Below are 449697 nucleotides of genomic sequence, written 5' to 3'. Positions count from 1 at the left end.
GGATGTCCGCCGTTCGCAACCGGATGAGCGTTCAGTGGATGGGGGTCCGGTCGGCCCAGTCCACGATGCGTTCGATCGTGTCGTCGAAGTCCCGCGTGCCGGGTCGGTTGAGGAACGCGTGACGGCTGTCCGGCAGGACGTGTCGTTCGACCTCGGTGCCCGCGTCCGCGAGCTCGTCTGCGAAGCGCTCGCTCGAGGCGCGCATCACGTCCCGCTCGGCGTCGATCAGCAGGGTGCGGGGGAACCCGCCGAGGTCGTCGGACTCCGGGTAGACCGCAGTGGGGCGGCCGCCCGCGTAGGCCCGGTTGCTCAGGTCGAGCAGCAGCGGCGCGTGCGTGAGCAGCCGGTGCCCTCGGACGAGTCGCTGCAGTGCCCGGTCACGGGGGAGCCGGGCGTGGAAGAACCCGTAGGTCAGCACGAGGCCGACCAGCGGCGGGGCGGTCGCGACCGCGGAGGCCGCCAGGCACGCACCGGCGCTCGCCCCGCCGAGCAGCAGCCCGGACGGTTCCTCGTCGTGCAGGTGGTGGAGGACGGCGACGATCTCGTCCCGCGCGTGGGGTGCCCGTCGTCGCCCACGTGGTCCACCCCGGTCGAGCCACGGCAGCCCGGGCAGCGGTCCGAGGCGGTAGTCGACGGTCACGACCGGCAGCCCGCGCTCGGCGAGCGCCCGTGCGACGGCGTCGGACTCCGGCAGGTCGAGGTCGCCCCGGAAGAACCCGCCGCCGTGCACCCAGACCAGGGTCGGGGGTCCCACGCTGGCGCTCTGGTTCAACGGTCGGTACCGCCGGACGGGGACCGGTCCGTGTGGGCCGTCGATCCGTTCATCGGCGACCTCGATCGTGTCCTGCTGCTTCCCCCGCATGGGAGCAGTGTCGCAGGACGCGGGCGGGAGCCGGGCTCGCGGCGCTTGAACAGGCGTACTTTCGGAGCGTCGCGAGGGACACGGCCCGGTAACGATGCGGGCGACCGCCCGGCCGGGCAGGCAGCGTGGAGGCATGCGCCTGACGAGAGCCGCCCTGATCCTGACCACTGCGACCCTGGCCGCGCTGCTGGCGGGGTGTTCCGGCGCGGACGGAGCGGACGGCGGTGCGGCGACCCCGACGGTGACCGAGACCGTGACCGCCTCACCGTCCGACGCCGGGAGCGCGCCGGCCCCGACGCCGACGCCCACCCCCACGCCGACCTGCGGGCCGTCGAGCGGTGCCGCGGCTGCGGCCGATGGCATCGCGGCCCTGCCGCTGCCCGCCGGCCTCGAGGATGCGAAGTGGGACGCCGCGAACGCCGACTACTCCGGCTACGACGCCTGCGCGCCACTGTCCTGGTCCGTGGTCGCACCCGAGTTCGGAACAGCAGGATCCCCGTACGCGATCCTGCTGTTCCACGAAGGCCGCTACCTCGGCACGGCCACTGCCCAGCAGTACGCCTTCGAGCCGACCGTCGAACGACAGAGCAACTCGGCCGTCACGGTGACCTACCGGTTCGCCAAGGCCGGCGAGCCGAACGCAGCGCCCTCCGGCCGCACCACGGCCACCTTCACCTGGAACGACGAGACCGGCCGCGTCGTGATGACGGGGGACACCCCGCCCGCTCAGTGACGGTCGGCTGACGCCGAGGCCACGCCGAGCTCCCGCTGCAGGGTGCGGAGGACCCGCACGAGGGTGTCGAGCTTGTCCGGTCCGGCCTCGAACCCACGTCCGAGGGCGGACCGCGGCTGCACGACCACGTCGTCACCGTCGGTCGTGGTGATCCAGACGCCGAAGTCGGCACGCTGGCCGCGGGACTCCCTCGTCGCGACGGAGAACCGTCGGATGCGCGCCCACGGCAGGTCGAACACCGGCGCGTCCCGTGACGGTGCCCACGCGTGCAGGCCGAACTCGTCGACGGTCCAGACCTCGGGCCGGGGCTTCGGGAAGTCGTCGGAGGTGCGTAGGCCGGACGTCAGCACGGGCAGGTGGAACCGGGGTGCCCGGCCCGCTCCGATGCCCGTCGCGCAGCCGTTGCACCCACCGTTCCCCCGAGTACTCCACCGTGCCATCCTGCCCGTCGCGGCCACCGATCGTTCGCGAGCGCGACATGCTGTTCCCATGCAGTCCGTCCGTGCCGCCGCACCCGGTGTCGCCCTCGCCGTGGCGATCGGCATCGTCGCCACCCTCGTCGGCCGGGTCGTCCCGGTCGTCGGCGGCCCCGTCCCCGCCGTCCTGATCGGTGCCGTCGTGGGGTGGCTCGTCCGACGCCGCACCGGTGGCACACTCGCCGCGCTGGCGCCCGGCGTGAAGTTCTCGTCCAGCCGGGTCCTGCAGTTCGCCGTGGTCCTGCTCGGCGCGCAGCTGTCCATCGGTGAGGTCCTGCGCATCGGCGGTGAGACCCTGCCGGTGATGCTCGCGACGCTCGTCGTCTGCCTGGTGGCCGCGTGGGGGATCGGTCGACTGCTCCGGGTCTCGGGCGCACTCCGCACCCTGATCGGCGTCGGGACCGGCATCTGCGGTGCCTCGGCGATCGCCGCCGTGACACCCGTCATCGGTGCGGTCAGTGCAGACGTCGCCTACGCGATGTCCACGATCTTCCTCTGCAACATCGCCGCTGTCTTCGCCTTCCCGCTGCTCGGGCACGCTCTGGGCCTCAGCCAGCACGCCTTCGGCGTCTTCGCGGGCACCGCCGTGAACGACACGTCGTCCGTCGTCGCCACGGCGACGGTCTACGGCCGCCAGGCGACCGACACCGCGGTCGTCGTGAAGCTGGTGCGCACCCTGATGATCATCCCGATCGTCATCGGGCTGGCCGGACTGGAGGCCCGCCGCGCCTCCCGCGAGCAGCTCGCCCCCGCCTCGGGGCCGGGTCGCGGGTTCCGGGTGTTCCGGTTGGTGCCGTGGTTCCTGATCGGGTTCCTCGTGGTGGTGCTGCTCCGGACGGTCGGGGTCCTGCCCGCGTCCGTGGCGCCGGGGTTCGCGACGGTCGCCTCGTTCCTCATCACGGTGGCGCTCGCCGCGATCGGCTGCTCGACGGACTTCGCCGCGCTCCGCCGTGCCGGGTTCCGGCCGATGCTGCTCGGCATCGCGCTCTGGGTCCTGGTGGCGGGGACGAGCCTGGGCATGCAGGCGGCCTTCGGGCTGCTGTAGGGGTTGCCGGCACCGGACCTATCGTTTATCGTTGCATCGAAATTCGATGGTATCGATGATCGACAGGGGAAGCAGCCATGACCATGCCCGTCTACGAACCGCCCCGCGGGCGGAACTCCTACCTGGCCTACGTCGTCTCGTGTGCGATCGGCATCGCGATCGTGGTGTGGCGGTACGTCGACCTGCTCGTCCACTCGATCGCCTCGGGCACGGTGGCGGTGCCGATCCGGATCCGTGAGACCAGTGCCGTCCCGCAGCCTCCGGGCGGTGCGACCGTGACGTCCGACCAGCTCGTGCTCCGGGCACCGATCGCCGACGTGCCGGGTGGTGCGATCGGGTACATCCGCGTCGGCGACGCGCTGGAGGTTCTGCTCGTCAGCGCCCTCATCGCCCTGGTCGCGGCGGTGGCCTGGAAGATCTCACGCGGCGGGCTCTTCGACCGCTCGACCACCCGGATCCTCGACTGGCTCGCCGGCGCGGTGCTGGCCGCCGGGTTCCTGCCGTCGTTCGTCCGCCGGATGGGGTGGAACTGGGTGGTGTCAGGGCTCGGATGGGACGGGTACCTGCCCACGCCGGTGGTCGACCACCAGTTCCTGCCCGTGTACCTCGGCCTGCTCGTCGTCGTCTGCTTCCGGTTCGCGCTCACCGCCTCGCAGCGGATGGTGCGGGACCAGGCCGGGCTGATCTGATGCCCCCGGAACAGGAGGACGGCCACGCGGTCGTCTGCCACCTCGACGACCTGCTGGCCGAGCGCGGGATGACCCTGACCGAGCTCGCCGACCGCGTCGGTGTGACCGTCGTCAACCTCTCGGTGCTCAAGAACAACCGGGCCCGCGCGATCCGGTTCTCCACCCTCACCCGACTGTGCGAGGTGCTCGGCTGCCAGCCGGGCGACGTCTTCTCGGTGCGCACGGACTGACGACGGAAGGCCCGCCCGACGTGAGCTGATCTGCTCACGCTGGGCGGGCCTCCTGGCCGTACCTGCCGTACCTGCCGGCGTCAGCCGCGCAGCGCCTCCGACAGCTTCACGCGACTGCCGGTGCGGAGCAGGGCGTTCTCGTAGACGCGGGCACCGATGACCACGACCGCGACGACCGAAGCGGCGACGATGACGAGCGACAGGATCGGCTCCCACCACTCGGCCGTCCCCAGGAAGATCCGCATGGGCATGCCGATCGGGGCGCTGAACGGCACGTACGACATGATGCCGAGGATCGTCGGGTTGTCGTACGCGACGATGATCAGGAAGTACGGGATCATCACGAGCATCATCACCGGGGTGGTGACGCTGCCGACGTCCTCCTGGCGTGACACCAGCACGGCCGCCGCGGCGAACAGCGACGCGAGGAGCACGAACCCGATCGCGAAGAAGCCGATGAACCACAGGATGCTCGGGCCGAGCATCGCGAACATGTTGTCCTGGCCGGTCACCGCCAAGGTGACGATGGCGGCGACGGCCACCGCGACGATCTGGGCGAAGGCCATGATGCTGTTGCCGAGGACCTTGCCGGCGAGCAGCGCCCTTGCCGGGATCGCGGACATCAGGATCTCGACCACCCGTGTCGACTTCTCCTCGACGACGCTCTGCGCGATCGACTGGCCGAACGTCACCGCCGACGCGAAGTAGACGACGCCGAACGCGATGGCGATGAGGTACACCAGGCCACCGGGCAGTGCGTCCGGGTCGAGCAGCTCGATGCGCGGGGTGACGCTCAACGCCGACACGACCTCGGACGGGGCCTCGTCGAGTCCGACGATCTTGTAGCCGAGCGGGTCGTCCGACGGCACGATCGCGGCGTCGACGTCGCCCGTGGTCACGAGCCGTTCGGCGTCGTCGACCGATGCCGACTTCGTGACGTCGAGCCCACTGGTGGTCGGCAGCGAGACGCCGTCGACGACCGCGACCGGGGTGGTGTCGTCGGCGGTGGCCTTGCTCACGATCCCGCCGACCACGATCGACGCGACGACCATGCCGATCAGGATGAGCGCCGAGACCACGAAGGCCTTGCTGCGGATGCGTGCCTGGATCTCACGTGCGGAGACGAGGCGCACGGCCTGCACGAAGGAGTTGTTCATCGGACGACCTCCCGGAAGACCTCGCTGAGCCGCGGCACCCGCGGCGAGAACGACCCGACGGTGCCGTGCTGGACGGCACGCTGCAGGACGCGCTGGGCGGTGGCGGCGTCGGCCTCGAAGACCGCGTACCCGCCGTCGAACTCCCGGACGGCCACACCAGGCTCGTCGCGGAGCCAGGCGACGTCCCCGTCGACCAGCAGCTCCCAGGCGGCCGGACCGGCCTGCTTGCGGAGTTCCTCCTGCGGACCGGCGGCGCGGATCGTGCCACCGGCGATGACGACGACGTCGTCGCAGAGCCGCTCGACCACGTCGAGCTGGTGGCTCGAGAACAGCACCGGGACGCCCCGGGCCGCGGCCTCGCGCAGGACGCCGAGCACCGTGTCGACGGCCATCGGGTCGAGGCCCGAGAACGGCTCGTCGAGCACGAGCACCTCGGGGTCGTGTGCCAGCGCCGCCGCGATCTGCACGCGCTGCTGGTTGCCGAGCGAGAGCTTCTCGACGGGGTCGCCGGCGTGTGTGGTGAGTTCGAGGCGTTCCAGCAGCTCGCCGGTGCGGGTCGTCGCGGCACGCTTGTCGACACCGTGCAGCCGGGCCAGGTAGGTGATCTGCTCGGCCACCGGCATCTTCGGGTACAGGCCGCGTTCCTCGGGCATGTAGCCGAAGCGGCGGCGGTCGGCGGGGCGGACCGCGGTGCCGTCGATCGAGACCGAGCCGGCGTCGGCCTGGAGCACGCCGAGCATGATGCGCATGGTGGTGGTCTTGCCGGCACCGTTGCCGCCGACGAAGCCGGTGAGGCGGCCGCTGCCGACCGTGAACCCCACGTCGTCGAGCACCCGGCGATCGCCGAAGTGCTTGGTCACCCCTTCGATGGTGAGCATGTCGTTCCCCTTCGTCGCGACGCTGGTCGTCGCTGCGTCCGACGCTATTGGCCGGGAGGCACGCCCCGCCTCCGCCGCCAGGCGGGACTTGGGTGGGTGGTCGGCTCCACCGCGCGGGGGAGGAACGCCCGTCGGTACGGTGGGCCGGGGGCGCCGGGTCGGCACGGTGCGCGCTTGGTGCGGGTCGGCACGGTACGGGCTTGTTCGGCTCGTGCGGGTTTGGTTGCTCGGTGCGTCGTTCTGGCGGCGCACGGTGCCGTCAACGCTGCACGGGTTGAACGAAGGCGCACGGTGCGGGCGCACGGTGCGGGCGTGGGGTGCGGTGGTGGGCACGGTGCGGGCTTGTTCGGCTCGTGCGGGTTCGGTTGCTCGGTGCGTCGTTGTGGCGGCGCACGGTGCGGTCAACGCTGCACGGGTTGAACGAAGGCGCACGGTGCGGCCATGTCTGCGAACTCGGCACCGTGCGGGCTTGTTCGGTTCGTGCGGGTTCGGCCCGGCTCGGTCAGCCGGCGACGCCGTGCTCGAACGCCCAGACGACGGCCTGGATGCGGTCGCGCAGTGCGAGTTTCTGGAGCACGTTCGACACGTGGGTCTTCACGGTGGCGTCCCCGACGTAGAGCTCGCCGGCGATCTCCGCGTTGCTCAGGCCCCGGGCGAGGAGCCGCAGCACCTCGGTCTCCCGCTCGGTCAGCCCGGCGGCGGCGAGTGCGTCGTCGCCCGTCGCAGTCGTCGCGGTGCTGGTCGCCGAGGGCTGCACCGCAGCCGACGCCGTCGCCCGGCTGATCACCCGCCGCGTGACGTCCGGCGCGAGCAGAGCGTCCCCGGCGGCGACGGTCCGGACCGCGTCGATCAGCCGCTCGGGGGAGGCGTTCTTCAACAGGAACCCGCTCGCTCCCGCCTCGAGCGCCTGGAACAGTGCGTCGTCGCTGTCGAACGTCGTGAGGATGAGCACCGCCGGCGGGTCCGGCAGCGCCGCGATCCGTCGCGCGGCCTCGAGCCCGTCGACGCCCGGCATCTGCACGTCGAGGCAGACCACGTCCGGACGGAGCTGCTGCACGGCCTCGACCGCCCCGGCGCCGTCCGCGGCTTCGCCCACGACCCGGAACCCGGGCTCGGACTCCAGGATCACGCGGAACCCGGCGCGGACGAGTTCCTGGTCGTCGGCCAGCACGATGATCAGGTCGTCGGCAGCCATGCCCGCACCAGGTAGCCTCCCCGGGCTCGTGGCCCGATCTCGATCCGTCCGTCCACGGCGGCGACGCGTTCCCGCATCCCGACGTGTCCGAGTCCGCTGCCAGAGGTGCTCCGGGCAGCACGGGCACCGAGCCCGTCGTCGGTGACCTCGACCTCGACGCCGTCGTCCAGGTACCGCAGCCGGACGTCGGCGCAGGCGGTCGGGCCGGCGTGCTTGAGGATGTTCGTCACCGCTTCCTGCACGATCCGGTACGCCACCGCGGCCACCGTCGGCGGCACCGGTCGCTCGTCACCCACGACGACGTACTCGGCGGGGTGGCCGGCCACCCGGGCGGACTCGGCCAGCTCGGCGATCCGCGTGATGCCCTCGGTGCTCGGGCCGTCGCCACCGGCCGCCCCGAGGCCGGACGCGTCGTCGTCGGAGCGCAGGGTGCCGAGCATGCGCCGGAGTTCCTCCACCGCGGTGCGGGCGCTCTCCTCGACCACCCCGAGCGAGGCGGCGGCCTGCGCGGGGTCGCGGTCGATCACGCGCCGTGCAGCACCCGCCTGCACCCCCATCAGCGAGACGTGGTGGGCGACCACGTCGTGCAGCTCGCGGGCGATCCGCACCCGCTCGATCGTGACGGCCTGCGCCGCGGACCGCTCCCGTTCGGCGGCGAGTTCAGCGGTGCGTTCCGCGAGCTCGTGTCGTGCGACCGCGGAGGCCCAGGCCCGGTTGCCGGCGTACCAGGCGGCGCCGAAGTAGATCACGTTGATGACGATGTTGAGCAGCGAGATCGCCACGTAGGGCGCCACCGGGGAGTCCGTGTCGTTCGGCAGTGCGTTCGGCGACGCCCACCCGAACGAGATCGCGACGAACAGCCACGCGAACATGCCGCCGATGACGACCCAGCGCACTGCTTCGGCCCGCACCCGGTCGGAGCACCACGCACCCACCGTGTACAGCGCGATGAAGAGCGTGAAGTTGACGAGGAAGACCTCGGGCACCTGGAGCAGCTGCGTCGCGGCGAACGCCACCGCCGACACCAGTGCCACCGACATCGGGAACCGTCGGCGGAACGCGATCGGGGCCGCGTTCGCGACGATCATCAGCGCCGAGACCCACCAGGCGGCCTGGTCGTCGCCGTAGGTACCGGCCGACCCGTACAGGAACGTCGTGACCGCGAGCCCACCGGCCAGCACAACTGCGAGCACCGTGTCCTGCCGGTACTCGTGCCGCCCCACCGGCAGTCGCGACCACTCCGCCGTCGTCCCCATGCTGGAAACGCTACTGGGTGCGCTCGACCAGGAGTAGCCTCCCGCCAACGAGCAGGGGAGACGCCATGCAGTTCCTCGTCAACGTCATCGACGACGGCCAGGCTGCCGCCGTCGGCAACACGTACTCCGCGACCGACGCCGAAGCCGCCGCGGTCGACGCCTTCAACGAACGGATGGGCGACGCGATCGTGTTCGCCGCCGGGGTCTCCGCACCCGCTGACGCCACCGTGGTCGACGCCCGCGAGGGCGCGACCGACACGACGGCCGACACGACGACCGGGCCCGCCACGACCGGGCCCGCCACGACCGGACCCGCGACGAGCACCGACGAGTACGTCGCCGGGTTCTGGGTCATGGACCTCCCGGACGCCGAGACGGCTGCCCGGGTGGCGCACCAGGCGTCGCAGGCGTGCAACCGGAAGATCGAGCTCCGCCCGCTGCTCTGACGGCACGGACCCCACCCGGCCGGCGGACCACCGCAGGGACGGCGCTCGCCGCGGTCACACCCGCCCCGACCACGAACGTCGCGACGAACCCGATCGCACCGACGAGCGCTCCGGCAGCCGCCGCACCGACGGCCTGCCCGAGCACGAGTGCGACGAACAACATCGACGTGCCCGCCGACGACCGCTCGGCATCGATCTCGGTCGTCCACGCGATCAGTGCCCCGGTCGCCGCCGTGTAGCCCCAGCCGAACACGGCACACGCCAGCAGCGCCGCGACCGTCGACTGCGGCGCTGCCCCCAGCACCACGACGGCGACGGCGACCGACCCCGCCGTGATCGCCCAGAGCGTCCGGGCGCGCAGTCCGTTCGTCCAACGCGCGGTGACCACGACGGCCGCTCCGCCGATCCCGAGCGCGATCCAGGCCGACACCGAGACGACGACCGACGCACCGGCCTCCACCAGCGCCGAACGTCCGTAGGTCCAGACGACGGCGGACCCCGCCCCGAACAGCAGCGCCAGCACGAGCACCCCTCGGTGCGCCGCGAACCACGGGGTGCCGGGCAGCGGTGACCGGGACGCAGCAGTCCCGCCGCGGGACACCACGAGCAGCAGGGCACCGACGGCCAGGGCGAACACCCCGGACACTGCCCAGGCCGTCCGCCAGTCGGGCAGCAGCACGAGGGCGAGCGCCCCGGCGCCCACGAGCCCGGGGCCGGTGCCGGCGTTCACGATCGCCTGCGCTCGACCGAGCAGCGCCGACGGCACCTGCTCGGCGACGATCCGCACGAGGGCGGGCGACGCGAGTCCGGCACCTGCCGACGCGAGCACGGCGCTGACGCCGAACGCCAGCGAGCCGCCGGCCGTCGCCATGGCGATCGCACCGATCCCGGCCACCAGGGTCGCGACCGTGACGAGCACGCGGGGCATCCGGGCGGCGAGCAGGAAGCCGGCCACCGCACCGACGCAGTACAGCGCCGAGGCACCCGACGAGACCCAGCCGGCGGCGTCTGCCCGGAGCCCCAGGTCCCGCTGCACGTCGGGCAGGAACAGCCCGTACGCCAGGCGCACCAGCCCGTAGGTGGCGGCGATCAGGCCGAGTCCGCTCACCAGGAGCAGTCGATGTCGTAACGAAAACGATCGTTTCACTTTTCAGAGCCTAGGGTGCTCTCATGGTGATGCGCCCAGGGACCGAGCAACGGCTGCTCGACGCCGCCGAGGAGCTCTTCTTCTCACAGGGCATCGCCGCCACCCCGATCGACGCCGTCCTCGAACGGGCCGGGGTCTCGACGGCCACGCTCTACCGCGGCTACGCGAGCAAGGAGTCGCTTCTCGCCGCGGCCCTCACCCGTCGCCACGAGGACTGGATCGCCACCTGGGACCGTGCGGTCGCCGCCGAACGGGACGACCTGGGCCGACTCCTGGCGGTGTTCGACGCCCTCGACAACTACCGCTCGACGCCCACGGGCTCCCGTTGGTGCGCCTTCCTCGGCACCGCCGCCGAGTACGCCGACGCCCCCGCCGAGGTCCGACAGGTCCTGGACTTCGAGACCACCACCCTGCGCCGGCGGCTCGTGGCACAGGCGGTGCCGGTGGTCGGTCCCCGTGCCGAGGCGCTCGCCGACCAGCTGCTCCTCATCGTCTCCGGTTCCCTTGCGATGCGGTTGCGCGACCCCGCGCTCGACACGACGACGGCACGGTCCGTCGCCGCGTCCCTCATCCGGGAACACACCCCAGACGGAACGGCGCCCACCACATGACCCGATCGCGCGCTGCCACGATCACCCGCCGTTCCCTGCTGATCGGTGGCACGGGCGTCGTCGCCGCGGGAGCCGTGGCCGAGGGGATCAACCTCGGCCTGCTGCCCGGGCGCTCGACCCTGTACCGGGTCCTCGGTCTGGACGGCACCGACGGCACGGTCCCCGACGTCGAGCCCGTCCCCACCACCTCCGGCACCTTCGTGTCGGCAGCGCGGAAGGGCCGCACCGTCGGGTGGACGATCGCGGCCCCGGCGTCCGACACCCCCTTGCCGGTGGCGGTCGCCCTGCACGGCTACGGCGACGACCACACCTCGTTCTTCGGGCGGAGCCTGGGCTACGACCGGTTCCTCGCGGCGCACGTCGCCGACGGTGGAGCACCGTTCGCGATCGCCTCGATCGACGGCGGCAACCGCTACTGGCACCCACGAGCCGACGAGGACGACCCCGCCGCGATGGTCGTCGACGAGTTCCTGCCCCTGATCGCCCGCCGCGGATTCGACACGGACCGCCTCGCCCTGACCGGCTACTCGATGGGCGGCTTCGGAGCGCTCCGGCTCGGCGGGGTCCTCGGTGCCTCGCGCGTCCGGGCCGTCTCGGCCATCAGCCCCGCGCTCTGGAAGTCAGCCGCCGACACCGCTCGCGGCGCCTTCGACGACGCGGCCGACTTCCGCGCGAACACCGTCCTCGGGCGTCAGCGCGCCCTGGACGGTGTCGCCGTCCGCGTCGACTGCGGCAACGGTGACGGGTTCGCGCCGGCGGTGCACACCTACGTCGACGGCTTCGCCACGCCTCCGGCCGGAGGCTTCGCACCCGGCGCCCACACGCACGGGTACTGGCGCCGCCTGGCGCCCCGGCAACTCGCCTTCCTCGGCCGCCACCTGGGTCGCTGAGCCGACCAGCGCCCGGGACGCGCGTCCAGGCGGACGGGAGGCCCGTGGCGGCCCCGCACCGCGCCTCCAGGCCGTCGACCGGTCACCGCAACGGCCCGTGCTGCGTGACCAGGAGCGCTCAGGAGCGCTCAGGCGCGACCGCGGTTGCGGCGCCGGATCTCCTTCGGAGCGCGCCCGGCCATGAAGGACCGTGCAGGATCGACGAGGAAGCCCTGCCGGAGCGCCTCGCGACCGACGAGCATCCGGAACCCCATCTGGTCACGGTTGCTCAAGGTGACCTCGGACTCGACGACCTGCCCGGCCAACGCGATCCGCGTGCGGACGACGATGCGCTCCTGGGTGTGCCCGGTCGAGCTGCGGACGATGCGCCGGTCGTGCACGTCGCACTCGATGGTGGAGGCGTCGGCATCGGTGTCCTGCCAGGGGTGGAGCGAGAACCGGACCCGCTCGCCGGGCAGTTCCTCGAGGTCGAAGGCGTGCAACGCGGAGCTCCGGGCGCCGGTGTCGAGCTTCACCTTGATCCACGGCACGCCGAGGTCCGGCAGTCCGGCCCACTCACGCCACCCGGCGACGACGAGCCCGCGGTCGGAGGACTTCGGAGCTCGGGCCATGTGCCCATCCTGTCGCATGCTCCGTGGCCACGTCCGCATGCTTTGATGGGGCGTCGCCGTCGATCCGACCCAGCGGAGAACCCCTCGATGAAACTCGCCATCCTGTCGCGCGCGCCCCAGGCGTACTCGACCCAGCGCCTCCGCGCAGCGGCACTCGACCGCGGTCACGAGGTCAAGGTGCTCAACACCCTGCGCTTCGCGATCGACCTGTCCGGTGACGACCCGGACCTGCTCTACCGCGGCAAGCTGCTGAGCGACTACGACGCCGTGCTGCCGCGCATCGGCAACTCGATCACCTACTACGGCACCGCCGTGGTGCGCCAGTTCGAGCAGATGGACGTGTACACGCCGAACACGGCGAACGGCATCACGAACTCGCGCGACAAGCTCCGGGCGAACCAGATCCTGTCGCGGCACGACATCGGCATGCCGGCGACGACCTTCGTGGCCGGCCGCAACGACGTGCGCGGCGCGATCGAACGGGTCGGCGGCGCGCCCGTCGTCATCAAGCTCCTCGAGGGCACGCAGGGCATCGGCGTGATCCTGGCACCCGAGGCGAAGGTGGCCGAGTCGATCGTCGAGACCCTCCACTCCACGAAGCAGAACGTCCTGATCCAGCGGTTCATCGCCGAGAGCCGCGGTCGTGACATCCGGGCCCTCGTCGTCGGTGACCGGGTCGTGGCGGCGATGCGCCGGACCGCGTCGGGTGACGAGTTCCGTTCCAACGTGCACCGCGGCGGCACCGTCGAGAAGGTCACGCTCTCGCCCGAGTACGAGGCGGTGGCCGTGCGCTCGGCGCAGATCATGGGCCTCAAGGTCGCCGGCGTCGACATGCTCGAGGGCAACGACGGGCCGCTCGTGATGGAGGTCAACTCCTCGCCAGGGCTCGAGGGCGTCGAGCGTGCCACCGGCCTCGACATCGCCGGTGCGATCGTCGACTTCATCGCGAACCAGGTCGCGTTCCCCGAGATCGACGTCCGCCAGCGGCTGTCCGTCTCGACCGGCTACGGCGTCGCCGAGCTCCTCGTGCACACCAACGCCGACCTGGTCGGCAAGACGATCAAGGAGTCCGGGCTCTGGGACCGCGACATCACGGTCCTCACGCTGCACCGCGGCTCGAACGTCATCCCGAACCCGCGCAGTGGCGTCGCCCTCGAGCCGGGCGACCGACTGCTCTGCTTCGGCAAGCTCGAGGAGATGCGGTCGATGATCCCGGAGCGTCGGAAGCGGCGTGCGAAGGTGCGGAAGCTGCCGAAGGACGTCTGATCCGGAGCCGTCCAGCGCATCCGGATCGCGCACACAGGCCAGATGCGGAAGTATGTGTCGGTGACGATCATGACGGAACGGCCGGTCGACCAGGCATCGAGCAGTGAACCGGAGCAGCCCGGCAACGCCACGGCGAAGCACCGGAACGTCTCACTGCTCTCCGTGGCGACCACCACGGCGGAGCGTGTGACGACCTCGGCCGACATCGAGGCCAAGCTCCGTGGGGTCCTCCGTCGACTCCGTCTGCCGATGGGGCTGCTCGAGCGCGTCGCCGGGGTCATCGAGCGTCGCAACTGGGGCGAGGGCCAGACCTTCCAGGACGCCGCGATCGACGCGGGCCGCCGTGCCATGGCCGAAGCCGGGGTCCGACCGGACGAGATCGGGCTGCTCATCAACACCTCGGTGACGCGTCCGCACCTCGAGCCGTCGGTGGCCGTCCGCCTGCACCACGGCCTCGGGCTGCCGTCGTCCGCCATCAACTTCGACATCGCGAACGCCTGCCTGGGGTTCGTCAACGCCATGAGCGTCGCCGCGGGCATGATCGACTCCGGGCAGATCAAGTACGCGCTCGTCGTCGACGGCGAGGACGCCGACCAGGTGCAGCTCAACACCATCGACCGCCTGAACCAGGGCGGCCGGAACCGCAAGGACTTCATGAGCGAGTTCGCCAGCCTGACCCTCGGGTCCGGTGCCGCGGCGGCCGTGCTCGGCCCGGCGGACCTGCACCCCGAAGGACACCGGATCGTCGGCGGCGTCACCCGCGCGGCGACCCAGTGGTACGACCTGTGCGTCGGCAGCGTCGACGGCATGTTCACGGACGCGAAGATGCTGCTCAAGGGCGGCATGGAGCTCGTCGTCGCCGCCTGGACCGAGGCCCGAGCCCACTTCGACTGGGCCGACATGGACCGCTACGTGCTGCACCAGGTCTCCGACGTGCACACCAACGCCTTCGTCGAGGCGATCGGCATCCCGCGCGACAAGGTCCCCACCACCTACCAGCGCTTCGGCAACGTCGGCCCCGCGTCGATCCCGATCACCCTGGCCGACGAGGTCGCTTCCGGCGGCATCCGTCGCGGTGACCGCGTGTTCCTGGGTGGCGTCGGTTCCGGCATCAACACGGCGATGATGGAACTCCACTGGTGAGGTCCCGGCTGCCCCGCGTCGCCGCGAGCACGGCTCCGGCGACGCAGCCGCCCTCCCTGCCCGGCCTCGACCCGGCGTGGTCGCGTCTGGTCACGGTCCCCGCGTGGTCCGGAGACGGCACGGGAGGCACGGATCGCGCCGCGCGCACCTGGCACCTCCTCGACACGGCCGGGTCCCTGGCCGCGCTCGGCGTGGAACCGGTCGGCACCATCCTGTGCGTGCACGGCAACCCGACCTGGTCGTACCTGTGGCGGTCGGTGCTCCGCACCTCGCTCGAGGTCGCCCGGGCCGGCGGACCGGCCTGGCGCGTGGTCGCCGTCGACCAGCTCGACATGGGCTTCTCGGAGCGCACCGGCGTCGAGCGTGGACTGGCGCAGCGCGTCGCGGACCTGGGAGCCCTGACCGACGAACTCGGGCTGACCGGACCGGTCGTCACCCTCGGCCACGACTGGGGCGGTGTCGTGTCGCTCGGATGGGCGGTCGACCACCCGGACGTGCTGGCCGCCGCGATGACGTGCAACACCGCCGTGCACCAGCCCGACGACGCCCCGATCCCCGCACCGTTGCGGCTCGCCCTCGGCCCGGGGATGCTCGGCCGCGCGACGGTCGTGACCCCGGCGTTCCTCGAGACCACCCTGGCCATCGCGCACCCGAAGCTCGACCGGGCGACAGCCGACGGCTACCGGGCGCCCTACCGCGGTGCCGCCCGACGCGGTGGCATCGGCGGCTTCGTCGCGGACATCCCCGTCGACGCCCGGCACCGGAGCGCCCCCGAACTCGACCGCATCGCCGCCGGGGTCGCCGCGCTCGACGTGCCGGTGCTCCTGCTCTGGGGGCCGCGCGACCCGGTGTTCCTCGAGCGCTACCTGGACGACCTGACCGAACGCGTGCCGCACGCCGACGTCCACCGGTTCGAGGGCGCCGGGCACCTGCTGCCTGATGACGCCGACGTGGCGGGCGCGGTGTTCGACTGGCTCGGTGACCGCCTGCCGGACGGTGGCCGTCCTGCGCAGGCCCCCACGGGCCTCCAGTCCGACGCCACGGACCCGGGCCAGCCCGCACCGGCCACCCCGCCGCTCTGGGCACGGCTCGACGAACTGCGCGAGCGCGACGAACCCGCGCTGGTCGAGATGGCCGCCGCGGGTGGCCCCCGCACGATCACGTGGCGGCTGCTCGCCCGACGGGTCGACGAGATCGCCGCCGGACTCGACGACCTGGGCGTCCGCAGCGGCGACCGTGTCTCGCTCCTGGTGACCCCCGGTGCCGACCTGACCGCCGTCCTGTACGCCTGCGTGCGGATCGGGGCGGTCGTCGTCGTCGCGGACGCCGGACTCGGACTCGGCGGCCTGACCCGGGCCGTCCGCGGAGCCCGACCGGACTGGATCATCGGCGCGCTGCCCGGGCTCGGTGCCGCGCGTGCCCTCGGCTGGCCGGGGCGACGCATCGCGACGGTCTCGTTGCCCGCGCCGGCCCGGAAGGCGCTGCGCGTGGAGCACACGCTCGTCGACGTCGCCCGCCGGGGCGCCCGCCGTCTCGCGCACGGCACGGCGCTGCCGACGGCCCCGTCGCCGGACGCGCCCGCGGCCGTGCTCTTCACCTCGGGATCGACCGGGCCGGCGAAGGGCGTCGTGTACACGCACGGGCAGCTCAGCGCCGTCCGGGACGCCCTGGCCACCCAGTACGACGTCGGTGTCGGCACCGGCCTCGTCGCCGGGTTCGCACCGTTCGCGCTGCTCGGCCCGGCCCTCGGGGCACGGTCGGTCGCGCCCGACATGGACGTCACCGCGCCGCGCACCCTGACGGCGAAGGCGGTCGCGGCCTCGGTCGCCGCGGCTGACGCCACCGTGGTGTTCCTGTCGCCGGCGGCCCTGGCGAACGTCGTCGCGACCGCGTCGGAACTCACCGACGCCGACCGCCAGGCGCTGAAGGGCGTGCGGCTGTTCCTGTCGGCCGGGGCTCCCGTCTCGGCCGCGCTGCTCACCGCGGCGACCGAGCTGATGCCGAACGCCAGCGCGCACACCCCCTACGGCATGACCGAGGGGCTGCTCATGACGGACGTCGACCTGGACGGGGTCCGTGCCGCCGGCCGGTCCGATGACGAGGGGATCTGCGTGGGGGTGCCGGCAGCGAACGTCCGCGTCCGCATCGCACCGCTCGACGGTTCCGGGCGCTCGACCGGAGCCCTGACGGACGAGCCAGGGGTCACCGGCGAGATCGTCGTCGCGGCGCCCCACGTGCGCGACCACTACGACCGGCTCTGGCGCACCGACCGGGTCTCGCGCCTCGGCGTCGACGACCCGCGCGGCCACCGCACCGGGGACGTCGGGCACCTGGACGCCGCGGGACGGATCTGGGTCGAGGGCCGGCTGCAGCACGTGCTCACCACCCCGGACGGGGTCGTGACGCCGGTGGGGCCGGAGCAGCGGATCGAGGGCGTCGACGGTGTCGGACGTGCCGGGGTCGCGGGGATCGGACCGATCGGCACCCAGCAGGTGGTGGCCGTCGTCGAGACCGACCCCGCGGTGCGCCGGCCCGGGCTGGCGTCGCCGTCGCTCGCCGCAGCGGTCCGTGCCGCCGCCGGAGTGCCACTCGCCGCGGTGCTCGTCGTGCCCGTGCTGCCGACCGACATCCGGCACAACTCCAAGGTCGACCGCACCCGGTTGTCCCGCTGGGCCGGCTCGGTGCTGTCCGGCGGACGCATGGTGCGCCCGTGAAGGTCCTGGTCACCGGGGCCAGCGGGTTCCTCGGGCAGGCCACCGCCGCAGCCGTGCGGGACGCCGGGCACGAGGTCCGGACCTTCCAGCGCCGTCCCTCGGGGGTGTCGGGCGTGCAGGACGTCGCCGGAACGATGACGGACGACGCTGCGATCGCCCGCGCGGTCGACGGGGTCGAGGCGGTCGTGCACCTGGCCGCGAAGGTGTCGCTCGCCGGGGAGCCGGCCGACTTCGCCCGGGTCAACGTCGAGGGAACCCGCGCACTGCTGGCGGCCGCCCGTGCCGCCGGCGCCGGGCGCTTCGTCTTCGTGTCGTCGCCGTCGGTCGCACACACCGGGTCGTCGCTCGTCGGGGCCGACGCCGGTCCGGCCGAACCGTCCCGTGCGCGTGGGGACTACGCCCGCACCAAGGCCGCGGCGGAGCTGCTGGCACTCGGTGCCGACGCCCCGGACTTCGCCGTCGTGGCCGTCCGGCCGCACCTGGTGTGGGGTCCGGGGGACACCCAGCTCGTCGGACGGATCGTCGAGCGGGCCCGAGCCGGACGGCTCCCGCTGCTCGACTCGGGCGCTGCACTCATCGACACGCTCTACGTCGACAACGCCGCGACGGCCATGGTCGCGGCACTCGAACGCGTCACGGACGACGGCGTGCACGGCAACGCCTACGTGGTCACGAACGGTGAGCCCCGACCCGTCGCCGATCTGCTCGCCGGTATCTGCACGGCGTCCGGCGTCCGGCCCCCGCAGTGGCACGTGCCGGCTGCCGTCGCCCGGGCAGCGGGGTCCGTGGTCGAGGCCGTCTGGCGGGTCCGACCGGGCGAGGACGAGCCGCCGATGACCCGGTTCCTGGCCGAGCAGCTGTCGACGGCGCACTGGTTCGACCAGCGGCGGACCCGGCAGGAGCTCGGGTGGACCCCGTCGGTGTCGATCGACGAGGGGCTCGAGCGACTGGCCGCAGCGGCCGCGGTTCAGGCTTCGTCGGCTGCGACGTAGACCCAGGCCGTCCGACCCGAGGCGAGTGTGACCCGCACGCGCTGGTAGTCGGCGACCTCGTACCCGTCGACCGCGCGGAGCTGCCACTCGTACCCGAGAGCCAGGGCCACCCCTTCGACGACGTCGTCAGGAGTGCCGCGGCGCAGGATCGGGTGCTGGTCCGAGCCGCTCGTCCGGATGACGTCCGGGTCGGTGATCGTCACCCACTCGAGCCGCCAGCCGGGCAGGGAGTCCGGCGTGGTCGGGACGTGGTCGCCGAACAGCGACTCCTGCACGAGGGGCTGCTGGAGCGTGCCGTACGAGAAGACCCGGTGCGTCTCACCGGCGCGCGGGGTCGGACGCTTGACGGGACGCGGCGCGATCGACGGGGTCGAGGTCCAGACGAGCGCACCGGCCAGGCCGGTGACCCCGAGGTGCAGCAGGCCGATGATGGCGAGAGTGCTGCCCCAGAAGATCCCGGAGTCGTCGCCGGAGCACCGGGTCTGCGGCCAGAGGTCGGTGTCGGAGAGGCACCCGTACCGGTTCGTCAGACCGACGACCAGCCCGATGACGCCGACGACGAGACAGACGAGCGCGAACGCGCCGAGACCGATGACCCAGCGCTGGCCGGGGGAGAGACGCTTCACGTCGCGAGGCTAGCGGACGGGCAGTGGGCCCGAGGACCACCCGCGTGGGCCGAACGGATCGGGTGGGGTGGGCCTCCAGGCCGTGGCCGTCTGCCCGACGTCAGCCGGTGAAGCGGTTCCAGAGCTCGGTGACGATCGGCCAGACATCGCCGGCGCGGTCGGCGGAGCCGACGGCGACCAGGACGACGGGGACCAGGGTGACGGCCAGGCTCACCAGGACGGCGAGCACCACGGCGGTCGTCGCGGTGGCGGTGTGCCGGCGGGTCAGGGCGAGCAGGAGCAGGGCGAGCACCACGACCGCACCGAGCAGGGCGATCAGGGTGACGCGGACGAACGGGAACGGCACGAGGCCGGCGGTGGTGGCGGTGACCCCGCCGAGGAACCCGACCAGGGGCAGGAAACCGCCGACCGAGATGACGAGCACCAGGAAGACCCCGATGCCGCCGGCGATCCAGACACCGCGGGGTCGGGGACGCCGGTCGCGGGACCGGCGCCCTCCAGACCAGGCGGTGGTCACGGCTGGTCCCGGTGACGGGGAGCAACGGCGGCATCCGCTGCCGCATCGGCGGCGACGGCTGCGTCGTCGGCAGCGTCGGCCGCCGCATCGGCAGCGTCGGCGGCCCGGTCGCGGGTCGTCCCGGCCGCGTCGACGACGACGTCGCGGGCCTGTTCGGCGGCGTCCTTCGCGGACGATGCCGCATCGGCGGCCTGCTCCGATGCCCGGGCCAGGGACTCCGACGTGGAGTCACGCACGCGCTCGCCCGTCTCGGCGGCGGCGTCGACGGCACGCTTCGTCGTGTCGGCGGTGGCATCGGCTGCCTGCTTGGTGACGTCGGCCGTGGCATCGGCTGCTCGCTTGGCGGCGTCCGCGGTGGCGGACGCTGCCTGCTTCGCCGCGTCGGCCGTGGCGTCGGCGGCCTGCTTCGTCACGTCCGCCGTGGCCGTCGCGGCGCGCTTGGTGGCGTCCGCGGTGGTCTCGGCAGCCTGCTTGACGGCCTCGCCCGTCGACTCCGCCGCCTGCTTGACGGCATCGGTCGCCTGCTCGGCGGCGCGGCCGAGCGGGGACTGCTCGTCGTCGAACGGACCGTGCACGTCGAGGACGCGCACGTCGACCGAGGTGCGGAGGTCGGACAGCTGTCGGGTCGCGGCGGTCACCTGCTGGCGGACCTCGGCGCCGACGTCCAGCACCGGGTGCGGGTAGCTGACGACGACGGCGATCTGCACGGCGAGCACACCGTCCTCTTCGTCGACCTGCACCCCGGCGGTGCCCGCCGAGCGGCCGAGCTGCTTCCGCAGCTGGTCGGCCGCACGGGCGGTGATCCCGCCGAGGTGGTGCACGCCGGGCACGCCGAGCGCGGTCTCCGCCGCGGTGCGCGCGACGATCGTCGCGGTGCTCGCGTCGTCGGGCAGCGGCTCCGTCAGTGCTGCGGGCAGCGCCACCTCGGTGACCTGCGTGTTCGCATGGGGGTCGTGCTGCATGGTTCCTCCTCGTTCGGGATCTGCGCGGGACGCATCGGGGCACCCGTTCGACGGGTGCCCCGATGCGGTCGTGCGACCTACTTCTTGAAGACGTCCTTGACGTCCTCGCCGGTCTGCTTCGCGCTCGCGGCGGCCTGGTCCTTCTTGCCTTCGGCGACCTTCGAGTCGTCGTTGGTCAGGTTGCCGACGGCTTCCTTCGCCTTGCCGGCGAGGTCCTGAGCGGCGTTCTTGATCTTGTCGTCGAGTCCCATGACGGGTCCTTTCGTGGGTGGGCGGTGTGCCCGGTGGTGTGGTGGTGGGCCGGGAGGCCCGGGGTGCGTCCGGCTGACGGGTGTCAGTGGACGCGGGTCGACTTCGCGAGTGCGGAGCGGGTACCGCCGGTCAGGTGCACGAGCACCGGGACCGGACGGCCGAGGGTGCGGTCGAGGACCGCGACGGCTCGGTCGACGGCATCGAGCACGGTGACGGCGTCCCCGCCGCGGCGGACCGCGACACGGATCCGGGCGGCGCGCTGCCGGCGGACGAGGTAGGTGTCGACCCGGGAGCCGACGACGTCGCGGACACCCGCGAGTTCGTGTTCGAGGACGTCCCGGACGAGTGCGACGTTGACGGTGACCGCGTCGTCGCCCGAGTGCTCCCGGACGGCGACGGACGTGCCGCCACCACCGCGGGTGAACACCCACACGAGCGACAGGACGATCACGAGGGCCGCGGCCCCGGCGACGATCCACAGCGCGGACGCGGGGACGTCGAGGCTGCGGGGGAGGTCGACGTACGGCTTGACGGCGTCCTGGACGGCGGGCAGCACGCCCGCGCCCATCGCGATCCCGACGACCACGGCGACGAGGCCGAGGACGAACAGGATGATCCGGTTGAGGGTCCGGTTGCTCTTGGTCATGCGAGGGTTCCCTTCTCCTCGACCCGGACGCGGACGCGTCGGCCGAAGCGCTCGTCGAGACCGCTCAGACGCTCCACGACGGCGGCGCGGACGCTCGCCTCGTCGACCGGCACACCGGTGACGGGGACGATGCGGACCTCGGTGGAACGGCCACGGGCGGTGGCGGAGGCGTTCCCCTCGGGGACACCGGCCGCCATGCCTGCAGCGTTCGCCGCGGTGGAGGCGACGATGCGGGCGTCGATGACGACCGCACCGCGCTCGTGCTCGACGACCGATCGGTGCTGGCGGCCGGGCTTGAGCGCCAGGACGACCAGCACGACGCCGAGGACGACGAGCACACCCGCGATGACCTCGACGATGGTGACGAACGCGGCGTCCGGACGGAGCGCCGTGTCGACCACGGTCTGGGGGTCGGCGACCAGCGGCGGGCGTCCGATGGCGCTGAGCACCGCCTCGGTGCCGATCCAGGCGGCCACCAGGGCGAGCACGACGAGTGCCACCGCCACTGCTGTGGAGCGGGAGCGGTGCACGCTCCGACGACGGATGCGTCGTTCGACGGAACCGTTGCTCATGATGGCCTCCTAGCGGGCACGGGACTCGTGCTCGCGCACGATCCCGGTGAGTTCGATGTGGGCACTGCCGACGCGGCGCCCGGTCAGGTCGCTCACGCGACCCTTGACCTGGTCCGCGATCCGGATCGACCCGGAGACGATGTCGTCGCTCGCGGCGATCGGCCCGGTGATGTCGAGCGACAGTGCTCCCGACGCGTCGCCGAGTCCGACGCGCACCCGCTTGGCGGGGGCGCCGAGCCCTTCGGCTGCGACGGCCCGCGCCAGCGATGTGAGCGCGCGTGCGGTGATCTCGACGCGGCCCGGGACGTCCGGGCCGGCGTTCACCGGGAGCTCCGGCGTCCGGTCAGCACGTCGGTCAGGGCACCGCGGTCGATGCGCCCGGTGGCGAGTGCGGCCACGAGGGCCCCGATCGCACCGAAGACGATGACGAGCACGAAGCCCCAGAACCCGAACTGCAGTGCCACGACGGCGAGGACTGCGCCGATGAGGGCGCCGATCAGCGAGTTGCTCATGCGACTCGGGCTTCCTTCTTCTCGTCGTCGTTGTCGTCGTCGTCGCCCGGGATGTAGACGTCCTGGACGGTCACGTTGACCTCGGCGACCTCCATGCCGACGATCTGCTCGAGGGCACGGGCGACACCGGCACGGACGCCGTCGGCGACCTGCTGGAGCGACACCGGGTACTCGGCGACGATCACGATGTCCGCGGCGACCTGCTTCTCGCCGACCTCGACCTTGACGCCCTGACCGAAGTCGCGCTGGCCGATCGCGTCGCGGATGGCGCCGATGGCACGGGCTGCACCGTTGCCGAGGGAGTGCACGCCGTTGACCTCACGGGCGGCGATGCCGGCGACCTTCGACACGACGGTGTCGTCGATGACGGTCTTGCCGGTGACGCCGCTGGTGCCGGCGTGCGAGGTGGCACGGGTCGCCGTGGTGGCCGGGGTGGGGGTGATGGTGTCAGCCATGTTCGTTCCTTCCGTTGACCCGCCGGGCGTTCCCAGCGGTTGCTGTTCACGGATGAGACGGGCTGTGGAAGAGATTCGTCACACACGACTTCTCGGATTCGGGAGGAATCCAGGGAACCCCGGAAATCCGGGGATCTGTGTGTACCCCGGGGTGTTCCGTCCGGCCTTTCAGCCGTTTCCGGCCGCGCCGTTGCGCTCGGCAGCGGCCCGCATGGCACGGACACAGGCCATGGGGGAATCGCCGCGCTCCTCGCGGAAGAGCTGCTGCAGCCGTCGGGGGAGCACCCCTGCAGCGGCCGCGATGTCGTCGAGCGTGAGCGGGTCGTCGAGGTGCTGTTCGATGTACGACACCGCACGACGGACACGCCACGACGCCTTGCCGGCCTCCGGCTGCGCAGCCAGCGACGCGCGCTTCGTCACGGCCGGGTCCTCACCGAACCGGTCGCGGTAGGTCTCGGCGAACCGGCCCGGGTTGGTGAAGCCCCAGCGGCGGGCGATCGCGGCGATGCCGGAGGACACGAGCGGACAGTCCGCCGGGGCGACCGGGCCACCCCGGTCCGCGCGGAGCAGCTCCTCGCGCACACGGTCCAGGCGGTGGTCGCGCAGGAAGCGGTGCGGGGTGGTGTCGAGTGTCCGGGCGAAGACGTCCTGCAGCCCGCGCTGGCTCAGTCCGCAGGCGGCGGCGATGGTGCGGACGGAGGGGCGTTCTGCGGCGTGCAGCTCGATGAAGCGGATCGCGTCGCGGAGCCGGTTCGCCACGGGCACGTCGTCGCCGCGGTTCCGGATGGGGAACGTGTCGAGGATGACGACGGCCAGCCGGCGGTTCAGGGCGGTCCGCATCGGCCCGAGCACGCGGTCGTCGACCAGGGCCGGCCCGAGTTCACGGATCAGGTGCCGCAGGGGTTCGCGCCGGGCGACGACCTCGTCCTGCTGGTCGAACAACAGTGGGCCGTCGGGCAGGCGGTAGCCGAGGTCGCGGCCGACGCTCCGCAGGAACCGGTCGGACACGTGCACGCCGTTGTAGACGGTGCCGTCGGACTCGAACCGGTAGGCCTCGGACGCCGACGCGATGTACGGGCTGCCCGGCTCGACGACGCGGGTGCGGTCGGCGAAGTGCATCTCGAGCCGGCCCTTGGTGAGCCAGAACACCACGTGGTCGTCCCGCACGCCGATGACCCCACCGCGTCGGCCGCCCTCGGCCCGCATGGTGCGCAGCGACAGGTCGTCGTCGCCCACGACCGTGTACTCGTACCGGGTGTCGTCGGTGGCGAAGGTCTCGGAGGCGAAGTCCGAGCCGCCGTACTCGGCCGTGAAGATCTCGGAGTAGTCGGAACCCTCGCCGTCGGAGAACCGCAGCCGGCGGAATCCGTTCGTCGTCGAGGGGTCCATGCGCCGATCATGCCATCAGTTGCACCGGACAAGGAAAGGAATACCCTAGGGGGGTACCGTATTGAGAACGGTGGAGGCGGACATGCACGAACACGTCGGGTACATCGGCGACAAGGACGACCTGCTCAAGCGACTCCGTCGCGCCGAGGGGCAGGTGCGCGGGATCGCGCGGATGGTCGAGGACGAGACGTACTGCATCGACGTCCTCACCCAGATCTCGGCGGCGAACCGGGCGCTCGAACGCGTCGCGCTGTCGCTGCTCGAGGACCACCTGGCGCACTGCGTCGCCGAGGCCGTCGCCGAGGGCGGGGACGCCGCCGACGAGAAGGTGCGCGAGGCCAGCCAGGCGATCGCCCGGCTCGTCCGCTCCTGACCCTGACGACCCACCACCGAGAAGGAGACACCATGACCACCGAAACGCTGCTCGTCGAGGGCATGACCTGCGACCACTGCGTGATGAGCGTCACCGAGGAACTCACCGAGGTCGACGGGGTGTCGGGCGTCGACGTCCGACTCGTCCCCGGCGGATCGTCCGAGGTCACCGTCAGCTCGACGGCACCCGTCGACCCGGACGCCCTCCGCACCGCCGTCGCCGAAGCGGGGTACGAGGTCGTGCGCTCGTGACCGACCGCACCGTCGAACTCGACATCACCGGGATGACCTGCGCCTCGTGCGCGAACCGCATCGAGCGGAAACTCGGCAAGCTGCCCGGGGTCACCGCCACCGTCAACTACGCCACCGAGAAGGCGCAGGTGCAGGTCGCCGCGGACGGCAGCGCCGACCCTCAGGCGCTGATCGCCGCGGTGGAGTCGGCCGGCTACGGCGCCACGGTGCCGGCACCGCCCGCCGCCGCTGACGCCGAACCCGCGGCCGATGCCGACCCGACCGGCCCGCTGCGCCGACGCCTGGTCGTGTCCGCCGTGCTCGCGGTGCCCGTCGTGGTGCTCTCGATGGTGCCGGCCCTGCAGTTCCCGAACTGGCAGTGGCTCGCCCTGACGCTCGCCGCGCCCGTCGCGGTCTGGGGTGCGCTCCCGTTCCACCGTGCCGCGTGGGTCAACGCCCGGCACGGTGCCGCCACCATGGACACCCTGGTGAGCGTCGGCGTCCTCGCTGCCTTCGGGTGGTCGCTGTACGCCCTGTTCTTCGGCGACGCCGGCACGACCGGCATGCACATGACGTTCTCGTGGTTCGCCACGGACCCCGAGGCCACCGACCTGTACCTCGAGGTCGCGACCGCCGTGACGGTGTTCATCCTCGCCGGCCGGTACATGGAGGCCCGCGCGAAGACACAGTCCGGTGCCGCACTCCGGGCACTGCTCGAACTCGGTGCGAAGGACGCCACCGTCCTGCGCGACGGTGCCGAACACCGCGGGCCGGCCTCGTCCCTGGTCGTGGGCGACGTCGTCGTGGTGCGACCCGGCGAGCGGATCCCGAGTGACGGCCTGGTGCAGGACGGCTCCTCGGCCGTCGACCTCAGCATGCTCACCGGCGAGTCCGTGCCGGTCGAGGTCAGCCCGGGCGACCGGGTCACCGGTGCCACGATCAACGTCGGCGGGCGGCTCGTCGTCGCGATCACGCGCGTCGGTGCCGACACCGAGCTCGCCCGGATGGGTCGCCTGGTGGAGGACGCCCAGACCGGCAAGGCCGAGGTGCAGCGCCTGGCCGACCGCGTCTCCGGCGTCTTCGTGCCGATCGTCATCGCGCTCGCCGTGCTGGCCTTCATCGGCTGGCTCGTGCTCGGCGGCTCGGTCACCGCGGCCTTCACCGCGGCCGTCGCCACCCTGATCATCGCGTGCCCGTGCGCCCTCGGACTCGCCACGCCCACCGCGCTGCTGGTCGGCACCGGCCGAGGCTCGCAGCTCGGCATCCTGATCGGCGGTCCGCAGGTGCTCGAGCGCACCCGCGGTGTCGACACCGTCGTGCTCGACAAGACCGGCACCGTCACCACGGGGTCGATGACCCTGCGGTCGGTCACCGCCGTCGACGAGGCCGAGGACGTCGTCCTGCGCCTCGCCGCAGCGGTCGAGGACGGCTCCGAACACCCCGTCGCCCGCGCCGTGACCACCGCGGCCCGTGCTCGGGGCGTCGACCTGCCCGAGGCCGAGCGGTTCATCGCGACCGCCGGCGCGGGCGTGCAGGCCGTCGTGGACGGCGACGTCGTCCTGGTCGGCACGACCCGCTGGCTCGCCGACTCGTGGTCGATCACCCTGCCACCGGTGCTGTCCGACGCCGTCGACCGTGCCGAGGTCGACGGGGGCACGGCGGTCGTCGTCGCCCGGAACGGCACGGCCCTGGGCGTGGTCGTCGTCGGCGACACCGTGAAGCCCGAGGCCGTCGACGCGATCGCCCGCTTCCGGGCGCTCGGCCTGCACCCGGTGCTGCTCACCGGCGACAACGACGGTGCCGCACGTGCGGTCGCCGCGAGCGTCGGCATCGACGAGGTGCAGGCCCGCGCGACCCCCGCGTCGAAGCTCGAGACCGTCCGCCGGCTGCAGGCCGAGGGGCGGAGCGTCGCGATGGTCGGCGACGGCGTGAACGACGCCGCCGCACTGGCCGCGGCCGACCTCGGCATCGCCATGGGGGCCGGCACCGACGCGGCCATCGCGGCGAGCGACATCACGGTGGTGAGCGGCCGGCTCACCGTGGTGGCCGACGCCATCCGGCTGTCGCGCGCGACGCTCGGCGTCATCAAGGGCAACCTGTTCTGGGCGTTCGCGTACAACGTCGCGGCGATCCCGCTCGCGATGGCGGGGCTGCTGAACCCGGTGCTCGCGGGTGCGGCGATGGCGTTCTCGTCGGTCTTCGTCGTGACGAACAGCCTGCGGCTGCGTCGCTTCGCGGCGCAGCCGTGAACCCGACCACACCCGTGAACCCGGCAAGCCGACCGCAGCCCTGAACCCGGCAGGCCGACCGCAGCCGTGAACGTGTCCGGCCGGGAGGCGTGACGCGCGCAGTGAACGCGGGCCGCGCCTCCCGGCCGACTGTGCGCACCACCTGCCGGAGCGCACTACGCTCGAAGACGGTCCGCGACGCAGCGCTGCGTGACCCGCGGGCTGTACGTCCAGAAGGTGATCCAGGAGGACCCCGTGACCGAATCCGCTCCCGTCGACCCCACATCGACCGAAGGCTGGAAGAAGCTCGACAGCATCGCTGCCGGCTTCACCCCGGACCTGCGAGGGTGGTTCGACAGCGACCCCGGTCGTGCCGAGCAGTACACCTTCCAGGCGGCCGACCTGACCGTCGACCTCTCCAAGGGCCTGGTGACCGACGAGATCCTCGCCGCGCTGCTGCAGGTCGCGAAGGACACCGGCGTCGCCGAACGCTTCCAGGCCATGCTCGCCGGTGAGCACATCAACGTCACCGAGGACCGCGCCGTGCTGCACACCGCGCTCCGCCGCCCGAAGGCGACCGAGGGCCTCGTGCCGGCGGCGCCCCTGACCGTCGACGGCCAGGACGTCGACGCCGACGTGCACGCCACGCTCGACAAGGTCTACGGCTTCGCCGAGCAGGTCCGCAGCGGCGCCTGGACCGGCGTCACCGGCAAGCGCATCGAGACCGTCGTCAACATCGGCATCGGTGGCTCCGACCTCGGCCCGGTCATGGTGTACGAGGCACTCAAGCCCTACGTCCAGCCCGGCCTCGAGGCCCGCTTCGTGTCGAACATCGACCCGGCGGACATCTACGAGAAGACCGCGGACCTGGACCCCGAGACCACGCTCTTCATCGTCGCGTCGAAGACCTTCGGCACGCTCGAGACCCTGACGAACGCGCGCCTCGCCCGCCAGTGGCTGTGGGAGAAGCTCGGCCTGACCGACGCCGCCGACGACGAGAAGAAGAACGCCGTCGCCAAGCACTTCGTCGCCGTCTCCACCGCGCTCGACAAGGTCGAGGCCTTCGGCATCGACCCCGAGAACGCCTTCGGCTTCTGGGACTGGGTGGGCGGCCGCTACTCGGTCGACTCGGCCATCGGCACGAGCGTCGTCATTGCGATCGGCAAGGAGAACTGGGAGCAGTTCCTCGCCGGCTTCCACGCGATCGACGAGCACGTCCGCACCACGCCGCTCGAGCAGAACGTCCCCGTCCTGATGGGCCTGCTCAACGTCTGGTACACGAACTTCCTCGGTGCGCAGAGCCACGCTGTCCTGCCGTACACGCAGTACCTGCACCGCTTCGCCGCGTACCTGCAGCAGCTCACCATGGAGTCGAACGGCAAGCGCGTCCGCTGGGACGGCTCGCCCGTCACCACCGAGACCGGCGAGGTCTTCTGGGGTGAGCCCGGCACGAACGGCCAGCACGCGTTCTACCAGCTCATCCACCAGGGCACCCGCCTGATCCCGGCCGACTTCATCACGGTCGCCAACCCGGCCCGTCCGCTGAAGGACGAGACCGGCGACGGCAAGGGCGTCGCGCCCGGCACCGACGTGCACACGCTGTTCCTGGCGAACTTCTTCGCGCAGACCAAGGCGCTCGCGTTCGGCAAGAGCGCTGACGAGGTCCGCGCCGAGGGCACCACCGACGAAGGCATCGTCGCGGCGCGCACGTTCCCCGGTAACAAGCCGACCACGTCGATCATCGCGCCGGAGCTCACCCCGAGCGTCCTCGGCCAGCTCATCGCCCTGTACGAGCACATCGTGTTCACCGAGGGCACGATCTGGGGCATCGACTCGTTCGACCAGTGGGGTGTGGAGCTCGGCAAGCAGCTGGCGCTGCAGGTCACGCCGGCCGTGGAGGGCGACCAGGCCGCGCTCGACGCGCAAGACCCGTCGACCAAGGCGCTCATCGCGAAGTACCTGGAGCTGCGGAAGTAACGCACGTCCCCACCTGACGGACGGGAGGCCCGTGGCGGGTCCGCCACGGGCCTCCCGTCCGTCGTGTCGGGCACTGCCAAAGCGACAGTTGCGCCCGACGGGCCGCCGTCAGGCCTGCGAAAGCGACAGATGCGCGCCGATCTTCCGCGGAGAAGTGTCGCTTTCGCGAGGGCCCGCTGCGACGCCGCGGGGCTCGGCGCCGGGCCGCCCGCTCAGCGGGCGAGCGGGTCGAGGTTGAGGGACGTGCCCTCGTACAGGTGCTGGTCCTCGCCGAACACCTGGACACCCTCGTTGAGCCAGACCAGGTCGCGGACGGTGATGCCGAACCGCGCCGCGACGTCCCCGATCAGGTCGTCTGGGGCGACGCCGTAGGACCTCGGCGAGCCGGCGGCCGTGGTCGCGGTGACGGTCCCGGTCGCGTTCGCCCGCCGTCCGGCGTCCTTCGGGTGCACGTTCGTCTGCCGCGCGGGGACGGACCACCGCACGGTGGACACCGCGAGGACCTTGCCGGCGGAGATCTCGACGGGGACGTCCTGCCCGGGCGCCGCGGCGGAGTAGGTCACGAGGGTGCCGAGGTGTGACGGGTCGACCCCGGATCCGTCCAACGGGACGTCGACCGCGGCCGCCGTGCTGGTCGGACCGCCGAGGGTCCGGTCACCGACACCGGGGTAGGTCAGCCCGTCGCCCACCGCACGGGGCAGGTCGAACAACGCGACGCCGATCGGCACCGGCAGCGTCGAGGTGATCCCGGAGTACTGCGCGGTGAAGGTGTCGTCGCCATCCGCGACCACCCGGAAGTGGAAGTGCACGCTGCCCTTCGGCGAGGCCACGTCCCCCTGCGCCAGGACGGTCCCGGCGGGGATCGGTGTCAGCGTCGGTGCGGGTGCGGCGGCCTCCGTCGGCACCGGGGTCGGTGTGCGCGGGTTCGCCGAGGCCTCGATCAGGTCCGATGCCGACTCGCCGTCCGGGGTCGCGGTCGGGGTCTCGCTCGCGGTCGGGCTCGACGCGGGTGGGGAGGCGGGAGCGGGCAGGGCACCGTCCGGTCCCGCAGCAGCGAGCAGCTGGACAGCACCACGCCGGCCGCCAGCACGATGGCGATTCCGCCGGTCCGTTTCATGATGCCCCCTCAGCTCGAGGGTAACGCGATGCCGAACACACGGTCGTCGTCGCCGGCGGACTGTGTCCCGGGACGCAGTCCAGCCGCCGAGGGGGCGAGATGGTGTCGGTCGGAGCGGCTACGGTCGAGGGCATGGAGCGTTCGGAGATCCTCGCCGCGGCTGCCGCCGCGCACGCCGCCCGCATCGCAGCGGCCGGTGGTGACGACGTCGCAGCGCGTGAACGCGCCGACAGCGTCCGGCGCCGGGCCGACGGGCTCACCGACCGGTACGACACGGTCGAGGGCTCGGACACCGAGTCCGACGCCCGTGACGCCGCACGCCGTCGCGCGGGAGAGGCAGACCGCGCCGCCTCGCGCACCGAGGGCGTGCTGTCGGACTGGCACCGGATGGGCACCCGCCGTGGCGTCACCCCCGACGCTCAGGTCCGCACGGCGTGGACGGTCACCGGGGTGCCCGAGCGCGGTGACGCCCGAGCACTGGCGAACGTGCTGCTCTCGACGGCGGGGCACGCGGGCCGGGTGGCCGACGCCGCGCGACGCAACCCGGCGCTGTCCGGTGCCGCGAGCGCAGCGGCTCGACGGACCGTCCGGCGCTACACCGACCACGGCGCGGACATGGCCTCGTTGGGGGACGTCCTGGGCGACGGCCCCGTCGACGACGAGCGCTGAGCCCGATCCGCGGATTGGACCGCTCCCGTCCTCATCAGGCCTTCTGTGGACCGATCCAAACGACCTGACGACAGAATGTCCAATTGACAGGACATGGATTCGGGTTACGATCGGTCCACGCACTGACGCGCGATCACCGACGAAGGAGTCACCGAATGGTCGACATCAAACCGACAGCCCCGACTGTCGCACTGCCCCCGTTGGGGACCGGGCCGCACCGCCGACGACTCGGTGTGCTGGCCCTCGTCGCCACGTTCGGCGGGTTGCTCTTCGGGTACGACACCGGTGTCATCAACGGTGCCCTGAACCCGATGAAGGCCGAGCTCGGCCTCACGAACTTCACCGAGGGTGTCGTCACCAGCTCGCTGCTCTTCGGTGCCGCGATAGGCGCCATGCTCGGTGGCCGCATCGCCGACGGCTGGGGTCGCCGCAAGACGATCATCCTGCTCGCCGTCACGTTCTTCGTCGGCACGCTGATCTGCGTGTTCGCGCCGACGTTCGAGGTCATCGTCATCGGTCGTGTGCTCCTCGGCCTCGCGGTGGGTGGCGCATCCACGGTGGTGCCGGTGTTCCTCGCCGAACTCGCGCCGTACGAGATCCGCGGGTCGCTGTCCGGCCGCAACGAGCTCATGATCGTGATCGGTCAGCTCGCCGCGTTCGTGGTCAACGCGATCATCGGCAACGTGTGGGGTGAGGGCAACGGCGTCTGGCGCGTCATGCTGGCCGTCTGTGCGCTCCCCGCGATCGCGCTGTTCGTCGGGATGCTCCGGGTGCCGGAGTCGCCGCGGTGGCTCGCGTCGAAGGACCGCTACGACGAGGCGCTCTCGGTCCTCGAGCAGGTCCGGACCACCGATCGGGCCCGTGCCGAGCTCGACGACATCAAGCGGAGCAACGACCTCGAAGCGAAGGTCGAGCGCGTCAGTGGCTGGCACACGCTGCGCGGGAACAAGTGGCTCATCCGCATCGTGCTCATCGGTGCCGGGCTCGGCGTCGCGCAGCAGCTCACCGGCATCAACTCGATCATGTACTACGGCCAGACCGTGCTCATCGAGTCTGGGTTCCAGGCGTCGGCCGCCCTCATCGCGAACATCGCCCCCGGCGTGATCGCCGTGATCGGTGGCGTCATCGCGCTGTACAACATGGAGAAGATCAACCGCCGCACGACGCTGATCCTCGGGTTCACGCTGACGACGATCTGCCACTTCCTCATCGGCATCGCGTCGGTGGCGCTGCCCGAGGGCAACCCGGCTCGCCCGTGGGTCATCCTGTTCCTGGTCGTCGCGTTCGTCGGCTCGATGCAGACCTTCCTCAACATCGCGGTGTGGGTCGTGCTGTCCGAGATCTTCCCGACGCAGATCCGTGCGCTCGGCATGGGCATCTCGGTGTTCTGCCTCTGGATCGCGAACGCGTTCCTCGGGCTGTACTTCCCGACGATCGTCGCCGCGACCGGCATCACCGGGACCTTCTTCGGGTTCGGGGTCGTCGGGCTGCTGGCGCTGCTCTTCATCTGGAAGTTCGTGCCGGAGAGCCGCGGTCGCACCCTCGAAGAGGTCGAGGAGGGCGTCACCACCGGCAACATCTTCACCGTCCCCGTGAAGGCGTCGCGCCGCTAGTCCGCACCACACCGCACCGAGTGCGCAGAAGACGTCGGGTCGCCCCAGGGCACCCGACGTCTTCTGCTCACTCGGTGTGTGTGACGAAGCACGCAGACGGACGGGAGGCCCGGTGCCAGCTGGCACCGGGCCTCCCGTCCGTTCTGTGGTCGCGCTACGGGCGCAGGAGCACCTTGCCGACGCGGCCGGCGGTGTCGCTGGCGCGCACGGCGTCGCGGACCTGCTCGAAGGCGAATGTTTCGGCGACGGGGAGCGTCAGCGAGCCGTCGAGCACGCGGGTGATGAGCTCACCGAAGAGCTGCCCCTTCGTCTCGGCCGGCATCGTCTTGCTGACGACGGAGCCCCAGAAGCCCTTCACGGTGAGCTGGCCGAAGATGACCTTGCCCGACGGGATCTCGAGCGTCGGCGACGCCATCGCGCCGAAGACGACGAGGGTGGCGTTCTCGCCCAGAACGGACGCGATGTCGCCGGCGGCCTTGCCACCGACCGACTCGACGCCGGCGATGATCGGGGCGCCACCGGTGATCGCGGCGACCTGGTCCTGCCAGTCGTCGGCGTCCGTGGCGACGATGCGCTCGATGCCCTGCTCGCGGAGCTCGTCGACACCGGCGGCGCGACGGACGAGTCCGATCACGTTGATGCCGCGGGCCGCGCCGAGCTGGGCGACCATGCGTCCGACCGCACCGTTGGCGGCGTTCTGGATGATCCAGTCGCCCTCGTGCAGGTCGAGCGAGTGCAGCAGGCTGATGGCGCTGAACGGCATCGACACGAGCTGGGCGGCGGCCTCGTCGGACATCGCGTCCGGCACCGGCACGAGGCCGGCGGCGTTCGCGGTGTAGTACTCGGCCCATACGCCGAAGGCACCGCCGGCGACGCGCTGGCCGACCTGCAGGTTCGTGACGCCCTCGCCGAGTGCCTCGACGACACCGAGTGCCTCGGTGCCCGATGCGGCGGGGAGCTCCGGCTTGAAGCCGTAGGTGCCGCGGACGGTCCACAGGTCGTGGTTGTGGATGGGGGAGAGGACCGTGCGGACGAGGACCTCGCCGGCGCCGGGCGTCGGGACGGGGCGCTCCTGCACCTCGAGGACGTCGGCGGGCTCGGCGAACGTCTCGTGGACGACGGCGCGCATGGTCGTGGGGGTGGTGGTGCTCATGGGTCAGTCCTCCGAGACGACGATGGTGACGTCGATGTTGCCGCGGGTCGCGTTCGAGTACGGGCAGACCTGGTGGGCCGCGTCGGCGAGGGCCTGGGCCTGGTCGTGCTCCAGGCCGGGGATGACGACCTCGAGCATGACGGCGAGCTGGTAGCCACCGTTGCCGTTCGGGCCGATCGACACGCGGCCGCCGACGGACGAGTCGGTGATCTTCACCTTCTGGCTGCGGGCGACGCCCTGCAGCGCGGAGTGGAAGCACGCGGCGTAGCCGGCGGCGAAGAGCTGCTCGGGGTTGGCACCGTTGCCGGAGCCACCCATCTCCTTCGGGATGGCGAGGTCGAACTCGACCGTGCCGTCGCTCGTGGCGACGTGGCCGTTGCGGCCTTCGCCGGTGGCCAGGGCCTCGGCGGTGTAGAGGGTTTCCATGGGGTTCCTTCCTTGTGGGGCGGATCGTGAAGTTGGTGCGCACTGCGTTGGTGGGCGGTGCGTTGGGGTGCTCGCGTGCGGCGTGCTCTCGCGCTCAGCGACAGTCCACGGGCGCACGTGGGCGTGAGGCGTCGCTCAGCGCGAAACGGCGCCAGCGCCGGTGGCGTCGCGCTCGGGGTCGGCCGCCGCGTGCATCGTCTCGGTCAGCCGGTGCAGCGTCGCGATGAGCTCGGCGGCGGCACGTTCGTCGGCCAGGCCCATCCCGGCGGCGATGCGCGCGGGGATGCCGCTGAGCTCGGAGCGCAGTTCGCGGCCGCGCTCGCCGACGGTCACCGTCACGACGCGCTCGTCGGTGCTGCGGCGCTCTCGGCGGACCAGGTCGCTCTGCTCCATGCGGCGGAGCAGCGGCGAGAGGGTGCCGGAATCGAGCTGCAGGTGTTCCCCGAGGCTCGAGACGGTCTGGTCGCCCTCGACCCACAGGGTGACGAGCACCAGGTACTGCGGGTACGTCAGACCCCAGGGTTCGAGCATCGTGCGGTACGCCTGCGTGGTGGCGCGGGACGCCGCGTAGAGGGAGAAGCACACCATCTCGTCGGTCACGGGCATGCGTCCACACTGTCACGCAACCAAGTTGTGTGCAACCTACATCGACGGTTCGCAGGCGAGCTCACAGCGGGCGCCGGGCAGGTGCCCCGCCTCGGCGAGTGCGGCCTGGGCATCCCGGAACGACGAGTAGGGCACGTGCACCCCGCGGACGTCCCGGTAGTCGGTCAGGCCCGGGCCGGCCCAGTACACGACCCCGTCGTCACCGACCTCGGCGATCGCCCGGCGGATCGCCCGCGCCGGGTCCGGCTCCTCGACGACCAGCGCCTCGTGCCCGCTCGCCCGCGCACCGTCGAGGATCGCCGCCCGGATCGGGGCCGGGTCCTCGAACCGCGGGTGGTGGTCGGCCACGATGACGACATCGGCCGCCTCGGCCGCCCCCGCGCCCATCGCCGACCGCTTGCTCGGGTCCCGGTCGCCGTCCGCGCCGAGGACGATCCCGACCCGGCCCGGTGCGAACGCCCGCACCGCCTGCAGGCTCTTCGCGAACGCGTCCGGGGTGTGCGCGAAGTCCACGAAGACGCGAGGGCCGGTCGCCGCCGATGCGTCCGCCATCCGCCCGGGGACGACGACGTCGAGACGGCCCTCGGTCGCGTCGAGCAGTGCTGCGACGGGCACCCCGGCGGTCGCGAGCATCGCCACCGCCAGCCCCGCGTTCGCCGCCATGTGCACGCCGAGCAGCGGGAGGTCCAGGTCGAACGTCGTGCCGTCCGGTGCGGTCAGGGTCGACCGGGTTCCGTCGGGCCGCTGCTCCCGCACCAGGACGGTCCAGTCGGCCCCGGCCGCGGGTTCGGTCGAGATCGTCGTGACCGGGACCGTCGCCCGCTCGACAATCCGGCGACCGGCAGGGGAATCGAGCGACACCGCGCCGGCGCGCGACCGAGCCGGCGTGAACAGCAGGGCCTTGGCCGCCAGGTACTCGTCCATGTCCGCGTAGTCGTCGAGGTGGTCGTGCGACAGGTTGGTGAACCCCGCCACGTCGAACACGACGCCGTCGGTGCGGTGGCGGGAGAGGCCCTGCGCACTCACCTCGAGCGCGGCACCGTCGACCCCGCGTTCGGCGGCGCGTGCCAGGAACGCGTGCAGTTCCGGGGCCTCCGGTGTCGTCAGCGCACTCGGCAGCGACTCGTCGTCGACACGGCGCTCCACCGTGCTGCTGATCGCCGACCGCCACCCGAGCCGACGCATCAGGGCGTCGAGCAGGTGCACCGTCGAGGTCTTGCCGTTCGTGCCGGTCACCCCGAACAGCGGGAACGGCAGCGACTCCGTGCCGGCGAGGAGCCGTGCGACGGCGCCCAGGCGTGCACGGACCTCCGGCACCACGACGACCGGCAGCCCGCTCCGTCGCGCCGCGGCCTGCCCGTCGGGGTCCGTCAGCACCGCGGCGGCACCGGCGTCGCGCGCCACCTCGGCGTACTGCGCGCCGTGTGCGACGCGGCCGGGGAGCGCGGCGAACAGCATCCCCGGCCGGAGCTCGTCGGTGGCGAGCGCCAGGCCGGCCACCGGGACCGCGCCGGCACCGGGACCGTCGACACCGAGCGCTCGGGCAAGCACGTCGAGTCGGACCGGGCGCGGCCGGTCCGGTCGGAAGGCGTGCGGCATCGCGGCTCCTCGTCGTGGGCGGACCCCGATGGTGCGCCGCGCTAGCGGAACGGCGTCCCAGGTCCGCCCGCAGCGCACGACGAACACGCCGACGACCCGGACGGTTAGGCTGACGTGACCCAAGATGAGCAGCAGCGACCTCGACAACACCACGACCCCCGGCAACGGATCGGCGTCGTCCCACGGCAAGACGATCCTGATCGGTGAGCACGCCGTGGTCTACGGCGCACCCGCTCTCGTCCTGCCGGTGCTCGACGCACGGGTCGTGGCGACGGTCACCCCGGTCGCCGCCGACGCCGAGCAGCCCGGTCACAGCCTGCAGTCGACCGTGCACACCGGCCCCCTCGACCTCGCACCCGCGGCCGTGATGCCGACCGTCACCGCCGTCACCGCGACCCTGCGCCACTTCGGGGTCACCGACCGCCACTTCCACGTCCGGGTCGACAGCGAGGTCCCGACCGCCCGCGGCATGGGCTCGAGCGCCGCGGTCGCCGCCGCCGTGACCGCAGCCGTCGCCGACGCCCTGGGCGAGACCCTCGACGTCGAGACCCACCACGAGCTCATCCAGGAGTGCGAACGCGTCGCCCACGGCCGACCGTCCGGCCTCGACGCCCGGGGCGTCGTCGCGTCCGCGCCGGTCTGGTTCGAGGGCGGGCAGATCGAACCCGTCACGCTCGGCGCCCGGTTCACCTTCGTCGTCGCGGACACCGGCGTTCCCGGGCACACCCGCGAGGCCGTCTCGGCCGTCCGCGCCCGCCACGACCAGGACCCGGTCGGTGTCGGCGCCGTGATCGACCGGATCGGTGCGCTCGCCCGTCGGGCACGGGGGACACTCGAGGACGGCGATGCCCAGGCTCTGGGTGCCACCATGGACGCCGCGCACGACCTGCTCAGCACACTCGACGTGTCGAGTGACGACCTGGACCGGCTCGTCGACGCCGCACGTGCTGCGGACGCCCTCGGCGCGAAGCTCACCGGCGGCGGGCGGGGCGGGTGCGTCCTCGCGCTCGCCGCGGACGACGACCACGCGGACCGCATCGCGGCCGCACTCCGCGGCGCAGGGGCCGCAGCCACCTGGACCACCACGATCGGAGCCCGCGCTTGCTGACAGCCACCGCCGTCGCGCACCCCAACATCGCCCTCGTCAAGTACTGGGGGAAGGCGGACGCGCAGCTCGCGCTGCCCGCCACGGGCAGCGTCTCGATGGGGCTCGACGTGTTCCCGACGACGACCACCGTCACGGTGGACGGCGGACGGGAGGCCCGTGATGCGTTCACGCTGAACGGTCACGTCGTCGACGACGGTGCGCTGGTGCGCGTGCAGCAGTTCCTCGACCTGGTGCGCGAGCTCGCGGGGTCGTCCGAGCGGGCGTCGGTGGTGTCCGAGAACACCGTACCGACCGGTGCCGGGCTGGCCTCGAGCGCGTCCGGCTTCGCCGCCCTGGCGACCGCCGCCGCCGCGGCCTACGGCCTCGACCTGTCGCCGCGCGACCTGTCCCGTCTGGCCCGTCGCGGTTCCGGCTCGGCCACGCGCTCGATCCCCGGCGGTGTCGCCGTCTGGCACGCCGGCGACGACCAGGGCTCCTTCGCCGAGCCGATCCCGGCCCCGCCGATGGCGATGGTCGTGGTCACGATCGACGCCGGCCCGAAGCCGATCGGGTCGCGCGAGGCCATGCGCCGCACCATCGCGACGTCGCCCTTCTACCCGGCCTGGGTGACCTCGACGACCGAGACCGTCGGCGACATGCTCACGGCCTGCGCGGCCGGCGACTTCACCCGCATCGGCGAGATCACCGAGAGCAACGCGCTCCGGATGCACGCGACGATCGAGGGCGCGTTCCCGCCGATCCGCTACCTCAACGCCCGCAGCGTCGCCGTGTTCGACGCCGTCGCCGAGCTGCGTGCCGGCGGCACCGAGGCCTACGCCACGGCCGACGCGGGCCCGAACGTCGTCGTGCTCACGAAGCCGCAGGACCGGGCGGCCGTCGCCGGGGCGCTCGCGTCGCTGGGGGACGTCATCGAGTCCGGCACCGGACCTGCCGCGCGGGTGCTCCGCTCCGAAGAGATCGGGAGCAATCCCGACCAGAAGGAGTCCGCGCAGTGATCGAGTTCCGTGCACACGGCAAGCTGTTCGTCGCCGGCGAGTACGCCGTCGTCGAGCCGGGCCAGCCGTCCGTCCTGATCGCCCTCGACCGCGCCATCACGGCGAAGGTGCGCGAGGGCCACGGCGCGGGCAGCGTGCACTCCGAGGAGTACGGGCACCTGCCGCTCACGTGGACCCGTGCCGAGGACGGCCTGGCGCTCGACCGCGAGCACCACCCCTACGACTACGTGATGGCCACGATCGACCTGGTCGAGAAGCTCCGCGCCGAGCACGGCATCGCCCCGCGGTTCCACGACCTGCGCATCGAGAGCCAGCTCGACGACGCCAGCGGCCGGAAGTTCGGACTCGGGTCCTCGGCCGCGGTCACCGTCGCCACCGTCGGCGCCCTCGACCGCTTCTACGGCATCGGCCTGACGCAGCGCCAGCGCTTCCAGGTCGCCCTGCTCGCCACCATCCGGGTGAACCCGCGGGCCTCCGGCGGCGACCTCGCCGCGAGCACGTTCGGCGGCTGGCTGCGCTACAGCGCCCCGGACCGCGAGCGCCTCGCCGCGATGCTCGGCGACCACGCCGTGTCCGCGATCCTGACGGACACCGACGCGTGGGACGGCTTCGACGTCCAGCGGCTGCCCGCCCCCGAGAACCTGCAGCTGCTCGTCGGCTGGACCGGCTCGCCCGCGTCCACCACGAAGCTCGTCGACGTGGTGCGTCGGCACCGCAACGGCGGGTACCAGGCGTTCCTCGACGAGAGCCGCAGCGCCGTCGACGACTTGACCACGGGCCTCCAGACCGGCGACGCCGAGCGCACGCTCGGTGCCCTCCGACGCGCCCGTGGGCTGCTGCAGCGTCTCGGCGACTCGGTCGGGTCGAAGATCGAGACCGAGCGGCTCGCGACCCTGTGCGACGTCGTCGAGGCGGCGGGCGGGGCGGCGAAGCCGTCCGGGGCCGGCGGCGGCGACTGCGGCATCGCGCTCGTCCCGGCGGACACCGACCCCGCCGGCATCCACCGCGCCTGGGAGGCGCACGACATCAGACACCTCAGCGTCGCGGTGCGAGCACCAGAAGGAGCCCTCGATGAGTGACCTGCTCACACCGATCCCCACCAAGTGGGTCGGCCCGATCCGCGTCAGCGGCAACGCCGTGCAGGGGGAGCACGAGGTCCCCCTCGCCACCTACGAGTCGCCGCTCTGGCCGTCCGTCGGCCGCGGCGCCCGCATCTCGCGGATGGTCGAGGACGGCATCGTCGCGACCGTCGTCGACGAGCGCATGACCCGCTCCGTCGTGGTCCGTGCCGACAGCGCCGCAGCAGCCCACGTCGCCGCGGGGCAGATCCTCGCGCGCCAGGACGAGCTCGCCGCGATCGTGTCCGGGCAGAGCCGGTTCGCCAAGCTCATCGAGGTGCACCCGGAGATCGTCGGGGACCTGCTGTTCCTGCGCTTCGCGTTCACCACCGGCGACGCCTCCGGCCACAACATGGTCACGCAGGCGGCGGACAAGCTGCTGCCGGCGATCCTGGACTGGCAGCCGGGCCTGCGGTACGTCTCGGTCTCGGGCAACTTCTGCACCGACAAGAAGGCCACCGCGGTGAACGGCATCCGTGGCCGCGGCCGCAACACCATCGCCGAGATCGTGATCCCCGGCGAGGTCGTCGAGAAGCGCCTGCGGTCGAGCACCGCGCGCATCGTCGAGCTGAACATCGCGAAGAACCTGATCGGGTCGACGATCGCCGGGGCCATCCGCTCGGCGAACGCGCACTACGCGAACATGCTGCTCGGCTTCTACCTGGCCACCGGGCAGGACGCCGCCAACATCGTCGAGGGCTCGCAGGGCATCACGAGCGCCGAGGACCGCGACGGCGACCTGTACTTCGCGACCTCGCTGCCGCACCTGATCGTCGGCACGGTCGGCAACGGCAAGGGCGGGGACCTGCCCGTCGTCGAGGACGCCCTGATGCGCCTCGGTTGCCGACAGGAGCGTGAGCCGGGCGGGAACGCCCGCCGCCTCGCCGCCCTGTGCGCCGCGACCGTCCTGTGCGGGGAGCTCTCGCTCCTCGCCGCACAGACCAACCCGGGTGAGCTGATGGCTGCCCACGTCGCCATGGAACGCCGCGGCACGAAGCCCGCAGGGGGTGCCGCATGACCGGCGTCGGCATCCACGACATCGCGATCGCGACCGGGCACCACGTGCTCGAGCTCGACGACCTGGCCGAGCGGCTCGGCGTCGACCCGGCGAAGTACCACGTCGGCATCGGGCAGGACGCCTTCAGCGTGCCCGCTCCCGACGAGGACATCGTCACGATGGGCGCCGCCGCCGCGAAGGAGCTCATCGACCGGCACAGCGTCGAGGGCATCCGCACGGTGCTGTTCGCCACCGAGTCCGGCGTCGACCAGTCGAAGGCCGCCGGCGTGTACGTGCACGGCCTGCTCGGGCTGCCGAAGGCCGTCCGCGTGGTCGAGCTGAAGCAGGCCTGCTACGGCGGGATGGCCGCGGTGCAGCTCGCACTCGGCATCGTCGCGCGCGCCCCGCACGAGCGGGTGCTCGTCATCGCCGCCGACGTCGCCCGGTACGACGTCGACACCCCTGCCGAGCCGACCCAGGGTGCCGGTGCCGCCGCGATCCTGGTGTCCGCCGACCCCGACCTGATCGAGATCGAGCCGGCGGCGGGCGTCTACACGGCGGACGTCGACGACTTCTGGCGCCCGAACGACCGCTCCACCGCGCTGGTCGACGGTCGGCTCTCGGTGAGCGCGTACGTCAACGCGTTCGTCGGTGCCTGGGACGACCTGGCGGAACAGGGCGGCCCCGCGTACGACGACATCGCCCGGTTCGTGCACCACCAGCCCTTCACCAAGATGGCGATCAAGGCGCACCGCAAGCTCACGCAGCACGTCGGCGCACCGTTCGACGAGGCCGACCTGGCGATCGGGTTCACCTACAACCGGCAGACCGGCAACACCTACACGGCGTCGCTCTGGATCGGGCTCGCAGCACTGCTCGACCTGGACGACGACCTGGCGGGGGAGCGACTCGGCCTGTTCAGCTACGGCTCCGGCAGCGTCGGTGAGCTCATCACCGGCACCGTCCGGCCCGACTACCGCGAGCACCGCCGTGCGGGTCGCGTGCGGTCGCTGCTCGAGGCGCGGGTCCCGCTGACGGTCGACGCGTACCGCGCGCTGCACGCCGCGGGTGCCGCCACCAGCGAGGACGTCGAGCGTCCGCGCGTCACGACCGCGCCGTTCCGCTTCGCGGGCGTGCGCGGCGGCGCTCGGCACTACGAAGCGTCGGCGCAGCCGGAGTAGCCGGCCTGCGCCCACCAGCCCCTCGCGAAAGCGACAGATCCCCGCGGAACATCCGCGGGGATCTGTCGCTCTCGGGGACCGGAGCCGGATCGTGCGCCGGGATCTGTCGCTTGCTCGGGACGGACGGGAGGCCCGTGGCGGCGCCGCCACGGGCCTCCCGTCCGTCTGCTGGTCACGCTGCGGACAGGACCTCGCGTTCCAGCCGCTGGTAGCTGGCCTCCATGCCCTCCGTCATGCCGGTCGCGAGGATCATGTCCCGCTGTTCCCGGTCCGGGTAGGTGACGAGCAGCGTCATGAGCGTGACGCCGTCGTCCTCGTCGAACTGCAGGTCGTTCGTGTTCGGTGGGAAGGGCGCCCCGGTCATGCGCTCGGTCGACACCATCCGGCGTTCCGGTTCGACGACGAGGTTCTCGCCCTCGAACCCGAAGGGCTCGCCCTCGGTGTCACCCGTCGGCGCCCAGGCCTGCCGGAACACGCCGCCCGGGGTCAGGTCGTTCTCGTACACCGTCATCTCCCACCCGTCGGGGCCGAGCAGCCACCGGCGCACCAGGTCGGGCTCGGTGTGCGCCCGCCAGAGCAGGTGCCGCGGTGCCGCGAACGCCCGGGTGATCCGGACGTGGGTGTCGTCGAGGACCTCGGTCTCGGTGCCCGCACCGAGGGCCCACTCGCGCAGGTCGGCGAGCACCCGGTCGAGCTGGCCGAACGCCTGCTGGTAGCCCTCGAGCATGCCCATCTCGAGCATCGCGTCGAGGTCGGCGGTCGAGGCGAACGAGGACACCACGGTGACCCGAGAGCCGTCGTCCGCCGGCCCGAACGACAACACGGTCTCGCTGGTGGGGAGCGACTCGTCGACCGTGCCCTGCGGGTCGGTGAACAGGTCGCGGAAGACGATGCGACGGTGCTCGTCGACCTCCGTGACCTGCCAGACGGCGTGGAACCGCTCGCCCTGCGGAGACGTCATCCGGTAGTCGGCGCGGCCGCCGGGGCGCAGGTTGAACGTCGTGAAGGTCGCGGGGAACCCGGGCGGTCCCCAGAACCGCTCGAGCTGGCGCGGGTCGGCGAAGGCGGCCCAGAGGCGTTCGACGGGGACGGGGAACTCGGCGACGAGGGTCATCGAGAGGGTGTCGGGATCGGTGTGGACGGACGTGGTGGGCATCATCGCTCCTGGTGTCGTCGGGTGTCGTCTGGTGCTGGGTGTCCGGACGCGTCGCCGTCGAGCACGTCGCCGAGGCGGTCCATCCGGGTGTGCCAGAGGCGGCCGTAGGCGTCGAGGAGATCACGGATCCGGTCGAGCTGCTCCGGCTCGGCGCGCACGATGCGGGTGCGGCCGCGGGCCTCCTTGCTCACGAGTCCGGCTCCCTCGAGGACGGCGACGTGCTTCTGGACGGCGGCGAACGACATCGAGTAGGCGTCCGCGAGCTCGCTCACGGACGACGACCCGACGAGCGTGCGCCGGACGATGTCACGACGGGTCGCGTCGGCCAGTGCGTGGAACACCCGGTCGACCTCGGCGTCGGACAGTTCGATTCGTACAACCATTTGGTTGTAGGTTACGTCCGGCCGGTCTCGTCCACAAGGGGGACCTGCCGGTAGTCTTGCCGCGGAGATCGGAGGGGCGATGGCGGAGCAGCTGGGTGCGTCCGGTGCCGTCCGTGCCCTCGTCGCCACCCTGCCCCGTGCGCCACAGCTGTCCGACGTGGTGACCGGCGTCGGTCGGATGGTCGGCAAGCCCACACGCGTCGTCGACGTCGACGGGCCGAGCTGGGGTCCGCTCACCGCGCTCGTGTCGCAGTTCGAGCACGAGAACCTGGTGCTCGTACCGGCCGACGCACCGCCGCTCTACCGCATGCACTGCGTGCTGCACGAGCTCGGGCACCTGGTGCACGGCGACGTCGGCACACCGACCGCGTCGTCCGTCGCCGAGTTCGCCGCCGGGGGCCACGTCTGCCGTCGCGCGCTCGACGCCGACTCCGGGCTCGTGAGCATCTCCGACGACGACGAGCACTTCGCCGAACGGTTCGCCTACGAGCTCGCGACCGTCCTGCTCGCCGGGGCCACGGGCGCGGACGAGCGGGCCTACGGCTGATGGCCGTCCTGCACGCCGCGGCCTTCTGGTTCGCGGCGCTGATCTTCCTCGCCCGCACGCCGTACGTGCTGCGGAACCCCCGTGGTCGGGCGGCCTGGGGTGCCACCGGCGTCGGGGCGCTGGGGCTCCTGACCCTCGGCAGCGTCGTGCCGCAGCCGGTGCTCGACGGTGCCCTGGGCGGCTCGAACCTCATCAACCTGGTGCAGAACGTCTGCGCGACCGTCGCGTTCTGGCTGATGCTGCGCGCGAGCACCGACGACCTGCCGGAGCGCCCGGTGCTCGCCAGGCCGGTGGCGCTGCTCGTCGTGGTCGTGGCCTTCACGGTGCCGTTCCTGCTGGTCGAGGAGCGCGGCGGGACCGACTTCCACTTCATCGTGCGCGAGATCGAGCAGACCCCGATGTGGCTCTACGGGACGGTGTACATGGTGGGCGTGGGGATGATCGCCGCGACGACCCTGCGCCGTGGCGTGCTGCAGAACCCGGTGGCACTCGTGGTGTTCCGCGTCGGGCTCGCCCTGGTCGTCGCGGCGAGCGTCGACGAGGTCGCCTCGCTCACCGCCGACCACTTCGGACTCTTCCCGGCCGGGGTGCGGGACGGCCTGCGGCTGGCCTTCGACCCGCCGTTCTACCTCGGCATCGTGCTCATCGTCGTGGCGATGGCCTCGCTGACGTTCCGGCGGTGGGGCCGTGACCTGCGCCACCGCGGGCACCACCGACGCCTGCGCCGCATCGCCCGTCGGCACGCCGTGCGGGCGGTCGAGCGGCCGGGGGACCCGCAGGCCCGGACCTACGACCTGGTGATCGCGATCCGCGACGCCGAGGTGCAGGGCCGGACCCTCGACGACGCCGAACTCGCGCAGGTGCGGTCGGCCGAACGGACCCTGACCCGGAGCCTCGGAGGATGACGGCGTGACGATCGTGTGGTGGGTGCTCGGAGCGCTCGTGGTGCTGGCGGCGGTGGGTCTGATCGGGCTGGTCGTCCTGGTCGTCCTGCGGAAGGTCGTCGGCAGGATCGTGCTGCCCGGTGGCGACCGGTGGACGCCTGTGCTCGAGTCCGACGCGGACTCCGTCCGGCTGCCGATCACCGACGACACCGTGCGGCCGGGGGAGTACGGGCTGTGGCACGACGGCCCGGGGCACACCACCGTCGGGCCGGTGCTCGAGGTCGACGAAGCCGCCGGGTTCGTGCGCCGGGCCGTGGTGCGGACGACCGGCGCCGTGTCGTCGCGGGTGCGGTGGAGCGGGCACGTGCACCCGGACCCGGCGGCGATGGAGGTCGACTGGTCCGAGGTGTCGCTGCCGACGCCGGTGGGGCCGGCGCCCGCGTGGGTGGTGCGGCCGGGGCCCGGCGGCGCTGGGCGCCCCGACCCCGTGGCCGCCCGCACCTGGGCCGTCCACGTGCACGGGATCCGGACGACCCGGGTCACCGCGCTCCGGACCGTCCCCGCGGCGCTCGAACTCGGCTGGACCTCGATCGTCCCGTCGTTCCGCGGCGACGGCGAGGCACCGTGGGAGGGCCGGGCCTCACACCTCGGAGCTCGCGAGTGGGCGGACGTCGAAGTGGCGCTCGACCACGCCGTCGCGAACGGCGCCGAACGGCTCGTCATCGTGGGGTGGTCGATGGGCGCGACGATCACACACGAACTCCTCGCCCGTTCGGCGCACCGTGGCTGCCTGGCCGGGATCGTGCTCGTCGCCCCGGCACTGGACTGGGCCGTCACCGTCCGGTCCCAGGCCCGTCGCGCGGGGCTGCCCGGCCCTGTGGTGGGCGCTGCCCTCGGGGCGATGGCGACGCCGGTCCTCTGCCGGACGGTGGGGCTGCGGTCGCCGGTCGACGTGCGCGCGCTGTCCTGGTTGCGCGCACCCCGACAGCTGCCACCGACCCTGCTCATCCACTCCACCGGCGACACCACGGTGCCGTTCTCGGCCAGTCAGGAGTTCGCCGACGCCCACCCCGGCACGGTGACCCTGGCGGTCAGCAAGCCGGCCGAGCACGCCTGGGAGCGCAACGTCGACGCCGTCTGGTTCGACCGCACCATCACCACCTGGGCGTCTGGTCTCGCGCACACCGGAGCGCAGGAGTAGAAGGAGCCATGGGGCAGCTCATCTACGACGGCCGACCGCTCGACCTGCGGATCGACGACCGCGCGCTCACGCACCTGCAGATCGTCATCGTCAACATGCTCCGGCGTGACCACCGCTTCGCGTTCTCGTGGAAGGACGACGTCGTCCACGGCAACGGTCGCAGCACGATCTGGCTGCACCCCGACGTGAGCCTGCACTTCAAGTTCACCGGCAGCCGGGTGCCGTCGATCAACCGCAGCTGGCTCGAGGACCTCTACGCCTCGGCCACCTCCGGGTCGGGGCTCGTGCTGACGCCGGAGCCGGCGGACACCAGCACGGCGGCCGACTCTGCGTGGTCGCGGGCGGTGGCACCCGGCGACGCGGACGACGCCTCGGGGACACCGAGCGGGAGCACCGCGCGCTGATCACGGGAGCAGTAGCACAGCGGGCTGATCCGGGTCAACGGGTTCCGCCCGAACTCCACACCTCGTACGGTTTCCGTACCGCGGTTCGCTGTCGTCCCCCCGCACCGGCCTGCTAGGGCGCCGGTGCTGGCAGTGTCCGCGGCAGGAGGGGAACCCGAACAGCCCGTGACGCACAGCGAGTCCGGTGCCGATCAACCACCGGTGACCGAGACGAGCGAGGGACGTGAGTCCCGGATCAGGGGACTCCCTGCTCGGGGTCACCGACGCCACGCGTCGGTGATGCGTGCGTCACGCTGCAGGGCTCGCCGGTCCGCCCCCATCGACCGGCGCTCCTCCGGGACCGCCCCGGCCATCGGATTCGGGTTCCGTGGCCGGGGCGGACTCATCACGTCTGGATCCGGATCCGCCGTCACGTCCGTGTGCGGCTCAGTAGACGTCGCGCACGTACCGCTTCGCGCGACGCATGTCGGCCAGGTACGCCTGCGCGTCGTCCTCGCCGCGCGCGCGTCCGGTCCGGATGACCTGGAGCAGCGCGGCCTCGACGTCCTTCGCCATGCGTGAGGCGTCCCCGCACACGTACACGTGGCCGCCGTCCTCGAGCCAGTCGAAGAGCTCCGCCGAGCGCTCGAGCATCCGTGTCTGCACGTAGACCTTCTCGGCCTGGTCGCGCGAGAACGCCAGGTCGAGGCGGTCGAGCACGCCCTGTTCCTGCAGCTCGGTGAGCTCGTCCTGGTACACGAAGTCGGTGTCCCGGTGCTGGTCACCGAAGAACAGCCAGTTGCGCCCCGTCGCCCCGGACACCGCGCGCTCGTGCAGGAACCCGCGGAACGGCGCGACACCGGTGCCCGGTCCGATCATGATCATCGGGGCCGACTCGTCCGCCGGCACCCCGAACGACGCGTTCGGCTGCAGGTAGACGTCGACCGTGCCGTCCGGGTCGACCCGGTCGGCCAGGAACGTCGACGCGACTCCCGCGTACATCCGGTGCGGGTCGCCGTAGCGCACCGACGCGATGGTCAGGTGGATGCGGTCCGGGTGCGCCAGCGGGCTCGACGAGATCGAGTACTGTCGCGCCTGCAGCGGCCGCAGGTTCGGCAGCAGCTCGTCGAGTCCCGGGGCGGCCGGGCCGGCGTCGCGGAGCAGGTCGAGGACGTCGCGTCCCCAGAGCCAGCGGTCGAGCTCGTGCTTGTCGCCGTGCGCCACGACGGCCGCGAGCTCGCTCGACGGCGCGCGCTGCACCAGGTCGGCGATGAGGTCCTTCGAGGGCGTCCGGATCTCACGGTCGGCCCGCAGGACCTCGGTGATCGGCCGGCCGTCGAACGCTTCGCCGCCGTTCGCGCCGACCTGCTCGAGCAGGTCCGCCACGAAGACCTCGTCGTTGACCGGCACGACCGCCAGGGCGTCGCCGGCCGCGTACTCGATGCCCGAGTCGCCGAGGTCGAACTCGTAGTGCCGGATCTCCTTCGCGCTGCGCGGCGAGGAGAGCAGCCGGTTCTCGACCAGGCGCGACGGGTACGGGTTGCGCTTGTTCCACTGCGACCCCGGCCGGGAGGCACGACTCGCGCCCGTCCCGCCGGTCGCGCCGGCACCGTCGCCGGCACCACCGCCCGTGGTCGCGCCGGGAGTGGCCGTCGCGCCGGCCTCGGCGGCGAGGCGGTCGAGGACCGCCGCGGTCCACAGCGCGGCCGGGTCCTCGAAGTCGACGTCGCAGTCGACGCGGTCGTGGATCCTGGTCGCGCCGAGCTGCTCGAACCGGGTGTCGAGGAGCTTGCCGGCCTGGCAGAACTCGTCGTAGCTCGTGTCGCCGAGGCCCAGTACGGCGTACTGCAGCCCCTCGAGCCGCGGCACGGTGCTCGCCTGGACCGCGTCCCAGAACAGCCCGGCGTTGTCGGGCATCTCGCCCTCGCCGTAGGTCGAGGTGACGACGAGCACGTGCGACATCTCGGCGAGCTGCTCGGGGGTGACGGCGTCGAGCGCACTGGCGCGACCGCCGAGTCCGCGGGCCTTCGCGCCGGCGACGAGCTCGTCGGCCAGGAACTCGGCGTTGCCGGTCTGGGTGCCGAAGAGCACGTCGATCGTCGTCGTGGGCGCGCTGGCCGCGACCTTCTTGCCGGCGGCGGCGATGCCCGCGATGAACCCGGCGAGCCAGGACTCCTGGGCGGCCGAGAACGGTGCGTCGACGGGGATCAGCGACCCGGTCGGGGGGAGCAGGCTCACGCGGTCACCGCCTCGGTCGGCGCCTGCGGTGCACGGCGGGCGATGTCCTCGAGCGCCGCGGTGGCGAGTAGCTCGTCGAAGCGGGCCTCGCGGACGCGGCCGTCGTTCTTGGCGTTCTGGTGCATGATCCACCCCGTGGTGCCCGGCGCGTCCATGCTGCGGTTGTTCCGCTGCGTGAGCGCGCGCTTGTAGTCGTCGAGCCGCTTGATCGCGATGAGCGTGGCGAGCTGGTCGTCGGCGAACCGGTCGAGCGTGCCGCGCAGGTACTTCACGACGCGCTGCTTGACGGAGAAGTCCTCGGTGAGCACGAGGTTCTTGACGGCCTCGGCGACCCGCGGGTCGGCGGCGCCGAGCGCACCCGGGACGCGCTCGAGGGCGACGTCCTGGGCGACTCCGAGCACCGTGTACGACGACAGCAGCGAGAACATGTCCTCGCCCTGGTCGCCGAGCGCCGGGGCACGGCCGTCGAGCACCGTGCGCTGGTCGCGGTAGTCGAGCTTGAACGCGCGGAGCTTGTCGGTGGCGATCGAGGTCGCGAGCTCGTCGAGGAGCTCTGGACGGGTCGCCGCCGCGAGGATCTCGCCGGCGTCCTGTGTGAGCAGCAGGGCGCGGGGCATGCCGACGTACACGTGTGCGCGGGCGGTGCCCCACTCGGCGAGCAGCCGCTCGGCCAGGGCCGAACCGGTCGCCTCGAGGTGCCACTCGAGCAGCAGACGGGCGGCGGCCTCGTGGAACGCACCGCGCTCGGTGTCGGTGACCGGGAACACCAGGAGCGAGTCCGTGCTGGCACGCTCGGCGACCTGGCCGGAAGGGTCGTACTGGTACAGGAACCCGCCGGACATGCCGTTGCCGAGGCCCTTGCCGAACGCACCGAGGTTGAACACGGCGCCGCCGGTCATGTACTCGCAGCCGAAGTCGCCGAGGCCCTCGACGACGGCGGTCGCACCGGAGTTGCGGACGGCGAACCGGTCGCCGGCCTCGCCCTCGACGAAGGTGCGCCCACCGGTCGCCCCGAACAGCGCGAAGTTGCCGACCAGCACGTTGCCGCCCTGTTCTGCACTCCCGCCACCGGGGGCGCGGACGATGATCCGTCCGCCGCTCTGGCTCTTGCCGACGCCGTCGTTCGCGGTGCCGGTGTGCTCGAGCACGACGCCGTCGTTGTTGAAGACGCCGTAGGACTGCCCGGCCGAGCCCTGCGTGCGGATCGTGACCGCGCCGTCCACCAGCCGGCGGCGTCCGCGGTCGTCCGTCGTCACGGCGGGCAGGCCCTGTACGTCCTCGGCGCCGAGCTCGTGGTTGAGCAGGCGCTCGAGGTCGATGCCGAGCTGGCCACCGACCGACTTGTCGGCGTTGCCGAGCAGCACGCCGTGCACGAGCACGTGCTCCTGGGCGTGGTCGACGAGGGCGGTGCGGACGCGCTCGAGCAGGGCGTCGTCGGTGTGGAAGTCCTTCTCCAGGTACTCCGGGTCCGCGACGACCTTCTCGGGCACCTGGGCGAGCAGGGCACGGGCGTCGAGCCGGCCGACGCTCGCCGGGTGGTCCAGGAGCTGCAGCAGGTCGGTCCGGCCGCGGGCCTCGCGCAGGGAGCGCAGGCCGAGCCGGGCCAGGATCTGCCGCACGTCGTGGGCGATGTTGAGCAGGTACTGCGCGAGCGCCCGGGGGTCGCCCTCGAACGCCTCGGCGTTCGTGGTCAGGCCCGCCGGGCACTTCACGTTGCAGTTCTTCGCCATCACGCAGCCGAGCATCATGAGCGCGGTCGTGCCGAACTCGAAGCTGTCGCCGCCGAGCAGGGCGCTCGTGACGACGTCGCTGCCGGTCTGGTGCGCACCCGAGCAGCGGAGCGTGACCTTCTGGCGCAGGCCGTTCGCGACCAGGGCCTGGTGCACCTCGGCGACGCCGATCTCCGCGGAGCGGCCGGCGTACTTCAGGCTGGTGACGGCCGCGGCGCCGGTGCCGCCGGTGTTGCCCGCGACGTTGATCACGTCGGCGCCGGCCTTCGCGACGCCGACCGCGATGGTGCCGATGCCCTCGGACGAGACGAGCTTCACGATCACCCGGACGCGGGCGGCCTTGCAGTCGTGGATGAGCTGCGCGAGGTCCTCGATCGAGTAGGTGTCGTGGTGCGGCGGCGGCGAGATCAGCTCGACGCCGGGCGTGCCACCACGGGCCGCGGCGATGTCCACCGTGACCTTGGGTGCGGGCAGCTGACCACCCTCGCCGGGCTTCGCGCCCTGGCCGATCTTGATCTCGAGCTCCTCGAGCATGGGGTCGGCGAGGTACCCGGCCCAGATGCCGAACCGGCCCGAGGCGAACTGCTTGATGCGCGAGCCGCGGATGGTGCCGTAGCGGGAGTGGTGCTCGCCGCCCTCACCGCTGTTCGACATGCCGCCGACCATGTTCGTGCCGTGTGCGACGGCCTCGTGGGCGGTGGCGACGAGCGCGCCGTGGCTCATCGCGCCGGACGCCAGGGTCCGGGTGATCTCGTGGGCCGGCTGCACCTCGTCGAGCTCGACGCTCGCCGGGGCGCTCTGCAGCAGTGCGAGCAGGGCGACGGCCGCACCGGTGGCGCGGAGCGTCACCCCGCTGTCGTCGACGGCGTCGACGTCGATCTGCCCCGGGTGGAGCAGCGCGAGGCCGTCCGCCAGGGCCGCGTGGCGCAGTGCACCCGTGGTCCCCGTCGACGTGAGCTCCAGGCGGAACCGCTCGGTGCCTCCCGGCAGGTCCTGGTCGTCCGACGGACGCGAGCCGGAGAGCCCGCGAACGGTGACGCTGGCGTTGCCGCTCGTCGAGAAGCGGCCGAGCTCGCGCGCGAAGTCCTCGGCAGTGTCGATGCCGGTGACGTCCGCGGGCAGCGCGAGCACGTCGCGGAGCGCGGCGGGACGGCGGGACCGCTCGTCGTGGGTCGTCTGCAGGAACGTGACGTAGCCCGGCGTGATGCGGTGCGCGTCGATCTCGGCGTCGCTCAGCCGGTCGTACCCGGTGTTCCGGTACGCGGCGTCGGTGATGCCGAACGAGTCGTCGAGCTGGCCGAGCGTGAGCAGGCGCAGCGCGTCCGAGTCGCCGGAGCGTTCGAAGGCCGGACGCTCCTCGGTCATGCCGCCGAACCCGCGGACGCTCGCGACGCCGAACGAGTGGCCGGCGCCGTCGGAGCGTTCCTTGAACAGGCCGAGCAGCGGGACCTGGCCCTCGGACGCCACCGAGCGGGCACGCTCGTGCCAGTCCGTCGCCGCCTGGGCGATGCGCGCGAAGCCGACGCCGCCGACCGGGGCCTGCATGTGCGGGAAGATCCGCGCCAGCACGTCGTCGCCGGTGTCGAGGTAGTTCGGCTCGAAGAACTCGCCGCCGATGTAGCTCTCGGCCGTGCACAGGCCGACGCGGCCCATGGTCTTCGCCAGGGCCTTCTCGGCGGCCTTGCGGAACTGCTTGAGTGCCAGGTCGGTCGCGGTCAGCTCGCCGGCGGGTGCGGGTGCGGCGGGGTACTTCTCCTCCGCACGCAGCCGAGCGCTCAAGCTGTACACAGCGGCGGCGCCGAAGCCCAGCGCGGTCGCGACGTGGTGTGACGATGGCAGCTGACCGCTCTCCGCGACGACGGACACCCGCAGGCGCAGACCGGTCTCGATGAGTCGCTGGTTGACGGCGGCCACGGCCAGGATCACGGGGAGGGGCGCATGGGTCGACGACACCTCGCGGTCGGTGACGACCGCGATCCCGCCACCGCGCGCCGCGAACGCCTCGATCGCGTCGCACAGCGCATCCAACGCGCCGCGCATCGCGTCGGCGTTGGCCTGCTCGTCGGCGGGCACCGGCACGTAGAGCATGTCGAAACGCTCGAGCGGCACGATGTCCTGCTCGCGCAGGCGCACCATGTCGAGGTGCCCGAGGATCGGCGACTGCACGACGAGCTGACGCCCCGTGGTGCCCGTGCCGTCCGGCTTCGCGCCGAGTGCCACGCGCATCGACATCCCGTCGGCCTCGCGGATCGAGTCGAGCGGCGGGTTCGTCACCTGGGCGAAGCGCTGCGAGAAGTACTTCGCCATGCCGCCCTCGGTGTCGCTCAGGGCGTTGATCGCGTTGCCGTAGCCCATCGCCGAGATGCGCTCCGACCCGTTCTGCAGCATCGGGTCGAGCATGAACCGGAAGCTCTCCTGGTTCAGCGAGTACGCCACGTACCGACCCGCGAGCGACAGGTCGCCGTCGTAGCCCAGGGTGGACGTCGTGCGCTCGTAGTCCGGGGCGGGCACGTCGTCCAGGTTCACGCGGGCGGCGTCGAGCAGGGTGCCGTAGTCACGGCGGGCCGCGAGCATGTGCAGCACCTCACCCGTGCGCATCCGGGTGCCGGTGCGGTGGTCGACGACGAGCATGCCGCCGGCCTCGATGCGGCCGCGGTGCACGACCTCGTCGGCGTCGAACTCGACCTGGCCGGCCTCGGACGACACCATCAGGTACTCGGCCGTCTCGACGGTGCGCAGCGGGCGCAGGCCCAGGCGGTCCAGGCGGGCGCCGACGACGTCGCCGTCGCTGAAGATCACGGCGGCGGGACCGTCGTTCTTCTCCTCGTACAGCGAGAAGTACTCGAGCATGTCCCGGACGTCCGGAGTCAGGGTACGGTCGTTCTCCCACGCCGGCGGCATGAGCGAGACCACGGCCTCGACGATCTCGAGCCCGTCGTCGAACACGCGGCTCTGCAGGGTCTGGTCGAGTCGGCTCGAGTCCGACTGCCCGGGCGGACGCACGATGCTCCGGGTGCGGGCCCGCGCGAGCGCCTCGTCCGACAGCCGGTTCTTGCGGTCGGTGTTCAGCTCGCCGTTGTGCGCCATCAGGCGGAACGGCTGCGCCATCGTCGGGTGCGGCTCGGTGTTCGTGGAGAACCGGGTGTGGAAGTACAGCGTCCGCACCGAGTGCCGGGGGTCGCGCAGGTCGGTGAAGTACCCGATCACCTCGCCGGAGTTCAGCCGGCCCTTCAGGATCTGGGTCCGGGCGCTGAGCGACAGCGGGTACAGGGCGGCGTGCTCGGCGCGCTCGGCGGCTGCCTGGGCGTAGGAGACCGCCTCGATGGCGAGCAGGGCGCGGTTCGCGGCGGCGTCGACCTCGGTGCGGTCCCAGTCGGACGGAGCACGGAAGACCCACTGCACGATCGGCAGCTGGTACTGCTCGGCCTCGGGGCGCGCGACGGAGTGGTCCACCGGGACGTCACGCACCAGCAGCAGCTCGAACCCCTCGGCCGTGATGGCGTCCGTGACGGTCTGCTCGGCACGGGCGCGCTCGTCGGTGCCGTCCGCTCCGTCGCCGCTCGGCACGAAGCAGTTCGCGACGCCGAAGTGCCCGGCGCGCAGCTGCTCGCCGGTGATGGCGCTGAAGAACTCCACCGACAGGTCGATGCTGACGCCCGCGCCGTCACCGACACCCTCGGCGGACTTGCCGCCGCGGTGCGGGATGGAGCACAGCGCTTCGTCGCCCTTGCGGATGACGTCGTGGCTCGGCGTCCCGTCGAGACGGGTGATGAAACCGACGCCGCAATCGCTCGATTCGCGGGCAGGGTCGTAGAGACCGAAAGAGGTGGGGTTCACGTGCGGGTCCAGTGGGGCGTTGCCGGCAGCGGACGGCGCGGGCTGCATCGATGGAGCGCTCGCCGCGGGCAGACCGATGGTGGCAGTCGGGCCCTGTGGGGTGGTGGTGCGGTAGGGCGATGCTACGGCTTGGTATACCGACCGTGCAACACGGGTGGCGTGGGGTGTGACGGTGTCGCACCGTGCGGGTCTGTTCGGCTGGTGCGAGGTTGCACGCTCGGTGCGAGTTCGTAGCGCTGCACGGAGCGTGCAACCTGGCACGGGATGGCCGACGCCGCACGGTGCGGCGTGCCGCGGGCGCCGTGCAACCCTGCACCGGGTGGGTAACCCGGCACGGTGTCAGGAAGCGCGGTCGCCGGTGCGCTCGGGGGCCGCGATCGATTCGGTGACCGCCGTGCTGGCGTCGGCCGCCGGGGTGGTGCCGGGGCGGATGAGCTCCGGGCGTCGGCGACCACGGAACACCCACGCCTTGAACAACACGAACCGCACGCCGGTCGCAACCAGGTTGGCTGCCGTCAGCACCGCGATCTCCGCACCGTGCGAGGCTCCCGGCACCGACGCGTGCAACACCACGAGCGACCCCGACGTGATGGCCCAGGCGATGCCGAACACGACCAGACCCTGCACGTGGTGCCGACCGGCTCCCGCGCGGCCCCGCACCCCGAACGTGAACCGCCGGTTCAGTGCGGTGTTGCCGATCGCCGTGACCAGCAGCGCGAGGAAGTCCGCGGTCTGGGCGCCGATCGCCGGCCGGAACAGGGCGTACAGGACAGCGAACGCCAGGGTCGAGAGCACCCCGATCGCCCCGAACCGCAGGACCTGCCCCAGGAACCCCACGCTCGGTGGGGTGAACGGCTGCCGACCGATCGCCGCGTAGACCGTGCTGATCGGCACACGCCCGGTGGCGATGTTCCTCGACACCCGCCACATGCCCTTCAAGTCCTCGGTCGCGGTCGACGCGATGTGCACCGAGGAGTTGACGTCGTCGACCCAGTCCACGGGGACCTCGTGGATGCGGAGTCCCGCGTGCTCGGCCAGCACGAGCAGCTCGGTGTCGAAGAACCACGCATCGTCCTCGCACAACGGCAGCAGGTGGTCGGCGGCGGCCTTCGTGACCGCCTTGAACCCGCACTGCGCGTCCGAGAACGACACCCCCATCGTCGTCCGGAGCAGCAGGTTGTACGAGCGCGAGATGAACTCTCGCTTGCTGCCGCGCACCACGCGCGACGAACCGGCCAGCCGGGTGCCGATCGCCAGGTCCGAGTGCCCCGACAGCAGGGGTGCCACGAGGGGTTCGAGCGCGGCGAGGTCGGTGGACAGGTCCTCGTCCACGTAGACGAGCACGGCCGCCGGCGATGCCGCCCAGACCTCCTTGAGCGCGCGGCCCCGGCCCTTCTCGGGCAGGTGCACCGCATGCACGCCGGGGAGCATCGCAGCGAGGTCGTCGGCGATCCGGGCGGTGTCGTCGCTCGAGGCGTTGTCCGCGATCGTGATGCGCCACGAGTGGTGCAACGTCCGGCAGAAGGCGTGGAGCCGTCGCACGTGGGCGGCGAGCGTGTCCTGCTCGTTGTAGCAGGGGACGACGATGTCGATGTCGAGGGGCTGGTTCGTCTCCGTCATGGCGCTCATGCTCGGCAGCGGGGCTACGGGGGCCGAGGCAGGGCGCTGTGGCCCGGGTAAGAACGAACACCACGTGAACGCAGCGGACACGACACCTGTTGTCCGGATACGTTCGACGCACGATGACGACCGAGCGCGACGACGCACGACGGACGGCAGTGCTGCTCCCCGGGGAGCGGCTGGGGCTGGCGCTCGACGAGCGGTGCCCGGAGTTCACGGAGCTGCTGCTCGCGCCACCGTTGCACGGCATCCGACCCGACGGGCACGACTGGCTCCGGCGTCGGTACGAGCAGATCGTCCCGCTCGTGCTCCCTGCGGCACTGCGCGCGGTCGAGCGTGGGGAGCCGCTCGACCCGGAGTGCCTGGTCCGGCTCCGCGAGGTCGCAGCCGCCAGCGCCGACGACCCGCAGGTCGACGTCTCGGTCGTGCTCCGCGGCGCCCTGCCCGCGATCCGTGTCTTCGCCCTCGTCATGCACACGGCCACCCGCGAGCACGCGACGACGATCGACCACGCCGGCCGGACGATGCTCGCGATGAGCCGGGCATCACTCGTGGCGCACGAACTCGGCTCGTGCTGGGCGGAGGCCTGGGCGCAGCACCGCGGAGAGGCATCGGCGGACGCGACGACAGCACTCGGCACCGACGACATCGACCTGGTGGCGTCGGCGCCCGGATTGGACGAGACCGAGGAACGGATGCTGGCGCTCGCCGCCCGTGGGCTGTCGAACGACGCCATCGCCAAGGAGACCGCCTACAGCCGACAGGCCGTTGCCTGGCACCTCGGCCGGCTGATGAAGTCCTGGAACGCGCCGAACCGGACGGCGCTGGTGTCGGTCGCCTTCGTCCGGGGCTGGATCCGGTCTCGGAGGGACTTCAGGCTGGCTGCACGCAACCGGCCCTCGGCGATCGAAGCGGCGCGGACGCAGGGCGACGCCCCCTGAGACCGAGGTCCCAGGGGGCGTCGCCGACGAACGGAGGAGTCAGCCGCCGTTGACGTGGATGACGTTGTCGATGCGCTCGATGTTGCCGAACACACCCCAGTTCAGCCAGCCGCCGTCACCGTTGTTGGTGACCTTGCCGGGGCCCTTGAACCAGTAGATGACGTAGTTGCCACCCTTGATGTCGATCGACTGGGCGTCCGCGACGTCGCCCTCGACGGTGATGTCCTGGTTCTTGTTGACCACGGCGACGGTGAGGCGGTCGGGGTTGCCTGCGTTCCAGTAGCCGACGTCGAGCGCCGCCTGCACGGCACCGCCACGATCGCTCTGGTCGTTGACGGCGTCCTTGATCGCGTCGACGATCGCGACCGGGTCGAGGTTGACGTTGACGTTGCCGCCGACGGACGACGAGGTGCTGGGCGGCGCGGGCTCGGCGGCCTGCGCGGGGGCTGCGACGAACGCCCCGGCGATGACGGCGCCACCGAGGGCGGTGCCGGCGAGGAGCTTCACGGACTTGCGCTTGAACGAGTTCATGATCGTGTTTCCCATCTCTGCAGTGGTGACCCGTTCGGGTCGTCTTGCTCGGACAGGACCCAGCCTGCGTGCGCTCCGACGCGGATGCACGCGATGGGACTCGACGTTGGTCGATCGTCTGACGATCCGGACGACGGCCGATCGCCGTGCCATCGTCTGCCGGTCCTGGCGTGTGACATGGCACGGTGGTAGCGTGATCGTGCTCGTTGCGTTGAGCTTCGAGAAGTGGACCCGAGACCCATCCGGACGGTTGGGCGCTCGGGTTCTGCGCGTTTCAGGCGTCGATCACGGTGATCTCCGGTGGACAACGACGTCTCCAGTCGCCGCCCTTCGCCCACGCCCACCCGACTGCATCCGGCAGTGCCAGGAGCGGCTCGTGTGCAGCCGTCTCGTGGCGGTGGACCAGACGGGCGCCACCCGAGTCCCGCGTCGCCTCGACGATCCACTGTCGGTCCTTGCGGATGAGTGTCTCGTCCCGTTCGAAGCACACGCTGACGCGCGGGGTCGCTGTCGTCACCACCGCGTCCCCACGGCGTACCACTCTACATATCAGTGACGCTCTCGGTCAGCGGGGCAGCAGGATCTGCACGATCGCGACGACCACGAGCGCCGCGATCGGGACGCCCGCGATCCAGGCGCCCGCCCGCATCTGTGTCCGGCGGATCGTGGGCGGTGCGTGCGAGGAGCGCGCGAACTCGGTCGCGGCCACGAGCTCCGGCGCCGCGGCGGGCGGTGCGGGTTCGGGCTGGGGGCGGTCGTCCTCGAAGGCCGGGACCTCGACCACCAGGTCGGCGGGGTCGGGTCGGCCCGGGAGCTTGTCGTACGCGTTCGTCACGGGGCCTCCTCGTCCGGCGTTCTCCGACCAGTATGCGACCCGGACGGCACTCGGTGAGCAGGAGATGTCGAGTGCGGTCGCGGCACCCGACGTCTTCTGCTCACGAAGCGCCCGAGGCCGGCAGGTCCACGGTGAACGCGGTCCGCCCGGGCTCGGACGCGACCCGCACGCTGCCGCCGTGCGCCACGACCACGGCCCGCACGATCGCGAGCCCGAGGCCGCTCGTGCCGTGCTCCCGTGAGCGCGAGGCCTCACCCCGGGTGAACCGGTCGAACAGGGTCGGCAGGGACTCGGCGGGGATCGGCGGCCCGTCGTTCGCCACGACGAAGCGGACGACGGCACCGTCAGACGCAGACGCAGACGCAGACGCAGGCGCAAGCGCCGACCCCGACCCCGACCCGGGCACCGATTGCAACGACACCACGACCGCAGTCCCGGGCGGCGTGTGCGTCCGGGCGTTGGTCAACAGGTTCGTGACCACCCGTCGGAGCTGCACCTCGTCACCGGCCACGAGCACCGGCTGGTCGTCCACGATCTGCAGCGTCCATCGGTGGTCCGGCGCCGTCGCGCGGGCGTCCATCGTGGCGTCGACGACGAGCGACGTCAGGTCGACCGGTTCGCGGACGACCTGCGACGCCGGCGCCCCCGACGCCAGGGCCGAGGCGTCGAGCCGTGCGAGCAGCAGCAGCTCGTCGACGAGGTCGCCCATCCGGACGGCCTCACGTCCGATCCGTTCGACGTTGCGGTGCACGGCGTCCAGGTCCGAGGTCCGCTCCGACAGCTCGGCGTACGCCCGGACGGTGGCGATCGGGGTCCGCAGCTCGTGGGAGGCGTCGGCGACGAACGTCCGCATGCCGGCCTCGGCGTCACGACGCACGGTGAGCGCCCGGGCGACGTGACCGAGCAGCCGGTTCAGCGCGTTGCCGACCTGCGCGACCTCGCGGTTCGCGCGCAGGTCGGAGTCGGAGACTCGGACGGGGATGTCCGGGTCCCCGCGCTCCAGGTCGAGTGCGGTCACGCCGGACGCCACCGCGGCGACGCGTTCGAGCGGACGGAGCGATCGACGGACGAGCACCGTGAGCGCCCACGCGGCGACGGCGAGCCCGAGCACAGTGACGACCCCGATGACGAGCAGCAACCGGGCGATCGCGGCGTCGAGGTCACCGAGGGGGAGCGCGGTGGCGAATACGTCGCCGTCGTCGCTGACCGCCTGCGCCCGGTAGTCCCCGAGCGCGCCGAGTTCGACCGTCACGGGGTCGCCGCCGGTCTGCACCGCGGCGAGCGTCCGCTGCTGCGCCGCGGTCAGGCGGCGCTGGTCACCGTCCCCGTCGGTGTAGCCACCGAGCACCACATCGTCATCACGGACGATGGCGATGACCGTGCCCGCCGACTGCCCCGGCGCACCGATGAAGGCGTTGTCGGGATCCGGCAGATCATCCGAGTCCGACGACGACGACGACGACGACGAGGACGAGGACGAGGACGACGACCCCGGCGGCGGCCCGGAGGCCCCGGGCGGCGGTTCGGCCCCGTCCCGTCCGCCGACGGTCCGCATCGCCGCCGTCGACAGCTCCGCGTCGAGCCGGTCGACCAGGTACCCCCGGAACGCGACGACGGTCACCGCCCCCACGACGACGTTCGTCGCCACGAGCAGCAGGGCCACGGCCGCCACGATCCGCCAGCGCAACGACGGCACACGCCCGGTGCGCCCGGGCCGGCTCACGTCGCCGGCCGGAGCACGTACCCCGCCCCACGGACGGTCTGCAGCATCGGCTCACGTCCGGCGTCGAGCTTCTTCCGCAGGTACGACACGTACATGTCCACCAGGTTCGACGACGTGCCGAAGTCCATGCCCCAGACGCTCGCCAGCAGCTGCTCGCGGGACAGCACCCGGTTGGCGTTCCGGGCCAGGTGCCGCAGCAGCTCGTACTCGGTCGGCGTGAGCTCGATCGGGTCACCGGCACGGCTGACCGAGCGGGCGTCCTCGTCGAGCCGGAGGTCCCCGACCACGACCTCGGCGCTCGCCCCGGCCGCAGCGACCCGGGCCGAGGTGCGCGCCAGGATCCGCGCACGGACGAGCAGCTCCTCGATGCCGAAGGGCTTGGTCAGGTAGTCGTCGCCGCCGCCGGTCAGCCCGGCGAGCCGGTCCTCGGGGGCGTCGCGTGCGGTGAGGAACAGCACCCGCACGCCGTCGCGGGCGTCGCGGAGCCGTTCGAGCACCTCGAACCCGTCGATGTCCGGCAGCATCACGTCGAGCACGATCACGTCGGGCTGGAACTCCCGGGCCGCGAACAGCACGTCGCGCCCGCGGTGCACCGACCGCACGGCCCAGCCGTCGCCCGCGAACGCCAGGGCGACGGCCTCGGCCAGGGCGTGCTCGTCGTCGACGACGAGGGCGCGGACGGGGGAGCCGTCGGTGCGCTGCAGCGGGGTGCCGGGCATGTCCCGGAGCCTATCCACCGCGCCCTCGTCGCCGGTCACTCCGTGCTGCTCAGGTCGTAGACGGTCTGGCCGCCGACGGTCGTCGACTCGTAGTTCGCTGCGACCCACTCCTGGATCGCCGACGCGGTCGACGAGCCGCCGCCCATGCCGCCGCCGGAGCCGGACGACACGTAGTACCCGATGTCGCCGTCGGCGACGTAGGCCTTGAACTGCGCGAGCGTCGGTGCCGGGTCGCTCGACCAGCCGCCGATCGCCATCACGGCGGTGTCGGTGTCGAGTTCGAGCTGCGCGGCCGACTGCGATCCGTTGACCGCGGCCGCCCACTTCGCGTCGGATGCCTCGAGCAGCTCCTGCAGGGCGGACGAGGTCGACGCACCCTCGCCACCACCCCCGGCCTGGAGGCTCGTCCCCGACCCACCCTCGGAGGTCGCGTCGTCCGTGCCGTCCTGCCCACTGCCCGGTGCCGTACCGGACGTGCCGTCCGGCATCTCCGGCGCCTCGCCGGAGGCGCCCTCCGGCGGGGTCCCGCCGGGACCCTGCTGGGAGTCGGACGTGCTGTCGGAGCCGCCGTCGTCGGAGCCGGAGGTCGACCCACCCGGTCCGCCCGTGCCTCCCGGGAAGCCACCGGTGCCGCCGCCCATCCCACCGGAGCTGCTGCCCGCCGGACCGACGCTCGGGATCGAACCGGAGTGCGCGACGGTCGTCGTGGCGAGGGCGTAGGCGGTGGTGCCGGACAGGCCGAACAGGGTGCCGGCGAGGACGCCGACCGTGACGAGTCGGCGCAGCGACGGCACGCTGCCGATGACGATCAGTGCCGCGGACAGCAGCCCGCCGGCGAGCATCACCCAGCGCAGCCACGGCAGCCAGGTCGGGTTCTCGTTGAGCAGGCACCAGCCCCAGAACGCGGTGACACCGATCATCGCAGCGAGGCCGAGGCGGCCGACGAAGCGGGCTCGTGCGTGCCAGAGCAGGGCGCCGCCGGTACCGACGAGTCCGGCGATGGCCGGGGCGAGGGCGACCGTGTAGTACGGGTGGATCGTGCCCGACATGTACGAGAACACGAGTCCGGTGACCAGGAGCCAGCCACCCCAGAGGACCAGTCCGGCGCGTGCGGGATCGGCCAGGTGCCGACGACCGACGACGACCAGCCCGACGACCAGGGCGATGAGCGCCGCGGGCAGGAGCCACGAGATCTCGAGCCCCATCTCGGACGAGAACAGGCGGTTCAGGCCGGTCGAGCCGCCGAACGAGCCTCCGGCGGTGCCGCCGGTCGTGCCGCCGCCTCCGCCGCCGTTGCCCGAACCGCCGAAGATCCGGCCGAGGCCGTTGTAGCCGAACACCAGGTCGAGCACGGTGTTGTTCGTCGAACCGCCGATGTACGGACGGGACTCGGCGGGCCAGAGCCACACGGCGACGACCCACCAGCCCGCGGCCACCACGAGGGAACCGGCGGCGACGAGCAGACCGATCACCCGTCGGCCCCAGCCGGTGTGGGCGGCGAACAGGTAGACGAGGCCGAAGGCGGGCAGGACGAGCAGGCCCTGCAGCATCTTCGTCAGGAACGCGAACCCGAGGGCGACCCCGGCGAGCGCGATCCACTTCCAGCTGCCCTTCGGCAGCGCCCGCACCGTGCAGTACGCCCCGGCGGTCATCAGTAGGACGAGCAGGGCGTCCGGGTTGTCGAAGCGGAACATCAGCGCCGCCGCCGGGGTCGCTGCCACGACGAAGCCCGCGAGCAGCGCGCCGACGTTCGCGGTGGTGGCACCGAGTCGGGCCAGGGTGCGGCGGACCGTGCCCCAGACCAGGGCGACGGAACCGACGGCCATCAGCGCCTGGGGGAGCAGCAGGCTGAAGCTCGAGAAGCCGAACAGCCGGGCCGACAGCACCATCACCCACAGCGACGCGGGTGGTTTGTCGACCGTGATGAAGTTCGACGAGTCGAGGGAGCCGAAGAAGAACGCCTCCCACGACTTCGTGCCGGCCTGCACGGCGGCGGCGTAGAAGCTGTTGGCGTACCCGGAGACGCTGAGGTCCCACAGGTAGACCACGGCGGTCACGGCCAGGAGCGCCCAGAACGCCGGCCGGAGCCAGCGGGCGTCCTCGCGCTCGCCGAGGAACAGCCGGGCGAGGGGCGGGCGGCGCCGATCCCGCGCGGCACTGCGCGCGGGGTCGCGTCGGTCGGTCACGGGTATCGGGTACGTGGTCATGTCGATGAGCATCCGGGGCGTTCCCCGACTGCTGCACTGCGCCGGCTATGTGCGGGCTAAGGACGCACGGTGCGCGGTTGGCCGGCGGGCGGCGGCGCGGCGCACGGTGCGCTGTTGTTCGGTCCGTGCGGCGTCGCCTGCTCGGTGCGCGGTTGTAGCGCTGCACGGTGCGGGCAACCCCGCACGGGTTGAGCGAGGCCGCACGGTGCGGCGATGACACCGGGGCGGGCAACCCCGCACGGGGTGAGCGAGGCAGCACGGTGCGGCGCCGGCACCGGGGCGGGCAACCCCGCACGGGTTGAGCGAGGCCGCACGGTGCGGCGCCGGCACCGGGGCGGGCAACTTTGCACGGGGTGAGCGAGGTCGCACGGTGCGAGGGGTCAGGCGTACCGCTGCGCTGCTCGGAGTGCGGCCCCGGTGTACGAGCCGCCGAACAGGAACACGTGCAGCAGCAGCGGCGCGAGCTGGTGGAGTTCGACGCGCTCCTGCCAGCCGTCGGCCAGCCGTGACTCCCGGTCGTAGGCGGCGAGCACCGTCTCGAGCCGGGGCAGCCCGAACAGCCCGAGCAGTGCCAGGTCGGTCTCCGCGTGCCCGCCGTGCGCGATCGGGTCGATGAGCACGGCGCCGGTTGGTTCGGACGAGTCCGTCGGCCAGAGGACGTTGCCAGCCCACAGGTCGCCGTGCAGGCGAGCGGGTCGGTCTCCGACGAGCGCGGGCTGGGGCGACCCGAGCGTGCCGTCCTGCACGCGTGCGGCGACCCGCTCGAACACGGCGGCCTCGGCGTGGTCGAACCCACCGGCGTCGACGATGCGGCGGACGAAGTCGCGGATGCGGTACTCGGCGAAGAACTCGCCCCAGGTCGCCGGTGCCTGCTCGGCCGTGACGAACGGCGTGCGCGAGCGGCCCATCCGCAGCGCCGCACCGCGGGTCCAGCCGGCTGGCGGCGCACCCCAGTGGTCGGCACCGGCGGCGTGGGTGTGTGCGAGGGACCGGCCGAACCGCTCGGCCTGGGCGGCGGTGGGGGAGCCGTCGGAGATCAGCTCGAGGTCGAGCACGGTCGGGGTCGGGCGCCCGAGCACGCGGGCGATGCGGGTGCCTCCGGTGTCCTCGGCCTCGGCGAGCCAGGCGAGTCCGGCGGCTTCGGCTGCCGCTTCGTCCGCGGTGGTGAACGTCTTCACGTGCGTCTCGGCCATCGGTCCATCCTGCCGAGGGGGCACCGTCGACCGTTCAGCCGACGATCACCCGGTCACCCGGCGGACCGGTTACCCGGCGGACCGGATACCCGGCGCCCCGGTCACCCGGTCACGCGGTCGGCTCTCCCCGCCGGGCCGCGTGCACGACGAGTGCGAGCTGCACCCGGTTCTCGACGCCGAACTTCTCGTACACGTGCCCGACGTGCGTCTTCACGGTGGCCAGGCCCACGTACAGGTCGGCGGCGATCTGCGCGTTGGATGCCCCGTTCGCCACGGCGAGTGCGACCTCCCGCTCCCGCTCGGTCAGCAGGGCGAGCAGCCGGCGTGCCTCGGTGTCGTCCGCAGCGGCATCGACCGGTGGCCCTGCCGGTGCGCCGCCCGGACCACCGGCCGCCTGGCGCGAGCGGGATCCGGCCGCGAACGCGATGACCCGGTCGAGCACGGACGGGGACAGGATCGAGCGCCCGGCCGCGACGGTCCGCACGGCCTGCACGAGTTCGTGCGGCGGGGTGTCCTTCAGCAGGAACCCGCGGGCGCCGGCCTGCAGCGCTCCGAGCACGAGGTCGTCCCCCTCGAAGGTCGTCAGCACCAGGACGGCCAGGTCGGGTCGTCGGCGCAGTTCGCGTTCGGTGGCGACGAGTCCGTCGCACCGGGGCATCCGGATGTCCATGAGCACGACGTCGGGAGAGGTCGACGCGATGACGCCCTCGGCTTCGAGCCCGTCGCCCGCCTCGCCCACGACCACCAGGCCGTCGTCGCCGCTGAGGAGCATGCGGAGCCCGACGCGCACGAGCTGGTCGTCGTCGACCAGGACGACGCGGACGGGAGCGGTCACGGGGTCCACGGCAGCACCGCCTCGACCACGTGCACACGTCCGTCGCTGCCGGCGCGGAAGCTCCCGCCGACGAGCCGGGCGCGTTCGGCGAGCCCGCGCAGGCCGTGCCCGGCCGTGTGCCCGGAGGCGTCCGCGGGCGCAGGTCCGTCGGTCAGCGTGTTCGACACCGCCACCCGGATCGCCGGGCCGGGGACGGTCTCGACGACGACGTCGACGGGCGCTCCGGGGGCGTGCCTGCGGGCGTTCGTCAGTGACTCCTGCACGATCCGGTAGGCGTGTCGCCCGACGGCGGTCGGGACCGCCGTGCCGTCGGTGTCGACGCGCGCCCGGACGGCCGCACCGCCGGAACGCGCCTGGTCGAGCAGGCCGGGCAGGTCGACGAGCGTCGGCTGCGGAGGCGCGGTGCCGGTCACCTCGTCGCCGCCGGTCGCCGCGGGGTCGCGCAACACCCCGAGGACGTCGCGCAGGTCGGTGAGCGCGGAGTGCGCCTCGGCCCGCACGACCCCGGCCGCCGCGGCGGTCTCGTCAGGGGTGAGTCCCGGGCCGCGGTACTCGAGCGCACCGGCGTGCAGCGCGACCAGGGACAGCCGGTGGCCCAGGACGTCGTGCATCTCGCGGGCGATGTGGGCGCGCTCCTGCTCGCGGGCACGGTCCTCGCGCAGCTGCTGGTCGCGTTCGAGCAGGGCCGCGCGCTCGCGCAGCGACAGCAGCAGTGCCCGGCGCTGCCCGATCCCGATGCCGATCGCGACGAGCAGGGCGATGCCGACCAGGCCGACGAGCATGATCTGCCAGAGCGGCATGTCATCCGCGGGGGGCGCGAGGACGACGTCGTAGAGCAGTGTGGCGCCGAGCATCACCGCGCCGGCGACGGCGAGCTCGACCGCCCGGCGCCGGGTCGCGAGTGAGACGAGGGAGAGCCCGGCAGCCCCGACGGCCAGGGTCGACACCGAGCTGAGGGCAGCGATGACGACCGTGATCAACAGCGGTGCCCGGTGCCGGAACGGCAGGAGGACGAGCGCGGCCAGACCGGCTCCCAGATCGCCGAGGATCAGCGCGCCGAGGTGCAGGTCGCTCCAACCGTGGGTGTCCATCGTGGGCCACACCAGGGCAGCGGTGAGCAGTCCGGTCAGGGCCGCGACGGCGACACGCCAGGTCTGGGACCACACACGCTGCCCGAGCGGCACGGCGGGGAGCGCGGTCGAGGTCATGCCCCGAGCCTAGGGAGGCGTCGGGACGAGCGGATCCGCCGAAGGTCGGAGGTCGGAGGTCGGAGGTCGGGGCTCGGAGGTGCCCCGAGTCTCAGACCGCGTCCACCAGCGCCCGCGCCAGCGGGTGCCACGCACGGGACGACGGCCCGCTCAGCACCAGGGTCCGTTCGAGCCGCCGGGCCATCGGGATCATCACGAGGTCGGGCGGCAGCATCCCGCGGCCCAGGGTCGGCACGATCGAGACGCCCTCGCCCCGCTGGATCATCCCGAACATCGTGCTCATCTCCCGCACACGGTGGGCGTAGCGGAACGGGCGGCCGTCGAGCTCGTGCAGCTTCTGGACCTGGTACTCGCAGCCACCGCCGCCCGCCACCAGGCCGTCCTCGTGCAGGTCGTCGAGGGTGAGTGCGGGCAGTTCGGCGAGGGGGTGGTCGCGGCGGATCACGGCGGCCATCTCGTCCCGCGCCACGACCACGCCACCGTCGGGCACGGGCGACGGGTCGACGAGCACGGCGGCGTCGACGGTGCCGGCCTCGAGCCACTCCGGCATCTCGTCGTCGTCGCCCTCGTAGACCTGCACGTCGACGTCCGGCAGGGTCACCGCCCACAGCTCGCGGAGCCGCGGCAGCAGGCCCTGGCAGACGGTGGGGACGGCGGCGAGGCGCACGGTGCCGCGCGCCGTGGCGGGCCGGACCACCGCCTCCAGGGCTTCGACCGAGGCGAGCACGCTGCGGGCGTGGGCCAGCAGGCGGTCGCCCAGCGGCGTGGCGGCGGCGACCGCGCCACGGCGCACCACCGGGCCGCCGACCTCGCGTTCGAGCCCGGCGACGGCGTGGGACACCGCGGACTGCCCGACGCCCAGTGCGGTGGCCGCCGCGGTGAAGGACCCGGCGTCGAGCGTGGCGACGAACGCGCGCAGTTGCTGGACCGAGACGGTCATGCGTCCTCCTCATGTCTGCATGAGCGCCATGCGTTTGCCGCATGTCACCCGGTGGTCCGACACTAGGCCACGTGAACGCCCTCCTCTACGCCCTCGTCGCACTGACCTGGGGCTCGAGCTTCCTCTTCGCGAAGATCGGGCTCGACGGTCTCGCCCCGCAGCAGGTCGCCACCGTGCGGACCGTCCTCGGTGGGGTGACGCTCGTCGTGGTGCTCCTGGCGACCCGCCGGCGCTGGCCCCGGGAACCGCGGACCTGGGCGCACCTGGCGGTCGTCGCGGTGTTCCTCAACGCGGTGCCGTCGTCCCTGATGGCATGGGCTGAGCAGACGGTGCCGTCCGGGCTCGCGAGCATCTACAACGCGACGACGCCGATCATGACGCTGGCCGCGCTCGCGGTGCTCGTGCCGTCCGAACGGCTCCGCGGACGGCAGGTGCTCGGCATCGTGCTCGGCATCGTCGGGGTGCTCGTGCTGGTCGGCCCGTGGGACGTCCTGACCGACCCGGAGGTCCTGGCGAGCGTGCCGGGGCAGGTCGCGCTGCTCGGCATGACCGCGTCCTACGGCATCGGGCTCGCCTACCTGCGTCGCGTCGCCGTGGCGAGCGCGTACGACCCGGTCACGCTGGCGACGGTCCAGCTGACGCTGGCCTCCGGGATGCTCCTGCTGGTCGCGCCCGTCATCGCGACCGGTCCGGTGCAGCTGGACGGGAGGATCGTGGCCGCGATGATCGCGCTCGGTTGCGTCGGCACGGGGCTGGCCTACGCCTGGAACACGCGGCTCGTGCAGGCGTGGGGCGCCGGTCGCGCCTCCACCGTCACGTACCTGACGCCGGTGGTCGGGGTGGCGCTCGGTGTGCTCGTGCTGGGGGAGCGGGTGCGGTGGAACGAGCCCGTCGGCGGGCTCGTCGTCCTGCTCGGGATCGCCCTGGCGTCCGGGGTGCTCGTGCGCCGGCGGGAACCTGCGGCGTCCGCAGCCTGACCGGTCCGCCGGGCCGAGCCTGCCTGACCGGTCCGCCGGGCCGAGCTTGTCTGACCGGTCCACCGGGTCGGGCCGTAGGATCGGCGGTGACGACGACGAGGTCGTCGACGAAGACGGAGACCGGCATGCACGACACCCACACCACCCGCGCGACCGCGTCCGTCGCAGCCATCCTCGCCGAATCGGCGGCACGCTACCCGGACGACGTCGCCGTCATCGTGGGCGACGTCCGCACCACCTACGCCGAGCTGTGGGCGCAGACCCTGGCCTACGCCGGGGCACTCCGCGCGCGGGGCGTGACCGAGGGGGCGAAGGTGGCGATGCTCGTGCCGAACGTCGCGGACTTCCCCCGCGTCTACTACGCCACGCTCGCCCTCGGCGCGGTGGCAGTGCCCGTGCACGCGCTGCTGAAGCGCCGCGAGATCGAGTACGTCCTGCGCGACAGCGGCGCGACGCTGCTCGTCTGTGCTGCCCCGCTGCTCGGCGAGGGCGCCGCCGGTGCCGAGCTCGCCGGGGTCGACGTCGTGACCGTGCTCGCGCCCGCGACGACCGACGACGGGTCCGCGGCCGGCCCCGACCGGCTCGAGGCCCTGGCCGCGCAGAGCGAACCGCTCGACACCTACGTGCCGCGGCACCCGTTCGACACCGCCACGATCCTGTACACGAGCGGCACCACCGGCCAGCCCAAGGGTGCCGAGGGCTCGCACTTCGCGCTGCTCGAACAGGTCAACACCAACCTGATGACGACGTTCGACATGCACCGCGGGGACGTCCTGCTCGGCGCCCTGCCGCTGTTCCACACGTTCGGGCAGACCTGCACGATGAACACCGGGTTCCGGACCGGCGCGACGCTCGTCATGCTGCCGAAGTTCGACGGTGACACGGCGCTCGCCGCGATGGTCGAGCACGGCTGCGGCATCTTCATGGGCGTCCCGACGATGTACATGGCGCTGCTCGACGCCGCGACCCGGTCCGAGGCCCGTCCGACGCTCCGGTACGCGATCTCCGGCGGGGCCTCGCTCCCGCTGGCGGTGCTCGAGCGGTTCGAGCAGGTCTTCGACGCCCCGATCCACGAGGGGTACGGACTGACCGAGACCTCGCCGGTCGCCACCTTCAACCACGTCGGGCAACCGCCGCGGCCCGGCACCATCGGCACGGCGGTGTGGGGCATCGACGTCGAGATCGCCGACCCCGAGGTCCGCGACGCGATCGTCATGCTGCCGCACGGCGAGATCGGCGAGCTCGTGATCCGCGGCCACAACCTGATGAACGGGTACCTCGACCGGCCCGAGGACACCGCCGAGGCCATCGTCGACGGCTGGTTCCGCACCGGTGACCTCGGCACGAAGGACGACGACGGGTACCTGACGATCGTCGACCGCACCAAGGACATGATCATCCGCAACGGTTACAACGTGTACCCGCGGCAGGTCGAGGAAGTGCTCGCCACCCACCCCGACGTCGCGATGGCCGCGGTGTTCGGGGTGCCGCACGCGGTGCACGGGCAGGAGGTCGAGGCCGCGGTGGTCCTGCACGCCGGCGCGTCCGTCGAGCCGCAGGTCCTGGTCGACTTCGTCGCCGCCGAGATCGCCGCGTACAAGTACCCGCGGGTGGTGCACGTCCTCGACGCGCTGCCGCTCGGCCCCAGCGGCAAGGTGCTCAAGCGTGAACTCGTCGACCGGTTCAGCGTCGAGGTGACGGCGGTTCCGTGATCCGCCCCACGACCGCGCAGGGGCGATCCGTACGCTGACCGGGTGACCGCCAGCCGCACCCCGTCGACCGCGCGTCTGCTGTTCGCGTCGTCCCACCCCGGACCCACGGTCACCGTGACCGTCCTCGCAGCGGTGATCGCCGCCGCCGTCGGGCACCCCGTGTGGCTCGTGGTGCTGGTGGCGCTGACGGTCGTCGCCGGGCAGCTGTCCATCGGGCTGGCGAACGACTGGATCGACGCGGACCGCGACCGGGCCGTCGGGCGGAGCGACAAGCCCGTCGCCCGCGGCCTCATCGCCGTCGGCACCGTCCGTACCGCCGCGTACGCCACCGCCGGGATCGCCGTGGTGCTCTCGCTGTTCCTGGGGCCGGTCGCCGCGGTCGCGCACCTCGTGCTGGTCGCCGCCGGGTGGGCCTACGACGCCGGGCTGAAGCGTTCGGTGTGGTCGGTGGCGCCGTTCGTGGTCGCCTTCGGGCTGCTGCCCGTCGTGTCCGTCGCGGCCGGGCCCGAGGGACAGTGGCCGGAGTGGTGGGCGATCGCCACGGGGGCCGTCTTCGGGATCGCCATCCACTGCACCAACGTGCTGCCCGACCTGGTCGACGACGCCGCCACCGGCGTGCGGGGCTTCCCGCATCGCCTCGGGCTCCGCGGCGCGGGGATCGTCGCGTTCGCCTCGCTCGTCGTCGCTGCAGCGCTGGTGCTCGGCGGACAGGTCCTCGGCGACGACCCGGTGCGGGGCCTCGGCGTCGTGCTCGCGGTCCTCGGTGCCGTCGTGGTGGCCGTGCTCGCCGTCGTCGGCGTCCGGTTGGTGCTCGCAGGACGGGCTTCACGCGCCCTGTTCCGGCTGGTCATCGCGTCGTCCCTCGTGCTCGTCGTCGAGCTCGGCTTCGCGGGCGCGCGACTCGTCGCCTGACGACGGACGTGAGCCGTCAGGCCCAGCGCATCGCGTAGAGCCGGGCCAGGGCGTGCGCGGTGGGGAGTGACAGGGCGGTCCGGAGCAGCGCCTCTCGTCCGGCCGCTGCGACGGGGCCGAGCGGACGGCCGAGGGCCATGTTCACCTCGGCCTGCCGTGCCGCGCGACGAGCGACGGCCTGGCGGCGGGCGGCGTAGCCCGGCCACGGACCGGCGACGCCGGTGCGGACCGCACCCGCGAGGAGCGGCGCCAGCTCGGCGGCGTCGAGCCAACCGAGGTTCATGCCCTGCCCGCCGATCGGGCTGATCTCGTGGGCGGCGTCACCGATGAGCACGACCCGGCCGACGCCCACGCGGTCCGCTGTGCGTCGGCGGACCCCGAAGGTACTCGTCATCGTGCAGGTCGACGGGTCCGGTTCGATCCCGGTGCGTGCGGTGACGATCTCCGCCACGCGAGCCGCGGTGACAGGGTCGGGACTGCCGTCCTGTCCGACACCGACGCCGGCACCGACACCGACGCCGGCACCGACGCCGGCACCGGTGCCGGCACCGGTGCCGGTGCTCGGACTCGGTCCGGCCACGAGCGCCACGTACCGCCGGCGCCCGTCGGGCAGCGGGAAGGACTCGACGACGCCGTCCGGGCCGACGTCGACCAGGGCGGCGGACCGGGCCGACGGGTCCTCCGGGTCGGCGAAGTCCCCCATCACGTAGCGGTCCGGGTAGTCACGTCCGGTCGTGCCGATGCCGAGCAGGTCGCGCACGACGCTCCGGGCACCGTCGGCCCCGACGACGAAGTCCGCGCGGACCGTCACCCTGTTGCCGTCCGGTTCGGTCCCGGTGGCGTCGACGTGGTCGGCGTGCCGGGACAGCGCGGTCAGGGTGGTCCCGGTGCGCAGGGCGGTCGGCGCGCCGGTGTCGAGCCGGTCGCGCAGCAGGGTCTCGGTGCGGTGCTGGTCCAGGGTCGCGACGTACGGGTGGGTCGACGACGCGCGGTCGAACGCCAGGGTGCCGAGGGTGCGGCCGCGGCTCCGGGCGACGCCCGCACGGACCAGGACGGCCGCCGCCAGGACCGGCATGTCGAGGCCGATCACGGCGAAGGCGTCGAGGGCGGGCGCGTGGATCCCGATCGCGCGGGACCCGGTCGGGGGCGCCGATCGGCGTTCCCACACCCGGACCTCGACGCCCCGCCCGGCCAGGAGGGCGGCGAGGAACAGGCCGACGGGACCACCGCCGACGACCAGGACGTCCGTCCGTTCCGAGTGCACGGAGCGAGCCTACGGAGCGAACCGCCGATCCGCCGGGATGTACCGAGAGCGCAGGGGTGCTGCCCCGCCTGTCCGGCTTCCCACGTGCACCGGAGTTGCCTTCCGCCGAGGGGACGATCGGCACCTTGGAGGTTGACCATGAGCACACACGACGACCGCACCCGACCCGACGTCGATGCCGCAGGACGGGACGCGGGGACCGGACCGGCGCAGGACGACGGCCGCGCGACCCGCGCCGTCCCGGCGGAACGCGGTGCGACCCAGCGCGAGACCGTGCTCGAGCGCGAGAAGGAGGAGTTCTCCGGCTTCAAGTGGGGATCGGCCTTCTTCGGCTGGCTCACCGCGACGGGCACCGCCCTGATCCTGACGGCGATCCTCAGCGCGGTGGGGGCCGGGGTCGGGCTCGGCCAGAACGGCGGTGACGTCGACGATGCGGCGAAGGACGTGACCCGCAACGGCGACGTGGTCGGGATCGTCGGGGCGATCGCCCTCGCCGTGATCCTCTTCGTCGCCTACCTGTGCGGCGGGTACGTCGCCGGACGGATGGCCCGGTTCGCCGGTGCGAAGCAGGGCATCGCCGTCTGGATCTGGGCGGTCGTCATCGCGGTCGTCGTGGCCGTCGTCACCGCGGTCGCCGGGTCGCAGTTCAACGTCCTCGGCAACCTCAACAGCTTCCCGCGGATCCCGATCGACGAGGGCGCACTCACCGTGACGGGCATCGTCACGGCGGTCGTCGTCGCGATCATCAGCCTGGTCGGGGCGGTCCTCGGCGGGGTCCTCGGCATGCGCTACCACCGACGGGTCGACCGCGTCGGTCTCGGCCGCTGAGGCTGCCCCACCCATCGGTACGGAAGGAACACACCATGATCGACTCCACGAACCTGAACAGCGTCTTCGGCGCCCAGGTCACCGATCCCGACGGCGCCAAGGTCGGCACCGTCAAGCAGGTCTACGTCGACCAGCACGACGGCCACCCGCTCTTCGCGAGCGTCAGCACCGGCCTCTTCGGACGCTCCGAGTCCTTCGTGCCGCTCGAGGGGGCCGACCTCAGTGGCGACGAGCTCCACGTGGCCTACGGCAAGGACCAGATCAAGGACGCTCCGCGGGTCGAGGGCGACGGCGAGCTCAGCGACGAGGAGCAGGACCGCGTCTTCGACCACTACGGGATCGGCGGCGGGCAGCAGGCCGGGCAGGGGGCCGGCCAGCAGACGGGCGGTTCCTCCGACGCGACCGGTGCGACGCCGGGTACCGACCCCGAACTGACGGCGGGCGCTGCCGGGCGGGACACGTCCGCGTCGGCCGGCCAGGGACCGTCCGCCTCGGCCGGGCAGGGTGCGTCCGCCTCGGCCGGGCAGGACCTGACCCGCTCCGCCGGGCACGACACCTCGGGTCCGGACACCGACGATGCGATGACCCGCTCCGAGGAACGTCTCGAGGTCGGCACCGAGCAGGTCCCCGCCGGACGCGTCCGACTGCGCAAGCACGTCGTCACCGAACAGCGGAACGTGACGGTCCCGGTGCAGCACGAGGAGCTCCGCGTCGAGACGGAGCCGATCACGGACGCGAACGCCGGTGCAGCGATCGACGGCCCGGCGTTGTCGGACGAGGAGCACGAGGTCACCCTGAACGAGGAACGCGTCGTCGTCGACAAGGAGACCGTGCCGGTCGAGCGGGTCCGCGTCGGCAAGGAGACCGTCACCGAGCAGCAGCAGGTGTCGGAGGACGTCGCGCACGAGGAGATCGACCTCGACCAGGACGGGACGACGCGTCGCTGACGCGTTCGGGGACCGACCGCGCGGCGACGGACGGACGGGAGGCGCGGTGCCAGCCGGCACCGCGCCTCCCGTCCGTCCGTGGGCCGGGTCCACCGCCCGCCGCAGCCGGTCGTCAGCCGGTCGCGCCGCCGCGTGGTGTGCCGCACGCAGCCCGCACGCGATCCGCTCGGACCCGTGCGCGGAACCGCTCGACGGGCACCTCGACGGCGTACGCGGCCCCGATCGACACGATCACCACCGCGCCCACCAGGCCGAGAGTGCCCCAGGGGCCGATCGCGAACGTGCCGAGCAGGGCGATGACGAGCGGGTGCCAGAGGTACGCCGAGTACGACACACGACGACCGAACCACGACACCGGCGGCACCGCCAACGCGGCCGACACCGGGGACCGGACCGAGACGAGCCCGCCGATCGCCAGCGCCGCGATCAGCCCGGTCGCCGGCAGCACGATCCCGAACGTCGACGCGTCCTGGGTCCAGTCGTCGTCGATCCAGAGCAGCACCCCGACCAGCAGCGCGAGGCCGAGCCAGGTCGCCACGTGGCCGATCACCCCGGCGGCGCGCACACGGACCCGCTCGTCGTCGAGCAGCAGCGCCAGCGCGCAGCCGGTCGCGAGCGGCACGATCCCGAGCACCGGCGAGAAGTAGACGCCGGGGGTGGCACCGCCGCTCGGGGTGCGGTAGCTCGCCCACGACGCGGCCGACGCGCCGACGACCAGGGCGCCGAGGCCGGTCAGGAGCCAGCGCCGGCGAGCCCGGAGTGCGGCCAGCAGCACCAGGACGGGCGGCCAGACCAGGTAGAACTGCTCCTCCATCGACAGGCTCCACGTGTGCGCGAAGACCCCCTGCGTGGTGTCCCAGAACGCACGGAACAGGTTGCCCGTGTAGGTCAGCGCGATGAACGCCGCCTCACCGGCCGAGAACGAGGCGCCCTTGTAGTCGCCCACCCAGTTCCAGAGCACGAGTCCCACGGCCACGAACGCCAGCAGCGCGGGGTAGAGCCGCAGCATCCGTTTCGCCCAGAACGAGCCGAGGCGGACGCGGCCGGTGCGTCGACGTTCGCCGAGCAGCAGGGTGGTGATGAGGAAGCCCGACAGCACGAAGAAGACCGTCACCCCGATGAACCCGCCCTCGAAGTGCGGGACGTGCAGGTGGTACAGGACGACGACCAGGATGGCGAGGGTCCGGAGCCCGTCGAGTGCGGGGGCACGGCGCGTGAGCGGTGGTGGCGGGGCCGGCGAGGAGCGGTCGTCGGTGCGCACCGGAGCGGTCGTCCGGTGCTGCGGAGCCCACGCCTGCTGCTGCGTCTGCGTCTGCGTCTGTGTCTGCGCGTGTGGCAGCGTGGTCGTCGCCATGGTCCCTCCCCGCGGAGCTCGGTTCCCGGTGTGGCATCCAGGGTGCTCCTCGCGGGTAAGAGGAGTCTCAACGACCGGGCTGCACCAGGCTCGTCAGGGCGTCGAGCCGTTCGGCGGCGATCGTGGCGAAGGGGCGGTCCTCGTCGGGTGCGATCCACTGCGCGAAGGACAGGTGGAACACGGTCACGGTCGTCTCGGCGGCCATCGTCGCGACCGGCTCGGGCACTCCTCGGCCGCGCAGGACCTCGCCGAGGCGGGCCTTCAGCGTGGCGAGCTTGCCGAGCTCGCGCTCGCCGAGTGCCGCGTTCGCGTCGATGATCTCCTGACGCGTCCGGGACCACGCCCGACGGTCCTCGGGGAAGAAGTCGGCGCTGGCGTCCAGCGCGAGGCGGATGAGGTCGAACGGCGGGGTGTCCTCGGCGGCGGCGGTGATCGAGTCGACGAACAGGGCGAGGAACCCGTCCTGGCCCGCGAACAGCACCTCGGGCTTGTCGGCGAAGTGGCGGAAGAACGTGCGCTCGGTGACCTCGGCCGCGCCGGCGATCTCGGCGACGGTCGTCCGGTCGTAGCCCTGCTCGGCGAAGAGCTGCAGGGCGACCGCCTGCAGTCGTCCGCGGGTGCCGGGTTGCCAACGAGCCATGTCAGCAGTCTACTGATGACAGTGACTGACATGGAGTGCTACGTTGATGTCAGTTCATGACATCAACGTCCTGGACACCTGCGAAGGGAACGCACATGCACGTGTTCGTCACCGGGGCCTCCGGCTGGATCGGCTCCCACACCGTCGACGACCTGCTCGCCGCCGGACACTCCGTCACCGGGCTCGCCCGGTCCGACGTCACGGCCGCGGCACTCGCGGCGAAGGGCGTCGAGGTGCTCCGCGGCGACCTCGACGACCTGGACGTCATCCACCGGGGCGCCGCCGAGTCCGAGGGCGTTCTGCACCTCGCCAACAAGCACGACTTCGCGAACCCGGCGGTGTCCGATGCCGCCGAACGCGCATCGATCGAGACGATCGGCGCAGCGCTCGCCGGCAGCGATCGTCCGTTCGTGTTCGCCGCCGGGGTGGCCGGGCTCGCCTCGGGGCGTCCGGCCACCGAGGCCGACCCCAATCCCTTCGTCGGTCCGGACGCTCCGCGCGGTGGCGGCGAGAACCGCGGCCTCGACTTCGTCGAGCAGCGCGTCCGCGCCGTCGCAGCGCGCTTCAGCCCGACCACGCACGGACCGGGGGACCACGGGTTCGTCGCGTACATCGTCGCCGCCGCCCGGCGGCACGGGGTCTCCGCGTACATCGGCGAGGGCACGAACCGCTGGGCCGCCGTGCACGTCACCGATGCCGCCCGGCTCGTGCGGCTCGGCCTCGAGCAGGCACCGGCGGGCACGCGGATGCACGCCGTGGCGGAGACCGGCATCCCCACCCGGGCGATCGCCGAAGCCATCGGCGAGGGTCTCGGGCTCCCCGTCACGTCGATCGATCCCGCCGACGCTCCAGCGCACTTCGGGTTCATGGCGTCGTTCTTCGGCATGGAGCTGTCCGCCACGTCCGAGGCCACCCGGGAACTGCTCGGCTGGCGGCCGACCGACGCGGGGCTGCTCGAGGACATCGCCGCCGGCGCGTACTTCGGCGTCCGGGTGGCGTAGGCCGGGCCGACTCCGGACGACGGCGACGTGGTCGTTCCGCGGCGGCCGGTCCCGCGGTCCGGCCCATGCGTCGGCGCCAGCCCCGCGCACCACGCACCGGCCGGGAGGCCCGTGGCCGTCCCCGCCCCGCGCCTCCAGGCCGTCGCCGTCGCGCCACGCACACCGTGAGCAGGAACGGTCGGGTCCGACGTGCGGACCCGACCGTTCCTGCTCACGAAGCGAGCGTGCGAGCGACCGCGCGCGGCTACTCGGCCTTCTGCAGCTGCCAGGGGTCCGGCTCGCGGTCGCCGTTCGGGCGCACCGGGCGCACGTCGCCGACGATCGGGATCGAGCGCTTCCGCATGAACCACACGTAGCGGACGAAGAAGTGCGTCAGGGTCGACATCCGGTTGCCGGCACCGAGCAGGCTCGTGATGTGCACGAACACCCAGGCGAGCCAGGCGATCGGGCCGACCATCGTGATCCCGCCGCGCAGCTGGGCGACCGCGGCGTTCGTGCCGATCGTCGCCATGGTGCCCTTGTCGAAGTACTTGAAGCGCTCGGTGGCCTTGCCCTCGAGCAGGCGCACGATCTGCCGTGCCGAGTGCCGTCCGCCCTGCAGCGCGGGCTGGGCGAGCTGGGCGAGGGCGTCGTCCTGCGCGGCGATGTCACCGGCGGAGAAGATCCGCTCGGCGCCCTTCACGCTCAGGTCGTCGTTCACCTGGATGCGGCCACCGTGGGTCTGCGGAAGGCCCCATCCGGAGACCTCCTTGTGGGCGGCGACACCGGTCGCCCAGATCACCTGCGACGCGGGGATGAACTCACCGTCGGCGGTCATCACGCCGTCGCGCTTGACCTCGGAGACGCCGGTGTTCAGCCGCAGCACGACACCGCGCTTGCGGAGCACCTTGGCGGCGTAGCGGCGCAGGCGCGGGGCGAACGGCTTGAGGAGCTCGCCGCTGCGGTGCACGAGCGTGATCGAGATGTTGCCGCGTTCGATCTCCGGGTACGCGCCGACGAGTGCCTGGTCGCGGAGCTCGGCGAGCGCGCCGGCCATCTCGACACCGGTCGCACCGCCACCGACGATCACGATGCGGATCTCGTCGGGGCCCTGGTTGGCCGCCGCTTCTTCGAGCCGGGTGAACAGCTCGTCGCGGATGCGGAGTGCCTGCGAGCGGGAGTACATCGAGTACGCGTACTCGTACGCACCGGGGGTGCCGAAGTAGCTCGTGTTCACGCCGTTGGCGAGGATCAGGTAGTCGTAGTGCAGGTGCTCACCGTCGGACATCTCGGCGATGCGCTCGTCGGTGCGGATGCCGGTGAGCAGGCCGTGACGGAACTCGGCGTTCGACTGGCGGGCCCGGAGCGAGCGCAGGAAGTACGTCACGTCGCCGGCGTTCAGGCCGCCCGTCGCCACCTGGTACATCAGGGGCTGGAACATGTTGTAGACGTGACGGTCGACCAGGGTCACCCGGACCGGCGCGTCGGCGAGCTCGCGCATAGCGGCCACACCGGCGAATCCACCGCCGACGATGACGACGTGCGGGCGGGTGTCCTGGGTCATGCTTGCTCCGGTGTTCCTCGGGTGCGGATGGTCACCATCGAGGGTACGCGCGGTTTGCCGGGGCGCATGACGGGCAGAGGCCGGGAGGCCCGTGGTGCGTCCGTCAGGCGTCGAACCGCCCGTAGGTGTTCAGCACGTTCCCCTTGCTCGTCACGGCGCTGTCGACCAGACGCAGGCGCGTGGGCGGGTCGGTCGGTTCGAACAGTCGCCGGCCACGGCCGGCGATCGCGGGGTGGATCATGAGCTGCAGTTCGTCGAGGACCCCGGCGAACAACAGGCTGCGGACGAGCGTGACACTGCCGCACACGGCGATGTCCGCCCCCTCGCGCTGCTGCAGTCCGCGGACGAACGCGGGGACGTCGCCCGGGATCCGCGTGCTGTTCTGCCAGGTCAGGTCGTCGCCGAGCGTGGTGGAGGCCACGTGCTTCTCGATCGGGTTGATCCACTGCCCGAAGGGGTCCTCCGGGTGGGCTGGCCACCACTCGGACCACTCGAGGTAGCTGTTCCGGCCGAGCAGCACGGTGTCGGTGCGGGCCATGAAGGCACCCATGGCCGCGCCGAGCTCGTCGTCGAAGCTGTCGTACTGGAACTCGTAGGGGTCCTGCACGACGCCGTCGACCGACGTGAACAGACCGGCAGTGGTCTTCCGCATGGGACGGATCGTACCCGCCGGTCAGCTCCCGGTGCCGTCGGTGCTGCCGGGGGCCTGGTCGGTGCCGTTGCCCGGGAACCGGTTCGTGCCGGGCACCTGCGTGGTCGACTGCGTCCGGTCCGCACCGATCGCGTGGCCGATGGCGAACCCGACGCCTCCGCCGACGAGCAGTGCGGCGAGTCCGACGATCGCGGCGAGGAGCGGCCAGAACCACGGGGGCTTCGGGCCGGCGCTGCGGCGGTTGGTCGGGCTCGCGGCGCCGGCTGCGGCTCCGTACCAGGGGGTGGCGCCGTTCGGGGCGGTGGCGTCCCAGCCGCCCGGGGCGCCGGCGCCGGCGTCCGCACGGTACGGCTGCTGCTGCTGCTGCTGCTGTTGTGGTTGTTGCGGCGCGGGGGCGTCGAGCGTGGAGGTCGACGTCGGGGCGGCGCCCCAGCCGGTCGGCGTGGTCGCCCGGTTCGCCGGGTCGGAGCCGTCCGGTCCGTGGCCGTTGGTGGGAGTGGTGTCGCTCATGCCAGGAGTGCACACGGCCCGGCTATGTGCGGCCGATGACGAGGCTGACCCGGTGCTGCGAACCGCCGCGTAGCCTCGGCTCGTGCGCGCTGCTGTGGAGACCGTCCGGATCGACGGGTTGCCCGTGCGCCTGCACACCATGGCGGCGCGAGAGCCGGTCCGCGACGACACCGACCCCACCGTCGTGTTCGTCCACGGCATCGGGATGTCGCACCGGTCCTTCGCTCGGTCGCAGCGCGCCGTCGCCGCCGAGCACCGCACGATCAGCGTCGACCTGCCGGGGTTCGGCTGGCTGCCCGCGGCCGGTCGTCGGCTGCCCATCGAGGAGCTCGGCGACGTGGTCGTGCGGGCGGTCCGCCACCTGGTCGACGGCGACCTGGTGCTCGTCGGGCAGTCGATGGGTGCCCAGGTCGTGGTCGAGTCCGCCCGGCGCCACCCGGAGACCGTCGCGGCGATCGTGCTCGTCGGTCCGGTGATCGACTCCGAGCGGCGATCCCTCCCGCTGCAGGCACTCGACCTGGGCCGCGACGGGTTCGTCGAGGGGGTCCGGATGAACGGCGTCCTGGTCACCGACTACCTGCGGAGCATGCGGCAGTACACGCGTGAGCTCGGGCCGATGCTCCGCTACCCGACCGAGCGGACGATCACCGAGGTGACGCAGCCCGTCCTCGTCGTCCGCGGCACCCAGGACCCGATCGCGCGGCACGACTGGTCGGCTCGGGTCGCGGCCGCTGCGCCGAACGGCACCTTCGTGGAACTGGACGGCCCGCACCACGTGCAGGAACGGCAGCCGGACGCCTTCGCACGCCTCCTCGAGACGTTCCGCAGCGCCGAGCGCCTGGAGGGGCTGCGATGACCCGGCCGACCACGTCGGGGACGGAGGCGGCGCGGACGGCGCGATCCGGGCCTCCAGGCCGTGTCCCGCTGGTGCGACGCGCGTGGTGGGCCGCACTCGACTGGGGGTACGCCGCCAGGTGGCAGGTGCGCAGCTTCGGCCCGACCACCGCGGACGACTACCGGTCCGGCGCGGGGCAGCCCGTCGTCGTGGTCCCCGGTGTCTACGAGACCTGGCACTTCATGCGGCCGCTGATGGACGCGCTCCACGATCGGGGACACCCGGTGCACGTGCTGCCCGTCCTGCGGCACAACCTGCGCCCCGTGCCGGACTCGGCGCGCGAGGTGATCGCGACCCTGGAGGAACAGGACCTGCGGAACGTGCTCGTGCTCGCACACAGCAAGGGCGGGCTGATCGGCAAGTACGCGATGACGCAGCTCGACCAGCACGAGCGCATCGACCGGATGGTCGCGGTCTCGACGCCCTTCGCGGGCTCGGTCTACGCGCGGCTCGCGCCGGTGCCGCACCTGCGGGCGTTCCGGGCGGCCGACCCGGTGCTGGCGGGGCTGGCACGGGAACTCGACGCGAACGCGCGGATCACCTCGGTGTACGGGGTGTTCGACACGCTCATCCCCGAGGGCAGTGCACTCCAGGGGGCGACGAACGTGCGGCTGCCGGTGGGAGGGCACTTCCGGATCCTCGGCGATGCGCGGACTCGGTCGGCGGTGCTGGCGGCGGCGGACCCGGGCGGGGGCTCCGGCTCCGGGTCTGGCGGCGGCGCTGGCGGTCTTTCGCGCTGAGCGACACTTCGTGGGCGCGCGGCCGCGTGAGGTGTCGGTCAGCGCGAAACGGCGCGGCGGCCGCAGCGGCAGCGGCGCGGCAGCAGCGTCAGCGCGGGCGGTCGCCGACGCTCGCGCGCTCGACGATCCGGTGCGGCACGACGACGGTCTCCGGCGCCGCCGCGCGGTCCGCGATCCGTCGGGTCAGCAGGTCGAGCGCCGCCGTCGCGAAGGCCCGACGGTCGAACGACACCGTGCTGAGCGACGGGATCGCGTACGCGGCCGCGTCGACGTCGTCGAACCCGATGACGCTGACCTGCTCGGGAACCCGGACCCCGCGGGCGGCCAGGACGTGCAGCACCCCGAACGCGATCGAGTCGGTGAAGGCGAAGACGGCGTCGGGCAGGGGGTGCTCGTCGAGCCAGGCCGCGAAGGTCGTCGCCGCGGAACTCGTGGTCCACGACGGCAGCGGGACCCGGAGCGACGGGTCGGGCGTGATGCCGGCGGCGGTGAGCGCGGCGGTGTAGCCGCGTTCGCGGAGCTCACTCGTCGCTGTCGCGGCGCCCTCCGGTGACGCCCCGACGATCGCGATGCGCCGGTGCCCGTGGGCGATCAGGTGTTCGGTGACCTGCTCGGCCGCCGCGCGGCTGTCGACGTGCACCTGGTCGACGTGCTCGGGCTCGACCTCGCCGATGACGACGGTCGGCGGCAGCCCCTCGGTCGAGGCCAGGACGCTCGCGCTGAGCGACACCGGGTTGAGGATCAGTCCGTCCACCAGGTGTGCCCGGGCACGGGAGACCAGTTCGCGTTCGCGGGCCGGGTCGTTGCCCGTCTGCTCGAGCTGCACGACCCAGCCGCGTTCGCGGGCGAGTTCCACGAAGGACTGCGCGAGTTCGGCGGAGTAGGCGCTGCCCATCTCCGGCAGCGTCAACGCGATCGCTCCGGAGCGGCCGTTCCGGAGCCCACGGGCGGACAGGTTCGGCACGTAGTCGAGCTCGGCGACCGCGCGCTCGACGCGTTCACGGGTCTCCGGGCGCACGACCACGCCGCCGTTGACGACGTTGGAGACGGTCTTCGGGGACACCCCGGCGAGGGCGGCCACGTCCCGCACGGTTGCGCGCATCGGGACGAGCGTAGCGCGGGGCGGTGGCGGCGGTGCGGAGCAGGGCAGCGCTCAGTCCGCGACCTGCACCGGCACCGTCCTGCCCGTCCGCACCGACTCCTGCGCCGCCAGCACGATCGACAGCGTCCGGAGTCCGACCCCGACGTCCGGCTGCGGCTGCTCCCCGGACCCCACGGCCGCCAGGAACGTCCGGAGCATCGGCAGGTCGTGGTCGGGTCCGTACCGGAGTTCGATCGGCCGGCCCCCGACCGCGTCGAGTCCGCGAGCAGCCGCCCCGAAGAAGTCCACCGACACCGTGCCACCGGTCCCGGCGACGTCGAGCGTCAGCCCGCCCCACACCGGCGACGTGTCCGGTCGGCTTCACGAGCAGTCGATCGCCGCGATCGTGCCGTCGTCGTAGGTGATGGTCACCAGGCCCGCGGTCTCGGCGTTCGCGCGGTCTGCGTGCAGCACCCGGTTGGCGACGGCGGTGACCGACACCGGCGCCGCTCCGGTCAGCCCGTCGATCAGGTCGGCGACGTGCACGACGTGGTCGACGAGGGCGCCACCTCCGCTCATCCGGACGTCGGTGAACCAGTCCCGGGCGAGCGGGAGCATGCCGTTGTTCGCGCCCCGCACCGAGAACACCGTGCCGAGTGCGCCCGAGTCCCGCGTCGCGCGCAGCCGGTCGAACGCCGAGGCGAAGCGCACCGGGAACGCCATCATGAGCAGCACCCCGGCGCGGTCCACCGCCTCGCGGATGGCGAGGCCGTCCTGCCACGAGGTCGCGAGCGGCTTCTCGCAGAGCACGTGTGCCCCCGCTGCCGCCGCGAGCTCGACGAACTCGCGGTGCCGCGCGTTCTCGCTCGTGACGATCACCGCGTCCGGGCCCCAGGCGAGCAGCTCGTCCACGGAGTCCGCGTACCCGGCGCCGAGCGCGCGGGCCAGTTCGGCGCCGCGCAGGTCGCCGAGTTCCGTCCCCGTCGAGGTCCCGCCCGGGTCCGTGCCGCGCACCTCGACGTCGAGCATCGCTGCCAGGGCGCCGAGGTAGCTGATGGCGTGCGTGTGGGCGAAGGAGAGCACCCCGACCCGGAGCGTCACCGCGACACCTCCACCGGCTGGCCGGACTCGATCGAGGCGATCGCCGCGTTCGCGATCCGCACCGCGGCGACGCCGTCGTCCACGGCCACCCGGGGCGGTGCACCACCGTCGAACGCGGCGAGGAAGTCGGCGAGCTCCAGCGCGTACGGATCGTCCGCCGGGCCCACCGCCGGCAGGAAACCGTCCACGGAAGCCGGTGCCGCCAGGTCACTCCGGGTGTCCTCCTCGGCCCGGGACGAGTGCGACAGGCTGCCGAGCGTCCCCGTCACCGAGTACTCGGTCGTGAAGGCCAGGTGCTGCGGCCCCCACAGCCCGGCGACGTGGCTGATCGCACCCGACTCGTGCGTGAGCAGGACGTGCGCCGCCTCGACCGGCTCCGCCTCGGAACCCGCGCGGACGCTCACCGCCGACACCCGGGTCACCTCGCCCGCCACCCAGCGCGCGATGTCGAGGTCGTGGATCATCTGGTCCATCACGATCCCGCCCGACAGGGCGCGGTCGCCGAACCAGGGGACGTGGGTGGGGAAGGCACCGGACCGCGACAACCGCAACACCGCCAGGTCGCCCAGGAGGCCCGTGGTCGCGGCCTCGTGCAGGCGCGCGTACGCGGGGAACCAGCGCACCACCTGGGCCGGGTAGAGCTGCACGCCTGCGTCCGCAGCGCGCGCCGCCAGGTCCGCCGCGTCCGCGTCGGTCCGGGCGAGGGGCTTCTCCGAGACGACGTCCTTGCCGGCCGCGATCGCCGCACGCACGACCTCGGCGTGAGCGTGCGTCGGGACCACCACGTCGACGACGTCGACCACGGCGAGCAGCTCGTCGAGGCTGTCGGCGACGGTGATCGTGCTGCCTTCGACCCGGGCGGTGTCGGTGAACGCGGCGACGAGTTCGTGGGCGCCCTCGCGAGCGTGCACCACCACGTCGCCCAGGCGGAGCAGCCCGGGCAGGTGGGCGACGGAGATGCCGCCCGCGCCGACGAGCCCGATGCGTTTGCGGGCGGGGGAGTCCGACTGCGACGTCATGGGGTCAGCGTAGGAGATGCGGTGGGACGGCGGGGTGCGCCAGCGGGACCCGGTTGCCAGTGGTGTCCTACGCTCGGGGTGTGGGCAACCGGGGCATCTACGTCGAGACGATCATCGACGCGGACGTCGAGCGGGTCTGGGAAGCGACGCAGGACCCGCGCCAGCACGTGCGGTGGGACGTCCGGTTCTCCGAGATCGTCCCGGAACCGGCCGACGCCGACGGAGCAGCCCGCTTCACGTACGTCCGACGGTCCGCCGTGCACGACGTCCACGGCACGGGCGTGAGCCTCGGCGAGCGACTCCGGTCGGACGGCACACGGACGTCGGCTCTGCGCTTCTCCACCCGGGACCGCCTGTCGCCGATCCGACACGGTCGTGGGTACTGGAAGTACGTCCCGACCGAGGACGGCCGCACCCGTTTCATCACGGGGTACGACTACGACCCGGGATGGGGACCACTCGACGTGGTCGTCCGGCCGCTGCTCGGTTGGGCGACTGCATGGAGCTTCGACCGGCTCCGCGAATGGTTGGAAGGCGGCGGCGACCCCGAGACCTGGCAGTTGGCGAGTGTGCTGCAGGTGTGGTGCCGGGGCCGGCCACGGGCCTCCCGGTCGTCACGAGCACCGCGTGGGGGCAGCCGACGAGGCGACCACCTGCGCGACGCGCCCGCGACCCTCGCCGTCCTGCCGGATCCGGCGGAGCAGCGATGACCTCGGTGTTCCGAGCGGCGCTCGGCGCAGACTTCCACCGACTGCACCCGATGATGCAACGGCGCTTCGACGTCGGCTTGGATGCCGCCGAAGCGTGCATCGGGCGCGGGGTGATGACCTCCATCCGCCGGGGTCCGTGGTGGACCGTTCCGTTCCTGCAGATCGGGCGGCTCCGGAACATCCTGGTCCCCGACGTCGGCGACGACGTGCCCTTCACCATCGAGAACTACCCCTACCGGGACGCTCACGGACGCGAGACCGTCACCTTCGTCCGCACCTACACGACCCGCCCGGGGCGCACCGCGCGCTTCGACGCCACGATGGTCCTCGTCGGTGGGCGGGTGCTGGACTACCTCGGTTCGCACCAGCACCTGGCGGTGGACCTCGACCTCGTCGTCGACGACCGGGGTGGGCTGGTGCTCACCTCGGACGCCCAGCGCTTCTACGAGGGGCCGATCGCCTTCCGGTTCCCGATGCTCTTCAGCGGCCGGGCGACGTTGCACGAGTACTGGTCCGACGAGGACGAGTCGTTCCACGTCGACCTCGAGGTGCGCAACGCGCTGTTCGGGTTCTTGTTCGGCTACCGCGGGACCTTCACGTGCGAGTGGGTACCGGCAACGGACGCACCCGACCGCCTGAAGCCCCGCCGGACCGAACTCAGGACCTGAGCCACGAGGGATCGGCGAACAGCTCCTCGAGCTCGCGCAGCAGCCGGGTCGTGTGGAAGCCGTCGGCAGCCGCGTGGTTGACCTGCAGCGCCAGCGGTAGCCGCGTCCGGTCACCAGCGGTCCGGTACCCGCCGAGCGTGATGATCGGCAGCAGGTGGTCCCAGCCGTCGCGCACCTGCAACGAGAAGCCGGTGAACGACGCCCCCGGCAGGGTCGAGACGTCGAACACGTTGCTGGGCCGGTCGTCCTGCGGGAACATCCGGGTGTCGTCCCGGTACTCCGTCATCGTCGACACCGCAGCGTCGTGGAAGGTGCCGAAGTCGTCGTCGTACGGCACGACGAGGGCGGAGAACGTCTCGGTGTCCGCGTGGAACACGGTGAACATCGGGTGGACGCAGTCCCACACGGCGGGGGAACCGTCGTCCAGCAGCTGCATCCGGAACTCGTCGTGCCGGTTCACCACGGTCGCGATCGCCCAGAGCTGCGACGCGTAGGTCCGACGGCCGGTCGCTCGGACGCGCTCGACGAAGGCGGTGACGTCGAGCTCGACGGTCACCTCGTACGCACACGGCACCCGGTGCCGGTAGTGCTCGAAGTGCTCCCGGCGGGGCCACTGGTCGACGTCGATCGCCCGGAGTTCGGTCATGGCTCCACCCTCGTGCGGGATCGCTTCCCTACGGTGGAGCCATGCCGACGCTCGAACGTGTTCCCGCCCTGGTCGCCACCGGATTCCTCGCGATCCCCGTCGCCGAAGCCCTCGTCGCGTTGCCGACCGAGGTCGTCATGAAGATCGAGGGGGCCCCGATCGACGCGGACCTCGCCGACACCGCCGCGTTCTCGGAGGCGTACGGCTACCCGCTGGCCGGCGGCGCGAACTGCATCGTCGTCGCAGGGAAGCGCGGCGACGAGGTCCGCTACGCCGCCTGTGTCGTCCTCGCATCGACGAAGCTCGACGTGAACCGGGTCGTAAAGCAGCTGCTCGACGTCCGCAAGGCGAGCTTCGCCCCGATGGACGAAGCGGTCGAGCTGACCGGCATGGAGTACGGCGGCATCACCCCGATCGGGCTGCCGTCGTCGTGGCCGCTCTACATCGACGCGCGCGTCCTCGACGCCCCCGAGGTCGTCATCGGCGCCGGGCGCCGCGCCGCGAAGCTGTTCCTGCCCGGCGCAGCACTCACCGCACTGCCGAACGTCACCGTGGTCGAGGGCCTGGCGACCGAACCGGTCAGTCCGACGGCCGGATGAGGCAGAACGGGTGCCCCGCGGGGTCGAGGTAGACGCGGAACGTCTCCGTGCCCGACCCCGTGGCCGTCGCACCGATCGCGAGCACCGCGGCCTCGCCGTCGTCCAGGTCGTCGACCTTCACGTCGAGGTGGCTCTGCTGCGGGACCGTCTGCCCCGGCCAGTCCGGCGCCCGGTAGTCGTCGACCTGCTGGAACGCCAGGATCGGACGGTGGTCGGTGAACGGGAGGGCGAGCTCCGCCCAGTCCTCGTCGAAGCCGACGATCTCCCCGCCGAGCAGCTCGGCGTAGAAGCGAGCGAGGGCGCGGGTGTCCGGGCAGTCCAGGACGACGACGTCGAGTGTGCCGATCATGGCCGACACGGTAGACCCATCAGCGTGCGGCGGTCAGGGCCTTCGTGATCCGCTGCAACGAGACGGTCTCGGCGGTCCCGAGTTCCTGCGCGAACAGGCTGAGCCGGAACTCCTCGAGCATCCACCGCGCGTGCACGAGCTCCGGGTGCGCCCCGACCGCGGGCGGGAAGGCACCGCCGGCATCGGTGTAGCGGTCGGTCGCCACGGTGACCTCGCGCATCCAGGTGGCGTCTCGCCCGGGGTTCTGCAGCAGCTTCTGCACGCGGGCCTCGATGCCCTGCAGGTAGACGCGGATGCGGCGCAGCCGGTCGAGCCCCGCGACGGCGACGAACCCGGGGAACACCAGGCGCTCCATCTGCTGCCGCATGTCGCTGAGGGCGGCGAGCAGCGACATCGAGTTCGCCTGCTTGAGTGCGCGTTCGGCGGAGCGCTGCGCGGCCAGGACCGCCGCGACCTCGGACACGGCGGTGAACATCGTGTCGACGACGGTGGCCGACACCGCATCGCGGACCGACTCGAACTCGGCCTTCGTGAAGACGAGGCCGTCCGGGTGGGCCCGACGGATGACGGCGTCGACCACGGCGGCCAGGACGTCGTCGAACAGCGCGGCGGTCGACGGGTAGGGGCTGGCGGCGAGCGCGAGCTTCTCCTGCGCGGTCAGGTGCGACTGGATGTACGACACGGGCGACGGCACCGCGTGCATCACCAGACGGCGGACCCCGGCAGGCATCCGGACGACGCGGTCGGACGGGGTGGCGAGCAACTGCACCCCGACGGTCGCCTTCGGACCCCTGCCTTCCTCGACCAGGGACGGGTACGCGCGGATGACGCCGCCGGCCTGCTTGGTGTCGAGGGTCTGCGGGAGGTCCTGGTCGGGCCAGGCGGTGAGTCCGGACTGTTCCAACGGACGACCGGCACCGGCGGACGCGACGCGAGCCGCGCCTCCGGTCCGTCCCGCGCCCTTCGCCGTGGCGGAGGCGACGCTCTGCTGGGTCCGGTCCTTGAGCTTCGTCTGCAGGGCCGACAGGTCCTTGCCGGTCTCGACCCGGCGACCACGCTCGTCGACCACGGCCCACGTCGGCAGCAGGTGCGCGGGGACGCGGGACAGGTCGAAGTCGGACTCGGAGACCGGAACGTAGGTCATGCGCTGGATCGCCTTGGCGAGGGTGGCGCGGAACGACTCGGTCGGCTCGGTCGGGGCGTCGTCGGGCAGCTCGGCGACGATCTTCTCGGCCCAGTCGGCAGCGGGCACGACGTTCTTGCGGATCTGCTTCGGCAGCGACTTGATGAGCGCGGCGACGAGTTCCTTGCGGAGGCCGCGCACCTGCCAGTCGAAGCCCTCTTCACGCATCCGGGGTAGGAGCGCGAGGGGGACCTGCACGCTGACGCCGTCGTCCTGTGCGCCGGGCTCGAAGCGGTACTGGATGGCGAGACGCTGGTCGCCGCTCCGCCACTGGGTCGGGTACTCGACGTCGTCTTCGGCGGCCTCGGCCGCTGATTCGTCCAGCAGGTCCGACCGGCGCATCGTGAGCAGGTCCGGCTGCTCACGGCGGGTGTTCCGCCACCACCCCTCGAAGTCGCGGGTCGTGGCGACGTCGGCCGGGATGCGGGCGTCGTAGAACTCGTAGACGTTCTCGTCGTCGAGCAGGATGTCCCGGCGGCGGGTGCGTTCCTCGAGCTGCTCGAGTTCCTTGCGGAGCTTCCGGTTGGCGCGGTCGAAGGCCTGCTGCGATTCCCACTCACCCTCGACCAGGGCGTGCCGGATGAAGAGCTCGCGGGAGTGTTCCGGGTCGATCCGCGAGTACTGCACGCGGCGGCGCTGCACGATCGGGACGCCGAACAGGGTCACGCGCTCGTAGGCGACGACCGCCCCCTGCTTCTTCTCCCAGTGCGGTTCGCCGTAGGTGCGCTTGAGCAGGTCACCGGCGAGCGGCTCCACCCAGGCGGGGTCGATCCGGCCGACGGTCCGGGCGAACAACCGGCTCGTCTCGACGAGCTCGGCGGCCATCACGGCGTCCGGCTGCTTCTTCGCGAGCACGCTGCCCGGGAACACCACGAACCGGGTGTTCCGCGAGCCCAGGTAGTCGCGCTTCTCGCGGTCGCGCAGCCCGATCTGGCTGAGGAGTCCGGAGAGCAGCGCGCGGTGCACGGCGTCGCCGTCGTCGGAGCGGGCCTGCCCGACTCGGACGTCGACCTGCTTCGCGGCACGGGAGAGCTGCCGGTACAGGTCCTGCCACTCGCGGATGCGCAGGTAGTTCAGGAACTCGGCCTTGCACAGCCGGCGGAACGCGCTCGACGAGAGTTCCTCCTGCTGCTCCTCGATGTGGTTCCAGAGGTTCAGCAGGGTCAGGAAGTCGCTCGTCGGGTCGGCGAAGCGGGCGTGCAGCTGGTCGGCGTGCGCGCGCTTCTCGAGCGGGCGCTCGCGGGGGTCCTGGATGCTCAGGGCGCTGACGATGGCGATGACCTCGCGCCCGACGCCCTGCCGCCCGGCCTCGAGCACCATCCGACCGAGCCGGGGGTCGATCGGCAGCCGGGTCAGCTGTCGCCCGGACTTGGTGATGCGGCCGTCCTTGTCGACGGCGCGGAGCTCGCGGAGCAGGTCGAGGCCGTCCTTCACGCCCCGGCTGTCCGGCGGTTGCAGGAACGGGAACGACTCGATGTCCCCGAAGCCGAGCGAGATCATCTGCAGGATCACCGCGGCGAGGTTCGTGCGGAGGATCTCGGGGTCGGTGTACTCGGGGCGCCGGCCGAAGTCGTCTTCGGAGTAGAGCCGGATCGCGATGCCGGCACTCGTGCGGCCCGCTCGACCGGAGCGCTGACTGGCGCTGGCCTGGGAGATCGCCTCGATCGGCAGGCGCTGCACCTTGGCCCGCGGCGAGTACCGCGAGATGCGTGCCGTCCCCGTGTCGATCACGTACTTGATGCCGGGCACGGTCAGTGAGGTCTCGGCGACGTTCGTGGCGAGGACGACACGACGGCGGATGCCCGGGGTGTGCCGACGCTCGAAGACCCGGTGCTGGTCGGCGGCGGACAGGCGGCCGTACAACGGCAGGACCTCGGTGCCCGGGTAGCGCTTGCCCTCGATCGCGTCCTGCGCGTCGCGGATCTCGTTCTCGCCGGACAGGAACACGAGCACGTCGCCCGGGTCCTCCTGCGCCAGCTCGTCGAGGGCGTCAGTGATGCCCTGCAGGGTGTCGCGGTCGTCGGCTGCGTTGCCGCTGTCACCGGTGCGGGAGTCGGACTCGTCGTCGGCGTCGTCGTCCTGGTCTTCGGCGACGAGGGGGCGGTACCGGATCTCGACCGGGTAGGTCCGGCCGGACACCTCGATGATGGGGGCGTCGTCGAAGTGCTTCGAGAACGACTCCGGGTCGATCGTCGCACTCGTGATGATGAGCTTCAGGTCGGGGCGACGGGGGAGCAGCCGCTTCAGGTAGCCGAGCAGGAAGTCGATCGTCAGGGACCGCTCGTGCGCCTCGTCGATGATGATCGTGTCGTACCGCTTCAGGTCGCGGTCGAAGTGGATCTCGTTCAGCAGGATGCCATCGGTCATCAGCTTCACGCGGGTCTCGGAGCTCACCTTGTCGGTGAAGCGGACCTGGTAGCCGACGAGTCCGCCGAGCTCCCCGCCGCCGAGTTCTTCCGCCACACGCTCGGCGATGGTCCGCGCCGCGATCCGGCGGGGCTGGGTGTGCCCGATGTGCTCACGACCGAGCTCGAGGCAGATCTTCGGCAGCTGCGTCGTCTTGCCCGAGCCGGTGGCCCCGGCGACGATGACCACCTGGTTGTCACGGATGGCAGCCGCGATGTCGTCCCGCCGCTGCGAGACCGGCAGTTCGGGCGGGTACGTGATGACGGGCAGCGGAGAAGACATGAGCATTCCAGGATACAGGCGCGCCGGGCGGGAGGCGCGTCAGGCGATCTGCTGGGCCAGGGCGTCCGCCGACCGGGACGGCAGTTCGCACACCCGGTCGTGGCAGACGTACGCGGCAGGGTCGAGCACGTCGCGTCCCTCGAACAACGAGAACCCCGCCTCGGCCCAGTCGCGTGCCTGCTCCGGCGTCGTGGTGGCGACGACCGTACCGGGGCGCCGACCACGGTGTGCCACGGCCCGCATCGGGTCGTCGGTGCCGCTCGTGACGACGACGATCTCGCGCGACGGCCGTTGCAGGGCGAGGGCGACACCGAGGGCATCCGCGTGACCGAGGGGTCGCTCGGTCCCGGTGCGGGCGCGGTCGGCGATGAGTCGTGCCGCGGCGACCCGCAGTGCCTCGTCACCCGTCAGTGCCCCGAGCGTCGCGGCGGCCGACGCCAGCGCCAAGGTGCCGGACCGCATCGCCGTCTGCGGCTGTTCGCCCGTGGCCGTCCCCGCTGCGGCCAGCACCGGGTCGACGTCGAAGCGCTCGGCCAGGCCGTCGTCGACGAGCGAGCGTGCGACGGTCGCGTAGGAGACCTCGCCCGTCACCAGGGCCAGTTCGAGCAGCCCTTCGGCGAGCAGTCCGACGTCCTCGACGGTGGCCGGAGCAGAGGACGCCCCGCGCGGTGTGCTGGACCGCACCGTCACGTGGCCGTCCCGCACGTGGGCGGCGAGGACCGCGTCGGCCGCGCCCCGCGATAGCGCGACGAGTTCCGGGTCGCCGTGCCGTGCGCCGGCGATCGCGAGCCCCCGGATCGCCAGGCCGTTCCAGCCCGTGAGCACCTGGTCGTCCAGCGGTGGCGGGTCGAGCTGGGCGCGCTCGGCGACCGGCCGGCGGTACCACTCGCCCTCGACCCGACGGCCGTCGATGGTCGACTCGCTGTCCTGCGCGGCGACGAACGCCCCGTCGGCACGGCGCAGGGTGTCCCGGAGGAAGTCGGCGATGCCGCGGGCCTGCTCGGCACCCGCGACCGCGAGCAGCCCCGCGTTGTCGTAGAGCATCCGTTCGTAGTGCGGCACGCTCCAGTCGCGCTTGGTTGCGTACCGGAAGACGCCGCCGTCGGCATCCGTCAGCTCGGACGCGCGGATCGCGTGCAACGACCGGTCGAGCAGCCCGTCGGCCTCGGCGTCGCCGTCGGCCGCCGCGTCGGCGAGGAACTCGAGCAACGGTGTGCTCGGGAACTTCGGCGCGCCGCCGAAACCGCCGTAGGTGGTGTCCTCTGCCTGGGACAGCTGGTCCGTGACGGCCCGGATGGCATCGACGGACGGGAGGCCCGGGTCGGCTCCGGCACCGCCCTCGCTCGAGCGGGCGGTCGCGTCCGCCACGGCACCCTGCCGGATCGCCGTCGCGATGGCCGCGGCGTTCGCGTCGACCTCGTGCCGACGCTCGGTCCAGGCGTCGAGCACCGCGGCCAGGATCTGCCGGAACGCCGGGACCTGCCCGACGGGAGTGGGCGGGAAGTACGTCCCCGCGAAGAAGACGTGGCCGTCGGGCGTCAGGAACGTCGTCAGCGGCCAGCCGAGCTGCTGCGTGAACGCACTCGCCGAGGCCATCAGGCTCGCGTCGACGTCCGGCCGTTCTTCGCGGTCGACCTTCACCGACACGAAGTCCCGCCGGAGCAGCTCGCCGATCTCCGGGTCGGCGAAGCTCTCACGCGCCATGACGTGGCACCAGTGGCACGTGGCGTACCCGACGGACACCAACACCGGGACCCCGCGCTCGCGCGCTTCGGCGAACGCCTCGGGACCCCACTCGCGCCAGTCCACCGGGTTGTCGGCGTGCAGACGCAGGTACGGGCTGACCGAGGTGCCGAGGCGGTTGTCGTTCATGGCTCCAGCGTGCCCGCCCCCGACTGGGCGGACCACCGCCCGGGGACAACTGTGGACGGAACGCCCGCTCTGCACAGGCCGTGCAGGGAGATCAGCGCTCGAGCCACCCCGTGATCGACGCGAGCCGTGCGGCCACCTGGGCGGGGCTCTGGCCGTCCGTGTCCACCCGGGTGACCGTGTCCGCGGTGGCCGAGTCGAGCCTCCCGGCCGTCCGCGTGCTGTGCGCGAGCTGCGCCTGCGGGACCGCACCACCTGCTCGTCGTGCGAGCCGGTCGGCGGTCGTGTCGTCGGATGCGCGGAGCAGGACGACGTGCACCAGCGGATCGTCGCCCATCGCCGCTGCGAGGCGCTCGTGCTCGAGCACGGACACGGTGTTGGTGGAGACGAGCCGGTGGTGCCCGATCGCCCGGTAGCCGGCCCAGATCGTGGCCAGGTTCCGCTCGGCCAGGCGCGCCTCGGGGTGTTCGACGTGCGGTGCCGGGTGCGCGAGGTCGAGCAGGTCGCCCTCGATCACCGCGTGCCGGACGTCCGCCGCGACGAGCAGGTCGTGCAGCGCCTCGGCTGCCGTGGACTTGCCCACCCCGGAGCGTCCGCCGATGAAGAGGACCTCGGACCGGGGCACCGTGTCAGCCCAGGTTGAGGGAGAGGAGCGCGAGTGCGGCGTCCTCGGGGCCGTAGTCGAACATGTGCTCCCAGAACGGGTCGTCGGCCCACGGGACGTCGCCGTCGGCGGGCGTCGCGTGGGCGGTCTCGACCAGCCATGCCAGTTCCGGGGCGACGGCGGTCGCGAACTCCGGCGGTTCCCAACCCAGGGCGCGTGCCGCAGTGGTGTCGAGGACGAACGGCGGTCGTGACGACCACGGCGTGCCACCCACGAACGCGGGCACGTCCTCGTCGAGCAGGACCTCGTCGAACCGGTGGTCCAGGTGTCCGCCGATCGTGCGGACGATCTCGAGCGCGGTCGGGGCCGGGGCATCCGCGACGTTGAGGATCCGGCGGTCCGGCGCGTCCGCGACGAGTCGGACGAGCGAACCGATGCCGCTCGCCGCCGTCGTGTGGTCGACGCCGCGGCCGTGGTCGGCGAGCAGGATGCGCTCCCGGCCGTCGAGCACACGGCGGACGACGAACCACTCCCGCGGGCGGCCGATGCCGACGCCGTACACCTTGGACGGGCGGAGCACCGTGACCGGAGCACCGTGGTCGAGCAGGACCTGCTCGGCGGCCACCTTCGCGGCGCCGTAGCCGTCACGACTCGTCGGGTCCCCGTCGCCGGCGGTGACGGTCGGCTGGATCTCGGTGACCGCGCCGCCGAACACCGGCTTGTCGAGCGAGTTCGCGTGCCGTCCCTGCTCGTCGGCGTACACCGACCTGGACGAGACGAAGACCGTCGAGCCGACGTCGTCGAGGAACGGCAGGAGCTGCTGGGCGTCGTCGCGGGTCAGGCCGACGGTGTCGACGAGCAGGTCGGCTCCGGGGCGGAGCAGGTCGCGCAGGACGGACCGGTCGCGGCGGTCACCGGGCGTGAACGTGGCGCCGGAAGCGGTCAGCGCGTCCGCTGCGGGGCCGCCTCGGCGTGCGAGGACGTCCACCTGCCAGTCGTCGCCGCCGCGGCCCGAGGCGTCGAGGAGCTCCCGTGCGACGGCCGAGCCGATGCCGCCGGTGCCGCCGAGGATGACCGCGCGTCTGGTGCTCATGGTGCAACGGTAGTGCGGTGTGGCCGTCGGCTCGCGGCCGTCAGTCCTCGGCCGTCGGCCGGGCGCGGCCGACGGTCCTCGATCGGTTCCGTCAGGAGGCGAGCTGCTCGTGCCGCCACCAGTCGGCCAGCGAACCGTCGTAGACCTTCACCCGGTCGTGTCCGAGCACCGTCAGGGCGAGGGCGTCGACGCACGCGGCGCTGCCCACCCCGCAGTACGTGACGATCTCGTCGGCACCGATCACCGCGGCGAAGGCCCGCTCGAGCTCGGCGCCGCGCAGGTACGCGTTCGTCTCGGGGTCCACCAGGGTGTCCGCCGTGATCGGGGTGCTGCCCGGCACGATCGGCGGGTGGTCGTCACCGAGGGCCGCCCAGGGCGCGGCGAACACCAGGGATGCCGGCTCTTCGCCGGAGACCGCACGGGTGACCCGATCGTGGTCGGCCCAGAGCGCACGTTCTTCCCCGGCCAGGAACGCACCGGCATCGGGGTCGGACGGCGTCGCGCGAGTGTGGAGCGCGCCCACGCGGACCGGGCGGCCCTCGTCGCGCCACTTCGTGAAGCCACCGTCGAGCACCGCGACCGAGTCGAAGCCGAACGATCGGAAGATCCACCACAGGCGTGCCGACCACTCGCCGACGCTGTCGTCGTAGACCACCACGGTCGAGGTGTTCGTCACGCCGAGCTGCGCCGCCGCGACCTCGAAGCGCTCGGCGCCGGGGCGGGTGAACGGGACGTCGGCGTCGGCGGCGGAGAAGTCGTCGATCAGGTCGGCGAAGCGGGCGCCGGGCACGTGGCCGCGCTGCTCGTGGGCGTCCCGCCCGGGGAGCCAGCTGGTGTCGAACCCGGCCCCGACCGTGTGCACCGAGGCGTCGAGCACGACGAGCTCGTCAGCACCGAGGTGGTCTGCGAGCCACTGCGTCGACACGAGTGGTGAGGTCAGGACGGGGGCCATGTCGCACACCATAATCCGCACCCCTGACGTGGGCCAGGGACGTGGACACACGGCGCAACCGGGGGTGGGGGTAGGTGCATGCGTGGGCAGTGATCGACGATGCACCAGTCGTTCGACGAGTGGTCTGTCGGAACATGCGCAGGCACCGAGTGCGTGCGCATCGATCGACGATGCACGCGTCGTTCGACTGGTGGATCGTCGTGGAACGGGTGTCGCCCCCCCACGCACGACGGCCCGCCCCGGCAGAACCGGAACGGGCCGAAGACGCGCAGCGAACCGCCAGCGTCAGTGCGCTGCGGCGGGGATGCTCCCGGTCGTGGCGGACCCGGCACGTGCGAGCCGCTCGACGCGCACCGACTGCCGGTTGATGAGCAGTCCGCCGGCCAGGGCGACGAGCACGAGCACGCCGGCCGAGATGCCGAACGCCACGTGGTACCCGTCGAGCGTGGCCTGGGCCTGCTGCAGCTTGGTCGGGGCGGCGGTCAGCCCGGACAGGCTGTTCGACACCACGTCGGCGAAGATCGTCGACAGCAGCGCCGTGCCGATCGAGCCACCGATCTGCTGCATGGTGTTGACCGTAGCCGAGGCCACACCGGCGTCGGCCCGGGCGACCCCGGTCGTCGCGGTGTTCATCGCGGACGAGAAGATCGTGCCCATGCCGAGGCCGATGACGATCAGCGCCGGCAGGACGGTGCCCGCGTAGGAGCTGTCGAGGTCGGTGCGGAGCAGCAGCAGGAGCCCGGTCGCGGCGACCAGGCCACCGGCGAAGATGAGCACCTTCGGCCCGACGCGCGGCAGCAGGCGGCCACCGATCTGCGTCGCCGAGATCATGATCGACAGCGGCATCGGCAGGAACGCGAGACCCGTCTGCAGCGAGCTGAAGCCGAGGGTCTGCTCCAGGTAGTAGGTCAGGAACAGGAAGATGCCGAACATGCCGATCGCGACGAGGCCGATCGCGATGAACGAGCCGCCGCGGTCACGGTCGAGCACGACGCGCAGGGGCAGGAGCGGGTGAGCGACGCGGGTCTCGATGAACACGAACGCGGCGATCAGCACGACACCGCCGGCGAGCATGGCGATCGTGACGGGGGAGTCCCAGCCGTTCGTCTCGGCGTTCGAGAAGCCGTAGACGACGCCGACCAGCCCGAGCGTGATGGTGATGACGCCGAGCACGTCGATGCGCGGACGCTCGACCTTCGGCGGCTTCTCCATGAAGACGAGTGCGCCGATCACGCCGAGCACGGCGAAGACGACGTTGACGTACAGGCACCAGCGCCACGAGGCGTACTCGGTCAGCACGCCGCCGAGCAGCAGGCCGATGGCCGCACCCGAGCCGGCGATGGACCCGAAGATGCCGAACGCGCGACCGCGTTCCTTGGGGTCGCGGAACGTGGTGGTCAGCATGCCGAGCGCGGACGGGGCGAGCAGCGCGCCGAAGACACCCTGCAGTGCGCGGGCCGCGACGAGCAGGCCGAACGAGTCGGCCAGGCCACCGAGCACCGAGGCGACGGCGAAGCCGACGAGCCCGATGATGAAGGTGTTCTTGCGCCCGAACAGGTCGCCGAGGCGACCGCCGAGCAGCAGCAGCGAACCGAAGGCCAGCGAGTACGCGGTGACGATCCACTGTCGCTGGTCGGTGCCGAAGTCCAGGTCGGCCTGGGCCGAGGGCAGGGCGATGTTCACGATGGTCGCGTCGAGCACGACCATCAGCTGTGCGAGGGCGATGACCGCCAGGGCGATCCAGCGGTGGTTGCTCTTGGCGGGGGTGGTGCCCGGAGTCGTGGGTGCTGTCCCGGTGGGGGTCGGCACGGTGTGTTCTGCCGTCACGGCAGCCTCCTTCGAGAAGGTTGGAGGGTGGGGTGGAGGTGCGCGCCGTCGGGCACTCCCGAGATGTGGTGGTGACGAAACCGGATGCGATGCATCCGTTTGTGGTCAGTGTAGACCGAAACGGAAGGAGGGCATCCACTTGTTCCCAGAAAGTGCAACTACGGTCGGATCGTGAGCACCACCGACTCCGTGTCCGACCTCGAGCGACCGCTGCGCGCCGACGCTGCGCGCAACCGCGAGCTGATCCTGCAGACGGCGCGCAAGTGCTTCGCCGAGCGCGGGCTCTCCGTCACGTTGAACGACATCGCGCACGAGGCCGGCGTCGGGGTCGGCACCGTCTACCGACGGTTCGCCGACAAGGACTCCCTGATCGAGGCGCTGCTCGCCACCAAGTTCGAAGCCATGAACGACGCCGCAGCGCGCGCCGCGGACGTGTCCGACCCGCGTGAGGCGCTCCGGGTGTACCTGATGGGCGTCTTCGCGTTCCGTGCACGCGACCGCGCCCTCGCCGACGCCATCGTCCGTGCCGGCAAGGCCCGTCCGTCCATCGTGCAGGAGCGCGACCGGCTCGAACGCCAGGTCGCCGCGATCATCGGCCGTGCCGAGACCGCCGGCGTCGTCCGCCCCGGCTTCGACTACCGGGACCTGCCGATGCTCACCGCGATGGTCGGTGCGGTCGCCGACGCCACCCGTGAGCACGACCCGGACGCCTGGCGCCGCTACGCGGAACTCCTGATCCAGGGCGTCCTGCCGGGCACGGACGACACCGCGCCGATGCTCGGCGACCCGCTGGACCGCGAGTCGATCGAGCGCGCGCTGCACGCGCAGTCCTGACTACGGACGCAGGGGAGGCCCGTGGCGGCGCCGCCACGGGCCTCCAGTCCGGCGGTGGTCGCCACCAGAGCGCCCAGCGCGACGAGCGCGGCTAGCCCGGTCAGACCGGCCGGCCCTGCCGGACCGGCTACAGCCAGCTGGGGATCCAGTAGTGCGACCGGACGAAGTCCCACGGCACCTGCATCGCCGTCCACATCGGGTACCAGTAGACCGAGGCGAGCACGACGACGCCCAGGTACACGCCGACCCACAGGATCGCCCGTGACCGGCGTGACCGTTCGTCGCTCCGCCTGCCGAGCACCAACCCGATCGCGGCGGCCAGCGCCATCACCATGTAGGGCTCGAAGGCGATCGTGTAGAACTGGAACACCGTCCGGTCGACGTACATCAGCCAGGGCAGGTACCCCGCCGCGACGCCGAGCAGGACGAAGCCGTACTCCCACTTCCGGCGCAGGATCCAGAGCACGAGCAGCGCCACCGTCGCGATGACCGAGGCGTACCAGATGAACGGGTTCGCGATGCCGGTGATCGCCTCGCCGCAGCGGTTCGCCCAGCAGCCGTCCTGTCCGGCGTCCGTGCCGACGTAGAACATCGACGTGGGGCGCTGCATCACGAGCCAGAGCAGCGGGTTCGCCTGGTACGAGTGCGGGGTGTGCAGCCCGATGTTGAAGGCGTAGATCTCCGACTGGTAGTGCCACCAGTTCTGCAGGCTGTCCGGCACCCAGGCGAGCAGCCCGGTCCAGCGGTCGCCGCCCGAGGACAGCCAGTTGCGGTCCCAGCCGTCCTTCGACACGAACCAGCCGGTCCAGGACGCCACGTAGGTCACCGCGGCGATCGGCACGGTCAGCAGGAACGACACCGGTGCCTGCTGCAGCAGCGCACTCGACGACCAGAACTCGACCCCGGCGCGGCGGCGCATCATCATGTCGCTCAGCACGGAGTACACCGCGAAGAACGCCAGGAAGTACACCCCCGACCACTTCGTCGCCGCTGCCAACCCGAGGGCCAGGCCCATCGCGAACAACCACGGTCGCCACCAGAACACCGGCCCCCACAGGGTGGTCCGGCCGGCGGCGGCGCGGGCGGCGACCCACTCGTCGAGCCGTCGTTGGCTCCGCCGGCGGTCGAGCAGCAGCGCCCCGAACCCGAGGATGACGAAGAAGGTCAGGATGCCGTCGAGGAGCGTCACCCGCGACATCACGATCGCCTGCCCGTCGATCGCGAGCAGGAAGCCGGCGAGCGTGCCGATCATCGTCGAACGGAACAGCGACCGGGCGATCACGGCGGTGAGGAACACCGTCGCGATGCCGAGCACGGCCACCGTGAAGCGCCAGCCGAACGAGTTGTCCGCCCCGAACAGCAGCATCCCGAGGCCGATGAGGTACTTGCCGAGCGGCGGGTGCGCGATGAACTCCGCGGCGCTCGTGAAGATGTCCGTCTCACCGCGCACGAACCGGTCGTCGGTCGTCGGGGCGCCGTCCCCGCTCGGGTTCGCGGGCCAGGTGCCCTCGTACCCGAGGTGCACGATCGACCAGCCGTCCTTGACGTAGTACGTCTCGTCGAACACGAGCGAGTGCGGGTTGCCGAGGTTCACCAGGCGCAGCACGGCGGCGAGGAGCGTCACCGCGAGCGGACCCGTCCACCGCCACACGGCGACGCGCTGCGACGTGGAGAGCACCCGCCCCCACCAGTCGTCCAGGCGCGAGCCGACCGGCCCGTCGGGCACGGCCGTGCGGTCGTCGGTCAGCTCGCTGGTCATCGCTGAGCATCCTACGGATCGACCACATGTCCCCGCTGCGACGGGGCTGCTCGCGACGGCGCGGCCGCCCTGGGGCCGCGCCGGGGTCGCGGTGCGGGGACAATGGGTGCGTGATCGTCCTCGCAGCAACGCCCATCGGCAACCTCGGGGACGCCTCGCGCCGTCTCGTCGAGACCCTCTCCAACGCCACGGTCGTCGCGGCGGAGGACACCAGGACCGCCATCCACCTGATGCGTGCCCTGGGCATCGAGAACCGTCCGCGGCTCATCGCCCTCCACGAGCACAACGAGCGGGCGAAGGCGTCCGAGGTCGTCGAGCTCGCCCGCGACGAGGACGTCGTCGTCCTGACCGACGCCGGCATGCCCGCGATCAGCGACCCCGGCTTCCCCCTCGTCGAGGCCGCCGCGGCCGCCGGGGTCACCGTCACCGCCCTGCCCGGGCCGTCGGCCGTGCTCATGGCGCTCGCCGTGTCCGGGCTGCCCACCGACCGCTTCACGTTCGAGGGGTTCCCGACCCGCAAGGCCGGGGAGCGCCGTCGGGCGTTCCAGTCCCTGGCGGGGGAGCAGCGGACCATGGTGTTCTTCGAGTCGCCGCACCGGCTGGCCGAGACCCTGGCGGACATGGCCGTCGGGTTCGGGGGCGACCGACGCGCCGCGGTCTGCCGTGAGCTCACGAAGCTGTACGAAGAGGTCCGCCGTGGGCCGCTGGACGAACTCGTCGAGTGGGCGTCCGAGGGCGTCCGGGGTGAGATCTGCATCGTCGTCGCCGGCGCCGCGGAGGCCACCGAAGAAGCCACGCTCGACGACGGCGTGCGCCTGGTGCTCGAGCGGGTGGCCGCCGGCATGCGCATGAAGGAGGCCGCCGCGGCGGTCGCGGACGCGACCGGGCTGTCGAAGCGGGACCTGTACGAAGGGGCGCTCGCGGCGCGCTGAGCGGGGCTCGTCACGTTCGCGTCCGCCGGTCTGGAGGCGCGGGGCGGGCCCGTCACGGGCCTCCCGGACCCGGTTCTCCACAGTCCACCGCCGGACGCGTCATCAGGGTTCGGTGCGCCCGTAGGATGGTCCGCATGTCCGCCGGGTCCTCGTTCAGCATCACCACGCCGATCTTCTACGTGAACGACGTGCCCCACATCGGGCACGCCTACACCGAGGTCGCCGCGGACTTCCTCGCACGCTGGCACCGGCAGCGCGGTGACGACACCTGGCTGCTCACCGGCACCGACGAGCACGGGCAGAAGATCCTGCGCACCGCCTCGGCGAACGACGTCTCGCCCAAGGAATGGGCCGACCGGCTGGTCAACGACGCCTGGAAGCCACTGCTCGACACGGTCGACGTCGCGAACGACGACTTCATCCGCACCACCGACGAACGGCACGAGCGCGGCGTGACGGCGTTCCTGCAGAAGCTGTACGACGACGGCTTCATCTACGCCGGCGAGTTCGAGGGCTTCTACTGCGTGGGCTGCGAGGAGTACAAGCAGCCGAGCGACCTGGTCGCCGGCACCGGTGCGTACGAGGGGCAGCAGGTCTGCGCGATCCACTCGATCCCGGTCGAGGTGCTGGCCGAGCGCAACTACTTCTTCCGGATGTCCGACTTCGAGCAGCCCCTGCTCGACCTGTACGAGTCGAACCCGCTGTTCATCCAGCCCGAGAGCGTCCGCAACGAGATCATCTCGTTCGTCAAGCAGGGGCTCCGCGACCTGTCGATCTCGCGTTCCAGCTTCGACTGGGGCATCAAGATCCCCTGGGACAGCGACCACGTGCTGTACGTGTGGTTCGACGCCCTGCTCAACTACGTCACGGCGCTCGGCTACGGCACCGACGACGACGAGGCCTTCAAGCGCCTCTGGCCGAGCGTGCACATCGTCGGCAAGGACATCGCCCGCTTCCACGCCGTCATCTGGCCGGCGATGCTCATGGCCGCCGGACTGCCGGTGCCGGAGCGCGTCTTCGGCCACGGCTGGCTGCTCGTCGGCGGCGAGAAGATGTCCAAGTCGAAGCTGACCGGCATCGCGCCGTCGGAGATCACCGACACGTTCGGGTCCGACGCCTTCCGCTACTACTTCCTGCGTGCCATCACCTTCGGGCAGGACGGCAACTTCAGCTGGGAAGACATCTCGGCGCGCTACCAGGCCGAGCTCGCGAACGGCTACGGCAACCTGGCGTCCCGCCTGGTCGCCATGCTGCAGAAGTACTGCGACGGCGAGGTCCCGGCGCGTGGCGAACTGACCGAATCCGACCAGACGATCGACGCCCTGGCCGTGTCGGTCACCGAGCGTGCCGACGCCGCCATCGCCGCCTTCGCCCCGCACGAGGCGATCGCGAGCGTGTGGGAGCTCGTCGACGCCCTGAACGGCTACATCACCGAGCAGGCGCCCTGGGCCCTGGCGAAGGACGACGCCAACCGCGAGCGCCTCGGCACGGTCCTGACCACCGCGCTCCGCGGCCTCGGCACCGTCACCGTCCTGCTGTCCCCGGTCATGCCGAAGGCGACCGAGAAGCTCTGGGCCTCGATCGGCGCCGGCGGGTCCGTCGCCGAGCAGCGGGTCGACCGCGCGTTCGAGTGGCAGGGTGCGTCGCACGTGGTGCCGCTCGAGAGCGGGCTGTTCCCCCGGATCGAGCAGGTCTCCGCGTGACCGACGCCGAGTCGCACGTCCGGTCCCGTGGTGACGGGGCGTCCGGTGGCTCGAAGCGCGACCTGACGTACCCGCCGCTGCCGCAGGCGCTCGTCGTGCCGGTGTACGACAACCACACCCACATGGAGATCGCCGACGGTGTCGGCGACGGGGGTGACGGTCCGCTCGAGTACCGCGAGCACCTCGACCGTGCCTCGAGCGTCGGCGTGCGCGGTGTCGTGCAGGTCGGCACCGACCTCGCCACCTCGGAGTGGTCCGCGTCGATCGCCGCTCGGGAGCCCCGGGTCCTGGCGGCCGTCGCGCTGCACCCGAACGAAGCGCCCGTGCTGCAGGAACAGGGGCTGCTCGACGAGCACCTCGCCGGCATCGAACGGCTCGCCGCGCTGCCGCGGGTCCGGGCGATCGGTGAGACCGGCCTCGACTTCTTCCGCACCGGCGAGGACGGCCGCGACGCCCAGGTCCGTTCGTTCGAGGAGCACATCCGCATCGCGAAGGAGCACGACCTCGCGCTGACGATCCACGACCGCGACGCGCACGACGCCGTGGTCGAGGTCCTCGACCGCGTGGGTGCCCCGGAACGCACCGTCTTCCACTGCTTCTCCGGCGGCCCGGACCTCGCCCGGCTCTGCGCCGAGCGCGGCTGGTACATGTCGTTCGCCGGCACCGTGACGTTCAAGAACGCCGCACTGCTGCGTGAAGCCCTGGTCGTCGCCCCGCGGCACCTGATCATGATCGAGACCGACGCACCGTTCCTGACGCCCACCCCGTTCCGTGGCCGCCCGAACGCGCCGTACCTCATCCCGCTCACCCTGCGGTCGATGGCGGAGACGCTCGGCACGGACGCCTCGATGCTCGCGGCCCAGATCGCCTCGAACACCGAGCTCGTCTACGGCGCGTGGGACGCCGAGCCCGTGACGGTGGACGAGTAGTCGTGGGCGCACTGCTCGGCCCGGCGGAGATCCGGGAGCTCGCGGCCGAACTCGACGTCACCCCGACGAAGAAGCTCGGGCAGAACTTCGTGCACGACGCCAACACCGTGCGGCGCATCGTGTCCGTCGCCGGTGTGACCCCGTCGGCACGGGTGCTCGAGATCGGCCCGGGGCTCGGGTCGTTGACGCTCGGGCTCACCGAGACCGGCGCGCCCGTCACCGCGGTCGAGATCGACAAGCGCCTGGCCGCCAAGCTCCCGTCGACGGTGTCGTCGATGCAGCCGGACGCCAGGCTGACGGTCGTGCAGCAGGACGCCATGACCGTCGCCGCCGCGGACCTCGACGTCGAGCCGACGCACCTCGTCGCGAACCTGCCGTACAACATCTCCGTGCCCGTGCTGCTGCACCTGCTCGCGACCTTCCCGTCGATCGTGCGGTCGCTCGTCATGGTGCAGGCCGAGGTCGGGTACCGGCTCGCCGCCGGTCCGGGCAGCAAGGTCTACGGTTCGCCGAGCGTCAAGGCCGCCTGGTACGGGTCGTGGAGCACCGCCGGGTTGGTCAGCCGTCAGGTCTTCTGGCCGGTGCCGAACGTCGACAGTGTCCTGGTGGCGTTCGACCGGCACGAGCCCCCGGGTGACGAGCTCCTGCGGTCTCGGGTGTTCACACTGGTGGACGCGGCGTTCCAGCAGCGACGCAAGATGCTGCGGCAGAGCCTGTCGGGGGTGCTCGGCGGCAGTGCGCACGCGTCCGAGGTCCTGACGGCGGCGGGCATCGACCCGACCGCGCGGGGTGAGGCGATCGGTGTGGACGACTTCGTGCGGCTTGGGCGGACGGTCTTGGCGGCTGCGGAGTAGTCCTTCTCACGCCTGGCGTCAGCGAAATACGGAATGTTTCGTGATGTCCGTTCGGTGCTCCTACGGTTGATCTCATCGACCGAGGAGCGACCATGCAGCCGACCGAACCACGACGACCGATCCGCCGCGGCCCGACCGAGGAACAGCTCACAGCCGGACGTCGGCGCGCCCTGCTCAGCGCGGATCCTGGTCGGCCGCCGGGGCCGCGGATCTTCACCGACGCCGAGCGGCAAGCGCTGTTCGCTCGGACGCCGCGACCTGAAGGCACGTTCGAAGAACGCCGCGAGCGCCGACGGCGCGCGATCGAGTCGATCGATCCGGACTGCAGAGCCGAACCCATCGCGCGCATTCGCCAGGCGCGCTGAGTTCAACGAGTGTGTCGTCCGGGCTGCAGCTGACCGCGATGGTGCGAGGTTCCGTGGTCGGTGCGAGCCGAAGTGCCTCACACCGAACACGGAACCTCGCACCATTCGAGGCGCCCGGGTCAGTGCTCGCGGGACGCCATCATCTCGAGGATCTGCTGGTGGTTGCCGTTCCGCTCGGCGAAGCGCAGCGGGTGCACGTTCTGCACCAGGATCTCCGGGGCAGCGCCGGACTCGATGAGCGCCATGACCTCGTCGGCGAAGGCGTCGAGCGGCATGCCGCCGAAGTCCGCGCCGCCCATCAGGTCGGTCATGACGGCCGGCGGGGCGAGCTCGAGTACCTCGAGCGACGACCCCACGAGCTGCTGACGGAGGGCCTGCGTGTAGGCGTGCACACCGGCCTTCGTCGCGCTGTACGTCGGTGATGCGGTGAGCGGGACGAACGCGAGACCGGAGGTGACGGTCATCAGGGTGGCCGAGGGCTGGGCGAGCAGGTGCGGCAGGAACGCGTCGACGAGGCGGATCGTGCCGACCAGGTTCGTCTGGACGAGCTCGAGGGCGTCGTGGATGTGCTCGGGGTCGCGGAGGTCCTCGTCTCGCATGATCCCGGACATGGTGATCAGGGCATCGAGCGACGGGTACGCCTCGAGCACCGAGGTGGCGGCGGCTTCGATGGACGCCGCGTCGGCGACGTCGATCTGCACGGTGCCGAAGCCGTGCTCGGTGGCGAGGGAGTCGAGGAGCGCCTGGCGGCGGCCGCCGATGACGACGGTGCTGCCGGCGGCCTGCAGGCGCTGGGCGAGCGCGAGACCGATGCCCGAGGTCGCGCCGGGGATGAAGACGGTGGAGTTCGTGATGTCCATGACCACCACGATGCTCCGTGGACAGGGTCGCAACCAGAGCGCGGTCATCGGGGGATCGGCGATCCCTGGCACCCGGGCCGGAAGCGGACGACAATCGACCCATGGACCGTGCCGCGCTCGCCGACTTCCTCCGCCGTCGCCGCGAGCTGCTGCGCCCCGAGGACGTCGGTCTCGGGCAGGGTCCACGGCGCCGGACCCCGGGGCTGCGCCGTGAAGAGGTCGCTGCCCTCGCCGGCATGTCCGTCGACTACTACACGCGACTCGAGCAGCAGCGCGGACCGCAGCCGTCCGAGCAGATGATCGCCGCGATCGCCCGGGCCCTGCGGTGCAGCCTCGACGAGCGCGACCACCTGTTCCACCTGTCCGGGCAGAACGCCCCGACCCGGATGCACCGCGCCGACCACGTCGACCCGGCGATCCTGCGGGTGCTCGACCGGCTCGAGGACACCCCGGCGATCGTCGTCAGTCACCTGGGCGAGACCCTGGTCGAGAACCGGCTCGCGGCGGCGCTCCTCAGCAGTTCGGTCGGCCTGCCGGGCAAGCGCCGGTACCAGGCGTGGCGGTGGTTCGTGACGGGTGAGGAGCTCGCGAAGTACGCGCCCGAGCAGCACGAGCGGCTGGGTCGGGTGGTGGTCGCATCGCTCCGCGCGGCCGTCGGGCTCGCGGGTCCGGGCGATCGCCGGGCGACGGAACTCATCGCCGAGCTGCAGACGCGCAGTGCCGAGTTCCGCGACCTCTGGGCCAAGCACGAGGTGGCCACGCGCTGGTCGGACAACAAGACGATCGTGCAGCCGGAGCTCGGCCGCATCACCGTCGACTGCCAGGTGCTGCACACCGACGACCAGGCGCAGGCCCTGCTGCTCTTCACCGCGCCTCCAGGATCAGAGGACGCGCAGAAGCTCGAGCTCCTCGGCGTCGTCGGACAGCAGACCTTCGCCGGCTGACACGGCGCACGGTGCGAGTTCGCTCGGCTCGTGCGAGGTTGGTCGCCCCCGCACGGTGCGAGGTTGGTCAGCCCGTGCATCAATGACCGCTTGGTGCCGCCCTACAGTCCGCCGCCGAGCGACCAACCTCGCACCGACCGGACAAGCGTGCACCGTGCGACCCGCCCGCCCCCGCCCCCCGCCCCGCGCCCCGCGCCCCGCGCCCCGCCCCCGCCCCCGAGAAGCAACGCCACGTCACACACTTGGGCGCGTGCGGTATACCGTGCCTAGGGTGGGGGCGTGAGCACTCCGCGCGTGTACGTCATCCACGAGAACCCCGAGTGGTTCCCCCCGCTCGCCGCCGCCTTCGAGGCCGAGGGCGTCCCGGTCGAGGAGATCCTCCTGACCGAGGGGCAGATCGACCTCGCGGCCGAGCCGGCCCCCGGCGTCTACTGGAGCCGCATGTCCGCGAGCTCCCACACCCGCGGCCACGAGCACAGCAAGGAGTACACCCGGGCGATCCTCGGCTGGCTCGAGCGTGCCGGCCGCCAGGTCGTCGGCGGCAGCCACGTGCTCGAGCTCGAGGTGTCGAAGGTCGCCCAGCACGGGCTCCTGCAGCAGGCCGGGTTCGACGTGCCACGCACCACCGCCGTGTTCGGCACGACGACGCTCAAGGACGCCGCCCGCACCTTCACCGACGGGCAGGACGTCCCCTTCATCACGAAGCACAACCAGGGCGGCAAGGGCCTGGGCGTGCGGCGGTTCGACTCGCTCGCCGAGTTCGACGCCTACGTCGACAGCCCCGAGTTCGAGGCCCCGGTCGACGGCATCACCCTGCTGCAGGAGTACCTGACGGCCCGCGAGCCCTTCATCACCCGCGTCGAGTTCGTCGGCGGCGAGTTCGTGTACGCGGTCCGCGTCGACACCAGCGCCGGCAGCTTCGAGCTCTGCCCCGCCGACGCGTGCGAGGTGCCGCAGGTCATCGCGGGTGCCGTCTGCGACGTGCCCGGCACCGAGACCGTCGGCGCGCCCCCGGCGTTCGCCGTCCGGACCGAGATCACCGCCGAGCACCCGCTGGTCCAGCAGCTCCGCACGTTCCTCGCCGACCAGCGCATCACCATCGCGGGCGTCGAGTTCATGGAGACGACGGACGGCCGCACCGTCGTCTACGACATCAACACGAACACGAACTACAACCCCGCGGTCGAGGAGTCCGCGCCGGCCTCCGGCCCGCGCTCCATCGCGAAGTACCTCGGTGGCCTGCTGGCAGCGGAGTACGCGGCGCAGCTCACGGCCTGAGAACGCAAGAACCACCGGACTGGAGGCCCGTGGCGGGCCCGCCACGACTGCCTCCGCTGGCTCCGGCAGCGCGACCCGCACAACGCTTCGCGTCGTCAACCAGCGGCTCCCGCCAGTCCGCCTTTCCCACACCCCCAAGGAACCAACGTGCGATTCGGATACTGGACCCCGCTCTTCGGCGGCTGGCTGCGCAACGTCGACAACGAGAACATGCCGGTCACCTTCGACTACGTGAAGCGCCTGGCGCAGCGCGCCGAGCGGATCGGCTTCGACCTGACACTCGTGCCGGAGCTCAACCTCAACGACATCAAGGGCACGGCGGCGCCCTCGCTCGAGGCCTGGTCGCTCGCGGCGGCCATCGCGGCGACGACCGAGCGCCTGGAGATCATGGCGGCGATGCGTCCCGGGTACCACCTGCCCGCGGTGACGGCGAAGCAGGCGGCGACGATCGACGACATCTCGTGCGGCCGGTTCACCTTCAACGTCGTGAGCGCCTGGTGGGCGGAAGAGGCGAAGCAGTACGGCGGGATCTTCTCGGAGCACGACGACCGGTACAAGCGCACCGCGGAGTTCGTCGAGGTCATGAAGGGCCTGTGGCGGGAGACCCCGTACTCGTTCTCGGGCGAGTACTACGACATCGAGAACGCGCACCTCGAGCCGAAGCCCCGCGTGACGCCGCGCATCTACGCCGGTGGGGAGAGCGAGGCCGGCAAGGCGGCGATCACCGGGTACGCCGACGCGTACGTCACGCACGGCGGCACGGTCGAGGAGCTCCGCGCGAAGATCTCCGAGATGAAGCAGCGCCGCGTCGACGCCGGGCTGCCGCCGTTCGAGGCGTTCGGCATGGCCGCGTACGTCATCGTCCGCGAGACCGAGGACGAGGCGCAGGCCGAGCTCGCCCGGATCACCGACGTCCAGCACGGCCGCGCGTACGAGTCGTACCAGGACTTCATCTCGAAGTCGCAGCTCGAGCACGTGCCCTCGCTCGAGGACTACTCGGTGTCGAACCGCGGCCTGCGCCCCGGGTTCGTGGGCACGCCGTCGCAGGTTGCCGACCGCATCAAGGAGTTCGAGGACGCCGGTGTCGACACGCTCCTGCTGCAGTTCTCGCCGCAGCTCGAGGAGATGGACCGGTTCGGCGAGCAGGTCATCCCGCTCGTCCGGCAGTCGGTCGGGGCGCAGTCCTGATGGGGGCCGCGCCGACCAACGCGGAGGACGGCTGGGCGTTCGAGACCCGCCAGATCCGCGCCGGCTTCAAGGCCGACCCGGGCTGGGGCGCGAACGTGCCGCCGATCGCGCAGAGCGCCGCGTACGTCTACCCGTCAGGCGAGGACGCCGCCGCGCGCTTCATGCTCGACGCCCCCGGCCACACCTACACGCGGGTGAACAACCCGTCGGCGGCAGCACTCGAGCGCCGGATCGCCGACCTCGAGGGCGGGATCGGTGCGCTGGCGCTGGCGTCCGGGCAGGCGGCGACGTCGCTGGCGGTGCTCGGTGTCGCACGCGCCGGTGACCACGTGGTGTCGAGCGCCTCGCTGTACGGCGCGACCTACACGCTGTTCGCGTCGACCCTGCGGGACCTCGGCATCACCTTCACGTTCGTGCAGGACCCGACCGACCTGTCCGAGTGGGCGGCGGCGGTGCGCCCGGAGACGAAGGCGTTCTTCGGCGAGTCCATCCCGAACCCCCGCGGGGACGTCCTGGACTTCGCCGGGGTGGCCGGGGTCGCACACGAGGCCGGTGTGCCGCTCATCGTCGACAACACCATCGCGACGCCGTACCTGGTGCGCCCGATCGAGCACGGCGCCGACATCGTCGTGCACTCGGCGACGAAGTACCTGGCCGGACACGGCAGTGCCATCGCGGGGCTCATCGTCGACAGCGGGAACTTCGACTGGACCGCGCACGCCGACGCCTACCCGCAGCTGGCCTCGACCGAGCAGTCCGGGTTCGCGAACACGAACTTCGCCGAGAAGTTCGGGCGGCGGGCGTTCATCCAGCGCACCCGCTCGAAGCTGTCCGCCGACCTCGGGCCCGCGATCGCACCGTTCAACGCGTTCCTGGTGCTGCAGGGCATCCAGACGCTGTCGCTCCGCATGGACCGGCACGTGTCGAACGCCGCCACCGTGGCGAGCTGGCTCGACGCACACGAGCAGGTCGAGCACGTGCACTACGCCGGCCTGCCGGACTCGCCGTGGCACCACCTGCAGCAGCGCTACGTGCCGAAGGGACCGTCGGCCGTGCTGTCGTTCGACCTGGCCGGTGGGGTCGCCGCGGGCCGACGGTTCGTGGCGGCGCTCGAGCTGTTCGACCACGTCTCGAACCTCGGGGACGTCCGCTCGCTCGTCGTGCACCCGGCATCGACCACCCACGTGCAGATGACCTCCGCCGAGCGGGCGGCCGCCGGGGTGGGGGACGGACTCATCCGCCTGTCGATCGGCCTCGAGCACATCGACGACATCACCGCGGACCTGGCGCGGGGGTTCACGGCAGCCGCAGCGGGATAGGTTGGGGGCATGACCACGTTGGCCGCACCGACCCGCGTGCGGACGCGCGCCCCCGGCAAGATCAACGTGTTCCTGTCCGTCGGGGCGCTGCAGGACGACGGCTACCACGACGTCGCCACGGCGTACCAGGCGGTGTCCCTGTACGAGGACGTCACCGCCGAGGCCGCCGACGACTTCTCGGTCACCTTCACCGGCCCGATCGACACGAGCACCGTGCCGGTCGACGAGTCGAACCTCGCCATCCGTGCGGCCCGGCTCGTGGCCGACGCGGCCGGACACCGCGGCGGCGTGCGGCTGACCATCGACAAGCAGGTGCCCGTCGCCGGCGGCATGGGCGGTGGCTCCGCGGACGCCGCGGCGACCCTGCTCGCCGTCGACACGCTCTGGGGCACCGCGCTCGGTCGCGAAGAGCTGCTCCGGCTCGCCGCTCAGCTCGGCGCCGACGTGCCGTTCGCCTTCGCCGGGGGCACCGCCGTTGGTACCGGCCGCGGCGACGAGCTGAGCCCGGCGCTGGCCAAGGGCGAGTTCCACTGGGTCCTCGCCCTGAGCGACGACGGGCTGAGCACCCCTGCCGTCTACCGTGCGCTCGACGAGCACCGGGAGCGGTACCGCGCCGACATCTCCCCGGCGCCGTCGCACCCGGTGGTCGAGGCGAACGTGCTGCAGGCCCTGCGCGCCGGCGACCCCGACCTGCTCGCGGACTGCGTGCACAACGACCTGCAGGCACCGGCCATGCGGCTGCAGCCCCGGCTCGCGGCGACCCTGGAGCTCGGTGAGAAGTCCGGTGCCCTGGCCGGCCTGGTGTCCGGCAGCGGACCGACCGTGGCGTTCCTGGTCGGTGACCGTGACGCCGCGCTCGAGCTGCAGGTCGAGCTCAGCGCCGCCGGCCTCGTCGCACTCCGCGCCACCGGCCCGGTGCACGGCGCACGCGTGGTGCACTGACCCGACGCCCCGGCACAGCCGTCGGCGGTTGGACCGCCACCGTCAGCGGCTGTACTTCCAGAGGATGACCGTGCCGGTGTGCCAGTAGCGCACGACGTGGAACCCCTCGGCCACGAGCGTGTCGGTGACCTGCGGCCGGATGTTCCGTGACTTGCCGCCGACGAACCACACGGTGTCGATGCCGGAGATCCGCTGGGGCACCGTCGTCGCGATGTCCCCGTTGACGTTCCAGAGCTGCCCGCGTTCGGCACCGGTCTCGGCGACGGCGAGGTCGCGCATCCCGGTGAAGGCCTCGGGGTAGGAGTCGGCGATGACCTGCGCGGTGGTGCCCGGGTGCTCCCAGACGCTGCCGAAGACGACGCCCTCGTTCTGGTCGGTGCGCCGGTCCCGCTCGCGCTCGATGATGGCCGCCGCGTTCGCCCAGTGCGAGTCCTGCTTCGCGTGGGGCAGCCGGACGATCGTGCTCGTCGGTGCCGACACGAGCAGCATCCCGATGACCGCGAGCGCCAGCCACCGCCGGGGTCGGATCGCCGTGATCGCCAGGCCGATGAGCAGCGCGACGAACGGCAGGCTCAGGCTGGCGTACTTCGGGGAGTACAGGTGCTCCCCGGCCGCGGTCGCGCCGACGAGCAGTGCGGTGGGCAGGATCGTCAGGGGGACGGCGACGCGCACGGCCTGCATCCGCAGCAGGTCACGGGCGGCGGGGGAGGGGCGTCGGGTGGCCCGGACGGCGAGCACGACGCCGACGATCATCAGCGCCCACCCGAGCACCGCGTACGGCCAGACGGCACCGAACCAGGCGGTCGCGACCACCTGGCGCACGGTGGCCCACCCGACGCCGGTGATCCAGCCGACCTGCTTGGCCTGTCCTGCGGCGAGGACGATGAACGGCGACACCACGAGCGCTGCCCCGACGGCGGCGACGCCCCAGCGCACGAACGCGGCGCGGTCGACCATCGGCGCGACCACCGGACCGCTGCGCTGCGAGAGCACGGCGTCGCGCCGTGCGGCACGGTCGGCGACGGCCGTCCAGAGGAGCACGACCCCGTGCGCGACGACGGCCAGGGCCAGGTAGACGTTGAACAGCACGGCCACCACGGCGAGCAGGCCGTAGACGACCCACCACCGGGTCGCGTGGTGCCCGGTCCGGGTGCGCCGGACCGCGGTGATCCCCACGAGGGTCAGCGCGACGGCGAAGGTCGTGACGGTGGCGTACGGGCGCCCCTCGGTGCCGGCCCAGGCGACGCGGGGCAGGACCAGGAACACGATCCCGGAGACGACGCCGAGCCGCATCCCGCCGAGACGACGGCCGAGGGCGACGACGAGGCCGGCGGAGACCCCGATGGCCAGCGCGCTCGGGAACCGCAGCGTGAACGGCGAGTACCCGACGAGCGTGAACCAGACGTGCATCACGGCGTAGTACAGGCCGTGGACGGCGTCGACGTTCTGCAGTTCGGCCCAGAGCGCCGGCCAGCTCCGCTGTGCGCTCGCGATGGTCGCGGCCTCGTCGTACCAGACCGACGGCACCCAGCTGAAGGCCGCTGCGACGACGACGCCGAGCGCGCCGACGGTGATCTCGGGGGTCCGTGCGAGGGCCCGGACAGCCGCCACGACGAGCCCCAGCGAGCGCGCGCGCACCGACGCGTCCGACGTCGTGCGTCGGACCGGGACGGTACCGGTGCGCGGGGAACTCACGCCCGCGACCGTACCGATCTGCTCTGGGGATCCGCCGCGTCCGGGCGCTGAACTCTCACATGCAGGAGTTCGGTGCGAGGGGCCAGAATGACGGGATGGAACCCCTCGTCGCCCCCGCCGCCGCGCTCTCCCCGGGGCGGACGCAGCTCGGTTCGCGGACCGCCGCGCTCGCCGACGTCGGGGTCACCGGGCTGCGACGCCTGGCCACATCGCGCATCCTCGTCGTCGGGGCAGGCGGGCTCGGGGCGCCGGTGGTCGCGTACCTCGCCGGGATCGGTCGGCTCACGGTGGTCGACCCCGACGTGGTCGACGCTTCGAACCTGGCCAGGCAGACGCTCTTCACCGCCGCGGACGTCGGCTCGCCGAAGGCGCAGGTCGCGGTCGCCCGGGCCGTCGCCGTCGACCCGGAACTCGACGCGGTCGCCGTGGTCGGGTCGTTCACGCCGGACCTGGTCGCCGGACACGACGTCGTGGTCGACGCCGCCGACTCGGTCGTGGTCACCCGGGCCGTCTCGGACGCCTGCGCCGCTGTCGGCGTGCCGTTCGTGTGGGGCACCGTGCTCGGCCACGACGGGCAGGTCAGCGTCTTCCGCGACGCCGGGCCGGACGGCGTCGACTTCCACGACCTGCACCCCGACGCGCTGCCTGACGAGGGCTCGTGCGCCCTGGACGGCGTGGTCCCCGCCCTGTGCGGTGCGGTCGGTGCGGTGATGGCAGGACAGGTCTTCGCGTTGGTCACCGGCAGCGGCGACCCGCTGCTCGGACGCGTGCTGACCGTCGACGCCCGCCGGTGGCGCTGGACGGAGAGCCCCGTCCGTCGCGGACCCGCCTCGCGTCGACCGGCACCTGCTGGTGCCTCCGCGACGCCGCGCATCGCGCCGTCCGCCCTGGCCGCCAGGGTGGCGGACCCGTCGGACCCGCTGGTCGTCGTCGACGTCCGGACCGACGAGGAACGCGCGGCCGGCGTGGTCGCCGGTGCCGTCACCGACGACACCGGTGCGGACGAGGTCGTCGTCTACTGCGCGCGCGGCCCCCGTGCGGACGCGTGGGCGGCGCGGCAGCCGGCCGGGAGGCGCGTGACGGTCCTCGACGGCGGCTTCGAGGCCTGGCGTCGCGAGGGGCTGCCCGTGGCGATCGAGCACCGGTCCTGACCCAGCCCGGCCCCCTCCACTGCCACTACCGCCGCATCCGCGGATAGGATCGGTAGATCATGGCGCAACTGCGGGTACGGGATGCTGCGGCCTTCCTCGGGATCAGTGACGACACCGTTCGTCGGCTCGTCGACGGCGGCACCTTCACCCGTGCCACGGACGACGCGGGGCGAGCCGTGGTCGACGGTCGCGAGGTCGCCGCGTACGCGCGGGAACGCAGCTCCGAGCTGACCGACCCGGCGTCCGCGGTGAAGAGCTCGGCGCGCAACCGCTTCGTCGGGATCGTCACCGACCTGGTCGTCGACACCGTGATGGCGCAGGTCGAGCTGCAGTGCGGCCCGCACCGCGTGGTGTCCCTGATGAGTGCTGAGGCCGTCCGCGACCTCGGGCTCGAGGTCGGGTCCGTCGCGGTGGCGTCCGTGAAGGCCACGATGGTCGCGGTCGAGGCCCCTGCCCGGCACGAGGACGAACGATGAGCCGCCTCCGGCCGTTCGCGGCGCTGGCCCTCGCCGCCACCGTCGCGCTCGGGCTCGCTGCGTGCACGACTCCGGACGCGGGGTCGGGGGCATCGGCCCCGGCGGGCTCCGACACCGAGGGGCCGACCGGTTCGATCACCGTGTTCGCGGCGGCGTCCCTCCAGAAGACGTTCACCACGCTCGGCAAGCAGTTCGAGACCGCGAACCCCGGTGCCTCGATCCGGTTCTCGTTCGCCGGCTCGAGCGACCTCGTCACCCAGATCCAGAACGGTGCCCCCGCCGACGTGTTCGCGTCCGCCGACGAAGCGAACATGGCGAAGCTGCCGTCGACCGACCTGGCGAGCGGTTCGCCGCGGGACTTCGCGACGAACGTCCTCGAGATCGCCGTCGCACCGGGCAACCCGAAGGGCATCACGGACCTCGACGACCTGACGGCTCCGGGCGTCCAGCTCGTCACGTGCGCCGCCCCGGTGCCGTGCGGTGCCGCGACGGCGGAGGTCGAGTCCGCATCGGGCGTCGATCTCGAGCCGGTCAGTGAGGAGCAGTCCGTGACCGACGTGCTCGGCAAGGTCGAGTCCGGTCAGGCTGATGCCGGACTCGTCTACGTGACGGACGTCCGTGGGGCCGGCGGCAAGGTCGACGGCGTCCCGTTCGACGAGTCGGGCAAGGCTGTCAACACGTACCCGATCGGCGTGCTCCGGGAATCCGAGGACCCGGCGCTCGCACAGGCGTTCTCGGAGTACGTCCGCTCCGCCGCCGGGCAGCGTGTGCTCGCCTCCGCGGGCTTCGGGAAGCCCTGACCCGTGGCTCCGCGCGCTGACGGACGGCCGCCGGTCGCGTGGTGGCTCCCGCTGCCCGCGGTGCTCGGCGGGCTGTTCGTCGTCGTGCCGGTGCTCGCGATGCTCGGCCGGGTGGACTGGTCGTCGTTCGTCGGGCTCGTGACCTCCACCGCGTCACTGACCGCACTCGGGCTCAGCCTCGGTACGGCGCTCGCGGCCACCGGCGTCGCGTTCGTCCTCGGCTACCCGCTCGCCGTGCTGTTCGCGCGGTCACGGTCGCGCTGGGTCGGCGTCGCACGTGCCGTCGTGCTCCTGCCGCTCGTGCTGCCGCCGGTGGTCGGTGGCCTCGCCCTGCTCGCGGCCTTCGGTCGGGTCGGGGTGGTCGGGGCGTTCCTCGACGACCACGGCCTGCACATCGCGTTCACCACGACGGCGGTGGTCATCGCGCAGACCTTCGTCGCGATGCCGTTCCTGGTGTCCTCGGTCGAGGGGGCGCTCCGTGTCGAGGGCGACCGCTACGAACGAGTCGCCGCGACCCTGGGCGCCGGACCCACCCGGACGTTCCTGACCGTCACGACGCCGCGGGTCCTGCCGGGGATCGTGTCCGGGCTCGTCCTCTGCTTCGCCCGGGCGCTCGGCGAGTTCGGGGCGACCCTGACCTTCGCCGGCAGCCTGCAGGGGGTCACCCGGACCCTGCCGCTCGAGGTCTACCTGCAGCGCGAGGTCGACCCGGACACTGCGGTGGCCCTGGCGGTCGTTCTCGTCGTGGTGGCCGTCGTCGTCATCGGCGCCTCGTCGTTCCGCACCCGCGGAGCCCTGGCGTGACGGCCGAGGGTGCGGTGGGCGTCCGGGCGCACGTCATCGTCGGGTCGCGGGACGTCGACGTCGCGATCGAGGTGCGCGTGGGCGAGTGCCTGGCCGTCATCGGGCCGAACGGTGCGGGCAAGTCGACGGTGCTCGAGGCCCTGGCCGGGCTGCTGCCGATCGACGCCGGGCGGATCGAACTCGACGCGGTGCAGGTCTCGAGCTCGCGGCACACCCTGCCCGCACACCGTCGCCGGATCGGACTCGTCGCGCAGCGGCCCGACCTGTTCCCGTTCCTCGACGTCGTCGGGAACGTCGCCTTCGGGCCCCGTGCGGCCGGAGCCGGTCGCGCCGCGGCCCGGCAGCTCGCCCACGACGCGCTCGACGCCGTCGGGGTCGCCGACCTGGCCACGCGCGACCCACGCACGCTCTCCGGTGGACAGGCGCAGCGCGTCGCGATCGCCCGCGCGCTCGCCACCGACCCGGCGGTGCTGCTGCTCGACGAACCGACCTCGGCACTCGACGTCGGCGCGCAGGACGAGGTCCGCGCGGCACTCCGGACCGCGGTCGCCGGCCGGCCCGCAGTGCTCGTCACGCACGACCCGGTCGAGGTCGTCGCCCTGGCCGACCGCGTCGTCGTGCTCGAGGGTGGACGGGTGGTCGAGCAGGGCACCCCCGCGGCCGTCCTCGGTCGTCCGACGAGTGCGTTCGCCGCGACGTTCTCCGGACTCGCGCTGGTGCGCGGGACCGCCACCGGGGGTGGGATCGCGATCGACGGCGGGGGTGAGCTGGCGTCGGGGGCGCACGCCGTGCCTCCCGGCCGGCCCGCCCTGGCCGCCTTCCACCCGACGGCCGCCGTGCTGACGCGGGACGGTGCCGGAGCCGCGCGCACCGTCTCGTCGCTCGAACCGCGCGACGGACTGGTGCGGGTGCGGGCCGGTGACCTGGTGGCGGACCTGACCCTCGCCCGGCTGACCGCGCTCGGGATCGCCCCCGGCGACGCGGTGCGCATCGACGTCCCCGCAGCCGAGGTGGCGGTCTACGCGCCCCGCGGTTGAGACAATGGTCCGATGACCTCCTGGTTCCCCAAGGTGTGGCCCGTGGCCACGCCGATCCTGGCGGCCGTCGTGCTCGCGTTCTCGTACGGCCGCTACGGACTCGGCACCGCCGTGGTGGTCGTCGTCGCCGTCGTGCTCGCGGTCACGGTGCTCGCAGCCGTCCACCACGCCGAGGTCGTCGCGCACCGGGTGGGGGAACCCTTCGGCTCGCTCGTGCTGGCCGTCGCCGTGACGATCATCGAGGTCGCGCTCATCATCTCGCTGTCGAGCTCGGGCGGTGCGCAGGCCGAGACCCTGGCGCGCGACACGGTGTTCTCGGCGGTGATGATCACGATGAACGGGCTGGTCGGCCTCGCGATCCTGATCGGGACCCTGCGGCACAACACCGTGCGCTTCAACCAGGAGGGCGCGAGCGCCGCGACCATGACGGTGGCCGCGCTCGCCGTGCTGACCCTGGTGCTGCCGACGTTCACCACCGGCACCGACGACGCGTCCTTCACGGGGACGCAGCTCGTGTTCGTCGCGATCGCGTCACTGGTGCTCTACGGGCTGTTCGTCGTCACGCAGACCGTGGCGCACCGCGACTTCTTCCTGCCGGTCAACCGTGCCGGCGGGGTGCTCGTCGAGTCCGAGGACGCCCACGCCGCACGCCCGTCCGGTCGCACCACGATGGTGTCGCTCGGGCTGCTCGTCGTCGCGCTCGTCGCCGTGGTCGGGCTCGCCAAGGTGGAGTCGCCCGCGATCGAGGCCGGGGTCGCCGCCGTCGGGTTCCCGCCGTCCTTCGTCGGTGTCGTGATCGCGCTGCTCATCCTGCTGCCGGAGGGCATCGCGGCGTCGAAGGCCGCCGCACGGAACCGGATCCAGACGAGCCTGAACCTGGCGATGGGGTCCGCGATGGCGTCGATCGGTCTGACGATCCCGTCGATCGCGGTCGCGTCGCTGTTCATGCCGGGGACGCTGCTGCTCGGGCTCGGGCCGTCGCAGATCGTGTTGCTCGCGCTGACGATCGTCGCGGCGGTGCTCACCGTGCTGCCCGGTCGTGCCACGCGGCTGCAGGGTGGGGTGCACCTGGTGATCTTCGCCGCGTTCATCGTGCTGTCCGTCTCGCCGTAGGGCGGGGCGGGGGCGGCTGGGCTGGTTCGGCGCGGGCGGGGCGCGGGGCTGGCTGCCCCGGGTCGTTCCGGGCGTACCTGGTCGAATCGGGCGTACCTGGTCGGAAGTTCGCACCAGGTATGCCCGAAAGCACCAGCTATCGCGGACGTTCTGGGAAGGAACGGGCGCGGGGTGCGCGGGCACGGGGTCGAGTCGGGCGTACCGGGTCGTTCCGGGTGTACCTGGTCGAGTCGGGCGAACCTGGTCGGAAGTTCGCACCAGGTATGCCCGAAAGCACCAGGTATCGCGGACGTTCTGGGAAGGAACGGGCGCGGGGTGCGCGGGCGCGGGGTCGAGTCGGGCGTACTGGGCCGTTCCGGGTGTACCTGGTCGAGTCGGGCGAACCTGGTCGGATGTTCGCACCAGGTGTGCCCGGATGCACCAGGTATCGCGGGTGTTCTGGGAAGGAACGGGCACGGGGTGCGCGGGCGCGGGCGCGGGGTCGAGTCGGGCGTACCTGGTCGTTCCGGGCGTACCTGGTCGGATCGGGCGTACCTGGTCGGAAGTTCCGACCAGGTATGCCCGAAAACGGCAGGTATCGCGGGCGTTCTGGGAAGGAACGGGCGTACCGCTCAGCCGACGAGCTCAGCCGCCGAACTCAGCCGCCGAACTCAGCCGCCGAACTCAGCCCCCGGCGAAGGGCGGCATGACGTCGACGACCTCGACCCCGTCGAGCGAGGTCGCCCGGTCGCGCGTGGTCACACCGTCGACCAGGTACGAGCAGCGCTCCTGCAGCGCACTCCATCGCGCAGGGTCCACGACGTCGATCGCGCCGAGGGCGGCCTCGATGGTGGGCCCCGACGCGGTCAGCGAGTCGACACCCACGGCAGCGCGGGCAGCGGCGAAGAACCGGATCGTGGTCATGCCTCAGCCGCCGATCGCACTCATGCCGCGCGTCGGGTGCACGAGCTCGTCGCTGTCGTCACCGTGGTCGCGCGGCTTCGCCCACATCGCGAGCCGCCAGAGCTCGGCGACCTCGTCGTCGTCCGCCCCGGAGCGCATCGGCCCGAGCACGTCGGTCTCCTCGTCGGAGAACAGGCAGCTGCGCACGTGCCCGTCGGCGGTCAGCCGCGTGCGGGTGCAGTCGGCGCAGAACGACTCGGTGATGCTCGCGATGATCCCGACGGTGCCGAGGGGCTCGCCGGTGACGACGTCGTGCACGCGGTACCGCTCGGCCGGGGCGCCGTCGCGCGGGGCGTCGTCCGGCGTGAGCACGAACGACGTCGCCAGCAGCGCGCGGGTCTCGGCGGCGGTGATCATCTCGGTGCGGTCCCAGGCGTGGTCGGGGTCGAGGGGCATCTGCTCGATGAACCGCAGCTCGTAGCCACGCTCCAGGCACCAGCGGAGGAGTTCCGGGGCGGCCTCGTCGTTGATGCCGCGCAGCAGCACCGCGTTCACCTTGATGTCGAGTCCGGCGTCGTGCGCGGCCGACAGCCCGGCGATCACCTTGTCGAGGAACGGCCTGCGGGTCACGGTGGTGAAGACGTCGGGGTCGACGGTGTCGAGCGAGACGTTCACGCGCCGCAGCCCGGCGTCGTACAGGCCCTGGGCGCGGTGGGCGAGGCCGATCGCGTTCGTGGTGAGCGACAGCTCCGGGGCGTCGGGCAGCGCGGCACACCGGGCGATCACGTCGACCAGGTCGTGCCGGAGCATCGGCTCCCCGCCGGTGAACCGGACCTTGCGGACGCCGAACCGCGACGAGCCGATCCGGACCAGCCGCTCGATCTCGGTCGCCGTCATCAGGGCCTCGTCGGGGGCGAACGGCAGCCCGGCCGCGGGCATGCAGTACGTGCAGCGGAGGTTGCAGCGCTCGGTCAGCGACACCCGCAGGTCGACGGCGCGACGCCCGAAGCGGTCGACGAGCCCGGCGGGAGCCGGGTCCACGGAGCCGGTCGTGCCGAGCAGGGTCGCGGGTGCCATGGTCGTCAGCGTACGTGTTCCACGCGCCGGAACGTCAGCCGCTCCCACCACCGTCGCCACTCCGACCGCTCCGTGCGCAGCAGTGTGACGACCACGATGACCGCCACGGCCGCGAGCAACCACCACCGGTAGGCGTCGGCGGACGGCCACACCCCGCGCAGCGCGATGGCGAGGCCGATCGACAACCACTCCCACCGCCCGGACAGCACCACGAACGGGATGAGCAGCAGCGCGTACCAGGGGTAGCGCGGTGTCACGGCGAGGAACGTCACGCCGATCATCAGGACCTCGCCCGACCACGGCCGCGCCGGGTCGGACAACCGCCACGCCACGAACGCCGCGAGCAGCACCAGGAGCCCCACCACCAGGGTCGCCGCGTCGCCCTTGACCACGAGCGACACCAGCGCGAAGCGGGAGCCGTCCTCGTAGCCCTCCTCGCTCAGGTAACCGGGCAGGTACCCGAGCACGTCGAGCCCGGTCGTCAGCACGTAGGGCACGTAGAGCAGCCCGAACACGGCGATGCCGATGGGGATCGCCCACCAGGCCCGACCGCGGCCGAGCAACGGCGGGTACACGATCGCCGGGATGAGCTTGGTCGCGGTCGCAGCCCCGAGCGCGATGCCGCCCCAGATCGGCCGGCCGAACGCCACGAGCACGACACCGGCCGTGGCGAGGGCGGCGCCGACGACGTCGACGTGCGAGTTGGTGACCGCCTCGGAGGCGACGAGCGGCGACCAGGCCCAGAGCGCCGCCCACCAGGTCGGACGGCCGATCCGGCGGAGCACCAGGACGAGCCCGACGGTCACACCGAGCGACACGAGCAGCCCGGCGACCTGGAACGGCAGGTACTGCGCGGTCGCCGGCACGAAGAACCGCACCGCGGCGAACCACAGCTGCGCCATCGGCGGGTAGATCGTCGTGACGTCGGGCCGGTTGATCGCGGTGCAGTGCCCGTCCGCGCCGTCGCCGAGCCCGCGGAACCGGGGCTTCAGCGGATCGCACGTGCCGTCGACCTTGTCGGGGAACAACCAGTCGGGTCGGAGACCGGACAGTGCCGCGGACTGGGGGGTGTGCGCGTACGGTGAGACACCGGCATGCTGGACGATGCCGTCCCACGCGTACCGAGCGGAGTCGGTGCTCGTGTTGGGCGGGCCGACCAGCGCGGCGATGCCGATCACCACCGCTCCGCCGATGACCATGGTGGTCATCCACCGGACGGGCACGAAACGCACCGCGAGCACGGCGATCACGAAGACGGTCCAAGCGATCAGCGTCCACGCAACGAATGCAGAACGATGGCCCGATCGGAGGAACCCCAGATGCGTGACGCCGACGGCGATGACGCCCGACAGGGCGAGTACTCCCACGACGGCCAGCACCGTGCCGATCCGGGCGGTGGTGCCGTCGGCCAGGGACGGTCGGAGGGCACGCAGTCGGTCGCTCATGGTCCGTCGAGGCTATCCGGCCTCCAGCGCCTGCTGCACGACGGACGAGCAGCTCTGGCGTCCCCCAACCGCAACGCCCGCTCGGCCGTGGTGCTCGGGCGCCTGCTCGGCATCGCGTTCCTGATCTGCTTCGGCACCGGGATCTACAGCCACCTGCTCCAGGAACCGCTCGGCTGGATGCGGTTCCCGACCCGTCCGACGCAGCTGTACCAGTTCACGCAGGGCCTGCACATCACGACCGGCATCGCGATCATCCCGCTGCTGCTCGCCAAGCTCAACACCGTCATGCCCGCCCTGGTGCAGGTGCCGCCGGTGCGCGGCGTGCTGCACCTGCTCGAGCGGCTGTCGATCGCGGTGCTCGTGTCCGCGTCGATCATCCAGGTCGTCACCGGCCTGCTCAACACGTACCAGTGGTACCCGTGGCCGTTCCCGTTCCGCCAGGTGCACAACGCCCTGGCCTACGTGATCATCGGCTCGCTGGCCATCCACATCGCCGCCAAGCTGCCGGTCATCGCCCGCTACTGGCGGAAGCGCGACTCCTACGACGCGCACGGTCGGTTCATCGCGGACCCCGCGTCCGGCAGTGAACTGCTCCCACCCGGTCTGGAGGCTCATCCCGCGTCCGCCCCGAGCGCTGCGGTCTCCGAGACCACCGGGTCCACCGCCCCCGGCCTGCTGGGCCGCGTGTTCCGCTGGATCGACGGCGTCGACGCCGCCCCCGGCGGCGCCGAGCCCCGTCCCACCGGACCGGACACGGCCCCGGAGACCCGCGCGGTGTCCGAGGAGCCGAGTCCCGCCCAGCCGACGGCCGACGTGCCGGAGGCGAGCCGGGCCTCCCGGCCGACGCCGGAAGCAGCCACCGGACGACGCCAGCGCATCGCCCGACGCGGGTTCTTCGCCGGCGTGACGGCGGCGACCGTCGGTGTCGTCGCGCTCACGGCGGGGCAGTCCTCGAAGCTCGCGGAACCGTTCAACGTGTTCGGCGCCCGCGGTCGCGGCATCGGCGCGAACGGGCTGCCGGTCAACCGGACCGCGCGGGCAGCCGGCGTCCTCGCGACCGCGACCGCCGCCGACTGGACTCTCACCGTCGTCGGCCACGACGTGAGCCGGACGTTCGTCCGGGCGGAACTCGTCGCGCTCGGCACCGCGCAGGTCGACCTGCCGATCTCCTGCGTCGAGGGGTGGAGCCAGATGGCGACCTGGAAGGGCGTGCGGATGCGCGATCTGCTCGACGCCGTGCAGGCGCCGCAGGGGTCGCACGTGCGCGTGACGAGCCTGGAGCGGCACGGCGGCTACCGGATCATGGACATGGGACCGGAGTACGCCGAGGATCCGACGACGCTCGTCGCCCTCGAGCTGAACGGTGCGACGCTCGACCTGGACCACGGGTTCCCGGCACGGATCATCGCTCCCGGGCGGCCCGGTGTGCTGCAGACCAAGTGGATCGAGAAGATCGAGGTGCTCCGGTGAAGGCCGCGCGGATCGTGCTCGTGGTGATCGGTGTGCTGGTCATCGCCTTCGGGGCGTACGTGCTCGTGACGTCCGTCAAGCCGAACCGCATCGGCGGGCTCGGGGTGTGGCTGCTCGCGGCGGTGGTGCTGCACGACGCGATCCTGTCGCCGTTCGTGGTCGGTGCCGGGCTGCTGCTGCGGCGGGCCGGACGCTCGCTGCGGGCCTGGGTGCTCGTCGTCGTGCAGGCGGCGATCGTGCTCGGCAGCGTGCTCGCCCTGGTGGTGCTGCCGGAGATCGCTGCCAAGGACCACGGGCAGAAGAACCCGACCGTGCTGCCGTTCGACTACGGCACGCGGCTGCTGCTCGTCGAGGGGGCGCTGCTCGTCGTCGTGGCGGTCGTGCTCGTCATCGGGGCGGTGCGGTCGCGTCGCGCTGGCGGGCCGTCTGGTTCGGCGGGTTCGTCCGGTTCGTCCGCGGTGCGCACCACTGGTTAAAGGGACAACCTTTCGGTATGATCAGGTCATGACCGACGAGACCCCGTGGCTCACCCGCGAGCAGTTGCGCGCGTGGATGAAGCTCGTCGCGGTCATGGAGCTCCTGCCGGCGGCGCTCGACCAGCAGCTGCAGCGCGACGCCGACCTGACGCACTTCGACTACATGGTCATCGCGATGCTCTCCGAGACCGACACCCGGACCCTGCGGATGTCGGCGCTCGCCTCGGCCACGAACGCCTCGTTGCCGCGGCTGTCGCACGTGGTGTCCCGGCTCGAGAAGCGCGGGCTCGTGACCCGGTGCCCGTCGACCTCCGACCGCCGGGCCACCGACGTCCGCCTGACCGACGCCGGGTACGCCACGATCGTCGACGCTGCCCCGGACCACGTCCGCACCGCCCGCCGGGTGGTCATCGACGCGCTCTCCGACGAGCAGGTCGCGCAGCTCGACGGCATCGCGGCGTCGCTCCTGACGCGGCTCGACCCCGAGGGGCGGTTCGCAGCGCTGACCTACCCGCGCGAGGACGACGACACCGCGATCTGCGAGCAGCGGCTGACGGGTGCGGCGACCGACTGAGGCCGCCTGGCCTCCGCGTCCCTGCAATAGGCTCGCCGCATGACCGACCCCGCCGCGCCGTCCGACACGTACTCCTACCTCGGACCCGCCGGCACCTTCACCGAGGCGGCCCTAAAGCTCGTCGAGGCCGCCGCCGGCAAGCCCTGGCGGAGTGTCAACAACGTCGGTGAGGCCCTGGACGACGTCATGTCCGGGCGGTCGATCGGGGCGGTCATCGCAATCGAGAACAGCGTGGACGGTGGAGTCAGCGCCACGCAGGACGCCCTGGCCCGGATCCCCGGCGTGCGGATCGTGGGGGAGTACCTGGTCCCCGTCGACTTCGTGCTCGTCGCCCGACCCGGCACGACGCTGGCCGACGTCCACACCGTGAACGCGCACCCGGTCGCCTACGCGCAGACCCACAACTGGCTCGAGGCGAACCTGCCCGGGCACGGCCACATCCCGGCGTCGTCGAACGTCGCCGCGGCCCTCGCCCTGCTCGAGGCGAACCCGACCGCCGACGCGGCTGTCGCACCGCCCGGCATCACCGACCACCACGACGTCGTCGTGCTCGCGTCGTCCATCGGCGACAACGCCTCGGCGGTCACCCGGTTCGTGCTCGTGTCGAAGACCCTCGCGCTGCCCGAACCGACCGGCGCCGACAAGACCAGCGTCATCGTCGAGCTGCCCGCCGACCACCCCGGCGCCCTGGTCGACATGCTCGAGCAGTTCGCGACGCGGGGCATCAACATGGGGCTGCTGTCGTCACGGCCGATCGGTGACGAGCTCGGCCGCTACCGGTTCGTCATCGACCTCGACGGGCACGTGCGCGACGAGCGGGTGGCGGACGCACTGCTCGGCCTGCGGCGGTTCAGCCCGCGCGTGACGTTCCTCGGGTCGTACCCGCGTGCAGACGGTGCCCGCCCCGAGGTTCCGGCGCGCTACTCGGACGCCGCATTCGTCGAGGCGCGGGACTGGTTGCGCGCGATCGTGTCGGGCGAGCCCGGGGCGCGGTAGCGGCGGAACCGCCCCGGCTCAGGGCACCTGGCGCGAGCCGTGGCGGTCGTCCGCCGGGTCGGGCACGCGCACGGAGAGCCCCATCGGGTCGATCCTCGAGCGGAAGGCGATGACCTCGCCCACCGGGTCGCCGTCGATCTCGAACTCGTCGGGTCGCTCGAGCCGTGCGGTGAACTCCTGCCCGCGCAGGTAGCGCAAGGGACGTTCCTCGCGCGATTTCGACACGATCTTCTTGCCGACGGCGGTCTTGCCCAGGGTCGAACGACGGAAGGCCCGCAGGATCCCGTTCTCCCAGAACACCCGGGCGCCGATCCGCACCCAGCCGAAGAACCCGCGGGGTCGCATCACGGCGATGTCGAACACGCCGTCGTCGATCTCGGCGTCGGGCAGCAGGATCGCGCCGGCCTGCAGCATGCCGCAGTTGCCGACGATGAGCGAGTGCGCCCGGAGCGAGTGGTTGCCGTCGTCGTCGAGTTGGTAGCGGAACTCGAACGCGTTGGCGTCGCGCACCGAGCGGAACAGCGAGTCGACGTAGGCGAGCCAGCCGACCTTCTTCTTCAGCTCGGGGCGGGTGTTCACGAGCATCCGGGCGTCGAGCCCGAGGCCCGCCATCACCAGGAAGCCGAAGCGTTCGCGCTCGCCCCCGGGGCGCTCGACCTTGAGCATGCCGAAGTCGATCTTGCGGTCGTCGCCGTGGAAGATCGTCCGGACGCTCGCGGCGAGGTCGTCGAGGGGGAGCTTCATGTTGCGCGCGAGCAGGTTGCCGGTGCCGCTCGGCAGCAGCGCCAGGGTCGAACCGGACTCGTGCACGACCTCGGCGACCGCACGGACCGTGCCGTCACCGCCGGCCGCCGCGACGACGTCGGCACCGGCCTCGATCGCCGCGCGGGCCATGCCGCCGCCCGGGTCTTCTTCCGAGGTCTCGAACCACAGGGTCTCGGCCCAGCCAGCCTGCTGCTGGTGTTCCTGCACCGTGCGCTTGAGGGTCGGCAGGTGGACCTTGACCGGGTTGTAGACCACCGCGGCCGTCCGCTGCTCGGTGGGGAGGGCGTCCTGGTCCGCGGGCGCGGTCTCCGAAGGGGTCGACATACGTCCACGCTACCGATCGAGGCTGCGTGCGGTTGCCCCGTCTAGGATGGGGCGGTGATCGATCCACAGCTGCTTCGCGACAACCCGGACGTCATCAAGGCTTCACAGCAGGCGCGTGGTGCCTCCGTGGCCGTCGTCGACGAAGCCGTCGCCGCCGATTCCGCCCGCCGCAGCGCGATCACCTCGTTCGAGTCGCTCCGTGCGGAGCAGAACGCGTTCGGCAAGACCGTCGCCAAGGCCCCGAAGGACGAGAAGGCCGCGCTCGTGCAGCAGGCCCAGGCCCTCGCCGCCAAGGTGAAGGAGGCGCAGGCCACCGTCACCGCGGCCGAGGACACCTTCAACACCGTCGTCCGCGGCATCCCGAACGTCGTGCTCCCCGGGGTCCCCGAGGGTGGCGAGGACGACTTCGTCACGCTCCGCACCGTCGGCACCAAGCCCGAGTTCGACTTCGAGCCGAAGGACCACGCCGACCTCGGTGAGCACCTCGGCATCATCGACATCCCGCGTGGCGTGAAGGTCTCCGGCTCGCGCTTCTACTTCCTGCGCGGCATGGGCGCCCGGCTCGAGATCGCGCTGATGTCGCTCGGCCTCGACCGTGCGATCGCTGCCGGCTTCGAACCGCTCATCACCCCGACGCTCGTCCGACCCGAGACGATGGCCGGCACCGGGTTCCTCGGCGAGCACGCGGCCGAGGTCTACCGGCTCGAAGCCGACGACCTGTACCTGACCGGCACGAGCGAGGTCGCCCTCGCCGGGTTCCACGCCGACGAGATCCTGCCGCTCGAGGAAGGACAGGCCCACCGCTACGCCGGCTGGTCGACCTGCTACCGGCGTGAGGCCGGTTCGGCGGGCAAGGACAACCGCGGCATCCTCCGCGTGCACCAGTTCAACAAGCTCGAGATGTTCGCCTACGTCCACCCGGACCAGGCCGAGGCCGAGCACGAGCGCCTCGTTGCCCACCAGGAGCAGATGCTCCAGGACCTCGGGCTCCACTACCGCGTGATCGACGTCGCCGCCGGTGACCTCGGCACGAGCGCCGCGAAGAAGTACGACATCGAGGCCTGGGTCCCGACGCAGGGCACGTTCCGCGAACTCACCTCGACGTCGAACTGCACGACGTTCCAGGCCCGCCGCCTCGACATCCGGTACCGCACCGAGAGCGGCAAGACCGCCCCGGTCGCCACCCTGAACGGCACCCTCGCCACCACCCGCTGGATCGTCGCGATCCTCGAGACGCACCAGCAGGCCGACGGTTCCGTCGTCGTGCCGGAGGTCCTGCGCCCCTACCTCGGTGGCGTCGAGGTGATCGAGCCCCGATGAGCACCCAGGGACGGTCCGTGGACGGCACCGAGCAGGGCGCGGGCACCGACGCGGCCGCCCGCACCAAGCGCTGGTTGGTCGCGCTCGACATCGACGGCACCACCATGCGTGAGGACGGTGTCATCACGCAGGCGGTGGTCGCCGCCGTGCGCGACGCCGAGGCCGCCGGGCACGAGGTCATGCTCTCGACCGGCCGCAGCGAGGGCATGACCGTGCCCCTGCTCGAGACCCTCGGCATCCGGCCGAAGTACCTGGTCTGCGCCAACGGTGCGCTCATCCTGGCCCGTCGAGCCGACGGCTCCTACGTGCGCGAACACGTCGAGCGGTTCGACCCGTCCGAGGTGCTGCAGACCATCCACGGCGCGCTCGAGAACGCCGCGTTCGGCGTCGAGGACGAGACCGGTCACTTCCTGCTGTCCGGCAACTTCCCCGACGACACGATGACCGTCGAGGGCGAGCACGTGCCGTTCGAACAGCTGCTCGGCGTCGAGGCCACCCGCGTCGTCGTCATCTCACCCGGCCACGACACCGAGGACTTCCTGCAGATCGTCGAGCAGATGGGCCTGCACAAGGTCTCGTACTCCGTCGGCTGGACGTCGTGGCTCGACATCGCTCCCGAGGGCGTGACGAAGGCCACCGCGATGGAGCGCGTCCGCGAGTGGCTCGACATCCCGCGTTCCCGCGTCTTCGCCGCGGGTGACGGCCGCAACGACATCGACATGCTCCGCTGGGCCTCGACGTCCGGTCGCGGCGTCGTCATGGGGCAGGCCCCCGACGACGTCGTCGACGCCGGCAACGAGCTCACCGGCGGCATCACCGACGACGGCCTGGCAGCGGCGCTCGACTCCCTGCCCCGTTAGTCCGCGCTCGCGCGCACCCCTGCCTGGAGGCCCGGGTAGACTTCCCGGGACGCGATCACGTCTCGCCACGTGGTCGCGTCACTGGAGGGTTGTCCGAGCGGCCGATGGAGCCTGTCTTGAAAACAGGTGGGCAGAGATGTCTCGTGGGTTCGAATCCCACACCCTCCGCGATGGACACACGGTTGCGCCCACTCCGCCTCGACGACGCGGCCGTCCTGGCTGCGGTCATCACCGAGAACGCTGACCACCTGCGACCGTGGGAACCGGCCCGAGCGCCGTCTTACTACACGGAGTCCGGCCAGCGGGACGTCATCACGCAGGCCCTCGCCACGCAGCGTGCGGGCAACGCGGTGCCGTTCGTCATCGAGTCGACCGACGGGGAACTCCTCGGCCGCATCACGCTGAGTGGCGTCGTCCGCGGCGCCCTGCAGTCGTGCGCGATGGGGTACTGGATCCGCGCCGACCGCACGCGCCAGGGCCATGCGTCCCGCGCTGTCCGCGCGGCGGCCGATCACGCGTTCGACGTGCTCCGTCTGCACCGCGTGCAGGCCGAGACCCTGCCCGAGAACGTCGGCTCGCAGCGCGCGCTCGAGTCGGCGGGCTTCACCCGGTACGGCTTCGCGCCGGAGTACATCAAGATCAACGGCGTCTGGCGCGACCACGTCATGTTCCAGCTCCTCGCGCCGACGCCGACGCCGACGCCGACCCCGACCCCGTGATCGAGGTCGTCGAGTACCGGTCGTCCTGGCCCGACCGGTTCCGGCAGCTGCACGATGCGTACGCCGCCGCGCTCGACGACGCCGATGTAACGTTCCGGAGCATCGAGCACGTGGGCAGCACGTCCGTGCCGGGCCTGGCGGCGAAGCCCGTGCTCGACGTCGACGTCGTGGTGGACACTGCCGACGTCCCGGCTGCAGTGGCGGCGATGGCGACGATCGGCTTCGAGCCGCGCGGTGAACTCGGCGTCCCGGACAGGCAGGCGTTCCGGGCACCGGAGCGGTTCGCCCCGACCAACACCTACGTCGTCGCGGCCGGGTCGCTCGCGCTGCGGAACCACCTGGCCGTCCGCGACGTGCTGCGTGCCGACCCGGCGCTCCGCGACGAGTACGCCGCCGTGAAACGCCGGGCAGCCACCGAGGCCGAGGACATCGACGACTACATCGAGCGGAAGAGCGACGTGCTGAGCCGGATCCTCCACGCCGGTGGCCTGTCTGACGACGAGCGCGCCGCCATCACCGCCACGAACCGTCGGATCACCGACCGCGGCGCGGGCGGCTGACGCGATCGGGGCGGGTGACGGTTCTGGTTCACGAACCCGGGTCTTCGCGAACCAGAACCGTCACCGTCCCGACGAGAACCGGCCTCAGGCGCTGGCGAGCATCGGGTAGAGCGCGGTGAGCGGGGCGCTCAGGCCGGCACGGACGTCGCGGCTGACCTGGTCGGCGAGGACCTCGTGCTCGCCGACCTCGACCGCGTCCCAGATCGACCGGACGATGTCGGCGGGGTCGGACTTCTCGACGTCGAGGTCGGCGATCATGCCGGTGTCGGTGTAGCCGAGGTGGGCGCCGACGACCTGGGTGCCCTGGGGTGCGAGCTCGAGGCGCAGGGAGTTCGTGATCGACCAGAACGCGGCCTTCGACGCCGAGTACGCGCCGGCGAGGGCGACCCAGCTCAGGGCGGAGTGCACATCGACCAGCGCACCGTTGGCGATCGAGGGGGCGAAGGCCTTGGCGACGCGGAGTGCACCGAAGACGTTGGTGGCGAAGATGCGCTCGACCTCTTCGACGGAGACGTCGACGAGCGGGTCAGAGCCGGCGATCCCGGCGTTGTTCACGACGACGGTCACGTCGGCTGCGGTGCGGGCCGCGGCGTCGACGCTCTCCTGGCTCGTGACGTCGAGGGCGAGCGGGACGATGCGCTCGTCGTCCCAGGTACGGGGGTTGCGGGCGGTCGCGTAGACCTTGGTGGCGCCACGCTCCAGGGCCTGGCGGACGAACTCGGCGCCGAGGCCCCCGTTCGCTCCGGTGACGAGGACGACGGCATTGGTGAGGTCGGTCATGAGTGCTCCAGACAAGAGAAGTTGAGTACGGAAACCGAACCTAGCACGTTGTGTCCGGAAATCGAACCCAGCTAGGATGAATGCATGCTCGGCATCCTCGGCGGCGACGAGCGCTGCCCCATCGCACGCTCCCTGGACGTCCTCGGCGAGAAGTGGACGCTCATGATCGTCCGCGACGCCGTCGGTGGCTCGACCCGCTTCAGCCAGTTCCAGCAGAGCCTCGGCATCCCGCGCGAGGTCCTGACCGCACGCCTGGCCTCACTCGTCGACGGGGGAGTGCTCGAGCGCACGACCTACAAGCCCGAGGGCGCCCGTGCCCGCGAGGAGTACGTCCTGACCGACGCCGGCCGGGACCTGTCGCTCGTGCTGCTCGCGCTCGGCGGCTGGGCCGACCGGCACCGGCCGTCCGAGCGGGCGTCGGACCTGCGCTTCGTCGACGCCGAGACCGGTGAGGCGGTCGAGGCTGCCGCCGTGACCGTGGATGCGCAGGAGCGCATCCCGACCGCGCGCCTCCGCGCCGTCATGGAGCCGGCGTCCTGAACACGACCGGCTGACGGACAGGAGGCCCGTGGCGGCCCCGCCCCCGAACCTCCAGTCCGCTTTTGGGTGCGTCAGCGCCGCACGTCGCACCCGCAACTCGCGCCGAGGACCAACTCGGCGGGGACCAGGTCGCGGTGCCACTGGTTGTCGGCGTCGAGGCCGAGCACACGGTCGACCGCGGCGACCGCCATCGTCTCGATCGGCTGCCGGACCGTGGTGAGCTGCGGGTTCGTGTAGTCCGCCTCGGCCGCGCCGTCGAACGACACGATCGCGACGTCCTCGGGGACGCGCAGACCGAGTTCCCACAGTGCGCGCATGACGCCGATCGCCTGCATGTCCGAACTGACGAAGACGGCTCGGGGTCCGGTCTCGTCGGCGAACATGCGGAGGCCGGCTTCGTAGCCACCGCGCCGGGTGAAGTCGGTGCGGACGATGGGCCCGTCGGGCAGGCCAGCCTGGCGCAGGGCACGCATCCAGCCCTGCTCGCGGAGCTCCATCGAGCCGGTGTGCCCCATCACGAGGCCGATCGAGCGGTAGCCGTGCTCGACCAGGTGCTGCGTGCCGTCGAGAGCGCCACCCAGGGCGTCGACACCGATGCTGGCGTACTCGGGGACCTCGAAGAACGTGTTGAGCAGGACCATCGGCAGGCCGGGGTCGGTGACGGTCGACAGGTCCGGGTGGGTCATGATGCTCGTCACGATGATGCCGTCGACCTGGCGCGCGGACAGGCTGCGGAGTCGCTCGCGCTCCTGGGCGGCGTCACCGTCGCTGTTGGCGAGCAGGACGTCGTAGCCGCGTGCGGCGGCGGCGTGGGTGACGGCGACGGCGAGCTCCGACCAGAACGGGTTGTCGAGTTCGGGCACGATCAGGCCGAGCATCTTCGACGAGCCGGTGCGCAGGGCCTGGGCGCTCGCGTTCGGGCGGTAGCCGAGGACGCGGATGGCCTCGCGCACCCGGGCGGCGGTGGTGGCGGCCACGGGGCGCGGTCCGTCGTGCACGACGTAGCTGACGACGGACGTGCTGACCCCGGCGTAGCGGGCGACGTCCGCACGGGTGACCGCCCTGGGGTTCGTCGGGACGGTCACGGGTGCCACCTTCGTCGGGTCCGGGAGCGTCGTTCGGGTGCCGGCCCACGACGGACCGGCACCCGAACGACACGTGTTACTCGGACGCGATCGTAGCCGACGACGTGCTGTCTGCTGACGTCCGTGCGCTCGCCGTCTCGGGGGCGTCGCCGAAGTCCGGCACGTCGAGGCGTGCGCCGCCCTGCAGCGCGGACTGGTGGGCGATGATGCCCGGCAGGGTGAAGCGAGCGGCGGTCCAGGCGTTCACCGGCGGCAGGGTGCGGTCAACGACGGCGCGGACGAAGTCGTCGGCGAGGAACTGGTGGCTGCCCTCGTGCCCGGTCGGCACACCGTCGTACTCGGCGGGCAGACGGTCGGTGTCGTGCACCTCGGCGTAGCCGGAGACGAACGCGTCGCGCAGGGACGGGTCGACGTCGGCCAGGCGCGGGTCGTCGAGGGACATCGTCGCCTGGGTGTCGATCTTGTCGCTGATGTCGTACGAGTCCTCCTTGTCCTGCCAGACACTGGTCTTCGCGAGCTGCTCGAAGCTGGCCTCGGTGCCGAAGTAGCGGAACCGTGATTCGCGGATGTGCGACGGGTAGCCGACGCGACGCATCTCGTTGATGCGCATGACCCCGCCGTTGTCGAGCTCGAACAGGGCGGTGGCGTTCGAGAAGTCGTTGTCGAACTGGCTGACGTCCTTGTCGAAGACGCCGTCACCGCGGTCGTCCTTCACGCCGATGCAGCTGACGCTGACCGCGTGCCCGGGGATCGCACCGAGGACCCCGCCGACCGAGTGCGTCGGGTAGAGCATGGGCGGGTAGCTGGCGGTGCGCTTCCACTCGTCGCCGCCGCTGTACTGGTACGCGGCGTAGAAGCCGAGGTCCATGTCGTGCACGTAGTCGCCCTCGGCGTAGAACACCCGGCCGAAGGCGCCGGCGGCGACCTGCTTGCGGGCGAACACCGTCGCGGGGTTGTAGTAGCTCGTCTCGCCCATCATGTAGGTCAGGCCGGTCTCGCGGACCGCCTGGATGATGTCGCGGATCTCGTCGACCGAGATCGCCATCGGCACGGCGGAGTACACGTGCTTGCCGGCGCGCAGGGCCTTGACCACGAGCGGGCCGTGGGTCCAGCGCTGCGTGAAGATCGCGACGGCGTCGACGTCCGAGGCGAGGACGGCGTCGAAGTCCGGGAACGTGCCGTCGAGGTGCTGCGTCTCGACGAGTTCGGACGCGCGCTCGCCGACGAAGTCCGTGACGTAGACCCGGTCCACGTCGGGGTGGAGCTTGAACAGCTTGGCGAACTGGGGGGCGAACTGGCCCGCGCCGACCATTCCGACAGAGATCATCAGTGACCTTTCCAGGGGTGTGGGATGCGTCGCCGAGCGGGTCGCTCCGATGCGATCGAGCGCCATCCTGACACGGGCTGTCTACACGTGACAACCCCTGTCGACAGCCCGGAAAGAGCCTCTTGCGAGCAGTGGTCCCCACGTGTAGATTCCCGGCTCACGGACTGCTGCACGTCAGTCCACCGCAGACGAAGGAGTCGCGATGGCAACCGAGAGCCCTGTGTCGTCACCCTTGACGACCGCCAGCACGAGACGGAGGAGTCGGTCCGCCGACCTCGCCCGTGCCCGCACCACCGCACCACGGCGCCGCCCCAGGAACGACCTGTGGCTCGCGCTCGTCTTCATCGCCCCGGCAGCCGTCGGGTTCGCGGTGTTCCTCGCCTGGCCGACCGTGCGGGGCATCTACCTGAGCTTCACGTCGTACAACCTGCTCACCGAGCCCGAGTTCACCGGCCTGCAGAACTACGCCCGCCTGGTGCAGGACTCGATCTTCTGGCACTCGATGGTGGTGACCGTCGAGTACGTCCTCATCAACATCGTCATCCAGACCGTCGTCGCGCTGTTCATCGCCGTGATGATGCACCGCCTGACCAAGTCGACCTTCGTGCGCGGCATCGTGCTCGCGCCGTACCTGGTGTCGAATGTCGTCGCCGCCCTGGTCTGGCTCTGGATCCTCGACACCCAGCTCGGCATCGGCAACGAGATGCTCGCCGCACTCGGGCTCGACCGCATCCCGTTCCTGCAGAGCGACGTCTGGGGCATCCCCTCGATCGCGCTCATCAACGTCTGGCGGCACGTCGGCTACACGGCACTGCTCATCTTCGCCGGCCTGCAGTCGCTGCCCGAGACCGTGTACGAGGCCGGACGCATCGACGGTGCGAGCGAGTGGAAGATGTTCTGGCGCATCACGGTGCCACTGCTCCGCCCGATCCTGTCCCTGGTGCTGATCATCACCGTGATCGGGTCGTTCCAGGTGTTCGACACCGTCGCCGTCACCACGCAGGGCGGCCCCGCGAACGCCACGAACGTCGTGCAGAACTACATCTACAACCTGGCGTTCGGCCGGTTCCAGTTCGGCTACGCGTCCGCGGTCTCGGTCGCGCTCCTCATCGTCCTCAGCATCATCACGATCATCCAGTACCGCCTCACCCGCTCGGGTGAGTCCGACCTGGACTGAACGGAAGCGCCATGACCACGACACTCACCCGTTCCGTCACCACGTCCCGCCCGCCGCGGATGGGCGCCGGCCACCGTCGTCGCCCGTCGCTCGGCCGGGTGCTCGCCTGGGTCGCGATGATCCTCGTCATCGTCGTCACCCTGTTCCCGTTCTACTGGATCCTGCGCACCGCGCTGTCGTCGAACACCGCGATCAACTCCGACCCCACCTCGCTGCTGCCCGTCGGCTTCAGCCTGGGCGGGTTCGAGCGGGTCTTCGGCCTGCAGTCCACCGAAGAGGCGTTGGCGCAGGGCGGCTCCGGCGCCGCGCTGAACTTCTGGCGGTACCTGCTCAACTCGATCCTGGTGTCGACGCTCGTCACCGTCGGCCAGGTGTTCTTCTCGGCAGCGGCCGCCTACGCCTTCGCCCGGCTGCGCTGGCCCGGTCGCGACAAGGTGTTCGGGGTGTTCCTGGCCGGGCTGATGGTCCCCGCGATCTTCACGCTGCTGCCGAACTTCACCCTCATCAAGCAGCTCGGGCTCGTCGACAACCTGCTCGGCATCGCCCTGCCGACGATGTTCATGACCCCGTTCGCGGTGTTCTTCCTGCGGCAGTTCTTCCTCGGCATCTCGAAGGAGGTCGAAGAGGCGGCGCTCATCGACGGCGCCGGGAAGGTCCGCGTGTTCTTCCGGCTCGTCATCCCGATGGCCGCGGCCCCGATCGCCACGCTCGCCGTGCTGACGTACATCACGAGCTGGAACGACTACTTCTGGCCGCTCATGGTGTCGTACACGGACAGCTCGCGGGTGCTGACCGTCGCGCTCGGCGTCTTCAAGTCGCAGACCCCGCAGTCCGGCACCGACTGGGCCGGGCTCATGGCCGCCACCCTGGTGGCGGCGCTCCCGATGATCCTGCTGTTCGGCGTCTTCGCCAAGCGGATCGTCAACTCCATCGGCTTCTCCGGGATCAAGTGACCCGGCTGTCGGACAGGACGAACACCATGACGAACCAACTGACCCGCCGCACGCTCTTCGCCGGCGGCGCCTCCGCCCTGGCCCTCGGCGCGCTCGCCGCCTGCTCGTCGCCCGGTCGCCGCACGACGAACCGGTCGGGTGCGCGCACCGTGAGCTACTGGCTCTGGGACGCCAACCAGCAGCCCGCGTACCAGGCCGTCGCCGACGCGTTCCACCGCGCGAACCCGGACATCACCGTGAAGATCACCCAGCTCGGGTGGAACGACTACTGGACCAAGCTCACCGCGGGCTTCATCGCCGGCACCGCGCCCGACGTCTTCACCGACCACCTGACGAAGTTCCCGCAGTACGCCGACCTCGACGTGCTCTACAAGCTCGACGAACTCGACGCCACGAAGGGCATCCGGGACGACGACTACCAGTCCGGACTCGCCGAACTGTGGAAGGACCAGGACGGCCACCGCTACGGCTCGCCGAAGGACTGGGACACCGTCGCGATGTTCTACGACAGGAAGGCGATGGCGAAGGCCGGGGTCTCCGCCGAGGAACTCGGGTCGCTCGAGTGGAACCCGGAGGACGGCGGCACGTTCGAGCGGATGCTCGCACGGCTGACCGTCGACTCGAAGGGCCGACGTGGCGACGAGGACGGCTTCGACAAGGACGACGTCGCCGTCTACGGCATCTCGTCGAACGGCTCGGGCGGTGACGGCTTCGGCCAGACCCAGTGGTCACCGTTCACCGGATCGGTCGACTGGTTCTACACGAACGAGAACCCGTGGGGCGACAGGTTCCGCTACGACGAGCGGGTCGTGCAGGACACCCTCGCCTGGTACTACCGGCTGGCCGAGAAGGGCTACATGGCGAAGTACGGGGTGTTCTCCACCACGACCGGGCCCGAGGTCCAGCTCGGCGCCGGCAAGTGCGCGCTGTCGTTCAACGGCTCGTGGATGATCGGTTCGTACCTCGGCATGGAGGACCTCGACGTCGCGGTCGCCCCGACCCCGATCGGCCCGTCGGGTCATCGTGCGTCGATGTTCAACGGGCTCGGCGACTCGATCACGAAGCAGGCGAAGGACCCCGAGGCCGCGGCGAAGTGGGTGGCGTTCCTGGGCAGCGACGAGGCGCAGCGGATCGTCGGTGAGAGCGGGATCGTGTTCCCCGCTCGTCCCGCGGGCACCGAGGCTGCCGTGGCGTCGTTCCGGAAGCGCGGGCTCGACGTCTCGGCGTTCACCCGGCAGGTCGAGGAGGACACCACGTTCCTGTTCCCGGTCACGAAGAACCCCGCCGACGTGCAGGCCCTGCTGCAGCCCGCCTTCGACGACGTCTACGCGAACGGCAAGCCGATCTCGACGCTGACCGGGGTCAACGAACAGGTCAACAACCTGCTCGCCCTCACCTGATCGAAACCCGAAACCCGAAACCCGAAACCCGAAACCCGGAACCCGAAACCCGACACCCCGCCCGTCGTCCGCATGCCGCACCGTTCGGTGCGGTGTGCGGACGACGCGTTGACCGTGCCGCCGACCACGACCCAGACTGCAGGGGATGACCTCCCTCACCTCCCTCGTCTACATGTCCGTCGCCGTCGACGACCTGACCGACGACCAGCTGGTCGCCATGCTGCGTGAGGCGCGGCTCCGCAACCACGCGCTCGGCGTCTCCGGGCTCCTGCTCGCCAAGGGCGGCCGTTTCATGCAGGTGCTCGAGGGTCCGGTCTGGAGCGTCGAGGACCGCTTCGCCGCGATCGAGCGCGACCCGCGGCACACCGGCGTGAAGTCGTTGTCGCGTGAGTCCATCAGCACGCGTCGGTTCGACGGCTGGGCGATGGCGTTCGGCAGCCCGACCGGGGACGAGCTCCGTGACGAGCCCGGGTTCAGTACCTTCCTCAGCGACCGCACCGGTCTGCCGACCGGGGTGGCGGGCACGCCCGCCGACTGGCTGCTCCGCTGGTTCCGTGGGCGCGACCTGCAGGACCTGCCCGAGGAGCGCATCACGCTCGGCCGGCACGCGGCCTGAGCCGCACCATACCTCGGACTGCCGGCACGCGGCCTGAGACGCACCACCCCTCGGACTGGAGGCGCGGTGCCAGCTGGCACCGTCCCTCCAGACTGTGAGACTGGTCCCGTGGAACGACGTGAGCAGATCCTGGTGGCCGCGGCGGAGGAGTTCGACCGCGTCGGCTTCGCCGGCGCGACGATCGCGGGCATCGCCCGCGCGGCGGGCGTCTCGCAGGGCACCCTGCACTTCCACTTCCCGACGAAGCTCGCCCTGGCGCTCGGCGTCATCGGCGAGCAGAACGCCCGCACCTTCGACGTCGTCAGCCACACCGACAGCTCGCCGGTCGCCGCGCTGATCGGTGCGTCGCACGGCATCGCCGACCTGCTCCGGACCGACCCGATCGTGCGGGCGGGGATCCGGCTGTCGCTGGAGCGCGGCGAGTTCCAGACCGCGACGCTGAGCTTCTACGAGCAGTGGATCGGCGGGATCGTCGACGTGTTCCGGTTGGCGGTCGCGAGCGGGGAACTCCGGACGGACCTGACCGCGGAGCAGCTCGGGTCGACGGTGGTGCCCTACTTCACCGGCGTGCAGCTCGTGTCCGACGTCCGGACGCGGCGCACCGACCTGATGCCGGCCGTGGCGACGATGTGGCGCGTGGTGATCGCGGCGACGGCGGACCCGAAGCACCGCGACCGGCTGCTCGACGTCGTCGAGGACGCGTTCGGCGAAGGCTGATCCGTGACGGCGTGCGGGGTCGGATCAGAGGTCGTGCAGCTCGCGGTCGCGGAACCACTTCAGCAGCCAGGCCGCACTGGTCCGGTCGAACGAGCGCGGGAAGTCCATCGTGCCGGAGAGGAAGGGACTGAAGCCCTCCTCGGACCGGATGTCCGAGTCGTCGAGCGCGCGGTAGGCCATCGACCAGCCGTCGAACCGTCGGCGCTCGATGTCCTCGCGCACGAGTGACTTCACCTCACCGTGCCGTCGGTCCTTCGCGATCACGTCGTACCGGTCCTGCACGCTCCACGCCGGCCCCTCGAGCAGCTGCATGAACCGGCCGCCCTTGGCGAGCAGGAGCCCGGAGACCCCGAGCGCTTCGTTGCGTAGCCGGGACTCCGCGAGCAGCACCGCCATGGCCTGGTCGTCGAAGGGGACGACGGCACGGCTCATGTAGACGATGGAGACGAGCACTCCTCCATCCTGCTGGGTGGAAGGCCGTTGCGCGAAGCGGATGTCCGCAACGCGCCCTGCCCATCGGCGCTGCGGATCAGCCCTGCGGCAGCTCGTGCGCGGTGACGTCCTCGTTGCGCTTCTTCCGCCACGGACGGGCCGGGGTGTTCGGGCCGTCCCACACCAGGATCGCGCCCCAGGCCGCGGCGATCAGCGGCACCGAGATGATCGCGCCGGTGATGCCGGCGAGGACGGTGCCGGCGGTCAGCCCGATCAGGATGACGAGGCCGTGCAGCTTGAGGGTGCGACCCATCAGGACCGGCTGCAGGAAGTTGCCCTCGAGCTGGTTCACGACGATCACGATGCCGATCACGATGAGCGCCTGCACCGGGCCGAGGGCCACGAGCGCGACCAGGGCGGCGAGGATGCCGGCGGCGGTCGCACCGACGATCGGGATGAACGCCGTGATGAACACGATGACGGCCAGCGGCAGGGCGAGGGGCACGCCGACGATCGCGATGCCGACACCGATGCCGATCGCGTCGACCGCCGCGACCGTGGCGGTGCCGCGGACGTACCCACCGAGGGTCGAGACGACCCGGTCGCCGACGCGGCGTGCACGGGCGTAGCGCTCACCGGTGAAGGGGCGGAGCAGGAACTCCCAGATGCTCGGGCCGTCCTTCAGGAAGAAGAACAGCACGACGATCATCAGGACGAGCCCGGTCAGGAAGTTCGCGGTGGCCGAGGCGCCGGCGAGGGCACCGGACCCGAACTGCGCGCTCGTGACGAAGTCGGAGGCTCCGGCGACTGCGTCGTCGATCTGCTTGTCGGAGATCGAGAACGGCAGGTTCTTCGCGAACTCCTGCAGTTGCTGGAACCCGTCGACTGCCGACTTCTGCAGCTGCGCCCACTGGTTCTCGACGGCGACGACGATGAGCCAGCCGATCAGCCCCAGGATCGCGAGGACGCCGATGAGCACCGCGAGGGTGGCCAGCACCGACGGCACCCGGTGCTTGCGGAGCCACGACACCACGGGGTGCATGGCCGACGCGATGATGAGCGCGAGGAGCACCGGGATCGTGACGACGCTCAGGATGTTGCTCGCCCAGACGACGCCGGCGACGACCACCACGACGATGATGAGCTGCAGACACCGGGTCGCAAAGTGCCCGGCGGAGTCGGACCACGCGGCCTGGACCCTGGACGGCGGGGCTGGGGTGGTCGGGCGCGGAGCGTCGCGGAAGAACGGCATGCCGGAGACGCTACCGACCGGACGGCCGCCGCGCCGGTTCCGACGGCTCGATCGTCCGCCCGGTGTCCTGTCCCCGCGTCGCCGGGGTGACCAGGAACGCCGCGACCAGCAGGACGAGCGGCACGAGCATCGCCGTCTGCAGGCCGAGGTGCTCCCCGACGAAGCCGAGCAGCGGCGGCCCCACCAGGAACGCGATGTACCCGGCGGTGGCCACCACCGAGACCCGTCGGTCGCCGTCGGTGGGGTGGTCGCCCGCGGCGGAGATCGACAGGGGGAACCCGAGGGCGATGCCGAGCCCCCAGACGCCGGCGGCTGCCGCGGTGACGACCGGATTCGGTGACAGCACGACGAGCAGGACCCCCACCGCACCGACCGCGGCACAGACCCGGACGACCGGGGCGCGACCGAACCGGGCGACGAGCGGAGTGCCGGCCGCCCGACCGATGAGCATGGCGAGGGCGAACCCGGTGAACACGAGGGACCCGACGGACTCGGGAGCATCGTGGTCGGTGGTCATCAGCAGCGGGAGCCAGTCGCTCGCGGCACCCTCGGCGAAGGCCATCGCCAGGGTGATGACGGCGATCATGGCGAGCTGCACGGTGAGGACGGAGCGGCGGGCTCCCTTGCGGGCGCCGGGGGCATCGGCGGGCGCATCGGTCGGTGTCTCACGGGGCACCGGCCGCAGGTTCAGCGCCGCGAACACCGCCAGCGCGGCCATCACCGCGGCGCCGACGAGCAGGTGCACCCGGACCGGGGTCCCCGCCGCCGTCATGGCGATGCCGACGACCCCACCGACCACGCTGCCGAGGCTGAAGCACGCGTGCAGCACCGGCACGACCGGTCGCCCGATCTGCCGTTCGACCGCGGCGGCCTCGACGTTCAGCCCGATCTCGGCGACGCCCGCCCCGAAGCCGATCAGGAACAGCCCAGCCCAGACCCCGGCGGCGACCTGCGCCGGGGCGAGCAGCGCGACGAGCACCATGCCGACGACGGGCAGCGCGCCCCCGAGCAGGATCAGCGGGCGGTTGCCGGTCCGTCGCACCAGCGCCCCGGCACCGAGGATCCCGATCATCGACCCGATCGACAGCCCGAGCAGGACGAGGCCCATCGCCTCGATCGAGGCGCCGAGCTCATCGCGGATCGCGGGCGTCCGGGTGATCCACGTCGCGATCCCGAACCCGGTCACCGTCGACGTGGCGAAGAGTGCGAGTCGATGCCGCCCGGCCATGCCCCCATCTGATCGGTCCCCGGGCGGCCCGTCAAGGGCGACCGCGTCCCGCGCTTAGGATCGGGCGCATGGCGACCGTCCTCCTCGTCCGTCACGGACGCACCACCGCGAACGCCACCGGCGTCCTGGCCGGACGCACCGCCGGCGTGCGACTCGACGCCGTCGGCCGCACCCAGGCCGAGCGGACCGCGGAGCGCATCGCCGCGGTGCCCGTCGTCGCCGTCGTGTCGAGTCCGCTCGAGCGCTGCCGGCAGACCGCCCGCGCGATCCTGGACCGGCAGACGGACCGGCAGACGGACCGGCAGACCGACCGGCCGGCCGGGCCACCCGCCTCGCTGATCGAGCGGGCCATCACCGAGGCCGACTACGGGCAGTGGCAGGGCCGGAAGCTCGCCGACCTGGCGAAGGAGCCCCTCTGGCGCACGGTGCAGGCGAACCCGAGCGCCGTCGTGTTCCCCGGCGGCGAGTCCATGCAGACGATGCAGTCCCGGGCCGTCGCGGCCGTCCGGCGCATCGACGCCGAGGTGGAGGCTAAGCACGGACCCGGCGCCGTCTGGGTCGCGGTGAGCCACGGCGACATCATCAAGAGCGTCCTCGCCGACGCCTTCGGCATGCACCTGGACCTGTTCCAGCGCATCGGCGTCGGCCCGGCCTCGGTGTCCGTCGTGCGCTACGGCGAGCACCGCCCCGAGGTCGTCGCGACGAACACCGAGTCCGGTGACCTGTCCTGGCTGCGCACCGCCCCGGCACCCAGCGGGGACGCCGCGGTCGGCGGCGGCGCGGGCCATCCGGAACCCGATGCGCACACCGGCACCGGGCGTCCGGCGCCCGACGCGCCCGCGGGTCCTGCCGGACCCTGAACGGCCGGAGCCGAGCGCTCCTACAATGCGGGTATGCCCACCATCGTCCACGGCTTCGACTGGCCGGACCGCCTCGTCGTCGGCACCATCGGCCGTCCGGGTGAGCGCGCCTTCTACATCCAGGCCCGCTCCGGTCGGCGCGTCACCAGCGTCGCGCTCGAGAAGGAGCAGACCGCCGTGCTCGCCGACAAGATCGACGAGCTCCTCGACGAGGTGGCGACCGTCGACGACAACCGCTTCAGCGTGCCGCCGTCGGTGCCGGTCGAACTCCGCGACCCGGAGCCGCTCGACCAGCCCGTCGAGGCCGAGTTCCGCGCCGGGGCCCTGAGCCTGGGCTTCGACCCGTCCACCGCGCAGGTCGTCATCGAGGCGTACCCGATCGATGACGAGGTCGAGATCGTGTCCGAGGAGAGCGAGGACGGCATCGAGATCGAGGCCGTCGTCGAGATCCCCGAGCCCGCCGAGCTGTTCCAGGTGAAGATCCCGGTCGGCACCGCCCGGGCCTTCGTCGAGCGCACGCGCGAGGTCGTCGCCGCCGGTCGTCCGCCCGGCGACGCATGAGCGACGGCTCGCTGTCCGTCCGGGCGCGCATCCGTGAGGCGTCCAACGCCACCTTCCTCGCCGAACTCGACGGCGCGACCGTCGTCTACAAGCCCATCGAGGGCGAGCGCCCGCTGTGGGACTTCCCGGACGGCACGCTCGCCGGCCGCGAGATCGCCGCGCACCTGGTCTCCGAGGCGTTCGGCTGGGGCGTCGTCCCACCCACGTGGATGGGTGACGGTCCGTTCGGCCCCGGCATGGTGCAGCGCTGGCAGGACGTCGACCCCGAGCAGGACGCCGTCGACCTGGTGGCGCCGGAGCTCGCCGAGGCGGACGGCTCGCCCTGGCTCCCCGTGCTCGAGGCCATCGACGAACACGACCAGCCCGTGACGCTCGTGCACGAGGACTCCGAGGCCCTGCGCCGGATGGCCGTCTTCGACGTCGTCGTGAACAACGCCGACCGCAAGGGCGGGCACGTGCTGGCGATGCCCGACGGCCACCGCTTCGGTGTGGACCACGGGCTCACCTTCCACGTCGAGCACAAGCTCCGGACGGTCCTGTGGGGCTGGATCGGGGAGCCGCTCGGTCCGGACGAGCTCGAGGGCCTCGACCGGGTGTCCGAGGCCCTGCGCGGTGGCCTCGGCGACGAGCTTGCCGAGCACCTGACGGACGAGGAGATCGACACGCTCCGGGCGCGCTGCGCGGCCCTGCGTGCCGTCGGGATCTTCCCGCCGCCGCCCGGTCACGGCCCCGCCGTGCCCTGGCCACTGTTCTAGACGCATCCAGAAACGGACGGGAGGCCCGTGGCGGTCTCGCCACGGGCCTCCAGTCCGTCTCGTGTGGGTTTCAGAGCCCCCGGTCGTCGCGGAAGAGCGCGCCGCCGGCCCCGCGACGCGAGCCGAGGTACGAGCCGACCACGGCGACCCCGAGGTCGTCGTTCTCCGGTGCCACGACGCTGCCGTCCACCCGCTTCGCCATCGCGTCGATGAACCGGGCGAGCCCCGGGTCCTCGCCGAGCCGGAAGAACGTCGTCTGGGCGCCGAGGCGTCCGGCGTTCTCGAGTTCCCGCACGGTCAGCGCGATCGTCACCGGGTCGGGCGGGTAGTCGAACCAGACCTGTCCGTTCGGCTCGAGGTGCGACGTCGGCTCGCCGTCGGTGACGATGAGGAGCACCGGCTGGGCCGTGGGGTGCTTCCGGAAGTGCCGGTTGGCGAGCAGCAGGGCGTGGTGCAGGTTCGTGCCCTTGTCCCACATCGCGTCGAGCCCGACGAGCTGTTCGACGTCCATCACCTCGGCCTCGCGACCGAAGGCGATGAGCTGCAGGTCGTCGCCGCGGAACCGGGTCGACACCAGGGTGTGCAGCGCCAGGGCGGTGCGCTTCATCGGCACCCAGCGGTCTTCCATCGCCATCGAGAACGACGTGTCGACGAGCAGCGCGACGCAGGCCTGGGTGCGGGCCTCGGTCTCCTGCACCTCGACGTCCTCGATGCTCAGGCGTACGCCGGCTCCCTGCCGTCCGCTGGCCGCCGTCCGCACCACGGCGTTCGTGATCGTCCGGGGGATGTCCCAGGGCTCGGTGTCGCCGAACGCCCACTGCCGTGACGCCCCCGAGGGTTCGCCCGCGGCGCCCGAGCGACGGAGGTCCCGCGCGCCCTGGCGACCGGACATCCGCTGGGCGACGTCCTTGAGCAGGCTCTTGCCGAGCTGCCGCATCGCCTTCGGGGTGAGTCTGAGCTGCCCGTCGGCACCGCGGCGCATCGCCCCGGAGTTCCGGAGCGCCTGCTCGAGGCGCTGCAGGGTCTTCGCGTCGACCGCCGCCTCGTCGCCGAGCTGCCGGGACAGCGCGTCGAGGTCCAGGTCGTCGAGCTCCGAGCCCGGTCCGGACTGGGCGAGCTGGTCGGCGAGGGCGTCGAGGTCCGCGATGTCCTGGAACACCCCGGTGCCGTCGCCCAGCCCGAGCCCCTGTTCGCCCTCCATGCGCTCGGATCCGCCCCAGTCCTCGCCGGGACGCAGTGCGCGCAGGGTGCGGTCGAGCTGGGACAGCTGCCCCATCAGGTCGGGGGAGCCGAAGGCCTGCTGGGCGAGGGCATCGAGTTCGTCCCGCTGCTCCTGGGTCATCGAGTTGCGCATGCGCTGCGCCGCGGCCGCGCGGGCTGCCAGGTCGTCGAGCAGCTCGTCGACGTTCGCCGGGTCCGACGGGAAGTACTCGCCGTGCTGGTCCATGAAGTCGTCGAACTGCTGCTGGGTGTCCTCGCCGCGGGCGTGCGCCTCGAGCAGGGCGGTGAGGTCCTGCATCATCGCGCTGACCGCGGCCCGGTCCTGGTCGGTGGCACCCTCGAGCGCCTGTTTCATGCCGGCGAAGCGCTGGTCGAGCACCTCGCGGCCGAGCAGGTCCTTGATCTCGTCGTACTTCTGGCGCGCGGCCGGGCTCGTCCAGTCGTAGTCGCCGAGTTCCTGCACCGCGGCGGCGGGGGAGGGGGACAGGCTGTCGAGCTGCAGTTCGGCCAGGGCCCGGTCGCCGTCGTCGAGGTCGACGTTGCGGGCGAGTTCGCCTCGTTCGGCGAGCAGCGCCTGGTCGAGGAGCTCGCGCACCTGCTGCAGGGTGCCGTCGAGGTTGTTCCTGCTCGTCAGCTCACGGCGGCGCTCGGCCACCCGGCGGGCCAGGTCGTCGAGACCGCGCTGCGTCCGGCCCCCGCGCCGCAGGAACTCCCGCATCGCGCGCTCGGGCGACGTGCCGCCCATCACGTCCTGCCCGATGGCGTCGAGCGCCTCGGCCAGGTCGACCGGGGCGGCGAGCGGGTCGGGTCCGTCGGTGTACCGGCCGTACCGGGTGTCGCGCGTCAGGCGCCGGTTCTGCCTAGCCATAGACGGCTTCGCCCCCGCCGGACTCCTTGCTGATGCGTCGGGCCAGGAACAGGCCCTCGAGGGCGAGCTCGATCGCGCCGGCGCGTTCGCCGTCGTTCGTGGCACCCATCCGGTCGCACACCTGGTCGTACAGGTCGGACTCACCGATCGACGGCAGGCCTTCGAGGAACGCCCGGGCGCTGACCTGCTCGCCCGTGGTCACCATCGTGCCGCCGTCGAGCGCGTCCACGAGCACCGCGAAGTCGAGACCCTTGAACCGGGAGCGCACGGTCTCGGCGGTCGCGGTGCGGAGCAGGTGTTCGAGGACCTCGTCGGCGCGGTCCTCTTCGCCGTTCTCGAACTCGATCTTGCCGCCGAGGACGTCCACCGCGGTCTCGAGGTCGATCGGCCGGGCGACCGCCTCGTCCTCGCCCTGGCGTGCGGCGCGGTGCACCGCGGCGGCGGACACCGTCTCGGCACCGGCGATCGCGAACCGGGCACTCACGCCGCTGCGCTGGTCGACGGCGCTCGAACCACGCAGTGCCCGGGTGAACCGGGCGAGGATCTCGATCAGGGCGTCGGGGACCTCGGCCGTCAGCTGGGCCTCCTGCCGGATGACGGCGATCTCGTCGTCGAGCTCGATCGGGTAGTGCGTGCGGATCTCGGCGCCGAAGCGGTCCTTCAGCGGCGTGATGATCCGGCCGCGGTTCGTGTAGTCCTCGGGGTTCGCGCTCGCCACGACGAGCACGTCGAGCGGCAGTCGCAGCACGTAGCCGCGGATCTGGACGTCGCGCTCCTCCATCACGTTGAGCATCGCGACCTGGATGCGTTCGGCCAGGTCGGGCAGCTCGTTGATCGCGACGATGCCACGGTGTCCGCGGGGGACGAGCCCGAAGTGGATGGTCTCCGGGTCGCCCAGGCTGCGGCCCTCGGCGACCTTCATCGGGTCGACGTCGCCGATCAGGTCGGCGACGCTCGTGTCCGGTGTCGCGAGCTTCTCGACGTAGCGGTCGTCGCGGTGCCGCCAGCTGATCGGCAGGGCGTCGCCGAGGTCGTCGGCACGCCGGATGCTCGCGGTGGTGATCGGTTCGTACGGGTGCTCGCCGAGCTCGGAGCCGGTGATGACCGGCGTCCACTCGTCGAGCAGGCCCTGCAGGGTGCGGAGCAGGCGGGTCTTGCCCTGGCCGCGCTCGCCGAGCAGGACGACGTCGTGGCCGGCGATCAGGGCGCGTTCGAGCTGGGGGATGACGGTGGTCTCGAAGCCGTGCAGGCCGGGCCACGGATCGGTGCCCTGGCGCAGGGCGGTGAGCAGGTTGTCGCGGATCTCGGCGCGGACCGTCTTCTGGACGTGACCAGAGGTGCGGAGCTCGCCGACCGTGCGGATGTCAGGTCGGGTCACCTCTCCGACGCTACGCCGCGTTCGCGACGGCGACCAGGGTCGGACTGGAGGCCCGTGGCGGGCCCGCACCGCGCCTCCCGTCCGCTTGTGGGTTTCCATCGCACTTGCGATCATTGAGATCCCGGCGACGGAGCCGGATTCGAAGTAGGGGGATCCGGCTCCGCCCCCGGTTCCTCGTTCCGCATCTGAACCACATCGGCGATCTCGGCGTACGGTCCCATTTCGTGAGCAGCGCGAACGCAACCATCAAGAGCCTGGTGCCCGCCAGGATGGACCGCTTGCCGTGGACCCGGTTCCACTGGAGCGTCGTCGTCGGACTCGGCGTGTCCTGGATCCTCGACGGTCTCGAGATCCAGATCGTCTCGAACGCGGGTTTCCAGGCGGACCTGAACCTGTCCACGCAGCAGGTCACCTCACTCGGGACGATCTACCTCATCGGGCAGGTCGTCGGCGCGATCGTGTTCGGTCGGATGTCCGACCGGTTGGGGCGACGGAAGCTCTTCATCCTCACGCTGGCGATCTACCTGATCGGCTCCGGCATCGCTGGGCTCGCCCAGGACTTCTGGTTCCTCGCGGCGTTCCGGTTCGTCGCGGGGCTCGGCATCGGCGGCGAGTACGCGGCCATCAACTCGGCGATCGACGAGCTCATCCCGGCGAAGTACCGCGGGCACGTCGACATCGCCATCAACGGCACGTACTGGGGTGGTGCCGCGCTCGGCGCGTTCGCCAACATCTACCTGCTCGACACGGCCAACTTCGCCGAGAACATCGGCTGGCGCATCGGCTTCTTCCTCGGCCCGGTGCTCGGCATCGCGATCATCTTCCTGCGCCGGCACATCCCGGAGAGTCCGCGGTGGCTCATGACGCACGGACGCGAGGACGAGGCCGAGGCGACGGTCACACGGATCGAGGAGTCGGTGGAGAAGTCCACCGGGCACCGCCTGGCGGACGTCGACCAGTCCAAGGCGATGACCGTCACCCCGACCGACAACGTCAAGTTCCGGACGATCGTGAAGGTGCTGTTCCGGCAGTACCCGACCCGGACCCTCGTCGGCGCGACGATGATGATCACCCAGGCGTTCCTCTACAACGCGATCTTCTTCACGTACGCCCTGGTGCTCACGAACTTCTTCGGGCTGAAGACGGCCGAGACATCGGTGTACTTCTTCCCGTTCGCGATCGGCAACCTGCTCGGCCCGATCATCCTGGGACGCTTCTTCGACACCTGGGGTCGTCGGCAGATGATCTTCTCGACGTACCTGGTCTCGGGTCTCGTCCTCGCCACCTCGGCGTTCCTCTTCCAGGCCGACGCGATCTCGGCGACGGTGCAGGTCGCCTTCTGGTGCGTGTCGTTCTTCTTCGCCTCGGCGGGAGCATCGAGCGCCTACCTGACCGTGTCGGAGATCTTCCCGCTCGAGCTGCGGTCGCAGGCCATCTCGTACTTCTTCGCGCTGGCGCAGATCTTCGGTGCCGTCGCCCCGCTGATCTACGGTGCACTCATCGGTGACGGCTCGTCGCGGGAGCCGCTGTTCTGGGGGTACCTGCTCGGATCCGCGGTGATGATCGCCGGTGGGGTCGTGGCGCTGATATTCGGGGTCGATGCCGCGCGGAAGGGGCTCGAGGACGTCACCCAACCGCTCTCGGTGCTCACCGGGGACGCGAAGTCAGACCGGAGGTGAGCCCTGTGGCGGCGGCCTGACATTCTGTATTCAGAGTGTTTAGCGCCGCCGTCGCAGCGCTGTCACTGTGCCTGCATGGCACTCCTCCACAGCGCGACACCGGCGACCACGATCCACGGCAGCGACCGCCCTCGCCTCGGGGGTGCCGTCCGTGCGTGAGCCTGGGCTGATGGAGCACACCCCCATCCGAGCCGGCGCCGGCGGCCTCGATCCCCACGGCCTGCGCCGCAGCCTGCTGCGCGACGCGGTGTTCCTGCGACTGCTCGACAACGTCCTGCGGGGGGAGTACCGCCGCGGGCAGCGGTTGCGGCTCGACACCCTGGCATCGGACATGCGGGTGTCGCGCACACCGGTGCGCGAAGCCCTCGTGACCCTCGAGTCCCTGCAGCTGGCCAGCGTGCAGCGGTACGTCGGTGTCGTGATCTCGCAGTGGTCGGTCGACCAGATGATCGAGCGACTGCGGATCGCTCAAGCCCTGCTCGTCGATCCGCCGTCGAACTCCGTCGGGTACCAGGACCGGTTCGACAAGGTGTGGCTGCGGGAGTGCTGGACCGAGGCTGGTGCCTTCGTCGAGCTCGGCGCCTGGTACCTGCGGCGCCGCGGATCGTCGGTCAGTGGCGACTGGTTGCTGTCGCAGCGCATCGTGCTCGACATGTTCTTCACCGACGACGTCGCCCTGGCGAACGGGATCGATGCCGTGGTCGACCGGCGACGACGGGTCGAGATCGTCGAGCGGGCCGTGGCCGCTGCGGAGCGAGACGCCCTCGACGACTGTGCCGCGGCGCTCCTCGACCTGTCGTCCGCCCTGATCGCCCTGCCCGACCGCTTCCGGGTGGTCGTGTCGGCCTGAACCGACCTCGGCTGCGGATTCGCTCAGGTCCGCGCCGACCGCCGTGGATCCGCAGGTCGCGGCACTGAGCAGCGAGTGTCACCGGTGTCCCTCGCACTGGATCGTCAGGCAACGTCGTGGCAGCCTTGACCGGTTGCCGTCCCCGGCGTGTCCACCGACGACAGGAGTGCCCGTGAACGACGTCCGCGATCGATCCCACCGCTTGAACCGAGCGTCCGGGATCGCACGGCACGGACGTCTGCGGCGCTCGAGCCCCTTCGCGACCGCTGCCAAGACGGTCTCCGCCGTCGTCGCAGTGGCCCTGGTGAGTTCGGTCTCGGTCACGGCGATCGCGGCGAAGCAGGTCACGGACGACCTCGGTGACGGCGTCGAGATCCAGGGCCAGCCCGCACCGCAGGCGAAGGGCGGCGCGAAGCCGATCAGCGCCTTCAAGGGCGGGTTCAACATGCTCGTCGTCGGCACCGACAACGACCCCGAGCAGAGCGCAGCCTTCGGGGAGCGCGATGCGACCCTCAACGACGTCAACATCCTGCTGCACGTCTCGGCCGACCACACCAACGCGACCGCGGTGAGCATCCCGCGCGACCTCGTCACACCGATCCCGGCCTGCAGGAAGACCGACGGCACGGGCACGGCCCCGGCGATGGCTGCGCAGCCGATCAACACCTCGTTCGGCGAGGGTGGCCTGAACTGCGTCACCCAGACGGTCGCCGGCCTGACCGGGCTCGACATCCAGTACTCGGCCGCGGTGTCGTTCAAGGGCGTCATCGAGATGTCGAACGCGATCGGCGGCGTGCCGGTCTGCGTCGCCCAGCCGATCACCGACTCGTACACCGGGCTGAACCTGCCGGCTGGCACCTCGACCCTGCAGGGTGACGAGGCCCTGGCGTTCCTGCGCACCCGGCACGGGGTCGGCGACGGGTCGGACCTCGGCCGGATCTCGAGCCAGCAGGTGTTCCTGTCGTCGCTGCTCCGCACCGTGAAGTCGAACGACACCCTCGGTTCGCCGGCCCGCCTGTACAAGCTGGCCCGGGCGGCGGCGTCGAACATGCAGCTGTCCCAGAGCCTGAACGACATCGGGACGATGGTGCAGATGGGCCTGGCGCTGCGGGACCTGCCGCTGGCGCAGGTGAACTTCGTGCAGTACCCGGGCACCACGGGCGGCACCGGCGTCTACGAGGGCAAGGTCGAGCCGACCACGTACCTGGCCGACCGGCTGTTCGCGAAGATCAAGGCCGACCAGTCGTTCTCCCTCGGGGCGGACAGCACGGGCATCGGGTCGGAGACGAGTCCGACGCAGACCAGTCCGACGCAGCCGACCGCTGCACCGTCGTCTCCGGCCGCTGCGCCGGAGCCCGCGACCCCCGCGACACCGGCAGCGCCGTCGTCCGCTGCGCCGCGCACCCCCTCGGCGACGCCCGAGACCATCGACGGGCTCGAGGGCCAGTCCGCCGACCAGCAGACCTGCTCCAAGGCGTTCGGGTACTGAGGCGCGGGCGGGCGGTTGCTTGCTTGGCGCCTCCCGCCCCTGCCCCCTTCCGCGAAAGCGACAGACTGCCGCCGAACATCCGCGACACTCTGTCGCCCTGGCGCCAGTGACGGCCGAGCTCGGTGGCGCAGTGTCGCTTTCGTGGGCCCGACCGTGGCCGTGCGCGCGCCCGAACGTCAGCAGTGCACCCGCCCCCGAACGCAGAAACGGGGGCGCGGTGGTGGGCCGCGCCCCCAGGGGAAGTCGCTCCCCGCCGGGCGCCACGCGATCGGGCGCGCCGGGCCCGCACGGGGAACGACGTCGGGTGCTGTGTCGCGACGACGGGGACGAGCCCCGGAACGTGATTGCCGCGTCCCGATGATGGTATGCAGTGGGGTACGCCCCGACAACCCCCACGTGTCCCCACTTCGGGGGACCGAGTGTGACGGGTCGTGCCACGCGCGGGTGTTCGTCGGGTCGAGAGTGGCGCGGTCCTCCTGTATGGTGGTCGCAGCGCTCGTGAGAGTGCTTGGAGACGTCGCATAGTCCGGCCGAGTGCACCACCCTGCTAAGGTGGAGTCCCCTTTGAGGGGACCGAGGGTTCAAATCCCTCCGTCTCCGCACGACGATGAAGCCCGGTCCGATCGGGCCGGGCTTTCGTCGTTCCTAGCGCCCGAAGTGCTCGCGTCAGACCGTCGCGATGCTCCCCGTCGTCGTGGTCCGCACTCCCGCGCGCCCCCGACGCACCGCGCCCATGGCCACGAGCGTCAGCACCACGGCCGCCAGGGTGATCCCCGACCCCGCCCAGATCGGCGACGTGTACCCGAGGCCGGCGGCGATGGTCAGACCGCCGATCCAGGCCCCGAGCGCGTTGCCGAGGTTGAACGCGGCGATGTTCGCCCCGCTCGCCAGGGTCGGTGCGTGGTCGGCGTACTGCATCACCCGCGTCTGCAGGGCCGGGACGGTCGCGAACCCGAACGCCCCCATCAGCACGAGGGCGATCACGGTGAGCACCGGCGAGGTCGCGACGAGGGCGAACGCCGCGAGCACCACGGTCAGCGCGACGAGCACCACGAGCAACGTGCGGTCGATCGAGCGGGCCGCGAGCTTGCCGCCGGCGAAGTTGCCGACGAACAGCCCGATGCCGAACACGATGAGCAGCCACGGCACCGCCGACGACGGGAAGCCGGACACCGAGGTCAGCGTGTACGCGATGTAGGTGAAGGCGCCGAACATCCCGCCGTAGCCGAGCACGGTCATCCCGAGCGACAGCCAGACCTGCCCGGACCGGAAGGCGCCGAGCTCGCGGGCGAGGGACGGAACCTCGGTGGAGCGGACCGCCGGGACGAGGACGAGCACGCCGATCAGGGCGACGATGCCGATGGCCGCGATCGCCCAGAACGTCGCACGCCAACCGGCGGCCTGGCCGAGGAAGGTGCCGAACGGCACGCCGAGCACGTTCGACGCGGTGAGCCCGGTGAACATCAGCGCGACGGCCGACGCGCGCTTGGACCGCTCGACCATGTTCGCGGCGACGACCGAGCCGATGCCGAAGAACGCTCCGTGGCACAGGGCGGCGATGACACGGCCGGTCATCATCACGCCGTAGGTCGGCGCGATCGCGGACAGGGTGTTGCCGACGATGAACAGCACGAGCAGCCCGAGCAGGACGGGCTTGCGGGGGAGCCGGGTGGTCGCGGCGGTGAGCCCGAGGGCCCCGACGATGACCGCCAGGGCGTACCCGGTGACGAGCCAGCCGGCGGTGGTCTCGGTGACGCCGTAGTCGGCCGCCACCTCGGGCAGCAGGCCGGTGATGACGAACTCGGTCAGGCCGATGCCGAATCCGCCGAGTGCGAGGGCGATGAGTCCCGCGGGCATGGATGTCCTTCCGTTGTGCAGCTGTGCCGCGTACGCTGGTTGTTGCAGACGCGGGATATCGATAGTTGCACACGCGGGGTAACCGCGCAAGCAACTGTCGCCGTCTGCACCGACCGAAGGAGCCCCGATGTCCGTCGACGACACCTCCACCGCCGTCCGTGCCCACGGCTGGCGCACCCTGGCGGCGCTGCACGGCCTGATCGAGACGCGCCTGGAGCGGGACCTCCGGCAGGTCGACCTGTCCGTCGTGGAGTTCACGGTGCTCGATGCTCTGCGCCGCCAGGACGGCTTCCACATGCGCATGCAGCAGCTCGCCCGCGCGGCCGCCCTCAGCCCGAGTGCCACCACCCGACTGGTGAACCGGCTCGAGGAGCGTGCCCTGCTGACCCGTGTCCTGTGCGCCGACGACCGTCGCGGGCTCTACACGGAGCTCACGCACGCCGGGCAGGTCCTGCTCGAGCGTGCGACACCGATCCACGCCGAAGCGCTCGAGGGCGCCCTCGCCGAGGCGCACGAGGTCCCCGAGCTCGCTGACCTGGCTGAGGCCGTCGACCGGCTCGAGGGTGCGCGCGTCTGATGGATGACGTTCCGCGGTGTTCAGTTTTTCGACTTGTTCAATTAGATTGAACATCGAGAAAAAATGAACGAGGAGCGTCATGGACGACCAGATCGTGTACGAGGCCATCGCGCGACTCCGCGAGTACGGCTTCGATGTCGCAGTCTCGAGGGAGCCTGAGGGGTTCGATGGCTCTGCTCTCTGGGACGCCGTACTCACCCGCGATGCTGACCCCAGCTGGCGATGGCCAGTGGACATCGCACTCCTCGATCCGCTCACGATGGAGTCCCTGCGACGGGCACCTTGGAACGTGAAGTCGACACCGACGTTGCTGGTCGGAGCGAAGATCTCAGCCCGGACTGCAGAGCAGTTCCGATCGCTCGGGACTTGCTTCGTCGATGTCGCTGGCAACGCGTTCATCCGGCACGACGGGGTACTCGTGGACGTGCGGGGCCGGACGAGACCGGGCGCGTCCGAGGAGCGCGGTGTGAGCAGTCGAAACGTGAACCTCTTCAGCATTCGCCGAGCGCAGGTCCTGTTCGTCCTGCTGACCTGGCCGCGGATGATGTCAGCGCCGCGGCGAACCGTCGCGAGGGTCGCAGGTGTGTCCGTCGGGCTCGCCAGCGAGGTCGTCGAATCGCTGCGAGCGTCCGGGACGGACGAGGCAGACCTCCGACCCGGGGGTACAGCCCGCGAGCAGCTCATCGACCAGTGGTCCGCTGCGTTCGCCTCGGGTCTCGGAGCTGAGAAACGAGCGCGGGCCTTCGCCGGCCAGACCCTCGAGGTCCAGGCGGTGGACGGGGTGGAGGTGTTCCGGAGCGGTGAAGCGGCAACCGCGTGGTTGCGGCCCGAGACACTGTCGCTGTGGGTTCGGCCATGGTCGTCGGCGCTCGCGCTCGCGAACCGTTGGCGTGCCGGGGCCGCGCCGAACATCTGGGTGCGGGAAGCCTTCTGGACCGACCCGCGGCCCTATCCGTCCGGAGTGAGGACGGCGCCGCCACTGCTCGTGTACGCGGAGCTCATGGCTGCTGGTGATTCTCGCTCGCAGGAAGCAGCGGCCAGGGTCCGCGCGGAGACGGGACTCGTCGATGCACTCGGATGAACGTCTCGACGTCGTCGATCACGTCGTCCGAGACCTCGTGGGTCGACAGGTCGACCCCGCGCGCCTCATGATCATCGGCGCGGAGGCTCGCGACCAACTCCATCACGTCCAGTTCGGCCGGACTGACACCGTGCGTGCGACCTCCGACGTGGACATCGCAATCGCCACAGACGACTGGCAGACGTACGAGGATGTCGTTGCGACGTACACGCGGACCGGTTCCAACGGCGTGCGTTTCGTGGTCGCCGACATGGAAGTCGACTTCATGCCGTTCGGCCGGGTCGAGGACCCCGACGGCGTGGTGACACCGGCCCGCCGCCGCGAGCAGATGAGCGTCTTCGGGATGGCCGATGTCTTCAGTGCAGGGACGTGGGTCGATCTGCCGAGCGGGAACCGTGTCCGCTTCCCCACCGCGGCTGGGTACACGCTGCTCAAGCTGCGAGCCTGGGTGGACCGTGGACACGCCAACGACCGTGACGCACAGGACCTTGCGCTGGCGGTGGACTGGTACTGCGAAGACGAACGGGTCCGGGAGGCATCCTGGAACGACGATCGGATCGAGCTCATGGAGGAGTACGGCTCCAACACGGACCACGTCGCCGCTCGTGTGCTCGGGCGCGAAGCCGCCGCGATCGTGTCGCGACCCCGCGCACGCGAGCTCGACGCACTCCTCGAACGGCGCCCGATCGCAGCGAAGCAGTTCGTGTTCTCCTCGGTTCGGAACATGGCACTCGCCGAGCGCGAGGCTCGGGTCGGTGCGCTCGCCGCCGGGTTCGCTGAGATCGCTCGGTCCTGACCCGACGGAGGCGCAGACGCTCAACCGAGTAGCGGAGTTCAGAGGCGCGGCGGCCCCGTCGTCGAGCGCACGACGAGCGTCGGCGGCACGAGCGTCCGGAGGGGATCGGCCGGCGCCCCTGCAGCCGCGCCGATCCGCTCGACCAACCGCGCAGCCGCCAGGCGCCCGACCTCGTCGTTGTGCGGGTCGACCGTCGTCAGGCGCAGCAGGGGTGACGCGGCGAGCGGGGTCTCGTCGTTGCCGATCACCGAGACGTCCTGCGGCACGCGGAGTCCGGCTTCCTGCACGGCGGCGATCGCGCCCATCGCCATGACGTCGTTCGCGGCGAACACCGCGGTCAGGTCGGGGTGCTCCCGGAGTGCGAGCCGCATGCCCTCGTAGCCGGTCGTCTCCGAGGTCGGGCCGGAGCCGTAGACCAGCGGCTCGATGCCGGACGCGACCAGCTGCGCGACGGTGGCCTGACGGCGGACGGCAGCCGGGCCTCCCGAGCCGGTGACGTGGGCGATGCGGCGGTGACCCAGGCCGATCAGGTGATCCGCTGCCAACCGTCCGCCGGCGGCTTCGTCGGAGGCGACCACGTCGAGTCCGCCGGGGACGTCCTCGCGTGCGCCGGCGACCACGACCGGGGTGTCGGCGGGGACGACGACGTCGGGGAAGCCCTCGGCGGCGAGCACCACGCCGTCGACCCGCAGGGAGACCAGGTCGTCGAACGGGGATGAGTCGAGGTGGGCGTTGGCGCGGGTGTCGGCGAGGGTGAGGCGGAGGCCGTGCGGGGCGAGGGCCTCGCGGATGCCGTCGAGCATCGGGACGTACCAGGGGTTCCGGAAGTCGTCGACGATGACCCCGATGGTGCGGGTCCGGGTGCCGGCGAGGATGGCGGCGGCGCGGTTCGGGCGGTAGCCGAGCTCCGCGACGGCGGCGAGCACCGCGGAGCGGCGGGCCGGGGAGACCCCGGGATCGTCGCGCAGCACCATCGACACCAGGGACTTCGAGACGCCTGCGCGTGCGGCGACGTCGATGATCGTCGGCGGGCGAGGGGTCACGCTGAGCCTTTCCGGCACGGTGCTTGACAGGACATGGGCTGGTGCGGCTACAGTCTACCGACACGTTCTGGAACGTTCCAGAATCGGGATCCAGCGACCTTCTCGAAGGAGAGAACATGAGCGACAGCATCGGCGTCGCCGTCATCGGCGCGGGCATGGCGGGCAAGGCCCACATGGCTGCGTGGCGGAACGCACCCTCCCTCTTCACCTCGACGCTGCCGCCGGTCCGGCTCGTCTCGGTCGGCGACGTCTACGAGCCCCTCGCCGCCGAGGCCGCACGGCGCTTCGGCTACGAGCGGCACGACACCGACTGGCGGGCCATCGCGGCGGCGGACGACATCGACGTGGTGAGCGTCGTCGTCGCGAACACCCTGCACCGCGAGATCGTCGAGGGGCTGCTCGCCGCAGGCAAGCACGTCCTGTGCGAGAAGCCGCTGTCCGACTCGCTCGACGACGCACGCGCGATGGCGACCGCCGCTGCCGAGGCCGCACAGCCCGGGGTGCTCGGCCGCATCGGGTTCACCTACCGCCGGGCTCCCGGCCTCGCTGCCGTCAAGGAGCTCGTCGAGGACGGCACGCTCGGCCGGGTCTTGCACGTCTCCGGCCGGTACTGGACCGACTACGGCGCCTCGCCCGACGTCCCGTTCTCGTGGCGCTTCGCCGGGGAGCCGGGGTCCGGCGCGCTCGCCGACGTCGGCTCGCACCTGACCTACGTCGCGGAGTTCCTGGCCGGCCCGGTCCGGAGCGTCAGCGGTGGCACGTTCACCACGTCGATCACCGAGCGCCCCGTCGCCGCCGGACACGCCCTGCGGGGGCAGGCCGTCCCGCTCACCGGTGAGACCGCGGCCGTCGGCAACGACGACTACGCCACGTTCAGCGCACGCTTCGGTGACGGCACGGTCGTCGGGTCGCTCGAGGCCTCGCGCGTCGCGGCCGGGCACCCGAACGGCCTCGTCATCGAGGTCTTCTGCGAACGCGGCGCCGCCCGCTGGGACCAGGAGCGCGCCTCTGAGATCGGCCTCGCGCTGCAGTCCGACGGCTCGCGCACGGGTGGGTACCGCCAGGTCGTGCTCGGCCCCGACCACCCCTACGTCGCGGGTGGCATGGCGATGGACGCCCCGGGGGTCGGCTGGGGGCAGAACCAGATGTTCGAGTACCAGGCGCGGGCGTTCCTCGACGAGATCGCGGGGCTGTCCGGCGCCGCGCCCGACGCCCTGCCCGCGAACGCCACGTTCGACGACGGCGTGCACAACATGGAGGTCCTCGACGCGGTGGCACGATCCGCCGCGGCCGGGGGCACGTCCGTCGACGTTGCCGACGCCGTCGTCCCGACCACGCAGGGTGGTGTCCGCGCATGAAGCTCGGTCTCTACAACGCGATCCTGCACGACCGGCCCCTCGCCGACGCACTCCGGGTCATCGCGGACAACGGGCTCGCCGGCATCGAGCTGAACACCGGCGGGTTCCTGCCCCCGGTGCACGTGCCCGACATCGACGCGATCCTGCAGGACGACGGGGCGCGTGACGCGTTCCTCACGCAGTTCGCGGGGACCGGCGTCGAGATCGCCGGGCTCAACTGCAACGGCAACCCGCTGCACCCCGACCCGGCGATCGGCCCCGCGCACGCCGAGGACGTCCGGCGCAGCATCCGCCTCGCGGCCCGCCTCGGGCAGGACCGCGTGGTCACGATGTCCGGACTGCCGGCGGGGGAGCCGGGCGGGACGCGGCCGAACTGGATCGTGAACGCCTGGAACTCGGCCGCGCTGGACGTCCTCGAGCACCAGTGGAGCGTCGCGGTGCCGTTCTGGCAGGAGATCGACGCCCTGGCCCGGGAGCACGGCGTCAAGGTCGCACTCGAGCTGCACCCGCAGAACCTCGTGTTCAACCCGGCGTCGATCCGGGAGCTCGTCGAGCGCGGCGGGCTGACCAACGTCGGGGTGGAGCTCGACGCCTCGCACCTGTTCTGGCAGCAGATGGACCCGGTGGCGGTCGCCCACGACCTCGGTCCGCTCGTGTTCCACGCCGCAGCGAAGGACGTCCGGATCAACCCGCACGCCGCGATCAACGGGGTGCTCGACAACTCGTTCCGCCGGTTGTCGCCGGACGAGTCACGCACGAACCTCGGCGGCGACGAGTGGGCGAACGAGTGGCCGAAGCCGTCGGCGTGGGACTTCGTCGCGCTCGGCAAGGGCCACGACGAGGCGTACTGGACGACGTTCCTCGAGGCCCTGCGTGCGATCGACCCGGACATGTGGGTGAACATCGAGCACGAGGACACCGAGCTCGGGCGCGAAGAAGGGGTCGCGGTCGCCGCACGCGTGCTGCGCGCCGCGGACGCGGCGCTGGCGCCCCGGTCCTGACCGTCCGTCAGCCGACCCGAACACTGCCTGGAGGCCCGTGAACCGTTCCGGGCACCGGGTGACGGACCGGCGTGTGGTGGGGCCGTGCCTCCCGGCCCCACCACACGCGGATCGGCCACCGGTGCGCGGAACGACCAGTCCGTGCACCCGTACCGGGTGCTGTCACCGGCCCGATGTAGCATGCACGACACCTGTCCCCGACGATGGAGCCCTGCGTGCCGGAGCCGACCCACCCCGCCTTCCCGCTCGAACACGTGCGGGCGGTGGGCGACGACATCGTGGCCTCGGTCGCCACGGTGATCGACGGCAAGGCGGAAGCCATCCGCACGGCCTTGACGGTGATGCTCGCCGAGGGGCACCTGCTCGTCGAGGACGTCCCCGGCGTCGGCAAGACCGTGCTCGCGAAGGCGCTCGGCGCCTCGGTCGGTGGGTCGGTGAACCGCATCCAGTTCACCTCGGACATGCTGCCGTCCGACGTCACGGGCGTGAACGTCTTCGACCAGTCGTCGGGCACCTTCCGGTTCTCGCCCGGCCCGGTGTTCGCGAACGTGGTCATCGGCGACGAGATCAACCGCACCAGCCCGAAGACCCAGTCCGCCCTGCTCGAGGCGATGGCGGAGTCGCAGGTCACCGTCGACGGTGTGACGCGCCCGCTCGACCGCCCGTTCATGATCGTCGCGACCCAGAACCCGATCGACATGGAGGGCACGTACCCGCTGCCCGAGGCGCAGCGCGACCGCTTCATGGCCCGAATCGCGATGGGCTACCCGAGCGTCGACGCCGAACGGCAGATGCTCGCGAACCGCGGCGGCAGCGACCCGCTGTCGCGCCTGCGGCCGATCGTCGACGTCACCACGCTGCGGGCGATCATCGAGACCGTCGCAGGGGTGCACATCGCCCCCGACGTCGAGGCGTACATCATCGCGATCGTCCGGTCGACGCGCACCCACCCCGACCTCGTGCTCGGTGCGAGCCCCCGCGCGACGCTGCACCTGGCGCAGGCGGCCCGTGCGCACGCAGCTCTGCTCGGCCGCCCGTTCGTCACCCCCGACGACGTCGCGACGCTCGCCCCGATCGTGCTCGCGCACCGGCTCGTGCCGGTCGCCCGTGGGCTCGGCGGCACCGGCGAGGACACCGTGCGCGAGATCGTCGTCCGCATCGTCTCCGACACCGCCATCCCGTTCACGGCCACCCCCGTCCGCTCCTGATGGCCGGTCCATCGGCACCGCCGTCGCTGCTGCGACGCGTCGGTGCCGCACGGTCCACGGCGGCACGATTCGGCCGCCGGGGGCTGTCGTTGGCCCGACGCACCCCGTTCCCGCGCCCGACGATCCGGGGCTGGACGGTCATCGCCGTCGGCATCGGCCTGGTCGGCGGCGGTCTGGTCGGCACCACGAGCGTGGCCGTCACGGCAGGCCTGCTGCTGCTCGTGCTGGTCGTGCTCGGCATCGTGATGGCGTTCGTCGTCGCCACCCCGCTCCGCGGCAGCCGCAGCACCGCACGGGCGATCGTGCAGGTGGGCGAGGTCTACCGGGAACGCATCACCCTCGGCAGCACCAGCCTGCCGATCGGCCCGCGGGCGACGCTGCTCGTGCGCGAACAGCTCGAGGACGCCTTCGCCAGCCTGGCCGAGGCGGAGACCTACGCCGAGGTCGGGCCGAACCTGCCGCCGGCCGTGCTCGACGTCGAGGCACTCGCGATGCACCGTGGCCGCTCGCTGGTCGGCCCCGTGACGATCCGGGTCGAGGACCCGTTCGGCCTGCTCCGCATCGACCGTCCCGTCGTCCCGGCGGAAGAGGTCGTCGTCGTCCCGGCCTCGGCACCCCTCGGGGCGATCGACGCCGGGGCACTCGCCGGTGCGGTCTCGGCCGACGAGGGCCGGGTCGGACAGGGTGGTTCCGCCGACGACAGCGAACTCCGCCCGTACCGACCGGGTGACCCGATCCGCCGCGTGCACTGGGCCCAGAGCGCACGGCGCGGTGAACTGCACGTCCGCCAGACCACCCAGGCCCAGCCGCCCGAGGCCGTGATCGCCCTCGACGTCCGGCGCGAGTCCTACCAGCGGCTCGGTCGAGAGGACCTCGCCGAGCTGTCCGACCTGGGCGGCGACCAGGCCTTCGAACACGCCGTCGTGGTGGCCGCCAGTGTCGCCCGGGCGCTCGCCGCCCGGACCTCCCGTGTCGTGCTCGTGTTCGACGGTCCCGAAGGCGCGACCCGGCACGCGGGCGACGTCGGCGGGCTGACCGACGTGCTCGTCGGGCTCGCCGACGTCCGGCTCCGCTCCGACGCCCGCGAAGTCACTGACGTCCTGCCCGAGGTCCGTGGCCGCGACGTGCACGGCATGACCGCCGTTGTGACGGGCACCTGCACCGCGGAGGAAGCCGCCGCGCTCGTCAGCGCGACCAGCGGTTCGAGCCGCGGCATCCTGGCGACGATCGTGCCGCCGGACCCGGCCGTGCGGGGCATCCTCGACCGCGGCGGCTGGCGGACCCTCGTGGTGCCGGTCGTCGGCGCGACGCCGTCCGGGGCCGCCCGGTGACCGGGCTGAGCGCGCCGGCGCGTAGCCGTGCCGACGTGCGCGAGATCCTCGACCGCGACGACGACCTGCGTGACGTCCCGAGCGCCTGGGTCGTGGCTCTCGCGCCGGTGCCCGTGCTCCTCGCTGCCCTCGCCATCCGGCCGCTCGTGCAGGGCATCGCCTGGTGGGCATCGGGTGTCGTCGTCGTCGCCGTGCTCGTCGCCGTGATGCTCGCCGTACGCCGCCAGACGCCCGGCATCCGCTTCGTCGTCCTGGTCGGCACGGTCATCGCCTGCTCGTGCGCCGCCGCACTGGTCAACGACATCCAACCGCTCGGGTGGCTCGACGCCGACGGGGCCCTCGGGGAGACGCTCGCCGCGATCCGCCTGAACCCCGCACCACTGCCGCAGACCGACGCGATCCGGCTCGTCGTCACCGCGTCGATCGGCTGGGTCGCTGCGGTCTCGCTGTTCCTCGCCGCCATCGCGCGGATCCCGTCGCTCGCCGCGGCCCCGGCCCTCGTCATCCTGATCGTGCCGGGCGTCATCACCGGGCAGCCCGCCGGCACCCCGCTCGTCATCACCACGGCGGTGGCGTTCCTCGCCCTGCTCTGGCTGTCCGTGCGCCCGGTGCAGCGCGCACTGCCGGCCGCGGTCGTCGGGGCGATCGGGCTCGTCGTGGCCATCGGGCTGCCGACGATCGTGCCGCTGAATGCCAGCTGGTTGTCCGGCGTGACCGGTGCGATCCAGTCGCCGATCCAGCCCGGACGGCCCGGCACCCTGCTCGAACTCGGCAACGACCTGCGCCGTCCGAGCGAGCTCGAGGTGTTCCGGTACCGCTCGTCCGACGGGCAGCCCGAGTACCTCAAGCTCGCCGACCTCGACGAGTTCGGCACGGGGGACTGGGTGCCGACCGTGACGAACGCGGCCGAGGCCGACACCGCCGACGAGCAGCAGTGGGCCGAGGGCGTCAACCCGCGCCTGGCGAGCCGTGGCGACGTGACCGTCCGGATCACCGGGCTGTCCAGCACCTACCTGCCGGTCCCGTCGGGTGCGGTGTCGATCGAGTCGCAGTCCACCAACCTCGACCTGTCGCAGTGGCGGTGGATGGGGAACTCGAGCACCGTCCGGTCGACCGGAGCCGCGACCGCCCGCGGCGCGATGTACGAGGTCTACGGGGCTTCGACGTTCGCCAACGACTACCTCGACGCGGTCGCCGCCTCGGGGGTGCTCGCCCGCTCTGACGGCCGTGGCTTCCGGGAGCCCAGCCGCCAGCAGCTGCGCACCGACCTCGCCCTGCCCGACGACCTGCCCGCCAACATCTCGACCACCGCGACCCGCGTCGCCGCAGCCGCGACCGACGACTACGGGCGGGCGCGGGCACTCGAGCAGTGGTTCCGCAGCGACCTGTTCACGTACTCCGAGACCGCTCCCGTCGAGCAGGGCTACGACGGCGACAGCATGGACGTCGTCTCGACGTTCCTGAAGGTCCGCGACGGGTACTGCGTGCACTTCTCGTCCGCGATGGCCGTGATGGCCCGCACGCTCGGCATCCCCTCGCGCATCGCGGTCGGGTACCGGGCCGGGTCGCCGCAGCCCGACGGCGAGTACGCGGTGTCGAACCGGCAGCTGCACTCCTGGCCCGAGCTGTACATCCAGGGCGCCGGGTGGGTCGCCTTCGAGCCGACGCCCGACTCCGACGAGGCCGCGCCGTCCGAGGAGCCCTCGGCGTCGCCGACCGCGGCGGCACCGGAGACCCCGCTGCCGGCACCCGAGCAGACCACCCCGGCGGACGAATCAGCGTCACCGACCCCGTCGGCGTCCCCGGTTCCGGGTGCCGCGGGAGGGTCCGGCTCCGGCGACACAGGTGGCCCCGTCGGGCTGTTCGTGGGGCTGCTGCTCGTGCTCGCGGTCCTCGTCGCCCCGGGCCTCGTGCGCGCTGTCCGCCGCCGGTCGAGGCTGTCGGCGATCGCCGCGGGCCGGGCGCCCGCCGTGCAGGCCTGGCGGGAGTTGCTCGACGACGTCGCCGACCACGGGTACGCCCCGGGCATCGCGCCGCCGGGTGATGCCGCCGCCGTGGCCCGGACCGCCCGTGCCGTGCTCGGACGCCTGCGTCCCGGGTTGCCGGAGTCGGTCGTGCCGCACCTGGAGGCCGCGGTCGACGCGGTCGATCGCGAGCGCTTCGCCGCCGGCGGGGCTGCATCGGTGGACACTCCGTCGTTGGAACGTCACGTCCGCGACGCTCGGGAGGCGCTCGACGCCTCGGTCCCCACGGTGCGCGTCGTGCGGTCGCGCCTGTTGCCGCCGAGCCTGCTGCCGTCGTCCGCCTGGTCCCACGACGGGCCGAAGCCCCGCCGTCGGGATCGTCGCACGGCCTGACGCGGGCGCGTGCCGGCTGGCGGGTGTTGCACGGTGCGGGGTTCGTCGGGTGTGCGTGGTTGGTGGCTCGGTGCGGGGCTGTAGGCGTGCACGGGGCGGTTGAGCGGACACGGGGTGGCGAACCTCGCACGGTGCTGGCTCTGTTGGGCGATGGCTCGGCGGGTGTTGCACGGTGCAGGGTTCGTCGGGTGGTGCGTGGTTGGTGGTTCGGTGCGGGGCTGTAGGCGGGCACGGGGCGGTCGAGCGGACACGGGGTGGCGAACCTCGCACGGTGCTGGCTCTGTTGGGCGATGGCTCGGCGGGTGTTGCACGGTGCAGGGTTCGTCGGGTGGTGCGTGGTTGGTGGTTCGGTGCGGGGCTGTAGGCGGGCACGGGGCGGTCGAGTGGGCACGGGGTCGCGAACCTCGCACGGTGCGAAGCCCCGACCGCCGCGCCGCGCCCGCCGCCGCCCCGCCCGCCAGCCGCCGCCATCGCGAGCGCTTCGCCGCCGAGCGGGGCGCCGCGCGTCAGCGCCGGCGGATGACCGCCTCGACCAGCGTCGCGATGAGCTCGCCCGGATCGACCCCGGGCAGCGCCGGCGCGTCGAACACCAGGCCGACGTTCGCCCCGATGAGCACGGTCGCGAACTCCTCCGGGGTCATGCCGACCTCGACCTCGGGGTGCGCCCCGAGCCAGAGTCGCACCAGCTCCAGTACTCCGTCCTGCAGGATCCGGCGCTGCCGGATGAACTCGGGCAGCAGCTCCGGGTGCCGCACCGCGTACCCGCGGAACGCCGAGAGCAGCGCGAACTGCTCGCTCTGGTCGTTCTGCCCGAACGCGGCGCGCAGGACGTCCCCGACGTCGACGGCGGCGATGTCCGCGTGCACGAGTTCCTGCAGTGAACCGAGCACGACGTTCGTGGAACGCTGCATGACCTGGGCGAGCAGGTCTTCCTTGGACGAGAAGTTCGAGTAGACCGCACCCTTGCTGAACCCCGCGCGCGCTGCGACGTCGTCGAGCCGCGCGCCGTACACACCCTGTTCGGCGAAGACCGCGGCTCCGGCGGCGAGCAGGCGTTCCCGGACCTCGGCGCGCGGGATGCGCTGGGTGGGGGAAGCGTCGTCGCTCATCGGTTGCTGCTCCGACCTGTGCTGGTGGTCGTCGGGGAGAGCATCGTGGTGGAGACCTGCCGCGCCGCGCGTCTGATCCCGCGCGGCATCAGCGAAGCCCCCATCCCCACGTCTGCTCGGAACCGGCGCGTTCGGGTCGCGTCGGTGCTGTGCGGACAGCGTTCACCGGGATCATCCCCGGCAGAACTGCCAGGACGATACCCGGCGGTACTGATCGTAGCGTCGCGGGGCCGCGGAGGACAGCCTCTCAGTCCTCGTGCTCTTCTCGGACACTGCCGGCACCGGTCCGACGGCCCGGGCGGCGGAGCAACCGGAGCGCGTCCGGCCGCAGGCTCCGACCCCGCCGGAGCAGCGAACCGAGGGTCGACTTCGGCTGCCAGTCACGGCCGTTCGGCAGCCCCCAGCCCCGCCGGACCGCTCCCCAGCGGAGCCCGAGCGACAGGGTGATCGCGAGCAGGATGCCGAGCGACGGCGACCCGAGCGCCGAGGCGATCACCATCACGGCCGACGCGGCGACGGCCACGGTGGCGTACAGCGCGTTCCCGCCGAACACCGCCGGCACCCGCCGCAGCAGCAGGTCGCGCATGGCCCCGCCGCCGACCGCGGTGATGGTCCCCATGATGATCGCGGCGGGCCAGTCGAGCCCGGCGTCGTAGGTCCGCTGCACGCCGACCACGGCCCAGAACCCGATGACGGCGGCGTCGAGCACGGTGAACAGCCGGTCCCAGGTGAGCTCGGAGAACGACACGAGGAACGCGATGAGTGCCCCGGCGACGGCGACCGGCACGTACAGCGGGTCGACGAGCGCGACGGGTGGTCCGTTCTGCAGCAGGGTGTCGCGGAGCATCCCGCCGCCGAGTCCGGAGACGAACCCGACGACCAGGAACCCGAACAGGTCGAAGTCCATCGCGCGGGCGATGGAGCCGCCGAGCAGGGCGGACGCGAAGACCCCGGCGAGGTCGAGCACGTTCGTGACCGACGCCAGGCCGTCGACGGACAGCAGGTTCATGAGAACCATCAAACATCACGTCGCACGACTGGCGGGCCGTTCGGCGGTTAGGTTAGCCTCACCTTCGTCATGCTCGCCACTCTCGTCATCGGTCTCCGTGAAGGCCTCGAAGCCACGCTCATCGTCGGCATCATCGCCGCGTTCCTGCGTCGCAACCGCGTTCCGCTCACCCCGATGTGGTCGGGCGTCGGGCTCGCGGTGCTGCTCAGCATCGCCGTCGGCTTCGGGCTGCAGGCGGTCGAGCAGGCGCTGCCGCAGGCCCAGCAGGAGGGCATGGAGGCGGTCATCGGCATCGTCGCCGTCGTCTTCGTCACGGGCATGATCGTCTGGATGCGCACGCACGCGCGCACCCTGACCGCCGACCTCGAGGCCAGTGCGACCGCTGCCCTCGGCCGTGGCACCGCCTGGGCCCTCGCCGGCATGGCGTTCCTCGCCGTCCTGAAGGAGGGCTTCGAGACCTCGGTGTTCCTCCTCGCCACGTTCCAGGCGTCGTCGGACACCGGCCTCGCCGCGCTCGGTGCCGTGATCGGCATCGCGGCCGCGGTCGTCGTCGGTTTCGGCATCTACACCGGTGGCGTCCGCCTCAACCTGTCGCGGTTCTTCACCGGCACCGGGGTCTTCCTGGTGTTCGTCGCGGGTGGCCTGGTGCTGACCGTCCTCCGCCGCGCGCACGAGGCCGGCTGGATCGTCATCGGCCAGCAGCGCACCGTCGACCTGTCGTGGCTCGCGCCGAACGGTTCGGTGCAGGGCGCGCTGGTCACCGGCGTGCTCGGCATCCCGCCGGACCCGCGGGTCATCGAGGTGCTCGGCTGGTTCCTCTACGTCGTCCCGGTGCTGGCCCTGACGCTCTGGCCGCGCGCCTGGCGTCCGTCGCCGGACCGCGTGCCCCGGGTGCGCGCCGTCGTCGCCGGTGCACTCGCCGTGGCGGCAGCGGCACTCGCGATCGCCGTGCCGACGGGCGGGGTCGACCTGCCCCGCACCACCGCGGTCAGCGGCGACGCCAGCTCCGTCTCCGCCAGCGTCGACGGTGCGTCCGGCGTCCTCCGCGTGGCCGGCACCGGAACCGGCCAGGAGGCCCGACTCACCCTGCCGACGTCGGCCCACCGCCGCGTCACCCGCGCGGGCGTGGCCGCCGACCGATGGCGTGTCGTGCAGGACGAGGCCGGTGAGCAGGACGGGGACAGTGAGCAGGGGAGCGGTGCCGACCGCCCGGCGACGCTGACGCTCGACGACCTCGTCGGCCTGTTCGGCCGCCTGCCCGTCGGGGTCTCCCCGTCGACGAACCCCGGCCCGTTCGCGGCGCGCTGGGCCGTGCGCGACACGGTGACCCTGTGGACCGTCCGTGGTGGGGTCCTGGACGCGACCCGCGACGAACGCGAGGTGCTGACGCTGAGCGGTGGGGGCCTCCCGTCCGCGCGCACCACGACCCTGGACCGCACCGTCTGGTCCGTGCCCGACGCCCGCGTCGAGCGGTCGGCCGCCTCGGTGGCCGCCGCCGACTCGCGGTCCGCCGACCTGCTGCTCTGGAAGGCCTGGCTGCCGATCGCCCTCGGCATCGCGGCTGCCGCCCAGGCGCTGCTGGCCCTCCGTGACCGCCGTCGCCGACGACTCCACACCATCCCCACCTCCGAACCCGTCCCCGCTCGCGGCCCTCCGGCCGTGGACCCTGCAAGGAGCACCGACCATGTCCTTCGGTAAGCCCGTCCGACCCCTGATCACCCTGGGCGCCCTCGGCGCCGTCACCGCCCTCGCACTCACCGGTTGCGCCGGTGGATCCGCCGAGGTCGGCGGCTCCGGCGCCGACGCGAAGGTCTCCCGCGTCACCATCACGCTCACCAACGACGGGCAGGACGCCTGCGCGGTGTCCTCGACGAAGGTCCCCGCGGGCCCCGTCACCTTCACGGTCAAGAACGAGTCGTCGACCGCGATCACCGAGGTCGAGCTGCTGCAGGACCAGCGGATCCTCGGCGAGAAGGAGAACCTGGCGCCCGGCCTCGACGCCGTCCGCTTCACCGCCACGCTGACCGGCGGGAAGTACCAGGTGTACTGCCCCGGCGCCGAGACCGAGCTGACGGACTTCACCGTCACCGGCAAGGCCGCGTCGACCGCGAACAGCAGCGCCTCGACCCTGCTCCGCGACGGGACGAAGGGGTACGCGACCTACGTCGACGGCCAGGTCACCGACATGGTCGCCGCGGTCGAGCAGATGCAGAAGCACATCGACGCCGGCGACCTCGACGCGGCGAAGACCGACTACGCGAACGCCCGTCCGTTCTACGAGCACGTCGAGAGCGACGTCGACGGCTTCGTCAAGAAGGGCTTCAAGGCCACCGACAACGCGGGCAACCTCGACTACCTGATCGACATGCGCGCCTCGAACCTCGACCCGGCCGTCGGCTGGAGCGGGTTCCACGCCGTCGAGAAGGACCTGTTCCAGGCCGGGAAGATCACCGCGTCGACCAAGCGGACCGCCGCGGACCTGACCGAGGACGTGCAGCTGCTCGCGAAGCTCGTGCCGACGCTCGACTACAAGCCGGAGGACCTGGCGAACGGTGCCGCGGGTCTGCTTGAAGAGGTGCAGTCGAACAAGATCACCGGCGAGGAAGAGGCGTACAGCCACATCGACCTCGTCGACCTCGCTGCCAACGTCGAGGGTGCCCGTCAGGCCTTCGCGTACCTCAAGCCGGGGCTGACCAAGCTCGACCCGACCCTGACGAAGCAGATCGCCAAGCAGTTCGACGCCACGAACACGATGATGGACGGCTACCGCGACGCCGACGACCTGGGCGGTTTCGCCACGTGGGACGCCGCCACCAAGAAGTCCGACGCGAACACGATCTCGCAGCAGATCCAGGCGCTGCAGGACCCGCTGTCCCGTCTGGCCGAGAAGGTCGCGACCGCGTGACCGAGCCGGACGAGGCACCGCGGGCGGACGACGCACCCCGGGCGAACGTCTCCCGCCGTGGTCTGTTCGGCGCCGGCCTGGCCGTGGCCGGTGCCGGGGTCGGCGCGGCAGCGGGCATCGGCGGCGCCACCGCGGCGACCGGCGTGAACCCGTTCACGGCGGCGACGAACGGCGACGAGTCGATCGACCTGTCGCAGAGCCAGCCGTTCTACGCCACCGCGGCACGGCAGCCGCAGGGCGGGATCCGCACCACCCCGCAGCGGTACTGCGTCTACATGACGTTCGACCTGTCGACGACCGTCACGACCGAGCTGCAGGTGCTCCTCGCCCGCTGGTCGGCCGCGATCGCCCAGCTGCAGGCCGGCAAGACCGTCGGCAGCGTCGAACCCGCGCACGGCAACGGGGTCGGTGCCGACACCGGCGAGGCGCTCGACCTCGGGCCGGCGTCCCTGACCGTCACGGTGGGCCTGGGACCCGGCGTCTTCGACGAGCGCTTCGGGCTCGCCGACCGCCGTCCGGCCTCGCTCGCCGACATCCCGACGCTGCCGAGTGACAACCTGCAGCAGGGACTGACCGGCGGGGACCTGTCCCTGCAGGCCTGCGCCGACGACCCCCAGGTGGCGTACCACGCGGTGCGCGACCTGGCACGGATGGCCCGCGGCACCGCGACCGTCCGCTGGACCGTGCTCGGCTTCGGCCGGGCATCGGCCGGGCCGCACCAGAGCACGCCCCGCAACCTGATGGGGTTCAAGGACGGCACCCGCAACATCACGACCGACGCCGACCACGACCGGTTCGTCTGGCTCGACCACGACGCCGGGTGGATGGCCGGCGGCAGCTACCAGGTGGTGCGGAAGATCCGGATGAACATCGAGACCTGGGACGCCGACGTCGTCAGCGACCAGCAGCGGGTGTTCGGGCGGACGAAGATCCAGGGCGCACCGCTCTCCGGCGGGCAGGAGCACACCACCCCGGACTTCCACGCCAAGGACGACGACGGTGTGACGAAGATCGACGCGACGTCGCACATCGCCCTCGCCGCGCACGAGGCGAACGGCGGCGTGAAGATCCTGCGCCGGCCGTACAACTACACCGACGGGCTCAACGAGTACGGCCAGCTCGACGCCGGGCTGCTGTTCATCGCCTACGTGAACGACCCGGACCACTTCACGCGGCTGCAGCGGAAGCTCGGCGCCTCGGACCGGCTGAACGAGTACGTCTCGCACATCGGCTCCGCGGTGTTCGCCGTGCCGCCGGCACCGCGCAAGGGGTCGTACATCGGCGAGCAGCTCTTCCGATGAGCTGCGTCGCTGACCCGAAGGGTGGGCGCCCTCCGCCGTTTCCCTGGAGGCGGAGGACGCCCGCGTCGCGGAGTCTCGCCGAACGGAACCACCGTCGACTTGCTGAAAGCGACCCGGCACGACGCGTCGCGGTGCGACAACCCCGAGAGTACCCCGCGGATCCGCGGATCCGCAGTGATCGACCGGGATGGGACAGCAACCGTGACCGCCGGGTCGCGCGAGGTGTGCGCCGGACGTGCTCCGGGCCTCCTGACCGACGCGAAGGGGCCGCCTCACCAGGGTGAGACGGCCCGTTCGCGTGTGTGCCCGCAGGCTGTGGGTCAGTCCGTCAGGACCGTCGCGGCACGTCGTGCGCGGTTGCGGCGGAGGACCACGAGTGCCGTGATCCCGGCGAGCAGGAGCAGGCCCGCCGCGATCGCCGGAGCGGTCAGGTCCGCACCCGTGTAGGCGAGGTCGCCACCAGCGCGCGGGTCGTCGTCGGTCCCGCCGACGCCACCGATGCCCGCGTCGTCACCGTCACCCGCGCCGGGGCCGGGGATGACCCCGCCACCCGGGTTCGGGGTCGGAGCCGGGGTCGGGTCGACCGGGTCCGTGGGGTCGGTCGGGTCCGTCGGGTCGGTCGGGTCGACCGCTGCGGCGACCGGGATCGTCACGGCGAGGGTGACGGTCTGGCCACCCGGCAGGGTGACGACGAGCGGCGCGTCCGTCGTGGCGACCGGCTCGGCCACCGCGGCGAGCGAGACGGAACCTGCGGTGCGGGCGGAAGCGCGTGCGGCCGGCGCCTCGATCTCGGGGACCGTGACGGTCAGGGTCGCGCGACCCTGCTCGTCGTTCTTGTCGGTGATCGTCGGGTCGATCGCCGACGATGCGAGCTCCTTGCCGTCCGCGGTGACCGAGACGGAGCCGGCCTTCGCCGGGTCCTCGCTGCTGAACACGAGCGACGACAGGTCGAGCTCGATCTCGTCACCGGGCTGGAAGCCACCGGCCGGGGTCGGCGTGACCGTGACGCCGACGGCGCGCTGGTCGACCGGGGGCGTGACCTTCGGGTTGGCGAGGAAGTAGTCCACCTGGGCCTGCAGGTCGACCTGGCCGGAGTCGGCGACGTTCGTGCCGGTCGCGAAGGCGGCGAAGTTGTCGCCACCGGTCGACAGGAACGAGTTGACGGTCACCTTGAGGGTGTCGGCCAGCGCGATCGCCTTGCCGTCGAGGGTCATGCCGGTGATGCGCTCGCCGCGACCCTTCGACGGGTCGTAGGTGTACGCGAAGCCGTCCGAGACGCCGAGCTTCAGGAACGGACGCTCGAGGCCGTCCGGCTGCCACTGCTGCTCGAGGGCGTTCTTGATCTGCTGGCCGGTCATGTCCTTCGTCACCAGGGTGTTGGCGAACGGCTGGACGAGCGCGGCCTCCTTGTAGGTGACGGTGCCGTCCGGGTCGCCGGCGCCGCTGGACGCGTAGACCATGTCCGTGCGGAGCCCGCCCGGGTTCATGAAGGCGACCTGCGAGCCGTTCCGCTCGGTGGCGCTGCGCTGGACCTCGGCGATGGAGTTGCCCAGGACGGACTCGCCGCCGCGGTTCTCGGCCTTGCGGTCGGACTGCACGGCGCGACGCAGGTCACCCGTGATCTCGCCGAGCTTCTCGCCGCCCTTGACGTCGGCGACGGCCTTCGCGGCGGTCACGATGTCGCTCACGGCGTTGACCGAGGTGGTGTCGGCGGGGACACGCTTGTCCTCGTTGACGGAGGTGACCGAGGACGTGATGCCGGTGAGCTGCTTGTCGGCGTCCACGGTGAGCTGCAGGTGTCCGAGGTTCACCCCGTAGGACCCGGCCTGGATCACCGGACGCTTCGTGCCGTCGGGGCCGGCGATGGAGTGGTTGTACGTCGCGTGGGTGTGCGCCGACACGATGGCCGAGACCTTCGACGAGACGCCGGAGGTGATCTTGCCGAAGGCACCGGTGCCCGTGGCGTCGGTGAGCGCGCTCGTGGTGGCGCCCTCGTGCACGAGCAGGACCAGCACGTCGGCCTCGCCGTTGTCGTCCTTGCCGTCGGTGAGCTGCTCGGCGTACCGGTTGACCTGGCTGACGATCGGGGCCATCGCGAGGCCCTCGACCCCGCCGGGGCTGACGAGCCCGGGGATGAGGTCCTCGGTGGTGGCACCGATGAAGCCGACCTTGACGCCGCCCTTCTCCACGATGGAGTACGGCGTGAACGCGGGGTCGGTGGTGCCGGCCTTGACGATGTTCGCCGAGACGTACGGCCAGTCGGCGCGGTCCTCGATGCGGCCGGTCAGGTCGTCCTGGCCCTTGTCGAGCTCGTGGTTGCCGATCGCGCTGACGTCGAGGTCCATGGCGTTCAGGGCGTCGATCGTGGGGGAGTCCTGCTGGATGAGCGAGGTGAAGGTCGAGGCGCCCACGTTGTCGCCGACGCTGGCGAAGATCGTGTTCGGGTTGGCCTCGCGGTACGACTGCACGACGCCGGCGAGCTTCGCGGCGCCGGCGGCCTTGTCGGCGGCGGTGCCCTCGGACTCGATGCGACCGTGGAAGTCGTTGACGTCGACGATGTCGATCGTCGTGTCGCCGTCGGCGGCGACGGCTGCGGACGGGACGGACAGTGCGACCAGGACCCCGGCGGTGGCGAGGGCCGCGCCGGCGCCGAGGCGCCGTCGGGTCGTCGCACCAGCGGTTCCGGTGGTGTGGGAAGTGTTCATCGTCGTCGAACCTACGAAGACGCACAGGCGACTCGCCAGACCCCCGCGCAACTCGTCACACGACGTTCACACGGCCGTCCCCTCGCACCGCCGACCCGATTCAGTCGCGGCCCAGCACGCCCTTCACCCGCTCGGTGACCTCGGTCGCCATCGCCTTGGCGGAGTCCTTCACGACGTCGAACTCGACCGGGTCGCCCTTCAGCAGGCTCTTCGCCGTGTTGATCGCGTACTCCTTCGTGATGTGCGGGGGCAGCGGCGGGACGCTCCGGCTGACGTACGCGTCTATCAGGGTCACCCCCTGGTGCGCGAACGCCCGCTCCACCGCCGCCTCGACCTCGGAGTCCTCGTGCACCGCGATGCCCTGGAACCCGAGCAGCGTCGCGTACCCGGCGTAGTCGATCGACTCGACGTCCTGCGAGCCGCGCCACATCGGGTTGCCGTCCTCGGTGCGCATCTCCCACGACACCTGACCGAGGTCGTCGTTGTGCATGACCACGATGACGAGCTGCTGGTTCGGCCAGGCCGCCAGGTACTTCTTCACGGTGATCAGCTCGTTCATGCCGAGCATCTGGAAGGCACCGTCGCCGATCGTGCACACCGCCGGACGGTCCGGGAACGCGAACTTCGCCGTCACCGCGTACGGCATCGCCGCGAGCATCGTCGCGAGGCGGCCGGACATGTCGCCGCGCATGCCCTCGCGCAGCCGGATGTGGTGGCCGTACCAGTCGGCGGTCGTGCCGGCGTCCGCGGTGACCGTGACGCCGTCGGGCAGCCGGTCGTTCACGGCCTGGATCACCCGGCGCGGGTTCACCCCGTCGTCGTAGGCGACCTCGGACTGCGCACGCATCTCCGACTCCCACTCGCGCATCTCGTCGGCCACGGTCTGTTGGAAGGACCTGTCGGTCTTCTGCTCGAGCAGCGGGAGCACCGCGTCGAGCGTCGAACCGACGTCGCCCCACAGGTTCAGCTCGGTCGGGTACCGCAGGCCGAGCTGCTCCGGCTTGATGTCGACCTGGATGCCCCGGGCCTGCCCCGACTTCGGCATGTACTCGCCGTACGGGTAGTTCGTGCCGAGCAGCACGAGGGTGTCGCAGTCGCGGATCTGGTGCAGCGACGGCAGCGACCCGAGCAGCCCGAGCTGCTGCGAGTGGTACGGCACGTCGGACGGGATCACGTCCTTGCCGCGGAGTGCCGTGATGATCCCCGCACCCGACTTCTCGGCGGCGGCGAGCACCTGGGCCGTCGCACCGCGCGCGCCCGCACCGACCAGGAACGTCACCTTCGACCCGGCGTTGATGATCTCCGCCATCTTCCGCACCTCGTCGGCGGGCGGCGTGATCCGGGTGGACGCGGGGACGTCGCTCGACCGCGAGGCCCAGTGCTCGAGCGGCGGCGCGTCGTACGCCATCGCCTGCACGTCGTGGGGCAGCACGACGACGGCCGGCTGCTTGCGGAGCGACGCCGTGCGGAACGCGGTGTCGAGCACCACACCGACGGCTTCGGGCGTGGCCACCGTCTGCACGTAGCAGGCGACGTCGGCGAACACGCGCTCCAGGTTCGACTCCTGCTGCGTGAACGACCCCATCGCCGCGAGCCCCTGCTGGCCGACGATCGCCACCACCGGCTGGTTGTCCATCTGCGCGTCGTACAGACCGTTCAGCAGGTGGAAGGCGCCGGGACTCGACGTCGCGACGCAGACCCCGACCTCGCCGGTGAACTTCGCGTGCGCGGTCGCCATCAGCGCCGCGATCTCCTCGTGCGTCGGGCGGACGTACTCCAGGCCGTCGCCCTTCGACGCCGCCTTGCCGAGCGCGCCGTCGAAGGCGCCGATCCCGTCGCCGGGGTACCCGAACACGCGGGAGACCCCCCACGCCTTGATGCGGTCGATGACGAAGTCGCTCACGGTCGTGCTCATGGCACCAGCGTGCGCGGGCGCGCACGGGTCCGTTCACAGTCAGTGGACGGGAGGCGCGGATCACGTGACCGACGTCGGTCACGTGATGCGTGCCTCCAGTCCAGTGCCCGGTGTGGGTCGGCTAGTGCTCCTGCGCGATCAGCGGACGCAGCGTGCGGTGCGCGATGCGCAGCCCCTCGAGCACCCTGTCGTCGGTGCCGCCCCAGAGCGGGTCCTCGTGCTCGACGCTCAGCGTGCCGTCGAAGCCCGCCTCGTAGAGGCGGTCGACGACGCGCGGCCAGTCCACGACGCCGCGGCCCGGCACCCGGAACCGCCACCAGCCCATGTCCCACGGGTCGTCGCCCTTGTCGACCTTGCCGAAGAACCCGTACTCGTTGCGCCGCTCGGGGAACAGCTCCAGGTCCTTCGCCTGGGCGTGCACGATGTGCTCGGCGAAGGGCAGGATCGTCTCGACCGGGTCGATGCCGATCCACGTCAGGTGCGACGGGTCCCAGTTCAGGCCGAAGCCCAGGCCGGTGACCCAGCCCCAGAGCTCGGGGGAGTACGCGATGTTGCCGGGGTACCCGTCGGGGTGCCAGCCCTCCATCACGCAGTTCTCGATGATGAGCCGAACGCCCCGCTCGCCGGCGTAGTCGACGAGCTCGGGCAGGACCCGGTTCCCCTCGGCCATGTTCTCGCGGACGGACTTCGTGGTGTCGCGGCCGATGAAGGTGCCGACGTACGGGATGCCGAGCGTCTGCGCGGTGTCGATGGCGTGCTTGAGGTGGGTCCGCACCGCGGCACGGTGCTCCGGGTCCCGGTGCAGGTTGTTCTCGTAGTACGCGAGCGCCGAGATCTCGAGGCCCGTCCGGTCGAGCAGGGCGCGGGTGGCCAGGGCGTCCTCGTCGGTGAACGTGGCGACCGGCAGGTGCGCCGCCTCGAAGTCGCGACCGCCGGTGCCCGGCCAGACGGCGACCTCGAGCCGCTCGTAGCCCTGCTGCTGGGCGAACCCGGCGATCCGGTCGAGCGACCAGCCGGGCAGGCAGGCGGTCAGCATGCCGAGCTTCACCGGATCTCCCGCCAGGTCGTCTCGGCCGCGCTGCCAATCACGGCCTCGATGATGTCGGCGGAGCGGGCGCCGTCCGCGAACGTCGGCAGTCCGTCGGGGGCCACTCCGGTGCGGACCGCGGTGTAGGTGTCGGCGACGAAGGCCGCGAAGGCGTCGAGGTACCCCTGCGGGTGCCCGGCCGGCACGATCGCCAGCCGGCGCTGGTCCGGGTACCCCTGCGACGGGTCGCGGACCACGATCTGGGCGCCGCGCTCGTTGCCGAACCAGGCCGACTCGGGCTGCTCCTGGTCGAACGCCGCGCTGCCGCGGGTGCCGTCGACCTCGAACCACAGGCGGTTCTTCCGGCCCGACGCGACCTGCGAGATCACGACGTTCCCGATGCGGCCCGTGGCGGTGCGAAAGGTGGCGACGGCGGTGTCCTCGGTGGTGACCTCGGCGCGTTCGGCCGCGTCGGCCACCGGGTCCGGGTCGGGGGAGCCGGAGAACGACGGGCCGGAGGCCGCCGGCCGCGTCGGGTAGACGATGTCGGTCGCGGCGGACACCGAGGCGAAGCGCTCACCCGTGACGAACTCGACCAGGTCGCACCAGTGCGAGCCGATGTCGGCGAACGCGCGGGACAGGCCGCTCGAGGTCGGGTCGACCCGCCAGCTCGAGGCGTCCTCGTCGAGCATCCAGTCCTGCAGGTAGTGACCGTGCACCGCGAGCAGCCGGCCGAGCTCCCCGTCGGCGATGCGCGCCCGGATCTCGCGGACCATCGGGTGGTAGCGGTACACGAACGGCACGGTGGCCACGACGCCGGCCTCTGCAGCGGCGGCGACGAGCTCTGCGGCCTGCGCGGGGTCGATCGCCAGGGGCTTCTCGCACACCACGTTGATGCCGGCCGCGATCACCGCGAGCGCCTGCGGGTGGTGCTGGTCGTTCGGGGTGCAGATGTGCACGACGTCGGGGGCGTCGGCGATGACCTCCTCGAGGGAGGCGTAGCCACGGGGCAGGTCGAGCTGCGCCGCCACCTGCTCGGACCGGGCGGCGTTCCGGCCGAGCACACCGAGGACCTCGGCACCGGAGGCCCGGGCCGCCCGGGCGTGGACGCCGGCGATCATGCCCGTCCCGACCACGGCGACACGGAGGCGTCGCCCTTCGTACCCACTGCTCATGGTGCTCCCTCGCGCCGGACTGACACCACCGTAGCGGCCCGGTCATCCACCGGGGCCGATGAGTACCGTCTGCAGCATGTCGAGCCTCCAGACCAGCCTGCTCATCCTCGGAGCCAGCGGCGACCTGTCCAAGCGCCTGCTCCTGCCCGGCCTCGCCACCCTGCTCCAGGTGAAGGACGACTGGGACATCCAGCTCGTCGGCGCCGGGGTCGAGGACCTGTCCGACGCCGACTGGAAGGCGCAGGTGCGCGAGTCCTTCGAGAACGCGCAGGCGTCCAAGAACGAGGAGGACGAGGGCGCCTCGGGCGAGACCTCGCTGCCGGACCGACTGCAGGCCGTGGTCGACGCCTCGACCTACCGGAAGGCCGACGTCACCGACCCGGACGACCTGCGGGCACTGCTCGCCGTGTGCACCCACGACCCGGCGATCTACTTCGCGCTGCCGCCGGCGGTCACCGAGAAGAGCTGCGAGCAGCTCGCCCGCATCGACCTGCCCGCCGGCACCCGCCTGGCGCTCGAGAAGCCGTTCGGCACCGACGCCGACAGTGCCTCGCACCTGAACGACCTGCTGCACTCGTTCATCCCCGAGGAACGCATCCACCGCGTCGACCACTTCCTCGGCCGCTCCACCGTCCTCAACCTGCTCGGGCTGCGCTTCGCCAACCGCATCATCGAGCCGCTGCTGTCGTCGCAGCACGTCGAGCGCGTCGACATCGTCTACGACGAGACCCTCGGGCTCGAGGGCCGGGCGCGCTACTACGACAAGGCCGGGGCGCTCACCGACATGATCCAGAGCCACCTGCTGCAGGTGATGGCCGTCGTCGCGATGGAGGCCCCCGCCTCGATCAAGGCCGACGACCTGCGCACCCAGAAGGAGCTCGTGCTGCGGGCCGTCCGGCCGTGGGGCGGCGACGTCGTCACCGCGGGCAAGCGCGCCCGCTACACCGCCGGCACCGTCGGGGACCGCCAGCTGCCGTCGTACGTCGACGAGGACGGCGTGGACCCGGCGCTCGGCACCGAGACCCTCGCCCAGCTCACCCTGGAGATCGCGAACTGGCGCTGGGCGGGCGTCCCCTTCACCCTGCGGTCCGGCAAGGCGCTCGCCGCGCAGCGCCGCGAGATCGTCATCACGTTCAAGGACTCCCCGCACGTGCCCGAGGGACTCACCGGCACCGAGCTGCCCGACCGGCTGCGCATCTGGATCGCCCCGGACGAGATGCAGCTCGAGCTCAACGTCAACGGCGCCGGCGACCCGTACACGATCGACCACACCAGCCTCGAGGTGACGTTCAACCCCGGGCGCCTGAGTGCCTACGGCGAGGTGCTGGCCGGCGTGCTCGAGGGCGACGCCACGCTGTCGGTCCGCGGTGACAGCGCCGTGCAGGGCTGGAAGGTCGTCGGGCCGTTCCTCGACGCGTGGAAGGCCGGCAAGGCCCCCCTCGACGAGTACGCCGCCGGGTCCGTCGGCCCCGACGGCTGGGACAACATCGAGGCCTGAGCCCGAGTGGCGGCGTAGCGTCGGGCGACGTGAACACCACCGACGACGTCCTGCAGACCGTTCCCGAACCCGCCGGCGCCGACATCCGTGTCGACGACGTCCCCTACGACCACGAGGGCACCGAACTGCTCGGCGTCCTCGCGAAGGACGGCGCGATCGCGGGCCGTCGTCCGGCCGTCCTCGTCGTGCACGACTGGCACGGTGTGAACGACCACGTCGAGGCCCGGGTGACGATGCTCGCCCGGCTCGGCTACGTCGCGTTCGGCGCGGACATCTACGGCGCCGGTGTCCGCCCCGGTGACGACACGGCGGCCCAGGTCGCCGGCGGTTTCTACCAGGACCTGCCCCTGCTGCGCGCCCGCGCCACCGCCGGGCTCGAGCGACTGCTCGCGGACCCGGACGTCGACCCCGCCCGTGTCGTGGTGATGGGCTACTGCTTCGGTGGCTCGACCGCACTCGAACTCGCACGGACCGGGGCTGACCTGGTCGGCGCCGTGGCGTTCCACGGTGGCCTCATCGCGCACGACCCCTCGGACGCCGCGGACATCCGGGCGAAGCTGCTCGTCCTCACCGGGGGTGTCGACCCCGTCGTGCCGGACGAGGCCGTGCACGCGTGGCAGGACGAGATGCGGGCGGCGCCGGACGTCGACTGGCAGGTCGTGACGTACTCCGGTGCGATGCACGCGTTCGCGGTGCCGGGCACCGACGCCCCGGACCACGGCGCGCAGTACCAGGAGCGCGCCGACCGCCGATCGTGGCAGGCGCTCCGGGTGTTCCTGGCCGAGGTGTTCGACGAGGAGCCCGCGGCGCTGTGACGGAGCGGCCGTCGGAGACCGTTCGCGACACGCCGAGCACGGGGGCCGGACCGGCTCGATTGGCGCCCGGGCCGCACCTGTTGTAGAGTCTTCCACGGCCGCAAGGCCACGCGCTCGTAGCTCAATGGATAGAGCATCTGACTACGGATCAGAAGGTTGGGGGTTCGAGTCCCTTCGAGCGCACAGGCAAGCAGAACGACGAAGGGCCCCGGTGGATTCCACCGGGGCCCTTCGTCGTTCCGGCCGGCGAGGGTCAGATCCCGGGGAGCGTCAGTCCGTGGCCTCGTGCGGGTACTCGGCGGAGCGGCCCTGGAACGCGAGGATCGCCGGGTTGCGGATGTGTCCGTCCTCGATCTCGATCGCCCGACGGATCGTCTCCGAACCGGCCCAGGCACCGGTACCCGACATCACGGTCCGCAGGAACGGCAGCAGCGCTTCGCTGATCTCCCAGGTCGACGAGTTCCAGAGCAGTGAGGGGCTGTGGTCGACGGCGTAGTAGTTGGTCGTGTCGCCGACGGTGGTCAACGGTTCTGCGAAGGACGTCGGACGTGCCCAGCTGAAGCCCATCCCCTCGTCGATGGAGACGTCGACGATCAGGCTCCCCGGACGGAACGCCGCCAGGTCCTCGGTGTCCAGGAACACGAGGGGTGCGTTCGGGTCCTGGAGCGTGCAGTTCACGACGATGTCGTTCTCGGCCAGGTACGGCGCCAGGGGGACCGGCCCGTCGGGGGTCGTGACCACCAGCTCGGACGGTGCCGCGTCGTCGGGCCCGAAGCGCAGGATGTCGACGGACGGGATGGGCGACCCGACCGCGGCGACGTCCCGGTTCGTCAGGACACGGACGTCGTGGACGCCGTGGGCGTTCAGTGCGGTCACCGCCCCGCGGGCGGTGGCACCGAACCCGAGGACGACCGCGGTGAGCCGACGCCCGTAGTCGCCCGTCGACCCGCAGAGCTGGAGCGCGTGGATCACCGAGCAGTAGCCGGCGAGCTCGTTGTTCTTGTGGAACACGTGCAGGCCGAAGCCACCGTCGTCACGCCAGTGGTTCATCACCTCCCACGCGATCAGTGTCAGGTGCTTGTCCACCGCGAGCTGCGTGAGCTCACGGTCCTGCACGCAGTGCGGCCACCCCCACAGGGTCTGACCGTCCCGCAGGTCCGCGAGGTCGGCCGCCAGGGGCTTGGGCAACAGGACGACATCGGCCGTCGCGATCACCTCTTCGCGATCGGCCATCGCCCCGACGAGGGGTTCGAGCTGCTCGTCGGGGACACCGAAGCGTCGGCCGTACCCGCGCTCCAGCGTCATCGCTGCTCGCAGGTCGGGATCGATGCGCTCGAGGTGCGCGGGGTGGATCGGCAGGCGACGCTCGTCGGCCTTCCGGGAGTCGGCGAGCACCCCGAGGTGGAGCAACTGGTGCGCTGGCGCTGTTTCGGTCATGGTGCACTGTACGGTGCGGCGCGACCACGACGACGCGCGGCGACCGGTCAGGGAGCCGGCGTGTACGGCTGGGCCGCCTCGATGACCTCGGATGCACCGGCGATGCCGAACGACGTGAAGAGCGGTGCCCACAGCGCCTTGAGCTGCGCCACGAGCTCGTCGTCGGTCAGCTGCGTCGAACCGTCCACCATGCCCAGCGTCGTGTTGAGGAGCAGCAGGACGGACGGCTGGACCGCGGCCGCGTCCACGTCCGCCGCCGCGACCCCGGCGCTGACGAGCTCGCCCCGCGTCATCTCGAACCAGTCGAAACCGCGCGGCACCGGCACGCCGGCCTTGCCGAGTTCGTGCAGGAGCCGGACCGCGCCGCCCGCGACCGAGCCCCGGCGGACGTCCATCCCGGTGGTCAGGAGGAACACCGTCAGCCGCTCGATGCCCGGCTGCGCGGGGAGTGCGTCGAAGAGTGCACGCCAGCGCTGCTGCTGCAGCTCGATGACCGCCGTCGCCAGGTCCTTCTTCGACGGGAACAGGTGGTACCCGATCGCCGACTTCGGCTTCCCCATCGCCTCAGCGACGCGGGAGAACGTTGTCGCCTCGTAGCCGAAGGCGGCGAACTGCTGCCCCGCGGCATCGATGATGGCTCGTCGAGAGGCCTCCATGGCGAGCTGCCGCTGGTTCATCTGGCGCGGTGTCCTTCCTCGCCCGGAGCTGAGCGATCAGTGAACACCACATCCTAGGGCCGCTCATGATGACGGCCCGTCCCCTGCCCGCGTCAGGCGGCGCAGAACGTGTGCCAGGCCACGTCGATCCCCTTCCGGTGCAGCGAGTCGAGTCCGACGTCGAGGTGCTTCCGCTCCGCGTCCACCAGGTGTGTGCACCGGTGGTCCTGGGCGACGGTCTGGGCCTGGCCGAGCGCGGTCACCAGGTCCGTGTCGATGGCGTCGAGCTGGGGGCGGATGGTCGTCAGATCCGGGGCTGTCGTGGGTGCGGTCCACGGGTTGTGCGTCCAGTGGTTGATGAGGCCGCGCTGGACGACCTTGCTCGCCGAGATCTGCGCGCGGATCACCCGGGTCACCAGGACGGGGTCGACGCCCTGCTGCTCTGCCAGGGTCACCGCTTCGTCGACGACGGCCTGTTCGCGCACCGGATCGGCGACCGGCTTGCCGCTGAGCCACTTCGATTCCGCCACCGGGTCGGCGAGCTCGAGCCGTCGGAGGATGAGCGTGCCGATGGTGTCGAGCTCCGCCGTCGACGCCGCGGGACGGGAACCGTCGTGGGAGATGGTCATCGTGGAACCCGTCGGTTCGGCGGACGTGGGCAGTGGATCGGCGTTCGCCGCCGAGGTCGGCAGGGCGATGCCCGCCGCGAGCAGCCCGAAGGCCAGGGCCGTCGCGGCGGTCCGGCGGGTGCGGTGCCGGACGGTGGTCGGGGTGGTGTGGTGTGCGGTGTTCACGGGGTTTCCTTCCCGGACCGGCGCCGGACGCGTCGGGTCAGATCGTCGATGATCGGTTTGATGACCTCGTCGTAGAACGGGTAGACGCCGAAGTGGTCGGCGCCCTCGTCGCAGTAGCAGTCCATCGAGATCGCCTCCTCGAAGTTCGAGAAGACGTACGTGGCGCGGTGCGGGAACGCGGCCTGCGGCTCGTCGTCACGCGGGATCGTGGTGGTCACGGCGGTGCTCGATCCGTCCCAGCGGCCGGTCAGCCGGCCAGCCGAGCTGCGGGGACGCCCGGGTCGCGCCCGGAGTCCACCACGGCGTCGATCTCGGTGGACCCGTTGCCCGATCCGACCGTGCGGTTCTGGATCTGGTTGAGCGACCAGTTGCCCGGCAGGGGTTCGAGCTGGTTGCCCGCCCATGCCGGCGACATCCCGGCGACGAACGAGAAGTGCGCGAGTCCGGCGCTGCTCACCGCGGTGCACGTGGCGCGGGACCCGTAGACGCCCGCCTTGTACAGGTTGCCCCGGTCCCGCAGGCCGGCGGCGACGCCACGGAAGTACGGGATCACGAGTGACTCGTCCTGCGCCGAGGTCGAGTCGAAGTCGGCGGCGAAGTAGACGGTGGTCTGCTTCGGGATCCCGAGCTTCCGGGCCGCGTCGTGGGCACGGTGGGCGTCGCGGACACCCTGCTCCTCCGTGAACCACGAGGCAGCGAACCCGCCCTCCTCGAAGATCGGCCACAGCCCGAGCCCGGCGCTCGCCATCACGCGGAGTTCGTCGGGGGTCAGGGCCTTGTCGAGCGCCCCGGAACGCTGGTGGTTCGTGAGGTACCGGCCGACGCTGGTGGCACCGGACGCCCGGACGGCTGCCGCGCGGGCGTCGTCGAGGCGCACCGCGGTGTCGGCACCGGTCGTGGCGCGGTCCGGGTCACCCGTGCTCGCCGCCAGTGCTGCCCACGTGCCCGCGTCGCAGGTCCCGGTCTGCTCGGCGGGCGGGAACGCCTGGAACTGCTGGAACGCACGGACCACTGCGGCGTCCGCCGCCGAGTAGGCGCTGCTGAACACGACGCGCTCGCCGTTCAGCACCAGGAGCGCCTTGACGAGCAGCACCCAAGTGCCGGTGGACCCGACCCCGACGACGCTCGGCCCCGCGGCACGGAGCGCAGCAGCCGTCCCCGGTCCCCAGGCGCCGTCGACCGTGACGCCCACCGCGACCTGCACCGCGCGGATCGCCGCCGAGTACGTGCTGGTGTCGACGACTCCGCTCGTGCTGCCGTACGCGCCGCCGGTCGCCTCGGCGTAGGTGCGGTTGAGGTACTGCTGGACGGCACGGACCGCTCGGGACCCGCCGGAGGCGAGCTTGACCGGGTCGACGGTCAGGAGCGCGCCGAACAGGTGGGGTGACAGCGGCAGCCCGCCGGGCTCGGCACCCAGGTCGGACCGGAGCGCCTGCACGGCCGCGACGGTGGCCGCGTCGTACTCACCCGTGAGTGAGACGGTCGAGGCGCCCTTGCAGACGAGCCCGGCCTGGACGAGCCGGCGCCAGGTCGCGGCGTCGGCGCCCGTCTCGGCACCCACGTCGCCGTGCTGTTCGAGCTTCCGCCGTGTCGTCGGCCCGAACGTCGCGACGACGGGGGAGATGCCGAGCAGCGACTGGGTGGCCTGCACGATCCCGAGCACGGTACCGCTGCCGGTCAGTCCGTCCTCGTCCACGTGCACCCACCCGTGCAGATGCCCGAAGGTCGTGTTGAGCCAGCGCTGCACGGCGAGCACGCCCGAGTCGGCGGAGCCGGAGGAACCGCTGGTGCCGGTGGTGCCGGAGGAGCCGGCCGAGCCGGAGGGAGTGGCCGCGTCGGCCGGGGCCGCGAGTGCGGTCGTGACGAGCGGGACGGTGGCGGTGATGCCGATGAGCGCAGTTCGGCGGGAGATGTGCACGGAGGTGCCCCTTCAGTTGCCTCGAGCGTCCGCTGGCCATCGATCGCGTTGTGCGATGCTGACGGCCGCGGCATGGTCCGAGCAACTTCGTCCCTCAACTTGGGACGGTCCTGCAATTCGGCAGACGATCGTCTGATGAAGCGCTCAGTCCACGACGCCCGGTGCGACCACGAGCAGCCGCGTCCACGCCGTGCAGCCGTCGATCCGGGCCGTCACGAACACCGGCTCACACCCCGCCGGCGCGGAGCCACGCGAGTACCGCGAGCACCCGGCGATGGGCGTCCGGCGTGGGTTCGAGGTCCAGCTTCGCGAAGATCGAACCGATGTGCTTCTCGACCGATGCGACCGCGAGACGGAGCCGGTCCGCGATCGCCTGGTTCGTCTGCCCCTCCGCGATGAGTCGGAGCACGTCCCGTTCGCGCGGTGTGAGCCGCTCGATGGGGTCGGTCCGCCGTGTGAACAGCCGCTGGACGATCTGCGGGTCCAGGACGAGGCCGCCGCGTGCGACGCGTGCGACGTCGTCGCGCAGGTCGTCGATCGACGAGATGCGGTCCTTCAGGAGGTACCCGACGTGGTGCTCCCCGGTGGCGAGGAGTTCTCTGGCGTAGTCGAGCTCGGCGTACTGGCTGAGCAGCAACACGGCCACCCCGGGGTGTTCCGTGCGGATCCGCACGGCCGCCCGCACCCCCTCGTCGCGGAACGTCGGCGGCATCCGGACGTCGAGGACGGCGACGTCCGGCCGGGTGGAGGTCAGGTCGTCGAGCAGGGAAGCCGCGTCGCCGTACGCACCGACGACGGTGGACCCGGCTTCCTCGAGCAGGCGGGCGGTGCCCTCGCGGAGCAGCACCGAGTCCTCGGCGAGGACCACGCGCAACGCTCCGGCGGGCGCGTGTCGATCGGTGGTCACGACGCCAGCGTACGGGCTTCCCGGTCCTGCTCGTCGGCGGGGACGGGGATGCTGACGTGCACCCGTGTGGGGCCGCCCGACGGGCTCGTGATCGTCAGGATGCCCTGCAGCCCCTGGACTCGGTCGCGGAGGCCGGCGAGCCCGTGTCCGTCGTCGAGCCGCGCCCCACCGCGGCCGTCGTCGCAGACCTCGAGTTCGAGGACCCCGTCCCCGGCGGCCACCGCGCGGACCCGCACCGACGTGGCATCCGCGTGCTTCGCGACGTTCGCGAGCAGTTCGGACAGGATCGCGTAGGCACTCCGCTCGACCGCTGTGAGTCCGGGCCCGGCATCGTCGAGTCGGGTCTCGACGGTTGCCGGCACGAGGCTGTCGCCGGCCAGGGCGTGGACCGCCGCGGCGAGACCACGGTCCTGCAGGATGGGCGGTGCCAGTCCACGGGAGAGATTGCGGATGGTCTCGAGCACGGTCTTCGAGCGGTGCAGGGACTCCTCCACCAACAGCTCCGCGGCGCGGACGTCCGTGGGGAGGCGCCGGAGGGCGATGGCGAGGTCGTACTGCAGTCGGAGGAGCTGCTGCTGCGGGCCGTCGTGGATGTCGCGTTCGAGCCGCCGCAGGGACGCGTCCTCGGCGAGGAGCGCGGCTCGGCGGCCGGCTTCGGCACGCTGCGCCCCCTGCAGGAGTCGGGCGTTCTGCTGTTCGCCGAGCAGGAGCCGGGCGAGCAGCAGGTGCGGGACGGTGAGCAGGCGCGCGACCCGGGGGAACACCGCGGCGAGGACGAGACCGGCGACGACCATGACGACGGGGCGGAGGACCTGACCACTCCAGTGGCCGGTCTCGCCCACCAACGCTGCCGTCCGGGCGAGCCAGACGTCGTCCGCCGGGGTCACCGCCCAGCTCCACGCCGGGTACGTGACGGCTCCCAGGGCGGTCGCTCCCCAGGACACCAGCGCGACCCAGGTCGCGACCGACACGGGGAAACTGGCCACGGCGTGCGCGGTGTGCGCCCAGTACCGGGTGTCGCCGAGCGGTGCCCAGAACCGCGGGCCGGACGGGTTCCCGCCGGCTCGCTGCGGCCAGGCGGTGTGCAGCTGCCAGTCCGCGGATGCCGGGAGCGACCCGATCGGAGCGGCCCGCCGACGTGCGTGCGTGCCGAGCACCCGGCCGAGGCGGAGCGTCAGCACGAGGACCGGCAGCCCGACCCAGACGACGCTCAGTCCGAGCCCGAGGCACAGCAGCGGGACGACGAGGACGAACCCGACGAGGTCCGTCGGCAACGCCGTCAGGAGGTACCAGGCCCGTCTCGGGGTCCTGCGCCGTTCGTCGGCGTCCCGCCGCTGTCGATCGTTCACGGTCTCATCCTCGCGCCATGACGAGCGCCGCGGGGCGCTCGGTCGTCGCCGCGAACGCCGCGAGCAACCCGGCGACACCGGTCAGTACGAGGCCGCCGATCACGACCGGCACCACGAGCGACCAGGGGACGTGCAGGACCGCGTGCCCCGTGCCGTGGGTCGTGCCCAGCAGGACGGCGGACACCGTCGCGGCGGTCGCCACCACCGCCAGTCCCACTGCTGCTCCCGCGACCAGGAGCGTCTCGAGTGTCGCGGCCGTGAGGACCTGCCCGCGGGTCATCCCACTGGCGCGTGCGACCGCGAACTCGTGCCGTCGCCCGGAAGCCGCCATCGCCACGGCGTTGAGCACGCCGATCACCGCGTACAGCGCACCGACGGCCATGACGACGACCATCACCCGGGCGTTCTGGTCCTGCCCGGCTGCGCCTGCCTGGTTGACCCAGGTGCGCAGGTCGGTGACGGTCCCCAGCTGTGCGAGCGCGGCCGCGACGGCGCGCGGGTCGTCGCCGGGGTGCACCGAGACGAACGTGGTCGCCGGGCTCCCGGCCAGGATCTCGGCCGGCACGAGGGTGCGGGGAACCACGATGCCGACCTGACCGGCGCTGTCCGCGGGCACCGGCGTGCGGAACCGGACCGAGCCGAGGTCCTCGTCACCGATGCTGACGGTCCCGGCGGCCCCGAGCCCGAGGCCGACAGCACCCGGGCCGGGTGCGACGGTGTCGGCGCCGTGCAGGGCCCGCATCGCCCCCCGGGCGTTCGGGTGCGCCCCTGCGAAGGCGTCGGGATCGACCACGAGCGCCTCGGTCGTCACCGGGAGCGCTGTCCCCGCGAGTTCCTCCGGCATCCCCGCCACGGACGAGCCGGACGGCTGGACCCGGACGGGCACGATCCACTCGGTGGACGCGTTCGCCACACCGTCCAGTGTCGAGGGGTCGGCGGCGAGCGGACCGGTGCTCTGCAGCACCAGGTCGGCGTGCGTCCCGCGGGCGACCTGTGCGGTCGCTGCGTCGGCGAACGACAGCATGGCGATCGGCTGGCTCAGCACGAGCGCGAGCAGCACGACGAGCGGCGCCGCCGTGGAGGCCGACCGGGTCCGGGCGTCGCGGAGGTTCGCTGCGGCCAGGACCCCCACCACCGCACGGGGGCGCGGCAGCACGGCTGCTGCCAGCGGTACGAGCGCGGGAGCCGCGGCGGTGACCGCGAGGGCGGCCGTGATGCCCGCCGACATCGCCATGGCCTGTGCCCCGGCGAGCCCGCCCGCAGGCGCCAGGGCCACGAGGGCGACGGTCGCGGCGGCGAGCCCGGCGCCGGTGATCCACCGGGCGCGGGTCATCGGACGCGCCGCGGTGCCGACGGCCCGGATCGCGTCGAGTGGGTCGATCCGGGCTGCGCGTCGTGCAGCGACCCCCACACCGGCGGAGGCGAGGCCGATCCCGACCGCGAGGGAGGCAGGAACCGCCCACCCCTGCCAGACCGGGGCGAACCCGTGGTCGACGAAGCCGGCGTCGACGAGCATCCGGGTCTGCAGGTGCAGCAGGGCGACGCCTGCCGGGATCCCGAGGACGGCGCCGACCAGGCCGAGGACCAGTGCTTCACCGTGCAGCATGCGCCGAACCTGACCGACGTCGGCCCCGACGATGCGCAGGAGCGCGAGGTCCCGGCGGCGTTCGGTGACCGAGAACGCGAACGTCGAGGCGATGATGAAGACCGCGAGGAACGCGGCGAAGCCGAGGGTGACCGACACGACGGTCACGGCGACGATCCGGTTGCCCTCGAAGGAGGCCGTGGCGAGCGCGTCCGCGCCGTCCGCCGGCCCGGTGCCGAGGACGGAGAGCAGCAGCAGGAGGGACGCCTGCACGAGCCCGACGCCGAGTGCGACCGTCGCGATCGCCCCGGAGTACGTCGGCCAGCGGTCAGCGAACCCGCGGAGGGCCACCCGCCTCATCGGGCCGTCTCCATGGCGACGAGGCGGTTGGCGATGGTCGCCGCGTCGGCCCCGACCAGCGAGTCGACGAGCCGGCCGTCGCGCAGGAACACGGTGGTGTCGGCCGCTGCGGCGGCAGCCGGGTCGTGGGTGACCATGAGGATGCTCTGTCCGGCATCGGTCATCTCGCGCATCATGGCGAGGATCACGCGTGCCGCGTGCGAGTCCAGTGCCCCGGTGGGCTCGTCGGCGAAGAGCACCTCGGGAGCGGTGATCACGGCGCGGGCGATGGCGACGCGCTGCTGCTGCCCTCCGGAGAGTTCGCGTGGCCGATGGCGCGCACGGTCGCCGAGGCCGACGCGGTCGAGCGCGGCGCGGATCATCGCGCGTGAGGGGTGCGCGCCGGCGAGTTCGAGCGGCAACGCGACGTTCTGCTCGGCGGTGAGGGACGCGATCAGGTTGAAGGTCTGGAACACGAACCCGATCCGGTTGCGCCGCAACTCGGTCCGTTCCCGGTCGGTCGCCTCGGTGATGTCGGCGCCCCCGAGGACCACGCGACCCGTGTCTGCCTGGTCGAGCCCGGCTGCGATCTGCAGGAGCGTCGACTTGCCGGACCCGGACGGTCCCATGATCGCCGTCCAGGTGCCCACCGGGAGCCGCAGTGTGACGTCCTGCAGCGCCGTGATGCTGGCGTCGCCGGTCCCGTGCGTCCGACCGACACCCTGCAGGGCGAGGGCGGTGTCGGTCGTGACGAGGGGGTGGTTCGCGATGGCTGATGTCATGCATCGATCCCATCGGTCAGGACCTCCCGCGAACAGCGTGCCGCCCGGAGGCACGACCCCCTGGACAGCCAGGGGGTCGGGGCCCGGGGCCTCAGCGGTCGAACGCCGCCAACCGCCCCTGCAGCGCCCGCTCCAGGAACGGCTCGAGCGACGAGGCCCACGTCGCCGTGATGTGTGTGCTGTCCCGGTAGACCAGGACGCCCCCGACGACCGCCGGGCACGTGGTCTCGGTGCAGTAGTAGCGGCTCAGGTCGATCGACGCTGCCTTGCCGCCGGCTGCCCGGAACGCGGCGACGGCCTCGACCGACGAGTCCGTGGTGCCGAGTGCTTCGGAGCGCGACCGGTCGCAGGCGTCCGTCGTCGGCCCGGACATCGTGCTCAGGCAGGCGACGACGTCCGGCCGGGGCACCGGGTTGTCGCGGACGGCGATGACGGGCAGCTCGTCGCCGGCCGCCTGCTGCCACGCGTCGACCAGGCCGTTGCGGGTGGCCGTGTCGCGGGCCGGTCCGGGCGGCAGGCTGACCGGCATCTGCGTGGTGGAGTGGGTGACGACCAGGGCGTCGGCGTCGCGGTGCTCGCGGACGTAGTCGATGGCGGCGTGCTTCCACGAGTTGCAGCCCCGCATCGACGAGGGGCTCAGCGAGTCCTGCTGTGCGGTGGTGAGGTAACAGCCGCCGGCGCCGGCCAGGTCGATCCGCCAGCCGTTGTCGTCGGCGATCTTCTCGTACGCACCGATCAGTGCGTTGCTGTGCGAGTCGCCGATGACGATGAGGTGCTTCGACCAGCCGCTCGCCTTGCCGAGGACGCAGGGCCGGAACGTGCCGCTCCAGCACTCCGCGCGGTTGTCGTCGTCGTCCTTGGCCACGGCCGGAGCGGGCACACGGACGTCGGCGAGTTCGGGGTCGACACAGGGGTCGGCGAAGCCGATGCGCGCGGCGGCACCGAAGCAGGACTCGTCGTCGTCCTCCTGCTCGGCGGTGACCTGCTTCGTGACCGTGGTCGCGTTGACCTCCTGCACGTAGACGGCCGTCAGGGTGGCGGCCCCGAGCGTCACGACGGTGAAGCTGCAGATGACGGCGAGCGAGACGACGCCCCGGGGCTGCAGGTCCCGCAGCCACGTCGAGAACCGGACCGGTTCCTCGAACCAGATCGTCGTCACGGTGGCCAGACCGATCGCGACGAGCAGCACCGCCGAGCTCGTCGCCCAGTCGAGCGGACGGCCCAGCATGATCGGCAGGATGACGACGAGCGGCCAGTGCCAGAGGTAGAGCGCGTACGAGATCCGTCCGAAGAAGGCCACGGGCCGGAGTGCCCCGACATCCTCGAACTCGGTCCCCGCGCCGAACAGCAGCACGAGTGCCGCACCGGCGACCGGCAGCAGCGCCGCGATCCCGGGGAACGCCGTCTCCGGGGTGATCACGACGAGGGACAGTGCGAGGGCCACGACGCCGATGCCGGTGGCGACCAGGCGGACCCGTCGGGCGACCTCGGTGCGGACCTCGGGCAGGTGCACGGTGGCGACGAGACCGCCGAGTGCGAACTCCCACGCGCGGGTGCCGGTGGAGAAGTAGGCGACGCCGGGGTCGGTGGCGGTCTGCACGATGCTCCACACGAGGGACAGCACGACGACGCTGCCGAGCAGCAGCCGCGCGGTCACCAGCGGCGTGAACCGACGGCGTGCGAGCGCCCCGACGCCGAGCAGCAGGAGCGGCAGGAGGATGTAGAACTGCTCCTCGACCGACAGCGACCAGAAGTGCTGGAACGGTGAGGGGGCGTCGGCCGACGCCAGGTAGTCGACGGCGTTCGCCGCGAGCTCCCAGTTCTGCAGGTACACCGTCGAGGCGATCAGCTCACGCCCGTACTGTCCCCACAGCGCGCTCGGCACGGCGACGAGCACCGCGATGCCCGTGACGACGATGGTGAGGAACGCGGCCGGCAGCAGGCGTTTGGCCCGGCGCGACCAGAACCGTCCGAGCCGGATCGTGCCCGTCGCGAGCTGTTCCCGCAGCAGCAGCCCGGTGATCAGGAAGCCGGAGATCACGAAGAAGACGTCGACGCCGACGAACCCGCCGTGCAGGGCGCCCGGCCACAGGTGGTAGACGACGACCGCGAGGACGGCGAACGCGCGGAGGCCCTGGATGTCCCACCGCGTGGTGTCGCGCGCTCGGTGCGCGGGGCCCCGCTCGCCCGGCGTTGCTGTACTCACTGCGTCGATCCTAGGAGACGTGGACGGCTCCGCCGGGCGTTCTCGACGCGGACGCTACGATCCTTCTCGAGAGGGGGGCCGATGGATCTGCGCTGGTTGACCGCGTCCGACGACGAGTTCGCGGCGGAGGCGGCGCGACGACCGCGGATGCGCCGCCCGCGACCGGCCCCGTGGTGGTGGAACGCGCTGCTCCTGGCGATCGAGGTCCCGCTCGCGTGGCTCGCGTCCGCGCTCGTGATCTGGGGCACCGGGCTCGTCCACAACGGCGCGGGTGTCGGTGACGTCGTCCGCTGGGCGGCCTGGTTCGTGGCGCTCGTCGCCGGTGTGGTCGGGCTCGTCGTGCTCCTGGTCCGGGGCGAACGACCTCGGACCCTGCGTCCGGACGAGGCCCGGGCAGTGCTGACGGGTGACGCCAGTGGGTACCCGGCGCGCCCGGTCCGTCCGAAGCCGCTCGACTCGACGATCACCCCGCGCTACTCCGGCATCCGCGTCCACCCCCGGTTCGGCACCGAACCCGTGCACGTCGACGGCGTCTCGGACGTCGAGTTCGGCTGCGTCCTGCGGCGCTGGATGGTCTCGCGGGACTGGACGTACCTGACCGTCCGGCTGCCCGGCACGTTGCCGCACCTGCTCCTCGACGCCACGGCGAACGATGGTCGTCGCAGCGACCTGCCGGTGGTGCTCCGCCACCGGCAGCGGATGTCCCTGGAAGGCGACTTCGACCGGCACTTCCGGGTGTGGGCGCCGGAGGACTACGGCCAGGACGCGCTGTACGTCCTCACCCCTGACGTGATGGCGGCGCTCGTCGACCACGCGGCCGGCTGGAACGTCGAGATGGTCGACGACCGGCTGGTCTTCTCGGCGCCGGGGACCGCGGACTGGTCGCGCCCTGCGCCGTGGGTGCAGGTCGAGGCAGTCCTGGGCGAGGTCGTGCCCCGTGTCGTCCGCGCCGCCGCCCGGTACCAGGACGACCGCTCGCTGCTCGAGGACGGGCACGCCGACGCGATCGCCGCCGCGGGGCGTCGCCTGGTGCTCCGCGACCGGCGGAAGAGCCGTCTGCGGGCGACGTGGGCGGGAGCCGTGTGGATGGGCGTCGTCTGCGTGTCCTACAGCGGACCGTTGGCCGTCGCGGTGGTCGGGTCGATGTCGGTCCTCGACCGCTGACCGTCGGCGCCCGCCTGCGACGTGGCCCCGGTACGGACGGGAGGCCCGTGGCGGTGTCGCCACGGGCCTCCCGTCTGACTTGTCGGTGCGTCGACTACGCGACGGTCGCGCGCGCCTCGGCCAGCGACGGGTAGTCGGTGTAGCCCTCGGCGGTCGCGCCGTAGAAGAGCTCCGGACGCGGCTCGTTGAGCTCGGCGTCGTGCTCCCAACGGTGCGCGAGGTCCGGGTTGGCGATCGCGGCGCGGCCCACGGCGACGGCGTCGGCGTGGTCGCCGTCGACGATCGCGATGGCCTCGTCGCGTGTGGTGAGCGACGAGAAGCCCGAGTTCACGATGAACGGTGCGCCCGCGGTACGGCGGACGTGCTGCACCAGGTCACCGGTCGGCTCGGCGTGCAGGACGTCGACGAAGGCGAGGCCGAGCGGCGCGAGGCCCTCGGCGACGGCGGTGTAGGTGGCGCGGACGTCGTCCGCGTCGTCCTCGATGACGCCCTGGATCCCGTGCTCGGGCGACAGGCGGATGCCGGTGCGGTCGGCACCGATGGCCTCGGCGATGGCGGTGGTGACCTCGACCGCGAAGCGTGCGCGGTTCTCCGGGGAGCCGCCGTACTGGTCGGTGCGGGTGTTCGACACCGGCGACATGAACTCGTGCACCAGGTAGCCGTTGGCGCCGTGGACCTCGACGCCGTCGAGCCCGGCGGCGATCGCGTTGCGGGCGGCCTGCACGAAGCCCTGCACGGCCTCCTGCACCTCGGCGGTGGTCAGCTCGTGCGGGACGGGCATGTCGGCCTTCGAGCCGTCGGCCAGGTGCGTCTGCCCGGGGGCGGCGATGGCGGACGGGGCGACGATGCGCGGGGTCTGCGAGATGTCGGTGTGCGAGACGCGGCCACCGTGCATGAGCTGCATGACGATCGTGCCGCCGGCGGCGTGCACGGCGTCGGTCACGCGGCGCCAGCCGGCGATCTGGTCGTCGGTCTCGATGCCGGGCTGCCCGGGGTAGGAGCGGCCCTCCTGCACGGGCCAGGTGCCCTCGGTGATGATCATGCCGAGGCCGGCGCGCTGCCGGTAGTGCTCGACCAGCAGGTCGTTCGGGACGCCGTGCTCGCCGGCGCGGGTGCGCGTGAGCGGGGCCATGACGATGCGGTTCGACAGGGACAGGGCGCCGATGGAGGCGGGTTCGAAGAGCTTCACGTCAGGGCGAACGACGAGTTGTCCGATGCAATTCCGCCTCGGAGCACTTCTTCAGACAGCGCGGTCAGTCGCGCGGGCACACCAGCGTCGACGAGCGCACCTGGCCTTCGGGCCGGATCACCTGGTGCTGGGAGAGGGGCTTGCCGCAGAGGGGGCAGCCCCGGTCGATCGTCCGGTCGTCGATGCCCTCGGGGCGACCGGCGCCGATCTGCGAGGGGCCCATCTTGTTGATGAGCGTCGTGTTCCACCGTTCGTACCACTGGCCGAAGCGTCCCACGGTGCATCCTTTCGTTCGTGCACGAATCATTATGGCACTGATGGCCGTGGATCACACCTGGTCGACGCGCTCCAGCAGCTCCGTCAGCTCGTCCTTCAGGGACTCGAGTCGGGCGAGTGGCCACCCGAGCCGGTCGGCGACGGCGAGCGGCACCGCCTGCGCCCGGTCGCGCAGGGCGTGCCCGGCGGTCGTCAGGGACACCTCGAGCTGTCGTTCGTCGGCGGCGCTGCGGGTGCGGCGGACGTAGCCGGAGGCCTCGAGCCGCTTGAGCAGCGGGCTCAGCGTCGCGGAGTCGAGTCGCAGCTCGCCGGCGATCTCGCGCACCGACCGCGGGTCCCGCTCCCACAGGGCGAGCATCACGAGGTACTGCGGGTGCGTCAGGCCCATCGGCTCGAGCAGGTCGCGGTACAGCCCGATGACGCTGCGGCTCGTCGCCGCGAGTGCGAAGCAGAGCTGCCGGTCGAGCGCGAGCGGGTCCGGAGCGGTCTGGGTCATGCCTTCAGGGTACTTCGTTCGTGCACGAAAGAGTCGATGCATCGTCTGCACACGCGTCTTCCGACGTTCCACCCGTCGTTCGACGCGTGGAACGTCGGAACATGCGTGCTCGCGACCCGGGGCGGTGGGCGCAACGGCCTGGAGGCCCGGGCCGACCCGTGTGGGTCGGCCCGGGCCTCCAGACCGGGTGCGCCGACTACGCGCGGTGCGCGGGCGGGTGGCCCGAGTCGTGCGCGTTCGCGTCCGGCTCCACGGGGAGCGCGTGGGTGCCGGTGTGCGTTTCCTCGTGGCCGGCGACCGGGTGGGTGCGCTCGAGCTTCGCGCCCTCCACGTCGACGTCCGGCACGATCCGGTCGAGCCACTTCGGGAACCACCAGGCGCTCTTGCCGAGCAGGTGCATCGCCGACGGGATGAGCAGCATCCGGACGACGAAGGCGTCGATCAGCACACCGAACGCCAGCCCGAAGCCGATCGGCTTGATGGTGGACGAGTCCGAGAAGATGAAGCCCGCGAACACGGAGATCATGATGATCGCCGCCGCCGTGACCACCGCGCGACCCGCGTGCAGACCGCGCTGGACGGCCACCTTCGCGCTCGCGCCGTGGGCGTAGGCCTCACGCATGCCGGACACCAGGAACAGCTGGTAGTCCATCGCCAGACCGAACAGGATGCCGATCTCGATGATGGGCAGGAAGCTCAGGATCGGTGCCGGGTCGTGCACACCGAAGACCGAGCCGAGCCAGCCGAACTGGTAGATCGCGGTCAGCCCACCGAACGACGCCAGCACGGACAGGATGAACCCGACGGTGGCGGTGATCGGCACGAGGAACGACCGGAACACGATGATCAGGATGATCAGCGACAGCCCGACGACCACCACGAGGTAGAGCGGCAGCACGTTCGAGAGCTTCTCGGACACGTCGATGTTCGCCGACGCGTTGCCGGCGACGCCGAGGGTGACCTTGCCGTCGTCGGTGGAGACGGTCTGCTCGCGCAGGTCCTTCACGACGTTCTCGGTGGAGACGCTGTCCGGGCCACCGGCGGGCTTCACCTGGAACGCGATGATGTCGCGGTCCTTCGAGGCGCCGATTGGCAGCACGGCCTTCACGTCGTCGTTCTTCGCGATCGCCTGGCCGATGGTGACCTCGGTCGCGGTGACGTCGCTCTTGCTGATCGACTCCGGCAGGGTCGCCACGACGAGCAGCGGGCCGTTCTGACCGGCGCCGAACTCCTTCTCGAGCGTCTTGTAGGCCTTGTACTGGCTCGACTCCACGGCCTCGGACGAACCGCTCGGCAGGCCGAGGCGCATCTGGGTCGCGGGTAGGGCGATGGTGCCGAGCACCGCGACGCCGAGGATGAGCGTGATGACCGCGCGCCAGCTCGACATCGGCTTGTTCGGGATGCGTGTGGAGTCGGTGTTGCCGATCTTCGCGCGCTCCTTCTTGCGCAGGATCCGCATGCCGATGAGCGACAGCAGGGCCGGGGTGAAGGACGTCGCGATGAGGATCGCGAAGAGCACCGCGACCGCACCGACCGTGCCCATCAGGCCGAGGAACGGGATGCCGGTGATGTTCAGCGCGAGCAGCGCGACGATGACCGTCGCACCGGCGAACACCACGGCGTTGCCCGAGGTGCCGTTGGCGAGCCCGATCGACTCGTGCACCTGCATGCCCTGCTTCAGCTGGGTCCGGTGCCGGTTCAGGATGAACAGCGAGTAGTCGATGCCGACCGCCAGTCCCAGCATCACCCCCAGCACGGGCGTGACGGAGATGAACTCGACGACGCTCGAGAACGACAGGGCGGCGAGCGAGGCGACGCCGACGCCGAGGACGGCGCTGACGAGCGGGACCGCGGCGCCGATGACCGTGCGGAGCATCAGGAGCAGCACGATCGCGGCGATGATGACACCGCCGATCTCACCCGGGCCGAGGATCGACGGCACACCCTGTGCGATGTCGTTCGAGACGTACACGTTGACGCCCTGGATGTCGGCCGACTCGGCGTCGTCCGCGATGGCGGTCTTCGTGTCCGCGGGGACCTCGTAGGTCGATGTCGTGAACTGCACGGTGCCGATCGCGGCGCTGCCGTTGTCCGACACGAAGCGGATGTCCTTCGACAGGTCGAGCAGGTCCGAGCCCTGTTCGAGCTCCTGCTCGTTGTCGTCGAGCTTCTGCTTGTTCGTGTCGATCGTCTTCTGGGCGTCGGCGATCTGCTGCTCACCGGCGTCGATCTGGGCCTGCTGGGCGTCGATCTGCGCCTGCGCCTGCTGGAGCTGGGCGGCCGCTGCCTGCGCCTGTGCGGCGGGGACGGCTGCGCCACCGGCCGCCTGCGCCTGGGCCTTCTGGGCGTCGAGCTGCGCCTGGGCGTCCTCGATCTTCTGCTTGCCGGACTCGAGCTGCGCCTTCTGGGTGTCGAGCTGGTCCTGGCCGGTCTCGATCTTCGCGCGACCGGACTCGATCTGGTCACGGCCGTCGACGATCTTCTGCCGCTGGTCGTCGAGCTGCTGCTGGGTGTCGAAGCCGCTCGTCGTGCCCTTGACGCCGTCGAGCTTCTCGAGGCTGGTCAGGAAGTCGTCGATCTCGGACTGCTGCGACGACGAGAACGCCTTGCCGTCCTTCGTCTCGAAGACGATCGTGCCGTTGCCGCCGTTCGCCGACGGGAACTTGTCGGCGAGCTGGTCCTGCACCTGACTGGTCTTGGTGTTCGGGATCGTGATCGACGACGAGATCGTCCCGGCGAAGAGCGTGTACGTGACGCCCGCGACGGCCATGATCACGACCCAGGTGATGATCACGAGCCAGTGGCGTCGTGCGGAGAACCGTCCGAGACGGTAGAGGAGACCGGCCATGCGGTTGCCTGCGGTCCTTTCGTGTCAGGTGCTGGTGGTGCGGGGTGCGCCGGTGGACCCCTGGGGGATGAGGAGGTGGAGCGGTGTCAGTCGTCGGCCATGTAGCCGCTGCGGACGCTGTGCACGAGTCGTGCGAGCAGGTCGTCCCACGCGTCGAGCGCCGGCTGGTCGAGCTCGGGGCCGGACGTCGCCAGCCAGTGCTCCGCGATCACGACGATGCCGCTCATGAGCGACTCGACGAGCAGTGCGGCGTCGAGGGGATCGGCGGCCGGGTAGCGCCGGGCGACCTCGTGCCGGAGCCGTTCGGTCACCCGCGAGAACGCCGTCTGGGTCAGCACCGCGGCCTTCGGGTCGTCCTTGCCGGGGTCGCCGAGGATCCGGTACATGCTCGCGATCGCCGGAGCCAGGTCGGCACCGCGGGCGGCGGACTCGAGCTCGTCGAACATCGAGGCCCGGCTGCCGTCGCCCACCGGGGTCCGGGCCATGTCGGCGAGGAACCGGTCGATGATGACGGACAGCTCCTGCTCGCAGACGGCCAGCAGGACCTCGTCGAGCGAGGCGAAGTGGTTGAACACGGTGCGCCGGGCGATGTCGGCCCGGGCGGCGAGGTCGTCCACGCTGAAGTCGCGGCCGCCGCGCTCGTCGATCAGGTCGCGAGCGGCCTGCAGGATCGCCGCACGGTGCTTCGCCTTGAGGGCAGCACGGCGGTCGGTCGCGATGGTCACGAGATCGAACACTAGGTGCATCGATGCACTCGGTGCAACGAGGTTGAGTGCATCCCCAGGTTCGTCCCCCGGTGCAGAACGTCTGTGCTGCACCGCTGTTCAGTCGGAGGTACCGGGTGCCAGACTGGCGGGACGAACCGCTGCCGTACGAAGGAGTACCGATGCCCGTCCGCCTGTCCCCGGAGACCCTCGACGAGATCGCCGCGAGCGGTGTCGCCGTGCCCACCTACGACCGCGACGGCATCACCGCCGGCATCGTCCACTTCGGCGTCGGCGGGTTCCACCGCGCGCACCAGGCGATGGTGATCGACCGGCTCCTGCAGTGCGGCGAGGCCCGCGAGTACGGCATCTGCGGCGTCGGCGTGCTCGAGCAGGACCGTCGGATGGCGACCGCGATGGCCGAGCAGGGCGGCCTGTACACGCTCGTCCTCAAGCACCCGGACGGCACCCGTGAGTCACGCGTCGTCGGCAGCATCGTCGAGTACCTGCTCGCCGTCGACGATCCGGACGCGGTCGTCGAGAAGATGGCGCACCCGGACACCAGGATCGTCAGCCTGACCATCACCGAGGGCGGCTACAACTTCGACCACGTCACCGGCGAGTTCGTCGCCGACGAGCCCGTCGTCGCGGCCGACCTGCGCGGTGACGGCCCGCCCCGCACGGTGTTCGGCCTGGTGGTCGAGGCACTGCGCCGCCGACGGGACCGCGGCCTCGACCCGTTCACCGTGATGTCCTGCGACAACATCCAGGGCAACGGGCACGTCGCCCGGTCGATGTTCACCGCCTACGCCCGGCTGCAGGACCCGGCCTTCGCGGACTGGATGGACGAGCACGTGGCGTTCCCGAACTCGATGGTCGACCGCATCACCCCGGTCACCGCCGACGAGGACCGCGCCTGGGTCCGCGACGAGCTCGGCATCGACGACGCCTGGCCCGTCGTCGCCGAACCGTTCTTCCAGTGGGTGCTCGAGGACGACCACCCCGCCGGCCGACCGCCCTACGGGGACGTCGACGTCCAGCTCGTCGACGACGTCGAGCCGTACGAACTCATGAAGCTCCGGCTCCTCAACGCCAGCCACCAGGGGCTCTGCTACTTCGGGTACCTGTCGGGGTACCGCTACGCGCACGAGGCCACGCAGGACCCGGCGATCGCGACCTTCCTGCGCCGCTACATGGACGACGAGGGCACGCCGACGCTGCACCCGGTGCCCGGCATCGACCTGGAGGACTACAAGTCGACCCTGATCGAGCGCTTCCAGAACCCCGAGGTGCGCGACACCCTCGCCCGGCTCTGCGCCGAGTCGAGCGACCGGATCCCGAAGTGGCTGCTCCCCGTCGTGCGCGAGAACCTGGCGGCCGGTCGGCCCGTCACACTGTCCGCCGGCATCGTCGCGTCGTGGGCCCGCTACGACGAGGGCACCGACGAGTCCGGTGAACCCATCGAGATCGTCGACCGGCTCGCCGAGCCCCTGCACCGCATCGCCCTGACCCAGCGCGACGACCGCCTCGCCTTCATCGCGAACCGCCAGGTCTTCGGCGACCTGGTCGACGACGAACGGTTCGTCGCCGCGTACCGCGACGCCCTGGACGGGCTCATCGCGGACGGCGCGCACGCCACCGTGGAGCGCCTGTCACGGTCCTGAGACGCGACCGACCGACGGACGGGAGGCCCGTGGCGGCGCCGCCAGGGGCCTCCCGTCCGCCTGCTGCCCACGTGACGGGCGCGGGACGGCGGTTCCTGTCCGCGCGATGACGGTTCCGGTTCGCGAACCCCGAGGATCGTGAACCAGAACCATCAGCCGCTCACCGCGCGACGTCGTCCCACGGCACCGGGGTGGTCTCGCCCGTCTCCCAGTCGCGGCGCAGCACGCCGTAACCGACCGACCCGACGGCCGGGCCGCCGTCGACGGGCCACGCCTCGCGGTAGTGGGCCTCCTGCACCCACCCGGCGCGGACGAAGACCCGGCGCATGGCGGTGTTGTCCTCGCGGGTCTGGCCCTCGAAGCGCGTGATCGCCGGCATCGTCGTGAACACGTGGTCGGTCACCGCACGCAGGGCGGGGACGCCGAGGCCCCGACCCCGGAAGCGACCGGCCAGGCGCAGGTCGAACAGGGGGACGGGGTCCGCCAGGTCCTCGAGGCGGACCAGTCCGATGCGCCCGTGCTCGTCGTGGTCGAGCCAGGAGGTGTCGTGCTCGTCGTCGCGGTAGGCACCGGAGTCGACGGCGCTCGCCGCGTCGGCCGCGCTGATGCGCCGTCGGACGTGGAACGGGAACTCCTCGGACGTCAGGAACGCGAGCAACTCCTGGCGGTCGGTGCCGGTGGGGTCCAGGCGGGTGAGGCGGACGGCGGGAGCTGGCATGCCGCTCAGGGTAGTTGCACGGTCCTCGGGCAGGCTCGGGGCGTGCGAGGTGGGACGAGGATGACGGCCGCTGCTCTGACGGCGTTGGTGCTGGTCGGGCTGGTGGGGTGCTCCGGTGTGCCGGGTGGTGACACGACCGGGCCGACGTCGTCTGCTCCTGCCGCTGCGTCTGGGTCGGCTTCGGTGGCGCCGTCGACCGACCCGGCGACCGACCCCGCCACCGCGCGGGCCTTCGCGGCGCTGGAGCGGCGGTACGACGCACGGCTCGGGATTGCCGCCGTCGACACCGGGAGCGGTCGGACGATCGTGCACCGTGCGGGGGAGCGGTTCGCCTTCGCGTCGACGGTCAAGGTGTTCATCGCGGCGGCGGTCCTCGACGCCTCGTCCGACGCCGACCTGGCGATCGTCGTGCACTACGACCGCGGCGACCTGCTCGAGTACGCGCCCGTGACGCGCGAGCACGTCGACACCGGGATGACGGTGCGCGAGCTCGTCGATGCGGCGCTCCGCTCCAGCGACAACACCGCGGCGAACCTGCTGGTGGAACGGCTGGGCGGGCCGAACGCGGTCGAGCGGTGGCTGCGCGGCATCGGGGACCGGACGACGAGCGTCGACCGGGTCGAACCCGACCTGAACCAGGCGATCCCGGGTGACCGACGGGACACGACGACGCCGGAGCGGTTCGCTGCGGACCTCCGGACGGTGCTGCTCGGAGACGCCCTCGACGCTGCCGACCGTCGGGTGCTGCGCGAGGCGATGCTCGGCAACACGACCGGGGACGCGACGATCCGTGCCGGGGTGGACCCGTCGTGGCGGGTGGCCGACAAGACCGGCACGGCGTCCTACGGGGTCCGGAACGACATCGCGGTCGTGACGCCGCCGGGGCGGGCGCCCATCGTGCTCGTCGTGATGACGAGCCGGGCCGATCCCGGTGCGGAGCCGTCGGACGCGCTCGTCGCCGCGGCGACCCGTGCCGCGGTCGCCGGGCTGAGCGACTGAGTCGCGCGCGTCGCACGCGTCGCGGGACTAGCGGAGGGTGGTCGCCCAGCGCCCGATGGCGTCGTACGCCCGTTCCCGCACCTCCGGCGCGGACAGCACGACGTCGTGCAGGGCGCCTTCGAGTCGGCGGACCGTGACCTCCTCGCCGAGGGAGAGCGAGCGGTGCGCCACCGTGTCGACGTTCAGGGCGACGTCGGCCCGCGCCATGCCCGGGTCCCACCGCGGCTGGAGCATGCTCTTGTCGCTCAGCATCACCAGGGTCGGGACCGCGATCCCGAGGCCCTTCTCGACCTGTGCCTGGCCGTCGAACACCGCGGCGAGCCACCCGGGGTGCAGGGGGAAGCCGCGCTCCGGCCGCCACTTCTGCTCGTAGGTCCACGACCCCTCGCCCTCGGCCGAGACGGTGCGGGTGTAGAAGCCGGGGTCGACGGCGGGCATCGGCGCGAGGGGGTTTCGACGGGCACCGAGCTTGATGACCGGTGCGACGATGGCCCGGCCGACCGCGGTGGCCTGGAACTCGAGCCACGGGCTGTTCAGCACGAGGCCGTGCACGAGCTCCGGGTGCCGAGCAGCCCAGAGCGACAGGGTCAGGCCGCCGGTGGAGTGGCCCATCGGGACGAGTCGGCGCCGGTCCGAGCCGGGGTGCTCGGCCGAGATCGCGTCGAGCGCTGCGGCGATGTCCTCGTCGTACACCGCCAGGTCGTCGACCATGCCCGGGGTCTGGTACGGACGCAGGCTCCGACCGTACTTCCGCAGGTCCAGCGCGTGGAACCGGGCACCGAGCCGCTCCAGGCGTTCGGCGAGCTCCACCTGGAAGAAGTAGTCCGACCAGCCGTGCACGTAGAGCACGTCGACCCCGTGCAGGGGCCCGCGACCGTGCAGCAGCAGGTCCGTCGGGGTGTGCCGGCGGCGGACCAGGGTGGCGACGACGGGTCCCTCGGAGTCGGTGCCGAGCGGCAGTTCGAGCCGCTCGTACGGTGCTCCGAGCACGTCCTCGTGCCACCCCTGGTCCGTCATGCGCCGAGCGTATCCGGCGCTGCTGCGGGTGGTGCTGGTGCGGGGGTGTCGCGCGGCACGCCAGATCGTCGCGCTGGCCGTGGCTCGCGGCCTAGCTGCGGGGGGCCCGCACCAGGAACAGCGTGACGGCGCCCAGGACGACCGCGGCGACGATGAGCGCCCAGGCGAGCACGATGACCGGCCCGTCCCAGGGGGTGAAGAGCAGTCCGACCCCGATCACCAGGGCCACGGCGGCGCCGATGAGGGCGAGGCGGTGCGGTCGTACCGGAGCGGTGCGTGTCACGGTTCCCACGGTACGCGCGACGGGCTGGCAGTGCGGCGTCGAGCGGGTACGCCGGTCACACCGTCGTGCGCATCACCCACCGCCACTTGGCGATGCGGCGGTCGCGCACGAACCCGAACTGCGTGAACAGTTCTTCCGGCCCGGTGTGCAGGTAGGCACCGCGCTGCGGCTTCCGCTCGACCGTCTGCTCCGGGTAGGCCTCGACGGTCCCGCCGCCGTCCCGCCGGATCTGGTCGAGTGCGGTCGTGACCGCAGCGCGTGCGACCCCCTGACCGCGGTGTCGGGACTCCACGAACACGCAGCCGATCCGCCAGTCCGGCGGCGTCGAGGCGTCCCGGGCGTACTCACCGGGGTTCAGGATCGTCGGCAGCTCGACCGGCCGCCCGAACTGGCACCAGCCGACCGCCGTGCCGTCGGCGTAGACGAGCACCTGGTGGTTCGTGCCGTTCCGCACGTGGCGGTGCTTCGCCTCCTGGTGGGACACTGTCGGGTCGGGCGTCCCGCGTGGGCCGTCCGGGTGGAAACCGATGCACCAGCACCCGCCCCACACACCGTTGCTGCGGGTCACGAGCGCCGCGAAGTCGGGCCACGTCTCCTCGGTGAGCATCGCCGTCGAGTACTCCATGCGCCGATGATCCTCCGGTCCTGGCGATCCCGCCACCACCGCGACCGTGGTGCTCGGAACGGCGCGCGACCGGTGGTCAGGCTGCGCTGCGCCGGGCGGCGGCGAGGCCGGAGACGAGCGCCGCGATGCCGAGCCCGATGCCGACCACGCCGGCGAGTGCACCGAAGAACATCAGCGCCCCGGCACCGATGTTCGCGCCGCCCTCGCCGGAGTCGTTCGCGTTCGAGTACCCACCGACGAACGAGGCCAGGAACGCCACGACGAGGAACGCCGTGCAGAGGATGTGCAGCACACGTGGCGCGATCGGGGTCATGCCCGGATCGTAGCGCGGCGGCGGGGAGCGGATCGCACCGGCACTTTCCCAGCGGACACGACGGTGTTCCGCGGGGAAGTCACGGCGACCGCCCGAGCAGGACTGGGAGCCTCTCCGGACCGCGCCGATGCTGGTGCGACCGAGGGGGAACGGGCGACATGACGATGCGACGTGCAGGGGGAGCCGCGCTCGGCTTCGTGGGTGGCAGTGTGCTCGCAGGGTTGCTGGTGAGCGTCGGGGTGACGCCGGTGATCGCGGTCGCCGGCGTCGGCACGACCTCGGCGATCGGGGTGTTCGAGTCGCTGCCGGAGGACATCGAGATCGGGCAGCTGCCGCAGCGGAACCAGATCTGGGCGTACCGCGGGGGCGAGCCGGTGCACCTGGCGAACGTGTGGGACCAGGACCGGCAGGAGCTCACGCTCGACCAGATCAGCGACCAGCTGGAGCACGCCGCAGTGGACGGCGAGGACAAGCGGTTCCACGAGACCGGCGGTGTCGACGCGACGTCCGTCGTCCGGTCGCTCGTGAGCGTCGCCACGTCCGGGACCGAGGGCGGGTCGGGTGGTTCGACCCTGACGATGCAGCTCGTGCGGAACATCAAGATCCAGCAGGCGAGCGAACTGCCCACGGCCGAGGAGCGCGAGGCCGCCTACGAGGACGCGACCCGGCGGACACCGCAGCGCAAGCTCGCCGAGATGAAGCTCGCGATCAGCCTGGCGAAGCAGTACACGAAGCAGCAGATCCTGGCGGCGTACCTGAACATCGCCTACTTCGGCGACCAGACCTACGGTGTGCAGTCGGCGGCGCAGCACTACTACGGCAAGTCGGCGACCGACCTGACCCCGGCCGAGGCGGCGTCCCTCATCGCGATCGTGCAGTGGCCGGAGCGACGGGACCTGTCGACGCCGGACCACCACCGCGACAACGCCGCCCGGCGGAACGTGATCCTGCGGTCGATGCACGAGCAGGGGCACCTGTCGACCGAGGAGTACCGCACGGCTCGGCTGTCCCGTGTCGCCGACTACGTCCACCTGACGGCCCCGCAGCAGGGGTGCGAGGCGGTCGAGGTGGGCGCGGAGTTCTTCTGCGACCACGCGGAGACCATCGCCCAGCGGCTCCCGCAGCTCGGCGCGACGAAGCAGCAGCGGGCGGACGCCTGGCGCACCGGCGGGTACCGGATCCAGACCACGCTCGACCTCGACCTGAACGCGGAACAGAAGCGACTGCTCGACCAGTACGACCCGAAGACCGAGACCCGGCTGGCGCTGGGGGCCACGTTCAACACGGTCGAGGCCGGGACGGGCCGCGTGCTGACGATGGCGCAGAACACCGACCACGACCGGTCGTCCGACGCGCCCCGCACCGCGACCTCGCTGAACTACGCCACCGACCAGGCGGACGGCAGCTCGACGGGGTTCCAGACCGGGTCGACCTACAAGATGTTCACCCTGCTGGCGTGGATCGAGGCCGGCCGCAGCCCGGACACCGTCGTCGACGGCACCCCGCACCCGCACAGCGAGTGGACCGCCTGCGGCGGACCCGCCTCGGCGTTCTGGCAGCCGAAGAACGACTCACCCGGGCAGCGTGGTCCGTACTCGGTCCGGTCGGCGACGGCGCAGTCCGTGAACGCGGCGTACCAGTCGATGGCCGAACAGCTCGACCTGTGCGACATCCGCGACGTGGCCGAGCGGCTGGGGGTGCACCTGGCGACCGGTGGCGAGCTGCCCTGGAACCCGGGGTCCCTGCTCGGCACCGAGAGCATCGCCCCGCTCACGATGGCGTCGGCCTACGCCGGCATCGCGAACGGCGGGCGGTTCTGTGCACCCGTCGTGATCGACCAGGTCATCGCCCCCGACGGCGAGGAACTCGGCGGACAACCCCGCACCTGCAAGCAGGCGGTGTCGCCGCAGACCGCGGCCACCGCGTTCGACGTCATGCAGGGCGCGTTCCGCGGCGGCACGGCGAGCGGTGGGCAGACCCCCGACGGCGCGACCCTGTTCGGCAAGACCGGCACCACGGACGCGGCCGACCAGGTGTGGCTGGTGGGCGGGACCTCGCGTGCCGTCACCGCCTACTGGCAGGGCAACACGGACGGCGCGAAGCACAACCTGCGGTCGTTCTCCAACGGTCAGGGCGGCACCTACGCGGGGTCGCGCGCGGCCGTCTGGCGCGACGCGCAGACGGCGGTGAACGCGGCGTTGCCGGTCGGCTGACGGCCCGGAACGCAACCACCAACGGCCTGGAGGCGCGGTGCCAGCTGGCACCGCGCCTCCAGGCCGGTTCTCGGTTGCGTCCTACGACAGCTTCTTGCTGTCCTCGAGCCAGCCCGCGAGCTTGGTCATGTAGTCGGCCTGCGACGCGTAGTCCAGGGCCGGGAACGTCCAGCTGTGGACCTGGCCCGCCTCGAGCGCGGCGTTGTCGGCGAAGGTCGGCTGCTTCTCGAGGTCGGCGACCTGGTATCCCTGCTGCGACAGCAGCAGCACGTCACCGGTGATCTGGCCGGCGTTCTCCCACGAGTAGATGCCCCAGTAGAAGCCCTCGGGCTTCGGGTTGACGAAGTCGACCCCGTACGACGCGTACATCTGCAGCGACGGCTCGTCGGTCGGGCGGGTGACGTACGCGCCGTCACCGTCGGCGTACATCGAGACGACCGACAGGTCCTTCTCCTTCGAGACCTTCTCGAGCTCGTCGGCCGCGGTGTCGAAGCGCTCCTCGGCGGCGTCGACCGTCGACTCCTTCGCGCCGAGGGACTCGGACAGTTCGGCGATCTTCTCGATGACGTCCTCGCCCTTGCCGCCCCACTTCACCTGGACGACCGGCGCGATGGCCTCGATCTGCTTCTCCTGCGCCTTGTCCTTGAAGCCGTAGCCGGGCTGCTTCGTGTCGAGCGTGCCCTTGGCGTCGGTCGGGTAGACCGAGGTGACGACGAGGTCGGGCTTGAGCGCGGCGAGCTGCTCGAGGTCGATGTCGCCGTAGGCGGTGCCGAGCTGCGTGATGCCGTCGGTGTCGAGGCCCTTGAACCGGGCGTCCTTCGCCATCGTCAGCTGCCCGAAGGTGCCGACGGGCTTCAGGCCGTACTCGATGAACGACAGGGCGATGTCGTTCAGCACGACGACGCGCTTCGGCGTGTGGTCGACCTTCACGGTGGCGCCCGTGGCGTCCTCGTACGACCATGCCTTCGACGCGGCGGTGCCGCCGTCGGAGTCGGAGTCGTTCGAGTTGCTGGTGCTCGAGCAGCCGGTCAGGAGGAGTGCCGAGACGGTCACGGAGGTCAGGAGGGCGGCGCGCAGGTGGCCACGTCGGGAGGTCTTCACGTTAGGAGAGGCTAACCTAAGTTCGAGGTACTCGCCAGCACGTCTTCGGTTTTCGTCGGGACGGCGTGCTCGGTCCGGGCGCCCGGGGCTGTGTGCTCCGTCGGGGCGCTCGGGACGGGGTCGTGCTCGTCCGCCTCGGGCACGATCATCGGCGCACCGGTCACCGGGTCGGGGAACACCCGGGCGTGCAGACCGAACGCGTGCTCGAGCAGTGCCGGGGTGAGGACGTCGTGGGGGGTGCCGTCGGCCACGACCCCGCCGTCGTGCAGCACCACGAGCCGGTCGGAGTACCGCGCCGCGAGCGACAGGTCGTGCAGCACCATCACGATCGTCGACCCCTGCTCGCGGTTCAGCCGCCGGACGAGCCGCAGGACCTCGAGCTGGTGCGCGAGGTCGAGGTAGGTGGTCGGCTCGTCGAGCAGGAGCGTCTGGGCCTGCTGCGCGACGACCATGGCGATCCAGGCACGCTGGCGCTGCCCGCCGGACAGGCTCGTGACGTCGCGGTGCGCGACCTCGGTCAGGCCGGTGGCGGCGATGGCCGCTTCGGCGACGGCGGCGTCCTCGGCGGTCCAGGGCTTCGCCCACGACTGGTGCGGGTTCCGGCCGCGCATCACGAGGTCGAGCACGCTGGTGCCCGCGGGGGCGACGGGGGACTGCGGCAGGATCGCGAGCTTGCGGGCGACCTGGCGGTTCGGCTCCCTGCGGATCGGGGTGCCGTCGAGCATGACCTCACCGGCCTGCGGCTTGAGCACGCGGCCGAACGCCTTGAGCAGGGTCGACTTGCCGCAGCCGTTCGCGCCGAGGAACGTCGTGACGGTGCCGCGTTCGATGCGCAGGTCCAGGTCGCGCAGCACGGGCTGGCGGTCGTAGCCGACGGACAGGCCCGTGGCTTCGAGGACGGGGGTGTCGTGCTGGTCCTGGTGTGGTGCTGTCATCGGGACATCTCCTTGCGGTGACGGACGAGGAGCCAGATCAGGTACGGCGCCCCGATCACGGTGGTGATGATGCCGACCGGCACCTGCCACGGGAACGCGGAACGGGACAGCAGGTCGGCGGCGAGCACGAGCACGGCGCCGAGGGCACCGGCGAGCAGCAGCGGCGGCCGGTTCGTGCCGGCGAGCCGGAGCCCGACCTGCGGGACGACGAACGCGACGAAGCCGACCGGTCCCGCGGCGGCCACGGCGGCGGCGGTGAGCACGACCGCGAGCGCGATGACGAGCAGCCGGTGCCGCTGGACGCCGAGTCCGACGCCCGTCGCGACCTCGTCGCCGAGCTGCCCGATGCCGAGGGCAGCACTCGTCGCGAGCGCGATCGGCACCGCGACGACCGCCACCACGAGCAGCGGCCAGACGCTCTCCCACGAGGTGCTCGACAGGCTGCCGACGAGCCACTGGGACGCCGCGGTGGCGACGGTGATCTTCGCGCGGACGAGCAGGTAGCTCGTCACCGCGTCGAGGGTCGCGCTCACGCCGATGCCGACCAGCACGAGCCGGTAGCTCTGCACGCCGCCGCGCCAGCCCAGGCCGTACACCAGGACCGCAGCGACCAGGGCGCCGATCGTGGCGGCAACCGGGATCCCGCCACCGAGCACCAGGGACGACACCGAGTACGTCCCGCCGCCGAGGACGATCGCCGCGACCGCACCGACGCTCGCGCCCGCGGTGACACCGATGATGTCCGGGGTACCGAGGGGGTTGCGGGTGAAGGTCTGGGTGAGCGCGCCGGCCACCCCGAGCGTCAGGCCGACGAGTGCGCCGGTGAGGACGCGGGGCAGGCGCAGGGTGGTGATGATGAAGGCGTCCGGCCCGGACTCCAGGCCGAGCAGGGACCGGATGACGACCCCGGGGGCGATCCACGTCGATCCGACCGCTGTCCCGATGACGATGAGCACCAGGACGGTGGCGAGCGACCCGACCGTGTACCAGAACACCCGGGGGCGCCAGGCGAGGCCGACGGGGCCGATGCGGATGCCGGCGCGGCCGGGGGTTCGTGCAGCCGAGGCGGGCGTGCCGGGCGTGGTGGTCTCGGGCGTGCTGCTGGGCGTGCTTCCGGGCGTGCTGCCGGGCGTGCTGCCGGTGCTGCGCACCGCTGCCCCGCTCACAGCGACACCAGCGATCTGCGACGGGCCACGGCGACGAACACGGGGCCACCGATGACTGCGAGCACGATGCCGACCTCGACCTCGGAGAACCCGCCGATCAGGCGACCGATGACGTCGGCGAGCAGCACGAGGGCGGCTCCGACCAGACCGGAGACCGGCAGGGTCCAGCGGTGTCCGGTGCCGACGAGTGCGCGGGCGACGTGCGGCACCGTCAGGCCGACGAAGCCGATCGGGCCGGCAGCAGCGGTCGCCCCGGCGGCGAGCAGCGTGATCCCGCCCAGGCCGACGAGCCGCGCGACGAGCACGTTCTCGCCGAGCCCCTTCGCCAGCTCGGACCCGAGCCCCAGGGCGTCGAGGGCGCGGACGTTCAGCACCGCGAGCACGAGCCCGGCGGCCAGGAACGGCCACACCGCCCCGAGGATGTCGAGCTGCCGTGCCGCGAGGGACCCGACGACCCAGAGCCGGTACGCGTCGAGCGAGGCCTGGTCGGTCAGCACGACGAAGGAGGTCAGGGCGGCGAGCAGCGCCGAGACCGCGGCCCCGGCGAGGGCGAGGGGCACCGGACTGGCGGTGCCGCTGCCGGCGATGGTGACCGAGAAGACGACGACGCTGGCGACCAGGGCCCCGACCAGGGCGAACCACACGGTCGCGCTCGTGCTCGTCACCCCGAACACGTAGACGCCGAGCACCACCGCGAGTCCGGCACCAGACGAGACGCCGAACAGGCCGGGGTCGGCGAGTGGGTTGCGGGTGTGTCCCTGCATGAGCAGCCCGGCGATGCCGAGGGCTGCCCCGACCGCAGCACCGATGAGCGTGCGCGGGATGCGGGACCCCCACACGATCGCCTCGTCGGTGCTCGATCCGGAGCGCGTGAGCCCCGCCCACACCTCGGCGACACCGATGCGGTTGCTGCCGAGCAGCATGCTCGCCACGGCGACGAGCACCAGGGCGACGACGAGGCCGATGACGACCGCGGTCCGTCGCCGCATCGCGGTCCGGTGCACACCGAGGGCGCGCGACGCACCGCCGTCTCGGGTGCTGGACGCGACGGGTTCGGGGGCCTCCGGACCGGAAGCCAGAACGGGATTGGGGGCTGGCACGGAAGTCATCTTAGGTTAGCCTTGCCTCATGGCGAAGACCCCGCGGCTCCTGCCGACGAACCCCCGGCTCTTCCGCGCCCGTGTCCTCCGGACCCAGCGGGTGACCCCCTCGATGCAGCGCGTCACCGTCACCGGCGATGACCTGCACGAGTTCGGCTACCTCGGTTTCGACCACTGGTTCCGCCTGTTCGTCCGACGCCCTGACCAGGACGCCTTCCGGATGCCCGACCTGGACGGCAAGAAGTGGTGGCCGACGTTCCTCGGCATCCCCGAGGACATCCGTCCCCACTGCGCGAACTACACCGTCGCCGCGTACCGGCTGCTCGCCGACGGCACCGCCGAGCTGGACATCGACTTCGTCGTGCACCTGGACCACCGCGGTCAGCTCGAGGGCCGCGCCGCGATCTGGGCCTGCTCCGCCCGCCCCGGCGAGGAACTCGCGATGCTCGACCAGGGCTGCATCTTCGACGTCCCGGCCGGCACCAGCGAGGTCATCGTCGCGGCCGAGGAGACCGGTCTGCCCGGCGTCGTCGGCATCGCCGCGTCGTTGCCGCGCGACACCGTCGGCCGCATCATCCAAGAGGTCCCGACCCCCGCCGACATCCGCGACCTCGACGCCCCCACCGGCGTGCAGGTGACGTGGATCGTCCGGCAGCCGGGCGCCGTCCCCGGCAGTGGCGCCCTCGCCGAACTGCAGCGGCACGTGCCGTCCGACGATCAGGGCTACGCGTTCGTCGTGGGGGAGTCAAGACTCGCAACGGAGGGCCGCCGCCACCTGCACCGTGCGGGCCTGCCGAAGTCGCGCATCACGTTCTCCGGGTTCTGGAAGCACGAGACGAAGGTCTCCGTCCCCGCCTGACCCGCGCGTGCCTGCCAGGCATGCCCGTTCCCGCCAGGTACGCCCGGTTCTGCCAGGTACGCCCGATCCTTCCCCTTGCGCGCGCGATGCCTGGTGCTTCCGGGCGTACCACCACGGAACTTCCGACCAGGTATGCCCGGTTCCGCCAGGTATGCCCGGTTCCGCCAGGTGCGCCCGGTCCTTCCCTTGGCGTGCGCGATGCCTGGTGCTTTCGGGCGTACCACCAAGGAACTTCCGACCGAGTACGCCCGGTTCCGCCAGGTGTGCCCGCTCTGCACAGGTACGCCCGTTCTCGCCAGGTACGCCCGGACCTTCCCCTGGTACCCGCGATGCCTGGTGCTTTCGGGCATACCACCAAGGAACTTCCGCCCAGGTACGCCCGATCCCGCCAGGTACGCCCGGTTCCGCCAGGTATGCCCGCTGTGCACAGGTACGCCCGGTCTCGCCAGGTACGCCCGGTCTCGCCAGGTACGCCCGGTTCTTCCCCTGGTACCCGCGATGCCTGGTGCTTTCGGGCATACCACCAAGGAACTTCTGCCCAGGTACGCCCGGTTCGACCAGGTACGCCCGATCCCGCCAGGTACGCCCGAAAGCACCAGCCGCGCCGCGCTCGCGACGCGACCAACGGACGGACGGGAGGCCCGGTGCCAGCTGGCACCGGGCCTCCCGTCCGTGGTGGGGTGGCGTCAGCCCTTGAGGCCCGAGCCCGTCACGCCCTCCACGATCTGCCGCTGGAAGATCAGGTAGAGGATGATCAGCGGCAGCGCCGCGAGGATCGCACCGGCCTGGATGTCGGCGTAGCGCTGCCCGAAGCTGCCCTGGACCGTGGCGAGCCCGACCGGGATCGTCATGAGGTCCGGGTTGGACAGCACGAACAGCGGCAGCAGCAGGTTGTTCCACACCCCGACGAAGGTCAGGATCGTCACGGCCGCGATCACCGGACGCGACAGCGGCAGGATGACCGACCAGTAGACCTTCCAGATGCCTGCGCCGTCGATGCGCGCCGCCTCTTCCAGCTCCTTCGGGATGCCGTCGAAGAACTGCTTGAAGATGAACACCGCGATCACGGCGGGCACCTGCGGGAAGATCACCGACCAGTAGGTGTTGAGCAGGCCGACCGCGTTGAGCTCCTGGAAGATCGGGATGATCAGCACCTGCGTCGGGATCATGATCCCGAGGATGATGAGCAGGAACGCGATGTTGCGGCCACGGAACACCAGCCGCGACAGCGCGAACGCCGCCATCGACGCGAACAGCACGGTGAGTGCCGCCGTGACGACGCTCGTGATGGCGCTGGCGAGGTACCAGTTCCAGATGTCGCCGGCCTGGAACAGCGACGAGTACGAGTGCAGCGTCGGGTTCCAGCTCGACAGGATCGCGTTCGCGCCGAGTGCGGCGACGCCGTTGTCGGACAGCGACGTCTTCAGGGCGAACACGCTCGGGATGAGCCAGATGATCGCGAAGATCGTCAGGACGATCCCCGACGCGATCGTGAAGCCGCGACCGCTGACGCCGATCTTCGCGGCGCTCGTCGGAGCGGCGGACGACACGCCGGTGCGGAGCTTGCGGCCGGTGGTGATGCTCTCGGTGGCGGTCATGTCAGGCCCCGATCTCTCGCTTGGCGGCAGCGCGCTCGACGAGCTGCCGGATGACCGCGATCGCCACGATCACGATGAACAGGAGGACCGACGCGGCCGATGCGGCACCGAGCCGGTTGTCGGTGAAGCCGACGCCGGTGATGAGCTGCAGCGAGACCTGGGTTGAGATGCCCGGCCCGCCGTTCGTCATCAGGTAGACCTGGTCGAAGATCTTCAGGCTCGCGATGATCTGCAGCAGGACGACCAGCGTCGTCGTGCGGCCGAGCAGGGGGAGCGTGATCGACTTGATCTGCTGCCAGTTCGACGCACCGTCGACGGCGGCTGCTTCGTACAGTTCGCGCGGGATCTCCTGCAGACCGGCCAGGTAGAGCACGAAGTTGAAGCCGAGGGTCCACCACACGGTGGCGATCGCGACACCGATCATGGCCGTGTTCGGGCTCGACAGCATGCCGGAGCCGGGCGTCATGCCGATCGCCGACTGCAGGCTCGCCCACAGACCGGTGCTCGGCGTGAAGATGAACACCCAGATCAGCGAGATCGTCGCCGACGGCAGGATGAACGGTAGGAAGAACGCCAGACGGAAGAACCACTGCCCGCGGTTCATCCGGTTCGTCAGCACGGCGAACACGAACGCCAGGATGACGAGCGGCGGGGTCGTGTACAGCGTGAACTGCAGCGTGTGCCAGAGCGACGACCAGAAGTCGCTGCGCCCGAGCATCTCGGCGTAGTTCGCGACCCCGGCGAAGCTGCCGAGCCCGGTGCGGACGGTCGAGGTGTTGAAGAAGCTCGTGACGATCATCCAGACCGTCGGGCCGAGCAGGAAGGCCACGTAGAACAGGCCGAACGGGGCGAGGAACAGCCAGCCGCTGCGGCCCTGGCCGCGGTTCACGCTGGAGCCGTAGGAGCGGTTCCGGCGGAGACGCGGCGCGGTGGCCGCGTCGGTCGGCCGGTCGAGGACAGGTGCTGTGGTCACGTCATCGTGCCTTTCGCGCGGTGTTCACGGCGATCGCGGGGGTCGTCTGCCCGGGGTGATCCCGCCGGGCGGTTGCGTGCCGGGTCACAGGGGGCTCGGGGTGTTGAGGTACGTCGCGAGCTGCGACTTGATGGCGCTGAGGGCCTGCGCGGGGGACGAGCTGCCCTGCTGGACGAGGGCGAGCTGGGCGCCCACCGTGCCCTCGAACGTCGAACCCGAACCGCCGTACCAGGCGGCGTCGTCGAACACGGCGGTCTCGGCTGCGGCCGCGTAGTTCGACTGCGGCGTGAGCTTCTTGTACGCGGCGCTGTCGAACGTCGGGATGTAGGCCGGCACGTGCCCGCCCTCGGCCCACGTCAGGCTCTGCTCGAGCATCTGCTTGATGAAGAGCATGTGCTGCTTGCGCTGCTCCGGCGTGCGGGCCTTCTTCGGCAGGACGAACGTGTGCGAGTCCGCCTGGGTCGCCGGCTTGTCGTAGAGCTGCGGGATCGGCGCCATGCCGAAGTTCAGGCCCTTGATCGACTGCGCGGTGCTGATCTCCCACTCGCCCTGCATGAAGAAGCCGGCCTTGCCGTCGAACATGAGCGACTGCGCGGTGGCGTAGTCGAGGGCCTTGTTCAGCCAGCCCTCCTTCACCCACTTCTGGGTGCGGCTCGTGACCTCGTTGTAGGCGTCCTCGTTGACGGTGAGCTTCGACCCGCCGTCGCTGATGAACGGGGTGGCGTCCTTCAGCTGGTTGTACATGGTCCAGAAGAAGCGCCACGGGGTGGCCGTCTCCGGCACGACGTTCGCCACGTTGAGCGCCGTGCCGCCGGTGACCTTGGCGACCGCGGCGAGGGCCTTCTCGAAGTTGTCCATGCCGTTGAGATCGACGAGGTTGCCGTCGCCGTCGATCAGGCCGGCCTTCTTGCAGACGTCGACGTTGTAGAAGAGGACGAAGGGGTGGGTGTCGAGCGGGACCGCGATGTTGTTGCCGTCGGTCTTCTGCGCCGCCCAGGCCTTCTGGTTGAAGTCGGCGGCGCTCAGGCCGACGCTCGCCAGGTCGTCGGACGTGATCGGGTCGAGCAGGTCACCGTCCCAGAGCGGCTTCGCGCGGGTCAGGTGCGCGACCGCGACGTCCGGCGGCTTGTTCCCGACGGTCGCCAGTGTCAGCTTCGAGTAGTACGGGTTGCCCCACGCGAACGTGGTGCCCTGCAGCGCGCTCGAGCCGCCGTGCTGCTTCGCGTAGCCGTCCTCCATGGCCTGCATGCGGACGCCGTCGCCGCCGCCGAACAGGTTCCAGAAGACGAGGGTCTCGGGGTTGAGTGCGCTACCGGCGAGGCCGGCGGCGAGGGGGCTCGAGCAGGCGGCGAGCGGCAGGACCGTCGCGGCCGCTGCGCCGGCGGCGAGGAAGCCCCGGCGCGAGAGGCGCGACGCGGGTGTTGCGGGTGGGATCGGCATGGCATCACTCCATCGGGATGGGCCGGGCTCGGGAACAGGGTCGGTGCTCCCGCCGGAGCATCGCTGCTCCGGACCCGGAGCACTGCTGCTCCGGACACGGAACGACCTTCCGGTGCTCCGTGAGCGCTCACATTAGCGCTCGCTCCCGGCATCCGCCACCCCTTTCGCGACGGCGTGGAACCCGGTAGCGTTTCTGTCAGGTGAGCGCTCACTTTCGTGACGGCCCGCTTCGGTTCCCGAAGTGTTCTCCGCCCAGCACGCTGCCCCGCTCCCCGCACGAACCGCACTGCCACGATCGAAGGAGATCCATGCCCCGCACACACCTCGTCCTCGACGCCGCGTTCACCGTGGGGCCGGTGCGACGTCGCCTGTTCGGCGGGTTCGTCGAGCACCTCGGCCGCCACGTCTACGACGGTATCCACGAGCCCACCCACGAGACCGCCGACGAGCACGGCTTCCGCAAGGACGTCGTCGAACTCGTCAAGGAACTCGGCGTCTCCGCCATCCGCTACCCCGGTGGCAACTTCGTCTCGGGGTACAAGTGGGAGGACGGCGTCGGCCCCGTCGAGCAGCGCCCCCGCCGCCTCGACCTGGCCTGGCACTCGACCGAGACCAACGAGGTCGGCCTGCACGAGTTCCAGCACTGGCTCGACCAGGTCGGCTCGGAGCTCATGCTCGCCGTGAACCTCGGCACCCGCGGCACGCAGGAGGCGATCGAGCTCCTCGAGTACGCGAACATCGACGCCGGGACCGCACTGTCCGAATACCGTCGTTCGAACGGTCGCCAGGAACCCTTCGCCATCAAGATGTGGTGCCTCGGCAACGAGATGGACGGCCCGTGGCAGCTCGGCCACAAGAACGCCGACGACTACGGCAAGCTCGCCGCCATGACCGCCAAGGCCATGCGGCAGATCCAGCCCGACCTCGAGCTCGTCGCCTGCGGTTCCTCCGGGGCGTCGATGCCGACGTTCGGCGAGTGGGAGCGCACCGTCCTCGAGCACACCTACGACGACGTCGACTACATCTCCGCGCACGCCTACTACGAGGAGGACGACGACCTGCCGTCGTTCCTCGCCTCGGGCGCCAACATGGACCACTTCATCAAGACGGTCACCACGGCCGCCGACCACGTCCAGGCGCAGAAGAAGTCCGACAAGCGCATCGACATCTCGTTCGACGAGTGGAACGTCTGGTCGATCAAGAAGTGGGAAGCGAAGGCCAAGACCTTCACGCTCGACGAGTGGCCCGTCGCCCCGCGTCTGCTCGAGGACGTCTACACCGTCGCCGACGCCGTCGTCGTGGGTGGCCTGCTCATCTCGCTGCTCCGCCACGCCGACCGCGTCGCCTCGGCCTCGCTCGCCCAGCTCGTCAACGTGATCGGCCCGATCATGACCGAGCCCGGTGGCCCGGCCTGGCGCCAGACGACCTTCTTCCCGTTCTCGGTCACCTCGCGCCTGGCGCAGGGCACCTCGCTGCAGGTCAAGGCCTCGGGTGACACGGTCGACGGTGGCAAGCACGGCGAGGTCCCGGTCGTGGACTCCGCCGCCACCGTGTCCGAGGACGGCAAGGCCGCGGTCTTCCTGATCAACCGCCACCCGTCCGAGCCGACCACGGTGACGATCGACCTGGCCGGCATCGGTGCGACCGGTGACGTCCACGCCGAGGGCGTCTGGGACGACGACCTGCACGCCGTGAACGACCTGGAGAACACCTCGCGCGTGGGGCTCCGCACGAACGAGTCGGTCCGCCGCGAGGGCGACACCGTCACGATCGAGCTCCCGCCGGTCTCCTGGACCGCCGTCTCGATCGGCTGACAAGGCGCCTCGGCGCACGCCACGGCGGGCGTCGAGTGAGCACAGAGGACGTCGGGCGCTCGCGCCCGACGTCCTCTGCTCGTTGGGGGGGGGGGGGGGGGGGGGGGGGGGGGCGGCGGGCGGCGTGAGCCGGGCGCGACTTCACGGGGTGAGCGACACCTCACGGGGTGACGGGCGCGTGGACTGTCGCTGGGCCCGTGACGTGGCCCGCGCGGCGGCCGGGAGGCCCGTGGCGGCCTAGCACCGGGCCTCCCGTCCGGCATGTGGTTGCCAAAGCGACAGGTGGTCGGCAGTTAGCCGGGTCAGGTCCGCGAAACCGACAGTTCTCCACGGACGTTCGGAGCGATTCTGTCGCTTTCGCGGAAAGGGCCGTGGCGTCGCGGCGGCGGACGGGAGGCCCGTGGCGGCCTGGCAGCGGGCCTCCCGTCCGGCATGTGCGCGAGTTCACGTGCTGGGCGACAGATCACGGGGGTGTGCGCACGTGATGTGTCGGTGAGCGCGAAACGCGCGCCGCGTCAGCGCGCCGGCGGCGGCGCCGTGCTCGCGCGCTCGACGAGCCGCACCGGCACCAGGTCTGCCGCGACGCTGACCCGCTCGCCGTCGATCTGGGCGAGCAGGTTCGCGACCGCTCGGCGGCCGACCTCGTCGAAGGACTGGTGCACGGTGGTCAGCGGCGGCCAGAACGAGTCGGACTCGGGGGAGTCGTCGAACCCCACCACGCTGAGCGACGACGGCACCGGGCGTCCGGACTCGTGTGCGGCGCGCAGGACACCGAGGGCGGTCTGGTCGTTCGCGGCGAACACCGCGGTGATCTCCGGGCGTGCGGCGATCTCGAGCCCGGCCTCGTAGCCGTGCTCGGTCGTCCAGCCGCCGCGGAACACCGGGGGCACCGGTCGACCGGCGCGCGTCAGGGTGTCCTGCCACGCGGCGAGGCGACGGGCGGCCGAGTACGACGACTCCGGCCCGGCGACGTGCCAGACGGTCTCGTGGCCCAGGTCGAGCAGGTGCTGCGTGGCCTGTCGGGCGCCGTCGGCCTGGTCGGTGTCGATCGCGGGGTGGTCGGTGCTGCCCGTGGAGTCGATGATGACCATCGGCACGCCGTCGGGCAGCACGACCTCGGCGGTGTCGATGATGTGCGACTCGATGATGATCACGACGCCGTCGACGGCCTGTTCGTGCAGGCGCGAGAACGCGGAACGGACGCCCGCTTCGGTGCGCGAGGCCATCGGCAGCAGGGTGATCGTGAAGTCGGCGACCCCGGCGGCGTCGGCGATCGCCTCGAGCGTGCGCATGTTGCCGAAGGACGCGAGCGTGAACATGATCACGCCGATCGTGCGGAAGCGGCCGGAGCGCAGGGCACGGGCGGCACGGTTGGGCCGGTAGCCGAGGGACTCCATCGCGCGCTGGACGCGGTCGCGGGTCTCCGGGCTGACGTTGTCGAAGCCCCGGGCGACGCGCGAGACCGTCTGCATCGACACTCCGGCAGCGTCGGCCACGGCGGCCATCGAGGGGGCGCGGCGGGTGCCGGCGGGGGACTCCATCGTCACGCTGGCGCTCCTTCCGGATCGAGGGGCCGAGCGGTCGGCCTCCCCGGACGCTAGCGCATGTTGACGTTGCCATGCTATCGTCGCGTCGTTCGATGTTGACGTCAACATCGGTGACCGCCCGGACACCCTGATCCGGCCCGGGCCGAGCCGCCGACATCGACCACCCGAACGCAGCAGACGAAGGAGTCACATGAGCACGCTCGCAGCGCGCCCCGGTGAGGCAGCACCGCGCCCCACCGCCGAGCGCCCGGCCGGCCGCCGCCCCAAGCCGCGGGGACGGCTCACCGGATGGCTGTTCGTCGGCCCGTTCGTCGTCGTCCTGGTCCTGATGCTCATCGTGCCGATCGGCTACGCGCTCTGGCTCAGCCTGTTCCGCGACCAGCTCATCGGCGGCAACCAGTTCGTCTGGTTCGCCAACTACGTGCAGCTCTTCCAGGACGCCAAGTTCTGGTCCGGGTTCGGCCGGGTCGCGATCTTCCTGGTCGTCCAGGTGCCGATCATGCTCGGCCTCGCGCTCGTCGCCGCCCTCGCCCTGGACAGCGCCCGACTGTGGGGGACGAGCTTCTTCCGCATCGCGGTGTTCCTGCCCTACGCCGTTCCCGGTGTCGTCGCGGCCTTGATCTGGGGCTTCATCTACGGCAACCAGTTCGGGCTGACGGGCGCCGCGAACGACGCGCTCGGCATCGACCTGCTGCAGCCGTTCAGCCCGAGCTGGGTCCTGACGTCGATCGGCAACGTGGTCACGTGGGAGTTCCTGGGCTACAACATGCTGATCTTCTACGCCGCACTCCGCACCGTCCCCGGTGAGCTGTACGAGGCGGCCGAGCTCGACGGCGCCGGCCCGATGCGCACGGTCTTCTCGATCAAGCTCCCGGCGCTCCGCGGCCCGATGGTCATCGCCACGATCTTCTCGATCATCGGCAGCTTCCAGCTCTTCAACGAGCCGAACCTGCTCAAGACGCTCGCCCCGAACGTCATCGGCAGCGCCTTCACCCCGAACATGTACGCCTACTCGCTGTCCTTCAGCGGTCAGCAGTTCAACTACTCCGCCACGGTCGCGATCGTGATGGGCGTGATCACCGCGGTGATCGCCTACGTCGTCCAGGTCCGCGGCACCCGCGAGGAGAACCGATGAGCACCATCCAGCACCCCGCCGGGCCCGCAGCGGCCACGGTGACCGAGGCGACCACGACGCAACGTGCGCCGCGCACCCGCTCGATCCGCGCCTCCAGGCAGCTCCGCACCGCGGAAGGCGGACGCAAGCCGAAGCGTTCCGGCCTGCTGACCGCGGTCATGGTCGTCTTCGTCGTGTACTCGTTCGCGCCGCTGTTCTACCTGCTCGTGAACAGCACGAAGACGCAGGCGTCGCTGCTCTCCACGTTCGGTCTGTGGTTCGGCGGGGACTTCAACCTCTGGCAGAACATCGTCGACACGGTGACGTACAACGACGGAATCTTCCTGCAGTGGTTCGGCAACACGCTGCTCTACGTGGTCGTCGGTGCCGGCGGGGCCACCCTGCTCGCCACCGTCGCGGGCTACGGCATGGCGAAGTTCCAGTTCCCGGGTCGCCGCGCGGTCTTCGCTGTCGTCCTCGGGGCCATCGCGGTCCCCGGCACGGCCCTGGCGGTCCCGACCTTCCTGCTGTTCTCGCAGGTCGGCCTGACCAACACCCCGTGGGCGATCATCCTGCCCTCGCTGATCAGCCCGTTCGGCATGTACCTGATCTGGACCTACGCGGTCGACGCGATCCCGGCCGAACTGCTCGAGGCCGCCCGCATGGACGGCGCCGGTGAGTTCCGGATCTTCTTCACGATCGCGCTCCGCCTGCTCGCGCCCGGTGTCGTCACCGTCCTGCTGTTCGCGGTCGTCGCCACCTGGAACAACTACTTCCTGCCGCTCATCATGCTGAGCGACCCGAAGTGGTACCCGCTGACGGTCGGCCTGAACCAGTGGAACGCGCAGGCCACCGGGTCCGGCGCGCAGCCGATCTACAACCTCGTCGTCACGGGATCGCTCCTCACGATCATCCCGATCGTGGTCGCGTTCCTCTTCCTCCAGCGCTTCTGGCAGTCCGGCCTCGCGGCCGGGTCGGTCAAGGCCTGATCCCTTGGACGGGAGGCCCGTGGCGACCCCGCCCCTGTCCTCCGGTCCGGCACACAGCAGCACCACCCCCTCCACGAAGAAGTGAAAGGCACTCCCATGAACAAGCGTCTCCGGCGCGGCTTCAGCGCCCTCGCCATCGGCGTCACCGCCGCGATCGCCCTCGCCGCGTGCGCCTCGGGCGGCTCCGGCTCCGGCGGATCGGCCGACGACATCGACAAGGCCCTGCAGGACGGTGGCACCCTGACCTACTGGTCGTGGACCCCGTCGGCGAAGGCCCAGGTCGCCGCGTTCGAGAAGCAGTACCCCAAGGTGAAGGTCAAGCTCGTCAACGCCGGCACCGGTGCCGACCAGTACACGAAGCTGCAGAACACGATCAAGGCCGGCTCGGGCGCCCCCGACGTCGCCCAGGTCGAGTACTACGCCCTGCCGCAGTTCGCCCTGTCCGAGTCGCTGCTCGACCTGTCGAGCTACGGCTTCGACTCGCTCGAGAAGGACTTCGCGAAGAGCACCTGGAGCTCGGTGTCGATCGACGGCAAGGTCTACGGCCTGCCGCAGGACTCCGGCCCCATGGCGCTGTTCTACAACAAGAAGGTCTTCGACAAGCACGACATCGCCGTGCCGAAGACGTGGGACGAGTACGTCACCGCGGCCAAGAAGCTGCACGAGGCGGACCCGAAGGCCTACATCGCGGCGGACTCCGGCGACGCCGGCTTCACCACGAGCATGATCGCCCAGGCCGGTGGCACCCCCTTCACCACCGACGGTGACAAGGTGACCATCAACCTGCAGGACGAGGGCACCAAGAAGTGGACGAGCACCTGGAACGAGCTCGTCGAGCAGGGCCTGCTGTCGAAGACGGTCGGCTGGACCGACGACTGGTACAAGCAGCTCGGCAACGGTGAGATCGCCACGATGATCACCGGCGCCTGGATGCCCGGCAACCTGGAGTCCGGCGTCGCCCAGGCATCGGGTGACTGGCGCGTCGCCCCGATGCCGACCTACGACGGTGGCACCGCCCAGACCGCGAACAACGGCGGCAGCGCCCAGGTCGTCATGAAGCAGTCGAAGAACCCGGCCCTCGCCGCGGGCTTCCTCAAGTGGCTGAACTCCTCGAAGGAGTCCACGAAGGTCTTCATGGAGTCCGGCGGCTTCCCGTCGACCACCGCTGACCTCGACTCGTCGGCGTTCCTCGACGAGAAGCCGGAGTACTTCGGCGGCCAGCAGATCAACAAGGTGCTCGTCGACGCGTCGAAGTCCTCGGACAACGACTTCACCTACCTGCCGTACCAGGTGTACGCGAACAGCGTCTACGCCGACACCGTCGGTCAGGCGTACGAGAACGGCACCTCGCTCGACGCCGGCCTGCAGGCCTGGCAGAAGGCCCTCGCCAAGTACGGCAAGGACCAGGGCTTCACGGTCTCGTCGAAGTAGTTCGACAGCATCCCCGCGGGGCCGTGCGGACACGTCCGCACGGCCCCGCTCCACGCCCGGCCGGGCTCCACGCCCGGCCGGGCTCCACGCCCGGCCGGGCTCCACGCCCGGCCCGGCTCCACGCCCGGCCGGGCTCCACGCCCGGCCCGGCTCGACGCCCGGCCCGGCCGGCAACGAAAGAACCACACCATGCGCTTCGCCATCGGCGACACCGACTTCCTGCTCGACGGCGAGCCGCACCGGGTCCTGTCCGGCGCGATCCACTACTTCCGCGTCCACCCCGACCTGTGGGCCGACCGGATCCGCAAGGCGAAGCTGATGGGCCTCAACACCATCGAGACCTACGTCGCCTGGAACGCGCACGCACCGTCGCCCGGGGTGTTCGACCTGTCGGGTGGCCTGGACCTCGGCCGCTTCCTCGACCTCGTCGCCGCCGAGGGCATGCACGCCATCGTCCGCCCCGGCCCCTACATCTGTGCCGAGTGGACGAACGGCGGCCTGCCGTACTGGTTGTTCGCCGACGGCTCCGTGGGCGTCCGGCGCAACGAGCCCGGCTTCCTCGCAGCGGTCGAGACGTACCTGCAGCACCTGGCCCCCGTCCTGGTCCCGCGGCAGATCGACCAGGGCGGGCCCATCGTCCTGGTGCAGGTCGAGAACGAGTACGGCGCCTACGGGTCCGACCCCGAGTACCTGCGCGCACTCGAGCAGATGCACCGCGACATCGGGCTGACCGTCCCCTTCACGAGCGTCGACCAGCCGATGGGCACGATGCTCGAGGACGGCTCCCTGCCCTCGCTGCACAAGACCGGTTCGTTCGGCTCACGGTCCGCCGCCCGCCTCGAGCGCCTGCGGCAGGCGCAGCCAACCGGGCCCCTGATGTGCTCGGAGTTCTGGGACGGCTGGTTCGACAGCTGGGGCGAGCACCACCACACCACGCCGGCGTCCGCCAGCGCCGAGGACCTCGACGTCCTGCTCGCCGCCGGCGGCTCGGTGAACATCTACATGTTCCACGGCGGCACGAACTTCGGCTTCACGAACGGCGCGAACGACAAGGGCGTCTACCGCCCGATCGCGACGTCGTACGACTACGACGCCCCGCTCGACGAGGCCGGCCGACCGACCGAGAAGTTCCACGCCTTCCGCTCGGTGATCGCGCGCTACGCGCCCGTCCCGCCGCTGCCCGCGACGATGGAGCCTGGTGGATCGGGTCGCCTCGGTCCCGTGGCCGCGTCCGGCGACGGCCTGGAGGCCCGCATCACCCCCGCCACGGACCTCGCCGTTCGTCTGGACCGCGTCGCGTCGCTCCGTTCCCTGCTGCCCACGCTCACGGCGTGGTCCGCGCACGACGAGCCGCCGACCTTCGACGCCCTCGGGGCCGCCAGCGGCTTCGTCGCCTACCGCGCCGAGGTCGACCTGCCCGCGGGAGGGGTGCTGACCGTCGGCACCGAGGTGCGTGACCGTGCGATCGTGTCCGCCGACGGTGTCGTGGTCGGGGTCCTGGAGCGCGAGCACCACGACCGCGCCATCGCCCTGCCACCGGTCACCGGCACGCTCGAGCTCCTCGTCGAGGACCAGGGCCGCGTCGACTACGGCGTCCGCATCGGCGAGCCGAAGGGCCTGATCGGGGGCGTCTCGATCGACGGCGTCCCGGTGGCCCGCTGGACGGCGTCGCCGGTCGCCCTCGACCCCATCGCACCGGACGCTGTGACCGCGCTGTCCGAGGTCGCTCCGACCGGCGGCGAGGTGCTCGCCGGACCGACGTTCGCAGCTGGCTCGTTCGACCTCGACACCGTGGACGACCGGTACCTGTCGCTCGACGGGTTGCGGAAGGGCGTCGCCTGGGTCAACGGGTTCTGCCTCGGTCGGTACTGGTCGCGAGGCCCGCAGCAGACCCTGGCGATCCCGGGGCCGGTGCTCCGCCACGGTCGCAACGAGCTCGTCGTGCTCGAGTTGCACGCCGCCGCGTCCCGCACCGCGTGCCTGCTCGTCGAGCCCGACCTGGGCCACACCGAGGCCTAGTCGCGGGCGCGCGGCCTGGTCGAATCGGGCCCGCGGCCGGGTCGAACCGGGCGTCCCTGGTCAAATCGGGCGTACGTGGTCGGAAGTTTCGACCAGGTACGCCCGATTCTGCTTTCCATCGCGGGCGTCATGGGACGTTTCGGACCTCGCGAGCCGCCGCCCACGCTCGAACTTCGAGGAGTGCCTCGCGTCGCCACCGCCAGAGCGGAGCGAACTTCGTGCCGTCGTCCTCCCGTGCCCGGGTCAGCAGCCAGATCTGCCGTCGGTGTTCGGCCCCGTGATCGTCGCGCCACTCGACGAACGCGTCGTCGAGCACCGCGGTGATCCCCGCACGCGGGGCGGTCCAGGACGAGAGGAAGCCGGAGTACCGGAGGGTGTCGTCGCACAGGTGCACGGCGACGCGTCGGAGCCTGGCCGTGGCCCAGGTCCCGCCGGCGATGAAGGCGACACCGAGGACGAAGACGAACACCCGCGCCGATGCTCCGGGCACGAAGGCCACGCCCGCGAGTGCGACTCCCGTCCCGATCATCACCGGGCCGAACACGATGAGGTTCAGGATGCGATCCGGGCGCGGTGGACGGATCGTCGTCACGGCAGAGCGTCCAGGTCGGCGAGGGCCTGCTCGGCATCGGCGATCCGGTCGGCCTCGGGGCGGGTCCACCACTCGGGGCCGCGTTCGCCCAGGCCGTGCTTGGCCACGCCGTTCCGGTGCCGCGCCGCCGCCAGGGCCTCGTCGTCGCCCGCGCGCTTCGCGGTCTTCACGGCGTTGCGCCCGCGGCCCAGGTGGGAGCGGAGTGCGGCGGCGAGTTCCGCGGGCAGGGCGGGGTCGGTGCGGCGCCAGCGTCGGCCGTCCACGACGAAGAAGTGGTCGTCGGGTTCGGCGGTCATGGTGCGAGTCTGCACCGTCGGTGGTGCCGGGTAGACAGGAGTCGATGAGCCACGAACGCGTCCGCCCGATGCTCGACGTCCGGCGCATCTACGCCGAGCCGGCCGCCCTCGAACTGCAGCGTGGGCAGGAGATCGTCGGGCGCTGGCCTGACGCCGAGATCGTCCCGGTCGAGTCGCACTGGAACATCCCCGAGGTGCACGGCGACGAACGGAACGTCCAGCGCTGGGTGCGGATCAAGACCGAGGCGCTCGTGCTCGGTGTGAAGAAGTCGCTGGTGACCCGGCCGAACGGTCGCTCCGCCGACTTCATCGCACCGTCCACCGCGAACGGCTGCGCGATGGCGTGCGCCTACTGCTACGTTCCGCGGCGCAAGGGCTACAGCAACCCGGTGACGGTGTTCGCGAACATCGACCAGATCACCAAGCACGTGGCGCGGAACATCGCCAAGGAGGGGCCGAAGACCGAACCGAACCAGTGCGACCCGGAAGCCTGGGTCTACGACATCGGCGAGAACAGCGACTGCTCGGTCGACGCGATGATCAGCGACAACGTCCGCGACCTTTGCGACCTGTTCCGGATGACCCCGACGGCCAAGGCCTCGTTCGCCACGAAGTACGTCAACCGCGACCTGCTCGACTGGGACCCGATGGGTCGGACCCGGATCCGTTTCTCGTTGATGCCGCACGAGACCGCGAAGGTCACGGACATCCGTACGAGCCCGATCGCCGAGCGCATCGCCGCGGTGAACGACTTCGTCGACGCCGGGTACGAGGTCCACCTGAACTTCTCGCCGGTCATCCTCACGCCGACGTGGGAGTCAGACTGGGCCGAGATGCTCCGGCAGGTCGACGACGTGCTGTCCCCGGCCGCCAAGGCGCAGCTCGCGGCCGAGGTGATCTTCCTGACCCACAACCAGCCCCTGCACGAGGTCAACCTCGGGTGGCACCCCAAGGCCGAGGACCTGCTGTGGCGTCCGGACCTGCAGGAGCAGAAGGTGTCCCAGAACGGTGCCGTGAACGTGCGCTACCGGTCCGGCATGAAGGGGCAGCTCGTCGAGCGCTTCCGCGAACTCGTGGCCGAGCACCTGCCGTCCTGCCGGATCCGGTACGCCTTCTGATCGGCGACCTCGCCGATCAGGGGATGAGGCGGTCCGCCCGGTACCGGGCGAACAGGTCCGCGAAGGCCCGCTCGGTCCGGCGGAACGCCGTGAAGCCGGCGTCGCGGCTCTTCCCCATGTCGGTGACGACCTCCATCGCTCGACCGAGGTCGGCGTCGGTGTGCCACCACGAGGCGAGCCGGGTGATGTCGGCCTCGGCGAGTCCGTGGCGCTCGGCGATGCCAGCCCACTCGGACTCGTACGGCGCCATCTGCTCCTCGAGCGGTCGCGGAGCGTCCTCATAGCCCACCACGCGCGCGGGGTCGACGCCGAGGTGCGCTGCCAGGCGCGGCCACATCCAGCGCCACCGGAAGACGTCACCGTTGACGATGTTGAACGGCTCGTCCGCACCCTCGGGTGACGTCGAGGCCCACACCATGTGCTCGGCGAGGATGCCGGCGTCGGTCATGTCCGTCAGGCCGTTCCACTGCGCCTCGCTGCCCGGGAACACGAAGTCCAGGTCGAGTTCCTTCGCCAGCGTGGCCTGCACGGCGAGTGTGAGGCCCATGTTCATGGCGTTGCCGACCGCGTGCCCGATCACGGTGTGCGAGCGGTGCACGGACCAGGTGAACCCCTGGCGCTCGGCTGCGGCGAAGAGCTCGTCCTCCTGCGCGTAGTAGAAGTTCGGGGTGTCGAGGCGCGGTTCCTCCTCGTGGAAGGGGGTGTCGGGCATCTCGCCGGCGGCGTACGCCTCGAACGGGCCGAGGTAGTGCTTCAGGCCGGTGACCAGGGCGACGTGCTCGAGCGGAGCGTGCGACAGCGCCGCGAGCAGGTCGCGGACCATGCCGCCGTTGACGCGGATGTTCTCCGCCTCGGTGTCCTGCCGCTGCCACGCGGTGAAGAAGACGTGCGTCGGGCGTTCGTCGGCGAGTGCGGCCGCCAGGCTCTCGGGGTCGCGCAGGTCGGCCGCGACGGTCCGGACACCCTGTTCGGCGAGCGGTCGGCGGGAGAGCGCCGTCACGTCCCAGCCCAGGTCGAGCAGGTGTCGCACCAGGGCGGAACCGGTGATGCCACTGGCTCCGACGACCAGGGCTTCGCGGCGGGCAGAGGTCTGTTCGGTCGATCCGGTTGCAGTCATCCTTCGATGCAACCGACGTTGGACGACACGTGTTCCCTCACCGCGGACGGCGGATGCGGATCGGGCCCTTGGCGGTCGACGGGTCCACGACGGACCCGCCCTGGGTGATCTCGACCTCGCCGCGCGCGACCATGCGCCGGGCGGCTCGACGTGCGGGCTCCATCAGCGGTCGCCAGTCGTCCGGGTCGAGTGAGCGTGCGACCTCGGACGGGCAGATGCTCGAGGTCCGCGCCCGTGCCGCGAGCAGTTCGTCGATGCGCTGCTCGAGGGCCCGGTCGGTGTCGTCGAGGCCGTGTCGACGGCAGGCTCCGGAACACCACTTCGCCTCCGGAGCCGCGGAGGACGGCATCCGTCGCCCGCACGAGGCGCAGGTCCGTTCGGCGTGTGTCGACTCCGATGCCGACGCATCGGCTTCCGTCCTGATCGCCCGTCCCATGGCCCCATCCTCGTCCTGCTCGGCGGGGCGGCACACAGCGACCACGCACACGGTCCAGGTGCGCCTGGCAGCATCGGAGCGGTGAACCCCGACACCGCCCCCGCCCGTCCGTCCGAGCCGGCCTGGGTCCAGCACGTGATGTGGTGGCACGTCTACCCGCTCGGCTTCGTCGGCGCCGAGGTCCGCCCTGCGTCACCGGTGGGGGAGCGTCCGCTCGAACACCGCCTCGACCGCTTGACCGGGTGGCTCGACCACGTCGTCGACCTCGGTCTGAACGGCCTGTTGCTCGGCCCGGTGTTCGCGAGCTCGACCCACGGGTACGACACGGTCGACCACTGCCGCATCGACCCGCGCCTGGGCGACGACTCCGACTTCGACGCCCTGGTCGCCGCGGCGCACGAGCGGGGCGTGCGGGTGTTGCTGGACGGGGTGTTCAACCACGTCGGCCGTGAGCACCCGGCTTTCACCGTGTTGTCCGATCACGGCCCGGAGGCGCCGACCGCCGACCTGTTCGCCATCGACTGGTCCGGGTGGCAGCCGGGGCAGCCCGTGCCCGTCGGACTGTTCGAGGGCCACGACATCCTCGTCGCGCTCGACCACGACAGCCGTGCCACCGAGGACCTCGTGGTGCAGGTCATGACGCACTGGCTGGCCCGCGGCGTCGACGGTTGGCGGCTCGACGCGGCGTACGCGGTGCCGCCGGCGTTCTGGGCGCGGGTGCTGCCGCGGGTGCGGGAGCGGTTCCCGGACGCCTGGTTCAGCGGCGAGGTGATCCACGGTGACGCTGCGGCGATCGCACGCGACTCGACGATGGACTCGCTGACCCAGTACGAGCTGTGGCAGGGGATCTGGCACGGCATCGCGGACCGCAACGGCCACGAGCTCGCGCACGCGATCGAGCGGCACGACGCGCTGCTGGCCACCTTCGCCCCGACCACGTTCGTCGGCAACCACGACGTCACCCGGATCGCGAGCGCGGTAGGGGAGCGGTTCGCCGGGCACGCCGCCGCGGTGCTGTTCACGGTGGCGGGGACCCCCGTGGTCTACGCGGGCGACGAGTACGGCTGGACCGGGGTGAAGGAGGAACGTGAGGGCGGCGACGACGCGGTCCGCCCGGCGTTCCCGGCCGAGGTGCCGGAGCTGACGGACCTGACCCACGCGTACGAGGCGCTCATCGCCCTGCGACGCCGGAACCCGTGGCTGCACCGCGCACACACCGACGTCGTGCACCTGACCAACACCGCCGTGGTGCTGCGGACCGCGACGGCGGACGCCGCCGTGGTGACCGCCCTGAACCTGTCGGACGACCCCGTCGAGGTGCCCGTGGCCGACGCGACGCAGGTCGAGGCGGGCGGGGCCGATCTCGGGGACGGGACCCTGCGCCTCCCGGCCGGGGGTTGGGCCGTCCTGTCGCGATCGTGAGCAGAAACGGTCGGGTCCCCATCGAGGACCCGACCGTTTCTGCTCACGAAGCGAACACGCGCGAACACGCGCGAACACGCGCGAACGCGCGAACGCGAACACCGCTACTTGCGCGCGGACGCCGCCCGGCGCTTGTTGAACACGTCGAACGCGACGGCGGCGAGCAGCACCAGGCCCTTGATCAGGGACTGGAACTCGGTGCCGACACCGAGGATCGACATGCCGTTGTTCAGCAGACCGATGATCAGACCACCGACGATGGCTCCCGGCACGGTGCCGATGCCACCGGTGACGGCCGCGCCACCGATGAAGACGGCAGCGATGGCGTCGAGCTCGAAGCCGTTGCCCGCGCCCGGTGCCGCCAGGTTGAGCTGGCCGGTGAAGACCACGCCCGCCAGGGCCGAGATGACTCCCATGTTGACGAAGAGCAGGAACGTGACGCGCTTCGTCTTCACACCCGACAGCTGCGCGGCCAGGGCGTTGCCACCGATCGCGTAGATGTGGCGGCCGAACACCGCGCTCCGCATGACGACCGAGTAGATCACCACGAGGGCGCCGAGCACGACGAGCACGATCGGGGTGCCGTTGTAGCTGGCGAGCAGGAGCGCCACGTAGATCACGAGCACGGCGCCGAAGGCCGTCTTCACGATGAACCAGGCGAACGGCTCGCTCTCCAGCTGGTACTTGCGACGCGTGATGCGACCGCGGAACGCCGCGATCACCATGACGGCCGCGGCGGCGAAGCCGAGGATCATCGTGAGCGGCTCGTACCCGGTGGTGCCGAAGGACGGCAGGAAGCCGGAGCCGAGCGAGCGGAAGCCGGCGGGGAACGGCGAGATCTGCTGGTTCTGCAGGACGATCTGCGCCGCGCCGCGGAACGCGAGCATGCCCGCCAGCGTCACGATGAACGCCGGGATCCCGAAGTAGGCGATCCAGAACCCCTGCCAGGCGCCGACGAGTGCACCGACCACCAGGCAGAGGACGACCGCGATCGGCCACGGGATGTTCCACTGCGTGATCATCACGCCGGCCATGGCACCGGTGAAGGCGACCACCGAGCCGACCGACAGGTCGATGTGGCCGGCGATGATGACCATGACCATGCCGATGGCCAGGATGAGGATGTAGCTGTTCTGGACGATCAGGTTCGAGACGTTGATCGGGGCCAGCGTGATGCCGTTCGTGGTCACCTGGAAGAAGATGACGATGACGATCAGCGCGATGAACAGGCCGATCTGTCGGAGCTGCCCGGTGAGGTAGCCGACGGCGGACTTAAGCGCGTTCATTGACAGGGGTCTCCCGTTCCTGGGTCATGTACTGCATGAGGACCTCGGGCGTCGCCTCGGCGCGCGGGACGTCGGCCGTGATGGTGCCCTCGGAGAGGGTGTAGATGCGGTCGCAGATGCCGAGCAGTTCGGGGAGCTCGGAGGAGATCACGATGACCGCCTTCCCCTGGTCGGCGAGCTGGTTGATGATCGTGTAGATCTCGTACTTCGCGCCGACGTCGATGCCGCGGGTCGGCTCGTCGAGGATGAGCACGTCGGGGTCGGCGTACATCCACTTCGACAGGACGACCTTCTGCTGGTTCCCGCCGGAGAGCTTCCCCGTCACGACGTCGACGTTCGGCGCCTTGATGTTGAGGCTCTTGAGGAACTGGGTCGCGACGGTGGTCTCCTCCGAGGAGTTCACGAAGCCCCAGTTGGCGAGCTTGCCGAGTGCCGACCCGGAGATGTTCCGCTTGATGTCGTCGATCAGGTTCAGGCCGTACCGCTTGCGGTCCTCGGTGACGTAGGCGATGCCGTTGTCGATCGCCTGCGAGACGGTGTGCGTCTTGATCGGGGTGCCGCGCTTGTAGACGGTGCCGCTGATGCCGGTGCCGTAGGACTGCCCGAAGACGCTCATCGCGAGTTCCGTGCGGCCGGCGCCCATGAGCCCGGCGATGCCGACGACCTCGCCGGCGCGGACGTTGAGGTTGGCCTGGTGGATGATCTCGCGCGACGAGTCGAGCTGGTGGTGGACGGTCCAGTCCTCGATCCGCAGCAGTTCCTCGCCGATGACGGGGTTCTCGCGCTCGGGGTACCGGTTCGACAGGTCACGGCCGACCATCCCGCGGATGATCCGGTCCTCGGACACGTCGTCGGCCCGCATGTCGAGCGTCTCGATGGTCTTGCCGTCGCGGATGATCGTGACCTTGTCCGCGATCGCCTTGATCTCGTTGAGCTTGTGGCTGATGATGATCGCCGTCATCCCCTCGGCCTGCAGCGAGCGGATGAGCTCGAGCAGGTGCGCGGAGTCGTCGTCGTTCAGCGCGGCGGTGGGCTCGTCGAGGATGAGGAGCTTCACCTCCTTCGAGAGCGCCTTCGCGATCTCGACGAGCTGCTGCTTGCCGACACCGAGGTCGACGACCTTGGTGACGGGGTTGTCCTTCAGCCCGACGCGCTTGAGCAGCTCGGCGGCCGTCAGGTTCGTCTTGTTCCAGTCGATGAAGCCGCCCTTGGACTGCTCGTTGCCGAGGAAGATGTTCTCGGCGATCGACAGGAAGGGGCTGAGCGCCAGCTCCTGGTGGATGATGACGACGCCCGCAGCCTCGGAGTCGTTGATGTTCGCGAACCGCACGGGTTCGCCGTCGAGCAGGATCTCGCCGTCGAAGGAGCCGGCCGGGTAGACACCCGACAGCACCTTCATGAGCGTCGACTTGCCCGCGCCGTTCTCGCCGCAGATCGCGTGGACCTGGCCGCGCTCGACCTCGATCGAGACACCCTGCAGGGCCTTGACGCCGGGGAACGTCTTGGTGATGTCCCGCATCTCGAGGATGGTGTCCGCCATGTGGACGCCTTTCCGTCGTGCGCGCGTGCGCGCGCTGGTGGAGACGGACTGGAGGCGCGGTGCGGGCTGGCACCGCGCCTCCGGTCCGTGAGATGGGCCTGACTACTTCAGGTCGGCTTCGGTGTAGTACCCGGAGTCCACGAGGACTTCCTTGTAGTTGTCCTTCGTGACGACCGTCGGCTGGAACAGGAAGGTCGGGACGACCTTGACCTTGTTGTCGTAGCTCTTCGTGTCGTTGACCTCGGGGTCCTTGCCGGTGAGCAGGTCCTCGGCCATGGTGACGGACTGCTTGGCGAGCTTGCGCGTGTCCTTGTAGATCGTCGAGTACTGCTGGCCGGCGATGATCGACTTGACCGAGGCGGCCTCGGCGTCCTGGCCCGTGACCGTCGGGAGCGGACGGTCGCTCGTGCCGTACCCGGCGCCCTGGAGCGCCGAGATGATGCCGATCGAGATGCCGTCGTACGGCGAGAGCACGCCGTCGAGCGTGGTGCCGCCCGAGTAGGACTTCGCGATCAGGTTCTGCATGCGGGCCTTGGCCGTGGCCGGGTCCCACTGCTGCGTCGCGGCCTGGGACAGCTCGTCCTGGCCGGACTGGATCTTCAGCGTGCCGTCCTCGAGGTACGGCTTGAGCGTCTTCATGGCGCCGTTGAAGAAGAACCCGGCGTTGTTGTCGTCGAGCGAACCGGCGAAGACCTCGATGTTGAAGGGGCCCTTCTCGCCGGTCTTCTTGCCGTCCGCGTCGAGCACGCCCAGGCCGGTGAGCAGGCTGTTCGCCTGGTCGACGCCGACCTTCTCGTTGTCGAAGGACACGTAGTAGTCGACGTTCTTGTTGCCCGTGAGCAGGCGGTCGTACGAGATCACCTTGATGCCGGCCTTGGCGGCGGCGTCGAGCTGGTCGGAGAGCGCGCCACCGTCGATCGACGCGATGATCAGGACCTTCGCGCCCTTGGTGATCATGTTGCTGACCTGCTGGGCCTGCTGCTGGACCTTGTTGTCGCCGTACTCGAGGTCGACCTTGTAGCCGGCCTTCTCGAGGTCGCTCTTGACGGCGTTGCCGTCCTTGATCCACCGCTCGGAGACCTTGGTGGGCATGGCGACGCCGACGAGGGCGCCCTTGTTGTCGCCGCTGCCGCCACCATCGGTGGACGCACGGCCGCCGGCCGAGCAAGCGGCCAGCGAGATCGCGATGCCGACGGCTGCGACGCCCGCGATGATCCTGCGCTTCATCATCGAAGTACCTCTGTTCCTTCGCGTCGTCCTCGACGCGGTCGGGTGCCGGGGCTGCTGTGCCCCGTGGGATGCGCTCGTGTGAGCGCTCACATCTTGTGGGTTCCGTGACGGGGTGTCAACTCAGCACCGCCGTTTCGTGATCTTGCCGCGGCGACCGGACCGAGCGGTACGGTTGGCCACGTGAGCACCACGACCGCCCCCGAGGGCAGGGGCGGCAAGCGCCGGAAGGCCCCGACGATCTTCGACGTCGCCGAACGCGCCGGCGTGTCCCACCAGACCGTCTCCCGCGTGATCAACGGCGATCCGACCGTCCGCGAGCAGTTCCGGACGCAGGTCACCGACGCCGTCACCGAGCTCGGGTACCGGCCCCGCGCCGCCGCCCGGGCGCTCGCCGGCGGGCGGAGCAAGGCGCTCGGCATCATCACCGCCGGCGACGCGCTGTACGGTCCGTCGAGCACCTCGATCGGCTTCGAACGGGCGGCCCGCTCCGCCGGTTACCACGTGCTGCTGTCGACCCTGCCCGAGGAACCGCGGCCGTCCGACCTGTCCGGGGCGCTCACCACGCTGCTCGCACAGGACGTCGCCGCGATCGTGCTGGTCGCCGCCGACAACCGGGTGCTCGACGCCCTCGCATCGCTCACCGTGCCGGTCACGGTGCCCGTCGTGGTGTCGAACGCGGTGCAACGAGACGCCGTCCGGACCCCGGTCGCGCCGAGCGTCGCCGCCGTCGCCATCGACCAGGCGGCCGGCACCTCGCTCGTCATGCAGCACCTGTTCGACCGCGGACACCGTCGGATCGTGCACATCGCCGGGCCGCACGTGTCGCAGGAGTCCGAGGTGCGCCGGGCCACCTACGTGCGGATCATGCAGGACGCCGGGCTCGAACCGGTCGTGCTCGAGGGCGACTGGACCCCGGCGAGCGGCTTCGCGGCCGCCCGGCACATCGACGTGGGGACGGTCGACGCCGTCTTCGCGGGCAACGACCAGATGGCGCTCGGGGTGCTGCACGCCTTCGCCGACGAGGGGCTGCGTGTGCCCGACGACATCGCGGTCGTGGGGTTCGACGACGTCCCCGAGGCGGCGCACTTCACGCCGCCGCTGACCACCGTGCGGCAGGACTTCCGGGCGATGGGGGAGCGGGTGCTCGACACCGTGCGGGCCCTGGTCGAGGGAGAGCCCCGCGACGAGACGCTGCTCGCGCCCGAGCTGGTGGTGCGGCGCAGCACGTAGCGCCCCCTCGCACCGTGCGGCGGTGTGCGGGTGGTGCGAGGTTCTTCCCTGCGCGGGCCCGCGGCGCACGGTGCGGCGTTGTGCGGCCGGTGCGAGGTTGATCGCTCGGTGCGGCGCTACAGTCCCGCACCGAGCGGTCAACCCCGCACCGACCGAGCGGCCGCGCACGGTGCGAAGCCGCGCACAACCCCGCACCGACCGAGGGGCCGCGCACGGTGCGAAGCCGTGCACGACCCCGAGCTGACCCGACCGTCAGCCCTTCAACGCCCCGGACGACAGCCCGGCGACGTAGAACCTCTGCAACCCGACGTACAGCGCGATGCACGGGATCATCGCCACCACCGACCCGGCGACGAGGTTGCCGTACGACACCTGCCCGTACGCACCGGTCTGCAGGTTGAGCAGCGCGACCGGCAGCGTGTACAGCGAGTCCTTCGTCAGGAACGTCAGGGCTCCGAGGAACTCCGTCCACGACGCCAGGAACGCGTAGAGCGCCGCGGTCGCCGCCCCGGGCAGGAGCAGCGGGCGGAGCACCGACACGACGACCCGGAAGCGCGAGGCCCCGTCGACGAAGGCCGAATCCTCGAGCTCGGTGGGGATCGACTCGAACGCGTTCCGCATCACGAACACCCCGAACGGCAGGTTCACGGTCGTGTAGAACAGCACGAGCCCGAGCAGCGAGTTCGTCAGCCCCATGGCGTTCATCTCGAGGTACAGCGGCGTGAGGATGGCCTGGAACGGCACCATCATCGTCAGCAGCACCAGGCCGAACACGAGCCCGGCGCCCCGGAACCGGAAGCGCGCGAACCCGTAGCCCGCCATCGTCGCGATCACCGCGGTCAGCACCGCCGTGGCGATCGACACGATGAGCGAGTTCACGACGCCGGTGAGCAGGTGCGATGACGAAGCGAACACGGCGGCGAAGTTCTGCCACCCGAGCTGGAAGAACGTCGCCGGGTCGGGGGCCTGCGTGATGACGGCCTCGGACTGGAACGCCCGCAGGATCGACCAGATGAGTGGGACGCCGAACACGAGCGCGGAACCGATGCCGGCGATCGCGTACAGGGTGCGCTTGACGGTGGTGTCGCGGGGGTGCTGGACGCTGCCCTGCTGGTGGCGCCGACGTCGGCCGTCGCCCGTGGTGGTCAGGGTCCTGGTGGACAGGTCCGGCGCCGCGAGGGCCGCACGGGAGGTCGTGGTGCTCATGGCGTCAGTCCTTCTCTCGCAGTGCCCAGAACTGGAACACCGTCACGGCGGCGATCACCACGACGAGGGCGATCGACTGGGCGGTCGCGGCCCCGAGCTGCAGGTTCACGAACCCGCGGTTGTAGATCGCGTTGACGATCGTCGTGGTCTCGGTCCCCGGTCCGCCCTGGGTCAGGATGTAGAACTGGTTGAAGGCGAGCAGCGAGCCGATCACCGAGATGATGACGCTCAGCGCGACGGTCGAGCGGATCATCGGGAACGTGATGAGGCGTTCGGTCTGCCACCAGGAGGCCCCCTCGAGCTGCGCCGACTCGTAGACCTCGTCGGGGACGCCCTGCATCGCCGACATGAGCAGCACCATGGTCAGCCCGGACACCGCCCAGACCACGAGCACGCAGATGAGCAGCGTCGCCAGCGGACCGTTCACGAGCCACGCGGTGCTGCCGTCGGTGATCCCGAGCCAGCGGAGCACCATGTTGACGGCCCCCGAGTTCGGCTGCGCCTCGAGCACGAGCATGAACGAGAGCGTCGTCAGCCCGACCACGTACGGCAGGAAGAACACCGTCCGCAGGATCGTGCTGCCACGGCGACGGGCCCGCACGAGCACGGCGAGGAAGTACCCGAGCGCCAGGATCGGCAGGGTCACGATCGCCGTGTACAGCAGCGTGTAGCCGATCGCGTGCACGAACGTCGGGTCCTGGAACAGCGTCAGGTAGTTCTGCAGCCCGATGAACCGGTACGGGCCGATCAGGGGCCAGTTCGTGAACGAGATGTAGAGCGCGAACACGAGCGGCACGAGCACGAAGACGGCGACGAACAGGATCGCCGGGGCGACGAGGACGGCGCCGGTGCGCGGCGGGTGGGTGAGCGAGTTGCGGGTCCGGACGGAGCCGCCGCGCCCCGGGCCGCGGCCCACGGTGGGACGGCCCGGGCCGGTCCGGGCGGCGGGGCGCCGGGTGGAGATGGTCGACATGCGTGCACCTCTCTGTGCATCAACAAGAGCGAGACGAGCGAGACGAGCGGAGAAGACAGGCAGGCAGGCTCAGGCCTGCACCTGGTCGAGGATCCGCTGGTAGTCGGACTGCGCCGTCCGCATGGCGGCAGCGCTCCCCGACCCGAACACGGCCTCCCGGAACATCGCGAAGTACGGCGACGACGGCTGGTTGTTGAGCAGGTTGTACGCCAGCGTCTGCGGTGCGTAGCCCTTGTCGATGGCGTCGAGCGGCCCGTACGCCAGTGGGAACCGCTTGCGGTACTCCGGGGTGGCGGCGTCGGACCGCGTCGGGAAGTACCCGCCGTCCGGCAGCGCCTGCTGCTGCTGGAGGCCGTTCGCGTACTGCATGAACGCCCACCCACCGGACGGGTTCGCCGCCCCGTTCGGGATGCACATGTTGTCGCCGCCGTCGAAGAACGACCGCTGGCCGTCCCACGACGGGATGAGCACCGTCTGCATCTTCGCGCGCATCGCCTTGGTGGCCGCGGGCACGGTCGCCCCGTACGAGGTCGGGAAGATCCCCACCTTGCCGGCCCGGAAGTCGGCACCCCACGTGGTGCCGGCGTCGGAGTACGTCGCCTTCGACAGCACGCCGTCCTTCCAGAGCTGCCTGTAGAACTCGAGCATGCGTTCGAGGGCCTCGTTGCCGGTGATGTTCGCCCGCTGGGATCCCACCTCGCCGGTCATCATGTCGACCCCGGTCGCCCAGACGTGCGGCTGCGTGACGAAGCCGATGATGCCGGCGGCGTTGCCGGAGATCGACCAGCCGTACACGTCGTCGTCGAGCTTCCGGATGGCCTTCGCCGCGTCGAGCAGCGTGGACAGGTCCTTCGTCGACTCCTCGACGTCGAGGCCCGCTCGCTCGAACAGCTCGGTGTTCACGAACAGCTGCGAGTTGTCGGCCAGGTAGGGCAGGCCGTAGTACCGGTCGCGGTACTCGAGCAGGCGCAGGTGCCCCGGCGAGATCGCGTCGAAGTAGTCCAGGCTCTTGACCACGTCGGTCAGGTCGGCGAACGCCTCGCGGAAGATGAACAGCTGCGAGTTGATGTCGTCGATGTCGACGACGTCCGGCGGCTCACCCCCGCGGATCGCGGTCGCGAGCTTGGTCACGTACTGCGCGTCCGGCACGGGCGTCAGCTGGACCTGCAGCGCCGGGTTCGCCTTGTTGAACCCGGCGACGGCCGACGTCAGGCCGGCCTGGGTCGCCGACCGGCACCACACCTGCACGGTGCCGGTCGCGTTCTTCCCGAAGCTCGCGGGCTTCGCGACGACCTTCGGCAGGGTGCCGGAGCACCCGGCCAGGGCGAGGGCGGCCCCGCCGGCGACGCCGCCGACGAGGAACGCACGGCGGTCCACGCCGGTCACCGCGCCAGCGGGAGCCAGACGCGCATCGGCGCCGCTCCCCGGTTGGCCCACGCGTAGTACGGGACGGCGATCGCGGTGACGTCGCGACCGGCCTGGAGGCCCGTGGTGGCGCCCTGCGGACCGGCCACGTCGTCGACGCTGGTCGCGTCTCCGGCGTGGTCCGCGCCTCCAGACCGGGTCGCGTCCAGACGCTGGTACGGCCAGGCCGGCTGCACGTGCTCGACCGGGGCGTGCCCCGGGATCCGCAGCGTGACGACGCCGTCGAGCAGGTCGTCGCGGCGCTCCTCGGTGATCGGCGCATCCGCGTCGACCGTCAGGTCGTCGACCGTGAAGCCCTGCTGGTCCGCCTGCTCGACCGCGTACACGAGCGGGCCGCGCTCGATCGCGACCTGCCCGCGGGCGGCGTCGATGCGGGCGTCGGCGACGTAGCGGTGCGGCGTCGTGTCGAAGACGAGCTCGACGGTGTCGCCCGCCGACCACTCGCGGTCGACGACGTGCAGCGTGCCCGCCGCGGGGTTCGCGGACCCGTCCGGACCCGTGACGGTCGTGGTGTCCGACCAGGCCGGGATCCGCAGACCCAGGGCGAGCGGGCCGTCCTCGGTGACCGTGACGCGGACGCGGCCCTCGTGCGGGTAGTCGGTCTCGACCCGCACCGGGCCGAGGTCGGCGGTGGCGTACTGGTGGACCTGCAGCCCGCCGTCGGTCGCGGTCGCCAGGTAGCCGTCGAGGCTCGCGAAGGTGCGCATGATGTTCGGCGGGCAGCAGGCGCAGTCGAACCAGCCGCGGCGCCCGTGGGCGGGGGAGCGGTTCTCGTCCTGGTGGGCGTGGTCGCGCTGCTGCAGCGGGTTCACGTAGAAGTACTCGGTGCCGGCCAGGCTCACCCCGGCGAGGAACGCGTTGTAGAGCAGGCGCTCGATCGCGTCGGCGTAGACCGGCTTGCCGGTGGCGAGCAGCAGCCGCCAGGCCCACTGCACGCCGCCGATGGCTGCGCAGGTCTCGGCGTAGCCGCGGTCGGTCGGCAGCTCGTACGGGTCGCCGAATGCCTCCCAGTCCCAGCGCGCCCCGAGGCCGCCGGTGATGAAGGCCTTCGTCGCCATCATGTCCGCGAACTGCGTCTCGCTCGCGGCGAGGAGCTCGGTGTCCCCGGTCTCGATCGCGACGTCCACGGCACCCGCAGCCAGGTACACGGCGCGCACGGCGTGCCCCTCGACGGTCGTGGCCTGCCGGCTCGGCACCCGGTCGGAGAAGTACGTCGGCTCGCCGCCGGCGCGCTCGATGATGCCGTGCCCGCGGGCGTCGACGAACCAGTGCGCCAGGTCGAGGTAGTCACGGTTGCCGGTCTCCCGGTACAGCTCGACCAGGCCCATCTCGACGACGGGGTGGCCGTCGACGTCGCGCGTCTTCGGCGTGCCGTCCGGTGCGGTGCCCTCGCCGAACGTGCGGACCAGGTGGTCGGCGTTCTTGATCGCGACGTCGAGCAGACCGGTGTCGCCCGTCGCACGGTGCTGGGCCACGGCCGCCTGGTACAGGTGCCCGGCGCAGTACATCTCGTGGCTCCACTTGAGGTCCGTGTACCGCTCGCCCTTCCCGCGGACCTGCTGGACGGAGTCGAGGTACCCGTCGTCGGCCTGTGCCCGGGCGTACAGGGCGGTGACCTCGCGCTGCAGGTCGAGCAGGTCCTCGGCGGGGGCGCGGCCGTACTCCCAGGCCACGGCCTCGAGCCACTTCGCCACGTCGGAGTCCATGAAGATCGGGCCGACGGCCTCGCCCTCCTCGAGTCCCGCGGCGATGCGGAGGTTGCGGAAGTTGCCGGCCGTCTCGAGCTGCTGGTAGCCGCTGCGGACGGCGTCGCGGCCGTTGCGCTCCTGGCGGAGCGCCCAGAAGCCGCCGGTGATCCGGGCGTCGCCGGTCGGCAGCGGCCGGAGCGTGAGGTGTGCGTCGGCGGTCGGGAGGACCGGGGTCGCGGTGTGCGCGCCGCGATCGGTCGCGAGCGTGGTGGTCATGTCGCCTCCTTGCGATGTGACTGGCACCGTCCGGATGGAGCTGGCCATCCGGAAAACGGTTTCTGCGGTGGACGCTACGACACGGGGCGCACGTCGCGCAAGAGCATTCCGGCGCTTTTGTGTAAGGTCGTCGGCACGCCCTGATCGTCGGAAAGGTGGTTGCCGTGACGCTCGAACGCACCGGACAGCCGATCCGGATCACCGACGTGGCGGCGCTCGCCGGGGTGTCGATCGGCACCGCGTCGAAGGCGCTGAACGGCACCGGGCAGCTGCGGGACACCACCCGGCTGCGGGTGAAGGAAGCCGCCGAGAAGCTCGGGTTCGTCGGCGATGCCCGGGCCCGTGCGCTGTCATCCGGGCGGACCTACACCGTCGGCATGATCACCACCGACTCGTTCGGACGGTTCTCGATCCCGGTGCTGCTCGGTGCCGAGGATGCCCTGTCCGCCGGACGGATGGCCGTCCTGCTGTGCGACACCCGCGACGACCACGTCCGCGAGGCCCACTACCTGCGCTCCCTGGCGGCCCGCGGCGTCGACGGCATCATCGTGACCGGCCGCTCCGCCGACGCCCGGCCCCCGATCGACGTTTCGATCCCGGTCGTCTACGCCTTCACGCCCTCGACCGACGACGCCGACGTGTCGATCACCCTCGACGACGCCGCCGGTTCGGCACTCGTCGCCTCGCACGTGCGCTCGCTCGGGCGGCAGCGGGTCGCGATCGTGACGGGGCCGGCGCGGCACCGGTCCGCGGCACGACGGGTCGCCGGTGCCGCGTCGGTCCTCGGGCCGCACCTGGTCACCGACCCGCTGTACGGCGAGTGGTCGGAGCGCTGGGGGCGGCAGGCCGTGGACGTGTTGGCTCGGGAGTCGCCCGACGTCGATGCGATCGTCTGCGGCAGCGACCAGATCGCCCGGGGCGTGTGCGACCGGCTGCGGGAACTCGGGCGTTCGGTGCCCGGAGACGTCGCGGTCACGGGGTTCGACGACTGGGACGTGATGGCGCTCGCCTCGAGGCCGCCGCTGACCACCGTGGACCTGCGGCTCGAGGAGCTCGGACGCGTCGCGGGGCAGGCGCTCCTCGCCCTGATCGACGGCGGGACGGCGTCGTCGGCGGCTGTCACCCCGTCGCTCGTCATCCGCGAGAGCACCGTCGGCGCGTAGGGCGCGCTCGGGGCTCGGGGGTCGGCGGTCGGCGGTCGGGGCTCGGGGCTTGCGAGGTCGCGCGAACTGCCGCGCGTCGTGCCGTCCGGTGGCATTTCGTGCGACCTCGGCGGACCGGTTGCGGCGTGTCGTGCGACCTCGCTGGTGCTGGTGCTGGTGCTGGTGCTCGTGCTGGTGGTCGAGCGGTCACAACACCCCGTCCGCCGTGGTCGAGCGGTCACGACTCGTCGCTCGGCGCCCCTCCAGCCGACACTTCGTGACCGCGCGGAGGGGAGGCAGCGGGGTGTCGTGACCGTCCCGAGCGCCGCAGTTCGGGGTGTCGCGGGTTCCGAGAGTCGGTGGTCGGGACTTGCGCGGGTGCGGGGCAGTGAGTGGTCGGGACATGCGCGGGTGCGGGGCAGCGGGTGGTCGGGACTTGCACGAATGCGGGGCAGCGGGTGGTCGGGACTTGCGCGGGTGCGGTGTTGCGGTGGTCGCACGTCGTCGCCGGCCTCGTTCGTCGCGCGGTCACGACCCGTCGCGCGTGGGACGTCGAGTGGTCAGGAATGGTCGGCTGCGGAAGCGCCGGACGACGGTTCGTGACCGGTCGGGGGAACTGAGCGGGGTGTTTCGACCGCTGGCGGGACGGGCGCACCGGCGGCGCGCCGCGGCGTTGCACGAGTGAGCGCTCACGTGCCAGGATGTGAGCGCTCACTGAGGACGACGAGGTTCTGGAGGAACACATGGGTGACGACCGCCGACAGCGGATCGTGGACGGCCGCACCACACTCGGGATCGAGCTCGGCTCCACCCGCATCAAGGCCTGCCTGGTGGACGAGGACCTGGTACCCATCGCGGCCGGTTCCCACGAGTGGGAGAACGAGTACGTCGACGGCCGCTGGACCTACTCGCTCGAGGCAGTCGAGACCGGACTCCGTGCCGCGTACGCCGCCCTGGTGGCCGATGTCGAGGCGCAGTACGGCGTCGCCCCGAGCACCTACCGCGCGGCGGGCGTGAGCGCGATGATGCACGGCTACCTGGCGTTCGACGCCGCGGGCGAGCTGCTCGTGCCGTTCCGTACCTGGCGCAACACCTCGACCGGCCCCGCGGCCGAACGCCTGAGCGAGGCCCTCGGGTTCAACATCCCGCTGCGGTGGTCGATCGCGCACCTGTACCAGGCGGTCCTCGACGACGAGCCGCACGTGGCCGAGATCGCCGGTGTGACGACCCTGGCCGGCTACGTCCACCGTCGTCTGACCGGCCGGAACGTGCTCGGCGTCGGCGACGCGAGCGGCATGTTCCCGATCGAGGGCGGCCCCGTCGACAGCGGCCCCGGCGACCCGGGCGCGAAGGACTTCGACCACGCCATGCTCGCCACCGCGCAGGACCTGATCGGCGTGCCGGACCTGCGGTCCCTGCTGCCCGAGGTCCTCGTCGCCGGTACCGAAGCCGGTGAGCTGACCCCCGAGGGCGCGGCCTGGCTCGACCCGACCGGCACACTCGAACCCGGCGCACCGCTCTGCCCGCCCGAGGGCGACGCCGGCACCGGCATGGTCGCGACGAACGCCGTCGCCCCGCGCACCGGCAACGTCAGCGTCGGCACGAGCATCTTCGCGATGGTCGTGCTCGAGCAGCCGCTGACCACCGCGCACGAGGAACTCGACGTCGTCACCACCCCGGCCGGCGACGCCGTGGCGATGGTGCACTGCAACAACGGCGCGAGCGAGATCGCGAGCTGGGCCCGGGTGTTCGGGCGCTTCGCCGAGGCCTCGAGCGAGCGGACCGGCGCGACCCCGATCGGCATCGACGACGTCTACGCCACGCTCCTCGCCGAGGCCGTCGCCGACGACACCGACCCCGACGCCGGCGGCCTGCTCTCCTTCAACTACCTGGCCGGCGAACCCGTCACCCACGTCGAGGACGGCCGGCCCCTGCTGCTCCGCACCCCCGGCGCACGCTTCACGCTCGGCAACCTGGTGCGCTCCGAGGTGCACGGCGCCTTCGCGACGCTTGCCATCGGCATGGGCGTCCTGCACGGCGAACAGGTGCAGGTGGACCGGATGACCGCGCACGGCGGGCTCTTCCGCACGCCCGGCAGCCCGCAGCGTCTGCTCGCAGCGGCCCTGCGGGTACCGATCGCGCTCGAGGAGACGGCGGGCGAAGGCGGCGCGTGGGGGATCGCGGTGCTGGCCGCCTACCTCGAGCACACCGACCAGCAGCTCGCCGACTACCTGTCCGACACCGTGTTCGGCGGGGACGCCGTGCACGTGGCCGAACCCGAGCCGGCGGACGTCGCCGGGTTCCAGACGTACCTGGACCGCTACCGGGCCGCACTGCCCGTGCAGGACGTCGCCGCGGCGGCGACCCGCCCCAGCGCGACCACAGGACCGACCGAAGAGACCGACGGCGCCGACCCGCGCCTCCAGACAGAGGAAGTGACCCGATGACGGACGCGATCGACGAGACCACACGCCAGGCGGTGGCGACGACGCGGGAGCGCGTCGCGCGCCTGCACGGCGAACTCGTCCGCTACGGCCTCGTGATCTGGACCGGCGGCAACGTCTCCGAGCGCGTGCCCGGCACGGACCTGTTCGTCATCAAGCCGAGCGGGGTGTCGAGCGACGACCTGACGCCGGAGAACCAGGTCGTCTGCACCCTCGACGGCGTGCCGGCCGAGGGCTGGGGCAACGAGCACGGCCCGTCCAGCGACACCGCCGCGCACGCCTACGTGTACCGGAACATGCCCGAGGTCGGCGGCGTCGTGCACACCCACTCGACGTACGCGACCGCATGGGCCGCCCGCGCCGAGGCGATCCCGTGCGTCATCACGGCGATGGCGGACGAGTTCGGCGGCCCCATCCCGGTCGGCCCGTTCGCGATCATCGGCGACGACTCGATCGGCCACGGCATCGTCGACACCCTGAGCGGCCACCGCAGCCGCGCGGTCCTGATGCAGAACCACGGCGTGTTCACGATCGGCAAGGACGCGAAGGACGCCGTCAAGGCGGCCGTGATGTGCGAGGACGTGGCACGGACCGTCCACATCGCACAGCAGGGCGGCGAGGTCGTCCCGATCCCCGAAGCAGACATCGATCGACTCTTCGATCGCTACCAGAACGTCTACGGACAGAACCCCGAAGGAGCCATGCGATGACGCAGGACACCCCGACGCACGTCGACCCCCAGGAAACGCTCGACAGCTACGAGGTCTGGTTCCTCACCGGCTCCCAGGGGCTCTACGGCGAGGAGACCCTGCGCCAGGTCGAGGAGCAGAGCAAGGCCGTCCACGCGGAGCTCGCCGGGCACCTGCCGGTGAAGCTCGTCTGGAAGCCCGTGCTCAAGGACGCCGACGGCATCCGCCGCGTGCTCATCGAGGCGAGCGCCGACGACAAGGTCATCGGCGTCACCACGTGGATGCACACGTTCAGCCCGGCCAAGATGTGGATCGGCGGCCTGCAGGCGCTGACCAAGCCGCTGCTGCACCTGCACACGCAGGCGAACGTCACGCTGCCCTGGGCGGACATCGACTTCGACTTCATGAACCTCAACCAGGCCGCGCACGGCGACCGTGAGTTCGGCTACGCCCTGGCCCGCCTCGGCGTCCGGCACGCCACGGCCGTCGGCCACGTCTCGGACCCCCGCGTCCAGCAGCGTGTCGCGAACTGGACCCGTGCCGCCGCCGGCGCCGCGGCCGTCCGCGAGCTGAAGCTGACCCGCTTCGGCGACAACATGCGCTACGTCGCCGTCACCGAGGGCGACAAGACCGAGGCCGAGATCGAACTCGGCGTGCAGGTCAACACGTGGGCCGTCAACGAGCTCGCGGCAGCGGTGGACGCCGCAGCAGCGGACACGGCAGCGGTCGACGCGCTCGTGGCGACGTACGAGCGCGACTACGACGTGGACCCGTCACTCCGCAGCGCCGGCGGCGAACGGCACGCCGCGCTCCGCGACGGTGCCGCCATCGAGATCGGCCTCCGCACCCTGCTCGCGCAGAACGGCAGCGCCGCGTTCACCACGAACTTCGAGGACCTCGGCTCGCTCAAGCAGCTGCCGGGCCTGGCCGTGCAGCGACTGATGGCCGACGGCTACGGCTTCGGTGCCGAGGGTGACTGGAAGACGGCGGTCCTGGTCCGCGCGATGAACGTCGCCGGCGCCGGCCTGCCCGGTGGTGCCTCCCTGATGGAGGACTACACCTACGACCTCACCCCGGGCGCCGAGAAGATCCTCGGGGCGCACATGCTCGAGGTCTCGCCGACGCTCACCACCACGAAGCCGACGCTCGAGATCCACCCCCTCGGCATCGGCGGCAAGGACGACCCGGTCCGCCTGGTCTTCACCGCCGACTCCGGCGAGGCCGTCGTCGTCGCGCTGTCCGACACCCGCGACGGCTTCCGCCTCACGGCGAACGTCGTCGACGTCGTGCCCCCGACCGAGGCCCTGCCGAAGCTGCCCGTGGGCCGCGCGGTCTGGGAGCCCCGGCCGTCGTTCCCCGTCGCCGCCGAGGCCTGGCTCACCGCCGGCGCCGCCCACCACACCGTCATGACGACGGCGGTCGGCCTGCAGGTCGTCGAGGACTTCGCGACCATGGTCGGTACCGAGTTCCTGGTCATCGACGAGCACACCACCGCACGCGGGTTCCGCGACGAGCTGCGTCTCCAGCAGACGTGGCACCGTCTCGACCGCGGCTTCTAGAGGAGTCAGGACCCACGATGGACGACGTGATCGCGGCCGAGCGCACCCGCACCAACTGGGCGGGCAACGTCACCTACCGCGCCTCGGCGCTGGCCCGGCCGACGTCGGTGGACGAGCTCCAGCAGCTCGTCGCCTCGACGCCGCGCCTGACGGCGCTCGGCTCGCGACACTCGTTCAACACCATCGCCGACACCGACGCCGTCCAGGTGTCGCTGTCGGACCTGCCGCCCGTGCTCGACATCGACACGTCGCGTCGCGTCGTGCGGGTCGCCGCCGGCATGACCCACAGCCAGGTCGCGGCCGGTCTGGAGGCCCGTGGCTGGGCACTCGGGAACCTCGCGTCCCTGCCGCACATCTCCACGGCCGGGGCCGTCGCCACGGGGACGCACGGCTCCGGTGTGCGGAACCCGTCGCTCGCGCAGGCGGTGGTCGGCCTCGACGTCGTCCGCGCCTCCGGTGAGATCGCCCACGTCGACGCCTCGTCGCCGGACGGGCTGCTCGACGCCCACCGGGTGGGGATCGGCGCGCTCGGCGTCGTCACCGCGGTGGAGCTCGCGATCGAGCCGACGTTCCAGGTCGCCACGACGGTGCACCTCGACCTGCCGTGGGACGCCGTCGCCGCGCAGTTCGACCGGGTGATGTCCGACGCGTACTCGGTGTCGATGTTCACGTCGTTCGACGACCGCGGAGCCCGGCAGGTCTGGGTCAAGCACCGCGTCGACGAGGCCGCACCGACCGTCGACCTCGTGGCCCTCGGAGCCCGTGCGGCCTCGGGTCCGGTGCACCCGGGGGAGAACGACCCTGCCGGGGTCACCGAGCAGGGCGGCGTGCCGGGGCCGTGGTCGGAGCGGCTGCCGCACTTCCGGTCCTCGTTCACCCCGTCGACCGGGGCCGAGATCCAGGCGGAGTACCTGATCCCCGCTGCCTCGGCGGTGGCGGCGCTCGAGGCGCTCCGACCGCTGGCGTCGGTGTTCGCCCCGATCCTCATCGCCGCCGAGGTCCGCACCATCGCGGCCGACACCGCCTGGCTCGCGCCGTCGTCCGGGCGGCAGTCGGTCGGCCTGCACTTCACGTTCCGCCGGGACGCCGCCGCCGTGGCCGCGGCGGTGGCCCGGATCGAGGACGTCCTGGCACCGTTCGACCCTCGGCCGCACTGGGGCAAGGTCTCCGCCGCGAGTGCCGAGCGGCTGCACGAGGCGTACCCGCGGCTGTCCGACTTCGCCGCACTCGCCCGGGACCTCGACCCCACGGGGCGGTTCCGGAACGCGTTCCTGGCCCGCATCCTGTCCTGAGCCGCGCCGGTTCCCAGCGGATCGGGATGCGTTGTCCGGGTGTCGCACCGGAGCAGCGCCGGGCGTTCACATGTGAGGACGCAAAGGTCAGGGCATGGCGAACCTCAACCGCATCATCGGCATGGCCTCCAAGGTCATCGACAAGCAGCTCCAGAAGCGTGGGCAGGGGGGAACCGCGCCCGGCGCCGGATCGCAGCAGGGCGGAACCGACTGGCGCGGCATCGTGCGCAGCGCCGCGGACAAGCTGACCGGCGACGACCGGGACCAGCAGCAGCCGCCGCCGCAGCAGTACGGCCAGCCGCAGCAGTACGGCCAGTCGCAGCAGTACGGCCAGCCGCAGCAGTACGGCCAGCCGCAGCACGCCGGCACGCCGCAGCACGGGGCCGACGCCGACAAGGTCGCCCTGGCGAAGTACGACTACCTGCTCCGCACCTCGTCGCCGGAGCAGCTCGAGCAGGTCCACCACGACGCCTTCGCGCGGCTCACCCCGGCGCAGCGCCAGCAGGTCCGCGACCGCCTGAACTCCGAGCTCCCGCCCCACGAGCACCTGCGCGACGACTCGGCGGGCGGCATGGCCCGTGCGATGACCCGCGGAGAGATGTCGCGTCCGGGTCTGGTCCGACGGGTCCTCGGCGGTTCCGGCCGCTCGGGCAACGGCAACGGCCGCGGACGCGCCGGGGCGTTCGCCGGTGGTGCAGCGGTCGGTGCCGGCGCGATGGCGTTCGGTGGCCTCGCCGCCGCGGTGGCCGGGGGAGCGGTGCTCAGCGCTGCCGCCGGTCCGGTCCTGGCAGGGGCGGCCGACCTCGGCGTCGACTTCGAGGGCATCGCCTCGGGCATGGGCGACCTCGGGCTCGGTGACTTCGGCGGTGGCGTCGAGGGACTCTTCGGTCAGGGCGAGCAGCTCCTCGGCGGGTTCGGTGAGCAGGCCGCGGGGTTCGGTGAGCAGGCGTCCGGGCTCGGCGAGCAGGCGTCGAACCTCGGCAACGACTTCCTCGGTGGGCTCTTCGACCGCTGACGCACTGCGGTGCGAACGCATCGGGAATAGCGGGACGGCGTCCGGCGCTTGCAATGTTTCGTCGTGCGTCGTCCGACGCACGCGAGATTCGGACGGGCCACCGTCGCGGTGTCAGGATGGACGCCGCCCGGCGGGTGAACCGTTCCGCCGTCGCAGCGACCGCCACCGCGATCGCGACCCCCTTCCCCGAGGAGCAGCACCGTCATGAGACGCCCCAACCGCCTGACGATCACCGCGGCCGTCGCCGCAGCAGCAGCCCTGGTCCTGACCGGCTGCTCGGGTGGGGGTTCGTCCGACGACGGCGCCGAGGGCACGGCGAAGGGCGGCACGCTCAACATCCTGACGCCGCAGACCTCGTTCCACCTCGACCCCGCGACCAGCCAGAGCCTCGGCATCACGTCGATGGGCCTCGTCGCCCGACGGCTCACCACGTGGGACGTCGAGCCGGGCAAGACGGCGAAGGTCGTCCCCGACCTGGCGACCAACACCGGGGTCTCGAGCGACGACGGCAAGACCTGGACCTACACGCTGAAGGACGGCGTCGAGTTCCAGGACGGCACGCCGATCACCACGAAGGACATCAAGTGGGGCATCGAGCGCTCGTTCGCGCCGACCCTGAGCGGTGGCCTGAGCTACCACAAGTCGCTCCTGGTCGGTGGTGACTCCTACAAGGGCCCGTTCGACGGCAAGTCGCTCGACAGCATCGAGACCCCGAACGACAAGACCATCGTCTTCAAGCTGAACGACGCGTACGGCGACTGGCCGTGGCTCGCGTCGATGCCCGCGTTCACCCCGGTGCCCGAGGGCGACGGCAAGGACACCGGCGCCTACGACCTGAAGCCGGTCGCATCCGGTCCGTACCAGGTGCAGTCGAACACGCAGGGCTCGCAGGTCACGCTCGTCCGCAACAAGAACTGGAGCGCGAAGACCGACGAGGTCCGCACCGCCGGCCCGTCGAAGATCGTCTTCAAGGAGAGCCAGGACCAGTCCACGGTGACGCAGACGCTCATCGCGGACAACGGCGACGCCAAGAACTCGTTCGGCGCCATCTACCTGGGTGCCGCCGAGCTCAACCAGGTCCGCAGCAACCCGGCCGCCCAGGACCGCCTCGCCACCTCGAAGGCCGGCCCGATCAGCTACATGGCGATCAACACGCAGCGCGGCGAGCTCAAGGACCTCAAGGTCCGCCAGGCGCTGCAGTACGCGGTCGACCGCAAGTCCTTCCGGATCGCCGCCGGCGGCGCGATCGCCGGCTCGTACGCCTCGACGCTCATCACCCCGGGCATCGCCGGACGCCAGGACTACGACCTGTACAAGACGAAGGCCACCGGTGACGTCGACAAGGCAAAGGAGCTGCTCAAGGAGGCCGGCGTCAGCAACCTGAAGCTGACCCTGGTCACCCAGAACGACCCGACGTACCTCGCCCAGGCCCAGGCGCTGCAGTCCGGTCTGAAGCGTGCTGGCATCGCCGTGACGCTCAAGCCGCTCGACTACGACTCCTTCACCCAGGCGACCACCAACGGCGCCGACTTCGACCTGTCGCTGTCGAGCTGGCAGCCGGACTTCCCGAGCGCGAACGCCAACCTGCAGCCCCTGTACGACTCGTCGCAGATCGGTGGCGGCGGCTACAACGTCTCGAAGTACAGCAACCCCGAGGTCGACGCCCTCATCGCGAAGGCCAGCTCCACGGTCGACCAGGACGACGCGCAGAAGCTCTGGGCCCAGGCGGACCAGAAGATCATGGCCGACGCTCCGGTCGTGCCGCTGATCTACGCGAAGCAGTCCTTCCTCGCCGGCTCGAACGTGCAGAACTTCCAGATCGCGGACTTCCCCGCGTACCCGAACTACCTCAAGGTCTCGCTCAAGCAGTGACCGAACCGATCCTGCAGGTCGAGGGGCTCCGCGTCGCGTTCGGCGACGCGGAGCCCGTCGTCCGTGACGTCTCCTTCGACCTGACGCCCGGCCGGGTCCTCGCCCTGGTGGGGGAGTCCGGCTCGGGCAAGTCCGTCAGCGCCATGAGCGTGCTCGGGCTCCTGCCGCCGCAGGCCTCGGTGTCGGGCAGCGCCCGGTTCCGTGGCGAGGAACTCATCGGTGCCCCCGTCGAGACGGTCCGCGCCGTCCGGGGTGCGGGCATCGGCGTGGTGTTCCAGGAGCCGATGAACTCGTTCACGCCGGTCCTGTCGATCGGCACGCAGATCGCCGAGGCCGTCCGGGCGCACCCGACCGGGCTCGACCGTGCCGGAGTCCGGGCACGCGTCGACGAACTGCTCCGTGACGCCGGGCTCACCGACCCGGAGCGCATCCGGAAGGCCTACCCGCACGAACTGTCCGGCGGCCAGCTCCAGCGCGCGATGATCGCGATGGCCCTGGCCGGTGATCCGGTCGCACTCTTCGCCGACGAGCCCACGACCGCCCTCGACGTCACCGTGCAGGCGGGCATCCTCGACCTGCTGCGGCGGCTCGGCCGCGAGCGCTCCCTCGCCGTGCTGCTCATCACCCACGACATGGGCGTGGTCGCGGACGTCGCGGACGACCTGCTGGTGCTGCGCCGCGGCGACCCGGTCGAGCACGGCACCGTCGCCGAGGTCTTCGCCCACCCGACCGCCGACTACACGCGCGAGCTCCTCGCGGCCGTCCCCAGCCTGGAGGCGCGTCCCGCGTCCGGCGAGCCACTCGCGTCGACCGAGACTCGGCCTGCCGGACCGGACTCGGCCCAGGGAAGCCGCGATCTGTCCGCAGACGCGAGCACCGTCTCGGCCCCGGCCGACGTCGATGACGCGAGTCGCGCCTCTCCCCACCGGCACGGCCGGTCCGCCGCTGGCGCGTCGGACCGGAACCGGCGGCGTGGGCCCAGACCGCTCGTGGCGCGCCTGCGCGACGTCGCCGTGCGGTACTCGCGCCGAGGCGGGCCGACCGTGTCGGGCATCGACCTCGACCTGCACGCCGGCGAGACCGTCGGCCTGGTGGGCGAATCCGGTTCGGGCAAGTCCACGATCGGGCGCGCGCTCGCGGGCCTGGTGCCCGTCGTCGCCGGCTCGGTCGAGGTGGACGGCAGCGACCTGCGCACCGCTCGCGGACGACGACTGCGCGAGCTGCGCAGTCGGGTCGGCATCGTGTTCCAGGACCCGGCGTCGTCGCTCAACCCGCGGCAGACCATCGGCTGGAGCATCGCGGAACCGCTCCTCGTGCACGGCACCGACTCCGCCGCCGACCGGGCCGAACGGGTCCGTGAACTGCTGACCGCCGTGCAGCTCGACCCGACGTGGGCCGAGCGGTTCCCGCACCAGCTGTCCGGCGGCCAGCGGCAGCGCGTCGCCGTCGCGCGTGCGCTCGCACTGCGGCCGGCACTCGTCATCGCCGACGAACCGACCTCGGCACTCGACGTGACGGTGCAGGCCGCCGTGCTCGACCTGCTCGCAGGGCTGCAGCGGGAGTTCGGCTTCGGCATGCTGCTCATCAGCCACGACCTCGCCGTCGTCCGCCAGCTCGCCGACCAAGTGATCGTGCTGCGCGACGGCCGGATCGTCGAGCGGGGGAACACCGACGCCGTGCTCGACGACCCGCAACAGGACTACACGCGCATGCTCCTCGCCGCAGCGCCCGTCGCCGATCCCGTGCGACAGGCCGCTCGCCGCGAGGCGTGGCGCGCGTGGGAAGGAGTGGCCTCGTGACGGCCAACGTCGTCGACCGACCGGTCGCACCGTCCGGCCGCACGACCGGCTTCCGGGCCGTGGTGCGACGCGTCCGGCAGGACCGCTGGGCGGTGGCCTCGGCCGTCGTCATCGCGGTGTTCCTGGTGGTCGCCGTGGCGGCCCCGCTCATCGCGAAGGCGTCCGGGCAGGACCCGTACTCGTACGACATCGACGCGCTCAACTCGTTCGGCGCTCCGCGCGGTCCGGGCGGCGGCATCAGCGGTGAGCACTGGTTCGGCGTCGAGCCCCTGACCGGGCGCGACCTGTTCTCGATCGTCACGTACGGTGCTCGGACGTCGCTCGGCATCGGACTCGCAGCAACCCTCGTCTCGATCGTCATCGGCGTGCTCGTCGGCGTCACGACCGGGTTCTTCGGTGGCTGGTACGACCGGGTGCTCTCGCGGGTCGTCGACGTGATCTTCGGGTTCCCGTCGCTCGTGTTCATGATCGCCCTCACCGCGATCGTGCCGTCGTCGTTCCCGAAGCCCGTGCTCGTCGTGCTCGTCATCGGGTTCTTCGGCTGGCCGGCCGTGGCCCGTGTCGTGCGCGGGCAGACGCTGTCGCTCGTCAGCCGCAACTACGTCGTCGCCTCCACCGCGATGGGCGCCGGGCGCTGGCACGTCATCCGCACGCAGCTGCTGCCGAACCTCGCCGCGACGATCACCGTCTACGCCACCATCTCGATCCCGTCGATGATCGGTGCCGAGGCCGCGCTCTCCTTCCTGGCCGTCGGCGTCAACCCGCCGACGCCGTCGTGGGGTCGCAGCATCGGCGACGCCATCGGCTGGGTGCAGACCGATCCCATGTACCTCGTGTTCCCCGGAGCCGCACTGTTCCTCATCACCCTCGCCTTCAACGTGCTCGGCGACGCCCTGCGCGACGCCCTCGACCCGCGAGGGGGCGCCGCGTGAACGCCGCCACCCTGCGGTTCCTCGCGATCCGCGTGCTCGGAGCCGCCGTCGTGCTGCTCGTCGTCGCGGCCATCACGTACGCGCTCTTCATGCTCCTGCCGACCAACCCGGCGAGGGCGATCTGCGACAAGCCCTGCACGCCCGACCGGCTGCGAGAGGTCCAGGCGTTCCTCGGTACCGACAAGCCCTGGCTCGTGCAGTTCGGCGCCTACCTGGCCGGCATCTTCACCGGCCGGACCTTCGGCAGCGGCAACAGCGTCATCGAGTGCGCGGCGCCGTGCTTCGGGTACTCGTTCCAGCTGCACGAGAGCGTCACCGAGCTGATCCTCGCGCGCCTGCCCGTCACCGCTTCGATCGCCGTGGGCGCTGCCGTGCTGTGGCTCGTCGCCGGGGTGTTCGGCGGCACCGTCTCAGCGCTGCGCCGCGGCACCTTCGTCGACCGGGCCGTCATGACGGTCGCGGTCGCCGGTGTCTCGTCTCCGGCGTACCTGGTCGGGCTGCTCGGCATCCTGCTGTTCGGGTTCGTGCTCGGGATCCTGCCGACGAGCGGGTACGTGGCCTTCGGCGACGACCCGGTCGGCTGGTTCACCCACCTGATCCTCCCGTGGTGCGTGCTGGCCTTCATCAGCGCTGCGATCTACGCCCGGCTGACCCGTGGCGAGATGCTCGAGTCGATGTCGCAGGACTTCGTCCGGACCGCCCGGGCCAAGGGGCTGCGGGAGCGCCAGGTCGTCGTGCGGCACGGGCTCCGGACGGCGATCCTGCCCGTGGTGACGCTGTTCGGGCTCGACCTCGGGTCGCTGCTCGGTGGTGCCGTCATCACCGAGAAGGTGTTCTCCATGCAGGGCCTCGGCGCGCTGCTCATCGACGCGGTGCACACGCTCGACCTGCAGGTGGTGGTCGGCTTCACGCTGTTCTCGGCGCTGCTGATCGTCACGGCGAACGTGATCGTCGACGTGGTCTACGCGTTCGTCGACCCGCGAGTGCGGCGCCGGGCGTAGGGCCGCTCGCACGGTGCGAGGTTGTTCGCCCCGTGCGGCGGAACAACCTCACACCGAGGGACCTACCTCGCACGAGACGGAACGGGCCAGCAGCTTCAGGCCGGGCGGTCGACCCTCAACCGGTAGACCGAACCGTCGTCGGTGCGCGTCAGGACGCGGAGGTCCACGGCATCCCGGCGCACGACGGAGACATCGGTCGCGAACATGCCGATGGCCGCGTTCAGGACGGCCTCCGGCACGGCTCGCTCCTGTCCGAGTCGCTCGAACACCAGCTCCACGATCCGGACGGACAGCGCATGTCGTTCGACGTCCTTCAACGGCATCCGCTCGATCCGGTCGAACTCGAGCACTGCTGCCGGCGACTGCAGCCGTTGGAGTTCGCGTGACGTCCGACCGAGCACCGACGCGTCGGGACCGTCGTCGGTGAGCCAGTCGAACGAGTCGATCGCTGCCCGGGTGCGGTCATCGACGGGGCTCCCGCCGAGCACCGCTGCTCGCAGGGTGGGGGACGCCAGGACGGAGACGACCTGACGCGCGCGCCGCACCACGCGGGCGACGTCCATCAGAAGTACGTGATGCCGTGCGGCGTCCGCGGCGGCAGCAGCATCGCGCGGAGCAGCTCCACCGACGCCGGGTCCGCAGCGCGGACGAGCCCCGCGGCGGCCAACGTGACGGGGGAGACCGAGCCGATCAGCAGCGCACCGAGCTCCGCGACGTCGAGCTGGACGTCAGACCCGGCCACGTCGACGTCGTCGGCGATGCGCGTGACGGTGCCACGGGCCTCCTGGACGTCGAGGCGGTACGTGCCGGCGGTGAAGCTGAGCGCGTCGGTGACCCCGAGTGTCAGCGACCCGTCGACGGCGAACGACCGCGAGGCCAGCACCGCGGGCACGTCGAGCACGCGCAGCCAGACGTGGTCCTCTTCGTGGTCGACGTCGTACGCGCGGTTGTCGCCGAGCGCCGCGACGATGGGGTCGTCGAGGCGGGAGCGGTTGTACTTCACGACGTCGTTGAGGTCGACCGAGAGCAGGAACTCCCACAGGGCGGTGTAGGCCTGGTCGTCCGCGTACACCAGGTCGACGATCTCGAGTGCGGTGTCGGAACCGCGGTCCTCCTTGACGCGCCAGGTGACGTAGCCGTCGATCTCGTCGGAGCCGTCGGGACGGTGCACCGCCGCGCGGACGTCCTTCGCCTTCTGCCCGTCGTGGCCGAGCAGGCCGAACGCGATCGGCCAGGTGCCGGTGTTGCGGACCATCGAGCCCGGGGTGCGGACGTGGAACCGGTCGAAGACCGCCTTGCCCGGGCCGTCGGCGAGCCACTGCGGCGTCACGACCGACACCGTGCCGGAGGTCGGGGCGAGCAGGGGGAGCGCGCGCTCGCGGCGGACGTGCACGGCACGCTCGCGGATGGCGCAGCCGAAGCCGAAGCGGCGGTAGATGGTGCCCTCGGACGCGGTCAGCGACGCGACGGCGTAGCCCTCGGCGACCCCGCGCTCGAGCGCGTGCGTCATCATCCGGCGCAGGATGCCGCGGCGACGCTCGGTCGGGCGGACGGTGACCGCGGAGATCGCCTGGGTGTCGACGGAGGAGCCGTCACCCCAGCTCAGCGCCTTGCGGAACCACGTGAAGGTGCCGGCCGGCCACGTCTCGTCGACGGACCCCGGGAACGGCTCGCGCACGTAGACCCCGAGGAACGTCTCTTCGTCGGCGATGAAGTGCGACGCCATGCGGGCTGCGCCCTCGGCGTCGGGATCGGCTTCGTGGAAGCCCATCCCGACGGCCTGCATCCACGCTGCCGTCTCGGCGTTCGGTGCCCCCTTGTCGTCCGTCCCGGGCGCGAACTCGCGCAGCTCGTAGCGGTCGTCGAATGCCTCGTTGCTCACGTTCCGACACTATCGGGACCGGGTGACGTCACGACAGGCGCGTGTTCGGTCCGGTCGAACTGGAGGCCCGGATCGCGTTCGGCGGACGGGCTGCGGGGTGCGGGTGGCCGGTTCGGGTGCCGGGTTCGGGTGCCGCGGACGCACGGTGCGGGACGTCGGGTGGCGGGCCGCACGGTGCGGGATTCCGGGTGGCGGGCCGCACGGTGCTGGGTTCGTCAGTGGGGGCGGCGGAGGTGGTTCGGTGCGGGGTCGTGGCGGGGCACGGGGCGGGCAAGTTCGCACGGGTCAGGAGATCCGGCACGGTGCGGTTGTGTGGCTCTGGGCACGAGCTCGCACCGGGAGCGGGAACGCGCACGGAGTTGCCGCCGCTGCACCGTGCGCATGCGCGAGGAACCGGCACCGCACGACGAACCCGGCACGGTGCGGCTCCGTGGTCGCGTACTCGGGGCTCACCCGGAGCCGCACGGTGCGTGGTTCGTGGGTCCGGGCGGCGGAGGTGGCTGGGTGCGCGGTCGTGGCGGGGCACGGGGCGGGCAAGTTCGCACGGGTGGGGTGACCCGGCACCGCACGACGAACCCCGCACCGTGCGATTCCGTGGCCGCGGGCCGCGTCAGTCGGTCGCGCCCCGCGGGGGATCGACGAGCAGCCCGACGCGGTCGTCCAGGTAGTCGGCGAGGGGGACCGCGGCGCCGGCGGTCGGGGACCACCGGACCGACGGCACGTCGTCGATGACGACGAGCACGCCCTCGGCGCCGACCAGGGAGTCGTCGACGGGGATCGGGACGGCGCCGTGGTTCACCGTGTCACCCCCGCTGAAGTGTCCCTTCGCGGCGGCGGCGCGGTAGGCGCGACGGACCTCGGCGGAGACCGACTGGTACTGCGACCGACCGGGTTCGGTGACACGGGTGATCGACCCGGTGGCCCAGACACGGCCGGCGGTCTCGGGGGACGACCCGATCAGGAGTGCTCCGACCCGCCACACCCGGCCGAGGGGTCGCATCGTCGGGTCACGACGGATCCCGAGGACGGCCTTCGGCTGCACGTACTCGCCGAGTGCTTCGTCCGGGACGTCCGCGGCGCGGAGCCGTCGGGCCGCTGCGTCGAGGAGCTCCCGCGCCCGCTGCACTCCGTCCGTCACGTCCACCGAGCCTAGACCGGGTGGTGGTCGTCGTCTCGGTGGTGGTCCGCTCGACGTGGTGCGCTGCGCTGCGGCGTCCGTGGCTGGTGCCGGCGCGGCTGGTGCCGGCGCGGCGACGACGTGCGGCACTCACGAAGCCCGCGGTCATCATCACTGCCCCGTACGTCAGGAGCACGCCGGCGACCGCGGGGATGAGCCAGCTCCGCGACCCGTTGACGACCTGGTTGACGATGCCGATCTCCGGCACGGAGTACCAGACCACGCCGCGGATCTGCACGGCGGTGACCGGTGCCGGGTCGGCCGCAGCGTTGTTGTCGCCCTTGAGCACGAAGGTCCGCTCGCCGTCGGACGACGACGACACCGAGACCACGCGGTGGCTGACGACCGCGGGCTGGCCGGACACGATCTGGTAGGTCACGACGTCGCCGACCCGGATGTCGTCGATCGGGGTCGGACGGACCACGAGCAGGGTCCCCGGCGGCAGTGTCGGCTCCATCGACTGCGTCAGGACGGTGAGTGGCATCGAGCCGGTGGCCTTCGGCACGACGATCAGCACGACCGCCAGGGCCGCGACGAGCAGCAGGAGTCCGGTACTGAGACCGAGCACGACGGCGTGGAGGACGGCGCGCCAGCCGGAGCGCGGGGTGGGGGTGCTCATGCGCCGCATCGGATCGCCGCCCCGTTGTCCTGCGTGAAGAGCGTGACCTTGCCGGTGCCCGCGACGGTGCTCGTGGGGTTGCCGGCGCTGTCGAGCACCTTGACGGTGACGGTCAACGTGCCAGCGGTGCCGGCGCTCGCGGGGACATCCGGCGGGGCGATCGTGATGAACGCGGAGTAGTCCTGCGCCTTCTGCCCGACCGGGGTCGAGCCGACGAACGCGCCGTACCAGGTGTCCATCGGCCGGTTCGCGGCGTCCCACCGGATCTCGACGTACCAACCGCCGTGGTCCGTGCAGACCAGCGAGGGCGTGGTGTCGACGGTCGCTGCCGGGGTGGACAGGGTGAAGCCGCCGGCGACGATGCCCGAGGTCCAGGTGCCGCTCGTGACGGTGAGGTTGACGTTCACCTTGGCGGTCGAGCCGGCCGGAGCCGACGACTGCAGGGTGCTGCGGGTGCACCAGACGGCGGAGGCGCCGGCGGCCAGCTTCGCGCTCATGCTCGGCAGCGACGCCCAGGTGCCGGTGACGGACCCGGTGCCGACGGCCGTGCTCGTGGTGCAGCCCGCGGTCGAGGCGACCGGCCAGGCGACGACGGTGACGGCCTTGGCGAGCGCGGTCGAGCTGCCGGACACGACGGAGACCGTGGTGGTGGCGGTGCCGGCGAGAGTGCCCGAGTCGGTCAGGGTGATCGGCTTCGTCGTCGAGGTGACGCTCGACGAGAACGCCGTGGTGAGGGCGCTCGTGCCGCTGATGGACGCCGCGACCGTGCCGACCGTGGTGCTCGCCGCGGTGGTGCCCGACGCGCTCCACAGTGCCCACGCGGCGCTCGAGGTGCCACCGACGAACACGGCGGTGAGGAGCACGGCGACGAGGAGCCGGAGGCGGCGGTTCATGCGGAGACCTGCGTTCCGGTGACGGTGAGGGTGAAGTCGGTGGTGGCGCCGGCGACGGTCTGCGGGGCGTCGGCGTCGAGGGCCATCTCGAGGCAGGCGATGCCGCTGACCCCGGCCGGCAGGGTGAAGGACCCGGTGCCGGTGTCGAAGGTGGCGAGCCGCGCGCTCGTGCCGGTGAGCCCGGGCACGCACTTCGCGGTCGAGGACACCATCGCGAGGCGGAGCGTCAGTTCACCGGTCGCCGCCGCGACGGACGACTTCGAGGCCGTCGTCGTGACGCGCATGGACAGGGGGACCGACCCGGTGTTCCGCACCGTGAAGGTGCCGGTGGTACTCGTGCCCGGCCCGAGGACCGCGGTGTTCATCGCCGTGGTGCTGCCGACGGTGACGGTCGCCGTGGCGGAGCGCACCGTGGTGGCTGCAGTGCTGGCGGTCCCGTTCCAGAGGGCGTACGTGCCGCCGGCGCCGAGGAGCGCCGTTCCGACCGCGACGACCAGGGCGATCGCGACCGGCCACACCCAGCGGTACCGTCGGGCTGCGCGGTGGCGTCCCGTCGTCCGCGATGTGGCGGTCATGTGCGTGCTCCTGGTCGTCGTGGTCGGTGGGGTGCGATCGGGGGATCAGGAACCGATCGCGGTCTGGGTCAGCGTGAAGGCCAGCGCGCTGAGGTTGATCGAGCCGCCCTGACCGGTGGTCGCCGATGCGGGGAGCGTCACCGTGAAGACGACCTTGACGGTCGACGTGGACGAGGACGGCGAGACCACGAAGGTGTTCGTGTTCGACGAGGACTGCACGACCGAGGCGCTCGTCGACGTGACGGCCAGCGTCTTCGTCGTGGCGGCGAGCAGCGCGGCGTCGCCGGTGATGCTCTGGTTGGCGTAGGTCAGGTTCGCCTTGAGGTCCTGGCCGGTCGCACCGATGTTCAGCGTCTGGGTGAACTGGAACGTGTTGCCCGGGACCATCAGGGCCTTCGTCGGGTCGATCGCGGTGGAACGACCGTTCGTGATGTCGGTCCAGGCGCCGTCGTTGTTGGCGCTCAGCGTCAGGGTGCCGGCGCTCACGGCGGACGCGGCGCTCGAGGCGCTGGCGTTCCAGAGGGCGAACGTGCCCGCACCGCCGAGGAGGAGCGCGACGCCTGCTGCGCCGGCGATGGCACCGGTGACGATCTTGTGCATGGGGTGGATCCGTTCCTGCGTGCTCCGGGCACGCTGAAGCCCACCGGGGACATTCGGGCGTCTTGTCCGGTGGGGAGGTTGTCATCGACCCAGTGGTTGGAGGGGGTCGCGGCTGACCGGTGCCGAGAACGGTCGCCGGGCCTCGGAGCGCATGTGCTGCGGCTCGGGCGGGCTGGACTCGCTCTGGTGACGACGTTAGCTGTCCCCCAAAGTGCGGACAAGCGAGAACGAGCGTTCACCAGGACCCCAGAACAGGGGTCATTTTTGTCCCCGCTAGGGAGGACATGGTTTGTACCCCGACTTCTGGGTGCGCGCTCCGCGTGCGCAGGGCAATCGCAGAAGGAATGCCGGTACGCACCGCGTCGTTGCACCGTCCGGAAACGAGGAGGGCCCATGGACATCGTGCGCTGGTTGTTCGACGCGCAGATCGTCATCGGCGACCAGACGGTGCTCTGGCGCGAGGTGATCGGCAACGTCTTCGGGCTGCTCAGCGCCCTCGGTGGCATGCGCCGGAAGGTCTGGGCATGGCCGGTGGGACTGGTCGGCAACGCCCTGCTCTTCACCGTCTTCATGGGGGCGCTCTTCGACACCCCGAACCCCGTCAACCTGCTCGGGCAGGCCGGCCGCCAGGTCATGTTCATCATCGTCAGCATCTACGGCTGGTACCGGTGGACGCACCGCCCCGAGGACGCGACGACCGTGATCGACCCGCGCTGGGCCTCCTGGCGGACCCGTCTGCTGCTCGTCGTCGGCATGGTCGGGGGCACCGCCCTGCTGACCCCCGTCTTCCGCGCGCTCGGGTCGTACGAGCCGGTGTGGAGCGACGCGTGGATCTTCGTCGGATCGCTGCTCGCCACGTACGGCATGGCGAAGGGGTGGGTCGAGTTCTGGCTCATCTGGGTGGCGGTCGACCTGGTCGGCGTGCCGCTGCTGTTCTCCGCCGGGTACTACGCCTCCGGGTTGATGTACGTCTTCTACGGCGTCTTCACCCTGACCGGATTCTTCGTGTGGATGCGCCAGCGGGTCCGCCCGCCGGCGGCGCCCGTCACCGTCGGCTGACCGCCGTGATCACGACGCGCTGACGCGGCCCGGAGCACGGCCCCCGCTCTGGGACGAGACAAACGGCCCGGAATGCGCTGCAATGGTCGGATGGAACCCCTGCACGGCGAACGCGTCGAGGACGACGAGTCCCTCGCAGAGCGCACGGTGCGCGCGGCCATCCGTGCCTACCGGCTGCACCCGTTCGACACCGTCGACGCGGCGGTCGTCGCCGAGGTGGCCGGTATTCCGCTCGAGACCGTCGAGCGGCTGTTCCCGACCTGGCACGCCCTGCTCCTGGTCACCTACGACCGGTGGGCGCAGCTGCGGGGGACCCGGCGGAAGAACCCGCCGACGTGCACGATCGAGCACGTCCGCCTGACCCTGGCCGAGGACGTCGCCGACCCCGGGCTCGTCCGGGTGCTCGCGGGGCTGATCACCGTGGCCAGCTCGGAGTCAGGGTTCGCCGAACTGTTCCGCAAGCGGTTCGAGGAGTACGCCGAGCAGTTGACCGTCGGGCTGCAGCGCGACTTCGACAAGGGCTCGGAAGAGGCCGGCATCCCCGCGTACCAGGCTGCGACCCAGCTGCTCTCGGTCTACGAGGGGCTGCAGATCCAGATGCTGGTCCGCCCGCACATCGACGTCCTGGTCGAGTTCGACCGCGCGGCGAACACCCTGCGCCAGGGCTGGAAGCGGCACGCCGTCCCGTCGTGGGACCTCGACGAGGCACCCGTCCGCGTCTGACGTCGTGCGGCACCGACCGACGAGGTCAGCCCCGCCGCCCCCGCCGCCACGACAGCATCTGCCGCACGGTCACCTTCGACCCGTACTGCGCGACCGAGTGCCGGAACAGGTACTCCGCGAACCACAGCAGCAGCCCGGCGACGACGAACACCTCGACGATGCAGACCACCGACTCCGTCACGGTCAGGGCACCGACGGCGTTCCGCACCATCGCGGTGATCGGCGTGAAGGTCGGGAAGTACGTGAAGAACTGCGCGACGGGCGACGTCGGCGTCGTCATCACGAAGAACGCCGCGTACAGGGGGATGATCAGCGCGAAGATCGCCGCCGACTGCAGGGCCGAGGCGTCCTTGATCGACGGGACGGCGGCTCCGACGGCGACGAACAGCCCGGACGCCAGCAGCACCCCGCCGACGAGCAGCAGCGCCCCGGTGACCATCCGCCACGGGTCGACGGTCAGCCCACCGAGCTGCGACGACACCAACGGCAGGGCGACGAGCAGCCCGACCAGGCCGGGCACGACGAACACGCTGACCTGCACGAAGCCGACGAGCAGCATCGCGATGACCTTGCCGCGGATCAGGTCGCCTGCGGTCACCGTGGTCAGGATCATCTCGGAGATCCGGTTCTCCTTCTCCTCGACCACGACGGTGACCATCCGGGCGGCGAGCAGGATGACGAGCCCGAAGAACGCCGCGACGAACAGGAACGGCGGTACGACCGACAACCAGCCCGGTGCGACCCGTCCGTCGGCGTAGGTGGTGACGTCGGTGGCGGGTGGACTGCGGAGCAGCTGCACGGTCTCGGGGTCGTCGACGGACGCGGCGACGCTCTGCTCGAGCACCCGCTCGGCCAGCGACGAGTACACGCCGTTGGCGAAGAGCCCGCGGTCGGCGGCGTCGACCCGGATGGCCGTCGTGGACGGCGACGACGGGAACGCGATGAAGGCGTCGAGGTCACCGGACCGGACGGCGGCGCGGTCGGTGGCGGCGTCGGTGGACGGGGTCCCGCCCCACTTCGCGGCCACGGACTCCGACACCAGGCCGGACTCGTCGACGTAGTGGAACGGGGTCTTCGTGGCGGACGACCCGGACACCACGGAGTTGGTGCCGGCTGCCTGCCCGATGCCCACGAGCAACGAGACGACCACGATGACGACCGGCAGCGCGAGGGTGCCGATCCAGAACGCGGGCTTCTTGACCGCGCGGACGAACTCGAACCGGACGACCGTGCCGAGGTTGCTCATGCCGCTGCCCCGTCGGTCGACGCCGCAGCCAGGGCGTCGTGCCCGTAGACCTGCACGAAGATCTCGTCGAGCGGGATCCGGCGCATCTCGAACGCGGTGACGTGCACCCCGGCCGCGACCAGTTCTGCCAGGACGTCCGCACCGTCCGGAGCGGCGGCCTGGGTCGGGACGAGGTAGGCGACGTGCCCCTCGTGGCGGGCGAGCCGGTACAGCGGTGACTTCGGTACGGGACCGTCGAGCCCCACACGGGCGACGGCGCCACCGAAGGCGTCCTGCACGTCGGGCACGGATCCGTACGCGGCGGCCCGGCCGTCCTTGAGCAGGAGGATGCGGTCGCAGAGCCGCTCGACCTCGTCCATGTGGTGCGTCACGAGGACCACGGTCGCGCCGTCGGCCTTCCGTTCGTCGACCAGGTCGAGCAGGAGCCGCCGGTTCACCGGGTCGAGGCCCTTGGTCGGTTCGTCGAGGATGAGCAGCCGGGGCTGGTCCATGATCGTGATGCCGAGCTGCACCTTCTGCTGCTGCCCGCCGGACAGCTTGTCGACGCGCAGCTTCGCGCGGTCGGCGAGTCCCACCCGGGCCAGGTAGTCCATGCTCCACGCGGTCGCCTCGGGACCGCGGAGTCCGCGCAGGCGCCCGAAGTAGGTCATCACGTCGATGACGGACTCCTTGCGGTACAGCCCGCGCTCCTCGGGCAGGTAGCCGATGCCGCCGGTGGCCGGCCGGTAGGGGCGGCCGTCGATCGTCAGCGTGCCCGCCGTCGGGGTGGTGATGCCGAGCAGGGCCCGGATCGTCGTGGTCTTGCCGGAGCCGTTGCTGCCGAGCAGCCCGAACGTCTCGCCGGGGGCGACGTCGAACGACAGCCCGTCGACCACGTTGCGGTCCCCGAACCGCATCACGAAGTCCTGCACGCTGATGCTCGCCCCGCTCATGCGGCGACCCTACCGGGACTTCCTTCCCAGAACGGCCGCGATGGGATGCGAGAACGGGCGTACCTGGTCGGAACTCTCGACCCGGTACGCCCGCTTCCGGCAGGTACGCCCGCTTCCGCCGGGTACGCCCGGTTCCGCGGGCAGACGCGGGCAGACGCGGGCAGACGCGGGCAGACGACGGACGGGAGGCGCGGTGCCAGCTGGCACCGCGCCTCCCGTCCGTCATCCGGTCGCGCCCAGGGCGCGGGTCGCGTCAGGAACGCAACCAGGCCGTCCCGACGCCCGACAGGGCGCCGTCGACCACCGGGGCCGAGGCGAGCAGCAGCTCGCCGGCCGGCAGCGCGAAGGGCTCGTCGCCGAAGACCGTCACGCTCGTCCAACCGTTCGGCCGACGGAACGCGAGCACGTCGTCGCGGCCGGTCTCGATCCACTCGAGCTGTTCCTCGGACTGCAGCTGGCCACGCAGGCCGAGCGCCTTCCGGTACAGGTTGAGCGTGGAGTCGGGGTCGGTGTCCTCGGCCTCGACGCTGGAGTCGGCGAACCACGCCGGCTGCGGCAGGTGCGAGCCGTCCGAACCGAAGCCGAACGACGAGCCGGTGCGCGTCCACGGGATCGGCACGCGGCAGCCGTCACGACCGACGTCGACGCCCGGGTTGCGGAAGAACGCCGGGTCCTGGCGGTCGGCGTCCGGGATGTCGCCGACCTCGTGCAGGCCGAGCTCCTCGCCCTGGTACAGGTAGGCGGAGCCGGGCAGGGCGAGCTCGAGCAGCGTGGCGGCCTGTGCGCGACGGAGGCCGAGCGACCGGTCGAGTGCGTCCTGCGAGCCACCGGCGAGCAGCCAGGCGCTGCCCTGCTTGTCGGTGCCGCCGGCGCGGGGCGGCAGGGCGTAGCGGGTGGCGTGCCGGACGACGTCGTGGTTCGAGAACACCCACGTGGTCGACGAGCCGGACTGCTCGGCGAGGCCGAGGTTGAACTCGATGATCGTTCGGAACTGGCCGGCGTCGAAGTCGGCCTCGAGCAGGTCGAAGTTGAACGCCTGACCGAGCCCCTCGGCGCTGGCGTAGCGGGCGCGGCGGTGTGCGGGGACCCAGGCCTCGGCGACCGCGGTGCGGGCCGGCGTGTACTCGTTGAAGACCGTCCGCCACTCGGCGTAGATCTCGTGCACGTCGTCACGGTCCCAGAGCGGGTGCGTGCCGTCCTTCGGCATCTCGGCGAGCTCGGCCCAGGTGGGCAGGGTCTCGCCCAGGTCCTTCGCGAGGCCGTGGGCCACGTCGATGCGGAAGCCGTCGACACCGCGGTCGGACCAGAAGCGCAGGGTGTGCAGGAAGTCGTCGCGGACCTCGCGGTTCGCCCAGTTCAGGTCGGGCTGCTCCTTCGCGAAGCTGTGCAGGTACCACTGGCCGTCGCCGACGGCGGTCCAGGCCGGGCCGCCGAAGATCGAGATCCAGTCGGCGGGGGCTTCCTCGCCGGACGGCCCCTTGCCGTCGCGGAACACGTAGCGGTCGCGGGCGGGGGAGCCCTTGGGCGCTGCGAGCGCCTCGCGGAACCACGCGTGCCGGTCGCTCGTGTGGTTCGGGACGACGTCGACGATCACGCGGATACCGGCGGCGTGCAGTGCCTCGACCATGCGGTCGAAGTCGTCGAGGGTGCCGAGGCGCGGGTCGACGTCACGGTAGTCGTCGACGTCGTAGCCGCCGTCGGCCAGGGCGGACGGGTAGAACGGGCTGAGCCAGACGGCCTCGATGCCGAGCGAGGCCAGGTACGGCACCCGCTCGGTGATGCCGGGCAGGTCGCCGAGGCCGTCGCCGTTCGCGTCGGCGAACGAGCGGGGGTAGATCTGGTAGACGCTGGCCTGGCGCCACCAGGTCTCGTCGTTCGTGGTGGTGGCGGGCTGGGCGAGGGTGTCGGTCACGTCGGGCCTTTCGTGGTTCGTGGTGTTCGTGTCGGTCGGGGTCACGCTGGCGGTCGGGACCCGGGTGTCGGTGTCGGTCACTTGATGGCGCCCTGCGTCACGCCGGCCATCACCCACCGCTGGGTGACGAGGTAGACGATGATCGCCGGGGCCATCGCCATCAGGTACGAGGCGAACGACACGTTGTAGTTGTTGCTGAACTGGGTCTGGAACATCTGCTGCAGCACCGGCAGGGTCTGCAGCGCCGGGTCGGAGGTGATCAGCGACGGCATCACGAAGTCGTTCCAGGACGCGAGGAACGCGAAGATGCCGACGGTGGCGCTCATCGGTGCCAGCAGCGGGAACACGAGTCGCCAGAACACCTGCCCCGTGCTCGCACCGTCGATGCGTGCACTCTCCTCCAGCTCCGCCGGGATCGACCGCAGGAAGGCCGTGAAGAGCAGCACGCTGAAGGACAGCTGGAACATGACGTGCAGGATCGCGACGCCGAGCGGGTTGTCCAGGTGCGCGAGTCCGGTGAGCTTCACCTGCGACAGTGCGAGCACCGGGAACGGCAGGAACATCGCCGCGAGCAGGTAGAAGAACGACCAGCGGAACAGTCGTCGGTCCCAGTTCCGGGCGATCGCGTAGGCCGTGAACGAGGCGAGCAGGATCGTGCCGACGACGGTGATCGCGGCGACGAACACCGAGACCCCGAACGCCCGCGGGAAGTCGGTCAGCTGCCACGCCTGCACGAAGCCGTCGACGCTGAACGGTGCCGGCAGCGAGAACGCGTTGCCGTCCACGGCCTGGCCGGTGGTCTTGAACGCCATCGTCAGGGTGACGTACAGCGGCACGAGCACCGACAGCGCACACAGCACGAGGACGACGGTGACGGGCCAGTTGGAACGGCCGCGACCGGCCTTGCCCGAGCCGGAGGACCGGTCGGCGTCGACGGAACGGATGCTGCCGGTCGCGGTGGTCCCCGGTCGCAGGGGTGCTTGCAGGGACATCAGAGCGCTGCCTTCCCGCGGGTCGCCCGCAGCTGGATCACGGCGATGACGACCGCGATGACGAAGAAGATCGTGGCGTTCGCCATCTGGTAGGCGTAGTCGCCGCCGTTGAAGCCCTTGAAGATCGACATCGCGACACTGGTGGTCGAGGTGCCGGGGCCGCCGTCGGTCAGGCCGACGATGATGTCGTACGAGTTCAGGAAGTTCTTGAACCCGATGACCAGGTTGATCAGGATGTAGCCCGCCGTCAGCGGCGCGGTGATCGAGACGAGCTGCCGCCACGCGCTGGCACCGTCGAGGGCCGCCGCCTCGTACACCTCGCCGGGGATCGAGAGGACGCCGGCGATGTAGATGAGGAGCGTCGACGGGATCGCCTGCCAGGCGGTGACGACCACGATCGCCAGCCAGGCCAGGTCGGGGTTCGCCAGGATGCTCTGCTCGAGCGGCCCGAAGCCGATCGCGGTGGCGAAGGCCGGCAGGCTGTTCGCGAACAGGAACGAGAACACGTAGGCGATGACGATGCCCGAGATCACCATCGGCAGCACGAACACCGCACGCAGGGCGATCTTGCCGCGGATCTTCGACGTCAGTGCGATGGCCAGCAGGAACGCGATCGCGTTCACGACGATCACGGTGACGAGCGAGAACCCGAGCGTGAACAGGTACGCCTGCAGGATCGCGGGGTCGGAGAACACCGCGATGTAGTTGGTGAGCCCGGTGAACCGGAACTCGCCGAAGCCGACGGAGTTCGTGAAGCTCAGCACGATGCCCATCACCGCCGGCAGCGTGATGGCGAGCGTGAAGAGCACCAGGGTGGGCAGCAGGAACGCCAGGAAGAGCGGGTCGACGCGGGGCTTGCGTCGTCCGTCCCGTCGTCCGGCCTGGAGGCCCGGTGCGGCCCCGCCACGGCGGCGGCGGTCCGCCGTCGTGATGGATTCGGTGGTCGTGGTTGCCATTCGGACGTCTCCTTACGCGGCCGTGCGGAGCGCGAGACGCGCCCAGTCGGCGTCGAGGGTGCGGAGCTGGCGCTGCGGGTCGCCGCCGAAGGCGATCGACTGCGCGTAGTTCGCGACCGGGATCTCGGCGGGGATGAGCTGCGAGGCGCCGAGGTAGAAGGCTGCGTCGTCGTAGTACGACTGCATGCCACGGAGGGCGGGGTTCGACGCCGGGGGAGCGTCCTTGCGCACCCCGAAGCCGTTGTTGTCCGCGTTGTACTTGTCGTTGACCTGCTTGGTCATCAGGAACGACAGGAACTCGCGGGCAGCCTCCTGCTTGCGCGACGCCTCCGGGATCCAGAGCGCCAGGTCGACGTTCACTCGGACCTTGCGGTCGGCCGGGTCGTCGGTGACGGGGAGCGGGAAGGTGCCGAGGTCCATGTCCTTCGTGGTCTTGGCGATCTCGCCGAGGGCCCACGGCCCCTGCAGGTACATGCCCGCCTTGCCCTGGGCGAAGGCGAGGTTGCCGTCGCCGTACCCGCGGCTCGCGGCGCCGTCCTGGTGCCAGGCGCGGAGCTGCACCATGCGCTCCATCGGCTTCCGCAGGTCGCGCTCGAACGAGACCGCGGACCCTTTTCCGACGTTCGTGCCCTCGCGCCGGAGTGCCTCGAAGGTCGCCGGGGTGTCGATCATCCCGCCGATCGAGTAGTCGAACATGCCCTGGGCGATCGTCCAGTTGTCCTTGAACGTGCCGTAGATCGGCGCGATGCCGGCCGTGGTCAGGCGCTCGCACACGTCGGCGAACTCGCTCCACGTCGTCGGGACCTCGAGCCCCTGCTGCGCGAAGAGCGCCTTGTTGTAGATCACCGACGCCGCCGTCACCGAGTACGGCAGGGCGCTCTTCCGGCCGGGGTAGTCGGCGGTCTGCTCCATGAGTGGCCACAGGTCGGGGTTGATGGTGTCGGCCTGCGGCAGGTCGGACAGGTCGGTCAGCGCGCCGTGCTCGACGAACGGCACGACCGAGAAGTTGTAGTTCCAGCAGCCGAGGTCCGGCGGCCGGTTCCGCACGAAGTTCGCGGACATGCTCGAGGTCGAGTCGCGCACGACCCGGACCTTCGACTGGCTCTGGTGGAACTGCGCGATGACGTCGTCGAAGTAGCCGATGACCTCGGGCTTCGACACGTAGAACGTGATGGTCTCCGGCTTGGCGCTCGAGGACCCGATCGGGGCGCATCCGGCGAGCGCGAGGCCCGCCCCGATGCCGCCCGCTCCCAGCAGGAACCCGCGTCGGCTGACCGATGCTGCGCTCCTGGCGGTGGCGTGTGCTTGCACGTCGTCTCCGTCCGTCCGGACCCGGCGTCCCTGCCGTTCCGTCCCGCGAGCGGCTCCGATGCTGCTCGCGGAACTAAATGTAGCGAGAAAATCTAATTCCGCAAGGAACTCGTCGCGCGATAGGGTCACGACATGCCGCCACCCCGTGGAACGAGCGCAGAGACGCTGCTCGCGTACGCCTTCGACTCGTCGGCGTTCACCGCGACCGAGGCGATCGACGCCACCGGCCTGACCCGGTCGACCGTGCTCGGGGCGGCCGAGGAACTCGTGCGGCTCGGCTGGCTCCGCGAGCTCGACGACGCCCGGGCCGCGGGGGAGTACCGGATGGGACGCCCCGCCCGCCGCTACGAGCTCGACACGGTCGCCGGGGTCGTCGTCGGTGTGGACGCCGGCCAGCACCGGGTCACCGCCTTCGTCGCCGACCTGCGCGGCACGGTGCTCGGTCGTGCCGAGGGGTCGCTCGGAGAATCAGGCCTCGACGTGCCCGTGCGGCTCGGGGTCCTCGCCGACACCGTGGCCGCCGCCCTCGCCTCGGCCGACGTCGACCGCACCCGGGTCCTGGTCACCGTCGTGGGCATCCCGGCGCCGGTCGACGCCGCCGGGGCCTCGCCCGACGACGGCGGCTTCTGGGTCCGGATGAACCCGGGGTTCGCCGACGCCGTGCCGGACGGGCGGGTGCTCGTCGAGAACGACGCGAACCTCGCCGCGCTCGCCGAGCGGCCGTCCTCGGGTGACGCCTCGTTCGCGGCGCTGCTGTCCGGCGAACGCTTCGGCGCAGGCCTCGTCGTCGACGGGGTCCTGCTGCGCGGTGCCCACGGCGGTGCCGGAGAGATGCGGGTACTCGAACTCGTCGAGGGTGTCGGCTCGTCCGACGGCATCGGCGCCGTCGCTCGCACCTTCGTGGCCGACGCCGTAGTCGCCGGGCACATCCCCGCGGACGCCGCGCTCGCCGCCGACGCCGCCCTGGTGTTCGCGGCCGCACGGAGCGGTGATCCGGTCGCGCGCACCATCGTCGACCGTCTGGGGGACCGCCTGGCCCGGGTCTGCATCCTGCTCGCGAGCCTGCTCGACATCGACCGCGTGGTGGTCGCCGGCGCGATCGCCCAGCCCGCGGCCGCCGTGATCGACCGCGCGCGCGACCTGCTCGCCAAGGGGCACTTCGACCCGGTGCCGGAACTCGTCGCGTCGTCGCTCGGGGCCGACGTCGTCGTCATCGGGGCCGTGGCCCACGCGGTCGACGCGGTGCGTGCCGACCCGCTGTCGTTCGCGGTCCGGCCCGTGCTCGCATCCTGACCACCCGGCACACCGGGTACCCGCAGATCTGACAGAATCTCGTTGTGCACCGTTTCCGAGCCCTCCCGATGCCGGTGCTGTTGCTGGTGCTCTTCCTTTCCACGGGCGGGCTGTGGTTCGTGATCGGGCTGTTCGTCTTCCCTCGTGAGATGCCCCCGCTCTGGCGAGCGATCGGCACGGTCTTCTACGCCGGCGCGATGACGGCGTTCTTCGGCGTCTGGATCAGCCGTGCTCGTCGGCGAGCCGGCGGCGCGACCCAGTTGGCGGACGTGCAGCGTGGTCTGAAGCGTGGCGAGGTGCCCGAGGATGCTGATCTCGGCAGGTGGTCCGCCACGGTCGACGACCAACACCGACAACTGCGGCGGAGCCTGTGGTCCGGGCCGGTCATCTTCGGGGTGATGATCGTGCTCGCCATCTGGCTCGCCCTGAGCTCGACGCCGTGGTGGTGGTTCGGGGTGGCGTACTTCGCCGGGTTCCTGCTCATGTCGGTGATCACGACGTCCCGCGCGCTCGCGAAGGCCGAGGCCGTGCGTGAGGAGCTCCGTCGCCGTGCGAACGGGCTATGACGCGAACCCGGCGCATCAGCTCGGCAGCGGCACCTCGTGGTTCCGGTCCCACGGTTCCGTCCAGCCGAGCCGGTCGAACAGTGCATCTAGCAGCATCGCGGTGAAGCCCCACACCAGGTGCTCGTCCCCGTCGGCCTCGATCGTGAACGCCGGTCCGCGCCACTCCTGACCACTGCGGCGGATCACGGTCACGCCGCGGTTCGCCGGGTCGAGCAGGTCGGCCACGGGGACCCGGAACACCGCCGCCGACTCGTGCTCGTCGACGACGCGGATCGGTGAGGGGTCGCGCCACCAGCCGATGACGGGCCGGACCAGGTGGTTCGAGAACGCCAGGGGCACGGCTGGCAGGGTACCGAGCACCTCGACGCCGGCGGGGTCGAGCCCCGTCTCCTCCTGGGCCTCGCGGAGTGCGGCGGCGACGGCGTCCGCGTCACCGGGGTCGATGCGTCCGCCGGGGAACGCGACCTCGCCGGCGTGCGCGCGCAGGGTGCTGGCCCGGGCGAGGAGCAGGACGTCGAGGTCGCGAGGGACCCCGGGTGCCGCCGCCGGTCGGTCGCTCGGCGTGTGGTCGAGCGCGCCGAAGAGCATCAGGACCGCGGCCCGACGTGGCGAAGCCGTGCCGCCGGGTTCGACGAGCGGCCCACCGTCACCCCAGCCGTCCGCTGCGACCGCCGCGAGTGCAGCCCGTACCGATCCGTCGTGCGTCACCCGTTCACCCTAGGTGCGCGCCACCGAGCGGTCTGGCGGCAGCGTCGCACCGGACGCTTCGCTGGGTGTCGGTCGAGTGCGGTCTGGGAGCCGCACAGGTGGGAACTGTGGGAACCGGAAGCGCCTCGGTGCCCTGTTCGCAGCGGGCCGCCGCCACGATTGCACCGTCCGCCGGGAGGCCCCATGTTCCACGATCTGCTCCGACCCCTGTTCCACGTCGCCGTCGTCACACCGTCCGTGCTCGTCCCGGTGGACGTCGCCGCCGGGCTCCTCACCGTCGCCGCGCTCCTGCCGGCGTTCGGTCGTCACTCCCGGCATCCGGTCCGGGGCCTGCTCTGGCGGCTCGGCGCCGTGGCTGTCGGCGCCGCGATCGGGCTGGTCGCGGTGTGGTGGTTCGGGGACGTGCAGGACCTGTACGGGGTGTCGTTCACCCCGATCACCCGGATGTGGGTGGCCCTTGCCTTCGGCGCCGTCGGCCTGCTCGTCGTGACGGTCGTCCAGGGCGGCTGGCTCCGCCGCGTGCTCGGCGTGCTCGCGGCGGTGGCGGTGGCCCTGGCCGCCGTCCTCGGCGTCAACGTCGACTTCGGGGCGTACCGCACCATCGAGCAGGCCGTGACGACCGATCCGTACCCGTCGGGTCCGCTGGGACACGAGACGGGGGTGGGACGCGCCTCCAGTCCGGTGGTCGACCCGGCCACCTGGCGGGCGCCCGCCGACATGCCGCGACGCGGGAAGGTGCTCTCGGTCGCCATCCCGTCGACCGTCTCCCACTTCCACGCACGGCCGGCGGTGGTGTACCTGCCGCCGGCCGCCCTGACCGAGCGACCACCGACCCTGCCGGTCCTCATCAGCCTGGCCGGGCAACCCGGGCAGCCGAGCGACATGTTCCAGGCCGGTCGGCTCGGCGCAGTGATGGACGCGTTCGCCGAGGCCCACCACGGACTCGCCCCGATCGTCGTCGCGCCGGATCAACTCGGGGCACCGGACCGGAACCCGATGTGCGTCGACTCGTCCCTCGGCCGTTCCGGGACGTACATCATGACCGACACCACGAACTGGATCCGGCAGCACCTGCGCGTCGGGGCAGCGCCCTCGGCCTGGGGCATCGTCGGGTTCTCGCAGGGAGCCACGTGTGCCATGCAGTTCTCCACCGCACACCCCGGCGTGTTCGGCACGACCTTCGCCATCTCGAGCGAGCTCGCACCCCTGAACGGCTCCGTCCAGCACAGCATCCGGTACGGGTTCGGCGGCTCGGCCTCGCGGTACGCCGCAGCGGCACCGCGGGCGATCATGCGTGCGCGCGGTCCCTACCCCGGGCACCTGACGGTGTTCGCCTACGGCAGCGACGACGCCCCCTACGTCGCATCGACCACGGCACTCCGCGCCGCCGCGAACGCCGCCGGCATGCGGACCCGGCTGTTCGTGTCCGAGGGCTCCGCCCATGACTGGAACACCGTCCGCTACGCCCTGCGCGTCGGGATGCCCGGCGTCATCGCGCACCTGGGCCTGCGGTGAGCGCGGTGGTCGCGGCCCTCGCGTGGGCGCATCCGAGACGGCTCGTTCCGGCAGCCCGTCGGTACCCGCTGACGAGCGTCGTCTCGGCCCTGACGATCGTCGCCGGCATCGCCGCCGTGGTGCTCAGGTGCCTCGGCGCGAAGGACGGTCGAACGCCTGACACCCTGGGCGGGACGATGGGTCCGCTCGGCGTGGTCGCGGTGACGAGCAGCGTCGTCGGGTTCCTCGTCACCTTCGTCGCCGTCGTTGTCTGCACCGCGGCGTCCGAACGGCTGCTCGGCTGGCGGCGCACCCTGCTCGCGATGGTCGTCACGACCGTGGTGGGGACCGGGCTCGGCGCCCTGCTGCAGCTGTTCGACGGCGCCCCGGCGAACCGCGGCTTCCTCGTGCACCTGGGACACGTCGGCCCCTGGACCTGGATCGTCGGGACCATCGTCACCGCGAGCGCGTTCGCCGGCGCGCTGTGGCGACGCCGGATCCGGGTGGTGTCGATCGCCGTCGTCGCGGCACTGCTGCTCTACGCCGGACACGCGTCCGACCTGCACGCTGCGCTCGCCCTTGTTGTCGGCCTGGTGCTCGGCCGCGTGCTGCGACGGTCGCCGGTGCGGAGCGGCTGGACCCGGAGCTCCTCACGCGAGACCCGGGTGTTGCTCGTGGCCGCGGTGACCGTGTCGGCCGTCGGGCCCGTCCTCGCGCTCGTCACCGGTGCCCAGTTCGGGCTGCTCGCCCCGCTCGCCGTGGTGCTCGACACCGGGCCGACCGGCCGGATGCCGCACTGCTCGGTGACCGGGGTGACCGCCAGCTGCGTCCGGGCGCTCGCCGAGGTGCACCCGCACGGCCTGTTCCACTCGCTGCTGGCCGTGATGCCGCTCGTGGTCCTGGCGGTCGGCGCCGTGGGTCTCCGGCGTGGGAGCCGGTTCGCACTGTGGCTCGTCGCGACCGTCGACCTGGTGTCCGGCGTCGCGACCGCCGTCTCGTACGGGGTGCTGCCCGAACGCCACCACGCCGTCGTGCAGCGCCTGGCGTCGGACCACCTCGCGGTCTCGCTCTCGATCGCCGCGTCGGTGCTGGTGCCGATCGCGACCGCCGTGGTGCTCGTCCTGCGCCGCGCGGACTTCCCGGTCCGGACCGACCGGCGACGACTGCGGACCTTCGTCCAAACGGTCGCCGGTTCGGCCGTGGTGCTCGCGGTCGTCGTCGTCGGTGTCGCCGTGGCTTCGGGCGACAGCGTGCGCGAGCCCCTCCACCTGGCGCTCGCCGTGCTCGGCCCGATCGCCCCCGTGACCCTGCCGACGCACCTGGCGCAGGCCGACCCGGCGCTGCGGTTCGTCGTGGGTGTCTCCGGCCCGCTCCTGTGGCTCGCCGTGGCGATCGCCGCGGTCCGGCCGACCGGCGCCGGACGCTCGGACAGCGACCTCGACGGGCAGGACGCCGCCCGGGTGGCCGCTCGGGCGCTCCTGGTCGCGGGCGGTGGCGACACCTTCGGGTGGATGACCACCTGGCCCGGCAACGAGTACTGGTTCACCGAGGACGGCCGCGCCGGTGTCGCCTACCACCGCACCGGCAGCGTCGCCGTGACGACCGGCGGACCCTTCGGACACGAGGACGCGCGGCTGGCCGCACTCGAGGGCTTCGCACGAGCCGCGGACGACCACGGCTGGACGCCCGTCTTCTACGGCATCGACGCCACTTTCGGCGCTGCACTCGCCCGACTCGGTTGGACGACCCTTCCCGTGGCCGAGGACGCCGACCTCGACCCGCGCACCTGGACGACGACGGGCAAGCGCAAGCAGGACGTCCGCACGGCCGTGAACAAGGCCGCACGATCCGGCACCACCGCGCTCTGGTCGGACTGGGCGTCGCTGCCCGGCTCGGTCACGCGCCAGATCGAGGCGATCTCGGAGGAGTGGGTCGCCGAGCGCGAGCTGCCCGAGATGGGGTTCACCCTGGGCGGGATCGACGAGATGCGCGACCCGGCCGTCCGGACGCTCGTCGCCCTGGGGCCGGACGGCACCGTGCTCGCCGTCACCAGCTGGCTGCCCGCCTACCGCGCCGGCCAGGTGGTCGGGTGGACGCTCGACGTGATGCGCCGCGCGCCGGACGCCCCGAACGGTGTGATGGAGTTCCTGGTCGCGAGTGCGGTCGACCGGATGCGCACCGACGGTGCCGAGCGGCTCAGCCTGTCCGCGGCCCCGCTCGCGTCGTCGGCCGAGCCGCAGGGTGCCGGGCGGAGCGGCGTCGAATCGGTCCTCGACGTCGTCGGCGGTGCGCTCGAGCCCGTCTACGGCTTCCGTTCCCTGCTGCGCTTCAAGGCGAAGTTCGGGCCCGACCTGCACCCCCTGGTGATGGCGTACCCGGACCCGGTGGCGCTGCCCACGATCGGCGTCGCGATCGTCCGTACCTACCTGCCGGGGCTGTCGCTGCGCCAGGCGGTGGCGATCGTGCGGGAGCGGCGTCCGGCACACGGGGTCCGGGCCGAGAAGCCGGGTGAACGAGTGGGCTGACCCGGACGGTTCCCCAGCGCCGTCGGTACGTTCGGAGCATGGGAACCGAACGGGCCGACGGACCGGCCGTGGACGAGCACGATCCGTACGAACGCCGCCCCGGTTACGTCACGAGTGCCGACGGCCGGACCGACCGGATGACCTCGGACATGTTCGTGGGCATCGCGGTCGGCTTCGTCCTGGTGATGGTCTTCGGGTTCTTCCAGCTCGTCGAGTGGATCGCGATCGGAGCGGCCGTCGTCATCGGCGGGGCGGTGTGGTTGGTCCTGCGCAGCCGGCGACGGCGTGCAGATCGCCGCGCTGGTCGGTCGCCGGACGCCGTCCCGCGTGCTCGGGACCGGGCGATCGCCGAAGCGAACGGCGGTCGCCGGTTCTTCGTCGCCCAGAACCCGGTCGTCGTCATCGTGATGGGGGCGATCTTCATCAGTGTCGCGGTCGCGCCGCTGCTGTTCGGCGGGGTCTCCGTCGGTCGGATCGTGACCGGGGTCATCGTCGTCGCGAGCGGTGTCGTCTGCATCGTGCAGGGGATCGGCACGCTGCGGCTGCGTCGTCGGGAGCGCAGCGGCGGCTGAGTCGCCGTCATCGGCCCGAACTGGGCGCATCCGCCCCGTCAGGGCGTGAGCTCGCGCGACCAGTAGTCCGCCTGGATCACGAGGAGGTCTCCCTGGACCTCCGACGTCAGGTTGACGACGCGCGGATCCCACAGCGTCCCGGGCAGCCTCGCGAACGGTTCGGTGCCCAACGTCGTCGACAGTTCGGCCGGGCTCACGCCCGCTGGCGGCTGCACGGACACGAGCGACCAGCACCCGCCGGACGCGCACTGCTTCTCCTCGTCGACCACCTTGCTCCCGGCCGGCAGAGGGATCGACGCCGTCGCCGGCACGTCGCCTTCCGTCGCGCCCATGACCAACAGTGCGGTGCGCAGGCCGATGAACAGGAGCGCCGCGGCACTGACGATCAGAACGGTTGCGATGACCGCTCGTCGGGTGTTCGTCCGCTGCCTGGTCACGTTCGCAGCCTAGGGCCGCCCTGGCACCCTTGTGGTCCTCTCATGGCGCGACGGCGTCCCACCGACCTACCGTCTACTTGCCAGACGATCGTCTGTCGAATAGGCCCTCTGGAAGGAACCTGCTCCATGCATCACGCTCCTCGCCTCCGCCGGACCAATGCGCTGCTGATCACCAGTGGCGTCCTGACGGCGGCAGCGCTCGCTGTCGGGGCAGCCGGACCCGTCTCCGCGGCCAACGCCGACGGTGCGACGCCCACCGGGTCCGTCGCCGCAGTGGCCTCGTCGCCCGGCGGCACGGACTACGTCGCCCTCGGGGACTCGTACGCGGGGGGCTTCGGCGTCGCCCCCTACGGCTCGGGTCCGGCGGCCGGCTGCTTCCAGTCCACCACCGACTACCCGCACCAGGTCGCGGCATCCCTGGGACTCCAGCTCAACGACCGGGCCTGCGCCGGTGCCACGACCGGCAACATCTCCCGGGTTCCGCAGGCGACCGGTGTCGGACGCGCCACCGCGCCCGTCCAGGCCGACGCGCTGTCCAAGGACACGGACATCGTCACCGTGTCGATCGGCGGCAACGACCTGGGCTTCACCGGGGTCATCAAGAACTGCATCGCGCTGGACAAGAACGGTCCGGTGTTCTCGGAGATCCGCGGGCACAGCTACGACCGCTGCAAGGACTACTACGCACCGGTCGTCCGCGGTGTGGTCCACGACCGTCTCGCCGCGCGCATCCGCAACACGGTCGCGCCGCGGCTCGCGCAGACGTTCCGCGTGATCGCGCAGCGTGCGCCGCAGGCCAAGGTGTTCGTCGTCGGCTACCCGATGATCGCGCCCAGCTCGGCGCAGTTCCCGAAGGGGTGCTTCTCGAGCCTCATCGGTGACTCCGGACTCGAGCCGCCGTTCCCCCAGAACGCGTTCCCCTTCACCACCGCTGACACCGCGTACTTCCACCGCACCCAGAACGCGCTCGACGGGGCGGTCAAGGCCGCGGCGAAGGCTCGTGGGTTCACCTTCGTCCCGGCGCTCCAGGGCTCTGCTGCGCACACCGCCTGCGCTGCGTCGGGCTCCGCGTGGATGGCAGGACTCACCCTGACGGATCGCGGCACCGCTGCGGACAGCACGCCGGTCGCCGGGACGAAGCTCTCGATCCTCTTCGGCGCGCTCCACCCGAACGCTGCCGGCGTCGCGTACCTGCGCGACCAGACCAAGGCCGCGATCGTCCGATCGCGCTGACCCGCCAGCGGTTGATCTGGTCGCGTCATGGGCGCGACCAGGAGACGGACAGGAGGCTCGTTGCCAGGTGGCACCGGGCCTCCCGTCCGTCTCGGGTGGGCTCACGAGCCTCGAGCTGTCCGTCCCGACCGATCCAGGGACAATCCTTCCCTGTCTGTCCTGCCGCGGGGTGCCTAGCGTCGTGACCGGGCCTTCGACGACACAGGTCTGAATGGGAGCGCAACGACATGCACATCACCGGGAACACGATCCTCGTCACGGGCGGCACCTCGGGCATCGGGCTCGGCCTCGCGCTCCGACTGCAGGAGCAGGGCAACAAGGTGATCATCGCCGGCCGTCGCCGAGCGCTGCTGGACGAGATCACCCTCGCGCACCCCGGTGTCGACGGCATCGAGCTCGACGTCGCCGATCCCGCCTCGATCGAGCGGGCACGGGAGCGGCTGTCGGTCGCGCACCCGGATCTCAACGTGCTGGTGAACAACGCCGGGATCATGCTCAAGGAGGACCTGCTCGATCCCGCGGACGTGCACGTCGCAGCGGACCACGTCCTGGTCAACCTGCTCGGCACCATCCGCATGACCTACGCGTTCCTGCCGGCCCTGGTCGGGAAGGACGGGGCCGCCGTCCTGAACGTCACCTCGGCAGTGGCCTACGTGCCGTACCCGTCGACACCGACGTACGGCGCGACGAAGGCCGCCCTGCACTCGTTCACCGAGAGCCTGCGCGTCCAGCTCGCCTCTGCGGACGCCGGAGTCCAGGTCATCGAGGTCGTGCCGTCCGGCGTGCGCACCGACCTGCTCGACCAGCGCGACAACGAGCAGGCCATGCCGCTCGAGGACTTCCTCACCGAGGTCCTGGGGAAGCTCCGTGACGACCCGGACGCGCCCGAACTGGTGGTCGATTCCGCTCGGCCGATCCGTCAGGCCGTCGCCGACGGGTCGTACGACGCGATGCTCACCGCCTTCAGCCGACTCTGAGCGTGTCCGACGCACGTGCGTCGGCGAGGATGTGGACATGGACAAGGACGGTGTCGCGGCGTTCCTGCGGTCGCGCCGTGACGCGCTCAGCCCCCGGGACCTCGGGCTCGGCGACGGAGCCCGTCGGCGAGCGCCCGGCCTTCGTCGGGAGGAGGTCGCCGAACTCGCCGGCATGTCGACCGACTACTACGCCCGCCTCGAGCAACGGCGGGCCCCGAGGCCATCGGTCCAGATCGCGAACGCGCTCGCTCGTGCACTCCGTCTGGAGGCCGTCGAACGCGACCACCTGTTCGTGCTGCTGGGACACGAGCGACCCGCGCGCCTCGGGACGAGCGGGTCGCTCGACGCGGCCCTGGCGAGTGCCGTGGACAGCATCACCGACGTCCCCTGCTTCGCCCAGACGGACCTGCTCGAGACCCTCGCGATGAACCCCCTCGCTCGAGCCTTGTTGGGCGACCTGACACGGTTCGACGGTCTCGCACGCAGTGCCTGCTACCGGTGGTTCACCGACCCGCGAGAGCGGTCGTCGTACCCGGTCGCAGCGCACGAACGACACGGCCGCGACCACGTTGCACGTCTCAGGGACGCCAGGACCTCCGGCAGCGTCCCGGCCCACGCCGAGCGGATCCGTCAGCGCCTGGCCGAGGAGAGCGCGGAGTTCCGCACGATGTGGGAGCGGCAGGAGGTCGCTCGGCAGTTCGACGACTGCACCGTGCTCCTGCACCCGGTCCTCGGTGAGATCGAGGTCGAGGCGCAACTCCTCTTCACCGAGGACCGGGGCCAGAGCCTCGTCATCCTGAACCCGCGACCGGGTACTCCGAGTCGTGCGCAGCTCGACCGACTGCTGTCGGACGCTCGTGCGGCTGCTCGCGACTGAGGCGCCGCCGGTCCCACCGCGACGGGGCCGTGCTCACCCGTTGAGGATCGCCCGGACGACGGCGACCGCCACCGCGATGGCGGCCAGGCCGATCCCGGCCACGAACGTCCGTGTGGAGGGCTTCTCCCCGCGGATGCGCGCCACGATCGGCCCGATCAGCGCCAACCGCGTGATGAGGTAGACGAGGACCGCTGCCTGGGGGATGCCACCCGGCAGTCCGGCCACCCACGCCAGGCCGTAGACGCACGCAGGGAGGACGCCCGATGTCAGGACCGGGAGCGAGTCCCGCAACTCGGCTCGGATGACGGACCACGTCAGCGGCTCATCGCTGCGTGCTCGTCGTCCCATCGATTCGGCGAAGGTGTGCGCGAGGAAGGTCGTGAACGACGTCGCCAGCAGGTAGCGGAAACTCGTGCCCTTCTCAGCGTCGAGGCTCGTCAGCGATGCCACGGTCGCGAGCGCGACGATGTTGCCGTAGACGTAGGCCGTGATCCGGCTCGATGCGTCCTCGCGCGAGATCGTCCGAGTGGCACGGGGCATGGAGTCGCGCATGGAGGAACCGTAGGTGACCCCCGCGCAGGGACACCCCCGCGTCTGAGCACCGCACATTCGGACCTGTTCAGGTGCTGCGGGCCGCACCGTTCTGCCATCGGTCAGACCGCTTCCGTCCTACCGCGCCTGCCCGCAGCCGACCTCGCGTCCGCCACGACGACGTCGGGATCATCACCATGCTGTTGGAACGAGGTTCCAGGAGTGACGACGCGGCGACCCCTCCTCAACGAAGGAGAACGACCACGCTCCAGTCCCACCAGCCCGGCAGGGTGCGCAGGTTCCCACGATCCGAAGCTCCGCTTCGATGCGGAAGGTCACTGCGAGGTTCGGCGCGCGATGCGGCCGAAGAACTGCACGGTCAGTCGGCGGCTGGCGAATCGGGCGATCATGGAGATCGCCTTGTTCATCGTGCCGGAGACGACGCTGGGCGGCGGGTTGTGCCGATCGAGCGTGCGAATTGCGGTGTCGACCACCTGGGCGGGCGTCTGCATCGTTGCACCTGCGCTCATGTCCTGTGATCCGATGACGTCGAAGAACTCTGTTCGCGTGGGGCCGGGGCTGAGGGCCAGGATCTTGAGCCCGCTCCCAGTGGCCTGGTTCTCCTGCCACAAGGCTTCGGTGAAGTTGAGTACGAACCCCTTCGTGGCGCCGTACACCGCTGCGGTCGGCCACGGCTGGTACCCGAGCAAGCTCGCGACGTTCACCAGCACACCGTTGAGTTGCGGAAGGAATGCGCGGGTCACGTCGACGAGACTCGCGACGTTGAGGGCCAGCTCGGCTTGGATGCGATCGGGATCCTCGTCGACGAACGGTCCGTGGGTCCCGAACCCCGCACAGTTCACCAAGCTCGTCACGACCAGGCCGCGTTCGTCGAACTCCGCACGGAGCCGTCGGCCGGCGTCGGCTGCTCCGAGGTCGAACGCGATGGCGGTCACATCGACGCCGTGTTCGTTCGTGAGCTCCTTCGCGAGGGCCTCGAGGCGGTCCTTCCGCCGGGCAACGAGTACCAGGTCGGAACCTCGGGCCGCCAACTGTCGGGCGAATTGGGCGCCGATGCCAGAGCTGGCCCCAGTGATCAGGGTGGTCTGGTTCGTGTAATCGAGAAGGGCCATGTTGGCACTCTATAGCAATAGTGGCACGGAGTGCCAGCATTGCCCGTTGCAGTACGATTGCCCGATGCGACGTCCCGATCTCCGCCAACGCACGCGTCTCGCCGTCCGCGCTGAGATCAGCAGCGCTGCCATGCAGCTGTTCCTCGAGCACGGCTTCGACGCGACGACCGTCGATGAGATCGCCGAGAACGTCGGGATCTCCCGTCGCTCCTTGTTCCGGTACTTCACGTCGAAGGAGGACATCGCAGCGGCGCACGTCGCAGAGCGGGGTCACGCGGTGCTGGCCGCACTGCAATCTCGCAGTGTCGATGAAGACCCGTGGGAAGCGCTCCGTGCGGCTGTGTTCGCCAGCGAGACGGTCGACCCCCGGCAGTCAGCCAGCCAGATCCTGCGTGTGTCCCGCTTGCTGCGGGAGAACCCTTCCCTGCAAGGCTTCCGGCTGCAGAAGCAGAAGCAGTGGCAAGAACTGTGGGCTCCCGAGATCGCACGGCGACTCGATCACTCCGGCGACGTGCCCGCCCGGGCGCGAGCGATCGTCGCCACGGCGCTGGCGTGTGCCGACGCGGCTGTGGACATCTGGGTCGAGCGCGGCGGGACTGGCGATGTCCAAGCGCTCTTCGAGGAGATGATTGCAACGGTGCGGCACTAGCCCGCCCTCGACAGAGCCGTACTCCATCGGCCCCTCGGTCCTCAGTGTCTCCGGCTCACCCGTGCGAGCGTGCGTTGCGGACGGCCCGGAGGGCCGCCTCGGTTTCCGCTGTTGCGAGCGTTCCGTTGATGTCGGCTCCGGCCAGCGCGCCGGCTGCTGCGGAGGCTCCGACCTGGGCGCGGAGGTTGGTCGCGTTGCCTGCTACCCACACGCCAGGAACCCCGGTGGCGCCTTGCGGCCCGGAGACGTATCCGGATCCGGTGCTGCCCGGGAGCTCCTGCATGGCCAGTCCCAAGCCTTCGAGGCCCCGGGTACGTGCCTGGAGTGTCGGGGCGACCACCAGGACGCGGCGGCCCACAGTCGCTCCGTTGACCAGCCGGACCCCTGCGAGATCGCCGTCCTGATCTGTGACGACCTCCGCGACCGGGATCTCGATGACGCGGATGCCGCGTGCGTCGAAGCGTGCACGGTTGTCCTCGTCCAGGGCGACGCCCTGGGTGAAGTAGGTGAGATCGTCCGTCAACTGACGGAAGAGGAACGCTTGGCTGATGGAGGCGTCACCGTTCGCGAGGACGCCGACGGGCTGGTCGCGTACTTCGTAGCCGTGGCAGTACGGGCAGTGGATGACGCTGTGCCCCCAGTGGTCGGCGAGACCGGGAACCTCCGGCAGCACGTCCGTGAGGCCACTGGCGACCAAGATGCTGCGAGCGACGATGCTGCGTCCGTCGGTGAGGGTGAGCGCGAACCGCGGGTCGCCGTCCTCTGACGGCGCGACGGGCCGGGCTGAGTCCACCTCGCCGAAGACGACATGTCCTCCGTACTGGCGCACCTGCTCTCGGCCCCGTCGAAGGATCTCGAGCGGCGGGGTGCCATCGAGGGCAAGGAGGCCGTGCACCGCCTGAGCTGGCGCATTCCGCGGGGAGCCGCCGTCGATCACGACGACCGATCGGCGGGAGCGTGCGAGGATCAACGCACCGTTCAGCCCGGCGGCGCCTCCGCCGACGACCACGGCGTCGATGGTCCCTTCGGGGAGTGCGTCGCTCGCGTGTGGAGGAGTCATCACAGTCATGGTCTCTGCCGTTCCGTTTCGTTCATGGTCGGTCGGTCTTGCACGTTCGGTCTGGCTCGGGCCTGTCGATCTCGACGAGATGCTCGAGAGTGCGTTCACGCGGGGGACGGCGATGCGGGCCGACTCACCCGGGTCGGCTTGCGGAACTGCCTGTCGAAGGTGCGGGAGGGGACCATTCGGCGCAGGATGCTGACGCGTGTGGCCATCGAACCAGCGGCGTAGCGGAGCTTCGGCCGGGGGTCGACGGAGGCTGCGACGATGATCTTCGCGATGACGTCCGGGGCCTCGGCGGCGCGCAGGACCGTGGCCAGCACGTCCCGGGGGATGTCGCGCCGTGCGGCGTAGATCGACAGGGGCGAATCGTGGGCAAGACCGCTCGCCTCGAAGCTCGTGCTCGCAGGGCCCGGCTCGACCACTGCCATCCGAACGCCGTGCTCGCGGAGCTCGTGGTCCAAGGACTCGGCGTAGCCCTCCACCGCGTGCTTCACGGCGGCGGAGGCGGCTGCGGCGGGGCCGGCGGCCACGCCGACCATCGGGGAAACCGTGACGACGCGGCCGCTGCCCTGAGCGAGCATGTGGGGTAACACCGCGTTCGTCATCCGCACCGTGGCGAAGAAGTTGGTGTCGAAGACCGCTTCGACCTGCTCGATCGAACTCGCGTCGCCGGAGCCGGCCCTGCGAGCGCTGGCGATGTTGACCAGGACGTCGATCCGCCCGAAGCGCGCGATCACTTCCTCCACGAGCGACTGAACCGACTGATCACTGGATGCGTCGAGGGCGAGGAGGGTTCCACTGGTGATCGATCCGGCGTCCGTCGCCTCATTGCTCGTGCCGACCACCGCGAAACCGTCGTCTGCGAGAGCGATCGCTGCTGCCTGGCCGATCCCGGAGGTGGCGGACGTCACGAGGGCGACCGGGGAGGTTGTCTGCATGGTGGTTCCTTCGGTGACGTGACCACGGTGCGCCCGATGCAGGCCACCAGATCGTTCTGTACTGAGTTGTCCAAAACGTAGCCGGTTCTGTACTGATTTGTCAATTACGGCAGATCTCCTCTACCTTGGAACGATGCCCAGACCACGAAGCTTCGACCGCGACCATGTCCTGCATGCCGCCGAGCGGCAGTTCCGCGCTGCGGGCTACAACGGCACGAGCGTCGACGACATCAGTGCTGCGACGGGTCTTGGGCGGGGCAGTCTCTACGCCACGTTCGACGGGAAGCACGGCGTACTCCTGCAGGCCATGGCGAGCTACTACTCCCGGCTCGGACAGTTCGCGCCGAAGGTGCTCGCGGGTCCGGACGACGGCGCCCTGGAGCGACTGCACGGGTACCTGCTCCGTGCTGTGCACGGAGTTCCGCTCGCCGAGGATGTGCCGCCGGCCGGCGACCGCGCCGCAGCGGCTTGCTTCGCGGCGAAGATGGCCCTGGAGATCGGTGCGTCCGACCACGAAGTGCAGCGCCTGGCCGCCGATTGCTTCTCCGTGGTTGTGCAGGCTGTTGCCGAGTGTGTGCGAGGTGCACAGCGCAACGGCGACATCGACAGCGAATCGGACCCTGAAGACCTTGCCTACCTGTTGGTGACCATTGTTCGTGGGAGTGACGTCGTCGGTGCCTACGGACACAGTCCGGATCGGCTGACCTCGATCGCGGAGAGTGCCTTCGCGATGGTGGCTGGCCCGCGCCGGCGTTGACCCGCGCGGAACACGAGCATCGACACTCTGGGACGGGCACGGCAACGGACGAGTCCTCGTCCGACATTCTCGGCTTGCCGGACACGCACGGGCGCGCCTGAGTAGAGCCGAGCTCGACGCGATCGAGCAGGACCCGCCCGCCGGGCTCGTCCACGGCTGGGCACGAGTCCGTCTCGAAGTCGACCGTCTCAGAGCCGAAATGCAGCTCTTGGCGTTGGCAGAAGTCGGTGCGAACGCGGGCTGCGCCGGCGCGAACTCCTCATCGGCGTTGCTGGTTACCGCAATATCGCTGAGGAACCATCGTGTGCGCCGACGGTCCGGCAGTACGGTCCGGGAACAGCCTGACCCGAGGCTGCGAGAAGCCGACCCGAAGGCGACCCGATGGACAACGGTGACAAGCGACGGCCTCGCGCCCTCGCGTTCAAGAAGCATCTCGGCGCGCAGTTCAGCGATGATCCGATGCGGACGAGAGCAGCTCAGGTCGCGCCACGATTCCTCGGCGCGGCGAAGACGAGTGCCGCGCGAGCGCACATCGCCGGCGGCGCGACAGCGACCGGCGGACTCCGCAAGGTCGGCGCTGAGCCAGTCCCGTTGCAGCTCGGGACGGCGAGCACGGGGCTCGTCCTCGCCAGCAGGGGTGTCCCGATCCGATGCGGAGTCGCGCGGACGATCGGCCCGCAATCCCTGCCTGTCGCGAGGATCGTGGATCTCGAGGTGCGCGACGCGGAGCTCGACGAACGCGGCGGGTTCGAGGCACAGCTCGCCGAGGTGCTCACGGAGTCCCGGACTCTTGTCGTCGAACTCGCTGCAGAGGAGCTGGCGGCGGACACCATCGTCATGCCCGTCATCGGTGACCGTGTCAACTACAGCCGCGGTTCCGGGCACCTCATCGGGCTGCAGGGAGTCGTCGTCGCGTCCGATGACGGACACGCCCTGCCGCGCGGGCTGCGGTCCGTGCAGCTCGACGGTGAGGCGTGGCCGATCGTCGTCGCGGTGGCGTTCCTGGACCGGATCTAGCTGATGCTGCGAGCCCGCCCCGGCGCGAGCGCCGCGACGCGCTCGTGCCGGGACTGCCGTCAGACGGCCGGGCTGAGGAGGCGACCGGTGAACTCGCGCAGAGCCCGCACAGCCCGCTGCGACAGCGTCGCGTCGGGCACCATGCTCGTCGATCCGTGGAACGCTCCCGGCCACACGTGCAGTTCCGCCTGGACTCCTGCCGCCCACAGCGAGCTGGCGTAGGCAACGGTCTCGTCGCGGAACACCTCGGTGCTGCCGCAGTCGATGTACGCGGGCGGGAGCCTGGTGAGGTCGGTCGCGCGGCCGGGTGCAGCGTAGATCGACACGTCCTCGCCGCTCCGCCGGTCACCGAGGTAGGCGTCCCAGCCGAACCGTGTCATCTCCCGGTCGGCGACCCCGACACCGTCGAACTGCCGAGCCGACAGCGTCGCGTCGCGGTCGTCGAGCATGGGACTCACGAGCACCTGGCCGATGACGGAGGGACCCTGTCGGTCGCGGGCCAGGAGGGCGGTGCCGGCGGCGAGACCGGCACCGGCGCTCTGGCCGACGAGGACGATGCGCTCCCGGTCGATGCCGAGTTCGTCGGCGTGCTCAGATGCCCAGACGAGACCGGCGTAGCAGTCCTCGACCGGGTACGGGTCCGGGTGTTCCGGTGCCAGGCGGTAGTCGGGGCTGACCAGGACGACGTCGTGCACCAGCAGCCACTCGTCGTAGGAGTCGAGGTTGCCGAGGTGGTGGCCGAACATCATGCCGCCGCCGTGGATCGCGTAGGCGAGGGCAGCCGTGCCGGTGCGGCCGGTGCGTTGGATCACGGCGAGGTCGATCGGGTCACCGCGGTGCCCCGGGACCGTGATGTTGCTCCGCTCGAGGCCGCGAGCACGCAGTCCGTCGTCGAGCTGCGCCTCGGTCATGTCCAGCTGTCGCATCTGCGGCAGCATCTGCGCCGTGAGGTGGAAACGGCCGCGCGCATCCATGGCGGTGAGGAAGGGCACGAACTCGGGATCGAACGGCGGGCGGGGGAGGGCGATGGTGTCAGACACGGGAGGTCTCCTCGGTGATGGTGATCGGGTCGGTGTGTGCAGGGGTGGTGTCGGCAGGGTCGGACGGGGCCTCGTCCTCTGGTTCGACGGCGGGCCGGGCTCGGAGCATGCCGACCACGACGAGCAGTGCTGCGACCGCGGCGAGGCCGAGCCCGGCGACGGTGAGGGCGTCCTGGAAGCTCTCGATCCGGGCGGCGGTCCAGGTGGTCGTGGTGATGCTCCCGGCGACGAAGGCGGCGACGATGGTCCCCGCCGCGGCGACGGCGGCACCACCGGCGAGCTCGCTCGAGGTGTCGACGAGCGCCGCTCCGACGGAGGTGCGGTCCGCGGGCAGCCCCGTGAGGACCGACGCGCCGGCGACGACGCCGACGACCCGCATGCCGGCCGCGACGAGCACGAGCGCGACGAGCACCCACGGGTACCCGTACCGGCTCAGGGCGCCGAAGACCGCGAGACCGGAGACGACCGAGACGGCGCTCATCCAGGCGGCGCGGCCCAGGCCGACCCGCTGCACGAACGGCCCGACGAAGCGGCCGCCGACGAGCAGCACGACCACCTGCGGCAACGTCCCGACGGCGGCCAGCGCCGGCGGCCAGCCCCAGGCGAACTGCAGCTGCAGGGTCACGAGGTACGACAGTCCGGCGACGGCCAGACCCGACGCGGCCTTGAACGCGAGGCCGCTCGAGACGAGTGGCCGGGCGAGCAGGTGCAGGTCGATCAGCGGGTGCCGCGCGGTCCGCTCGCGGGCGACGAACCCCACCGCGCCGGTGACGGCGAGGGCGAGGACGGCCCACCCCCACCAGCCAGCGGCTCCGGACTCGACCAGGATCGTCGGCGTCACGAGCGCTCCAGCCGTCGTCACGGTGCCGAGCATCGCCCCGACCACGTCGACCGGATCACGACGGAGCCTTGAAGTCTCGTCGCGGGCGACACCGAGCCGGATGCCGACGAGTGCGAGGACCGCGATGGGCACGTCGGCCAGCAGCAGCACCTGCCACGGGGCGACGGCGAGCACGAACCCGCCGACGGTCGGTCCGATGGCCAGCCCCACGAGCCCGGCCGTCGAGATGACGGTGAGTGCCCGCACCCGGAGACCTTCGTCGTCGAAGAGGCGGAACGCCAGCGCCATCGACCCGGGCGTCGTCATCGCCGCGGCGACGCCCATCGCGACCCGCACGGCGATCAGTTGCTCGGTCGACGAGACCACCGCCGTGGCGAGGCTCGCCAGGGCCAGCAGGACGAGCCCGGCGAGCATGACCCGACGGCGACCGATGCGGTCGGCGACGGCGCCGAAGAGCAGCATCAGCCCGCCGAAGGCGACCGAGTAGGCACCCGAGGCCCACTGCAGGCCCGTCGTCGACGAGCCCAGGTCGCGGCCGATCGTCGGCAGGGCGACGTTGAGCACGGAGTTGTCGAGCATCTCGAACAGGAAGACCGCGGACAGCCCGGCGAGGGCGATCCAGGCGTCGCGCAGACGAGGCGACGAGTCACCGGCGGACGCGTGCCCGGTGGTGAGAGCGGGACTGGGGGACACGATGGCGCACTCCTTCGAGGGAAGAAGTGGCGACTCGTTCGATGCCGCGTGCGGGTGCGTCGCAGATCGCGGCGCCTTTTACCTCAGTGATCGAGACCATACACGGACTGCTCGCTCGAGGAAAGTCGGCGGTCGGAGCCCTGTCGCTACCGGTACCAGTCCTCGTCGATGCCGGCGAGCCGCGACGGGTGGAGCTCGCCGCCGAGGCCGTAGAACCGCTGGAAGCTCATGATGAGCGGCCGCCACAGGTCGGGATCGATCCGGTTCGCGGTCCCCGCCATCCGGATGGAGTCGTGCACGTGGACGCGACTGATCGCGGCTTCGAAGACGAAGGTGCCGTCGTCGGATGTGAGCGGTCGCGTGTGCACGACGTGTGCTTCGAGGTTGACCGGGCACTCGTCGATCCGTTCCGCACGGACGGTGTCGCCGGGGCGGCCGTGGAGCCCGGCGAGGCGGAGCTTCTCCGGTTCGTGGCGGTACCGGACGTGGGCCTTGCCGGCGGGGACGGGGGATCGTCCCGTCGTGAGGGCGAGCGCGTCCACCGCCGTCACCAGATCGGCGGACGGCAGGTTGATGACGCACTCACCGGTGTCGAGCAGGTTCTGCGCGGTCTGGGATCGGCTTCCCATCCCGAGGACGGCGGTCTGCCCGAGCCAGAAGATCGACGACATGGGGGCGGTGTTCGTGGTGCCGTCGCTGGCGATGCTGCTCAGCAGCGCGACGGGTGTGCCGAAGTAGAGGATCGCGGGGTCGATGGGGGTGTGGTGCACGGCGCTCGGCTCTCGGTCGGGCTTCGCGGCGGTCGCGAGCTCCCAGCCAGTCTCGCCAGGCGCGGGAACGGTCGCTGGCGGTTTCCCGCCGTCGCAGTTCGAGCTGCGGAGCACCAGGACCTACCCTGGACGGATGCTCTCCCGCCGCGAAGCCGCCGTCCGGCTCGACATCCCCCTCGAGATGGCGACCCGCCACGGCATCCCGTCGCGCCTGAGCGAAGCGGAGCTCGACGCGATCGAGCAGGACCCGCCCGCCTGGCTCGTGCAGTCCCGCGACAACCGCACCGGCACCAAGAAGGTCTGGACGCGCCTGGAGTGCGTGGTCTGCGGCTTCGACGAAGAGGCGCGCCCGAAGAAGTGGTGGCCCGAATGGGACTACCTGATGTGCGATTACCACGCCCCGTACCAGGCGCCCGAGCCCACTGCCGGGTTGACGCGGCGCGAGGTCGAGGGCATCGGCAGTCGTTTCATCGCCCTCGTCGACGAGAAGCACTAGCCCACAGGCTCCGCAGGGCGCGCTCGGCAAGCAGACGCGACCACGCGGACGGACGGGAGGCCCGGTGCCAGCTGGCACCGGGCCTCCCGTCCGTCGTGGTGCGGACCTGCGGACGCTACTCGGTCGTCGAGACCCAGTCGATGAGCAGGTTGCCCTTCTCGCCCCAGTTGCCGACCTGGAACATGAAGCGGTGCGGGGTCGTCGGCACGTCGTGCGTGACGGTGCCGAGGACCTTGCCGTCGACGCTGTAGGTCACGGACTCACCGGGGACCCAGTCGACCTTGTAGGTGTGCCAGTCGCGCCACGAGACGCCGGTGCCGAGCTGGACGCGCTCGGATTCCTTGCCGGGGGTCATCGAGTGGTGGAACACCGAGGGGCTGTCCTCGAAGTTGCCCTCGGGGAAGTCGATCTCGCCGTCGGCCCACACGTTCGACGTCGGCCACAGCATGAAGGCCGCGCCGTTGCCGTCGCCGCCGGTCGCCTTCGCGCGGACCGAGAACGAGCCACCGACGTGGTCCCAGGCGCCGTCGGAGGAGCCGAAGGTGCCGGCTGCTCCGGCACCGGTGCCGAGGGCAACGTCCATCACGCCGTCGTGCACCGACACGGTCTTGCTCGGCGCGTAGATGCCCGAGGTGCCGTCGGGGTAGGGCTGCCACGACTGCGGGTACAGCGACTGGACGAGGCCGGTGACGGCGTTCGTGGTGAAGTCCTCGACGAACGGGGCGTCCGGTGCGATCGCGGACAGGTCCGCGGGGGAGGCATCCGCCTCGGGCGCGGCCTCGGACTCGGGCTCGGCCTCTGCGTCGGGCGCGGGCTCGGCGACGGGGGCCGAGTCCTCGATCGGCGCGGAGTCCTGCTCGGGCTCCGTGTCCGGGGTCCACTCGTCGGTGGGGGCCGGGGTCTCCGTCTCGTCCGGGGCCGGCGTCGGGGTGGGGTTCACCGGGGCGTTGTGCCAGCGGCGTTCGCCGTCCCAGCCCCACCAGGTGCGGGCGGAGGCGGCGGTGGGGACACCGAGGACCAGGGCGCCGGCGGTCGCGACCGCCAGGATCGCGCGGTGGCGGATCATCGGGTACCCCCTCGGGTGGTCGGGGGTGTGGGGGTGGTCCGTGGGGTCGTGCCGCGCGAGGGCGTGCACGTGCTTCGGGTCGAGATGTCGGGCTCCTCGTGGATGCTCGGGCGCAGGATGCGGGGAGGGACGGACGCACCAGCCGGCCGGATGCCGAGGGTTTCGTTGACACGTCCACGGACATCTTGCATCATTTGTGACCCGTTCGGGGGGCGTCACGGAAATCGACCGACGAACGCCCGGTGTCCGACGCCCGAACGTGCACGATGCAACGAACGGGGAGCCGACCGCTCAGGCCCGGGGGATCGGCTGCAACCGCTGCAGCTGCGTCACGTGCCCCGGCTCGAGCTCGTCGAGCGAGGCCACTCCGAGCAGCCGCATGGTCCGCTCGATCTGCTCGGACAGGATCTGGATCATCCGGTCCACCCCGGCCTCGCCGCCGGCCATCAACCCGTACAGGTAGGCACGGCCGACCATCGTGAATCTCGCGCCGAGGGCCACCGCGGCGACGATGTCGGCGCCGGACATGATGCCCGTGTCGAGGTGCACCTCGGTGTCCTTCCCGACCTCCTTGACCACGGAGGGCAGCAGGTGGAAGGGAACCGGGGCGCGGTCCAGCTGCCGGCCACCGTGGTTCGACAGCGTGATGCCGTCGACCCCGAGGTCCGCCAGACGCTTGGCGTCCGCCAGGGACTGCACGCCCTTCACGACGATCTTGCCCTGCCACTGGTCACGGATCCAGGCGAGGTCCTCGTAGGTGACGGTCGGGTCGAACATGTGGTCGAGCAGCTCGCCGACGGTGCCGGACCAGCGGTCGAGCGACGCGAACGCCAGCGGCTCGGTGGTCAGGAAGTCGAACCACCACCACGGCCGCGGGATCGCGTTCACCACGGTCCGGGCACTCAGCTGCGGCGGGATCGAGAACCCGTTCCGCTTGTCCCGCAGCCGCGCACCCGCGACGGGGACGTCCACGGTGACGAGCAGGGTGTCGAAGCCTGCCTGCTGGGCGCGGGAGACCAGCGCCATCGACTTCTCGCGGTCCTTCCACATGTACAGCTGGAACCAGTTGCGCCCGTGCGGGTTGGCGTCGCGGACGTCCTCGATCGCGGTGGTGCCCATCGTGGAGAGCGAGAACGGGATACCGGCACGTCCGGCGGCCCGGGCACCGGCCCGCTCGCCCTCGGTCTGCATCATCCGCGTGAAGCCCGTCGGCGCGATGCCGAACGGGTACGATACCGGCGCCCCGAGCACCTGGCGCGAGGTGTCCACCCGCGACACGTCCCGCAGGATCGCCGGGGTGAACTCGATGTCCTCGAACGCCTGCCGCGCGCGGGCCAGTGAGATCTCCGCCTCGGCCGCGCCCTCGGTGTAGTCGAACGCGGCCTTCGGGGTGCGGCGGGCGGCGATCTCCCGCAGGTCCCAGATCGTCAAGGCCTGTTCGAGGCGCTGCCGTCGACCCGGCAGCGAAGGCTTCTTGAACTGCATGAGCGGCGCGAGGTCCCGCACAGTCGGCAGCTGCCGCTTGACCCGCGTGCGAGCGGCGGACGCGGACCCGGTCGCGGGCGCCGGTGCCCCGGTTGCGGGGTCGATCCGGTGCTGGTCGTCGGTCGTGGTCATGCGTGGCTCCTGACGGGGGATCGATCGGGATCGGCGCGCGACGACGCCGACGGGGTGTACCGCACGGGCTCGACGCTCCGTGCGACGATGCTGCGGAGTGCCTCCAGTGAAGCCCCTCCGAGGCGCGCGAGTCCAGCGGCGCGCGCCTGCACCAGCACGTTGCCGAGTGCGGTCGCCTCGACCGGTCCGGCCACGACCGGCAGGCCGGTGCGGTCCGCGGTCAGCTGGCAGAGCAGCCGGTTCTGCGAGCCGCCGCCCACGACGTGCACGACCCGGATGGTCTTGCCGGTCACGTCGGCGATGGTGCGCAGGGTCTCGGCGTACGCCGTCGCGAGTGACTCGAGGATGCTCCGGACGAACTCCGCACGGGTTGCGGGGGCGCTCAGCCCGTGCGCCGCGCACCACGCGGCGATCCGCGCCGGCATGTCGCCGGGTGCCGTGAACGACTCGTCCGCGGGGTCGAAGACGGGGACCGGGGCGGTGACGGCCGCGGCGGAGGCGAGCAGGGCCTCCAGGTCGACGTGGTCGCCACCACGCTCCCAGGTGCGGACGCTCTCCGACAGCAGCCACAGTCCGGACACGTTCTTCAGGAACCGGACGCGGCCGTCGACACCGCCCTCGTTCGTGCAGTTCGCGCGTCGTGCCGCGTCCGACAGGACGGGGGCGTCGAGCTCGACGCCGACGAGCGACCAGGTGCCCGACGAGATGTAGGCGAAGTCCGGCTCCGTCGCGGGGACCGCGACGACGGCGCTCGCCGTGTCGTGCGAGCCGACCAGCGTCACGTCGGCCTGCCCGCCGACGAGCGCGGCGACGCACGGCAGCAGGGGGCCGAGTCGGTCGCCCGGGTCGCGCAGCGTGGGCAGCAGCCCGGCCGGGAGGCCCGCAGCAGCCCGCACCGCCGGGTCCCACCCACGGGTGGTCGCGTTCAGCGCCCCGGTCGTCGAGGCGTTCGTGCGCTCGGTCGCCTCGACCCCCGTCAGCCAGTACCCGAGCAGGTCGGGCACGAGCAGCGCACGCTGCGCGAGCTGCAGCGACGGGTCGGCAGCCCACTGGAACAGGGTGTTAAACGGCAGGTGCTGCAGGCCGTTCCGGGCGTACAGCTCGGTGGCGTCCATCCGATCGTGCACGGGGAGGACACCGCCCTGGTGCCGGTCGTCGCGGTAGTGCGACGGCAGCCCGAGCAGTCGGCCGTCGCGGAGCAGGCCGTAGTCGACCGCCCACGAGTCGATGCCGATGCTGGCGATCGCGGGGTGCTCGGCGAACGCACGCCGCAGCCCCTCGGTCACCTGCCGGTACAGCTCGACGACGTCCCAGTGCAGGGCGTCGCGGCCGGTGTCGGCGTCGCCCTCGTGCAGGGTGACGGGGCCGTTCGGGAACCGTACGACGTGGTCCATCCGGACTCCGTCGGGGTCGACGTGGCCGACGATCACCCGGCCGCTGGTGGCCCCGAGGTCGACCGCGGCGACGCTGCCGCTGGTGTGCATGCCGTGCTCCTGCTCGGTTCGTTGGTCGTCGCTCGTTGGTCGTCGGTCGTCGCTACCGCAGGAAGGCCGCGGCGACACCGGCGTCGACCGGCACGTGCAGGCCGGTGGTGTGCGAGAAGTCGTCGGTGCAGATGGCGTAGACGGCGTTCGCGACGTTCTCGGGCACGACCTCGCGCTTCAGGATCGTGCGCTGCGCGTAGAACTTGCCGAGGTCCTGCTCCTCGATGCCGTACGTCTTGGCGCGGTTGGCGCCCCAGCCGCTCGCGAAGATGCCGGAGCCGCGCACGACCCCGTCGGGGTTGATGCCGTTGACGCGGACGCCGTACTCACCGAGCTCGGCTGCGAGCAACCGCACCTGGTGGGCCTGGTCGGCCTTCGTGGCGGAGTACGCGATGTTGTTCGGCCCGGCGAACACCGAGTTCTTCGACGAGATGTAGACGATGTCGCCGCCCAGGCCCTGCTCGATGAGCACCTTCGCGGCGGCCTTCGACACCAGGAACGAGCCCTTCGCCATCACGTCGTGCTGCAGGTCCCAGTCCTGTTCGGTGGTCTCGAGCAGGCTCTTGGACAGCGACAGCCCCGCGTTGTTCACGACGAGGTCGAGGCCGCCGAAGTGCAGCAGGGTCTGCTGGACGGCCTGGTCGATCGCGGCGGCATCCGTCACGTTCGCGGCGACGCCGATGGCCTGGTCGAGGCCGCCGATCTCGGCCGCCGCAGCAGTGGCCTTCTCGAGGTCGAGGTCGGCGATGACGACGGCGGCACCCTCGGCGGCCAGGCGCTTCGCGATCGCCTTGCCGATGCCCGACGCTGCCCCGGTGACCAGTGCGATGCGCGTCGCGAGCTTCTTGGGTGCGGGCATCCGCTGCAGCTTCGCCTCTTCGAGTGCCCAGTACTCGATCCGGAACTTCTCGGCTTCGTCGATCGGGGCGTAGGTGCTGACCGACTCGGCGCCGCGCATCACGTTGATCGCGTTGACGGTGAACTCGCCGGCGACGCGGGCGGTCTGGGCGTCCTTGCCGTACGAGAACATCCCGACGCCGGGCACCAGCACGATGAGCGGGTCGGCGCCGCGGATCGCGGGGGAGTCCGGCGTCGCGTGCCGGTCGTAGTACGCCTGGTAGTCCGCGCGGTACTGCTCGTGCAGTTCGTGGAGGCGGGCGGTCTGCTCGTCGACGGAGGCCGTTGCGGGCAGGTCGAGGATGAGCGGCTTGACCTTGGTGCGCAGGAAGTGGTCCGGGCAGCTGGTGCCGAGTGCCGCGAGTGCTTCGGCGCGCTCACTCGCCAGGAACTCGAGCACGACGTCGCTGTCGGTGAAGTGCCCGACGACCGGCTTGTCGTGCCCGGCGATGCCGCGGATCGTCGGGGCGAGGGCTGCGGCGCGTGCGCGACGTTCGTCGGGCGGCAGTGCTTCGAACCCCGCTCGGAGGCCGCCGAACGGCTCCGCCGTGCCGTGTTCCGCGAGGTACTGCTCGGCGGTGTCGATGATCCAGCGGGAGTTCGCTTCGGCCTCGTCGCTCGTGTCCCCCCACGCGGTGATCCCGTGGCCGCCCAGGATCGTGCCGATCGCCTGCGGGTGGTCACGCTTGACGCCTGCGATGTCGAGCCCGAGCTGGAACCCGGGCCGGCGCCACGGCACCCAGACGACCCGGTCGCCGAAGATGCGCTCGGTCAGGGCCGGACCGTCCGCCGCCGTGGCGATCGCGATGCCGGCGTCGGGGTGCAGGTGGTCGACGTGGGCGGCGTCGACGAGGGCGTGCATGGCGGTGTCGATCGACGGCGCGGCACCACCCTTGCCGTGCAGCGTGTAGTCGAACGCGGCGACCATCTCGTCCTCGCGCTCCACCCCGGGGTAGACGTCCTGGAGGGCACGGACGCGGTCGACGCGCAGGACCGCGAGGCCCGCCGGGGTGAGGGTGCCGAGGTCGCCCCCGGAGCCCTTCACCCAGAGCAGCTCGACCGGTTCGCCCGTGACGGGGTCGGTGTCGGTGCCCTTGGCGGAGGTGTTGCCGCCCGCGTAGTTCGTGATCCGCGGATCCGAGCCGAGCGCGTTCGAGCGCGTGATGAGCGCACTGATCGTGGTGTCTGCGTCGGTTCCGTGCGTTGCGGGGTCCACCCGTGCCTCCACTGTGTTCGTCATGTTCCTACGCGCCCCAGCCGGCCTGGACGCCGCCGACGCGGTCCTCGGCGATGGACTGCTGGTAGCCCGAATCCAGGTACGCGCGCATCGGGTTCGCCGGCAGCCCGCGGGACTCGCGCCACTCGGCGAGGTCCTTCCGGACGTCGGTCTGGTACGCGTCCATGAAGACCTCGTTGGCGCCGAGGACGTCGTGTGCCTCTTGCGCCGCGGTCAGTGCGACGCGGTCCAGGAGCAGCGCGCGGGCCGTCATCTCCTGCACGTTGAGCACCGAGCGGATCTGGCCGGGGATCTTGTCCTCGATGTTGTGGCACTGGTCGAGCATGAACGCGACGTCGGGGTTGTCGTACCCGCCGCCGCGGATGACCTCGACCAGGATCCGGAACAGCTGGAACGGGTCCGCGGCGCCCACGATCAGGTCGTCGTCCGCGTAGAAGCGCGAGTTGAAGTCGAAGGAACCGAGCTTGCCGAGGCGCAGGAGCTGCATCACGATGAACTCGATGTTCGTGCCGGGGGCGTGGTGCCCGGTGTCGAGGCAGACCATCGCCTTCGGCCCGAGTGCCGCCGTCTGCACGTAGCTGGTGCCCCAGTCGGGAACGTCCGTGTGGTAGAACGACGGCTCGAAGAACTTGTACTCGAGCACGAGCCGCTGGTCGGCGCCGAGGCGGTCGTAGATCGTGCTGAGCGACTCGTGCAGACGGTCCTGGCGGGAGCGCATGTCCTCCTGCCCCGGGTAGTTCGACCCTTCGGCGAGCCAGATCTTCAGGTCGCGGCTGCCGGTGGCGTCCATCACGTCGATGCAGCGTAGGTGGTGGTCGATCGCCTTCTGCCGGATCGTCTCGTCGACGTGGGTCAGGGCGCCGAACTTGAAGTCGTCGTCCTGGAACGTGTTCGAGTTGACGGTGCCGAGCGAGACCCCGTGCTCCTCGGCGTGGCGCTTGAGGTCGGCGAAGTCGTCCACCAGGTCCCACGGGATGTGCAGTGCGACGGTGGGCGCCAGGCCGGTGTACTCCTGCACCTGGGCGGCGTCGGCGATCTTCTCGTAGGGGTCGCGCGGGGTGCCCGGCGTGCTGAACACCTTGAAGCGGGTGCCGGAGTTGCCGAAGGCCCAGCTGGGGAGCTCGATCTGCTGTCGTGCCAGCTGGTCGGCGATGCCGGCCAAGCTCGGGGTCGATGTCATCGTGTCACTTCCTCGTGTGCGATTGAATCGTTTCATACTGTACGGCTTGCGCGGGGTTCGCGCAACCGTGTGGTGGGTGGTGCTGCGTCGCGCACCCCGTTGCGGTCATCGCGCCCCGGAGAGTCGGGGCGCGATGCGCGTACGGGGGCGCGATACGGGACGGGCGCGGGACGGGCGCGGGACGAGCGTGGGACGAGCGTGGGGCGGGCGGATTGCTCGCGGAGCGAGGGGGCGGCTGCGCTGGCGGGCTGTGCGCCCCGTTGCGGTCTTCACGCCCCGAAGAGTCGGGGCGCGAAGCCCGCCCGGGGGCGCGACGCCGGGCGAACGCCGCCTGGCGTCCCGCGCACGTACCGTGACCGGCCCACCTTCCGCCCGGCAGCCCCCTACGCGGCGGGGACCGCGGCGGGCGCGCGCAGCTCGTGCGTTCCGCCGCCAAGCCGCTGCTCGGGCGCACCCGGCAGGCGCACCACGGCCGAGACGCCCTCGGGCACGGTCGCCCGGACGCGCAACTCCCCGTCGACGAGCTCCCACCGCACGGCGACGTGCCCGTGCACGGTGTCGAGCGAGGTCTCCGCCCACGTCAGCCCACCGCCCGGCTGCGGCGCGATGAGCACGGACTCGTACCCCGGCGCCAGCGGCGACAGGCCACCCACCACCCGGTGCATCCAGTCCGCCACGGCACCGAGTGCGTAGTGGTTGAACGAGGTCATCTCACCCGGGTTGATCGTGCCGTCCGGCAGCATCGAGTCCCACCGCTCCCACACCGTCGTCGCACCCATCGTCACCGGGTACAGCCACGACGGGCACTCCGTCTGCAGCAGCAGCCGGTAGGCGTCCTCCAGGTGCCCCGTCTGCGTCAGGGCGTCGGTGATGAAGGGCGTCCCCGCGAAGCCCGTCGAGATCCGGTACCCGGACGCCTCGACCAGCTCGGCGAGACGCTCGCCGGCCACGGCCTGCTCCTGCTCGGACAGGATCCCGAACACGATCGCCAGTGTGTACACCGTGGTCGCGTCCGACAGGATCCGCCCGTCGTCCTGCAGGTAGTGGGTGCGGAACCCGGCCTGGAGGCGCGTGGCGAGTTCCCGGAACTCCGCTGCTTCCGCCTCGTGACCGCCCAACAACTCCGCCGCGTCCGCCACGATCGTCGCGGACCGGTAGGCGCAGATCGTCGCGACGACGCCCTTGTCGGCCTTCGCGTCGGCCGGGGCCTCGGGCGGGGCGTCCGGGTCGAGCCAGTCGCCGAACTGGAACACGGTGTCCCACAGGTCCTCCGGGGACAGGTGGTCACGGACCCGGCGCAGGTGTGCGGCCATCGAGTCGAACTGCTCCTCGAGCACCGCGGTGTCGCCGTACGCCTGGTACAGCGTCCACGGCACCCAGACGCCGGCGTCCGACCAGACGGCGGTCGCGTCGGGCTTGCCGAAGTCCTCGGCGGGGGAGTACTTCAGCACGTCCGGCACCACGAACGGGATGACCCCGTCGGCGTGCTGCTGCTCGAGCCAGACGTCGCGCAGCCAGTCGGCCAGGAACGTCCGCGTGTCGAACAGGTACGAGGCCGTCGGGGCGAACGCGGCGATGTCACCCGTCCAGCCGAGTCGCTCGTCGCGCTGCGGGCAGTCCGTCGGCACGCTCAGGAAGTTGCCCTGCATGCCCCGGACGACGTTGTCGTGGAAGGTGTTCAGCAGCTCGTGGCTCGACGCGAACGTGCCGGTGCGGGTGAGGTCCGACCCGACCTGCACGGCGGTGACCGCAGCGCGGAGTTCGTCGTGGGTGCCCGGCCAGCCGTCGACCTGCGCGTACTGGAACCCGTGGAACGTGAACCGGGGCTCGAACGTCTCGGGCTCGTCGTCACCGCGCAGGGTGAAGTGGTCCGTCGCCTTCGCGGTGCGCAAGGGGCGGGTGCCGAGCTCGTCGTGCTCGAGCACCTCGGCGTGCTGCAGGGTGAGCACGGTGCCGGCCGGGCCGGTCGCGGTGACCCGGAGCCACCCCACCAGGTTCACGCCGAAGTCGAGCAGGGTCGCTCCCGACGGGCTCGTCCAGATCGCCACCGGGGCGATCTCGGCGAGCGGGCGCACCGGCGGCACCGTGTCGGCGACGAGTTCGCGCTCGCCGATGTCGACCGTGTGCACCGTGCTCGTCCGACCCCGGTGGCCGTCGACGCTCGGCACGGTGACCTCGCCGGGCGTCAGGAACGAGCCGTCGCGGAGTCGGGCGTCGATGTCCTGCCCGTCGTAGAGCTGGTCGGCGGTGATCGCGCTCGACAGGGCCTGCCAGTCGGTGTCGGTCGTGACGTGCTGCTCGTGCCCGTCGGCGAAGGTGATCCGGAGTTCGGCGAATCCGGCGCGCTCGTCGGTGTACCAGCCACCGCCGCCGCCCCAGGCCAGGCGTCCGGCTGCCCAGCCGTTGCCGACGACGAGCGCGAGGACCGCCGGCTGCCCGGGGATCGTGTCGGTCAGGTGCTCGGTGACGTCGTGCGAGACGACGCGGATGCGCCACTCGTAGCTCGTCCACCCCGGTTCGAGCAGGTGGTCGGAGACACGCTGCCCGCCGAGCCAGGCCTCGACGACGCCGAGGGCGCTGACGTCGAGGGTGGCGGCGGTGACGGCGCCGTGGCCGTCGTCGAGGGGGAACTCCCGACGCAGGATCGGGGCGCTGCCGAGGTCGGTGTAGGCCGCGATGAACGGTGCGGTCCAGGTGGTCATGTGGTGGTCCTTTCACGCGACCGGTCGTCGTCGACCGGTGCGGGGGTCGTGGGCCCGGCCGTCCGCCCGGGTGGGCGGTGTGGCGGAGGCGGGTCGCGCCTCCAGGCCGGGGTGGGCGGTCAGCCCTTGACGGCGCCGCTGGTCATGCCGGCGACGATCTGACGGTTGAAGAAGACGTAGAGGATCAGCGGCGGGATCGTGATGAGCAGCACGTCGGTGAACAGCAGGTTCAGCTGGCTGACCGACTGGCTCTGGAACGCGTAGAGCGTCTGCTGCACCGTCGCGTTCTCGGACCCCGGCAGGAAGTACAGCGGGTTGGTGAAGTCGTTGAAGACCGTCACCGACTGCACGAGCACGACCGTGATGATCACTGGCTTGAGCAGCGGCAGCACCACCCCGAAGAACAGGCGGATCGGGCCGGCGCCGTCGAGCACGGCGGCCTCGTCGAGCTCCTTCGGGATAGTCGCGACGAACGCCCGGAACAGCAGGATGCAGAACGACAGGCCGAAGGTCGCCTCGATGAGGATCATCCCGCCCATGGTCTTGAACAGGTTGAGCCCCTGCAGCACCCAGATGGTCGGCACGATCGCCGGCGGCACGATGAGCCCCGCCAGCACGAAGAAGTTGATCAGGCCGTTCCACTTGCTCGGTCGCCGCTGCAGGACGTACCCGACCATCGCGGAGAACACGACCATGACGGTGACGCTGCCGACGGTGAGCAGGGCGCTGTTCCAGAACGCGCGGAGGATCCCGCCGTCGCCGCTCTGGAACACCGCCTGCAGGTTCTGCCACAGCTGCCAGTCCGTCGGCAGGCTGAAGCCGAGCTGGTTCGCCTCGGCGGGGTTCTTCGCGGCCTGGAGCAGGACGAAGACGAACGGCACCAGGAAGACGACGAAGCTGACGACGATGGCGATCGAGCCGATGATCCACCGGCGGGCGCGGCCGGGGTGGCGGGACCGCGTCGGGGTGCTGACGCGGGGGCTGGTGAGCGTGGTCACAGCTCTGCCTCCTTGCGGTTGAGGAGCCACGAGATCGGCACCATGATCGCCGTGACGACGACGAACAGGACCACGTTGCCGGCGGTGGACAGACCGTAGAACCCGGCCTGGTACTGCTTGTAGATCACGCTCGCGATCACGTCGCTCGTGAACCCCGGCCCGCCGCCGGTCATCGCCCAGATCAGGTCGAACGACCGCAGGCCGCCGATGAGCGACAGGATGATGACCGTGCCCATCGCGGGGCGGGACAGCGGAAGGGTGATGTTCCGGAAGATCGACCACGCGCTCGCGCCGTCGACCCGTGCCGCCTCGAAGTACTCCTGCGGGATCGCCACGATGCCGGCGATGAAGATGAGCGTCGCGATGCCGACGCCCTTCCAGACGTCCACCGCGGCGACGCTCCACAGGGCGAGCGCCGGGTCGGTCAGCCACCCGGGGGTGGGCAGGCCGACCGAACCCAGTACGCCGTTGATGATCCCGTGGAACGGGTCCATCAGCGCCTTGAACGTGATGCCGATGCCGATGGTCGACACGAGCACCGGGAAGAACACGACCGCCCGCAGGTAGCCGCGCCCCAGCACGGGCGACGTGAGGAGCAGGGCGAGGGCGAGTCCGAGGACCACCTTCGCCGCGCTCGTCACGAAGCCGTACTGGAAGGTGTGCACGAACCCGGAGACGAGCTGCGGGTCCTGGAAGAACCGGACGAAGTTGTCGAAGCCGATGAAGGTCTGGTCGAACAGCGTCCAGCGGGTGAGCGAGAAGTAGAACCCGGCGAAGGTCGGGACCGCGAAGAACACGACGTACAGCGCGATCGCGGGGATGAAGAACCACGCGGGGTAGAACGAGCGCATCCGCTTGCGCGCTGGTCCGGGGCGGCCGGCCTTGCGTGTCTGCGGCGGGGCCACCGCCGTCGTGAGGGTCGCGGTCACGCCGATCACCAGCCCTTGATGCCGAGCTGCTGTGCCTGCTGGACGACGTCGTCGTCGTACTGGTCGGCGCCCTTGCTCGCGGTGGTGATGCCCGAGCCGACCTGCACGCAGATCTTCTCGAGGTTCGGGCCCTTGATCGGGGACAGGAACTCGAGCGCGGGGCTCGCCTTGCCGTCGTCCAGGTACTGCTGCAGGTCGTCGATCATCGGGGGCACGTCGTCCGGCAGCGAGCAGGTCGAGATGACGTACGGGCCGGCGGGGGTGCCGGTGTCGTTCTGCACCTGGCAGCCCTCGGTGGAGTTCGCGAAGGCGACGAACTTCTTCGCGGCCGCCAGCTTGTCACCGGTGGTCGTCTTCGGGATGTACAGGCCGTTCGGCTCCCAGATCGTCAGGTTCGTGTCCGCGGCGTCCTCGGCCGGCAGGGCGAACGCGCCGATGTCGTCGACGGCGTCGGGGGAGTCCTGCTGGATCGCCGAGATCGCGTTCGTGAGCATCGGGTACTGCGCGCCGGTGCCGTCGGCCAGCATCTTCAGGCCGTTCGCCTGCGTGGCCGAGGCGTAGTCCTCGTTGTAGAGGTCCTTGTCCTTGCCCTCGGCGAGGTGCTCGAACCCGGCGAGAGCGGGTTCGTCGGCGTAGGACTCCTTGTTGGCGGTGTAGTCGTCCGCCCACTTGTCGTCCTGCGCGGTGATGTTCGCGAAGTCGCCGAGGACGAAGAGCTGGCTGGTCCAGGTGTCGCCGTAGGTCTGGATGATCGGGGCGACGTCGCCGGCGTCCTTGATCTTCTCGCTGTTGCTGATGAACTCGTCCCAGGTGGTCGGGACCTTCAGGCCGAGGTCGTCGTAGACCTTCGTGTTGTAGAGCACCGCACCGCCGAAGCTCGTGCCGAACGGGGCGCCGTACATGCCCTTGTCGGTGCTGACGACCTTGGTGAACTGCGGGTCGACGTCGCTCGCCCACTTCTCGTCGGACAGGTCCACCAGGGTGTTGTCCGGGTTGAGTGCCTGCATGAGCGAGCCGGAGTTGTAGTTGAAGACGTCGGCGGCCTCGCCGGTCGACAGGCGGGTCTTGATCAGGTTGTCGCCGTCGGTGCCCTGGGGCCGGGTGTCGAACTTGACGGTGATGTCGGGGTTGGCCTTCTCGAAGGCTTCGATGAGCGGCTTCGCGGTGGCCGCGGTGGCCGGGGCGTTGTCGGCCTGGTAGGTGATCTCGACCTTGCCGCCGCCTTCGTCGGCGGGGCCGCCGGACGAGCACGCTGCGAGCCCGCCGATCAGGACCGTCGCGCCGCCGATGGCGATCGCGCGCTTGGTCACGGAACGAACTGACATTCCTTACCTCCTCGTAAGGCCCGGGGCTGGGGTACCCCGGGTGAAACGGACCCGGATCCCGCGCCGTCGCGGGGTCCGGTTACTGCGTTTTAGAACGTTTCAATCAGGATCGAACCACGAGGATTGAAGCGTGTCAATCGCTGTGCCGATTTCGTTACGCGATCCCGCAGGCTCGCTCGCTCGTTCGTCGTTCGGTGGGAGGTTCAACACTCGGTGACGGGCGCGCGGGCTCGCACGGAGTGCGGAATCTCGCACCGAGCCGACGCGCGGTGCTGCACCGTGCGGTGGTCGCGCCGCCCGCCGGCCGGGAGGCCCGTACCGGCCCCGCCCCGCGCCTCCCATCCGGTGTCCTGTCGCGTCCGCGGGCCCGCGTCGCCTCGTGCGCGCCGGCCCGGCCCGCAGTCCGCTGCCTGCTGCCCGCTGCCCGCAGCCCGCTGCCGCGGCCCGCTGCCCACTGTCCGCGAAAGCGACAGTGTGCCGCCGAACGTTCGCGCCGATCTGTCGCTCTGGCGGACCGGACGCAGCGACGACCCGCGGATGTGTCGCTTTCGCGGGTTGGTCCGCCGCCGGTCAGGCCTCGGTGCGCCTCGGGTCGCTCGGCGTGGTGCCCGCGACGGCTGCGGCGGCGGCTGCTGCGGCCGCGCCCTCGCGACCGAGCGTGCTCTCTCGCGGTACCAGCTCACTGCCGAGCACGACGGTCCGGTGTACGTGCATCGGGTCGGTGAGCTCCTCGAGCAGCAGTTCCACCGCCGCCGCACCCATCTCCGAGCCGTGCATCGTCACCGAGGTCAGCGGCACCGCACCACCCCACGCCACGGAGTTGTGGTCGCAGCCCGACACGGGGATGTCCTCGGGGACGCGGATCCCGGCGGCCCGGAGTTCGGAGACGACGGCCATCGCGAGCAGGTCGGTCACACCCAGTACCCCGTCGGGGCGTTCGTCCTCGGGCATCCGGGCGATGCGGAGCCCGGCGTCGGTGCCTCCGGGCGGGTCGATGTCCCCGGCGTCGACGTCGACGAGTACGACCCCGGGGTGCGCCGCGACGGCCCGCAGCACGCCGGCCCGTCGGCGGTCGACGGGCTGCAGGTCCGGACGGGCGCTCACGAACCCGATGCGTCGGCAGCCGCGGTCGATCAGGTGCTCGGTCGCCAGGAACCCGGCCTGCTCGTTGTCCACGACCACCGCGCACGCGTCGAGCTCGGTCGGTTCGTAGTTGACGTACACGACGGGTCGGCCGTGACGCCGCGCAACCTCGACCTGGTCGCGGGACTCCGTCATCGAGGCGAGCAGGATCCCCGACACCCGGGCGCTCTCGAGGTAGGCGAGGTGTTCGCCCTGCGCCTGCAGGTCGTCCTCACTGCTGGCGATCAGCAGGGTGAAACCGAGGTCCCGCGCGGCGAGCTGCGCGCCGTTGACCATGTCGCTGAACAGGGAGTTCCGCAGGGACATCACGACCAGGCCGATCGCCCGCGTGCTGCCGGACACCAGGGCCCGGGCGTTGCGGTTCGGCGTGTACCCGAGCTCGTCGATCGCGTCGCGCACCCGTTCGGCCGTGGCGTCGGCGACCCGCTCGGGGTGGTTCAGGACGTTCGAGACCGTGGCCAGCGAGACCCCGGCCCGGGCTGCGACGTGGTGCACGCTCGGCGGACCGTCGCGCCGGGGGACATGCACCATGCTCTGATCGTAGGCGGCGGGGGAGCCCTGCCCGGACCGTGTCCTACGCGTCGGCGACGGAGGACTGCCGCACCACGAGCTCCGGCGTGAACTCCACGTGCTCGAGGTCGATGTCCTGCCCCTGCTCGACCTGCTTCGTGAGGAGTTCGATGGCGCGGCGACCGAGGTCCTGCGCCGGCTGCCGCACCGACGTCAGCGGAACGACGGCGGACTCGGCGAAGGCGATGTCGTCGTAGCCGACGATGGCGATCTGCTCGGGCACCGCGATGGTGCCGCGCATGATGAAGGCCTGTTCGAGACCGACCGCGAGCAGGTCGTTGGCGGCGAAGACGGCGTCCGGGCGTTCATCGGCCGGCCGCGCTTGGATCGCTTCGCCGATGCGGCGCCCTTCGAGCACGGACAGCGAGGTGGTCGGCAGCGCTTCGAGCCGGATGCCCGCGGCCTGTGCGGCGGCGACCGCCCCGGCGTGCCGGTCGGCGACCTGGCGGATGCCGAACGGACCGCCGACGAAGGCGACGTGCGTGCGACCGATCGCCGCGAGGTGCTCGACCGCGATGCGGCCGCCGGCGACGTCGTCGACCGAGACCGAGGCGAACTGCTCGTCGTCGGCGCGCCGGTCCACCAGCACCACGGCCGTGCCCTGGTCGCGCAGTCGTGCGAGGCGCGACAGGTCGTCGCCCGCGGGGGAGATCAGGAGTCCGGCGACTCGGCGTTCCTCGAACAGGTCGACGTAGGTGTGTTCGCGGTCGGTCGACTCGTCCGAGTTGCCGATCAGGACCGCGAGGCCGTTGTCCATCGCGGCGTCCTCGGCACCGCGGGCGACGTCGGTGAAGAACGGGTTGCCGCCGTCGAGCACGATGAGCCCGACGGTGGAGCTGCGTCCGGCCCGGAGCTGCCGTGCGGAGTCGTTGCGGACGAACCCGAGCGTCGCGATCGCCGACTGCACGCGTTCCACCGTGCCGGGAGCGACCTTGTCGGGGCGGTTCAGCACGTTCGACACCGTGCCGAGGGACACGCCCGCGAGCGCTGCCACCTCTCGCACACTGACCGCCATGTGGCCATCCTGGCATCGGCGCGGTCCGCGCGGTCGGCCCGCGCCGTGATCTGTGGAAAACGCGGACGGGAGGCGCGGGGCGGGCCGGTGCCGGGCCTCCCGTCCGTGGGGTGGTCGCGTCGACTGCCCGCGCGCGGCGCGAGGACCGGCCTCGCGAACCCGCTCTTGCCAGCGCGCACACCGGAGCGCTATCGTCCTCGTCGTCCCGTTGAAACGATTCACCGACGAACACGCGAACGGAGGACCAATGGCGGTCCGCATCGGAGCCCGGAACACCACGGGCTGGAAGGCCACCGTCTCGGTGGCCATGTCGAACTACATCGAGTCGGGGTCGATCATCGCGATCGCCACGAGCCTCAGCCTCTGGCAGGCCGAGTTCCGGATCGGCGACCTCGAGGTCGGCTTGCTCGCGAGCCTGTCCGCGAACGCCTTCGGTGCCGCCCTCGGCGCGATCGTCGGCGGACCGCTGTGCGACCGGTACGGCCGCAAGTTCATCTACACGTACGACCTGCTCCTCTACATGCTCGGCATCCTGCTCGCGGTGTTCGCCGGCAGCTACGGCATGCTCCTGGTCGGCTTCATCCTGACCGGCATCGCCGTCGGTGCGGGTGTGCCGGCGAGCTGGACCTACATCGCCGAGCAGGCCCCTGCGGACAAGCGCGCGGCCCACGTCGGCACGGCACAGCTCGCGTGGTCGATCGGGCCGATGGTCGGGTTCGCCCTGGCGATCGCCGCCGCCCCGCTCGGCCTGCTCGGGAGCCGCCTCATCTTCGCCCACCTGTTCGTCGTCGCCGCCATCGTGTGGTGGCTCCGCCGCGGGCTGCCCGAGTCGGCGATCTGGAAGGACGAGCGCGCGGCCACCGGCACGGCGAACTTCTTCCACGGGATCACGCAGCTGTTCAGCCGCCGGAAGAACCTGACCGCGATGCTGTTCCTGTTCGGCGTCTACGCGCTCTGGAACACCGTCGCGGGGCAGGCCGGCATCTTCCAGCCCCGGGTGTACGCGGCGACCGGGGTCACGAGCGTCACCGAGCAGTACGGACTGCAGATCCTGGTCTGGGGCTGCACCGTCGCCGCGACGTACTTCGGCTTCATGCGGTACGCCGACCGGGTCAGCCGCCGAGCGCTCTACGCCGCCGGGGCCGTGCTGGCGATCATCGCGTGGGCCGTCCTCATCTACGCGCCCGCCAACCTCGGCACCCTGCTGTTCTTCGCCGTGGCGTGGGGCATCTCGTCGGGCATCGGCGCGCAGGCGTTCTACGGCCTCTGGACGAGCGAGCTCTTCGCCACCCGGTACCGCGCCAGCGCCCAGGGCGTGCTGTTCCTGGCCGCCCGCGTCATGGTCGGCCTGTTGAGCATCTGGTTCCCGCTGCTGCTGTCGGACATCGGGCTGCGGGCCCTCGGCGGCCTGATCCTCGGGCTCCTCGCGCTGTCGTTCCTCGTCGGCACGATCTGGGCACCGCGCACCCAGGGCAAGACCCTCGAGGCGATCGAAGCCGAGCGCTACGGCACCGTCACCACGGTCACCGGGACGGTCCGCACCGCCGACGAGCGTACCGTCCACGACGCCGAGCAGCGGCGCCGCGAACAGGCCGGACGGTGACCCGCGTCTGCTTCCGGCTGCAGGTGCAGGTCGAGCTGCTCGACGCCTACCGCGAGCGGCACGCCGCCGTGTGGCCGGCGATGCTCCGGGCGATCGCGGCGGCGGGGCGGCGGAACTACTCGCTGTTCCTCGACGACGACGGACTGCTCATCGGGTACTACGAGACGGACTCGGTGGCCGATGCGGACGCCGCGCTCGCCGCGTCCGAGGTGGCCACGGCGTGGGAGGCGCACATGCAGGACCTCTTCGCCGGGGCCACCGGGCGCGCCGACCAGACGGCGCGGGTGCTGCCCGAGGTGTTCAACCTGGAGGACCAGCTGGCCGCCGCACCGGACTGACGGGGACCGTGGCTACCGTGGACGCATGCAGCCGCCAGCAGCCGGGACCCTCCGCATCCTCCACCTCTCCGACACCCACCTGACCGGCGACGGAGCCCTGCATCAGGGCGCGGTCGACACCACGGCCGCCCTCGAACGGCTGCTCGCCCACGTCGACGCGGTGCCCGGCATCGGGCTGGTGGTGGTCTCGGGCGACGTCTCCGAGGACGGCAGCCCGGAGTCCTACGCGATCGTGCGGGACCGCGTCGGCGGCTGGGCGGAACGGCACGGTGCGGCCGTCGTCGCGGTGCCCGGCAACCACGACCTGCGCGAGGGCTTCCGGCAGGTCCTGGCGAACGGGCACGTCCTGGGCGAGGGCGGAACGGCGCTGATGCACACGCTGGAGTACCTGCCGCCGACGGTGCCGGTCTCCGGGCAGTCGGTCGTCGCGGGTCGACGGATCGTGACCGTCGACACGAGCGTCCCGGGTGCCGGGTACGGCGAGCTCAGCGACACGGCGCTCGAGCACCTGCGCACGGCCCTCGCCGAAGACGCCCACAGCGGCCCGGACGACGCCCCGCACGGCACCGTCGTCGTCCTGCACCACCCGCCACTGCCCGCCCCGACCGAGCTGCACGAGGCCCTCCGCCTGCAGAATCCCGAGGCGCTCTCCGACGTCATCCGTGGTTCCGACGTGCGGGTCGTCCTCGCCGGCCACTACCACCACCACTTCGCCGGGTCACTCGCCGGCGTCCCGGTCCTCGTCGCCCCGGGTGTCGCGAACGACACCGACGTCGTCGGCCCGTACGACGAGGAATCGGCCGTCGTCGACAGCGGCGCACTCGTCGTCGACGTCGCCGCGGACGGCTCGGTCTGGTCGACACCGGTCCGCGTGCCCCGGGGCGACGCCGACCCGCGGGCGTTCCGCCTGGACCCCGAGACGGTCCGCGCCGTCATCGCGGCGGCCGGCAAGCACTGAGCCCGGTCCCCACGCGCGGTGGACGTGCGTGACGGCGGCCTGGAGGCCCGTGGCGGCGCCGCCACGGCCTCCAGTCCGTCGTCTGGTCACGTCCACAGCCGCGGTACCCCACGTCTTCGGGTTGCGTGCGGGAACACCGAGTAGCACGGACGCACACCTGGAGCGAAGGAGCACCCATGCGAGTCGGCAGTGCAGTGCAGTACGACCGGTACGGCGACTTCGACGTCGTCGAGCTCGTCCCCCAGCAGAAGCCCGAGGCCGGACCGGGCGAGATCGTCGTCGAGATCGTGGCCGCGGGCCTGAACCACATCGAGCGGTTCCTGCGCGAGGGGAAGCTCCGCGACCACGTCGACCTCGAGTTCCCCGCCCACCAGGGCGTCGACTTCGCCGGCATCGTGCGCGCGCGGGGCGACGGCGTGAAGGACCTCCGCATCGGCGACGAGGTGATGGGGCACGCGCCGACCGGCGGCGCCCACGCCACGTGGATCGCGGTGCCGCGCGGCGCCGTCATCAAGAAGCCGGAGCACGTCGGGTGGGAGGTCGCCGGCGGCCTGTACCTGGCGGGCTGCACCGCGGTGTCGGTCGTCCGGTCGCTCCGGCTCGGACCGCAGGACACCGTCGTGATCTCGGCCGCAGCCGGTGGCGTCGGACACATCGAGTGCCAGCTGGCGCACGACGCCGGCGCGACCGTGATCGCCCTCGGCAGCCCTCGCAACCACGATTACCTGCGGCAGATCGGCACGCTGCCCGTCGCCTACGGCGAAGGCGAGGAAGACCGCATCCGCGACATCGCCGACGGCCGGCCGATCACCGCGTTCATCGACAACCACGGCGAGAGCAACGCCGAGCTGCTGGCCGAACGGCTCGGCGTCGGCCAGGAGCGGTTCGTGTCGTCGGAGGAGCGCCGGGACATCGAGGTCCGGTTCCTCCGCGCACCCGCCGAGGACGAGGAGACGCGCGAGCTGCTCACCCTGCTGGCGAAGGCCGTGCAGGACCGCCGCGTGCAGGTCCTGATCTCGGGCTTCTACCCGTTCGAGTACATCGTCGAGGCGTACGAGGACCTGGCCGAGATGAAGTCCCGCGGTAAGGTCGTGATCGGGATGCAGACCGTGGAGACCGGGGCGCGGCTCGACTGGTACCGCTCCGAGAAGGCCCGTGACCTGCGCGACCGGTACGCCGACGCTCGGGGGACCGACACGGAGACGATGGCCGGCGGATCGGCGTCGCCCGCGAGCTGAGCGAGCGGAACGAGCTGAGCGTTGCAGAGGCCCGACACCTTCGTGTCGGGCCCCTGCCGCGTCAGCTCAGGATGTCCTTCGAGGCGAACCGACTGTACGCCAGCGCCCCGAACACCACGACGTACCCGAGCTGCAGCACCGCGTTCGACCCGAACGAGTCGAACGAGATCGGGTCGCGCAGCAGGTCGCCGAACCCGAGCCACTGGTGCGAGAACAGGAACGGGTGCAGCCAGTCGAGCTGGGGGAGCTGATCGAGCACCTGCGACGCCCCGGCGAGCACGACCGTCGCGGCCATCGCGCCGACCGGCACGTTCGTCAGCGTCGACGTGAACATGCCGATCGCCACGAGCCCGAGCATCGACATCGCGACGTACAGCGCGAGCAGCAGGGCACGGCCGGCGTACGACCAGCCGCCCACCTGGGTGCCGGAGAGCAGCGTGACGGGGCCGATCGGGAACAGCACGGCGCCGATAGCCGCACCGACCAGCACCACCAGCAGCGTCGCGGCCAGGCAGAACGCGACGGCACCGGCGAACTTCACCAGGATGAACCGCACGCGGCCCGTCGGTGCGACGAGCAGGTAGCGGATCGTGCCGTGGCTGGCCTCGCCCGCGACGGTGTCACCGGCGACCACGCCGACGGTCAGCGGCAGGAACAGCGGGATCGACACGGTCAGTGCGGTGAACGCCACGAACAGGCCGTTGTTGGTGATGTCGCCGAGGAACGCCGGCCCGCCGTCGTCGCCGTCGGTGGTGAGCTTCACGGCGACCGCGATCAGGATCGGCACGAGCGCGAGTGCCCCGAGCATCGCCCAGGTGCGGCGGCGCCGGAACACCAGCGCGAGTTCGGAACCGAGCAGTGCGAACGGGCGCTGCCGGCGGCGGACGGGCAGGTCGCGTACGGCCGCATCAGGCTGCGACATCGAATCCCTCTCCGGTGAGTGCGACGAACAGGTCCTCGAGGGTGCCGCCGCCCACCGTCAGGCCGCGGACCCGGACGTCGGCGCGCACGAGTTCCGCGGTGATCGTCTCGGGCAGCAGCTCGTTCGGCAGGTCGGCCACCAGCACGTCGGCCCCGCCGTCGTGCCGCGGGGTGAGCCCGAGTCGGGTGAGGACAGTACCGGCCTGCCCGACGTCAGGCGTCCGCACGGTCACGGTCCGGGCCCCTGCTGCGCGCAGCTCGTCGAGGGGGCCCTGCGCGACGATCTTGCCCGTCCGCATGACGGCTGCGTGCGTGCAGACCTGTTCGATCTCGGCCAGCAGGTGGCTCGACACGAACACCGTGGTGCCGTCGTCGGCCAGGGAGCGGATGAGGTTGCGGACCTCGCGCGTGCCCTGGGGGTCGAGGCCGTTCGTCGGCTCGTCGAGCACCAGCAGGTCACGGGGGGACAGCAGGGCGTTCGCGAGACCGAGTCGCTGCTTCATGCCGAGGGAGTACGCGTGCGCCTTCTTGTCCGCCGCGTGGGTCAGCCCGACGCGGTCGAGGGCACCGGCCACGCGGGCCTTGCGGGTGCGCGGGTCCGACGTGGGGTCGGCGGCGTCGAAGCGCTGCAGGTTCGCCCGGCCGGACAGGTACGGGTAGAAGGCCGGCCCCTCGACGAGCGCGCCGACGCGGGGCAGCACCTCGTGCAGCGCCTTCGGCATCGGTTCGCCGAGCAGCTCGATGGTGCCGCCGCTCGCGCTCGAGAGCCCGAGCAGCATCCGGATCGTGGTGGTCTTGCCGGAACCGTTCGGCCCGAGGAACCCGAACACCGCGCCGCGCGGCACCGCCAGGTCGATCCCGTCGACCGCACGCTGCTTGCGGAACACCTTCTGGAGGCCCGTGGTGCGGATCGCCAGGTCGGGTGCCGGCCCGGCCGTGCTCGCCTGATGGTCGGCTGAGTTCACCTCGTGGTCGGCTGTGCGCACCCCGTGGTCGTCCGCGCTCACTTCGCGGCGTCGACCAGGGAGGCGACCGGCACGGCACCCGCGAGCACGCGGCCGTCGTCGGTCAGGTAGACCGAGACGAGCGACGTCTGCACGGCACGGCCGCCGTCGACGGGCTTCGTCAGCTGGTCGAGCAGGCCGGAGGCCTCGCCCTCGAGCCCGGACCGGTCGACCGTGCCGGCGGGGAGCTCGGCGATGGTGCTCCAGCCCGTGCCAGTGAAGGTCGGCTCGTCACCGTTCGGGGTGCCACGGTGGTCGCCGTGCTCGCCCTTCGCGTGTGATCCGGCCTCGGACAGGTCCTTCTCGGTCACCTTCGCGTTCGACGGCGGGGTGAAGTCGAAGAGCCGGGCTGCCGGGGAGCCGTAGTCGAGGCTCGTGAACCCGACCTGCACCGCGGGGTCGTCCGCGCCGGCGGCCTGGACGCTCGCACGGAGCGGGAGACCGGTCTGCTGGTCGACGGCCAACCGGACGGCTGCGACGAGGGTGTCGGACGACTTCGGCGTGAGGGTGATCTGCCAGGCGTCGTGTCCGGCGACGCTGACCTCGGTCGGCTTCGACACAGTGGTGGTCGGGGTGATCGCGTCGATGGCCTGCTTCGCGATGTCGGCCGGGGTGGTCGTGCCGCCCTGCGGGTCCTTCGCGGTGTCGCTCGGCAAGGTCACGTGCGTGGCCGTGCGTTCCTTCGAGTCCCAGGTCCAGACGTCCGAGCCGTTGCGGACGACGTCCTGCTCGGCGAGCTGCTGCGTCAGCTGGACGCGCTGCTTGTCGGGGCCGTCGACGTAGACCCGGGCGGTGTGCGATGCGGTGAGCAGCCCGAGCACGTCGGAGGCGTCGCCCTCGAGCGAGGAGCCGCCGGACCCGGTGGGCAGTTCGGGGAGCCCGAGTGCGCTCGTCTGCGAGAGCTTCCCCGAGTACTGGGCGTCCGACGACTTCGCGATGCTGGCGATGACGGCCGCCGCGCTGGGGTTCGTCCCCGCGATCGGGTCGTTCGCGGCGTTCGCGATCATCGGCGCGGCAACGGCGCCGGCGACGACGACCGGTGCGATGACGGCTGGCAGCCAGGCTGACTTCTTCATCGGGTTCCCCTCGTGGAGCATTGGAGTCGTCGGTACGGTACGTCCGGCCCCCGACAGGCAGCTGGGCGTTGCGCGGGGGACTACGCCTGGGCGTCGACGCCGGCGGGCGCACTGCCGTCGTACTCGCAGATGGCGTTGACCTTCTCGGCGCTGGCACTTGAACGGTCGAACTCGTAGCCGAGCCACTCCTTCGCCAGACGACGCGCGAGCTCGATGCCGACGACCCGCTGCCCCATGCAGAGGACCTGGGCGTCGTTCGACAGGACCGAGCGCTCCACGCTGTAGGAGTCGTGCGCGGTGACGGCGCGGATGCCCGGCACCTTGTTGGCGCTGATCGCCACGCCCAGTCCGGTGCCGCAGATCAGGATCGCCCGGTCGGCCTCGCCGTTCGCCACCAGTCGTGCGGCGTCGACGGCGACGTGCGGGTACGCGGTGTGGCCGTCCGCGTCGACGCCGACGTCCCGCACGTCGGACACCCGCTCGTCGGCGAGCAGGTCGGCCTTGATGATCTCCTTGTAGTCGAACCCGGCGTCGTCGGACCCGATCACGAGACGGTACGTCATGTCTGTGCTCCTCCCGCGCCCCGAGGTTCCGGGCGCTCCCGAACCAGTCTGCGACGGCCGTGGACATCTGTCCAGCACACAATTTCTGCGTTGTGCGTGGCGGTAGCATCGCACCATGTCGGCCGAGACCCCCACCCCGGACGGAGCCCGCACCCGGTTCCCGCTGGACACCGTCTACCAGGCGGCGCGGATGTACTACCTCGAGGACGCCACGCAGGTCGAGATCGCCTCGCGCCTCGGTGTCTCACGGCCGACCGTCTCGCGGCTCGTCGCCGAGGCCCGCAAGGCGGGACTCGTCCGCATCGAGGTCGTCGACCCGTTCCAGGACGAGACCGTGGCGCTCGCCGAACGGCTGCAGGTCGTGCTCGGGCTCCGCGCGGTCCACCTCGCCGCGGTCACCCACGCCGCCACGCTCGGCGCCGACCTGGCCGCACCACTGGCCGCCGCGGTCGAGGGCATGGGACTCGTCCCCGGCGACGCCGTCCTGATGTCGTCCGGCCGCACCGTCTACGACGTCGCACGGTCCGGCATGCCGACCATGCCCGGGGTGCAGCTCGTCCCGACGGTGGGCGGGCAGGCCGACCCGATGCCGTGGTTCCAGACGAACGAGATCACCCGGACGGCCGCGGAGCACTCCGGCGCGATCCCGGCGTTCCTGTTCGCCCAGGCGCTGCCGTCCCCGGTGATGCGGTCCACCCTCGACGAGGACCCGGCGTTCCAGCACGTCGTCGGGCTGTGGAGCCGGGCGAAGGGCGCCATCCTCGGCATCGGGGCGCCGACCCACACGCGGGACGCGCTGGCCCGGGGCATCCCGGTCGAGGACGTCGCGTTCGACCGTGCCGCCGGAGACGTCTGCCTGAACTTCTACGCCGCGGACGGGTCACCGATCGAGTTCCCCGGCAGCGACCGGATGGTGCGGACCTCGCGCGAGATCCTGTCGACCGTGCCGCACGCGGTCGGGGTCGCCGTGGGCAGCGCCAAGGTCACGAGCATCGTGGCCGCGGTGCGGGGCGGTCTGGTCAACGAGCTGGTGACGGACGCCGCGACGGCGCGCGCCGTGCTCGACGCACTCGCCTGAGCGCGATCCTTCCCATCACGCGTGCGATGGCGGGTGGATTCGGGCATACCTGGTCGTTTCTTCGTGGCAGGTACGCCCGGTTTCGGTAGGTACGCCCGGATTTGGCAGGTACGGCCGGGTGCGGGGCGACCGTCGGCGGCCTGGAGGCGCGGGGCGGGGCCGCACCGCGCCTCCAGGCCGGCGGTCCCCACGCCTAGAGCGTGCGCCGCACGTCCCACAGGTGGTGCACCGGGTCGTGCGCGTAGTAGGTGGCGAGCGTCGCGACGGTGAAGGCGCTGCCGTCGGACCGGAGCCCGGTGCGCTCGAGCACCTCGTCGGGCACCGCCGCGAAGGCCCGGGCCGCGCGGTCTGCGGACTCCCGCAGTTCCCGAGCGACGACCGCGGGGTCCTGCTCGCCGTAACGGTCCTCGACGGCGGTGGCGTCCTGGTCCCAGTTCGGGAACGTCGGGGCGTCCTCGGTGAGCATCAGCTCGAGGCGCTCCGCCATCTTCCGGTGCACGTCCCGCACGTGGGCGCCGTACTCGAGCGGTGACCACGTGTGGTCGTCCGGGCGGTCGCGCACGTCGTGGCGCCCGAGGGCCGCGGGCCACCCGGCGGTGTTCTCGTCGATGATGCCCGGCACGTCGCGGACGGTCACCGCGCTGCCGTCGTAGCCGCACTCGGGACACGCGGACTCGATGACCCACGTCCAGTTCTTCGTCTCGGGTTCGATTGCCATGGGCCGATGTTATGGCCTCGTTACTCAGCTTCCGGGTTCGCCGGACTGGTGCGGATCGGCGGCGGCCCCCGTTCGGGTGACACGCCGTTCCCTGAGAATCACCGGCCAATGACATTTCGGTTGCTCGGTAACGTCGCTCGCTGTTCTGGGCCGGTTCCCGACGGCCCACCGATCTTCTCGAGGAGCGATGCATGGGTTCCGACCCCAGCAGTACCCACCCCCGACCGCACCGACGGCTGCGCGAGAGCGACGTCACCGTGGTCGACAAGAGCATGATGCGACGAGCCGTCAGCGGCATGGTCGTCGGCAACACCATGGAGTGGTACGACGTCGGTGTGTACGGCTACCTGGCCGTCACGATGGGGAAGGTGTTCCTGCCGACGGCCGAACCCTCGGTGCAGATCCTGTTCAGCCTCGGGGTGTTCGCGGCGACCTACATCGCACGGCCCCTGGGTGGCATCGTGTTCGGACGCCTCGGCGACAAGATCGGCCGGCAGAAGGTGCTCGCGACGACGCTGATCATGATGGCGGCGTCGACGTTCCTGATCGGGGCGCTCCCCGCGTACGCGACGATCGGCGTGTTCGGCCCGATCCTGCTCGTCGTGCTGAAGCTCGCGCAGGGCTTCTCGACCGGTGGTGAGTACGCCGGGGCGACGACGTTCGTCACGGAGTACGCCCCGGACCGCCGTCGTGGGTTCTTCGCGAGCATCCTGGACTTCGGCAGCTACCTGGGCTTCGCGCTCGGTGCCACGGTGGTGTCGGTGCTGCAGCTCACCCTCGGCGACGAGGCGATGACCGCCTACGGCTGGCGGTTCCCGTTCCTCGCTGCCGGTGTGATCGGCGTCGTGGCCATCTACTTCCGTCTGCGCATCGAGGAGTCGCCGGTGTTCCAAGCGACCCAGGCCGCGCAGGAGGCCACGACCGAGTCCCGTGCGTCCTTCGACGGTGAGCGTCCGGCCAACGTCGTCGCGATGGTCCGTCAGCACTGGCGCCCGATCGTCATCGCGATCATGCTCGTCGCCGCGTCGAACACCGTGGGCTACGCCCTGACCTCCTACATGCCGACGTACCTGACCGACTCGCTCGGGTACTCCGCCATCGACGGCACGCTGCTGACGATCCCGGTGCTCCTGCTGCTGGCGGTGATGCTCCCGCTGACCGGCAAGCTCTCCGACCGCCTCGGCCGCCGCGTCGTGATGTGGATCGGTGCCGCCACCACCGTCGTGCTCGTCGTGCCGGCATTCATGCTCATCGGGCACGGGGCGCAGTGGTCGACGCTCGCCGGCCTCGGGCTCCTCGCGCTCATGACCGCGCTCTGGGTGTCGAACCAGGCTGCGTCGCTGCCGGCGCTGTTCCCGACCTCGACGCGGTACGGCGGCATGGGCTTCGCCTACAACATCGCGATCGCGGTGTTCGGTGGGACCACGCCCCTGATCGTGCAGGCGCTGCTCACCGCGACGGGTGACGAGCTCGCGCCGGCGTACTTCCTGATGGCGATGAGCGTCGTCGGAGCGATCGGTGTCTTCTGCATGAAGGAGTCCTCGCAGCGCCCGCTGCCCGGGTCGATGCCGGCGGTGGAGACCGAGGACGAGGCGAAGGAACTCGTGCTCACGCAGGACACGAACCCGCACCTGGACCTCGGTGACCTGCCGTTCGCGGCGCAGGACGCGGCGGCTGCCGCTGCGCGGGAGGCTGCAGCGCGGGAGGCGTCGCCGGTGCGGTGACGCTGCGGTTGTCGACGTGACCACGGACGGGAGGCACGGTGCGGGTCCGACCCGCACCGCGCCTCCCGTCCGTGCGTGCGCACACTGCGACGATCCACGCGTCGATCGACGCGCGTTCTGTCGCACCATGCGCACGGAGCGGATGTTTGCGCATGAGGCGACGATGCACGCGTCGATCGACTCGTGCTCTGTCGCAAGACGAGTGCGCAGCCTCCCGCGCCCGCGCCGCCGCCTCACTCGTGCCGGTGCTCCGACGCCGGGTCCACCGCGGGCCACACCGGGAACGGGTCCGGCCAGCCGCGCCACACGTCCGGCCCGGCGAGCAGCTCCGACGGCGTGAGCAGCGCCCCGTCGAGCGCCCGCTCGATCGCCCGGACGTCGAGCTGCTCGCCGACGAACCACAGCGCCTGCCCGATCGGGGCGTCGGCGTCCCACGACGGGTTCGCGGTGGGGTCGAGCGCGAGCATCGACCCGAAGCTCGACCACGAGCCGACGTGGTCCGGCCGGGACGCCAGGCGGAAGAACCCCCGCGACCGCAGCACGCGGCCGTTCACGCCGGCGGACAGGTCCTCGGCGATGACGGACGACAGTCGTCCGGGGTGGAACGGCAGCGGCTCCCGGTAGCGCATCGAGACCAGGGCATCGCGGGCTTCGCGCCCGGTGTCCGCGCCGCTCGACAGCGCCCGCATCCAGCCGGCACCGGTGGCGAGCACCCGCGCGGCTCCACCGTTCGAGGCCGGCAGGTCGGCGGCGCTCCGGATCGCGGGCAGGGCGACGATCACGGCCTGGGGTGCCATCCGGTGCAGCAGTGACACGAGCGCCCGACGCCGACGGCCCGACAGCGGTTCGATGCGGTCGAGGGCGATCACCGTCGCGTACTCGACGAGTGCGGCCATCCGGTCCGCGGCCACGAACGCGTCGTCGACGTCCGACCACAGCAGGTGCGCGACGTCGTCGGCCCGCAGCACCCCGACGACGTGCCGCAGCACCCGGTCGTCGCCGGTCTCGGACCGTGCCGCGTTGGCGAGCAGCATGCCGACCGCTCGGGCATCGGCTCCCGGGTGCAGGGTGACGACGAGCCCGTGGCCCGCGTCGGGCCCGCAGACCCGGTCGAGCTGGTCGGCCCGGTCGGCCACGGCGCGGGCGGTGGCGAAGGCACTCCCGGCGACGTGCATCCGGTGTCCGTCCGTGATCCGGGCGGCGACGCGGTCGGCGTCGACCTGGTGCAGGGCGGTGACGAGGGTGATGGCAGCAGCACGCATGTCCGCTACTGTAACTGAAAACCGTTATCAACAAGGAGGCTCGTCGTGAAGGTCCGCAACTCCCTCAAGGCCCTGAAGAAGATCCCCGGCTCGCAGGTGGTCCGACGCCGGGGTCGCGTCTACGTCATCAACAAGAAGAACCCCCGCTGGAACACCCGGCAGGGCTGACGTCAGCGGCGGTCCGTAGGGTGGCGGCATGCGACTGCTGCTCATCCGCCACGGCCAGACCCCCGCGAACGTGCACGGCATCCTCGATGCCGTGGTGCCCGGACCGGGGCTGACCGAGCTCGGGCAGCAGCAGGCCGACGCCCTGCCCGCAGCGCTCGCCGACCGGGGGATCGAGCGACTGTTCGTGTCGTCGATGGTCCGCACGCAGATCACCGCGGCGCCCCTGGCGACCTCGCTCGGCCTCGAGCCCGTGGTGCTGCCGGGCCTGCGCGAGATCGAGGCGGGCGACACCCAGGGCAAGAGCGACAAGGTGTCCGTGCAGACCTACATCTCCACCGTGCACGGCTGGTCCGGCGGCGACCGCACCACCCGGATGCCCGGTGCCGAGAGCGGCGTCGAGTTCTTCGAGCGCTACGACGACGCCGTCCGGCAGATCGAGGCCACCGGGGTCGCGGTCGCCGCCGCCGTCAGCCACGGTGCCGCGATCCGCACGTGGGCGAGCGCAGCTGCGCAGAACACCCCGGACCACTTCGGCACGAAGCGCCACCTGGAGAACACCGGCATCGTCGAGCTCGAGGGCTCGTTCGCCGACGGCTGGCGCCTGGTCGACTGGGAAGGCGAGCCGGTCGGCGGCGACCAGCTCATCGACCGCACGGCGCTCGATCCCACCGGCGAGCGGTTCTGACGCGACCAGCGGACGGACGGGAGGCCCGGTACCAGCTGGTACCGGGCCTCCCGTCCGTTGTCGGACGCGTCGACTACGCGAGCTGCGAAGCCGATGCGGACGTCAGCGGCACGATCACGCCGTGCGACTCGCGCAGCACGTCGAGCGTGCGCTGGACCTCGTCCGCGCGCTCCTCGGTCGTCCAGCCGAGCGCCTCGGCGAGCACGTCGGCCAGCTCGTCGAGCAGGTCGATCGTCACCCCGCCGACGAACGCCAGGTTCGTGCGGCGCAGGACGACGTCGACCAGGTGGACGGCCTGCTCGTGGCGGGCGAAGTACGCGACCTCGGCGCGGGTGAGCGACGGGTCGGACTCGAGTGGCTCGACCGGGCCGTCGGTCAGGACGTCCACGACCTCGGCGGCACGGGTGCCGTAGCGCTCGAGCAGCCCCTCGACCAGGGACTCGTCCAGGCCGTCGCGGTGCGACTTGATCCACAGGGCACGCTGGGCGTCCGTGGTCGGGAACTCCTTGCCACCGCCGATCGGCATGCCCGTGGTGTCGACCTTGCGGCTCATGCCGAGCTTGGTCGTCGCCTCGGTGGACAGGTGTGCAGCGAGAGCACGGAAGGTCGTCCACTTGCCGCCGACGAGCGACAGCACGGTCGACTTCGGCAGCCCGGCGATCTGGGTGTCCACGATCCGGTAGTCGCGGGACACGAAGCCGGGGGCGGTGTCCTCGTGGCGGGGGAGCGGACGGATGCCGGAGTAGCTGTAGACGATGTGGTCGCGGGTGACGTCGATCTGCGGGAACACGTGCTTCACGAGCCCGAAGAAGTAGTCGATCTCCTCGTCGGTCGTCGTGACCGGCTTCGCGGGGTCGGCGTCGATGTCGGTGGTGCCGATGAGCACCCGGCCCTTGAGCGGGTAGATGAGGACGATGCGGCCGTCGTCGTTCTCGAAGAACAGCTCGCGGCCCTTGGTGGCCTCGAGCAGCTCGTCGTTGTGCACGACGATGTGCGAGCCCTTCGTGCCGCCCATGAACTTCGTCTCGCCGCCGAACGCCTCGTTCGTCAGGTCGGTCCAGGGGCCGGAGGCGTTGATCACGACGTCGGCGGTGAAGACGAACTCGTCGCCGGTCTCGCGGTCGCGCAGCAGGACGCCGCCGTCGCGGGTGCCGGCTGCCTCGACGTAGTTGACCGCGCGTGCCTTGTCGGCTCCCGCCGCCAGACCGTCCTTCAGGACGTCGAGGGCCAGGCGCTCGGGCTCGTGCACGCTCGCGTCGTAGTAGGTGCCCGTGTACTTCAGGTCCTTGTTGAGGGCGGGCATGTCCTCGAGCGCGGCCTTCTTGGTGCGGAAGACGTGCTTCGGGACGGAGCCGCCGTCACGCGAGAAGGAGTCGTAGATCGTCATGCCGATCTTGATGAGCATCGCGCCGCGCTCCTTGGTGGAGCGCTGCTTGTGCGTCAGCATGCGCAGCGGGGCGTTCATGATGCCGGAGAACGTCGAGAAGATCGGCATGGTCGTCTGCAGCGGCTTGACGTAGTGCGGGGCGATGCGGATCAGGCCGTTGCGCTCCTGCACGCTCTCGCGCACCAGGCGGAACTCGCCGTTCTCCAGGTAGCGGATGCCGCCGTGGATCATGTGGCTCGAGGCCGCGGAGGCGCCGGAGGCGTAGTCGCCACGCTCGACCAGGGCGACGTCGACGCCCTGGAGCGCCAGGTCGCGGAACGTCGCGATGCCGTTGATGCCGCCGCCGACGACGAGGACCTGCGCGTTCGGGCGCTCGGTGAGGGCGGTCACCGTGTTCCGGGGCTGTGTCTTCTTCGACATGGTTCGTCGCTTCCTTCGTCTGTTCGTGGGGTCAGGATCGATCGTGCGCTCGTTCGACAGGGCGGGCAACTCGCGTGCACGAACGTGCAGCACACGTGTCGTCCAGGCCCGACACGGCGGTCAGGAGGCGCGGCAGGGGTTGCAGAGGCCCTGCACGTCCGTGCATGGTTGCGTTCGACAGATCGGAGCACCATGAGCGATGCGGCTCAGCCCATGCGCACGCAGCAGGCGCTGCGCGCCGCCCACCTCTACTACCTGCAGGACCTGACGATGGACGCGATCGCCGACGAACTCGGCACCTCGCGCTCGTCGGTGTCGCGGCTGCTGAAGTACGCCAGGGACACCGGGCTCGTCGACATCCAGATCCGTTCGCCCCTGGACCAGGCCGCTGCGCTGAGCCGGAGCATCCGCTCCCGCTTCGGGGTGCACGCGCACGTCGTCCCGGTGCCGGACCACACGAGCGACGTCGACCGGCTCGAGCGGGTCGCCCTGTCCGCCGCCCGGATCCTGACGCAGTACGTCGAGTCGAACATGGTGATCGGGATCTCGTGGGGCTCGACGGTGAGCGCGGTCAGCCGCTACCTGGTGCCGAAGACGACCCACGGATCGACGATCGTGCAGATCAACGGCGCTGCGAACACCCGCACCACCGGCATCGTCTACGCGTCCGAGATCCTCCGCCGGTTCGGCGAGGCCTACGGGGCGTTCGTGCAGCAGTTCCCGGTGCCGGCGTTCTTCGACGACCCCGCGACGAAGGAAGCGCTGTTCCGGGAGCGCTCGATCCGCCGTGTGCTCGACCTGCACGAGCGGATGGACCTCGTGGTGTTCGGTGTCGGTGCCCCGCAGGCCCCGGTGCCCTCGCACGTGTACTCCGGCGGGTACCTCGACCCCGAGGACCGTGACGAGCTCACGCAGGCGGGGGTCGTCGGGGACGTCTCGACGGTGTTCTACCGGGCCGACGGCTCGTGGAAGGACATCGGGGTGAACGCGCGGGCCGGCGCTCCGGACCTCGACACGATCAAGCGCGCGCCACGGCGGGTCTGCGTCGTCGCCGGGCGGTCGAAGGCGGCTTCACTGCGCGGTGCGCTGGCCGCCGGACTCATCACGGACCTGATCCTGGACGAGAGCGTGGGGCAGGCGATCCTGCAGCCCTGAGTCAGGACCTGACGCAGTTTGTCGGTGGCCCGTCGTAGGTTCTCGACCATGGTGCTTTCTCTCGAACAGCCCGGTCAGCGGTACTTCCGGCGGATGGTCGGCAGCGACGTCGACCAGGCGCTCGCGTTCTTCACGGGCGACTACGACTTCCGCGCACCACTGGTCCGTCGCACCCACGAGAACGCCCACTGGGACTTCGCCGGCGTCGGTGACGAGCGGATGTCCCTGCGCTCGTCACGGTTCATGGTCGACCTGCGGAGCGAGAGCCAGGTCGACGACGAGTTCCTGGTCGCCTGGATGCGGAGCGGCTCGAGCCGGATCACCTCGGGCGGCGAGACGTACGAGCTCGAGGCCGGGGTGCCCGTCGTGCTGCCCTTCGCCGAGCCGTACGCGCTGCACCACCGCGACATCGCCCTGAACCTGGTGCACCTGGACCGCGACTTCGTCCGCGCCGTGGCCGGCGACGACGACTTCGCCTTCGAGCCGATGCGCCGCCCGACGGCCGACGGCATCGCGCTGTGGCGGTCGGTGGTGCGGAAGTACTCGGCCACGTGGCTCGACGTCGACCGGTCGATGAGCCCGGTGGTGCAGCACGACATCGCCGAAGCCTTCGCGACCGCGGCGATCCGAGCGTTCCCGCAGCGCAACAAGTGGCGAGCGACGGTGTCCGGCAGCGGCCCGGAGCACGACCGCCTGCGCCGAGCGCTCGAGTTCGTGCACGAGCACGCGCGGGAAGCGATCGGCACCCCGGACATCGCGGCGGCGGCGGGTCTCAGCCCGCGCGGGCTGCAGCAGTCCCTCCGCCGGCACCTCGACCAGACGCCGGGGGAACTCCTGCGCGGCGTACGACTCGACGGCGCCAGGACCGACCTGGTCGGCAGTGGCCTGGACGAGACGACGGTGGCCGAGATCGCGCGCACGTGGGGCTTCGGGCACCTCGGGCGCTTCTCGGCGACCTACCGCAGCCGCTTCGGGGAACTGCCGAGCGAGTCGCTGCGCGGGCGCTGACCGACGGCGCCGGGGTCTGTTCGGCCGAATTCCGTGACACGGATCGCGCTGCCGCTGTCCGGATGTTCGGCTCAGTGCTGCTGTGGGCGAATCCGGTGCTCAATGGACGGGACGAACGCACCGCCCACGAAGGAGTCAGCATGCGCATCGGCGTCCCCACCGAGATCAAGAACAACGAGTACCGCGTCGCGGCCACGCCCGCCGGTGTCGCCGAGCTCGGGTCGCACGGCCACCAGGTGCTGGTGCAGGCCGGTGCCGGGGCCGGTTCGGCCTTCTCCGACGACGAGTACCGCACCGCCGGGGCCACGATCGTCGACACCGCGGCCGAGGTGTGGGAGCGTGCCGAGCTGATCCTCAAGGTGAAGGAGCCGGTCGCGTCGGAGTACCCGATGATCCGGCCGGGCCAGGTGCTCTTCACCTACCTGCACCTCGCCGCCGACCGACCGCTGACCGACGCGCTCGTCGACTCGGGTGCGACGGCGATCGCCTACGAGACCGTGCAGCTGCCGGACCGCTCGCTGCCCCTGCTGTCGCCGATGTCCGAGGTCGCCGGGCGACTGTCCGCCCAGGTCGGCGCGTTCCACCTGATGCGCACGAACGGTGGGCGCGGGCTGCTGCTCGGCGGGGTCCCCGGCACGCCGAAGGGCCGCGTGGTCGTCATCGGCGGCGGCGTCGCGGGGGAGCACGCCGCGACGATGGCGCTCGGGATGGGCGCCGACGTCACGGTGTTCGACATCAGCCTGCCGCGGCTCCGGGCCCTGGACGCCCGGTTCGACGGCCGCGTCACGACCCTGCGCTCGTCGGCGCACGCCATCGCCGAGGCCCTGCGCGACGCGGACCTGGTGATCGGCTCCGTGCTCATCCCCGGGGCGTCCGCGCCGAAGCTCGTCACCGACGCGATGGTCGCCGACATGCGGCCGGGCTCGGTGCTGGTCGACATCGCGATCGACCAGGGCGGCTGCTTCGAGGGCTCCCACCCGACCACCCACGACGACCCCACGTTCGCCGTGCACGACACCGTGTACTACTGCGTGGCGAACATGCCCGGCGCCGTTCCGCGCACGAGCACGATCTCGCTGACGAACGCGACGCTGCCGTACGCCGTCGCGATCGCCGACCGTGGCTGGGAGGCCGCGCTCGAGGCCGACCCCGCACTCGCCGGCGGCCTGAACGTGCACGACGGCCGGGTCACGAACGCCGCGGTCGCCGCCGCGCACGGCCTGGTCGCATCCGCGCGCTGATTCCTCGCGCTGAGGCCGGGGGCGTCGGGCTGTCCGGCCGCCCACTTCGCGAAAGCGACAGTTCCCCGCCGAACATCGGCGGGGAACTGTCGCTTTCGCGGCCCGGACGGGTGCGAGGCCGCGGGAACTGTCGATTTCGCGGGCCTGACGCGCAGGTAGCCGCGCGTCAGGCGGCCACCGGGGCCGCCGCCCGACCGGCACGCCCGCCGACCCAGCCGGCGCGGGCACGCACCACCACGGTCACGACGACCACGGCCGCCGCAGCCACCACGGCCGCGACCGCCGTCGGCACGGAGACGAGCGGTCCCTCGAACCGGGCCACGGCGACCCACGCCAGACCCCACGCGACCGAGGCCATGGGTGCCAGGCGTCCCCGGCCCCACAGCGCGATGAGGACCCCGACGAGCCCGGCGACGGCGGCGACGACCACGCCCCACGGGTCCTGCCCGAGTCCGAAGCCCCGGAAGCCCGCTGCTGTCAGCACCGCAGCGGTGTTCGCGGCCGTCGCGACGCAGACCCACCCCAGGTACAGCCCGAACGTGCCGTCGGTCAGGATCGCGTCGACGACGCCGCGGGACGGGGTGCGGCGCAGGATCGTGAACGTCCAGATCAGCACGACGAGCAGGGCGACGATGATCGGCTCGCTCGCCCACAGGAACCCGAACTGCACCGACAGGATCCACGCGGCGTTGAGCAGCAGGGAGAGCACCGCCGGCACCACCAGCCGCTCGTGCCGCTCGTCGTTCGCGGTGCGGAAGAGCTGCAGGACCGCGTAGCCGATGAGCCCGGCGTAGACGACACTCCAGATCGAGAAGGCCGGGCCGTCCGGGGCGATCGCGGTGGAGGACGCCGACAGGGCGCCACCGGCGGCGTCCTGGATGGGCGTGCCACCGGCAGCGCCCGACCCCACGTACGCGCCGATGACGGCGACGACCGCGCTCACGGCCACCGCGATGCGCTTCCAGATCCTCTTCATGACGGTCCCTTTCGTCAGCATGCTGATGACCTGCACCGTAGGCGGCCGGTGGCGGCGGTCGTGCAGCGCACGTTCAGGCAGGACGCGGGGCGTGTGGCGGGGCCGCCACGGGCCTCCAGGCCGGAGACCGGCCACCCTGCGTACGGTGGGCGCGTGAGCGTCGAACTGAACACCGTCTACATCGACCGGATCGCACCGATCGCGAGTCCGTCCCTCGACGACACCTTCCGGATGCTCGACGAACAGGGTGCCAGCGCGTGCATCGTCCTGCACCAGCCCGACGCCGAGGAACTCGGCGACGTCGCGGTCGCCCTCGGCCTGCACGAACTCGCCGTCGAGGACTCCGCCGAGGGGCACCAGCGACCGAAGCTCGAGCGCTACGGCTCGACGCTGTTCGTGGTGCTCAAGCCGGCGCTGTACAACGACCAGCAGGAAGAGGTGGCGTTCGGCGAGGTGCACGCCTTCGTCGGTGAGACCTTCTTCCTCGCCGTCGTGAAGGCCGACCCCCGCGGCAGGCAGACCGTTCCCCGGGCGCTGCAGCGGTTGAGCGGCAAGCCGGGGCTGGTGACCGTCGGCCCGCAGGCGCAGCTCTGGGCGCTGATGGACTCCATCGTCGACGGCTACGTGCCGGTGATCGACGGCCTCGAAGAGGACATCAACCAGATCGAGGACCAGCTGTTCTCGGGCGAGGCCGGGGTGTCCCGGCGCGTGTACGAGCTGTTCGGCGAGGTCGTCGACTTCCAGCGAGCGGCGCGTCCCTTGGTCTACATGATCGAGAACCTGCACCGCGGCGCCGAGAAGTACCACCTGCCGATCGAGATGCAGCGGCGGTTCCGCGACGTCCTCGACCACGCGATCCGGGTGGTGGAACGCCTCGACACGTTCCGGCAGCTGCTGCAGAACGCCCTGACCGTCGATTCGACCCTGGCGGCGCAGAAGCAGAACGACGACACGAAGAAGATCTCCGGCTGGGCGGCGATCCTGTTCGCGCCGACGCTCATCGCCGCGATCTACGGGATGAACTTCACGCACATGCCCGAACTCGGCTGGACGTGGGGGTACCCGCTGTCGATCGTCGCGATGGTCCTGTTCGCCGCGATCCTGTACGTGGTGTTCAAGGTCAAGCGCTGGTTCTGAGCCGCAACCGGAGCCGCGCCGCAGCCTGGGCTGAGCCGCAACCGGAGCCGCGCCGCAGCCGGATTTGCAGCGGACGGCCCCGGACCGGAAAGCTCTGACGTGCAACGACGCCGACTGGAGCCCGCATGCCGCACGAACTCATCCACCTGACCGCCGGTGGCGTCTCGCTCGTCCTGGACTGCCGCGACGACGCGCTCCCCGCCGTCGTGCACTGGGGAGCGGCACTCGGACCGCTCGACACCGACGCGCTGACGGCCCTCGCCGACGCCGACGTCACCCCGGTGTCCCCGAACGAGATGGACGACCCGGTCCGCCTGTCGGTGCTGCCCGAGCCACACCGGGGCTGGAGCGGTCGTCCGGGGCTCGCCGGGCACCGTGACGGCGCCGACTGGTCGCCGGCGTTCACGGTGACGTCGCTCGCGGTCACCGACTCCGCGGTCACGGCCGACGCCGGGGACACCACCGCGGGGCTCACCGTCCGGGTGACCATCGAGATGCTCGGCTCCGGGCTCGTGCGGGCCCGCGCGGGCGTGACGAACACCGCCGACGGCGTCTACACCGTCGACGACCTGACGCTCGCGATGCCGATCCCGTCGGGGGCCCGCGAGATCCTGGACTTCGCCGGCCGCTGGGGCAAGGAGCGGACCCCGCAGCGCCGCGAACTCGTCGTGGGGACCCACCTGCGCGAGGGACGGAAGGGCCGTACCGGCACCGACGCCGCGACCGTGCTGACGGTGGGGGAGCCGGGCTTCGGCTTCGCCCACGGTCAGGTCTGGGGCGTCCACACCGCCTGGAGCGGCAACCACCGGCACCACGCCGAACGGCTCGCCACGGGCCGCCAGGTCATCGGCGGCGGCGAACTCCTGCTGCCCGGCGAGGTCCGGCTCGGCACCGGCGCCACGTACGAGGGGCCGTGGGTGTACTTCGCCCACGGGGACGGCCTCGACGACCAGGCCCGACGGTTCCACCGCTGGCTCCGCAGCCGCCCGCAGCACCCGACGACGCCCCGCCCGATGACGATCAACGTGTGGGAGGCCGTGTACTTCGACCACGACCTGGCCCGTCTCGTCGACCTCGCCGAGCGTGCCGCGGCCCTCGGCGTCGAACGCTACGTGCTCGACGACGGCTGGTTCCGTGGCCGCCGCGACGACCACGCCGGCCTCGGTGACTGGTACGTCGACGAGGGCGTCTGGCCGGATGGACTCGGCCCCCTGGTCGACCGCGTCCGTGCGCTCGGCATGGAGTTCGGCCTGTGGTTCGAACCCGAGATGGTGAACGAGGACAGCGACCTGGCGCGCGCCCACCCGGAGTGGATCCTGCAGGCGGACGGTCGGCTGCCCGCCCGGTCCCGCGACCAGCAGGTGCTCAACCTGGCGATCCCCGAGGCCTTCGACCACGTCCTCGAACGGATGACGGCGATCATCGGCGAGTACGCGGTCGACGCCGTGAAGTGGGACCACAACCGCGACCTCGTCGAGGCGGGGTTCCCGGGCGGTGGCGCAGCGGTCCACGAGCAGACCCTCGCCGCGTACCGGTTGATGGCGACGCTCGGCGAGCGGTTCCCGTCGCTGGAGATCGAGTCGTGCTCGTCGGGTGGCGGTCGGGTCGACCTCGGCGTCATCGAGCACACCGCGAGGGTGTGGGTGTCGGACGACATCGACCCACTGGAGCGGCAGCAGATGCACCGGTGGACGCAGCAGCTCCTGCCGCCGGAGCTGCTCGGGTCGCACATCGCGAGCGGCCGGAACCACACGACCGGTCGCGTCCACGACCTCGCCTTCCGTGCCGGCACGGCGCTGGTCGGGCACCTCGGCATCGAGTGGGACCTGGCCGGCGCGACCGCCGACGAGTCCGCCGCACTGACCGAGTGGATCGCGCTGTACCGCGAGCTCCGCCCGCTCCTGCACGGCGGCGACCTGGTGCGCTCGGACGAGATCGACGACGCACGGCTCGTGTACGGCACGGTCGCGCCGGACCGGCAGCAGGCCGTCTTCTTCCTCGCCAGCATCGGCCGCTCCGAGGTCTCCGGCACCGGCCGGGTCACCTTCCGCGACCTCGACCCCGACACGGCGTACCGCGTCGACCCGGTGGTCATCGGCGACGGCCACGACCTGGTGCGACCGGACTGGTGGTCCGGCCCGCGGGTGTTCAGCGGCCGGGTGCTCGGCACCGTCGGCCTGCAGCCACCGCTCATGCCGGCCGACTGCGTGGTGCCGTTCCGGGTGACGGCCGTCTGACGGCGGGTGGTCGGGGCACCCGGACTGGAGGCCCGTCCCGCGTCCGGTGGGCCGGTCACGGTCCGTCATCGGATGCGTCCAGCCCGTTAGGCTTCCGGTCATGCCGCACTCCGGACACGCGACCCCGGTCTGGGCCCTCAAGCTCGCCGTCGTCACCGCTCTGGTCGGTGTCTCCGGCGGCGTCGCCGGCATCGCGGTCTGGCTCGCGCTCCAGCTCATCCAGTTCGTCGCCTTCGGGTACGGGTTCGGGGGGCACCTCGAAGCGGCCGACGCGTCCTCCGGCCTGAACCGGTTCCTCGCGCTCACCGCAGCCGGCGTCCTGACCGGGTTCGCCTGGTGGGCGCTCCGTCGGTGGGGACGCTCGATCGTCTCGGTCACGGCGGCCGTCGACGGCAAGCGGATGCCGGCCCTGGCGACGCTCGCGAACGCCGGCATCCAGATCCTGGCCGTGGGGCTCGGCGCGTCCATCGGCAAAGAGGTGGCGCCGCGCGAGGTCGGAGCCTGGCTCGCCCAGCTCGTCACCCGTCGTGCCGGGTTGACGGCTCGCGAGACGAAGATCCTCGTCGCCTGCGGTGCCGCGGCCGGCCTCGCGGCCGTGTACGACGTGCCCCTCGGGGGCGCGCTGTTCGCGGTCGAGGTCCTGCTCGGGGAGATCAGCTTCGCGACCGCTCTGCCCGCCTTCGCCACGAGTGCCGTCGCCGCCATCACCGCCCGGCTCGTGATCCCGGACGAGGTGCTGTACCACGTCCCCGCGATGCACCTGTCGCCGTCGCTGCTCGTCTGGGCGGTCGTCGTCGGGCCGGTGCTGGGGCTCGCCGGGGTCGGGTTCGTCAAGCTGACCAACCGCCTGCAGGGCATCGCGCCGAAGGGCTGGCACCTGCTCGTCGTGCTGCCCGTGGTCTTCGCGATGGTGGGGCTCATCGCGATCCCGTTCCCGGAGATCCTCGGCAACGGCCGGGCGCTCGGCCTCGTCGCGATGAACAGCACGCTCGACGACGCGTCCTTCGCGGGGCTGTCGCCGATCGTCCTCCTGCTGCTGCTCGGCGTCCTGCGGACCGTGACCACCTCGGCCACCATCGGCGCGGGTGCGGTCGGCGGCACCCTGACGCCCTCGATCGCGATCGGGTCGGCGATCGGCGGAGGACTCGGCGGGGCGTGGCTGCTGCTGTGGCCGGCTGACGGCCCGAGCCTCGCGGCCTTCGCGTTCGTCGGTGCCGCGGCCTTCCTCGCCACCACCATGCGGGCACCGTTCACCGCCCTCGTGCTCGTCGTCGAGTTCACCCAGCAGGGCACCGACATCCTCGTGCCGTCGCTGCTCGCGGTGTCCGGCGCGGTCGCCGTCGGCTACGTGCTCGCCCGTCGCCGCAGCGCCCAGATGGTGTGAAGACCCCGAACGTCCCGGTACGGACGGCGTCTCCGGGGCCTACTGTCGGCGCCAGGACGGAGCGACGGGCTCCGCACCGAGGTGAGGAGCAGCCGATGGCGGGGTTCGACGACATCACGAAGAAGGCCCAGGAGTTCCTGAAGGACGGCAAGGTCCAGGACGCCCTGCAGAGCGAGAAGGCCGAGGGCGTCAGCGACAAGGTGCTCGGCGGCGTGGCTGACGCGGTCAAGAAGGCCACGGGCGGCAAGTACGACGACAAGATCGACGGTGCCCGCGACGCAGCGGACAAGAAGCTCGGCAACGAGTAGCCGTCGACGTGCAACGGCCCAGGACCCGGCGTGGTCCTGGGCCGTCGCCGTGCCGACTGGACGTGGTCGGGAACAACGGACACCATTGACGGGTTGCTCCGGACAGCAGCACCAGGAGGACGAGACGTGACAGTCGTGGCGCCGAACCAGCCGCTCACCGAGACCGAGGTCGAGGCGATCAAGCGGGACTTCCCGATCCTCGCGCAGGACGTGAACGGGCACCCGTTGGCGTACCTGGACTCCGGGGCGACGGCGGAACGCCCGCGCCAGGTCCTCGACGCCGAGCGCCGGTTCCTCGAGCACGACAACGCCGCCGTCCACCGCGGTGCCCACACGCTCGCCGCGCTCAGCACCGACGCCTACGAGGACGCCCGTGCCACCGTCGCCGGGTTCATCGGCGCCACCGCGCCGACCGAGGTCGTCTGGACCGCGAACGCCACCGACGCGCTCAACCTGGTCGCGTACGGCATGGCGAACGCCAGCCGTGGTCGCGGGGGTGCCGATGCCGAGCGTTTCCGCCTGGGCGTCGGTGACGAGATCCTCGTGACCGAGGCCGAACACCACGCCAACCTCGTGCCGTGGCAGGAGCTCGCCGCACTGACCGGTGCCACCCTGCGCTGGATCCCGGTCGCCGACGACGGCACCTGGACCGCCGACGACGCCGCGGCGCTGATCACCGACCGCACGAAGGTCGTCGCGTTCTCGCACGTCTCGAACGTCACCGGGATGATCGCCCCCGTCGAGCAGGTCGTCGGCCTCGCTCACGCCCGCGGCGCCCTCGTGGTGCTCGACGCCTGCCAGTCCGCACCGCACCGTCCCCTCGACGTGCAGCAGCTCGGGGTCGACTTCGCCGCGTTCTCCGGGCACAAGATGCTCGGCCCGAACGGCATCGGCGTGCTCTGGGGCCGTGCGGAGTTGCTCGACGCCCTGCCGCCGTTCCGCACCGGTGGCTCGATGATCACCACCGTGACGATGGAGGGCTCCGAGTTCATGCCGGCACCCGAGCGGTTCGAGGCCGGCACGCAGCCCGTGTCCCAGGTGGTCGCCCTCGCCGAGGCCGTCCGCTACCTGCAGGGCATCGGCATGGAACGGGTCCGCGCCCACGAGGAGCACCTCGCCCGCCGGATGCTCGACGGTCTCGCCGCCGTGCCCGGCATCCGCCTGGTCGGCCCGCCCGCCGGCGTCCCGCGCTCCGGTCTGGTGTCGTTCGACGTCGAGGGTGTGCACGCCCACGACGTCTCGCAGTACCTCGACGCGCAGGGCATCGCCGTGCGTTCCGGCCACCACTGCGCCCAGCCCCTGCACCGTCGGCTCGGCCTCGTCGCCACGAGCCGTGCCAGCACGTACGTGTACACGACCGAGCACGACGTCGACCGGTTCCTCGCAGCCGTCGCCGAGATCCGCGACTACTTCGGAGCGACCGCGTGAACGCCCTCGACAGCCTGTACCAGCAGGTCATCCTCGACCACGCGAAGGCGCGGCACGGCGACGGTGCGATGCCCGATGCGGATGCCTCGCACTTCGAGCGGAACCCCACGTGCGGCGACGAGATCACGGTCAGCCTGCGGCTCGAACCCGGCACCGACCGCATCGCCGGGCTCGCCTGGCAGGGTGACGGCTGCTCGATCTCGATGGCCTCGGCATCGGTCCTCACCGACATGGCCGTCGGCCGCACAGTGCCCGAGTTCCTCGCACTGACCGAGGAGTTCCGCACCATGATGCGCTCGCGCGGTGTCGGCGAGCCCGACGAGGACGTCCTCGAGGACCTCGTCGCCTTCCACGGCGTCTCGAAGTTCGTGATGCGCGTGAAGTGCGGGATGCTCGCCTGGGTCGCGGCGGAAGCAGCCGCGCGCGAGGCGACCGCGTCCCGCTGACCCGTGTGCGGCCACGCAAGGGGCGCGATGATCATCGAGACGGAGCGACCTGGCGCAGGCCGGGCCGACGCGATCGTGCGGGCCTACCTGACGGAGGTCGCGTCGCGGTGGTACGGGCGAGCGGCGACGTCGGCCGAGGCCGATCGGGCGATGCTCGACGAGCCCTTCGACGACCTGCAGGGGGACTCCGGGGTGTTCGTCGTCGCCTCCGTCGGGGGAGCCGCTGTCGCCTGCGCCGGCGTGCGCTTCGTGGGTGCCGTCGGCGAGCTGACGAAGGTGTTCACGCTGCCGGAGCACCGTGGCCGGGGCGTCGGTTCGGCGCTGCTGCGCCACGTCGAGGACCTCTGCCGTGCACGCGGGACCACAACGTTGCGGCTGGACACGCGGGCCGAGCTCGCCGAGGCCTGTGCGCTCTACGAACGGCTCGGCTTCGTCCGGGTGGCGCCGTTCAACGACGAGCCGTACTCGGATCGCTGGTCCGCCAAGCGGATCAGCTGATGACGCCGATCTCGCGCAGCGCGTCACCGACGCTGATGCGCTCGTTCCGATCCTGCGCCTGTGCCCAGCGGGCCTCCGCGCGCGCGATGGCCTGGTCCTCGAGACCCAGGAGCTCGTAGAGCCCGTCGAGCTCACGAGGTGCGAGGTGCATGAACCGCAGCGGGAACTTCCGTTCGGGGCTCGCGTAGCTCTGCTGGGCGAGCTGGTCGAGGACGCCCGGGTCGGTCTCGCGTTGTTCCATGAGCAGGACGACGGTTCGTGACCTCGTCATCATGAGGAACGCGGACCGCACGTTCTCGTCCCGATCGGTCGCCAGGGTGATCTCGACGGCGAGGGGGAGGTCCTCTTCGCCCGCGAGCTCCCACCGCTGCGAGGTGTCCCCGTGGATCGCCGTGAGCATGTCCGGGTGGACGCCGAGGCCGCGCTCGCCGCGTTCCGGTCGCAGCGAGGTCGGGCGGGGGTCGTCCCCGACGCGGGCGGTGGGGAAGCCGACGCCCGTGTACACGGTGTGGGCGATCGGCAGGAACTGGAGCGCCTGGTGCAGTGCGGTCGCAGCGTCCTGCACCGCGGAGGCGGTCACGTCTCCGTCGGCGACCTGGAGCGCTGTGGCGTAGGCGGACAGTGCGGTGTGCTGCTGGTCGATTGCCCGGGCGAACATCTCTTCGCCCCTGGCGGTGTCGCCGAGGAGCCGCGGGTCCAGGTGCAGCGTCACGGCGCTGGGGTCCTGCAGGTGCCCCCGCGGCGTTCCACCGCCCGACATCATGATCTCGAACGTCTCGTCGTCTTGCTCGTGGGCATCGGTCACGTCGCTGACGCTACCGGCTCAGGGGAGCGTGACGACGAGCTTCCGGGCGGAGACACCCGCGCGGAGCTCGTCGAGGGCGTCCGGGATCGCGGCGAGTCCCGATCCGACCACGGATGCGGTCGGGGTGGCACGGTACTGCCCGGTGCGGAGCGCCTCGGGCAGGAAGTCACGGTAGATCGCCGGGCCGACCTCGGACTCGGTCGGGCGGCCGCCCCAGATCGCGGTGACGTGGACCCCGTGTCGGCGCTCGAGCCGCGCGCGGATCGTCGTCACCGGCGTCGGGTACGCCGATGCGAGTCGGCCGGAGCCGGTGGCTGCTCGGACGATCGGGAGCGTGCGGGTCAGTGAGCCCTGGCCGAAGGCGAGGGTGCCGGCGAGCTCCCGGTCGGCGAGTGCCTCGAGGATGCGGCGTGCGGCACCGTCGTCACGGTAGTCGAAAACCGCCTCAGCCCCGAGCGACTGCACGAACGCGTGGTTCTTCGGCGACGCGGTGCCGATCACGGCGTACCCGGCGGCCCGGGCGAGCTGGACGGCGTTGGCGCCGACGCTCGTGGACGCGCCCCACACCAGGACGACCCCGGGGCGCTCGGCCGTGTCTGCGGTCGGGAGCGACAGAGCGAGTTGGTCCGGCTCGAACAGGCCGGCGGCGGCGGTCGAGACGGCGAGTGGCAGGACCGCTGCCTGCTCGGCCGGCAGACCATCCGGCACCGGGGTCGTCACGCGTTCGAGCAGCAGGACCTGGTGCTGGAAGGCGCCTTCGGCAGCGCTGTTCCGGTGCTGCTCCTGCCCCGCGGCGTGCCCGACGACCCGGTCGCCCACACGGAACCGCTCGAGGCCGGGGCCGATCGCGACGACGGTGCCGGCGACGTCCGACCCGAGGACGGCGGGGAACCGCAGCTTCGGGAACACCAGGTGTCGGAACAGTCCGCCGACGGCATCGACCGGGTTCACGGCGACGGCCGCGGCCTGGACGACGAGTTCGCCGGGTCCCGGCTGGGGGACCGGCGCGGGTCCGACGGTGAACCGGCCGCTCGACGTGGTCCACAGTGCTGTGTTGCCCGATGACGACATGGTGTCCGAATCCCTTGCTCGAAGTGGCTCATGACACGACGTGTCATCGCTCACTGAACCACGACACGTCGTGTCATCACCACTACTGTTGAGCCATGCGCTGGTCTCCGGATGCCCGAGGGCGACTCGAGCGAGCGGCGTTCGAGCTCTTCGCCGAACAGGGGTACCAGGCGACGACGGTGCCGCAGATCACCGCACGGGCAGGGCTCACGACCCGCACCTTCTTCCGGTACTTCGCCGACAAACGCGAGGTGATCTTCGCCGGCGACGAGATCCCCGACCTCGCCCACGCTGCCATCGAGGCCGCACCGGCCGGGGTCGACCCGCTCGACATCGTCGTGCACGGCCTCCGCACCGTCGCCGACGAGCGGTTCGAGGGGCGTCACGACCAGGTCGGCTCGGTGCGGCGGCTGGTGCTGTCCGAGCCGTCGCTCCGGGAACGCGATGCCCGGAAGCGCGCCGACCTGACGGACGCGGTGCGCGAGGCCTTCGTCGCTCGCGGCCTCGACCCGGCCGAGGCGGCGGTGATCGCCGAGACGACCGTGATGCTGTTCCACCTGGCCCTCGAGTCGTGGCTCACCGGACCGGCCGAGCGCCGGATGGCCGGCGTCGTCGACGAGCAGCTCAGCGCGCTCCGTGGGGTGCTCGATCGGCGGCCCGCAGCGTCATGAACACGTCGACGCCGTCGTCGGTGTCGAGCACGAAGCCGTGTCGTTCGTAGAGTCGGCGAGCCGGGCTGCCCACCAGCACGTTGAGCCGCGTGGGACCCTCGTGGGGCTCGTCGAGGACAGCGCGCAGCACGGTCGAACCGACTCCACGCCCCTGAACGTCGGGCGCGAGGTAGAAGTGCTCGACCCAGCGGACGTCGTCCTCGACCCGCACGGTGATCGACCCGACGTCGCGGTCGTCGACCACGACGATGCGGGTCAGCTCCGGCTGGAACGCGTCGCGGAGGCGCTGTCGGACGCGCGTCTCGTCGAACACCCCGAGGCGTGTCAGGTCGTCGCGCAGCACCACGGCCCGGAGCTCGACGAGCCACTCGAGGTCCTTGGTGGTGCTGTCCCGCAGTGCGACGTCCATCCGCTCAGCCTACGAACCCCGCGAGGGTTCACGCCTCACTGCGGAGCGACGTCACCATGCTCCGCAGGATCTGACGGGCCTCGGTCTGCTGGTCTGCGGTCAGATCGGCGAGCATCCGCTGCTCGACCCCACGGATCGCCGCACTCGCCTGCGCCAGACTCCGCCGCCCGCTGTCGGTCAGCTGCGTGGGGAGTGCCTTGCCGACCGACGGTTCGGTGGCACGGGTGACGAAGCCGTCGCGCTCCAGGGTCTGCAGCAACACGTTCATCGACTGCCGGGTCACGAACGTGCCGCGCGCGAGTTCGGAGTTCGACAGGCCGGGGCGCTGCGCGAGCAGCTCGAGGCAGGAGTAGTGCGTCACCGTCATGCCGAGCGGGCGCAGCACGGCTTCCATCGACGCCCGGAGGGCGCTCGCGGTCTCCTTGAGCAGGTAGCCGATCGACGTCTCGAGGTGGATGCCGGTGTCGTCTTGACGCATGTCAGCAGTCTGACATAGATTGTCCTGTGTCAGAAGACTGACACGTACTCAAGGAGCACCACATGCCCGTCACAGGCCCCGACTTCATCTCCCTGCAGACCAGGAACCTCGACGCCTCGCAGGCGTTCTACGAGCGCTACCTCGGCCTCGTCCGCTCGCAGGCCGGTCCGCCGCACGCCGTCGTGTTCGAGACCACGCCGATCGCCTTCGCCCTGCGCGACCTGGTGCCCGGCACGGACCTCGACGCGGTGGCGCAGCCCGGCGTCGGCGCCGCGGTCTGGCTGCACGCAACGGACGTGCAGGCGATCCACGACGCGCTGGTCGCCGACGGCCACCGCATCGTCTCGGCGCCGATCGACGGTCCCTTCGGTCGGACGTTCACGTTCGCCGACCCCGACGGCTACCACGTCACGCTCCACGACCGCGCCTGAGCCCTGGAGCCGGCCACGCGCCCGGCGCGGGCGTCGTGGCGGACGCGGGGCGGGCCTCCAGGCCGGTGCCGGAGCCGACCGTCACGCTTCGTCACGATCCGTGACGGTCGCAGGTGTCCGACGTAGCGTCTCGACCCGTGACCACCAGCAGCGAGCACCGGCAGATCCGCTTCAACGCGTTCGACATGAACTGCGTCGCGCACCAGTCCTCCGGACTGTGGCGGCACCCCCGCGACCGGTCGCGGGACTACCGCGACCTGACCTACTGGACGGACCTGGCGAAGACGCTCGAGGGCGGGGCGTTCGACGGCATCTTCATCGCCGACGTCCTGGGCACCTACGACGTGTACGGCGGCTCGAACGAGGCCGCGCTCCGCACCGGGTCGCAGGTGCCGGTGAACGACCCGATCCTGCTCGTGTCGGCGATGGCGTGGGTGACCGAGCACCTGGGCTTCGGCATCACGGCCGGCACGGCGTACGAGCACCCGTACCCGTTCGCCCGACGCATGTCGACGCTCGACCACCTGACCAAGGGGCGGGTCGGCTGGAACGTCGTCACCGGGTACCTGCCGAGTGCCGCGCGGAACATGGGCCAGACCGACCAGCTGTCGCACGACGACCGGTACGACGTGGCGGACGAGTACCTCGAGGTCCTCTACAAGCTGTGGGAGGGCTCGTGGGAGGACGACGCCGTCGTCGCCGACCGCGAAGCCGGGGTCTTCACGGACCCGGCGAAGGTGCACCCGATCGAGCATCACGGCACGCACTTCGACGTGCCGGGCATCCACCTGTCCGAGCCGTCCGTGCAGCGCACGCCCGTCATCTACCAGGCGGGCGCGTCGCCACGCGGCATCCGCTTCGCCGCGGAGAACGCGGAAGCGGTCTTCGTGGGCGCACCGACCGTCGAGCAGCTCGCGTCGACCGTCGCGAAGGTCCGGGACGCCCTGGAGGCAGCTGGTCGCGACCGGTACGCCGCCCGCGTCTACACGCTGCTCACCGTGATCACGGACGCCACCGACGAGCTTGCCCAGGCGAAGTACGAGGACTACCTGTCGTACGCGTCGGAGCTCGGCGCGCTGGTGCTCAACTCCGGCTGGATGGGCGTCGACCTGTCGCAGTGGGACCCGGACCAGCCCCTCGGTGACGTCGAGTCGAACGCGATCCAGTCGGCGGCGGCGAACATCGCGGCAGCGACGGGGGAGGACGGGTCGAAGTGGACGATCCGTGACCTGGCGCGGCAGACGGCGATCGGCGGGCTCGGCCCGGTGGCGGTCGGTGGGGGAGCGACCATCGCCGACAGGCTGCAGGAGATCCAGGAGCTCACCGACGTCGACGGCTTCAACCTGGCCTACGCGGTGACCCCGGGCACGTGGGAGGACGTCATCGAGTTCGTGATCCCGGAGCTCCGTGCCCGTGGGGCCTACCCGGAGGAGTACGAGCCGGGGTCGCTCCGCCAGAAGCTGCACGGCCGCGGGGACCGGCTGCCCGACGAGCACCGTGGGGCGTCGTTCAGGATCGGGAGCCGGGCGGTCGTAGGCTGATCGGGTGATCGAGTCGTCCGTGGTCGTGCGTCCTGCGACCCCGGACGAGACCGACACCTGCATCGACCTGTGGGCCGCTGCCGTGGCTGCCCGTGACGGTGCCGCCGAGGACCCGGCGGTGCGGGAGCGCGCGCGGCAGAAGTTCGCGGCGGAGCACGTCGCCTGGTTGGTGGCCCCCGGCCCGGACGGTGCGGTCGACGGCTTCGTGCTCGTGACGGCACCGGGCACCGGTCGGTCGACGGACCCGGCGGACGCCGCCTACCTGTCGTTGCTCGCGGTGCGGCCCGGGGTGCAGGCTCGCGGGGTCGGACGGTCGCTGCTGTCCGAGGCGGTGCACGACGCCCGGGCTGCCGGACACCCCCGCGTCGTGCTGCACGTGCTCGGCGACAACGACCGGGCGGTGCGGCTGTACGAGGCGGGCGGCTTCGTGGCGACGGGCGACGAGTTCGCGCACGCGCTGAGCGGGGTCACCACCCGCGTGTACGTCGCGGGCTGACGCTGGCTACGCGTCCTGACCGCGCACCGGCGTCCACGTCGGGTAGGTCGCCGAGCGCCCGTCGCCCGACGACGTGCGGGTGATCCGGCGCTGGACCCACGGCAGGACGTACTCGCGGTAGTAGCGGAGTTCCTCGCCCAGACGGGGCCGGGCGGCACCGGGGTCCGCGGGCTCGACCGGCGCGGGGCCGTCCAGGACCGCGTGCAGCGCCAGGTCCGCGACGCGCTGGTGCCCGGTGGCGTTCATGTGCAGCCGGTCGTCCGACCAGAACTCCGCACGACGCAGGTGCGGGTCGCGGGAGACGTCGACGAACGGCAGGCCACGGCGTCGGGCGAGCGTGCCGAGCGCCTCGGCCCAGGCATCACCGCGGCGGTTGATCAGGGAACCGAGGGGCAGGCGGGCGCTCGGGTCGGCTGGGCTGAGGAGTGCCAGGCGCGCCCCGGTGGCCTCGACACGGTCGGCGGCGGCCTCGACCTGCCCGATCAGCGCGTCCACCTCGAAGCGCGGGCGCAGCAGGTCGTTGCCGCCGGCGCAGAAGGTGATCAGGGTCGGCGCCGGGTCGAGCGCGAGGGCGGCCTCGAGTTGACCGTCGAGGACCCCGGCGAGCAGTCGGCCGCGCACCGCGAGGTTCGCGTACGAGACGTGGGCGTCCGAGGCTCCCGCCATCGCGCTCGCGAGTCGTCCGGTCCAGCCGGGGAACGGAGCGGGTCCGGCGTCGCCGATGCCCTCCGAGAAGCTGTCGCCGATCGCGACGTAGCGGATGGTGTCGTGCATGCGCCCATCATCGTGCACATGCCTGTGCAGGTTCCCGGTGCGGCGGCGCGAGCTTCGTGAGTTTGGTGGGCTTCGTGAGCAGAAATGGTCGGGTCACCGTTCGGCACCCGACCATTCCTGCTCACGAAGGGCTCGTCACCCTCAGCGAACCCTCACAGCACCGCCTTCGGCACCCGGTGCAGGGTGACCGCACCGACGGCGGCGAAGGGGTGCAAGGGGTCCGGGGCGGTGGAGCCGGTCGGCCCGCCGAGCTTCGAGTCACCGACCGCACTGAGCACCGCGTAGGCGTCCTCGGCGGTCCAGCCGTGCTCGTCGACCAGGAACGCGAAGGCATCCTCGTACCCGCGCCGGACGCTCTCCTGCACGGGGTCGCCGAGGCCGACGAACAGCCAGTCGTCGGCGGTCTCGATGCGGGGCGCGCGGAGCACCGGACCGCCCTTGACCAGGTCGACGGAGACGATCGCGGTGCCCTGGGCCTCGATGGCGACGAACGACGACTCGCCCTCGGCCATGAGCGCGTGGATGTCGCCGATCGACAGCAGCGCACCGGGGACCCGGACGGGCAGGGACACCGTCGAGCCGGGGCGGGCCTCGGTGACGTCCATGTTGCCGCCCTCCGGGTAGGCCGGCATGATCGTCGAGTTCTCGCCCTCGGCCGGCGCCGTGCCGATGCACCCGATCATCGGCCGGACGGGGAACCGGTGCCGGTCGGACACCTGCACCATGTCGTCCGCGATCGGGCAGCGGCGGGCGAAGACCCGGTCGCCCATCACGTGCTGCAGGGCCCCGGAGCCGGGCAGGGACACCGACCAGCCGTGCGTGGTCAGCTCGATGGCGTGGATGGTCACCACGAGGGTGTCGCCGGGTTCCGCCCCCTCGACGAACACCGGCCCGGTCACCGGGTTGATGGGTGCCTGCAGCTGCGCCATGTCGTGGTGCTGGTCGAGTTCGGCGTAGACGGCGTCGGTGGTCTCGAAGCCGATGGTCTCGCCGGTGCCGGGGCGGACCCGCAGCACGGGCTCCCGGTCGGCCGAGAACCCGGGGCGGCCGAGGGTGTTCGGCAGGAAGTGGTCCGGGGTCATCGTGCGTCCTCCGTCGTCGGTTCTGCTTCGGAGCCGACCTCGGTGGAACGGCCGGTGCGTCGGTAGTACAGGAACACGGCCGCGCCGACGATCAGCCAGATGATCCCGCCGACCTTCGCCTCGACCGCGGCGTTGAGCAGGACGTACCCGATGATCAGGAACCCGACCAGCGGCACGACCAGGTGCAGCAGCCAGTTGCGCGACTTGCCCTTGACGACGTGGTGCACGAAGACGGACACGTGCAGAAGCATGAAGCCGAACAGCGCGCCGAAGTTCACGAGCGACGAGATCGTGTCGATCTGCCCGACGAAGAACAGCACCAGGATCGCGGAGAGCACCGAGACGACGATGATCGCGTTCTGCGGCACCTGGCGCCCGTTGAGCTTGTGCAGGAACGCGGGCAGCTGACGGTCGCGGCTCATCGAGAACAGCAGGCGGCTCGTCGCGGCCTGTGCGGCCATGGCGTTCGCGATGCCGACGGCGAGTACGTTGACGGCGAAGAACGCGGTGGCCCAGCCGCTCGACGAAGCCTGCTCGACGATGGTGAAGAAGGCGTTGCCGGCCTCGCTGTCCGAGAACGAGTCCCGCCCCGCGGCCAGGGCGGATGCGAGCCAGGTCTGCAGGATGAACAGGAACGCCACGATGACGAGCGCCAGGATCATCGCCGTGCCGGCTCCGCCACGACGGCCGGTGGACTCCTCGGACAGCGTCGAGATGCCGTCGAAGCCCAGGAAGCTCAGCACCGCGATCGACAGGGCCGAGGCGATGAGCGGCGCCGACACCTTGGCAGGGTCCCAGATCTGCTCGGTGCCGAAGGACGCGTCGGGGATCGTGCCACCGGTCAGCGCGACGATCGCGATGACGACGAAGATCGCGACGAAGACGAGCTCGATGAGCAGGAAGATGCGGTTCGCGAGCTTGAGCGAGGACACCCCGGCCAGGTTGATGACGGTGTTGATCGCGACGAACACGAGTGCCCACAGCCAGCGGGGCGTGCCCGGGAAGATGCCGACCATGCTCTCCGCGGCGAACACGTAGAGCAGCGTCGGGACGAGCAGGTAGTCGAGCAGGATCGCCCAGCCGGCGAAGAACCCGGCGGTGGGGTGGATGCCGCGGCCGACGTACGAGAACACGCTGCCGGCGAGGGGGATCGACTTCGCCATCTGCGCGTAGGCCAGGGCGGTGAAGATCATCGCGACGAGGCCGACGAGGTACACCAGCGGCACCATGCCGCTGGAGGCGTTGTAGACGGTCCCGAAGATCGCCCACGGGGCGATCGGGACCATGAAGACCAGGCCGTAGATGAGCAGGTCGGTGGTGGAGACGGAGCGCTTGAGCTCCTGCTTGTAGCCGTAGGCCTCGAGCTGCTGCTGTGCGGAGAGCTCGCTGTGCTGCTGCGACATGTCGGGTTCCGTTTCGGGTGGAGGGACGGGTGCGGCGGTGGGGGTGGGGACTGCTTGCCTGGAGGCGCGGGGCGGGCCCGCCCCGCGCCTCCAGACCGAAGGTGGCCGGGTCAGGCGTCGTCGTGCGCGGCCAGGAAGGTCGCGACGACCCGGCGGAACTCCGCCGGCTGCTCCAGGTGCGAGCAGTGGCTCGCACCGGGGAAGACGTGCTGCCGGACGTCGGCGATCCGCTCGACGAACGGCGCCCACGTGGCGGGGGTGGCCTCGTCGTGCTCGCCGGCGACGACGAGCGTCGGCACGGCGACGCTCTCGAGCCGGTCGACGATGGTCCAGTCACGCATCGTGCCGATGACGTGGAACTCGTTCGGGCCGTTCATCGTGTGGTAGACCGTCGGCTCGCGCTCCATCTGCTCCTCGGAGTCGACGAAGTCCTGCGGCATCGGGACCACGCGGCAGACGTGCCGCTCGTAGAAGACCTGCGTCGCCGCCAGGTACTCGGGGTCGTCGACGGTGCCGGCCGTCTCGTGCCGGGTCAGGGCGTCCTGCACGTCGGCGGGCAGCTGCGCGCGGAGCTCGGCGGCGCCGTCGACCCAGAGCTGCATCGACGCGGGGGAGTTGCAGATCGCCAGCGACCGGAGCCCCGCGGGCTGCTGCACCGCGATCTCGGCGCCGAGCATGCCGCCCCACGACTGCCCGAGCACGTGGTGGTCGCCGAGCCCGAGGTGCTCGACCAGGGCGGCGTACTCGTCGACGAACAGCTGCGGCTGCCAGGTGTCGACCGGCGCGTCCGGGCGGTGGCTGCTCCGGCCGCAGCCGAACTGGTCGTGGTGGACGACGGTCCGGCCGGTCTCGTCGGCCAGGGCCGCGAGGTTCCGGAGGTAGTCGTGGGCCATGCCGGGCCCGCCGTGCAGGACGACGAGGGGCAGCGCGCCCGCGACCGGGGTGTCGGGCGTGGTGACCCGGTACCAGGTCTCGCCGTCGCGGAACGGCATCGTGGATTCGGTGATGCTGGACATGGGGGTCAGCATGGAGCGGAAAAAGGTCCCACGCAATACCTTTTCTGCTGCCTTAACGTGGTCGTAACACCGCGAAGGGGGTCCGTGTGTCCGATCGTACGACCGAGACGCGCGTCGACGAGGTCGAGGACCGCCTCGTGACCGCCGTCGCCGTGGGCGAGTACCTGCCCGGCGCGAACCTGCCGCCGGAACGCGAACTGGCCGGCCTGCTCGGCGTCGCCCGGGTCACCGTGCGCGGTGCGATCGCGCGGCTCGTCGAACGGGGGCTGCTCGAGACCCGTCGAGGCCGGGGTGGTGGCACGTTCGTCCGCACCGAGTGGCCGGACAGCTCATCGGACGCCGTCGGACGGGTGCTGCTCGCCCGGTGGGAGGCGATCCAGGACACCGCCGACGCCATCGCGCTGCTGCACGGGGCGCTCGCGACGGCCGCAGCGGAACGGGTCACCCCGGACGACGCCGCCCTGATCCGTGCACGGCTCGAGGTGTTCCGCGACGCCACCTCGGGGCTCGAGAAGCAGCAGGCCGACGCCGTGCTGCACCGGACGATCATCGACGCCGCGCGGAACGACGCCCTGCGGACGGCGCTCGCCGGGTTGGAGGCGCAGATCTCCATCGCCGCTCCGGCGCACCTGTGGGGCACGGCCGAGGGCATGGCGGAGATGGAGACCCGCGCGCTCCACGAGCACGAACTGCTGGTGGACGCGGTGTGTTCGGGGCGGGCGCCCGAGGCGGGCGTGATTGCCCGGCAGCACGTCGGGATCGACGTCGAACTGCTCGAACGGGCCGTACGGCGGACGGGGCAGGTGCCCCGCCACTGAGAGGACGGTCTGTCGGTCGGTGTGTTGGTCGGTCGGTGCGGCGGTCGGTCGTCAGTGCACGGCGGGTGCCGGCACCGGGTAGACGTCGTCCGGCATCGGCCACGGCGCCCACTTCGGCCGCGGCGCGTACACCAGGTACGGCTGCGGCGTCGGGTAGCTGACGAGCTCGAGCGTCGACCCCCACGGCGTGCGCGTGTAGACGAACCGGTTGCCGGCCCCTGCCTCGTCACCACGCAGGTCGCGCGGGTCGGAGTTCCGGGTGCCGCCGGCCGCCTCGACCCGGGCGAGCGTCTCGTCCAGGTCGTCGGCGTACATCGCCAGGTGCTGCCATCCCAGGTCGGACGGGTGTGCGGCGTTCCGCTGCTCGGGCCCCAGGTACTCGAACAGCTCGAGCCCCGGCCCCTCCGGCAGCGCGAGCATCCGCATGGCCCCCTGCGCCATGGTGCTCGGGATGCCGAGGTAGCCGTGCGCCTCGGAACTGCTGTTCGGCGTCTCGTCACGACGCCGCATGTCGTACAGGACGACGGCGTCGAACGCCGCCTCGAAGAACTGCGTGGCTGCGTCGATGTCCGGCACCGTGACGCCCACGTGGTCGATCCTGATTCCCCTGCTCATGGTCGATTCGTACCACCGGCGGTCACCACCGCTCGGGTCGGGGCGGGGTCCGTGCGGGGTCGGTGCCCATCGATGCGGCAAGCCGCACCGCGGCTCCGCGCGCGGCACCGGGAGCGGTCGGCGCCGGTCTCGACCACCGTCCCGGAACAGTCGTTCCAGGACGGGGTGCGGGACACACGACCGTTACACGAGGGAAACGGCGGGGGCGAAGTCGCTCCGTAGCTTCGTGCTCAAGCACGCACCGCCCCGCTTCCCACTCCCTCGGAGGACGCCATGGCTACCGACATCGCGACACCAGTCGCCGCGCCCCACGCCCCCACCACGACCGCCGCTCCCGCCCCAGCGGGTGCCGGTGTCGTCAAGCCCGGGTACGACCCGGCGCTCACGAACGAGGACCTCGCCCCGCTGCGCGAGCAGCGCTGGACGAGCTACAACTTCTTCGCCTTCTGGATGTCCGACGTGCACTCGGTCGGCGGCTACGTCACCGCCGGGTCGCTCTTCGCCCTCGGGATCGCGAGCTGGCAGGTGCTCATCGCCCTGGTGGTCGGCATCCTCATCGTGCAGGTCTTCGCCAACCTGGTCGCGAAGCCGTCGCAGCGCACCGGTGTGCCGTACCCGGTGATCAACCGCGCGGTGTTCGGCGTGCTCGGCGCGAACGTCCCCGCCATCATCCGCGGCCTCATCGCGATGGCCTGGTACGGCGTGCAGACCTTCCTCGCCGCCCAGTCGCTGAACATCATCTTCCTCAAGTTCATCCCGGCGTCGGCGGGGCTGCTCGACCACTCGTTCCTCGGGCTGTCGGCCCTGGGGTGGATCTCGTACGCGATCCTCTGGGTGGCGCAGGGCGCGCTGTTCTGGATGGGCATGGAGGCGATCAAGCGGTTCATCGACTGGGCCGGACCGGCCGTCTACGTGGTGATGATCGTGCTCGCGGTCTACCTGGTCAGCCAGGCGGGCATCGGCAACATCTCGTTCACCCTGTCGGCCGGCGAGCCGCTGTCCTTCGGGGCGTCGATCCCGGTGATGCTGTCGGCGGTCGCCCTGGTGGTCAGCTACTTCTCGGGCCCGATGCTGAACTTCGGGGACTTCTCGCGCTACGGCCGGTCGTTCCGTGCGGTCAAGCGCGGCAACTTCTGGGGGCTGCCGATCAACTTCCTGTTCTTCTCGGTCCTGACGGTGCTCTGCGCCAGTGCGACGGTGCCGGTGTTCGGCAAGCTCATCACCGACCCGATCGAGACCGTGCAGGCCATCGGAGCACCCTTCGCGATCCTGCTCGGTGGCCTGACCTTCGTCACGGCGACCGTCGGCATCAACATCGTCGCGAACTTCATCAGCCCCGCGTTCGACTTCTCGAACGTGGCACCCCGGAAGATCTCGTGGCGTGCCGGCGGCATGATCGCCGCGGTCGGCTCCGTGCTCCTCACCCCGTGGAACTGGTACGGCAACGACCAGGCGATCCTGTACACGCTCGGGGTGCTCGGTGCGCTGATCGGCCCGCTGTTCGGCATCCTCATCGCGGGCTACTACATCGTCGGCAAGCAGCGCATCGCGATCGACGACATGTACTCCACGAGCCGCACCGCCCGGTACTGGTACCGCGGCGGGTTCAACCCGAACGCCATCTGGACCCTCGCGGTCACCGGCGCGGTCTCGGTGGCGAGCGCGGTCCTGCCCCCGGCACTCGATGTGCTGCCGTGGCTGTCGAGCTACAGCTGGTTCATCGGGTGCGGCCTGGGCCTCGTCGTCTTCTGGGCGCTCGAGCGTGTCCGGCCGAGCATGCCCGTGCTCGACGCGGACGACCCCTCGGTCGACGACGGCGCGGCCGTCGGTCGCGCCTGACCGCCGGCGTCGCGGCCCGTCCTCCACAGGGCGGGTCGCGACGCCCGGTCGTCCACAGATCCACACCACGGCCGGGAGGCCCGCCCCGCCCCGCCACGATGGTCACCACCCAGCACCACCGGTTCCACCGCTCCACTCGCTCCACCGGAAGGACCCCGATGCGCATCCGCGTCGTCAACCCCAACACCACCGCGTCGATGACGCGGGCGATCGGCATCGCGGCCCAGGCCGTCGCCGCTCCCGGCACACTGGTCGAAGCGGTCGAACCCTCGATGGGGCCGGCCTCGATCGAGAGCCACTACGAAGAGGCCCTGGCCGTGCCCGGGCTGCTCGAGCAGATCGCCCGCGGGGAGCAGGACGGGGTGGACGCCTTCGTCGTCGCCTGCTTCGGGGACCCGGGGCTCGACGCCGCGCGGGAGCTCGCGACGGTGCCGGTGATCGGGATCGCCGAGGCCGGGTTCCACGCCGCCGCGATGCTCGGCCGCCGGTTCGGTGTCGTCACCACCCTGGCGCGGACGACCGGCCGCGCCCACGAGCTCGCCCAGCGCTACGGCTTCACCCCGCTCGTCACCGAGATCCGGGCGTGCGAGGTCCCGGTGCTCGAGCTCGACGACCCCGCGTCCGGAGCGCGGGCGCTCGTGATCGAGGAGTGCCGAGCCGTCGTCGACGGGGGAGCCGACGCCGTCGTGCTCGGGTGCGCGGGCATGGCCGACTTCTGCGCCGAGGTCTCGCTGGCCATCGGGGCACCGGTCGTCGACGGCGTCGCGGCGGCCACGGTCCTGGCGGAGTCACTCGTCCGGCTCGGCTTGTCCACGGGCAAGCGCGGCGAGTACGCCCTGCCGCCGGTGAAGGCGATGTCGGGGCTGCTGGCGGGCTTCGAACGCCACCCGGCGGCGGTCGCGACGGCCGGGGCGGGCGCGTGACGGGCCTCCCGGCGGGCGACACGGCAGACCTGGTCGTCCGCGCGCAGCGAGCCTGGGTCGACGGGGCGTTCCGCCCGGCCGCGGTCGTCGTCCACGACGGCCGGGTCACCGGCGTCCTGCCCGTCGACGCGGTCGTCGACGCCGTGCACGACCACACCGTGCCGCACGGGCAGGTGCTGCTCCCCGGACTCGTCGACACGCACGTGCACGTCAACGAGCCGGGCCGCACCGAGTGGGAGGGCTTCGCGTCCGCGACCCGGGCCGCTGCGATGGGCGGGGTCACCACGATCGTGGACATGCCGCTCAACTCGATCCCCGCGACGACCACGGTCGAGGCGCTCGCCGTCAAACGTGCGAGTGCCGAGGGTCGGGTGACGGTCGACGTCGGGTTCTGGGGCGGCGCGGTCCCCGCGAGTCTCGGCTCGCTCGACGCCCTGCACGATGCCGGCGTCTTCGGGTTCAAGTGCTTCACGGCGCCGAGCGGTGTCGACGAGTTCCCGCACCTCGACCCCGAGCAGCTCCGAGCCGCGATCGCCGAGGTCGCCCGGATCGACGCCCTGCTGATCGTGCACGCCGAGGACCCGGAGCACCTCGTGCCGCACCGTGCGCTCGGCGGCCGGTACGCCGACTTCCTGGCCACCCGGCCCGTCGCCGCCGAACGGTCCGCGATCGCGCAGGTCATCGACGGCGCGCGGGCGACCGGTGCGCGGGTGCACGTGCTGCACCTGTCCGACGCGGGCGCGCTGCCGATGCTCCGCGCGGCGAAGGACGACGGCATCCGGATCACGGTCGAGACGTGCCCGCACTACCTGTCGTTCGAGGCGGGCACGATCCCGGACGGCGCGACCGCCTACAAGTGCTGCCCACCGATCCGCGACGACGCCAACCGCGACGCGCTGTGGGCCGGTGTGCTCGACGGCACGATCGACCTCGTCGTGTCGGACCACTCGCCCTCCACCGCCGACCTGAAGACCGACGACTGGGGTCTGGCCTGGGGCGGGGTCGCCGGCCTGCAGGTCGGGTTCCGGGCGGTGTGGACCGAGGCCGAGCGTCGCGGGGTCCCGCTCGAGGCGCTGCTCCCGCTGTTCACGACCGGTCCGGCCGCCCTGGTCGGGCTGCGCGACCGCGGGGAGATCGCTCCCGGTGCCCTGGCGCACTTCGCCGTGTTCGACCCGTCCGCCGAGTCCGTCGTCGACGTCGCCGGGCTCGAGCACCGCAACCCGGTGTCCGCGTTCGACGGGCTCTGCGTGCGCGGCAGCGTCACCGAGACCTGGCTCCGCGGCCGTCGCATCGCCACGGCGGACGGCGGCGTGGTCGGCGTCGAGGGGCAGCTGGCCGGACGGCCCGTGCTCGCCGCGGAAACACCCCTGTAACGATCGTTCCGGTATCGTCGGATCAGGAACGGAAGGAACCACCATGCTCCCAGTGAACCCACCCGCCCGTCTCCTCATGGGGCCCGGCCCGATCGACGCCGACCCGCGCGTGCTCCGTGCCCTGTCGACGCCGCTCGTCGGCCAGTACGACCCCTGGATGACCTCGACGATGAACGAGACGCAGGCGCTCTACCGCCGCGTGTTCGGCACCCGCAACGACGCGACGCTGCTCGTGGACGGCACCTCGCGTGCGGGGATCGAAGCGGTGCTGGTGTCACTGCTCGCCCCGGGTGACCGCGTGCTCGTGCCGGTGTTCGGTCGGTTCGGGCACCTGCTCGCCGAGATCGCCGGCCGTGCCGGGGCCGAGGTCCACACCATCGAGACCGACTGGGGTCAGGTATTCACGCCGTCCGCGATCGAGTCGGCCATCGCCCGCGTCCGTCCGAAGGTGCTGGCGGTCGTGCAGGGCGACACCTCGACCACGATGAACCAGCCGCTCGACGAGCTCGGTGCGATCTGCGAGCGGTACGGCGTCCTGCTCTACACCGACGCCACGGCGACGGTCGGCGGCAACCCGCTCGAGGTCGACGCCTGGGGGATCGACGCCGTGAGCGCCGGGCTGCAGAAGTGCCTCGGCGGCCCGTCCGGCAGCGCACCCGTCACGCTGTCGCCGAAGGCCGTGGCCGTGCTCGACGAGCGGCGGAGCGTCGAGGCCGGCATCCGGGAACCCGGTGACGACGTCGCCGACGAACCGATCCGCTCGAACTACCTCGACCTCGCGATGATCCTCGACTACTGGGGCCCCCGCCGCCTGAACCACCACACCGAGGCCGCTTCGATGCTCTACGCCGCGCACGAGTGCGCCCGCATCCTGCTCGAGGAAGGCCGCGACGCCGTCGTCGCCCGCCACGAGACCGCCGGGCGCGCAATGCTCGCCGGGGTGCAGGCCCTCGGGCTCCCGGTCTTCGGCGACGTCGCCCGCAAGATGCACAACGTCGTCGCCGTCGAGATCCCGTCCGACGTCGTCGGCGACCAGGTGCGCGGCGCGATGCTCGACGACCACGGGATCGAGATCGGCACCTCGTTCGGGCCGCTGCACGGTCGGGTCTGGCGCATCGGCACCATGGGCTACAACGCCCGGAAGGACACCGTCGTCACGACCCTGGCCGCGCTCGAGCACACCCTGCGTCGGGCCGGGCACGCGGTCCCGCACGGCGGCGGTGTCGATGCCGCCCTCGACGTCTTCCGCGACGACACCGCCGCGGTCGCTCCCGCCGGGGCCGAGGTGCTCGCGTGAGCGCCGTGCCCGTCCTGAACGCCACCGCCGTGGGCACCGCCGACGCCGAACTCGTCGCCCGCTGCTGCGACGAGCTCGCCGCCCTCAGTGCCGAACCGGGCCGGATCACCCGCGTCTACCTGTCGCCCGAGCACGCCCGGGCGAACGCCCTCGTCGCGGGCTGGATGCAGGACGCCGGACTGTCCACCTGGCAGGACGCCGCCGGCAACCTGCACGGCCGGGCCGCGGGCGCGACGCCCGACGCCCCCGTGCTGCTGCTCGGCTCGCACCTGGACACCGTGGTGGACGCCGGACGGTACGACGGCGTCGTCGGGGTGCTCATGGCGATCCGCACGGTCGCCCGGCTCACCGCCGACGGTCCGCTGCCCGTCGCGCTCGAGGTCATCGCGTTCTCCGACGAAGAGGGCACGCGCTTCGGCAAGGCCCTGCTCGGTTCGTCCGCGGTGGCCGGCGTCTGGGACGACGCCTGGTGGGACCTGGCCGACGGTGACGGCGTCACGCTCCGGCAGGCCTTCACCGACTTCGGCCTCGACCCGGAGCGCGTCGGCGACGCCGCGGTCGACCCGGCGTCGGTGGTCGGCTACCTCGAGGCGCACATCGAGCAGGGGCCGTACCTCGAACAGGCCGGGCAGGCCCTCGGGGTCGTCACGAGCATCGCGAGTGCGCGCCGGTTCTCGGTCGAGGCCGTGGGAGAGGCCCGGCACGCCGGCGGCACCCCCTACGAGCGCCGGCACGACGCGCTGCTCGCCGCCGCCGAGGCCGCGCTCGCGGTGGAACGGATCTGCCGGGCATCGCACCAGGTCGGCACCGTCGGCACGATGACCGTCGAACCCGGAGCCGTCAACGTCGTCCCCGGGCTCGCACGGTTCTCCGTCGACCTGCGCGGCGAGTTCGACGACGAGCGCGACGAGGTCTGGGACGAACTCACCAAGGCCTTCACGCTCATCGGTGAACGGCGCGGGGTGAGCGTCACCCCGACCGAGGTGCACCGTGCACCCGCGGTGTTCTGCTCGCCCCGCCTGATGGACGCCGTCCGCGCCGGGATCGCTTCGACGGGTGAGACCGCGCCGATGGAGCTGTTCTCGCGAGCCGGCCACGACGCGATGTCGCTCGGACTCGTGACCGACGTGGCGATGCTGTTCCTCCGCAACCCCGACGGCATCAGCCACCACCCCGACGAGTTCGTGTCGACGCCGGACATCGCCCTCGGCCTCGACGCCCTGGCCGTCGCCGTCGACCGGGTGGCCCGCGCATGAGCACCGCCGGCCCCGACGTCCGCGCCCGGATCGACTCCGTGTGGGAGCAGCTCTCGCCCGCCGAACGACGGGTCGCCGCCATGGTCCGCCACGACCCGGAACTCCTGCTCGTCGGCACCTCCGCCGAACTCGCGGCCGAGTCCGGCACCTCGAAGGCGACGGTCTCGCGACTCGTGCGGTCGCTGGGGTTCCAGGACGCTGCCGAGGTCCGGCAGAACCTGATGTCGGCGCGGGGTTCGGGCCTGCCGTGGGTCGCCGAGGACGCCGCCCACGTCGACCAGCGTGCGGTCGAGGCACGGAACCTCGACGCAGCCTTCGCTTCCCTCGGCCGTGCGGACCGCCCGCGGCTGGCCCGTCGAATCGTCCGTGCCCGCCGGGTGCTCGTCCTCGGTGAACGCGGCGCGTACCCGATCGCGCTGCAACTGCGGTCCCAGCTGGCGCAGGTGCGGTCCGACGTCCGGGTCGGTCCGTCGCCCGGGCAACGGCTCGGCGAAGAGGTCGCCGACCTCGACCGGCACGACCTCGTCGTCCTGGTGACCGTGCGTCGGCACACCGCCGGGGTCGAACGGATCGTCCGGCACTGCGTCGACTCCGGGGCGGACGTCATCGTCCTCGGCGACCCGACGGCCGCGGTCATCGCCGCCCCCGCCGCCACCGCGATCCTCTGCCCGGTCGACTCACCGTCGGCGTTCGACTCGATGGCCGCGTTGTTCGCCGTCGTCGCCGCGATCACGAACGACGTCTACGACGCCTCGGGTCCGGGCGGCCGGGTGCGGGTCGACGCCGTCGCCACCGCCTACGACGCGCTGGGGGAGCTCGCTGCGCCCTGATCGCCGTCCGACCCGGCGCCCAGCTCGTCACGCAGTTCGGCGGCGAGCGAGGCGTTGCGGTCGGCGATGAGCCGCGGCATGTACCGGGCCAGCGCGAGCACCTCGGCCAGGCGGCCCAGCGGGCCGAGCGGTGCGCGGAACGTGATGGTGTCGACCATGCGCGTGCCGCCGGCCGACGGCTCGAACCGGTGCTCGTGGTGGAACCGGGCGAACGGCCCACGCACCTGTTCGTCGACGAACCGGTGCGGCGCCTCCAGGGCGGTGATCCTGCTCGTCATCCGCCAGACGATCCCGAAGTGCCGCGCACGCCAGGTGACGGTCTCGCCCAGGCCGATCATGCCGGCCGTCGTGCCGGCGACGGCGCGTTCGTCGGTCGCGGCCATCGATCGCTCGTGCGCGCCGATGTCGAGCGACAGCGCAAAGGCGCGTTCCGGCGGAACCGGCAGGTCCGTCACGACCCGGAACGAGACGGTCACGACATCGGCCAGACCGTCGCGGTGGACCGATCGTCGTCGGCGTCGCCGAGGTCGGGGGCCGAGAGCACCAGTCGCTCGGTGCGGAGGGTGACGGGCTGCACGGTTCGAGCCTAGCCACGACGGCGCGGGCGGTAGCGTCGGGGGATGACGTTCGACGCGCTCCCGTTCCCGGTCATCGACGGCCACAACGACCTGCCCTGGGAGCGCCGTGACAGCCACGACTCCGGTGTCGAGGGCATCGACACCGAGACCGACTCGCTGCACACCGACATCCCGAAGCTCCGCGCCGGCGGCGTCGTCGGGCAGTTCTGGTCGGTGTTCGTGCCCGCGGACGACCCGGACCCCGTGACGACGACGCTGCAGCAGGTCGACCTCGCGCACCGGATCATCGAGCGCTACCCCGACGACCTCGCGCTCGCCCGCACCGCTGCCGAGGTCCGTGCCGCCGTCGACTCCGGCCGGATCGCGTCGCTGCTCGGCGCCGAGGGCGGGCACTCGATCGGTGACGACCTCGCGGTCCTCCGCACCCTGGCCCGGCTCGGCGTCCGGTACATGACGCTCACCCACAACGACGACACCCCCTGGGCCGACTCCGCGACCGGGGAGCGGGCGCACGGCGGCCTGACCGACCGCGGCCGTCAGGTCGTCGCCGAGATGGAGCGGATCGGCATGCTCGTCGACCTGTCCCACACCGCACCGGCCACCATGCGGGACACCCTCGACGTGGCGACCCGGCCCGTCGTGTTCAGCCACTCGTCGACCGTCGCGATCGACGACCACCCGCGGAACGTGCCCGACGACGTGCTCGCCCGGTTGGCCGACAACGGCGGCGTCGTGATGATCACCTTCGTGCCGAAGTTCGTGTCGCGGGCGTGGGCGGACTGGGAGGAGTCGGGCATGTCCGGCGAACCGCCCCTGGTCACGGTGTCGGACGTCGCCGACCACGTCGAGCACGCCCGCGACGTCGCCGGTGTGGCGCACCTGGGCCTCGGCGGCGACTACGACGGCACCCCGGTGCTGCCGCCGGACCTGCGGGACGTGTCGCGGTACCCAGTGCTCGCGGCGGAGCTCGTCCGACGCGGCTGGGGTGAGTCGGACCTGCGGGCGCTGGCCGGCGGCAACGTGCTGCGGGTGCTCGAGGCGAGCGACGAGCGGTTCGCCCGGACGGCGTTCGTGCGCTGACGCGGTGGGGCGAGCCGCGAAAGCGACTCTCCTCGGCGCTGGTCGTGCTCACTCCCGCGAAAGCGACAGATGTCCGCAAACCTTCCGCGGGCATCTGTCGCTTTCGCGGTGGGTTCGCGGAGGCGTGGCCCGAGGAAGCGGCAATTGGTCCACAGCGTGTGGACCAATTGCCGGGCGCGCACGCGCCGTCACGGACAGGACCGCCTGGGGTCCGGTCGCTAGGATCGGGCGCACACCGCGCCTCCAGGAAGAGCGATGCGCGACCTGAGCTGCGAAGGACGGACCGGATGAGCGGCACCATCTACGAGAACATCTCCCAGGCGTTCGGCAACACCCCCCTCGTCAAGCTGAACCGGCTGCCGAAGGCGGGCGGAGCCGAGGTGCTCGCGAAGCTCGAGTTCTACAACCCGGGCGCCAGCGTCAAGGACCGTCTGGGCGTCGCGATCATCGACGCCGCCGAGGCCTCCGGTGCGCTGCAGGCCGGTGGCACCATCGTCGAGGGCTCGTCCGGCAACACGGGCATCGCCCTCGCGCTGGTCGGCGCTGCTCGCGGGTACCGGGTCGTCATCACGATGCCCGAGACCATGAGTGTCGAGCGCCGTGCGGTCATCCGTGCGTACGGTGCCGAGATCGTCCTGACCCCCGGGCCCGAGGGCATGAAGGGCGCGGTCGCCAAGGCCGAGTCGATCGTCGCGGAGACCCCCGGCGCCATCCTCGCCCACCAGTTCGAGACGGCTGCGAACGCCGAGATCCACCGGAAGACCACGGCGGAGGAGATCCTCCGCGACACCGAGGAGCACGTCGACGTGTTCGTCGCGGGGGTCGGCACCGGCGGCACGATCACCGGTGTCGGGCAGGTGCTCAAGGAGCGCGTACCCGGCGTGCAGATCGTCGCCGTCGAGCCGAAGGACTCGCCGCTGCTCACCGAGGGCAAGGCCGGTCCGCACAAGATCCAGGGCATCGGCGCGAACTTCGTGCCCGAGGTCCTCGACCAGAGCGTCATCGACGAGGTGTTCGACGTCGAGCTCGACGACGCGCTCCGGGTCGCCCGTGCCCTGGCGACGCAGGAGGGCATCCTGTCCGGCATCTCGTCCGGCGCGATCATCCACGCGGCCCTCGAGATCGCCGCACGCCCCGAGAACGCCGGCAAGCGGATCGTCGCCATCGTGTGCGACACCGGAGAGCGCTACCTGTCGACGGTGCTCTTCGAGGGGCTCACTGCGTGAGTCGTCCTCTTCGACGAGGCGTGCTGCGGACCATCCGGGAGGACCTGTCCGCAGCACGCCGCGGTGACCCCGCTGCCCGCGGCGACCTGGAGAACGCGATCGTCTACTCAGGGTTGCACGCCATCTGGACGTACCGGGTGACCCACCGTCTCTGGAACGCGCAGGGGCTGCCCGGGTCCCGGTTCGCGGCCCGCCTGCTCGGGCAGGTCGCACGGTCGGTCACCGGCATCGAGATCCACCCCGGCGCGCGCATCGGCCGTCGGTTCTTCATCGACCACGGCATGGGCGTCGTGATCGGCGAGACCTCGGTCATCGGTGACGACGTGCTCGTGTTCCACGGCGTCACCCTGGGCGGACGCGGCGGAGACCACGGGCCGGGAGCCCGACGGCACCCGGTGGTGGGGGACCGCGTGGTGCTCGGCGCCGGGTCGTCGCTGATCGGGGCGATCACGATCGGGCCGGACTCCGTCGTCGGTGCCAACACGGTGGTCACGAAGGACGTGCCGGCGGGGTCGGTCGTCACGGGCGTCGCCGGGACTCCGCGTCCCCGTTCCGGGCACGAGGGCGTCCCGACGCTCTGAACGCCCCGCGTCGCGCCGCCCGCGCAGGCCGGGGCGCACCGGGCACGCAGAACACCGGTGTTCGCGCATCGCACCCAGGCGTGCGGGTGTTCAGGACGCGAACACCGGTGTCTTGCCGGTGTCACCGAGCGAGCGGGAGCGTCAGCTCTTCTCGCAGGCGATGCCGTCCTTGTCGCGGTCGAGCTTGGTGTTCGCCTTGTACAGGGCGTCGTCCTTCTTCACCGTGCCCTTGAGCGCACGGTAGGTGGTCTTGCCGCCGGAGACGACCTTGTTCTTCGTGACGGACTTCTTGGCGATGCCGCCGGAGTACACCTTGTGCACCGCGGTGCAGTTGGCGTAGGACTTCGGCGCGGCCTGCGCGGTCGAGGTCCCGCCGACGACGACGGTGGTCGCGAGGACGGCGGTGGCGGCGGCGATGCCGAGGGTACGGATGATGCGCACGGGTTCCCCCTGGAACTGGTGGTGATCGCGCGAGCGACCGCCGCGTCGGGTGCGCGGCGTGGTGATCCTACGACGTGATCGACACTCACGACCTGCCCCCGAACGGGGTGCGCTGTCGGCGGCCTGCGGCATCCTGGTCGCATGGACGGCGAGCAGCTGCACGACATCGCGAGCCGCACGGCACTGGGGCTGCCGGCGGCCGTCGAGACCCAGCCGTTCGGCGAGGGCTCGGTGGTCTACAAGGTCGCCGGCAAGATGTTCGTGATGGTGACCGCGGTGCGTGGGACCCCGATCGTGAACCTCAAGTGCGCGCCGCCGCACGGGGCAGCGCTCGTGCGTGACCACGACGAGATCACGCCCGGGTGGCACATGAACAAGCGGCACTGGATCACGCTGACGCCGGGCGACGGCATCGACGAGACCCTGGTCGAGGACCTCGTGGCGAACGCCTACGACCTGGTCGTCGCCGGGCTGCCCGTGGCGAAGCGTCCGATCGACCCCTCGCGCGGCGTGCTGCCGAGCTGATCGGGCCCGACTGGCCCGACGGGCCCGACCGGCTCAGGCCCGCGCCGCGACCTTCGACAGGTCGTGGACGACCTTCGGTGCCAGCCGTTCGCCCGACTCGAGCACGGCCCGTGCTCGATCGGGCGCCAGGTCGCCGAAGATCTCGCCGATGGTCACCCCGTGTTCCGGCCGGTGGATCACCTCGACGGGGTCACCCGCGGCGACCGAACCGGACTTGACCACGCGGAAGTACGCCCCGGGCCGCCCCTCGTCGGCGAACCGCTTCACCCACCCGTCGATCCCCATGCGCCGGGCGAAGGTGCCGCAGGGTGTGCGGGGGACCGTCACCTCGAGCACGAGGGTGTCGCCGATCCGCCAGCGTTCCCCGGTCACGGCCCCGGTGACGTCGATGCCGCTGGTGCGGAGGTTCTCGCCGAACAGGCCGGGCGGGACCTCGCGCTCGAGCAGGTCGGCGAAGTACGCGGCGTCCTCGTCGGCGTAGGCGTACACGGCCTGGTCCACACCGCCGTGGTACTTGCGGTTCGCCTGCACGTCGGCGCGCAGGCCGAGCGGCCGGACCCGGACGCTGCCGGTGACCGGGCGCTTGTCGATGGCGGTGACGCCGATGATGCCGGAGTCGGGCAGCAGGCGGTCGACGCGGCAGACGGCGGTGACGAGCGACATGGGATCAACTCTGGTGTACACACGCCCCCGCACCAAGCCGGGCCCGGCCCGGCCCGGCCGGATCGGGATGAATGACCCAAGCGGTCGCCGGAGCGCCGGTCCTACGGTGAAGGGGCTTCGGTCTCCCGCCGAACGGGAGGCAGCGGCCAGTCCGCGTCACATGTGGAGCAGAAACTCACGGAGGTTCACGATGGCGTTCGTCACCACGAGCGATGGTGCAGAGATCTTCTACAAGGACTGGGGGCCGCGCGACGCGCAGCCGATCGTCTTCCACCACGGATGGCCCCTGTCGTCGGACGACTGGGACGCGCAGATGCTGTTCTTCCTGGGAAAGGGCTACCGGGTGATCGCGCACGACCGCCGCGGGCACGGGCGTTCGTCGCAGATCGGAACCGGTCACGACATGGACCACTACGCGAGCGACACGGATGCCGTCGTGCAGCACCTCGACCTGCAGAACGCGGTCCACATCGGGCACTCCACCGGTGGTGGCCAGGTCGCACGGTACGTCGCGCAGTACGGCGAGCCCCAGGGCCGCGTCGCGAAGGCCGTCCTGGTCTCGTCGGTGCCCCCGATCATGCTGCAGAGCGACACCAACCCGGAGGGCACGCCGATCTCGGTGCTCGACGGGTTCCGGAGCGCCCTCGCCGCGAACCGCGCCGAGTTCTTCCAGGCCGTCGCCGAGGGTCCGTTCTACGGGTTCAACCGTCCCGGCGTGGAGGTCTCCGCCCCGGTGGTCGCGAACTGGTGGCGCCAGGGGATGACGGGCAGCGCCCTGGCCCACTACGAGGGCATCAAGGCGTTCTCGGAGACGGACCAGACCGAGGACCTCAAGGCGATCTCCGTCCCGGTCCTCGTCACGCAGGGCGACGACGACCAGGTCGTGCCGTACAAGGCGGCCTCGCTCAAGCAGGCCGAGCTGCTCAGCAACGCCACGCTCAAGATCTACGAGGGCTACCCGCACGGGATGCTGACGACCCACGCGGACGTCATCAACCCCGACCTGCTCGCCTTCATCCAGCAGTAGGACGAGCCGACCGGCAGGAGGACGAGCCGACCAGCAGGAGGGCGAGCCGACACGCACGACGTCAGGGGCGCGCACCGGAACCGTCCGGTGTGCGCCCTTCGGTGTGTGACGAACGCGGTGCGGGATGCGTCCCACCAGTACCCGTCCGACGACGGTGGACGGACGCACCCAGCCGTTCACCATCCACCACCAGTAGAAGGAACGCGTGCACCACCAGTCCCTCGCCGAGCTCGACGACGCGGTCCTCGCCGGCCGGTCGTCCGACGGCGACGTCCGGGCCTTCGAGGTCCTGATCCGTCGCCACACCCCGCTGCTCCGCGCCTACGCCCGTCGGACCCTCGGTTCCACCGACGAACTCGACGACGTCGTGCAGGAGACCTTCATCACCGCGTGGGACCGCCTCGACTCCCTCGAGGACCTCGCGCGCGTGAAGTCGTGGTTGATGCGCATCCTGAGCCGGAAGTGCCTCGACCGGATCCGCGCGCGGCGCGTCCACGACGACGTCACCGAGCTCGAGGTCGCCGCGCCGGCCGACGACGCACCCGACCGGGTCGCCGAGGCGCGCTCGCGCGAGGACGCGGTCGAACGTGCGCTGGCCGAACTGCCCGAAGCCCAACGACGGTGCTGGATCATGAAGGAGGTGCTCGAGTACCGGTACGACGAGATCGCCGCCGAACTCGACCTGCCACCCTCGACGGTCCGGGGACTGCTGTCCCGAGCGAGGAAGAACATGATCCGACTCATGGAGGGATGGCGATGACCGACCACGACGGCATCCGGCCGGACCTGCCCGACAGCCCGGAAGCACTCGACGCCCTCGAACCCGGTGACCTCGACGGCCACTCGATCGACGAACTCGCCGACTACCTCGACGCCGGCATGCAGCCGGCGGACCCGAGCATCGACGACTCGCCCGCCTGCCAGAACGCCCTGGCCGCGATCATCCGCGTCCGCCACGCATCGCTCCGCTCGCTCGAGGCGGCCGCCCGCGACGAGGCCCCGGCCGACGAGTCCTGGATCAGCGGCGTCCTGGCGAACATCTCGATCGAGTCCCGCTCCGGACGTGACGTCCCGCTCCGTCCCCTGTCCGAGACGGAGCGCCCCGTGATGACCGAGGGCGCCATCCGCTCCCTCATCCGCCGCACCGGCGACGAGGTCCCCGGGGTCCTGGTGGCCCGCTGCCACCTGGACGGTGACGTCACCGAACTCGCGTCCCCGATCCGGGTCGCCGTCGAGATCGCGATCGCCGCCGGTCCGTCGATCCCCGCGACCGCCGAGCTGGTCCGCACCGCCGTGGCCGGTGCCCTGGCCGAGCAGACCGACCTGCTCGTCGAAGCGATCGACGTCGTCGTCCGCGACCTGCTGCCGGACCCCGAGCCCGGCACCGACGAAACAGGCGCCGACGAGCCCGGCACCGACCCGGAGGAGGCCCGATGAGCACCACCGACGAGACCCTCGCCGCGATCGAGGCCGCCGTCCTCGAGGTCCCCGGGGTCACCGACCTGTACCGCTCCCGCCCGACGGTCGCGAGCGCCGTGCAGGCGGTCCGCAGCATCGCCACGAGCACCGGACCGCTCCGGATCGTCGTCGACGACGACGCCCTGCGCGTCGTCATCGGCACCGACGGCTTCCGCCCGGCCCCCGAGGTCGCCCGCGCCGTCCACGACGTCGCCCTGGCGACCGCCGCGGCACACGGCCTGGCGCTCAGCCGCGTCGACGTGCGCGTCGCGCGGGTGGGCTGACCGCGACCACAGACCGGACGGGAGGCCCGTGGCGACGCCGCCACGGGCCTCCCGTCCGCCGTGGGCGCCGCTGATCCCGCCCGGCGCGACCCGACGCCGCCTCCGGTGCCGAAGGAGACCCTCGCAGGACCACGTGCAGCGCGCCGGCAGTCCGTAGCGTGCTCGTGAGGGAGCGGCAGCAGTTCCGCACCGATCGTCGTCGCACGGACCGGAGGAACCATGGAGACCGACGCCGCCGTGGTCCTGTCACGTCGCGTCCGTGTGTACGGACGGCCGTTCGACGCGGACTCCTACGCCCTGCGGGACTTCCTGTCGCGCTCCGTGGTGCAGTTCGACTGGTTCCCGGTCGACGTCGGCGGGGTCGGGGGCGCCGTCCGGATCGATCCGTCGCGGCTCCCGCTCGTGGTGTTCCCCGACGGCACGGAACTGGTCGCACCAACCCTGCGCGAGGTCGCCGACCGGCTCGGGTGGATCCACGCACCACGACGCCAGGAGTACGACCTGTCCATCTACGGCGCCGGTCCCGCCGGGCTGTCCGCGGCCGTGTACGCCGCCTCCGAAGGGCTCGACGTCGTGCTGCTCGAGCGGGACGCCGTGGGCGGGCAGGCCGGGTCGAGCAGCCTCATCGAGAACTACCTGGGGTTCCCCGAGGGGATCGCCGGAGCGGACCTCGCCGAGCGCGCCCGGGAACAGGCCGTCCGGTTCGGCGCCGAACTCCTGGTGATGCGCGAGGGCGTGCGCGGGGTCTTCCACGACGGCCGCATCCACGCCGACCTCGCCGACGGCGGCCACGTCGTCGCCCGTGCGAACATCTGCGCGACCGGTGTCGAGTGGCGTCGGCTCGGGCTGCAGCGCGAGCAGGAGCTGCTCGGCTGCGGTGTCTACTACGGTGCCGGGACGAGCGAGGCCGACGGCTGCGCCGGCGAGCAGGTCTTCGTGGTCGGCGGGGCGAACTCGGCGGGCCAGGCGGCGATGAACCTGTCCCGCTCCGCGGCGCACGTCACGATGCTCGTGCGGGGCGCGTCGCTGTCGGCCACGATGTCGGAGTACCTGAGCGCCAGGATCGCGGCCGCACCGAACGTGACGGTCCGGACGGGCTGCCAGGTCTCGGCGCTGCACGGAGACACCCGACTCGAGTCGATCGAGGTGACCGACGGCGACGGGGCCACGGTGTCGCTGCCGGCCACGCGGTTGTTCATCTGCATCGGCGGACGACCGGACACGAGCTGGGCCGAACAGACGCCCATGGTCCGCGACCGGCTCGGGTACCTGGTCACCGGCCCGGACCTGGACGCCGTCGACGGCTCGCTCGACCAGTGGCCGCTCGAGCGTCGTCCGTTCTGGCTCGAGACGAACGTGCCGGGGTCCTTCGCCGCCGGGGACGTCCGCGCCGGGTCCGTCAAGCGCGTCGCCGCAGCGGTCGGCGAGGGCGCCATGGCCGTGACCTTCGTCCACCGCCACCTGGCGACGAGCGACTGACCGAGGAGTCCCGTGATGCCCGACGAACCCGACACGACACTGCCGACCGCCGCCGAGTCGATCACCTCCCTGGACCGGCCCACCGCCTTCTTCAACGCCCTGATGACCGAGCACTTCGTCCTCGAGAGCGCGCGGAGCATCACGGTCAGCGAGTCGAGCAGTCGCTCCTCGCTGTACCTCACCACGCTCTCCAGCTCGCTCGTCGCCTTCGGGTTCCTCGCGCACACGCCCTTCGCGCTCGGGTTCCTCGGCGCGATCATCCCGGTGATCGTCCTGCTCGGCGCGTTCACCTACGAACGCCTCGTCGAGACCTCGCTCGAGGACGTCGCCGCGCTCGCCGCGATGCAACGGATCCGTCGCTACTACGGTCGGCTGCTGCCCGAGGCCGACACGTACTTCCCGATGCCCCGCGGCCGGCACGCGGCGAACGAGCTGCTCGACATCGGCCGGGCCCCGTCGTGGTACCGGCTGCTGTTCACGATGTCGTCCGCGATCGCGGTGGTGAACTCGATCGTCGCCGGCGCCGGGGTCGCCATCCTGGTCGACCAGCTCGGCGTCGACGACCCGGGTTCGATCGCGTGGGGCGTCGGATCGGCGGTGGTGCTGGCCGTGGCACACCTGTCGTACCAGGTGCGGTCGCACACCACGATGCACGAGGTGATCGCCCGGTCGGAGGCGCTCGACACCGACCGCAGGCTGCCCTGACCGGTCGCGGGAGGCCGCGACCGGCCGCGACCGGCCGCGACCGGTGTCAGCGTCGCTCGGCCAGCTGCTCCGACCAGTCGCGGGGGAGTCGGTCGGCCGGGCCCGGGACCGACTGGGTCGTCGGGTGCGCCTGCGGGTCGGCGAGGCGGGGTCCGTCCACGAAGTCCTGCATGACGAAGTCCCAGAACCACCCCTCGCCGGGCTCGAACGACTGCATGACCTCGTGCCCGGTGACCGCGAAGTGCGCGGTGGCGTGCCGGTTCAGGGAGTCGTCGCAGCAGCCGACGTGCCCGCAGGCGGCGCACCGACGCAGGTGCACCCACCACGAGCCCGTCGCGTCGCACTCCACGCACCCCGTGCCGGACGGGGGGACGGACGGGGAGACCGTGTTCGCGCGTGCACTCATGGTCCAACCGTGCGCCGCGCACCCACCGGAGCGCTTGAGTCAAACGGCGCTGGTCCCGCGCGGGCGGACTTCCTACGGTCGAACCGGGGCCGGACGAGGAGTGCGTGGTGCGGGAGACGACGGATGACAGGACCACGTCCTTGACGACCCTCGCCACGTGGGCGCAGCAGGTCGTCGACGATCCTCGGCACCGACGACCGGCCGTCCACGTCCCGGTCGCCGTGGCGGACCTCGGTCGGCACGGCACCCTCGGGCTCGGTGCGCTCGCCGGTACCGGCACCGGCACCGCCGATGGCCTGGTCGTGTTCGACCGCCGGTGCTTCCGGATGCTGCCGGACGGCGCCGCAGCGGTCGCGGACACGGCCGACCCGGTCGCGTTCGCGGTCGTCTCCACGTTCTCGCCCGACCTGGCGGTGACGGTCGCTTCCGTCGCCTCCGTCGCCGACCTGGAGGCCCGGATCGCCGCGGTCCTGCCGCCGCGCGACTTCGCGGTGGCCGTCTCGGTCGACGGCGTCTTCGACGAGGTCCGGACGGAGGACAGCACGACCGGGACGACGGTGCACCGCGCGGTGGCGGGTCGTCTCGTCGGCTTCCGGACGCCGGGCCCGGGCGGGTTCCGTGCCGACCTGCACCTCGGGTTCCTCGACGCCACCCGCACCCGCGCCGGCGCGCTCGCCGGGTTCGCGGGGTTCTCGGGACGGATCGAGCTCGGCTTCTCCACCGCGCCGCACCTGGCCGTGCGTGCGCTCGGTGCCGGGTTCGACGACGACCGCGATGTGACCCGATGTGCCCCGGAGTGACCCGGTGCGCCCGGCGCTGCCCGACCGGAGGTCAGCCGGAGCGGTGCTGCCGGAACCGCGCCGCGAGCTCCCGGCGGGAGGCCACGCCCCACTTCGCGTAGACGTGGCGGACGTGGCTCGTCACCGTGTGGGTCGAGATGAACAGGTCGGACGCGATCTGCTGCGTCGTCAGGCCGGCGGCGACCCGTTCGACGACCTGGGCCTCGCGAGCGGTGAGCCCCGGGAGTCCCGAGGCGCCCGACGCAGCGGGGTCGGCGGTGGCCGCCCGGACGGTCACGCCGACGCCCCGCAGGTGCCGCCGCGACCGTTCGGCCTCGCGCAGGGCACCCGCACTGTCGAACAGCTCCGTCGCCTCCCGCCACACCTCGACGGCCGCGGGCACGGAGCGCCGCCGCAGGGCGCTCCCGAGGTCCTCGAGCGCCGCGGCCAGCACGAGCCGGCGGTCGACCCGGCGCAGCCGCTCCACCGCCGCACCGAGGTGCTCCACGGAGTCGTGGACGAGTCCGTGCACGTGCAGCCAGGTCCCGCCGCACAGGTCGTTGTCCGGGTTCGCCGTGGCCCGGAGCCGTGCCACCCGTTCGATCCGCTCGAGCCGGTCCCGTCGGCCCCCACGGATCGCGATGCGCGCGAGGTGGACGTCGTCGGCGAAGTCGGCCGGGCTCGACATCGACGCGATCGGTTCCTCCAGGCTCCGCCACGCCACCTCGCTGCGGTCGACGGCGGCCCGGGCGTCGCCGTGTGCGTCCGCTTCGAGCGCCAGCAGCCACGAGCCGGAGCGTGCGAAGGCCGGATCGGCGTGCAGGGCCTCGGCGAAGTGCCGCGTCCGGTCGGCCGCTGAGCGGTCGCCCTGCAGCAGCGCCGTGCGGAAGAGGACCGTCCCGGCCGTGAGCGCAGCGAACTGACCGAGCTCCAGGTCCTCGGCCAGGTCGAGGACCGACTCGGCCGACGTCTTGGCGTCCTCCAGACGGCCCTGGTCGAAGAGCACCCGCGTGCGCAGCATCATCCAGGCAGCCGTCGGGCGGGCCAGGTGGTTGCGACGGGTCTCGATGGCGTTCGCCTCGGCGATGCGTCCGGCACGGTCGGTGTCGCCGAGTGCACCCGCGAGGAACGCCACCCAGAGTCCCTCGGGCAACCAGGTGCTCGACGAGCCCCCGGTGGCAGCGATCCGGCTCATCGCCGACGTGATCGCCTGCGTCGCATCCGCGAACCGGCCCTCGTTGAAGGCGAGCACGGACGCGCTGGCCTCGAAGGTGGCGACGGCGACCGGGTCCGCCTCGCGGTCGACCGTCGCCCGGGCTTCCCGCAGCGCGGTCGCGAGGTCCGCGTGCCGCCCGGCCTGGGCGAGGTTCAACGCGCGGACGGCGAGCAGACGCGACCGCACGCCGGCGCTCACGCCGGGCAGGGCCAGCGCGGACTCGACCGTCCGCAGCGCATCCGGCGTCGAGCCCTCGGTCTGCAGCCGCGCCAGGGCGAGGTGCAGGCGTGCGTCGTCCTCCGGGGCGAGGCGGCCCTGCAGGGCGTCGAGCAGCGCACGGGCCTCGGCCGTCCGACCGCTGTGCCAGAGCAGCGGCAGGACGTCGACGACGACGCCGGGCAACGCCGGGGTGCCGTGCGCGAGGTCGGCGGCGCGGAGGGCGAGCGCGCCGGCCTCGGTGGGATCCGTGCTCGCGAGGTCGATCGCCACCGTGCGCAGGACCTCGGCGGCCCGGACGTCCCCGCGCTGCGCCACGGTGGCGATGCGCGCGGCGATCGAGACCGGTGGGACACCCTGCCGCAGGAGTTCGTCCACCGCTTGCCGGAGCAGGTCGTCGCGGACGGCCGCAGGGATCATCGACTCCGCCGCCTCGCGGAGGACGTCGTGGCGGAACGACAGGTCCGTGCCGTCGTCGACGAGCACCCCCGCCTCGATCGCTTCCTGCAGCCCGGGGAGCAGCCGCTGCACCGGCTGGTCGAGCATCGCAGACAACGACCGCACCGAGAACGAGCGTCCCAGGGTCGCTCCGACCTGCACGAGCTGCTGCGTGGGCTTCGACAGGCGTCGGAGGCCCTCGCGGATCGACGCACCGAACCTCGCCGGCAGTGCAGCGCCCGGCATCGTGGCGACGCCGTCCACGACCGCCAGCAGGCCTTCGTCGACGAGCCCGCGGACGAGTTCGGCGACGAGGATCGGGATGTGCTCCGTCCGGCGCGCCGCACGCAGGACCGAGCCGTCCGGCGTCGCGCCGACCAGGTCGGCGATCATCGCGGCCGTGGCTTCCTCGTCGAGCGGGTCGAGGTCGACGAGCCGTCCCGTCGCGGCGAGCTCGTCGACGGTCGCCGTCACCGGCGGGTCCTGGTGCTCGGTCCGGACCGCGACGACCCAGAGCACGGGGACGTCGGCGAGCCGGCGCGACAGCGATCGGAGCACCGCCAGGGTCGTCGTGTCGCACCACTGCAGGTCGTCGACGACGACCACGACGCCGTCCGACGCCGCGGCCCGCTCCAGGTCGTCCTGGAGCTGCTGGAGGAGCCAGTACCGCGCCTCCGGGTCCAGCGTCACCGCGCTGAGCCGGACGCGGTCGGAGATCGGCCGGGGCCCGGCGCCGAGCGCGTCCATGATCGGTGCGAGCGTGATCAGGCGTGCGTCGCGGTCCGTGCGACCGACGGCCACGCGGAGGCCGGCCGCGGTCGCCTGGTCGACGACGTCCTCGAGGAGACGCGACTTGCCGACCCCCGCTGCTCCGCGGACGACGAGCACGTCACCAGCACCCCGTGCCAGACCGGCCACGGCATCGGCGACGAGGGCCTGCTCGATGCTCCGGCCGCGGATCGGCAGCCGGTTGCTGGGCACGGCGGACACCGGCACGGAGACCTCGTCTCCGCGGGGGAGCAACTCCTCGTCCGTCAACACGGCGGCCACCAGTCCTCGTCGGTGGCTGGAGTCTACGAACGGACCGCGGGCTCGCGACGGGCCCTGCCGTTACCCCGGCGACGGGTTCCGGTGATGCTCCCGGGTCGTCCGCCCGGGGTGTCGCGGGTGGTGGCCGGGGCATCCGGGGCCCGCGGGGCGAGCGGCCGGCGAGGGTGTCCCTGACAGGGTCACGTCCGGACGTCGCCCGTCGCATCGCCTCCCAGTCGCAGGAGTGCATCCCGGAGTCCGGCGCGCGTCGTCACGCCGAGCTTCGGGAACAGCCGGTACAGGTGCCCGCTCACGGTGCGCGGCGAGAGGTACAGCTGCCCGGCGATCTGCTTGTTGGTCAGCCCGGCAGCGGCGAGCGACGCCACACGGCGTTCCTGTTCGCTCAGGTCGACCGCCTCCAGCGCCGTCGGCAGCGGACGGGCGGCACCGGCTGCGCGTAGCTCGCGTTCCGCGCGGGCCCGCCAGTCACCGGCACCGAGCACCTCGAAGGCGCGCGCCGCCATCCGGAACTGGCCCCGGGCCTCCAGTGCGTGCATCCCACGACGCAACCACTCGCCGTAGGCCAGGCGGACGCGGGCCACCTCGAACGGCGAGACGTCGCCGTCGACGCTGGCCAGCGCGTCCTCGAAGAGGGCGCGGGCACCGTGCGTCTCGTCGACGACCGCTCGGCAGGCGAGCAGCACCAGGGAGCGGCGCGGGGTCGGCTGGTCGGTGAACGCCCGTTCTGCCCGGGCCACCAGCGCGGCACCGTGGTCGGCCAGGCGGAGCCGCGCAGCCGACTCCACCGCGTCGAGCAGCTCGATCGGTCCGTAGCTGCTCTCGAGCCACCGCTCCGCCCTGCCCGGTCGCGTCGCCGAGCGGCTGTAGGCCTCCTCGAACCGTCCCGTCGCGACGTCGAGCGCGGAGCGGGCGTGCTCCGCAGCCCGGGCGACCAGCGGCGTGCCGTGCTGCGCCGCCCACCGTGCTGCGCGGTCGGACTTCCGTGCCGCCTGCTCCGGCTCGCCCTGCACGGAGAGCACCAGTGCCTGCAGCGCCTCGGTCAGCGCGACGAGCGTCCCGGCCTGCCAGCGCTCGGCCGCTCGGAGCACGTGGTCGAACGCCGCCCGCGCCGCGTCGAGCCGCCCGGCCTGGTAGTGCGTCACGGCGGCACGGCACGAGCTGAAGTAGCCGAGGAGCCCGGCGTCGCCTGCTCGCCGGAGGACGGTCTCCACGTGGTCCCGGCGCGGATCCGTCGAGTCGAGCAGCGTCCACGCGATGTGCAGTGCCACGGCCTTCCACGGTTGCGTGTCGGCAGCGGATGCCTGCACCTCGCGGTACAGCGCGGCACGCTCGTGCTCGGTCCGGCCGGAGCCGTCCACGCAGTCCTCGACGAGCCGCAGCACCGGGTCGAGGTCGCGGTCGGCGGTCAGCGCCAGCGCCTCGTCCCACCAGGAGTCGTGCCCGCCCAGGTAGCAGAGCACGTGCAGCGTCGCGACCAGGACGTCGTCGGCGCCCGCCCGGTCGGACTCCCCGAGCGCGGCCAGGACGCTCCGCCTGCCGGCGTGCACGTCACCGGACCGGACCGCCCGGGCGAACTCGACCGCCGCCACCAGCGACGGATCGGGTCGGGTGCCCCGGCGGACGGCCCGTTCGGCCTCGGTGTCGACGAGACCGAAGTCGCCGGTGAAGGCCGCCGTGACCGTGACGGAGACGTCGGCCGACGGCAGCCGGGTGCCCGATCCGGCCAGGGCCCGGCCCTCGCGCACCGCGACCACCACGACCGTCCCGAGGTCCCGCGCCAGTGCGGCGAGCAGGTCGTGCAGCACGGTCCTGGCGTCCTCGTCGAGCACGTCGAAGTCCTCGACGAGCACGACGCTGCGGGTGGGTCCCGGTGCCCCGGCGTCGTGCGCCCGGACGAGGGCGAGCCACGGGGCCAGCGACGCTGCCTCGATGACGGGGTCACCGCCCACCGCACGCCACCGGACGACCGTGTGGCCGTCCGCCCGGGCGGCGTCCGTGATGTCCGCGAGCGCACGTGCCCGGGCGGACGCGTCCGGTCCGGTGACGACCACGAAGGGATCGGTGCCGCCGGACGGCGAGCGCAGCGCTCGCCCGATGCCGTCGTCGTTCGCCGGTCGTGCGTCCGAGATGCTGATCGTCATCGTCGCTCCTGGATCGTCGGTCGACTGTGCCGCCCGGGAGGCCCGTGGCGGCTGCTCCGGACGCTAGCGACGACGACGCGGTCACCACATCACCCCGTGGTCGCGCGGGCATCCCCCCTTGCGGAGCGGGTCATCCGACTCAGGCGTGACGGGGTGCCGGGTGGCGATGCTCGACGGGAGACACCCCACGGCACCGAACCGCACCGTCAGGACGGCTGCGGAGGAAAGGCGGACACCATGGCCTCCGTCCACGGCGCACCCTGATGCCCGGCGCACCGGGCAGCCGCGTCCCCATCGACGCGCAGAGCGTCGACGCACCGCTGTCCCGTTCGGCGGTGTTCCTGACCCTCGACGTCGGGCCGGACGACGACGACCTCGCCGCGGTCCGCGACGTCCTCAGCGACCTCGACGGCCTGCTCAAGACGGTCGGGTTCCGCGACCTCGACGCGCACCTGTCCTGCGTCGTCGGCATCGGGGCGGTGGCGTGGGACCGGTTCTCGCCGCACGCCCGCCCGGACGCGCTGCACCCGTTCCCCGCACTGACCGGGCCGGTCCACTCGGCGCCGTCCACCGGAGGAGACCTGCTCTTCCACATCCGGGGCGAACGCACCGACGTCTGCTTCGAGTTCGAACGCCTGCTGCTCGCCGCGCTCGGGGACCACGTCACCGTGGTCGACGAGGTCAGCGGCTTCCGGTACTTCGACACCCGCGACCTGCTCGGCTTCGTGGACGGCACGGCGAACCCGGTCGCGCAGGACCTGGCTGCCTCCGCACTCGTCGGCGCGGACGACCCGGACTGGGCCGGTGGCAGCTACGTCGTCGTCCAGAAGTACCTGCACGACCTGGCGGCGTGGAACGCCCTCGGGACGGACGCGCAGGAACGCATCATCGGCCGGTCGAAGTCGGACAACGTGGAGCGTGACAGCGCCACCGAGGTCCGGCCGTCGCACAAGTCGCTCGCGACCATCGTCGACGACGACGGGGTCGAGCACGACGTCCTCCGCGACAACATGCCCTTCGGTCGACCCGGCAGCGGCGAGTACGGCACCTACTTCATCGGCTACAGCGGTGAGCTCTGGGTGCTCGAACGGATGCTGGAACGGATGTTCGTCGGCGATCCTCCCGGGACGTACGACCGGCTGCTCGACTTCTCACGTGCGATCACCGGAGCGACGTTCTTCGCACCCGCACGCGATCGTCTGGTGGACCTCGCCGCGCTCGCGGCACCACCGTCGCCGTCCGTGGTGGCGGCTCCCGACGCCACCGGTCCCGGTCTCGGCATCGGTTCGCTCCGCAGCACGGAAGGGCACACGCCATGAACCACCTCCTCCGCGAACTCGCGCCGTTCGGCGACGACACCTGGGCGGTGCTCGACGCCGAGGCCCGTGACCGGCTGGTCCCGGCGCTCGCCGCACGGCGCATCGTCGACTTCGACGGACCGCGCGGCTGGCAGTGGTCCTCGGTCGACCTCGGCCGCACCGACGCGGTGACCGGCGGGGTCGCCGACGGCATCACCGCACGGCGACGCCGGGTCCTGCCGCTCTGCGAGGTCCGTGCGACCTTCACCGTCGCGCTCGAAGAGCTCGTGGACTCCTCCCGCGGCGCCACCGACGTCGACCTGGGCGACCTCGACGCGGCCGTGCTGCGGCTCGCGGCCCACGAGAACCGGGCGACGCTGCGCGGGTGGCCGGAGGGCGGCATCACCGGGGCCGGCCACGCGTCGACCCAGCCCGCACAGTCGCACGACGGCTCGCCGGCGTCGTTCCGGGCCGCGGTCACCGCTGCGGTCGCCGCACTCCGCGACGTCGGGGTCGCCGGGCCGTACGCCCTGGCGTGCAGCCCCCGTGACTGGGCGGACATCGTCGAGACCGACGACGCCGGCACACCCCTGCGTGAGCAGCTCGAGGGCATCACCGGCGGTCAGGTCGAGCGAGCGCCCGGCATCGACGAGTCGCTGCTGATCAGTCAGCGCGGCGGGGACTTCGTGTTCACCGTCGGCGAGGACCTGGCCCTCGGCTACCTTGGCCACGACGGCGTCGACGTCACGATGTACGTCGAGGAGACCTTCGCGTTCCAGGTGAACACCCCCGAGGCATCCGTCGTCCTCCGCCGGTCGCTCTGAGGAGCAGGCACGACGGTCGGCCCGACGTGGTCCGATGCCCGCCCGCACCGACGTGCGCGTCGCGCGGGTGGGCTGACCACGACCACGCAACGGCCGGGAGGCCCGTGGCGGATCCGCCACGGGCCTCCCGTCCGTCTGCCGGTCGCCGTCGCGACCCGCGCCGATCAGTAGAAGTTGTTCGCCTGCGAGTGCCCCCACGCCGCGCACGGGGTGCCGTACGCCGAGCTGATGTACTGCAGGCCCCAGGTGATCTGAGTGGTGGCGTTGGTGCGCCAGTCCGCGGCGATCGTGGCCATCTTCGAGCCGGGGAGCGCCTGCGGGATGCCGGTCGCGCCGCCGTTCGCGTTCACGGCCTGGTAGTTCCAGCCGGACTCCTTGGTCCACAGGTTGTCCAGGCACTGGAACTGGTCGGCACCCCAGCCGTACTCCGACGACGCGAGCGAGCTCGCCGTGGCCTTGGCGCCGGCGACGGTGTTGCCGGCGGCGAGCTTCCGGGCGGCTTCCGCTGCCTCGGCGGCAGCCTTGCGCTCGGCTGCGGCCTTCGCTGCGGCCGCGGCCTTCGCGTCGACGTCCCGCTTGTCCTGCGTGGCGCTGGCCTGGGCGACGTGCGTGGTCGACGCGACCGTCGTCGAGATGCGGTTCGTCAGCGCAGCGCCGGACAGGTCCGGGTAGTCGCTCAGCGCGTCGACGCGCTGTTCGAGCGCCGAGGTGTCGACCTTGTGGTTCGCGGTCTGCATGACGGTCTTCGCCGTGGTGATCGTGGCGGCGGCCTGGGCGCGGTCGAGCGCGGTGCCGCGCAGGGCGGGCTCCGCGGTCGCCGAGGCGCTCGGGGTACCCGTCGGCATGCCGAGGGCCTCGCCGATGGCGGGCTGCGTGCCGACGGTCAGGGCGCCACCGGCGACGGCCAGGACCGCTGCACCGCCGGCGATCAGCGTCGCGCGGTGCCGCAGGGCCCGGCGCATCCGGCGGGTGGGGGTGTTCAGGGCTTCACGTCGGGTCGAGGCCGTCGTGGTGGGGAGCTCAGGGGTGTGTCGCATCGGTTCCGCAGGTCGGCGGCTCGGTGGGGGAGGGACTCCTGCTCGCGCGACCGAGGTCGTGCGGGCACGCCGGAGGCTGGCGGTGTCGGTGACACCGTCGGCGACGACGAGGAGTCCTCGAGCCGGTGAGGACCGGACGGTGGTGTGGGGCCCGTCCGTCCGCCGGGAGCAGCCGTGGGGTGGCCGCGGTCAGGCGGAGCCGACACCATGACCGGTCAGACTGGGCAGCGCGTCCAGGAACGCTGGCAGAACGGTCCGTCCACCACTTGGTAACGGTTCGGTAACGGTCCTACGAGGCCTAGAAGGTGTGAGGTTCCTGGGCGTGCTCGCCCTGGGCGACACGCTCGAGCGCGGCCAGGGCGCCGGCGATCGCCTGGACGTCCGACTCGTCGAGCTCCGCGATGAGCTCGGCGACGATCCCGGTGCGGTTCGCGCGGGCCTGCTCGACCGCCTCGATGCCCTCCGGCGTGGCCGTCACCATGAACGCCCGGCCGTCGCGCGGGTCGGCCTCGCGCTGGATGAAGCCGCGCTGCTCGAGCTCGGTCAGGATGCGGGTCATCGTGGGCTTCGTGACCACCTCGATCCGCGACAGGTCGCCGGGGCGCAGGGGTCCGTGCCGCTGGATCGACGCGAGCGCCGACACGATGCCGTACCCGAGCGAGGCCGAGTCGGTGCGGGCCCGTCGGTTGATCCGACCGACCGCGGCGGCCAGGCGTGCGGCGACCTCGGTACGGTCCGTCGGGCGGGGGTTCATGTGCTGCTCCGGGTGCCTGGTTCAGGTGGTCGCCAGCGATGCTATCGGTCCGCGCGGCCCCGGGACTGGGAGCGTCACGCGCATGGCCGGGCCGCCGACCGGGAGGCCCGTGGAACGTCGACCGCCCGCCTCGCGTGCGCGAGGCGGGCGTGTCCTGTACGGGAGTACAGGTGGACTCAGTGCTTCTCGCCCGGCAGCTGGTGGATCGCCTCGGTCGCGAGCTCGGCCGTGACGTTGTCGCCGGATTCGGTCGCCGCCCGGAGTCGCCGGAAGTCCTCGGTCATCCGGTCCCAGTCGACCAGTTCGTCGAGGTTCGGCAGTCGCAGCCGGAACGCCAGGCCGTCCATCGTGTCGCGGCAGACGCGCTGCAGGTTCTCGTTGCCGCACTCGGCGACGTACAGGGCGAAGACGTCGAGGGCGTCGTGGTTGACAGCGGCGACCTCGTGGGCCTCGAGCTCGGTGATCGTCTTGTCGAGCTGGGCCAGGATCTTCTTCCGGCTCGCCGAACCGAGGCGCGGGACCGCGAGTCGGACCACGCCGCCGAACAGCACGCCGAGGGTCTGCATCGCTTCGATGACCTCGGCGGGGTCCGGCGTGGTGACCCGGGTGTACCGGTTCGGGGCCATCTCGATCAGGCCGGCGCGGGACAGCTGGCTCAGGGCCTCGCGGATGGGTGTCCGGGAGACGCCGAGCCACGAGATGAGCTCGTCGTCGTTCAGCCGTTCCCCGGGCAGGAGCGTGCCGTCCATGATCGCGTCGTGGATCTTGTGGCGGACGGTGTCACGGAGCAGCTGGTGCTCGGTCGGGGCGCTGCGGGGGACCGGCATGCGTTCTCCTTCGGGGGCGGCGGCGTCGGGGCGCCGGGCGAACGGGCACGGTCGACATCGCACGTGCTCGCATCACCGTACCTGATATGACAACGGCGTTGCGGTCGGCTCAGCGCGTGTCAGTGTCGACGTTCAGATGCCGGTCACGTGCGTCGTGCGTCATGCGTCGTGGGTCGTGCGTCGCGTGCGTCACTCGTGTTCCGAGCGCTCTCCGAGCAAGCGGAGCGTGGCCGGGTCCCCGGCGCCGTCGTACCAGCGGTCGAGCACGGCGACGAACGGCCCCGGGTCGGCCGCGATCCGGGCGAAGAGCGTCATCGACGACCGGAGCTTCACCGCGTCGATGCCCCCGAGCAGGGCGTCGGCGGAGCGGGCGGGGGCGTCGTGTGCGACGTCGGCCGCGGTGAGCAGGCGGGGCCCGAGCGCCGGGTGCGCCAGGTAGGCGCGGGCTTCGTCCACGCCGGTGATCGCGAAGCGCACGGCCGTGGCGCTCCGCCCCAGACCGGCCAGCTGCGGGAACACGAACCACATCCAGTGCGACGACTTCCGGCCCCGGCGGAGTTCGTCGAGCGCGAGGTCGTACACGCCCTGCTGGGCCCGGACGAAGCGGTCGAGGTCGAACGGGTCGTCGGCCTGTGCGTGGGGCTGTTCGTGCGTCACCGGACGACACCGCCCCAGCCGTACCGGACGGTCGTGCCGTCGACCACGAGCAGGGAGTCCGGGGCGCGGTCGAACAACCCCGGCATGCCGACGGCGTCGGGCAGGTCGCCCTCGAGTCGGTCGAGCGTGGCCGAACGGGTGGTGAGCACCGGGTGCTGTCGCTGCCAGAACAGGGTCTGCGCCAGGTACCGCGCGTGGATGCCGGCGCGGGTGGTGAGCTCGGCGGCCAGCGGGGTGTCGACGACCTCGCCGGCGGTCACCCGCACCGAGGCCGCGTGCTTCGGCCGCACCGCACCGGTCGGGCGTTCCTGCCGGAGCGACCGCGCCCACCGCACCGGGTGCAGCGCGCGGGTCGGGTGCCGGACGGACCGGTGCGCCACCGCGTCGCCGCGGCGACGGGAACGTGCGTGGGCGAACGTGTACGGCACGCCGAGCAGTGCGTGCGCGGCCACGATGGCGGGCACGTTCGCGGTGTCGACCGTGCGGTAGGTCACCCCGCGCCGCCCCTGATCGTCCACCGTGAGGACCTCGATCGTGACCTCGGTCATGGTCCCGAGCCGCCCGGCAGACGGGAACGGTGGCACCCGGGTCTCCCGGAACACGTACGCCGACAGCCCCACCCAGGCGCTGCCGTCGACCACGTCCGGACGGGTCCCGCGGGGGACGAGCCGCTGCAACGACGCCGGGTCGTGCCGCCAGTGCGCGAACACGATGTCCTCCCAGGCGTGCTGGGTGACCGGGCGGTGCAGCAGGGGCACCGCCGCGCGGGTCCACGACGGCTGGGTCACGGCTTCGGTGCGTGCCGACCGACGCGCATGCTCCAGAGGACCAGCGGCAGCTGCAGGGGGAGCCGCAGGACCCCGATCAGCCGCATCGCCCGGCTCGAGCGGGGATGGTCGAGCAGGTCGTTCGCCATCTTGAGGTTCGCCGGGAACACCGCCGCGAACAGCGCCGCCGCCGCCCAGCCCGAGGCACGGCGGGTGGCGGGGAACGCGAGCCCGGCGGCGATGCCCAGCTCGGCCACCCCGGAGGCCAGCGTGGTCAGCCGCGGGGGCAGGGCCTCCGGTACGATCCGGTCGAAGTGGGTCGGGCGCAGGAAGTGCATGGTGCCCGCCGCGCCGAGGGCCACCGCCAGGATGGTGGCCGTGCGGTTGGCACGTCGGATCCGCTCACGTCGTCGCATGTGCCCCATCGTGCCCGCTCGTCCTCGGAAGCAGCCGGAGACGCTGCTCACGTCAGTGTGCATTCACGTCAGTGTGCATTCACGTCAGTGCGGTCGCGACGAGGTCGAGGACCGCCGTCGCCACCTCGGCCTTCGTGCCGGAGGTCTCGCGGACCACCTCGCCACCGGGCACCAGGACCTCGATCGCGTTCTCCTCGCGCTCGAAGCCGGCCGACCAGCCGACGTGGTTCACGACGAGCAGGTCCGCCGGCTTCCGGCTGATCTTGGCGCGTCCGAGCTCGATCCGCGCGTCGCGGTCGGGCTCGGTCTCGGCGGCGAACCCGACGATGATCTGCCCGGTCCGCCGCGCCGCGACGAGGTCGGCGAGCACGTCCGGGTTCCGCACCAGCTCGAGCGTCATGCGCTCGCCCTGGGCGTCCTTCTTGAGCTTCTCGGTGAGCACCTCGGCGGGACGGTAGTCGGCGACGGCGGCGGTCATCACGACGACGTCGGCTTCGGTGGCGGCGGCGTGCACGGCCTCGGCGAGTTCGAGCGCGGACCCGACGGGCACCACGGTCGCGTCCAGTCCGGCGGTCAGCGAGCCCTCGACGTTCGCGGCGACGAGGGTCACGGACGCGCCACGACGGACGGCGTCGGCGGCGATCGCGATGCCCTGACGGCCGCTCGAGCGGTTGCCGACGAACCGCACCGGGTCGAAGGGCTCGCGGGTGCCGCCCGCGCTGACGACGACACGGACGCCGGCCAGGTCGCCCTGTTCACCACGGGCTCCGGTGCTGGACGCGGTGCCGGTGTCCGCACTGCGGCGGCCGGCCGGGGCGGGGTGCTGGTCGAGCACGGCGAGCGCTGCGGCGACGATGTCCTCGGGCTCCGCCATCCGACCGATGCCCGCGTCGTCGCCGGTGAGCGCGCCGACGACCGGGCCGACCAGGTGGACGCCGCGGTCACGCAGCGTGGCGACGTTCGCACGGGTCGCGGGGTGCTCCCACATCTGCGGGTGCATCGCCGGGGCGACCACCACGGGTGCCTCGGTCGCGAGCAGCGTCGTGCCGAGCAGGTCGCTCGCCAGGCCGTGCGCCATCCGCGCCAACGAGTCGGCGGTGGCTGGTGCGATGACGACCAGGTCGGCGCGGCGACCGAGCGCGACGTGGCGCACCTCGGCGACGTCGTCCCACACGCTCGTGGTGACGGGGTTGCGGCTGAGGGCCTCGAGCGTCGGCAGTCCGACGAAGCGCAGGGCGCCCTCGGTCGGGACGACGTGCACGTCGTGGCCGCGCTTGACGAGGTCGCGGACGACCCCGACGGCCTTGTAGGCGGCGATGCCCCCGGTGATCCCCACGATGACGGTCAGGGCGCGCTCTGCTGCTGCGTTCACCTGGCTCACGCTACCGGGGCCACGTGCGAGGATCGACGGCATGTGCACCGTCGTCGTCCGCGTCGACCCCGGGTCCGCATGGCCCGTCACCGTGCTCGCCCTGCGGGACGAGTCGCCCGAGCGCCCGTGGGACCCGCCCGCTGCCTGGTGGCCGGACCGGGACCCGGACCTCCGAGGTGTCCGTGACCGCTCCGCCGGTGGTGCGTGGCTCGCGGCGTCCGACCGTGCCGGCCTGGCCGTGGTGCTCAACCGCGCCGAACCCGTGACGAGCGTCGACGGCACGTGGACGACCCGCGGCGTGGTGCCGGTGGACGCCGTCGCCGACGGCCTGCTGCCCGGACACGACGGCACGCTGCCGACCACGCGGGCCTTCAACCTGGTGCGCGCCACGGCCGAGGGTGCCTCGGTGCTGACCTGGGACGGCGAACAGGTCCGCACCACCGACCTCGGCCCCGGCGTCCACATGGTCACGCACGGTGCGGCCGACGACCCCGCGGCGCCGCGCATCGGTCGGTGGCTCGAGGCCTTCCGCGCGGTCGAAGCCCCGGCCGGCCCGCCGGTGCTCGGCCCGTTCGACGAACTCCGCGCCGTGGACTCCGGTGGCGACGCCGGCGACGGCTGGGGCGGCTGGTTCGGCGTGCTGGCGGAGTCCGCGGCGCTGCCGAGCGACCACCCCGACGCGATCCTCCGCGACGTGCACGAGGCCGAGGGACACATGACGACCCTGTCGATCGTCGCCGCGGCGATCGCGCCGGGCCGCACCGTCCTGCAGCACGCCCGCCTGACCGAACCCGGGAAGCTGGACGGGTCGGTGGAGCTGCACCGCGCCTGACGCTGGCGACGTGCCGGACCCGCCCCGGGCCTTCCGCGAGACGCCGGCGTGCCCGTTCGACGCCGCCAGGTGCGCGAGACGCCTCCGGATTCAGCGGCGTCTCGTGGAGCTGGAGGCGTCCTGGCGCGACGCCGGCGTCTTGGCGAGACGCCGGCGTCTTGGCGAGACGCCGGCGTCTCTGCTAGAGCGGCGGGCGCGTCCCGGTGAGGTCCTCGGCGACGGCCCAGAGCGAGCGGGCGAGGTCGGCACTCCGCGCGGACCCGGGGATCGACACGGTGGTGGTCGGACCGGTCATGCCGAACGGACCCGAGGGGCCGTAGTACGCGCCGCCCACGGCGTTCGGACCGACCGCCGCGTAGAGCAGCGGTTCGGTGCCCTGCTCGACCGCCTGGGTGAACGGCAGCGCGCGGTTGCTCGACCGCACCGGCTTCGACCGACCGAGCGAGCGTCCGGCGGCCTGCAGGTTCGTCCGGGTGTAGCCGGGGTGGGCGGCGGTGCTGACCAGGGGCACGTCGGCCTCGACGGTCAGCCGGTGCAGGTGCAGCGCGAGCAGCAGGTCGGCGAGCTTCGACTGCGCGTAGGCGCGCCAGCCGTTGTAGCCGCGCTCCCACTGCAGGTCGGCGAAGCGGATCCGGCCGGGGATCGCGGCGAGGCTCGACATCGTGACGACCCGGGGTGCCTCGGCAAGGGGCGCACCGGTCCGAGCAGCCCCGGCGCGCAGCAGCGACGGCAGCAGCAGGTTCGTCAGGGCGAACGGGCCGAGGAAGTTCGTGCCGAACTGCAGCTCGAAGCCGTCGACGGTCTCGAAGCGCTCCGGCGGCGCCATCACGCCGGCGTTGTTGACCAGGACGTCGATCGGACGTTCCTCGTCGACGATGCCGCTGGCGAAGCGGCGGACGCTCGCCAGGTCGGCCAGGTCGAGTTCGCGGACCTCCACGTCGGCTGCGGGGTGGGCGGCGCGGATGCCGGCGGCGGCGGTCTCGCCCTTCTCGGTGCTGCGGACGGCGAGCACGACGCTGGCGCCGGCTCCGGCGAGGCGCAGGGCGGCCTCCTGTCCGGTGCCGCTGTTGGACCCGGTGACGACGATGCGGCGTCCGGTCTGGTCGGGGAGGTTCGGCATGCGGGTGACCGTACTCGTGCGGGCTGGTCGACCCCGGTCCGGGCGCGGCCCAGGCCCCCGTGCGCGCACGCCGCCGCCGTGCTATGTTGATGCAAACGCATGGAAGTGCGACCAGGAGGACACCATGAGCAACGCATTCGGCACCGACCGTCCCTCGGACGTCCCGCCGCCCGCACCCGACCGGATCGGACCGCTGCAGCTCGGCCTCGACACCTTCGGTGACGTCACCGAGCGCGCCGACGGCAGCCTGCAGTCCGACGCGCAGAGCATCCGCGACGTCGTCGACCAGGCCGTCCTCGCCGACCAGGTCGGCGTCGACTTCATCGGCGTCGGGGAGCACCACCGGGCCGACTTCGTCGTGAGCGCCCCCGAGGTCGTCCTCGCCGCGATCGCCGCCAGCACCGAGCGCATCCGGATGGGCTCCGCGGTCACCGTGTTGTCCTCCGACGATCCCGTCCGCGTGTACGAGCGCTTCGCCACCGTCGACGCCCTGTCGAACGGTCGCGCCGAGGTCATCCTGGGGCGTGGCTCCTTCACCGAGTCGTTCCCCCTGTTCGGCTACGAGCTGAGCGACTACGAGGTCCTGTTCGAGGAGAAGCTCCAGCTCTGGTCGGCCCTGCGCGGCGGCGACGCCGTCACCTGGTCCGGCACGAAGCGCGCGGGCCTGGTCGACCAGGACGTCTTCCCGAAGCTCGAGCACGGTGCCATCCCGACCTGGATCGGTGTCGGCGGCTCCCCGCAGTCGGTCATCCGTGCCGCGTCGTACGGCCTGCCGCTGTTCCTCGCCATCATCGGCGGGCAGCCGGCCCAGTTCGCCCCGTTCTCGCGCCTGTACCGCCAGGCCCTCGCGCAGCTCGACCTGCCGCAGCAGCCCATCGCCATGCACTCGCCGGGCTTCGTGGCCGCCACCGACGAAGAGGCCGCCGAGCGCTACTGGCCGTACCACAAGGCCGTCACCGACCAGCTCGGCCGGGAGCGCGGCTGGCCGCCCCTCGACGTCGCCGGCTACCGCGCGAGCCTGTCGGCCGGTGGGTCCCTCTACGTCGGGTCGCCGGAGACCGTCGCACGCAAGGTCGCGCGCAACATGCGGATCCTCGGCGCCTCGCGCTTCGACATGCGGTACGCCACGGGTCGCCTGCCGCACGCCGACATGATGCGGTCGATCGAGCTCTACGGCACCGAGGTCGCGCCCCGCGTGCGCGAGCTGCTGGCGCAGCCCGTCCCCGTCGCCTAGCGATCGGGCCCGCTCCGGGGTCTTGCGTCCAGGTTCCGGTCCGTGCGGGGCGCGGGCAACGGCCGGGAGGCCCGGGGCGGCCGCCGAGATCGGCTCACGGGCGCCGCGGGTACGGTCCAGGGCATGTCGTCACGCCCCGACCACGCCTCCGGTCCCGCTGCTGGTCACGCCTCCGACTCCGTCGTCGAACGCCGGTTCCGCGGCCGGATCATGGGCGTCGGCACCACCTCGGGCGTCCGGATCGTCGTCGGGATGTGGGACCGCTCGCCGTTCGGGCCGTTCACGGACGTGTTCCTCGAACTCCCCGACGGCACCAGCGTGCTGCTCGCGCCCGACGAGATCGTCGCCGCGTACGTCTCCGGCACCTACCGCTTCGACACGGTCTCGGTCGTCGACGTCCGGGCCCGCCGCACCGCCAGCGGGCTCGAGCTGTCCGCCGGGGCACTGCAGGCCTCGATCGACGTCGGCGGCATCTCGCCGCTCGGCCGGATCCTGCGCATCGTCCCGAAGCCGATCGCCCGCGACCCGCGCTGGCTCGCCGCGATCGACCCCGTGGCACGGCTGCTCGCGCCCGGGTCCGGGACCGCGGGCTCGGCGGGCAACGGTCGCCGCGAGTACTACGGTGTGACCGGGGCGCACGACGTCACCGGCGTGCGGGGGACCTGGGCGGGGGAGCCCCTCGGGGACCTGGCACCGCTCGACCCGCCCGTGGCGTTCGGCTTCGCCTCGATGCCGAAGATCCCGCAGGTCGTCGACGTCGAGACCACGATCCGCGAACCCGCCTGACGCCGGCTGGCCCGCCCACGGGGCCGCCCGCCGGTTCCGTGCGTGCGCATGTTCCGACGATCCGCGCGTCGATCGACTCGTGTCCGGTCGCTCGATGCACACGCATCCGGTGCGTGTGCATGCAACGACGTTCCACCTGTCGATCGACGCGTGTGGTGTCGCTTCCTGCACACGCATGCACGGCTCGGAGGCCGGCGCGCGCCGGGCGGGGGCGGCGTGGCGGGCGTGCACCGGGCCTCCAGGCCGACCGCGACCGGACCACGTCGACGCGCCGGGCTGACGCGTCCAGCGCGGGAGGGGCACACTGGTCGGAACGGTACGGCCCCGTGCACCGACGGTCGCACGTCGGCGGAGCGGGGCGCATGACGCAAAGGAGCACCATGACCGACACACAGACGGACCAGCGCGCCGCCATCTCGGACATCGTCCACGGCGCCCACACGGCACTGCTCACCACGGTGAGCGAGGACGGGAACCTGCACGCCAGGCCCCTCGCGGTGCAGGACAAGACGTTCCACGGGACCCTGCGGTTCCTGGTGCAGGACGGCAGCGAGAAGGTCGAGGACATCGCGCGGAACCCGCACGTCAACGTCTCGATCGAGTCGCAGGGCGGGTACCTCTCCATCGCCGGGACCGCGACCGTGACCCAGGACGACTCGGTCGTCGACGAGCTGTGGTCCCCGTTCGCCGAGGCCTGGTTCCCCGAGGGCCGTCAGGACCCGTCGATCCGGCTGCTCACGGTCGAGGGGGTCTCGGTCGAGTACTGGACCCAGGACACCGGGCCGGTCGGCAGCCTGGTGCAGATGTTCAAGGCGGCGCTCGGTAAGCAGAGCCAGCCGGACACCGGCGACCACGGCACGGTCGAGCTCTGAGGCGAGACGCCTGACGCGTGACGCCGTCGTCCTGTCCGGACGGCGGCGTCGCGTCATGTCCGGGCACGTGCCTGCGAGTGCTGTGCGTCAGCCGCTCACGGAGGGCCGAGCAGCCACAGCACCGCGACCAGGACCGGCTGCCCGGCCAGCGCGGCCGTCACGAAGGTCCACCGCATCCAGGGCTTCGCGACCAGCTCGGGCGACCCGAACAGCGGCGCGAGCGGCATGAGCAGCCGCGGGGTCGAGGCCATCGGCAGCGACACCGCGAAGATGTACAGCGCGTACGCGGCCGAGTACAGCACCGTCGTGGGCCCGAGCCGCAGCGTCGAGCGGCGGAGCAGCCAGATCGGGTACGCGACGAGCAGGAACACCACGATCAGGATCCCGCCCACGCCGAGCCAGCGGCCCGCGATGAGGAACCACGGCGTCAGCGGCACGAAGTCCACGCGGCCGATGAAGTTCACCCACCAGGACATCTCGGTCTCCAGGTAGGCGTTCGGTGTCCCGGTGGCGTGCGAGGCGATCACCGGCCAGGCGAGCCCCGCGAGGACCATGGTCAGCCCCGCGGCGACGACCCGGACCTGCTCGCGGAGCGGGAAGCCCTCGAGCACCCGGCCGGTCTCGCGCCGTGCACGGACCCACCGCACGAGTGCGACGACACCGAGCACGAGCGGGATCGCCAGGGCACCGGGGCGGGTGAACGCCGCGGCCACGCCGAGTGCCGTCAGGAGCCCGTAGCGCCGACGCTCCAGGGCGAGCAGCGCTCCGAACGACAGCGCGAGGAACATGCTCTCCGCGTACCCGACCTGCAGCAGGAACGACAGCGGACCGCAGCTGAAGAAGAAGACCGCCCACATCGCGGCGGCGTGCCCGGCACGGTCCCGCACCAGGCGGTGCAGCAGGTAGGTGGCGAGCAGTCCGGCGACGATCGCGACGAGCGGTGCGCCGAGTTCGAATGGCACCCCGGTCGAGGCGGTCAGCGCCCGGATCGTGAAGGGGAACGCCGGCAGGAAGGCCCAGGCGTTCTGCGCGACGTTGCCGGCGGCGTCGAGCGGCAGCGCGTCCGGGTACCCGTGCAGCGAGATCTGCTCGTAGTACTGCCCGTCCCAGGCCACCAGGAACGCGCCGAACCCGTGCTCGTTGCCCCAGATCGCGTTGCCCGGCAGTGCACGACCGATGAGCGGGTACGCGAGCGCGAGCCACAGGGTCGACAGGACCCGGCCGCCCGTCCAGACGAGCAGGACCGCCGCCCACACCGGCAGGGAGGCGACGGTGTCCAGGACACGTCGTCGGCCGCTGACCGTGCCCGCGGCGACCACACCGGCGCTGTCGGTGCGGCTCACGCGCGAGTTCCGCGGCGTTCGGGTGGTCGGGTCGGCACCCGGCCAGGGTAGTCGGCCCGAGCATGAGGATCGCCCGGAACTGCGCCTGGAGGCCCGTCCCGCGTCGTGCGCGCTGCGACGCGTCCGGTGGGCGGCCCGTCCGTGACGGCGCGGACGTCCGCGGGCATAGTCTCGGTGGGCGATGACGACGACGGCGACGACACCCAGACGACGGACGCGCAGCACGGCGGTCGCCGTGCTGGTGGCCGGGACCTTCTTCATGGAGCTCCTGGACGGCACGATCCTGGCGACCGCCGCCCCGGCCATGGGGCGTGACCTCGGGGTCGACTCCGCCGCGGTGGGCGTCACGATCACCGCGTACCTCGTGACCCTCGCGGTGTTCATCCCGGTGTCCGGCTGGCTCACCGACCGGATCGGTTCCCGGACCGTCTTCGCCGGGGCCATCGCGCTGTTCACGATCGCGTCCGCCCTGTGCGCGCTGTCCACCGGGCTGGTCGAGCTGACGCTGTGGCGCATCCTGCAGGGGCTCGGTGGAGCGCTCATGGTGCCCGTCGGCCGGCTCGTCGTGCTCCGGAGCGCCGGGCGCGAACAACTCGTCACCGCCATCGCCATCCTGACCTGGCCGGCCCTCGCCGCACCGATCATCGCGCCGTTCATCGGCGGGGTCCTCGTCGAGACGCTGTCGTGGCACTGGATCTTCCTCATCAACATCCCGCTCGGCGTCATCGCCTTCGTCGCCGCCCTGGTGCTCGTGCCGCAGGAGCGTGCGGCGCAGCGGGTGCCGTTCGACTGGTTGGGGTCGCTGCTCGCCTGCGTCGGGCTCGGCTCGCTCGTGGTCATGGCGTCCTTGCTCGCGCTCGACGTCGTGCCGGTCACCGCGGTCGTCGTCTCCGGGGTCCTCGGCGCGGTGTGCTGCTGGCTCGCGATCCGGCACTTCCGCCGGGCTCCGCACCCGATCATGGGGCTCGACGCGTTCCGGCTCGAGACCTTCCGGGTGTCGCACGCCGGCGGCGGCCTGTTCCGCCTGGCGGTGTCCGCGGTGCCGTTCGTGCTCCCGCTGCTGTTCCAGGACGCCTGGGGTTGGAGCGCCGTGCTCGCCGGGTCCGCCGTGCTGTGGGTGTTCGTCGGCAACCTCGGCATCAAGCCGATGACGACCCCGTTCCTCCGTTGGTTCGGCTACCGCCCGGTGATCATCGTGTCGTCGGCCGTCGCCGCGCTGACCGTGGTCACGATGGCGTTCATGACCGAGGACACCCCGTTCTGGCTGCTCGCCATCCTGCTCGTCGTCAGTGGTGCTGCCCGCTCCGTGGGCTTCACGGCGTACAACACCATCGCCTTCGCCGACGTCGAGCAGGCCGACATGACCCCCGCGAACACGCTGTCGTCGACGCTGCAGCAGACCGCCGCGGGCTTCGGTGTCGCCGTCGCCGCCGTGGTCATCCGCGCGGCCTCCGGGCTGGGCGGCGACGGGCCGTACGCGGCCGCGTTCTGGGTCATCGCCGCCCTGCTCGTGGTCGCCTGCGTGGAGGGCATCCTGATGAGTCGCACAGCGGGTGACACCGTCCGCCCGGTCCGCCGTGTCCGCGCCTGATCCCGCCGCTGTCCGTTTCCGTCACGGTCACACGGACGAAACCCGGCAGGCGTTACAGTCTCAGCAACCGTCCGCGGTACCCGAGTACGGTGACCGCGGCAGGGTGACCGGAACACCCGGACAGGAAGGCAGCATGGCCGCGCCAGAGCAGCAGAGCACGATCGCATCAGAGCAGACCGTGCAGCCCACGCAGCTCCGTGTCGTCAGTTACAACCTCCGCGAGCACACCGCGAACAGCGAGCTCGCCGCACTGGCCGAGGCGTCCGACGCCGACGTCCTGTGCGTGCAGGAGTGCGACAGCAACGACCTCGCACCGTCGATCGGCGGCCTCTCGCTCGCCGCGTCGACCCGCACCAACCGACTCGGGCTCGCGATCTACAAGCGCGACGACCGCTTCGAGGTGCAGGACTTCAGCATCCACTCGCTGCAGAAGTCGCTGCACGACCGGGTCCTCGCGCCCGCGCACGAACGGCTCATCGCGATGCACCTGCGCGACACCGAGGCCGATGCCGAGGTCGTCGTCGCGTCGTTCCACGCCTCGCCACTGACCGCGACCAACTCCCTGCGCCGCAAGCAGATCGAGGCCGCGCACCAGTTCCTGCGCGAGCTGGCGAAGGACGTCCCCGCGGTCATGGTCGGCGACTTCAACTACCCGTGGTTCCAGACGAACCTGCGCCGCAAGATCGAGCAGGGCGGGTTCGCGTTGTCGCTGTCCGACCAGCCGACGTACCTGCGCTACCGCAAGTTCACGGGCCACTTCGACTTCGCGACGAGCGTCGGCCTGCACATCGCGGGCGTCGAGACCCTGCCGGCCGGCATCTCCGACCACCGCCCGATCCTGGTCCGTGCCCACTACGAGCACCCCGGCGAGACCGGCGCCGTCACCACCGTCGAGGCTCCCGCCGCCTGACCCGCGCCGTCGGCCGCTCGTGTCGGCCGCCCAGGTCGCACGACATGCCGCGTGCGCATCGCCGAGTGGTCGGGCACTGTCGGTTGCGGAGACGCCAGCCGACACTTCGTGCGACCTCGGCGGAGGTGAGCGGGGAGTTCCGACCGCTCGGCGGTGGGCCGTCGGGCGCGTCGGCGGCGCGTGCCGAGGTCGCACGACATGCCGTGTGCGCGGCGCCGAGTGGTCGGGAACTGTCGGTTGCGGGGGCGCCGGGCGACGGTTCGTGCGACCTCGGCAGAGGTGAGCGGGGAGTCGTGACCGCTCGGCGGTGGGCCGTCGGGAGCGTCGGCGGGCGCGTGGCGAGGTTGCACGACATGCCGCGTGTGTGCCGCCGAGTGGTCAGGAACTGTCGGTTGCGGGGGCGTCGGGCGACGGTTCGTGCGACTTCGGCGGAGGTGAGCGGGGAGTCGTGACCGCTCGGCAGCCCGTGTCGAGGTCGCACGACGTGCCGTGTGCGCGGCCCCGAGTGGTCCCGAACTGTCGGTTGCGGGGGCGCCGGGCGACGGTTCGTGCGACCTCGGCGGAGATGAGCGGGGAGTCGTGACCGCTCGGCGCACGACGCTGGGCGCGTCCGTCCGGGCGGCGACGCACCGGAGGCCCGGTGCCGGTCTCGTGGACCGGCACCGGGCCTCCAGGCGGTTGCCCTCAGAGCCCGCGAGCAAGCGTCAGCGACGCAGCGTCGCCCGCGCCAAGCGGTTGCCGATGAACTGGCCGAGCTGCACGATGACGACGATCGCCGCCACCGAGACGTAGACCACCCACCAGTCGTAGCGCTGCGAGCCGTAGGTGATCGCGTACTCGCCGAGTCCGCCGCCACCGATCAGCGCACCCTGCGCCGTCATGTCGACGATGCCGATGTAGATGAACGTGTAGCCGAGGATCAGGGGGCCGAGACCCTCGGGGATGAGCACGGTCAGCAGGATCGAGACCGGGTGCGCACCCGAGGCCCGAGCAGCCTCGACGACGCCTGGGTCGACCGACAGCAGGTTCTGCTCGACGATCCGGGACACCGCGAAGGCCGCGGCCAACGAGATCGCGAAGGTGACCGCGGGGACACCGATCGTGGTCTGCACGACGACCCGCGACAGCGGCGCGATCGCGGCGAGGAAGATCACGAACGGGATCGGGCGGATCAGGTTCACGAACACGTTGAGCACCGTGTACGCGGTGCGGTTGCCGAGGACGTTGCCCGGCCGGGTCGCGTAGAGCAGCAGGCCGAGCGCGAGGCCGATGACCCCGGCGATGACCAGCGAGATCAGCGACATCACGATGGTGTCGCGGATCGCGGCGAGGAAGACGTCGAACGTGTCGATCACGCTCTGGAACGAGTTGTTGTTCACGCGGCGGCCTCCTCGTCGGTCGTGACGCCGTCGGCGCGGAGTGCGGCGATCGCGCGATCGATGGCGTCGGGCTCGGCGCCGGGCGCGCTCAGTTCGTAGGTGAGCGACCCGATCCGACGCTCCCGGATCTCGCCGACCCCGCCGTAGACGAGTTCGGCGGTGACCCCGGCGGCGCGGAACGCGGCGTCGATGCGGTTCTGCAGCCCGGCCTCGTCGGTGATCTGCACCGTGACGAGCCGACCCGGGTGGCGGTCCCGCAGGCGCCGGAGCGTCTCGGGGGAGGGCCGGTCGTGCAGCGCGGTGCGGACGAAGCGCTGCGCGGCACCGGTCTTCGGCGTCGAGAACACGTCGTAGACGTCCCCGACCTCGACGACCCGCCCCTGCTCCATCACGGCGACCCGGTCGGCGATCTGCCGGACCGCGTCCATCTCGTGCGTGATCACGATGATGGTGACGCCGAGCTCCCGGTTGACGCGGCGGAGCAGCGCGAGCACCTCGGAGGTGGTCTCCGGGTCGAGGGCGCTGGTCGCCTCGTCGGCGAGCAGCAGGTCGGGCGACGCGGCGAGGGCGCGGGCGATGCCGACGCGCTGCTTCTGCCCGCCGGACAGCTGCTCCGGGTAGGCGTGGGCGCGCTCGAGCAGGCCCACGAAGTCGAGCAGCTCGGCGACGCGACGGTTCCGCTCGGCCTTCGGCACGCCTGCGACCTTGAGCGGGTACGCGACGTTGCCGGCGATCGTGCGGGACCGGAACAGGTTGAACTGCTGGAAGATCATCCCGATGTTGCGACGCGCCAGACGGCGGTCCCGCTCGGGGATCGCCGTCAGTTCGCGGCCCGCGACGGTCACCGTGCCGGAACTCGGCAGTTCCAGCGCGTTGACCAGGCGGACCAGGGTGGACTTGCCGGCACCGGAGTACCCGATGACGCCGAGGACCTCTCCCTGGTGCACGTCCAGGGAGACGTCCTCGACGGCCACCACGGTCTCGCCGGTGTCGGCGCGGCGGTAGTGCTTCGAGACGCCGCGGAGTTCGACGAGGACCGGCACTACTGCTTGGCCGCCTTCGCGTCCTGCTCGACCTGGGCGAGCTCGTCCTGCAGCTTCGAGGCGCTCTCGTCGCGGGCGACGGCCTCGGGCAGGTCCTTCGCGAAGGCCTTCTGCACGGCGTCGTCCTGGAACAGCTCCGCCAGGTCGAGGTAGGTCTTGTTGCCCTTGTCCTCGTCGCGGACGGCGAAGACGTTCACGTACGGGGCGGCGCTCGCACTCGAGGGGTCGTCCTGGTAGATCGCGTCCGAGATCGGCAGGCCGGCGGCGGTGGCGAAGTTGTTGTTCACGACGGCGGCGGCGACGGAGCCCTGCTGCAGCGCGTTCGCGGTCTGCGAGGCGTCGAGGGGCTGGACGTCGACCTTCTTCGTCTCGATGTCGTCCGCGGTGGAGAACGCCGAGCCGCCGTCCTTCAGGGTGATGAGGTCGGCCGCCTGCAGGATCAGGAGCGCACGGGCCTGGTTGATGGAGTCGTTCGGGATCGCGACCTTGGCGTTCGCGGGCAGCTCGGACGGCTTGTCGTACTTCGTCGCGTAGAGCGGCAGCGGGTAGACGGCGGTCGAACCGATCGGCTGCAGGTCGTCGTTCGAGGTGACGTTGTAGTCCGCCAGGTACTGGATGTGCTGGAACTGGTTGATGTCCAGCTGACCGTCCTTGAGGGCGGGGTTCGGCAGCGAGTAGTCCGAGAAGTTCGTCAGCTTGACGGTGACGTTGAGCTTGTCCTTCGCGAGCTTCGTGTACGTGCTCCAGTAGCCGAGCGACTTGTCCGCGACACCGATCGTGACGGTCTTCGGGGCGGCGTCACCGGCGGCACCGGCGTCGTTGCTCCCGGAGCGGAGGGCGCCGACGACGACGGCGACGACGATCGCCACGACGACGATCGCGGCGGCGACGATCCAGCCGATCGGGCGCTTGCCCTTCGGCTTCTCGGGCAGTGCGGGGGCTGCGGACATGCTGGTGCTCCTCGTGGGCAGTGCGTGTGGGGGAGCCGCGGTGGTCCGCGGCGTGGAGACGAGTGTGACGTGCGGTCCACCCCCGGTGCGAGTTCCGTTCCGTCGTGTTACGCAGCACTCGATCCGTGCCGCCTGCGTCGGAGCACGCGTCCCGACACGACTTGGTTGACTCGGATCGTGCGCAGCATCGAACTCGTCCTCGGCCCGGAGTCCGACGCCGCCGTGCGGTCCGCCTGGCAGGCCCTGATCGACGCCGACCTGCCGAGCCTCGGTCGGCACCCGTCGCCGTCGAACGCCCCGCACGTCACCCTGGCCGCCGGGGACACGCTGCCCGTGCCGGCCGGGTTCCGCACGTCGGTCCCGACCGCGATCCGGCTCGGCGGGCTCCTGCTCTTCCCCGCGGGTGCCGGTCGGTCGGTCCTCGTGCGCGCGGTGGTCCTCGACGCGGCGCTCACGACCTTCCACGGCGAGGTGCACACGGTCGCGCCCGGCGGCGTCGAGACGTCGGTGCCCGGGCACTGGTCGCCGCACGTCACGCTGGCCCGCCGGGTGCGTGACGAGGACCTGCCGCGCGCCGTCGCTGCGCTGCGCGCCGTGCCGCTGCCGGAGACGCTCGACGTCGGCGGCGTCCGGCACTGGGACGGCGAGACGCGGACGATCACGCCGCTCGCGTTCACCACCGGCTAGCGGGGCACGGCCTGGAGGCCCGGCTCAGGTCCCGAGCACGCGCTCGCCGAACGCGGATGCGAACGTCCGCTCCGGGTCGGCCCGGGCGACGAGGTCGCGGAAGTCCGCCAGCCGCGGGTACAGCCCGGCGATCGCCGCGTGGTCGAGGGAGCTCATCTTGCCCCAGTGTGGTCGGCCGTCGAAGGCTGCGAGCCGGGACTCCAGGTCGGGCAGGATCGCGGCGACCTCGGTCGGGTGCTTCTTCCAGGTGAACGCGATGCAGAGGACGTCCTCGCCCTGGGTCGGGCTGAGCCAGAGGTCGTCCGCGGCCATCGTCCGGAGTTCGCAGACGTGCAGGTGCGGCTGGATCCGGTCGGCGAGCCCCCGGAGCGCGTCGAGGGCGGCCGCCGCGTGCCGGAGCGGGACGAAGTGCTCGCTCTGCACCTCGGACCCGTGGCTCGGGACGGACCCGATCGGGAAGTGCGGCAGGCGGTCCCACCACGGGCCGATCGAGCCGTCGCGCGCGGTCCGGTGGTCGTCGCCGGGGGTGCCGGGCAGGCGGCGTGCGCCGGCCAGCGCTTCGGGCACCGGCACGTCCTCGGCGCCGTCGGGCACGCGCGACTTCACCAGGACCTCGGTGATCGCGTCGCCGAACACGGTGTAGGCGCACACCGAGTACGCGGCGGCGTGCACCTCGGCGACGTTCGCCGTGAAGGTGTCCCAGGGGATCGCGCCGTAGACGTCCTGACGCATCCGGTAGGCAGGTTCCACGTCGAGGGTCACCCGGGTCACGATGCCGAGCAGTCCGAGGTGCAGCACGGCACCGTCGTACGAGGGGTCCGTCCGGTCGAGAGTCCGGGCGGAGCCGTCCGGACCGAGCACCTCGAACGCGCGCACCGCGGTGGCGAGCGACCCCAGTGTCGTGCCGGAGCCGTGGGTGCCCGTCGCGACCGCACCGCCGACCGAGATGTGCGGCAGGGACCCCGTGTTGTGCAGGGCGAACCCGGCACGGTCGATGTCGGCCGCGACGTCGCCGTACCGGGTGCCGGCCCCGAGCGTGACGGTGCGGTGCTCGGCGTCGACGACCAGGTCGGTGGGGATGCCGGTCAGGTCGAGCAGGGTGCCAGCGGTGTCGGCGACGTCGTTGAACGAGTGCCGGGTGCCGAGGCCGTGCACCCGATCGGCGTCGGCCACGACCTGGGCGGCCTCACCGATCGACGACGGGCGGACGACCCGTTCGGCCGTGTACGTGACCGTGCCGGACCAGTTGAGCTCGCTCGTCGTCGACCGCATGGCGCCCACCCTGCCACGCGGGCCAGCGACGGGAGCGGGCCGGGCGCCGGTCCCGTCACGGGTTCGGCGTCCGGCCATGCTCGTCGGTCAGTGCGCGAGGCTCGTCGGTCAGTGCACGGGCGGGGGCGTCGGCGCGCCTTCGGGCACCTCGGGCCGGCGGACGAACACCGACGCCAGGATGCCGAACAGCGAGATGATCGCGCCGACCATGAAGGCGGTGCTGACGCCCGAGGCGGTGGCCACCTGGACCCCACGGGCACCGGAGCCCTCGACGGCGGTGGCCGCACCGATCGTCAGCAGCGTGACGAACAGGGCCGTGCCCGCCGCACCGGCGAGCTGCTGCGCCGTGCCGAGCACCGCGCTGCCGTGCGAGTACAGCTTCGGGGGCAGCCCGCCGAGCGCCGCGGTGAACAGCGGCGTGAAGGTCAGGGCCAGGCCGATGCTCAGCACCACGTGCGCACCGAGGACGAACCACACGCTGGTGTCGACGCCCACGGTGGAGAGCGCCCAGAGCACGGCGCTGACGATGATCGATCCGGGGATCAGCAGCACGCGCGGGCCACGGCGGTCGTAGATGCGCCCGACGATGGGGGAGAGCAGGCCCATCAGCAGCCCACCGGGGAGCAGCAGCAGGCCGACCTGCAGGACCTCGAGGCCGAGGACGCGCTCCAGGTAGATCGGCAGCAGGATGAGCGTGCCGAACATCGCCATGAAGCTCAGGCCCATCGCGACGATCGGCACCGTGAAGCCACGGGTGCGGAAGGTGCGCAGGTCGAGCAGGGCGCTGTCGGTGCGCTGCAGGCGCGTCTGCCGGACGATGAACACCGCGAGGGCGACGGCACCGACGACCAGGGCGGTCACCGGGACGAGCGGACCGGTCGTGCCGGCTTCGCCGATGCTGGACAGGCCGTAGACGATGCCGCCGAACGCGAAGGCGGAGAGCACGACCGAGACGACGTCGATCGGCGCCTTGCGCGGCGTCGAGACGTTCTGCACCTTGACCATGCCGAGGATGAGCGCCGCGATCGCGATGGGCAGCACGAAGCCGAACAGCCAGCGCCACGAGAACGCGTTGAGGATCAGGCCGGAGATCGTCGGGCCGATGGCCGGAGCGACCGAGATGACGATCGAGATGTTCCCCATGATGCGGCCACGGTGCGCGGGGTCGACGAGGGTCAGGACCGTCGTCATGAGCAGCGGCATCATGATCGCGGTGCCGCTGGCCTGCACGATGCGGCCGACGAGCAGGACGGTGAAGCCCGGCGCGAGCAAGGCGATCAGCGTGCCGACCGAGAACAGGCCCATCGCCCAGACGAACACCGGTCGGGTGTTGAAGCGCTGCAGCAGGAACCCGGTGATCGGGATGACGACCGCCATGGTGAGCAGGAAGCCGGTGGTCAGCCACTGGCCGGTCGCGGCGCTGATGTCCAGGTCGTCCATGAGCCGGGGCAGGGCCACGCCCATGATGGTCTCGTTGAGGATGACGACGAACGCGGAGACGAGCAGCAGCCCGATCACGAGTCGGGTCTCGGCAGCGGACGGCTGCGAGACGCTTCCCGTGCGGGGGGCGGAATCGACGGCCTGGGTCATGCGGGTGCTCCTGGTGGGTCACGACGGGTGGAACGGGTGTGGCGCAGGACGCGCAGACAGGCCAACTCCCTGAGTGGATGCGATTATTCCGCTTCGCTCCGACATCCGCAGGTGAACGATCGGTGCCGAGCCGGCCGGTCGCCGGCGCAGCTCCCACGCACGTCGGCTCAGTGCAGGATCGCGAACCCGTCGGTGTCGCCGTGCGGTACCACCGACCGCAGGCTGACGTCGGTCACGGTCGCCGACGGTGGCCCGGTGCGCAGGCACTCGACCAACGAGTCGACGGCGACCGAGGGTCCCTCCGCCTCGACCTCCACCGTGCCGTCCCAGAGGTTCCTCGCGTAGCCGACGAGGTCGAGCCCGTCCGCCTTCCGAGCGGTCCAGTACCGGAAGCCGACCCCCTGGACCGTCCCCGACACCACGGCATGCACCCTCGTCACCGTCGTCATGTCCTCCACGCTAACCGCGGCGGCCCCTCGGGAGTTTTCGGCCCCGTGACGATCTGTTTCCGGCTCGTGACGAGCGCACCGCGTCGGCAGTGATAGTGTCATCCCAACCCGAACACTTCTAGTCAGATTGACACTATCTCCACCATGGACGAAGCAGGCATCCGCGTCGCGGTCTCCACCGTGATCGTCGCACTGCGCCCGCACCCCGACACCGGGGCCCCGGCGCTGTGGATGCCGCTCGTCCGTCGCGTCGCCGAACCGTTCGAGGGTTCATGGGCGCTCCCCGGCGGCTGGGTCGGCGACGACGAGGGGCTCGAGGACTCCGCGGCCGCCCGACTGCGCGAGACGACGAACGTCCAGCCGCGGTACCTCGAGCAGCTCTACGCGTTCGGGGACGTCGGACGATCCCCGAGCCGCGTGGTGTCGATCGTGTACTGGGCACTCGTGCACCCGGACGAGGCGAACGTCGTGCCCGACGACTGGAACGTCCGGTGGTTCCTGGCCGACGAGCACCCGCCCCTCGCCTTCGACCACGACCGCATCGTCGAGTACGCCCTGTGGCGGCTGCGCAACAAGATGTCCTACTCGCGGATCGCGCAGGCGTTCCTCGGTGACCGCTTCACCCTCGCCGAACTCCGCGGCGTGTACGAGGCGGTGCTCGGCCGTGCACTCGACCCCGCGAACTTCCGTCGGCAGGTCGAGAAGACCGACGCGGTCCTGCCGACCGACGAGACCACGAGCGGGGGTCGGCACCGTCCGGCCCGGCTGTACCGCTCGAACCCCGACCTGGCCTACGCGGACAACGGCCCGCTGCAGACCGGGGCCGATCAGCACCAGCAGCGGAACCGATAGGAAGCCCCGTGTCCATCGCCACGACGATCGAACTCATCTCCAACGGCAAGGCCGGCGGCAGCACCTGCACGCCCGATCTCGCCATGCCGACGTGGGACTTCGACTCCCGCCCCGGGTACGGCCCGGGGTCGTCGATGTCCGACGTCATCCCGACGAGCGCCCCGCGCCAGGGCGTCCTGCCCGACGAGTACAAGACGACCCCGACCGACGAGCTCCACGAGCGCATCGAGCGGGCGAAGGCCACCCTCGGCGACCGGGTCGTCGTCCTCGGGCACTTCTACCAGCGCGACGAGGTCGTCCGGCACGCGGACTTCCTCGGCGACTCGTTCCAGCTCGCGAACGCCGCCCTGACGAAACCCGACGCCGAGGCGATCGTGTTCTGCGGCGTGCACTTCATGGCCGAGACGGCCGACATCCTGGCGCGCGACGACCAGCGCGTGATCCTGCCGAACCTGGCCGCCGGCTGCTCGATGGCCGACATGGCCGACATCGACAGCGTCGAGGCCGCGTGGGCGGAGCTGACCGCGGTGTACGGCACCGAGCCCGACGCCGACGGCCGCGTCCCCGTGATCCCGGTCACCTACATGAACTCCGCCGCCGACCTCAAGGCCTTCTGCGGTCGCAACGGCGGCATCGTGTGCACCTCGTCGAACGCCGCGACCGTGCTCGAGTGGGCCTTCGAGCGTGGGCAGCGCGTCCTGTTCTTCCCCGACCAGCACCTCGGCCGCAACACCGCGAAGGCGATGGGCATCAGCACCGACCTGATGCCGATGTGGAACCCGCGCCTGCCGGGTGGGGGCAACACGGCCGCGGACCTGCTCGAGGCGAAGGTCATCCTCTGGCACGGCTTCTGCTCGGTGCACCGCCGCTTCACCGTCGACCAGATCGACCAGGCCCGCCGCGAGCACCCGGGCGTGCAGGTCATCGTGCACCCGGAGTGCCCGATGGCCGTCGTCGACGCCGCGGACCACGCCGGCAGCACCGACCTGATCCGGAAGACCGTCGCCGCGGCCACCGAGCCGACGACGTTCGCGATCGGCACCGAGATCAACATGGTGAACCGGCTCGCCGCCGAGTACCCGCAGCACACGATCTTCTGCCTCGACCCGGTCGTCTGTCCCTGCTCGACGATGTACCGGATCCACCCGGGCTACCTCGCCTGGGTGCTCGAGGCACTCGTCCGCGGCGAGGTCCTCAACGAGATCGTCGTCCCCGCCGACGTGCAGGCCGACGCCAAGGTCGCGCTCGAGCGCATGCTCGCCGCCAAGCCGCGCGGCTGAGACGCGGACCCGACCGAACGAGGGAGACCACCGTGCACGTCGTCATCGTCGGCTCCGGCATCGCCGGGCTGACCGCAGCGATCCGCGCCAGTGCCCTGCACGACGTCACCCTGGTGACGAAGGGGGCGCTCGCCGACAGTGCCACCGCGTACGCCCAGGGCGGCATCGCGGTGGCGCTCGGCGCCGACGACTCCGCGGCGCTGCACCAGGCCGACACCCACGTCGCCGCGGCGGGCAGCGCCGACGCCCGGGCCGTCGAGGTCCTGTGCACCGACGGGCCGGCCCGCGTCCGCGACCTGCTCGCCCTCGGGGTGCCCTTCGACCGGTCGTCGGACCCGGCGACCCTCGACCGGTACGGCGACGACCTCGCCCGCGGGCGAGAAGCCGCGCACGGCCGGTGGCGCGTCGTGCACGCCGACGGTGACGCGACCGGGGCCGCGATCGAACGCACCCTCATCGCGGCACTGCACCGACGGCACGTCACGATCCTCGAGCGCACGAGCCTGACCGACCTCGTTGTCCGCGGCGGGGTGGTCGTCGGCGTCGACGTCCTCGACCTGCTCGAGGAACCCCGCCGCCTCGACGCGGACGCCGTCGTCATCGCGTCCGGGGGAGCCGGACACCTGTACCGCGAGACGACGAACCCCCTGGTCGCGACCGGTGACGGGGTCGCCGCCGCCTGGCGCGCCGGCGCCGTCCTCGCCGACCTGGAGTTCGTCCAGTTCCACCCGACACGGCTCGCCGTCCCCGGTGGCGGCCTGGTGTCCGAAGCCGTCCGCGGTGAGGGCGCCGTCCTCCGCGACGCCGCCGGGCACCGCTTCATGACCGACGTGCACCCGGACGCCGAGCTCGCCCCGCGTGACGTCGTCGCGCGGGGGATCGCCGCCGCGGTGCGCGACCAGGGCGGCGCGCCCGTGCTCCTCGACGCCACCGGCCTCGACGCCGGGTTCCTGGTCACGCGGTTCCCCGGACTCACCCGGGCCACCCGCGCCGCCGGCTTCGACTGGACCCGCGAGGGCGTCCCGGTCGCACCGGCCGCGCACTACTCGATGGGCGGCATCGCCACCGACGCCGAGGGCCGCACCAGCCTGCCCGGACTCCTCGCCGTCGGTGAAGCCGCCTGCACCGGGGTCCACGGCGCCAACCGGCTCGCCTCGAACTCCCTGCTCGAGGGACTCGTCTTCGCGGTCCGCGCAGCGGACGCGGTCGCCGCACCGCGACCCGGCTTGCTCCGCCTGCGCGGGGACGCGGGTCTCCACGTCACCAGCGTGCCTCGAGCGGCCGACGCGATCCGTTCCTCCCGTCCGACCCTGCCTGGAGGCACGACCCACCTCGACGACCTGGGTGCCGTCCGGCAGGCGGTCCAGTCCGTCATGACGGACCGCGTCGGGCTGCTCCGTGACGCCGTCGGGCTGGCCAGCGCACGCCGCGAGCTCGACGCGCTGACCGCGCCGACCGGCGGGGGCGTGCGCGAGCACGAGGACCGTGCGCTGCTCGACCTGGCGCGACTCGTCGCGCTCGCCGCCGAGGCCCGCACCGAGTCCCGCGGGGCGCACGCCCGCACCGACCACCCCGACACCGACCCCACCGCCCCGGCCTCGTACGCCTGGGTCGCCGACCACACCGACGCACACCCCGACGAGCACACGGACGAACGCACCGACGGCTCCGCAGTCGTCCCGCAGGAGGTACCCGCATGACCACCGACCCCGGCACCATCCCGCCGCACGCGCTCCGTCGCGTGATCGAGACCGCGCTCGAGGAGGACGCACCGTGGGGCGACGTCACCAGCGAGACCCTCATCCCCGCCGAGGCGACCGCGACCGCGACCCTCGGCGCGCGCGAGCCCGGCGTGCTGAGTGGCGGCGCGGTGTTCGTCGCCGTGATGCACGCCGTCGACCCGTCGATCCACGCCGTCGTGCACGTCGCCGACGGGACGCGTTTCGTCGCGGGCGACGTCCTCGCGACCATGACCGGGTCGGCGCGTGCCGTGCTGCGGGCCGAGCGGGTCGCCCTCAACCTGGTGCAGCGGATGTCGGGCATCGCGACGACCACCGCGGCGCACGTCGCTGCCGCCGCGGGCACCTCGGCGCGGATCGTCGACACCCGGAAGACGACGCCCGGCCTCCGAGCACTCGAGCGGTACGCCGTCCGGTGCGGCGGCGGACACAACCACCGCACCTCGCTCTCCGACGCCGTGCTCGCCAAGGACAACCACCTGGCGGTGCTCCTGGCCGGCGGCATCGGCATCGGCGACGCGATCGCCCAGGCCCGCCAGCGGCTCGGGCACACCGTGCACGTCGAGGTCGAGGTGGACCGCATCGATCAGATCGAACCCGTCGTCGCTGCGGGGGTCGACACGATCATGCTCGACAACTTCACCCCGGACGAACTCGTGACCGGGGTCGGCATCGTCGCCGGACGCGCGCTCGTCGAGGCCTCGGGAGGCGTGTCGCTCGACACCGTCGCGGCGATCGCGGCGACCGGCGTCGACGTCATCTCGGTCGGGGCGCTGACCCACTCGGCGCGGGCGCTCGACCTCGGACTCGACATCGACGTCGCGGTGCCCGAGCACGTCGCGGTGCCGACGGAGCACGTCGCGGTGCCCGTGCGGGACTAGTCGTGTTCTACCTGGACCGCGCCGCCACCACCCCGGTCCGCCGCGAGGTGCTCGAGGCGATGTGGCCCTACCTGACGGGGGTGTTCGGCAACCCCTCGTCGACGCACGGGGTCGGAGACGAGGCCGCGCGGGGACTCACCGCTGCACGGACCGCCGTCGCCGGGGTGCTCGGGTGCCGGCCCGCCGAGGTCGTCTTCACCACCGGCGGCACCGAGGGGGCGAACACCGCGATCAAGGGGATCGCCCTCGCCGCACCCCGCGGTCGGCACGTCGTCACGAGCGCCATCGAGCACGAGGCGGTGTTGGAGAGCTGCGCGTACCTCGCCCGCTTCCACGACTTCGACGTCACCGTGCTGCCCGTCGGCCCGGACGGCCGCGTGGACCCGGCGGTGCTGCGCGCGGCCCTCCGCCCGGACACCACGCTCGTCTCGATCGCGCACGCCGACAACGAGATCGGCACCGTGCAGGACGTCCCCGCGCTCGCGGCGGTGGCGCACGAGGTCGGGGCGCGGTTCCACACCGACGCCGTGCAGTCCGCGCCCTGGCTGCCGATCGGTCTCGGGGCCCTGGGCGTCGACGCGCTGTCGTTGTCCGGGCACAAGCTCGGCGCCCCGAAGGGCACCGGCGTGCTCGCGGTGCGCGCCGGCGTCCCGCTCGAGCCGCTGCTGCACGGCGGGGGACAGGAACGGGGGCGGCGGTCCGGTACCGAGGACGTGGCCGGAGCCGTGGCGGTGGCGACCGCCCTCGGGCTGGCGGCGGAGACCGTGCGGTCGGGGGAGGGCACCGCGACCACCGTGCGCGACGCGGTGCTCGACGGCGTGCTCGCCGCGGTCCCCGGCGCGTTCGTCACCGGGTCGCGGGAGCACCGGCTGCCCGGGCACGCGTCGTTCTGCTTCCCGGGCGTCAACGGCGAGACCGTCCTGCTCGAGCTCGAGCAGCGCGACGTGGTGTCGTCGTCGGGCAGCGCCTGCGCTGCGGGCAGCACCGAGGCCTCCCACGTGCTCACGGCGCTCGGGATCCCGGAGGACGTGGCCCGCACCGCGCTCCGCCTGACGTTCGACGCGGCCCTGACCGCCGACGACGTCCCGGTCGTCGTCGGGGCCGTGGCCGACGCCGTGGCGACCGTCCGCGCCCTCGGCTGAGGTGTACTAGACGTTCTACTCCATCTCTGGGTACGTGTCCCCCCTTCTGCGGACAACCGATCTGCGTCAGAGTGTCGTCATGGCAAACGCGATGATGACCCGGACACGACGGGACGACCGCTTCCGAGCGGTGCAGCTCCTGCCGGCACCGGCCACCCTCGTCGCGCTCGCCCTGGCAGCGCAGCACGACCTCGGCACGGCCCCGCTCGGGGTCATCGCCGTGGTCGGAGCGCTCGCGACCGCCGGGAGTGCCCTGCTCCCGATGGTCCGGCCAGCCGCCGCCCACCGGTCGATGCCCGCACCGACCGAGACGGACCGGTACCGAGAGGACACCGAACACCCTTGAGGTCCACCACCGTGCGGTTCCCCTGAACCGAGCCGCGCGGTGGACCCAGACCGGATGTCGACCCCCTGATCGACGTCCGGCGCGGGGCGCGACGTTCCCCCTGTCGTCGTGTCCCGCCGTACACCGCGATCCCGCCGTGGGTCGACGTCCGCACCCCTGAGCGGCGTCGGTTCCCCTGCAGCCCACGGCGGGATCCGGTTCCCCGGTAGCGTCGTCGCATGCCCTCGTACCGTGCGACCCTGGCGATCGGCGCCCTCGCGCCCGGCACCGCCCCGGACGCCGTCTTGCCCGCCGCGGCCGCCCTCGTGCGCGAACACGCCGTGGTCGAGGCCGAGGGCGTCCGGCTGCTCCGTGGTGTCCCGTGTGCCGTCGTGCGCTTCGAGGCCGAGGACGACCGTGCCGCGGCGGCCGTCCGCGACGCCGCCGTCGACGGGCTGCGGGACGTGGTCGAGATCCGCTCCGACGTCGTCACCCGGCGCGAGGGCGGTCGCTGGATCCCGGTCGCCTGACGGCCCTGCGGTCGCCTGACGGCCCTGCGGTCGCCTGACGGTCAGGCGGTGTGCGTCGCCGTCTCGGGGGTCCCCGGCCAGACGTAGTCCAGGTCGTCCGGCACGTCGGGGAACAGCTCCCGGTAGTGCTCCGGCGCCTTCTGCACGAGCTTCGACCGGTGCGAGACGTGCAGGGCCTCGTCGTCGTTCCACGGCGGGACCGGCACGTCGCCGCGCTCGTACGCCGCCAGGTCCTCCGGCACGCGGCCCAGGTCGAGCAGGGTCTTCTCGAGACACGTGTCCGCGTACCCGCGCTCGGCCCAGACGCGGCACGTGGCCTCCTGGTAGGCCATCAACGCAGGACGGTACCCACGCCACATCGCCGTCACCGGGTGGTGCTGCCAGCCGTAGTCGGGGAGCGTCAGTGCGCGCATCACCTGCAGGGTCTCGACCCGCTGCTTGCCGAGCCGCCGGTCGTCGAGGACCTCGGCGGATGCCCGGAAGTCGGCGTACGGCAGGAAGGTCTGCATGGCGCGGACGCTACCCCGACGGACTGGCACCCGACACATGTCGTCACGAACGTGCCGCCCGCCCCGGCAGCGTGTGAGCATCGACCGCATGAGCGGAGAACTGGTCGTCGGCGTCAGTGGCAGCCCATCGGACCCCTCGCGGACCTCGACCCTGGTCGCGGCGACGGTGGCCCGGTTGGCCGAGGAGATCGACGGTGCCCGGACCGAGACGATCGAGATCGGCCCGCTGCTCGCCGACCTCGGAGCGGCGTCGGGTCGCGAGACGATGTCCGACCGCACCCGCCGGGCCCTCGAGACGGTGGAGGCCGCGGACGTGCTCGTCGTGGGCAGCCCGGCCTTCCGCGCGGCCTACTCCGGCGCCTTCAAGCTCTTCTTCGACTGGGTCGGGCAGTACGACCTCGTCGACACCCCGGTGCTCCTGACCGCCACCGGTGGCAGCGACCGGCACGCCCTGCTCGTCGAGCACCAGATGCGCCCGTTGTTCGGGTTCTTCCAGTCCACGACACTGCCGCTCGGGGTGTTCGGGAACGAGCGGGACTTCACCAAGCGCGAGGGTGGCTACGACATCGCGAGCGTCGACCTCGAGCTCCGCATCGACCAGGCCGTGCGCCGGGCCGTGCCGCTCATCCGCGGGGGCTTCGCGACCGCTGGGGTCGCCGACGTGCCCCGTCCCGCGGACTTCTGACCCGCGGTCCGCTCAGTCCGGCTGGTGACGTCGTCCGTTGCGCACGGGTCGTCGCGCCAGCGGCAGGGTCTCGACGACGAGCTCGTACGAGTTGCGGACGAGGTCGCCGACGAACGCCTCGGTGACGCCGGCCCCGCCGTGGAGCGTGATCCAGTGCTCCTTGTTCATGTGGTAGCCGGGCGTGACGGTTTCCCGCTCCTGTCGCAGGGCCTCGGAGTGTTCCGGCTCGGCCTTGAGGACCACGATCGGCTCGCCGGGGACCTCGGTGACCAGCAGGAACACCTTGCCGACCACCTTGAAGACCTCCCAGTCGGGGCCGAAGGGGTGCTCGTGGGTCGCCGCTGGTAGACCGGCCGCGACCTCCATCGCGTGCTCCTGCACGGCGGTGCCGTCCAGGTCGTCGGGGCGGCCTGCGTCGTCGCCGTCGTGTGCCGGTGGCGAGTCCGTCCGCGGCGCGGCCGTCATCCGGCGACCGTCGCGAAGCCGAGCACGGCCGCGGCGACGGAGAGGACAGCGAGCACCAGCGGCGGCACGACGGGTTCGTGGCGCCGGGCGTGCACGACGACCGCCCCGATCATCAGGACGGCGAGCCCGACTGCGGCGATCGGGGCGAGGACCTGCGCGGTCGAGGTGAGCAGCGGCAGGACGAGGCCCAGGGCGCCGACGACCTCGAGGGCCGCGATCAGCTTGATCGCGACGGGGGAGAAGTCCGCGGCCCAGGGCATCCCGCCGTCGATCAGCGCCGATCGGGGTCGGACGAGCTTCAGGACGCCGGCGCCGAGGAACGCGAGGGCGAGGAGGCCGGAGATGATCCAGAGTGCGATGAGCATGGGGTGTCTTCCTGTTGGTGAGTGTGGTGCGCGTGGTGCGCGGTGGTTCAGTCGTGGTCGTCGGGGCGCTCGGCGTCCGCGTCCCGCTGGTCGAGGTGGTGGTGCAGGGTGGCCGTGAGTGCCCGCATGGTCTCGAGCTGGTCGGGGGTGAACGCGTCGACGAACACCTGGCGGACCAGCCGGAGGTGCGCGGCGGACGAGCTGCGGAAGACGCTCGCACCGGCGTCGGTGAGGGTGACGGCGGCGCCGCGAGCGTCACCTCCGACCCGTCCCCGGAGCACGAGGCCGCGTTCCTCCATGCGTTTGAGGTGGTGCGACAGGCGGCTGCGTTCCCACCCGATCCCCGTTGCCAGGTCGGATGACCGCAGGGTGCGGTCCTCGGCCTCGCTCAGGGCGAGCATCACCGAGTAGTCCCCCGGTGAGATCCCCGAGGTGTCCAGGAACGCCGTCGACAGTGTGCGCCGGACGCGCTCCGACGCCTCGACGTAGGCGCGCCACGTCGCCAGCTCGGTCGCGTTCGGTGATCGCCGTCCGGATCGCGGCTCGTCGGTTCCCTGCACGGGTGCCTCCCTCGTTGACAAGCCGACCCTATCCGCAGATGATTGACACGTCAATTACCTGATTGACGTGTCAATGAAAAGAGGGCCATCATGTCCGACATCACCTTCGGCCTCGACACGTTCGGGGACGTCCCCACCGACGACGACGGCGTCCAGGTAGGGCACGCGCGGTCGATCCGGCAGCTCGTCGACGAGGCGGTCCTGGCGGACCAGCTCGGCGTCGACGTCTTCGCGGTGGGCGAGCACCACCGGCCGGAGTACTCGGTCTCCTCGCCCGAGACCGTCCTGGCCGGCCTGGCGACGGCGACCGAGCGAATCCGTCTCAGCTCGGGCGTCACGGTCCTGAGCTCTGACGACCCGGTCCGGGTGTTCCAGCGCTTCGCGACGGTTGACGCGCTGTCGAACGGACGGGCCGAGGTGATCCTCGGCCGCGGGTCCTTCACCGAGTCCTTCCCGCTCTTCGGCTACGACATGGCCGACTACGAGGTGCTGTTCGAGGAGAAGATCGAGCTGTTCGCCCGGTTGCTGCGCGAGACACCCGTCACCTGGTCGGGCACGACCCGCGCGCCGCTCGTCGACGCAGACGTGTTCCCGAAGACCGAGCACGGGCTCCGGACCTGGGTCGGCGTCGGCGGGTCACCGCAGTCCGTGGTGCGCACCGCCCGGTACGGGTTCCCCCTGATGCTCGCCGTCATCGGCGGGCAGCCGGAGCGCTTCCTGCCGTTCCTGGACCTGTACCGCCGTGCCACGGAGGAGTTCGGGACGACCGCGCACCCCGTCGGCATGCACTCACCCGGGTTCGTGGCCGACACCGACGAGGAAGCGCTCGAGGCGTGGTACCCGCACTACCAGGTCGTCCGCGACCGGATCGGCGCGCTGCGCGGGTGGCCGCCGGTGACGCGGGCCGAGTTCGACCACGAGGTGCGGTCCGGCTCGATGTACATCGGCTCCGCCGAGACCGTGGCCCGGAAGATCGCACGGACGGTGCACGCGATGGGTGTCGGTCGGTTCGACATGATCTACACCTCGGGAGCCCAGTCGATGCGTGCCCGCCTGCGCTCCGTGGAGCTCTACGGCGGCACGGTGGTGCCCCGCGTCCGGGAGCTGCTGGCCGAGATGCCGGCGACGCAGCGGGCGGACGTGGCCTAGCTGCGATCGGGGGAGGGCACGGCGGCCAGGGTGTCGCCGAGTCGGGTCAGCAGGCTCCGGAGCACGTCCTGCTCGGTCGCTGTCAGTCCAGCTGTCGTCTGCGCTTCGAGGGAGTCCCAGACGGCGGCGACGGGCTCCTCGAGCGCGCGGCCGGCGGCGGTGAGTGACACGAGGACGACCCGACGGTCCGTCGTCGAGCGTTCACGGCGAACGAGTCCGAGCTTCTCGAGCCGCGCGAGCGCCTTCGCCGTGGTCGGCGGCTCCACGGACAACCGACGCGTCAGGTCGGCCTGTGACAGCGGGGACTCCTCCCACAGCTCCATCAGCACGAACTCCTGGCCGGCGGCGAGACCGACGGCCTGCAACAACGAGCCGGCGAGCTTCCGGTGTGCCTTGGCCACCGCGGGGATCAGCGAGCTGATCGGGACCGCAGCGCGCTCGGGGCTGCCTGGGGAGTCCATCCGAGTCCTTCCGGAATAATCATTAGTCGGCTTATGTTCAACCCGTCGATCGAACACGAAGGAGTCAACCATGACGACACGATCCACCCCCACCATCGCCGTCTTCGCCGCCACCGGGAGCCAGGGCGGTGCTGTCACCGACGCGCTGCTGGCACGCGGCGCCACCGTGCGCGCACTCATCCGTGACACCGGTTCGGAGAAGGCCGCCGCGCTCGCCGAACGCGGGGTCGAGCTCGCCCGTGTCGACGTCGCGGATGCCGCCTCGCTCGCCGCTGCGCTCGAGGGCGTCGACGCCTTCTGGTTCATGACCACCCCACCCGGGGGCTTGCAGGACGCCGACACCGCAGGGGAGACCGCTCAGGGCATCGCGCTGGCCGACGCCGCTGCGGCGGCACGCGTGCCCCGCGTCGTCTTCAGCTCGGTCGGCGGTGCGGAGCGCGACTCGCACGTGCCGCACTTCGACTCGAAGTACCGAGTCGAGGAACACCTGGCCGCCCTGGGGCTGGACGTCACGATCGTGCGTCCGGTGTTCTTCATGGACAACTTCCACTGGTTCGCGCCGACGGCCGAGGACGGCACCCTGGTCCTCCGCCTGCCGTTCCCCGACGACGTCGTGCTCCAGATGATCGCCGCGCGTGACGTCGGGGCCGTTGCCGCTACGGCCCTGCTCGATCCGGACGCCGTCCCGGCCACGATCGAGATCGCCGGCGATGCCCGGACCGGCAGCGAGATCGCCGCAGCCTTCGCCGAGCACACCGGTGTGCCCGCCCGCTACGAGGCGCTGCCCCTGGCCGTCATGGACGGGCAGGACGACATGCAGGCCATGTTCCGGTGGTTCGCCGAGACGCCCGCCTACCAGGCCGACCTCGACCAGGTCCGCCGCATCGCTCCGGACACCTGGACGCTCGACCAGTGGCTGCGGGCCGTGCACTTCACGCCCACCCGCTGACGCAGCACGGACGGGAGGCCCGTGGCGGATCCGCCACGGGCCTCCCGTCCGCCTGGTGCTCAGCCGAGCAGGGACGCGACGTGCGCGACCGCCAGGCGGTAGCCGTCGGCGCCCGCGCCGGCGATGACCGCGGTCGCGGCGGTGGCGACGTGGTCGACGTGGCGGAACGTCTCGCGCTTCCACGTGTTCGACAGGTGCACCTCGACGACGGGGACCCACAGGGCCTCCACCGCGTCGTGCAGCGCGACCGAGGTGTGCGCGTAGGCGGCGGGGTTGATGACGACCGCGGCGAAGTCGTCGAGGGCCTCGTGCAGCCACTCGACCAGCTCGCCCTCGCGGTTCGTCTGGCGGAAGTCGGCCTCGAGCCCGTGCACGGCCGCCTCTGTGTGCACGATCGCCTCGATCTCGGCGAGCGTCACGGTGCCGTACTGCTCCGGGTCGCGGCGCCCGAGGATGTCGAGGTTCGGGCCGTTGAGGACGAGGATGCGCGACGCGTCGGTCATGGGGCGAGCGTAGCGAACCGGGGGAGCGCTGCGCGGCTCGGGTGATGCATGCGCTGGCTATGTGAACGGTCACAAATCGGTGTAACGTCTCCGTCCGGGTCGGCAGAGTTGTCGACTGCAACACACTGACGTGGAGATGTGAATGGTTCTCGCTGCAGCGAACGAAGGGATCCGGCTCGACTTGGGCTGGGTCGACTACCTGATGATCATCGTGTACTTCGCGGTCGTCATCGGGATCGGGTTCACCGCCCGCAAGCAGGTCCGGACGAGCATGGACTTCTTCCTGTCCGGCCGCTCGATGCCGGCGTGGATCACGGGCCTGGCGTTCGTGTCCGCGAACCTCGGCGCCACCGAGATCCTCGGCATGGCGGCCAACGGTGCCCAGATCGGCATGGCCACCCTGCACTACTACCTCGTCGGCGCCGTGCCCGCGATGGTGTTCCTCGGCCTCGTGATGATGCCGTTCTACTACGGCTCGAAGGTCCGCTCCGTGCCGGAGTTCATGCTGCGCCGCTTCGGCAAGGCGCCGCACCTGGTGAACGCGATCGCCTTCGCGGTGTCGAACGTGCTCATCGCCGGCATCAACCTCTACGCGATGGCCATCGTGATCGAGGCCATGCTCGGCTGGCCGGAGTGGCTGGCGATCATCGTCTCCGCCGGCTTCGTGCTCGTCTACATCACCCTCGGCGGGCTCTCGAGCGCGATCTACAACGAGGTCATGCAGTTCTTCGTGATCATCGCCGGGCTCATCCCGCTGACGATCGTCGGCCTGCACCGCGTCGGCGGCTGGGACGGCCTGTCGAAGGCCATCACCGAGACCCAGGGCGTGCAGCACCTGCAGGCCTGGGCCGGCACCGGCTTCGGTGACGTCACCAACCCGATCGGCGCCAACTGGCTCGCCATCGTGCTCGGCCTGGGCTTCGTGCTCGGCTTCGGCTACTGGACCACGAACTTCACCGAGGTGCAGCGCGCGTTCTCGGCGAAGAACATGTCCGCGGCCCGCCGCACCCCGCTCATCGCCGCGATCCCGAAGCTCTTCATCCCGGCCATCGTCGTGATCCCGGGCCTCATCGCCGCGGCCGTCGTCGGCAACCAGTTCGCCGACGGCACGCTGACCTACAACGACGCGATCCCGAAGCTCATCCAGATGTACCTGCCGACCGGTGTGCTCGGCATCGCGGTGACCGGTCTGCTGGCGTCCTTCATGGCTGGCATGGCGGCGAACGTCTCGTCGTTCAACACCGTCTTCACCTACGACATCTGGCAGCGCTACATCCGCCCGAACATGCCCGACCTGCACTACCTGAAGACCGGCCGCTGGGTCACCGTCGTCGGCGTCGTGGTCGGCATCGCGACCGCGTTCATCGCGGCCCAGGCGTCGAACATCATGACGTACATGCAGACGCTGTTCTCGTTCTTCAACGCACCGCTGTTCGCCGTGTTCATCCTCGGCCTGCTGTGGAAGCGCATGACGACGCAGGGTGCGCTCTGGGGGTACGTCCTCGGCATCGTGACCCCGACGATCACCTGGATCGCCTACCTGGTCAACCCGGACCTGTTCGCCACCGCGACCGCGGAGACCCTGTACGGCGCGATCATCTCGTTCGTCACCGTGCTGGTCGTCGGCTTCGTCGTCTCGATGCTCACCAAGCCGAAGGACGAGAAGGAGCTCGGTGGACTCGTCTACGGCGTGGGCAAGATCGACCTGCACGGCGACTCGGTCGCGACGGACACCGCCTGGTACCGCTCGCCCGCCCTGCTCGGCACCGTCGCGCTCGTGCTGTGCGTCGTCCTGTACCTCCCGTTCCTCTGATCCGCGAAGGAGACCACTTCTCATGAGTGACACCACCACCCCCGGCGCGATGACCGAGGAGCAGAAGGCAGCCCTCGTCCGCTCCACCCGCCGACTCGACCTGCGCCGCATCCTCGGCGGCCTGTTCGTGCTCTACGGCGTGATCACGACCATCGTCGGGATCGTGCACTGGAACACCGACCCCGAGAAGACCGGCGGGATCCACATCAACCTGTGGGTCGGGATCTCGCTGCTCGTCGGCGGCGGCCTGTTCTTCCTCTGGGACCGCCTGAACCCGGTGCCCGCCGAGGACATCATCGGCCAGGCCGAGTCCGAGTCGCACCAGCGTGCCGCGGGCGAGGGGCGCGAGCTGGCCTGAGGCTGCTTTGGTCGGGCGTCCCCGGCCAGACGCGGAACGACGAAGTCGCTGTCGGACGACAGCGGCTTCGTCGTTTCCGGCCGCGGCGGCCGGCGCCTTGACCGGGGCCGAGCGTAGCGGGTAGCATTGATATGTCGATCGGGTGCTGCTCGGTCGAAAGTGAGCCCCGGAGCATCCTGCAGCCAGCGCGGGACCGGGGTTTTGCGCTGTCCGGACCGTCACTCGGCCCGCACGACCTCCAATCGCACGTGCTCGCTCTCGGCGCCGTGCACGTGCATCCCGCAGGCGATGTCGGCGAGTGACAACAGCGGCTCCACACCGCCTCGGACGTGTTCGTACTGCAACTCTGCGCCGAGGCCCCGACCGCGGAGTGACTCCATCATCGAAGCATCACTCGCGTCGCGTGACGGCCCGCGCGACTCGAAGACCACGCGACTGACTCCTCGCTGATCGAGCTCCCAAGCAAGGCGCTCCAGGCACCGCCTGCGACGGCGTTCCGTCCGGGCCGGATGACCGGCGTAACGGACGACGACGATGGCGACGGCATGCCGCAGGAGGGCGAGCCATGAGAGTCGCTGTTCTCCGAGTGCCTCGTACCAGTGCAGCTTCCGCATCCGCCGAGGGGTCGCCCGTCGAACCGCCTCGCGGGCTTCGTCCTCGCCGTTGATCCGCATGATCACCGCAGCGAGGACGTACGCGGTGTGGTCCCGTCCACCACCGGGTTCTGACTCGTCCGCGTACGCCCGCATCCGACCAGCATATTGTGTACCGGTTGGTTCCCCCACGAAACGGTTGCGCGCTGGACCGGGTGGGTCCAGGTTGAGCGTGACGAAAGGAACCGCCATGGACACGATGGTCTTCATCAACCTGCCCGTCACGGACCTCGAGCGCTCGAAGGCGTTCTACGAGGCGCTCGGGTACTCGATCAACCCGGCGTTCAGCGACGACACCGCGGCGTGCGTGGTGGTGTCCGACACGATCTCCGTCATGATCCTGACGACGGCGAAGTTCGCCGAGTTCACGGACAAGACGATCGCCGACGCCGACACGATCGAGGTCATCAACTCGCTCAGCGCCCCGTCGAAGGAGGACGTCCACCGCATCGTCGACGCCGCGGTGGCCGCCGGCGGCACCGAAGACCGCCCGGAGATGGACCTCGGCTTCATGTACCAGCGGAGCTTCACCGACCCGGACGGACACCGCTGGGAGTACGTGTGGATGGACGAGCAGGCGACGCAGGACGGCCCGCCCGCCGAGTGAGTGATCGGCTGTCGGCGGCGCCCGCCAGGATGGTCGCATGAGCACCGAGCCCGTCGACGCCCCGCCCGTGCCCGACCTCGTCACCGGCGACGACGGCCTCGCCCGGCCGGTCTGGGCGTCGTCGGACGAGCTCCTCCGCGAGTACTACGACACCGAGTGGGGCATGCCCGTCCGCGACGAACGCGGGGTGTTCGAGCGGCTCTCGCTCGAGGCGTTCCAGTCCGGTCTGTCGTGGCGCACGATCCTCGCCAAACGACCGGCGTTCCGGGCCGCCTTCGCGGACTTCGACGCCGACACCGTCGCAGCCTTCGTCGAGGACGACGTCGCACGGCTCATGGCCGACGCCGGGATCGTCCGGAACCGCGCGAAGATCCTCGCGACGATCACCAACGCGAACGCCACGATCGCCCTGCGGCAGGACGGCGGGCTCGCCGACTTCGTGTGGTCGTTCCGGCCGGCGACCACGCCCGAGCCGCGGTCGTCCGCCGAGGTCCCGACGAAGTCGGACGAGTCCCTCGCCCTGTCGAAGGCGCTGCGGAAGCGCGGCTTCGCCTTCGTCGGTCCGACCACGATGTACGCCCTGATGGAAGCGCTCGGCATCGTCGACACCCACCTGATGGGCAGCCACCGGCGCGGGACCTCCGGCGTCTGGAGCTGACGGGCAAGCCCAGCCAAGCTGAGCCCCGCCCACGCACACGAGCAGGCACGAGAACGTGAACGCCGGGACTATGGTCACGACATGGCCGACGACATCCGGATCGCGTTCCTGCTGTTCCCGCACCTGACCCAGCTCGACCTGACCGGTCCGGCGCAGGTCCTCAGCCGCGTGCCCGGCGCACGCGTCGAGTACGTCGCGGCGACGCTCGACCCGGTGCCGAGCGACTGCGGCTTTGCGCTCGTCCCCACCGTGACGATCAGGGATGCAGGACCCGCGGACGTGCTCGTGGTGCCCGGTGGTGACGGTGCCTTCGACGCGATGCTCGACCCGGACGTCGTGGCCTTCGTGCGGCGCCAGGCCGAGCACGCGACGTGGATCACCTCGGTGTGCACCGGTGCCTTCGTGCTCGGCGCCGCGGGGCTGCTCGCCGGCAGACGCGCGACCACCCACTGGGCCTCGAAGCCGATGCTCGAGGCCTTCGGCGCGCAGCCGGTGGACGCTCGGATCGCAAGGGACGGCGCCGTCGTCACCGCGGCCGGGGTGAGCGCGGGCATCGACATGGCGCTGTGGCTCGCGGCCGAGCTCGCTGGACAGCCCGCTGCTGAGGCGATCCAGTTGCAGATCGAGTACGACCCGCAACCGCCGTTCGACCACGGATCGGCCGAGCGCGCCGACGCCGTCGTCGTCACCCGGGCCCGCGCAGCAGCCGAGGAGTCGCGCGGCGCGAGGGTGACCCGCGCCGCCGCAGCCGTCCTGCGCTGACGCGGACCTTCAGGCGGTCACGAATCCCCGCTGGTGTCCGCCGAGTGGTCACGACACGTCGTTCCGGGCGCGGCCAGTCGACACTTCGTGACCGCTCGGGGCCATGCACGCGGGGTGTTGTGACCCGAGCAGCGGCAGCAGCAGCAGCCGCCGCCGCGCGGCCGCCGCGGGCTAGACCAGCGGCTTCCGCATCTGCGCCGACGTCACCTGGTACCCGAGCGCCGCGTAGAGCTCCTGCGCCCCGGTGTTGTAGCCGAACACGTTCAGCCCGATGCTCGTCGCACCGTGCTCCGCAGCGGCGCGGTGCCCGAGCTCGAGCGCCCGCCGTGCGTGCCCGCGGCGCCGGTGTGCCTCGTCGATCTCGACGTTGAACACCCACCAGTCGGTGCTGCCCGCCGTGAGCGGTCCGATCCACAGGTACCCGATGACGGTGTCGTCCTGGTCGGTGACGTCCCACACGAGGTGCCCGTCAGCGGGGGACCCGCCCGGGAACCAGCGGTCCCGTGACTGCTGCTCGTTCGCCTCGGCCTGCTCGCGGGTCTCGCCCGCCTGCATCCGCGACTCGACGTACTCGGCCATCGTGCGCTGGAGCCAGGCCGGGAGGCGCGTGGCCGGCATCAGTGCCAGCCGCGTGTCCGTCATCGGTTGCCCTTGGAACCCCGGCTCGGCTTCCCGCGCATCTTGCCGCGTCCGGGTGTCGGCCCCTTGCCGGTGTTCGACTTCTTGCCGGCGCCGGACTTACCGCTGCCGGGCGACTTCGCCTTGGCCTTGCCGCCGGCGCCCGCGGCGCCGCCCTTGGAACCCGACGCACCCGACCCGCCGGACCCACCCGACCCGCTGGACGAGCCCTTGGCACCCGACCCTGCCTTGGCACCGCCACGAGCCGGACGCGAGTCGTCGTCGGCGTCGCGATCCGGGCCTCCTGGCTGGCGCGAACTGTTGGCGGTCCGCCCGCGCACCACGCCGATGAACTCCTCGGTGGTCTCGGTGGCGTCCTCGTCCCGCCAGACCAGCGCGATGCGCGTGCCCTCGGCGTCCATGAGCGGACGACCGACCAGGTCCTTGCGGCTGGCGGCGCGGAACAGTGACTGGGGGAGCACGACGACGCCGACGTTCGCCTCGACCAGGTCGAGCGATCCGTCGATGTCGGCGGGCACCGGGCCGGCGTCGATCACGTGGACCTCGGCGTCGGCGAGGTCGACCTCGGCGAGTTCGGCGAGGGGGGAGTCCTTGGGCATCGCGACGACGGCGGTCTCGGTCCAGAGCGGGATGGCGTTGTGCTGCTCGGACACGGGCATGCGTGCGAAGACCATGTCGGCCTCGCCGGCCAGCGTGTCGTCGACGTCGTCGGCGCCGATCGGCCGCAGCCGGAGCTCGATGGAGGGGAAGCGTTCCCGCCAGACACGGGCCCACTTTGCGGGGGAGACCCCCGGCACGAAGGCGATGGTGAGAGCCGCGGTCATGCAGACGAGCATAGGGGCCGTACCCTTGTCCTCATGGCGCAGGAACAGACCATGAAGCCCGAGACGGCTGCGAAGAAGCTCGGCATCTTGCTGACGGCGGCTCCGGAGTCCTTCCAGAGCGCTCCCCTCACGCGGACCGCCTTCGACGAGCTCCGCACCGAACCCCCGACCTGGCTCGAGGACCTCCGACGCGACGGCCCGCACCCGCGACCCGTCGTGGCGCAGAAGCTCGGCATCTCCATCTCCGGCCTGAGCCGTGCGGGGATCGACGACGCACTGACGACGGCGGACATCAAGACGCTGCTCGAGCAGAAGCCCGAGTGGCTCGTCCGTGAGCGTGCGACGCAGGCCGCCGTGCACGCCGAGAACGCCCGCGTGAAGCAGGAGCGCGCCGCCAAGGCCGCTGCCCGCGCCGAGGACTGACCCCACCCCGCACCACTCCGCCGCACCGAGGACGCCCCACGTGCACGAGACCGTCGCCGACGCCATGCTCGTCGTGCCGCAGTTCGCGTCCGTGTGCTGCATCGTCGGTGACCGCTACCGACCGCGCCCGGGCGTCATCGTGCCGGCCGGCGTGATGCTCGTCGCGATGCTCATGCCCGTCGTCGACGCCGGAGCGGTGTGGACCCTGTTCGCCGCGACCCTCCTGCTCCTGCTCGCGCCGTTGCCCGTGATGCGTCGCCGCCGCGCCGACGGTCGCCGCGCGGAGCCGATGGACGTCCACCGCGCGCTCTCCGCCGTCGTGATGGCGGGGATGCTGCTGATGGGCCACGCCTCGGGTGTCGCCGGCGACCACGCGGGGCACGGCATCGCACTGTCCGCGGTGCTCGGCGCCGGCGTGATCGGCTACTGCGCGTTCAGCGGTTGGCTGCTCCGGTACGAGTGGGGCCGTGAGGACCGGCGGGCCGTCCGCAGCGGCGAGGTCTTCGCGATGACCGTCGCGGTGGTCGGCATGACCCTGGCGATGTAGCGGAGCGAGTGCTGGCGGTCGCGGCCCCCGCCGCAGGTCCGTCGGGTCCGTCAGTCGCGCGCGGCGCTGTCCGTCTGGGCGTCCGCCGCGTGCGTCACCCGCTGCTTCGCCGCCTGGATCGTGTCCTTCGGCACCGGCGGCACACCCCGCCGGATCCCGCGCAGGCCGACGACGAACAGGATCGCGGTCACGATCGCGAACACGACGAACGTGATCCCGGTCGCCGCCCACAGCGGCAGCGCGAGAGCGAGCAGCGCCACCGCGAAGCCGGCCAGCGCGACCAGGGTCGTCAGGGCGAACCCGACAGCGACCCCGGTGAGCACCAGCCCGGTCTTCGCACCGCTCGCGCGCTCGCCGATCTCGCGCCGCGCCGAGGCGACCTCCTCGCGGACGGCGCGCAGCACCGGCTCGAGGGCCTTCTGCACGAGTCCGGCGGTCACGGTGTCGCGGAACGACGGCCTTCCGGGAGCGGTGGTGTCGTCGTGGTCGGTGCTGCTCATGGGGTCTCCTGTCCGGGCGCGGCGGTCCGCGTCCCCTGACGGGACGCGACCGGTCCGATGATCGTCACGCTGACTCGCGTGCGCCCGGTGCGTTCCCAGGTTGCGCAACGGACGGGAGGCCCGCCCCGCGTCGTCGACGCTGGACGGGCCTCCCGGGTGGTCGGGCCCACGGCCCTACTCGGCGACCTCCTCGAGGTCGTCGATCCCACGGGCGGCGGCCGCTGCGCGGCGAGCGCGCATCGACGGCGCGGCGACGGCGGCGAGCACGGCCACGACCGCCACACCGGTGCACGCCCAGAACCCGATCGTGAAGGCGTCGTCGGTCGGCAGCCCCTGCGGCGTGCTGTGCGAGGTGATCAGCGCTGCGATGACGGCGGTGCCGACGCTCGAGCCGATGGTGCGGACGACCGTGTTGGCGCTGATGGCCTCACCGGTCTGGTTCGCGGGGACGCTCTCGATGATCGCGTTCGAGCAGGCGGCGAGGGCCATGCCGATGCCGATGCCGGTCAGGACACCGGAGGCCACCACCTGCCACAGCTCGGCGTGTGCGATCGCCGGCAGCACGAACGCGGCGACGATGGCGAACCCGCCGATGAGCATCGGCGGCTTCGGGCCGACCTTGCGTACCAGGATGCCCGCGATCGGCCCGGCGACGACCATCATCACGACGGTCGGCAGCAGGAAGAGACCGGCCTGGGTGACGTCCTTGCCGAAGCCGTAGCCGAGCGCCGTCGGGAGCTGCAGCAGCGTCGGCACGAGGACGAAGGTGCCGAACATCGCGAACCCGAAGACGAGTGCGACGACGTGGGCGGTCCAGACGCCGCGGACCGCGAAGAGCCGGACGTCGATGAGCGGCTCGGCGACCCGGAGTTCGACCAGGACGAACACGACCAGTGCGACGGCGCCGAGGGCCAGCAGGCCGATGGTCTTGCCGTCGCCCCAGCCCCAGGTCTCGCCCTCGCTGACGGCGAGCAGGATGGCGACGAGCGACACCGCGAGGACGAACGTGCCGGCCATGTCGAGGCGGCCCGGCTTCCGCACGGGGGACTCCGGCATCCCGAAGACCGCGCCGAGCAGTGCGATGACGACGAGCACGGCGGGGAGCCAGAACAGCCAGTGCCAGGACAGGTGCTCGACGATGGGCCCGGCCGCGACGATGCCGACGCCGGCGCCGATGCCGAAGATCGCGGACAGCAGGCCGATCGTGACGCTGACCTTCTCCTTCGGCAGCTCGTCACGCACGATGCCGATCGACAGCGGCATCACGGCTCCGGCGGCACCCTGCAGCGCGCGCCCGACGATCAGGACGCCGAGGTTCGGGGCGAGGGCGGCGAGCACGGCGCCGACGAGCAGGATCGACAGCACGACGATCAGGACCTTGCGCTTGCCGATCATGTCGCCGAGGCGACCGAGGATCGGCGTGAGCACCGAGGCGGAGAGCAGGTACGCGGTGAGCACCCAGCTCGTCGCGCTGGTGGAGGCGCCGAGGTCCTGCCCGATGGTCGACAGTGCCGGGGCGACCAGCGACTGCAGCACCGCGAAGGACAGGCCGCCGAGGGACAGGTAGACGATGATCGCCGTGCTGTTCGGCCGGCGTCCGTCGGTGGTGGGGTGCGAGCCGGTCCGTGGGCTCTGCATGGTGTCGGTCATCGTGCTCCGTGTCGTCGTGGTCGTCGATGTAAACAATTGCTGACATGACGAGGGTACGCGTTCGAGAGGGCATGTCAACGCTTGCTTACATCCCTGTGAGGACCGGTAGGCTGCGCTCCATGAGCAAGGACGCCGCGGCCACCCGACTCCTGCTCGTGCAGGCCGCCCGGCGTCGGTTCGCCTTCGACGGCTACCGCGCGACGACGGTGCGCGACATCGCCGGGGACGCCGGGGTGAACGTCGCCCTGATCAACCGGTACTTCGGTTCGAAGGAGGGGCTCTTCCGCGCCTGCCTCGACCGCGTCGTGCGCGACCTGGGGGCCGAGGAGACGAGCGAGCAGGGCCTCGAACGGGCGCTCACGGGGATCATCACGCACATCGTGCGGGCCCCGACCGACGACGACTCCCTGCAGCTGATGCTCCTGCTCCGGTCCTCCGGCGACGACGGTGCCGATGCCATCCGCCGAGAGACGCTGCGCCGGTACGCCGAACGGCTCGCGGGCACGGTCGGCGGCGCGGGGTCCGAGGAACTGCTCGTCCGTGCCGAGATCGCGCTGGCGGTGGTGCTGGGGATGTCGATGCTCCGGCAGTCCACCGCGGTGGAACCGCTGGCATCCGCCGACGACGCCGTCGTGTCGGCCGCGCTCGAGGACGCCCTCCGCGCCCTGCTCGCACCGCCGCGGTAGCGTCGAGCCGTGTCCGACCGTCCCGCACGTCGCCCCGACCCCGCTCCGCGCCTCGACGAGGTCGACGAGCGCATCCTCTGGACCCTGTCGGCCGATGCTCGGATCCCGAACAACCGACTCGCGGCCGCCGTCGGCATCGCGCCGTCGACCTGCCTGGCACGGGTCCGTGCGCTCGAGGACGCCGGCGTGATCCGCGGCTACCGGGCCGAGGTGGACGTCGCCCGGCTCGGGTTCTCGATTGAGGCGATGGTGTCCGTCCGGGTGCACGCCGCGGCCCGCCACGAACTGCGGGACTTCGCCAAGCGCCTGCTGCGGGTGCCCGTCGTGCAGGACGTGTCGTTCCTGGCGGGGGACAAGGACTTCCTCGTGCACATCGCGTGCGAGTCGACCGAGCAGCTCCGGGACTTCGTCGCCGACGAACTCAGCGGCGACCCCTCGGTGGCGACGACGCAGACGAACATCGTGTTCGAACGCCTCGTCGCCGACCGGGCCACCCAGGGCCGCTCGTTCGACGAACTGCGGCGCTGGCGGGCCTGACACGCGGACCCCCGGGTCAGTGCCGTCGGATGAGCGCCGTCGGGTCAGCGCTTCCGGGTCAGCGCTTCCGGGTCATCGGGATGTGCGGGATGCGGTCCTCCAGGTACTCGTCGCCCGAGCGCACGAAGCCGAAGCGGCCGTACCACTGCTCCAGGTGCGACTGGGCGCCGAGGGCGATGCTCGGCGAGCGCGACTCGGCGATCGCGGCCTCCATGAGCTGCGCGCCGAGGCCCTGGCCGCGGGCGTGCTTCGCGGTGGCGACCCGGCCGATGCGCTCGGTGCCGTCGGGCTCGCGGAGCAGGCGGAGCGTCGCGTCCACCGAACCGTTGCCGGCCCAGAACTGCACGGTGCCGGGCTCGAGGTCACGGCCGTCGATGTCGCCGTACGCGGCTTCCTGCTCGACGACGAAGACGTCCTGGCGGAGCCGCAGGATCTCGTGCAGCGTGACGATGTCCAGGTTGCGGGTCGGAGCGTTGAAGATCGAGACCACGGACGGCCCTTCCTGAGAATTTCTTCCGAAACAGGGTGTGTTCCGGACCGGATCGGCGTACATTGCCGGTCAACCACTCTACGTGCGCAGCCGAGATCAGGAGGTGAGCGCATGGACCACCCGTTGCGCGCACCCTGGCGCGCCGCACTCCGCATCGTCCTGCTGGGCGTCGGGACGCTCGCCGCCCTCGTGCTGCTGTCCCTGCTCCTCGGCGCGCGACCGGCCTCCGCCGCGACGACCTCTGCCGCACCGACCGAGCAGCGCGGACTCGTCGGCAGCGTCGTCGACGGCGTCGGTGGCACCGTGCAGGGCGTGACCGGTGAGGTCGGCAAGGTCGTCGGCGGCGTGACGGATCCCGTCCGCAAGGCCGTGTCACCTGCACCCGCACCTGCTGCGCCCGCTCCGGCCCCCGCGCCCGTACCTGCTCCGGTGCCCGCAGCGCCCGCACCGGCTCCAGCAGCACCCGCTCCAGCTCCCGCAGCCCCCGCGCCGTCGAGCCCCGCTCCGGTCGCGACCACACCGGCTGCCCAGCCGACCACGACCGCCCCTGCGGCCCACCCGGCCACGCGCCCGGTGCGACAGGTCGTCGACCAGGTGAGCAGCGCCTCCAGGCCGGCCACCGACACCGTCGCGAACGTCCTGCGCCCCGTTACCGGAACCGTGGAACGCGTCACCGACACGCGCCCCGTGACCGCCGTCGTCGACACCGTCGACGACGTGGTCGGCAACGTCCCGGTGGTCGGCACGGTCCTCGGCGACGACACCCTCGGCACCGTCACCGGTCCGGTCACGGGCCTGGTCGACGACACGCTCGGCTCGGTCGGCACGACCGTCGGCACCGTCCCCGACGTGGTCGAGGGCGTCGTCCCGTCCGTCGGCGGCACCCTGCCAGGAGGCACGGACCCCGTCGTCGACGTCCCCGCGCTCCCGGTGGGCGGCGGCTCGAACCCGTCCGCCGGGCCCGTCCCGTCGGTGCCGGTCGCGAACACACCCGTCCGGCCCGGAACGGTCGCCACGCAGGGCGCCACGGTGCCCACCGCACTCGCACCCGCACGCGTCGTCGCTGCCGATGCCGTGGGCGACCGCGCAGCCGGACTCCGCCCGTCGGAGCCCGTCGACGTAGCCGCCACGACGGCAACGGTCGGCCCGGTCGTCTCGGCCGTCGATGTGCAGGACGCGACCCTCGGCGGACACGCGCTGCTCGTCCCCGCGGACGGCGAGGGCCACGGGCTCCCGTTCGACGGAGCCGACGCCGGCGTGCTCGGTGGCAGTGCCTCCTCGACCTCCGGCGGCGCAGCAGCCGTCGGCATCGTCGGCTCGACCGACGACATCGTCTCCCTCGCCGCGGGGTCTCGCGGCACGCTCTCCGACGACGCGGTCCCCGCATCGGTCGTCGGCGAGCACGACGTCGCCCCTGACTGAGATCGGTGCGCCTGTCCGCCACGGCAGGCACGCACACATCCCGGCTGCGTCCGCGGTCGGTGACGATCTCGATCAGGGAGTACGACCATGAACAAGTACGTCTCCAGAGGGCTCTGGTTCGCCCTCTTCGTCGGCGGGCTCACGCTCGGCGGCACGGCTGCGGCGAACGCGGCCACGACATCCGGTGCCGACGGCACCGTCTCGGGCACCCAGGTGGCCCCCTCCGTGGACGCCCCGGTGTCCCTCGGCGGCAACGCGATCGCCGTGCTCGGCGACGCGGTGTCGACGGCGACGGGGTCCACGCCCGCCGCTCCGGCGCCTGCTCCGGCTCCGGCCACGACCGCTCCTGCCCCCAGCACCTCGGGCCAGGACGGCACGCTCTCGGGCACCCAGGTGGTGCCGGACGTCGCGGCACCGGTGACGGTCGGCGGCAACGCCGTGGCGGTCGCCGGTGACGCGGTCTCGGCCGCCGCACCCGCACCCGCGGCAGCTCCGGCGCCTGCAGCACCGGCACCGGCACCGGCTCCTGCCGCTCCTGCCGCTCCCGCTCCGAGCACCTCGGGCGAGGACGGCACCGCTTCCGGCACCCAGGTCGCTCCGGCCGTGACCGTCCCCGTGACGGTGTCCGGCAACGGGATCGGCGTCGGCGACGGCACCGCGACGTCGACCGCCCCGGCGGCGGCGACACCGGCGCCGGCTGCCGAAGCCCCGTCGGCGCCCACCACCTCGGGCACCGACGGACTGCTCTCCGGCACCCAGGTGACCGGCCTGGTCGACGTCCCGGTGACGATCGGTGGCAACGGCATCGGTGTCCTCGGTGACGGGACCGCGACGGGCACGGCGCCCGCTGCGGGCACGGGTACCGGAACTGCTCCGGCGGCCGGTGGTTCGACCTCTGGTTCGGACGGCACGGCTTCGGGCACGCAGGTGTCCCCGGTCGTCTCGATCCCGGTCACGGTGGCGGACAACGGCATCGGGCTGCTCGGGACGGGCACCGCGACGGGGACGGCGCCCGCTGCCGGCACGGGCACGGGTACCGGGACCGCTCCGGCGGCCGGTGGTACGACCTCGGGTTCGGACGGCACGGCTTCGGGTACGCAGGTGTCCCCGGTCGTCGACGTCCCGGTGACGATCGGTGGCAACGGCATCGGTGTCCTCGGTGACGGCACGAGCACCGGCGGCGCCACGGCTCCGGCCACCGGCACCACGACCCCGACGGCCGGCGGTTCGACCTCCGGCGACGGCGGCCTGCTCTCCGGCACCCAGGTCACCCCGGTGATCAGCCTGCCGATCACGATCGGCGGCAACGGGATCGGCATCGTCGGTGACGGCACCAGCACCACCCCCGGCACCGGCACGAACCCCGGGACCAACCCGGGCACGGACCCGGGCACGGACCCCGGCACCGACCCGGGCACGGACCCCGGCACCGAACCCGGTACCGACCCTGGTACGGACCCCGGTACCGACCCGGGCACCGTCCCCACCGACGGGACGGGCATCGACACCGGCACCACGCCCGGCACGGCGACCATCCCGGTGGGCGTGGTCGGCGTCGTCGAGCCGCCCCGGGCCTCCACTGCGGGTGTGGTGACCACCACGACCGCTGCCACCAGCGGGGTCCGGACGAGCGCCGGGACCGTCGCGGCAGCCGCCGCGGCCGGTGACGGCCAGCCGGAGCTCGCCTACACGGGAGCCGGCTCGCCGGTCCTGCCCGCCGGGTTCGCGCTCCTGCTGCTCCTCGCCGGAGCGGGCACGCTCGTGCTCCGTCGCCGGCACTGACCGGCGGGTGATCGAGGGGCGTCACACCGTGGCGCCCCTCGTCACCATGCCCGGGGGGGCGTGCGCGTTCCACGACAGAACACCGGAGGATCGACGGATGTCCTGTCGGAACATGTCGGCGCATCGGATGCGTGTGCATGTTCCGACGGACCGCTCGTCGATCGACTCGTGCATCGTCGCAGTGCGGACGCAGGACGCCGGACGCCGGACGCGGACGTCGGAGACCGCGGGTGCCACGTGCTCACCGCGCCCGGGGGAGACGCCCGGTTACGACGGCGCTGCCACCGTGGCGCGGCCGTCAGCGGCCTGGGGTATCGTTCCGACTACGCAAGCGCTCCGGGGTCGGTGTAATTCCGAGCCGGTGGTGACAGTCCACGAACTGATGACGGGTGCGAACCCGACAGAGGTTGACCCGGTGGGATTCCGGGACCGACGGTGAAAGTCCGGATGGGAGGCGCGCTGGGCGGACAGGACGACCCCACGACCCGTGGGGTGCGACCCGTCCGTCGATGCCGACGATCGTCGAACGCCCCCGGAGTCCCGTTGAGAGGACACCAGTGTTCACCGGCATCATCGAGGAACTCGGCACCGTCACCGCCGTCGAGCAGCAGGGCGACTCCGTCGCGCTCACCGTCCACGGCCCCGTCGTCGTGCAGGACGCCCGGCACGGCGACTCGATCGCGACGAGTGGTGTCTGCCTGACCGTCGTCGAGCAGACCCCCGAGACCTTCACCGCCTTCGTCATGAAGCAGACCCTCGACATGAGCGCCCACGGTGCACTCCGGGTGGGGGACCGCCTGAACCTCGAGCGCGCCGCCTCGGTGGGTGACCGCCTGGGCGGGCACATCGTGCAGGGCCACATCGACGGCACCGCCACGGTGCTCGAGACGGCAGACGGTGACGGCTGGCGACGCGTGCGGTTCTCGCTCGCGCCGGCGCTCAGCCCGCTCGTGGTCGACAAGGGCTCGATCGCGCTCGACGGCGTCTCGCTCACGGTCAGCGCGGTCTCACCCGAGGACACCGCGCCCGACGCGGCCTGGTTCGAGGTGAGCCTGATCCCCGAGACGCTCGAGGCGACGACGCTCGGGCTCCGCGTGCCGGGTGACCGGGTGAACGTCGAGACCGACGTCCTGGCACGGCACGTCCGCCGCATGCTGCGGCTCGACGCCGCGGCGCAGTCGCTCGAGACCGTCGGATCGGAGGCCCGGTGATGGTCGCCGAGACCGGTGCCGTCCCGCAGGCACTCGGGCTGTCGAGCATCGAGGCCGCGATCGCGTCGATCGCCGCCGGGCGCCCGGTGATCGTGGTCGACGACGAGGACCGCGAGAACGAGGGTGACGTCATCCTGTCCGCCGAGCTCGCCTCGCCGGAGTGGATCGCGTGGACCGTGGCGCACTCGTCCGGGTTCATCTGCGCGCCGCTCAGCACCGAGATCGCCGACGCCCTCGACCTGCCGCCGATGGTGGCGCACAACGAGGACGTCCGCGGCACGGCCTACACGGTCACCGTCGACGCCGCCGTCGGCGTGACCACGGGCATCAGCGCCCACGACCGTGCCCGTACGCTGCGGGTCCTCGCCGACCCGACCTCGGTGCGCGACGACCTGCACCGCCCCGGACACGTGGTGCCCCTGCGCGCACGACCGGGCGGGGTCCGGGAGCGCGCCGGGCACACCGAAGCAGCGATCGAGCTCGTCACAGCAGCCGGGCTCCGGCCCGCTGCGGCGATCTGCGAGATCGTCGACGAGGACGGCAGCATGATGCGGCTGCCGGCGCTCGTCGCACTCGGGGCGCGCGAGGGCGTGCCCGTCATCACCATCGCCGCGCTCGCCGAGTGGCTGGACGCGGCAGACCGGGCGGCGGCAGCGACCGCAGCGCCCACGGAAGGAACGACACGATGAGCGGAGCAGGCGCGGCGGACCGCGACCAGGTCGACGGCACCGGGATCCGGGTGGCCGTCATCGCCGGACAGTGGCACGACACGATCGCGGCGGGCCTGCTGGCCGGCGCACAGCGCGAGGTCGAGCGGCTCGGGGCGACGGCCGAGGTCATCCCCGTCCCCGGCAGCTTCGAGCTGCCCGTGGTCGCGAAGACCGCGCTCGAGGCCGGGTTCGACGCGGCGGTCGCGCTCGGCGTCATCATCCGCGGTGGCACCCCGCACTTCGAGTACGTCTCGGGTGCTGCGACGAGCGGCCTGACGCAGGTCGCGATCGACACCGGCAAGCCCGTCGGGTTCGGCGTGCTCACGCTGGACGACGAGCAGCAGGGACTCGACCGCGCCGGGCTGCCCGAATCCAAGGAGGACAAGGGCGCCGAGGCCGCACACGCAGCGATCAGCACCGCGGTGACGCTGCGGTCCCTGCGCCTCGCGGTCTGATCGGCTCGTGATCTGACGCTCCACGCAGAACGGCCCCGCACCGGTGAGGTGCGGGGCCGTTCTGTGCTTGCTGGTCCGCGCTTGCTGGCCAGCGGCGGTGCTTGCTGGCTCGCGGCAGTGCTTGCTGGCTAGCGCTTGCCGAACACGTGGATCGGCAGGAAGAAGGAGAGGCTCATCAGGAGCACGCCGGCCATGAAGACGAAGGCCTGGCCCGACTCGACCTGGAAGGCGAACCCGAACAGGTACATCGACACCAGCAGCAGCAGGATCGAGAAAACAGCGGCGATGACGCGGCCCACGGGATACCTCCGGGTGTCGACGAGTGGATCGTTCCCCAGTCTATCCCCAGCCGGGGGTGTGCCGGTTCACGCTCCTGGTCGCGTCGCGATCAGACGGTCGACGACGGTGAGCAGGGTCTCCATGTCGACGCTGCCCCGCTTCGGTCGTACCTCGCTCGCGGCACCGAGTGAGGCCTGGTGGTACAGCCCGTCTCCGAGGAGCTTGACGGCCTGCGCGGTCGGCTCGTCGCCGAGGGCGTCGACGAGGGTCGCGAGCCAGGCGTTCTCGGTGTCGTCGAGGGTGCGTCCGGCCTCTTCGTAGCCGGCCTGCTGCAGGCGGCTCGCGGCGAGCAGGGCGAGGTCCAGCTCGCTGCCGACGAACAGGCAGTTGCGGACGAAGTAGCGCGCGGCGCCGTCCTCGGCATCCTGCATGCGCTCGACGTCGATCGCGGACAGGTCGGACAGGCGTTCGCAGAGCCCCTCGACCAGGGCCGACTTGGAGCCGAAGTGGTAGAGCAACCCGCCCTTCGAGACGCCGGCGCGCGCGGCGACGGCGTCGAGCGTGGCGGGACGCTCGCCTTCCTCGCACACGATGGCGACGAAGCTGTCGAGGACACGGTCGCGGGCACTGGCCATGCCGAGAGTCTAGGAGCAGTTCCGGGGGGCGCGGACGACAGCTCGTCTGTGGCCGCCGTGAACGCTCACGAATCGCCGCAGGACCATTGCTGATCGCTCCCGTGGAGGCTAGCGTCGAACCGACCGTGAAGGTTCACGAGACGACAAGGATCCGCATGTCAGCGCAGACGGCGAACACCGCCACCACCCCGACCTCGACCACCACCGACCGCCCCGGGTGGGCCGTCCTCGGCCCCGGCGGCATCGCCCGACGCTTCCTCTCGCAGCTGCCCGCCAGCGGGGGTGTCCTGGTCGCGGCCGGCAGTTCGTCCGCCGACCGGGCGCAGGTCTTCGCCGACGAGGCCGCCGGGTTCGGGTTCGCGGACGTGACCGCCGGCACCTACGACGAAGTCCTCGCCGACCCCCGAGTCGATGCGGTCTACGTCTCGACCGTGCACACCGGGCACGCCCGGCTCGTGATCGCCGCACTCCAGGCCGGCAAGGCCGTCCTGTGCGAGAAGCCCCTCGCCGTGAACCACGGGACCGCGATGGCGCTCACCGACGCCGCACGCCAGGCCGGTCTGCCGCTCGTCGAGGCGTTCATGTACCGCTTCCACCCGCAGACCGCGGCACTGCTCGACCTGATCCGCGACGGCGTGATCGGCGACGTGACCCACGTCGACGCCTCGTTCGCGTTCCGGACGGGCGAGCGCACCGGTCGACTGTTCGACGTCGGCACCGCCGGCGGCGGGATCCTCGACGTCGGCGGGTACCCGGTGACGATGGCCGCGGCGATCGTGCAGGCCGCGACCGGGGTCGCCGTCGCCGAGCCCGTGGACCTCACCGCCACGGGCACGCTCGGGCCGACCGGGGTCGACGAGTGGACGGTCGCGCAGCTCACCTACCGAGGCGGGATCACGGCGACGGTCCGGACCGGCGTCTTCGTGCAGGACGACAACGCCGTGTCGGTGTACGGCTCGCGCGGTCGCATCGTGCTCACCGACCCGTGGACCCTGGGCGACGACCCCACCATCGAGATCCACACCGTCGACGAACCCCCTCGCTCGCTCTCGTTCGCGGGTGAGCACCCCTACGCCCGAGAAGCCGACGCCACCACCGACGCCCTGCGTGCCGGCGGGGTCGAAGCGGCGCAGATGACCATCGACGAGACCCTCGCCACCGCCCGCACGCTCGACAGGTGGCGCGCGGCGATCGGCCTGCGCTACCCGTTCGAGGCGGAGACCGCCGACATCCCGACGGTGTCCGGCCGGCCGCTCACCGTGCAGGACGGCAACCCGATGCGCTACGGCGAGGTGCCGGGCGTCGGCAAGCGGATGTCCCGCCTGGTGATGGGCGTCGACAACCAGCCCGACCTGGCACACGCCAGCGCGATCTTCGACCTGTTCGTCGAGCAGGGCGGCAACGTCTTCGACACCGGCTACATCTACGGCGGCGGTGTGCTCGAAGGACGGCTCGGCAAGTGGATCCAGAACCGGGGGATCCGCGAGGACGTGGTCGTCATCACGAAGGGGGCCCACACCCCGCACTGTGACCCCGAGTCGATCACCCGGCAGCTGCTCGAGAGCCTCGAGCGCCAGGGCACCGACTACGCGGACATCTACATGATGCACCGCGACAACCCCGACATCCCGGTGGGGGAGTTCGTCGACGTGCTCGACGAGCACCGCCGAGCCGGGCGCATCCGCGTGTACGGCGGCTCGAACTGGACCCCCGCACGGTTCGACGAGGCGAACGCCTACGCACGGGCCAACGGCAAGCACGGGTTCGAGGTGCTCAGCAACCACTTCGGTCTCGCCGAGGCGTACGACGTGCCGTGGGACGGCTGCGAACACGCGACCGATGCGGCATCGAAGGCGTGGCTGGAGGAACGTCAGGTCCCGCTGCTGCCGTGGTCCTCGCAGGCCCGCGGGTTCTTCACCGGCCGTGCGACGCCCGAGGACACCAGCGACGCCGAACTCGTCCGCTGCTACTACTCGGACGACAACTTCGAGCGGCTCCGGCGTGCGCGGGAGCTCGGCGAGCAGTTCGGCGTCCCCGCGACGGCGATCGCCCTGGCGTACGTGCTCAACCAGCCGTTCCCGACGTTCCCGCTCTTCGGACCCCGTACGATCGCGGAGGCCCGGTCGTCCATGACCGGCCTCTCCGTCGAACTCTCCCCGGAACAGGTGGCATGGCTGGACCTCCGCGCCTGACCCCGGGCGGCCGCGCGACGATCATCGACGTCGCCGCGGCCGCCGGGGTGTCCCGGCAGACCGTCACCCGCGCGATGAACGGCATGTCCGGCATCAGCGCGGCGACCAAGGACCGCGTGCTCCAGGCCGCGGCGGCGCTCGACTACCGTCCGTCACGGTTCGGCCGCGGGCTCGTCACGGGTGGCGACCACCAGCTCGGGCTCGTCGTCAACGACCTGCGGAACCCCTACGCACCGGCACTCGCATCCGCGGTGCTCGGCCTGGCCGCCGCCCGCGGGTGGAACGTCATGCTCGCCGACGTCGGGCTCGCGAGCGACTCGGACCGGATGGTGGAGTCCCTCGGTGCCCAGACCGACGTCGTGATCGGCTACCTCGGGTCCCGCGCCCCGGAGTGGATCGAACGGCTCGGCTCGGTCCCGGTCGTCGAGCTCGACCCCTCGGGGCCGGTGACCCGCGCCGCGGTCCGGATCGACCCGACCGCCGCGATCGAGGACCTCGCCGACCACCTCGTCGACGTCGGGGTGAAGCACCCCGTCGTGCTCGACGCCGCCGCCGACGGCGCGCCGAGTCAGCGCGGGGAGCACATGGTCGCGGCACTCCGGCGTCGCGGGTACCTGCCCGACCTCGTCGTCGCGTCCGCGCCCACCGCAGAGGCCGGTGCCGAACGGACCGAACGGATCCTCGCCGAGCACCGCCGGGTCGATGCGGTCCTGGCGTTCAACGACGTGCTGGCGCTCGGCGTGCTGTCGGCCTGTCGTCGTGCCGGCGTCGACGTCCCCGCTGACGTCCGCGTGGTCGGCGTCGACGGCCTGCCGCTCGGCACGCTCGTCGCGCCGACGCTCACCACGCTGGCCGTCGACCTCGACGAGGTCGCGGGTCAGGCCCTCGACCTGGCGCTCGGCATGCTCGCGGGCGAGCTGCCGCGCTCGGGCGAGGCCGTGGAGCGCACGGTGCGACACCGGTTGCTGCTCCGCGAATCGGCGTAGGCCGACGACGCGACCAGTGGACCGACGCAAGGCCCGTGGCGGGACCGGCACGGGCCTCCCGGCCGTCGTCAGTTGCATTTGCAACCAAAACCGTCCGGACGGTACACTAACGGAGTCCTCACGGGGCGCGTGTCCATCCCGCGTCCCGTCTCGTCTGCCCCACGTACCACCCGCCGTCGACCTGGTCCGGCTCGAAGTCCCAGGAGTCCGCCGTGTCCGCACTGCTCACCAGCCCCGTCGCCACCCGCGTCACCGGGAGCCGCGCCCGACGGTTCCTGGCGCTCGCCGTGCTCATGCTGCCGGTCCTGCTCATCTCGGTCGACAACACCATCCTGAGCTTCGCGCTGCCGTCGATCAGCCGCGCGCTGAACCCGGACGCGACCACGCAGCTCTGGATCGTGGACGCGTACCCGCTGGTGCTCGCCGGCCTGCTCGTCGTGATGGGCAGCATCGGTGACCGCATCGGCCGCCGGCGGATCCTGGTGATCGGGGCGACCGGGTTCGCACTGTTCTCGGTGGCCGCGGCCTTCGCGACCGACGCCTGGATGCTCGTCGCGGCCCGGATCGCCATGGGCGTCTTCGGCGCGATGCTCATGCCCGCCACGCTCTCGATCATCCGCAACGTGTTCGTGGACGCGGGGGAGCGGCGGATGGCGCTCGCCGTCTGGTCGACGATGTTCGCGGCCGGCAACGCCCTCGGCCCGCTCGTCGGCGGCGCGCTGCTCGCGCACTTCCACTGGGGCAGCGTGTTCCTCGTCGCGGTGCCGATCCTCGTGCTCATGCTCGTCGGCGTGCCGTTCTGCGTGCCGGAGTCCCGCGACCCGATGCCGGGGCCGGTCGACCTGCCGAGCATGTTCCTGTCCCTCGGCGCGCTCGCACCCATCGCGTGGGCCATCAAGTCGGTCGTGCACCCCGAGGAGCGCGGCCTCGCGATCGCCATGCTCGCGGTCGGTGTCGTGTGCGGCATCGCGTTCGTGCGTCGCCAGCTGCGGTCCCGCACGCCGATGCTCGACCTGCGGCTGTTCCGCAGCACGGCCTTCACCGGCAGCGTGCTGATGAACCTGGCGGCGATGTTCTCGCTCACCGGGTTCCTGTTCTTCATCGCCCAGCACCTGCAGCTCGTGGCCGGGCTCGACCCGTTCGCGTCCGGCATCGTGCTCATCCCGGGGTCGGTCCTGACCATCGTCGCCGGGCTCGCGGTCGTGCCGATCGTGGCGCGTATCGCCCCTCGCTGGGTCGTGTCGGTCGCGCTGCTGTTCTCGGCGGCGGCGTACGCCCTCGTCGCGGTCCTCGGACACCACGCCTCCATCGCCGCCCTGGCGTTCGCGTTCGTGCTGCTCGGCATCGGGATCGGGGCGTCCGAGACGGTGACGAACGACCTCATCATCTCGACGGCTCCGGCGGACAAGGCGGGTGCGGCGTCGGCGATGTCCGAGACGGCCTACGAGATCGGCGCCGTGCTCGGGACCGCGGTGCTCGGAACGATCCTGGCGACGACCTACCGGGCGCACGTCGTGGTGCCCGACGGGCTGTCCTCGTCGGCGCACGTCGCGGCGCAGGAGACCCTCGGCGGAGCGGTGACAGCGGCGGGGCAGCTCGGCGGCGGCGCCGGCCAGGTGTTGCTCGAGTCGGCGCGCGCGGCCTTCGACTCCGGCGTGACGATCACCGCGGGCGTCGCCGCGGTGCTCATGGTGGTGGCGGCCGCGGGTGCGCTCGTCATGCTCAAGCGCCGCTGAGCTCGCGTCGCTGCGCTTCGCGCGCGCCGCTGCGCCGCTGCGCCGCGAGCGCCGCTGCGCTTCGTGAGCAGGAATGGTCGGGTGGCCGTGCGGGACCCGACCATTCCTGCTCACGAAGTGACCGCCAAGGCGCGCCCGGCCACGCCCGAACCTGTGAATCGTTGACCTCAACCAGGGTTCAGGTCATACGTTGGGTGACAGCCGCCGAGTGACGGCAGCCCCTCCCGAAGGAACGACCACGATCACCATGCCCGACGAAGCACCGGCAACCATCGCCGACGCGTACAAGTCCGCCTTCCGCGGGCACCCTGCCGGCGTCGCCGTCATCACGGCCGAAGGCCCGGACGGACCGACCGGCCTCACCGCCTCGAGCGTCGCGAGCGTGGCCGTCGACCCGCCCGTGCTGGTCTTCTCGCTCTCGACGAACTCCGGCTCGGCCGGGGTCGTGCTCGGTGCGCCGCTGTTCGTCGTGCACCTGGTCGACTCCCTCGGGGTCGCACTCGCCAAGCGCTTCGCGTCGACCGGCAGCCCGGCCGCCGACGACCCGATCTGGGGCACCCTGCCGTCCGGCGACCGCTACCTGCCGAGTGCGGCGAGTGCGCTCCGCTGCCGACCGCTGTCGACGACGCCCATCGGCAGCTCGACCGTCGTCGTGGCCGAGGTGCTCGACATCATCGTCGGCGCCGACCGCGGCGAGCCGCTGGTCTACCACAACCGGGAATTCCACTCCCTCACCGATCGTTCCCGGCTCTCGTGAGCCGCGGAGCCGCGTCCACAACCCACTGATCGAAAGGACCTCACATGGCTGAGTACACCCTGCCGGAACTGCCGTACGACTACGCCGCGCTCGAGCCGCACATCAGCGGCAAGATCATGCAGCTGCACCACGACAAGCACCACCAGGCCTACGTGACCGGTGCCAACACCGCGCTGCAGCAGCTCGGTGAGGCCCGTGAGTCCGGCAACTTCGGCGCGATCAACAAGCTCGAGAAGGACCTCGCGTTCCACCTCGGTGGCCACGTGAACCACTCGATCTTCTGGACCAACCTCGGCCCGGACACGAAGGTCCCCGAGGGTGAACTCGCCGCGGCGATCGACGAGTTCTTCGGTTCGTTCGAGAAGTTCCAGGCGCAGTTCGCTGCCGTCGCGAACGGCATCCAGGGCTCCGGCTGGTCCGTGCTGGCCTGGGACACCGTGGGCCAGAAGCTCACCACGTTCCAGCTCTTCGACCAGCAGGGCAACATCCCGTTCGGCCTCGTCCCGATCTTCATGCTCGACATGTGGGAGCACGCCTTCTACCTCGACTACCTGAACGTCAAGGCGGACTACGTCAAGGCCGTCTGGAACATCGTCGACTGGGAGAACGTCGCCGCTCGTTTCGAGAACGCGAAGTCGCAGCGGTTCGTCACGCTCTGATCCGCGTCGGCGGGTCACCACGGTGACCACCTGACGAACGGGAGGCACGGTGCCAGCTGGCACCGTGCCTCCCGTTCGTGGTCCGGGTCACGTTCCGGGCCGTGCGCCGTTGCCGGGTACGCGAGCGGTCCGCGATCGCGTTCGCGCGTGCGCTCAGCGCGCGCGGTCTGCGGCGGCCGTGCTGGCTGCCAGGTCGTGGGCGATGCGACGCAGTGCGGCGTCGGCATCGGTGTGCGCGCCGTCGACGAGCGCGCCCCACTGGGCTCCGCGAGCGGCCATGACCGTGTGCTGGGCCGCACGTTCGGCGAGGACGGGGCCGGCGCCGTGCGCTCGGCACCACGCCCGGATGGCTGCGACCTGGCAGCGGTGCACGCGACGCTGCCGGTCACGTCCGTCGAGGGACTCGACCGACCCGAGTTCGAAGGTGAGCCGTGCAGCCAGTGCACGGTGCGGGTCGTCGAGCCCGCCGAAGGTCGCGACCAGGTGATCGGCGAGGGCGTCCGTGTCGGCGGTCGGGTCGAGCGCGGGCGCTCGGTGCGAGGTCGCGAGGTGTTCGACGACGGAGTCGATCAGCGCGTCGCGGGAGCCGAAGTGGTAGACGACCGGGTAGGCGCTCGTCCCGAGCACACGGCCGAGGCCCCGGACCGTGACGTCCTCGATCTTGGTCTCGACGAAGTGGTCGACGACCTTCTCAAGGATCGCGGGTTTGCGGGTGGGGTCGGGCTTCCTGGGCATGGCATCTCCGTCGTCGGGGCGGTGGTCGCGCGACCGCCCACATACTAGCAGCCGGTATATCAGTAACCATTGGTCGTTGTGTGCGATCTCTCCGCGAAACCTCCGTTTTCACCGATAGAAACGGAGAAAAACTCGGCTCCGGGTAGACTGTTGCGGATGTCCATGCCGTACGAGGGCGCTCTGCCGCCGTCACGGCCCGAGGGGACCCGCGCCGGACGGGTGGTCGCGGGCCGTCGTCGCGGCGCCGGAAAACGCTTCCTGGTCGTCGGCGACGTCCTGGACGGCGTCCTCGTGCACACCACCGCACACCGGATCGGGGTGCACGACCCCGCTGCGGAGATCCGCCACCGGCCGACCGGTGCCGGTGGCAACACGGCCACGTGGCTCGGCTGGCTCGGGGCCGAGGTCGACGTCGTCGCCCGGGTCGGGGTCGATGACGTCTACCGCCACGAGCGCGCGCTCGAGGACGCCGGGGTCCGCGCCCACCTGCGGTACGACGCGATGACGTCCACCGGGGTCGTGGTCTCGGTCCGCAACGACCACGGTCGCACCGCGATGTCGGACCCCGCCGCGAGCGGGAAGATCAGCGCCGCCGACGTCCCGCCGTCGGTGGTCGCCCGCGCCGACATCGTGCACCTGACCGGGGCCGCCATGCTCGGCGGCGGTGCCGACCGGCTCGCCGACCTCGTGGCGTGCGCTCGGACCGGCCCGGCGCGCGTGGCGGTGGACCCCTCGTCGGTGGCGGTGATCGAGACGATCGGTCCCGACCGGTTCCTCGAGGCCCTGAACGGCGTCGACGTGCTCTTCCCCGACCAGCACGAGGCGCTCGCCCTCGCCGGGGGCGACGATCTCGACGCCGCGGTGCGGCGTCTGACGGAGCACATCCCACTGGTCGTCGTCACGGCCGGGGCCGACGGCGCGCTCATCGGGCGCCGGGGCCGCAGCGTCCACCGGGTCCCCGCGACACCGGCGACCGTCGTCGACACCATCGGGGCGGGGGACGCCTTCGTCGCCGGGTTCGTCCGTGCGTGGGCGACGGATCCGGTCCGGGTCGGTGCGGCAGCCCGCGAGGGCACCCGGGTCGCGGCACGGGCACTCGGTTTCGTGGGCGGACGACCGCCGGTCTGAGGCGGGCGCGCCTACGTGGTGCCGTCGGGTCAGCGCGCCGTCAGACCAGCGCTCCGACGGTTCAGCGCGCCGTCAGATCAGCGCTCGGACGGTTCAGCGACGACGTTCAGGGTCTGGACGCGCCCCGCGGCGGCGGGCGCCAGCCGGATCTCGACGCGCAGTCGCCCGCAGGTGCCGGGGAGCCACCAGCGCAGGTGCGACGGCGCCGCCGAGTACTCGGACACCGGTGCGGCACCGAGGTCGGCACCGACGTCCGCGACGGCCTGCGCCACAGCCCGCCGCCGTCGGTCGTACGGCACGTCCATCGCCACGTTGGGCGTGCAGATCGTGTCCGCCAGGTCGTCCCGCCAGTCGGCCAGGAGGCGCGTCACGGCGACCTGGGCGGCTCGCGTCGCGCGGGTGGTCGCCACCACCCCGGTGCTCGCTCCGGTCACGTCGGTACTGGCTCCCGGCGCGTCGGGTGTGTGAGCCGTCAGCGCCGCGTCGAGCACGAGGTCGTGCGCCTGCTGGGCGACCGCGGAGACCTTGGCCTGCGTAGCGTTCTCGAACGCGACGACCCCGAAGCCGTCGCGCACGGACCACCGCATGTGCGCGGAGAAGCCCGGGTAGCCGCCGGAGTGCGAGACGAGCTCGCCGAAGCGGTCGTCCTGCTCGACGAACAGCCCGAAGCCGTACGCCGTCGCGCGGGCAGAACCCGGGACGACGGACGACGGGACGACCCGCATCGCCTGCTGCATCAGCCGGCGGTCAGCGGGGGAGACCGGGCCGGGTTCCGGTGCGGCGGAGAACGCCGAACCGAGGTGCGTCGCCCAGCGCGCCAGGTCACGCACGGTCGAGAAGAGCCCGCCGATCGACGAGAAGGCACCGGGGCCGGTCATCGGCAGGGGTTCCCAGTCGCGCTCGTGTCCGCGGACACCGGTGACCACGAAGCCTGTGGACTCGTCGGCGCTGAACACGGTGTCGGTGAGCCCGAGGGGACGGAGCACGGTCTCGCTGGCGGCCGCGGTGAAGGGCTGCCCCGACACGACGGCGACGACCCGGCCGAGCAGCGCGTAACCGAGGTTCGAGTAGGCGAAGCGGGTGCCGGGCAGCGAGTCGAACAGCAGGCCGCCGCGAAGGACCTGGTCGAGCTCGGCGTCCGAGATCGACTCCTGCCGGTCGGCCCAGGGGTCGTCGGTGGGGAACCCGGCCGACATCGTCAGCAGCATCCGCACCGTGGGGACGGGGGAGTCCGGGGTCGGCAGGGTGACGGCGCCGAAGGCCGGCACGAAGTCGGTGATCGGCGCGTCGAGGTCGAGTGCACCCCGGGCGACGAGGGTCAGCAGGGTCGCGGCGGTGACGCTCTTGGTGCAGGAGGCGATGCGGTACACGGTGTCGGCGTCCGGTCGGCGGCCGTCCCCGCGGTCGCCGTGCCCACCGGACGCGACGAGGCCGGAGCGGTCGAACACGCCCCACACGCTGCTCGGCGCGATGCCCTGCTCGACGCGAGCACGGAACAGCTCGTCGACCTGGTCGACGACCGCGGCGATCGCGGGATGTGACCCGGTCACGAGCGCCGCATCCGTTCGTAGGCGTCGAGCGCCCGCTGCCGCGACGCCTTCAGGTCGACCATCGGCTCGGGGCGCAGCTCGTCGGCGGGGACCCAGCGGTGGACGTACTCGCGGTGCGGGTCGAAGCGCTCGAGTTGCCGATCGGGGTTGAAGACCCGGAAGTACGGGGCGGCGTCGAAGCCGGAGCCGGCGACCCACTGCCAGTTCGCCGCGTTGTTGGCGGGGTCGGCGTCGACCAGGGTGTCCCAGAACCACTGCTCCCCGACGCGCCAGTCGACGAGCAGGTTCTTCACGAGGAAGCTGCCGGCGGCCAGCCGCACCCGGTTGTGCATGGCGCCGCTGTGCCAGAGCTCGCGCATGCCCGCGTCGACCAGGTCGAATCCGGTCAGACCCTGCCGCCAGCGGTCGAGTTCGGCCGCTTCCGGATCACGCCACGGGAACGCGTCGAAGTTCCGACGGACGTTGACGGTGGCGATGTCGTCGCAGTGGAAGTACTCGTTCCAGTTGAACTCGCGCCACGCCAGCTGCCGGAGGAACGCCGCGGCGTTCTGGCGCTGCGCGGGCTCGAGCCGCTCGTGCAGGCGATGCCACACCTGGTACGGGCTGATCTCGCCCCACCGCAGGAACGGCGACAGGCTGCTCGTGGCCTCCATCGCGGGCTCGTCGCGCTGGTCGTAGTCCTCGAGCGCGTGCTCGACGAAGTGCTCGAGCTGCTGCTGGGCGCCGTGCTCGCCCGGGCTCCAGGCGTCACGGAGTCCGCCGGCCCAGTCGGGCTTCGTCGGCAGCAGTGCCCAGTCGGCCAGAGCATCACCCGTGACGTCGGCCGCAGCCGGGAGGTCGTCGGGGTCGGGCAGGGGGTGCCGCGGTTCGGGCAGCGCCTGGACGGCGTTCCAGAACGGGGTGAAGACCTTGTACGGCTCGCCCTGCCCGGTGAGCACCGTCCACGGTTCCCAGAGCAGGTTCGCGGCGAAGCTGTGCGCCTCGATGCCACGGTCGTGCAGGGCCGCCTTGATGCCGGCGTCGATGTCCCGCTCGACGGCGCCGTACCGACGGTTCCAGTACACGGCGTCCGCCCCGGTGTCGGCGACGAGCTGGTCGATCGCCTTCGCCGCGGCGCCGCGCCGGAGGACCAGCCGGGAACCCCGCTCGCGCAGGTCGGCATCGAGGGCGGTCAGGGAGTGGTGCAGCCACCAGCGGCTCGCGGCACCGATCGGACGGAGCCCGGAGGACTGCTCGTCGAGGACGACCACCACCGTGACGTCGCCACCGTGGTCGATCGCCGCACGGAGCGCCGGGTTGTCCGACAGCCGCAGGTCGTCACGGAGCCAGACGATCGCGCCGGTCACACCGTGGCCGCATCCGCAGCGACCGGGCGGACCGTCGACCGCCGGCCCGGAGTCGTGCCGACCGCCAGTCGGAGCTTCGTGCAGAGTTCGGTGAGGGTGCGGAGTTCGGGGTCGGACAGCCCGGCGCCGACCTGCTGCGCGATGCTCGCCGCGTGCTGCACGGCGACCTGACGGTAGACGTCGAAGCCGTGCGGGGTCAGCGCCACGATCACCCCGCGGGCGTCGGTCGGGTCCGGCTGCTTCTCGACGATGCCGCGGGCGAGCAGTCGGTCGACCAGACGGCTGACGCTCGGCTGGGTGAGGAGGAGGTGCCCGGTGAGGTCGCGCATGCGGCAGCGGCGGCCGGGCTGGGTCGACAGGTTGAAGCAGACGTCGTACTCGTTGAACGAGATCTCGTCGCCGGGGAAGTCCGCGTTGAGACTCCGCATCACGGCGACCTGGGCGCGGAAGAGCGCTTCCCAGGCAGCGACGGCGGTCGCCTTCTCACTGCGGCGTGTCTCGCTCACGTTCGCGTTCCCTCCGGTCGTACGGTCTGACCACACTACCGACGGGGTCCGACAGGAGTCGGGCGACATGCACGAGGGCCGGCCGCCTGTCGGCGACCGGCCCTCTCCCTTGCACCAAGAGTTTCCTGCAATCACATTCCACAGGCGGTGCCACAGCAAACACTGCCTGCGCAACCGACTGTATAACGAAGCGGTAACGGCGCGCCAGCCTCTCCGCGGCCGGTTCGCTGCGAGTTCACCAAGAGCAACCGATCACGCTCAGAAGAGGTCGGGCGACGGGGTCGACGCGTACCGCACGGCGACGTCGGCGTGCCGGTCGAAGCGGTAGCCGACGCCGCGCACGGTGCGGACGATCTCCTCGAACGCGCCGAGCTTGGAGCGCAGCCGACGCACGTGCACGTCGATGGTGCGCTCGTTCGGGGTCTCGTCCTCGCCGTCCGACCAGAGGCCCTCGATGATCGCGGAACGGTCGACGGTCTGGCCCTCGCGGAGGACCAGGAACTGCAGGAGCTCGAACTCCTTGTAGGTCAGGGGCGCCGCTTCGCCGTCGAGGGTCACGCGCTTCCGGGAGATGTCGATGACGACGCCGGTCTCCTCGGGCTCGGGCTTCTCGGCCTGCTTGCGGGCGGCCACCGCTGAGCGGTCCTGCAGGGCGAGGCGGACGACGTCGACGTCACGGCCACCGGAGTGCTCGGCGGCGACGGCGACGGCCGCGTACGTCTCGGACGACGGGACGAGCTGCGCGGTGAGGGCCTTCAGCTGCTCGACCACCGCGGCCAGGGTCGTGCCGGCGGCGGCGGCCTTCGCTTCGTCGATGCCGACGTACAGGGCGAAGCCGCGCGCCTCGGTGCCGTCGGGGAGTGCGCGGTTCCGCTGCGGCGCGATCACGGGGCTCGTCGGCACGGTGGCCGCTCCGGTGGCCGCCGGGGAGGCCGGGCGCGGGCGGATCGGCGTCACGGTGCCGAGGTCGGTCGGAGCCGGTGCGGTGCGGAGCGCGGTGCGGGGCTGGGCGATGGTGAGCGACATGGTGGTTCTCCGGGCGGTGTGGCCGGTGCGCTGGTGGCGCGGCGGCCGGTGTCGAATGCGTCATCCCGGGTGCGGCGGTACGCCGATGTGCCCTGCGGTCCTGCTGCGGACCGGGGCCGACCCGGGGGAACGGGAGACAGACCTCGTGACGTGGTGCGCGTCGCCGACGGTGTCCGTCACCCGGGGATCACGCGCTCGCGACGGGGGTGGTGTCGCGGGGGATCCGGCTGGAACGGGTGCCGATCAGGCACACATTCGACAACGCATGACCGGCATGGTCGGCATCATCACGCCGACGGTCCCCACTGCCCCTGCGGAGGAGCACGCCTCGGAGAGGACGCGGGTGGACACGGTTGCAGTCATGTGACGAGTATCTGCGGTATACCAACGCGGTGTCAACCGTCCGCGCGGACGGTGCGGTGGGCGCGACCGCACGGGCGTCGAGCGCCACGCCCGTTCTTTCCCATTGCGCACGCGATGGAAAGTGGAATCGGGCGTACCGGGTGGAAAGAACCGACCGGGTACGCCCGGAACGACCTGGTGCGCCCGGAACGACCGGGTACGCCCGGAACGGGCGGGTACGCCCGGAACGACCGGGTACGCCCGGAACGGGCGGGTGCGGTGGGCGCGACCGCACGGACGACAGGAGGCGCGGTGCCAGCCGGCACCGCGCCTCCAGTCCGAGAAGTGGCGGGTCTGCGCTACTCGGCCAGGCCGTAGAGGCGGTCTCCGGCGTCGCCGAGGCCCGGGACGATGTACCCGTTCTCGTCGAGCTTCTCGTCGAGCGCACCGAGGACGATCGAGACGTTGCGGTCGCCGACGGCCTGCTCGACCATGGCGAGCCCCTCGGGGGCACCGAGGATGCACACGCACGTGACCTCCTGCGCACCGCGGGCGAACAGGAAGTCGATCGCGGCGGCGAGGGTGCCGCCGGTGGCGAGCATCGGGTCGAGCACGAAGCACTGCCGACCGGACAGGTCGTCGGGCAGGCGCTCGGCGTAGGTCTGCGGCTCGAGCGTCTCCTCGTTGCGGGCCATGCCGAGGAAGCCGACCTCGGCCGTCGGGACGAGCTTGACCATGCCCTCGAGCATGCCGAGCCCGGCGCGGAGGATCGGGACGACGAGCGGCCGCGGCTTGGCGATCGCGACGCCCATGGTGTGCGCCACCGGCGTGTCGATCGGCGTCGCCGTGACCCGGACGCCCCGCGTGGCCTCGTACGCGAGGAGCGTGACGAGCTCCTCGGTCAGGGCGCGGAACGTGGGGGAGGGCGTCGTACGGTCGCGGAGCACCGAGAGCTTGTGGGTGATGAGCGGGTGGTCGGCGACGTGGACTCGCATAGGGTCGAGCCTAGCGTGCCGTCGACCGTCAGGAGGTCCCGTGGAGGAGCCCGCAGCCCGCCCGTTCGTCCCGGCGATGGAGCGCGCGCTCGACGAGGCTCGACGGTGCCTGGAGACCGACGACGTCCCGGTCGGCGCTGTGGTGCTCGACCGTGACGGCGTGGTGGTCGCCACCGGCCGGAACGAGCGTGAGGCACGACAGGACCCGACGGCCCACGCCGAGGTCCTGGCTCTGCGTGCTGCGGCGGCGGTGACGGGGGACTGGCACCTCGAGGAGCACACGCTCGTGGTGACGCTCGAGCCCTGCCCGATGTGCGCCGGCGCCGTCATGGCCGCGCGGGTGCCCCGGGTCGTGTTCGGCGCGTGGGACCCGAAGGCGGGCGCCAGCGGCAGCGTCTACGACATCGCCAGGGACCGCCGGCTGCCGCACCGCTCCGAGGTCATCGGGGGCGTGCTCGAGCAGGCGTGCGCCGAGCTGCTCGACGACTTCTTCAGTCCGCGGCGAGGATGACGATCGCTTCGGTCGGCGGCTGCGGCCCGGTGCGCAGCACGTCCGGTTCGACGTAGATCACCCGGGCGATCGGCACGGCGCTCCGGACACGCTGCTCGACGGTGTCGATGCCGGCGGCGACGTCACCGAGCCGGCGGTCCCCGTCGACGGCGACCTTCACGCCGACCATCAGCTCGTCCGGTCCGAGGTACAGGGTCTTCAGGTGGATGATCGCGTCGACCTCGGGGCCGTCGAGCACCGCCTGCTTGATGCGCTCGACGTCGGCGGCGGTCGCGCCCTCGCCGACGAGCAGGCTCTTCGTCTCGATGCCGAGCACCACGGCGACCGCGATGAGCAGCGCCGCGATCAGCATGGTGCCGATCGCGTCGAACACCCCGTTGCCGGTGATCGCAGTCAGGCCGACGCCGAACAGGGCGAAGACCAGGCCGAGCAGCGCCGCGGTGTCCTCGAGCATCACGACGGGCAGTTCGGGGGCCTTCGCGCGGCGGACGAACTGCACCCAGCTCTGCGAGCCCTTCTGCGGTCGGGCCTCGTGCAGGGCGGTGCGGAGCGAGAAGCCCTCGAGCCCGATGGCGATGACGAGCACCACCAGGGGGAGCCACCAGTTCTCGAGCGGGTGCGGGTGGGCGAGCTTCTCGATGCCCTCGTAGAGCGAGAACACACCGCCGACCGAGAACAGGATGATGGAGACGACGAACGCGTAGACGTAGCGTTCACGCCCGTAGCCGAACGGGTGTTCCTGATCCGCCGCTCGCCGGGCCTTCCGGCCACCGAGGAGCAGGAGGAGCTGGTTCGCGGAGTCGGCCAGGGAGTGCACGCCCTCGGCCAGCATCGACGCCGATCCGCTGATCGCCGCCGCGATGAACTTCACGATCGCGATGCCGATGTTGGCACCGAGTGCGGCGAAGATCGCCTTCGTGCCTCCGGAAGCGCTCACAGCTGTCCCCTTCTCGTGGTCTGCGACACGATCCTAGGCGGGTGGCGTCGGTAGGGTCGGGAGCATGACGATCGACCTGCCCCGCACCGCCCTGCTCGGCGTCGGCTCCATGTCCGGCGCGGTCCTCGACGGCCTGCTCGCCGCGGGACTCGACCCGGCCACCGTGACCCTCACCACGAAGTCGGAGGCGTCCGCTGCTGCCCACCGGGAGCGCGGTCTCGACGCCACCGCGAGCGACACCGACCCCGACGCCAACCGCTCGGCCGTCCGTGGTGCGGCCCTCGTCGTCGTCGGCGTGAAGCCGTACATGATCGCGGACCTGCTCGACGAGGTCGCCGACGACCTGGAACCCGGCGCCGTCCTGGTCAGCGTCGCCGTCGGCACCACCACCGCGAGCATGGAGGCACGGGTGCCCGCCGGCGTCCGCGTCGTCCGTGCCCTGCCGAACACCCCGATCGGCGTCGGCCAGGGCGTCACCGGCATCAGCGCGGGCACCTCGGCCGACGCCGAGGCCGTCGCGCTGGCGTCGTCGGTGTTCACCGCCTCGGGCGAGGTCATCGAGGTGCCGGAGTCGCAGCTCGACGCGCTGTCCGCCGTGTCGGGTTCCGGTCCCGCCTACGTCTTCCTGCTGGTCGAGCAGTGGCAGCGTGCCGCCGAGGAGCTCGGGTTCACCCACGAGCAGGCGGCGACGATGGTGCAGGGCACCGTCCGCGGCGCTGTCGAGCTGCTCGAGCGGTCGGGCCGTGAGCCCGCCGACCTGCGCCGCGCGGTGACGAGCCCGAAGGGCACGACGGAGCGGGCCGTCGCGGTGCTGCAGGACGCCGACCTGGCGGACACGCTGCTGCGCGCGTCGCGTGCCGCGATCGCGCGTGCCGAGGAGATCGCCGCGTCGTAGACGCACACCGCGTCATGGACGCAGCCACAGTGCGGACGGGAGGCCCGGGGCGACGCCGCCACGGGCCTCCCGTCCGTCCGGTGGTCGCTACTCGTACGCGGCGAAGCGCTCCAGGTCGGTCTCGGAACCCGAGACGATGATGACGTCGTCCTCACCGATGACGCTGTCCGGCGTCGCCGGCACGAACGGGCTGCCGGGCGGCTTGATGCCGAGCACGGTCAGGCCGAAGCGGGTGCGGATCACGGTGGTGGCGAGGTCCTTGCCGCGGACCGCGCGCGGCGGGAACATCTTGACGACGGCGAAGTCGTCGTCGAACTCGATGAAGTCGAGCATCCGGCCGGAGACCAGGTGTGCCGTGCGCTCGCCGGCCTCGCGCTCGGGGTAGACGACGTGGTTGGCGCCGATGCGGGACAGGATCGTGCCGTGCGAGCGGCTGATCGCCTTCGCCCAGATCTGCGGGACGCCGAGGTCGACCAGGTTCGCCGTGATCAGGACGCTCGACTCCAGGTCGCTGCCCGTGCCGACGACGGCGATGGCGAAGTCCTGCGCGCCGATCTGCCGGAGCGCGTCGATGTCGGTCGCGTCCGCCTGCACCGCGTGGGTGACCCGGTCGGACCACTTCTGCACCAGTCCGGCGTCGGTGTCGACGACGAGCACCTCGCGGTCCTGGCGCTCGAGCTGGCCGGCGGTGGCGGCCCCGAAACGCCCGAGCCCGATGACCAGGACGGGGGCGTCGTGACTGATGGCACCGTGCTGGTGCGACGAACGGGTGCGGTCAGCCAACGATCGGCCTCTCCTCGGGACGGCGGAACAGTTGCCGGCTCTGGCTGGCGGCCAGGGCAGCGGCGATGGTCACTGTACCGACCCGGCCGAGGAACATGGTGGCGGCGAGCACGTACTTGCCCGGTTCCGGCAGGTTCGCGGAGACGCCGGAGGACAGACCGCTGGTCGAGAACGCCGAGATCACCTCGAACAGCACACGGTCGAGCGAGTCGTCGGTGATCTGCAGGAGTACCACGGTCGCGACGGCCACGATCGTCGCCCCCCAGAGCACGATGGCCACCGCGACCCGCAGGACGTCGCTCGGGATCCGGCGACCGAAGGCCTCCATGCTCTGGCGGCCGCGCGCCTCGGCGACCGCGGCCAGGAACAGCACCGCGAGGGTCGTCACCTTGATGCCGCCGGCCGTCGAGGCGGATCCGCCTCCGATGAACATGAGCATGTCGGTCACGAGCAGGCTCGAGCCGTTGAGCTGATCGAAGTCGACGAGCGAGAAGCCTCCCGAGCGGGTCATCGTCGACAGGAAGAGCGCCTGGAACGCGGTGCGCCCGGCTCCTTCCTCGCCGAAGGTCGTCGGGTTCGACGCCTCGAGGGCGGTGTAGACGACCGCGCCGCCGAGGAGCAGGATCGCACTCGTCGCCAGGGTGAGCTTGACGTGGATCGGCCAGCGCCGCGGGGTGCGCAGCTGCTTCGTCAGGGCACGGATCACCGGGAACCCGATGGACCCCGCCACGACACCGATCATGAGCAGCGTCAGGAACCAGTAGTCGTGGGCGAACGGGTCGAGGCCATCGGCGTTCGGCGAGAACCCGGTGTTCGTGAAGGCCATCGCCGCGTAGTAGAAGGAGTCGCCGACCGCGGTCCAGAACGGGATGCCGGCGATGAGCACCGACGGCAGGAGCAGCAGACCGAGGACGATCTCGATCGACAGCGTGCTCACCGCCACCGTCGCGAGCAGGGTGCCGACCTCGCCGAGCCGGACGGCCTGCCCCTCGGGCACGGCCCCGTGGTGGGTGCGGAGCGGGTTCGAGTCGCCGGCCGCCATGAGCTTGGCGCGCAGGCCGAGCTTGCGGGTGACGAACAGGCCGAGGATCGACGCGAAGGTCAGGACACCGACGGCGCCGATCTGGGTGCCGATGACCACCAGGACCTTGCCGAACACCGACCAGTGCGTCGCCATGTCGACCGTGGACAACCCGGTGACGCAGACCACCGACGCCGCGGTGAAGAGGGCGTCCGCGAAGTGGGTGCTGCTGCGGTCCGCCGTGGCCCACGGCGTCATGAAGGCCACCGTGAACAGGAAGATCAGCGCGATGAACACGACGATCGCCAGTCGGGACGGTGACGAGCGCAGCACCGTCGCGATCCGGCTCGCTCGCCGTCGGCCGACACTCACGTGGTGCGGGATCGGCTCGGTTCGGTCGAGCATGCGTATGCCTCCGAGGACATGGGCCGGGACGGTTCGTCATGGTACATCCGTGGTGCCCCGGCTAGCCTTGCCCCATGGCCGACATCTTCTCCGTCGTGGCGGACCCGACCCGGCGCGAGCTGCTCGGCACGCTGTTGTCCGCCTACGGTTCGGACGTCACCGGCGGGGAGCTCAGCGTCGGCCAGCTCGTCGAACGCCTCGGGGTCAGCCAGCCCACGGTGTCGAAGCACCTGCGTGTCCTGCGCGACATCGGGCTCGTCACCAGTCGCGAAGAAGGGCAGCACCGCTACTACCGGCTCGACCCGGAGCCGCTCGTGCACCTGGAGGACTGGGTCCTGCCGTTCACGGGCGCGGTCGACGCCGACGGCACCCCGGCCACCACCGCGTGGACGCCGGACGGCCAGCCGGTGTCGATCCGCCGGAACGGCACGGCCGGCAAGGCGACGGTGGAGGTGGGCACCGAGCTCGGTCGTGTGATGGCCGAGGCGTCGTACCGGGCGACCGCGGCGATCTCCGGCGCGCAGCAGGGCTGGGAGCGCGTCGTCGACCGCAGCCGCAAGCGCTTCACCCGCCGGGGCGACGAGGACTGAGCCCGCGGCACGGTTGGTGCGCACCGGGCGTGGACTGATCCTGGACACCGGGTCGCACGCGCCTCTACAGTTGCCACTGACCACACAGGTCACACCACTGGCGTGCGCAGCGCGCGTGCGAGCCCCGAAGGCGGACCATGACCGGCAGTTTCGACGACGTGCGCTTCCTCACCGTCGCTGAGGTCGCCGAGATGATGCGCGTCTCGAAGATGACCGTGTACCGGATGGTGCACGCCGGTGAGCTCCCCGCCATCCGCTTCGGCCGTTCCTTCCGCGTCCCCGAGTCAGCCGTCGCCGACGTGCTGCGCGGTGGCGTGGCGGACGTCGGCTGAGCGCGCGTTCGACATCACAGCGGGCAGCCGGTAGACTCGGGCAGGTTGATTTTCCGCGGTCTCTTCGGCCCGGTGTCCGTACATCAGCATCAGTCCGAGCGAGGTCCACATGGGTTCTGTCATCAAGAAGCGTCGTAAGCGCATGGCGAAGAAGAAGCACCGCAAGCTCCTTCGCAAGACGCGTCACCAGCGCCGCAACAAGAAGTAGACCCTCACAGGTCTGCGCAGGTCAGAGGACCTGCACGAGAAGCCCCGGTTCGCCGGGGCTTTCGCGTTCCCGGACTACGCTGGGACCATGCCCGCAGTGACGTTCCTGACGAAGCCCGGATGCCACCTCTGCGACGACGCCCGACCCGTGGTCGAACGCGTCGTCGCCGACCACCCGGGGGTCACCCTGCAGGAACGCTCGATCCTCGACGACGACGCCCTCCGCCAGGAGTACGCGGAGGACATCCCCGTCGTGCTGATCGACGGGCGCGTCCACAGCAACTGGCACGTCGACGCCGACCGGCTCGCACGTGCGCTCGAGAAGGCCGAGGCCCGCGCATGATCTCCCACGTCGTCTCCTGGTCCCTGCGGACCGACCTCGACCGCACGGCGTCGATCGCCCGCATCCGCGAACTCCTGACCGGTCTGGTCGGCACCGTCGAGTCGATCCGGTCGCTCGAGGTCGTCGAGAACGTCGCCTACCCGGACAAGAACCACGACGTCGCCGTGGTCGCCACCTTCGACGACCTCGCCGGGCTCGACGCGTACCAGGTGCACCCGGAGCACCAGGCCGCGGCAGCGGAGATCCGCGAACTGGTCACGGCGCGGGCCGCCATCGACTGGCAGAGCTGAGCCGGGCCTCCCGTCCGCGCGCGCTCGTCGCTCCGCGTCGCGCTTCGTGAGCAGCAATGGTCGCCTCCCGCATCGGGAGGCGACCATTGCTGCTCACCATGCGCGCGCGGGCTCGCCGCGCACGGGTCCTACGGGGTCAGGCGCGTCGGGCCACGGAACAGGTAGGTGACCTCGCGGATCGACGGCTCACCGAGCATCAGCATCAGCACGCGTGCGAGGCCCATGCCGAAGCCGCCGTGCGGCGGGACGCCGTAGCGGAAGAAGTCGAGGTACCAGCCGAGCTCCTCCGGGTCGAGACCCTTCTCGACTGCCTGCGCCTCGAGCACGTCGACGCGGTGCTCACGCTGTGCACCCGTGGAGATCTCGGCGCCGTTGAAGATGAGGTCGTAGCTGTTGGTGACCGACGGGTCGCCGGGCTTCCGCATGTGGTAGTACGGCCGGATCGAGGCGTCGTACTCCGTGACGAACACGAACTCGGAGCCGTGGTGCTCCTTCGCCCAGGCGGCGACGCGGCGCTCGCCCTCGGGGTCCAGGTCACCGTCGGCGCGGACGACGTCGTAGCCGCTGTCGGCGACGATCTTGCGCGCGTCGGCCAGGGTCACGCGCGGGAACGGCGTCGCAGGGACCTGCAGCTCGAAGCCGAAGACCTCCGCGATGTCCTTGCCGTACTTCTCCTTGACGGCGGTGATGCCGGCGACCAGGACCTCTTCGTGCATCGCCATGACGTCCTCGTGGGACTCGATCCACGAGAACTCGGCGTCGACGCTGGTGAACTCGGTGGCGTGGCGGCTCGTGAAGGACGGGTCGGCGCGGAAGGCGTCCGCGATCTCGAACACGGCACCGAAGCCGGCCGGCTGTGCCATCTGCTTGAAGTTCTGCGGCGACTGGGCCAGGTAGGCGGTCGTCTCGAAGTACTCGAGCTGGAACAGCTCGGCGCGCGACTCGGACGCCGACGCCATCAGCTTCGGGGTGTGGATCTCGATGTAGTCGCGGTCGACCCAGTACGTGCGGAACGCGTGCTCCAGCGTCGTCTGGATGCGGAAGATCAGGTTCTGCTTGCGGTTGCGCAGGTCGAGGAAGCGCCAGTCGAGACGCTTGTCGAGCGACGAGTCGTCGGCGATCGGGGTCTCCGGGATCGCGGCGCTCACCACCTGCAGCGCACCGATCTTGACCTCGAGTCCCCCGAGCTTCACGCGCTCGTCGTGCTTCAGCGTGCCGGTGACGTGCACGAAGGTGCCGTGGGCCAGGCCGGAGATCTCGTTGGTGGTCGCGAGCGCGGACTGTGCCGCGTCGTCGCCGTCCTCGGCCTCGCGCGTCGCCGGGTTCACGAGCTGGACGGCGCCGGTCTCGTCGCGCAGCACGACGAACTGCACCTTCTTCTGGTCTCGGACGGTCTCGACCCATCCGGCCACGGAGACGGGACCGTCGGGGAGGGCTGCCAGGTCGGCGATGCGGGTGCGTTCGATCACGGTGGTCGAGTCTAACCGCCTGCGTCCGGGGGCGTGGGCGGCGGGGTTCTTCCCTCCACAGGGCCGCCTGCGTCCGATGTTCTCCACCGATGGCCGGGAGGCCCGTGGCGGCGTACGTGGGATCCGTAGCGTTCTCGACGTGGCCGGGTCGCGGGACGAGAGGGGGACCGGGTGGGGACGGGGACGGGGGAGCTCGCGACCTGGCCGCCTGCGGCGGTCGCGGTGGTGGTGGCTGCACTGTGCACGACGGCGTTCACGCTGCTCGTGGCGGTCGTCGGTGGGCTGTGGGCGGTCATCCGGTGGCGGCGGGATGTCGCGCGGGAGCAACGGGACCGCTACTGGGCGCGGTTGACCGTGGTGTTCGACCTGATCACCGCGGCCGAGGTCGGGCGTCGCGAGATCGGCCGGAACCTGGCACAGGCGATGTACGACATGCAGAAAGTGCCTGCCGGAGAAGAACCCGCTGCGAGGGTGCTTGCGGAACTGTTCATCGAGAAGAGGAGACCGTGATGACGACTCGTCTGCGCCGTGCCTGGCGAGAGCTGGTTCGGAAGGAGGACACGGTTCCCGCGGAGCGGCCGTACATCGGTCCTGCGCCCGGCGAGAGCATGTGGGACTGGGCGCAACGTGGGGCGATCGACTGGCAGCTCCACGTGGAAGAGGGGGAGCTCAAGCTCGAACTCGAGCGGCAGCGCATGCGCGCCAGGGTGCTCGCCGAGGACACCGCGACATCAGGGGAGCGACGCGCGGAGTGATCCGAGCGTGCCGATGAACTCCTCGGCCATGCCGGCCCGCTCGACGAGCTTGGCGTGGCGGGCACGGGCGTCCTCGAGGTACGCGTCGAGGCGGGCTGCCAGCGCTGGTTCGTCATCGGGGTCCTTCGTCGCGAGGGCGTCGACCACGCGGAGCAGCTCGGCCATCTCGTCGAGCGTGAACCCGAGCGGCTTCATCCGGCGGATCACGAGCAACCGTTCGAGGTCCTGCGCCGTGTAGACCCGGAAGCCGCCGGTGGTGCGGCCGCTCGGCACGAGCAGCCCGACCTCGTCGTAGTGCCGGATCGTGCGCAGGGACATGCCGGCGCGGTCGGCGAGCTCGCCGATGTGCATCGTGTCGGGGGCGTCGCTGGTGCTCACGGCGTACGACTCTACCCTCACGTGAGGGTAGAGTTCCGATCGATGTCCGTGATCACACACGCGCCGACGGCCCCGAGCGTCCTCGCCGCCCTCCGCTCGCCCCGCATGCTCACCCGAGAGGTCCTGGCCGGCATCGTCACCGCGCTGGCCCTCATCCCCGAGGCGATCTCGTTCTCCGTCGTCGCCGGGGTGGATCCCGCGGTCGGCCTGTTCTCGAGCGTCGTCATCGCGATCGTGATCTCGATCGTCGGTGGTCGCCCCGCGATGATCTCCGCCGCAGCCGGCTCGGTGGCGCTCGTCATCGCCCCGCTCGTCCGGGAGCACGGGATCGAGTACCTGGTGCCCGCGATCGTCCTGGGCGGCGTGTTCCAGCTCGTGCTCGGGTTCCTCGGGGTGGCACGGCTGATGCGCTTCATCCCGCGCAGCGTCAACGTCGCGTTCGTGAACGCCCTGGCCATCCTCATCTTCACCGCCCAGCTGCCGAACCTGCTCGGCGACGACGTGCCGTTCATCGTCTGGCCGCTGACCGTGCTCGGCATCGCGATCATCGTCGGCTTCCCGTTCCTGACGAAGGCGATCCCCGCGCCGCTCATCGCGGTCGTCGTCGTCACCGGTCTCACGATGGTGTTCAGCGTCGCCGTGCCGACGGTCGGCGACGAGGGCGAACTGCCGACGGCGCTCCCGGGCTTCGGCGGCATCACGACGCCGTTCACCTTCGAGACGCTGCAGATCATCGCTCCGTACGCGTTCGGTGTCGCGATCGTCGGGCTGATCGAGACCCTGCTCACCGCGCAGCTCGTCGACTCCATCACCGAGACGGGCTCGAGCAAGTGGCGCGAGTCGTGGGGTCAGGGCGTCGCGAACATCGCGTCCGCCTTCTTCGGTGGGACCGGCGGCTGCGCGATGATCGGCCAGACGGTGATCAACGTGAAGACCGCGGGTGCCCGGACCCGCGTCTCGACCTTCGCGGCCGGGGTCTCGGTGCTGGTCCTGACGATCGTGCTCCACGACCTCGTGGCCCAGATCCCGATGGCGGCACTGACGGCGGTCATGCTCATGGTCTGCGTCGCGACCTTCGACTGGCACAGCATCCGACCGCGCACCCTCCGACGGATGCCGCTCGGCGAGACCGCGGTCATGCTCGTCACCGTCGTGGTGGTCGTCGTGACCGAGAACCTCGCGACCGGGGTGCTCGTCGGTGTGGTCGTGGCGGCCCTGGTCTTCGCCCGACGGGTGGCGCACGTGGTGACCGTGGTGCGCGAGCCGGTCGACGACCGCACCGTGCGGTACCGGGTCCGCGGGGCATTGTTCTTCGCCTCGTCGAACGACCTCGTCACGCGGTTCTCCTACGCCGAGGACCCGGAGCACGTGATCATCGACCTGGCCGACGCCCACGTGTTCGACGCGTCCACGGTCGCGGCGCTCGACGGGGTCGAACAGCGGTTCGCGAAGCACGGGTCGACCGTCGAGGTGGTGAACCTCGACACGGGGTCGATCGCGCTGCACGGGCGGCTCTCCGGTGAGCTCGGCGGCTGAGTGCTTCCGCATCCGGTGAATCACCTGAGGGGGCGGTGGGAACCGCGGGCGACCTACACTGGAACCCATGCCCGCGACCCGTCTCCACCTCGTCCGGCACGGAGAGGTGCACAACCCGGGCCGCGTCCTCTACGGCCGGCTCCCGGGCTTCGGGCTGAGCGACCTGGGCACGCGGATGGCGCAGGCCTCCGCGACCGCCTGGAAGGACGCCGGCATTGACGTGCGTCGGATCGTGGCGTCCCCGCTGCAGCGCACGCAGGAGTCCGCTGCGCCCTGGTCGGCCGCCTACGGGCTCGACGTGACGCTCGACGAGCGCCTGATCGAACCGACGAACCGCTACGAGGGGCAGCCCCCCGGGTTCACGAGGCGCTCGCTCGGCCGCCCGGCGGAGTGGCCGTGGATCGCGAACCCGCTGCGTCCCAGCTGGGGCGAGGCGTACGAGTCGATCGCCAACCGCATGCTCGCGGCGATGACCACGGCGTGGGAGAGCGTGGACGAGGGCGACGTCGTCCTGGTCAGCCACCAGCTGCCGATCTGGATGGTCCACCGGAAGCTCGCGGGGGAGCCCCTGTGGCACGACCCGCGCAAGCGCCGCTGTGACCTGTCGAGCATCACCACCGTCGAACGTGTGCCCGCCACGTCGACCGGTCGGTTCACCGAGGTCGGGTACGCGGACCCCGCGCAGGAACTGCGCGCGACCGCCGTCGACGAAGGAGCAGTGTGAACAGCACGAAGCGTGCGCGCGTCATCAGCAAGCGGTTCGCGGTCCTCGCAGCGACGGCCGTCGCCACCGTGCTCGTCCTGTCCGGCTGCTCGTCGGACAGTGGCGGCATCGCGAAGCAGTACGGCAACGGCACGACCCAGAACTACATCTCCGGTGACGGTGCCGTGACCGAGGTCTCCGCGAAGGACCGCACCGACCCGGTCACCTTCCGGGCCGAGGACTCGAACGGTGACACGGTCTCGTCGAAGGACCTCCGCGGCAAGGTCGTCGTCCTGAACTTCTGGTACGCCAGCTGCCCCCCGTGCCGTGCCGAGGCGAAGTACCTCAACAAGGTGCACGACGAGTACGCCGACGCCGACGACGTCGCGTTCATCGGTGTCAACGTCCGCGACGAAGCAGCGACCGCGGCCGCCTTCGAGCGCACCTTCGACGTGCAGTACCCGACGGTCCTCGACCAGCGCACGGGCACGATGCAGCTGGCGATGTCCGGGCAGATCGCACCGAACGCGGTGCCGGCCACGATCGTCCTCGACACCAAGGGCCGCGTGGCTGCCCGGGTCCTCGGCGCGATCGACGGCACGAGCATCCTGCAGACCCTGGTCAGCGACGAGCTCGACGCCGGCAAGGCCTCCTGACCCGTGACCTCCAACCCCTTCGCTGACGCGATCCTGAGCGGCCAGATGGCCGTGGCGCTGCCCGTGGCGGCGCTCGCCGGGCTCGTGTCGTTCCTGTCCCCGTGCGTGCTGCCGCTCGTGCCGGGGTACCTCGGGTACGTCGGCGGTGTCGCCGAGGGCGGGCAGCGTCGGGGTCGAGTGGTGCTCGGCGTGCTGCTGTTCATCGCCGGGTTCACCGCGGTGTTCGTGGCGTACACGACGGTGTTCGGCGCGCTCGGCTTCTGGCTCGTGCGGTGGCGCGACCTCATCACGCAGATCCTCGGGGTCGTCGTGATCGCGATGGGCCTGGTGTTCGTCGGTCGGTTCACGTTCCTGCAGCGCACCATCAAGCCCAGCTGGACCCCGGCCACCGGGATCCTCGGCGCCCCCCTGCTCGGCATCGTGTTCGGCCTCGGCTGGACCCCGTGCCTCGGCCCGACGCTGGCGGCCATCAACCTGCTCAGCGTGCAGTCGGGCAGCGCCTGGCAGGGCATGTGGCTCGGGGTGGCGTACTGCCTCGGGCTCGGCATCCCGTTCGTCCTCGTCGCCCTCGGCGCCGGCTGGGCCACGGGGGCCATCGCGGCGGTGAAGCGTCACATGCGCACCGTCAACATCATCGGAGGAGCGATCCTGATCGTCATCGGCCTGCTCATGGTCACCGGTATCTGGTCGGCCGTCATGTCGAGCGTCGGGGCGGTGATCCAGAGCTTTGTCCCCGCGGTCTGACCTGAACGAGCACATCCCGACGGGCGCAGGCGACGGGGCCGACAGCGCCTCCGACCCGCAGCGACCGTCCGACCACGTCGACGGCTCCGGCCCCACCGACGGCGGCATCAACCAGCCGAAGCTCGGCTTCGTGGGGTACCTCCGCTTCTTCTGGCGGCAGCTGACGAGCATGCGCACGGCGCTGTTCCTGCTCATGCTGCTCGCCCTCGCGGCGATCCCGGGGTCGCTCGTGCCGCAGCGCACCGCCGACCCGAACGGCGTCGTGCAGTACAAGGCGGACCACCCGCAGCTCTACCCGGTCCTCGACAAGCTGCAGGTCTTCGACACCTACACCTCGGTGTGGTTCTCCGCGATCTACCTGCTGCTCTTCATCTCGCTCATCGGCTGCATCGTGCCCCGCACGAAGCACCACTGGCAGGCACTGCGGACCCGTCCACCGAAGACCCCCGCGCGCCTGACGCGACTGGCGGGCTTCCGCACCGTGGCGGTGCAGCCGGACGCGATGATCGACGGGACGACCGGGATCGACGCGACCACGGGCCTCCCGTCCGCCGAGCACGCGGTGACGCGCGCGATGGCGATCCTGAAGCGGTCCGGGTACCGCGTCGAGCGGTTCGGCGACTCGGTGAGCGCGGAGCGCGGCTACCTGCGCGAGACCGGCAACCTGGTGTTCCACGCCGCCCTCGTCGGGGTGCTCCTGGCGGTCGGCGTCGGCGGTGGTTTCGGCTTCACCGGACAGCGCCTGCTGGTCGAGGGCCAGACGTTCTCGAACGTGCTCGGCTCGTACGACTCGTTCAACCCCGGTCGCTGGTTCCAGCAGACCGACCTCAAGGGCTACAACCTCCGGCTCGACAAGTTCGTGACGAAGTACGAGGAGCGCAACCTCGACGCCCTCGGGCAGGCGCTCGACTACTCGGCCACGGTCACGAGCACCGAGAAGGGCGGCGAGCCGAAGACCAGCCGCCTCGGTGTGAACGATCCGCTGCACGTCGGCGGTACGAACGTCTACCTGCTCGGCAACGGCTACGCGATGCAGGTCACGGTGCGCGACGGCGACGGCAACGTGGCCTTCAAGGACGTCGTGCCGTTCCTGCCGGAGGATGCGAACTACACCTCCACCGGCGTCATCAAGGTGCCGGACGCGAAGCCGGACCAGCTCGGCATGGTCGGGTTCTTCTACCCCACGGCATCGAAGCTCGCGAGCGGCGCCTACTCGAGTGCCTACCCGGACACCCAGAACCCGCTGCTGACGCTGCAGGTCTACACGGGCGACCTCGGGCTCGACAGCGGAGTCCCGCAGAGCGTGTACACGCTCAGCACCAAGGGGCTCGACCAGATCGCCGGTCGGCAGTCGGACACCGCGAGCATCGCGCTGAAGCCCGGCCAGACGAAGAAGCTCCCCGAAGGCGCCGGGTCGATCACGTTCGACGGCGTCAAGCGGTACGTCTCCCTCGACGTCCACCACGACCCCTCGCAGCTCTGGGTGGGCGGGTTCGCCCTGCTCTCCACCCTCGGCCTGCTCACCTCGCTGTTCGTCCCGCGCCGTCGCGTCTGGGTGAAGGTCGTCCCGCGCACGGACACGGCGGGCGGCGAGTACGACCTCGAGTACGCCGGACTCGCACGCGGCGAGGACCCGAACCTCGAACGGGCCGTCGCGGACATCGCACAGCGCCACACGTCGGACCTCGGAGTTAGGATGCCCCAGTGAACGACATGACCACGAACCTCGCGACCTACTCGGTCGTGCTCACGTACTCCGCGATGGCGGTGTACGTGGTCGCGTTCATCTCGTTCGCCCTCGACATGGCCAAACGCTCCGGCGACGTCACGGCCGCCGCGAAGAACGCGGGCGCCGACGACAGCTCGGCCGATGCGGCCAGCGCTGCGGCAGCACCCGGCGCGAAGACGGTCGCGACCGTCCGCGGCGGCACCGTCGTGCTCGAGCAGGTCGCCGCACCGCCGTCGGGCGGTTCGGCCGGCCGCGGCACGAAGTTCGAGCGCGTCGGCATGGCGATGACGATCCTCGCGCTCGTCCTGCACGTCGCGTCGGTCGTCCTCCGCGGCATCGCGGCCGACCGTGTGCCGTGGGGCAACATGTTCGAGTTCTCGCTGACCGGCACGGCGCTGATCACCC

The 449697-nt window shown here is 71.6% G+C and carries 433 protein-coding genes, 3 tRNA genes and 1 riboswitch (1 of these 437 cut by a window edge); of the genes, 222 read left to right on the top strand and 214 right to left on the bottom strand.

All coding sequences use genetic code 11. The features are described from left to right. Positions 1 to 31: 31 nt before the first annotated feature. Positions 32 to 862 carry an alpha/beta hydrolase gene (locus tag DEJ29_RS14755; RefSeq protein WP_181438137.1) on the bottom strand — a complete coding sequence of 277 codons (831 nt, stop codon included), beginning with the start codon at positions 860 to 862 and terminating at the stop codon, positions 32 to 34. A gap of 133 nt (positions 863 to 995) precedes the next feature. Between DEJ29_RS14755 and DEJ29_RS14750 the strand changes: the two genes are divergently transcribed. Then, positions 996 to 1595, top strand: coding sequence for an LppP/LprE family lipoprotein (locus tag DEJ29_RS14750; RefSeq protein WP_181438138.1), 600 nt, complete (start codon positions 996 to 998; stop codon positions 1593 to 1595). Here the strand turns inward: DEJ29_RS14750 and DEJ29_RS14745 are convergent. Further along, positions 1589 to 1945, bottom strand: coding sequence for a hypothetical protein (locus DEJ29_RS14745; RefSeq protein WP_111094482.1), 357 nt, complete (start codon positions 1943 to 1945; stop codon positions 1589 to 1591). The two genes, DEJ29_RS14750 and DEJ29_RS14745, sit on opposite strands and share 7 nt — an antisense overlap. 139 nt (positions 1946 to 2084) lie before the next feature. Between DEJ29_RS14745 and DEJ29_RS14740 the strand changes: the two genes are divergently transcribed. The 3 genes from DEJ29_RS14740 (at position 2085) to DEJ29_RS14730 (ending at position 4035) form a co-directional block, all read left to right on the top strand. Further along, a complete protein-coding gene (locus DEJ29_RS14740) occupies positions 2085 to 3116 on the top strand; it encodes a YeiH family protein (protein ID WP_111094483.1) in 1032 nt (343 codons plus the stop codon). Positions 3117 to 3193: 77 nt separating this feature from the next. Then, positions 3194 to 3805, top strand: coding sequence for a hypothetical protein (locus DEJ29_RS14735; protein ID WP_111094484.1), 612 nt, complete (start codon positions 3194 to 3196; stop codon positions 3803 to 3805). Then, a complete protein-coding gene (locus DEJ29_RS14730) occupies positions 3805 to 4035 on the top strand; it encodes a helix-turn-helix domain-containing protein (protein ID WP_071245067.1) in 231 nt (76 codons plus the stop codon). The genes DEJ29_RS14735 and DEJ29_RS14730 overlap by 1 nt, the downstream gene beginning before the upstream one ends. 80 nt (positions 4036 to 4115) lie before the next feature. Here the strand turns inward: DEJ29_RS14730 and DEJ29_RS14725 are convergent, their stop codons facing one another. The 4 genes from DEJ29_RS14725 to DEJ29_RS14710 all read right to left on the bottom strand — a co-directional run bounded on the left by DEJ29_RS14725 (position 4116) and on the right by DEJ29_RS14710 (position 8521). Continuing rightward, positions 4116 to 5192, bottom strand: a complete 1077-nt coding sequence (locus tag DEJ29_RS14725; protein ID WP_111094485.1) for an ABC transporter permease — start codon at positions 5190 to 5192, stop codon at positions 4116 to 4118. Further along, on the bottom strand, positions 5189 to 6070 hold the full coding sequence (locus DEJ29_RS14720) for an ABC transporter ATP-binding protein (RefSeq protein WP_111094486.1): 882 nt from the start codon (positions 6068 to 6070) through the stop codon (positions 5189 to 5191). Before DEJ29_RS14720 ends, DEJ29_RS14725 begins: the two co-directional genes overlap by 4 nt. 502 nt (positions 6071 to 6572) lie before the next feature. After that, complete coding sequence (locus DEJ29_RS14715) at positions 6573 to 7265, bottom strand: response regulator (protein ID WP_111094487.1); 693 nt, start codon at positions 7263 to 7265, stop codon at positions 6573 to 6575. Next, a complete protein-coding gene (locus DEJ29_RS14710; RefSeq protein ID WP_258375904.1) occupies positions 7247 to 8521 on the bottom strand; it encodes a sensor histidine kinase in 1275 nt (424 codons plus the stop codon). The genes DEJ29_RS14715 and DEJ29_RS14710 overlap by 19 nt, the downstream gene beginning before the upstream one ends. A gap of 65 nt (positions 8522 to 8586) precedes the next feature. Between DEJ29_RS14710 and DEJ29_RS14705 the strand changes: the two genes are divergently transcribed. After that, complete coding sequence (locus DEJ29_RS14705) at positions 8587 to 8967, top strand: YciI family protein (RefSeq protein ID WP_110864135.1); 381 nt, start codon at positions 8587 to 8589, stop codon at positions 8965 to 8967. Here DEJ29_RS14705 and DEJ29_RS14700 read toward each other — a convergent pair. Further along, the gene (locus DEJ29_RS14700; protein WP_220037322.1) at positions 8873 to 10075 is read right to left on the bottom strand and encodes an MFS transporter; all 1203 of its coding nucleotides are present in this window, start codon (positions 10073 to 10075) and stop codon (positions 8873 to 8875) included. The two genes, DEJ29_RS14705 and DEJ29_RS14700, sit on opposite strands and share 95 nt — an antisense overlap. 62 nt (positions 10076 to 10137) lie before the next feature. On the opposite strand from DEJ29_RS14700, the gene DEJ29_RS14695 reads away from it, so the two are divergent. Both DEJ29_RS14695 and DEJ29_RS14690 read left to right on the top strand, forming a co-directional pair. Further along, a complete protein-coding gene (locus DEJ29_RS14695; protein WP_111094489.1) occupies positions 10138 to 10725 on the top strand; it encodes a TetR/AcrR family transcriptional regulator in 588 nt (195 codons plus the stop codon). Next, positions 10722 to 11615 (top strand): alpha/beta hydrolase, encoded by an 894-nt coding sequence (locus tag DEJ29_RS14690; protein WP_111094490.1) that lies wholly within the window; start codon positions 10722 to 10724, stop codon positions 11613 to 11615. The genes DEJ29_RS14695 and DEJ29_RS14690 overlap by 4 nt, the downstream gene beginning before the upstream one ends. A 128-nt stretch (positions 11616 to 11743) precedes the next feature. Here the strand turns inward: DEJ29_RS14690 and DEJ29_RS14685 are convergent, their stop codons facing one another. Beyond that, on the bottom strand, positions 11744 to 12226 hold the full coding sequence (locus tag DEJ29_RS14685) for an ATP-dependent zinc protease family protein (protein ID WP_111094491.1): 483 nt from the start codon (positions 12224 to 12226) through the stop codon (positions 11744 to 11746). 87 nt (positions 12227 to 12313) lie between these two features. Here DEJ29_RS14685 and DEJ29_RS14680 point away from each other — a divergent pair, with 87 nt between their 5' ends. The 4 genes from DEJ29_RS14680 to DEJ29_RS14665 all read left to right on the top strand — a co-directional run bounded on the left by DEJ29_RS14680 (position 12314) and on the right by DEJ29_RS14665 (position 18341). Then, a complete protein-coding gene (locus DEJ29_RS14680) occupies positions 12314 to 13492 on the top strand; it encodes a RimK family alpha-L-glutamate ligase (protein WP_110861118.1) in 1179 nt (392 codons plus the stop codon). Between the two features lie 69 nt (positions 13493 to 13561). After that, positions 13562 to 14635: a 3-oxoacyl-ACP synthase III gene (locus DEJ29_RS14675; RefSeq protein ID WP_042537701.1), complete on the top strand. Its 1074-nt coding sequence runs from the start codon at positions 13562 to 13564 to the stop codon at positions 14633 to 14635. Continuing rightward, the gene (locus DEJ29_RS14670) at positions 14632 to 17349 is read left to right on the top strand and encodes an alpha/beta fold hydrolase (RefSeq protein ID WP_258375905.1); all 2718 of its coding nucleotides are present in this window, start codon (positions 14632 to 14634) and stop codon (positions 17347 to 17349) included. The genes DEJ29_RS14675 and DEJ29_RS14670 overlap by 4 nt, the downstream gene beginning before the upstream one ends. Further along, positions 17346 to 18341: an NAD-dependent epimerase/dehydratase family protein gene (locus DEJ29_RS14665; RefSeq protein WP_111094492.1), complete on the top strand. Its 996-nt coding sequence runs from the start codon at positions 17346 to 17348 to the stop codon at positions 18339 to 18341. The genes DEJ29_RS14670 and DEJ29_RS14665 overlap by 4 nt, the downstream gene beginning before the upstream one ends. Here the strand turns inward: DEJ29_RS14665 and DEJ29_RS14660 are convergent. From DEJ29_RS14660 to DEJ29_RS14615, 10 genes are all read right to left on the bottom strand, one after another. Then, positions 18317 to 18967, bottom strand: coding sequence for a gamma-glutamylcyclotransferase family protein (locus DEJ29_RS14660; RefSeq protein ID WP_258375906.1), 651 nt, complete (start codon positions 18965 to 18967; stop codon positions 18317 to 18319). The genes DEJ29_RS14665 and DEJ29_RS14660 overlap by 25 nt on opposite strands. A 100-nt stretch (positions 18968 to 19067) precedes the next feature. After that, positions 19068 to 19484 carry an MFS transporter permease gene (locus DEJ29_RS14655; protein WP_111094493.1) on the bottom strand — a complete coding sequence of 139 codons (417 nt, stop codon included), beginning with the start codon at positions 19482 to 19484 and terminating at the stop codon, positions 19068 to 19070. Then, positions 19481 to 20446 carry an Asp23/Gls24 family envelope stress response protein gene (locus DEJ29_RS14650; RefSeq protein ID WP_111094494.1) on the bottom strand — a complete coding sequence of 322 codons (966 nt, stop codon included), beginning with the start codon at positions 20444 to 20446 and terminating at the stop codon, positions 19481 to 19483. Before DEJ29_RS14650 ends, DEJ29_RS14655 begins: the two co-directional genes overlap by 4 nt. 77 nt (positions 20447 to 20523) lie before the next feature. Continuing rightward, positions 20524 to 20697 (bottom strand): CsbD family protein, encoded by a 174-nt coding sequence (locus tag DEJ29_RS14645; protein ID WP_071246087.1) that lies wholly within the window; start codon positions 20695 to 20697, stop codon positions 20524 to 20526. A gap of 83 nt (positions 20698 to 20780) precedes the next feature. Continuing rightward, the gene (locus DEJ29_RS14640) at positions 20781 to 21344 is read right to left on the bottom strand and encodes a hypothetical protein (protein ID WP_111094495.1); all 564 of its coding nucleotides are present in this window, start codon (positions 21342 to 21344) and stop codon (positions 20781 to 20783) included. Then, positions 21341 to 21916: a DUF6286 domain-containing protein gene (locus DEJ29_RS14635; protein WP_027465998.1), complete on the bottom strand. Its 576-nt coding sequence runs from the start codon at positions 21914 to 21916 to the stop codon at positions 21341 to 21343. The genes DEJ29_RS14640 and DEJ29_RS14635 overlap by 4 nt, the downstream gene beginning before the upstream one ends. Before the next feature lie 9 nt (positions 21917 to 21925). Continuing rightward, positions 21926 to 22240, bottom strand: a complete 315-nt coding sequence (locus DEJ29_RS14630; RefSeq protein ID WP_017885411.1) for a hypothetical protein — start codon at positions 22238 to 22240, stop codon at positions 21926 to 21928. Next, positions 22237 to 22428 carry a DUF2273 domain-containing protein gene (locus tag DEJ29_RS14625; protein ID WP_111094496.1) on the bottom strand — a complete coding sequence of 64 codons (192 nt, stop codon included), beginning with the start codon at positions 22426 to 22428 and terminating at the stop codon, positions 22237 to 22239. Before DEJ29_RS14625 ends, DEJ29_RS14630 begins: the two co-directional genes overlap by 4 nt. Next, the gene (locus tag DEJ29_RS14620; RefSeq protein ID WP_111094497.1) at positions 22425 to 22883 is read right to left on the bottom strand and encodes an Asp23/Gls24 family envelope stress response protein; all 459 of its coding nucleotides are present in this window, start codon (positions 22881 to 22883) and stop codon (positions 22425 to 22427) included. The genes DEJ29_RS14625 and DEJ29_RS14620 overlap by 4 nt, the downstream gene beginning before the upstream one ends. Positions 22884 to 23051: 168 nt before the next feature. After that, on the bottom strand, positions 23052 to 24272 hold the full coding sequence (locus DEJ29_RS14615) for an AraC family transcriptional regulator (RefSeq protein ID WP_111094498.1): 1221 nt from the start codon (positions 24270 to 24272) through the stop codon (positions 23052 to 23054). Positions 24273 to 24354: 82 nt separating this feature from the next. On the opposite strand from DEJ29_RS14615, the gene DEJ29_RS14610 reads away from it, so the two are divergent. The 4 genes from DEJ29_RS14610 to pgi all read left to right on the top strand — a co-directional run bounded on the left by DEJ29_RS14610 (position 24355) and on the right by pgi (position 29080). Beyond that, the gene (locus DEJ29_RS14610) at positions 24355 to 24645 is read left to right on the top strand and encodes a metal-sensitive transcriptional regulator (protein ID WP_027466001.1); all 291 of its coding nucleotides are present in this window, start codon (positions 24355 to 24357) and stop codon (positions 24643 to 24645) included. A gap of 32 nt (positions 24646 to 24677) precedes the next feature. Continuing rightward, a complete protein-coding gene (locus tag DEJ29_RS14605; RefSeq protein WP_110864123.1) occupies positions 24678 to 24896 on the top strand; it encodes a heavy-metal-associated domain-containing protein in 219 nt (72 codons plus the stop codon). Beyond that, positions 24893 to 27124: a heavy metal translocating P-type ATPase gene (locus DEJ29_RS14600; protein WP_111094499.1), complete on the top strand. Its 2232-nt coding sequence runs from the start codon at positions 24893 to 24895 to the stop codon at positions 27122 to 27124. The genes DEJ29_RS14605 and DEJ29_RS14600 overlap by 4 nt, the downstream gene beginning before the upstream one ends. A gap of 234 nt (positions 27125 to 27358) precedes the next feature. Then, a complete protein-coding gene (gene pgi, locus DEJ29_RS14595) occupies positions 27359 to 29080 on the top strand; it encodes a glucose-6-phosphate isomerase (protein WP_071246100.1) in 1722 nt (573 codons plus the stop codon). 212 nt (positions 29081 to 29292) lie between these two features. On the opposite strand, the gene DEJ29_RS14590 is transcribed toward pgi, so the two are convergent. Then, positions 29293 to 29985 (bottom strand): LysM domain-containing protein, encoded by a 693-nt coding sequence (locus tag DEJ29_RS14590; RefSeq protein WP_258375907.1) that lies wholly within the window; start codon positions 29983 to 29985, stop codon positions 29293 to 29295. Between the two features lie 344 nt (positions 29986 to 30329). Between DEJ29_RS14590 and DEJ29_RS14585 the strand changes: the two genes are divergently transcribed. Together DEJ29_RS14585 and DEJ29_RS14580 are read left to right on the top strand one after the other, a co-directional pair. After that, positions 30330 to 30866 carry a hypothetical protein gene (locus DEJ29_RS14585; protein ID WP_071405966.1) on the top strand — a complete coding sequence of 179 codons (537 nt, stop codon included), beginning with the start codon at positions 30330 to 30332 and terminating at the stop codon, positions 30864 to 30866. Between the two features lie 155 nt (positions 30867 to 31021). After that, positions 31022 to 32479: a sugar porter family MFS transporter gene (locus DEJ29_RS14580; protein WP_111094500.1), complete on the top strand. Its 1458-nt coding sequence runs from the start codon at positions 31022 to 31024 to the stop codon at positions 32477 to 32479. Positions 32480 to 32633: 154 nt separating this feature from the next. Here DEJ29_RS14580 and DEJ29_RS14575 read toward each other — a convergent pair whose 3' ends face one another. From DEJ29_RS14575 to DEJ29_RS14560, 4 genes are all read right to left on the bottom strand, one after another. After that, positions 32634 to 33608, bottom strand: coding sequence for a zinc-binding dehydrogenase (locus DEJ29_RS14575; RefSeq protein ID WP_111094546.1), 975 nt, complete (start codon positions 33606 to 33608; stop codon positions 32634 to 32636). Positions 33609 to 33635: 27 nt separating this feature from the next. After that, positions 33636 to 34058, bottom strand: coding sequence for an organic hydroperoxide resistance protein (locus tag DEJ29_RS14570; protein ID WP_071406102.1), 423 nt, complete (start codon positions 34056 to 34058; stop codon positions 33636 to 33638). Between the two features lie 135 nt (positions 34059 to 34193). Then, entirely contained in the window at positions 34194 to 34664 is a 471-nt protein-coding gene (locus DEJ29_RS14565) for a MarR family winged helix-turn-helix transcriptional regulator (RefSeq protein WP_181438139.1), read from the bottom strand. A gap of 36 nt (positions 34665 to 34700) precedes the next feature. Beyond that, entirely contained in the window at positions 34701 to 36263 is a 1563-nt protein-coding gene (locus DEJ29_RS14560) for a Mur ligase family protein (RefSeq protein WP_111094501.1), read from the bottom strand. 124 nt (positions 36264 to 36387) lie between these two features. Here DEJ29_RS14560 and mvk point away from each other — a divergent pair, with 124 nt between their 5' ends. The 5 genes from mvk to DEJ29_RS14535 are packed head-to-tail and all read left to right on the top strand — an operon-like array spanning position 36388 to position 41662. Further along, the gene (gene mvk / locus DEJ29_RS14555) at positions 36388 to 37371 is read left to right on the top strand and encodes a mevalonate kinase (protein WP_111094502.1); all 984 of its coding nucleotides are present in this window, start codon (positions 36388 to 36390) and stop codon (positions 37369 to 37371) included. Then, positions 37365 to 38366, top strand: a complete 1002-nt coding sequence (gene mvaD, locus DEJ29_RS14550; RefSeq protein WP_071247062.1) for a diphosphomevalonate decarboxylase — start codon at positions 37365 to 37367, stop codon at positions 38364 to 38366. The genes mvk and mvaD overlap by 7 nt, the downstream gene beginning before the upstream one ends. Then, positions 38363 to 39445 (top strand): phosphomevalonate kinase, encoded by a 1083-nt coding sequence (locus tag DEJ29_RS14545; RefSeq protein WP_111055101.1) that lies wholly within the window; start codon positions 38363 to 38365, stop codon positions 39443 to 39445. Before mvaD ends, DEJ29_RS14545 begins: the two co-directional genes overlap by 4 nt. Further along, complete coding sequence (locus DEJ29_RS14540; protein WP_111094503.1) at positions 39438 to 40502, top strand: hydroxymethylglutaryl-coenzyme A reductase family protein; 1065 nt, start codon at positions 39438 to 39440, stop codon at positions 40500 to 40502. The genes DEJ29_RS14545 and DEJ29_RS14540 overlap by 8 nt, the downstream gene beginning before the upstream one ends. Beyond that, positions 40499 to 41662 (top strand): hydroxymethylglutaryl-CoA synthase, encoded by a 1164-nt coding sequence (locus DEJ29_RS14535; protein WP_111094504.1) that lies wholly within the window; start codon positions 40499 to 40501, stop codon positions 41660 to 41662. Before DEJ29_RS14540 ends, DEJ29_RS14535 begins: the two co-directional genes overlap by 4 nt. Positions 41663 to 41834: 172 nt before the next feature. Here the strand turns inward: DEJ29_RS14535 and DEJ29_RS14530 are convergent, their stop codons facing one another. Both DEJ29_RS14530 and DEJ29_RS14525 read right to left on the bottom strand, forming a co-directional pair. Then, positions 41835 to 42818, bottom strand: coding sequence for an SRPBCC family protein (locus tag DEJ29_RS14530; RefSeq protein ID WP_111094505.1), 984 nt, complete (start codon positions 42816 to 42818; stop codon positions 41835 to 41837). Then, positions 42818 to 43201 (bottom strand): ArsR/SmtB family transcription factor, encoded by a 384-nt coding sequence (locus DEJ29_RS14525; protein WP_111094506.1) that lies wholly within the window; start codon positions 43199 to 43201, stop codon positions 42818 to 42820. Before DEJ29_RS14525 ends, DEJ29_RS14530 begins: the two co-directional genes overlap by 1 nt. Before the next feature lie 79 nt (positions 43202 to 43280). Between DEJ29_RS14525 and DEJ29_RS14520 the strand changes: the two genes are divergently transcribed. The 4 genes from DEJ29_RS14520 to DEJ29_RS14505 are packed head-to-tail and all read left to right on the top strand — an operon-like array spanning position 43281 to position 46237. After that, complete coding sequence (locus DEJ29_RS14520) at positions 43281 to 43748, top strand: hypothetical protein (protein WP_071406096.1); 468 nt, start codon at positions 43281 to 43283, stop codon at positions 43746 to 43748. After that, positions 43748 to 44653: a hypothetical protein gene (locus DEJ29_RS14515; protein WP_111094507.1), complete on the top strand. Its 906-nt coding sequence runs from the start codon at positions 43748 to 43750 to the stop codon at positions 44651 to 44653. Before DEJ29_RS14520 ends, DEJ29_RS14515 begins: the two co-directional genes overlap by 1 nt. Before the next feature lie 4 nt (positions 44654 to 44657). Further along, the gene (locus tag DEJ29_RS14510) at positions 44658 to 45833 is read left to right on the top strand and encodes an alpha/beta hydrolase family protein (protein WP_111094508.1); all 1176 of its coding nucleotides are present in this window, start codon (positions 44658 to 44660) and stop codon (positions 45831 to 45833) included. An 8-nt stretch (positions 45834 to 45841) separates the two neighbouring features. Then, positions 45842 to 46237, top strand: coding sequence for a DUF7882 family protein (locus tag DEJ29_RS14505; RefSeq protein WP_111094509.1), 396 nt, complete (start codon positions 45842 to 45844; stop codon positions 46235 to 46237). Positions 46238 to 46663: 426 nt separating this feature from the next. Here DEJ29_RS14505 and DEJ29_RS14500 read toward each other — a convergent pair whose 3' ends face one another. From DEJ29_RS14500 to DEJ29_RS14490, 3 genes are all read right to left on the bottom strand, one after another. Further along, positions 46664 to 48454, bottom strand: a complete 1791-nt coding sequence (locus tag DEJ29_RS14500; RefSeq protein WP_111094510.1) for a sulfite reductase subunit alpha — start codon at positions 48452 to 48454, stop codon at positions 46664 to 46666. Then, positions 48451 to 54021 (bottom strand): glutamate synthase-related protein, encoded by a 5571-nt coding sequence (locus DEJ29_RS14495; protein WP_111094548.1) that lies wholly within the window; start codon positions 54019 to 54021, stop codon positions 48451 to 48453. Before DEJ29_RS14495 ends, DEJ29_RS14500 begins: the two co-directional genes overlap by 4 nt. Positions 54022 to 54360: 339 nt before the next feature. Then, positions 54361 to 55650 (bottom strand): bifunctional glycosyltransferase family 2/GtrA family protein, encoded by a 1290-nt coding sequence (locus tag DEJ29_RS14490; protein ID WP_111094511.1) that lies wholly within the window; start codon positions 55648 to 55650, stop codon positions 54361 to 54363. Between the two features lie 113 nt (positions 55651 to 55763). Here DEJ29_RS14490 and DEJ29_RS14485 point away from each other — a divergent pair, with 113 nt between their 5' ends. Further along, positions 55764 to 56582: a helix-turn-helix transcriptional regulator gene (locus DEJ29_RS14485; protein ID WP_111094512.1), complete on the top strand. Its 819-nt coding sequence runs from the start codon at positions 55764 to 55766 to the stop codon at positions 56580 to 56582. Between the two features lie 39 nt (positions 56583 to 56621). Here the strand turns inward: DEJ29_RS14485 and DEJ29_RS14480 are convergent, their stop codons facing one another. From DEJ29_RS14480 to DEJ29_RS14435, 10 genes are all read right to left on the bottom strand, one after another. Beyond that, a complete protein-coding gene (locus DEJ29_RS14480) occupies positions 56622 to 57128 on the bottom strand; it encodes a hypothetical protein (protein ID WP_258375908.1) in 507 nt (168 codons plus the stop codon). A 259-nt stretch (positions 57129 to 57387) separates the two neighbouring features. After that, the gene (locus tag DEJ29_RS14475; protein WP_146248300.1) at positions 57388 to 57630 is read right to left on the bottom strand and encodes a hypothetical protein; all 243 of its coding nucleotides are present in this window, start codon (positions 57628 to 57630) and stop codon (positions 57388 to 57390) included. Between the two features lie 48 nt (positions 57631 to 57678). Then, entirely contained in the window at positions 57679 to 57948 is a 270-nt protein-coding gene (locus tag DEJ29_RS14470) for a hypothetical protein (protein WP_071406090.1), read from the bottom strand. 100 nt (positions 57949 to 58048) lie between these two features. Continuing rightward, entirely contained in the window at positions 58049 to 59671 is a 1623-nt protein-coding gene (locus DEJ29_RS14465; RefSeq protein WP_146248301.1) for a sensor histidine kinase, read from the bottom strand. Then, a complete protein-coding gene (locus DEJ29_RS14460; RefSeq protein WP_111030747.1) occupies positions 59668 to 60390 on the bottom strand; it encodes a response regulator transcription factor in 723 nt (240 codons plus the stop codon). The genes DEJ29_RS14465 and DEJ29_RS14460 overlap by 4 nt, the downstream gene beginning before the upstream one ends. Before the next feature lie 35 nt (positions 60391 to 60425). Further along, positions 60426 to 62576, bottom strand: a complete 2151-nt coding sequence (locus DEJ29_RS14455) for an ArnT family glycosyltransferase (protein WP_258375909.1) — start codon at positions 62574 to 62576, stop codon at positions 60426 to 60428. A gap of 401 nt (positions 62577 to 62977) precedes the next feature. Next, the gene (locus DEJ29_RS14450) at positions 62978 to 63790 is read right to left on the bottom strand and encodes a fructosamine kinase family protein (protein WP_110864102.1); all 813 of its coding nucleotides are present in this window, start codon (positions 63788 to 63790) and stop codon (positions 62978 to 62980) included. A gap of 109 nt (positions 63791 to 63899) precedes the next feature. Continuing rightward, positions 63900 to 64634 (bottom strand): response regulator transcription factor, encoded by a 735-nt coding sequence (locus DEJ29_RS14445; RefSeq protein ID WP_111094515.1) that lies wholly within the window; start codon positions 64632 to 64634, stop codon positions 63900 to 63902. Continuing rightward, on the bottom strand, positions 64622 to 65833 hold the full coding sequence (locus tag DEJ29_RS14440) for a sensor histidine kinase (protein ID WP_111094516.1): 1212 nt from the start codon (positions 65831 to 65833) through the stop codon (positions 64622 to 64624). Before DEJ29_RS14440 ends, DEJ29_RS14445 begins: the two co-directional genes overlap by 13 nt. 91 nt (positions 65834 to 65924) lie before the next feature. Next, complete coding sequence (locus DEJ29_RS14435) at positions 65925 to 66773, bottom strand: LysR family transcriptional regulator (protein WP_111094517.1); 849 nt, start codon at positions 66771 to 66773, stop codon at positions 65925 to 65927. Between the two features lie 71 nt (positions 66774 to 66844). Here DEJ29_RS14435 and DEJ29_RS14430 point away from each other — a divergent pair, with 71 nt between their 5' ends. The 3 genes from DEJ29_RS14430 to DEJ29_RS14420 all read left to right on the top strand — a co-directional run bounded on the left by DEJ29_RS14430 (position 66845) and on the right by DEJ29_RS14420 (position 70374). Beyond that, positions 66845 to 67750 carry a DMT family transporter gene (locus tag DEJ29_RS14430; protein WP_111094518.1) on the top strand — a complete coding sequence of 302 codons (906 nt, stop codon included), beginning with the start codon at positions 66845 to 66847 and terminating at the stop codon, positions 67748 to 67750. Positions 67751 to 67875: 125 nt separating this feature from the next. Beyond that, entirely contained in the window at positions 67876 to 69462 is a 1587-nt protein-coding gene (locus tag DEJ29_RS14425; RefSeq protein ID WP_111094551.1) for a long-chain-fatty-acid--CoA ligase, read from the top strand. A 42-nt stretch (positions 69463 to 69504) separates the two neighbouring features. Next, a complete protein-coding gene (locus DEJ29_RS14420) occupies positions 69505 to 70374 on the top strand; it encodes a UbiA family prenyltransferase (protein ID WP_111094519.1) in 870 nt (289 codons plus the stop codon). Positions 70375 to 70390: 16 nt separating this feature from the next. Here DEJ29_RS14420 and DEJ29_RS14415 read toward each other — a convergent pair whose 3' ends face one another. Then, positions 70391 to 71638, bottom strand: coding sequence for an FAD-dependent oxidoreductase (locus DEJ29_RS14415; protein ID WP_111094520.1), 1248 nt, complete (start codon positions 71636 to 71638; stop codon positions 70391 to 70393). A 138-nt stretch (positions 71639 to 71776) separates the two neighbouring features. On the opposite strand from DEJ29_RS14415, the gene DEJ29_RS14410 reads away from it, so the two are divergent. Both DEJ29_RS14410 and DEJ29_RS14405 read left to right on the top strand, forming a co-directional pair. After that, positions 71777 to 72466, top strand: coding sequence for a hypothetical protein (locus DEJ29_RS14410; RefSeq protein WP_181438142.1), 690 nt, complete (start codon positions 71777 to 71779; stop codon positions 72464 to 72466). Positions 72467 to 72501: 35 nt separating this feature from the next. Continuing rightward, positions 72502 to 73413, top strand: a complete 912-nt coding sequence (locus DEJ29_RS14405; protein WP_111094521.1) for a DUF2382 domain-containing protein — start codon at positions 72502 to 72504, stop codon at positions 73411 to 73413. Between the two features lie 112 nt (positions 73414 to 73525). Here the strand turns inward: DEJ29_RS14405 and DEJ29_RS14400 are convergent, their stop codons facing one another. Together DEJ29_RS14400 and DEJ29_RS14395 are read right to left on the bottom strand one after the other, a co-directional pair. Beyond that, positions 73526 to 74767: an acyltransferase family protein gene (locus tag DEJ29_RS14400; protein ID WP_111094522.1), complete on the bottom strand. Its 1242-nt coding sequence runs from the start codon at positions 74765 to 74767 to the stop codon at positions 73526 to 73528. 67 nt (positions 74768 to 74834) lie between these two features. Then, the gene (locus DEJ29_RS14395) at positions 74835 to 75407 is read right to left on the bottom strand and encodes a TetR/AcrR family transcriptional regulator (RefSeq protein WP_111094523.1); all 573 of its coding nucleotides are present in this window, start codon (positions 75405 to 75407) and stop codon (positions 74835 to 74837) included. A gap of 95 nt (positions 75408 to 75502) precedes the next feature. Here DEJ29_RS14395 and DEJ29_RS14390 point away from each other — a divergent pair, with 95 nt between their 5' ends. Beyond that, positions 75503 to 76408 carry an SDR family oxidoreductase gene (locus tag DEJ29_RS14390; protein WP_111094524.1) on the top strand — a complete coding sequence of 302 codons (906 nt, stop codon included), beginning with the start codon at positions 75503 to 75505 and terminating at the stop codon, positions 76406 to 76408. Positions 76409 to 76652: 244 nt separating this feature from the next. On the opposite strand, the gene DEJ29_RS14385 is transcribed toward DEJ29_RS14390, so the two are convergent. The 3 genes from DEJ29_RS14385 to DEJ29_RS14375 form a co-directional block, all read right to left on the bottom strand. Further along, positions 76653 to 77951, bottom strand: a complete 1299-nt coding sequence (locus DEJ29_RS14385) for an NAD(P)/FAD-dependent oxidoreductase (protein ID WP_111032782.1) — start codon at positions 77949 to 77951, stop codon at positions 76653 to 76655. 103 nt (positions 77952 to 78054) lie between these two features. Then, entirely contained in the window at positions 78055 to 78603 is a 549-nt protein-coding gene (locus DEJ29_RS14380) for a dihydrofolate reductase family protein (RefSeq protein ID WP_111094525.1), read from the bottom strand. A gap of 21 nt (positions 78604 to 78624) precedes the next feature. Beyond that, a complete protein-coding gene (locus DEJ29_RS14375; protein ID WP_111094526.1) occupies positions 78625 to 79113 on the bottom strand; it encodes a hypothetical protein in 489 nt (162 codons plus the stop codon). Between the two features lie 82 nt (positions 79114 to 79195). On the opposite strand from DEJ29_RS14375, the gene DEJ29_RS14370 reads away from it, so the two are divergent. Next, positions 79196 to 79969, top strand: a complete 774-nt coding sequence (locus tag DEJ29_RS14370) for an alpha/beta fold hydrolase (RefSeq protein ID WP_146248302.1) — start codon at positions 79196 to 79198, stop codon at positions 79967 to 79969. Next, positions 79966 to 80748, top strand: coding sequence for an esterase/lipase family protein (locus tag DEJ29_RS14365; protein ID WP_349775189.1), 783 nt, complete (start codon positions 79966 to 79968; stop codon positions 80746 to 80748). Before DEJ29_RS14370 ends, DEJ29_RS14365 begins: the two co-directional genes overlap by 4 nt. Before the next feature lie 88 nt (positions 80749 to 80836). Here the strand turns inward: DEJ29_RS14365 and DEJ29_RS14360 are convergent, their stop codons facing one another. From DEJ29_RS14360 to DEJ29_RS14350, 4 genes are read right to left on the bottom strand one after another with little or no spacing between them, the layout of a single operon-like run. After that, positions 80837 to 81850, bottom strand: coding sequence for a LacI family DNA-binding transcriptional regulator (locus DEJ29_RS14360; RefSeq protein ID WP_110864091.1), 1014 nt, complete (start codon positions 81848 to 81850; stop codon positions 80837 to 80839). Positions 81851 to 81901: 51 nt separating this feature from the next. After that, complete coding sequence (locus DEJ29_RS18340; protein ID WP_349775188.1) at positions 81902 to 82189, bottom strand: hypothetical protein; 288 nt, start codon at positions 82187 to 82189, stop codon at positions 81902 to 81904. Between the two features lie 21 nt (positions 82190 to 82210). Continuing rightward, the gene (locus tag DEJ29_RS14355; protein ID WP_349775187.1) at positions 82211 to 82930 is read right to left on the bottom strand and encodes a Gfo/Idh/MocA family protein; all 720 of its coding nucleotides are present in this window, start codon (positions 82928 to 82930) and stop codon (positions 82211 to 82213) included. Continuing rightward, on the bottom strand, positions 82927 to 83949 hold the full coding sequence (locus tag DEJ29_RS14350) for a Gfo/Idh/MocA family protein (RefSeq protein ID WP_111094529.1): 1023 nt from the start codon (positions 83947 to 83949) through the stop codon (positions 82927 to 82929). The genes DEJ29_RS14355 and DEJ29_RS14350 overlap by 4 nt, the downstream gene beginning before the upstream one ends. 80 nt (positions 83950 to 84029) lie before the next feature. On the opposite strand from DEJ29_RS14350, the gene DEJ29_RS14345 reads away from it, so the two are divergent. Both DEJ29_RS14345 and DEJ29_RS14340 read left to right on the top strand, forming a co-directional pair. After that, positions 84030 to 84659 carry an SRPBCC family protein gene (locus DEJ29_RS14345; protein WP_258375910.1) on the top strand — a complete coding sequence of 210 codons (630 nt, stop codon included), beginning with the start codon at positions 84030 to 84032 and terminating at the stop codon, positions 84657 to 84659. Further along, positions 84656 to 85327, top strand: coding sequence for a DUF4166 domain-containing protein (locus tag DEJ29_RS14340; protein ID WP_110864088.1), 672 nt, complete (start codon positions 84656 to 84658; stop codon positions 85325 to 85327). The genes DEJ29_RS14345 and DEJ29_RS14340 overlap by 4 nt, the downstream gene beginning before the upstream one ends. Here DEJ29_RS14340 and DEJ29_RS14335 read toward each other — a convergent pair. Beyond that, on the bottom strand, positions 85317 to 85973 hold the full coding sequence (locus DEJ29_RS14335; RefSeq protein WP_111094530.1) for a CatA-like O-acetyltransferase: 657 nt from the start codon (positions 85971 to 85973) through the stop codon (positions 85317 to 85319). The two genes, DEJ29_RS14340 and DEJ29_RS14335, sit on opposite strands and share 11 nt — an antisense overlap. A gap of 41 nt (positions 85974 to 86014) precedes the next feature. Here DEJ29_RS14335 and DEJ29_RS14330 point away from each other — a divergent pair, with 41 nt between their 5' ends. Beyond that, positions 86015 to 86572 carry a YbaK/EbsC family protein gene (locus DEJ29_RS14330; protein WP_071246993.1) on the top strand — a complete coding sequence of 186 codons (558 nt, stop codon included), beginning with the start codon at positions 86015 to 86017 and terminating at the stop codon, positions 86570 to 86572. Here the strand turns inward: DEJ29_RS14330 and DEJ29_RS14325 are convergent. The 7 genes from DEJ29_RS14325 to DEJ29_RS14295 form a co-directional block, all read right to left on the bottom strand. After that, entirely contained in the window at positions 86553 to 86921 is a 369-nt protein-coding gene (locus DEJ29_RS14325) for a VOC family protein (protein WP_071246991.1), read from the bottom strand. The two genes, DEJ29_RS14330 and DEJ29_RS14325, sit on opposite strands and share 20 nt — an antisense overlap. 19 nt (positions 86922 to 86940) lie before the next feature. Next, positions 86941 to 90792: an ATP-dependent RNA helicase HrpA gene (gene hrpA / locus DEJ29_RS14320; protein ID WP_111094531.1), complete on the bottom strand. Its 3852-nt coding sequence runs from the start codon at positions 90790 to 90792 to the stop codon at positions 86941 to 86943. A gap of 39 nt (positions 90793 to 90831) precedes the next feature. After that, positions 90832 to 92664 (bottom strand): thioredoxin domain-containing protein, encoded by a 1833-nt coding sequence (locus DEJ29_RS14315; RefSeq protein WP_111094532.1) that lies wholly within the window; start codon positions 92662 to 92664, stop codon positions 90832 to 90834. A 91-nt stretch (positions 92665 to 92755) separates the two neighbouring features. Then, positions 92756 to 93286 carry an AAA family ATPase gene (locus tag DEJ29_RS14310; protein ID WP_111094533.1) on the bottom strand — a complete coding sequence of 177 codons (531 nt, stop codon included), beginning with the start codon at positions 93284 to 93286 and terminating at the stop codon, positions 92756 to 92758. Between the two features lie 4 nt (positions 93287 to 93290). After that, a complete protein-coding gene (locus DEJ29_RS14305; RefSeq protein ID WP_111094534.1) occupies positions 93291 to 94358 on the bottom strand; it encodes an NAD-dependent epimerase/dehydratase family protein in 1068 nt (355 codons plus the stop codon). 91 nt (positions 94359 to 94449) lie between these two features. After that, positions 94450 to 95310: a sulfurtransferase gene (locus DEJ29_RS14300; RefSeq protein ID WP_171907880.1), complete on the bottom strand. Its 861-nt coding sequence runs from the start codon at positions 95308 to 95310 to the stop codon at positions 94450 to 94452. 285 nt (positions 95311 to 95595) lie between these two features. Further along, positions 95596 to 97137, bottom strand: coding sequence for an MFS transporter (locus DEJ29_RS14295; protein WP_027466052.1), 1542 nt, complete (start codon positions 97135 to 97137; stop codon positions 95596 to 95598). A gap of 171 nt (positions 97138 to 97308) precedes the next feature. Between DEJ29_RS14295 and DEJ29_RS14290 the strand changes: the two genes are divergently transcribed. Beyond that, entirely contained in the window at positions 97309 to 97971 is a 663-nt protein-coding gene (locus DEJ29_RS14290) for a TetR/AcrR family transcriptional regulator (RefSeq protein WP_035808760.1), read from the top strand. A 127-nt stretch (positions 97972 to 98098) separates the two neighbouring features. On the opposite strand, the gene DEJ29_RS14285 is transcribed toward DEJ29_RS14290, so the two are convergent. Beyond that, positions 98099 to 99730 carry a dolichyl-phosphate-mannose--protein mannosyltransferase gene (locus tag DEJ29_RS14285; protein ID WP_111094535.1) on the bottom strand — a complete coding sequence of 544 codons (1632 nt, stop codon included), beginning with the start codon at positions 99728 to 99730 and terminating at the stop codon, positions 98099 to 98101. A 110-nt stretch (positions 99731 to 99840) separates the two neighbouring features. On the opposite strand from DEJ29_RS14285, the gene rsmI reads away from it, so the two are divergent. The 5 genes from rsmI (at position 99841) to DEJ29_RS14260 (ending at position 104513) form a co-directional block, all read left to right on the top strand. After that, positions 99841 to 100662, top strand: coding sequence for a 16S rRNA (cytidine(1402)-2'-O)-methyltransferase (gene rsmI, locus DEJ29_RS14280; RefSeq protein WP_111094536.1), 822 nt, complete (start codon positions 99841 to 99843; stop codon positions 100660 to 100662). Positions 100663 to 100796: 134 nt separating this feature from the next. After that, positions 100797 to 102365, top strand: a complete 1569-nt coding sequence (gene metG, locus DEJ29_RS14275) for a methionine--tRNA ligase (RefSeq protein WP_111094553.1) — start codon at positions 100797 to 100799, stop codon at positions 102363 to 102365. After that, the gene (locus tag DEJ29_RS14270; protein WP_110862405.1) at positions 102362 to 103294 is read left to right on the top strand and encodes a TatD family hydrolase; all 933 of its coding nucleotides are present in this window, start codon (positions 102362 to 102364) and stop codon (positions 103292 to 103294) included. Before metG ends, DEJ29_RS14270 begins: the two co-directional genes overlap by 4 nt. Before the next feature lie 2 nt (positions 103295 to 103296). Beyond that, positions 103297 to 104148: a 16S rRNA (adenine(1518)-N(6)/adenine(1519)-N(6))-dimethyltransferase RsmA gene (gene rsmA / locus DEJ29_RS14265; protein WP_111094537.1), complete on the top strand. Its 852-nt coding sequence runs from the start codon at positions 103297 to 103299 to the stop codon at positions 104146 to 104148. Between the two features lie 92 nt (positions 104149 to 104240). Beyond that, complete coding sequence (locus tag DEJ29_RS14260; RefSeq protein ID WP_027466058.1) at positions 104241 to 104513, top strand: hypothetical protein; 273 nt, start codon at positions 104241 to 104243, stop codon at positions 104511 to 104513. Positions 104514 to 104632: 119 nt separating this feature from the next. On the opposite strand, the gene DEJ29_RS14255 is transcribed toward DEJ29_RS14260, so the two are convergent. Then, positions 104633 to 105373, bottom strand: coding sequence for an SDR family oxidoreductase (locus DEJ29_RS14255; protein WP_110864077.1), 741 nt, complete (start codon positions 105371 to 105373; stop codon positions 104633 to 104635). 101 nt (positions 105374 to 105474) lie between these two features. Here DEJ29_RS14255 and DEJ29_RS14250 point away from each other — a divergent pair, with 101 nt between their 5' ends. The 5 genes from DEJ29_RS14250 (at position 105475) to DEJ29_RS14230 (ending at position 111044) form a co-directional block, all read left to right on the top strand. Beyond that, positions 105475 to 106317, top strand: a complete 843-nt coding sequence (locus tag DEJ29_RS14250; RefSeq protein WP_111094538.1) for a helix-turn-helix transcriptional regulator — start codon at positions 105475 to 105477, stop codon at positions 106315 to 106317. 279 nt (positions 106318 to 106596) lie between these two features. Further along, complete coding sequence (locus DEJ29_RS14245; protein WP_071406523.1) at positions 106597 to 107595, top strand: ATP-grasp domain-containing protein; 999 nt, start codon at positions 106597 to 106599, stop codon at positions 107593 to 107595. A 147-nt stretch (positions 107596 to 107742) separates the two neighbouring features. Then, positions 107743 to 108783, top strand: a complete 1041-nt coding sequence (locus DEJ29_RS14240) for an LLM class flavin-dependent oxidoreductase (protein WP_111096114.1) — start codon at positions 107743 to 107745, stop codon at positions 108781 to 108783. Continuing rightward, a complete protein-coding gene (locus DEJ29_RS14235; protein ID WP_111096115.1) occupies positions 108783 to 110102 on the top strand; it encodes an O-acetylhomoserine aminocarboxypropyltransferase/cysteine synthase family protein in 1320 nt (439 codons plus the stop codon). Before DEJ29_RS14240 ends, DEJ29_RS14235 begins: the two co-directional genes overlap by 1 nt. Before the next feature lie 9 nt (positions 110103 to 110111). After that, entirely contained in the window at positions 110112 to 111044 is a 933-nt protein-coding gene (locus DEJ29_RS14230) for a 4-(cytidine 5'-diphospho)-2-C-methyl-D-erythritol kinase (RefSeq protein WP_027466065.1), read from the top strand. Between the two features lie 42 nt (positions 111045 to 111086). On the opposite strand, the gene DEJ29_RS14225 is transcribed toward DEJ29_RS14230, so the two are convergent. After that, positions 111087 to 112739: a glycosyltransferase family 39 protein gene (locus tag DEJ29_RS14225; protein WP_111096116.1), complete on the bottom strand. Its 1653-nt coding sequence runs from the start codon at positions 112737 to 112739 to the stop codon at positions 111087 to 111089. Positions 112740 to 112834: 95 nt separating this feature from the next. Between DEJ29_RS14225 and DEJ29_RS14220 the strand changes: the two genes are divergently transcribed. From DEJ29_RS14220 to DEJ29_RS14195, 6 genes are read left to right on the top strand one after another with little or no spacing between them, the layout of a single operon-like run. Then, positions 112835 to 113890 carry a ThiF family adenylyltransferase gene (locus tag DEJ29_RS14220; protein WP_181422636.1) on the top strand — a complete coding sequence of 352 codons (1056 nt, stop codon included), beginning with the start codon at positions 112835 to 112837 and terminating at the stop codon, positions 113888 to 113890. 59 nt (positions 113891 to 113949) lie between these two features. Continuing rightward, entirely contained in the window at positions 113950 to 114366 is a 417-nt protein-coding gene (locus tag DEJ29_RS14215) for a TOBE domain-containing protein (RefSeq protein WP_111047259.1), read from the top strand. Continuing rightward, a complete protein-coding gene (gene modA, locus DEJ29_RS14210; RefSeq protein ID WP_111096118.1) occupies positions 114363 to 115166 on the top strand; it encodes a molybdate ABC transporter substrate-binding protein in 804 nt (267 codons plus the stop codon). The genes DEJ29_RS14215 and modA overlap by 4 nt, the downstream gene beginning before the upstream one ends. Positions 115167 to 115169: 3 nt before the next feature. Continuing rightward, positions 115170 to 115970: an ABC transporter permease gene (locus DEJ29_RS14205; protein WP_111096119.1), complete on the top strand. Its 801-nt coding sequence runs from the start codon at positions 115170 to 115172 to the stop codon at positions 115968 to 115970. Further along, positions 115967 to 117007, top strand: a complete 1041-nt coding sequence (locus DEJ29_RS14200) for an ABC transporter ATP-binding protein (protein WP_258376047.1) — start codon at positions 115967 to 115969, stop codon at positions 117005 to 117007. Before DEJ29_RS14205 ends, DEJ29_RS14200 begins: the two co-directional genes overlap by 4 nt. 12 nt (positions 117008 to 117019) lie before the next feature. Next, positions 117020 to 118120 (top strand): calcium:cation antiporter, encoded by a 1101-nt coding sequence (locus DEJ29_RS14195; RefSeq protein ID WP_017888287.1) that lies wholly within the window; start codon positions 117020 to 117022, stop codon positions 118118 to 118120. Positions 118121 to 118783: 663 nt separating this feature from the next. Here the strand turns inward: DEJ29_RS14195 and DEJ29_RS14190 are convergent. From DEJ29_RS14190 to DEJ29_RS14180, 3 genes are read right to left on the bottom strand one after another with little or no spacing between them, the layout of a single operon-like run. Beyond that, positions 118784 to 119023, bottom strand: a complete 240-nt coding sequence (locus DEJ29_RS14190) for a MoaD/ThiS family protein (RefSeq protein WP_111095845.1) — start codon at positions 119021 to 119023, stop codon at positions 118784 to 118786. A gap of 3 nt (positions 119024 to 119026) precedes the next feature. Beyond that, the gene (gene moaA, locus DEJ29_RS14185) at positions 119027 to 120079 is read right to left on the bottom strand and encodes a GTP 3',8-cyclase MoaA (RefSeq protein ID WP_111095844.1); all 1053 of its coding nucleotides are present in this window, start codon (positions 120077 to 120079) and stop codon (positions 119027 to 119029) included. Between the two features lie 5 nt (positions 120080 to 120084). Further along, positions 120085 to 121524: a glycosyltransferase 87 family protein gene (locus DEJ29_RS14180; RefSeq protein ID WP_111095843.1), complete on the bottom strand. Its 1440-nt coding sequence runs from the start codon at positions 121522 to 121524 to the stop codon at positions 120085 to 120087. 87 nt (positions 121525 to 121611) lie between these two features. Here DEJ29_RS14180 and DEJ29_RS14175 point away from each other — a divergent pair, with 87 nt between their 5' ends. From DEJ29_RS14175 to pheA, 4 genes are read left to right on the top strand one after another with little or no spacing between them, the layout of a single operon-like run. Then, positions 121612 to 122994, top strand: a complete 1383-nt coding sequence (locus DEJ29_RS14175; protein ID WP_111095842.1) for a molybdopterin-dependent oxidoreductase — start codon at positions 121612 to 121614, stop codon at positions 122992 to 122994. Further along, positions 122991 to 123470, top strand: a complete 480-nt coding sequence (locus DEJ29_RS14170) for a hypothetical protein (RefSeq protein WP_111095841.1) — start codon at positions 122991 to 122993, stop codon at positions 123468 to 123470. The genes DEJ29_RS14175 and DEJ29_RS14170 overlap by 4 nt, the downstream gene beginning before the upstream one ends. 28 nt (positions 123471 to 123498) lie before the next feature. Then, on the top strand, positions 123499 to 124044 hold the full coding sequence (locus tag DEJ29_RS14165) for a MarR family winged helix-turn-helix transcriptional regulator (protein WP_017888293.1): 546 nt from the start codon (positions 123499 to 123501) through the stop codon (positions 124042 to 124044). A 39-nt stretch (positions 124045 to 124083) separates the two neighbouring features. Beyond that, complete coding sequence (gene pheA / locus DEJ29_RS14160) at positions 124084 to 125040, top strand: prephenate dehydratase (RefSeq protein ID WP_111095840.1); 957 nt, start codon at positions 124084 to 124086, stop codon at positions 125038 to 125040. 18 nt (positions 125041 to 125058) lie between these two features. Here the strand turns inward: pheA and DEJ29_RS14155 are convergent, their stop codons facing one another. Next, the gene (locus DEJ29_RS14155) at positions 125059 to 126129 is read right to left on the bottom strand and encodes a diacylglycerol/lipid kinase family protein (RefSeq protein WP_111095839.1); all 1071 of its coding nucleotides are present in this window, start codon (positions 126127 to 126129) and stop codon (positions 125059 to 125061) included. A gap of 54 nt (positions 126130 to 126183) precedes the next feature. On the opposite strand from DEJ29_RS14155, the gene serS reads away from it, so the two are divergent. From serS to DEJ29_RS14130, 5 genes are all read left to right on the top strand, one after another. Continuing rightward, positions 126184 to 127449, top strand: coding sequence for a serine--tRNA ligase (gene serS, locus DEJ29_RS14150; protein ID WP_110862423.1), 1266 nt, complete (start codon positions 126184 to 126186; stop codon positions 127447 to 127449). Next, positions 127446 to 128309 (top strand): HAD family hydrolase, encoded by an 864-nt coding sequence (locus DEJ29_RS14145; protein ID WP_111095838.1) that lies wholly within the window; start codon positions 127446 to 127448, stop codon positions 128307 to 128309. Before serS ends, DEJ29_RS14145 begins: the two co-directional genes overlap by 4 nt. Before the next feature lie 83 nt (positions 128310 to 128392). Further along, positions 128393 to 128477, top strand: a tRNA-Ser gene (locus DEJ29_RS14140). 2 nt (positions 128478 to 128479) lie between these two features. Further along, positions 128480 to 129028, top strand: a complete 549-nt coding sequence (locus DEJ29_RS14135) for a GNAT family N-acetyltransferase (protein ID WP_111095837.1) — start codon at positions 128480 to 128482, stop codon at positions 129026 to 129028. Then, positions 129025 to 129588, top strand: coding sequence for a GrpB family protein (locus tag DEJ29_RS14130; protein ID WP_111095836.1), 564 nt, complete (start codon positions 129025 to 129027; stop codon positions 129586 to 129588). The genes DEJ29_RS14135 and DEJ29_RS14130 overlap by 4 nt, the downstream gene beginning before the upstream one ends. 84 nt (positions 129589 to 129672) lie before the next feature. Here the strand turns inward: DEJ29_RS14130 and DEJ29_RS14125 are convergent, their stop codons facing one another. Further along, a complete protein-coding gene (locus tag DEJ29_RS14125; protein ID WP_111095835.1) occupies positions 129673 to 130368 on the bottom strand; it encodes an SDR family oxidoreductase in 696 nt (231 codons plus the stop codon). An 84-nt stretch (positions 130369 to 130452) separates the two neighbouring features. Here DEJ29_RS14125 and DEJ29_RS14120 point away from each other — a divergent pair, with 84 nt between their 5' ends. Further along, the gene (locus DEJ29_RS14120) at positions 130453 to 130908 is read left to right on the top strand and encodes a winged helix-turn-helix transcriptional regulator (protein ID WP_111032919.1); all 456 of its coding nucleotides are present in this window, start codon (positions 130453 to 130455) and stop codon (positions 130906 to 130908) included. Positions 130909 to 130979: 71 nt separating this feature from the next. Here DEJ29_RS14120 and DEJ29_RS14115 read toward each other — a convergent pair whose 3' ends face one another. Together DEJ29_RS14115 and DEJ29_RS14110 are read right to left on the bottom strand one after the other, a co-directional pair. Then, positions 130980 to 131993: a LacI family DNA-binding transcriptional regulator gene (locus tag DEJ29_RS14115; protein ID WP_258376017.1), complete on the bottom strand. Its 1014-nt coding sequence runs from the start codon at positions 131991 to 131993 to the stop codon at positions 130980 to 130982. A 76-nt stretch (positions 131994 to 132069) separates the two neighbouring features. Then, a complete protein-coding gene (locus DEJ29_RS14110; RefSeq protein WP_502866879.1) occupies positions 132070 to 133320 on the bottom strand; it encodes a Gfo/Idh/MocA family protein in 1251 nt (416 codons plus the stop codon). A 202-nt stretch (positions 133321 to 133522) separates the two neighbouring features. Between DEJ29_RS14110 and DEJ29_RS14105 the strand changes: the two genes are divergently transcribed. From DEJ29_RS14105 to DEJ29_RS14085, 5 genes are all read left to right on the top strand, one after another. Then, positions 133523 to 134497: a carbohydrate ABC transporter permease gene (locus DEJ29_RS14105; RefSeq protein ID WP_228516654.1), complete on the top strand. Its 975-nt coding sequence runs from the start codon at positions 133523 to 133525 to the stop codon at positions 134495 to 134497. An 11-nt stretch (positions 134498 to 134508) separates the two neighbouring features. After that, complete coding sequence (locus DEJ29_RS14100; protein WP_027466099.1) at positions 134509 to 135450, top strand: carbohydrate ABC transporter permease; 942 nt, start codon at positions 134509 to 134511, stop codon at positions 135448 to 135450. Between the two features lie 26 nt (positions 135451 to 135476). After that, positions 135477 to 136850, top strand: a complete 1374-nt coding sequence (locus tag DEJ29_RS14095) for an ABC transporter substrate-binding protein (protein WP_220037363.1) — start codon at positions 135477 to 135479, stop codon at positions 136848 to 136850. 145 nt (positions 136851 to 136995) lie between these two features. After that, complete coding sequence (locus DEJ29_RS14090) at positions 136996 to 137466, top strand: BLUF domain-containing protein (RefSeq protein WP_051596847.1); 471 nt, start codon at positions 136996 to 136998, stop codon at positions 137464 to 137466. A 108-nt stretch (positions 137467 to 137574) separates the two neighbouring features. Further along, positions 137575 to 138183, top strand: a complete 609-nt coding sequence (locus DEJ29_RS14085) for a ScbR family autoregulator-binding transcription factor (RefSeq protein ID WP_146248398.1) — start codon at positions 137575 to 137577, stop codon at positions 138181 to 138183. A 24-nt stretch (positions 138184 to 138207) separates the two neighbouring features. Here DEJ29_RS14085 and DEJ29_RS14080 read toward each other — a convergent pair whose 3' ends face one another. The 3 genes from DEJ29_RS14080 to DEJ29_RS14070 all read right to left on the bottom strand — a co-directional run bounded on the left by DEJ29_RS14080 (position 138208) and on the right by DEJ29_RS14070 (position 141095). Beyond that, positions 138208 to 138636: a BLUF domain-containing protein gene (locus DEJ29_RS14080; RefSeq protein ID WP_110865510.1), complete on the bottom strand. Its 429-nt coding sequence runs from the start codon at positions 138634 to 138636 to the stop codon at positions 138208 to 138210. 76 nt (positions 138637 to 138712) lie between these two features. Further along, positions 138713 to 139867 (bottom strand): AI-2E family transporter, encoded by a 1155-nt coding sequence (locus tag DEJ29_RS14075; RefSeq protein ID WP_111095831.1) that lies wholly within the window; start codon positions 139865 to 139867, stop codon positions 138713 to 138715. Positions 139868 to 139877: 10 nt separating this feature from the next. After that, entirely contained in the window at positions 139878 to 141095 is a 1218-nt protein-coding gene (locus DEJ29_RS14070) for an MFS transporter (RefSeq protein ID WP_111095830.1), read from the bottom strand. A 68-nt stretch (positions 141096 to 141163) separates the two neighbouring features. Here DEJ29_RS14070 and DEJ29_RS14065 point away from each other — a divergent pair, with 68 nt between their 5' ends. The 3 genes from DEJ29_RS14065 to DEJ29_RS14055 are packed head-to-tail and all read left to right on the top strand — an operon-like array spanning position 141164 to position 143271. After that, on the top strand, positions 141164 to 141955 hold the full coding sequence (locus DEJ29_RS14065) for an MSMEG_4193 family putative phosphomutase (protein ID WP_111095829.1): 792 nt from the start codon (positions 141164 to 141166) through the stop codon (positions 141953 to 141955). A 33-nt stretch (positions 141956 to 141988) separates the two neighbouring features. Then, a complete protein-coding gene (locus DEJ29_RS14060; RefSeq protein WP_071406497.1) occupies positions 141989 to 142516 on the top strand; it encodes a DUF3090 domain-containing protein in 528 nt (175 codons plus the stop codon). Continuing rightward, on the top strand, positions 142513 to 143271 hold the full coding sequence (locus tag DEJ29_RS14055; RefSeq protein WP_111095828.1) for an SCO1664 family protein: 759 nt from the start codon (positions 142513 to 142515) through the stop codon (positions 143269 to 143271). The genes DEJ29_RS14060 and DEJ29_RS14055 overlap by 4 nt, the downstream gene beginning before the upstream one ends. Positions 143272 to 143341: 70 nt before the next feature. On the opposite strand, the gene DEJ29_RS14050 is transcribed toward DEJ29_RS14055, so the two are convergent. Both DEJ29_RS14050 and DEJ29_RS14045 read right to left on the bottom strand, forming a co-directional pair. Beyond that, entirely contained in the window at positions 143342 to 145360 is a 2019-nt protein-coding gene (locus tag DEJ29_RS14050; protein ID WP_111095827.1) for a vWA domain-containing protein, read from the bottom strand. Then, positions 145353 to 146738, bottom strand: a complete 1386-nt coding sequence (locus tag DEJ29_RS14045) for a MoxR family ATPase (RefSeq protein WP_027466108.1) — start codon at positions 146736 to 146738, stop codon at positions 145353 to 145355. The genes DEJ29_RS14050 and DEJ29_RS14045 overlap by 8 nt, the downstream gene beginning before the upstream one ends. Before the next feature lie 224 nt (positions 146739 to 146962). On the opposite strand from DEJ29_RS14045, the gene DEJ29_RS14040 reads away from it, so the two are divergent. The 4 genes from DEJ29_RS14040 to DEJ29_RS14025 all read left to right on the top strand — a co-directional run bounded on the left by DEJ29_RS14040 (position 146963) and on the right by DEJ29_RS14025 (position 151356). After that, on the top strand, positions 146963 to 148417 hold the full coding sequence (locus tag DEJ29_RS14040; RefSeq protein ID WP_349775186.1) for an MFS transporter: 1455 nt from the start codon (positions 146963 to 146965) through the stop codon (positions 148415 to 148417). A 169-nt stretch (positions 148418 to 148586) separates the two neighbouring features. After that, positions 148587 to 149267, top strand: coding sequence for a GntR family transcriptional regulator (locus DEJ29_RS14035; protein ID WP_111095826.1), 681 nt, complete (start codon positions 148587 to 148589; stop codon positions 149265 to 149267). 202 nt (positions 149268 to 149469) lie between these two features. Continuing rightward, positions 149470 to 150756, top strand: a complete 1287-nt coding sequence (locus DEJ29_RS14030) for an LCP family protein (protein WP_258376016.1) — start codon at positions 149470 to 149472, stop codon at positions 150754 to 150756. Positions 150757 to 151266: 510 nt separating this feature from the next. Then, positions 151267 to 151356 (top strand) — tRNA-Ser (locus tag DEJ29_RS14025). A 66-nt stretch (positions 151357 to 151422) separates the two neighbouring features. Here the strand turns inward: DEJ29_RS14025 and DEJ29_RS14020 are convergent. Next, positions 151423 to 152613 carry an MFS transporter gene (locus tag DEJ29_RS14020; protein WP_111095825.1) on the bottom strand — a complete coding sequence of 397 codons (1191 nt, stop codon included), beginning with the start codon at positions 152611 to 152613 and terminating at the stop codon, positions 151423 to 151425. A 127-nt stretch (positions 152614 to 152740) separates the two neighbouring features. On the opposite strand from DEJ29_RS14020, the gene DEJ29_RS14015 reads away from it, so the two are divergent. The 3 genes from DEJ29_RS14015 to DEJ29_RS14005 all read left to right on the top strand — a co-directional run bounded on the left by DEJ29_RS14015 (position 152741) and on the right by DEJ29_RS14005 (position 155067). Beyond that, positions 152741 to 153190 (top strand): MarR family winged helix-turn-helix transcriptional regulator, encoded by a 450-nt coding sequence (locus DEJ29_RS14015; RefSeq protein ID WP_110865501.1) that lies wholly within the window; start codon positions 152741 to 152743, stop codon positions 153188 to 153190. Between the two features lie 79 nt (positions 153191 to 153269). Next, the gene (locus DEJ29_RS14010; RefSeq protein ID WP_111095824.1) at positions 153270 to 154271 is read left to right on the top strand and encodes a type IV toxin-antitoxin system AbiEi family antitoxin; all 1002 of its coding nucleotides are present in this window, start codon (positions 153270 to 153272) and stop codon (positions 154269 to 154271) included. A 148-nt stretch (positions 154272 to 154419) separates the two neighbouring features. Then, positions 154420 to 155067, top strand: a complete 648-nt coding sequence (locus DEJ29_RS14005; RefSeq protein WP_146237771.1) for a hypothetical protein — start codon at positions 154420 to 154422, stop codon at positions 155065 to 155067. 38 nt (positions 155068 to 155105) lie between these two features. On the opposite strand, the gene DEJ29_RS14000 is transcribed toward DEJ29_RS14005, so the two are convergent. After that, the gene (locus DEJ29_RS14000; protein WP_111095823.1) at positions 155106 to 156110 is read right to left on the bottom strand and encodes a LacI family DNA-binding transcriptional regulator; all 1005 of its coding nucleotides are present in this window, start codon (positions 156108 to 156110) and stop codon (positions 155106 to 155108) included. A 116-nt stretch (positions 156111 to 156226) separates the two neighbouring features. Between DEJ29_RS14000 and DEJ29_RS13995 the strand changes: the two genes are divergently transcribed. From DEJ29_RS13995 to DEJ29_RS13975, 5 genes are all read left to right on the top strand, one after another. Continuing rightward, positions 156227 to 157468: a Gfo/Idh/MocA family protein gene (locus DEJ29_RS13995; protein WP_111095822.1), complete on the top strand. Its 1242-nt coding sequence runs from the start codon at positions 156227 to 156229 to the stop codon at positions 157466 to 157468. Next, positions 157465 to 158469 carry a sugar phosphate isomerase/epimerase family protein gene (locus DEJ29_RS13990; protein ID WP_111095821.1) on the top strand — a complete coding sequence of 335 codons (1005 nt, stop codon included), beginning with the start codon at positions 157465 to 157467 and terminating at the stop codon, positions 158467 to 158469. Before DEJ29_RS13995 ends, DEJ29_RS13990 begins: the two co-directional genes overlap by 4 nt. Before the next feature lie 203 nt (positions 158470 to 158672). Further along, positions 158673 to 159677: an AAA family ATPase gene (locus tag DEJ29_RS13985; RefSeq protein WP_111095820.1), complete on the top strand. Its 1005-nt coding sequence runs from the start codon at positions 158673 to 158675 to the stop codon at positions 159675 to 159677. An 89-nt stretch (positions 159678 to 159766) separates the two neighbouring features. Further along, positions 159767 to 161008, top strand: coding sequence for a DUF58 domain-containing protein (locus tag DEJ29_RS13980; RefSeq protein WP_181438270.1), 1242 nt, complete (start codon positions 159767 to 159769; stop codon positions 161006 to 161008). A 35-nt stretch (positions 161009 to 161043) separates the two neighbouring features. Continuing rightward, positions 161044 to 163365, top strand: coding sequence for a transglutaminase TgpA family protein (locus tag DEJ29_RS13975; RefSeq protein ID WP_146248397.1), 2322 nt, complete (start codon positions 161044 to 161046; stop codon positions 163363 to 163365). A 506-nt stretch (positions 163366 to 163871) separates the two neighbouring features. Here the strand turns inward: DEJ29_RS13975 and DEJ29_RS13970 are convergent. Together DEJ29_RS13970 and DEJ29_RS13965 are read right to left on the bottom strand one after the other, a co-directional pair. After that, a complete protein-coding gene (locus DEJ29_RS13970) occupies positions 163872 to 164474 on the bottom strand; it encodes a TetR/AcrR family transcriptional regulator (protein ID WP_111095761.1) in 603 nt (200 codons plus the stop codon). Between the two features lie 247 nt (positions 164475 to 164721). Continuing rightward, entirely contained in the window at positions 164722 to 165483 is a 762-nt protein-coding gene (locus DEJ29_RS13965; protein ID WP_071406483.1) for a trimeric intracellular cation channel family protein, read from the bottom strand. 69 nt (positions 165484 to 165552) lie between these two features. Here DEJ29_RS13965 and efeU point away from each other — a divergent pair, with 69 nt between their 5' ends. Genes efeU through efeB form a run of 3 tightly spaced genes read left to right on the top strand, consistent with a single transcriptional unit; the run spans position 165553 to position 169689 of the window. Beyond that, entirely contained in the window at positions 165553 to 167181 is a 1629-nt protein-coding gene (gene efeU, locus DEJ29_RS13960) for an iron uptake transporter permease EfeU (RefSeq protein WP_111095760.1), read from the top strand. Next, positions 167168 to 168388 (top strand): iron uptake system protein EfeO, encoded by a 1221-nt coding sequence (gene efeO / locus DEJ29_RS13955; protein WP_111095759.1) that lies wholly within the window; start codon positions 167168 to 167170, stop codon positions 168386 to 168388. Before efeU ends, efeO begins: the two co-directional genes overlap by 14 nt. After that, positions 168385 to 169689, top strand: a complete 1305-nt coding sequence (gene efeB / locus DEJ29_RS13950) for an iron uptake transporter deferrochelatase/peroxidase subunit (RefSeq protein ID WP_111095758.1) — start codon at positions 168385 to 168387, stop codon at positions 169687 to 169689. The genes efeO and efeB overlap by 4 nt, the downstream gene beginning before the upstream one ends. A gap of 320 nt (positions 169690 to 170009) precedes the next feature. Here efeB and DEJ29_RS13945 read toward each other — a convergent pair whose 3' ends face one another. The 4 genes from DEJ29_RS13945 to DEJ29_RS13930 form a co-directional block, all read right to left on the bottom strand. Next, positions 170010 to 172394, bottom strand: coding sequence for a bifunctional metallophosphatase/5'-nucleotidase (locus DEJ29_RS13945; RefSeq protein WP_111095757.1), 2385 nt, complete (start codon positions 172392 to 172394; stop codon positions 170010 to 170012). A gap of 100 nt (positions 172395 to 172494) precedes the next feature. Beyond that, positions 172495 to 174309, bottom strand: coding sequence for a thiamine pyrophosphate-requiring protein (locus tag DEJ29_RS13940; RefSeq protein WP_111095756.1), 1815 nt, complete (start codon positions 174307 to 174309; stop codon positions 172495 to 172497). A gap of 121 nt (positions 174310 to 174430) precedes the next feature. Next, a complete protein-coding gene (locus tag DEJ29_RS13935) occupies positions 174431 to 175357 on the bottom strand; it encodes a sugar phosphate isomerase/epimerase family protein (protein WP_071406477.1) in 927 nt (308 codons plus the stop codon). Beyond that, positions 175354 to 176511, bottom strand: coding sequence for a Gfo/Idh/MocA family protein (locus DEJ29_RS13930; RefSeq protein WP_071406476.1), 1158 nt, complete (start codon positions 176509 to 176511; stop codon positions 175354 to 175356). Before DEJ29_RS13930 ends, DEJ29_RS13935 begins: the two co-directional genes overlap by 4 nt. 76 nt (positions 176512 to 176587) lie before the next feature. On the opposite strand from DEJ29_RS13930, the gene DEJ29_RS13925 reads away from it, so the two are divergent. From DEJ29_RS13925 to DEJ29_RS13915, 3 genes are all read left to right on the top strand, one after another. Next, positions 176588 to 178009: a glucose-6-phosphate dehydrogenase gene (locus DEJ29_RS13925; protein ID WP_111095755.1), complete on the top strand. Its 1422-nt coding sequence runs from the start codon at positions 176588 to 176590 to the stop codon at positions 178007 to 178009. 29 nt (positions 178010 to 178038) lie between these two features. Further along, entirely contained in the window at positions 178039 to 178824 is a 786-nt protein-coding gene (locus DEJ29_RS13920) for a dienelactone hydrolase family protein (protein WP_111095754.1), read from the top strand. Between the two features lie 110 nt (positions 178825 to 178934). Then, positions 178935 to 179007, top strand: a tRNA-Arg gene (locus DEJ29_RS13915). Between the two features lie 87 nt (positions 179008 to 179094). On the opposite strand, the gene DEJ29_RS13910 is transcribed toward DEJ29_RS13915, so the two are convergent. From DEJ29_RS13910 to DEJ29_RS13865, 10 genes are all read right to left on the bottom strand, one after another. Next, positions 179095 to 180261, bottom strand: coding sequence for a N(5)-(carboxyethyl)ornithine synthase (locus tag DEJ29_RS13910; RefSeq protein ID WP_111095753.1), 1167 nt, complete (start codon positions 180259 to 180261; stop codon positions 179095 to 179097). A gap of 47 nt (positions 180262 to 180308) precedes the next feature. Then, complete coding sequence (locus tag DEJ29_RS13905) at positions 180309 to 180938, bottom strand: TetR/AcrR family transcriptional regulator (RefSeq protein ID WP_111095752.1); 630 nt, start codon at positions 180936 to 180938, stop codon at positions 180309 to 180311. 92 nt (positions 180939 to 181030) lie between these two features. Continuing rightward, positions 181031 to 181711, bottom strand: coding sequence for a gamma subclass chorismate mutase AroQ (aroQ, locus tag DEJ29_RS13900; RefSeq protein ID WP_258376010.1), 681 nt, complete (start codon positions 181709 to 181711; stop codon positions 181031 to 181033). Next, the gene (locus DEJ29_RS13895) at positions 181708 to 181929 is read right to left on the bottom strand and encodes a hypothetical protein (protein ID WP_111095751.1); all 222 of its coding nucleotides are present in this window, start codon (positions 181927 to 181929) and stop codon (positions 181708 to 181710) included. The genes aroQ (DEJ29_RS13900) and DEJ29_RS13895 overlap by 4 nt, the downstream gene beginning before the upstream one ends. A 29-nt stretch (positions 181930 to 181958) precedes the next feature. Beyond that, entirely contained in the window at positions 181959 to 183629 is a 1671-nt protein-coding gene (locus DEJ29_RS13890) for a glycoside hydrolase domain-containing protein (RefSeq protein WP_181438266.1), read from the bottom strand. A gap of 226 nt (positions 183630 to 183855) precedes the next feature. Next, the gene (locus DEJ29_RS13885) at positions 183856 to 184536 is read right to left on the bottom strand and encodes a response regulator transcription factor (RefSeq protein ID WP_258370895.1); all 681 of its coding nucleotides are present in this window, start codon (positions 184534 to 184536) and stop codon (positions 183856 to 183858) included. Next, positions 184533 to 185885 (bottom strand): sensor histidine kinase, encoded by a 1353-nt coding sequence (locus tag DEJ29_RS13880; RefSeq protein ID WP_181422743.1) that lies wholly within the window; start codon positions 185883 to 185885, stop codon positions 184533 to 184535. The genes DEJ29_RS13885 and DEJ29_RS13880 overlap by 4 nt, the downstream gene beginning before the upstream one ends. A gap of 4 nt (positions 185886 to 185889) precedes the next feature. Beyond that, entirely contained in the window at positions 185890 to 187830 is a 1941-nt protein-coding gene (locus tag DEJ29_RS13875) for an ABC transporter permease (protein ID WP_146248395.1), read from the bottom strand. Further along, positions 187827 to 188591, bottom strand: coding sequence for an ABC transporter ATP-binding protein (locus tag DEJ29_RS13870; protein ID WP_111095747.1), 765 nt, complete (start codon positions 188589 to 188591; stop codon positions 187827 to 187829). Before DEJ29_RS13870 ends, DEJ29_RS13875 begins: the two co-directional genes overlap by 4 nt. A 91-nt stretch (positions 188592 to 188682) precedes the next feature. Then, entirely contained in the window at positions 188683 to 190797 is a 2115-nt protein-coding gene (locus DEJ29_RS13865; protein ID WP_111095746.1) for an acyltransferase family protein, read from the bottom strand. 81 nt (positions 190798 to 190878) lie between these two features. Between DEJ29_RS13865 and DEJ29_RS13860 the strand changes: the two genes are divergently transcribed. After that, positions 190879 to 191961, top strand: a complete 1083-nt coding sequence (locus tag DEJ29_RS13860) for a hypothetical protein (RefSeq protein ID WP_111095745.1) — start codon at positions 190879 to 190881, stop codon at positions 191959 to 191961. Between the two features lie 94 nt (positions 191962 to 192055). Here DEJ29_RS13860 and DEJ29_RS13855 read toward each other — a convergent pair whose 3' ends face one another. The 5 genes from DEJ29_RS13855 to DEJ29_RS13835 all read right to left on the bottom strand — a co-directional run bounded on the left by DEJ29_RS13855 (position 192056) and on the right by DEJ29_RS13835 (position 197495). Continuing rightward, complete coding sequence (locus DEJ29_RS13855; protein WP_111095744.1) at positions 192056 to 193150, bottom strand: alkene reductase; 1095 nt, start codon at positions 193148 to 193150, stop codon at positions 192056 to 192058. Between the two features lie 64 nt (positions 193151 to 193214). Continuing rightward, positions 193215 to 193427, bottom strand: coding sequence for a hypothetical protein (locus tag DEJ29_RS13850; protein ID WP_027466129.1), 213 nt, complete (start codon positions 193425 to 193427; stop codon positions 193215 to 193217). Positions 193428 to 193478: 51 nt separating this feature from the next. Next, the gene (locus DEJ29_RS13845; RefSeq protein WP_017888357.1) at positions 193479 to 193922 is read right to left on the bottom strand and encodes a MarR family winged helix-turn-helix transcriptional regulator; all 444 of its coding nucleotides are present in this window, start codon (positions 193920 to 193922) and stop codon (positions 193479 to 193481) included. Positions 193923 to 194118: 196 nt separating this feature from the next. After that, positions 194119 to 196770, bottom strand: coding sequence for an MMPL family transporter (locus DEJ29_RS13840; RefSeq protein ID WP_111095743.1), 2652 nt, complete (start codon positions 196768 to 196770; stop codon positions 194119 to 194121). 86 nt (positions 196771 to 196856) lie between these two features. After that, entirely contained in the window at positions 196857 to 197495 is a 639-nt protein-coding gene (locus DEJ29_RS13835; RefSeq protein WP_027466131.1) for a TetR/AcrR family transcriptional regulator, read from the bottom strand. A 161-nt stretch (positions 197496 to 197656) separates the two neighbouring features. On the opposite strand from DEJ29_RS13835, the gene DEJ29_RS13830 reads away from it, so the two are divergent. Continuing rightward, entirely contained in the window at positions 197657 to 199138 is a 1482-nt protein-coding gene (locus DEJ29_RS13830; protein ID WP_111095742.1) for a mannitol dehydrogenase family protein, read from the top strand. A 160-nt stretch (positions 199139 to 199298) separates the two neighbouring features. On the opposite strand, the gene DEJ29_RS13825 is transcribed toward DEJ29_RS13830, so the two are convergent. Next, a complete protein-coding gene (locus DEJ29_RS13825; RefSeq protein ID WP_111095741.1) occupies positions 199299 to 199856 on the bottom strand; it encodes a GNAT family N-acetyltransferase in 558 nt (185 codons plus the stop codon). Positions 199857 to 199916: 60 nt separating this feature from the next. Here DEJ29_RS13825 and bla point away from each other — a divergent pair, with 60 nt between their 5' ends. Beyond that, the gene (bla, locus tag DEJ29_RS13820) at positions 199917 to 200855 is read left to right on the top strand and encodes a class A beta-lactamase (protein ID WP_181438265.1); all 939 of its coding nucleotides are present in this window, start codon (positions 199917 to 199919) and stop codon (positions 200853 to 200855) included. A gap of 27 nt (positions 200856 to 200882) precedes the next feature. Here the strand turns inward: bla and DEJ29_RS13815 are convergent, their stop codons facing one another. From DEJ29_RS13815 to DEJ29_RS13800, 4 genes are all read right to left on the bottom strand, one after another. Next, a complete protein-coding gene (locus DEJ29_RS13815) occupies positions 200883 to 201872 on the bottom strand; it encodes an alpha/beta hydrolase (protein ID WP_111095739.1) in 990 nt (329 codons plus the stop codon). Between the two features lie 91 nt (positions 201873 to 201963). Further along, positions 201964 to 202155, bottom strand: a complete 192-nt coding sequence (locus DEJ29_RS13810) for a hypothetical protein (protein WP_110862603.1) — start codon at positions 202153 to 202155, stop codon at positions 201964 to 201966. Positions 202156 to 202210: 55 nt separating this feature from the next. Then, positions 202211 to 202780: a GNAT family N-acetyltransferase gene (locus DEJ29_RS13805; RefSeq protein WP_220037360.1), complete on the bottom strand. Its 570-nt coding sequence runs from the start codon at positions 202778 to 202780 to the stop codon at positions 202211 to 202213. 76 nt (positions 202781 to 202856) lie between these two features. Beyond that, on the bottom strand, positions 202857 to 203093 hold the full coding sequence (locus DEJ29_RS13800; RefSeq protein WP_111095738.1) for a hypothetical protein: 237 nt from the start codon (positions 203091 to 203093) through the stop codon (positions 202857 to 202859). 158 nt (positions 203094 to 203251) lie between these two features. On the opposite strand from DEJ29_RS13800, the gene DEJ29_RS13795 reads away from it, so the two are divergent. After that, on the top strand, positions 203252 to 205306 hold the full coding sequence (locus DEJ29_RS13795; protein ID WP_258376009.1) for a transglycosylase domain-containing protein: 2055 nt from the start codon (positions 203252 to 203254) through the stop codon (positions 205304 to 205306). A gap of 81 nt (positions 205307 to 205387) precedes the next feature. Here the strand turns inward: DEJ29_RS13795 and DEJ29_RS13790 are convergent, their stop codons facing one another. From DEJ29_RS13790 to DEJ29_RS13775, 4 genes are read right to left on the bottom strand one after another with little or no spacing between them, the layout of a single operon-like run. After that, complete coding sequence (locus DEJ29_RS13790) at positions 205388 to 206407, bottom strand: ABC transporter substrate-binding protein (RefSeq protein ID WP_111095737.1); 1020 nt, start codon at positions 206405 to 206407, stop codon at positions 205388 to 205390. Positions 206408 to 206418: 11 nt separating this feature from the next. Continuing rightward, positions 206419 to 207342, bottom strand: coding sequence for an ABC transporter ATP-binding protein (locus DEJ29_RS13785; RefSeq protein ID WP_111095736.1), 924 nt, complete (start codon positions 207340 to 207342; stop codon positions 206419 to 206421). Continuing rightward, positions 207339 to 208493: a FecCD family ABC transporter permease gene (locus DEJ29_RS13780; RefSeq protein ID WP_111095762.1), complete on the bottom strand. Its 1155-nt coding sequence runs from the start codon at positions 208491 to 208493 to the stop codon at positions 207339 to 207341. The genes DEJ29_RS13785 and DEJ29_RS13780 overlap by 4 nt, the downstream gene beginning before the upstream one ends. An 11-nt stretch (positions 208494 to 208504) precedes the next feature. Continuing rightward, on the bottom strand, positions 208505 to 209608 hold the full coding sequence (locus tag DEJ29_RS13775; protein ID WP_258376008.1) for a FecCD family ABC transporter permease: 1104 nt from the start codon (positions 209606 to 209608) through the stop codon (positions 208505 to 208507). 28 nt (positions 209609 to 209636) lie between these two features. On the opposite strand from DEJ29_RS13775, the gene DEJ29_RS13770 reads away from it, so the two are divergent. Beyond that, positions 209637 to 210467, top strand: coding sequence for a siderophore-interacting protein (locus DEJ29_RS13770; protein WP_111092962.1), 831 nt, complete (start codon positions 209637 to 209639; stop codon positions 210465 to 210467). A gap of 686 nt (positions 210468 to 211153) precedes the next feature. Here the strand turns inward: DEJ29_RS13770 and DEJ29_RS13765 are convergent. From DEJ29_RS13765 to DEJ29_RS13755, 3 genes are all read right to left on the bottom strand, one after another. Continuing rightward, positions 211154 to 212065, bottom strand: a complete 912-nt coding sequence (locus DEJ29_RS13765) for a carbohydrate ABC transporter permease (protein ID WP_110865196.1) — start codon at positions 212063 to 212065, stop codon at positions 211154 to 211156. 1 nt (position 212066) lies between these two features. Beyond that, positions 212067 to 213038 (bottom strand): carbohydrate ABC transporter permease, encoded by a 972-nt coding sequence (locus DEJ29_RS13760; protein WP_111095735.1) that lies wholly within the window; start codon positions 213036 to 213038, stop codon positions 212067 to 212069. An 84-nt stretch (positions 213039 to 213122) separates the two neighbouring features. Then, positions 213123 to 214478 (bottom strand): extracellular solute-binding protein, encoded by a 1356-nt coding sequence (locus DEJ29_RS13755; RefSeq protein ID WP_027466147.1) that lies wholly within the window; start codon positions 214476 to 214478, stop codon positions 213123 to 213125. 308 nt (positions 214479 to 214786) lie between these two features. Between DEJ29_RS13755 and arfA the strand changes: the two genes are divergently transcribed. Beyond that, positions 214787 to 216292: an arabinosylfuranosidase ArfA gene (gene arfA, locus DEJ29_RS13750; RefSeq protein WP_110865198.1), complete on the top strand. Its 1506-nt coding sequence runs from the start codon at positions 214787 to 214789 to the stop codon at positions 216290 to 216292. A 515-nt stretch (positions 216293 to 216807) separates the two neighbouring features. Here arfA and DEJ29_RS13745 read toward each other — a convergent pair. Further along, positions 216808 to 217833 (bottom strand): LacI family DNA-binding transcriptional regulator, encoded by a 1026-nt coding sequence (locus DEJ29_RS13745; protein ID WP_181438279.1) that lies wholly within the window; start codon positions 217831 to 217833, stop codon positions 216808 to 216810. A 196-nt stretch (positions 217834 to 218029) separates the two neighbouring features. On the opposite strand from DEJ29_RS13745, the gene DEJ29_RS13740 reads away from it, so the two are divergent. The 4 genes from DEJ29_RS13740 (at position 218030) to DEJ29_RS13725 (ending at position 223392) form a co-directional block, all read left to right on the top strand. Next, positions 218030 to 218974 carry a carbohydrate ABC transporter permease gene (locus tag DEJ29_RS13740; RefSeq protein ID WP_071404236.1) on the top strand — a complete coding sequence of 315 codons (945 nt, stop codon included), beginning with the start codon at positions 218030 to 218032 and terminating at the stop codon, positions 218972 to 218974. Further along, positions 218971 to 219942, top strand: a complete 972-nt coding sequence (locus DEJ29_RS13735) for a carbohydrate ABC transporter permease (RefSeq protein WP_209049394.1) — start codon at positions 218971 to 218973, stop codon at positions 219940 to 219942. The genes DEJ29_RS13740 and DEJ29_RS13735 overlap by 4 nt, the downstream gene beginning before the upstream one ends. Before the next feature lie 96 nt (positions 219943 to 220038). Then, the gene (locus DEJ29_RS13730) at positions 220039 to 221373 is read left to right on the top strand and encodes an ABC transporter substrate-binding protein (RefSeq protein WP_181438278.1); all 1335 of its coding nucleotides are present in this window, start codon (positions 220039 to 220041) and stop codon (positions 221371 to 221373) included. Between the two features lie 189 nt (positions 221374 to 221562). Beyond that, complete coding sequence (locus DEJ29_RS13725; protein WP_111095883.1) at positions 221563 to 223392, top strand: glycoside hydrolase family 35 protein; 1830 nt, start codon at positions 221563 to 221565, stop codon at positions 223390 to 223392. Positions 223393 to 223519: 127 nt separating this feature from the next. Here DEJ29_RS13725 and DEJ29_RS13720 read toward each other — a convergent pair whose 3' ends face one another. Together DEJ29_RS13720 and DEJ29_RS13715 are read right to left on the bottom strand one after the other, a co-directional pair. Next, a complete protein-coding gene (locus DEJ29_RS13720; RefSeq protein WP_111095884.1) occupies positions 223520 to 223984 on the bottom strand; it encodes a hypothetical protein in 465 nt (154 codons plus the stop codon). Further along, entirely contained in the window at positions 223981 to 224280 is a 300-nt protein-coding gene (locus tag DEJ29_RS13715; RefSeq protein WP_111095885.1) for a biopolymer transporter Tol, read from the bottom strand. The genes DEJ29_RS13720 and DEJ29_RS13715 overlap by 4 nt, the downstream gene beginning before the upstream one ends. A 44-nt stretch (positions 224281 to 224324) precedes the next feature. On the opposite strand from DEJ29_RS13715, the gene DEJ29_RS13710 reads away from it, so the two are divergent. Beyond that, the gene (locus tag DEJ29_RS13710) at positions 224325 to 225398 is read left to right on the top strand and encodes a spore photoproduct lyase family protein (RefSeq protein ID WP_111095886.1); all 1074 of its coding nucleotides are present in this window, start codon (positions 224325 to 224327) and stop codon (positions 225396 to 225398) included. A 16-nt stretch (positions 225399 to 225414) separates the two neighbouring features. Here DEJ29_RS13710 and DEJ29_RS13705 read toward each other — a convergent pair whose 3' ends face one another. Continuing rightward, positions 225415 to 226515: an SDR family oxidoreductase gene (locus DEJ29_RS13705; protein ID WP_111095887.1), complete on the bottom strand. Its 1101-nt coding sequence runs from the start codon at positions 226513 to 226515 to the stop codon at positions 225415 to 225417. Between the two features lie 37 nt (positions 226516 to 226552). Beyond that, positions 226553 to 226864: a DUF3253 domain-containing protein gene (locus tag DEJ29_RS13700; RefSeq protein WP_197068669.1), complete on the bottom strand. Its 312-nt coding sequence runs from the start codon at positions 226862 to 226864 to the stop codon at positions 226553 to 226555. 168 nt (positions 226865 to 227032) lie between these two features. Here DEJ29_RS13700 and DEJ29_RS13695 point away from each other — a divergent pair, with 168 nt between their 5' ends. Beyond that, entirely contained in the window at positions 227033 to 228373 is a 1341-nt protein-coding gene (locus DEJ29_RS13695) for an alpha-amylase family glycosyl hydrolase (RefSeq protein ID WP_258376025.1), read from the top strand. A gap of 104 nt (positions 228374 to 228477) precedes the next feature. Here DEJ29_RS13695 and mmsB read toward each other — a convergent pair whose 3' ends face one another. The 3 genes from mmsB to chvE all read right to left on the bottom strand — a co-directional run bounded on the left by mmsB (position 228478) and on the right by chvE (position 232429). Further along, a complete protein-coding gene (gene mmsB / locus DEJ29_RS13690) occupies positions 228478 to 229659 on the bottom strand; it encodes a multiple monosaccharide ABC transporter permease (RefSeq protein WP_027466160.1) in 1182 nt (393 codons plus the stop codon). Continuing rightward, on the bottom strand, positions 229646 to 231199 hold the full coding sequence (gene mmsA, locus DEJ29_RS13685) for a multiple monosaccharide ABC transporter ATP-binding protein (protein ID WP_027466161.1): 1554 nt from the start codon (positions 231197 to 231199) through the stop codon (positions 229646 to 229648). The genes mmsB and mmsA overlap by 14 nt, the downstream gene beginning before the upstream one ends. 102 nt (positions 231200 to 231301) lie before the next feature. Beyond that, positions 231302 to 232429 (bottom strand): multiple monosaccharide ABC transporter substrate-binding protein, encoded by a 1128-nt coding sequence (gene chvE, locus DEJ29_RS13680; RefSeq protein WP_111029920.1) that lies wholly within the window; start codon positions 232427 to 232429, stop codon positions 231302 to 231304. Between the two features lie 180 nt (positions 232430 to 232609). On the opposite strand from chvE, the gene DEJ29_RS13675 reads away from it, so the two are divergent. Beyond that, positions 232610 to 233659 carry a LacI family DNA-binding transcriptional regulator gene (locus DEJ29_RS13675; protein ID WP_071404246.1) on the top strand — a complete coding sequence of 350 codons (1050 nt, stop codon included), beginning with the start codon at positions 232610 to 232612 and terminating at the stop codon, positions 233657 to 233659. Between the two features lie 252 nt (positions 233660 to 233911). Here DEJ29_RS13675 and DEJ29_RS13670 read toward each other — a convergent pair whose 3' ends face one another. From DEJ29_RS13670 to DEJ29_RS13655, 4 genes are all read right to left on the bottom strand, one after another. Next, on the bottom strand, positions 233912 to 234865 hold the full coding sequence (locus DEJ29_RS13670) for a carbohydrate ABC transporter permease (protein WP_027466164.1): 954 nt from the start codon (positions 234863 to 234865) through the stop codon (positions 233912 to 233914). Positions 234866 to 234869: 4 nt separating this feature from the next. Beyond that, on the bottom strand, positions 234870 to 235838 hold the full coding sequence (locus DEJ29_RS13665) for a carbohydrate ABC transporter permease (RefSeq protein WP_111095888.1): 969 nt from the start codon (positions 235836 to 235838) through the stop codon (positions 234870 to 234872). A gap of 69 nt (positions 235839 to 235907) precedes the next feature. Next, on the bottom strand, positions 235908 to 237224 hold the full coding sequence (locus DEJ29_RS13660) for an ABC transporter substrate-binding protein (protein WP_258373745.1): 1317 nt from the start codon (positions 237222 to 237224) through the stop codon (positions 235908 to 235910). Beyond that, on the bottom strand, positions 237221 to 239227 hold the full coding sequence (locus DEJ29_RS13655) for a glycoside hydrolase family 127 protein (RefSeq protein WP_111095890.1): 2007 nt from the start codon (positions 239225 to 239227) through the stop codon (positions 237221 to 237223). Before DEJ29_RS13655 ends, DEJ29_RS13660 begins: the two co-directional genes overlap by 4 nt. A gap of 164 nt (positions 239228 to 239391) precedes the next feature. Between DEJ29_RS13655 and DEJ29_RS13650 the strand changes: the two genes are divergently transcribed. From DEJ29_RS13650 to DEJ29_RS13605, 10 genes are all read left to right on the top strand, one after another. Then, positions 239392 to 240390: a LacI family DNA-binding transcriptional regulator gene (locus DEJ29_RS13650; protein ID WP_111095891.1), complete on the top strand. Its 999-nt coding sequence runs from the start codon at positions 239392 to 239394 to the stop codon at positions 240388 to 240390. A 722-nt stretch (positions 240391 to 241112) separates the two neighbouring features. Beyond that, positions 241113 to 242816, top strand: coding sequence for a xylulokinase (locus DEJ29_RS13645; protein ID WP_111095892.1), 1704 nt, complete (start codon positions 241113 to 241115; stop codon positions 242814 to 242816). Then, a complete protein-coding gene (locus DEJ29_RS13640; protein WP_111095893.1) occupies positions 242813 to 243523 on the top strand; it encodes an L-ribulose-5-phosphate 4-epimerase in 711 nt (236 codons plus the stop codon). Before DEJ29_RS13645 ends, DEJ29_RS13640 begins: the two co-directional genes overlap by 4 nt. Next, positions 243520 to 245061 carry an L-arabinose isomerase gene (gene araA / locus DEJ29_RS13635; protein ID WP_111095894.1) on the top strand — a complete coding sequence of 514 codons (1542 nt, stop codon included), beginning with the start codon at positions 243520 to 243522 and terminating at the stop codon, positions 245059 to 245061. The genes DEJ29_RS13640 and araA overlap by 4 nt, the downstream gene beginning before the upstream one ends. 17 nt (positions 245062 to 245078) lie before the next feature. Continuing rightward, positions 245079 to 246353 (top strand): FAD-binding protein, encoded by a 1275-nt coding sequence (locus DEJ29_RS13630; RefSeq protein ID WP_111095895.1) that lies wholly within the window; start codon positions 245079 to 245081, stop codon positions 246351 to 246353. A 94-nt stretch (positions 246354 to 246447) separates the two neighbouring features. After that, positions 246448 to 247368 carry a cation-transporting ATPase gene (locus DEJ29_RS13625; protein ID WP_111095896.1) on the top strand — a complete coding sequence of 307 codons (921 nt, stop codon included), beginning with the start codon at positions 246448 to 246450 and terminating at the stop codon, positions 247366 to 247368. Between the two features lie 204 nt (positions 247369 to 247572). Then, positions 247573 to 249240: an ABC transporter substrate-binding protein gene (locus DEJ29_RS13620; protein ID WP_111095897.1), complete on the top strand. Its 1668-nt coding sequence runs from the start codon at positions 247573 to 247575 to the stop codon at positions 249238 to 249240. Further along, a complete protein-coding gene (locus DEJ29_RS13615; protein WP_111095898.1) occupies positions 249237 to 251039 on the top strand; it encodes a dipeptide ABC transporter ATP-binding protein in 1803 nt (600 codons plus the stop codon). Before DEJ29_RS13620 ends, DEJ29_RS13615 begins: the two co-directional genes overlap by 4 nt. Continuing rightward, a complete protein-coding gene (locus DEJ29_RS13610; RefSeq protein WP_111095899.1) occupies positions 251036 to 251971 on the top strand; it encodes an ABC transporter permease in 936 nt (311 codons plus the stop codon). Before DEJ29_RS13615 ends, DEJ29_RS13610 begins: the two co-directional genes overlap by 4 nt. Next, positions 251968 to 252972 (top strand): ABC transporter permease, encoded by a 1005-nt coding sequence (locus tag DEJ29_RS13605; RefSeq protein ID WP_111095900.1) that lies wholly within the window; start codon positions 251968 to 251970, stop codon positions 252970 to 252972. The genes DEJ29_RS13610 and DEJ29_RS13605 overlap by 4 nt, the downstream gene beginning before the upstream one ends. A 95-nt stretch (positions 252973 to 253067) precedes the next feature. Here the strand turns inward: DEJ29_RS13605 and DEJ29_RS13600 are convergent, their stop codons facing one another. The 7 genes from DEJ29_RS13600 to DEJ29_RS13570 form a co-directional block, all read right to left on the bottom strand. Then, a complete protein-coding gene (locus tag DEJ29_RS13600; RefSeq protein WP_111095901.1) occupies positions 253068 to 253535 on the bottom strand; it encodes a DUF2087 domain-containing protein in 468 nt (155 codons plus the stop codon). Further along, positions 253535 to 254854, bottom strand: a complete 1320-nt coding sequence (locus DEJ29_RS13595) for a GNAT family N-acetyltransferase (protein WP_111095902.1) — start codon at positions 254852 to 254854, stop codon at positions 253535 to 253537. Before DEJ29_RS13595 ends, DEJ29_RS13600 begins: the two co-directional genes overlap by 1 nt. 610 nt (positions 254855 to 255464) lie before the next feature. Further along, positions 255465 to 255896 carry a hypothetical protein gene (locus DEJ29_RS13590; protein WP_111095949.1) on the bottom strand — a complete coding sequence of 144 codons (432 nt, stop codon included), beginning with the start codon at positions 255894 to 255896 and terminating at the stop codon, positions 255465 to 255467. Then, positions 255862 to 256650: a signal peptidase I gene (locus DEJ29_RS13585; protein ID WP_258376027.1), complete on the bottom strand. Its 789-nt coding sequence runs from the start codon at positions 256648 to 256650 to the stop codon at positions 255862 to 255864. The genes DEJ29_RS13590 and DEJ29_RS13585 overlap by 35 nt, the downstream gene beginning before the upstream one ends. After that, positions 256647 to 257543 (bottom strand): hypothetical protein, encoded by an 897-nt coding sequence (locus DEJ29_RS13580; protein ID WP_111095951.1) that lies wholly within the window; start codon positions 257541 to 257543, stop codon positions 256647 to 256649. The genes DEJ29_RS13585 and DEJ29_RS13580 overlap by 4 nt, the downstream gene beginning before the upstream one ends. Continuing rightward, positions 257540 to 258118, bottom strand: a complete 579-nt coding sequence (locus DEJ29_RS13575) for a TasA family protein (RefSeq protein ID WP_111095952.1) — start codon at positions 258116 to 258118, stop codon at positions 257540 to 257542. The genes DEJ29_RS13580 and DEJ29_RS13575 overlap by 4 nt, the downstream gene beginning before the upstream one ends. A 45-nt stretch (positions 258119 to 258163) precedes the next feature. After that, positions 258164 to 258718, bottom strand: coding sequence for an alternate-type signal peptide domain-containing protein (locus DEJ29_RS13570; RefSeq protein WP_071404262.1), 555 nt, complete (start codon positions 258716 to 258718; stop codon positions 258164 to 258166). Positions 258719 to 259111: 393 nt separating this feature from the next. Here DEJ29_RS13570 and pnuC point away from each other — a divergent pair, with 393 nt between their 5' ends. Next, positions 259112 to 259777 carry a nicotinamide riboside transporter PnuC gene (gene pnuC / locus DEJ29_RS13565; RefSeq protein WP_071404263.1) on the top strand — a complete coding sequence of 222 codons (666 nt, stop codon included), beginning with the start codon at positions 259112 to 259114 and terminating at the stop codon, positions 259775 to 259777. Positions 259778 to 259867: 90 nt separating this feature from the next. Next, positions 259868 to 260500 carry a hypothetical protein gene (locus DEJ29_RS13560; protein WP_071404264.1) on the top strand — a complete coding sequence of 211 codons (633 nt, stop codon included), beginning with the start codon at positions 259868 to 259870 and terminating at the stop codon, positions 260498 to 260500. A 25-nt stretch (positions 260501 to 260525) separates the two neighbouring features. On the opposite strand, the gene DEJ29_RS13555 is transcribed toward DEJ29_RS13560, so the two are convergent. From DEJ29_RS13555 to DEJ29_RS13530, 6 genes are all read right to left on the bottom strand, one after another. Next, positions 260526 to 261746: an ABC transporter permease gene (locus DEJ29_RS13555; RefSeq protein WP_111095953.1), complete on the bottom strand. Its 1221-nt coding sequence runs from the start codon at positions 261744 to 261746 to the stop codon at positions 260526 to 260528. After that, a complete protein-coding gene (locus tag DEJ29_RS13550; RefSeq protein WP_111095954.1) occupies positions 261743 to 262678 on the bottom strand; it encodes an ABC transporter ATP-binding protein in 936 nt (311 codons plus the stop codon). The genes DEJ29_RS13555 and DEJ29_RS13550 overlap by 4 nt, the downstream gene beginning before the upstream one ends. A 253-nt stretch (positions 262679 to 262931) precedes the next feature. After that, positions 262932 to 264590: a glycoside hydrolase family 13 protein gene (locus DEJ29_RS13545; RefSeq protein WP_111095974.1), complete on the bottom strand. Its 1659-nt coding sequence runs from the start codon at positions 264588 to 264590 to the stop codon at positions 262932 to 262934. A gap of 77 nt (positions 264591 to 264667) precedes the next feature. Further along, positions 264668 to 265582: a carbohydrate ABC transporter permease gene (locus tag DEJ29_RS13540; protein ID WP_071405176.1), complete on the bottom strand. Its 915-nt coding sequence runs from the start codon at positions 265580 to 265582 to the stop codon at positions 264668 to 264670. After that, positions 265582 to 266538, bottom strand: coding sequence for a carbohydrate ABC transporter permease (locus tag DEJ29_RS13535; protein WP_110865283.1), 957 nt, complete (start codon positions 266536 to 266538; stop codon positions 265582 to 265584). The genes DEJ29_RS13540 and DEJ29_RS13535 overlap by 1 nt, the downstream gene beginning before the upstream one ends. A 12-nt stretch (positions 266539 to 266550) precedes the next feature. After that, positions 266551 to 267849 (bottom strand): ABC transporter substrate-binding protein, encoded by a 1299-nt coding sequence (locus DEJ29_RS13530; RefSeq protein WP_111095955.1) that lies wholly within the window; start codon positions 267847 to 267849, stop codon positions 266551 to 266553. A gap of 132 nt (positions 267850 to 267981) precedes the next feature. Between DEJ29_RS13530 and DEJ29_RS13525 the strand changes: the two genes are divergently transcribed. Both DEJ29_RS13525 and DEJ29_RS13520 read left to right on the top strand, forming a co-directional pair. Then, positions 267982 to 269142: an ROK family protein gene (locus DEJ29_RS13525; RefSeq protein ID WP_111095956.1), complete on the top strand. Its 1161-nt coding sequence runs from the start codon at positions 267982 to 267984 to the stop codon at positions 269140 to 269142. Positions 269143 to 269186: 44 nt separating this feature from the next. After that, entirely contained in the window at positions 269187 to 269708 is a 522-nt protein-coding gene (locus DEJ29_RS13520) for a hypothetical protein (RefSeq protein ID WP_146248403.1), read from the top strand. Between the two features lie 15 nt (positions 269709 to 269723). Here the strand turns inward: DEJ29_RS13520 and DEJ29_RS13515 are convergent, their stop codons facing one another. Further along, a complete protein-coding gene (locus DEJ29_RS13515; protein WP_258376028.1) occupies positions 269724 to 270416 on the bottom strand; it encodes an NUDIX hydrolase in 693 nt (230 codons plus the stop codon). A gap of 183 nt (positions 270417 to 270599) precedes the next feature. On the opposite strand from DEJ29_RS13515, the gene DEJ29_RS13510 reads away from it, so the two are divergent. From DEJ29_RS13510 to DEJ29_RS13500, 3 genes are read left to right on the top strand one after another with little or no spacing between them, the layout of a single operon-like run. Further along, the gene (locus DEJ29_RS13510; RefSeq protein ID WP_111095958.1) at positions 270600 to 271931 is read left to right on the top strand and encodes an alpha/beta hydrolase; all 1332 of its coding nucleotides are present in this window, start codon (positions 270600 to 270602) and stop codon (positions 271929 to 271931) included. After that, positions 271928 to 274435 (top strand): bifunctional lysylphosphatidylglycerol flippase/synthetase MprF, encoded by a 2508-nt coding sequence (locus tag DEJ29_RS13505; RefSeq protein ID WP_111095959.1) that lies wholly within the window; start codon positions 271928 to 271930, stop codon positions 274433 to 274435. The genes DEJ29_RS13510 and DEJ29_RS13505 overlap by 4 nt, the downstream gene beginning before the upstream one ends. Positions 274436 to 274473: 38 nt before the next feature. After that, positions 274474 to 275007, top strand: a complete 534-nt coding sequence (locus DEJ29_RS13500; protein ID WP_111095960.1) for a hypothetical protein — start codon at positions 274474 to 274476, stop codon at positions 275005 to 275007. A gap of 38 nt (positions 275008 to 275045) precedes the next feature. Here the strand turns inward: DEJ29_RS13500 and DEJ29_RS13495 are convergent, their stop codons facing one another. After that, positions 275046 to 275444: a hypothetical protein gene (locus DEJ29_RS13495; protein ID WP_111095961.1), complete on the bottom strand. Its 399-nt coding sequence runs from the start codon at positions 275442 to 275444 to the stop codon at positions 275046 to 275048. A 126-nt stretch (positions 275445 to 275570) separates the two neighbouring features. Between DEJ29_RS13495 and DEJ29_RS13490 the strand changes: the two genes are divergently transcribed. The 3 genes from DEJ29_RS13490 to DEJ29_RS13480 all read left to right on the top strand — a co-directional run bounded on the left by DEJ29_RS13490 (position 275571) and on the right by DEJ29_RS13480 (position 278531). Then, the gene (locus tag DEJ29_RS13490) at positions 275571 to 276677 is read left to right on the top strand and encodes an SGNH/GDSL hydrolase family protein (protein ID WP_181438283.1); all 1107 of its coding nucleotides are present in this window, start codon (positions 275571 to 275573) and stop codon (positions 276675 to 276677) included. A 227-nt stretch (positions 276678 to 276904) separates the two neighbouring features. Next, positions 276905 to 277654 carry an SDR family oxidoreductase gene (locus DEJ29_RS13485; protein ID WP_111095963.1) on the top strand — a complete coding sequence of 250 codons (750 nt, stop codon included), beginning with the start codon at positions 276905 to 276907 and terminating at the stop codon, positions 277652 to 277654. 37 nt (positions 277655 to 277691) lie between these two features. Next, positions 277692 to 278531 carry a helix-turn-helix transcriptional regulator gene (locus DEJ29_RS13480; RefSeq protein WP_111095964.1) on the top strand — a complete coding sequence of 280 codons (840 nt, stop codon included), beginning with the start codon at positions 277692 to 277694 and terminating at the stop codon, positions 278529 to 278531. Between the two features lie 33 nt (positions 278532 to 278564). Here DEJ29_RS13480 and DEJ29_RS13475 read toward each other — a convergent pair whose 3' ends face one another. Both DEJ29_RS13475 and DEJ29_RS13470 read right to left on the bottom strand, forming a co-directional pair. Next, positions 278565 to 279083: a hypothetical protein gene (locus DEJ29_RS13475; protein ID WP_258376029.1), complete on the bottom strand. Its 519-nt coding sequence runs from the start codon at positions 279081 to 279083 to the stop codon at positions 278565 to 278567. A gap of 314 nt (positions 279084 to 279397) precedes the next feature. Next, complete coding sequence (locus DEJ29_RS13470; protein ID WP_111095965.1) at positions 279398 to 280195, bottom strand: SDR family NAD(P)-dependent oxidoreductase; 798 nt, start codon at positions 280193 to 280195, stop codon at positions 279398 to 279400. A 64-nt stretch (positions 280196 to 280259) separates the two neighbouring features. Here DEJ29_RS13470 and DEJ29_RS13465 point away from each other — a divergent pair, with 64 nt between their 5' ends. Then, positions 280260 to 280844 carry a TetR family transcriptional regulator gene (locus tag DEJ29_RS13465; protein ID WP_111095966.1) on the top strand — a complete coding sequence of 195 codons (585 nt, stop codon included), beginning with the start codon at positions 280260 to 280262 and terminating at the stop codon, positions 280842 to 280844. A gap of 55 nt (positions 280845 to 280899) precedes the next feature. Here the strand turns inward: DEJ29_RS13465 and DEJ29_RS13460 are convergent, their stop codons facing one another. Together DEJ29_RS13460 and DEJ29_RS13455 are read right to left on the bottom strand one after the other, a co-directional pair. Next, positions 280900 to 281853: an NAD(P)/FAD-dependent oxidoreductase gene (locus DEJ29_RS13460; protein WP_258376030.1), complete on the bottom strand. Its 954-nt coding sequence runs from the start codon at positions 281851 to 281853 to the stop codon at positions 280900 to 280902. Positions 281854 to 282008: 155 nt separating this feature from the next. After that, a complete protein-coding gene (locus tag DEJ29_RS13455) occupies positions 282009 to 282845 on the bottom strand; it encodes an SDR family NAD(P)-dependent oxidoreductase (protein ID WP_111095968.1) in 837 nt (278 codons plus the stop codon). A gap of 133 nt (positions 282846 to 282978) precedes the next feature. Here DEJ29_RS13455 and DEJ29_RS13450 point away from each other — a divergent pair, with 133 nt between their 5' ends. Together DEJ29_RS13450 and DEJ29_RS13445 are read left to right on the top strand one after the other, a co-directional pair. Beyond that, on the top strand, positions 282979 to 283602 hold the full coding sequence (locus tag DEJ29_RS13450) for a TetR/AcrR family transcriptional regulator (RefSeq protein WP_111095969.1): 624 nt from the start codon (positions 282979 to 282981) through the stop codon (positions 283600 to 283602). Positions 283603 to 284304: 702 nt separating this feature from the next. After that, a complete protein-coding gene (locus tag DEJ29_RS13445; RefSeq protein WP_146248404.1) occupies positions 284305 to 284619 on the top strand; it encodes a hypothetical protein in 315 nt (104 codons plus the stop codon). A 59-nt stretch (positions 284620 to 284678) separates the two neighbouring features. On the opposite strand, the gene DEJ29_RS13440 is transcribed toward DEJ29_RS13445, so the two are convergent. The 3 genes from DEJ29_RS13440 to DEJ29_RS13430 all read right to left on the bottom strand — a co-directional run bounded on the left by DEJ29_RS13440 (position 284679) and on the right by DEJ29_RS13430 (position 287963). Further along, positions 284679 to 285659, bottom strand: a complete 981-nt coding sequence (locus tag DEJ29_RS13440) for an alpha/beta hydrolase (RefSeq protein WP_111095971.1) — start codon at positions 285657 to 285659, stop codon at positions 284679 to 284681. Then, positions 285652 to 287193, bottom strand: coding sequence for an MFS transporter (locus DEJ29_RS13435; protein ID WP_349775185.1), 1542 nt, complete (start codon positions 287191 to 287193; stop codon positions 285652 to 285654). Before DEJ29_RS13435 ends, DEJ29_RS13440 begins: the two co-directional genes overlap by 8 nt. 146 nt (positions 287194 to 287339) lie before the next feature. Further along, positions 287340 to 287963 (bottom strand): flavin reductase family protein, encoded by a 624-nt coding sequence (locus DEJ29_RS13430; protein ID WP_111095972.1) that lies wholly within the window; start codon positions 287961 to 287963, stop codon positions 287340 to 287342. Positions 287964 to 288096: 133 nt separating this feature from the next. Between DEJ29_RS13430 and DEJ29_RS13425 the strand changes: the two genes are divergently transcribed. Next, complete coding sequence (locus tag DEJ29_RS13425) at positions 288097 to 288459, top strand: hypothetical protein (protein ID WP_111095973.1); 363 nt, start codon at positions 288097 to 288099, stop codon at positions 288457 to 288459. Positions 288460 to 288574: 115 nt separating this feature from the next. On the opposite strand, the gene DEJ29_RS13420 is transcribed toward DEJ29_RS13425, so the two are convergent. The 11 genes from DEJ29_RS13420 to DEJ29_RS13370 all read right to left on the bottom strand — a co-directional run bounded on the left by DEJ29_RS13420 (position 288575) and on the right by DEJ29_RS13370 (position 304622). Continuing rightward, positions 288575 to 289525, bottom strand: coding sequence for a glycoside hydrolase family 16 protein (locus DEJ29_RS13420; RefSeq protein WP_258376031.1), 951 nt, complete (start codon positions 289523 to 289525; stop codon positions 288575 to 288577). Positions 289526 to 289816: 291 nt separating this feature from the next. Continuing rightward, positions 289817 to 291142, bottom strand: a complete 1326-nt coding sequence (locus DEJ29_RS13415; RefSeq protein WP_181438267.1) for an alpha-hydroxy acid oxidase — start codon at positions 291140 to 291142, stop codon at positions 289817 to 289819. Then, positions 291139 to 292626 carry a rhamnulokinase gene (locus DEJ29_RS13410; RefSeq protein ID WP_111095767.1) on the bottom strand — a complete coding sequence of 496 codons (1488 nt, stop codon included), beginning with the start codon at positions 292624 to 292626 and terminating at the stop codon, positions 291139 to 291141. Before DEJ29_RS13410 ends, DEJ29_RS13415 begins: the two co-directional genes overlap by 4 nt. A 52-nt stretch (positions 292627 to 292678) precedes the next feature. Beyond that, on the bottom strand, positions 292679 to 294763 hold the full coding sequence (locus tag DEJ29_RS13405; protein WP_111095768.1) for a bifunctional aldolase/short-chain dehydrogenase: 2085 nt from the start codon (positions 294761 to 294763) through the stop codon (positions 292679 to 292681). A gap of 4 nt (positions 294764 to 294767) precedes the next feature. Further along, on the bottom strand, positions 294768 to 295940 hold the full coding sequence (gene rhaI, locus DEJ29_RS13400) for an L-rhamnose isomerase (RefSeq protein ID WP_111095769.1): 1173 nt from the start codon (positions 295938 to 295940) through the stop codon (positions 294768 to 294770). Between the two features lie 383 nt (positions 295941 to 296323). Further along, complete coding sequence (locus DEJ29_RS13395; protein ID WP_111095770.1) at positions 296324 to 298642, bottom strand: family 78 glycoside hydrolase catalytic domain; 2319 nt, start codon at positions 298640 to 298642, stop codon at positions 296324 to 296326. A gap of 119 nt (positions 298643 to 298761) precedes the next feature. Beyond that, positions 298762 to 299640 carry a carbohydrate ABC transporter permease gene (locus DEJ29_RS13390; RefSeq protein ID WP_111032108.1) on the bottom strand — a complete coding sequence of 293 codons (879 nt, stop codon included), beginning with the start codon at positions 299638 to 299640 and terminating at the stop codon, positions 298762 to 298764. Continuing rightward, positions 299637 to 300569 (bottom strand): carbohydrate ABC transporter permease, encoded by a 933-nt coding sequence (locus tag DEJ29_RS13385; RefSeq protein ID WP_241660435.1) that lies wholly within the window; start codon positions 300567 to 300569, stop codon positions 299637 to 299639. Before DEJ29_RS13385 ends, DEJ29_RS13390 begins: the two co-directional genes overlap by 4 nt. 5 nt (positions 300570 to 300574) lie before the next feature. Then, positions 300575 to 301894 carry an ABC transporter substrate-binding protein gene (locus tag DEJ29_RS13380; protein ID WP_111095771.1) on the bottom strand — a complete coding sequence of 440 codons (1320 nt, stop codon included), beginning with the start codon at positions 301892 to 301894 and terminating at the stop codon, positions 300575 to 300577. Positions 301895 to 302464: 570 nt separating this feature from the next. Continuing rightward, the gene (locus DEJ29_RS13375) at positions 302465 to 303568 is read right to left on the bottom strand and encodes a LacI family DNA-binding transcriptional regulator (protein ID WP_111095772.1); all 1104 of its coding nucleotides are present in this window, start codon (positions 303566 to 303568) and stop codon (positions 302465 to 302467) included. 43 nt (positions 303569 to 303611) lie between these two features. Then, positions 303612 to 304622 (bottom strand): LacI family DNA-binding transcriptional regulator, encoded by a 1011-nt coding sequence (locus DEJ29_RS13370; protein WP_111095773.1) that lies wholly within the window; start codon positions 304620 to 304622, stop codon positions 303612 to 303614. Between the two features lie 247 nt (positions 304623 to 304869). Between DEJ29_RS13370 and DEJ29_RS13365 the strand changes: the two genes are divergently transcribed. The 4 genes from DEJ29_RS13365 (at position 304870) to DEJ29_RS13350 (ending at position 308759) form a co-directional block, all read left to right on the top strand. Next, positions 304870 to 306225 (top strand): MFS transporter, encoded by a 1356-nt coding sequence (locus tag DEJ29_RS13365; RefSeq protein WP_214540720.1) that lies wholly within the window; start codon positions 304870 to 304872, stop codon positions 306223 to 306225. Continuing rightward, on the top strand, positions 306222 to 306563 hold the full coding sequence (locus DEJ29_RS13360) for an L-rhamnose mutarotase (RefSeq protein ID WP_071247715.1): 342 nt from the start codon (positions 306222 to 306224) through the stop codon (positions 306561 to 306563). The genes DEJ29_RS13365 and DEJ29_RS13360 overlap by 4 nt, the downstream gene beginning before the upstream one ends. 25 nt (positions 306564 to 306588) lie before the next feature. Next, positions 306589 to 307521 (top strand): metallophosphoesterase, encoded by a 933-nt coding sequence (locus tag DEJ29_RS13355; protein WP_111095774.1) that lies wholly within the window; start codon positions 306589 to 306591, stop codon positions 307519 to 307521. A 176-nt stretch (positions 307522 to 307697) separates the two neighbouring features. Continuing rightward, positions 307698 to 308759 (top strand): NADP-dependent oxidoreductase, encoded by a 1062-nt coding sequence (locus DEJ29_RS13350; protein WP_051596869.1) that lies wholly within the window; start codon positions 307698 to 307700, stop codon positions 308757 to 308759. 61 nt (positions 308760 to 308820) lie between these two features. Here the strand turns inward: DEJ29_RS13350 and DEJ29_RS13345 are convergent, their stop codons facing one another. The 4 genes from DEJ29_RS13345 to DEJ29_RS13330 all read right to left on the bottom strand — a co-directional run bounded on the left by DEJ29_RS13345 (position 308821) and on the right by DEJ29_RS13330 (position 312323). Then, entirely contained in the window at positions 308821 to 309681 is an 861-nt protein-coding gene (locus DEJ29_RS13345; protein WP_027466217.1) for an ABC transporter permease, read from the bottom strand. Continuing rightward, complete coding sequence (locus tag DEJ29_RS13340) at positions 309668 to 310645, bottom strand: ABC transporter ATP-binding protein (protein WP_111095793.1); 978 nt, start codon at positions 310643 to 310645, stop codon at positions 309668 to 309670. Before DEJ29_RS13340 ends, DEJ29_RS13345 begins: the two co-directional genes overlap by 14 nt. Before the next feature lie 38 nt (positions 310646 to 310683). Then, positions 310684 to 311760: a LolA family protein gene (locus DEJ29_RS13335; protein ID WP_146248396.1), complete on the bottom strand. Its 1077-nt coding sequence runs from the start codon at positions 311758 to 311760 to the stop codon at positions 310684 to 310686. Positions 311761 to 311840: 80 nt separating this feature from the next. Continuing rightward, positions 311841 to 312323, bottom strand: coding sequence for a ribose-5-phosphate isomerase (locus DEJ29_RS13330; RefSeq protein ID WP_111057823.1), 483 nt, complete (start codon positions 312321 to 312323; stop codon positions 311841 to 311843). Between the two features lie 115 nt (positions 312324 to 312438). Here DEJ29_RS13330 and DEJ29_RS13325 point away from each other — a divergent pair, with 115 nt between their 5' ends. Next, on the top strand, positions 312439 to 313401 hold the full coding sequence (locus tag DEJ29_RS13325; protein ID WP_071405045.1) for a sugar-binding transcriptional regulator: 963 nt from the start codon (positions 312439 to 312441) through the stop codon (positions 313399 to 313401). Between the two features lie 193 nt (positions 313402 to 313594). Here the strand turns inward: DEJ29_RS13325 and DEJ29_RS13320 are convergent, their stop codons facing one another. Continuing rightward, positions 313595 to 314119 (bottom strand): DinB family protein, encoded by a 525-nt coding sequence (locus DEJ29_RS13320; protein WP_111095776.1) that lies wholly within the window; start codon positions 314117 to 314119, stop codon positions 313595 to 313597. 191 nt (positions 314120 to 314310) lie between these two features. On the opposite strand from DEJ29_RS13320, the gene DEJ29_RS13315 reads away from it, so the two are divergent. Continuing rightward, entirely contained in the window at positions 314311 to 315843 is a 1533-nt protein-coding gene (locus DEJ29_RS13315) for an MFS transporter (protein WP_111095777.1), read from the top strand. Positions 315844 to 316076: 233 nt separating this feature from the next. On the opposite strand, the gene DEJ29_RS13310 is transcribed toward DEJ29_RS13315, so the two are convergent. Then, positions 316077 to 317105: a GTP-binding protein gene (locus DEJ29_RS13310; RefSeq protein ID WP_111095778.1), complete on the bottom strand. Its 1029-nt coding sequence runs from the start codon at positions 317103 to 317105 to the stop codon at positions 316077 to 316079. A 45-nt stretch (positions 317106 to 317150) separates the two neighbouring features. Here DEJ29_RS13310 and ykgO point away from each other — a divergent pair, with 45 nt between their 5' ends. Beyond that, positions 317151 to 317273, top strand: coding sequence for a type B 50S ribosomal protein L36 (gene ykgO / locus DEJ29_RS13305; protein ID WP_017888460.1), 123 nt, complete (start codon positions 317151 to 317153; stop codon positions 317271 to 317273). Between the two features lie 28 nt (positions 317274 to 317301). After that, positions 317302 to 317958 (top strand): histidine phosphatase family protein, encoded by a 657-nt coding sequence (locus DEJ29_RS13300; protein ID WP_042538188.1) that lies wholly within the window; start codon positions 317302 to 317304, stop codon positions 317956 to 317958. Between the two features lie 73 nt (positions 317959 to 318031). Here DEJ29_RS13300 and DEJ29_RS13295 read toward each other — a convergent pair whose 3' ends face one another. Beyond that, on the bottom strand, positions 318032 to 319765 hold the full coding sequence (locus DEJ29_RS13295) for a glycerol-3-phosphate dehydrogenase/oxidase (RefSeq protein ID WP_111095779.1): 1734 nt from the start codon (positions 319763 to 319765) through the stop codon (positions 318032 to 318034). A 192-nt stretch (positions 319766 to 319957) separates the two neighbouring features. On the opposite strand from DEJ29_RS13295, the gene DEJ29_RS13290 reads away from it, so the two are divergent. From DEJ29_RS13290 to ald, 3 genes are all read left to right on the top strand, one after another. Further along, on the top strand, positions 319958 to 320920 hold the full coding sequence (locus tag DEJ29_RS13290; protein ID WP_027466231.1) for a sugar-binding transcriptional regulator: 963 nt from the start codon (positions 319958 to 319960) through the stop codon (positions 320918 to 320920). A 48-nt stretch (positions 320921 to 320968) separates the two neighbouring features. Then, complete coding sequence (locus tag DEJ29_RS13285) at positions 320969 to 321928, top strand: helix-turn-helix transcriptional regulator (RefSeq protein ID WP_111095780.1); 960 nt, start codon at positions 320969 to 320971, stop codon at positions 321926 to 321928. Positions 321929 to 322068: 140 nt separating this feature from the next. Continuing rightward, on the top strand, positions 322069 to 323169 hold the full coding sequence (ald, locus tag DEJ29_RS13280) for an alanine dehydrogenase (protein ID WP_111095781.1): 1101 nt from the start codon (positions 322069 to 322071) through the stop codon (positions 323167 to 323169). Positions 323170 to 323335: 166 nt separating this feature from the next. Here the strand turns inward: ald and DEJ29_RS13275 are convergent, their stop codons facing one another. Further along, positions 323336 to 324145: a TspO-related membrane protein gene (locus tag DEJ29_RS13275; RefSeq protein ID WP_111095794.1), complete on the bottom strand. Its 810-nt coding sequence runs from the start codon at positions 324143 to 324145 to the stop codon at positions 323336 to 323338. A 153-nt stretch (positions 324146 to 324298) separates the two neighbouring features. On the opposite strand from DEJ29_RS13275, the gene DEJ29_RS13270 reads away from it, so the two are divergent. The 7 genes from DEJ29_RS13270 (at position 324299) to DEJ29_RS13240 (ending at position 331583) form a co-directional block, all read left to right on the top strand. After that, positions 324299 to 325282: a magnesium and cobalt transport protein CorA gene (locus tag DEJ29_RS13270; RefSeq protein ID WP_111095782.1), complete on the top strand. Its 984-nt coding sequence runs from the start codon at positions 324299 to 324301 to the stop codon at positions 325280 to 325282. A 125-nt stretch (positions 325283 to 325407) separates the two neighbouring features. Further along, positions 325408 to 327519, top strand: coding sequence for an alpha-galactosidase (locus DEJ29_RS13265; protein WP_111095783.1), 2112 nt, complete (start codon positions 325408 to 325410; stop codon positions 327517 to 327519). Positions 327520 to 327619: 100 nt separating this feature from the next. After that, positions 327620 to 328903 carry a chloride channel protein gene (locus tag DEJ29_RS13260; protein WP_111095784.1) on the top strand — a complete coding sequence of 428 codons (1284 nt, stop codon included), beginning with the start codon at positions 327620 to 327622 and terminating at the stop codon, positions 328901 to 328903. A 95-nt stretch (positions 328904 to 328998) separates the two neighbouring features. Beyond that, positions 328999 to 329211, top strand: coding sequence for an Rv0909 family putative TA system antitoxin (locus tag DEJ29_RS13255; protein ID WP_110892438.1), 213 nt, complete (start codon positions 328999 to 329001; stop codon positions 329209 to 329211). A gap of 135 nt (positions 329212 to 329346) precedes the next feature. After that, positions 329347 to 330639, top strand: a complete 1293-nt coding sequence (locus tag DEJ29_RS13250; RefSeq protein ID WP_111095785.1) for an aminotransferase class V-fold PLP-dependent enzyme — start codon at positions 329347 to 329349, stop codon at positions 330637 to 330639. Further along, positions 330636 to 331085 carry a Fe-S cluster assembly sulfur transfer protein SufU gene (sufU, locus tag DEJ29_RS13245; RefSeq protein ID WP_071405057.1) on the top strand — a complete coding sequence of 150 codons (450 nt, stop codon included), beginning with the start codon at positions 330636 to 330638 and terminating at the stop codon, positions 331083 to 331085. Before DEJ29_RS13250 ends, sufU begins: the two co-directional genes overlap by 4 nt. Before the next feature lie 27 nt (positions 331086 to 331112). Then, positions 331113 to 331583 (top strand): GNAT family N-acetyltransferase, encoded by a 471-nt coding sequence (locus DEJ29_RS13240; protein ID WP_111095786.1) that lies wholly within the window; start codon positions 331113 to 331115, stop codon positions 331581 to 331583. On the opposite strand, the gene DEJ29_RS13235 is transcribed toward DEJ29_RS13240, so the two are convergent. Both DEJ29_RS13235 and DEJ29_RS13230 read right to left on the bottom strand, forming a co-directional pair. Continuing rightward, positions 331576 to 332388 carry a hypothetical protein gene (locus DEJ29_RS13235; protein WP_111095787.1) on the bottom strand — a complete coding sequence of 271 codons (813 nt, stop codon included), beginning with the start codon at positions 332386 to 332388 and terminating at the stop codon, positions 331576 to 331578. The two genes, DEJ29_RS13240 and DEJ29_RS13235, sit on opposite strands and share 8 nt — an antisense overlap. A gap of 18 nt (positions 332389 to 332406) precedes the next feature. Continuing rightward, entirely contained in the window at positions 332407 to 333459 is a 1053-nt protein-coding gene (locus tag DEJ29_RS13230) for a zinc-binding alcohol dehydrogenase family protein (protein ID WP_111095788.1), read from the bottom strand. 95 nt (positions 333460 to 333554) lie between these two features. Between DEJ29_RS13230 and DEJ29_RS13225 the strand changes: the two genes are divergently transcribed. Continuing rightward, positions 333555 to 334130 (top strand): TetR/AcrR family transcriptional regulator, encoded by a 576-nt coding sequence (locus DEJ29_RS13225; RefSeq protein ID WP_111095789.1) that lies wholly within the window; start codon positions 333555 to 333557, stop codon positions 334128 to 334130. Here DEJ29_RS13225 and DEJ29_RS13220 read toward each other — a convergent pair. Together DEJ29_RS13220 and DEJ29_RS13215 are read right to left on the bottom strand one after the other, a co-directional pair. Next, positions 334084 to 334539 carry a GNAT family N-acetyltransferase gene (locus DEJ29_RS13220; protein WP_111095790.1) on the bottom strand — a complete coding sequence of 152 codons (456 nt, stop codon included), beginning with the start codon at positions 334537 to 334539 and terminating at the stop codon, positions 334084 to 334086. The two genes, DEJ29_RS13225 and DEJ29_RS13220, sit on opposite strands and share 47 nt — an antisense overlap. Before the next feature lie 28 nt (positions 334540 to 334567). Further along, complete coding sequence (locus DEJ29_RS13215; RefSeq protein WP_071405063.1) at positions 334568 to 335017, bottom strand: MarR family winged helix-turn-helix transcriptional regulator; 450 nt, start codon at positions 335015 to 335017, stop codon at positions 334568 to 334570. Between the two features lie 62 nt (positions 335018 to 335079). Between DEJ29_RS13215 and DEJ29_RS13210 the strand changes: the two genes are divergently transcribed. The 3 genes from DEJ29_RS13210 (at position 335080) to DEJ29_RS13200 (ending at position 337485) form a co-directional block, all read left to right on the top strand. After that, entirely contained in the window at positions 335080 to 335448 is a 369-nt protein-coding gene (locus DEJ29_RS13210; protein WP_110865232.1) for a VOC family protein, read from the top strand. Positions 335449 to 335585: 137 nt separating this feature from the next. Continuing rightward, on the top strand, positions 335586 to 336989 hold the full coding sequence (locus DEJ29_RS13205; protein ID WP_220037361.1) for an LLM class flavin-dependent oxidoreductase: 1404 nt from the start codon (positions 335586 to 335588) through the stop codon (positions 336987 to 336989). A 4-nt stretch (positions 336990 to 336993) separates the two neighbouring features. Further along, positions 336994 to 337485, top strand: a complete 492-nt coding sequence (locus DEJ29_RS13200) for a GNAT family N-acetyltransferase (RefSeq protein ID WP_110862263.1) — start codon at positions 336994 to 336996, stop codon at positions 337483 to 337485. Between the two features lie 6 nt (positions 337486 to 337491). Here DEJ29_RS13200 and DEJ29_RS13195 read toward each other — a convergent pair whose 3' ends face one another. The 4 genes from DEJ29_RS13195 to DEJ29_RS13180 all read right to left on the bottom strand — a co-directional run bounded on the left by DEJ29_RS13195 (position 337492) and on the right by DEJ29_RS13180 (position 341760). Further along, positions 337492 to 338259 (bottom strand): SGNH/GDSL hydrolase family protein, encoded by a 768-nt coding sequence (locus DEJ29_RS13195; protein ID WP_258376013.1) that lies wholly within the window; start codon positions 338257 to 338259, stop codon positions 337492 to 337494. Positions 338260 to 338411: 152 nt separating this feature from the next. Further along, positions 338412 to 339341, bottom strand: a complete 930-nt coding sequence (locus tag DEJ29_RS13190) for an acetamidase/formamidase family protein (RefSeq protein ID WP_111095791.1) — start codon at positions 339339 to 339341, stop codon at positions 338412 to 338414. Then, the gene (locus tag DEJ29_RS13185) at positions 339338 to 340744 is read right to left on the bottom strand and encodes an APC family permease (RefSeq protein ID WP_071405068.1); all 1407 of its coding nucleotides are present in this window, start codon (positions 340742 to 340744) and stop codon (positions 339338 to 339340) included. The genes DEJ29_RS13190 and DEJ29_RS13185 overlap by 4 nt, the downstream gene beginning before the upstream one ends. 110 nt (positions 340745 to 340854) lie before the next feature. Beyond that, positions 340855 to 341760, bottom strand: a complete 906-nt coding sequence (locus DEJ29_RS13180; RefSeq protein WP_258375964.1) for a proline iminopeptidase-family hydrolase — start codon at positions 341758 to 341760, stop codon at positions 340855 to 340857. An 86-nt stretch (positions 341761 to 341846) separates the two neighbouring features. On the opposite strand from DEJ29_RS13180, the gene DEJ29_RS13175 reads away from it, so the two are divergent. Then, positions 341847 to 342578, top strand: a complete 732-nt coding sequence (locus DEJ29_RS13175) for a FadR/GntR family transcriptional regulator (protein ID WP_110863481.1) — start codon at positions 341847 to 341849, stop codon at positions 342576 to 342578. Positions 342579 to 342629: 51 nt separating this feature from the next. Here the strand turns inward: DEJ29_RS13175 and DEJ29_RS13170 are convergent, their stop codons facing one another. Further along, positions 342630 to 343193, bottom strand: a complete 564-nt coding sequence (locus tag DEJ29_RS13170; RefSeq protein WP_035808811.1) for a VOC family protein — start codon at positions 343191 to 343193, stop codon at positions 342630 to 342632. A gap of 273 nt (positions 343194 to 343466) precedes the next feature. Between DEJ29_RS13170 and DEJ29_RS13165 the strand changes: the two genes are divergently transcribed. The 6 genes from DEJ29_RS13165 to DEJ29_RS13140 all read left to right on the top strand — a co-directional run bounded on the left by DEJ29_RS13165 (position 343467) and on the right by DEJ29_RS13140 (position 350711). Then, complete coding sequence (locus tag DEJ29_RS13165; protein WP_111095238.1) at positions 343467 to 345032, top strand: NCS1 family nucleobase:cation symporter-1; 1566 nt, start codon at positions 343467 to 343469, stop codon at positions 345030 to 345032. A gap of 158 nt (positions 345033 to 345190) precedes the next feature. Next, a complete protein-coding gene (locus DEJ29_RS13160; RefSeq protein WP_111095239.1) occupies positions 345191 to 345955 on the top strand; it encodes an aspartate/glutamate racemase family protein in 765 nt (254 codons plus the stop codon). Next, positions 345952 to 347328 (top strand): allantoinase AllB, encoded by a 1377-nt coding sequence (allB, locus tag DEJ29_RS13155; RefSeq protein ID WP_220037341.1) that lies wholly within the window; start codon positions 345952 to 345954, stop codon positions 347326 to 347328. The genes DEJ29_RS13160 and allB overlap by 4 nt, the downstream gene beginning before the upstream one ends. A gap of 43 nt (positions 347329 to 347371) precedes the next feature. Continuing rightward, a complete protein-coding gene (locus DEJ29_RS13150) occupies positions 347372 to 348625 on the top strand; it encodes a pyridoxal-phosphate-dependent aminotransferase family protein (protein WP_111095240.1) in 1254 nt (417 codons plus the stop codon). Then, positions 348622 to 349881: an allantoate amidohydrolase gene (locus DEJ29_RS13145; RefSeq protein ID WP_111095241.1), complete on the top strand. Its 1260-nt coding sequence runs from the start codon at positions 348622 to 348624 to the stop codon at positions 349879 to 349881. The genes DEJ29_RS13150 and DEJ29_RS13145 overlap by 4 nt, the downstream gene beginning before the upstream one ends. Continuing rightward, the gene (locus DEJ29_RS13140) at positions 349878 to 350711 is read left to right on the top strand and encodes a MurR/RpiR family transcriptional regulator (RefSeq protein ID WP_111029315.1); all 834 of its coding nucleotides are present in this window, start codon (positions 349878 to 349880) and stop codon (positions 350709 to 350711) included. The genes DEJ29_RS13145 and DEJ29_RS13140 overlap by 4 nt, the downstream gene beginning before the upstream one ends. On the opposite strand, the gene DEJ29_RS13135 is transcribed toward DEJ29_RS13140, so the two are convergent. Beyond that, positions 350678 to 351187 carry an SRPBCC family protein gene (locus DEJ29_RS13135; protein WP_111095242.1) on the bottom strand — a complete coding sequence of 170 codons (510 nt, stop codon included), beginning with the start codon at positions 351185 to 351187 and terminating at the stop codon, positions 350678 to 350680. The two genes, DEJ29_RS13140 and DEJ29_RS13135, sit on opposite strands and share 34 nt — an antisense overlap. 144 nt (positions 351188 to 351331) lie before the next feature. Here DEJ29_RS13135 and DEJ29_RS13130 point away from each other — a divergent pair, with 144 nt between their 5' ends. The 3 genes from DEJ29_RS13130 to epsC all read left to right on the top strand — a co-directional run bounded on the left by DEJ29_RS13130 (position 351332) and on the right by epsC (position 354176). After that, entirely contained in the window at positions 351332 to 352369 is a 1038-nt protein-coding gene (locus DEJ29_RS13130; protein WP_111095243.1) for a dipeptidase, read from the top strand. A gap of 287 nt (positions 352370 to 352656) precedes the next feature. Next, on the top strand, positions 352657 to 353595 hold the full coding sequence (gene cysK / locus DEJ29_RS13125; RefSeq protein WP_027466262.1) for a cysteine synthase A: 939 nt from the start codon (positions 352657 to 352659) through the stop codon (positions 353593 to 353595). Between the two features lie 20 nt (positions 353596 to 353615). Then, positions 353616 to 354176: a serine O-acetyltransferase EpsC gene (epsC, locus tag DEJ29_RS13120; RefSeq protein ID WP_110863472.1), complete on the top strand. Its 561-nt coding sequence runs from the start codon at positions 353616 to 353618 to the stop codon at positions 354174 to 354176. A 141-nt stretch (positions 354177 to 354317) separates the two neighbouring features. Here epsC and DEJ29_RS13115 read toward each other — a convergent pair whose 3' ends face one another. Beyond that, entirely contained in the window at positions 354318 to 354617 is a 300-nt protein-coding gene (locus DEJ29_RS13115) for an excalibur calcium-binding domain-containing protein (protein WP_209049853.1), read from the bottom strand. 141 nt (positions 354618 to 354758) lie between these two features. Between DEJ29_RS13115 and DEJ29_RS13110 the strand changes: the two genes are divergently transcribed. Further along, positions 354759 to 355142 (top strand): MmcQ/YjbR family DNA-binding protein, encoded by a 384-nt coding sequence (locus tag DEJ29_RS13110; RefSeq protein ID WP_111095244.1) that lies wholly within the window; start codon positions 354759 to 354761, stop codon positions 355140 to 355142. A gap of 33 nt (positions 355143 to 355175) precedes the next feature. Here the strand turns inward: DEJ29_RS13110 and DEJ29_RS13105 are convergent, their stop codons facing one another. Beyond that, positions 355176 to 355805 (bottom strand): MOSC domain-containing protein, encoded by a 630-nt coding sequence (locus DEJ29_RS13105; RefSeq protein WP_110863469.1) that lies wholly within the window; start codon positions 355803 to 355805, stop codon positions 355176 to 355178. A gap of 190 nt (positions 355806 to 355995) precedes the next feature. Here DEJ29_RS13105 and DEJ29_RS13100 point away from each other — a divergent pair, with 190 nt between their 5' ends. From DEJ29_RS13100 to DEJ29_RS13075, 6 genes are all read left to right on the top strand, one after another. After that, positions 355996 to 356832, top strand: coding sequence for an alpha/beta fold hydrolase (locus DEJ29_RS13100; RefSeq protein WP_111046741.1), 837 nt, complete (start codon positions 355996 to 355998; stop codon positions 356830 to 356832). Positions 356833 to 357037: 205 nt separating this feature from the next. Next, a complete protein-coding gene (locus tag DEJ29_RS13095; protein WP_027466268.1) occupies positions 357038 to 357592 on the top strand; it encodes an RNA polymerase sigma factor in 555 nt (184 codons plus the stop codon). Beyond that, complete coding sequence (locus DEJ29_RS13090; RefSeq protein WP_146248360.1) at positions 357589 to 358269, top strand: Asp23/Gls24 family envelope stress response protein; 681 nt, start codon at positions 357589 to 357591, stop codon at positions 358267 to 358269. The genes DEJ29_RS13095 and DEJ29_RS13090 overlap by 4 nt, the downstream gene beginning before the upstream one ends. Further along, positions 358266 to 358574 (top strand): hypothetical protein, encoded by a 309-nt coding sequence (locus tag DEJ29_RS13085; protein ID WP_110863466.1) that lies wholly within the window; start codon positions 358266 to 358268, stop codon positions 358572 to 358574. Before DEJ29_RS13090 ends, DEJ29_RS13085 begins: the two co-directional genes overlap by 4 nt. A gap of 219 nt (positions 358575 to 358793) precedes the next feature. Further along, positions 358794 to 360053: an NAD(P)/FAD-dependent oxidoreductase gene (locus DEJ29_RS13080; protein ID WP_111095246.1), complete on the top strand. Its 1260-nt coding sequence runs from the start codon at positions 358794 to 358796 to the stop codon at positions 360051 to 360053. A 15-nt stretch (positions 360054 to 360068) separates the two neighbouring features. Further along, complete coding sequence (locus DEJ29_RS13075; protein ID WP_110863464.1) at positions 360069 to 360758, top strand: hypothetical protein; 690 nt, start codon at positions 360069 to 360071, stop codon at positions 360756 to 360758. A 46-nt stretch (positions 360759 to 360804) separates the two neighbouring features. On the opposite strand, the gene DEJ29_RS13070 is transcribed toward DEJ29_RS13075, so the two are convergent. Then, on the bottom strand, positions 360805 to 361164 hold the full coding sequence (locus DEJ29_RS13070; RefSeq protein ID WP_111095247.1) for a UBP-type zinc finger domain-containing protein: 360 nt from the start codon (positions 361162 to 361164) through the stop codon (positions 360805 to 360807). Positions 361165 to 361304: 140 nt separating this feature from the next. On the opposite strand from DEJ29_RS13070, the gene DEJ29_RS13065 reads away from it, so the two are divergent. Beyond that, positions 361305 to 361964, top strand: coding sequence for an acetolactate decarboxylase (locus DEJ29_RS13065; RefSeq protein ID WP_181438212.1), 660 nt, complete (start codon positions 361305 to 361307; stop codon positions 361962 to 361964). Between the two features lie 31 nt (positions 361965 to 361995). Here DEJ29_RS13065 and DEJ29_RS13060 read toward each other — a convergent pair whose 3' ends face one another. Further along, positions 361996 to 364863: an ATP-binding protein gene (locus DEJ29_RS13060; protein ID WP_111095249.1), complete on the bottom strand. Its 2868-nt coding sequence runs from the start codon at positions 364861 to 364863 to the stop codon at positions 361996 to 361998. A 179-nt stretch (positions 364864 to 365042) separates the two neighbouring features. Continuing rightward, positions 365043 to 367004 (bottom strand): LuxR family transcriptional regulator, encoded by a 1962-nt coding sequence (locus DEJ29_RS13055; RefSeq protein WP_111095250.1) that lies wholly within the window; start codon positions 367002 to 367004, stop codon positions 365043 to 365045. 263 nt (positions 367005 to 367267) lie between these two features. Here DEJ29_RS13055 and DEJ29_RS13050 point away from each other — a divergent pair, with 263 nt between their 5' ends. Both DEJ29_RS13050 and DEJ29_RS13045 read left to right on the top strand, forming a co-directional pair. Then, complete coding sequence (locus DEJ29_RS13050) at positions 367268 to 368323, top strand: Dyp-type peroxidase (RefSeq protein WP_111095251.1); 1056 nt, start codon at positions 367268 to 367270, stop codon at positions 368321 to 368323. Then, positions 368320 to 369126 (top strand): family 1 encapsulin nanocompartment shell protein, encoded by an 807-nt coding sequence (locus DEJ29_RS13045; protein WP_111095252.1) that lies wholly within the window; start codon positions 368320 to 368322, stop codon positions 369124 to 369126. The genes DEJ29_RS13050 and DEJ29_RS13045 overlap by 4 nt, the downstream gene beginning before the upstream one ends. A 164-nt stretch (positions 369127 to 369290) precedes the next feature. On the opposite strand, the gene DEJ29_RS13040 is transcribed toward DEJ29_RS13045, so the two are convergent. The 7 genes from DEJ29_RS13040 to DEJ29_RS13010 form a co-directional block, all read right to left on the bottom strand. Beyond that, complete coding sequence (locus DEJ29_RS13040; protein WP_111029332.1) at positions 369291 to 370163, bottom strand: aggregation-promoting factor C-terminal-like domain-containing protein; 873 nt, start codon at positions 370161 to 370163, stop codon at positions 369291 to 369293. 298 nt (positions 370164 to 370461) lie between these two features. Next, positions 370462 to 370917: a MarR family winged helix-turn-helix transcriptional regulator gene (locus DEJ29_RS13035; RefSeq protein ID WP_027466277.1), complete on the bottom strand. Its 456-nt coding sequence runs from the start codon at positions 370915 to 370917 to the stop codon at positions 370462 to 370464. A 176-nt stretch (positions 370918 to 371093) separates the two neighbouring features. Then, entirely contained in the window at positions 371094 to 371744 is a 651-nt protein-coding gene (locus tag DEJ29_RS13030; protein WP_111038155.1) for a GntR family transcriptional regulator, read from the bottom strand. A gap of 189 nt (positions 371745 to 371933) precedes the next feature. After that, the gene (locus tag DEJ29_RS13025) at positions 371934 to 372401 is read right to left on the bottom strand and encodes a DUF1810 domain-containing protein (RefSeq protein ID WP_111095253.1); all 468 of its coding nucleotides are present in this window, start codon (positions 372399 to 372401) and stop codon (positions 371934 to 371936) included. Further along, entirely contained in the window at positions 372398 to 373189 is a 792-nt protein-coding gene (locus tag DEJ29_RS13020) for a YqjF family protein (RefSeq protein WP_163342685.1), read from the bottom strand. The genes DEJ29_RS13025 and DEJ29_RS13020 overlap by 4 nt, the downstream gene beginning before the upstream one ends. Further along, the gene (locus tag DEJ29_RS13015) at positions 373186 to 373584 is read right to left on the bottom strand and encodes a DoxX family protein (protein WP_152376630.1); all 399 of its coding nucleotides are present in this window, start codon (positions 373582 to 373584) and stop codon (positions 373186 to 373188) included. The genes DEJ29_RS13020 and DEJ29_RS13015 overlap by 4 nt, the downstream gene beginning before the upstream one ends. Before the next feature lie 79 nt (positions 373585 to 373663). Further along, positions 373664 to 374932 (bottom strand): bifunctional phosphopantothenoylcysteine decarboxylase/phosphopantothenate synthase, encoded by a 1269-nt coding sequence (locus tag DEJ29_RS13010; RefSeq protein WP_111095288.1) that lies wholly within the window; start codon positions 374930 to 374932, stop codon positions 373664 to 373666. A 64-nt stretch (positions 374933 to 374996) separates the two neighbouring features. Here DEJ29_RS13010 and DEJ29_RS13005 point away from each other — a divergent pair, with 64 nt between their 5' ends. Further along, complete coding sequence (locus DEJ29_RS13005; protein WP_181438213.1) at positions 374997 to 375788, top strand: NRDE family protein; 792 nt, start codon at positions 374997 to 374999, stop codon at positions 375786 to 375788. A 181-nt stretch (positions 375789 to 375969) separates the two neighbouring features. On the opposite strand, the gene DEJ29_RS13000 is transcribed toward DEJ29_RS13005, so the two are convergent. Further along, on the bottom strand, positions 375970 to 376908 hold the full coding sequence (locus DEJ29_RS13000) for an SDR family oxidoreductase (RefSeq protein ID WP_111095255.1): 939 nt from the start codon (positions 376906 to 376908) through the stop codon (positions 375970 to 375972). Between the two features lie 124 nt (positions 376909 to 377032). Between DEJ29_RS13000 and DEJ29_RS12995 the strand changes: the two genes are divergently transcribed. From DEJ29_RS12995 to DEJ29_RS12985, 3 genes are all read left to right on the top strand, one after another. After that, positions 377033 to 378142 (top strand): LLM class flavin-dependent oxidoreductase, encoded by a 1110-nt coding sequence (locus DEJ29_RS12995; protein ID WP_258375965.1) that lies wholly within the window; start codon positions 377033 to 377035, stop codon positions 378140 to 378142. A 123-nt stretch (positions 378143 to 378265) separates the two neighbouring features. After that, positions 378266 to 378928, top strand: coding sequence for a hypothetical protein (locus DEJ29_RS12990; protein WP_071405092.1), 663 nt, complete (start codon positions 378266 to 378268; stop codon positions 378926 to 378928). A gap of 380 nt (positions 378929 to 379308) precedes the next feature. Next, on the top strand, positions 379309 to 379800 hold the full coding sequence (locus DEJ29_RS12985; protein WP_071405093.1) for a pyridoxamine 5'-phosphate oxidase family protein: 492 nt from the start codon (positions 379309 to 379311) through the stop codon (positions 379798 to 379800). A 95-nt stretch (positions 379801 to 379895) separates the two neighbouring features. On the opposite strand, the gene DEJ29_RS12980 is transcribed toward DEJ29_RS12985, so the two are convergent. Then, the gene (locus tag DEJ29_RS12980; RefSeq protein ID WP_111095257.1) at positions 379896 to 381143 is read right to left on the bottom strand and encodes a putative hexosyltransferase; all 1248 of its coding nucleotides are present in this window, start codon (positions 381141 to 381143) and stop codon (positions 379896 to 379898) included. A 181-nt stretch (positions 381144 to 381324) separates the two neighbouring features. Here DEJ29_RS12980 and DEJ29_RS12975 point away from each other — a divergent pair, with 181 nt between their 5' ends. Together DEJ29_RS12975 and DEJ29_RS12970 are read left to right on the top strand one after the other, a co-directional pair. Next, on the top strand, positions 381325 to 382734 hold the full coding sequence (locus DEJ29_RS12975) for an MFS transporter (protein ID WP_111095258.1): 1410 nt from the start codon (positions 381325 to 381327) through the stop codon (positions 382732 to 382734). A gap of 133 nt (positions 382735 to 382867) precedes the next feature. Then, positions 382868 to 383644, top strand: coding sequence for an endonuclease/exonuclease/phosphatase family protein (locus tag DEJ29_RS12970; RefSeq protein ID WP_071405095.1), 777 nt, complete (start codon positions 382868 to 382870; stop codon positions 383642 to 383644). A gap of 704 nt (positions 383645 to 384348) precedes the next feature. On the opposite strand, the gene DEJ29_RS12965 is transcribed toward DEJ29_RS12970, so the two are convergent. The 3 genes from DEJ29_RS12965 to DEJ29_RS12955 are packed head-to-tail and all read right to left on the bottom strand — an operon-like array spanning position 384349 to position 387016. After that, positions 384349 to 385023 carry a methionine ABC transporter permease gene (locus DEJ29_RS12965; RefSeq protein ID WP_017888525.1) on the bottom strand — a complete coding sequence of 225 codons (675 nt, stop codon included), beginning with the start codon at positions 385021 to 385023 and terminating at the stop codon, positions 384349 to 384351. After that, positions 385020 to 386066, bottom strand: coding sequence for a methionine ABC transporter ATP-binding protein (locus DEJ29_RS12960; RefSeq protein WP_110863448.1), 1047 nt, complete (start codon positions 386064 to 386066; stop codon positions 385020 to 385022). The genes DEJ29_RS12965 and DEJ29_RS12960 overlap by 4 nt, the downstream gene beginning before the upstream one ends. After that, complete coding sequence (locus DEJ29_RS12955; protein WP_110863447.1) at positions 386066 to 387016, bottom strand: MetQ/NlpA family ABC transporter substrate-binding protein; 951 nt, start codon at positions 387014 to 387016, stop codon at positions 386066 to 386068. The genes DEJ29_RS12960 and DEJ29_RS12955 overlap by 1 nt, the downstream gene beginning before the upstream one ends. 177 nt (positions 387017 to 387193) lie before the next feature. Between DEJ29_RS12955 and DEJ29_RS12950 the strand changes: the two genes are divergently transcribed. Then, positions 387194 to 387703: a 2'-5' RNA ligase family protein gene (locus tag DEJ29_RS12950; protein WP_110863446.1), complete on the top strand. Its 510-nt coding sequence runs from the start codon at positions 387194 to 387196 to the stop codon at positions 387701 to 387703. A gap of 24 nt (positions 387704 to 387727) precedes the next feature. On the opposite strand, the gene DEJ29_RS12945 is transcribed toward DEJ29_RS12950, so the two are convergent. The 3 genes from DEJ29_RS12945 to DEJ29_RS12935 all read right to left on the bottom strand — a co-directional run bounded on the left by DEJ29_RS12945 (position 387728) and on the right by DEJ29_RS12935 (position 391014). Then, on the bottom strand, positions 387728 to 388975 hold the full coding sequence (locus DEJ29_RS12945) for a D-arabinono-1,4-lactone oxidase (protein ID WP_111095259.1): 1248 nt from the start codon (positions 388973 to 388975) through the stop codon (positions 387728 to 387730). A gap of 108 nt (positions 388976 to 389083) precedes the next feature. Continuing rightward, entirely contained in the window at positions 389084 to 390565 is a 1482-nt protein-coding gene (locus DEJ29_RS12940) for an MDR family MFS transporter (RefSeq protein ID WP_111095260.1), read from the bottom strand. Between the two features lie 167 nt (positions 390566 to 390732). Continuing rightward, a complete protein-coding gene (locus DEJ29_RS12935) occupies positions 390733 to 391014 on the bottom strand; it encodes an acylphosphatase (RefSeq protein ID WP_111095290.1) in 282 nt (93 codons plus the stop codon). A gap of 144 nt (positions 391015 to 391158) precedes the next feature. Here DEJ29_RS12935 and DEJ29_RS12930 point away from each other — a divergent pair, with 144 nt between their 5' ends. The 7 genes from DEJ29_RS12930 to DEJ29_RS12900 all read left to right on the top strand — a co-directional run bounded on the left by DEJ29_RS12930 (position 391159) and on the right by DEJ29_RS12900 (position 397763). Next, positions 391159 to 391866: an NUDIX hydrolase gene (locus tag DEJ29_RS12930; protein WP_035808830.1), complete on the top strand. Its 708-nt coding sequence runs from the start codon at positions 391159 to 391161 to the stop codon at positions 391864 to 391866. Between the two features lie 8 nt (positions 391867 to 391874). Further along, entirely contained in the window at positions 391875 to 393146 is a 1272-nt protein-coding gene (gene nadA / locus DEJ29_RS12925) for a quinolinate synthase NadA (RefSeq protein WP_111092699.1), read from the top strand. 32 nt (positions 393147 to 393178) lie between these two features. Then, complete coding sequence (gene nadB, locus DEJ29_RS12920; RefSeq protein WP_111095261.1) at positions 393179 to 394846, top strand: L-aspartate oxidase; 1668 nt, start codon at positions 393179 to 393181, stop codon at positions 394844 to 394846. After that, entirely contained in the window at positions 394843 to 395766 is a 924-nt protein-coding gene (gene nadC, locus DEJ29_RS12915; protein ID WP_111095262.1) for a carboxylating nicotinate-nucleotide diphosphorylase, read from the top strand. Before nadB ends, nadC begins: the two co-directional genes overlap by 4 nt. 2 nt (positions 395767 to 395768) lie before the next feature. Next, the gene (locus DEJ29_RS12910; protein ID WP_111095263.1) at positions 395769 to 396908 is read left to right on the top strand and encodes a cysteine desulfurase family protein; all 1140 of its coding nucleotides are present in this window, start codon (positions 395769 to 395771) and stop codon (positions 396906 to 396908) included. Between the two features lie 79 nt (positions 396909 to 396987). Further along, positions 396988 to 397254, top strand: a complete 267-nt coding sequence (locus DEJ29_RS12905; RefSeq protein ID WP_146239634.1) for a hypothetical protein — start codon at positions 396988 to 396990, stop codon at positions 397252 to 397254. Positions 397255 to 397472: 218 nt separating this feature from the next. After that, the gene (locus DEJ29_RS12900) at positions 397473 to 397763 is read left to right on the top strand and encodes a hypothetical protein (RefSeq protein ID WP_111095264.1); all 291 of its coding nucleotides are present in this window, start codon (positions 397473 to 397475) and stop codon (positions 397761 to 397763) included. Positions 397764 to 397804: 41 nt separating this feature from the next. On the opposite strand, the gene DEJ29_RS12895 is transcribed toward DEJ29_RS12900, so the two are convergent. Further along, the gene (locus DEJ29_RS12895; protein ID WP_111095265.1) at positions 397805 to 398272 is read right to left on the bottom strand and encodes an MSMEG_6728 family protein; all 468 of its coding nucleotides are present in this window, start codon (positions 398270 to 398272) and stop codon (positions 397805 to 397807) included. Between the two features lie 88 nt (positions 398273 to 398360). On the opposite strand from DEJ29_RS12895, the gene DEJ29_RS12890 reads away from it, so the two are divergent. Further along, positions 398361 to 398957: an NAD(P)H-dependent oxidoreductase gene (locus tag DEJ29_RS12890; RefSeq protein WP_110862516.1), complete on the top strand. Its 597-nt coding sequence runs from the start codon at positions 398361 to 398363 to the stop codon at positions 398955 to 398957. A 12-nt stretch (positions 398958 to 398969) separates the two neighbouring features. On the opposite strand, the gene DEJ29_RS12885 is transcribed toward DEJ29_RS12890, so the two are convergent. From DEJ29_RS12885 to DEJ29_RS12875, 3 genes are read right to left on the bottom strand one after another with little or no spacing between them, the layout of a single operon-like run. Next, positions 398970 to 399422, bottom strand: coding sequence for an MmcQ/YjbR family DNA-binding protein (locus tag DEJ29_RS12885; protein ID WP_349775184.1), 453 nt, complete (start codon positions 399420 to 399422; stop codon positions 398970 to 398972). Beyond that, positions 399419 to 399787 (bottom strand): DoxX family protein, encoded by a 369-nt coding sequence (locus tag DEJ29_RS12880; protein ID WP_111095266.1) that lies wholly within the window; start codon positions 399785 to 399787, stop codon positions 399419 to 399421. The genes DEJ29_RS12885 and DEJ29_RS12880 overlap by 4 nt, the downstream gene beginning before the upstream one ends. A gap of 47 nt (positions 399788 to 399834) precedes the next feature. Beyond that, on the bottom strand, positions 399835 to 400347 hold the full coding sequence (locus DEJ29_RS12875) for a MarR family winged helix-turn-helix transcriptional regulator (protein WP_111095267.1): 513 nt from the start codon (positions 400345 to 400347) through the stop codon (positions 399835 to 399837). Between the two features lie 90 nt (positions 400348 to 400437). Here DEJ29_RS12875 and DEJ29_RS12870 point away from each other — a divergent pair, with 90 nt between their 5' ends. Next, on the top strand, positions 400438 to 401496 hold the full coding sequence (locus DEJ29_RS12870) for an LLM class flavin-dependent oxidoreductase (RefSeq protein WP_111095268.1): 1059 nt from the start codon (positions 400438 to 400440) through the stop codon (positions 401494 to 401496). Here the strand turns inward: DEJ29_RS12870 and DEJ29_RS12865 are convergent. Next, positions 401493 to 401957: a MarR family winged helix-turn-helix transcriptional regulator gene (locus tag DEJ29_RS12865; protein ID WP_181438214.1), complete on the bottom strand. Its 465-nt coding sequence runs from the start codon at positions 401955 to 401957 to the stop codon at positions 401493 to 401495. The two genes, DEJ29_RS12870 and DEJ29_RS12865, sit on opposite strands and share 4 nt — an antisense overlap. A 70-nt stretch (positions 401958 to 402027) precedes the next feature. Between DEJ29_RS12865 and DEJ29_RS12860 the strand changes: the two genes are divergently transcribed. Then, positions 402028 to 402906, top strand: a complete 879-nt coding sequence (locus DEJ29_RS12860; protein WP_111095269.1) for an NmrA/HSCARG family protein — start codon at positions 402028 to 402030, stop codon at positions 402904 to 402906. 59 nt (positions 402907 to 402965) lie between these two features. On the opposite strand, the gene aroQ (DEJ29_RS12855) is transcribed toward DEJ29_RS12860, so the two are convergent. Next, positions 402966 to 403409, bottom strand: coding sequence for a type II 3-dehydroquinate dehydratase (gene aroQ, locus DEJ29_RS12855; protein ID WP_111095270.1), 444 nt, complete (start codon positions 403407 to 403409; stop codon positions 402966 to 402968). Positions 403410 to 403551: 142 nt separating this feature from the next. Here aroQ (DEJ29_RS12855) and DEJ29_RS12850 point away from each other — a divergent pair, with 142 nt between their 5' ends. Beyond that, positions 403552 to 405222: a sodium:solute symporter family protein gene (locus DEJ29_RS12850; RefSeq protein ID WP_071405106.1), complete on the top strand. Its 1671-nt coding sequence runs from the start codon at positions 403552 to 403554 to the stop codon at positions 405220 to 405222. Positions 405223 to 405244: 22 nt separating this feature from the next. After that, complete coding sequence (locus DEJ29_RS12845) at positions 405245 to 405580, top strand: hypothetical protein (RefSeq protein ID WP_111029350.1); 336 nt, start codon at positions 405245 to 405247, stop codon at positions 405578 to 405580. Positions 405581 to 405798: 218 nt separating this feature from the next. Here DEJ29_RS12845 and DEJ29_RS12840 read toward each other — a convergent pair whose 3' ends face one another. Further along, positions 405799 to 406443 (bottom strand): hypothetical protein, encoded by a 645-nt coding sequence (locus DEJ29_RS12840; protein ID WP_284173650.1) that lies wholly within the window; start codon positions 406441 to 406443, stop codon positions 405799 to 405801. On the opposite strand from DEJ29_RS12840, the gene DEJ29_RS12835 reads away from it, so the two are divergent. The 3 genes from DEJ29_RS12835 to DEJ29_RS12825 all read left to right on the top strand — a co-directional run bounded on the left by DEJ29_RS12835 (position 406424) and on the right by DEJ29_RS12825 (position 408260). Continuing rightward, on the top strand, positions 406424 to 406840 hold the full coding sequence (locus tag DEJ29_RS12835; protein WP_110863434.1) for a VOC family protein: 417 nt from the start codon (positions 406424 to 406426) through the stop codon (positions 406838 to 406840). The genes DEJ29_RS12840 and DEJ29_RS12835 overlap by 20 nt on opposite strands. Before the next feature lie 37 nt (positions 406841 to 406877). Continuing rightward, complete coding sequence (locus tag DEJ29_RS12830) at positions 406878 to 407498, top strand: DNA-3-methyladenine glycosylase I (RefSeq protein ID WP_111095272.1); 621 nt, start codon at positions 406878 to 406880, stop codon at positions 407496 to 407498. An 81-nt stretch (positions 407499 to 407579) separates the two neighbouring features. After that, positions 407580 to 408260: a DJ-1/PfpI family protein gene (locus DEJ29_RS12825; protein ID WP_111095273.1), complete on the top strand. Its 681-nt coding sequence runs from the start codon at positions 407580 to 407582 to the stop codon at positions 408258 to 408260. 171 nt (positions 408261 to 408431) lie between these two features. Here DEJ29_RS12825 and DEJ29_RS12820 read toward each other — a convergent pair whose 3' ends face one another. Continuing rightward, complete coding sequence (locus DEJ29_RS12820; protein ID WP_111095274.1) at positions 408432 to 408902, bottom strand: GNAT family N-acetyltransferase; 471 nt, start codon at positions 408900 to 408902, stop codon at positions 408432 to 408434. Continuing rightward, positions 408899 to 409723: a LysR family transcriptional regulator substrate-binding protein gene (locus DEJ29_RS12815; protein WP_181437950.1), complete on the bottom strand. Its 825-nt coding sequence runs from the start codon at positions 409721 to 409723 to the stop codon at positions 408899 to 408901. The genes DEJ29_RS12820 and DEJ29_RS12815 overlap by 4 nt, the downstream gene beginning before the upstream one ends. A 33-nt stretch (positions 409724 to 409756) precedes the next feature. Here DEJ29_RS12815 and DEJ29_RS12810 point away from each other — a divergent pair, with 33 nt between their 5' ends. Then, positions 409757 to 410146 carry a DUF5997 family protein gene (locus tag DEJ29_RS12810; RefSeq protein ID WP_017888549.1) on the top strand — a complete coding sequence of 130 codons (390 nt, stop codon included), beginning with the start codon at positions 409757 to 409759 and terminating at the stop codon, positions 410144 to 410146. Positions 410147 to 410186: 40 nt separating this feature from the next. Continuing rightward, positions 410187 to 410693 carry a hypothetical protein gene (locus DEJ29_RS12805; RefSeq protein ID WP_017888550.1) on the top strand — a complete coding sequence of 169 codons (507 nt, stop codon included), beginning with the start codon at positions 410187 to 410189 and terminating at the stop codon, positions 410691 to 410693. Between the two features lie 50 nt (positions 410694 to 410743). Here DEJ29_RS12805 and DEJ29_RS12800 read toward each other — a convergent pair whose 3' ends face one another. Together DEJ29_RS12800 and DEJ29_RS12795 are read right to left on the bottom strand one after the other, a co-directional pair. Beyond that, entirely contained in the window at positions 410744 to 411193 is a 450-nt protein-coding gene (locus DEJ29_RS12800; protein ID WP_110863429.1) for a phage holin family protein, read from the bottom strand. Between the two features lie 174 nt (positions 411194 to 411367). Continuing rightward, entirely contained in the window at positions 411368 to 412843 is a 1476-nt protein-coding gene (locus tag DEJ29_RS12795; protein WP_111032028.1) for an MFS transporter, read from the bottom strand. A 119-nt stretch (positions 412844 to 412962) separates the two neighbouring features. Here DEJ29_RS12795 and DEJ29_RS12790 point away from each other — a divergent pair, with 119 nt between their 5' ends. Beyond that, on the top strand, positions 412963 to 413529 hold the full coding sequence (locus DEJ29_RS12790; RefSeq protein WP_111022213.1) for a TetR/AcrR family transcriptional regulator: 567 nt from the start codon (positions 412963 to 412965) through the stop codon (positions 413527 to 413529). A gap of 9 nt (positions 413530 to 413538) precedes the next feature. Next, positions 413539 to 414066, top strand: coding sequence for an Lrp/AsnC family transcriptional regulator (locus DEJ29_RS12785; protein ID WP_027466312.1), 528 nt, complete (start codon positions 413539 to 413541; stop codon positions 414064 to 414066). A 58-nt stretch (positions 414067 to 414124) separates the two neighbouring features. Here the strand turns inward: DEJ29_RS12785 and DEJ29_RS12780 are convergent, their stop codons facing one another. Beyond that, positions 414125 to 414556, bottom strand: coding sequence for a GNAT family N-acetyltransferase (locus tag DEJ29_RS12780; protein WP_027466313.1), 432 nt, complete (start codon positions 414554 to 414556; stop codon positions 414125 to 414127). A gap of 111 nt (positions 414557 to 414667) precedes the next feature. Between DEJ29_RS12780 and DEJ29_RS12775 the strand changes: the two genes are divergently transcribed. The 5 genes from DEJ29_RS12775 (at position 414668) to ribH (ending at position 420136) form a co-directional block, all read left to right on the top strand. After that, entirely contained in the window at positions 414668 to 415978 is a 1311-nt protein-coding gene (locus tag DEJ29_RS12775) for a hypothetical protein (protein ID WP_181438215.1), read from the top strand. An 87-nt stretch (positions 415979 to 416065) separates the two neighbouring features. Then, entirely contained in the window at positions 416066 to 417760 is a 1695-nt protein-coding gene (locus tag DEJ29_RS12770) for an LAVTG motif-containing sortase-dependent surface protein (protein WP_181438216.1), read from the top strand. 328 nt (positions 417761 to 418088) lie between these two features. Next, a riboswitch (FMN riboswitch) is annotated at positions 418089 to 418223 on the top strand. Between the two features lie 94 nt (positions 418224 to 418317). Further along, the gene (locus DEJ29_RS12765; RefSeq protein WP_071247477.1) at positions 418318 to 418971 is read left to right on the top strand and encodes a riboflavin synthase; all 654 of its coding nucleotides are present in this window, start codon (positions 418318 to 418320) and stop codon (positions 418969 to 418971) included. Further along, entirely contained in the window at positions 418971 to 419660 is a 690-nt protein-coding gene (gene ribB / locus DEJ29_RS12760) for a 3,4-dihydroxy-2-butanone-4-phosphate synthase (RefSeq protein WP_110863426.1), read from the top strand. The genes DEJ29_RS12765 and ribB overlap by 1 nt, the downstream gene beginning before the upstream one ends. Continuing rightward, positions 419657 to 420136, top strand: a complete 480-nt coding sequence (gene ribH / locus DEJ29_RS12755; protein WP_111095276.1) for a 6,7-dimethyl-8-ribityllumazine synthase — start codon at positions 419657 to 419659, stop codon at positions 420134 to 420136. The genes ribB and ribH overlap by 4 nt, the downstream gene beginning before the upstream one ends. Positions 420137 to 420264: 128 nt before the next feature. Here ribH and DEJ29_RS12750 read toward each other — a convergent pair whose 3' ends face one another. Both DEJ29_RS12750 and DEJ29_RS12745 read right to left on the bottom strand, forming a co-directional pair. Continuing rightward, positions 420265 to 420435 (bottom strand): hypothetical protein, encoded by a 171-nt coding sequence (locus tag DEJ29_RS12750; protein ID WP_017888559.1) that lies wholly within the window; start codon positions 420433 to 420435, stop codon positions 420265 to 420267. A gap of 66 nt (positions 420436 to 420501) precedes the next feature. Beyond that, the gene (locus DEJ29_RS12745) at positions 420502 to 421050 is read right to left on the bottom strand and encodes a TetR/AcrR family transcriptional regulator (protein ID WP_111095277.1); all 549 of its coding nucleotides are present in this window, start codon (positions 421048 to 421050) and stop codon (positions 420502 to 420504) included. Positions 421051 to 421205: 155 nt separating this feature from the next. Between DEJ29_RS12745 and DEJ29_RS12740 the strand changes: the two genes are divergently transcribed. The 5 genes from DEJ29_RS12740 (at position 421206) to DEJ29_RS12720 (ending at position 427380) form a co-directional block, all read left to right on the top strand. After that, complete coding sequence (locus DEJ29_RS12740; protein WP_111095278.1) at positions 421206 to 423242, top strand: aldo/keto reductase; 2037 nt, start codon at positions 421206 to 421208, stop codon at positions 423240 to 423242. After that, complete coding sequence (locus DEJ29_RS12735) at positions 423221 to 424228, top strand: LacI family DNA-binding transcriptional regulator (protein WP_111095279.1); 1008 nt, start codon at positions 423221 to 423223, stop codon at positions 424226 to 424228. The genes DEJ29_RS12740 and DEJ29_RS12735 overlap by 22 nt, the downstream gene beginning before the upstream one ends. 212 nt (positions 424229 to 424440) lie before the next feature. Next, entirely contained in the window at positions 424441 to 425964 is a 1524-nt protein-coding gene (locus tag DEJ29_RS12730) for an MFS transporter (RefSeq protein ID WP_111095280.1), read from the top strand. A gap of 247 nt (positions 425965 to 426211) precedes the next feature. Continuing rightward, positions 426212 to 426721 carry a flavin reductase family protein gene (locus DEJ29_RS12725; RefSeq protein WP_027466322.1) on the top strand — a complete coding sequence of 170 codons (510 nt, stop codon included), beginning with the start codon at positions 426212 to 426214 and terminating at the stop codon, positions 426719 to 426721. 44 nt (positions 426722 to 426765) lie between these two features. Then, entirely contained in the window at positions 426766 to 427380 is a 615-nt protein-coding gene (locus tag DEJ29_RS12720) for a superoxide dismutase (protein WP_027466323.1), read from the top strand. A gap of 153 nt (positions 427381 to 427533) precedes the next feature. Here the strand turns inward: DEJ29_RS12720 and DEJ29_RS12715 are convergent, their stop codons facing one another. Continuing rightward, the gene (locus tag DEJ29_RS12715; RefSeq protein ID WP_111095281.1) at positions 427534 to 428115 is read right to left on the bottom strand and encodes a TetR/AcrR family transcriptional regulator; all 582 of its coding nucleotides are present in this window, start codon (positions 428113 to 428115) and stop codon (positions 427534 to 427536) included. A gap of 156 nt (positions 428116 to 428271) precedes the next feature. On the opposite strand from DEJ29_RS12715, the gene DEJ29_RS12710 reads away from it, so the two are divergent. Further along, positions 428272 to 429243, top strand: coding sequence for a carbohydrate kinase family protein (locus DEJ29_RS12710; RefSeq protein WP_111095282.1), 972 nt, complete (start codon positions 428272 to 428274; stop codon positions 429241 to 429243). 77 nt (positions 429244 to 429320) lie between these two features. Here the strand turns inward: DEJ29_RS12710 and DEJ29_RS12705 are convergent, their stop codons facing one another. From DEJ29_RS12705 to upp, 5 genes are all read right to left on the bottom strand, one after another. Then, positions 429321 to 430793 (bottom strand): serine hydrolase domain-containing protein, encoded by a 1473-nt coding sequence (locus tag DEJ29_RS12705; RefSeq protein ID WP_181438217.1) that lies wholly within the window; start codon positions 430791 to 430793, stop codon positions 429321 to 429323. After that, positions 430790 to 432139 carry a cryptochrome/photolyase family protein gene (locus DEJ29_RS12700; protein WP_111095284.1) on the bottom strand — a complete coding sequence of 450 codons (1350 nt, stop codon included), beginning with the start codon at positions 432137 to 432139 and terminating at the stop codon, positions 430790 to 430792. The genes DEJ29_RS12705 and DEJ29_RS12700 overlap by 4 nt, the downstream gene beginning before the upstream one ends. Next, positions 432136 to 432645 carry a MarR family winged helix-turn-helix transcriptional regulator gene (locus DEJ29_RS12695; RefSeq protein ID WP_181422577.1) on the bottom strand — a complete coding sequence of 170 codons (510 nt, stop codon included), beginning with the start codon at positions 432643 to 432645 and terminating at the stop codon, positions 432136 to 432138. The genes DEJ29_RS12700 and DEJ29_RS12695 overlap by 4 nt, the downstream gene beginning before the upstream one ends. Before the next feature lie 258 nt (positions 432646 to 432903). Beyond that, positions 432904 to 433671 carry a winged helix-turn-helix domain-containing protein gene (locus tag DEJ29_RS12690; RefSeq protein WP_110863417.1) on the bottom strand — a complete coding sequence of 256 codons (768 nt, stop codon included), beginning with the start codon at positions 433669 to 433671 and terminating at the stop codon, positions 432904 to 432906. 701 nt (positions 433672 to 434372) lie between these two features. Then, complete coding sequence (gene upp, locus DEJ29_RS12685; protein WP_110861591.1) at positions 434373 to 435008, bottom strand: uracil phosphoribosyltransferase; 636 nt, start codon at positions 435006 to 435008, stop codon at positions 434373 to 434375. Between the two features lie 76 nt (positions 435009 to 435084). Here upp and DEJ29_RS12680 point away from each other — a divergent pair, with 76 nt between their 5' ends. Beyond that, positions 435085 to 435519: a nucleoside deaminase gene (locus tag DEJ29_RS12680; RefSeq protein ID WP_071247896.1), complete on the top strand. Its 435-nt coding sequence runs from the start codon at positions 435085 to 435087 to the stop codon at positions 435517 to 435519. On the opposite strand, the gene DEJ29_RS12675 is transcribed toward DEJ29_RS12680, so the two are convergent. Next, positions 435500 to 436456 (bottom strand): cation diffusion facilitator family transporter, encoded by a 957-nt coding sequence (locus DEJ29_RS12675; RefSeq protein ID WP_027466331.1) that lies wholly within the window; start codon positions 436454 to 436456, stop codon positions 435500 to 435502. The two genes, DEJ29_RS12680 and DEJ29_RS12675, sit on opposite strands and share 20 nt — an antisense overlap. Positions 436457 to 436520: 64 nt before the next feature. Between DEJ29_RS12675 and proC the strand changes: the two genes are divergently transcribed. Next, positions 436521 to 437351 carry a pyrroline-5-carboxylate reductase gene (proC, locus tag DEJ29_RS12670; protein ID WP_111095285.1) on the top strand — a complete coding sequence of 277 codons (831 nt, stop codon included), beginning with the start codon at positions 436521 to 436523 and terminating at the stop codon, positions 437349 to 437351. An 87-nt stretch (positions 437352 to 437438) separates the two neighbouring features. Here proC and DEJ29_RS12665 read toward each other — a convergent pair whose 3' ends face one another. Both DEJ29_RS12665 and DEJ29_RS12660 read right to left on the bottom strand, forming a co-directional pair. After that, a complete protein-coding gene (locus DEJ29_RS12665; protein WP_217499818.1) occupies positions 437439 to 438134 on the bottom strand; it encodes a potassium channel family protein in 696 nt (231 codons plus the stop codon). Continuing rightward, entirely contained in the window at positions 438127 to 439560 is a 1434-nt protein-coding gene (locus DEJ29_RS12660; RefSeq protein ID WP_111095286.1) for a TrkH family potassium uptake protein, read from the bottom strand. The genes DEJ29_RS12665 and DEJ29_RS12660 overlap by 8 nt, the downstream gene beginning before the upstream one ends. 74 nt (positions 439561 to 439634) lie before the next feature. Here DEJ29_RS12660 and DEJ29_RS12655 point away from each other — a divergent pair, with 74 nt between their 5' ends. The 5 genes from DEJ29_RS12655 to DEJ29_RS12635 all read left to right on the top strand — a co-directional run bounded on the left by DEJ29_RS12655 (position 439635) and on the right by DEJ29_RS12635 (position 441322). After that, positions 439635 to 440150, top strand: a complete 516-nt coding sequence (locus tag DEJ29_RS12655; RefSeq protein ID WP_051596885.1) for an ArsR/SmtB family transcription factor — start codon at positions 439635 to 439637, stop codon at positions 440148 to 440150. A gap of 137 nt (positions 440151 to 440287) precedes the next feature. After that, the gene (locus DEJ29_RS12650; protein WP_017888579.1) at positions 440288 to 440482 is read left to right on the top strand and encodes a helix-turn-helix domain-containing protein; all 195 of its coding nucleotides are present in this window, start codon (positions 440288 to 440290) and stop codon (positions 440480 to 440482) included. Between the two features lie 109 nt (positions 440483 to 440591). Beyond that, a complete protein-coding gene (locus DEJ29_RS12645) occupies positions 440592 to 440690 on the top strand; it encodes a 30S ribosomal protein bS22 (protein ID WP_003792170.1) in 99 nt (32 codons plus the stop codon). A gap of 87 nt (positions 440691 to 440777) precedes the next feature. Continuing rightward, entirely contained in the window at positions 440778 to 441032 is a 255-nt protein-coding gene (locus DEJ29_RS12640) for a glutaredoxin family protein (protein ID WP_071247435.1), read from the top strand. Beyond that, on the top strand, positions 441029 to 441322 hold the full coding sequence (locus DEJ29_RS12635; RefSeq protein ID WP_071406294.1) for a Dabb family protein: 294 nt from the start codon (positions 441029 to 441031) through the stop codon (positions 441320 to 441322). Before DEJ29_RS12640 ends, DEJ29_RS12635 begins: the two co-directional genes overlap by 4 nt. A gap of 128 nt (positions 441323 to 441450) precedes the next feature. Here DEJ29_RS12635 and aspS read toward each other — a convergent pair whose 3' ends face one another. Continuing rightward, positions 441451 to 442791 (bottom strand): aspartate--tRNA(Asn) ligase, encoded by a 1341-nt coding sequence (gene aspS / locus DEJ29_RS12630; RefSeq protein WP_027466337.1) that lies wholly within the window; start codon positions 442789 to 442791, stop codon positions 441451 to 441453. 222 nt (positions 442792 to 443013) lie between these two features. On the opposite strand from aspS, the gene DEJ29_RS12625 reads away from it, so the two are divergent. Then, entirely contained in the window at positions 443014 to 443301 is a 288-nt protein-coding gene (locus DEJ29_RS12625; RefSeq protein WP_284173644.1) for a hypothetical protein, read from the top strand. Beyond that, positions 443301 to 443546, top strand: coding sequence for a hypothetical protein (locus DEJ29_RS12620; RefSeq protein WP_111233288.1), 246 nt, complete (start codon positions 443301 to 443303; stop codon positions 443544 to 443546). The genes DEJ29_RS12625 and DEJ29_RS12620 overlap by 1 nt, the downstream gene beginning before the upstream one ends. Here DEJ29_RS12620 and DEJ29_RS12615 read toward each other — a convergent pair. Next, entirely contained in the window at positions 443523 to 443897 is a 375-nt protein-coding gene (locus DEJ29_RS12615; RefSeq protein WP_071406340.1) for a MerR family transcriptional regulator, read from the bottom strand. The genes DEJ29_RS12620 and DEJ29_RS12615 overlap by 24 nt on opposite strands. 69 nt (positions 443898 to 443966) lie before the next feature. On the opposite strand from DEJ29_RS12615, the gene DEJ29_RS12610 reads away from it, so the two are divergent. The 6 genes from DEJ29_RS12610 to ccsB form a co-directional block, all read left to right on the top strand. Next, positions 443967 to 445460 carry a SulP family inorganic anion transporter gene (locus DEJ29_RS12610; protein ID WP_110863412.1) on the top strand — a complete coding sequence of 498 codons (1494 nt, stop codon included), beginning with the start codon at positions 443967 to 443969 and terminating at the stop codon, positions 445458 to 445460. Positions 445461 to 445527: 67 nt separating this feature from the next. Continuing rightward, positions 445528 to 446184: a histidine phosphatase family protein gene (locus DEJ29_RS12605; RefSeq protein WP_111095154.1), complete on the top strand. Its 657-nt coding sequence runs from the start codon at positions 445528 to 445530 to the stop codon at positions 446182 to 446184. Beyond that, positions 446181 to 446819: a TlpA family protein disulfide reductase gene (locus DEJ29_RS12600; protein WP_258375954.1), complete on the top strand. Its 639-nt coding sequence runs from the start codon at positions 446181 to 446183 to the stop codon at positions 446817 to 446819. Before DEJ29_RS12605 ends, DEJ29_RS12600 begins: the two co-directional genes overlap by 4 nt. 45 nt (positions 446820 to 446864) lie before the next feature. Then, positions 446865 to 447563: a cytochrome c biogenesis CcdA family protein gene (locus DEJ29_RS12595; protein WP_110863490.1), complete on the top strand. Its 699-nt coding sequence runs from the start codon at positions 446865 to 446867 to the stop codon at positions 447561 to 447563. After that, complete coding sequence (resB, locus tag DEJ29_RS12590) at positions 447547 to 449271, top strand: cytochrome c biogenesis protein ResB (protein WP_250896982.1); 1725 nt, start codon at positions 447547 to 447549, stop codon at positions 449269 to 449271. Before DEJ29_RS12595 ends, resB begins: the two co-directional genes overlap by 17 nt. 5 nt (positions 449272 to 449276) lie before the next feature. Further along, positions 449277 to 449697, top strand: partial view of a c-type cytochrome biogenesis protein CcsB gene (gene ccsB / locus DEJ29_RS12585; protein WP_110863489.1) — the 5' end (the start) only. The gene runs 599 nt beyond the window's last position; the window shows 421 of its 1020 coding nt (coding positions 1-421); the start codon lies at positions 449277 to 449279; its stop codon lies beyond the right edge, outside the window.

This window comes from Curtobacterium sp. MCPF17_021 (genome assembly GCF_003234605.2).
GTDB lineage: Bacteria > Actinomycetota > Actinomycetes > Actinomycetales > Microbacteriaceae > Curtobacterium > Curtobacterium flaccumfaciens.
The sequence above is the reverse complement of the archived record's forward strand: the minus strand, read 5'-3'. Positions and strand labels throughout refer to the sequence as shown.

What these genes read in the sequence shown, in the direction of transcription:
- DEJ29_RS14755 (WP_181438137.1), bottom strand. Translation starts at nt 862, where the DNA reads ATGCGGGGGAAGCAGCAGGACACGATCGAGGTCGCCGATGAACGGATC.
- DEJ29_RS14750 (WP_181438138.1), top strand. Translation starts at nt 996, where the DNA reads ATGCGCCTGACGAGAGCCGCCCTGATCCTGACCACTGCGACCCTGGCC.
- DEJ29_RS14740 (WP_111094483.1), top strand. Translation starts at nt 2,085, where the DNA reads ATGCAGTCCGTCCGTGCCGCCGCACCCGGTGTCGCCCTCGCCGTGGCG.
- DEJ29_RS14735 (WP_111094484.1), top strand. Translation starts at nt 3,194, where the DNA reads ATGACCATGCCCGTCTACGAACCGCCCCGCGGGCGGAACTCCTACCTG.
- DEJ29_RS14730 (WP_071245067.1), top strand. Translation starts at nt 3,805, where the DNA reads ATGCCCCCGGAACAGGAGGACGGCCACGCGGTCGTCTGCCACCTCGAC.
- DEJ29_RS14725 (WP_111094485.1), bottom strand. Translation starts at nt 5,192, where the DNA reads ATGAACAACTCCTTCGTGCAGGCCGTGCGCCTCGTCTCCGCACGTGAG.
- DEJ29_RS14720 (WP_111094486.1), bottom strand. Translation starts at nt 6,070, where the DNA reads ATGCTCACCATCGAAGGGGTGACCAAGCACTTCGGCGATCGCCGGGTG.
- DEJ29_RS14715 (WP_111094487.1), bottom strand. Translation starts at nt 7,265, where the DNA reads ATGGCTGCCGACGACCTGATCATCGTGCTGGCCGACGACCAGGAACTC.
- DEJ29_RS14710 (WP_258375904.1), bottom strand. Translation starts at nt 8,521, where the DNA reads ATGGGGACGACGGCGGAGTGGTCGCGACTGCCGGTGGGGCGGCACGAG.
- DEJ29_RS14705 (WP_110864135.1), top strand. Translation starts at nt 8,587, where the DNA reads ATGCAGTTCCTCGTCAACGTCATCGACGACGGCCAGGCTGCCGCCGTC.
- DEJ29_RS14695 (WP_111094489.1), top strand. Translation starts at nt 10,138, where the DNA reads ATGGTGATGCGCCCAGGGACCGAGCAACGGCTGCTCGACGCCGCCGAG.
- DEJ29_RS14690 (WP_111094490.1), top strand. Translation starts at nt 10,722, where the DNA reads ATGACCCGATCGCGCGCTGCCACGATCACCCGCCGTTCCCTGCTGATC.
- DEJ29_RS14685 (WP_111094491.1), bottom strand. Translation starts at nt 12,226, where the DNA reads ATGGCCCGAGCTCCGAAGTCCTCCGACCGCGGGCTCGTCGTCGCCGGG.
- DEJ29_RS14680 (WP_110861118.1), top strand. Translation starts at nt 12,314, where the DNA reads ATGAAACTCGCCATCCTGTCGCGCGCGCCCCAGGCGTACTCGACCCAG.
- DEJ29_RS14675 (WP_042537701.1), top strand. Translation starts at nt 13,562, where the DNA reads ATGACGGAACGGCCGGTCGACCAGGCATCGAGCAGTGAACCGGAGCAG.
- DEJ29_RS14650 (WP_111094494.1), bottom strand. Translation starts at nt 20,446, where the DNA reads ATGCAGCACGACCCCCATGCGAACACGCAGGTCACCGAGGTGGCGCTG.
- DEJ29_RS14645 (WP_071246087.1), bottom strand. Translation starts at nt 20,697, where the DNA reads ATGGGACTCGACGACAAGATCAAGAACGCCGCTCAGGACCTCGCCGGC.
- DEJ29_RS14640 (WP_111094495.1), bottom strand. Translation starts at nt 21,344, where the DNA reads ATGACCAAGAGCAACCGGACCCTCAACCGGATCATCCTGTTCGTCCTC.
- DEJ29_RS14635 (WP_027465998.1), bottom strand. Translation starts at nt 21,916, where the DNA reads ATGAGCAACGGTTCCGTCGAACGACGCATCCGTCGTCGGAGCGTGCAC.
- DEJ29_RS14625 (WP_111094496.1), bottom strand. Translation starts at nt 22,428, where the DNA reads ATGAGCAACTCGCTGATCGGCGCCCTCATCGGCGCAGTCCTCGCCGTC.
- DEJ29_RS14620 (WP_111094497.1), bottom strand. Translation starts at nt 22,883, where the DNA reads ATGGCTGACACCATCACCCCCACCCCGGCCACCACGGCGACCCGTGCC.
- DEJ29_RS14615 (WP_111094498.1), bottom strand. Translation starts at nt 24,272, where the DNA reads ATGGACCCCTCGACGACGAACGGATTCCGCCGGCTGCGGTTCTCCGAC.
- DEJ29_RS14610 (WP_027466001.1), top strand. Translation starts at nt 24,355, where the DNA reads ATGCACGAACACGTCGGGTACATCGGCGACAAGGACGACCTGCTCAAG.
- DEJ29_RS14605 (WP_110864123.1), top strand. Translation starts at nt 24,678, where the DNA reads ATGACCACCGAAACGCTGCTCGTCGAGGGCATGACCTGCGACCACTGC.
- DEJ29_RS14585 (WP_071405966.1), top strand. Translation starts at nt 30,330, where the DNA reads ATGGAGCGTTCGGAGATCCTCGCCGCGGCTGCCGCCGCGCACGCCGCC.
- DEJ29_RS14580 (WP_111094500.1), top strand. Translation starts at nt 31,022, where the DNA reads ATGGTCGACATCAAACCGACAGCCCCGACTGTCGCACTGCCCCCGTTG.
- DEJ29_RS14575 (WP_111094546.1), bottom strand. Translation starts at nt 33,608, where the DNA reads ATGCGCGCCGTCGTCCACGAGACGTTCGCCGAGCCCGCCGACGTCCTC.
- DEJ29_RS14570 (WP_071406102.1), bottom strand. Translation starts at nt 34,058, where the DNA reads ATGGAAACCCTCTACACCGCCGAGGCCCTGGCCACCGGCGAAGGCCGC.
- DEJ29_RS14565 (WP_181438139.1), bottom strand. Translation starts at nt 34,664, where the DNA reads ATGCCCGTGACCGACGAGATGGTGTGCTTCTCCCTCTACGCGGCGTCC.
- DEJ29_RS14560 (WP_111094501.1), bottom strand. Translation starts at nt 36,263, where the DNA reads ATGCCGCACGCCTTCCGACCGGACCGGCCGCGCCCGGTCCGACTCGAC.
- mvk (WP_111094502.1), top strand. Translation starts at nt 36,388, where the DNA reads ATGAGCAGCAGCGACCTCGACAACACCACGACCCCCGGCAACGGATCG.
- DEJ29_RS14540 (WP_111094503.1), top strand. Translation starts at nt 39,438, where the DNA reads ATGAGTGACCTGCTCACACCGATCCCCACCAAGTGGGTCGGCCCGATC.
- DEJ29_RS14535 (WP_111094504.1), top strand. Translation starts at nt 40,499, where the DNA reads ATGACCGGCGTCGGCATCCACGACATCGCGATCGCGACCGGGCACCAC.
- DEJ29_RS14530 (WP_111094505.1), bottom strand. Translation starts at nt 42,818, where the DNA reads ATGCCCACCACGTCCGTCCACACCGATCCCGACACCCTCTCGATGACC.
- DEJ29_RS14525 (WP_111094506.1), bottom strand. Translation starts at nt 43,201, where the DNA reads ATGGTTGTACGAATCGAACTGTCCGACGCCGAGGTCGACCGGGTGTTC.
- DEJ29_RS14520 (WP_071406096.1), top strand. Translation starts at nt 43,281, where the DNA reads ATGGCGGAGCAGCTGGGTGCGTCCGGTGCCGTCCGTGCCCTCGTCGCC.
- DEJ29_RS14515 (WP_111094507.1), top strand. Translation starts at nt 43,748, where the DNA reads ATGGCCGTCCTGCACGCCGCGGCCTTCTGGTTCGCGGCGCTGATCTTC.
- DEJ29_RS14505 (WP_111094509.1), top strand. Translation starts at nt 45,842, where the DNA reads ATGGGGCAGCTCATCTACGACGGCCGACCGCTCGACCTGCGGATCGAC.
- DEJ29_RS14490 (WP_111094511.1), bottom strand. Translation starts at nt 55,650, where the DNA reads ATGAGCGCCATGACGGAGACGAACCAGCCCCTCGACATCGACATCGTC.
- DEJ29_RS14485 (WP_111094512.1), top strand. Translation starts at nt 55,764, where the DNA reads ATGACGACCGAGCGCGACGACGCACGACGGACGGCAGTGCTGCTCCCC.
- DEJ29_RS14480 (WP_258375908.1), bottom strand. Translation starts at nt 57,128, where the DNA reads ATGGGAAACACGATCATGAACTCGTTCAAGCGCAAGTCCGTGAAGCTC.
- DEJ29_RS14460 (WP_111030747.1), bottom strand. Translation starts at nt 60,390, where the DNA reads ATGCCCGGCACCCCGCTGCAGCGCACCGACGGCTCCCCCGTCCGCGCC.
- DEJ29_RS14450 (WP_110864102.1), bottom strand. Translation starts at nt 63,790, where the DNA reads ATGGCCGAGACGCACGTGAAGACGTTCACCACCGCGGACGAAGCGGCA.
- DEJ29_RS14440 (WP_111094516.1), bottom strand. Translation starts at nt 65,833, where the DNA reads ATGACCTCGACCGCGCTCCCCGCCGTGCCGCTCGGGCAGCGTGTGTGG.
- DEJ29_RS14435 (WP_111094517.1), bottom strand. Translation starts at nt 66,773, where the DNA reads ATGACCGTCTCGGTCCAGCAACTGCGCGCGTTCGTCGCCACGCTCGAC.
- DEJ29_RS14425 (WP_111094551.1), top strand. Translation starts at nt 67,876, where the DNA reads ATGCACGACACCCACACCACCCGCGCGACCGCGTCCGTCGCAGCCATC.
- DEJ29_RS14410 (WP_181438142.1), top strand. Translation starts at nt 71,777, where the DNA reads ATGAGCACACACGACGACCGCACCCGACCCGACGTCGATGCCGCAGGA.
- DEJ29_RS14405 (WP_111094521.1), top strand. Translation starts at nt 72,502, where the DNA reads ATGATCGACTCCACGAACCTGAACAGCGTCTTCGGCGCCCAGGTCACC.
- DEJ29_RS14400 (WP_111094522.1), bottom strand. Translation starts at nt 74,767, where the DNA reads ATGGCGACGACCACGCTGCCACACGCGCAGACACAGACGCAGACGCAG.
- DEJ29_RS14395 (WP_111094523.1), bottom strand. Translation starts at nt 75,407, where the DNA reads ATGGCTCGTTGGCAACCCGGCACCCGCGGACGACTGCAGGCGGTCGCC.
- DEJ29_RS14390 (WP_111094524.1), top strand. Translation starts at nt 75,503, where the DNA reads ATGCACGTGTTCGTCACCGGGGCCTCCGGCTGGATCGGCTCCCACACC.
- DEJ29_RS14385 (WP_111032782.1), bottom strand. Translation starts at nt 77,951, where the DNA reads ATGACCCAGGACACCCGCCCGCACGTCGTCATCGTCGGCGGTGGATTC.
- DEJ29_RS14380 (WP_111094525.1), bottom strand. Translation starts at nt 78,603, where the DNA reads ATGCGGAAGACCACTGCCGGTCTGTTCACGTCGGTCGACGGCGTCGTG.
- DEJ29_RS14375 (WP_111094526.1), bottom strand. Translation starts at nt 79,113, where the DNA reads ATGAGCGACACCACTCCCACCAACGGCCACGGACCGGACGGCTCCGAC.
- DEJ29_RS14365 (WP_349775189.1), top strand. Translation starts at nt 79,966, where the DNA reads ATGACCCGGCCGACCACGTCGGGGACGGAGGCGGCGCGGACGGCGCGA.
- DEJ29_RS14360 (WP_110864091.1), bottom strand. Translation starts at nt 81,850, where the DNA reads ATGCGCGCAACCGTGCGGGACGTGGCCGCCCTCGCCGGGGTGTCCCCG.
- DEJ29_RS14350 (WP_111094529.1), bottom strand. Translation starts at nt 83,949, where the DNA reads ATGACGTCGCAGTCGGACTCCCCCGCCCGCAAACGCATCGGGCTCGTC.
- DEJ29_RS14340 (WP_110864088.1), top strand. Translation starts at nt 84,656, where the DNA reads ATGACCTCGGTGTTCCGAGCGGCGCTCGGCGCAGACTTCCACCGACTG.
- DEJ29_RS14335 (WP_111094530.1), bottom strand. Translation starts at nt 85,973, where the DNA reads ATGACCGAACTCCGGGCGATCGACGTCGACCAGTGGCCCCGCCGGGAG.
- DEJ29_RS14330 (WP_071246993.1), top strand. Translation starts at nt 86,015, where the DNA reads ATGCCGACGCTCGAACGTGTTCCCGCCCTGGTCGCCACCGGATTCCTC.
- DEJ29_RS14325 (WP_071246991.1), bottom strand. Translation starts at nt 86,921, where the DNA reads ATGATCGGCACACTCGACGTCGTCGTCCTGGACTGCCCGGACACCCGC.
- hrpA (WP_111094531.1), bottom strand. Translation starts at nt 90,792, where the DNA reads ATGTCTTCTCCGCTGCCCGTCATCACGTACCCGCCCGAACTGCCGGTC.
- DEJ29_RS14315 (WP_111094532.1), bottom strand. Translation starts at nt 92,664, where the DNA reads ATGAACGACAACCGCCTCGGCACCTCGGTCAGCCCGTACCTGCGTCTG.
- DEJ29_RS14305 (WP_111094534.1), bottom strand. Translation starts at nt 94,358, where the DNA reads ATGAGCACCAGACGCGCGGTCATCCTCGGCGGCACCGGCGGCATCGGC.
- DEJ29_RS14300 (WP_171907880.1), bottom strand. Translation starts at nt 95,310, where the DNA reads ATGGCCCCCGTCCTGACCTCACCACTCGTGTCGACGCAGTGGCTCGCA.
- DEJ29_RS14285 (WP_111094535.1), bottom strand. Translation starts at nt 99,730, where the DNA reads ATGACCAGCGAGCTGACCGACGACCGCACGGCCGTGCCCGACGGGCCG.
- metG (WP_111094553.1), top strand. Translation starts at nt 100,797, where the DNA reads ATGTCCGCCGGGTCCTCGTTCAGCATCACCACGCCGATCTTCTACGTG.
- DEJ29_RS14260 (WP_027466058.1), top strand. Translation starts at nt 104,241, where the DNA reads ATGCAGCCGACCGAACCACGACGACCGATCCGCCGCGGCCCGACCGAG.
- DEJ29_RS14255 (WP_110864077.1), bottom strand. Translation starts at nt 105,373, where the DNA reads ATGGACATCACGAACTCCACCGTCTTCATCCCCGGCGCGACCTCGGGC.
- DEJ29_RS14250 (WP_111094538.1), top strand. Translation starts at nt 105,475, where the DNA reads ATGGACCGTGCCGCGCTCGCCGACTTCCTCCGCCGTCGCCGCGAGCTG.
- DEJ29_RS14235 (WP_111096115.1), top strand. Translation starts at nt 108,783, where the DNA reads ATGGGGGCCGCGCCGACCAACGCGGAGGACGGCTGGGCGTTCGAGACC.
- DEJ29_RS14230 (WP_027466065.1), top strand. Translation starts at nt 110,112, where the DNA reads ATGACCACGTTGGCCGCACCGACCCGCGTGCGGACGCGCGCCCCCGGC.
- DEJ29_RS14220 (WP_181422636.1), top strand. Translation starts at nt 112,835, where the DNA reads ATGGAACCCCTCGTCGCCCCCGCCGCCGCGCTCTCCCCGGGGCGGACG.
- DEJ29_RS14215 (WP_111047259.1), top strand. Translation starts at nt 113,950, where the DNA reads ATGGCGCAACTGCGGGTACGGGATGCTGCGGCCTTCCTCGGGATCAGT.
- modA (WP_111096118.1), top strand. Translation starts at nt 114,363, where the DNA reads ATGAGCCGCCTCCGGCCGTTCGCGGCGCTGGCCCTCGCCGCCACCGTC.
- DEJ29_RS14195 (WP_017888287.1), top strand. Translation starts at nt 117,020, where the DNA reads ATGACCTCCTGGTTCCCCAAGGTGTGGCCCGTGGCCACGCCGATCCTG.
- DEJ29_RS14190 (WP_111095845.1), bottom strand. Translation starts at nt 119,023, where the DNA reads ATGACCACGATCCGGTTCTTCGCCGCTGCCCGCGCTGCCGTGGGTGTC.
- moaA (WP_111095844.1), bottom strand. Translation starts at nt 120,079, where the DNA reads ATGGCACCCGCGACCCTGCTCGGCACGACCGGCTCCGTGGACCCGGCT.
- DEJ29_RS14180 (WP_111095843.1), bottom strand. Translation starts at nt 121,524, where the DNA reads ATGAGCGACCGACTGCGTGCCCTCCGACCGTCCCTGGCCGACGGCACC.
- DEJ29_RS14165 (WP_017888293.1), top strand. Translation starts at nt 123,499, where the DNA reads ATGACCGACGAGACCCCGTGGCTCACCCGCGAGCAGTTGCGCGCGTGG.
- pheA (WP_111095840.1), top strand. Translation starts at nt 124,084, where the DNA reads ATGACCGACCCCGCCGCGCCGTCCGACACGTACTCCTACCTCGGACCC.
- DEJ29_RS14155 (WP_111095839.1), bottom strand. Translation starts at nt 126,129, where the DNA reads ATGTCGACCCCTTCGGAGACCGCGCCCGCGGACCAGGACGCCCTCCCC.
- DEJ29_RS14145 (WP_111095838.1), top strand. Translation starts at nt 127,446, where the DNA reads ATGAGCACCCAGGGACGGTCCGTGGACGGCACCGAGCAGGGCGCGGGC.
- DEJ29_RS14135 (WP_111095837.1), top strand. Translation starts at nt 128,480, where the DNA reads ATGGACACACGGTTGCGCCCACTCCGCCTCGACGACGCGGCCGTCCTG.
- DEJ29_RS14125 (WP_111095835.1), bottom strand. Translation starts at nt 130,368, where the DNA reads ATGACCGACCTCACCAATGCCGTCGTCCTCGTCACCGGAGCGAACGGG.
- DEJ29_RS14120 (WP_111032919.1), top strand. Translation starts at nt 130,453, where the DNA reads ATGCTCGGCATCCTCGGCGGCGACGAGCGCTGCCCCATCGCACGCTCC.
- DEJ29_RS14110 (WP_502866879.1), bottom strand. Translation starts at nt 133,320, where the DNA reads ATGATCTCTGTCGGAATGGTCGGCGCGGGCCAGTTCGCCCCCCAGTTC.
- DEJ29_RS14105 (WP_228516654.1), top strand. Translation starts at nt 133,523, where the DNA reads ATGGCAACCGAGAGCCCTGTGTCGTCACCCTTGACGACCGCCAGCACG.
- DEJ29_RS14100 (WP_027466099.1), top strand. Translation starts at nt 134,509, where the DNA reads ATGACCACGACACTCACCCGTTCCGTCACCACGTCCCGCCCGCCGCGG.
- DEJ29_RS14095 (WP_220037363.1), top strand. Translation starts at nt 135,477, where the DNA reads ATGACGAACCAACTGACCCGCCGCACGCTCTTCGCCGGCGGCGCCTCC.
- DEJ29_RS14090 (WP_051596847.1), top strand. Translation starts at nt 136,996, where the DNA reads ATGACCTCCCTCACCTCCCTCGTCTACATGTCCGTCGCCGTCGACGAC.
- DEJ29_RS14075 (WP_111095831.1), bottom strand. Translation starts at nt 139,867, where the DNA reads ATGCCGTTCTTCCGCGACGCTCCGCGCCCGACCACCCCAGCCCCGCCG.
- DEJ29_RS14070 (WP_111095830.1), bottom strand. Translation starts at nt 141,095, where the DNA reads ATGGCCGGGCGGCATCGACTCGCACTCTTCGCCACGTCGACGGTGACC.
- DEJ29_RS14065 (WP_111095829.1), top strand. Translation starts at nt 141,164, where the DNA reads ATGGCGACCGTCCTCCTCGTCCGTCACGGACGCACCACCGCGAACGCC.
- DEJ29_RS14060 (WP_071406497.1), top strand. Translation starts at nt 141,989, where the DNA reads ATGCCCACCATCGTCCACGGCTTCGACTGGCCGGACCGCCTCGTCGTC.
- DEJ29_RS14055 (WP_111095828.1), top strand. Translation starts at nt 142,513, where the DNA reads ATGAGCGACGGCTCGCTGTCCGTCCGGGCGCGCATCCGTGAGGCGTCC.
- DEJ29_RS14050 (WP_111095827.1), bottom strand. Translation starts at nt 145,360, where the DNA reads ATGGCTAGGCAGAACCGGCGCCTGACGCGCGACACCCGGTACGGCCGG.
- DEJ29_RS14035 (WP_111095826.1), top strand. Translation starts at nt 148,587, where the DNA reads ATGGAGCACACCCCCATCCGAGCCGGCGCCGGCGGCCTCGATCCCCAC.
- DEJ29_RS14020 (WP_111095825.1), bottom strand. Translation starts at nt 152,613, where the DNA reads ATGCCCGCGGGACTCATCGCCCTCGCACTCGGCGGATTCGGCATCGGC.
- DEJ29_RS14015 (WP_110865501.1), top strand. Translation starts at nt 152,741, where the DNA reads ATGTCCGTCGACGACACCTCCACCGCCGTCCGTGCCCACGGCTGGCGC.
- DEJ29_RS14010 (WP_111095824.1), top strand. Translation starts at nt 153,270, where the DNA reads ATGGACGACCAGATCGTGTACGAGGCCATCGCGCGACTCCGCGAGTAC.
- DEJ29_RS13995 (WP_111095822.1), top strand. Translation starts at nt 156,227, where the DNA reads ATGAGCGACAGCATCGGCGTCGCCGTCATCGGCGCGGGCATGGCGGGC.
- DEJ29_RS13990 (WP_111095821.1), top strand. Translation starts at nt 157,465, where the DNA reads ATGAAGCTCGGTCTCTACAACGCGATCCTGCACGACCGGCCCCTCGCC.
- DEJ29_RS13985 (WP_111095820.1), top strand. Translation starts at nt 158,673, where the DNA reads ATGGAGCCCTGCGTGCCGGAGCCGACCCACCCCGCCTTCCCGCTCGAA.
- DEJ29_RS13970 (WP_111095761.1), bottom strand. Translation starts at nt 164,474, where the DNA reads ATGAGCGACGACGCTTCCCCCACCCAGCGCATCCCGCGCGCCGAGGTC.
- DEJ29_RS13965 (WP_071406483.1), bottom strand. Translation starts at nt 165,483, where the DNA reads ATGAACCTGCTGTCCGTCGACGGCCTGGCGTCGGTCACGAACGTGCTC.
- efeU (WP_111095760.1), top strand. Translation starts at nt 165,553, where the DNA reads ATGCTCGCCACTCTCGTCATCGGTCTCCGTGAAGGCCTCGAAGCCACG.
- efeO (WP_111095759.1), top strand. Translation starts at nt 167,168, where the DNA reads ATGTCCTTCGGTAAGCCCGTCCGACCCCTGATCACCCTGGGCGCCCTC.
- DEJ29_RS13945 (WP_111095757.1), bottom strand. Translation starts at nt 172,394, where the DNA reads ATGAACACTTCCCACACCACCGGAACCGCTGGTGCGACGACCCGACGG.
- DEJ29_RS13940 (WP_111095756.1), bottom strand. Translation starts at nt 174,309, where the DNA reads ATGAGCACGACCGTGAGCGACTTCGTCATCGACCGCATCAAGGCGTGG.
- DEJ29_RS13930 (WP_071406476.1), bottom strand. Translation starts at nt 176,511, where the DNA reads ATGAGCAGTGGGTACGAAGGGCGACGCCTCCGTGTCGCCGTGGTCGGG.
- DEJ29_RS13925 (WP_111095755.1), top strand. Translation starts at nt 176,588, where the DNA reads ATGTCGAGCCTCCAGACCAGCCTGCTCATCCTCGGAGCCAGCGGCGAC.
- DEJ29_RS13910 (WP_111095753.1), bottom strand. Translation starts at nt 180,261, where the DNA reads ATGACCGAAACAGCGCCAGCGCACCAGTTGCTCCACCTCGGGGTGCTC.
- DEJ29_RS13905 (WP_111095752.1), bottom strand. Translation starts at nt 180,938, where the DNA reads ATGAACCAGCGGCAGCTCGCCATGGAGGCCTCTCGACGAGCCATCATC.
- DEJ29_RS13875 (WP_146248395.1), bottom strand. Translation starts at nt 187,830, where the DNA reads ATGAGGCGGGTGGCCCTCCGCGGGTTCGCTGACCGCTGGCCGACGTAC.
- DEJ29_RS13870 (WP_111095747.1), bottom strand. Translation starts at nt 188,591, where the DNA reads ATGACATCAGCCATCGCGAACCACCCCCTCGTCACGACCGACACCGCC.
- DEJ29_RS13860 (WP_111095745.1), top strand. Translation starts at nt 190,879, where the DNA reads ATGGATCTGCGCTGGTTGACCGCGTCCGACGACGAGTTCGCGGCGGAG.
- DEJ29_RS13845 (WP_017888357.1), bottom strand. Translation starts at nt 193,922, where the DNA reads ATGACCCAGACCGCTCCGGACCCGCTCGCGCTCGACCGGCAGCTCTGC.
- DEJ29_RS13840 (WP_111095743.1), bottom strand. Translation starts at nt 196,770, where the DNA reads ATGGCCGGTCTCCTCTACCGTCTCGGACGGTTCTCCGCACGACGCCAC.
- DEJ29_RS13830 (WP_111095742.1), top strand. Translation starts at nt 197,657, where the DNA reads ATGCCCGTCCGCCTGTCCCCGGAGACCCTCGACGAGATCGCCGCGAGC.
- DEJ29_RS13825 (WP_111095741.1), bottom strand. Translation starts at nt 199,856, where the DNA reads ATGCCAGCTCCCGCCGTCCGCCTCACCCGCCTGGACCCCACCGGCACC.
- bla (WP_181438265.1), top strand. Translation starts at nt 199,917, where the DNA reads ATGACGGCCGCTGCTCTGACGGCGTTGGTGCTGGTCGGGCTGGTGGGG.
- DEJ29_RS13815 (WP_111095739.1), bottom strand. Translation starts at nt 201,872, where the DNA reads ATGACGGACCAGGGGTGGCACGAGGACGTGCTCGGAGCACCGTACGAG.
- DEJ29_RS13805 (WP_220037360.1), bottom strand. Translation starts at nt 202,780, where the DNA reads ATGGAGTACTCGACGGCGATGCTCACCGAGGAGACGTGGCCCGACTTC.
- DEJ29_RS13800 (WP_111095738.1), bottom strand. Translation starts at nt 203,093, where the DNA reads ATGACCCCGATCGCGCCACGTGTGCTGCACATCCTCTGCACGGCGTTC.
- DEJ29_RS13795 (WP_258376009.1), top strand. Translation starts at nt 203,252, where the DNA reads ATGACGATGCGACGTGCAGGGGGAGCCGCGCTCGGCTTCGTGGGTGGC.
- DEJ29_RS13785 (WP_111095736.1), bottom strand. Translation starts at nt 207,342, where the DNA reads ATGACAGCACCACACCAGGACCAGCACGACACCCCCGTCCTCGAAGCC.
- DEJ29_RS13770 (WP_111092962.1), top strand. Translation starts at nt 209,637, where the DNA reads ATGGCGAAGACCCCGCGGCTCCTGCCGACGAACCCCCGGCTCTTCCGC.
- DEJ29_RS13765 (WP_110865196.1), bottom strand. Translation starts at nt 212,065, where the DNA reads ATGACCGCCACCGAGAGCATCACCACCGGCCGCAAGCTCCGCACCGGC.
- DEJ29_RS13755 (WP_027466147.1), bottom strand. Translation starts at nt 214,478, where the DNA reads ATGCCGATCCCACCCGCAACACCCGCGTCGCGCCTCTCGCGCCGGGGC.
- arfA (WP_110865198.1), top strand. Translation starts at nt 214,787, where the DNA reads ATGCCCCGCACACACCTCGTCCTCGACGCCGCGTTCACCGTGGGGCCG.
- DEJ29_RS13745 (WP_181438279.1), bottom strand. Translation starts at nt 217,833, where the DNA reads ATGGAGTCCCCCGCCGGCACCCGCCGCGCCCCCTCGATGGCCGCCGTG.
- DEJ29_RS13740 (WP_071404236.1), top strand. Translation starts at nt 218,030, where the DNA reads ATGAGCACGCTCGCAGCGCGCCCCGGTGAGGCAGCACCGCGCCCCACC.
- DEJ29_RS13735 (WP_209049394.1), top strand. Translation starts at nt 218,971, where the DNA reads ATGAGCACCATCCAGCACCCCGCCGGGCCCGCAGCGGCCACGGTGACC.
- DEJ29_RS13730 (WP_181438278.1), top strand. Translation starts at nt 220,039, where the DNA reads ATGAACAAGCGTCTCCGGCGCGGCTTCAGCGCCCTCGCCATCGGCGTC.
- DEJ29_RS13725 (WP_111095883.1), top strand. Translation starts at nt 221,563, where the DNA reads ATGCGCTTCGCCATCGGCGACACCGACTTCCTGCTCGACGGCGAGCCG.
- DEJ29_RS13715 (WP_111095885.1), bottom strand. Translation starts at nt 224,280, where the DNA reads ATGACCGCCGAACCCGACGACCACTTCTTCGTCGTGGACGGCCGACGC.
- DEJ29_RS13710 (WP_111095886.1), top strand. Translation starts at nt 224,325, where the DNA reads ATGAGCCACGAACGCGTCCGCCCGATGCTCGACGTCCGGCGCATCTAC.
- DEJ29_RS13705 (WP_111095887.1), bottom strand. Translation starts at nt 226,515, where the DNA reads ATGACTGCAACCGGATCGACCGAACAGACCTCTGCCCGCCGCGAAGCC.
- DEJ29_RS13700 (WP_197068669.1), bottom strand. Translation starts at nt 226,864, where the DNA reads ATGCCGTCCTCCGCGGCTCCGGAGGCGAAGTGGTGTTCCGGAGCCTGC.
- mmsB (WP_027466160.1), bottom strand. Translation starts at nt 229,659, where the DNA reads ATGAACGCGCTTAAGTCCGCCGTCGGCTACCTCACCGGGCAGCTCCGA.
- mmsA (WP_027466161.1), bottom strand. Translation starts at nt 231,199, where the DNA reads ATGGCGGACACCATCCTCGAGATGCGGGACATCACCAAGACGTTCCCC.
- chvE (WP_111029920.1), bottom strand. Translation starts at nt 232,429, where the DNA reads ATGATGAAGCGCAGGATCATCGCGGGCGTCGCAGCCGTCGGCATCGCG.
- DEJ29_RS13670 (WP_027466164.1), bottom strand. Translation starts at nt 234,865, where the DNA reads ATGAGCACCACGACCTCCCGTGCGGCCCTCGCGGCGCCGGACCTGTCC.
- DEJ29_RS13665 (WP_111095888.1), bottom strand. Translation starts at nt 235,838, where the DNA reads ATGTCGACCATCTCCACCCGGCGCCCCGCCGCCCGGACCGGCCCGGGC.
- DEJ29_RS13655 (WP_111095890.1), bottom strand. Translation starts at nt 239,227, where the DNA reads ATGACCACCACGCTCGCGACCGATCGCGGCGCGCACACCGCGACCCCG.
- DEJ29_RS13645 (WP_111095892.1), top strand. Translation starts at nt 241,113, where the DNA reads ATGGGTGACGACCGCCGACAGCGGATCGTGGACGGCCGCACCACACTC.
- DEJ29_RS13640 (WP_111095893.1), top strand. Translation starts at nt 242,813, where the DNA reads ATGACGGACGCGATCGACGAGACCACACGCCAGGCGGTGGCGACGACG.
- araA (WP_111095894.1), top strand. Translation starts at nt 243,520, where the DNA reads ATGACGCAGGACACCCCGACGCACGTCGACCCCCAGGAAACGCTCGAC.
- DEJ29_RS13630 (WP_111095895.1), top strand. Translation starts at nt 245,079, where the DNA reads ATGGACGACGTGATCGCGGCCGAGCGCACCCGCACCAACTGGGCGGGC.
- DEJ29_RS13625 (WP_111095896.1), top strand. Translation starts at nt 246,448, where the DNA reads ATGGCGAACCTCAACCGCATCATCGGCATGGCCTCCAAGGTCATCGAC.
- DEJ29_RS13620 (WP_111095897.1), top strand. Translation starts at nt 247,573, where the DNA reads ATGAGACGCCCCAACCGCCTGACGATCACCGCGGCCGTCGCCGCAGCA.
- DEJ29_RS13600 (WP_111095901.1), bottom strand. Translation starts at nt 253,535, where the DNA reads ATGGACGTCGCCCGCGTGGTGCGGCGCGCGCGTCAGGTCGTCTCCGTC.
- DEJ29_RS13585 (WP_258376027.1), bottom strand. Translation starts at nt 256,650, where the DNA reads ATGAGCACCCCCACCCCGCGCTCCGGCTGGCGCGCCGTCCTCCACGCC.
- DEJ29_RS13580 (WP_111095951.1), bottom strand. Translation starts at nt 257,543, where the DNA reads ATGAACCGCCGCCTCCGGCTCCTCGTCGCCGTGCTCCTCACCGCCGTG.
- DEJ29_RS13575 (WP_111095952.1), bottom strand. Translation starts at nt 258,118, where the DNA reads ATGACCGCCACATCGCGGACGACGGGACGCCACCGCGCAGCCCGACGG.
- DEJ29_RS13570 (WP_071404262.1), bottom strand. Translation starts at nt 258,718, where the DNA reads ATGCACAAGATCGTCACCGGTGCCATCGCCGGCGCAGCAGGCGTCGCG.
- pnuC (WP_071404263.1), top strand. Translation starts at nt 259,112, where the DNA reads ATGGACATCGTGCGCTGGTTGTTCGACGCGCAGATCGTCATCGGCGAC.
- DEJ29_RS13560 (WP_071404264.1), top strand. Translation starts at nt 259,868, where the DNA reads ATGGAACCCCTGCACGGCGAACGCGTCGAGGACGACGAGTCCCTCGCA.
- DEJ29_RS13555 (WP_111095953.1), bottom strand. Translation starts at nt 261,746, where the DNA reads ATGAGCAACCTCGGCACGGTCGTCCGGTTCGAGTTCGTCCGCGCGGTC.
- DEJ29_RS13550 (WP_111095954.1), bottom strand. Translation starts at nt 262,678, where the DNA reads ATGAGCGGGGCGAGCATCAGCGTGCAGGACTTCGTGATGCGGTTCGGG.
- DEJ29_RS13540 (WP_071405176.1), bottom strand. Translation starts at nt 265,582, where the DNA reads ATGTCCCTGCAAGCACCCCTGCGACCGGGGACCACCGCGACCGGCAGC.
- DEJ29_RS13535 (WP_110865283.1), bottom strand. Translation starts at nt 266,538, where the DNA reads ATGGCAACCACGACCACCGAATCCATCACGACGGCGGACCGCCGCCGC.
- DEJ29_RS13525 (WP_111095956.1), top strand. Translation starts at nt 267,982, where the DNA reads ATGCCGCCACCCCGTGGAACGAGCGCAGAGACGCTGCTCGCGTACGCC.
- DEJ29_RS13510 (WP_111095958.1), top strand. Translation starts at nt 270,600, where the DNA reads ATGTTCCACGATCTGCTCCGACCCCTGTTCCACGTCGCCGTCGTCACA.
- DEJ29_RS13500 (WP_111095960.1), top strand. Translation starts at nt 274,474, where the DNA reads ATGGGAACCGAACGGGCCGACGGACCGGCCGTGGACGAGCACGATCCG.
- DEJ29_RS13490 (WP_181438283.1), top strand. Translation starts at nt 275,571, where the DNA reads ATGCATCACGCTCCTCGCCTCCGCCGGACCAATGCGCTGCTGATCACC.
- DEJ29_RS13485 (WP_111095963.1), top strand. Translation starts at nt 276,905, where the DNA reads ATGCACATCACCGGGAACACGATCCTCGTCACGGGCGGCACCTCGGGC.
- DEJ29_RS13480 (WP_111095964.1), top strand. Translation starts at nt 277,692, where the DNA reads ATGGACAAGGACGGTGTCGCGGCGTTCCTGCGGTCGCGCCGTGACGCG.
- DEJ29_RS13475 (WP_258376029.1), bottom strand. Translation starts at nt 279,083, where the DNA reads ATGCGCGACTCCATGCCCCGTGCCACTCGGACGATCTCGCGCGAGGAC.
- DEJ29_RS13470 (WP_111095965.1), bottom strand. Translation starts at nt 280,195, where the DNA reads ATGGCCCTTCTCGATTACACGAACCAGACCACCCTGATCACTGGGGCC.
- DEJ29_RS13465 (WP_111095966.1), top strand. Translation starts at nt 280,260, where the DNA reads ATGCGACGTCCCGATCTCCGCCAACGCACGCGTCTCGCCGTCCGCGCT.
- DEJ29_RS13455 (WP_111095968.1), bottom strand. Translation starts at nt 282,845, where the DNA reads ATGCAGACAACCTCCCCGGTCGCCCTCGTGACGTCCGCCACCTCCGGG.
- DEJ29_RS13450 (WP_111095969.1), top strand. Translation starts at nt 282,979, where the DNA reads ATGCCCAGACCACGAAGCTTCGACCGCGACCATGTCCTGCATGCCGCC.
- DEJ29_RS13425 (WP_111095973.1), top strand. Translation starts at nt 288,097, where the DNA reads ATGCTCTCCCGCCGCGAAGCCGCCGTCCGGCTCGACATCCCCCTCGAG.
- DEJ29_RS13420 (WP_258376031.1), bottom strand. Translation starts at nt 289,525, where the DNA reads ATGATCCGCCACCGCGCGATCCTGGCGGTCGCGACCGCCGGCGCCCTG.
- DEJ29_RS13415 (WP_181438267.1), bottom strand. Translation starts at nt 291,142, where the DNA reads ATGACCACGACCGACGACCAGCACCGGATCGACCCCGCAACCGGGGCA.
- DEJ29_RS13410 (WP_111095767.1), bottom strand. Translation starts at nt 292,626, where the DNA reads ATGCACACCAGCGGCAGCGTCGCCGCGGTCGACCTCGGGGCCACCAGC.
- DEJ29_RS13405 (WP_111095768.1), bottom strand. Translation starts at nt 294,763, where the DNA reads ATGACGAACACAGTGGAGGCACGGGTGGACCCCGCAACGCACGGAACC.
- rhaI (WP_111095769.1), bottom strand. Translation starts at nt 295,940, where the DNA reads ATGACATCGACCCCGAGCTTGGCCGGCATCGCCGACCAGCTGGCACGA.
- DEJ29_RS13395 (WP_111095770.1), bottom strand. Translation starts at nt 298,642, where the DNA reads ATGACCACCTGGACCGCACCGTTCATCGCGGCCTACACCGACCTCGGC.
- DEJ29_RS13380 (WP_111095771.1), bottom strand. Translation starts at nt 301,894, where the DNA reads ATGTCAGTTCGTTCCGTGACCAAGCGCGCGATCGCCATCGGCGGCGCG.
- DEJ29_RS13375 (WP_111095772.1), bottom strand. Translation starts at nt 303,568, where the DNA reads ATGGTGCATGTCCCCCGGCGCGACGGTCCGCCGAGCGTGCACCACGTC.
- DEJ29_RS13370 (WP_111095773.1), bottom strand. Translation starts at nt 304,622, where the DNA reads ATGGCGGTCAGTGTGCGAGAGGTGGCAGCGCTCGCGGGCGTGTCCCTC.
- DEJ29_RS13365 (WP_214540720.1), top strand. Translation starts at nt 304,870, where the DNA reads ATGGCGGTCCGCATCGGAGCCCGGAACACCACGGGCTGGAAGGCCACC.
- DEJ29_RS13355 (WP_111095774.1), top strand. Translation starts at nt 306,589, where the DNA reads ATGCAGCCGCCAGCAGCCGGGACCCTCCGCATCCTCCACCTCTCCGAC.
- DEJ29_RS13350 (WP_051596869.1), top strand. Translation starts at nt 307,698, where the DNA reads ATGCGAGTCGGCAGTGCAGTGCAGTACGACCGGTACGGCGACTTCGAC.
- DEJ29_RS13345 (WP_027466217.1), bottom strand. Translation starts at nt 309,681, where the DNA reads ATGTCGCAGCCTGATGCGGCCGTACGCGACCTGCCCGTCCGCCGCCGG.
- DEJ29_RS13335 (WP_146248396.1), bottom strand. Translation starts at nt 311,760, where the DNA reads ATGAAGAAGTCAGCCTGGCTGCCAGCCGTCATCGCACCGGTCGTCGTC.
- DEJ29_RS13330 (WP_111057823.1), bottom strand. Translation starts at nt 312,323, where the DNA reads ATGACGTACCGTCTCGTGATCGGGTCCGACGACGCCGGGTTCGACTAC.
- DEJ29_RS13325 (WP_071405045.1), top strand. Translation starts at nt 312,439, where the DNA reads ATGTCGGCCGAGACCCCCACCCCGGACGGAGCCCGCACCCGGTTCCCG.
- DEJ29_RS13320 (WP_111095776.1), bottom strand. Translation starts at nt 314,119, where the DNA reads ATGGCAATCGAACCCGAGACGAAGAACTGGACGTGGGTCATCGAGTCC.
- DEJ29_RS13315 (WP_111095777.1), top strand. Translation starts at nt 314,311, where the DNA reads ATGGGTTCCGACCCCAGCAGTACCCACCCCCGACCGCACCGACGGCTG.
- DEJ29_RS13310 (WP_111095778.1), bottom strand. Translation starts at nt 317,105, where the DNA reads ATGCGTGCTGCTGCCATCACCCTCGTCACCGCCCTGCACCAGGTCGAC.
- DEJ29_RS13300 (WP_042538188.1), top strand. Translation starts at nt 317,302, where the DNA reads ATGCGACTGCTGCTCATCCGCCACGGCCAGACCCCCGCGAACGTGCAC.
- DEJ29_RS13295 (WP_111095779.1), bottom strand. Translation starts at nt 319,765, where the DNA reads ATGTCGAAGAAGACACAGCCCCGGAACACGGTGACCGCCCTCACCGAG.
- DEJ29_RS13290 (WP_027466231.1), top strand. Translation starts at nt 319,958, where the DNA reads ATGAGCGATGCGGCTCAGCCCATGCGCACGCAGCAGGCGCTGCGCGCC.
- DEJ29_RS13285 (WP_111095780.1), top strand. Translation starts at nt 320,969, where the DNA reads ATGGTGCTTTCTCTCGAACAGCCCGGTCAGCGGTACTTCCGGCGGATG.
- ald (WP_111095781.1), top strand. Translation starts at nt 322,069, where the DNA reads ATGCGCATCGGCGTCCCCACCGAGATCAAGAACAACGAGTACCGCGTC.
- DEJ29_RS13275 (WP_111095794.1), bottom strand. Translation starts at nt 324,145, where the DNA reads ATGAAGAGGATCTGGAAGCGCATCGCGGTGGCCGTGAGCGCGGTCGTC.
- DEJ29_RS13265 (WP_111095783.1), top strand. Translation starts at nt 325,408, where the DNA reads ATGCCGCACGAACTCATCCACCTGACCGCCGGTGGCGTCTCGCTCGTC.
- DEJ29_RS13260 (WP_111095784.1), top strand. Translation starts at nt 327,620, where the DNA reads ATGCCGCACTCCGGACACGCGACCCCGGTCTGGGCCCTCAAGCTCGCC.
- DEJ29_RS13255 (WP_110892438.1), top strand. Translation starts at nt 328,999, where the DNA reads ATGGCGGGGTTCGACGACATCACGAAGAAGGCCCAGGAGTTCCTGAAG.
- DEJ29_RS13240 (WP_111095786.1), top strand. Translation starts at nt 331,113, where the DNA reads ATGATCATCGAGACGGAGCGACCTGGCGCAGGCCGGGCCGACGCGATC.
- DEJ29_RS13230 (WP_111095788.1), bottom strand. Translation starts at nt 333,459, where the DNA reads ATGTCGTCATCGGGCAACACAGCACTGTGGACCACGTCGAGCGGCCGG.
- DEJ29_RS13225 (WP_111095789.1), top strand. Translation starts at nt 333,555, where the DNA reads ATGCGCTGGTCTCCGGATGCCCGAGGGCGACTCGAGCGAGCGGCGTTC.
- DEJ29_RS13220 (WP_111095790.1), bottom strand. Translation starts at nt 334,539, where the DNA reads ATGGACGTCGCACTGCGGGACAGCACCACCAAGGACCTCGAGTGGCTC.
- DEJ29_RS13215 (WP_071405063.1), bottom strand. Translation starts at nt 335,017, where the DNA reads ATGCGTCAAGACGACACCGGCATCCACCTCGAGACGTCGATCGGCTAC.
- DEJ29_RS13210 (WP_110865232.1), top strand. Translation starts at nt 335,080, where the DNA reads ATGCCCGTCACAGGCCCCGACTTCATCTCCCTGCAGACCAGGAACCTC.
- DEJ29_RS13195 (WP_258376013.1), bottom strand. Translation starts at nt 338,259, where the DNA reads ATGCACGACACCATCCGCTACGTCGCGATCGGCGACAGCTTCTCGGAG.
- DEJ29_RS13190 (WP_111095791.1), bottom strand. Translation starts at nt 339,341, where the DNA reads ATGACCCCGGACCACTTCCTGCCGAACACCCTCGGCCGCCCCGGGTTC.
- DEJ29_RS13185 (WP_071405068.1), bottom strand. Translation starts at nt 340,744, where the DNA reads ATGTCGCAGCAGCACAGCGAGCTCTCCGCACAGCAGCAGCTCGAGGCC.
- DEJ29_RS13180 (WP_258375964.1), bottom strand. Translation starts at nt 341,760, where the DNA reads ATGTCCAGCATCACCGAATCCACGATGCCGTTCCGCGACGGCGAGACC.
- DEJ29_RS13170 (WP_035808811.1), bottom strand. Translation starts at nt 343,193, where the DNA reads ATGAGCAGGGGAATCAGGATCGACCACGTGGGCGTCACGGTGCCGGAC.
- DEJ29_RS13165 (WP_111095238.1), top strand. Translation starts at nt 343,467, where the DNA reads ATGGCTACCGACATCGCGACACCAGTCGCCGCGCCCCACGCCCCCACC.
- DEJ29_RS13160 (WP_111095239.1), top strand. Translation starts at nt 345,191, where the DNA reads ATGCGCATCCGCGTCGTCAACCCCAACACCACCGCGTCGATGACGCGG.
- DEJ29_RS13150 (WP_111095240.1), top strand. Translation starts at nt 347,372, where the DNA reads ATGCTCCCAGTGAACCCACCCGCCCGTCTCCTCATGGGGCCCGGCCCG.
- DEJ29_RS13140 (WP_111029315.1), top strand. Translation starts at nt 349,878, where the DNA reads ATGAGCACCGCCGGCCCCGACGTCCGCGCCCGGATCGACTCCGTGTGG.
- DEJ29_RS13130 (WP_111095243.1), top strand. Translation starts at nt 351,332, where the DNA reads ATGACGTTCGACGCGCTCCCGTTCCCGGTCATCGACGGCCACAACGAC.
- cysK (WP_027466262.1), top strand. Translation starts at nt 352,657, where the DNA reads ATGAGCGGCACCATCTACGAGAACATCTCCCAGGCGTTCGGCAACACC.
- DEJ29_RS13110 (WP_111095244.1), top strand. Translation starts at nt 354,759, where the DNA reads ATGGACGGCGAGCAGCTGCACGACATCGCGAGCCGCACGGCACTGGGG.
- DEJ29_RS13105 (WP_110863469.1), bottom strand. Translation starts at nt 355,805, where the DNA reads ATGTCGCTCGTCACCGCCGTCTGCCGCGTCGACCGCCTGCTGCCCGAC.
- DEJ29_RS13100 (WP_111046741.1), top strand. Translation starts at nt 355,996, where the DNA reads ATGGCGTTCGTCACCACGAGCGATGGTGCAGAGATCTTCTACAAGGAC.
- DEJ29_RS13090 (WP_146248360.1), top strand. Translation starts at nt 357,589, where the DNA reads ATGACCGACCACGACGGCATCCGGCCGGACCTGCCCGACAGCCCGGAA.
- DEJ29_RS13085 (WP_110863466.1), top strand. Translation starts at nt 358,266, where the DNA reads ATGAGCACCACCGACGAGACCCTCGCCGCGATCGAGGCCGCCGTCCTC.
- DEJ29_RS13080 (WP_111095246.1), top strand. Translation starts at nt 358,794, where the DNA reads ATGGAGACCGACGCCGCCGTGGTCCTGTCACGTCGCGTCCGTGTGTAC.
- DEJ29_RS13075 (WP_110863464.1), top strand. Translation starts at nt 360,069, where the DNA reads ATGCCCGACGAACCCGACACGACACTGCCGACCGCCGCCGAGTCGATC.
- DEJ29_RS13070 (WP_111095247.1), bottom strand. Translation starts at nt 361,164, where the DNA reads ATGAGTGCACGCGCGAACACGGTCTCCCCGTCCGTCCCCCCGTCCGGC.
- DEJ29_RS13055 (WP_111095250.1), bottom strand. Translation starts at nt 367,004, where the DNA reads ATGACGATCAGCATCTCGGACGCACGACCGGCGAACGACGACGGCATC.
- DEJ29_RS13050 (WP_111095251.1), top strand. Translation starts at nt 367,268, where the DNA reads ATGCCCGGCGCACCGGGCAGCCGCGTCCCCATCGACGCGCAGAGCGTC.
- DEJ29_RS13045 (WP_111095252.1), top strand. Translation starts at nt 368,320, where the DNA reads ATGAACCACCTCCTCCGCGAACTCGCGCCGTTCGGCGACGACACCTGG.
- DEJ29_RS13040 (WP_111029332.1), bottom strand. Translation starts at nt 370,163, where the DNA reads ATGCGACACACCCCTGAGCTCCCCACCACGACGGCCTCGACCCGACGT.
- DEJ29_RS13035 (WP_027466277.1), bottom strand. Translation starts at nt 370,917, where the DNA reads ATGAACCCCCGCCCGACGGACCGTACCGAGGTCGCCGCACGCCTGGCC.
- DEJ29_RS13030 (WP_111038155.1), bottom strand. Translation starts at nt 371,744, where the DNA reads ATGCCGGTCCCCCGCAGCGCCCCGACCGAGCACCAGCTGCTCCGTGAC.
- DEJ29_RS13015 (WP_152376630.1), bottom strand. Translation starts at nt 373,584, where the DNA reads ATGCGACGACGTGAGCGGATCCGACGTGCCAACCGCACGGCCACCATC.
- DEJ29_RS13005 (WP_181438213.1), top strand. Translation starts at nt 374,997, where the DNA reads ATGTGCACCGTCGTCGTCCGCGTCGACCCCGGGTCCGCATGGCCCGTC.
- DEJ29_RS13000 (WP_111095255.1), bottom strand. Translation starts at nt 376,908, where the DNA reads ATGCCGAACCTCCCCGACCAGACCGGACGCCGCATCGTCGTCACCGGG.
- DEJ29_RS12995 (WP_258375965.1), top strand. Translation starts at nt 377,033, where the DNA reads ATGAGCAACGCATTCGGCACCGACCGTCCCTCGGACGTCCCGCCGCCC.
- DEJ29_RS12990 (WP_071405092.1), top strand. Translation starts at nt 378,266, where the DNA reads ATGTCGTCACGCCCCGACCACGCCTCCGGTCCCGCTGCTGGTCACGCC.
- DEJ29_RS12985 (WP_071405093.1), top strand. Translation starts at nt 379,309, where the DNA reads ATGACCGACACACAGACGGACCAGCGCGCCGCCATCTCGGACATCGTC.
- DEJ29_RS12975 (WP_111095258.1), top strand. Translation starts at nt 381,325, where the DNA reads ATGACGACGACGGCGACGACACCCAGACGACGGACGCGCAGCACGGCG.
- DEJ29_RS12970 (WP_071405095.1), top strand. Translation starts at nt 382,868, where the DNA reads ATGGCCGCGCCAGAGCAGCAGAGCACGATCGCATCAGAGCAGACCGTG.
- DEJ29_RS12955 (WP_110863447.1), bottom strand. Translation starts at nt 387,016, where the DNA reads ATGTCCGCAGCCCCCGCACTGCCCGAGAAGCCGAAGGGCAAGCGCCCG.
- DEJ29_RS12945 (WP_111095259.1), bottom strand. Translation starts at nt 388,975, where the DNA reads ATGCGGTCGACGACGAGCGAGCTCAACTGGTCCGGCACGGTCACGTAC.
- DEJ29_RS12940 (WP_111095260.1), bottom strand. Translation starts at nt 390,565, where the DNA reads ATGACCCAGGCCGTCGATTCCGCCCCCCGCACGGGAAGCGTCTCGCAG.
- DEJ29_RS12935 (WP_111095290.1), bottom strand. Translation starts at nt 391,014, where the DNA reads ATGACGACGGTGACGAGGGTGCATGCCGTGGTGTCGGGGACGGTCCAG.
- DEJ29_RS12930 (WP_035808830.1), top strand. Translation starts at nt 391,159, where the DNA reads ATGGACGAAGCAGGCATCCGCGTCGCGGTCTCCACCGTGATCGTCGCA.
- nadC (WP_111095262.1), top strand. Translation starts at nt 394,843, where the DNA reads ATGACCACCGACCCCGGCACCATCCCGCCGCACGCGCTCCGTCGCGTG.
- DEJ29_RS12905 (WP_146239634.1), top strand. Translation starts at nt 396,988, where the DNA reads ATGGCAAACGCGATGATGACCCGGACACGACGGGACGACCGCTTCCGA.
- DEJ29_RS12900 (WP_111095264.1), top strand. Translation starts at nt 397,473, where the DNA reads ATGCCCTCGTACCGTGCGACCCTGGCGATCGGCGCCCTCGCGCCCGGC.
- DEJ29_RS12895 (WP_111095265.1), bottom strand. Translation starts at nt 398,272, where the DNA reads ATGCAGACCTTCCTGCCGTACGCCGACTTCCGGGCATCCGCCGAGGTC.
- DEJ29_RS12890 (WP_110862516.1), top strand. Translation starts at nt 398,361, where the DNA reads ATGAGCGGAGAACTGGTCGTCGGCGTCAGTGGCAGCCCATCGGACCCC.
- DEJ29_RS12885 (WP_349775184.1), bottom strand. Translation starts at nt 399,422, where the DNA reads ATGACGGCCGCGCCGCGGACGGACTCGCCACCGGCACACGACGGCGAC.
- DEJ29_RS12880 (WP_111095266.1), bottom strand. Translation starts at nt 399,787, where the DNA reads ATGCTCATCGCACTCTGGATCATCTCCGGCCTCCTCGCCCTCGCGTTC.
- DEJ29_RS12870 (WP_111095268.1), top strand. Translation starts at nt 400,438, where the DNA reads ATGTCCGACATCACCTTCGGCCTCGACACGTTCGGGGACGTCCCCACC.
- DEJ29_RS12865 (WP_181438214.1), bottom strand. Translation starts at nt 401,957, where the DNA reads ATGGACTCCCCAGGCAGCCCCGAGCGCGCTGCGGTCCCGATCAGCTCG.
- DEJ29_RS12860 (WP_111095269.1), top strand. Translation starts at nt 402,028, where the DNA reads ATGACGACACGATCCACCCCCACCATCGCCGTCTTCGCCGCCACCGGG.
- aroQ (WP_111095270.1), bottom strand. Translation starts at nt 403,409, where the DNA reads ATGACCGACGCGTCGCGCATCCTCGTCCTCAACGGCCCGAACCTCGAC.
- DEJ29_RS12850 (WP_071405106.1), top strand. Translation starts at nt 403,552, where the DNA reads ATGGTTCTCGCTGCAGCGAACGAAGGGATCCGGCTCGACTTGGGCTGG.
- DEJ29_RS12845 (WP_111029350.1), top strand. Translation starts at nt 405,245, where the DNA reads ATGAGTGACACCACCACCCCCGGCGCGATGACCGAGGAGCAGAAGGCA.
- DEJ29_RS12835 (WP_110863434.1), top strand. Translation starts at nt 406,424, where the DNA reads ATGGACACGATGGTCTTCATCAACCTGCCCGTCACGGACCTCGAGCGC.
- DEJ29_RS12840 (WP_284173650.1), bottom strand. Translation starts at nt 406,443, where the DNA reads ATGAAGACCATCGTGTCCATGGCGGTTCCTTTCGTCACGCTCAACCTG.
- DEJ29_RS12830 (WP_111095272.1), top strand. Translation starts at nt 406,878, where the DNA reads ATGAGCACCGAGCCCGTCGACGCCCCGCCCGTGCCCGACCTCGTCACC.
- DEJ29_RS12825 (WP_111095273.1), top strand. Translation starts at nt 407,580, where the DNA reads ATGGCCGACGACATCCGGATCGCGTTCCTGCTGTTCCCGCACCTGACC.
- DEJ29_RS12820 (WP_111095274.1), bottom strand. Translation starts at nt 408,902, where the DNA reads ATGACGGACACGCGGCTGGCACTGATGCCGGCCACGCGCCTCCCGGCC.
- DEJ29_RS12815 (WP_181437950.1), bottom strand. Translation starts at nt 409,723, where the DNA reads ATGACCGCGGCTCTCACCATCGCCTTCGTGCCGGGGGTCTCCCCCGCA.
- DEJ29_RS12810 (WP_017888549.1), top strand. Translation starts at nt 409,757, where the DNA reads ATGGCGCAGGAACAGACCATGAAGCCCGAGACGGCTGCGAAGAAGCTC.
- DEJ29_RS12800 (WP_110863429.1), bottom strand. Translation starts at nt 411,193, where the DNA reads ATGAGCAGCACCGACCACGACGACACCACCGCTCCCGGAAGGCCGTCG.
- DEJ29_RS12795 (WP_111032028.1), bottom strand. Translation starts at nt 412,843, where the DNA reads ATGACCGACACCATGCAGAGCCCACGGACCGGCTCGCACCCCACCACC.
- DEJ29_RS12790 (WP_111022213.1), top strand. Translation starts at nt 412,963, where the DNA reads ATGAGCAAGGACGCCGCGGCCACCCGACTCCTGCTCGTGCAGGCCGCC.
- DEJ29_RS12775 (WP_181438215.1), top strand. Translation starts at nt 414,668, where the DNA reads ATGGACCACCCGTTGCGCGCACCCTGGCGCGCCGCACTCCGCATCGTC.
- DEJ29_RS12770 (WP_181438216.1), top strand. Translation starts at nt 416,066, where the DNA reads ATGAACAAGTACGTCTCCAGAGGGCTCTGGTTCGCCCTCTTCGTCGGC.
- ribB (WP_110863426.1), top strand. Translation starts at nt 418,971, where the DNA reads ATGGTCGCCGAGACCGGTGCCGTCCCGCAGGCACTCGGGCTGTCGAGC.
- ribH (WP_111095276.1), top strand. Translation starts at nt 419,657, where the DNA reads ATGAGCGGAGCAGGCGCGGCGGACCGCGACCAGGTCGACGGCACCGGG.
- DEJ29_RS12745 (WP_111095277.1), bottom strand. Translation starts at nt 421,050, where the DNA reads ATGGCCAGTGCCCGCGACCGTGTCCTCGACAGCTTCGTCGCCATCGTG.
- DEJ29_RS12740 (WP_111095278.1), top strand. Translation starts at nt 421,206, where the DNA reads ATGTCAGCGCAGACGGCGAACACCGCCACCACCCCGACCTCGACCACC.
- DEJ29_RS12735 (WP_111095279.1), top strand. Translation starts at nt 423,221, where the DNA reads ATGGCTGGACCTCCGCGCCTGACCCCGGGCGGCCGCGCGACGATCATC.
- DEJ29_RS12725 (WP_027466322.1), top strand. Translation starts at nt 426,212, where the DNA reads ATGCCCGACGAAGCACCGGCAACCATCGCCGACGCGTACAAGTCCGCC.
- DEJ29_RS12720 (WP_027466323.1), top strand. Translation starts at nt 426,766, where the DNA reads ATGGCTGAGTACACCCTGCCGGAACTGCCGTACGACTACGCCGCGCTC.
- DEJ29_RS12715 (WP_111095281.1), bottom strand. Translation starts at nt 428,115, where the DNA reads ATGCCCAGGAAGCCCGACCCCACCCGCAAACCCGCGATCCTTGAGAAG.
- DEJ29_RS12710 (WP_111095282.1), top strand. Translation starts at nt 428,272, where the DNA reads ATGTCCATGCCGTACGAGGGCGCTCTGCCGCCGTCACGGCCCGAGGGG.
- DEJ29_RS12690 (WP_110863417.1), bottom strand. Translation starts at nt 433,671, where the DNA reads ATGTCGCTCACCATCGCCCAGCCCCGCACCGCGCTCCGCACCGCACCG.
- upp (WP_110861591.1), bottom strand. Translation starts at nt 435,008, where the DNA reads ATGCGAGTCCACGTCGCCGACCACCCGCTCATCACCCACAAGCTCTCG.
- DEJ29_RS12680 (WP_071247896.1), top strand. Translation starts at nt 435,085, where the DNA reads ATGGAGCGCGCGCTCGACGAGGCTCGACGGTGCCTGGAGACCGACGAC.
- proC (WP_111095285.1), top strand. Translation starts at nt 436,521, where the DNA reads ATGACGATCGACCTGCCCCGCACCGCCCTGCTCGGCGTCGGCTCCATG.
- DEJ29_RS12660 (WP_111095286.1), bottom strand. Translation starts at nt 439,560, where the DNA reads ATGCTCGACCGAACCGAGCCGATCCCGCACCACGTGAGTGTCGGCCGA.
- DEJ29_RS12655 (WP_051596885.1), top strand. Translation starts at nt 439,635, where the DNA reads ATGGCCGACATCTTCTCCGTCGTGGCGGACCCGACCCGGCGCGAGCTG.
- DEJ29_RS12650 (WP_017888579.1), top strand. Translation starts at nt 440,288, where the DNA reads ATGACCGGCAGTTTCGACGACGTGCGCTTCCTCACCGTCGCTGAGGTC.
- DEJ29_RS12645 (WP_003792170.1), top strand. Translation starts at nt 440,592, where the DNA reads ATGGGTTCTGTCATCAAGAAGCGTCGTAAGCGCATGGCGAAGAAGAAG.
- DEJ29_RS12640 (WP_071247435.1), top strand. Translation starts at nt 440,778, where the DNA reads ATGCCCGCAGTGACGTTCCTGACGAAGCCCGGATGCCACCTCTGCGAC.
- DEJ29_RS12635 (WP_071406294.1), top strand. Translation starts at nt 441,029, where the DNA reads ATGATCTCCCACGTCGTCTCCTGGTCCCTGCGGACCGACCTCGACCGC.
- DEJ29_RS12620 (WP_111233288.1), top strand. Translation starts at nt 443,301, where the DNA reads ATGACGACTCGTCTGCGCCGTGCCTGGCGAGAGCTGGTTCGGAAGGAG.
- DEJ29_RS12615 (WP_071406340.1), bottom strand. Translation starts at nt 443,897, where the DNA reads ATGCACATCGGCGAGCTCGCCGACCGCGCCGGCATGTCCCTGCGCACG.
- DEJ29_RS12610 (WP_110863412.1), top strand. Translation starts at nt 443,967, where the DNA reads ATGTCCGTGATCACACACGCGCCGACGGCCCCGAGCGTCCTCGCCGCC.
- DEJ29_RS12605 (WP_111095154.1), top strand. Translation starts at nt 445,528, where the DNA reads ATGCCCGCGACCCGTCTCCACCTCGTCCGGCACGGAGAGGTGCACAAC.
- DEJ29_RS12595 (WP_110863490.1), top strand. Translation starts at nt 446,865, where the DNA reads ATGGCCGTGGCGCTGCCCGTGGCGGCGCTCGCCGGGCTCGTGTCGTTC.